356 protein-coding genes, 3 pseudogenes and 1 riboswitch (1 of these 360 only partly in view) are annotated in these 433,731 nt (G+C 72.7%); of the genes and pseudogenes, 218 read left to right on the top strand and 141 right to left on the bottom strand.

Annotated features, from left to right (window positions below; all coding sequences use genetic code 11):
- From ACFPCY_RS25820 to ACFPCY_RS25805, 4 genes are all read left to right on the top strand, one after another.
- On the top strand, positions 1-419 hold a 419-nt coding region (locus ACFPCY_RS25820; protein WP_378259350.1), incomplete at its 5' end, for a preprotein translocase subunit SecY.
- Complete coding sequence (locus tag ACFPCY_RS25815; RefSeq protein WP_378259348.1) at positions 420-1,070, top strand: adenylate kinase; 651 nt, start codon at positions 420-422, stop codon at positions 1,068-1,070. It abuts the gene before it with no gap.
- Between the two features lie 56 nt (positions 1,071-1,126).
- Positions 1,127-1,936, top strand: a complete 810-nt coding sequence (gene map / locus ACFPCY_RS25810; RefSeq protein WP_378259346.1) for a type I methionyl aminopeptidase — start codon at positions 1,127-1,129, stop codon at positions 1,934-1,936.
- Between the two features lie 263 nt (positions 1,937-2,199).
- A complete protein-coding gene (locus ACFPCY_RS25805; protein ID WP_378259344.1) occupies positions 2,200-2,640 on the top strand; it encodes a DUF1707 SHOCT-like domain-containing protein in 441 nt (146 codons plus the stop codon).
- Between the two features lie 85 nt (positions 2,641-2,725).
- On the opposite strand, the gene ACFPCY_RS25800 is transcribed toward ACFPCY_RS25805, so the two are convergent.
- Complete coding sequence (locus tag ACFPCY_RS25800) at positions 2,726-3,535, bottom strand: phosphodiesterase (protein ID WP_378259342.1); 810 nt, start codon at positions 3,533-3,535, stop codon at positions 2,726-2,728.
- Between the two features lie 1,261 nt (positions 3,536-4,796).
- Between ACFPCY_RS25800 and ACFPCY_RS25795 the strand changes: the two genes are divergently transcribed.
- The gene (locus ACFPCY_RS25795) at positions 4,797-5,390 is read left to right on the top strand and encodes a sortase domain-containing protein (RefSeq protein ID WP_378259340.1); all 594 of its coding nucleotides are present in this window, start codon (positions 4,797-4,799) and stop codon (positions 5,388-5,390) included.
- Between the two features lie 30 nt (positions 5,391-5,420).
- Here the strand turns inward: ACFPCY_RS25795 and ACFPCY_RS25790 are convergent, their stop codons facing one another.
- Complete coding sequence (locus ACFPCY_RS25790; protein WP_378259338.1) at positions 5,421-5,978, bottom strand: hypothetical protein; 558 nt, start codon at positions 5,976-5,978, stop codon at positions 5,421-5,423.
- Between the two features lie 300 nt (positions 5,979-6,278).
- Here ACFPCY_RS25790 and infA point away from each other — a divergent pair, with 300 nt between their 5' ends.
- From infA to truA, 8 genes are all read left to right on the top strand, one after another.
- Positions 6,279-6,500 carry a translation initiation factor IF-1 gene (gene infA, locus ACFPCY_RS25785; RefSeq protein WP_018657567.1) on the top strand — a complete coding sequence of 74 codons (222 nt, stop codon included), beginning with the start codon at positions 6,279-6,281 and terminating at the stop codon, positions 6,498-6,500.
- 63 nt (positions 6,501-6,563) lie between these two features.
- Entirely contained in the window at positions 6,564-6,677 is a 114-nt protein-coding gene (gene rpmJ / locus ACFPCY_RS25780; RefSeq protein ID WP_021596712.1) for a 50S ribosomal protein L36, read from the top strand.
- 212 nt (positions 6,678-6,889) lie between these two features.
- Positions 6,890-7,270, top strand: a complete 381-nt coding sequence (gene rpsM, locus ACFPCY_RS25775; RefSeq protein ID WP_378259336.1) for a 30S ribosomal protein S13 — start codon at positions 6,890-6,892, stop codon at positions 7,268-7,270.
- Positions 7,271-7,330: 60 nt separating this feature from the next.
- Positions 7,331-7,732, top strand: a complete 402-nt coding sequence (rpsK, locus tag ACFPCY_RS25770) for a 30S ribosomal protein S11 (RefSeq protein ID WP_021596710.1) — start codon at positions 7,331-7,333, stop codon at positions 7,730-7,732.
- Positions 7,733-7,758: 26 nt separating this feature from the next.
- Positions 7,759-8,385 (top strand): 30S ribosomal protein S4, encoded by a 627-nt coding sequence (gene rpsD, locus ACFPCY_RS25765; RefSeq protein ID WP_378259334.1) that lies wholly within the window; start codon positions 7,759-7,761, stop codon positions 8,383-8,385.
- A gap of 113 nt (positions 8,386-8,498) precedes the next feature.
- Entirely contained in the window at positions 8,499-9,512 is a 1,014-nt protein-coding gene (locus tag ACFPCY_RS25760; RefSeq protein ID WP_026415301.1) for a DNA-directed RNA polymerase subunit alpha, read from the top strand.
- A gap of 136 nt (positions 9,513-9,648) precedes the next feature.
- The gene (gene rplQ / locus ACFPCY_RS25755) at positions 9,649-10,125 is read left to right on the top strand and encodes a 50S ribosomal protein L17 (protein ID WP_378259332.1); all 477 of its coding nucleotides are present in this window, start codon (positions 9,649-9,651) and stop codon (positions 10,123-10,125) included.
- Between the two features lie 386 nt (positions 10,126-10,511).
- Positions 10,512-11,336: a tRNA pseudouridine(38-40) synthase TruA gene (gene truA / locus ACFPCY_RS25750; RefSeq protein WP_378259329.1), complete on the top strand. Its 825-nt coding sequence runs from the start codon at positions 10,512-10,514 to the stop codon at positions 11,334-11,336.
- Positions 11,337-11,416: 80 nt separating this feature from the next.
- Here the strand turns inward: truA and ACFPCY_RS25745 are convergent, their stop codons facing one another.
- The 3 genes from ACFPCY_RS25745 to ACFPCY_RS25735 form a co-directional block, all read right to left on the bottom strand.
- Entirely contained in the window at positions 11,417-13,273 is a 1,857-nt protein-coding gene (locus ACFPCY_RS25745) for a hypothetical protein (RefSeq protein ID WP_378259327.1), read from the bottom strand.
- Between the two features lie 23 nt (positions 13,274-13,296).
- The gene (locus ACFPCY_RS25740; RefSeq protein ID WP_378259325.1) at positions 13,297-14,646 is read right to left on the bottom strand and encodes a hypothetical protein; all 1,350 of its coding nucleotides are present in this window, start codon (positions 14,644-14,646) and stop codon (positions 13,297-13,299) included.
- Between the two features lie 116 nt (positions 14,647-14,762).
- Complete coding sequence (locus tag ACFPCY_RS25735; RefSeq protein ID WP_378259323.1) at positions 14,763-16,148, bottom strand: CAP domain-containing protein; 1,386 nt, start codon at positions 16,146-16,148, stop codon at positions 14,763-14,765.
- A gap of 602 nt (positions 16,149-16,750) precedes the next feature.
- Here ACFPCY_RS25735 and rplM point away from each other — a divergent pair.
- The 4 genes from rplM (at position 16,751) to ACFPCY_RS25715 (ending at position 19,878) form a co-directional block, all read left to right on the top strand.
- Entirely contained in the window at positions 16,751-17,194 is a 444-nt protein-coding gene (gene rplM, locus ACFPCY_RS25730) for a 50S ribosomal protein L13 (RefSeq protein WP_378259321.1), read from the top strand.
- Positions 17,195-17,302: 108 nt separating this feature from the next.
- Positions 17,303-17,818 carry a 30S ribosomal protein S9 gene (gene rpsI / locus ACFPCY_RS25725; protein ID WP_378259319.1) on the top strand — a complete coding sequence of 172 codons (516 nt, stop codon included), beginning with the start codon at positions 17,303-17,305 and terminating at the stop codon, positions 17,816-17,818.
- Between the two features lie 212 nt (positions 17,819-18,030).
- The gene (glmM, locus tag ACFPCY_RS25720) at positions 18,031-19,374 is read left to right on the top strand and encodes a phosphoglucosamine mutase (protein WP_378259317.1); all 1,344 of its coding nucleotides are present in this window, start codon (positions 18,031-18,033) and stop codon (positions 19,372-19,374) included.
- A 186-nt stretch (positions 19,375-19,560) separates the two neighbouring features.
- Positions 19,561-19,878 (top strand): hypothetical protein, encoded by a 318-nt coding sequence (locus ACFPCY_RS25715; RefSeq protein ID WP_378259315.1) that lies wholly within the window; start codon positions 19,561-19,563, stop codon positions 19,876-19,878.
- Between the two features lie 9 nt (positions 19,879-19,887).
- Here ACFPCY_RS25715 and ACFPCY_RS25710 read toward each other — a convergent pair whose 3' ends face one another.
- Entirely contained in the window at positions 19,888-20,547 is a 660-nt protein-coding gene (locus tag ACFPCY_RS25710) for an HNH endonuclease family protein (RefSeq protein WP_378259313.1), read from the bottom strand.
- An 87-nt stretch (positions 20,548-20,634) separates the two neighbouring features.
- On the opposite strand from ACFPCY_RS25710, the gene ACFPCY_RS25705 reads away from it, so the two are divergent.
- The 7 genes from ACFPCY_RS25705 to ACFPCY_RS25675 all read left to right on the top strand — a co-directional run bounded on the left by ACFPCY_RS25705 (position 20,635) and on the right by ACFPCY_RS25675 (position 27,951).
- Entirely contained in the window at positions 20,635-21,597 is a 963-nt protein-coding gene (locus ACFPCY_RS25705) for a DUF389 domain-containing protein (RefSeq protein ID WP_378259311.1), read from the top strand.
- Between the two features lie 34 nt (positions 21,598-21,631).
- Positions 21,632-22,708 carry an ABC transporter ATP-binding protein gene (locus ACFPCY_RS25700; protein ID WP_378259309.1) on the top strand — a complete coding sequence of 359 codons (1,077 nt, stop codon included), beginning with the start codon at positions 21,632-21,634 and terminating at the stop codon, positions 22,706-22,708.
- Positions 22,705-23,583 (top strand): ABC transporter permease, encoded by an 879-nt coding sequence (locus ACFPCY_RS25695; protein ID WP_378259307.1) that lies wholly within the window; start codon positions 22,705-22,707, stop codon positions 23,581-23,583. The genes ACFPCY_RS25700 and ACFPCY_RS25695 overlap by 4 nt, the downstream gene beginning before the upstream one ends.
- On the top strand, positions 23,580-24,491 hold the full coding sequence (locus ACFPCY_RS25690; RefSeq protein ID WP_378259305.1) for an ABC transporter ATP-binding protein: 912 nt from the start codon (positions 23,580-23,582) through the stop codon (positions 24,489-24,491). Before ACFPCY_RS25695 ends, ACFPCY_RS25690 begins: the two co-directional genes overlap by 4 nt.
- On the top strand, positions 24,488-25,201 hold the full coding sequence (locus ACFPCY_RS25685) for an ABC transporter permease (RefSeq protein WP_378259303.1): 714 nt from the start codon (positions 24,488-24,490) through the stop codon (positions 25,199-25,201). The genes ACFPCY_RS25690 and ACFPCY_RS25685 overlap by 4 nt, the downstream gene beginning before the upstream one ends.
- 178 nt (positions 25,202-25,379) lie before the next feature.
- Entirely contained in the window at positions 25,380-27,029 is a 1,650-nt protein-coding gene (locus ACFPCY_RS25680; protein ID WP_378259301.1) for a M48 family metallopeptidase, read from the top strand.
- A complete protein-coding gene (locus ACFPCY_RS25675) occupies positions 27,019-27,951 on the top strand; it encodes a hypothetical protein (RefSeq protein ID WP_378259299.1) in 933 nt (310 codons plus the stop codon). Before ACFPCY_RS25680 ends, ACFPCY_RS25675 begins: the two co-directional genes overlap by 11 nt.
- A gap of 33 nt (positions 27,952-27,984) precedes the next feature.
- On the opposite strand, the gene coaA is transcribed toward ACFPCY_RS25675, so the two are convergent.
- Positions 27,985-28,902 (bottom strand): type I pantothenate kinase, encoded by a 918-nt coding sequence (gene coaA, locus ACFPCY_RS25670; RefSeq protein ID WP_378259297.1) that lies wholly within the window; start codon positions 28,900-28,902, stop codon positions 27,985-27,987.
- 182 nt (positions 28,903-29,084) lie between these two features.
- Between coaA and glmS the strand changes: the two genes are divergently transcribed.
- Positions 29,085-30,929 carry a glutamine--fructose-6-phosphate transaminase (isomerizing) gene (gene glmS / locus ACFPCY_RS25665; protein ID WP_378259294.1) on the top strand — a complete coding sequence of 615 codons (1,845 nt, stop codon included), beginning with the start codon at positions 29,085-29,087 and terminating at the stop codon, positions 30,927-30,929.
- Positions 30,930-31,204: 275 nt separating this feature from the next.
- Here glmS and ACFPCY_RS25660 read toward each other — a convergent pair whose 3' ends face one another.
- The gene (locus tag ACFPCY_RS25660) at positions 31,205-31,438 is read right to left on the bottom strand and encodes a DUF397 domain-containing protein (RefSeq protein WP_378259292.1); all 234 of its coding nucleotides are present in this window, start codon (positions 31,436-31,438) and stop codon (positions 31,205-31,207) included.
- Positions 31,439-31,482: 44 nt separating this feature from the next.
- Complete coding sequence (locus ACFPCY_RS25655) at positions 31,483-32,370, bottom strand: helix-turn-helix domain-containing protein (RefSeq protein ID WP_378259290.1); 888 nt, start codon at positions 32,368-32,370, stop codon at positions 31,483-31,485.
- A gap of 246 nt (positions 32,371-32,616) precedes the next feature.
- Between ACFPCY_RS25655 and ACFPCY_RS25650 the strand changes: the two genes are divergently transcribed.
- The 8 genes from ACFPCY_RS25650 to tsaD all read left to right on the top strand — a co-directional run bounded on the left by ACFPCY_RS25650 (position 32,617) and on the right by tsaD (position 41,513).
- Complete coding sequence (locus ACFPCY_RS25650) at positions 32,617-34,089, top strand: NAD(P)H-hydrate dehydratase (protein WP_378259288.1); 1,473 nt, start codon at positions 32,617-32,619, stop codon at positions 34,087-34,089.
- A gap of 366 nt (positions 34,090-34,455) precedes the next feature.
- Positions 34,456-35,589, top strand: a complete 1,134-nt coding sequence (alr, locus tag ACFPCY_RS25645) for an alanine racemase (RefSeq protein WP_378259286.1) — start codon at positions 34,456-34,458, stop codon at positions 35,587-35,589.
- 275 nt (positions 35,590-35,864) lie between these two features.
- Positions 35,865-36,959 carry an alpha/beta fold hydrolase gene (locus ACFPCY_RS25640; RefSeq protein WP_378259284.1) on the top strand — a complete coding sequence of 365 codons (1,095 nt, stop codon included), beginning with the start codon at positions 35,865-35,867 and terminating at the stop codon, positions 36,957-36,959.
- Positions 36,956-37,462, top strand: a complete 507-nt coding sequence (gene tsaE / locus ACFPCY_RS25635; protein ID WP_378259282.1) for a tRNA (adenosine(37)-N6)-threonylcarbamoyltransferase complex ATPase subunit type 1 TsaE — start codon at positions 36,956-36,958, stop codon at positions 37,460-37,462. The genes ACFPCY_RS25640 and tsaE overlap by 4 nt, the downstream gene beginning before the upstream one ends.
- 87 nt (positions 37,463-37,549) lie before the next feature.
- Positions 37,550-38,824 carry a hypothetical protein gene (locus ACFPCY_RS25630; RefSeq protein ID WP_378259280.1) on the top strand — a complete coding sequence of 425 codons (1,275 nt, stop codon included), beginning with the start codon at positions 37,550-37,552 and terminating at the stop codon, positions 38,822-38,824.
- Positions 38,825-39,182: 358 nt separating this feature from the next.
- Complete coding sequence (gene tsaB, locus ACFPCY_RS25625; RefSeq protein ID WP_378259278.1) at positions 39,183-39,866, top strand: tRNA (adenosine(37)-N6)-threonylcarbamoyltransferase complex dimerization subunit type 1 TsaB; 684 nt, start codon at positions 39,183-39,185, stop codon at positions 39,864-39,866.
- A 121-nt stretch (positions 39,867-39,987) separates the two neighbouring features.
- A complete protein-coding gene (rimI, locus tag ACFPCY_RS25620) occupies positions 39,988-40,479 on the top strand; it encodes a ribosomal protein S18-alanine N-acetyltransferase (RefSeq protein ID WP_378259276.1) in 492 nt (163 codons plus the stop codon).
- On the top strand, positions 40,476-41,513 hold the full coding sequence (gene tsaD, locus ACFPCY_RS25615; protein ID WP_378259274.1) for a tRNA (adenosine(37)-N6)-threonylcarbamoyltransferase complex transferase subunit TsaD: 1,038 nt from the start codon (positions 40,476-40,478) through the stop codon (positions 41,511-41,513). Before rimI ends, tsaD begins: the two co-directional genes overlap by 4 nt.
- Positions 41,514-41,599: 86 nt before the next feature.
- Here the strand turns inward: tsaD and ACFPCY_RS25610 are convergent, their stop codons facing one another.
- From ACFPCY_RS25610 to ACFPCY_RS25600, 3 genes are all read right to left on the bottom strand, one after another.
- A complete protein-coding gene (locus tag ACFPCY_RS25610; RefSeq protein ID WP_378259272.1) occupies positions 41,600-42,559 on the bottom strand; it encodes a phosphotransferase family protein in 960 nt (319 codons plus the stop codon).
- Between the two features lie 436 nt (positions 42,560-42,995).
- Positions 42,996-44,561, bottom strand: coding sequence for an apolipoprotein A1/A4/E domain-containing protein (locus ACFPCY_RS25605; RefSeq protein ID WP_378259270.1), 1,566 nt, complete (start codon positions 44,559-44,561; stop codon positions 42,996-42,998).
- A 683-nt stretch (positions 44,562-45,244) separates the two neighbouring features.
- A complete protein-coding gene (locus ACFPCY_RS25600; RefSeq protein WP_378259267.1) occupies positions 45,245-46,639 on the bottom strand; it encodes a class I SAM-dependent methyltransferase in 1,395 nt (464 codons plus the stop codon).
- A gap of 261 nt (positions 46,640-46,900) precedes the next feature.
- On the opposite strand from ACFPCY_RS25600, the gene groES reads away from it, so the two are divergent.
- From groES to ACFPCY_RS25580, 4 genes are all read left to right on the top strand, one after another.
- Complete coding sequence (gene groES / locus ACFPCY_RS25595; protein ID WP_034487853.1) at positions 46,901-47,209, top strand: co-chaperone GroES; 309 nt, start codon at positions 46,901-46,903, stop codon at positions 47,207-47,209.
- An 84-nt stretch (positions 47,210-47,293) separates the two neighbouring features.
- Complete coding sequence (gene groL / locus ACFPCY_RS25590) at positions 47,294-48,919, top strand: chaperonin GroEL (RefSeq protein WP_378259265.1); 1,626 nt, start codon at positions 47,294-47,296, stop codon at positions 48,917-48,919.
- A 1,065-nt stretch (positions 48,920-49,984) separates the two neighbouring features.
- On the top strand, positions 49,985-50,587 hold the full coding sequence (locus ACFPCY_RS25585) for a sigma-70 family RNA polymerase sigma factor (protein WP_378259382.1): 603 nt from the start codon (positions 49,985-49,987) through the stop codon (positions 50,585-50,587).
- Positions 50,584-51,465: a hypothetical protein gene (locus ACFPCY_RS25580; RefSeq protein WP_378259263.1), complete on the top strand. Its 882-nt coding sequence runs from the start codon at positions 50,584-50,586 to the stop codon at positions 51,463-51,465. Before ACFPCY_RS25585 ends, ACFPCY_RS25580 begins: the two co-directional genes overlap by 4 nt.
- Before the next feature lie 36 nt (positions 51,466-51,501).
- Here the strand turns inward: ACFPCY_RS25580 and ACFPCY_RS25575 are convergent, their stop codons facing one another.
- Positions 51,502-51,885: a DUF5319 domain-containing protein gene (locus ACFPCY_RS25575; protein WP_026415270.1), complete on the bottom strand. Its 384-nt coding sequence runs from the start codon at positions 51,883-51,885 to the stop codon at positions 51,502-51,504.
- Positions 51,886-52,181: 296 nt separating this feature from the next.
- Between ACFPCY_RS25575 and guaB the strand changes: the two genes are divergently transcribed.
- From guaB to ACFPCY_RS25555, 4 genes are all read left to right on the top strand, one after another.
- Positions 52,182-53,681, top strand: coding sequence for an IMP dehydrogenase (guaB, locus tag ACFPCY_RS25570; protein WP_378259261.1), 1,500 nt, complete (start codon positions 52,182-52,184; stop codon positions 53,679-53,681).
- Between the two features lie 150 nt (positions 53,682-53,831).
- Entirely contained in the window at positions 53,832-54,941 is a 1,110-nt protein-coding gene (locus ACFPCY_RS25565; protein WP_253871926.1) for a GuaB3 family IMP dehydrogenase-related protein, read from the top strand.
- Between the two features lie 463 nt (positions 54,942-55,404).
- Positions 55,405-57,144: a glycerol-3-phosphate dehydrogenase/oxidase gene (locus tag ACFPCY_RS25560; protein ID WP_378259259.1), complete on the top strand. Its 1,740-nt coding sequence runs from the start codon at positions 55,405-55,407 to the stop codon at positions 57,142-57,144.
- Between the two features lie 370 nt (positions 57,145-57,514).
- A complete protein-coding gene (locus tag ACFPCY_RS25555) occupies positions 57,515-58,822 on the top strand; it encodes a phospholipase D-like domain-containing protein (protein WP_378259257.1) in 1,308 nt (435 codons plus the stop codon).
- Between the two features lie 180 nt (positions 58,823-59,002).
- On the opposite strand, the gene ACFPCY_RS25550 is transcribed toward ACFPCY_RS25555, so the two are convergent.
- A complete protein-coding gene (locus tag ACFPCY_RS25550; RefSeq protein WP_378259255.1) occupies positions 59,003-59,830 on the bottom strand; it encodes a TetR/AcrR family transcriptional regulator in 828 nt (275 codons plus the stop codon).
- A gap of 990 nt (positions 59,831-60,820) precedes the next feature.
- Between ACFPCY_RS25550 and ACFPCY_RS25545 the strand changes: the two genes are divergently transcribed.
- From ACFPCY_RS25545 to ACFPCY_RS25535, 3 genes are all read left to right on the top strand, one after another.
- Positions 60,821-62,404, top strand: a complete 1,584-nt coding sequence (locus ACFPCY_RS25545) for a succinic semialdehyde dehydrogenase (protein WP_378259253.1) — start codon at positions 60,821-60,823, stop codon at positions 62,402-62,404.
- A gap of 18 nt (positions 62,405-62,422) precedes the next feature.
- Positions 62,423-64,171: an FAD-dependent oxidoreductase gene (locus ACFPCY_RS25540; RefSeq protein ID WP_378259251.1), complete on the top strand. Its 1,749-nt coding sequence runs from the start codon at positions 62,423-62,425 to the stop codon at positions 64,169-64,171.
- A 170-nt stretch (positions 64,172-64,341) separates the two neighbouring features.
- The gene (locus ACFPCY_RS25535; protein WP_378259249.1) at positions 64,342-65,076 is read left to right on the top strand and encodes a DNA alkylation repair protein; all 735 of its coding nucleotides are present in this window, start codon (positions 64,342-64,344) and stop codon (positions 65,074-65,076) included.
- Positions 65,077-65,094: 18 nt separating this feature from the next.
- On the opposite strand, the gene ACFPCY_RS25530 is transcribed toward ACFPCY_RS25535, so the two are convergent.
- Positions 65,095-66,321, bottom strand: coding sequence for a zinc metalloprotease (locus ACFPCY_RS25530; RefSeq protein ID WP_378259247.1), 1,227 nt, complete (start codon positions 66,319-66,321; stop codon positions 65,095-65,097).
- A gap of 217 nt (positions 66,322-66,538) precedes the next feature.
- On the opposite strand from ACFPCY_RS25530, the gene guaA reads away from it, so the two are divergent.
- The gene (gene guaA, locus ACFPCY_RS25525; protein ID WP_378259245.1) at positions 66,539-68,104 is read left to right on the top strand and encodes a glutamine-hydrolyzing GMP synthase; all 1,566 of its coding nucleotides are present in this window, start codon (positions 66,539-66,541) and stop codon (positions 68,102-68,104) included.
- A gap of 108 nt (positions 68,105-68,212) precedes the next feature.
- Here the strand turns inward: guaA and ACFPCY_RS25520 are convergent, their stop codons facing one another.
- Positions 68,213-69,052: an SDR family oxidoreductase gene (locus ACFPCY_RS25520; RefSeq protein WP_378259243.1), complete on the bottom strand. Its 840-nt coding sequence runs from the start codon at positions 69,050-69,052 to the stop codon at positions 68,213-68,215.
- Positions 69,053-69,253: 201 nt separating this feature from the next.
- On the opposite strand from ACFPCY_RS25520, the gene ACFPCY_RS25515 reads away from it, so the two are divergent.
- The gene (locus ACFPCY_RS25515) at positions 69,254-70,951 is read left to right on the top strand and encodes a cation:proton antiporter (RefSeq protein ID WP_378259241.1); all 1,698 of its coding nucleotides are present in this window, start codon (positions 69,254-69,256) and stop codon (positions 70,949-70,951) included.
- Here the strand turns inward: ACFPCY_RS25515 and ACFPCY_RS25510 are convergent.
- The 4 genes from ACFPCY_RS25510 to ACFPCY_RS25495 all read right to left on the bottom strand — a co-directional run bounded on the left by ACFPCY_RS25510 (position 70,926) and on the right by ACFPCY_RS25495 (position 73,883).
- The gene (locus ACFPCY_RS25510) at positions 70,926-72,056 is read right to left on the bottom strand and encodes a glycosyltransferase family 4 protein (protein ID WP_378259239.1); all 1,131 of its coding nucleotides are present in this window, start codon (positions 72,054-72,056) and stop codon (positions 70,926-70,928) included. The two genes, ACFPCY_RS25515 and ACFPCY_RS25510, sit on opposite strands and share 26 nt — an antisense overlap.
- The gene (locus tag ACFPCY_RS25505; RefSeq protein WP_378259237.1) at positions 72,053-72,520 is read right to left on the bottom strand and encodes a hypothetical protein; all 468 of its coding nucleotides are present in this window, start codon (positions 72,518-72,520) and stop codon (positions 72,053-72,055) included. The genes ACFPCY_RS25510 and ACFPCY_RS25505 overlap by 4 nt, the downstream gene beginning before the upstream one ends.
- A 162-nt stretch (positions 72,521-72,682) precedes the next feature.
- Complete coding sequence (gene ahpD / locus ACFPCY_RS25500; protein ID WP_378259235.1) at positions 72,683-73,225, bottom strand: alkylhydroperoxidase, AhpD family; 543 nt, start codon at positions 73,223-73,225, stop codon at positions 72,683-72,685.
- 97 nt (positions 73,226-73,322) lie between these two features.
- Positions 73,323-73,883 (bottom strand): peroxiredoxin, encoded by a 561-nt coding sequence (locus ACFPCY_RS25495; protein ID WP_378259233.1) that lies wholly within the window; start codon positions 73,881-73,883, stop codon positions 73,323-73,325.
- 176 nt (positions 73,884-74,059) lie between these two features.
- Between ACFPCY_RS25495 and ACFPCY_RS25490 the strand changes: the two genes are divergently transcribed.
- The 4 genes from ACFPCY_RS25490 (at position 74,060) to ACFPCY_RS25475 (ending at position 83,122) form a co-directional block, all read left to right on the top strand.
- Positions 74,060-74,986, top strand: coding sequence for a hydrogen peroxide-inducible genes activator (locus ACFPCY_RS25490; RefSeq protein WP_378259231.1), 927 nt, complete (start codon positions 74,060-74,062; stop codon positions 74,984-74,986).
- A gap of 107 nt (positions 74,987-75,093) precedes the next feature.
- Positions 75,094-78,435, top strand: a complete 3,342-nt coding sequence (locus tag ACFPCY_RS25485) for a bifunctional glycosyltransferase/CDP-glycerol:glycerophosphate glycerophosphotransferase (RefSeq protein WP_378259379.1) — start codon at positions 75,094-75,096, stop codon at positions 78,433-78,435.
- Between the two features lie 75 nt (positions 78,436-78,510).
- Complete coding sequence (locus tag ACFPCY_RS25480) at positions 78,511-82,023, top strand: bifunctional glycosyltransferase/CDP-glycerol:glycerophosphate glycerophosphotransferase (RefSeq protein WP_378259229.1); 3,513 nt, start codon at positions 78,511-78,513, stop codon at positions 82,021-82,023.
- Between the two features lie 31 nt (positions 82,024-82,054).
- Positions 82,055-83,122 carry a class I SAM-dependent methyltransferase gene (locus tag ACFPCY_RS25475; RefSeq protein WP_378259227.1) on the top strand — a complete coding sequence of 356 codons (1,068 nt, stop codon included), beginning with the start codon at positions 82,055-82,057 and terminating at the stop codon, positions 83,120-83,122.
- Positions 83,123-83,351: 229 nt separating this feature from the next.
- On the opposite strand, the pseudogene ACFPCY_RS43100 reads toward ACFPCY_RS25475, so the two are convergent.
- A pseudogene (locus tag ACFPCY_RS43100) lies at positions 83,352-84,302 on the bottom strand (DUF6056 family protein); the annotation flags it as partial.
- A 600-nt stretch (positions 84,303-84,902) separates the two neighbouring features.
- Between ACFPCY_RS43100 and ACFPCY_RS25465 the strand changes: the two are divergent.
- Complete coding sequence (locus tag ACFPCY_RS25465; protein ID WP_378259223.1) at positions 84,903-86,159, top strand: glycosyltransferase; 1,257 nt, start codon at positions 84,903-84,905, stop codon at positions 86,157-86,159.
- Positions 86,160-86,179: 20 nt separating this feature from the next.
- Positions 86,180-86,875, top strand: coding sequence for a class I SAM-dependent methyltransferase (locus ACFPCY_RS25460; RefSeq protein WP_378259221.1), 696 nt, complete (start codon positions 86,180-86,182; stop codon positions 86,873-86,875).
- A gap of 131 nt (positions 86,876-87,006) precedes the next feature.
- On the opposite strand, the gene ACFPCY_RS25455 is transcribed toward ACFPCY_RS25460, so the two are convergent.
- A complete protein-coding gene (locus ACFPCY_RS25455) occupies positions 87,007-87,738 on the bottom strand; it encodes a class I SAM-dependent methyltransferase (RefSeq protein WP_378259219.1) in 732 nt (243 codons plus the stop codon).
- A 196-nt stretch (positions 87,739-87,934) separates the two neighbouring features.
- On the opposite strand from ACFPCY_RS25455, the gene ACFPCY_RS25450 reads away from it, so the two are divergent.
- On the top strand, positions 87,935-90,568 hold the full coding sequence (locus tag ACFPCY_RS25450) for a M4 family metallopeptidase (protein WP_378259217.1): 2,634 nt from the start codon (positions 87,935-87,937) through the stop codon (positions 90,566-90,568).
- 59 nt (positions 90,569-90,627) lie between these two features.
- Here ACFPCY_RS25450 and ACFPCY_RS25445 read toward each other — a convergent pair whose 3' ends face one another.
- From ACFPCY_RS25445 to ACFPCY_RS25415, 7 genes are all read right to left on the bottom strand, one after another.
- A complete protein-coding gene (locus ACFPCY_RS25445; RefSeq protein ID WP_378259215.1) occupies positions 90,628-91,593 on the bottom strand; it encodes an SRPBCC family protein in 966 nt (321 codons plus the stop codon).
- Positions 91,594-91,750: 157 nt separating this feature from the next.
- On the bottom strand, positions 91,751-92,611 hold the full coding sequence (locus tag ACFPCY_RS25440) for an FAD binding domain-containing protein (RefSeq protein WP_378259213.1): 861 nt from the start codon (positions 92,609-92,611) through the stop codon (positions 91,751-91,753).
- Positions 92,608-94,959, bottom strand: coding sequence for a xanthine dehydrogenase family protein molybdopterin-binding subunit (locus tag ACFPCY_RS25435; protein WP_378259211.1), 2,352 nt, complete (start codon positions 94,957-94,959; stop codon positions 92,608-92,610). The genes ACFPCY_RS25440 and ACFPCY_RS25435 overlap by 4 nt, the downstream gene beginning before the upstream one ends.
- The gene (locus ACFPCY_RS25430) at positions 94,956-95,438 is read right to left on the bottom strand and encodes a (2Fe-2S)-binding protein (RefSeq protein ID WP_378259209.1); all 483 of its coding nucleotides are present in this window, start codon (positions 95,436-95,438) and stop codon (positions 94,956-94,958) included. The genes ACFPCY_RS25435 and ACFPCY_RS25430 overlap by 4 nt, the downstream gene beginning before the upstream one ends.
- A 102-nt stretch (positions 95,439-95,540) precedes the next feature.
- Positions 95,541-96,185, bottom strand: coding sequence for a Type 1 glutamine amidotransferase-like domain-containing protein (locus tag ACFPCY_RS25425; protein ID WP_378259207.1), 645 nt, complete (start codon positions 96,183-96,185; stop codon positions 95,541-95,543).
- Complete coding sequence (locus tag ACFPCY_RS25420) at positions 96,173-96,880, bottom strand: alpha/beta hydrolase (protein ID WP_378259205.1); 708 nt, start codon at positions 96,878-96,880, stop codon at positions 96,173-96,175. The genes ACFPCY_RS25425 and ACFPCY_RS25420 overlap by 13 nt, the downstream gene beginning before the upstream one ends.
- Before the next feature lie 100 nt (positions 96,881-96,980).
- Positions 96,981-98,552, bottom strand: a complete 1,572-nt coding sequence (locus tag ACFPCY_RS25415) for an alkaline phosphatase D family protein (protein ID WP_378259203.1) — start codon at positions 98,550-98,552, stop codon at positions 96,981-96,983.
- A 323-nt stretch (positions 98,553-98,875) separates the two neighbouring features.
- Between ACFPCY_RS25415 and ACFPCY_RS25410 the strand changes: the two genes are divergently transcribed.
- Entirely contained in the window at positions 98,876-99,325 is a 450-nt protein-coding gene (locus ACFPCY_RS25410; protein ID WP_378259201.1) for a cupin domain-containing protein, read from the top strand.
- A gap of 70 nt (positions 99,326-99,395) precedes the next feature.
- Here the strand turns inward: ACFPCY_RS25410 and ACFPCY_RS25405 are convergent, their stop codons facing one another.
- The 5 genes from ACFPCY_RS25405 to ACFPCY_RS25385 all read right to left on the bottom strand — a co-directional run bounded on the left by ACFPCY_RS25405 (position 99,396) and on the right by ACFPCY_RS25385 (position 105,691).
- Positions 99,396-99,821, bottom strand: a complete 426-nt coding sequence (locus ACFPCY_RS25405; RefSeq protein ID WP_378259199.1) for a hypothetical protein — start codon at positions 99,819-99,821, stop codon at positions 99,396-99,398.
- 64 nt (positions 99,822-99,885) lie between these two features.
- A complete protein-coding gene (locus ACFPCY_RS25400) occupies positions 99,886-101,769 on the bottom strand; it encodes a virginiamycin B lyase family protein (RefSeq protein ID WP_378259197.1) in 1,884 nt (627 codons plus the stop codon).
- 644 nt (positions 101,770-102,413) lie between these two features.
- Positions 102,414-103,739 (bottom strand): dicarboxylate/amino acid:cation symporter, encoded by a 1,326-nt coding sequence (locus ACFPCY_RS25395; protein ID WP_378259195.1) that lies wholly within the window; start codon positions 103,737-103,739, stop codon positions 102,414-102,416.
- 357 nt (positions 103,740-104,096) lie between these two features.
- The gene (locus ACFPCY_RS25390) at positions 104,097-104,339 is read right to left on the bottom strand and encodes a hypothetical protein (protein ID WP_378259193.1); all 243 of its coding nucleotides are present in this window, start codon (positions 104,337-104,339) and stop codon (positions 104,097-104,099) included.
- Positions 104,340-104,362: 23 nt separating this feature from the next.
- Positions 104,363-105,691 carry a PspC domain-containing protein gene (locus ACFPCY_RS25385; RefSeq protein ID WP_378259191.1) on the bottom strand — a complete coding sequence of 443 codons (1,329 nt, stop codon included), beginning with the start codon at positions 105,689-105,691 and terminating at the stop codon, positions 104,363-104,365.
- A 123-nt stretch (positions 105,692-105,814) separates the two neighbouring features.
- Here ACFPCY_RS25385 and ACFPCY_RS25380 point away from each other — a divergent pair, with 123 nt between their 5' ends.
- Entirely contained in the window at positions 105,815-107,005 is a 1,191-nt protein-coding gene (locus ACFPCY_RS25380) for an ATP-binding protein (protein WP_378259189.1), read from the top strand.
- Positions 107,002-107,646 carry a LuxR C-terminal-related transcriptional regulator gene (locus tag ACFPCY_RS25375; protein WP_378259187.1) on the top strand — a complete coding sequence of 215 codons (645 nt, stop codon included), beginning with the start codon at positions 107,002-107,004 and terminating at the stop codon, positions 107,644-107,646. The genes ACFPCY_RS25380 and ACFPCY_RS25375 overlap by 4 nt, the downstream gene beginning before the upstream one ends.
- A 9-nt stretch (positions 107,647-107,655) precedes the next feature.
- Here ACFPCY_RS25375 and ACFPCY_RS25370 read toward each other — a convergent pair whose 3' ends face one another.
- The 4 genes from ACFPCY_RS25370 to ACFPCY_RS25355 form a co-directional block, all read right to left on the bottom strand.
- Positions 107,656-108,825, bottom strand: coding sequence for an FAD-dependent monooxygenase (locus tag ACFPCY_RS25370; RefSeq protein WP_378259377.1), 1,170 nt, complete (start codon positions 108,823-108,825; stop codon positions 107,656-107,658).
- Positions 108,826-109,011: 186 nt separating this feature from the next.
- On the bottom strand, positions 109,012-109,461 hold the full coding sequence (locus ACFPCY_RS25365; RefSeq protein ID WP_378259185.1) for an SRPBCC family protein: 450 nt from the start codon (positions 109,459-109,461) through the stop codon (positions 109,012-109,014).
- Between the two features lie 138 nt (positions 109,462-109,599).
- Positions 109,600-110,550, bottom strand: a complete 951-nt coding sequence (locus ACFPCY_RS25360) for a nucleoside hydrolase (protein WP_378259183.1) — start codon at positions 110,548-110,550, stop codon at positions 109,600-109,602.
- A complete protein-coding gene (locus ACFPCY_RS25355; protein ID WP_378259375.1) occupies positions 110,547-111,266 on the bottom strand; it encodes a PIG-L deacetylase family protein in 720 nt (239 codons plus the stop codon). Before ACFPCY_RS25355 ends, ACFPCY_RS25360 begins: the two co-directional genes overlap by 4 nt.
- Positions 111,267-111,341: 75 nt before the next feature.
- Between ACFPCY_RS25355 and dhaK the strand changes: the two genes are divergently transcribed.
- The 3 genes from dhaK to dhaM are packed head-to-tail and all read left to right on the top strand — an operon-like array spanning position 111,342 to position 113,368.
- Positions 111,342-112,337 (top strand): dihydroxyacetone kinase subunit DhaK, encoded by a 996-nt coding sequence (dhaK, locus tag ACFPCY_RS25350; protein ID WP_378259181.1) that lies wholly within the window; start codon positions 111,342-111,344, stop codon positions 112,335-112,337.
- Positions 112,334-112,978 (top strand): dihydroxyacetone kinase subunit DhaL, encoded by a 645-nt coding sequence (dhaL, locus tag ACFPCY_RS25345; protein WP_378259179.1) that lies wholly within the window; start codon positions 112,334-112,336, stop codon positions 112,976-112,978. The genes dhaK and dhaL overlap by 4 nt, the downstream gene beginning before the upstream one ends.
- On the top strand, positions 112,979-113,368 hold the full coding sequence (dhaM, locus tag ACFPCY_RS25340) for a dihydroxyacetone kinase phosphoryl donor subunit DhaM (RefSeq protein WP_378259177.1): 390 nt from the start codon (positions 112,979-112,981) through the stop codon (positions 113,366-113,368).
- Between the two features lie 12 nt (positions 113,369-113,380).
- Here dhaM and ACFPCY_RS25335 read toward each other — a convergent pair whose 3' ends face one another.
- Together ACFPCY_RS25335 and ACFPCY_RS25330 are read right to left on the bottom strand one after the other, a co-directional pair.
- Positions 113,381-113,674 carry a protealysin inhibitor emfourin gene (locus ACFPCY_RS25335; RefSeq protein ID WP_378259175.1) on the bottom strand — a complete coding sequence of 98 codons (294 nt, stop codon included), beginning with the start codon at positions 113,672-113,674 and terminating at the stop codon, positions 113,381-113,383.
- A 148-nt stretch (positions 113,675-113,822) separates the two neighbouring features.
- The gene (locus ACFPCY_RS25330) at positions 113,823-115,301 is read right to left on the bottom strand and encodes a gluzincin family metallopeptidase (RefSeq protein WP_378259173.1); all 1,479 of its coding nucleotides are present in this window, start codon (positions 115,299-115,301) and stop codon (positions 113,823-113,825) included.
- 324 nt (positions 115,302-115,625) lie between these two features.
- Here ACFPCY_RS25330 and pcrA point away from each other — a divergent pair, with 324 nt between their 5' ends.
- Positions 115,626-117,887: a DNA helicase PcrA gene (gene pcrA, locus ACFPCY_RS25325; RefSeq protein ID WP_378259171.1), complete on the top strand. Its 2,262-nt coding sequence runs from the start codon at positions 115,626-115,628 to the stop codon at positions 117,885-117,887.
- 219 nt (positions 117,888-118,106) lie between these two features.
- Positions 118,107-118,913: a metal-dependent hydrolase gene (locus tag ACFPCY_RS25320; protein WP_378259169.1), complete on the top strand. Its 807-nt coding sequence runs from the start codon at positions 118,107-118,109 to the stop codon at positions 118,911-118,913.
- Here the strand turns inward: ACFPCY_RS25320 and ACFPCY_RS25315 are convergent, their stop codons facing one another.
- The 3 genes from ACFPCY_RS25315 to sigJ all read right to left on the bottom strand — a co-directional run bounded on the left by ACFPCY_RS25315 (position 118,914) and on the right by sigJ (position 121,409).
- Entirely contained in the window at positions 118,914-119,531 is a 618-nt protein-coding gene (locus ACFPCY_RS25315) for a pentapeptide repeat-containing protein (protein WP_378259167.1), read from the bottom strand.
- Positions 119,532-119,540: 9 nt separating this feature from the next.
- A complete protein-coding gene (locus tag ACFPCY_RS25310) occupies positions 119,541-120,455 on the bottom strand; it encodes a sigma-70 family RNA polymerase sigma factor (protein WP_378259165.1) in 915 nt (304 codons plus the stop codon).
- Between the two features lie 102 nt (positions 120,456-120,557).
- Positions 120,558-121,409: an RNA polymerase sigma factor SigJ gene (gene sigJ / locus ACFPCY_RS25305; protein WP_378259163.1), complete on the bottom strand. Its 852-nt coding sequence runs from the start codon at positions 121,407-121,409 to the stop codon at positions 120,558-120,560.
- A 72-nt stretch (positions 121,410-121,481) separates the two neighbouring features.
- Between sigJ and ACFPCY_RS25300 the strand changes: the two genes are divergently transcribed.
- Positions 121,482-121,940: a carboxymuconolactone decarboxylase family protein gene (locus ACFPCY_RS25300; protein WP_378259161.1), complete on the top strand. Its 459-nt coding sequence runs from the start codon at positions 121,482-121,484 to the stop codon at positions 121,938-121,940.
- A gap of 149 nt (positions 121,941-122,089) precedes the next feature.
- Here the strand turns inward: ACFPCY_RS25300 and ACFPCY_RS25295 are convergent, their stop codons facing one another.
- Positions 122,090-123,226: an epoxide hydrolase family protein gene (locus ACFPCY_RS25295; RefSeq protein WP_378259159.1), complete on the bottom strand. Its 1,137-nt coding sequence runs from the start codon at positions 123,224-123,226 to the stop codon at positions 122,090-122,092.
- A gap of 63 nt (positions 123,227-123,289) precedes the next feature.
- Here ACFPCY_RS25295 and ACFPCY_RS25290 point away from each other — a divergent pair, with 63 nt between their 5' ends.
- Entirely contained in the window at positions 123,290-124,255 is a 966-nt protein-coding gene (locus ACFPCY_RS25290; protein ID WP_378259157.1) for a helix-turn-helix transcriptional regulator, read from the top strand.
- Here the strand turns inward: ACFPCY_RS25290 and ACFPCY_RS25285 are convergent.
- From ACFPCY_RS25285 to ACFPCY_RS25275, 3 genes are all read right to left on the bottom strand, one after another.
- The gene (locus ACFPCY_RS25285; RefSeq protein ID WP_378259155.1) at positions 124,252-124,821 is read right to left on the bottom strand and encodes a TetR/AcrR family transcriptional regulator; all 570 of its coding nucleotides are present in this window, start codon (positions 124,819-124,821) and stop codon (positions 124,252-124,254) included. The two genes, ACFPCY_RS25290 and ACFPCY_RS25285, sit on opposite strands and share 4 nt — an antisense overlap.
- A gap of 194 nt (positions 124,822-125,015) precedes the next feature.
- Positions 125,016-125,864, bottom strand: coding sequence for an amidohydrolase family protein (locus tag ACFPCY_RS25280; RefSeq protein ID WP_378259153.1), 849 nt, complete (start codon positions 125,862-125,864; stop codon positions 125,016-125,018).
- Between the two features lie 65 nt (positions 125,865-125,929).
- Positions 125,930-126,517: a TetR/AcrR family transcriptional regulator gene (locus ACFPCY_RS25275; RefSeq protein ID WP_378259151.1), complete on the bottom strand. Its 588-nt coding sequence runs from the start codon at positions 126,515-126,517 to the stop codon at positions 125,930-125,932.
- Between the two features lie 79 nt (positions 126,518-126,596).
- On the opposite strand from ACFPCY_RS25275, the gene ACFPCY_RS25270 reads away from it, so the two are divergent.
- Positions 126,597-127,142 carry a GNAT family N-acetyltransferase gene (locus ACFPCY_RS25270; protein WP_378259149.1) on the top strand — a complete coding sequence of 182 codons (546 nt, stop codon included), beginning with the start codon at positions 126,597-126,599 and terminating at the stop codon, positions 127,140-127,142.
- Positions 127,143-127,265: 123 nt separating this feature from the next.
- On the opposite strand, the gene ACFPCY_RS25265 is transcribed toward ACFPCY_RS25270, so the two are convergent.
- Positions 127,266-128,564: a Tm-1-like ATP-binding domain-containing protein gene (locus ACFPCY_RS25265; RefSeq protein ID WP_378259146.1), complete on the bottom strand. Its 1,299-nt coding sequence runs from the start codon at positions 128,562-128,564 to the stop codon at positions 127,266-127,268.
- Between the two features lie 143 nt (positions 128,565-128,707).
- Here ACFPCY_RS25265 and ACFPCY_RS25260 point away from each other — a divergent pair, with 143 nt between their 5' ends.
- The gene (locus tag ACFPCY_RS25260) at positions 128,708-129,475 is read left to right on the top strand and encodes a TSUP family transporter (protein WP_378259144.1); all 768 of its coding nucleotides are present in this window, start codon (positions 128,708-128,710) and stop codon (positions 129,473-129,475) included.
- Between the two features lie 54 nt (positions 129,476-129,529).
- On the opposite strand, the gene ACFPCY_RS25255 is transcribed toward ACFPCY_RS25260, so the two are convergent.
- Positions 129,530-131,341, bottom strand: coding sequence for a glycoside hydrolase family 15 protein (locus ACFPCY_RS25255; RefSeq protein WP_378259142.1), 1,812 nt, complete (start codon positions 131,339-131,341; stop codon positions 129,530-129,532).
- A 467-nt stretch (positions 131,342-131,808) separates the two neighbouring features.
- Between ACFPCY_RS25255 and sucC the strand changes: the two genes are divergently transcribed.
- The 3 genes from sucC to ACFPCY_RS25240 all read left to right on the top strand — a co-directional run bounded on the left by sucC (position 131,809) and on the right by ACFPCY_RS25240 (position 135,718).
- Positions 131,809-132,987: an ADP-forming succinate--CoA ligase subunit beta gene (sucC, locus tag ACFPCY_RS25250; RefSeq protein ID WP_378259140.1), complete on the top strand. Its 1,179-nt coding sequence runs from the start codon at positions 131,809-131,811 to the stop codon at positions 132,985-132,987.
- A 3-nt stretch (positions 132,988-132,990) separates the two neighbouring features.
- Positions 132,991-133,878, top strand: coding sequence for a succinate--CoA ligase subunit alpha (gene sucD / locus ACFPCY_RS25245; RefSeq protein WP_378259138.1), 888 nt, complete (start codon positions 132,991-132,993; stop codon positions 133,876-133,878).
- Positions 133,879-134,071: 193 nt separating this feature from the next.
- On the top strand, positions 134,072-135,718 hold the full coding sequence (locus ACFPCY_RS25240) for a Coagulation factor 5/8 type domain-containing protein (RefSeq protein WP_378259135.1): 1,647 nt from the start codon (positions 134,072-134,074) through the stop codon (positions 135,716-135,718).
- Positions 135,719-135,877: 159 nt separating this feature from the next.
- On the opposite strand, the gene ACFPCY_RS25235 is transcribed toward ACFPCY_RS25240, so the two are convergent.
- Positions 135,878-137,050, bottom strand: coding sequence for an alpha/beta hydrolase (locus ACFPCY_RS25235; protein WP_378259133.1), 1,173 nt, complete (start codon positions 137,048-137,050; stop codon positions 135,878-135,880).
- A gap of 244 nt (positions 137,051-137,294) precedes the next feature.
- Between ACFPCY_RS25235 and ACFPCY_RS25230 the strand changes: the two genes are divergently transcribed.
- Positions 137,295-139,448 carry a cell division protein PerM gene (locus ACFPCY_RS25230; RefSeq protein ID WP_378259131.1) on the top strand — a complete coding sequence of 718 codons (2,154 nt, stop codon included), beginning with the start codon at positions 137,295-137,297 and terminating at the stop codon, positions 139,446-139,448.
- On the opposite strand, the gene ACFPCY_RS25225 is transcribed toward ACFPCY_RS25230, so the two are convergent.
- A complete protein-coding gene (locus tag ACFPCY_RS25225) occupies positions 139,445-139,951 on the bottom strand; it encodes a hypothetical protein (RefSeq protein ID WP_378259129.1) in 507 nt (168 codons plus the stop codon). The genes ACFPCY_RS25230 and ACFPCY_RS25225 overlap by 4 nt on opposite strands.
- A 187-nt stretch (positions 139,952-140,138) precedes the next feature.
- On the opposite strand from ACFPCY_RS25225, the gene purN reads away from it, so the two are divergent.
- From purN to ACFPCY_RS25210, 3 genes are all read left to right on the top strand, one after another.
- Complete coding sequence (gene purN, locus ACFPCY_RS25220; protein WP_378259127.1) at positions 140,139-140,795, top strand: phosphoribosylglycinamide formyltransferase; 657 nt, start codon at positions 140,139-140,141, stop codon at positions 140,793-140,795.
- Positions 140,792-142,360 (top strand): bifunctional phosphoribosylaminoimidazolecarboxamide formyltransferase/IMP cyclohydrolase, encoded by a 1,569-nt coding sequence (purH, locus tag ACFPCY_RS25215; protein WP_378259125.1) that lies wholly within the window; start codon positions 140,792-140,794, stop codon positions 142,358-142,360. Before purN ends, purH begins: the two co-directional genes overlap by 4 nt.
- 156 nt (positions 142,361-142,516) lie before the next feature.
- A complete protein-coding gene (locus ACFPCY_RS25210) occupies positions 142,517-142,696 on the top strand; it encodes a hypothetical protein (protein ID WP_378259123.1) in 180 nt (59 codons plus the stop codon).
- A 16-nt stretch (positions 142,697-142,712) separates the two neighbouring features.
- On the opposite strand, the gene ACFPCY_RS25205 is transcribed toward ACFPCY_RS25210, so the two are convergent.
- Positions 142,713-143,306, bottom strand: a complete 594-nt coding sequence (locus ACFPCY_RS25205) for a GNAT family N-acetyltransferase (protein WP_378259121.1) — start codon at positions 143,304-143,306, stop codon at positions 142,713-142,715.
- A 147-nt stretch (positions 143,307-143,453) separates the two neighbouring features.
- Positions 143,454-143,540, top strand: a riboswitch (ZMP/ZTP riboswitch).
- A gap of 58 nt (positions 143,541-143,598) precedes the next feature.
- Here ACFPCY_RS25205 and ACFPCY_RS25200 point away from each other — a divergent pair.
- On the top strand, positions 143,599-144,453 hold the full coding sequence (locus ACFPCY_RS25200) for a bifunctional methylenetetrahydrofolate dehydrogenase/methenyltetrahydrofolate cyclohydrolase (protein WP_378259119.1): 855 nt from the start codon (positions 143,599-143,601) through the stop codon (positions 144,451-144,453).
- 159 nt (positions 144,454-144,612) lie between these two features.
- On the opposite strand, the gene ACFPCY_RS25195 is transcribed toward ACFPCY_RS25200, so the two are convergent.
- On the bottom strand, positions 144,613-145,341 hold the full coding sequence (locus ACFPCY_RS25195) for an FHA domain-containing protein (protein ID WP_378259117.1): 729 nt from the start codon (positions 145,339-145,341) through the stop codon (positions 144,613-144,615).
- 470 nt (positions 145,342-145,811) lie between these two features.
- Here ACFPCY_RS25195 and ACFPCY_RS25190 point away from each other — a divergent pair, with 470 nt between their 5' ends.
- From ACFPCY_RS25190 to ACFPCY_RS25165, 6 genes are all read left to right on the top strand, one after another.
- Positions 145,812-146,123: a DUF3017 domain-containing protein gene (locus ACFPCY_RS25190; protein WP_378259115.1), complete on the top strand. Its 312-nt coding sequence runs from the start codon at positions 145,812-145,814 to the stop codon at positions 146,121-146,123.
- 190 nt (positions 146,124-146,313) lie between these two features.
- Complete coding sequence (locus ACFPCY_RS25185; RefSeq protein WP_378259113.1) at positions 146,314-148,533, top strand: NADP-dependent isocitrate dehydrogenase; 2,220 nt, start codon at positions 146,314-146,316, stop codon at positions 148,531-148,533.
- 263 nt (positions 148,534-148,796) lie between these two features.
- Entirely contained in the window at positions 148,797-149,786 is a 990-nt protein-coding gene (locus tag ACFPCY_RS25180) for a malate dehydrogenase (protein ID WP_378259111.1), read from the top strand.
- Positions 149,787-149,937: 151 nt separating this feature from the next.
- Positions 149,938-151,845, top strand: coding sequence for an HSP90 family protein (locus ACFPCY_RS25175; RefSeq protein WP_378259109.1), 1,908 nt, complete (start codon positions 149,938-149,940; stop codon positions 151,843-151,845).
- Positions 151,842-154,574: a hypothetical protein gene (locus ACFPCY_RS25170; protein ID WP_378259107.1), complete on the top strand. Its 2,733-nt coding sequence runs from the start codon at positions 151,842-151,844 to the stop codon at positions 154,572-154,574. Before ACFPCY_RS25175 ends, ACFPCY_RS25170 begins: the two co-directional genes overlap by 4 nt.
- Before the next feature lie 146 nt (positions 154,575-154,720).
- Positions 154,721-155,563 carry a COG1361 family protein gene (locus tag ACFPCY_RS25165; RefSeq protein WP_378259105.1) on the top strand — a complete coding sequence of 281 codons (843 nt, stop codon included), beginning with the start codon at positions 154,721-154,723 and terminating at the stop codon, positions 155,561-155,563.
- On the opposite strand, the gene galK is transcribed toward ACFPCY_RS25165, so the two are convergent.
- The gene (gene galK, locus ACFPCY_RS25160; RefSeq protein ID WP_378259103.1) at positions 155,560-156,711 is read right to left on the bottom strand and encodes a galactokinase; all 1,152 of its coding nucleotides are present in this window, start codon (positions 156,709-156,711) and stop codon (positions 155,560-155,562) included. The genes ACFPCY_RS25165 and galK overlap by 4 nt on opposite strands.
- 101 nt (positions 156,712-156,812) lie before the next feature.
- The gene (galE, locus tag ACFPCY_RS25155) at positions 156,813-157,763 is read right to left on the bottom strand and encodes a UDP-glucose 4-epimerase GalE (RefSeq protein WP_378259101.1); all 951 of its coding nucleotides are present in this window, start codon (positions 157,761-157,763) and stop codon (positions 156,813-156,815) included.
- 157 nt (positions 157,764-157,920) lie between these two features.
- Between galE and trpS the strand changes: the two genes are divergently transcribed.
- From trpS to ACFPCY_RS25140, 3 genes are all read left to right on the top strand, one after another.
- Entirely contained in the window at positions 157,921-158,970 is a 1,050-nt protein-coding gene (trpS, locus tag ACFPCY_RS25150) for a tryptophan--tRNA ligase (RefSeq protein WP_378259099.1), read from the top strand.
- Positions 158,960-159,517 carry a 2'-5' RNA ligase family protein gene (locus ACFPCY_RS25145; protein ID WP_378259097.1) on the top strand — a complete coding sequence of 186 codons (558 nt, stop codon included), beginning with the start codon at positions 158,960-158,962 and terminating at the stop codon, positions 159,515-159,517. The genes trpS and ACFPCY_RS25145 overlap by 11 nt, the downstream gene beginning before the upstream one ends.
- Before the next feature lie 171 nt (positions 159,518-159,688).
- Entirely contained in the window at positions 159,689-160,873 is a 1,185-nt protein-coding gene (locus ACFPCY_RS25140) for a YihY/virulence factor BrkB family protein (RefSeq protein ID WP_378259095.1), read from the top strand.
- Here ACFPCY_RS25140 and ACFPCY_RS25135 read toward each other — a convergent pair.
- Positions 160,815-161,192, bottom strand: coding sequence for a nuclear transport factor 2 family protein (locus tag ACFPCY_RS25135; protein WP_378259093.1), 378 nt, complete (start codon positions 161,190-161,192; stop codon positions 160,815-160,817). The two genes, ACFPCY_RS25140 and ACFPCY_RS25135, sit on opposite strands and share 59 nt — an antisense overlap.
- Positions 161,193-161,370: 178 nt before the next feature.
- The gene (locus ACFPCY_RS25130; protein ID WP_378259091.1) at positions 161,371-162,930 is read right to left on the bottom strand and encodes a D-alanyl-D-alanine carboxypeptidase family protein; all 1,560 of its coding nucleotides are present in this window, start codon (positions 162,928-162,930) and stop codon (positions 161,371-161,373) included.
- A gap of 404 nt (positions 162,931-163,334) precedes the next feature.
- Between ACFPCY_RS25130 and ACFPCY_RS25125 the strand changes: the two genes are divergently transcribed.
- From ACFPCY_RS25125 to ACFPCY_RS25085, 9 genes are all read left to right on the top strand, one after another.
- Positions 163,335-164,501 carry a glutamate--cysteine ligase gene (locus ACFPCY_RS25125; protein WP_378259088.1) on the top strand — a complete coding sequence of 389 codons (1,167 nt, stop codon included), beginning with the start codon at positions 163,335-163,337 and terminating at the stop codon, positions 164,499-164,501.
- A gap of 82 nt (positions 164,502-164,583) precedes the next feature.
- Complete coding sequence (locus ACFPCY_RS25120; protein ID WP_378259086.1) at positions 164,584-166,104, top strand: amidohydrolase; 1,521 nt, start codon at positions 164,584-164,586, stop codon at positions 166,102-166,104.
- A gap of 266 nt (positions 166,105-166,370) precedes the next feature.
- A complete protein-coding gene (locus ACFPCY_RS25115; protein ID WP_378259084.1) occupies positions 166,371-167,435 on the top strand; it encodes a BMP family lipoprotein in 1,065 nt (354 codons plus the stop codon).
- Between the two features lie 89 nt (positions 167,436-167,524).
- Complete coding sequence (locus ACFPCY_RS25110) at positions 167,525-169,057, top strand: ABC transporter ATP-binding protein (RefSeq protein WP_378259082.1); 1,533 nt, start codon at positions 167,525-167,527, stop codon at positions 169,055-169,057.
- Positions 169,054-170,358 carry an ABC transporter permease gene (locus ACFPCY_RS25105; RefSeq protein ID WP_378259080.1) on the top strand — a complete coding sequence of 435 codons (1,305 nt, stop codon included), beginning with the start codon at positions 169,054-169,056 and terminating at the stop codon, positions 170,356-170,358. The genes ACFPCY_RS25110 and ACFPCY_RS25105 overlap by 4 nt, the downstream gene beginning before the upstream one ends.
- Positions 170,355-171,704, top strand: coding sequence for an ABC transporter permease (locus ACFPCY_RS25100; protein WP_378259078.1), 1,350 nt, complete (start codon positions 170,355-170,357; stop codon positions 171,702-171,704). Before ACFPCY_RS25105 ends, ACFPCY_RS25100 begins: the two co-directional genes overlap by 4 nt.
- Before the next feature lie 242 nt (positions 171,705-171,946).
- Positions 171,947-172,363, top strand: coding sequence for a cytidine deaminase (locus tag ACFPCY_RS25095; protein WP_378259076.1), 417 nt, complete (start codon positions 171,947-171,949; stop codon positions 172,361-172,363).
- A gap of 14 nt (positions 172,364-172,377) precedes the next feature.
- A complete protein-coding gene (locus ACFPCY_RS25090; RefSeq protein ID WP_378259074.1) occupies positions 172,378-173,649 on the top strand; it encodes a thymidine phosphorylase in 1,272 nt (423 codons plus the stop codon).
- A 63-nt stretch (positions 173,650-173,712) separates the two neighbouring features.
- Positions 173,713-174,594 carry a hypothetical protein gene (locus ACFPCY_RS25085; RefSeq protein WP_378259072.1) on the top strand — a complete coding sequence of 294 codons (882 nt, stop codon included), beginning with the start codon at positions 173,713-173,715 and terminating at the stop codon, positions 174,592-174,594.
- Between the two features lie 12 nt (positions 174,595-174,606).
- Here the strand turns inward: ACFPCY_RS25085 and ACFPCY_RS25080 are convergent, their stop codons facing one another.
- Positions 174,607-175,317, bottom strand: a complete 711-nt coding sequence (locus ACFPCY_RS25080; protein WP_378259070.1) for a TetR/AcrR family transcriptional regulator — start codon at positions 175,315-175,317, stop codon at positions 174,607-174,609.
- Between the two features lie 87 nt (positions 175,318-175,404).
- Here ACFPCY_RS25080 and ACFPCY_RS25075 point away from each other — a divergent pair, with 87 nt between their 5' ends.
- Positions 175,405-175,986 (top strand): NADPH-dependent FMN reductase, encoded by a 582-nt coding sequence (locus tag ACFPCY_RS25075; RefSeq protein ID WP_378259068.1) that lies wholly within the window; start codon positions 175,405-175,407, stop codon positions 175,984-175,986.
- Positions 175,983-177,539, top strand: a complete 1,557-nt coding sequence (locus tag ACFPCY_RS25070) for an MDR family MFS transporter (protein ID WP_378259066.1) — start codon at positions 175,983-175,985, stop codon at positions 177,537-177,539. Before ACFPCY_RS25075 ends, ACFPCY_RS25070 begins: the two co-directional genes overlap by 4 nt.
- Here the strand turns inward: ACFPCY_RS25070 and ACFPCY_RS25065 are convergent.
- A complete protein-coding gene (locus ACFPCY_RS25065) occupies positions 177,484-178,191 on the bottom strand; it encodes a hypothetical protein (protein ID WP_378259063.1) in 708 nt (235 codons plus the stop codon). The two genes, ACFPCY_RS25070 and ACFPCY_RS25065, sit on opposite strands and share 56 nt — an antisense overlap.
- 242 nt (positions 178,192-178,433) lie before the next feature.
- Here ACFPCY_RS25065 and ACFPCY_RS25060 point away from each other — a divergent pair, with 242 nt between their 5' ends.
- The 3 genes from ACFPCY_RS25060 to ACFPCY_RS25050 all read left to right on the top strand — a co-directional run bounded on the left by ACFPCY_RS25060 (position 178,434) and on the right by ACFPCY_RS25050 (position 182,251).
- Positions 178,434-180,317 (top strand): Xaa-Pro dipeptidyl-peptidase, encoded by a 1,884-nt coding sequence (locus tag ACFPCY_RS25060; protein ID WP_378259061.1) that lies wholly within the window; start codon positions 178,434-178,436, stop codon positions 180,315-180,317.
- A gap of 112 nt (positions 180,318-180,429) precedes the next feature.
- Positions 180,430-181,524: an adenosine deaminase gene (locus ACFPCY_RS25055; protein WP_378259059.1), complete on the top strand. Its 1,095-nt coding sequence runs from the start codon at positions 180,430-180,432 to the stop codon at positions 181,522-181,524.
- 115 nt (positions 181,525-181,639) lie between these two features.
- Entirely contained in the window at positions 181,640-182,251 is a 612-nt protein-coding gene (locus tag ACFPCY_RS25050; RefSeq protein WP_378259057.1) for a PH domain-containing protein, read from the top strand.
- Between the two features lie 17 nt (positions 182,252-182,268).
- On the opposite strand, the gene ACFPCY_RS25045 is transcribed toward ACFPCY_RS25050, so the two are convergent.
- The 3 genes from ACFPCY_RS25045 to ACFPCY_RS25035 form a co-directional block, all read right to left on the bottom strand.
- A complete protein-coding gene (locus ACFPCY_RS25045; RefSeq protein WP_378259055.1) occupies positions 182,269-184,014 on the bottom strand; it encodes a phospho-sugar mutase in 1,746 nt (581 codons plus the stop codon).
- A complete protein-coding gene (locus ACFPCY_RS25040) occupies positions 184,011-184,811 on the bottom strand; it encodes a purine-nucleoside phosphorylase (RefSeq protein ID WP_378259053.1) in 801 nt (266 codons plus the stop codon). The genes ACFPCY_RS25045 and ACFPCY_RS25040 overlap by 4 nt, the downstream gene beginning before the upstream one ends.
- 112 nt (positions 184,812-184,923) lie before the next feature.
- Entirely contained in the window at positions 184,924-185,376 is a 453-nt protein-coding gene (locus ACFPCY_RS25035; RefSeq protein ID WP_378259051.1) for a gamma-glutamylcyclotransferase family protein, read from the bottom strand.
- Positions 185,377-185,449: 73 nt separating this feature from the next.
- Between ACFPCY_RS25035 and ACFPCY_RS25030 the strand changes: the two genes are divergently transcribed.
- Positions 185,450-186,835 carry an NAD(P)H-quinone dehydrogenase gene (locus ACFPCY_RS25030; RefSeq protein ID WP_378259049.1) on the top strand — a complete coding sequence of 462 codons (1,386 nt, stop codon included), beginning with the start codon at positions 185,450-185,452 and terminating at the stop codon, positions 186,833-186,835.
- 126 nt (positions 186,836-186,961) lie between these two features.
- On the opposite strand, the gene ACFPCY_RS25025 is transcribed toward ACFPCY_RS25030, so the two are convergent.
- The 4 genes from ACFPCY_RS25025 to ACFPCY_RS25010 form a co-directional block, all read right to left on the bottom strand.
- Positions 186,962-187,291, bottom strand: a complete 330-nt coding sequence (locus ACFPCY_RS25025) for a DUF5313 family protein (protein ID WP_378259047.1) — start codon at positions 187,289-187,291, stop codon at positions 186,962-186,964.
- A gap of 208 nt (positions 187,292-187,499) precedes the next feature.
- Positions 187,500-188,771: a hypothetical protein gene (locus ACFPCY_RS25020; RefSeq protein ID WP_378259045.1), complete on the bottom strand. Its 1,272-nt coding sequence runs from the start codon at positions 188,769-188,771 to the stop codon at positions 187,500-187,502.
- An 827-nt stretch (positions 188,772-189,598) separates the two neighbouring features.
- The gene (locus ACFPCY_RS25015; protein ID WP_378259043.1) at positions 189,599-191,374 is read right to left on the bottom strand and encodes an acetyl/propionyl/methylcrotonyl-CoA carboxylase subunit alpha; all 1,776 of its coding nucleotides are present in this window, start codon (positions 191,372-191,374) and stop codon (positions 189,599-189,601) included.
- Positions 191,375-191,964: 590 nt separating this feature from the next.
- Positions 191,965-192,213, bottom strand: a complete 249-nt coding sequence (locus ACFPCY_RS25010) for a type B 50S ribosomal protein L31 (protein ID WP_378259041.1) — start codon at positions 192,211-192,213, stop codon at positions 191,965-191,967.
- Between the two features lie 152 nt (positions 192,214-192,365).
- On the opposite strand from ACFPCY_RS25010, the gene ACFPCY_RS25005 reads away from it, so the two are divergent.
- From ACFPCY_RS25005 to ACFPCY_RS24975, 7 genes are all read left to right on the top strand, one after another.
- Complete coding sequence (locus ACFPCY_RS25005; protein ID WP_378259039.1) at positions 192,366-193,136, top strand: hypothetical protein; 771 nt, start codon at positions 192,366-192,368, stop codon at positions 193,134-193,136.
- Between the two features lie 279 nt (positions 193,137-193,415).
- Complete coding sequence (locus ACFPCY_RS25000; RefSeq protein WP_378259037.1) at positions 193,416-193,688, top strand: WXG100 family type VII secretion target; 273 nt, start codon at positions 193,416-193,418, stop codon at positions 193,686-193,688.
- Positions 193,689-193,990: 302 nt separating this feature from the next.
- Complete coding sequence (locus tag ACFPCY_RS24995) at positions 193,991-194,230, top strand: hypothetical protein (RefSeq protein WP_378259035.1); 240 nt, start codon at positions 193,991-193,993, stop codon at positions 194,228-194,230.
- Positions 194,230-196,416: a hypothetical protein gene (locus ACFPCY_RS24990; protein WP_378259033.1), complete on the top strand. Its 2,187-nt coding sequence runs from the start codon at positions 194,230-194,232 to the stop codon at positions 196,414-196,416. The genes ACFPCY_RS24995 and ACFPCY_RS24990 overlap by 1 nt, the downstream gene beginning before the upstream one ends.
- A 650-nt stretch (positions 196,417-197,066) precedes the next feature.
- Positions 197,067-198,002 carry a MerR family transcriptional regulator gene (locus ACFPCY_RS24985; RefSeq protein WP_378259031.1) on the top strand — a complete coding sequence of 312 codons (936 nt, stop codon included), beginning with the start codon at positions 197,067-197,069 and terminating at the stop codon, positions 198,000-198,002.
- Between the two features lie 129 nt (positions 198,003-198,131).
- On the top strand, positions 198,132-198,755 hold the full coding sequence (locus ACFPCY_RS24980) for a class I SAM-dependent methyltransferase (protein WP_378259029.1): 624 nt from the start codon (positions 198,132-198,134) through the stop codon (positions 198,753-198,755).
- A complete protein-coding gene (locus tag ACFPCY_RS24975) occupies positions 198,752-199,948 on the top strand; it encodes an MFS transporter (RefSeq protein WP_378259027.1) in 1,197 nt (398 codons plus the stop codon). The genes ACFPCY_RS24980 and ACFPCY_RS24975 overlap by 4 nt, the downstream gene beginning before the upstream one ends.
- On the opposite strand, the gene ACFPCY_RS24970 is transcribed toward ACFPCY_RS24975, so the two are convergent.
- The gene (locus tag ACFPCY_RS24970; protein ID WP_378259025.1) at positions 199,899-200,924 is read right to left on the bottom strand and encodes a LysR family transcriptional regulator; all 1,026 of its coding nucleotides are present in this window, start codon (positions 200,922-200,924) and stop codon (positions 199,899-199,901) included. The two genes, ACFPCY_RS24975 and ACFPCY_RS24970, sit on opposite strands and share 50 nt — an antisense overlap.
- An 81-nt stretch (positions 200,925-201,005) precedes the next feature.
- On the opposite strand from ACFPCY_RS24970, the gene ACFPCY_RS24965 reads away from it, so the two are divergent.
- Positions 201,006-202,154, top strand: coding sequence for a zinc-binding dehydrogenase (locus ACFPCY_RS24965; protein WP_378259022.1), 1,149 nt, complete (start codon positions 201,006-201,008; stop codon positions 202,152-202,154).
- Positions 202,155-202,191: 37 nt separating this feature from the next.
- Here the strand turns inward: ACFPCY_RS24965 and ACFPCY_RS24960 are convergent, their stop codons facing one another.
- On the bottom strand, positions 202,192-202,545 hold the full coding sequence (locus tag ACFPCY_RS24960; protein WP_378259020.1) for a YrdB family protein: 354 nt from the start codon (positions 202,543-202,545) through the stop codon (positions 202,192-202,194).
- Positions 202,546-202,654: 109 nt separating this feature from the next.
- Here ACFPCY_RS24960 and ACFPCY_RS24955 point away from each other — a divergent pair, with 109 nt between their 5' ends.
- Positions 202,655-203,062, top strand: coding sequence for a nuclear transport factor 2 family protein (locus tag ACFPCY_RS24955; RefSeq protein ID WP_378259018.1), 408 nt, complete (start codon positions 202,655-202,657; stop codon positions 203,060-203,062).
- 200 nt (positions 203,063-203,262) lie between these two features.
- Here ACFPCY_RS24955 and ACFPCY_RS24950 read toward each other — a convergent pair whose 3' ends face one another.
- The gene (locus ACFPCY_RS24950; protein ID WP_378259016.1) at positions 203,263-208,035 is read right to left on the bottom strand and encodes an FtsK/SpoIIIE domain-containing protein; all 4,773 of its coding nucleotides are present in this window, start codon (positions 208,033-208,035) and stop codon (positions 203,263-203,265) included.
- A 521-nt stretch (positions 208,036-208,556) separates the two neighbouring features.
- On the opposite strand from ACFPCY_RS24950, the gene ACFPCY_RS24945 reads away from it, so the two are divergent.
- The 12 genes and pseudogenes from ACFPCY_RS24945 to ACFPCY_RS24890 form a co-directional block, all read left to right on the top strand.
- Positions 208,557-209,441 (top strand): hypothetical protein, encoded by an 885-nt coding sequence (locus ACFPCY_RS24945; RefSeq protein ID WP_378259015.1) that lies wholly within the window; start codon positions 208,557-208,559, stop codon positions 209,439-209,441.
- Positions 209,442-209,443: 2 nt separating this feature from the next.
- Positions 209,444-210,283, top strand: coding sequence for a hypothetical protein (locus ACFPCY_RS24940; RefSeq protein WP_378259014.1), 840 nt, complete (start codon positions 209,444-209,446; stop codon positions 210,281-210,283).
- Positions 210,284-211,582 (top strand): CpaF family protein, encoded by a 1,299-nt coding sequence (locus ACFPCY_RS24935; protein ID WP_378259013.1) that lies wholly within the window; start codon positions 210,284-210,286, stop codon positions 211,580-211,582.
- Positions 211,583-211,736: 154 nt separating this feature from the next.
- Positions 211,737-212,693, top strand: coding sequence for a type II secretion system F family protein (locus ACFPCY_RS24930; RefSeq protein WP_378259012.1), 957 nt, complete (start codon positions 211,737-211,739; stop codon positions 212,691-212,693).
- Positions 212,690-213,604 carry a type II secretion system F family protein gene (locus ACFPCY_RS24925; protein ID WP_378259011.1) on the top strand — a complete coding sequence of 305 codons (915 nt, stop codon included), beginning with the start codon at positions 212,690-212,692 and terminating at the stop codon, positions 213,602-213,604. The genes ACFPCY_RS24930 and ACFPCY_RS24925 overlap by 4 nt, the downstream gene beginning before the upstream one ends.
- A gap of 23 nt (positions 213,605-213,627) precedes the next feature.
- Entirely contained in the window at positions 213,628-213,837 is a 210-nt protein-coding gene (locus ACFPCY_RS24920) for a hypothetical protein (protein WP_378259010.1), read from the top strand.
- Positions 213,838-214,220: 383 nt separating this feature from the next.
- On the top strand, positions 214,221-214,646 hold the full coding sequence (locus tag ACFPCY_RS24915) for a TadE/TadG family type IV pilus assembly protein (protein ID WP_378259009.1): 426 nt from the start codon (positions 214,221-214,223) through the stop codon (positions 214,644-214,646).
- On the top strand, positions 214,643-215,224 hold the full coding sequence (locus ACFPCY_RS24910) for a TadE/TadG family type IV pilus assembly protein (protein WP_378259008.1): 582 nt from the start codon (positions 214,643-214,645) through the stop codon (positions 215,222-215,224). The genes ACFPCY_RS24915 and ACFPCY_RS24910 overlap by 4 nt, the downstream gene beginning before the upstream one ends.
- Positions 215,221-215,727: a Tad domain-containing protein gene (locus ACFPCY_RS24905; RefSeq protein ID WP_378259007.1), complete on the top strand. Its 507-nt coding sequence runs from the start codon at positions 215,221-215,223 to the stop codon at positions 215,725-215,727. The genes ACFPCY_RS24910 and ACFPCY_RS24905 overlap by 4 nt, the downstream gene beginning before the upstream one ends.
- Positions 215,728-215,781: 54 nt before the next feature.
- Positions 215,782-216,234, top strand: coding sequence for a nuclear transport factor 2 family protein (locus ACFPCY_RS24900; protein WP_378259006.1), 453 nt, complete (start codon positions 215,782-215,784; stop codon positions 216,232-216,234).
- Between the two features lie 83 nt (positions 216,235-216,317).
- Positions 216,318-216,599 (top strand): annotated as a pseudogene (locus ACFPCY_RS24895) (WCX domain-containing protein); the annotation flags it as partial.
- Between the two features lie 367 nt (positions 216,600-216,966).
- Positions 216,967-217,107: pseudogene (locus ACFPCY_RS24890) on the top strand (DivIVA domain-containing protein); the annotation flags it as partial.
- A gap of 101 nt (positions 217,108-217,208) precedes the next feature.
- Here ACFPCY_RS24890 and ACFPCY_RS24885 read toward each other — a convergent pair.
- Together ACFPCY_RS24885 and ACFPCY_RS24880 are read right to left on the bottom strand one after the other, a co-directional pair.
- A complete protein-coding gene (locus tag ACFPCY_RS24885; RefSeq protein WP_378259005.1) occupies positions 217,209-218,642 on the bottom strand; it encodes a hypothetical protein in 1,434 nt (477 codons plus the stop codon).
- Positions 218,643-218,777: 135 nt separating this feature from the next.
- Entirely contained in the window at positions 218,778-219,203 is a 426-nt protein-coding gene (locus ACFPCY_RS24880; RefSeq protein ID WP_378259004.1) for an ArsR/SmtB family transcription factor, read from the bottom strand.
- Between the two features lie 71 nt (positions 219,204-219,274).
- On the opposite strand from ACFPCY_RS24880, the gene ACFPCY_RS24875 reads away from it, so the two are divergent.
- Entirely contained in the window at positions 219,275-220,711 is a 1,437-nt protein-coding gene (locus tag ACFPCY_RS24875) for an MFS transporter (protein WP_378259003.1), read from the top strand.
- 97 nt (positions 220,712-220,808) lie between these two features.
- On the opposite strand, the gene ACFPCY_RS24870 is transcribed toward ACFPCY_RS24875, so the two are convergent.
- Positions 220,809-221,999 carry an MFS transporter gene (locus tag ACFPCY_RS24870; protein ID WP_378259002.1) on the bottom strand — a complete coding sequence of 397 codons (1,191 nt, stop codon included), beginning with the start codon at positions 221,997-221,999 and terminating at the stop codon, positions 220,809-220,811.
- 296 nt (positions 222,000-222,295) lie between these two features.
- Positions 222,296-222,949, bottom strand: coding sequence for a TetR/AcrR family transcriptional regulator (locus ACFPCY_RS24865; RefSeq protein WP_378259001.1), 654 nt, complete (start codon positions 222,947-222,949; stop codon positions 222,296-222,298).
- Positions 222,950-223,184: 235 nt separating this feature from the next.
- Here ACFPCY_RS24865 and ACFPCY_RS24860 point away from each other — a divergent pair, with 235 nt between their 5' ends.
- Positions 223,185-226,637, top strand: coding sequence for a hypothetical protein (locus ACFPCY_RS24860; protein ID WP_378259000.1), 3,453 nt, complete (start codon positions 223,185-223,187; stop codon positions 226,635-226,637).
- Positions 226,638-226,658: 21 nt separating this feature from the next.
- Here the strand turns inward: ACFPCY_RS24860 and ACFPCY_RS24855 are convergent, their stop codons facing one another.
- From ACFPCY_RS24855 to ACFPCY_RS24835, 5 genes are all read right to left on the bottom strand, one after another.
- Positions 226,659-227,354 (bottom strand): DUF6348 family protein, encoded by a 696-nt coding sequence (locus tag ACFPCY_RS24855; protein ID WP_378258999.1) that lies wholly within the window; start codon positions 227,352-227,354, stop codon positions 226,659-226,661.
- Between the two features lie 54 nt (positions 227,355-227,408).
- Positions 227,409-228,953 (bottom strand): hypothetical protein, encoded by a 1,545-nt coding sequence (locus ACFPCY_RS24850; protein WP_378258998.1) that lies wholly within the window; start codon positions 228,951-228,953, stop codon positions 227,409-227,411.
- 138 nt (positions 228,954-229,091) lie between these two features.
- Entirely contained in the window at positions 229,092-230,183 is a 1,092-nt protein-coding gene (locus ACFPCY_RS24845; RefSeq protein WP_378258997.1) for an NYN domain-containing protein, read from the bottom strand.
- A gap of 103 nt (positions 230,184-230,286) precedes the next feature.
- On the bottom strand, positions 230,287-230,541 hold the full coding sequence (locus ACFPCY_RS24840) for an acyl-CoA carboxylase subunit epsilon (protein WP_378258996.1): 255 nt from the start codon (positions 230,539-230,541) through the stop codon (positions 230,287-230,289).
- A gap of 11 nt (positions 230,542-230,552) precedes the next feature.
- On the bottom strand, positions 230,553-232,148 hold the full coding sequence (locus tag ACFPCY_RS24835) for an acyl-CoA carboxylase subunit beta (RefSeq protein ID WP_378258995.1): 1,596 nt from the start codon (positions 232,146-232,148) through the stop codon (positions 230,553-230,555).
- A 178-nt stretch (positions 232,149-232,326) separates the two neighbouring features.
- Here ACFPCY_RS24835 and ACFPCY_RS24830 point away from each other — a divergent pair, with 178 nt between their 5' ends.
- A complete protein-coding gene (locus ACFPCY_RS24830; protein WP_378259373.1) occupies positions 232,327-234,927 on the top strand; it encodes a phosphoenolpyruvate carboxylase in 2,601 nt (866 codons plus the stop codon).
- Positions 234,928-235,139: 212 nt separating this feature from the next.
- On the opposite strand, the gene ACFPCY_RS24825 is transcribed toward ACFPCY_RS24830, so the two are convergent.
- Positions 235,140-235,580, bottom strand: a complete 441-nt coding sequence (locus ACFPCY_RS24825) for a winged helix-turn-helix transcriptional regulator (protein WP_378258994.1) — start codon at positions 235,578-235,580, stop codon at positions 235,140-235,142.
- A 38-nt stretch (positions 235,581-235,618) separates the two neighbouring features.
- On the opposite strand from ACFPCY_RS24825, the gene ACFPCY_RS24820 reads away from it, so the two are divergent.
- Complete coding sequence (locus tag ACFPCY_RS24820) at positions 235,619-237,232, top strand: MFS transporter (RefSeq protein ID WP_378258993.1); 1,614 nt, start codon at positions 235,619-235,621, stop codon at positions 237,230-237,232.
- 103 nt (positions 237,233-237,335) lie between these two features.
- Entirely contained in the window at positions 237,336-238,211 is an 876-nt protein-coding gene (locus tag ACFPCY_RS24815; RefSeq protein WP_378258992.1) for an SAM-dependent methyltransferase, read from the top strand.
- Between the two features lie 81 nt (positions 238,212-238,292).
- Here ACFPCY_RS24815 and ACFPCY_RS24810 read toward each other — a convergent pair whose 3' ends face one another.
- Entirely contained in the window at positions 238,293-239,081 is a 789-nt protein-coding gene (locus tag ACFPCY_RS24810; protein WP_378258991.1) for an enoyl-CoA hydratase/isomerase family protein, read from the bottom strand.
- A 62-nt stretch (positions 239,082-239,143) separates the two neighbouring features.
- On the opposite strand from ACFPCY_RS24810, the gene ACFPCY_RS24805 reads away from it, so the two are divergent.
- The 4 genes from ACFPCY_RS24805 (at position 239,144) to ACFPCY_RS24790 (ending at position 243,700) form a co-directional block, all read left to right on the top strand.
- Positions 239,144-240,001 carry a biotin--[acetyl-CoA-carboxylase] ligase gene (locus ACFPCY_RS24805; RefSeq protein WP_378258990.1) on the top strand — a complete coding sequence of 286 codons (858 nt, stop codon included), beginning with the start codon at positions 239,144-239,146 and terminating at the stop codon, positions 239,999-240,001.
- A 178-nt stretch (positions 240,002-240,179) separates the two neighbouring features.
- A complete protein-coding gene (locus ACFPCY_RS24800; protein ID WP_378259371.1) occupies positions 240,180-241,196 on the top strand; it encodes an adenylate/guanylate cyclase domain-containing protein in 1,017 nt (338 codons plus the stop codon).
- Between the two features lie 135 nt (positions 241,197-241,331).
- Positions 241,332-242,255, top strand: a complete 924-nt coding sequence (gene uppS / locus ACFPCY_RS24795; RefSeq protein WP_378258989.1) for a polyprenyl diphosphate synthase — start codon at positions 241,332-241,334, stop codon at positions 242,253-242,255.
- Entirely contained in the window at positions 242,252-243,700 is a 1,449-nt protein-coding gene (locus ACFPCY_RS24790; RefSeq protein ID WP_378258988.1) for an oxygenase MpaB family protein, read from the top strand. Before uppS ends, ACFPCY_RS24790 begins: the two co-directional genes overlap by 4 nt.
- A gap of 12 nt (positions 243,701-243,712) precedes the next feature.
- Here ACFPCY_RS24790 and ACFPCY_RS24785 read toward each other — a convergent pair whose 3' ends face one another.
- The 4 genes from ACFPCY_RS24785 to ACFPCY_RS24770 form a co-directional block, all read right to left on the bottom strand.
- The gene (locus ACFPCY_RS24785) at positions 243,713-244,294 is read right to left on the bottom strand and encodes a TetR/AcrR family transcriptional regulator (RefSeq protein WP_378258987.1); all 582 of its coding nucleotides are present in this window, start codon (positions 244,292-244,294) and stop codon (positions 243,713-243,715) included.
- A 73-nt stretch (positions 244,295-244,367) separates the two neighbouring features.
- On the bottom strand, positions 244,368-245,036 hold the full coding sequence (locus tag ACFPCY_RS24780) for a TetR family transcriptional regulator (protein ID WP_378258986.1): 669 nt from the start codon (positions 245,034-245,036) through the stop codon (positions 244,368-244,370).
- Between the two features lie 146 nt (positions 245,037-245,182).
- Positions 245,183-245,680 carry a bacterioferritin gene (bfr, locus tag ACFPCY_RS24775; RefSeq protein ID WP_378258985.1) on the bottom strand — a complete coding sequence of 166 codons (498 nt, stop codon included), beginning with the start codon at positions 245,678-245,680 and terminating at the stop codon, positions 245,183-245,185.
- Between the two features lie 39 nt (positions 245,681-245,719).
- Positions 245,720-246,178: a (2Fe-2S)-binding protein gene (locus ACFPCY_RS24770; protein ID WP_378258984.1), complete on the bottom strand. Its 459-nt coding sequence runs from the start codon at positions 246,176-246,178 to the stop codon at positions 245,720-245,722.
- A 159-nt stretch (positions 246,179-246,337) separates the two neighbouring features.
- Here ACFPCY_RS24770 and glgX point away from each other — a divergent pair, with 159 nt between their 5' ends.
- Genes glgX through treZ form a run of 3 tightly spaced genes read left to right on the top strand, consistent with a single transcriptional unit; the run spans position 246,338 to position 252,754 of the window.
- On the top strand, positions 246,338-248,446 hold the full coding sequence (gene glgX / locus ACFPCY_RS24765; RefSeq protein WP_378258983.1) for a glycogen debranching protein GlgX: 2,109 nt from the start codon (positions 246,338-246,340) through the stop codon (positions 248,444-248,446).
- Positions 248,439-250,892 (top strand): malto-oligosyltrehalose synthase, encoded by a 2,454-nt coding sequence (treY, locus tag ACFPCY_RS24760; RefSeq protein ID WP_378258981.1) that lies wholly within the window; start codon positions 248,439-248,441, stop codon positions 250,890-250,892. The genes glgX and treY overlap by 8 nt, the downstream gene beginning before the upstream one ends.
- The gene (gene treZ / locus ACFPCY_RS24755) at positions 250,889-252,754 is read left to right on the top strand and encodes a malto-oligosyltrehalose trehalohydrolase (RefSeq protein ID WP_378258979.1); all 1,866 of its coding nucleotides are present in this window, start codon (positions 250,889-250,891) and stop codon (positions 252,752-252,754) included. The genes treY and treZ overlap by 4 nt, the downstream gene beginning before the upstream one ends.
- On the opposite strand, the gene ACFPCY_RS24750 is transcribed toward treZ, so the two are convergent.
- Positions 252,693-253,151 carry a hypothetical protein gene (locus ACFPCY_RS24750; protein WP_378258977.1) on the bottom strand — a complete coding sequence of 153 codons (459 nt, stop codon included), beginning with the start codon at positions 253,149-253,151 and terminating at the stop codon, positions 252,693-252,695. The two genes, treZ and ACFPCY_RS24750, sit on opposite strands and share 62 nt — an antisense overlap.
- Positions 253,152-253,274: 123 nt before the next feature.
- Here ACFPCY_RS24750 and ACFPCY_RS24745 point away from each other — a divergent pair, with 123 nt between their 5' ends.
- Entirely contained in the window at positions 253,275-253,946 is a 672-nt protein-coding gene (locus ACFPCY_RS24745) for a response regulator transcription factor (protein WP_019629095.1), read from the top strand.
- Between the two features lie 410 nt (positions 253,947-254,356).
- A complete protein-coding gene (locus ACFPCY_RS24740) occupies positions 254,357-255,634 on the top strand; it encodes an ATP-binding protein (RefSeq protein ID WP_378258975.1) in 1,278 nt (425 codons plus the stop codon).
- 152 nt (positions 255,635-255,786) lie between these two features.
- On the opposite strand, the gene ACFPCY_RS24735 is transcribed toward ACFPCY_RS24740, so the two are convergent.
- On the bottom strand, positions 255,787-256,371 hold the full coding sequence (locus ACFPCY_RS24735; protein ID WP_378258973.1) for a GtrA family protein: 585 nt from the start codon (positions 256,369-256,371) through the stop codon (positions 255,787-255,789).
- Positions 256,372-256,667: 296 nt separating this feature from the next.
- Between ACFPCY_RS24735 and ACFPCY_RS24730 the strand changes: the two genes are divergently transcribed.
- Both ACFPCY_RS24730 and purE read left to right on the top strand, forming a co-directional pair.
- A complete protein-coding gene (locus tag ACFPCY_RS24730; RefSeq protein WP_378258971.1) occupies positions 256,668-257,852 on the top strand; it encodes a 5-(carboxyamino)imidazole ribonucleotide synthase in 1,185 nt (394 codons plus the stop codon).
- Positions 257,853-257,953: 101 nt separating this feature from the next.
- Positions 257,954-258,421 carry a 5-(carboxyamino)imidazole ribonucleotide mutase gene (gene purE / locus ACFPCY_RS24725; protein WP_378259369.1) on the top strand — a complete coding sequence of 156 codons (468 nt, stop codon included), beginning with the start codon at positions 257,954-257,956 and terminating at the stop codon, positions 258,419-258,421.
- 15 nt (positions 258,422-258,436) lie between these two features.
- Here the strand turns inward: purE and ACFPCY_RS24720 are convergent, their stop codons facing one another.
- Positions 258,437-259,309, bottom strand: coding sequence for an NAD(P)-dependent oxidoreductase (locus ACFPCY_RS24720; RefSeq protein WP_378258969.1), 873 nt, complete (start codon positions 259,307-259,309; stop codon positions 258,437-258,439).
- A gap of 99 nt (positions 259,310-259,408) precedes the next feature.
- Here ACFPCY_RS24720 and ACFPCY_RS24715 point away from each other — a divergent pair, with 99 nt between their 5' ends.
- On the top strand, positions 259,409-259,747 hold the full coding sequence (locus ACFPCY_RS24715; RefSeq protein WP_378259367.1) for a winged helix-turn-helix transcriptional regulator: 339 nt from the start codon (positions 259,409-259,411) through the stop codon (positions 259,745-259,747).
- Between the two features lie 99 nt (positions 259,748-259,846).
- Here the strand turns inward: ACFPCY_RS24715 and ACFPCY_RS24710 are convergent, their stop codons facing one another.
- From ACFPCY_RS24710 to ACFPCY_RS24695, 4 genes are all read right to left on the bottom strand, one after another.
- A complete protein-coding gene (locus tag ACFPCY_RS24710; protein WP_378258967.1) occupies positions 259,847-261,001 on the bottom strand; it encodes a DUF1444 domain-containing protein in 1,155 nt (384 codons plus the stop codon).
- A gap of 73 nt (positions 261,002-261,074) precedes the next feature.
- A complete protein-coding gene (locus ACFPCY_RS24705) occupies positions 261,075-261,488 on the bottom strand; it encodes a CoA-binding protein (protein ID WP_378258965.1) in 414 nt (137 codons plus the stop codon).
- Positions 261,489-261,606: 118 nt separating this feature from the next.
- Positions 261,607-262,224, bottom strand: a complete 618-nt coding sequence (locus ACFPCY_RS24700) for a Uma2 family endonuclease (RefSeq protein ID WP_378258963.1) — start codon at positions 262,222-262,224, stop codon at positions 261,607-261,609.
- Positions 262,225-262,332: 108 nt separating this feature from the next.
- Positions 262,333-263,667 (bottom strand): UDP-glucose dehydrogenase family protein, encoded by a 1,335-nt coding sequence (locus ACFPCY_RS24695; protein WP_378258962.1) that lies wholly within the window; start codon positions 263,665-263,667, stop codon positions 262,333-262,335.
- A gap of 119 nt (positions 263,668-263,786) precedes the next feature.
- On the opposite strand from ACFPCY_RS24695, the gene ACFPCY_RS24690 reads away from it, so the two are divergent.
- Positions 263,787-264,956: an acyl-CoA dehydrogenase gene (locus ACFPCY_RS24690; protein WP_378258960.1), complete on the top strand. Its 1,170-nt coding sequence runs from the start codon at positions 263,787-263,789 to the stop codon at positions 264,954-264,956.
- Between the two features lie 93 nt (positions 264,957-265,049).
- Here ACFPCY_RS24690 and ACFPCY_RS24685 read toward each other — a convergent pair whose 3' ends face one another.
- The 3 genes from ACFPCY_RS24685 to ACFPCY_RS24675 form a co-directional block, all read right to left on the bottom strand.
- Positions 265,050-266,567 carry an alpha/beta hydrolase domain-containing protein gene (locus ACFPCY_RS24685; RefSeq protein ID WP_378258959.1) on the bottom strand — a complete coding sequence of 506 codons (1,518 nt, stop codon included), beginning with the start codon at positions 266,565-266,567 and terminating at the stop codon, positions 265,050-265,052.
- 124 nt (positions 266,568-266,691) lie between these two features.
- Positions 266,692-267,882 (bottom strand): alpha/beta hydrolase, encoded by a 1,191-nt coding sequence (locus ACFPCY_RS24680; RefSeq protein WP_378258957.1) that lies wholly within the window; start codon positions 267,880-267,882, stop codon positions 266,692-266,694.
- A 58-nt stretch (positions 267,883-267,940) separates the two neighbouring features.
- A complete protein-coding gene (locus ACFPCY_RS24675; protein ID WP_378258955.1) occupies positions 267,941-269,650 on the bottom strand; it encodes an LCP family protein in 1,710 nt (569 codons plus the stop codon).
- Positions 269,651-269,793: 143 nt separating this feature from the next.
- Here ACFPCY_RS24675 and ACFPCY_RS24670 point away from each other — a divergent pair, with 143 nt between their 5' ends.
- Positions 269,794-270,843 carry a glycosyltransferase family 2 protein gene (locus tag ACFPCY_RS24670; protein ID WP_378258954.1) on the top strand — a complete coding sequence of 350 codons (1,050 nt, stop codon included), beginning with the start codon at positions 269,794-269,796 and terminating at the stop codon, positions 270,841-270,843.
- Between the two features lie 84 nt (positions 270,844-270,927).
- A complete protein-coding gene (locus ACFPCY_RS24665) occupies positions 270,928-271,713 on the top strand; it encodes a hypothetical protein (protein ID WP_378258953.1) in 786 nt (261 codons plus the stop codon).
- Between the two features lie 37 nt (positions 271,714-271,750).
- Here the strand turns inward: ACFPCY_RS24665 and ACFPCY_RS24660 are convergent, their stop codons facing one another.
- Both ACFPCY_RS24660 and ispD read right to left on the bottom strand, forming a co-directional pair.
- Positions 271,751-272,500: a glycerophosphodiester phosphodiesterase gene (locus ACFPCY_RS24660; RefSeq protein ID WP_378258951.1), complete on the bottom strand. Its 750-nt coding sequence runs from the start codon at positions 272,498-272,500 to the stop codon at positions 271,751-271,753.
- Complete coding sequence (gene ispD, locus ACFPCY_RS24655; RefSeq protein ID WP_378258949.1) at positions 272,497-273,189, bottom strand: 2-C-methyl-D-erythritol 4-phosphate cytidylyltransferase; 693 nt, start codon at positions 273,187-273,189, stop codon at positions 272,497-272,499. Before ispD ends, ACFPCY_RS24660 begins: the two co-directional genes overlap by 4 nt.
- 311 nt (positions 273,190-273,500) lie before the next feature.
- Between ispD and ACFPCY_RS24650 the strand changes: the two genes are divergently transcribed.
- The 6 genes from ACFPCY_RS24650 to ACFPCY_RS24625 all read left to right on the top strand — a co-directional run bounded on the left by ACFPCY_RS24650 (position 273,501) and on the right by ACFPCY_RS24625 (position 279,975).
- Positions 273,501-275,474, top strand: coding sequence for a CDP-alcohol phosphatidyltransferase family protein (locus tag ACFPCY_RS24650; RefSeq protein WP_378258947.1), 1,974 nt, complete (start codon positions 273,501-273,503; stop codon positions 275,472-275,474).
- Positions 275,471-276,196, top strand: a complete 726-nt coding sequence (locus tag ACFPCY_RS24645) for a DUF5941 domain-containing protein (RefSeq protein WP_378258946.1) — start codon at positions 275,471-275,473, stop codon at positions 276,194-276,196. The genes ACFPCY_RS24650 and ACFPCY_RS24645 overlap by 4 nt, the downstream gene beginning before the upstream one ends.
- Complete coding sequence (locus ACFPCY_RS24640) at positions 276,193-276,924, top strand: phosphocholine cytidylyltransferase family protein (protein ID WP_378258944.1); 732 nt, start codon at positions 276,193-276,195, stop codon at positions 276,922-276,924. The genes ACFPCY_RS24645 and ACFPCY_RS24640 overlap by 4 nt, the downstream gene beginning before the upstream one ends.
- A 181-nt stretch (positions 276,925-277,105) precedes the next feature.
- Positions 277,106-278,179, top strand: a complete 1,074-nt coding sequence (locus tag ACFPCY_RS24635) for an iron-containing alcohol dehydrogenase family protein (RefSeq protein ID WP_378258942.1) — start codon at positions 277,106-277,108, stop codon at positions 278,177-278,179.
- A gap of 52 nt (positions 278,180-278,231) precedes the next feature.
- Positions 278,232-279,077 (top strand): CDP-alcohol phosphatidyltransferase family protein, encoded by an 846-nt coding sequence (locus tag ACFPCY_RS24630; protein WP_378258941.1) that lies wholly within the window; start codon positions 278,232-278,234, stop codon positions 279,075-279,077.
- Between the two features lie 43 nt (positions 279,078-279,120).
- Positions 279,121-279,975 carry a glycosyltransferase family 2 protein gene (locus ACFPCY_RS24625; RefSeq protein ID WP_378259365.1) on the top strand — a complete coding sequence of 285 codons (855 nt, stop codon included), beginning with the start codon at positions 279,121-279,123 and terminating at the stop codon, positions 279,973-279,975.
- A 10-nt stretch (positions 279,976-279,985) separates the two neighbouring features.
- On the opposite strand, the gene ACFPCY_RS24620 is transcribed toward ACFPCY_RS24625, so the two are convergent.
- Positions 279,986-281,320, bottom strand: a complete 1,335-nt coding sequence (locus tag ACFPCY_RS24620; RefSeq protein WP_378258939.1) for a cyclic nucleotide-binding domain-containing protein — start codon at positions 281,318-281,320, stop codon at positions 279,986-279,988.
- 312 nt (positions 281,321-281,632) lie between these two features.
- Here ACFPCY_RS24620 and ACFPCY_RS24615 point away from each other — a divergent pair, with 312 nt between their 5' ends.
- A complete protein-coding gene (locus ACFPCY_RS24615) occupies positions 281,633-281,908 on the top strand; it encodes a ribbon-helix-helix domain-containing protein (RefSeq protein WP_378258937.1) in 276 nt (91 codons plus the stop codon).
- 69 nt (positions 281,909-281,977) lie between these two features.
- On the opposite strand, the gene ACFPCY_RS24610 is transcribed toward ACFPCY_RS24615, so the two are convergent.
- Positions 281,978-282,793 carry a GntR family transcriptional regulator gene (locus ACFPCY_RS24610; protein ID WP_378258935.1) on the bottom strand — a complete coding sequence of 272 codons (816 nt, stop codon included), beginning with the start codon at positions 282,791-282,793 and terminating at the stop codon, positions 281,978-281,980.
- A gap of 332 nt (positions 282,794-283,125) precedes the next feature.
- On the opposite strand from ACFPCY_RS24610, the gene ACFPCY_RS24605 reads away from it, so the two are divergent.
- Both ACFPCY_RS24605 and ACFPCY_RS24600 read left to right on the top strand, forming a co-directional pair.
- Positions 283,126-283,437, top strand: a complete 312-nt coding sequence (locus ACFPCY_RS24605; protein ID WP_378258934.1) for a hypothetical protein — start codon at positions 283,126-283,128, stop codon at positions 283,435-283,437.
- 30 nt (positions 283,438-283,467) lie between these two features.
- Entirely contained in the window at positions 283,468-283,632 is a 165-nt protein-coding gene (locus ACFPCY_RS24600; RefSeq protein WP_378258932.1) for a hypothetical protein, read from the top strand.
- A gap of 351 nt (positions 283,633-283,983) precedes the next feature.
- On the opposite strand, the gene ACFPCY_RS24595 is transcribed toward ACFPCY_RS24600, so the two are convergent.
- The 5 genes from ACFPCY_RS24595 to ACFPCY_RS24575 all read right to left on the bottom strand — a co-directional run bounded on the left by ACFPCY_RS24595 (position 283,984) and on the right by ACFPCY_RS24575 (position 289,480).
- A complete protein-coding gene (locus ACFPCY_RS24595) occupies positions 283,984-286,521 on the bottom strand; it encodes a HelD family protein (RefSeq protein ID WP_378258930.1) in 2,538 nt (845 codons plus the stop codon).
- Positions 286,522-286,607: 86 nt separating this feature from the next.
- Complete coding sequence (locus ACFPCY_RS24590) at positions 286,608-287,369, bottom strand: SDR family NAD(P)-dependent oxidoreductase (RefSeq protein ID WP_378258928.1); 762 nt, start codon at positions 287,367-287,369, stop codon at positions 286,608-286,610.
- Positions 287,370-287,480: 111 nt separating this feature from the next.
- Positions 287,481-288,206: an acetoacetate decarboxylase family protein gene (locus ACFPCY_RS24585; RefSeq protein ID WP_378258926.1), complete on the bottom strand. Its 726-nt coding sequence runs from the start codon at positions 288,204-288,206 to the stop codon at positions 287,481-287,483.
- A 32-nt stretch (positions 288,207-288,238) separates the two neighbouring features.
- Positions 288,239-288,859, bottom strand: a complete 621-nt coding sequence (locus tag ACFPCY_RS24580; RefSeq protein ID WP_378258924.1) for an SRPBCC family protein — start codon at positions 288,857-288,859, stop codon at positions 288,239-288,241.
- 30 nt (positions 288,860-288,889) lie between these two features.
- On the bottom strand, positions 288,890-289,480 hold the full coding sequence (locus tag ACFPCY_RS24575) for an HD domain-containing protein (RefSeq protein WP_378258922.1): 591 nt from the start codon (positions 289,478-289,480) through the stop codon (positions 288,890-288,892).
- Positions 289,481-289,582: 102 nt separating this feature from the next.
- Between ACFPCY_RS24575 and ACFPCY_RS24570 the strand changes: the two genes are divergently transcribed.
- Complete coding sequence (locus ACFPCY_RS24570) at positions 289,583-291,394, top strand: outer membrane protein assembly factor BamB family protein (RefSeq protein WP_378258920.1); 1,812 nt, start codon at positions 289,583-289,585, stop codon at positions 291,392-291,394.
- A gap of 142 nt (positions 291,395-291,536) precedes the next feature.
- Here the strand turns inward: ACFPCY_RS24570 and ACFPCY_RS24565 are convergent, their stop codons facing one another.
- Positions 291,537-291,971 carry a DUF6292 family protein gene (locus tag ACFPCY_RS24565; protein WP_378258918.1) on the bottom strand — a complete coding sequence of 145 codons (435 nt, stop codon included), beginning with the start codon at positions 291,969-291,971 and terminating at the stop codon, positions 291,537-291,539.
- A gap of 346 nt (positions 291,972-292,317) precedes the next feature.
- Between ACFPCY_RS24565 and ACFPCY_RS24560 the strand changes: the two genes are divergently transcribed.
- Entirely contained in the window at positions 292,318-293,145 is an 828-nt protein-coding gene (locus ACFPCY_RS24560; RefSeq protein WP_378258916.1) for a GntR family transcriptional regulator, read from the top strand.
- A gap of 169 nt (positions 293,146-293,314) precedes the next feature.
- The gene (locus tag ACFPCY_RS24555; RefSeq protein WP_378258913.1) at positions 293,315-294,115 is read left to right on the top strand and encodes a GNAT family N-acetyltransferase; all 801 of its coding nucleotides are present in this window, start codon (positions 293,315-293,317) and stop codon (positions 294,113-294,115) included.
- Here ACFPCY_RS24555 and ACFPCY_RS24550 read toward each other — a convergent pair.
- The 3 genes from ACFPCY_RS24550 to ACFPCY_RS24540 form a co-directional block, all read right to left on the bottom strand.
- A complete protein-coding gene (locus ACFPCY_RS24550) occupies positions 294,072-295,307 on the bottom strand; it encodes a glycosyltransferase family 4 protein (RefSeq protein WP_378258911.1) in 1,236 nt (411 codons plus the stop codon). The genes ACFPCY_RS24555 and ACFPCY_RS24550 overlap by 44 nt on opposite strands.
- A gap of 98 nt (positions 295,308-295,405) precedes the next feature.
- Positions 295,406-296,668, bottom strand: coding sequence for a nucleotide sugar dehydrogenase (locus ACFPCY_RS24545; RefSeq protein WP_378258910.1), 1,263 nt, complete (start codon positions 296,666-296,668; stop codon positions 295,406-295,408).
- 42 nt (positions 296,669-296,710) lie between these two features.
- Positions 296,711-298,135: a glycosyltransferase gene (locus ACFPCY_RS24540; protein ID WP_378258908.1), complete on the bottom strand. Its 1,425-nt coding sequence runs from the start codon at positions 298,133-298,135 to the stop codon at positions 296,711-296,713.
- Positions 298,136-298,159: 24 nt separating this feature from the next.
- On the opposite strand from ACFPCY_RS24540, the gene wecB reads away from it, so the two are divergent.
- The 8 genes from wecB to ACFPCY_RS24500 all read left to right on the top strand — a co-directional run bounded on the left by wecB (position 298,160) and on the right by ACFPCY_RS24500 (position 308,757).
- Positions 298,160-299,272: a non-hydrolyzing UDP-N-acetylglucosamine 2-epimerase gene (gene wecB / locus ACFPCY_RS24535; RefSeq protein ID WP_378258906.1), complete on the top strand. Its 1,113-nt coding sequence runs from the start codon at positions 298,160-298,162 to the stop codon at positions 299,270-299,272.
- Positions 299,265-299,933 carry a hypothetical protein gene (locus tag ACFPCY_RS24530; RefSeq protein WP_378258904.1) on the top strand — a complete coding sequence of 223 codons (669 nt, stop codon included), beginning with the start codon at positions 299,265-299,267 and terminating at the stop codon, positions 299,931-299,933. The genes wecB and ACFPCY_RS24530 overlap by 8 nt, the downstream gene beginning before the upstream one ends.
- Positions 299,934-300,001: 68 nt before the next feature.
- The gene (locus ACFPCY_RS24525) at positions 300,002-302,125 is read left to right on the top strand and encodes a glycosyltransferase (protein WP_378259363.1); all 2,124 of its coding nucleotides are present in this window, start codon (positions 300,002-300,004) and stop codon (positions 302,123-302,125) included.
- Between the two features lie 68 nt (positions 302,126-302,193).
- On the top strand, positions 302,194-303,879 hold the full coding sequence (locus ACFPCY_RS24520) for a hypothetical protein (protein WP_378258902.1): 1,686 nt from the start codon (positions 302,194-302,196) through the stop codon (positions 303,877-303,879).
- Positions 303,880-303,916: 37 nt separating this feature from the next.
- Complete coding sequence (locus tag ACFPCY_RS24515) at positions 303,917-304,474, top strand: hypothetical protein (RefSeq protein WP_378258901.1); 558 nt, start codon at positions 303,917-303,919, stop codon at positions 304,472-304,474.
- On the top strand, positions 304,471-305,619 hold the full coding sequence (locus tag ACFPCY_RS24510) for a glycosyltransferase family 4 protein (RefSeq protein WP_378258899.1): 1,149 nt from the start codon (positions 304,471-304,473) through the stop codon (positions 305,617-305,619). The genes ACFPCY_RS24515 and ACFPCY_RS24510 overlap by 4 nt, the downstream gene beginning before the upstream one ends.
- 133 nt (positions 305,620-305,752) lie before the next feature.
- Complete coding sequence (locus ACFPCY_RS24505; RefSeq protein WP_378258897.1) at positions 305,753-306,865, top strand: hypothetical protein; 1,113 nt, start codon at positions 305,753-305,755, stop codon at positions 306,863-306,865.
- A gap of 101 nt (positions 306,866-306,966) precedes the next feature.
- A complete protein-coding gene (locus ACFPCY_RS24500; RefSeq protein ID WP_378258895.1) occupies positions 306,967-308,757 on the top strand; it encodes a hypothetical protein in 1,791 nt (596 codons plus the stop codon).
- A gap of 31 nt (positions 308,758-308,788) precedes the next feature.
- Here the strand turns inward: ACFPCY_RS24500 and ACFPCY_RS24495 are convergent, their stop codons facing one another.
- The 5 genes from ACFPCY_RS24495 to ACFPCY_RS24475 all read right to left on the bottom strand — a co-directional run bounded on the left by ACFPCY_RS24495 (position 308,789) and on the right by ACFPCY_RS24475 (position 317,105).
- Positions 308,789-309,793 (bottom strand): CDP-alcohol phosphatidyltransferase family protein, encoded by a 1,005-nt coding sequence (locus ACFPCY_RS24495; RefSeq protein ID WP_417281567.1) that lies wholly within the window; start codon positions 309,791-309,793, stop codon positions 308,789-308,791.
- A gap of 154 nt (positions 309,794-309,947) precedes the next feature.
- Entirely contained in the window at positions 309,948-313,445 is a 3,498-nt protein-coding gene (locus ACFPCY_RS24490) for a CDP-glycerol glycerophosphotransferase family protein (protein ID WP_378258892.1), read from the bottom strand.
- A 61-nt stretch (positions 313,446-313,506) separates the two neighbouring features.
- Positions 313,507-314,640: an acyltransferase family protein gene (locus tag ACFPCY_RS24485; protein WP_378258890.1), complete on the bottom strand. Its 1,134-nt coding sequence runs from the start codon at positions 314,638-314,640 to the stop codon at positions 313,507-313,509.
- A 167-nt stretch (positions 314,641-314,807) separates the two neighbouring features.
- Entirely contained in the window at positions 314,808-316,244 is a 1,437-nt protein-coding gene (locus tag ACFPCY_RS24480) for an LCP family protein (protein ID WP_378258888.1), read from the bottom strand.
- 60 nt (positions 316,245-316,304) lie between these two features.
- On the bottom strand, positions 316,305-317,105 hold the full coding sequence (locus tag ACFPCY_RS24475) for a TIGR03089 family protein (RefSeq protein WP_378258886.1): 801 nt from the start codon (positions 317,103-317,105) through the stop codon (positions 316,305-316,307).
- Between the two features lie 123 nt (positions 317,106-317,228).
- On the opposite strand from ACFPCY_RS24475, the gene ACFPCY_RS24470 reads away from it, so the two are divergent.
- From ACFPCY_RS24470 to ACFPCY_RS24460, 3 genes are all read left to right on the top strand, one after another.
- Positions 317,229-319,313, top strand: coding sequence for a hypothetical protein (locus ACFPCY_RS24470; protein WP_378258884.1), 2,085 nt, complete (start codon positions 317,229-317,231; stop codon positions 319,311-319,313).
- 166 nt (positions 319,314-319,479) lie between these two features.
- A complete protein-coding gene (locus tag ACFPCY_RS24465) occupies positions 319,480-320,418 on the top strand; it encodes a glycosyltransferase family 2 protein (protein ID WP_378259361.1) in 939 nt (312 codons plus the stop codon).
- Positions 320,419-320,420: 2 nt separating this feature from the next.
- Positions 320,421-321,500: a glycosyltransferase family 4 protein gene (locus tag ACFPCY_RS24460; protein WP_378258882.1), complete on the top strand. Its 1,080-nt coding sequence runs from the start codon at positions 320,421-320,423 to the stop codon at positions 321,498-321,500.
- Positions 321,501-321,510: 10 nt separating this feature from the next.
- Here the strand turns inward: ACFPCY_RS24460 and trxA are convergent, their stop codons facing one another.
- Positions 321,511-321,837 carry a thioredoxin gene (gene trxA, locus ACFPCY_RS24455; RefSeq protein WP_378258881.1) on the bottom strand — a complete coding sequence of 109 codons (327 nt, stop codon included), beginning with the start codon at positions 321,835-321,837 and terminating at the stop codon, positions 321,511-321,513.
- Positions 321,834-322,832: a lysylphosphatidylglycerol synthase domain-containing protein gene (locus ACFPCY_RS24450; protein WP_378258879.1), complete on the bottom strand. Its 999-nt coding sequence runs from the start codon at positions 322,830-322,832 to the stop codon at positions 321,834-321,836. Before ACFPCY_RS24450 ends, trxA begins: the two co-directional genes overlap by 4 nt.
- Before the next feature lie 133 nt (positions 322,833-322,965).
- On the opposite strand from ACFPCY_RS24450, the gene ACFPCY_RS24445 reads away from it, so the two are divergent.
- The 7 genes from ACFPCY_RS24445 to ACFPCY_RS24415 all read left to right on the top strand — a co-directional run bounded on the left by ACFPCY_RS24445 (position 322,966) and on the right by ACFPCY_RS24415 (position 332,797).
- On the top strand, positions 322,966-323,673 hold the full coding sequence (locus ACFPCY_RS24445) for a class I SAM-dependent methyltransferase (protein ID WP_378258878.1): 708 nt from the start codon (positions 322,966-322,968) through the stop codon (positions 323,671-323,673).
- Between the two features lie 117 nt (positions 323,674-323,790).
- The gene (locus ACFPCY_RS24440) at positions 323,791-324,954 is read left to right on the top strand and encodes a glycosyltransferase family 4 protein (RefSeq protein WP_378258876.1); all 1,164 of its coding nucleotides are present in this window, start codon (positions 323,791-323,793) and stop codon (positions 324,952-324,954) included.
- Positions 324,955-325,094: 140 nt separating this feature from the next.
- Positions 325,095-326,162: a mannose-1-phosphate guanylyltransferase gene (manB, locus tag ACFPCY_RS24435; protein ID WP_378258874.1), complete on the top strand. Its 1,068-nt coding sequence runs from the start codon at positions 325,095-325,097 to the stop codon at positions 326,160-326,162.
- A gap of 157 nt (positions 326,163-326,319) precedes the next feature.
- The gene (locus ACFPCY_RS24430) at positions 326,320-327,525 is read left to right on the top strand and encodes a serine hydrolase domain-containing protein (RefSeq protein WP_378258872.1); all 1,206 of its coding nucleotides are present in this window, start codon (positions 326,320-326,322) and stop codon (positions 327,523-327,525) included.
- Between the two features lie 334 nt (positions 327,526-327,859).
- A complete protein-coding gene (locus ACFPCY_RS24425; protein ID WP_378258871.1) occupies positions 327,860-328,795 on the top strand; it encodes a DNA-3-methyladenine glycosylase family protein in 936 nt (311 codons plus the stop codon).
- A gap of 306 nt (positions 328,796-329,101) precedes the next feature.
- Positions 329,102-330,061 carry a LysR family transcriptional regulator gene (locus ACFPCY_RS24420; RefSeq protein WP_378258869.1) on the top strand — a complete coding sequence of 320 codons (960 nt, stop codon included), beginning with the start codon at positions 329,102-329,104 and terminating at the stop codon, positions 330,059-330,061.
- A 153-nt stretch (positions 330,062-330,214) separates the two neighbouring features.
- Positions 330,215-332,797 (top strand): bifunctional FO biosynthesis protein CofGH, encoded by a 2,583-nt coding sequence (locus ACFPCY_RS24415; RefSeq protein ID WP_378258867.1) that lies wholly within the window; start codon positions 330,215-330,217, stop codon positions 332,795-332,797.
- A gap of 57 nt (positions 332,798-332,854) precedes the next feature.
- Here ACFPCY_RS24415 and ACFPCY_RS24410 read toward each other — a convergent pair whose 3' ends face one another.
- Positions 332,855-334,141: a coenzyme F420-0:L-glutamate ligase gene (locus tag ACFPCY_RS24410; RefSeq protein ID WP_378258865.1), complete on the bottom strand. Its 1,287-nt coding sequence runs from the start codon at positions 334,139-334,141 to the stop codon at positions 332,855-332,857.
- Positions 334,138-335,079 carry a 2-phospho-L-lactate transferase gene (gene cofD, locus ACFPCY_RS24405; protein ID WP_378258863.1) on the bottom strand — a complete coding sequence of 314 codons (942 nt, stop codon included), beginning with the start codon at positions 335,077-335,079 and terminating at the stop codon, positions 334,138-334,140. Before cofD ends, ACFPCY_RS24410 begins: the two co-directional genes overlap by 4 nt.
- 244 nt (positions 335,080-335,323) lie before the next feature.
- On the opposite strand from cofD, the gene ACFPCY_RS24400 reads away from it, so the two are divergent.
- The 4 genes from ACFPCY_RS24400 (at position 335,324) to ACFPCY_RS24385 (ending at position 342,277) form a co-directional block, all read left to right on the top strand.
- Complete coding sequence (locus ACFPCY_RS24400; protein ID WP_378258861.1) at positions 335,324-336,382, top strand: hypothetical protein; 1,059 nt, start codon at positions 335,324-335,326, stop codon at positions 336,380-336,382.
- 257 nt (positions 336,383-336,639) lie between these two features.
- A complete protein-coding gene (locus tag ACFPCY_RS24395; RefSeq protein WP_026415685.1) occupies positions 336,640-336,903 on the top strand; it encodes a WhiB family transcriptional regulator in 264 nt (87 codons plus the stop codon).
- A gap of 596 nt (positions 336,904-337,499) precedes the next feature.
- Complete coding sequence (locus ACFPCY_RS24390; RefSeq protein WP_378258858.1) at positions 337,500-340,850, top strand: glycosyltransferase; 3,351 nt, start codon at positions 337,500-337,502, stop codon at positions 340,848-340,850.
- Positions 340,847-342,277 carry a DUF5719 family protein gene (locus ACFPCY_RS24385; RefSeq protein ID WP_378258856.1) on the top strand — a complete coding sequence of 477 codons (1,431 nt, stop codon included), beginning with the start codon at positions 340,847-340,849 and terminating at the stop codon, positions 342,275-342,277. The genes ACFPCY_RS24390 and ACFPCY_RS24385 overlap by 4 nt, the downstream gene beginning before the upstream one ends.
- A gap of 47 nt (positions 342,278-342,324) precedes the next feature.
- Here ACFPCY_RS24385 and ACFPCY_RS24380 read toward each other — a convergent pair whose 3' ends face one another.
- Positions 342,325-342,771, bottom strand: a complete 447-nt coding sequence (locus ACFPCY_RS24380) for a metallopeptidase family protein (protein ID WP_378258854.1) — start codon at positions 342,769-342,771, stop codon at positions 342,325-342,327.
- A 146-nt stretch (positions 342,772-342,917) separates the two neighbouring features.
- On the opposite strand from ACFPCY_RS24380, the gene ACFPCY_RS24375 reads away from it, so the two are divergent.
- The 7 genes from ACFPCY_RS24375 (at position 342,918) to ACFPCY_RS24345 (ending at position 350,878) form a co-directional block, all read left to right on the top strand.
- Entirely contained in the window at positions 342,918-343,274 is a 357-nt protein-coding gene (locus ACFPCY_RS24375) for a DUF3499 domain-containing protein (protein ID WP_378258852.1), read from the top strand.
- Between the two features lie 219 nt (positions 343,275-343,493).
- Positions 343,494-344,843 carry a phosphomannomutase/phosphoglucomutase gene (locus ACFPCY_RS24370; RefSeq protein ID WP_378258850.1) on the top strand — a complete coding sequence of 450 codons (1,350 nt, stop codon included), beginning with the start codon at positions 343,494-343,496 and terminating at the stop codon, positions 344,841-344,843.
- Positions 344,840-345,022 (top strand): Trm112 family protein, encoded by a 183-nt coding sequence (locus ACFPCY_RS24365; protein ID WP_034488228.1) that lies wholly within the window; start codon positions 344,840-344,842, stop codon positions 345,020-345,022. The genes ACFPCY_RS24370 and ACFPCY_RS24365 overlap by 4 nt, the downstream gene beginning before the upstream one ends.
- Positions 345,019-346,194 carry a bifunctional phosphoglucose/phosphomannose isomerase gene (locus ACFPCY_RS24360; RefSeq protein WP_378258848.1) on the top strand — a complete coding sequence of 392 codons (1,176 nt, stop codon included), beginning with the start codon at positions 345,019-345,021 and terminating at the stop codon, positions 346,192-346,194. The genes ACFPCY_RS24365 and ACFPCY_RS24360 overlap by 4 nt, the downstream gene beginning before the upstream one ends.
- A complete protein-coding gene (locus ACFPCY_RS24355) occupies positions 346,191-347,126 on the top strand; it encodes a cation diffusion facilitator family transporter (RefSeq protein WP_378258846.1) in 936 nt (311 codons plus the stop codon). The genes ACFPCY_RS24360 and ACFPCY_RS24355 overlap by 4 nt, the downstream gene beginning before the upstream one ends.
- Before the next feature lie 1,580 nt (positions 347,127-348,706).
- Positions 348,707-349,903 (top strand): sensor histidine kinase, encoded by a 1,197-nt coding sequence (locus ACFPCY_RS24350; RefSeq protein ID WP_378258844.1) that lies wholly within the window; start codon positions 348,707-348,709, stop codon positions 349,901-349,903.
- A gap of 297 nt (positions 349,904-350,200) precedes the next feature.
- Positions 350,201-350,878, top strand: coding sequence for a response regulator transcription factor (locus ACFPCY_RS24345; protein ID WP_378258843.1), 678 nt, complete (start codon positions 350,201-350,203; stop codon positions 350,876-350,878).
- Between the two features lie 63 nt (positions 350,879-350,941).
- On the opposite strand, the gene ACFPCY_RS24340 is transcribed toward ACFPCY_RS24345, so the two are convergent.
- Positions 350,942-351,754 (bottom strand): chromosomal replication initiator protein DnaA, encoded by an 813-nt coding sequence (locus ACFPCY_RS24340; RefSeq protein WP_378258841.1) that lies wholly within the window; start codon positions 351,752-351,754, stop codon positions 350,942-350,944.
- Between the two features lie 33 nt (positions 351,755-351,787).
- Here ACFPCY_RS24340 and ACFPCY_RS24335 point away from each other — a divergent pair, with 33 nt between their 5' ends.
- Positions 351,788-352,111 carry a hypothetical protein gene (locus ACFPCY_RS24335; RefSeq protein ID WP_378258839.1) on the top strand — a complete coding sequence of 108 codons (324 nt, stop codon included), beginning with the start codon at positions 351,788-351,790 and terminating at the stop codon, positions 352,109-352,111.
- A 228-nt stretch (positions 352,112-352,339) separates the two neighbouring features.
- Here the strand turns inward: ACFPCY_RS24335 and ACFPCY_RS24330 are convergent, their stop codons facing one another.
- A complete protein-coding gene (locus ACFPCY_RS24330) occupies positions 352,340-352,711 on the bottom strand; it encodes a MerR family transcriptional regulator (protein WP_378258837.1) in 372 nt (123 codons plus the stop codon).
- Between the two features lie 123 nt (positions 352,712-352,834).
- Between ACFPCY_RS24330 and ahcY (ACFPCY_RS24325) the strand changes: the two genes are divergently transcribed.
- The 3 genes from ahcY (ACFPCY_RS24325) to ACFPCY_RS24315 all read left to right on the top strand — a co-directional run bounded on the left by ahcY (ACFPCY_RS24325) (position 352,835) and on the right by ACFPCY_RS24315 (position 357,900).
- Positions 352,835-354,265, top strand: coding sequence for an adenosylhomocysteinase (gene ahcY, locus ACFPCY_RS24325; protein WP_378258835.1), 1,431 nt, complete (start codon positions 352,835-352,837; stop codon positions 354,263-354,265).
- A 938-nt stretch (positions 354,266-355,203) separates the two neighbouring features.
- Complete coding sequence (gene ahcY, locus ACFPCY_RS24320; RefSeq protein WP_378258833.1) at positions 355,204-356,463, top strand: adenosylhomocysteinase; 1,260 nt, start codon at positions 355,204-355,206, stop codon at positions 356,461-356,463.
- Positions 356,464-357,024: 561 nt separating this feature from the next.
- Positions 357,025-357,900, top strand: coding sequence for a hypothetical protein (locus ACFPCY_RS24315; RefSeq protein WP_378258831.1), 876 nt, complete (start codon positions 357,025-357,027; stop codon positions 357,898-357,900).
- A 39-nt stretch (positions 357,901-357,939) separates the two neighbouring features.
- Here the strand turns inward: ACFPCY_RS24315 and ACFPCY_RS24310 are convergent, their stop codons facing one another.
- The gene (locus ACFPCY_RS24310) at positions 357,940-359,454 is read right to left on the bottom strand and encodes a cellulase family glycosylhydrolase (protein ID WP_378258830.1); all 1,515 of its coding nucleotides are present in this window, start codon (positions 359,452-359,454) and stop codon (positions 357,940-357,942) included.
- Positions 359,455-359,879: 425 nt separating this feature from the next.
- Positions 359,880-360,929 carry an RDD family protein gene (locus ACFPCY_RS24305; RefSeq protein ID WP_378258828.1) on the bottom strand — a complete coding sequence of 350 codons (1,050 nt, stop codon included), beginning with the start codon at positions 360,927-360,929 and terminating at the stop codon, positions 359,880-359,882.
- A gap of 92 nt (positions 360,930-361,021) precedes the next feature.
- On the opposite strand from ACFPCY_RS24305, the gene ACFPCY_RS24300 reads away from it, so the two are divergent.
- Positions 361,022-362,017, top strand: coding sequence for a stage II sporulation protein M (locus ACFPCY_RS24300; protein ID WP_378258827.1), 996 nt, complete (start codon positions 361,022-361,024; stop codon positions 362,015-362,017).
- Between the two features lie 12 nt (positions 362,018-362,029).
- On the opposite strand, the gene ACFPCY_RS24295 is transcribed toward ACFPCY_RS24300, so the two are convergent.
- From ACFPCY_RS24295 to ACFPCY_RS24275, 5 genes are all read right to left on the bottom strand, one after another.
- Positions 362,030-363,322, bottom strand: a complete 1,293-nt coding sequence (locus ACFPCY_RS24295) for a DUF58 domain-containing protein (protein WP_378258825.1) — start codon at positions 363,320-363,322, stop codon at positions 362,030-362,032.
- Positions 363,322-364,287 (bottom strand): AAA family ATPase, encoded by a 966-nt coding sequence (locus ACFPCY_RS24290; protein WP_378259359.1) that lies wholly within the window; start codon positions 364,285-364,287, stop codon positions 363,322-363,324. The genes ACFPCY_RS24295 and ACFPCY_RS24290 overlap by 1 nt, the downstream gene beginning before the upstream one ends.
- 134 nt (positions 364,288-364,421) lie before the next feature.
- Positions 364,422-365,687, bottom strand: a complete 1,266-nt coding sequence (locus ACFPCY_RS24285) for a DUF4350 domain-containing protein (protein WP_378258823.1) — start codon at positions 365,685-365,687, stop codon at positions 364,422-364,424.
- Complete coding sequence (locus ACFPCY_RS24280; RefSeq protein WP_378258821.1) at positions 365,681-366,370, bottom strand: DUF4129 domain-containing protein; 690 nt, start codon at positions 366,368-366,370, stop codon at positions 365,681-365,683. The genes ACFPCY_RS24285 and ACFPCY_RS24280 overlap by 7 nt, the downstream gene beginning before the upstream one ends.
- Positions 366,367-367,428, bottom strand: a complete 1,062-nt coding sequence (locus tag ACFPCY_RS24275; RefSeq protein WP_378258819.1) for a hypothetical protein — start codon at positions 367,426-367,428, stop codon at positions 366,367-366,369. The genes ACFPCY_RS24280 and ACFPCY_RS24275 overlap by 4 nt, the downstream gene beginning before the upstream one ends.
- A 517-nt stretch (positions 367,429-367,945) precedes the next feature.
- On the opposite strand from ACFPCY_RS24275, the gene mtrA reads away from it, so the two are divergent.
- From mtrA to ACFPCY_RS24240, 7 genes are all read left to right on the top strand, one after another.
- A complete protein-coding gene (gene mtrA / locus ACFPCY_RS24270; protein WP_253871190.1) occupies positions 367,946-368,623 on the top strand; it encodes an MtrAB system response regulator MtrA in 678 nt (225 codons plus the stop codon).
- 13 nt (positions 368,624-368,636) lie between these two features.
- The gene (gene mtrB / locus ACFPCY_RS24265; RefSeq protein WP_378258817.1) at positions 368,637-370,337 is read left to right on the top strand and encodes an MtrAB system histidine kinase MtrB; all 1,701 of its coding nucleotides are present in this window, start codon (positions 368,637-368,639) and stop codon (positions 370,335-370,337) included.
- A gap of 95 nt (positions 370,338-370,432) precedes the next feature.
- Positions 370,433-372,193 (top strand): LpqB family beta-propeller domain-containing protein, encoded by a 1,761-nt coding sequence (locus ACFPCY_RS24260; RefSeq protein WP_378258815.1) that lies wholly within the window; start codon positions 370,433-370,435, stop codon positions 372,191-372,193.
- A 212-nt stretch (positions 372,194-372,405) separates the two neighbouring features.
- Entirely contained in the window at positions 372,406-373,920 is a 1,515-nt protein-coding gene (locus ACFPCY_RS24255; protein ID WP_378258813.1) for a phosphoribosyltransferase family protein, read from the top strand.
- A 689-nt stretch (positions 373,921-374,609) separates the two neighbouring features.
- Positions 374,610-375,287 carry a ribosome hibernation-promoting factor, HPF/YfiA family gene (gene hpf, locus ACFPCY_RS24250; RefSeq protein ID WP_378258811.1) on the top strand — a complete coding sequence of 226 codons (678 nt, stop codon included), beginning with the start codon at positions 374,610-374,612 and terminating at the stop codon, positions 375,285-375,287.
- Between the two features lie 1,320 nt (positions 375,288-376,607).
- A complete protein-coding gene (locus ACFPCY_RS24245; RefSeq protein ID WP_378258809.1) occupies positions 376,608-377,276 on the top strand; it encodes a response regulator in 669 nt (222 codons plus the stop codon).
- A 221-nt stretch (positions 377,277-377,497) separates the two neighbouring features.
- Positions 377,498-378,817, top strand: a complete 1,320-nt coding sequence (locus ACFPCY_RS24240) for a winged helix-turn-helix domain-containing protein (RefSeq protein WP_378259356.1) — start codon at positions 377,498-377,500, stop codon at positions 378,815-378,817.
- Between the two features lie 711 nt (positions 378,818-379,528).
- Here the strand turns inward: ACFPCY_RS24240 and ACFPCY_RS24235 are convergent.
- Positions 379,529-379,864: an HGxxPAAW family protein gene (locus ACFPCY_RS24235; RefSeq protein ID WP_378258807.1), complete on the bottom strand. Its 336-nt coding sequence runs from the start codon at positions 379,862-379,864 to the stop codon at positions 379,529-379,531.
- Between the two features lie 187 nt (positions 379,865-380,051).
- Here ACFPCY_RS24235 and secA point away from each other — a divergent pair, with 187 nt between their 5' ends.
- The gene (gene secA, locus ACFPCY_RS24230; protein ID WP_378258805.1) at positions 380,052-382,898 is read left to right on the top strand and encodes a preprotein translocase subunit SecA; all 2,847 of its coding nucleotides are present in this window, start codon (positions 380,052-380,054) and stop codon (positions 382,896-382,898) included.
- 553 nt (positions 382,899-383,451) lie between these two features.
- On the opposite strand, the gene ACFPCY_RS24225 is transcribed toward secA, so the two are convergent.
- The 3 genes from ACFPCY_RS24225 to ACFPCY_RS24215 all read right to left on the bottom strand — a co-directional run bounded on the left by ACFPCY_RS24225 (position 383,452) and on the right by ACFPCY_RS24215 (position 387,447).
- The gene (locus ACFPCY_RS24225) at positions 383,452-384,789 is read right to left on the bottom strand and encodes a PTS transporter subunit EIIC (protein WP_378258803.1); all 1,338 of its coding nucleotides are present in this window, start codon (positions 384,787-384,789) and stop codon (positions 383,452-383,454) included.
- A gap of 75 nt (positions 384,790-384,864) precedes the next feature.
- Positions 384,865-385,605, bottom strand: a complete 741-nt coding sequence (locus ACFPCY_RS24220) for a GntR family transcriptional regulator (protein ID WP_378258802.1) — start codon at positions 385,603-385,605, stop codon at positions 384,865-384,867.
- Between the two features lie 540 nt (positions 385,606-386,145).
- Complete coding sequence (locus ACFPCY_RS24215; protein WP_378258800.1) at positions 386,146-387,447, bottom strand: PTS transporter subunit EIIC; 1,302 nt, start codon at positions 387,445-387,447, stop codon at positions 386,146-386,148.
- A 143-nt stretch (positions 387,448-387,590) separates the two neighbouring features.
- Between ACFPCY_RS24215 and nagA the strand changes: the two genes are divergently transcribed.
- The 7 genes from nagA to ptsP all read left to right on the top strand — a co-directional run bounded on the left by nagA (position 387,591) and on the right by ptsP (position 394,047).
- Positions 387,591-388,751 carry an N-acetylglucosamine-6-phosphate deacetylase gene (gene nagA / locus ACFPCY_RS24210; protein WP_378258799.1) on the top strand — a complete coding sequence of 387 codons (1,161 nt, stop codon included), beginning with the start codon at positions 387,591-387,593 and terminating at the stop codon, positions 388,749-388,751.
- Complete coding sequence (locus tag ACFPCY_RS24205; protein ID WP_378258797.1) at positions 388,748-389,791, top strand: SIS domain-containing protein; 1,044 nt, start codon at positions 388,748-388,750, stop codon at positions 389,789-389,791. Before nagA ends, ACFPCY_RS24205 begins: the two co-directional genes overlap by 4 nt.
- Before the next feature lie 71 nt (positions 389,792-389,862).
- Positions 389,863-390,096 carry a PTS sugar transporter subunit IIB gene (locus ACFPCY_RS24200; RefSeq protein ID WP_378258795.1) on the top strand — a complete coding sequence of 78 codons (234 nt, stop codon included), beginning with the start codon at positions 389,863-389,865 and terminating at the stop codon, positions 390,094-390,096.
- A gap of 17 nt (positions 390,097-390,113) precedes the next feature.
- Positions 390,114-390,563, top strand: coding sequence for a PTS sugar transporter subunit IIA (locus ACFPCY_RS24195; RefSeq protein WP_378258793.1), 450 nt, complete (start codon positions 390,114-390,116; stop codon positions 390,561-390,563).
- Positions 390,554-391,237 (top strand): HAD family hydrolase, encoded by a 684-nt coding sequence (locus tag ACFPCY_RS24190; RefSeq protein WP_378258791.1) that lies wholly within the window; start codon positions 390,554-390,556, stop codon positions 391,235-391,237. The genes ACFPCY_RS24195 and ACFPCY_RS24190 overlap by 10 nt, the downstream gene beginning before the upstream one ends.
- 5 nt (positions 391,238-391,242) lie before the next feature.
- Entirely contained in the window at positions 391,243-391,515 is a 273-nt protein-coding gene (locus ACFPCY_RS24185; RefSeq protein ID WP_378258789.1) for an HPr family phosphocarrier protein, read from the top strand.
- A gap of 855 nt (positions 391,516-392,370) precedes the next feature.
- Positions 392,371-394,047 (top strand): phosphoenolpyruvate--protein phosphotransferase, encoded by a 1,677-nt coding sequence (ptsP, locus tag ACFPCY_RS24180; protein ID WP_378258787.1) that lies wholly within the window; start codon positions 392,371-392,373, stop codon positions 394,045-394,047.
- Positions 394,048-394,218: 171 nt separating this feature from the next.
- Here the strand turns inward: ptsP and ACFPCY_RS24175 are convergent, their stop codons facing one another.
- The 4 genes from ACFPCY_RS24175 to ACFPCY_RS24160 all read right to left on the bottom strand — a co-directional run bounded on the left by ACFPCY_RS24175 (position 394,219) and on the right by ACFPCY_RS24160 (position 399,903).
- The gene (locus tag ACFPCY_RS24175; RefSeq protein ID WP_378258785.1) at positions 394,219-395,859 is read right to left on the bottom strand and encodes a glycoside hydrolase family 3 protein; all 1,641 of its coding nucleotides are present in this window, start codon (positions 395,857-395,859) and stop codon (positions 394,219-394,221) included.
- Positions 395,860-396,179: 320 nt separating this feature from the next.
- Positions 396,180-397,886, bottom strand: a complete 1,707-nt coding sequence (locus ACFPCY_RS24170; RefSeq protein ID WP_378258783.1) for a transglycosylase domain-containing protein — start codon at positions 397,884-397,886, stop codon at positions 396,180-396,182.
- Entirely contained in the window at positions 397,805-398,158 is a 354-nt protein-coding gene (locus tag ACFPCY_RS24165) for a transglycosylase domain-containing protein (RefSeq protein ID WP_378258781.1), read from the bottom strand. Before ACFPCY_RS24165 ends, ACFPCY_RS24170 begins: the two co-directional genes overlap by 82 nt.
- Before the next feature lie 701 nt (positions 398,159-398,859).
- Complete coding sequence (locus tag ACFPCY_RS24160) at positions 398,860-399,903, bottom strand: BadF/BadG/BcrA/BcrD ATPase family protein (RefSeq protein ID WP_378258779.1); 1,044 nt, start codon at positions 399,901-399,903, stop codon at positions 398,860-398,862.
- Positions 399,904-400,033: 130 nt separating this feature from the next.
- Here ACFPCY_RS24160 and ACFPCY_RS24155 point away from each other — a divergent pair, with 130 nt between their 5' ends.
- From ACFPCY_RS24155 to ACFPCY_RS24120, 8 genes are all read left to right on the top strand, one after another.
- Positions 400,034-400,999: a MurR/RpiR family transcriptional regulator gene (locus ACFPCY_RS24155; protein WP_378258777.1), complete on the top strand. Its 966-nt coding sequence runs from the start codon at positions 400,034-400,036 to the stop codon at positions 400,997-400,999.
- Positions 400,996-401,892: an N-acetylmuramic acid 6-phosphate etherase gene (locus ACFPCY_RS24150; protein ID WP_378258774.1), complete on the top strand. Its 897-nt coding sequence runs from the start codon at positions 400,996-400,998 to the stop codon at positions 401,890-401,892. Before ACFPCY_RS24155 ends, ACFPCY_RS24150 begins: the two co-directional genes overlap by 4 nt.
- 572 nt (positions 401,893-402,464) lie before the next feature.
- Entirely contained in the window at positions 402,465-403,892 is a 1,428-nt protein-coding gene (locus ACFPCY_RS24145) for a hypothetical protein (RefSeq protein WP_378258773.1), read from the top strand.
- Positions 403,889-404,524, top strand: coding sequence for an HAD family hydrolase (locus ACFPCY_RS24140; RefSeq protein ID WP_378258771.1), 636 nt, complete (start codon positions 403,889-403,891; stop codon positions 404,522-404,524). The genes ACFPCY_RS24145 and ACFPCY_RS24140 overlap by 4 nt, the downstream gene beginning before the upstream one ends.
- 123 nt (positions 404,525-404,647) lie before the next feature.
- Entirely contained in the window at positions 404,648-405,139 is a 492-nt protein-coding gene (locus tag ACFPCY_RS24135; protein ID WP_378258769.1) for a DUF6912 family protein, read from the top strand.
- Positions 405,140-405,329: 190 nt separating this feature from the next.
- Positions 405,330-406,961, top strand: a complete 1,632-nt coding sequence (gene pruA / locus ACFPCY_RS24130) for an L-glutamate gamma-semialdehyde dehydrogenase (RefSeq protein ID WP_378258767.1) — start codon at positions 405,330-405,332, stop codon at positions 406,959-406,961.
- Positions 406,962-407,186: 225 nt separating this feature from the next.
- Positions 407,187-407,900 carry an HAD family hydrolase gene (locus ACFPCY_RS24125; protein ID WP_378258765.1) on the top strand — a complete coding sequence of 238 codons (714 nt, stop codon included), beginning with the start codon at positions 407,187-407,189 and terminating at the stop codon, positions 407,898-407,900.
- 130 nt (positions 407,901-408,030) lie between these two features.
- The gene (locus tag ACFPCY_RS24120; protein WP_378258763.1) at positions 408,031-409,995 is read left to right on the top strand and encodes an acetoacetate--CoA ligase; all 1,965 of its coding nucleotides are present in this window, start codon (positions 408,031-408,033) and stop codon (positions 409,993-409,995) included.
- Positions 409,996-410,015: 20 nt separating this feature from the next.
- Here the strand turns inward: ACFPCY_RS24120 and ACFPCY_RS24115 are convergent, their stop codons facing one another.
- Both ACFPCY_RS24115 and ACFPCY_RS24110 read right to left on the bottom strand, forming a co-directional pair.
- Positions 410,016-410,639, bottom strand: coding sequence for a hypothetical protein (locus ACFPCY_RS24115; protein WP_378258761.1), 624 nt, complete (start codon positions 410,637-410,639; stop codon positions 410,016-410,018).
- 156 nt (positions 410,640-410,795) lie between these two features.
- Positions 410,796-411,500 carry a C40 family peptidase gene (locus tag ACFPCY_RS24110; RefSeq protein WP_378258759.1) on the bottom strand — a complete coding sequence of 235 codons (705 nt, stop codon included), beginning with the start codon at positions 411,498-411,500 and terminating at the stop codon, positions 410,796-410,798.
- Positions 411,501-412,346: 846 nt separating this feature from the next.
- On the opposite strand from ACFPCY_RS24110, the gene ACFPCY_RS24105 reads away from it, so the two are divergent.
- From ACFPCY_RS24105 to ACFPCY_RS24090, 4 genes are all read left to right on the top strand, one after another.
- Positions 412,347-413,990, top strand: coding sequence for a serine/threonine-protein kinase (locus ACFPCY_RS24105; protein ID WP_378258757.1), 1,644 nt, complete (start codon positions 412,347-412,349; stop codon positions 413,988-413,990).
- A 596-nt stretch (positions 413,991-414,586) separates the two neighbouring features.
- The gene (locus tag ACFPCY_RS24100; protein WP_378258755.1) at positions 414,587-419,425 is read left to right on the top strand and encodes an NAD-glutamate dehydrogenase; all 4,839 of its coding nucleotides are present in this window, start codon (positions 414,587-414,589) and stop codon (positions 419,423-419,425) included.
- A gap of 647 nt (positions 419,426-420,072) precedes the next feature.
- The gene (locus ACFPCY_RS24095) at positions 420,073-421,239 is read left to right on the top strand and encodes a helix-turn-helix domain-containing protein (protein WP_378258753.1); all 1,167 of its coding nucleotides are present in this window, start codon (positions 420,073-420,075) and stop codon (positions 421,237-421,239) included.
- An 89-nt stretch (positions 421,240-421,328) separates the two neighbouring features.
- On the top strand, positions 421,329-421,670 hold the full coding sequence (locus ACFPCY_RS24090) for a hypothetical protein (RefSeq protein WP_378258752.1): 342 nt from the start codon (positions 421,329-421,331) through the stop codon (positions 421,668-421,670).
- A 389-nt stretch (positions 421,671-422,059) separates the two neighbouring features.
- Here the strand turns inward: ACFPCY_RS24090 and ACFPCY_RS24085 are convergent, their stop codons facing one another.
- A complete protein-coding gene (locus ACFPCY_RS24085) occupies positions 422,060-422,260 on the bottom strand; it encodes a DUF397 domain-containing protein (protein WP_378258750.1) in 201 nt (66 codons plus the stop codon).
- Between the two features lie 542 nt (positions 422,261-422,802).
- On the opposite strand from ACFPCY_RS24085, the gene ACFPCY_RS24080 reads away from it, so the two are divergent.
- Entirely contained in the window at positions 422,803-423,684 is an 882-nt protein-coding gene (locus tag ACFPCY_RS24080) for a methyltransferase domain-containing protein (RefSeq protein ID WP_378258748.1), read from the top strand.
- Positions 423,685-423,816: 132 nt separating this feature from the next.
- On the opposite strand, the gene ACFPCY_RS24075 is transcribed toward ACFPCY_RS24080, so the two are convergent.
- Positions 423,817-424,383, bottom strand: coding sequence for a GNAT family N-acetyltransferase (locus ACFPCY_RS24075; protein ID WP_378258746.1), 567 nt, complete (start codon positions 424,381-424,383; stop codon positions 423,817-423,819).
- A 228-nt stretch (positions 424,384-424,611) separates the two neighbouring features.
- Between ACFPCY_RS24075 and ACFPCY_RS24070 the strand changes: the two genes are divergently transcribed.
- Positions 424,612-425,391: a hypothetical protein gene (locus ACFPCY_RS24070; RefSeq protein WP_378258744.1), complete on the top strand. Its 780-nt coding sequence runs from the start codon at positions 424,612-424,614 to the stop codon at positions 425,389-425,391.
- 86 nt (positions 425,392-425,477) lie between these two features.
- Here the strand turns inward: ACFPCY_RS24070 and ACFPCY_RS24065 are convergent, their stop codons facing one another.
- On the bottom strand, positions 425,478-426,491 hold the full coding sequence (locus tag ACFPCY_RS24065; RefSeq protein ID WP_378258742.1) for a DUF8094 domain-containing protein: 1,014 nt from the start codon (positions 426,489-426,491) through the stop codon (positions 425,478-425,480).
- Between the two features lie 263 nt (positions 426,492-426,754).
- Positions 426,755-427,876: a peptide chain release factor 2 gene (gene prfB / locus ACFPCY_RS24060; RefSeq protein ID WP_378258740.1), complete on the bottom strand. Its 1,122-nt coding sequence runs from the start codon at positions 427,874-427,876 to the stop codon at positions 426,755-426,757.
- Between the two features lie 116 nt (positions 427,877-427,992).
- Between prfB and ACFPCY_RS24055 the strand changes: the two genes are divergently transcribed.
- Positions 427,993-429,060: a DUF8094 domain-containing protein gene (locus ACFPCY_RS24055; RefSeq protein WP_378258739.1), complete on the top strand. Its 1,068-nt coding sequence runs from the start codon at positions 427,993-427,995 to the stop codon at positions 429,058-429,060.
- Between the two features lie 81 nt (positions 429,061-429,141).
- On the opposite strand, the gene ACFPCY_RS24050 is transcribed toward ACFPCY_RS24055, so the two are convergent.
- A complete protein-coding gene (locus ACFPCY_RS24050; protein ID WP_378258738.1) occupies positions 429,142-429,327 on the bottom strand; it encodes a hypothetical protein in 186 nt (61 codons plus the stop codon).
- A 374-nt stretch (positions 429,328-429,701) separates the two neighbouring features.
- Here ACFPCY_RS24050 and ftsE point away from each other — a divergent pair, with 374 nt between their 5' ends.
- The 4 genes from ftsE to ACFPCY_RS24030 form a co-directional block, all read left to right on the top strand.
- On the top strand, positions 429,702-430,391 hold the full coding sequence (gene ftsE / locus ACFPCY_RS24045; protein ID WP_117361649.1) for a cell division ATP-binding protein FtsE: 690 nt from the start codon (positions 429,702-429,704) through the stop codon (positions 430,389-430,391).
- 216 nt (positions 430,392-430,607) lie between these two features.
- Complete coding sequence (ftsX, locus tag ACFPCY_RS24040; RefSeq protein ID WP_378258736.1) at positions 430,608-431,513, top strand: permease-like cell division protein FtsX; 906 nt, start codon at positions 430,608-430,610, stop codon at positions 431,511-431,513.
- Between the two features lie 142 nt (positions 431,514-431,655).
- On the top strand, positions 431,656-432,129 hold the full coding sequence (gene smpB / locus ACFPCY_RS24035; RefSeq protein ID WP_378258735.1) for an SsrA-binding protein SmpB: 474 nt from the start codon (positions 431,656-431,658) through the stop codon (positions 432,127-432,129).
- A 9-nt stretch (positions 432,130-432,138) separates the two neighbouring features.
- Positions 432,139-433,731, top strand: the 5' portion of a protein-coding gene (locus tag ACFPCY_RS24030) for a penicillin-binding transpeptidase domain-containing protein (RefSeq protein WP_378258733.1). The gene runs 447 nt beyond the window's last position; 1,593 of the gene's 2,040 nt are visible here — the first part of the coding sequence; it begins with the start codon at positions 432,139-432,141; its stop codon lies off the right edge, out of view.

Here is a 433,731-nt window from a genome sequence, read left to right as displayed (position 1 = left end):
CCAACGTCAAGTGGCTGCAGAAGGTCCAGCCGTACCTCAAGCAGGACAACCCCTGGCACATGGCGATCTTCTTCGTCTTCATCATCTTCTTCACCTACTTCTACGTCGCGATCACCTTCAACCCCACTGAAGTCGCCGACAACATGAAGAAGTATGGTGGGTTCATCCCAGGTATCCGTCCGGGTCGGCCCACCGCCGAGTATCTGGACTACGTGCTGACCCGGATCACCACTCCGGGCGCGCTCTACCTGGGGCTCGTCGCGCTGATCCCCATGGTGGCGTTCGCGTTGCTGAACGCCACGCAGAACTTCCCCTTCGGCGGGACGAGCATCCTGATCGTCGTCGGCGTCGGACTGGATACCGTGAAGCAGATCGAATCTCAGCTCCAGCAGCGCAACTACGAAGGCTTCCTGCGGTAGATGCGCATCGTTCTGGTGGGCCCCCCGGGAGCGGGCAAGGGGACGCAGGCCCAGTACATCGCGTCGCATCTGTCGATCCCGAAAATCTCGACGGGTGACATCTTCCGCGCCAACATCGCTGCGCGCACCGAGCTCGGTCAGCTGGCCAAGCAGTACATGGACCGGGGTGACCTGGTGCCGGACGAGGTCACCATCAGCATGGTGCGCGACCGGCTCCAGCAGGAGGACGCCCGCGACGGGTTCCTGCTCGACGGCTTCCCGCGCAACGTCCCGCAGGCCGAGACGTTGAAGAAGATGCTCGCCGAGTGGGACACGCGGCTGGACGTCGTCCTCGAACTGGTCGTGGACGAGGACGAGGTCGTCCGGCGGCTGTCCGGGCGCCGGCAGTGCCCCCAGTGCAACCGCATCTGGCACGTCGACTTCGACGACAAGCGCGACGGCGTCTGCGACGACTGCGGCGGGCGCCTGTACCAGCGCGACGACGACCGCGAGGAGGTCGTCCGGCACCGCCTGGAGGTCTACGCGGAACAGACCGCGCCGCTCGTCCAGTTCTATTCTGATGAGGGCATCCTGCGCGGCATCGACGCGACCGGACCGGTCGAGGACGTCACCCGGCGGGCCCTGGACGCGCTGCGTCCGTTCGAGAAGTAGATCGCCGGGTCGCGGGCGGCGGGTCCCCCGGGCCCCGGCCCGTGGGGGAGTGGACAGTGTTCAGACGGCGCAAGCCCGCCATCCAGATCAAGACGCCCGAGCAGATCGAGCTGATGCGCGCGGCCGGCCTCCTGGTCGGCCGCACGCTGCAGCTGCTGCGCGAGGCGGTGAAGCCGGGCATCTCCACGCTGGACCTGGACCGGCTGGCCGAGCAGCACATCCGCGACCACGGCGGCGTGCCGTCCTTCCTCGGCTACCACGGCTTCACCGGGACGATCTGCGCCTCGGTGAACGAGGAGATCGTGCACGGCATCCCGCGTCCGGACAAGACGCTGCGCGACGGCGACGTGATCTCCATCGACTGCGGCGCGATCGTGGACGGCTGGCACGGCGACTCGGCGATCACCGTCCCGGTGGGCGAGATCACTCCGGAGCTGCGGAAGCTGCTGGAGGTGACCGAGGCGTCCATGTGGCACGGCCTGGCCGCCGGCGTCGTCGGCGCGCGGCTGACCGACATGTCGCACGCCATCGAGTCCCACGTCCGCTCCCAGGGCGCCTACGGGATCGTCGAGGGCTACGGCGGCCACGGCATCGGCACCGAGATGCACATGGACCCGCTGATCCCCAACCACGGCGAGCCCGGCCACGGGCCGGTGCTGGAGCCGGGCATGTGCTTCGCCGTCGAGCCGATGGTCAACCTCGGCACCAAGGACACCGCCGAGCTGGACGACGGCTGGACCGTCGTCACCACCGACGGCCTCGCCTCGGCGCACTTCGAGCACACCTTCGCCGTCACGCCCGAGGGCCCGCGCGTGCTGACCGCGCTGGACGAGGGCCGGGAGTGGTTCGCCAAGCTCGGCGCCTGAGCCGCGCCCGACCCGCCGAGCCGGGCCGCGCGCGGTCCATCCGGCGGGGCCTTGTGCAGGTCGTCCGGCGGAGTCGCGGGCGATCCGCTGGACGGCGTCGCGCGTGATCCGCGAGCGGTCCTTCTTTCGCCCTGCGGGGTGGTCCCCGTGCCCGGACGGGGGTGGACCTGGCTCCCTTGAGAGCACCGCGGATCCTTGGGCACTCTGGGAGGAGGCGGCGGGGCGCATCCCCGCCGCGTGGAACGACGCGTGAAGGGGTCGCGATGGCGTCCAATCCAGATATCCGGGCCTCGGACGCCGACCGGGACCGGGTGGCCGCGAGCCTGCGCGAGCACACCGCCGACGGCCGGCTGACCCTGACCGAGCTCGAGGAGCGCCTGGAGGCGACCTACTCGGCCAAGACCATGGGCGAGCTGCAGCAGCTCACCGCCGACCTCCCCGAGGCGGACCTGCACCACCGGCCGATCCCGGCCTACCAGCGCACGACCGTCGCGCCGCGGTCGTCCGGCGGGTCGATCTGGTACGGGACGCGGGCGATGTGGAGCGCGTGGGCGGTCGTCTCGGCGCTGAACATCGCGATCTGGGCGATCATCGCGGTGACCGCGCCGGTCGTGCCGTACCCGTGGTGGTTGTGGGTGGCCGGGCCGTGGGGCGTGCTGCTGCTGCTCAGGTCCCTGTTCGGCGCGGGCGGCGACAGGCGGTAGGCACTCTGCGCCCGGAAGACGGGAGAGGCCCGCTGGACCGGTTCCAGCGGGCCTCTTCGGCGTGTGTGCCGTCTGTCCGTGCGGTTTAGTCGACTTCCATCAGCGGCCGGTAGTTGCCCGTCGGGACGAAGTGGGTGACGGCCGACTCGCCCTCGACGAGGTGGATCGCGAAGCCCGCGGGCTCGCCGGTGAGGGCGCCGCGTCCGGGCTTGGTGAGGTCGAGGAAGAGCTGCCGGTAGGTGCTGGACGTCGTGGTGCAGGTCGTCCCGGCGAGCGACCCGACGGTGCTGCGGTGCACGTGCCCGCTGATCACGCGGACGACCTGGCGGTGCCGCTTGAGGATCTCGGCGAGGCCCTCGGTTCCGGCGAGGCCCATGCCGTCGATGAACCGGATGCCGATCGGGTACGGCGGGTGGTGCGTGGCGACCACGGTCGGGACGTCCGGGTGCTCGGCGAGCGTCGCGTCCAGCCAGGCGAGGCGCTCCACGTCCAGCTCCCCGGACGGCGAGCCGGGGATCGTCGTGTCGCAGCAGACCAGCCGGGTCCCGGCGACGTCCACCGCGTACTGGACGGGCGCGCCCGGACCGCCGCTGCCGGCCACCGCGGGATGGTCGCGGAACGCGTGCCGCAGCGCGTCCCGGTCGTCGTGGTTGCCGGGCAGCGGGTAGACCGCCATCGGCAGCGGGGACAGCAGCGCGTGCAGCCGGGCGTACTCCGCCGGGCGGCCCTCGTCGGCCAGGTCGCCGGTCAGCACCACCGCGTCCGGACGGGCCGGCAGCGCGAGCAGGCTCGACACCGCGGCGCGCAGCGAGCGGACCGGCCCCGACCCGTCGTCCACCTCGCCGTCCCGGCCGACCGCCAGATGGATGTCGCTGAGCTGCGCAATGATCGCCATTGATCCTCCCCCTCCTCCAAGCGAACCACGGACCGGACCGGTTCGCACGCCCCCGACCGCCGCACGCCCCGCCCACCGGCGCCCCGGCCCCTCGCCCGCCCCGCGGCGTTGCCCGCCGGAGGGAGCGCTGACCCGATCTTTGCGCCCGGCTGACCGGACCGTCGAGGCCGCCGGGCAGTAAACGATCACCGGTCCTGTCCGACCCCGGGGCCGATGGGGGAGACCATGCCCTTCCGGCGGCCCGGCACGGGCGTCACGTCGGCGTGCGCCGTGCTGCTGACCGCGCTCGCCGCCACTCCGGCCGCGTTCGCTGACGACGGGGTGGCGTTGAGGCCCCGGAAGGGACACCTTCGGGCGGGGCGGACGCTCACGATCATATCCCCGGCCGGTTGCGCCGCCCCCGAGGCGCGGTCCGACGCGTTCGGCGACGCGGCGGTCCGCCTCACCCCGGTGCGAGGCGGGGCGCTCGGGACCGCGACGATCGCGCCGGGCACGGCGCCCGGCCCGCACTGGCTCGTGGTTACCTGCGGCGCTGACGCGCGCGGGCACGGCGCGCGGCTGCTGCACGCGCGACTGGACGTGCTGCCCCCGCCGATGCCCCGCCGCCTCCGCGGCCCGAGTCATGGCCCACAGGCGCCCGTACCGGCGGCCACATCCAGGAACTCAACCGCCACGCCCCCCGACCCGACCGCCAGCGCCCCGACCGCCGGCCGCGCGGTTTCGGACGGCGCGACCGTGGGCGGCCCCGCCGGGGGCGGCGCGACCGCCGAGGGCGCTACCGCGGGCAGCCCTGCTACCGGCCGCGCGGTTTCGGGCGGCGCGGCCACGGGCGCCCCCGCTGCGGACGGCACGGCTGCGGGCGGTTCCACTGCGGGCCGCGCCGCTGGGGGCGGCACGACTGCGGGCGGCGCACCTGCGGGCGGTGCGGCCATCACGGGCGGTGCGACCGCGCGCGGCTCCGCTGCGGGCGGCACGACTGGGGGCGGTGCGACTGGGGGCGGCCTCGCTGCGGGTAATGCGGCTGCGGGCGGGCTCGCTGGCGGTGGTTGGTCTGCGTGGGGTGGGGGGCTGGCTTGGCCGGCGGAGAGTGGGCCTGGGGGGTTGGTGCTCGGGGTGGGGTCGGCGCTGGTCGCGGGGGTGCTCGGAGGGCTCTGGTGGGTCCTACGACGGGTCGGGAGGGCGGATGCCTAGGCGGTGTCCACGATGGCGCGGGCGGCGGGCACGGTGCGTCCTGGAGGGCTTGCCGAGGGCGTCCCGGCCCGTGGCCGTGGCGAGGTACTCGTTCGGACGGCTTCGTCGCGCGGCGGTCGCGCGGCCCGAGGCCGTTCCGCCGGGCGCGCCGGTGCCGCTGCGGGCCGCGCTGGTCCATGCCGTCCCGACGCGGCTGCTGATACCGGCGATCGGCCTGTCCGCGCCCCTCGGACGCGTCGGACGGGACGGCGCCGGAGCGATCCCGACCCCGCCGCGGGACGAGCCGGATCACGCGTGCTGGCTCGCGTCCGGCCCGAGTCCCGGCGAGCCGGGGGCGGCGCTGGTGCTCGGGCACCTCGACACCGCGTCCGGCCCGGCGGTCTTCGCGCGCCTGGGCGAGCTGCGTCCGGGCGAGATCATCGGTGTCGCCCGCTCGGACGGCACGGTCGCGGTGTTCCGCATGATCCGGGCCGAGCAGGTGCCGAAGCGCCTGTTCAGCGAGGCACGCGTCCGGTTGGCCGGCACCGTCCCCGAACTGAGGCTGATCACCTGCGCCGGACGCCACGACGAGAAGCGCCACGCGTATGACGACAATCTCATCGTCTACGCGACGTTCGCCGCCGCCTACCGTGCCGCGGACCTCGCATCCATGCCCCGAGGCTGATCCGCGCGAGGCGGGCTCGGGCCGTGCGGGCTAGGCGACGTGGGTGAGGACGGCGCTGAGGGCGGAGGTGACGTCCTCGGGGGTGGGGGCGATGTCCGGGACGACGTCGCGCAGGGCGAGCCAGCCGTTGATCGCCTGGGTGGTCGGGCGGGCCTCGCGGAGCTGCGGGTCGTCGATGTCGTACCACGCGGCGATCTTGGACCAGCGCCACAGCCGGTGCCCGCCGGTGGACATCTCCGAGGCGGGGAAGCCGCCCGGACCGCGCGCGCCGGTGATCGACAGCCGGACCGACTCGACCGAGCGTCCGACCCGCTCGGCGATGTCGCGGATCGTCAGCAGCGGGTCGGCCTCGACCTGCCGCACGTGCAGGCCGGGCGCGGCGTCCTCCAGGTGGGCGACGACCTGCATCACGGCCTCGGCGAGCGTGGCCGCGTGCCAGGAGGCGGTGGCGTTGCCCGGCCGGGCGGCGTGCTGCGGCTCGGTGATGATCGAGACCGTCACCTGACCGTGGGTGCGGTCGAACAGCGGGTCCAGCTCCTCCTCGTAGAGGGGACGGCTGAGGATCAGCGCGAAGTCATAGCTCGGCATCGATCCTCCCCTGGGTGTTCGTCCTCTTGGAAAGGTACAACGCGCGGGCGCTGTATGCTTGTGTCGGGAGCAGTATCCGATGCCGTGCCGTGGGATGATTTCGCGTTCCGCCGCCCGGTGACGTACACTCTTATGTCGGTCCGTGTTCGGCCGCCTTGTTTCCCCGCCTCGACGCGCCTGAGCGTCGCGGCAGGGGTCGCGGCCGGTTCCTCACCTCGCCAGATCCCCTGGATCTCCACGGCGCGCGTGAGGTGGTCGCGGGCCTTCGTCCAATGAGCCGATCAGCGAAGCGCGGAGGACATGCCCAAGAAGGAAGGCGCCATCGAGATCGAGGGCACCGTCATCGAGTCCCTCCCGAACGCCATGTTCAGGGTTGAGCTGGACAACGGGCACAAGGTGCTCGCCCACATCAGCGGCAAGATGCGGATGCACTACATCCGGATCCTGCCGGACGACCGCGTCGTCGTGGAGCTGAGCCCCTACGACCTCACGCGCGGTCGGATCGTCTACCGCTACAAGTAGTCACTGGGGTTGCCTCTCTTCCGTGTGGCGGCGGAAGGGTGACCCTGATCAATAGGAGACCCAGTGAAGGTCAAGCCGAGCGTCAAGAAGATCTGCAACAAGTGCCGCGTCATCCGCCGGCACGGCCGGGTCATGGTCATCTGCTCCGACCCGCGCCACAAGCAGCGTCAGGGCTGACGCCCACCGACTCGACGCTCCACAACTGATCCACGTATCGCAGCCTTCGCACGCGGTCGCCGCACGGTCCGGTCGTCCAAGATCGGGTCGTGCGGCACCGTCGTGTGAAGGGGCCACCCCCGGACGGAGGCCGGGGCCGCCACCCGACGGGCGTCGGGTGTGTGCGGACGCGATGCGCCAACACCTCCGCCAAATGAAGGGAACCGCCAGAGATGGCACGCCTCCTCGGCGTCGACCTCCCGCGCGACAAGCGCGTGGAGATCGCTCTCACCTACATCTTCGGCATCGGTCGCACCCGTGCCCAGGAGACGCTGGCCCAGACCGGCGTCAGCCCGGACACGCGCGTCCACCAGCTCACCGACGACGACCTGGTGAAGCTGCGCGACTGGATGGAAGCCAACTACAAGACCGAGGGTGACCTCCGTCGCGAGATCCAGGCCGACATCCGCCGCAAGATCGAGATCGGCTGCTACCAGGGCATCCGGCACCGCCGCGGTCTCCCCGTGCACGGTCAGCGGACGCAGACCAACGCGCGCACCCGCAAGGGCAAGAAGAAGACCGTGGCCGGCAAGAAGAAGGCCGGCAAGAAGTAGTAGTCCGCAGGAACCGTTCGTTCCTGACGGATCGACGACCTCAGAAGGAAGAGAGCAGAGATGCCTCCCAAGAGCCGTGTCGGCGCGAAGAAGGTGCGCCGCAAGGAGAAGAAGAACGTCGCTCACGGGCACGCCCACATCAAGAGCACGTTCAACAACACCATCGTCTCGATCACCGACCCCAACGGGAACGTGATCTCCTGGGCCTCCTCCGGCCACGTCGGATTCAAGGGCTCCCGCAAGTCCACCCCGTTCGCCGCGCAGCAGGCCGCCGAGGCCGCCGCCCGGCGCGCGATGGAGCACGGGATGCGCAAGGTCGACGTGTTCGTCAAGGGTCCGGGCTCGGGCCGTGAGACCGCGATCCGCTCCCTCCAGGCCACCGGCCTCGAGGTGGGCTCGATCCAGGACGTCACGCCCGTTCCGCACAACGGCTGCCGCCCGCCGAAGCGTCGCCGGGTCTGAGAAAGCCGTAGGGGAGATCACAAACAATGGCTCGTTACACCGGTGCGGACTGCAAGCTCTGCCGCCGCGAGAAGATGAAGCTGTTCCTCAAGGGCAGCAAGTGCGAGGGCCCGAAGTGCCCGATCGAGATCCGTCCCTACCCGCCGGGTGAGCACGGCCGCGGTCGTCCGAAGGAGACCGAGTACCTGCTCCAGCTTCGCGAGAAGCAGAAGGCGAAGCGCATCTACGGCGTGCTGGAGCGGCAGTTCTCGAACTACTACGTCGAGGCCAACCGCCAGCAGGGCAAGACGGGTGACAACCTGCTCTCGCTGCTGGAGCGCCGCCTGGACAACGTCGTGTACCGCGCGGGCTTCGCCAAGTCCCGCGACATGGCGCGCCAGCTGATCCGGCACGGTCACATCCGGGTCAACGGCAAGAAGGTCGACATCCCGAGCTTCCTCGTCTCCGAGGCCGACATCGTGGACGTCAAGGCCAAGTCGCTGGAGATGACGCCGTTCCAGGTCGCCAAGGCCGAGGCCGGCGAGCGCCAGGTTCCGGCCTGGCTGGGCGTGGACGCCGAGCGCATGCGCATCCTCGTGCACTCGCTGCCCGTCCGCCAGCAGATCGACGCTCCCGTCCAGGAGCAGCTGATCGTCGAGCTCTACTCCAAGTAAGAGCTCATCGTTCCGCCGCCGCCCGCGCGCCTCGTGCGCGTGGGCGGCGGCGAACAGGGAAGAACTCCACTGCGGTCGTCATATAGCGGGCACCGCGGAAAGAAGGAAAACCCATGCTCATCGCTCAGCGCCCGACCCTCACCGAGGAGCAGGTCGACGAGTACCGGTCGCGGTTCACCATCGAGCCGCTGGAGCCGGGCTTCGGCTACACGATCGGCAACTCGCTGCGCCGCACCCTGCTGTCGTCCATCCCCGGAGCCGCTGTCACCAGCATCCGGATCGAGGGCGTCCTGCACGAGTTCTCCACCGTGCCGGGGGTGAAGGAGGACGTCACCGACATCATCCTGAACCTCAAGGAGCTCGTCGTCTCGTCCGAGCACGACGAGCCGGTGGTCATGTACCTGCGCAAGCAGGGCCCCGGCGAGGTCACCGCGGCCGACATCGCGCCGCCGGCGGGCGTGGAGGTCCACAACCCGGACCTGCACATCGCCACCCTGAACAACAAGGCCAAGCTGGAGATGGAGCTGACGGTCGAGCGCGGCCGCGGCTACGTCTCGGCGGCCCAGAACAAGCAGCCGGGCCAGGAGATCGGCCGGATCCCGATCGACTCCATCTACTCGCCCGTGCTCAAGGTCACCTACAAGGTCGAGGCGACCCGAGTCGAGCAGCGCACCGACTTCGACCGCCTCATCCTGGACGTGGAGACCAAGGCCGCGATGCTGCCGCGGGACGCGGTGGCCTCGGCCGGCAAGACCCTCGTCGAGCTGTTCGGCCTGGCCCGCGAGCTCAACGTCGAGGCCGAGGGCATCGACATGGGCCCGTCCCCGACGGACGCCGCGCTCGCCGCGGACCTGGCCCTGCCGATCGAGGAGCTGAACCTCACGGTCCGCTCCTACAACTGCCTGAAGCGCGAGGGCATCCACTCGGTGGGCGAGCTGGTGGCCCGCTCCGAGCAGGACCTCCTCGACATAAGGAATTTCGGCGCCAAGTCCATCGAGGAAGTCAAGCAGAAGCTCAACGACATGGGCCTCTCGCTGAAGGACTCCCCGCCCGGGTTCGACCCGTCCGCCGCCGCCGACAACTACGGCGACGACGACGGCGGCTACGCCGAGACCGAGCAGTACTGACCCCGGTCGGCTCGGGCCTGATCTCGGCTCGGCCTTCCGGTTCCATCCATAGAGACCCGTCGCCGGTACCTGACACGGCCGGCGCGGAGATTTGCCACCGGTGCCTGGCACGGCCGGTGCAAGAAGGGAAACGACCATGCCTCAGCCCACCAAGGGCGCCCGTCTGGGCGGCAGCGCGGCTCACCAGAAGCTGCTCCTGGCGAACCTGGCGACCTCGCTGTTCGAGCACGGCCGCATTACCACCACCGAGGCCAAGGCCCGCCGCCTGCGCCCGCTGGCGGAGAAGCTGATCACCAAGGCGCGCAAGGGCGACCTGCACAACCGTCGCCTCGCCGCCAAGACGATCCGGGACAAGGGCGTCCTGCACACCCTGTTCACCGAGATCGGCCCGGCCATGGCCGACCGTCCGGGCGGCTACACCCGGATCACCAAGCTCGGCCCGCGCAAGGGCGACAACGCCCCCATGGCGGTCATCGAGCTGGTGACCGAGCCGGTGTCGGCCTCGACCCGTCCGGCCGCCGCCGCCCCGGCCCAGGCCGAGGCTCCGGCGGAGACCCCGGCCGAGGCGCCCGCCTCGACCGAGGAGGCCGCGGCCGAGGAGAAGGCGGAGTAAGGCCCCGCAAGGGTTCTTTCTCGCTCGACATGTGAGGGCCCGCCGTCCCGCTACGGGACGGCGGGCTCGATCTTTGCCAGACTGGCCCCCATGGTCAGGGGGGCGATGGCGCACCGGGTCACGCCGCCGGACGGGGACGGCCCGGCGCCGTGCGCCCGCTCCGGCGGGGCGGCCCGGACCGGTGGGGCAACCCGGATGGGTGGGACAGGCCGGACGGGTGGGACGGACCGCACCCGTGGGACAGGCCGGACAGGTGGAACAGGCCGGACGGATGGGACAGGCCGGACGGATGGGACAGGCCGGACGGATGGGACAGGCCGGACAGGCCGCAGGAGCTGGTTGGACGCGCGATGGCCGACGAACAGGACAAGGAACCCCCGGCACCCATGACCGCTCTCGTACGACTCCGGCTCGACATCGGCTATGACGGGTCGGACTTCGCCGGCTGGGCGCGGCAGCCCGGCCAGCGCACCGTCCAGGGCGTGATCGAGGACGCGCTCGCCCGGGTGCTGCGCCTCGACCCCCCGCCCGTCCTCACCGTCGCCGGACGCACCGACGCGGGCGTCCACGCGCGCGGGCAGGTCGCCCACGTGGTGGTGCCCGTCGCCGCCTACTCGGCCATCAACGGGACGCTGCCGCGCCGCCTCGCGGGCCTGCTGCCACCGGACGTCCGGGTCTGGCGCGTCCGGCCCGCCCCCGAGGGCTTCGACGCGCGCTTCTCCGCCCTGTCGCGCCGCTACGCCTACCGCGTCTGCGACGACCCGGTCGGCGTGGACCCGCTGCGCCGCCACGACGTCCTGTGGCACCCGCGCCCCCTCGACGTGGACCGCATGAACGCCGCCACCGAGCTCATGCTCGGCGAGCACGACTTCGCCGCGTTCTGCCGCAAGCGCGAGGGCGCGACGACGATCCGCGAGCTCCAGGTCTTCGAGTGGAACCGCGAGGCGAGGCACCTCGCGACCGCGACCGTGAAGGCCGACGCCTTCTGCCACTCCATGGTCCGCGCCCTGGTCGGCGCGCTGCTGGTCGTCGGCGACGGCCGCCGCGACATCGATTGGCCCGCCGAGGTCCTCGGCGCCCGCGTCCGGGACTCGGCCGTCAACGTGGCCCCGGCCCACGGCCTCTCCCTGGAGGAGATCACCTACCCGGACGACGCCGACCTGGCCCTGCGAGCGCAGCAGACGCGCCGCGTCCGGACCCTCTCCAACTGAGCCGGCCTCCTCGGCGGTTCTGCGGCCGATGACGGACATGCGTGCGCCCGGTGCCTGATGGCACCGGGCGCTTCTGGTCGTCAGCCTCGCGCGCGGGCGTCGAGGGCCTGAGTGCCGTAGTCGAGGAACTGCTGGGCCAGGGTCTTGATCTGGGTGTCCTGCGGCGTGATGCGCGTGCCGTCGGTGTAGGTGGCGTAGGCATAGGCGACGTAACGGCCTCGAACGGTCGCGGCAGCGTAACCGCCCGTGGCGTCGATGTCGGGCGAGTGCGGACCGGTGAGGCCGCGGAACCACTCGTAGCGGCCGGGATCTCCGGATCGGCTCACCTTCAGGGCGGCGTCGTGGTTCGGGAGGACGGCCACGCCGCTGGTGACGGCGAACTTCTTGTCGCCGCTCACGAACGTGACCCGAACGACGGACCGGCAGCCCTCGCGCGCCAGCGCGGCGGCCATCGAGCCGCGCGAGGTCAGGCCGCACTGGTGGTTCACCGAGGAGCGGTCGCGCTGGAAGGTGCGCCCGCCGAGCTGGATCGTCGGGCTGGGGAAGACCTCGGTCAGCGCGAGCGGCTTGGGGTCGGTCTTCTCGGTGTTGATGTCCACGGGGTGGTGGACGGGCGCGCTCGGCGATGCGGGCGCGCCGGGGGCGTGCGCGGACCTGTGCTTCTTGGCCTTGCCTCCGTCGTCGCCGCCGGAGACGATCCCGGCCACGGCGATGCCGCAGACCGCGATCACCGCGGCGGCGACGCTGCCACCGATGAGCAGGCGCTTCCGCTTGTTCGGGAGGGAACCGGGGCGTTCTCCGCCGAGCGGGCCGGGCGGGAACGGCTGCGGGCCGGTGTTGCCGTCGTTGGGACCGCTCGGGCCGGGAACCGGCCGCGGGGCCACCGCCGTGGCGGTCGCGCCCGCCTGAGGGCTCTGCTGCGCGGCGCCGGGCCCTGGCTGGACGGCAGGGATGTCGGTGACCGTGACGGGCGCGTCCTGCGTTGGCGCGTCCTGCCGCTGTGCGTCTTGTGTCTGGACGCCCTGTTTCGGCTGCTTCGGGGCGTCCTGGACGGTCCGCTCGACGGTCGGCAGCGCCACGGCGGGTGGGAGCGTGACGCCGGGCGGCAGGATCGCGTCCGGCGTCAGGACGGGGCCGGACGTCCGGCTGTCCGTCCGCGCCGCCAGATCCGCCGCCGCGTCGCCGCTCACCGGCGCGTCGCCGGTCACCGGAGCGGGCAACGGCATCGCGCTCGGTTGCGCGATCGCGAACCGGGGCTCCTCGACGGTCGGCTGCGGGCCGGTGCCGCCGGGCGGAGCGATTCCGGAATTCCGGGGAACTTCGGCGCCGTCCGGTTGCGCCAGCGGCGGCAGGGACTGCGGCCCGGTGCCACCGGACTGCACCGGCTGCGGCCCCGTGCCGCTGGATTGCGGCGACGGGACGGGCTGGGGAGTGTCCGGGACCTGGTGGGGGCCCGTGCCGTCCGGAAGCGGGTGGACGGGGGTGCCGTCCGGGACGGTGTCGCGGACGGGCCGCGAGGACGGCGGCTGCGGACGGGGCACGGCCCGGCGCGAGTCCACGTCGGGTGCGCCGAGACCGGCCACGAGGCGGTCGTCCGGCGTCGGGGCGTGCGGAGGTTCGGGGACGGCCTCGGCGTGCGGCGGTACGTGCGCCGGGGCCTCGGGCCGAACGTCGGGGCGGGCGTCAGACTGGACGTCGGGTTGGACATCGGACTGGACGTCGGAGTGGACGCCGGGCCGGGCGGGTTCCTCGGGTTCCGGCTCGTCCGAGTCGGTGGACTCGGCGGCCCACCAGGGGGCCTGGAGCCGGAACGGGGGCGGGATGCGGAGTTCGCCTCCGGCGGGCGCCGGTTCGTCGTGGCCGAAACTCGGCGGCGCGGCGGCGGGGGCGGGGTCCGCCGCCGCATCGGCGGGGCGGATCTCGTCAGGTTCAGGCATGGGGGTTCGGGTCCTCGTGCCGATCAGCTCCGGTAGGGCTTGCCCTCGGTCTCCCGGTAGTGCAGCGCCACGCTGAGGCCGCTGCCCTGGATCACCTGCTGGCCGAACTCGGAGACGTCCTGGTGCGCGCTGTCGGCGATCTTCTTGCCGTCCGGGCGCTGCACCCAGGTCATGACCAGGTAGTGGCCGCGCGCCTCGGCGGTGCCGAGGGCCAGCCCGGTGCCGATCTTCTTGGTGTTGCCGGTGCCCGGCAGCGGCTTGAGGTAGGCGTCCTTGTCGGCCGCCGCCTTCACCGCCGCCTTGGCCGCGGTCTCGGTCTTGAGGTTGAAAACACCGACGGTGCCGATGAGCTTGCCGTCGCCGCGCGTGTAGGTGGCGCGGAGCACCTGGGAGCAGCCGCCCTTCTTCACTGAGGCGGTCAGGGCCGTGCCGCCGACCGATCCGGTGCAGGTCTTGGCGACGTTCCAGCCGGTCCGCTTGTACTTCTCGCCCCCGCCGGAGAACGACGCCTTGCCGTAGATCTCGCTGAGGGACAGCGGGCTCGGGTCGGTGGCCCGGGACTTCAGCTTCACCGGGTCGAGCGACTGGGAGGGGGACGGGTTGGGCGTGGACGCCGTGGACGGGGCGGGCTTGTTCGCCGCCGTGGTCTTCTTGGGCTTCGGCTTCGGGTCGCTCTTGAGCATGGACGCGGCGGCCACACCGCCGCCGATCAGCACGACGCCCGCCACGGCCGCGCCGCCGATGATCAGCGGCAGGTTGCGCTTCTTCGCCTTCGCCGGGGGCGGCCCGGCCACGTGCTGGTCGAAGCCGTCGCCGCCGAAACCACCCGGCCCGCCGGGACCACCCGGACCGCCGGGACCGCCGGTACCGAAGGCGTCCGGGCCGCCGGGGCCACCAGGCCCGCCGGGACCACCTGGGCCGCCGAAGCCTTCGGGGCCGCCTTGACCGCCACCCGGGCCGTCCGGGGCGCCGAAACCGTGCTGCTGCTGCGGCTCGCCGAACGCGGGAGCGTCGCCGAAGCCGGGCTGGGGGTCGTTGCCGAAGCCGCCGTGGTCGTCGAAACCGCGCCGCGGCCCGCCGAAGCCCTGCTCCGAGGCGGGGCCTCCGAACGCGGGCGGCTCGCCGAGCGCCGCGGTGCCGTTCGGGTCGCCGAGGGCGGCGGTGCCGTTCGGGTCGCCGTGTCCGGACGCCGCGCGCGGGGGCTCCTGCGACAGTCCGCCCGGGGGCGCGCCGAAGGAACCGGGGGCGAACCGGTTCTGGTCGTCGTCCCACGAGACCGGCGCGGAGTCCGCGCCGCCGGGACCGTGGGGCTGCCGCGACGGCTGCTCACCAGGCCAGCCGCCGTTTCTGCCTGTGTCACCGGGGTAACCCATGGCTTGGACCCTACCGTTCCTTACTCAGGGCTCTGGACCTTCGGCACACCCACCATGACATGGGGGCGAACCGGACGCCGGTGGTTTCGCGAACCTCACGCGGCGTCCGGCGGCGCTCACTTCCAGCCGAAGTCCTGGGTCCACAGGGGACCGCCGGGACCGTCCGCGCGGCCGACGCCGATCGCCTTCAGACCGCAGTTCAGGATGTTGGCGCGGTGGCCCGGGCTGTTCATCCAGCCCTTCATGACGGCGGCGGCGTCCGGGTAGCCCTTGGCGATGTTCTCCGCGCCGGGCTGGGTGTAGCCCTGGCGCTCGATCCGCGTCCACGGGCTGTCGCCGTTGCGGGAGTCGTGGCTGAAGTAGTCGTGCGCGGCCATGTCCTGCGAGTGCAGGCGGGCGGCGCGGGTGAGGCGGGCGTCCAGCCGTAGCGGGGAGCATCCCGCCTTCGCGCGCTGCTGGTTGGTGAGCTTGTAGACGGCCGCTTCGGAGGCGGTCGCGCCGCCGCTCCCGCCGCTTCCGCTCCCGCTGCCGCCGCCCGAGCCGCCGTTCCCGCCCGAGCCGGAACCGGATCCCGAGCCGCCTCCGGTCTTTCCGGGGGACGAGTCGGACTCGTCGCCGCCGCCCGACCTGCCCGACGTCGGCTTCGAGCCGGGCTTCTTCGAGCTCGGCTTCGCCTTGGGGGACTTGCTCGGCGACGTCGACGGCGTCGCGGACGGGCTGCCGGCGGGCGACTCGTCCGGCTGCGTCCCGGTCTGGTCCGCGTTCGTGGCGCCGGGCTTCGCCGCGGCGGCCGGCTTGCGCGGGCCGTCGTCCGAGGCGAGCTGGCTCACCACGACGCCCCCGCCGACGACCAGGGCCATCGCCCCGGCCGCACCGGCGATGATCAGCGGCGTCCGGCGCTTGCGTCCGCCGCCTCCGCCGCCGGCTGGGCCGTCCCAGAAGTCCCGACCGCCGCCGCGTCCGCCGTTGCCGGGAGGCGCCTGGTGCGCGGACCGTCCGGTGGGGGAGTAGGCGAGCGTGTCGCCCGCCTCGGGGACGTAGGCCGGTCCGTGGGCCGCCTCGTCGCCGTACCCGTGGGCGTGCGCGGTCTCGGACGGCCGGTGCCGCTCGTGCTCCAGCGGACGCGGCCCGGCGGGCGGAGCGAACCGGTCGGGCGCGCCGAACTGATCACGTCCGCCGAACGGGTCGGACGCCCCGGCGGACGCTCCGGCGGGCGCGCCGAACCGGTCACGGCCATCGGCGGGCGCGCCGAACTGATCATGGCCACCGGCGGGCGCGCCGAACTGATCGGGTGCCCCGGACGGGCCGCCGAACCGGTCGTGACCGGCGGCGGAGGAGCCGAAGGGGTCGGCGGCGCCGGAGGGCGGGGCCAGGCGGTACGGGTCGGACGAGGCGAAGGGGCTGTCGCCGGACGCGGCGTGCCGCGGTCCGTCCGGGTACGGCTCGCCCGCGCCCGGATCTCGGGGGCGCGACGAGCGGGAGGCGCGGCGGGGAGGGCGCATCGAGTGCTCCTGGGGGCCGGGCCGGCGCGCTGCCGGCGAGGGGGGAACCGGACGGGCGGCACCTTATCCATATATGGGGCATAAGTCGTTGATCCGGAGCAAAACGATCTCTCTCCCCGGCCCGGAGGCGCGGCGGTTCCGGCCGGCTCCGGCGCGGCTGCGGCCCAGCTCCCCGGTCGGCTCCGCTCGGGCTCCGGCCGCGATCCGGCCCTGATCCGGCCCTGATTCCCGCCGCGATCCGGCCCTGATCCGGCCGCGAGCCGGCCCTGAACCGGCCCCGATCCGGCCCGGATCTGGCCCCGATCCGGCCCGGATCCCGCCCTGCTGCGGGCGGGACGCGGTCTCGGCACGGGGCGGGATGGTGCATACTGGAGGATGGCCGGGAAAGTAGCCGTCGGCGGTTGACGAACGAGCACCGTGAGCACCGTGTAGCGGCCTCGCTTTGACCCGTGCCCGCGCGGCTGGATATGCTGCCCAGTCGCTGTATTGCGTGCCCGACCTCATGGGCGGGCGGCGATCGCAACCGCGCGGCACGCCCGTCCCGCATCATCGGGCCGGGCGAGATCAACCGCCAGTCGACTAAGAAACGAAGGTCTACGACCGTGCGCACGTACACCCCAAAGCCCGCTGATGTTCAGCGTCAGTGGCACGTCATCGACGCGACCGACGTCGTGCTGGGTCGGCTCGCGAGCCAGGCCGCGCAGCTGCTCCGGGGTAAGCACAAGCCGATCTACGCGCCGCACCTCGACACCGGTGACTTCGTCATCATCATCAACGCCGACAAGGTGGCGCTGACCGGCAACAAGCTCCAGAACAAGCGCGCTTACCGGCACTCGGGCTACCCGGGCGGACTCCGCTCGATGTCCTACGCCGACCTGCTCGCCAAGCACCCCGAGAAGGCCGTCGAGAAGGCGATCAAGGGCATGCTGCCCAAGAACTCCCTCGGCCGGAAGATGCTCGGCAAGGTGAAGGTCTACGCGGGCCCGAACCACCCGCACGCGGCCCAGAAGCCCGTGCCGTTCGAGATCAAGCAGGTCGCCCAGTAGCACCCCCGCGCCGTACCGCCCGGTACGCGAGCGGATCCCACGTGGCCGCCGGGGCACCCGCGAGGACGCGGGCCAGCCGCCCTGGCTAGAAGACTTCTGAGGAGAACAGTGTCCGAGACCGGCATCGAGACGCCCGCCGAGGGCGTCGAGTACGACTCGTACGAGGACGCGCCGTCCGAGTACACGACGGAGACCCCCGAGGCCCCCGAGGGCGCCTACCTGGGCCAGCCCGTCGCCACCGGCCCCGCCGCCGGCACCGGCCGCCGCAAGCAGGCCATCGCGCGCGTCCGCATCGTCCCGGGCTCGGGCAAGTGGACCATCAACGGCCGCACCCTGGACCAGTACTTCCCGAACAAGGTCCACCAGCAGATCGTGAACGAGCCGTTCGTGCTGCTGGGTCTGGAGAACCAGTTCGACGTGATCTGCCGGGTCAACGGCGGTGGCACCACCGGCCAGGCCGGCGCGCTGCGCCTCGGCATCTCCCGGGCGCTCCAGTTCGCCAACATCGAGCACCGCCCGGCGCTGAAGAAGGCCGGGTTCCTCACCCGCGACGCCCGCGCGACCGAGCGCAAGAAGGCCGGTCTCAAGAAGGCCCGCAAGGCGCCGCAGTACAGCAAGCGCTAAGCAGTCCGATCGAGCCGTCGCGTCCCGTGTGGCACGCCGCCGACCCCCTCCGCGCGGGTCGGGCGGCGTCCGCGGGCGCGACGGCTCGTTCGCGTTTCACGGGGACGGTCGGGGCGCGCGCCCGATGCCGGGCCCGCCCCGTTTCGCGGACTACATTGAGCGTGCCGGCGCGCGGGTCGGGGTCCCGCGCCCGGCCGAGCTAGGAGTTGATCGTGGGTCGTCTGTTCGGAACCGACGGAGTGCGCGGGCTGGCCAACCGCGACCTCACCGCGCCGCTCGCCATGGAGCTGTCGGTGGCGGCGGCGCGGGTCCTCGGCGAGGCCGGGGCGTTCGCGGGACACCGCCCGGTCGCGGTGGTGGGCCGCGACCCGCGCGCCTCGGGCGAGTTCCTGGAGGCCGCGGTCGTCGCGGGCCTCGCCAGCGCCGGGGTGGACGTGCTGCGGCTCGGCGTGCTGCCGACCCCGGCCGTCGCGCACCTGACCCACGCGCTGGACGCCGACCTCGGCGTGATGTTGTCGGCCTCGCACAACCCCGCCCCCGACAACGGGATCAAGTTCTTCGACCGCAGCGGCTACAAGCTGGCCGACGAGATCGAGGACCGCATCGAGGCGACCCTCGGCCGCGACTGGGAGCCGCCGACCGGCGCGGGCGTCGGCCGCGTCCGCGAGGCGCACGGCGCGGTCGAGCAGTACGTGGCGCACCTGCTGAGCACGGTGCCGGTCTCGCTGGACGGCCTGAAGGTCGTGGTGGACTGCGCGCACGGCGCGTCCTGCGAGGTCGCGCCCGAGGCGCTGCGCCGCGCCGGCGCCGAGGTGATCACCATCGGCGCCGCCCCGGACGGCCTGAACATCAACGCCGGGGTCGGCTCGACCCACCTGGACGCGCTGAAGGCCGCCGTCCGCGAGCACGGCGCGGACGCCGGGATCGCCAACGACGGCGACGCCGACCGCTGCCTGGCCGTCACCGCGACCGGCGAGGAGGTGGACGGCGACCAGATCATGGCGATCCTCGCGCTGGACCTGCGCGAGGCGGGCCGGCTCGCCGACGACACCGTCGTCGCGACCGTGATGTCCAACCTCGGCTTCAAGCTGGCGATGCGCGAGGCGGGCCTGACGGTGGTGGAGACCGCCGTCGGCGACCGGTACGTGCTGGAGGCCATGAAGGAGCGCGGCTTCAACTTCGGCGGCGAGCAGTCCGGCCACGTGATCATGCTGGACCACGCCACCACCGGCGACGGCGTGCTGACCGGCCTGCACCTGCTCGCCGCGATGGCCCGCCGGAACCGTCCGCTGGACGAGCTGGCCAAGGCGATGACCCGGCTCCCGCAGGTGCTGATCAACGTCCGGGACGTCGCCAAGGACCGCGCGGCCACCTCGCCCGAGCTGGCCGCCGCGATCGGCGAGGCGCAGGAGGAGCTCGGCGCGTCCGGCCGCGTCCTGATCCGGCCGAGCGGCACCGAGCCGATGGTCCGCGTCATGGTCGAGGCCGCCTCCGAGGACCAGGCCCGCACCGTCGCCGAGCGCCTCGCCGAGGTCGTCCGCACCGCCCTCGGCTGACCACCCCGTCCCCGCCCTCGGCTGACCACAGTGCCTCAGCCCCCGGCTGACCGCCCTGCCTCAGCCCCCGGCTGACCGCCCTGCCTCAGTCCCCGGCTGACCGCTCTGTCCGGCCGCCCGGCCCTCGCGCGCACCGTCGCCCCGCTTCGGGACGTGGTGCGCGCGGGGCTCGCCTAGGGTGGGCTCATGACCATCGAGCCTGACGACATCTCCGCCGAGCGTCCGGAGGACGAGAAGCCGCCGCGCGTGCGCACCGAGCGCGGCAAGGGGGCCCGCGCCACCGGCGCGGAGGTGACCGGGGCGTCCGCCACCGGCGCGCACATCCGCCTCCTGACCGGCCTGGGCTCGGTCGCGCTCGGCGCCGCCACCATCGGGGCGATCGCCGTCGGCGCGGTGGCGATCGGCCGTCTGGCAGTCAAGCGGGCCGTCATCGACCAGCTTGAGGCGGGCGTCGTCGAGATCGCGCACCTCAAGGTCGGCCGCCTGGAGATCACCGAGAGCTGACGCGAACCGTCAGCAGCGCGCCAGGAAGCCCTGGAGGGCCGCCCGGTCCTGGACGGTCACCGGCAGGTCGTACTTGCGGGCCACGGCGACGTACTTGCGGCCGTAGGCGCACTGGAAGGCCTGCTGCGGTTTCCAGTCGGACGGTCCAGAGTCGCTTTTCTGGCGGTTCGGCACGCCCCAGACGGCCAGGAGGTTGCCGGGGTCGTTCGCGAACTGCTCGCGCCGGTCGGCGGGCCACTTGGACGCGCCCATGCGCCAGGCGAGCGCCAGCGGGTAGACGTGGTCGATCTGGACCTCGGACGCCTTCGCCTTGGCGAAGGCGATGTCCTTGCCGCTGTAGGGGTCGTGGAGGCGGCCGGAGACGACGACGCAGCGTCCCTGCCGCCGGACGCCGGCCAGGTCGCGGGCGAGGACGTCGTTGCGCTGGTCGCAGCCGTTGTGGTCGGTGTCCTTCCAGCGCGTCCCGAAGCGGTCGCGGGCGTAGCCGCCGCCCGATCCCTCGGCGGCGACGCGGAGGCCGGAGACGTCACCGCCCGCCTGACCGCCGCCCGCCTGACCGCCGCCCGCGTGCTTGCCGCCGGACGAGGCTCCGGCGTCGTCCTTGCAGGCGGCCAGCGTGCCCGCCAGGAGCAGCGCGCCGCCGAGCGCCGTGAATGTGCGCGTCCTCATGTTCCTCCCTGGTCGTCCGGAATGCATGATCACGGCGGCGCGGCGGGAACGCGGCGGTGACGCGCCGGGTGCGGCACGATGTGACGCGTGTTGCACCTGAGAACGATCGTCCCGGCCGACCGGACGGACGCGGTGTGCTCGGCGCTGGCCGAGCACGTCGGCGTCACCAACGTGGTGGTCGTGCCGGGCGCGGCGCGCAGCCCGGCGGGCGACCTCGTCACCGCGGACGTCGCCCGCGAGGCGGCCAACGAGATCCTGGACGCGCTGCGCGCCCTCGGCCTGGACAAGGACGGCTCGATCGCCGTCGAGAAGATCGACCTGTCCCTCTCGCACGCCGCGGACGAGGCCGAGCGGCGCGCCCCCGGCGCGGGCGACGACGCGGTCGTCTGGGACGAGTTCGACCGGCAGACCGCCGAGGGCGCGGGCCTGACCTGGGCGTACCTGGCGTTCCTCGCGCTCGCCACGCAGCTCGCGGCGATCGCCGCGATCACCGACTCGGCCGTCCTGGTCGTCGGCGCGATGGTGCTCGGCCCGGAGTTCTCCTCGATCGCGGCGATCTGCTTCGGCATCGTCACCCGCAACGTGCGGCGGATCGCGGGCGGCGCCCGGACGCTGGTCGTCGGGTTCGCCGTCGCGATCGCGATCACCTACGTGTGCGCGCTGGCCAGCCGCTGGATCGGCGTGCTCGACATCAGCGAGCTGCCGCACGACCGGCCGAACACCGCGTTCATCTACAGCCCGGACCGCTGGTCGTTCATCGTGGCGCTGCTCGCGGGCGCGGCCGGGGTGCTGTCCATGACCGCGGGCAAGTCGTCCGCGCTGGTCGGGGTGTTCATCTCGGTCACGACCGTCCCGGCCGCCGGGAACCTCGCGGTCGCGCTGGTGCTGAAGCACGGCAGCGAGATCGAGGGGTCGATCCTCCAGCTCGCCGTGAACTTCGCCGGAATGCTGGTCGCGGGGGTCCTCACCCTCCTGGTACAACGCGTGGTGTGGCTCCGGGTAGTACGCCGGAAGGGCGGGTCGGCCGAACGGCCTAGGCCCCTGGGGTGACGACGGGCACGCCGGAGGGGGCTAGGTTCTGGGTATGCCGCCGATCATCGAGACCCGGGGCCTCACGATGAGGTTCCCGAGGGTGACCGCGCTCGACGACCTGACGCTCGCGGCGCCGCCGGGCGTGGTCGGTCTCGTGGGCGCCAACGGGGCCGGTAAGTCGACCCTCATCAAGATCCTGCTGGGCCTGCTGCCGCCGTCCGCGGGCGGCGCGGAGGTGCTCGGCCTGGACATCGCCCACCAGGGCGGCGAGATCCGCCGCTCGGTCGGCTTCATGCCCGAGTACGACTGCCTCCCGCCGGACGTGTCGGCCACCGAGTTCGTCGTCCACATGGCCCGGATGTGCGGGCTGCCCGCCACCGCCGCCCGCGAGCGCGCCGCCGACACGCTGCGCCACGTCGGGCTGTACGAGGAGCGGTACCGGCCGATCGGCGGCTACTCCACCGGCATGCGGCAGCGCGTCAAGCTCGCCCAGGCGCTCGTCCACGACCCGCGCCTGGTCTTCCTGGACGAGCCGACCAACGGCCTCGACCCGGCCGGACGCGACGAGATGCTCGGCCTGATCCGCCGGATCGGGCACGAGTTCGGCATCAGCGTCCTGGTCACCTCGCACCTGCTCGGCGAGCTGGAGCGGGTCTGCGACCACGTGATCGTCATCGACGGCGGGAAGCTGCTGCGCTCGCAGGAGGTCGAGGCGTACACGGCGGCGAGCGGCGTGCTCGTCGTCGAGGTGGACGAGGGGCGCGACCTCCTCGGCCGCTGGCTGCACGAGCGCGAGGTCCCGGTCCGTCCGGAGGGCCGCCAGCTCGTGATCGACATCGGCGACGAGAGCGTCTACGACCTCGTCCGGGACGGCGCGGCCGACCTCGAACTCCGGCTCGTCCGGATGGAGCAGCGCCGCCACCACATCGAAGAGGTCTTCTCGGTCGCGCCCCAGGCGATCCCCGTCCCACCGGGCGCGCAAGCCCCGCCCGGCTCGCAACCGCCGCCCGGCGCGCAGCCCCCGCCCGGCGCGCAGCCCCCGCCCGGCGCGCAGCCGCCAGCCGGGGCGCCTGGAGCGCCCGGGGCGCCCGGACCGTCCGCCGAGGAGCTGAGGGGAGGCGCCCGGTGAGCGTCAGCACCATCCACGACATCGGCTACCGGCACTACGACGGCAAGCGGCTCGGCCGCGCCTACGTCACCCGGTCGCTGTTCGTCCACAACCTGCGCGCCGCCTACGGGCTGGGCCGTCCGGCCCGCGCCAAGGTGATGCCGTTCGTGCTCGCCGGGATCATGATGCTGCCCGCCGTCGGCGACATCGCGGTGGTCGCGATCGCCAAGCGGCCCGAGGCGCTGTTCCCCTACACGCGCTACCAGTTCATGCTCCAGCTGATCGTCTCGATCTTCGTGGCGACGCAGGCGCCGGTGCTGGCGTCCCGGGAGATCCGGTTCCACGTCGTCCCGCTGTACTTCTCGCGGCCGGTCGGGCACCTGGACTTCGTCCTCGCCAAGCTCGCCGCGTTCGCGACCGCGCTGTTCGCGCTCACCGCGATCCCGGTCACCGTGCTGTACATCGGCGGCCTGGTCACGCAGGTGCCGCACTCGGGCAAGCAACTCCTGCACTACCTCGGCGGCCTCGCCGGATGCCTGCTGCTGTCGCTGGTCCTCGCCGCGATCGGCATGGTCGTCGCCGCGTTCACGCCGCGCCGCGGGTTCGGCGTCGCGGCGGTGATCGCGGTGCTGCTGGTCTCCGGCGTCCTGGTGTCGATCCTCCAGGGGATCACCGAGAACACCGGGCACTGGACGCTGTCCGGCTGGCTCGCCCTGTTCACCCCGTTCAACCTGGTGGACGCCGTGTCGCACCGGCTGCTCGGCGGACCGCTCTCGGCCCCCTCGTCCCCGCCCGGCACCGGCGGCGGGCTGGCCGCCCTGGCGCTGTGCGCCGCGATCGTGCTCGGCGCGGTCGCCGTCCTGTACGCGCGGTTCCGGAAGGCGGGCCTGTCGTGACCGAGATCAGGCTGCGGGACGTGTCCCGCTGGTACGGGAACGTCGTGGCCGTCAACGGCGTCAGCATGACCATCGGCCCCGGCGTGACCGGCCTGCTCGGCCCGAACGGCGCGGGCAAGTCCACGCTCATCCACATGATGGGCGGGTTCCTGTCGCCGTCGTCCGGCACGGTCACGCTGGACGACGACCCGATCTGGCAGAACCCGGACGTCTACCGCAGGCTCGGCCTGGTGCCCGAGCGCGAGACCGCCTACGACTTCCTCACCGGGCAGCAGTTCATCCTCGCGATGGCCAAGCTGCACAAGCTGGCCGAACCGGGCCGGGCGGCGGCCCGGGCGATCGCCGAGGTCGAGATGGAGCAGGCCGCCGACCGCGCGATCGGCACCTACTCCAAGGGCATGAAGCAGCGGATCAAGATGGCGTCCGCGCTGGTCCACGACCCGCCGGTGCTGCTGCTGGACGAGCCGTTCAACGGCATGGACCCGCGCCAGCGGCTCCACCTCATGGACCTCATCCGCCGGATGGCCGCCGAGGGCCGCACCATCCTGTTCTCCTCGCACATCCTGGAGGAGGTCGAGCGGCTCGCCGGGCACATCGAGGTGATCGTCGCGGGCCGGCACGCCGCGTCCGGCGACTTCCGCGAGATCCGCCGCCTGATGACCGACCGTCCGCACCGGTTCCGGGTCCGCTCCGGCGACGACCGCGTGCTCGCCGCCGCGATCATCGCCGACGGCTCGGCCCGCGGCGTCGAGCTCACTTCGGACGGCCTGTCGGTCGAGGCGTCCGACTTCGGCCGCTTCACCTGGCTGCTGCCCCGCCTCGCCCGGGACGCCGGCGTGCGGCTCTGGGAGGTCGTCCCGGCCGACGAGTCCCTCGAATCCGTCTTCTCCTACCTGGTGGCGCGATGAACCCCACGATCGCGATGATCACGTTCCGGTCGATGCTCGGTCGGAGGCGGGCGCTGCTGCTGTTCGTGCTGCCGGGCGTCCTGCTGCTGCTGTCGCTGGTGCTGCGGCTGACCAACACCAACGACCTGGACGTCGACACGACCGTCCTGCAGCGGTTCGCGCTGGGCGCGGTGCTGCCGCTGCTCGCGCTGATCGCGGGCACCGGCGTGATCGGGCCGGAGATCGACGACGGCCAGATCATGTACATCCTGACCAAGCCGATCCCGCGGCAGGTCGTCATCCTGACGAAGCTGGCCGTCGCGATCGTCCTGGTGGCGCTGTTCGCGGCCGTCCCGACGCTGCTGGCGGGCTTCATCCTCGGCGCGCCTGCGGGGCTGACCCCGGCGTTCACTGTCGGCGTCCTGGTCGGGGGCGTCGCCTACGCCTCGGTGTTCGTCGCGCTCGGCGTCGTGAGCCGCAACGCCGTCACTATCGGGCTCCTGTACGCCCTGGTCTGGGAGAGCCTCTTCGGCAACTTCGCCCCAGGCGCGAAGAAGGCGTCCATCCTCCAGTGGGCCCTCTCGGTCACCCATTCGCTGACCGACGCCTCGACCGTCAAGACCGCCGTCTCCCTGCCCACCGCGATCGTCCTCCTGGTCGTGGTCACGCTGGTCGCCACCGTGCTCGCCACCGTCCGGCTCCGCAGCCTCACCGTCGCCAGCGCGGAGTGAAGCAGCGCCGCGCGACCAGCGCGGAGTGAGCGGGGCCGCGTGACCAGCGCGGAGTGAGCGGGGCCTGACGGTCCGAATCGTGATCTGAAAGATCTTCACAGCCGCACCGACGAACTACCACAATTGCCGCACTTCTTGGCGAACGCCGTCGCTGGACGGTTGGAAAGGCGGCGGAGTGGTGTCGTCACCACATCGTTCGGGCAAGGCCCTGCTCGGGCTGCGCGCCCTGCTGGGCGTCATCCTGCTGCTCGGCTTCTACGTGCTGGCCGTGCTGCTCCTGGTGCTGGTCCTCGGCGGCGTGATCACCATCGCGGTGGTGTTCAACGTGGTCGTCGGCATCCGCGGCGGCTTCGTCTTCTGGATCCTGATCGCCGCCACCGGCGGCGGCGCCGCGCTGCTGCGCGGCGCGTTCGGGCGCACGCGCTCGGCCCGCAAGGACGACCCCGGCGGGCTGCCGGTCACCGAGGCCGACCAGCCCCGCCTGTGGGCCGACGTGCGGGAGCTGGCCGCCGAGGTGCGCGCCCCGGCGCCCGGCTCCATCCGCCTCACCCCGGACGCCAACGCCGCCGTCCACCAGCGGGTGTGGCTCTTCGGGCTGATCCGCGGCCGGATCACGCTGGTCATCGGGATGGCGCTGCTCAACGGCCTCGACCGCGCCGAACTGCGCGCCGTGCTGGCGCACGAGTTCGGCCACGTCGCCGGCGGCGACACCCGCCTCGGCCCCCTGGTGTACCGATCCCAGCGCAGGCTGGTGCGGACGATCGTCGCGCTGCGCGGCAGCGGCAAGGGCGTGGATAAGTTCCTCGCCCGGATCTTCGGCCTCTACCTGCGGCTCTGCCTGCGCGTCACGCTGGCGGTCTCGCGTGCTCAGGAGCGTGCCGCCGACCGGTCCGCGGCGCGGGTCTCCGGACCGGAGACCGCCGCCGCCGCGCTGACCGCCGTGGGAATGGCGGGCGAACTGTTCGAGGGCTTCGTCCAGCACTACGTGACGCCGCTGTGGCGCGCGGGCCGGTACCCGGTCGACCTCTACGGCGGGCTCCGCGCCTTCACCGTCGCCTCTGCCGGCGAGGACGGGCTGGAGCGGCTGCGCGAGCGGGTCCTCGCCCGGCCGTCCGAGCGCTGGGACACCCACCCGAGCATCGGCGAGCGGCTGGCGCTGCTCGCGGAGCTGCCCGCGGGCACCGCTTCCGCCACGGTCCCGGACGGCCCCGCCCGCGACCTGCTGGACGGTCCGGACGAAGTGGAACGGATGGTCTCCCTCACGGCCGCCCGCGAGGCGACCGGCCTGCCGACGCCCGCCCCTGTGGACTGGGACGAGGCGGCCGCGATCTACGGCCGGCTCATCGCCCGGGCGGGGGAGCGGCTCGCCGACGCGGGCGTCCGGATCGGCGGCCGATGGGACGAACCGGGCTTCGACCAGGCCCTCGAACTGCTCGCGGCGGGACGCGGAGCCGAGCTCGCCGCCGCTCTCCAGCCCCGGAGCCCCGAGCCCTCCGCCTCCGGCGGCGAAGGCCCCGCCGCTGGTGGTGAAGGCCCCGCCTCGGGTGGTGAAGGCACAGCCCTCGGCACCGAGGCGGAGCGCCGGATCCTGCACCGGGCCCTGGTCACCGCGCTCCCCGGCGTGCTGGCCGCCGGCCACGACGCCCGCTGGAAGCCGTCCTGGACGACGGTGGTCGAGATCGAGTGGGCGGGCACGCCGCTCGCCGAGCTCGCCGACCGGGCGCTCGACGGCCCGGACGGCGTGGCGGCCGTCCGCGCCGAACTCGGCCGTCCGGCCGTGGACCTGACCCCCGTCCCGCCGCTGGAGGAGCCCGTCCATGCCGGTTGACCTCGCCCTGCCCGTCCTCGACCGCACCTTCGGCGATCCCGTGGCGCGGGAGCTCAAGAAGGCGACGGCGCGCGGCGACACGAGCCTGCTGCGCCGCGTCGCGGCCGAGACCGGCGACCTCGACCGCCGCTCGTTCCTGCTCGGCGTGGCCGTGGACCATCCGGAACGTCCGGAATGGATCGTCCGGTGGCCCGAGAAGGAGCCGGAGGAGCCGCTCGCGTACCTCATCCGGGGGGCGCACGGGATTCTCTGGGCCTGGGAGGCGCGAGGCGAGGCGACGGCGGACCTGACCGCCGCTGAGCGGTTCCACGAGTTCCACCGGCGCCTCGCCGGGGCCGAGCGCGACCTGCTGTGCGCCGCCGAGCTGTCGCCGGACGATCCCGAACCGCGGGCGCAACTGCTCACCACGGCCCGCGGCCTCCAGCACGGCGTCCAGGAGCTGTGCCGCCGGTTCGCGGAGGCGATCGCCCGGCATCCCGGGCATTACCAGGCCCACACGCTGATGCTCCAGGGCGTCGCGCCGAAGTGGGGCGGCTCGCCGGCGCTGATGTTCAACTTCGCGCGGGACCGCGCCGCGGCGGCTCCGCTCGGCTCGGCCGTGGCGTCCCTCGTGGTGGAGGCGCACATCGAAGCCTGGGTGGACGCGTCCGAGGGGGAGGCGGACTACTTCGCGAACCCGGACGTCCAGCGCGAACTGCGCGCGGTCGCCGCCCGTTCGTCCCAGGCCCCGGACACTCCGGCGTCGCTGCGCGCGAGCAATCTCCTGGCGTTCGCCTTCGCGCTGGGCGGCGACCACGCGTCCGCCGCCGAGCAGTTCAGGTTGATCGGCTCGAACGTCACCGAGAGCCCTTGGCAGTATGCGGCGAGGGACGTCGTCAGCGGGTTCATGAAGTACCGGGACCGGGCCGTCAACTCCGCCTGAGCGGCACGTCCGACCGGGTCAGATGCGGCCGGGTCAGATGCGGCGGAGGCGGACGCGGTCGATGGAGTGGTCGCGGGTCTTGTTCAGGACGAGGGTCGCGCGGGCGCGGGTCGGGAGGATGTTCTCCACGAGGTTGGGCTCGTTGATGGAGCCCCAGACGCCGATCGCGAACTCCTCGGCCTCCTGCTCGCTGAGCTTGGCGTACTCGCGGAAGTAGGAGCGGGGGTCGGTGAAGGCGGTGCGGCGCAGGGCGAGGAGGCGGTCGACGTACCAGCGGCGGATGTCGTCGACCTTGGCGTCCACGTAGATGGAGAAGTCGAAGTAGTCCGACACGCCGAGGCTGCCGGGCGGCGGGGTCTGCAGGACGTTCAGGCCCTCGACGATCAGGACGTCCGGACGTTCCACGGTCTGCCGGGCATCGGGCACGATGTCGTATTCGAGGTGGGAGTAGATGGGGATGTCCACCCGCGACGCGCCCGACTTCACCGACTGGACGAAACGCACCAGCGCGCGGCGGTCGTAGGACTCGGGGAAGCCCTTGCGCTCCATGAGACCCCGCTCGGCCAGCACGGCGTTCGGGTACAGGAAGCTGTCGGTGGTGACCAGCTCCACGCGGGGATGGTCGGGCCAGCGGGCCAGCAGGGTCCGCAGCAGGCGGGACGTCGTGGACTTCCCGACCGCGACCGAGCCCGCCACGCCGATCACGAACGGGGTCGGCTGGACGGTCTCGCCGAGGAACCCGCTGACGGTGTCGCGGGTGCCGCCGCGCCCCAGGAAGAACAGGTTGAGCAGGCGGGACAGCGGCAGGTAGACCTCTTCGACCTCGGTGATGTCGATGGGGTCCCGGACGCCGCGCAGCTCGTCCAGCTCGTCCGGGGTGAGGGTGAGCGGGGTGGTGGCTCGCAGCGCCCGCCATTGCGCGCGGTTGAGTTCGACGTAAGGGCTGGGCACGCGCCAACGGTACTGGTCGGTACGCTGCGTCCCGTCCACCAGGGGGTGTCCGAGCCGGTCCGGGGCGCCGCCGGAGGGCGTCCGTACTGGTCCGGGTCGGGTGGACGTGTCACCAGCGATGTCCCGAGCTGGTCTAGTCCGGACGGGCCGGTCCTCGGAGAAGACCCAATAGGCTGGCCGCCATGTGCGGAATCGTGGGTTACGTCGGCGGCAGGCCGGCACTGGACGTCGTGGTGGAGGGCCTCGCGAGGCTCGAGTACCGCGGCTACGACTCGGCCGGGGTGGCCGTGCTCGCCGACGGGGCGCTCGCCACCGCGAAGCGCGCGGGCAAGCTGGTCAACCTCCGCGAGGCGCTCGCCGAGGAGACGCTCCCCGAGGGCACGCTCGGCATGGGCCACACCCGGTGGGCCACGCACGGCGCGCCGAACGACCGCAACGCGCACCCGCACACCGACTGCGCGGGCGACGTCGCGGTCATCCACAACGGGATCATCGAGAACTTCGCGGCGCTGCGCGCCGAGCTGGAGGAGGGCGGCCACAAGCTGCGCTCCGACACCGACACCGAGGCCGTCGCGCACCTGCTGGAGGACGAGCTCAAGAGCACCGGCGACCTCGCCGAGGCGATGCGCCGCGTGTGCCGCCGCCTCGAAGGCGCGTTCACCCTGGTCGCGGTGCACACCGGCGACGACGACCTGGTGGTCGGCGCGCGCCGCAACTCGCCGCTGGTGGTCGGCGTCGGGGACGGGGAGAACTTCCTCGCCAGCGACGTCGCCGCGTTCATCGCGCACACCCGGGACGCGATCGAGCTCGGCCAGGACCAGGTCGTCGAGCTGCGCAAGTCCGGCGTGACGGTGACCGACCTGGACGGCCGTCCGGCCGAGACCAAGGCCTACCACGTCGACTGGGACGTCTCGGCCGCCGAGAAGGGCGGCTACGACTACTTCATGCTCAAGGAGATCGCCGAGCAGCCGCGCGCGGTCGCCGACACCCTGCTCGGCCGGATCGGCGCGGACGGCCGCCTCACCCTGGACGAGATGCGCATCTCCGACCGGGAGCTGCGCGAGGTCGACAAGATCATCATCGTCGCCTGCGGGACGTCCTACCACGCCGGGCTGATCGCCAAGTACGCCATCGAGCACTGGGCCGGGCTGCCCTGCGAGGTGGAGCTGGCCAGCGAGTTCCGCTACCGGGACCCGATCCTGTCCCGCTCCACGCTGGTGATCGCGATCTCCCAGTCGGGCGAGACGATGGACGCGCTGATGGCCGTCCGGCACGCCCGCGAGCAGCACGCCAAGCTGCTCGGCATCTGCAACGTGAACGGCTCGACGCTGCCCCGCGAGTGCGACGGCGTCCTGTACACCCACGCCGGGCCGGAGATCGCGGTCGCCTCGACCAAGGCGTTCCTCACCCAGCTCGTCGCGGTCTACCTCATCGCCCTCTACATCGCCCAGGTGCGCGGCACCAAGTTCGGCGACGAGGTGTTCGCGATGATCCAGCTCCTGGCCCAGATGCCGGAGAAGGTGGACGAGGTCCTCGGCACGATGGAGCCCGTCCGGGCGCTGGCCCGCTCCCTCGCCGGGGAGAAGTCGGTGCTGTTCCTCGGCCGCCACGTGGGCTTCCCGGTCGCCCTGGAGGGCGCGCTGAAGCTCAAGGAGCTGGCCTACATGCACGCCGAGGGCTTCGCCGCCGGCGAGCTGAAGCACGGCCCGATCGCGCTGATCGAGCCGGGCCTGCCCGTGATCGTCGTCGTGCCGCCGCGCAGCCGGGACGTCCTGCACGACAAGATCGTCTCCAACATCCAGGAGATCCGCGCCCGCGGCGCCCGCACGATCGTGATCGCCGAGGAGGGCGACACCTCCGTCGAGCCCTACGCCGACACGCTGATCAGGGTCCCGGCCGTCCCGACGCTCTTCCAGCCGCTCGTCACGACCGTCCCGCTCCAGGTCTTCGCCTGCGAGCTGGCCACCGCCAAGGGCCACGACGTCGACCAGCCCCGCAACCTCGCCAAGTCCGTCACGGTCGAATAGCCACAAACCGGGCAACCGAACGCCCCGCCGCTCCGAAGAGCGGCGGGGCGTTCCGCTACGCGATCCGTCGGTTCTCGCGGGCGATCCGCCAAGCGATCCGGCCGGTTCTCGCGCGGCGTTTCGCCAAGCGATCCGTCCGGTTCTCGGGCGGCGTTTCGCCAGGCGATCCGTCCGGTTCTCGGGCGGCGTTTCGCCAGGCGATCCGTCCGGTTCTCGGGCGGCGTTTCGCCAGGCGATCCGTCCGGTTCTCGCGCGGCGTCTCGCTGCGCGATCGGTCAGGCGGAGGAGTCCAGGGCGCCGGCCTTCACGCGGGACAGGAAGGCCCGCCACTCGGCGGCCGACATCAGCAGGACGGGACTCGCGTCGCCGATCTTCGCGTCGCGGGCGGCGATGGTCCCGGCCTCGCTTCCCCTCCCCGTTCCCGTTCGCGTTCCCGTTCTCGCGACCTCGACGCAGGCCCCGTTGGCGGCGCAACGCGAGCTCTTCTTCCAGGCGGGCGTGTTTAGCATGTGGGTCGTGCCTTTCAGGAGAATCCCCGAACGCGGGGTGACCGCTACGGACGGTCCGTGAAACCGGCGGCGGCTTCCGCGATCAGGTCGCGCGACGCCGCCGGGTCCAGGGCGACGCGCTCCATCCCCTCGAAGGCCAGCCGGTACATGTAGGTCAGCCGTTCGTCGGTGACCTGGCTGCCGGTGAGGGCCTCGGTGTAGACCACGTCCGGGAACACGATGTCCCCGACCGGGTCGTACTCCATGAGCTGGAACGCCCCCTCCATGATCGGGTGGGGCCGGTCCAGCCGGATGACGCGCAGCACCACGTGCGGCAGGTCGCCGACGTCCAGGAGATGGCGGAGCTGGCTCCGCATCGTCGTGGGGTCGCCGACCAGCCGCAGCAGCACGGACTCGTCCAGTAACAGCTCGTATTCGACAGGTTCCTTGCGGTGCAGGACCTCCTGGCGTCGCATCCGCACCTCCACCCTCCGGTCCACCTCGGTGGGCGGGACGGGGTCGTACAGACGCAACCCCGCCATCACCTGCCGTGCGTACTGCTCGGTCTGCAGGAGACCGGGCACCAGATAGGTCTCCCACTGGACGATGCGGCTGGCCTCGTCCTCCAGCGCGATGAACTGCCGGAGGCCGCCGGGAAGCTCCCGATACCCCTCCCACCAGCCCTTCCGTGCCGCGTCGTGGGCGAGCGTGAGAAGTTCGGCCCGGTGGGACGGGTCGATCCGGTACAGCTTGGTGAGCAGCTCGACGTCGCCGATGTTGGTGCTGGTCCGAGCGTTCTCGATGCGGCTGACCTTGGCTGTTGACCAATGCAGCCGCGCGGCGACGTCGTCGCCGGTGAAGCCGCGCTCCTCGCGCAGCCGGCGCAGTTCGATCGCCAGCCTGCGCTGCCGGACGGTCGGTCCCCGGAACGGATTCATGGAGGCCGTGCTCATGTCCCCGGACACCTTCCGCCCAATGCGAGCTTCTCAGCGAAGTGTGCCCCAGGGAGGGCAGGCGGCAGGTCCGCCATCGTCAAATCGCCACCAAAAATCTCGCGGTGCCCATGATCAGGTGAATCAGCGGTGGATGAAACTTTCACCGAAAGGTGCGTAGCTTCACCATTGACTCGTCGGGCCGCAACCGTCAAGGAGAGAACCGCGTGGCAGGCTAGGAGGAAATGATCGCGGAAAGGGGCCCGGGTGAGATACGCGCACGAAGTCGGTAACGTGCGGGCGGCCGAGGGGGCGCTGATGGCGCGGCTGCCCGAGGGGACGTTGATGCAGCGGGCCGCGGCCGGGCTCGCCCGGGTCTGCGCCGGGCTGCTGGACCGGGTGTACGGCGCGGACGTCGTGGTGCTCGCGGGGTCCGGCGACAACGGCGGGGACGCGCTGTACGCGGGAGCGCGGCTGGCGCGGCGCGGGGCGCGGGTGCGGGTCGTGGCTGCCGGTTCCCGGCTTCACCAGGCGGGACTCGCCGATCTGCGGGCCGCGGGCGGGCGGCTGATCGAGACCGCGGCGGCCGGCGAGGCGGTCGCGGAAGCCGATCTGGTGATCGACGGGCTGACCGGGATCGGCGGCGCGGGCGCCCTGCGGGAGCCGCACGCGACGCTGGCGCGGGCGGCGTCGGAGGCGTCCGGGACCGTGGTGGCGTGCGACGTGCCGAGCGGCGTGGACGCGTCGTCCGGGCGGGTCGAGGGCGCGGCCGTCCGGGCGGACGTGACCGTCACGTTCGGCACCCTCAAACCGGGCCTGCTCGTCGATCCGGGTGCTTCGTACTGCGGGGTCGTCGAGCTGGTGGACATCGGCCTCGGGCCTTATCTGAACGATCCGGACGTCGTTTCCCCGGCGGCCGAAGACGTCCGTCCGCCGCTGCCCGGTGCCGAATCCGACAAATACCGCCGCGGTGTCGTGGGGATTCTCGCGGGCGGCGACGAATTCACCGGCGCGGCGGTGCTGGCGACGGGCGGCGCGGTCCACGGCGGAGCCGGAATGGTCCGGTTCGCTTCGGTGCCGCACGCGGTCGAGCTGGTGCGGCACCGCTGGCCCGAGGCGGTGACCACGGTGATCGAGCCGGGCGCGAAGGCGCTGGACGCGATCGGGCGAGTCCAGGCGTGGGTGGTCGGGCCGGGCCTCGGCACCGGCGACGACGCCGAGGAGCTGATCTCGGCCGTCCTGTCGACCGACCTGCCGGTGCTGGTGGACGCCGACGGGCTGACCGTCCTCTCGCGGCGGCGCGACCTGCTGACCAGGGACGCGCCGACGCTGCTCACCCCGCACGCGGGGGAACTGGCCCGCCTCCTCGACGCCGACCGCACCGCGATCGAGGCGCGGCGGCTGGAGTACGTCCGGCGGGCGGCGGCCGAACTGGACGCGACGGTCCTGCTCAAGGGCTCCACGACGGTGATCGCGGAACCGGACCGTCCGGTCCGGGTGAACCCGACCGGGACGCCGTGGCTGGCGACGGCGGGCACCGGCGACGTGCTGTCCGGCCTCACGGGGGCGCTGCTGGCGGGCGGAATGTCCGCGCTCGACGCCGCCTGCGCGGGTGCCTACCTGCACGGCCTGGCCGCCCGGCTGGCCGCTGGCGGCCCCCACCCCGAGGCCGGCGAAAGCCCGATCAGCGCCTACGACGTGATCACCGCGCTCCCCGACGCCTTCCGCACCCTGCGCTAGCTCCCGTAGCGACGCCGACCGTGCGCGGCACCGACGGTGCGCGGCGCTGACTGTGCGCGGCACCGACCGTGTGCGGCGCAGGCCGTGTGCGGCGCTGACCGTGTGCGGCGCTGACCGTGTGCGGCGCTGACTGTGCGCGGCGCTGACTGTGCGCGGCGCTGACCGTGCGCGGCACGACCGGGCGCGGCGCTGGCCGGGCGTTGCGCCGGCCGGGCGCCGAGTCGAGGGGGCGGCGGAGTCGGATTGGCGCGGAGTCGGATGGGGGGCGGAGTGGCGAAAAGGCGAACTGGATGAATCGGTCGCGCGTCCAACGGGAAACGGAGGTTGGGACGGGGCATCGTTCGCGGGCGGGCACACTGGGTGACTATGAGCAGTCCTGCGCAAGCACGCATCGACCTTGACGCGATCAGCGGCAACGTGGCCGTGGTGCGCGAGCAGGCCGGTGGGGCCGAAGTCATGGCGATGGTCAAGGCCGAGGCGTACGGCCACGGTCTCGTCCCGGCGGCGCGCGCGGCGCTGGCCGGGGGAGCGACCTGGCTCGGCGTGGCCAAGCTCGATGAAGGGCTGCGGCTGCGCGCGGCCGGGGTGGTCGGCGTCCCGGTGCTGGTCTGCCTCGGCGTGCCGGGCGAGGACTACGACCGCGGCGTCGCCGACGGGCTCGACTTCGCGGTCGGCGCTCCCTGGCTGCTGGACGAGCTGACCGCCGCCGCCGAGCGCGCCGGACGCCCCGTCCGCGTGCATCTGAAGGCCGACACCGGGATGTCGCGCGGCGGCGCGACCCCCGAGGACTGGCCGGGCCTGGTCGACGCGGCGCTCGCCGCCGAGGCGGCCGGGGCCGTGCAGGTCGTCGGGCTGATGTCCCACTTCGCCTGCGCGGACGAGCTCGACCACCCGTCGGTGCCGAGGCAGCTCGCCACCTTCACCGACATGGTCGAGTCGGCCGAGAAGGCCGGGGTGCGGCCCGAGGTGCGGCACCTGGCGAACTCGGCCGCCGCGCTCACCCTGCCGGACGCGCGGTTCGACCTCGTCCGGCCGGGGATCGCGACGTACGGGCTGAGCCCGGCGCCGTCGCTCGGCTCGTTCGGGCTGCGCCCGGCGATGACGCTGACCGCCTCGACGGCCCTGGTGAAACGGGTCCCGGCGGGCAGCGGCGTGTCCTACGGGCACACTTACGTGACCGATCGCGAGACGACGCTCGCGGTGGTCCCGGCGGGGTACGGCGACGGCGTGCCGCGCCACGGCTCGAACGTCCTGCCCGTCCTGGCGGGCGGGAAGCGCCGCACGATCGCCGGACGCGTCTGCATGGACCAGTTCGTCATCGACCTCGGCGACGACCCGCTCGCGGCGGGCGACGAGGTCGTCCTTTTCGGGCCGGGCGACCAGGGCGAGCCGACCGCGCAGGACTGGGCGGACGCGCTCGACACGATCTCCTATGAGATCGTCACCCGCATCGGCGGCCGCGTCCCCCGCGTCTACGAGGGCGGCCCGGCGGCCGACTAGGCGCGCGCCTCGACGGCCGGATGACGGCTCGTCGTGGACGGGCCGGGACGGGTTCGGGTTCAACGGGCTCGGGTTCGGGCCGGGACGGGTTCGGACGGGTTCGGGCCGGGACGGGTTTGGGTTCGGGCTCGGACGGGTTCGGGTTCGGGTGGGCTCGGGCTGTTGGGGGCTCGGGTCGGGCAACCTGGAGGGTGGCGGCGGACGGGCGCCGGAGTGGCGGCCTCGGAAAGGTGACGCAGGGGCGACGGGGTATGAACGCGAAGAGAAGACGCAGGATGGGCGTCGCCGGGGCGGTGGCGGGCCTCGGCGCGGCCGGGATCGGCGCGGCGGTCGGCATCCGGCACCTGGCGGTCGGCCGGGTCAGGCTGCGCCCCGACCCGGACTCGGCCGAGCCGTTCGGCACGCTGCGCGGCCGTCCGATGACGGTGACCGCGGGCGACGGCGTGCCGCTGCACGTGGAGATCGACGGCCCGGACGACGCGGCCCTGACCGTGGTGTTCTGCCACGGCTACACCCTCAACCAGGACTCGTGGCACTACCAGCGGCGCGACCTGGCCGCCCGGACGGCGGGCGGCGACCGCATCCGCATGGTCTTCTGGGACCAGCGCAGCCATGGCCGGTCCGGACGCGGCGACCTCGCGCACGCGACCGTCGAGCAGACCGGCTCGGACCTGTACGAGGTGCTGCGCGCGACGGTCCGGCGGGGTTCACCGGTGGTGCTGGCCGGGCACTCGATGGGCGGCATGTCGATCATGGCGCTGGCCGAGGAGCACCCGGAGCTGTTCGAGGGCGGCCGGGGCGGGCGCGGCGCGCTCTGCCGGGTGGTCGGGGTCATGCTGGTCAACACGTCCGGCGGGGATCTGGCGGAGATGACGCTGGGGCTGCCGCTGGCGCTGATGAAGATCGTCCGGCCGATCGCGCCGAGCGCGCTGCGCGGGCTCGGCCGGCAGGCCAAGATGGTGGACCGGGCCCGCGGGCTCGGCGCGGACGTCGCGTTCGTCCTCACCCGCCGGATGGCGTTCGCCGACAAGCACGTCAGCCCGACGGTGGTGGACTTCCTGGAGCAGATGATCCGGGCGACCCCGATCGACGTGATCGCCGAGTTCTATCCGGCCCTGATGGGACACGACAAGGCGGCGGCGCTGAAGACCGTGGGGCGCGTCCCGGTCCTGGTGCTGACGGGCGGCCGCGACCGGCTGACCCCCGCCGAGCACGGCCGGCGCATCGCCGAGGCGCTGCCGGACGCCGAGCTCGTCGAGGTGGACGAGGCGGGCCACGTCCTGCCGCTGGAGTATCCCGGCGTGGTGACCGGATCGCTGCGCCGGCTGGTCGACCGGGTGCTGCCCGGTCTGGAGGAACGGGGAGCATGACGGGCGAGGGAACGATCGTGATCGAGGTGCCGACGGCCGAGGACATGCGGGCGCTGGGCGTCCGGCTGGCCGGGCTGCTCCGCGCCGGGGACCTGCTGGTGCTGACCGGCGACCTCGGCGCGGGCAAGACGACCCTGACCCAGGGGATCGGCGAGGGCCTGAAGATCCGCGGGCCGGTGACGTCGCCGACCTTCGTGATCGCGCGGGTGCACCCGTCGCTGGTGGACGGGCCGCCCCTGGTGCACGTGGACGCCTACCGGCTCGGCGGCTTCGCCGAGCTGGACGATCTCGACCTGGACGCGTCGGTGGCCGAGTCGGTGACGATCGTCGAGTGGGGCGAGGGGCTCGCCGAGGGCCTGGCGGACGACCGCCTGGAGATCACCGTCTCCCGGGGGCCGGCCGGGGCGTCCGAACTGCGCACCGTCGAGATCGTCGGAGTGGGCTCCCGGTGGGCCTCCGGCCTGGATGATCTTGCCTGGTCGGAGCGTCCGGAAACGAGGTAAGTGGAACCCGACCACACCGCCGGTCCATGTCGTACTCTGTGCCGGGACGAACCCGACATTTTGGATGACTGATCGGGAGTGGATCCGGTGAGTGGCAGCCATCGCAGCGGTGGTCACCGCGCCTCGCGCAGTGGGGAGTACCGCTCCTTCAGCGGCGATCACCGGACGGCCTCCGGCGACCCCGCCCCCTATGCCGTCCCTGGCGGACGCCCGGCCGACGAGTACGTCGGCCGCAGCGGCGAACGCGCCCCCCGGCCCGTCCAGTACGGCGCCCGCAACACCGAATACGGTTCGCCCGGCAGCGAGTACGGCGTCCCGAGCGCCGAATACCGGACGCGCAGCAGCGAGTACAACACGCCCGGCGCCGAGTACGGCCCGCACACCGGCGCGTCCATTCCGCGCGCCACCGAGTACGGCGTGCCAAGCGGCGAGTACGGGACGCCGAGCGGCGAGTACGGGACGCCGAGCGGCGAGTATGGCGCGCGCAGCGGCGCGTCCAGTCCGCGCGGCACCGAGTACGGCGCGCGGAGCGGCGAGTACGCGGGGCGGAGTGGGGAGTACGCGGGGCGCAGTGGCGCGTACGGGGCGCGGAGTGGGGAGTACGCGGGGCAGAGCGGTGGGTACGGGACGCGGAGCGGGGAATTCCGGACGCGGAGCGGGAGTCATCGGGTCGTCCGGGAGCGCAGGCGCGGCAGGCGGGTCGTGGCGGTGCTGGCCGGGGTGGCGGCCGGGGCGGGGGCGTGCGCGCTCGCCGCACTCGTGATCATCAGCGGGCTCGGCGGGCACGACCGGGGGTCGAGCGGGCAGATCGTCGGGAGCACCGCGCAGACCCCGGCGGCACGGGCGGAGAAGACCGCCGTGCCGGACGCCTGCACGCTGCTCGATCCGAAGATCGCCGACCGGCTCGCGCCGAACGCGGAGCGCGGGCCCGCCGACAACTACGCGTCCAGCGACCGGCAGAACCAGTGCGTGTGGGGCGCCTACAGCGGCGAGCACCGCCGCCAGCTCAGCGTCGAGATGCGCGCGCTCCCCGGGACGCAGTCGCAGAGCCCGACCGACGCGGCGCGCGGCGCGTTCGCGTCCGAGCGGTCCGCCGACGAGTCCGGGAAGGCGTTGCTGCCGGGTCAGGAGATCACCGACAAGATCCGTCCGAACGGGCTCGGCGACGAGGCGTACGTCGTCTACAGCGTGGACAAGGGGCAGGGTTCGGGCTCGGCGGTCGCCAACGTCCGCGTCGGGAACGTGCTGGTCACGGTCCATTTCTCGGGCTCGGACGGCAACGACCCCCTCGCCACCGACGCCGCGGTGTCCGGCGCGCAGGACGCCGCCCGCAGCGTCATCGGCGCCCTCAACCAGAGCTGACCGCGCCCCCGCGCGGCACTGACCGGTCCCGCGCTCAGCCGGGCCGTCTCGCGCGCAGTCGAGCGGTCTCGCGTGGAGCCGGGCGGTCTCGCGCGAAGCAGGGCGGTCTCGCGGAGCCGGCCGGTCTCTTGCGGAGCCGGGCCGTCTCGCGCGGAGTTGGGTGGTCTCGCGCGGAGTCGGGCGGTCTCGGGCGGAGCTGAGTGGTCTGGCGCGCAGCCGGGCGGTCTCGCGTGGAGCCGGGCGGTCTCGCGCTCAGCCGGGCGGTCTCGGGCGGGGGTGGGTACGAGTCGTCTCCGAATCGGCAGGGCGGGCGCGAATCAACCTGACCACGCGCCGCACTGGACTACCCTTACAGTCCGTGTTGGTCCTGGCTTTCGACACCGCTACCGCCGCCGTCACCGTCGCCCTGACCGAGTGGACGCCGGGGGAGGGCGCACGCCCCCGCGCGGCCGTCGAGGCGCTGGACGCCCGCAAGCACACCGAGGTGCTGACGCCCGAGATCGCGCGGGTGCTCGCCGAGGCGGGCGCGGCCCCGTCCGACCTGTCCGCGATCGTGGTGGGCGTCGGCCCCGGCCCGTACACGGGCCTGCGCGTCGGCCTCGTCACCGCGCGCGCGATGGGCGAGGCGCTCGGCGTGCCCGTGCACGGCGTCTGCACGCTCGACGCGATCGCCTGGGAGTCCCGCCGCGAGAAGCCGTTCGCCGTCGCCACCGACGCGCGCCGCCGCGAGGTGTACTGGGCGCGCTACGACTCCTACGGCAGGCGCGCCACCGAGCCCGCCGTCGGCCCCGCCGCCGACGTCCGCGCGGACGCGCCCGACCTGCCCGTCATCGGTGAGGGCGCGCGGCTCTACGCCGACGTCCTCGGCGACGCGTCGGGGATGACCTCGGGTCCGCTCGTGCCGTCCGCGACCGCGCTGGCCGAGCTCGCCGTCGAGCGCCTGTCCGGACGTCCCGGCCCGTCGCTGCTCGACCCCGAGCCGCTCTACCTGCGCCGTCCGGACGCCAAGGAGCCGGGCCCGCGCAAGAAGGTGTCCCAATGACCCGGCCCGCCGCCCGCGTCCGGCCCGCCGCCCGGGTCCGGCTCGCTGCTTGGATTCGGGGGGACGCCTGGATCTGGCGTTTCGTTCTGATGCGGCGTCCTGTGCCGGGAGGCGCGCGCTCATGAGCGTCGAGCTGCGCGGGATGACCGAGGCGGACCTGGGCGCGGTCCACGCGCTCGAACAGGTCCTGTTCCCCGAGGACGCCTGGAGCGAGCGGATGCTCCGCGACGAGCTGGCCGACCAGCCGCGCACCCGGCACTACGTGGTCGCCGAGGAGGACGGGGAGATCGTCGGCTACGCCGGGCTCGCCGCCGCGGCGGACCAGGCCGACGTCCAGACCATCGGCGTCCGCGCCGACCTGCGCGGCCGGGGCATCGGCGCGGCGCTGCTGACCGAGCTGCTCGACGAGGCGGTCCGGCGCGGCAGCGCGCAGGTGTTCCTGGAGGTCCGCGCCGACAACGACCCGGCCCGGCGGCTGTACGAGCGGTTCGGGTTCGTCCGCGTCGGGCTGCGCAGGCGCTACTACCAGCCGTCCGGCGTGGACGCGGTCGTGATGTGCCGCGAGATGCGCCCGAAGAAGGGCCCGGTCGGCTTCACCAGGGAGGATGCATGATCCGCGACTCCGAGCCGCTGGTGCTCGGGATCGAGACGTCCTGCGACGAGACCGGGGTCGGGATCGTCCGCGGGCACACGCTGCTGGCCGACTCGATCGCCTCCAGCGTCGAGCAGCACGCCCGGTTCGGCGGCGTGGTCCCCGAGGTCGCCTCGCGCGCGCACCTGGAGGCGATGGCCCCGACCGTCGAGCGGGCGCTCGCGGACGCCGGCGTCGGCTTCCACGACATCGACGCGTTCGCCGTCACGGCCGGTCCGGGACTGCCCGGCGCGCTGATGGTCGGCGTCGCCGCCGCCAAGGCGTACGCGCTGTCGCTCGGCAAGCCGCTGTACGGCGTGAACCACCTCGCCGCGCACGTCTGCGTCGACCAGCTCGAACACGGGCCGCTGCCGAAGCCGTGCGTGGCGATGCTGGTGTCCGGCGGGCACTCGTCGCTGCTGCTCGTCCCGGACGTGGCGTCCGACGTGCGGTCGCTCGGCTCGACCGTGGACGACGCGGCGGGCGAGGCGTTCGACAAGGTCGCCCGCGTGCTGGACCTCGGCTTCCCCGGTGGCCCGGTGATCGACCGGATGGCCCGCGAGGGCGACCCGGCGGCGATCGCGTTCCCGCGCGGCAAGTACGCCGACGGCACCTACGACTTCTCGTTCTCCGGCCTGAAGACGGCCGTCGCGCGGTGGGTCGAGGCGAAGGAGCGGTCCGGGGAGCCGGTGCCGGTCGCCGACGTCGCCGCGTCCTTCCAGGAGGCCGTGGTCGACGTGCTGACCCACAAGGCCCTCAAGGTCTGCAAGGACAACGGCGTCAAGGACCTGCTCATCGGCGGCGGCGTCGCGGCGAACTCGCGGCTGCGCGCGCTCGCCCAGGAACGCTGCGAGCGCGCCGGGGTGCGGCTGCGCGTGCCGCGCCCGAAGCTGTGCACCGACAACGGCGCGATGGTCGCGGCGCTCGGCTCGGAGCTGGTCGCGAGCGGGCTCGCGCCGTCCGACCTGGGACTGCCCGCCGACTCCAGCCTGCCGATCGAGTCCGTCCTGCTCTGAGGCCGTTTCCGGCGACCGGAGCAAGGTTTCGAGAGACTCCTCGGCGGCGGTCAGAGCAAGGGTTTGGAGGCACTCCTCGGCGGCGGTCAGAGCAGGGTTTCGAGGTACTCCTCGGCGCGGGCCGCGTCCCGCTCGGACAGGACGCGGCCGGGCTCCTCGGGGAGCAGGTCGAGGACGCAGCGCAGGTCCCAGTACGGGTCCTGCTCGTGGCCGCCCGCGACCTGGTCGAAGCAGTCCCGGAAGCGGTCGGCGACGGCGGTGCCGTAGCGCAGCGCGAGCCGCAGCCGCATCTGGCCGACGTCCACGCCGACCGGGCCGGACGCGGCGTCCGACCAGTCCACGACACCGGTGAGGCGACCACCCGTCCACACCGTGTTGTCCGGGTGGTAGTCGCGGTGGACGAACCGGGACGGCGCGTCCGGCGGCGATCCGGCCGCGACCTCGCACGCCCGCTCCCACAGTTCCGGACGCGTCGCGTGCTTCGGCGGCTGCCGCAGGTCGAGCCGGTTGCGCGGGACGTACGGCGGCATCGACGCCGCGCCGCGCAGCGCGTGCACCGGCAGCAGCGCGGCGGCGAGCTGGATCAGGTACTCGGGCAGGTCGTCCGGGGCGGGCCGGGGCGGATGCCCGGGCAGCCGGGTGAGCAGCAGCGCGGGCGCGTCGCAGTACGCGCCCGCGGGGTCGGCGGCGACCAGCACCGGCGTCGGGATCTCGCAGGCGGCGAGCAGCGTCAGCGCGGCGATCTCGCGCTCAGGCGAGAACTCGCCGTCGGCGAAGACCGCGCCCGGCGCGGTGGACGCGAGCGGATCGCGCGGCAGCCAGCGGCGCAGCACGAGCCGGTGCTCGCTGCCCGCGCGGGTCTCCACGACCAGCGCGTGGTTGGCGTGCGCGGCCCCGCCCGGCAGCGGGCGCAGCGCGCGGACCTCGGCACCCCGGCCGAAGCACTCGCGCACCCACCGGACGGTGGCCGAACTCGGCGGCGCGCCGACGGGCGGGGCGAGGGACGGGGAGCCGGTCACGAGATCCATGTAAACGGATTCCGTCATGTATCGAGGGCGGATTGACGAAGGCGTGACGTGAGAAACCGCACGTAGCGAGCCCGGAACTCTCCCGCCCCGCGCGTGCGGCCAAGCGCGCGCGAACCGCCCCAGGCGGCGCTGCTCGCACGCAACCCGTGGACGATGCCGCCCGCCCCCGGAGCCTGGGCGGTGCCGCTCGCTCGCCGAGCGTCGTGGGTGGTGCTGCTCGTGTGCGGTGCGTCGTGGGTGGTGCTGCTCGTGCGCGGAGTGTGGTGAGCGGAGCCGTCCGTGTGCGGGCCGTGGTGAGTGGAGCCGGGCATGCGCGGAGCGTGGGTGGGGTCGGGCGTGTGCGGGGCGTGGCGGGTGGGGTCGGGCGTGGGCGGAGTGCGGGTGGTGGCGTGCGTGCGGGACGTCTCGCTGGCGCTGTCGCGTTCGCGGGACGTCCCGACGCCGGGCGTGCGGCTCAGTCCTTGCCTCCGTCGCGGCGCGGGCGCAGCAGCGCCTCGGCCAGCGCGAGCATGGTCTCCTCCAGCGTGGACAGCCGCTTCAGCACGTCCTCGTGCACCGCGGTCACCTGCTTGGTGACGTCGCCGTGGACGGTGTCGACCTTGCGGCCCACCTCGTCCTGGACGTCCTCGAACCGGCGGCCCAGCGCGTCCTGCACGGCTTCGGCGCGGCGCGAGACCTCGTCCTGGACGCCCTCGACGCGGCGGGAGAACTCCTCCTGGACGCCGCCGACGCGGCGGGACACGTCCTCGTGGATGGAGTCGACCTGCTTGGTGACGTCCTCGTGGATGTCGTCGATCCGCTTGGACACGTCGTCGTGCACGCCGCTGACCTGGCGCGACACCTCGTTGTGCACCGATTCCACCTGCTTGGTGACGTCGGTGTGCACCGACTCGACCCGGCGGGACACGATGTCCACCTGGGTGGTGAACTCCTCCAGCGCGGTGTCGACCTTGCGGGTGACCTCCTCATGGATGCCCTCGATGCGCTTGCGGACGTCCTCGTGCACGTCCTCGAAGCGCTTGGAGAACTCGTCCATCCGCTTGGCCACGTCGCTGTAGGCGGTCTCCGCGATCTGCGACATCGTCGCCTTGACCTCGTCCCGGTCCGGGCGCGCGCGCAGCTCCTCGATCAACGGGTCGACGGCGTCGGCGAGGTGCTTCTCCAGCGCGTCGAACCGGTCGCTGTGGTCGATGACCGGACGCTGCACGAGCTCGGCGACCTTGCGGTGCAGCTCGCCGATCTCCAAGGTGGCGGGCAGCCGGCCGATCCGCTCGTTGACGCCGTCGATCCGGTCGTCCACACCCTCGAACCGGCCGTCGAGGCCGTCCAGCTTGCCCGACAGCCCCTCGAGTCGGCCATCGAGCCCGTCCAGCCGGCCGTCGAGGCCGTCCAGCCTGCCGCCGACGCCCTCGACCCGTCCGTTGAGCGCCTCCAGGCCCTGCTCCACCCGCTCGGCCATCTCGCCGAGCGACTGGTCGACCCGGGCGGTCACCCCGTTGATCGAGTGCTCCAGCTTCTCCGACCGGTGCCCCAGTTCCGCCAGGGACTTGTCCAGGCGGTTGAACCGGACGGACGCGGCCTCCATGCTCCCCTGGAGCTTGTCGAGCCGCTTGGTCATCTCCTCCATGCGCTGGGACGCCTGCCGGGTGGCGTCGGTGATGCCCTGCGCGGAGTCCAGCATGGCCTGCATGCGGGTGAGGCCCTCGTCGACGTTCTCGGCGACGACTCCGACGTCGGCCCACAGCGCGGGCAGCTCGGCGACCGGCTTGACCCGCTCGCCGACCGCCTCGATGTGCTCGGCGAGCCCCTCGGCCCATTCCGGGGGCTTGCTGGACAGGTCGTCGACCTGCCCGCGGACGCTGTCGAGCTGCCCGGTGAGGCCGCTGAGCTCGCGCTCGCGCACCTCCCGGAGCAGCCACTCCATTCCCTCCAGCCGCTGGCGGATCTCGTCCAGGACCTGACCCTGTGAGCGCTGTTCGTAGACGTGGTCCTGCGCCGCACGGGCGAGCAACTCCCGCATCCGATCCGAGACCGGTTGACCCCCCGTCTGCAGGAAGTTGTGATTCGTTTCCACCCGATGCTCCTTCGTGTGCCGACGCGGCGAATTAGCGTGCGGCAGTGATTTCTGAACGCCTAACTGTAGTGCGTGCCGGGGGCGGCGATATGCGTTGGCGGGAAAATTACGAGTTCCGTGGAATGGGCTTTGTCGCCCGACTGGAGAGTTAGGTCGCCGATCACCCCGGCCGGGGTTTTCTCCCCGGTTCGGTCAAGGATCCGCCGCTTGCTGCGGTGCCGTACCGGGCGCTGGCCGACACGCCGTCCGGTCCCGGGACCGCCGGGTCGCGGGACATGTCCGCACATCTCGTCCGACCTCCTGGAGTCAGCGCTGGAAGGCCGTTCGGGCTGCGGGCCGTCCGCCGATCCGGCGGGACACCGTCATGCGTGTGGCCGACCATTACAGGATGGCATTTAGCCGGGCCGTTCGACCGGGCGCGGACGCGCCGATTCGATATTGCGTAAAACGACCTTGCCGGGGATGCGGCGGTCATTGGCGAGCCGGATGCCGGAAAGCGCGCATGATTTGCGAGATCGTGGCCCGCCACGCGGGCGGCCTTGGCCGCCGTAACCGGCGCGGAGATCCTCGGACAGGAGTTACTCCGACGGACGCCTCGGTATGGCCTCCGACGGCTCTGACGTGCGCGCCTATCCGGCCGGTGCGTTCGCCGGACGGGCCGGTGCCGTCACCGGACGGGCCAGGACGGCGACCGGGTCGTCGCCGACGCGGGTGAGCACGACGGTGGTCTCCTCCGTGCCCGCCCGCCTGGCGGACCCGAAGCCGAGGTCGCGGCGCAGCCGGTCGACGTCCGCCGCGAAACCCCGCTTCTTGATCGTCAGGATGCCCGTGCCGCGCCGCCGCAGCTCCGCCCTGAGCCGCTTGACCGAGAACGGCAGCACGTCCTCGACCTCGTAGGACGCCGCGAACGGCGTCTCCACCAGCGCGTCGGACGCGATGTACGCGATGCGCGGATCGACCAGCCCGCCGTCCACCGTCGCCGCCACCTCGGCGACGAGATGTGCCCGGATGACCGCGCCGTCCGGCTCGTACAGGTACCGTCCCCAGCCGCGGACCTCGGGGTCGCCGAGCCCCTCGTCCGGCACCAGCGTGTGGACGTCCGGCGCCCGGAACGCCGAACCCTGCGCGGCCGGGATCAGCGTGGCCCGGCGGCGGGCGGTGCCGGCGAGCTCGCCCAGCCAGAGCGCGGCCTCCTTGACGTCCCCGCCGACCGAGATCCACTCGGCCTCCGCGCCGTCCGGGACCGCCTCGTGCGGAATGCCCGGCGCCACCTTCACGCACGCGGCCGGCACGCTGTGCGCCATCCCCAGGACGACATCCAGCGGCGGCTCGTACGCGCGCGGGTCGAAAACCCGCCCCCGCGCCGTCCTCCGCCCTGGATCAGCGAACATCGCCCCATACGCCGCCCCGTCCACGCGCCCCCCACGAAAAGCCGCCCCTTCAGCTGCGTGAGTTCCGCCTTCGGAAAGGATGGGGCGAGCGTCACTTTCGCCGGCAGTCGTCCCTCCCGCCCCGCGGAGCGGCGCGCCTGTGCTGGCGAGCTGGACGGCAGTGCCGTCGCCGACGCGGACGGACGCCAGTTCGGCCAAGTCGAACGCGGCGAGGTTCGCTCGGGCGACCTCCGCAGTGAGCGGATCCAGTTCGACGCCGTCGCCCGGCACTCCGGCTCGTGCGCGCGCGATGAGGTCGGCTCCGATTCCGCAACCGACTTCCAACGTGCGGTGAATCTTTGGCAAATCCGCGAAGCGGCGTGCGCGGTGGGCGGCCACGCCCGCGCGCGTTGACTGCTCCAGTCCGGCCGGAGTGAAGAACATCCGGGACGCGTCGTCCCCGAACTTGGCGCGCGCCCGGTCGCGCAGCCGGAGCTGTGTCAGCGCGGCGTTCACGAGCTCCGCCGGGAAGCGTCCGCGCAGCCTGGTCGCGGTCGCGAGCAGGGCGGCCTCGGACAGGTCCGCGCCGTTCGCCTCGGCGAGCAGGTCCCGCCCGCGGGGTGTCAGGAGATCGCGGAACGCCTCGGTGTCCATAGCCTGGACGTTAGCGTCCGCCGGCGGTCGCCCGGCGGCGGGTTCCGGTGGTTCCCGACCGGGCTCGTGGCGGTTCGTGTTGACGGCTTACCGGGTCGGGCATAGTCTCCATGACTGGCACTCTCAGTGTGAGAGTGCCAAACAGCGACAAGGTCGGTCTGGCACCCGCGACGACAGGCCGGTCCAGGGTCGCCTCTCTCGTCATCTGTGCTGGTCGGCCCGTGAGGCCGGCCGAGGACCAATCGAAGGGGAGGTCTGATCGTGACGACCGCCACCAAGGTTGCTCTCAAGCCGCTTGAGGACCGCATCGTCGTCCAGCCGCTTGAGGCCGAGACCACCACCGCGTCGGGTCTGGTCATTCCCGACACCGCCAAGGAGAAGCCGCAGGAGGGCACCGTCCTCGCGGTCGGCCCCGGCCGTGTCGACGACAAGGGCCAGCGCGTCGAGCTCGACGTGAAGGTCGGCGACGTCGTGCTGTACAGCAAGTACGGCGGCACCGAGGTCAAGTACAACAACGAGGAGTACCTCGTCCTCTCGGCTCGCGACGTGCTCGCGATCATCGAGAAGTAATCACCGAGACGTGATGCACCCGCCCCGTCCGGCCGCCGTTGGCGGGCGGTCGGGGCGGCGCGCTTCATAGAGGAGATACACCGCATGGCGAAGATCCTGGAATTCGACGAGGACGCTCGCCGGGCTCTTGAGCGCGGCGTCAACGCTCTCGCGGACGCCGTCAAGGTGACGATCGGCCCGCGCGGCCGCAACGTCGTCATCGACAAGAAGTTCGGCGCGCCGACCATCACCAACGACGGCGTCACCATCGCCCGCGAGGTGGAGCTGGAGGACCCCTACGAGAACCTCGGGGCCCAGCTCGCCAAGGAAGTGGCGACCAAGACCAACGACATCGCCGGTGACGGCACCACCACCGCGACCGTGCTCGCCCAGGCGCTCGTGCGCGAGGGCCTGCGCAACGTCGCGGCCGGCGCGTCCCCGCTGTCGCTGAAGCGCGGCATGGACGCCGCCGCCCAGTACGTCTCCGACCAGCTCCTCAAGACCGCCCGCGAGGTGGAGGAGAAGGGCGAGATCGCGCACGTCGCGACCATCTCCGCCCAGGACGCCAAGATCGGTGAGCTGATCGCCGAGGCGTTCGAGAAGGTCGGCAAGGACGGCGTCATCACCGTCGAGGAGGCCCACACCATGGGCCTGGAGCTGGAGTTCACCGAGGGCCTCCAGTTCGACAAGGGCTACCTGTCCCCGCACATGGTCACCGACCCCGAGCGCATGGAGGCCGTCCTGGAGGACGCCTACGTGCTGATCGTGGACGGCAAGATCTCCAACGTGCAGGAGTTCCTGCCGCTGGCGGAGAAGGTCGCGCAGACCAAGAAGCCGCTGCTGGTCGTGGCCGAGGACGTCGAGGGCGAGGCCCTGGCGCTGCTGGTCGCCAACAAGATCCGCGGCACCTTCCTGTCCGTCGCCGTCAAGGCCCCCGGCTTCGGCGACCGCCGCAAGGCGATGCTCGGCGACATGGCCGTCCTCACCGGCGGCCAGGTCGTGTCGGAGGCGCTCGGCCTGAAGCTCGACTCCATCGGCGTCGAGGACCTCGGCCGCGCCCGCCGCATCACGGTCGACAAGGACTCCACCACCATCGTGGACGGCGCGGGCAGCGCCCAGGAGATCGGCGACCGGGTCAACCAGATCAAGGTCGAGATCGAGAACTCCGACTCCGACTGGGACCGCGAGAAGCTCCAGGAGCGCCTGGCCAAGCTGTCCGGCGGCGTGTGCGTGCTGCGCGTCGGCGCCGCGACCGAGGTCGAGCTCAAGGAGAAGAAGCACCGCCTGGAGGACGCCATCTCGGCGACCCGCGCGGCCATCGAGGAGGGCATCGTCTCCGGCGGCGGCTCCGCCCTGGTGCACGTCGCCAAGGAGGGCTTCGACGCCCTCGGCCTCACCGGCGACGAGGCCACCGGCGCCGAGGCGCTCCGCCGCTCCCTGGTCGAGCCGCTGCGCTGGATCTCCGAGAACGCGGGCCAGGAGGGCTACGTCGTGGTCTCCAAGGTCCAGGAGCTGGACGCGGGCCACGGCTACAACGCCGCCACCGGCGAGTACGGCGACCTGATCGGCCAGGGCGTCATCGACCCGGTCAAGGTCACCCGCTCCGCCGTCACCAACGCCGCGTCCATCGCCGGCATGCTGCTCACCACCGAGGCCCTCGTCGTCGAGAAGCCCGAGGAAGAGGAGCCCGCCGCCGGAGGCCACGGCCACGGTCACGGTCACGGCCACTGAATGTGATCGAGCCTCCGGCTCCGAGGGGCTCGCCTGGCGGCTCGCCCCTCGGCCCGCAAGCTCGGGCGAGCGCGGCATCGCTTCGCGATCGACCGCGCGGGAGTCTCGCCTCCGGCGTCGCCTCCCGCGCGGTCGGTAACGCGCCCGCGCGCACCCGCAGGTCCCCGCCCACCCGGGCCGGGGACCTTTCGCATTCCCGCCCTCCCGTCCCCGCGACCTTCGCGCCCCGCCCTTTCGTCCCAGCGACCTTCACGCCCCGCCCTCCCGTCCCGGCGACGTCCACGCCCCGCCCTCCCGTCCCGGCGACGTCCACGGCCCGCCCTCCTGTCCCCGCGACCTTCACGCCCCGCCCTCCCGTCCCGGCGACGTCCACGGCCCGCCCTCCTGTCCCCGCGTCCTTCACGCCCCGCCCTCCTGTCCCCGCGACGTCCACGGCCCGCCCTCCTGTCCCCGCGACGTCCGCGCCCCGCCCTCCGGGGCCTGCGACCTTCCGCGTCCCCCGCCGGGGCCATGCCGTGCGCCGTCGCGCCCTGGGCCGGGACGCTCGTACGCGGTCGCGTCGGTCGCGCTCGCGGACCGGGCGCGTCCCGGAGGCGTGCCCCCAAAAAGGCGGGGCCGCTCGCGTCCTGTATCCCTGGGCCGGGGCTGCTTATGGGGCCGCCGCTTGAGCCTGGCCGCTCGTGTGGCGTCCTCTGTGGCCGGAGCCGCTCGCTTGGTGCGGGCCCGCAGGCGGGCCGCCTCGTCGCGTTTCTCGGGGATGGGGCGGTGGGGGAACGTGCAGGTGGGCGTGCGGGTGCTCGTGCTGGTGCGCGTGCGTTTTCCCGTGCGCGCGGGAGGGCTACCGGACGGGGTCGGGTGACCGCGTTTCGTGGTATTCGGGCGGGTCGTCCGTGCACTGTGACCATTCCGTTGCCGTGGACAGTGGAGACAGGTCCGGGCCCGCTGGGCATCATGCTCTACGTGACCGAGGGATGCTTCGCCGGGACGACGACCGCGCGCGCTACCGAACCCTCGGGGGGTCCGGCTCCGCCGGCGCCCGCCGACGGCGGGCACGAGGGGCGGGCGCTGCGACCCGTCTCCGGGCGCGTGCCGCGTCCGGCCGGGCCGCCGGACGGGGATCTGCGCGAGCTGACGACCCTCGCCGTGCAGGGGGATCCGGCCGCGATCGAGGTGCTGATCGCCGAGGTGCGGCCGATGGTCGTGCGGTACTGCCGGGCCCGGCTCGGCCGCGTGTCGGGGCAGTACCACATCGCCGACGACGTGGCCCAGGAGGTCTGCATCGCGGTGCTGTCGGCGCTGCCGCGCTACCGCGACATGGGCCGTCCGTTCGCCTCGTTCGTGTTCGGCATCGCCGCGCACAAGATCGCCGACGCGCTGCGCAGCGCGGTGCGGGCCGCGGTGCCGACCGAGGACCTCCCGGACGGCCCGGACGAGGGCCCCGGCCCCGAGGAGACGGTCGTCCGCTACATCGAGGCGCAGCGCGCCCGGGACCTGCTCACGCGGCTTCCCGACCACCAGCGGGAGCTGGTGCTGCTGCGGGTGGTCGCCGGGCTGTCGGCGGAGGAGACCGGTAATGTGCTGGGCATGTCCGCGGGGGCCGTCCGGGTCGCCCAGCACCGCGCCCTCGCCCGGCTGCGGGCGATGGCACGAGAGGAGTCGATCGCTTGACGGAACGGAGCCGCCGCGCCCCGGATCCGAGCGAGCCCTCCCGCCAGGACGAGGTCCCCGCCCGCTCGGCCGACCTGTCCGCGCTGTACCGCACCGACGCGCTCATCGAGGCGCTGTCGGCGCGTGCCCTTCCCCTGACGCGCCGTTCGCCGTCCGATCCCGCGCTCGGGCTGCTCGGCGCGCTGATCTCCGAGGTGGACGAGGGCTTGCCCGAACTGTCCAGGGCTCGTCCGCGGCTGGACCGTGCCGTCGAGGTCGTGATGCGGCACGGAACCGACGCCAACCACTCCGCCGACGCTGACGCGGACGCGCTGCCGGACGGTACGGGCCCGGCTCGTCGCGACGCCGACGCCGACGCGCCCGAACAGCAGGGGAGCGGCCCGTCGCGGCGCGGTCCGCGCACGATCGTGGCGCTCGGCGTCGCGGGCGCGGTGCTGGCGAGCACGGGCGTCGCGGCGGCGGGAGGCGGGCTGGTCGAGACGCCGGCCGTCCGGCCCGCGACGAAGGCGGCGGGCAAGCCCGGGCCGTCCCGCCAGGTGAAGCCGGGCGGGGACGAGACGACGTCCGGAACGTCGCATCCGTCTGCTCGGCGTGCTCCGGTGACGACTCCGGCGCCTGCACACGACGGGAAGCGCGGCGCCGGGAAGCGTGACGCGTCCGGCGCGTCCGGTACGGGTTCGGAGAAGAGGCGCGTTCCGACGCCGGACGAGGAGCAACAGCTCAAGAAGCGCCTTCAGGACCTGCTGGACAACCTTCCGCAACCGCGTCCGTCCGCGCACCACGATCCGGTCGAGGACACGCGCCGCCGCCTGGACGACATCCGCAGGCGCGCCGAACACCGCCTCGACCAGTACCGGGACGACCACCCGCCCCGCTGACCGCACGCCTCCCACGTGCCTGGCGTGCGGGCGGGGTCAGGAGTTGCCCTCCTCGCTGTCGATCACGCCGTCCACGTAGCCGCGCGCGTACTCCCAGCTGACGTAGTCGACCGGGTCGGGCGCGAGGGCGGGTTCGTGGACGCGCGGCAGGCCCTCGTCGAGGAGGTGGCGCAGGTTGCCGTGCAGCAGGTCCCAGTCGATGTAGTGGATCTTGCCGCAGTCGCCGCAGTCGACGGTCAGGCCGCGGACGCCCAGCGGCTCCAGCAGGGCGCGGAAGACCTCCAGGTCGGCGAGGTCGGCGAGCACGTCCTCACGCTCCGCCACGCTGAGCGGAGCGACGTCCTCCCCGGGATCGCCGAGCGAGGCGGCCGGATCCTCCGGGTCGCCGGCGAACGGGTCGAGCGGGGCATCGTCGTGCACGACTCCACGCTACTGCGCCACCCCCTCCGAGGTGCACCCCCCGGTCTCCTCTGTGTGCGAACGCCTACCGCGGGTGAGGTCGCGGACGCGCCGGAAGGCCCGTCCGCAAAGGGAATGCGCGGCCCGGCGGAGTCGTTGCACACCGTAATCGGGGCGCGGCGGCCGTGTCGCGAAAACCACTGCCCGCATCCCGCGAAGGGGCCGGGTGGCCGGGCGGCACGCCCTACCATGGTTCGCACACCGCCGTGACCTGATGTGACGCCGTGACCTGGTCGGATACCGCGCAAGGAGCCGTGATGAACCCCGCAGCAGAGCCCACCAAGTTCCTCCCGACCGGGCTGACCTTCGACGACGTGCTGCTGCTGCCGGGCTATTCGGACATGCAGCCCGGCGAGGCGGACACCACGACCCGGCTGACCCGCGAGATCTCGCTGCGCATCCCGCTGGTCTCCGCCGCGATGGACACCGTCACCGAGGCGCGCACGGCGGTCGCGATGGCCCGCCAGGGCGGCATCGGCGTGCTGCACCGCAACATGTCGATCGAGGAGCAGGCGACCGAGGCCGACAAGGTCAAGCGGTCCGAGGCCGGGATGATCACCAACCCGGTGACCTGCCTCCCGGACGCCACGCTCGCCGACGTCGAGCAGATGTGCGCCCGGTACCGGATCTCCGGTGTACCGGTGACCGACGTGCGCGGCGTGCTGGTCGGCATCGTGACCAACCGCGACATGCGCTTCGAGACCGACCTGTCCCGGCCCGTCCGCGAGGTGATGACGGCGATGCCGCTGGTCACCGCGCCGGTGGACGTGTCCAAGGACGAGGCGTTCCGGCTGCTCGCCACCAACAAGATCGAGAAGCTGCCGCTGGTGGACGACCAGAACCGGCTGCGCGGCCTGATCACCGTCAAGGACTTCACCAAGAGCGAGCAGTACCCCGCGTCCAGCAAGGACGCCGAGGGCCGGCTGCTGGTCGCCGCGGCGGTCGGCGTCGGCGCGGACGCGGTGCGCCGCGCGGAGGCGCTGATCGAGGCGGGCACCGACGTCATCATCGTGGACACCGCGCACGGCCACTCCAAGGGCGTCGCCGACACGATCGCGACGATCAAGGCGAACGCGGCGCGGGTCCAGGTCGTCGGCGGCAACATCGCGACCTACGCGGGCGCGAAGGCGCTGGTCGAGGCGGGCGCGGACGCGGTGAAGGTCGGCGTCGGGCCGGGCTCCATCTGCACCACCCGCGTGGTCGCGGGCGTCGGCGTCCCGCAGCTCACCGCGATCTTCGAGGCGTCCCGGGCGGCGAAGGAGGCCGGCGTCCCGGTGATCGGCGACGGCGGCATCCAGTACTCCGGCGACATCGCCAAGGCGATCGTCGCGGGCGCGGACACGGTCATGCTCGGCAGCCTGCTCGCGGGCATCGAGGAGTCGCCCGGCGAGCTGATCTTCGTCCACGGCAAGCAGTACAAGTCGTACCGGGGCATGGGCTCGCTCGGCGCGATGCGCAACCGCGAGCGCGGCGCGTCCTACTCCAAGGACCGGTACGCCCAGGCGGACGTGTCGGCGGAGGAGAAGCTGATCCCCGAGGGCGTCGAGGGACAGGTCCCCTACCGCGGCCCGCTCGCGAACGTCGCGCACCAGCTCGTCGGCGGGCTGCACCAGTCGATGTGGTACGCGGGCACCCGCACCATCCCCGAACTGCAGGAGAGCGGCCAGCTGATGCGCATCTCCAGCGCCGGGCTCCGGGAGAGCCACCCGCACGACATCCAGATGACGGTGGAGGCCCCGAACTACCAGGGCCGCTGACCGGCGGTAGTCTCACGGGCGTGTTCTCCGGTCTCGCGGGGAATGCCGTAGACCGTGGCGTCCGCGTCCGGACGCCGGCGGCGTCCGACTTCGATGGACGCCGCCAAGCGACACGACGACTGGGGAAAAGGAACCGCTGTGGCTGCTGAGGTGGAGATCGGCCGGGGTAAGAGCGGCCGCCGGGCCTACGCGTTCGACGAGATCGGCATCGTGCCGTCCCGCCGGACGCGCGACCCCGAGGAGGTCAGCGTCGCCTGGCAGATCGACGCCTACCGGTTCGAGATGCCGCTGGTCGTCGCGCCGATGGACAGCGTGGTCTCGCCCGCGACGGCGATCGCCGTCGGCCGCCTCGGCGGCCTCGCCGTGCTCGACCTCGAAGGCCTGTGGACCCGGTACGAGAGCCCCGAGCCGCTGCTCGCCGAGATCGCGTCGCTGGACGACGTCCGCGCCACCCAGCGGCTCCAGGAGATCTACTCGGCGCCGATCAAGGAGGAGCTGATCGGCCGCCGGATCGCCGAGGTCCGCGAGGCGGGCGTGACCGTCGCGGCGCGGCTGTCCCCGCAGCGCACCGCGCAGTTCCACAAGGCCGTGATCGACGCCGGCGTGGACCTGTTCGTGATCCGCGGCACCACCGTGTCGGCCGAGCACGTGTCCGGACGCGCCGAGCCGCTGAACCTCAAGCAGTTCATCTACGACCTGGACGTCCCGGTCATCGTGGGCGGCTGCTCCACCTACACCGCCGCCCTGCACCTCATGCGGACGGGCGCGGCGGGCGTCCTGGTCGGCTTCGGGGGCGGCTCGGGCCACACGACCCGCACCGTCCTCGGCGTGGCCGTCCCGATGGCGACCGCCGTCGCCGACGTCGCCGCCGCCCGCCGCGACTACATGGACGAGTCGGGCGGCCGCTACGTCCACGTGATCGCGGACGGCGGCATGACGAACTCCGGCGAGATCGCGAAGGCCTTCGCCTGCGGTTCCGACGCCGTCATGGTCGGCTCCCCCTTCGCCCGCTCCACCGAGGCCCCCGGACGCGGCTACCACTGGGGTTCCGAGGCGCACCACGGCGACGTGCCCCGCGGCACCCGCCTGGACCTCGGCACGATCGGCACGCTGGAGCAGATCCTCTACGGCCCGTCCCACGTGGCCGACGGCTCGATGAACCTCATCGGCGCCCTCCGCCGCTCGATGGCCACCGCCGGCTACACCGAGCTGAAGGACTTCCAGCGCGTCCAGGTGGTGGTGGCCCCTCACGGCCACTGATCCGTCCCGTTTCGCCCGCCCGCGCCCGGCCCTTTCCGCCGGGGCGCGGGCGTTTTCGTTTTCGCCCCCAACGGTCGGGGGCGTTCAAACGTTGTTAAGGGTGTGAGGACGGGGCGGACTGGCATGGGGGCGTGGGTGGAAGCGAGGTGGTGCCGAGACTTGTCGTTGGCCGTCCAGTTGCGGGGCTGGAGAGGGTTCTGGGACGGAAGAGAGGTGAAAATTTGTGCGTCGGGACGGCAACGCGGGGGAGGTTCGAAAGGGAGCGGCGGTCGCGATCATGGCAGGTCGGGGCGCGAGTCGGGCTCTGGCGGCGGCGTAGGAGGCGGGTGACCGGGGAGGTAAGGGCCGGCTGACAGGCGGGGAAGTGGTGGTTCGCGGGTGGCGGGCTCCCTACTGTTGGGTAGGTAACGGTCCGGACGGCCGGGTGCAGGGTCCGGATGACCGGATGCAAGGGGGAGACGCGATGACGGGATCACCGGTGACCGCTCTCGGGAGCTCGCGGCTGGGGCCCGCCGAGCGCGCGGCGGCCCTCGACGAGATGGTCCGCGAGGAGTACGACGTGGTCGTGGTCGGCGGCGGCATCGTCGGCGCCGGGGCGGCGCTGGACGCCGCCACCCGGGGCCTGTCGGTGGCCGTGGTCGAGGCGCGCGACTTCGCCTCGGGCACCTCGTCGCGGTCGTCGAAGCTGATCCACGGCGGTCTGCGCTATCTGGAGCAGTACAACTTCGAGCTCGTCCGGGAGGCGCTGACCGAGCGGAGCCTGCTGCTGCAGCAGATCGCGCCGCACCTGGTGCGGCCGGTGCCGTTCCTGCTGCCGACCACGCACCGGGTGTGGGAGCGCGGGTACTTCGGCGCGGGCGTGGCGCTGTACGACGCGCTGGCCTTCCAGATGGGCAGCACGCGGGGCGTCCCGCACCACCGGCACCTGACGCGGCGCGGCGCGCTGAAACTGGCCCCGTCGCTGCGCAAGGACGCCTTCGTTGGAGCGATCCAGTACTGGGACGCCCAGATGGACGACGCCCGGTACGTGATGATGGTGCTGCGCACGGCCGCCGAGTACGGCGCCCGGATCGCCTCGCGCACGCAGGTCACCGGCTTCCTGCGGGAGGGCGAGCGCGTCACCGGCGTGAAGATCCGCGATCTGGAGACCGGCACCACCGGCGAGGTCCGCGGAAGGCAGGTCGTGAACGCGACCGGCGTGTGGACCGACGACATCCAGGAACTGGTCGGCGGACGCGGGCAGATCCACGTCAAGTCGTCCAAGGGCATCCACCTGGTCGTGCCGAAGGACCGCATCCACTCGGCGACCGGGATCATCCTGCGCACCGAGAAGTCCGTGCTTTTCGTCATCCCGTGGGGACGGCACTGGATCATCGGCACCACCGACACCGCCTGGGACCTCGACCGCGCGCACCCCGCCGCGTCCAAGGCCGACATCGACTACGTGCTCGACCACGTCAACGCCGTCCTGACGACGCCGCTCACGCACGACGACGTGGAGGGCGTGTACGCGGGGCTGCGGCCGCTGCTCACCGGCGAGACGGACGAGACGTCCAAGCTGTCGCGCGAGCACGTCGTCGCGCACCCGGTGCCGGGCCTGGTGCTGGTCGCGGGCGGCAAGTTCACCACCTACCGCGTGATGGCGAAGGACGCGATCGACGCCGTCGTCCACGGCCTGGACGGACGGATCGCCGAATCCTGCACCGACCGGGTCGCTCTGGTCGGCGGCGACGGGTTCGTCCCGATGTGGAACGCGCGGCACCGCCTCGCGGCCCGCTCCGGCCTGCACGTCGCGCGGATCGAGCACCTGCTGCGCCGCTACGGCACCCTGACCGACGACCTGCTCCGGCTGATCGCCGAGAAGCCCGACCTCGGCCGTCCGCTCGCCGGGGCGGACGACTACCTGCGCGCCGAGATCATCTACGCCGCCACCCACGAGGGCGCCCGCCACCTCAACGACGTCCTCGCCCGCCGCACCCGCATCTCGATCGAGACCTGGGACCGCGGCGTGGGCGTCGCCCAGGAGGCCGCCGACCTGCTCGCGCCCGTCCTGGGCTGGTCCAAGCGCCAGCGCGACCGGGAGATCGAGTACTACCGCAAGCGCATCGAGGCCGAACGCGACTCCCAGACCCAGGAAGGCGACCAGGAAGCCGACGCCCGCCGCCGAGGCGCCCCCGACATCGTCCCGGTGACCGCCCCGTAACCCCACCCCCGCCCGCCCCGCGCTCCGCCCAGCCGTCCCGGCGTTCCGTGCGGCCGTCCCCGTTTCGTACGGCCGTCTGCGCGTTTCGCCGGCTCGCCCCGGCGTTCGCACGGTCGCTCCTGCTCCGTACGGCCGTCTTCGTGTTCCGCCGGGTGGCTCCGGCGTTCCGTGCGGTCGTCCCGGTGTTCGGGCTGTGGCTTCGGCGCTCCGTGCGGGTCTGGGGGCGTAGACGGCGAAAGGGAGGGTTTCATCGGCGGAGGACGGGGTGGGGGTGAAAAGTGCGAAATCCGTTGCTTCGTAGGGATTCTCGGCGGGGTAAATAGTTGGTAATGTCCCGATCTCACTGTGTTCCGTGGGACGGGAGGGTCTCTTGCGGCGCGTCGCCCTGGTATCGAGCGGATTGGTGGTCGCGGTCGCGTTGACCGTGGCCGACTCCGCATCCGCTTCGGCTCAGGTCGCCGGTCGCCCCGGTACGGCCGAGGCCGCGAGCCTCACCGGGACGCGGCTCGCCGCGGCGCCCGGACGGGCCGTCCCCGCGGTCAAGACCGCCAAGCGGCGGCGGATCTACGTCACGCAGGGCCCGCGCTTCAACCTGCCGAGCAAGAACAAGCGCAAGGCCGGGGCGCTCGACCTCTACATCAAGAGCCTGATCCGGCACGCGCCGCCCAAGTCCGAGGTCGATGTCGCCGTCTTCCGGCTGCGTGAGTCGGGCATGGCCAAGGAACTGGTCGCGGCCAAGAAGCGCAAGGTCAAGGTGCGCGTCGTCGTCGACCACGACTCGCTCAACCAGAACCGCGGCGTCTACAACTACCTGGCCCGCAACCTGGGGACGAGCACGAAGCGGTCGTCCTGGATCGTGGTCTGCCCGAAGGACCGGGGCTGCATCGCCCCGTCCGCCAAGGGCGTCTGGGGCAAGAACCACAACAAGTTCTACGCGTTCTCGCGCACGTTCGACTCGCGGAACGTGGTCGTGCAGACGTCCGGGAACGCGACCGGCGGCATGTACGCGACCTACAACGACGCCTACACGCTGGCCAACACCAAGCTCTACAGGGCCTACCGCGGCTACTTCTACGCCCTGGCCAAGCACCGGCCGAACGGCAACTACTACCGGCAGATCTGGTCCGGCAGGCGCGCCGTGGCGTTCTTCCCGAAGGCCCATGGCGACCCGGTCGTGGACGTCCTGAACCGCGTGCAGTGCTGGCGCGGGACGAAGATCCGGCTGTCCAGCGGCATCTTCAGCCGGACCGAGGTGGCGCAGGCGCTATCCCGGCTGGACGACCAGGGCTGCGACGTCCAGGTCGTCGCCGCGACCTTCGGCACGAGCACCCTGAAGGCCCTCGCCAAGCCGGGCCGCCACGGCGGGCCCAACGTGCACTACTTCACCGGCTCGTCGGTGAACAAGGCGCACTCGAAGTACCTGCTGATCGACGGGTACTACAACTGGCGCCGCCACCGCCTCGTCCTCACGGGCAGCCACAGCTACACGGTGGACGCGCTGCGGCACAACGACGAGGCCATGCTGACGCTCATGGACGACTCGGCCTACTCCCGCTACAGCGCCAACTTCGCCAAGGTCTTCGGCGCGGCCCACGGCAAGCTGTGGATCATGCCCGGCGTGCAGTCGCAGGGCAACGTCCCGACGGCTCCGGTGGGCGCGTCCGACGAGGACGACTGACCTCAACCGCCGCTCAACGGCCTCGGCACCTGACACGGTGCCGAGGCCGTTCGCGTTCGCTACGCCCCGGGTCGCGCTGACCCGTCCGCGCGGGTGGATCGCTCGCGGGGCGGGCTTGTTCGGGTTGGGGAGGGAGTGTGGGCGCCGCGTCCGGGGGCGTGACCGGACGCGGCGCCGGGGTCAGTCCTTGCCGAGGATGAGGCGCATGGCGGTGCCGTAGAGCTCGGCGGGGACGCGGTCGGGGTCCAGGAGGTGCTGGAAGGCCAGGCCCGCGTCGAGGGCGATCGCCAGGGTGGCGCGGTCGCGCGGGGAGATGCCGTCGGACTCGGCGATGTTGCGCGCGAGGTTGTCGCGGCATTCGGCGTACCAGTCGGCGATGCGCCAGCCGGCGGCGTAGTCGCGCATGCCGAACAGCCAGAACTCGACCAGCAGGAGCCCGGTCAGGCGGGCCTGCTCGCCTTCCAGGCGGCGGCGGTAGGCGGCTCCGGCGCGCTGGAAGCGCTCCTCCGGGGGACGGCTCGTGTCGCGCAGTTCCGAGCACGTCTCGGTGCCGATGCGTTCGCGCGTGCAGTACTCCAGCAACGCGAGCAGGAGGTCGGTCTTGCCCGCGAAGTTCGAGTACACCGCGCCCTTGGTCAGTCCTGCCGCCGCCGCCACGTCGTCCAGCGACGCGCCGTGGATGCCGTGCTCGGCCCACAGGCGCTCGGCCGCCTCCAGCAGCGCGGCACGCGTCTGCTCGCGCCGCTCGCGCCGGGTGATCCGCGCTCGCGGGGCCGCCGCCTCGTCCTGTCCGGGCGCGGGCTCGGGCTCGCGCTCGGGTTCGCCCGGGGCTGCTCGGTCGTGGCGCGGGGCGGCCTGCCGTCCGGGCGTCCGATCGTCGAAGCGGTCGTGCGTCCGCGGGCTGGGCGGATCCTGGCCGTCGCGGGACGCCCGCTCCTGCCGGGGGACCGGATTGTCACGGATGGCCGGATGATGCGCGGACGTCTCGCCGTGACGGGTCAGAGGCACCCGGCTGGCCGGCCGGTCCCGGCCCCGGTCGTCGTGCGGTGCGGGCGCCCGTCCGGCCGCCAGGTCGCCGGGCGGCGCGGGCCGCTGGCGGGGGGCCGGATTGCCGGGAGGAGCGGACTCGTCCGCAGACGTCCAGCCGTGGGAGGTCGGCGGCCCCTGCCGCCGCGTCGGATTGCCGCGAGCATCGGGCTTCTGGCGGGGACGGTCGTCGTCGGGTGCCCGGGGAGGCCGCTGGTCGGAGTGAGCGGCGGACTCTTGAGGGGACGTCCGGTCAGGGTGGGGTCGGGCCGGGGGGACGGTTCGGGCGTCACTTGGGGGCAGGTCCCGGCCCGGCGGCCTGGCGTCGCGCGGCGGGGTGGCTTGCCCGGGTGGTCGGGCGTCCCGCGGGACGGGAGGACGGTGGTGCGGCGGTGGGGCGTCCTGGCCCGGGGCCGGGCTCTCAAGCGAAGCGGCGTCCGGGGGCGAGGCCGGGCTCCGGAGCGAAGGGGCGTCCTGGTCCGGGGCCGGGCCTTGGGGTGAAGGGGCGTCCTGGTCTAGGGCCGGGCCTTGGAGCGGTGCGGCGTCCGGGGCCGGGGCGGGGGGCTTCGGGACGGGGGTGTCGGGGGTGGGTCCGGGGTCGGGTTCGTGGCGAGGAATGTGGGTCGGTGCCGGTTTCGCCGTGGCCGGGTCGGTGGTGGGTTCGGACGCGTCGTCCGGGTGCGGTGCGCCGCCCGCGTAGGTCATGCGAGGGATCCCCTCTCCTCGGGCACGCTGCCGCCGGGCCCGGGGCGGGCGGCAGCGATACGGCCCGGGCGGCGCGACGGCGACGCGCCTGGTGTCTCCTCCTGTATCCGGCATACACCGCGCGGACGGCCCGGACGCGCCGAATGCCCAAGCCGGTCGAACTGGACCGTTCCGTTCGACCGCAGGTGAGATGTGCGGCAATTCACGGAAAGCAAGTCGTTACTGGTGGGTAGCGACGGGGCGGCGCGGAGACATAGTCTGGCGGGCATGGCATCTCCGACGGTTCCCGCCCAGGGGGCGGCCGCGCACCGGCTGCCGCAGCAGAAGATCGACCGGCTGGCCTCGCACATCGCGTCCGGGGAGGGTTCGCCCACGGCGACCATCCCGACGCCCTTCACCGGGGAGCCGCTGGCGACGCTGCCGCTGACGACGGCGAGCGACATCGCGCGCGCGTACGAGAAGGCGCGGCGCGTCCAGGAGGAATGGGCCGCGCTGCCCGTCCGGGACCGCGTGAAGCCGTTCCTCGCCCTGCCGGACGCGCTGGTCGCGCGCCGCTCGGAGATCCTCGACATCATCCAGCTGGAGACGGGCAAGGCCCGGCGGCACGCGATGGAGGAGTTCCTCGACGTCGCGCTCTGCTCGCTGCACTACGCGCGCCGCGCGGAGAAGCTGCTGAAGCCGCAGCGCCGCCGCAGCACGATGCCCGGCCTCACGCGCGTGCAGGAGCTGCGCCACCCGAAGGGCGTCGTCGCGCTCATCTCGCCGTGGAACTACCCGTTCTCGCTCGGCGCGTCCGACATCGCGCCCGCGCTGATGGCCGGGAACGCCGTCATCCACAAGCCCGACACGCAGACCTGCCTGTCCAGCCTCTGGGTGCTGGACCTGCTGGTCTCCCTCGGCCTGCCGCGCGACCTGTGGCAGGTCGTGATCGGCGACCCGGCCGAGATCGGCGACCCGCTGCTGGACGGCGCGGACTACGTGTCGTTCACCGGGTCCACGCGCGGCGGCAAGGCGATCGCCGAGCGGGTCGCGCCGCGCCTGGTGTCCTACTCGCTGGAGCTCGGCGGCAAGAACCCGATGATCGTCCTGGACGACGCGGACGTCGAGCGCGCCGCCCGCGGCGCCGTCCGGGCGTGCTTCACCAACGCCGGGCAGCTGTGCATCTCGATCGAGCGCCTGTACGTGCACGAGGCGGTCTACGACCGGTTCGTGCCGCGCTTCGTCGAGCTGGTCAAGGAGATGAAGCTCGGCACCGGCCTGGACTTCGAGGCGTCCATGGGGTCGCTGACGTTCCAGCGGCAGCTCGACAACGTCACCGCGCACGTCGACCAGGCCGTCAAGGCGGGCGCGACCGTCCTCGCGGGCGGCCGGGCGCGTCCGGACATCGGCCCGCTGTTCTACGAGCCGACCGTCCTCACGGACGTCACGACCGACATGGACCTGTGCGCCAACGAGACCTTCGGCCCGGTCGTCTCGGTCTACAAGTTCTCCGACGTGGACGCCGTCATCGACCGCGCGAACGACACGCCGTACGGGCTCAACGCGTCCGTCTGGACGAAGGACACCGCGCGCGGACGCCGCGTCGCCGCCCGCATCCAGGCCGGGACGGTGAACGTGAACGACGGCTACGGCGCCGCGTTCATCTCCTACGACGCGCCGATGGGCGGGTTCAAGCAGTCCGGCGTCGGACGCCGCCACGGGGCCGAGGGGCTGCTGAAGTTCACCGAGGCGCAGACGATCGCCAGCCAGCACTGGATGGACCTCGAACCGCCGGGCGGGCTCGGCTACGACAGGTTCGCCGACATGCTGGCGAACAGCGTCAAGGTCATGAAGAAGCTCCGGATCAAGTAGACGGGACGGGCGCGGGCGATGCACGACTACGACGTCCTGGTCATCGGGTCCGGTTTCGGCGGCAGCGTCACCGCGCTGCGGCTGACCGAAAAGGGCTACAAGGTCGGCGTGATCGAGGCGGGACGCCGCTTCGACACCGGGCAGGCCGGGACCGCGGGCGCGCGGTACCCGGGACTTCCCAAGACCAACTGGCGCGTGTCCCGGTACCTGTGGGCGCCCGCGCTCGGCCTCACCGGGATGCAGCGCATCCACCTCGTCCGCGGCCAGAAGGCGAGCCGCGTCATGGTGCTCGCGGGCGCCGGGGTCGGCGGCGGCTCGCTGAACTACGCGAACACCCTGTACGTCCCGCCGGAGCCGTTCTTCCGCGACCGGCAGTGGGCGCACATCACCGACTGGCAGGCCGAACTCGCGCCCTATTACGACCAGGCCAAGCGGATGCTCGGGGTCGTCCAGAACCCGACGATCACGGCCGCCGACAAGGTGATGCGCAGCGTCGCCGAGCGGATGGGCAAGGGCGACACGTTCGTCCGGACGCCGGTCGGCGTCTTCTTCGGGGACGGCCCGGGCCGCGCGTCCGGCGACCCGTACTTCGGCGGCGCGGGCCCGCAGCGGCGCGGCTGCACCGAATGCGGCGAGTGCATGGTCGGCTGCCGGCACGGCGCGAAGAACATGCTCACCGAGAACTACCTGTACCTCGCGGAGAAGGCGGGCGCGCGGATCATGCCGCTCAGCCGGGTCACGCGGGTCGCGCCGCTCGCCGGCGGCGGATACGAGGTCGAACTCGTCCGGACCGGGTCCTTCGGGCGCAACCGCAAGACCCTGACCGCCGGGCAGGTCGTCTTCGCCGCCGGGACGTACGGGACGCAGAAACTCCTGCACAAGCTCAAGACCACCGGGACGCTGCCGAAGCTCTCCGATCGGCTGGGCCACCTGACCAGGACGAACTCCGAGGCGATCCTCGGCGCGGGACGGCGCAACGGCCACCCCGGCGCCGACTTCTCGCGCGGCGTCGCGATCACCTCGTCCTTCCATCCGACGCCGGACACGCACATCGAACCCGTCCGGTACGGCAAGGGCTCCAACCTGATGGCGGCCCTCCAGACGCTGCTGGTGGACGGCGACCGGCCGGGCGAGAAGCACCGGCCGCGGCTCGGCAAGTTCCTGCGCGAGGCGGTCCGGCGCCCGGCCGACCTCGTCCAGCTCCTCGACGTGCGGCACTGGTCGGAGCGGACGGTCATCGCCCTGGTCATGCAGACCCGCGACAACTCGATCACGCTCCGCCCGAAGCGCGGCCCCCTCGGCTGGGACGTGCGCGCCGAGGCCGGGCACGGCGAGCCGAACCCGACCTGGATCCCGGCCGGCCACGCCGCCGCGCGCGAGATCGCCGAGGAGATCGGCGGCATCGCGGGCGGCTCCTGGGGCGACCTGTTCGACATTCCGATGACCGCGCACTTCCTCGGCGGCTGCGTCATCGGCGACTCCCCGGAGACCGGCGTCATCGACCCGTACCACCGCGTCTACGGTCACCCCGGCCTGCACGTCGTGGACGGCTCGGCGGTCTCGGCGAACCTGGGCGTCAACCCGTCCCTGACGATCACCGCGCAGGCGGAACGCGCGATGTCGCTGTGGCCGAACAAGGGCGAGGAGGACCGGCGTCCGGCGCTCGGCTCGTCCTACCGGCGCGTCCCGGCGGTGACCCCGAAGAACCCGGTCGTCCCCGCCGACGCCCCAGCCGCCCTGCGCCTCCCGATCGTCGACATCACCTAAACCCCCATCTCACAGAGTCCCCATGCGCGCGCTGAGGCGGATGCGCGGTGGGAAGGCGGAGGCGCGCGGTGGGTGGGCGGGGTTGCGTCCTGAGGAACGGCGATCCCGTTGGTCGGCTGCGGGTGTTCCTGGCGGCTGCTGCGGGCGTTCCTGGCGGTTAGGGTTCGGGCGTGGACGCGTCCGAAGAGGTGACCCGGATCGTTCGTGAGCTGCGCGCGCAGGGGGACGCTGCGCGGGCGGAGGCCGAGCGGCGCTATCTGAAGAGTTCGTTCGTGCATTTCGGGGTTCCGGTGCCCGTGGTGCGCCGGGTGGCGGTCGCATCGGTGCGGACGCGACCGTCTCGCCCTGAACTGCTGGCACTCGCGTCGGGGCTGTGGGCGGTGACCGAGGCGGGGCGGCCCGTGCAGGAGGCCCGCCTCGCGGCGGTCGAGGTCCTGGTCAAGCGGGTGGACGCCCTGGAGCCCGAGGATCTCGACTTCGTCGAGGGACTGGTGCGCGACTCCAGCACGTGGGCCCTGGTGGACGCCCTCGCCGAGAAGGTCGTCGGACGCTTGGCGCTGAGTTATCCACAGGTTGCCCGCCGGCTCGATACGTGGGTCGAGGACGAGTACCTATGGATACGGCGCACGGCGATCCTGGCGCTGCTGGCCGGAATCAGGTGGGGGACCCCCGACCTGGCACGCATCGATCACTACGGGGAGGTGTTGCTCGACGAGTCCGAATTCTTCATCCGCAAGGCCATCGGCTGGGTGCTGCGCGAACTGTCCAAGAAGGACCCCGGCTGGGTCGCCGACTGGACGTCCCGCCATCTCGTCCGCATGTCCGGCGTGACCTTCCGGGAGGCCGTCCGCCACCTCCCGCCCGAGACCGCCGAAGCCCTGGCCCGATCCCGCACCGCGACCTGACCGCGCGGGGGAGCGGGGTCAGGTGCGGTAGGCCGTGAAGGTCTTGTGGGCTCGGACGCCTTGGCCCTTCGTGAACTGGGTCATGCAGGAGTCCCAGGAGTAGTCCATGAAGTTGTGGACGGGGTCGAGGCCGGGTGCGGGGCAGGTGTCCTTGCCGGTGGGGCAGCCGTTGCTGGCGTCCCGCTCGGGCGGGGTGTCGCTCACGTAGTCGCCGTGGCCGTTGCAGCCGCCCTCGAAGGGGTGGAGGAGGCCCAGCCAGTGGCCGGTCTCGTGGACGGCGCTGAAGCCGCGGTCGAAGTGGTCGATGCTGCCGCCCGGCATGCTGCCGAGGTGGATGACCACGCCGTCCATCCTGGGGGCGCCCCTGTCCTTCCACGGGAAGGTGGACCAGCCGAGCAGGTCGCCGCCGAGGTCGGCGCTGTACAGGTTGAGCGCGTTGGGGCCGCCGCGGTGGAGCCTGGACTTGAACTCCTGCTCCGTCGCCTCCGCGTTCGAGTACCAGGACGCGTTGTCGGAGCGGGTGGTCTTCTGCAGCGCGAAGGAGAACCCGGTGTCGGCTCCGCCGTAGCGTCCGCCGTAGGCCGCGTTCAGCACGGCGATCTGCTTGCGGACGAGCGAGTCGGGGATGTCGCCGGCCTTCCCGTTGTGGAGCACGTGGAAGTACACCGGGATCTGCACGCGCCCGGTCAGCGACCGCCGCGCCCCCGCGCTCGGCATCGTCGACGGCCTCGGCAGGGCGGTCACGGGCATGCCCAGCTGTGCGAGCAGCTCGTTCAACTGCCGCTCGACCGCGGCGGCCTCACCGGGAGCCGCCACGTTCCGCTCGCGGACGTGCGACCCCGGCCGGATCCGTGCCTCCTCCCCGTCCACCAGCCCCACGGCCCGTCCGCCACTCCCGGTCGGCGCACCCGACCTGAGCTGCGCGCCGGACCTGAGCCGCGTGCCGGACTTGAGCCGCGTGCCGGACTTGAGGTGCGTGCCGGACCTGGGCTGCGTGCCGGTCCTGAGCTGCGTGCCGGTCCTGAGCTGCGTGCCGGTCATGCCCTGGGCGCCGGGCACGTCCCTCGCACCGGGCGCGCTCCGCGCGCTGCTCGTGCGCTGGAGGCCGGTCATGCCCTGGGCGCCGGTCACGTCGTGCGTGCTGATGCAGGTGGGGCGGGTTGGGGTGAGGGCGGGGGGGAGTTGGGGCGGCGGGGGGAGGACGGGAGCGGTGGTCAGGAGGATGGTGGCGAGCAGGGACTTCACGGATCTCCTCGGTGGGACGGACGGGAGCGGCCACAATGCGTTGTTAACACGTACCAGAGCGTGGTCGAATGTGTCGCGGTAGCGAGTGATTCGATGCCGTCCGTTACCGGACAGGGGCACTGCGTGGCGGGCGCCACGCCGGGGCGGGGCATCGGTGCAGGCAGCGGGCCTCTAAACTGGGATCTCCGCCTCGTCCGTCCCGCGAAAGGCGCTGCCCGTGGCAGTAGACCAGTCCTTTGACACCGTTCTCGTCGTCGACTTCGGCGCGCAGTACGCGCAGCTGATCGCGCGGCGGGTCCGCGAGTGCCATGTGTACTCCGAGATCGTGCCGTCGACCATGCCGGCGGCGGAGATGCTCGCGAAGAAGCCGAAGGCGATCATCCTTTCCGGCGGTCCGGCCTCGGTGTACGAGGAGGGCGCGCCGGCCGCGCCCGACGGGCTGTTCGACCTTTCCGTCCCGACGCTGGGCATCTGCTACGGGCACCAGGTGATGGCGCAGGCGCTGGGCGGCACCGTCGCCAACTCCGAGGTCGCCGAGTACGGCGGGGCCGAGATCGCGGTCGCCACGCCGGGGATGCTGTTCGCCGGGATGCCCGAGCGGCAGGCGGTGTGGATGTCGCACCGCGACTTCGTGTCGCGCGCGCCCGAGGGGTTCACGGTCACGGCGTCCACCGAGGTCACGCCCGTCGCGGGCATGGAGGACCGGGAGCGCGGCTTCTACGGCGTCCAGTTCCACCCCGAGGTGCTGCACACCGAGCACGGCATGGAGGTGCTGCGCCGGTTCCTGTACGAGGGCGCGGGCTGCCGTCCGGGCTGGACGATGGTCAACATCGCCGAGGAGGCGATCGAGGAGGTCCGCGCGCAGGTCGGGGACAAGCGGGCGATCTGCGGGCTGTCCGGCGGGGTGGACTCGGCGGTCGCGGCGGCGCTCGTGCAGCGCGCCATCGGCCCGCAGCTGACCTGCGTGTTCGTCGACCACGGGCTGCTGCGCAAGGGCGAGGCCGAGCAGGTCGAGAAGGACTTCGTCGCCGCCACCGGCGTGAACCTGCACGTCGTGGACGCGCAGGAGCGGTTCCTCGACGCCCTGGCCGGCGTCACCGACCCGGAGACCAAGCGCAAGATCATCGGGCGCGAGTTCATCCGGGTGTTCGAGGAGGCCGCGCGCGAGATCGTCGGCACCTCGGCCGAGGCGGTCGAGTTCCTCGTCCAGGGCACCCTGTACCCGGACGTGGTGGAGTCCGGCGGCGGCACCGGCGCGGCCAACATCAAGTCCCACCACAACGTCGGCGGCCTCCCGGAGGACCTCCAGTTCACCCTGGTCGAGCCGCTGCGCACGCTGTTCAAGGACGAGGTCCGCGCGCTCGGCGAGCAGCTCGGCCTGCCCGCCGAGATCGTCTGGCGGCAGCCGTTCCCCGGCCCGGGCCTCGGCATCCGGATCATCGGCGCCGTCACGCGCGAGCGGCTGGACATCCTGCGCGAGGCGGACGCCATCGCCCGCGAGGAGCTGACCCGCGCCGGTCTCGACCGCGAGATCTGGCAGTTCCCGGTCGTGCTGCTCGCCGACGTCCGCTCCGTCGGCGTCCAGGGCGACGGCCGCACGTACGGCCACCCGGTCGTGCTGCGCCCCGTCACCAGCGAGGACGCCATGACCGCCGACTGGGCCCGGCTGCCCTACGACGTCCTGTCGAGGATCTCCACGCGGATCACCAACGAGGTCCGCGAGATCAACCGCGTCGTCGTCGACGTCACCAGCAAGCCGCCGGGCACCATCGAGTGGGAGTGACGCGCCGCCGCCACCAGGCGGCGCGGGCCTCCGGGTGTTGTGACGTCCCAGGGACGTGCCGGCATCGGTGACGCCCGCACCGCGCCGGCCCGCGCTTCGCTTCTCCACTCAGCGGAAGGCCGGGGCGTTGCGGGCCGCCCAGGCGGTGAAGGGCGTGGCCGGACGGCCCAGGAGGGTCTCGACGTCGGTGGTCGCGGTCCGCTCGCGGACGGTGGGGGCGCCGAGGATGTCGAGGGTGGTGTCGGCCACGGGGGCGGGCATGAAGGCGAGCATCTGGGCGCGGGCCTCGTCGCGCGTCTGGTCGACGAAGGTGAGCGGCTCGCCGATGGCCTCGGCGATGGCGCCGGCGCGTTCGCGCGGGGTGGTCGCCGCGGGGCCGGTGAGTTCGTACACGGCCTTCTCGTGGCCGGGACGGGTGAGGGCGACGGCGGCGACGGCGGCGATGTCGTCCGGGTCGATGACGGGGAGCGGGACGTCGCCGAAGGGCGCGGCGACGGTGCGGGCCGCCCGGACGGACGGGACCCAGGCGTAGGAGTTGGACGCGAAGCCGCCCGGGCGCAGGATCGTCCAGGCGGTGCCGGAGTCCATGACGGCCTGCTCGTAGGCGGCGAACGCGCGGCCGTGGGACGGCGAGTCGGGTCGGGTGGCGACGCCCTGGGACGAGAGCAGGACGATCCGTCCGGCGCGCGCGAACGGGGCGACGACCCGCGCCGGGTCGCCGGACATCATGAGGTCTCCGCCGATCATGAGGAAGACGGCGTCCATGGCGGCCGGGAAGGCGGGCAGGGCGGGCGAGTCCGCGAGGTCGGCGGCGACGGCGCGGACGCCGGACGGGACGTCCGCGTCGGTGATGCGCCGGGACACGGCGGTGACCTGGTGGCCCTCCTCGGCGAGCAGGCGGACCAGCGTGCGGCCGACGTTCCCGGTGGCACCCGTGACGACGATCATGTGAGGCTCCCTCAAAGTAAGTTAGTTAGCTGACTGACTGACTAGTGGGAACCCTAGCCCGACCGCCGGGCTGCTGTCCATAGTCAGTCGGACGACTTACTGAATCCGACGGTCTGGGCGCGGTCTTCGCGGGTTCACGAGTTGCCAGGCCGGCGGGTGGCGGATGGACCTCCGGGCGGGGTCCGGAACAGGCTGCCGGGCATGGCGAATGCGCTGGTGGCGGTGGTGGGGGTCGTCAGCCTCGTGACGGTCGCGGCGTCCGCCGAGCGGCTCGGGCTGGCGGCGCCGCTGGCGCTGGTCGTGGTCGGCGGCGCGCTCGGGTTCGTACCGGGCGTGCCGGTGCCGGACGTCCCGCCGGAGCTGATCCTCGCCGGGGTGCTGCCGCCGCTGATGTACTCGGCGGCGGTGAACATGCCCGGCACCGATTTCCGCCGGAACCGGAAGGTGATCTTCGGGCTGGCCGTGCTGCTGGTCGTGGTGACGACGCTGCTGGTCGGCTGGCTGCTGAACCGGCTGATCCCCGAGATCCCGCTGCCGGTCGCGTTCGCGGTCGGCGCGGTGGTGAGCCCCACGGACGCGGTGGCGGCGACGTCGGTCGGACGGCGGCTCGGGCTGCCGTCGCGGCTGCTGACGATCCTGGAGGGCGAGGGGCTGGTCAACGACGCGACGTCGCTGGTGCTGCTGCGGTCGGCGGTCGCGGCGGTCGCGACGTCGGTGTCGATCGGCGGCGTGGCGGCGGAGTTCCTCTACTCGGTGGTCGTCGCGTCGCTGGTCGGATGGGTCGTCGGGCATCTCGGGGTGGTGGTGCGGGCCCGGCTGGCGGACCCGGTGATGGGGACGGCGCTGTCGTTCGTCGTCCCGTACGCGGCGTTCATCCCGGCCGAGGAACTGGAGGCGTCCGGGATCCTCGCCGTCGTGGTGACCGGGCTCGTCACGGGCGGGCACGGGCCGCGGCTGCTCAGCGCGGCCGACCGGCTGAGCGACCTGACCAACTGGCGGACGATCGCGTTCCTGCTGGAGAGCGCGGTCTTCCTGTTCATGGGGCTCAGCCTGCACGGGCTGGTGGACGAGGTGGGCCGGCACCACCTGAGCGTCGGGCACTCGCTGCTGCTCGGGCTCGCGGCGTCCGGGCTGGTCGTGCTGGTCCGGATCGTGTTCCTGCCGTTCCTGATGGCGACCGTCCGGCGGGAGGAGCAGCGCGCGCAGCGGGCCGTGCCGAGGCTGGACGTGATCCGCACGCGGCTGGACGAGCGCCCCGACGACCGGCGCAAGGTCCGGTTCGAGCGCCGCCTGACGCGCGTGTCGGCGGACGTCCGGTTCGTGCTGGAGGACACGCTCGGCTGGCGCGCGGGGGCGGTGCTCGCGTGGTCGGGGATGCGCGGCGCGATCACGGTCGCGGCGGCGCAGACGCTTCCGGAGGACACCCCGCTGCGTCCGGAGCTGATCCTCGTCGCGTTCGTCGTGGCCGCGACGACGCTGCTGCTCCAGGGCCTCAGCCTGCCGTCGGTGATCAAGGCGGCGAAGGTCCCGCCGGACGACCCGGACGCGCTGCGCGAGGACCTGGTGTCGCTGATCGGCGAGATGTCCGCGCGCGGCGCGGAGGTGCTGGAGCGGGCCGAGCGGGACGGGTCCGTCCCGCCGAAGGTGATCGCGAAGGTCCGCGAGGACGAGCGCATCCCGGCCGGTTCGAAGGCGAGACCCGGGGCGGACGTGCCGCCGGACTTCGACGCGGTCCGCGAGCAGTACCGCCGGCTGCGGCTGCGCGTCATCGAGGCCGAGCGCGCCGCGCTGCTCGACGCGCGCCGGAACGGGACGCACCGGACGGCCTCGATCTCCCGCGCCCAGGTCCGCCTGGACGCCGAGGAGCTCGCCCTCACGCCACCCCCGTCCGGGAACTGACCTCGGCGAAGAGGGCCTCCCACAGGGGACGGACGGAGTCGGGCCCGTACTGCCCGGCGGTGCGCAGCGCGGCCTCGCCCATGTCCGCGCGCAGGGAGCGGTCCTCGATGACGGCGCAGAGCGCGTCGGCGAGGGCCTCGACGTCCTCGGGCGGGACGAGGACGCCGTCGTGGCCGTCGGTGAGGATCTCGCCGGGGCCCTCCGGGCAGTCGAACGACACGATCGGGAGGCCGTGGCTCAGCGCCTCGATCAGGACCATGCCGAAGCCCTCGAACCGCGAGCTGAGCGCGAAGACCGAGCCCTTCGCGAGCTCCCGGTGGAGCTCGCGCGTCGTGCCCATCAGGAACACGTGGTTGTAGAGGTGGTGCTCGTTGATCAGCCGGCGCAGCGACCGTTCCTTCCTGCCCCGCCCGTGGATGCGCAGCCGCCAGTCCGGGTGCCGCTCGACGACCTTGGCGAACGCGCGGATCAGCAGGTCGAAGCCCTTCTGGGTGACGAGGCGCCCGGCGGCCACGACCAGCTTCGCGTCGGGGTCGCAGCGCGGGACGTCGAGCGAGTGCAGGGCGTTCGGGATGCGCGCGACCCGGACGGCGCCGCCCATCGCGGCCCGGTAGCCGGCCTGGTCGCGCCGGGTGAGCGTGACGACGGCGTCCAGGGCGGGGTAGTCGGCGAGGATCGCGGCGCGCACGTCCGGGCGGTGGCTGGCGAGGTTCAGGTGCTCCTGCGCGACACGGACGACCCGCGCGGGCGCGTACCGGGCGGCCAGCAGGTTCAGCGCCGGACGCGTCGTCACCAGGACGCCGTCCTCGCGGTCGCGCATCCAGCCGATCACGGCGTCCTCGACGGCGGCGCTGAACAGGGACGCGTACGCGCTCTCGCCCGGCGGCACCTCGCGGCCCGGCCCGGACGGCGGGACCGGCCCGGACACGATCGTCCCCATCCGGACGCGCGGATCGACCGGGAAGTTCGGGCTCTGCCCGGCCCACGCGACGCCGACGATCTCGACGTCGTGGCCCGCCGCGGCCATCGCGTTGGCCTGGTTGACGACCGTCCGCGCGGTGCCGCCCATCGCGTTCGGCCAGGCCAGCACGTAGGTGATCCTCATCGCGCGGCCACCGTCCTGATGCTGAGCGCCTCGGTCTCGGTGAAGTAGGGGCGGACGGCCGTCCGGCGCGTCCGGACGGGCGGGAACGTCACGATGTGCCGCTTGCCCGGCATGTCGTCCAGCCACCGGCCCACCCGGAGCGGGCCGGTGCCGTCCTCGGCGACGAGGTAGAGGTCCCAGTGGCCGCGGCGGCGCAGCGGCGCGAGCAGCCGCGCCGGGACCGCCGCCTCGAACGTCCGGCCGCGCACGTCCGCCGCGAGGTGCAGCGGGCGCCGCGCCCCGAGCAGCCGGTAGTGGACGCGCCGCGCGAACCCCCGCGGCCGCTTCGGGCGCGGCACCACCAGCAGCGACCACCGCCCGGAGGTGCCGTCCGCGCCGTCCAGCTCGCCGATGATCGTGATCCGCCCGCCGCGCGGCCACACCTCGGTGGCCTCGGCGAACGGGCCGTCCGGAGCCCTGGTCATCCGCCCTCCCGTCCCCGTGCTCGGCATCAGCCTGGCCGCCGGGACGGGCCGGGGCGGACGGACCTGTCAAACCCTGGACCGGTCTTGAACATGCGCGAGCCCGGCACGGAGCGGACTCCGGGCCGGGCTCGGGCGGCGCAAGCCGTTCGGACGGCGCGCGCGTCAGACCGCGGCGGGGGCGAGGGACTCCTCGGCCTCCAGCGTCAGGGCGGCGGCGTGCACGACGGCGGCGATCTTCAGGGCCTCCTGGATCTGCTCGCGGGACAGGCCCGCGTCGCGCAGGACCTTCTCGTGCGAGTCCAGGCACTTGCCGCAGCCGTTGACCGCCGACACCGCGAGGCACCACAGCTCGAAGTCGGCCTTCTCGACGCCCGGCTTGCCGATGATGTTCATCCGCAGGCCCGCGCGCAGCGTCTCGTAGGTGTCGTCGCTGAGCAGGTGGGTGGCGCGGTAGTAGATGTTGTTCATCGCCATGATGGACGCGGCGGCCTTGGCCGCCTCGAACGCCTCGGCCGACAGGTAGTCGGCGGCGTCGTCGGCGATCTCGCGGACGACGCGGGCGTTGCGGCTCGCGAGCGCGGAGGCGAGCACGGTGCCCCACAGCTGCTGCTCGGAGAGCGACGAGGTCGTCGTCACCGAGCCCAGGTTCAGCTTGGTGTCCTTGGCGTAGTCGGGGAGGGCGGACTTCAGCGCGTCGACGCTCATCTCGGGGTTCCTTTCGGGACGGCGGCGGCCGGCCGCGGTCGTCCGCGACCGGCCGCTTTCATGCCGCGTCAGGCGGCGGAGTGGTTCGGGGGGAGGCTCAGGCGCCGGCGCCGGCCATCAGGGAGGCGGCGTCGAGGGTGGCCTCGCCCTTGTTCCAGTTGCAGGGGCACAGCTCGTCGCTCTGCAGGGCGTCGAGGACCCGCAGGACCTCCTTGACGTTCCGGCCGACCGAGCCCGCGGTGACCATGGAGAACTGGATCTCGTTGTTCGGGTCCACGATGAAGGTGGCGCGCTGGGCGACGCCGTCCGGGGTGAGGATGCCGAGCGCGGAGACGAGCTCGCGGTTCAGGTCCGACAGCATCGGGAACGGCAGCTCGCGCAGGTCCGGGTGGTCCTTGCGCCACGCGAAGTGGACGAACTCGTTGTCCACCGACGCGCCGAGCACCTGGGCGTCGCGGTCGGCGAACTCCTCGTTGAGGCGGCCGAACTCGGCGATCTCGGTCGGACAGATGAAGGTGAAGTCCTTCGGCCAGAAGAACACCACGCGCCACTTGCCCTCGTAGGACTTGTGGTTGATCGTCTCGAAGGCGTTGTCGGGGTCGAGCGACACGCAGGCAGTCAGCTCGTACTCGGGGAACTGGTCTCCGACGGTAAGCACGCAAGGCTCCTTTGGTTGCGACTCCGGAGGGACGGCCCCGCGCGGGGCGGCGCACGTCCGGGCAGGTCAGCGCACACGGGGGAGCGGCTCGGCCGCCCCCCGCCGGCCGACGTCACCAGCGTGCACCAGGTACCGTGAAAAGAGAAATCGGATCAGTGTGGTTCGAGTGATAGGAGTTGGCTATCAGCCGTCCGACCGTCGCCCAGCTGCGCGCGTTCCTGGCGCTCGCCGAGTACCTGCACTTCCGGGACGCGGCCGCCGCGCTGCGGATGAGCCAGCCCGCGCTGTCGGGGGCGGTCGCCGCCCTGGAGGAGACGCTGAACACCCGGCTGGTGGAGCGTACGACACGGCGGGTCCTGCTCACACCGGCCGGGGAGCGGGTGGCGCGGCGCGCCGAGACCGTCCTCGCCGAGCTGGACCGGCTGGTCGAGGACGTGGAGGCGGTGCGCGGGCCGCTGGTCGGGCCGCTGCGGCTCGGCGTGATCCCGACGGTCGCGCCGTACCTGCTCCCGGTCGTGCTGCCGCACCTGGCCGAGCGCTTCCCCGAGCTGGAGCTGTCGGTGCACGAGGAGCAGACCGACGAGATCACCGCCGAGCTGCTCGCCGGACGGCTCGACGTGATCCTGCTCGCCCTGCCCGTCCCGGCGTCCGGAGTGACCGAACTCACCCTCTACGACGAGGACTTCGCGCTCGTCGCGCCCGCCGCGATGGAGCTGCCGCCGCGGGTCGAGCGCGCGGACCTGAACGAGCTGGACGTGATCCTGCTCAACGAGGGGCACTGCCTGCGCGACCAGGCCCTGGACGTGTGCCGCGAGGTCGGCGCGCGGGCCGGGTCGGCGACCTACGCGACGAGCCTGTCCACGCTCGTCCAGCTCGTCGCGGGCGGGCTCGGCGTGACGCTCGTCCCGGAGACGGCGCTGACCGTCGAGACGCGGCGCGCGCCCGGCCTCGCCGAGCACCGGTTCGCCGCGCCCGCGCCGTCCCGGCGGATCGGGCTGGCGTACCGCGGCACGTCGCCGCGCGCGGACGACTTCGAGGCGCTCGCCGCGTCCCTCCGCGAGGCCGTCGCCGCGGAGTGGCCCGGCCTGCGCACGCTCGGCTGACCGGCCCCGGCCCGCCCACCGCGGGGAACGGCAGGGGTGGGTCAAGTCTGGGTCAGGAGGCGGCCTGGCAATGACGAACCGGGCCGGGACGGTCACCAAGTGTGACCATGCTGGAGGGCATGTCCCCGAAGCTCAGCGTCGTCGTCCCGTTCCGCAACGCCGAGGACCGCCTGGGCGCGTGCCTGGCGTCGCTGGCCGGCCAGCGGGTGCGCGATCTCGAGGTCGTCATGGTGGACGACGGCTCGACCGACGCGGGCGGGATCACGGCGAAGGAGATGACCGTCCGGGACGCCCGGTTCCGGCTCGTCGAGCAGCCGTCCCGGGGGCCGGACGCGGCCCGCGCCGCGGGGGTCGCCGCCGCGTCCGGCGAGCTGCTGGCGTTCGCGGACGCGCGGGAGGCCGTCCCCGCCGGGTCCTACGCGGCGCTCGCCGCCGCGCTCGACCGCTCCGGCTCGGACATCGCCGCGTCCGGGCTCGTGGCCGCCGACCGGACGAGCGTCGCCCGCAGCCCGCGGCTGCTCCACGACCCGTCCCTGGCGGGGAAGGTCTTCCGCCGCGACTTCTGGGACCGCTGCGACCTGGCCCGCGCGAGCGGGGAGCGTTCGACGGCCGTCCGGGCGCTGGCGCTCGCCACGACGATCGACGTGCTGGACGTCCCGTTCCCGTCCCGCGCGGAGCCGGAGGACGACCCCGGCATCGAGGCGCGGCTGGCGGCGGCGAGCGCCGACCGCGACTTCCTGACCTGCGAGGCGCCGGACGCCGTCCGGGCGTTCGACGAGCACGTGCTGGTGCGGGCCGAGCTGGCCGCCCTGATGACCGAGCTCGCCCGCGCGGACGGCGGCGAGCACGCCGCAGCCGCCGCCCTGGGCGCCGAGATCGCCGGACGGCTCGACCCGTCCATGGTCGCCGGGCTGCCCGCGCTCGCGCGGCTCAAGCTGCACCTGCTCGCGCGCGGCCTGCCGGACGAGCTGGCCGAGGTCGTCCGGTACGAGCAGGCGGGCGACGCCGCTAACGCGAAGGCCGTCCGGCGCGGACGCCGCGGACCCTGGTACGCCGCGTACCCCTACTTCGAGGATGCCGCCCTCGCCGTCCCGGCGCACGTGTACGACGTGACCGAGGAGATGCGCCCGGTCGCGTGCGTCGACCGCGCGGTGTGGGCCGGGGACCGGCTGCGCATCGAGGGCCACGCCTACATCCCGATGCTGGACTCCGAGGGCAGCCGCATCAGGCTCTGGCTGCTGGCGAGCCGGCGGCTCGGGCTGATGCGCGTCCCGGTGAAGCGGGTCCGGCGGCCGGACGTGACCGCCGCGTCCGGGCAGTCGGCGGTGTCCCACGACGACTCGGGGTTCACCGCCGAGATCGACCCGGACGCGCTGAAGCTCCTCGGCCGCTGGCGCACCGGGGACTGGCGGCTGTGCGTGGAGGTCGCCGCGCAGGGCGTGCACCGGAGGCGGACGCTCGCGCCGCCGCGCGCGGCCGAGCGGTGGCCGCTGGACCGCGAGCTGTCCCCGGCGGCACGGCTCCAGACCGTCGCCGTGGACGGGCGGCAGTTACTGCGCGTCCGCGCGAACGACGCCGTCCTGACCGGGCACGCCCGCGAGCGGGGGAACCTGGAGATCCGGGGCGTGCTGCGCCGCGATCCCGGCGGGAAGGCGTGGCTGACCGCGACCGCGCGCGGCCTGGCGAAGGTGCGCGGGAGGGTGGAGCGGCTCGGCGACGCCGACGGCGGCGGCACGGCGTTCCGGGCGCTGCTGCCGCTCGCCGACCTGACCGCCGTCCGGGCCGACTGGTCGTTCTCGCTCACCGGCGGGCTGAAGCTGATCTTCCCCGGGGACGTCCCGGAAGGCCGGTACGCCGCGCGCGGCACCGAGTTCGCGCTGACCGTGACGCGCGCCGGCGACCTGTGCGCGATCAGCCGCGCGCCGCACCTCGTGCTGACCGAGGCGCTCTGGCGCGCGGACGGCACCCTGCACCTGGCCGGGACCTGCGCCGACCCCGCCTCCTGCCCGGACGGCCTGACGCTGCGGGGCCGGGACTCGGGGGAGCGGTACGAGATCCCGCTGACCTGGCAGGGACGGCTGTTCGTCGGGACGCTCACCCCGCGCCGGATGCGGACGGCCGGCCTGGACCGCCCGCTCGTCCCCGGCCGCTGGGAGCTGCTCGCGGGCGACCGTCCGCTGCTCGCCGAGCGCCGCGCCGCGTCCGGACTGCCCGGCCCGCGCGTCAGCGGACGCCACGAGCTGACCGTGCGGGCCAACCGGGACGGCGGCGTCGTCCTGCGCGTCCGGACGGCCCTCGCCGACGACGAGCGCGGCCCCTACCGGCAGACCCGCCTCCAGCGCGGGTACTACGCCGCGCGGCGCGCCGAACCCGTGCTCGACCTGGCCGTCTTCGACTCCTACCGGGGACGCCAGTACTCCTGCAACCCGCGCGGCCTGTACGACGAGCTGCGCCGCCGGGGCAGCGGCCTCGACTGCGTGTGGGTGACCCGGAACGGCGACTTCGGCACGCCCGCCGGGGCCCGGACCGTCCTGGCGGGCAGCCGCGAGCACTACGAGGCCGTCGCCCGCGCCCGCTACCTGTTCGGGAACTGGTCGCAGGCGCGGTGGTACGAGAAGCGCGACGGCCAGACCTACGTGCAGTGCTGGCACGGGACGCCGCTCAAGCGCATCGGCTGGGACGTGCTGGACATGCCGAACCGGCACGTCGCCAAGCGCGCCTGGATGGAGCACGACGTCCCGCAGTGGGACGTGCTGCTCGCGCAGAACGAGTTCTCCGTGCCGCACTTCCGCCGCGCGTTCGCCTACGAAGGCGAGGTGCTGGTCACCGGGTACCCGCGCAACGACATCTTCGCCAGCGCGCACCGCGAGCAGATGGCCCGGGCGGTGCGGTTGCGGCTCGGCGTCCCGCCCGGCAAGCGCGTGGTGATGTACGCGCCGACCTGGCGGGACGACGTGCAGACCGGCGCCGGGAAGCCCGCGTACCGGGCCCCGCTCGACCTCGCCCGGCTGACGGCCGCGCTCGGGCCGGACCACGTCCTGCTGCTGCGCACCCACTACCTCGTCACCGGCGGGACGCCCGTCCCGGCGGGCGGCCCGGTGCTGGACGTGTCCGCCTACCCGGACATCGCCGAGCTGTACCTGGTCGCCGACGCGCTGATCACCGACTACTCGTCGGCGATGTTCGACTTCGCCGTCACCGGCCGGCCGATCCTCTTCTACGCCTACGACCTGGAGCGCTACCGCGAGCAGGTCCGCGGCTTCTACTTCGACTTCGCGGCCGAGGCGCCGGGCCCGCTGCTGCGCACGCAGGACGAGCTGACCGACGCCGTCCGGGCGCTGGACGGCCTCGCCTCCGCGCACGCCGACCGCTACACGGCCTTCCGCGACCGCTACTGCCCGCACGACGACGGGCTCGCCGCCGCGCGCGTCCTCGACGCGGTCCTGTGACCCGGCCCCGGCCCCGGTGACCCGGCCCCCGTCACCCGGCCGGCGCCCCCGTCCCGCCTCACTCTGGAGCACCGCTTGGCACCGAAGATCAGCATCGTCGTCCCGTTCTACGACGTCGAGGACTACCTGGAGGAGTGCCTGGTCTCGCTCGCCCGGCAGACCCTCGCCGACATCGAGGTCGTCATGGTGGACGACGGGTCCCCCGACAACTGCGCGGTCATCGCCAAGGCGTTCGCCGAGCGCGACCCGCGGTTCCGGCTCGTCCAGCAGGAGAACCAGGGCCTCGGCCCCGCGCGCAACACCGGGACGCGGCACGCGACCGGCGAGTACCTCGCGTTCGTGGACAGCGACGACGTGGTCGCGCGGTACGCCTACGAGCTGATGACGCAGAGCCTGGACCGGACCGGCTCGGACCTGGCGGCCGGGAACGTCCGCCGCTTCAACGGCGGCCGGACGTGGCAGTGCTGGGCGCACCGGGAGCCGTGCGAGCGCAGCGTCGAGCGGACGCACGTGTCGCGCAAGCACGAGCTCATGCAGGACCGGATGGTGTGGAACAAGGTGTTCCGGCGCTCGTTCTGGGACCGGCACGAGCTGGGCTTCCCCGGCATCCTCTACGAGGACTCGCCGGTCATGGTCGCCGCGCACGTCCTGGCCGGGTCGGTGGACGTGTTCTCCCAGCCCGTCTACTACTGGCGCGACCGGGAGGGCTCCATCACCAAGCGGAAGGCGGAGCTGTCCAACCTGGAGGACCGCATGACGTCGGTCCGGATGGTCCACGAGTTCCTGGACTCCCGCGACCCGTCGCTCAAGGCCGCCTACGACCGGTACGCCCTGGACGTGGACCTCGGCGTCCTCACCGAGAACCTGCTGCCCGCGACCGACGCGGAGCGCGAGCGGATCATGGATCTCGGCGCCGCCTGCCTGCGGGACGCCGCGCCCGAGGCCCGCGCGCTGCTGCCGGTGAACAAGCGTCTCCGGCTGCACCTGCTGGAACACCGGATGCTGCCGGAGCTCCTGGAGGTGCTGCGGTTCGAGAAGACCGGCGACCGGGACGCGGCGGCCGTCCGGCGCGGCCTGTTCCGGCACCGCTGGTACCTGCGCTACCCGTTCTTCGGGGATGCCGCGCGCGGCGTCCCCGACCGGGTGTACGACGTCACCGGCGAGCTGCGGCTCCGCGCCGACGTGGACGACGTGCGCTGGGAGAACGGCCTGCTCCGCGTGGACGGCCACGCCCACTACTCGCGGATCGACGCCGCCGTGCCGCGCGACCTGAAGATGAAGGTCTGGCTTCAGGACCCGCGCGGACGCAGGCGGATCGACCTGGCGCACCAGCGCGTCGTCCGGCCCGACGTGACCGCCGCGTCCGGGCAGTCGGCCGCGACCTACGAGCATTCGGGGTTCACCTTCACGCTGGATCCGGCGCGGCTGAGGGTCGGGCGCTGGCGCGCGATCAACTGGGAGCTGCACGTCGCCGTGGACGCGCAGGGCATGCGCGGCGAGCGGCGCGTCGGCCCGCCGAAGCGGCCGCGCGCCTGCTGGGCGCACGCCCGGACGGTCGCCGGACGGGTCAAGGTGCAGCCCGCCGCCGACCCGGCCGGGTTCGTGCTCCAGGTCAAGCGGGAGCACGCGCTCGTCACCGGCCACGGCGTCACCCCGGACGGCGCGCTGCGCCTGGACGGCTGGACCGACGCCGACCTCGGCGCGGACCCGGTCGTCCGGGTGCACCGGCAGTACGGGCAGGGGCTGGTCGAGGGGGCCGTCCGGGACGTCGCCGCCGGGCCGGACGGCGGCGTCCGGTTCGCCGTCGAGCTGCCGCTGGACGAGCTGCTGTCCGACCCGTCCGCGGAGGACCGCGTCGCCCGCGCGACCCGCATCTCCGACGGAGTGAACTGGGAGTTCCGGCTCTGCGGCGCCGACAAGCCGGTGCGGTTCATGTTCGCCGACGGGGTGCCCGAGGGGCGCTACCCGGCCGGGGCGCAGGACTTCACGCTCACCCGGACGCGGTTCGGCAACGTCCGGGGCGTCGAGCGCTTCCGCCGTCCGGTCGTCACGGACGTGACCTGGGCGGACGGCGACCGGCTCGTGCTGGCGGGCGAGATGACGCCGGGACCCGTCCCGGACGAGCTGATCGTCCGGCGGCGGAGGTCGAGCGAGGAGCACCGCGTCCCGCTGGAGTGGGACGGCCGCCGGTTCCGCGCCGAGCTCGCCCCCGGCGGGATGCCGGTGTTCGGCGCGCGCCTGCCGCTCCGCAGCGGCCTGTGGGACCTGGTCGTCGACTCGGAGGCGGGCGAGACCATGGTCGTGATGGAGCGCGCCGCCCTCGCCGGGCTGCCCGAGCCGAAGGTCGTCGGCCTGCACGAGATCTCGTTCGGCACGCACCAGATCGACGCGCTCGGCCTCAACATCCGGACGGCCCTCGCCGACGACGAGCGCGGCCTCTACGCGCAGCGCCGGATCCAGGAGGACGAGTATCCGCGCATGCGCGAGCGTCCGCTGCGCGACCTCGCCGTGTTCGACTCGTACGAGGGCGTCCAGTACTCGTGCAGCCCGCGCGCGGTGTTCGAGGAGCTGCGGCGCAGGCGTCCGGACGTCGAATGCGTGTGGGTGACCCGCGACGGGCAGTTCGAGGTCCCCGAGGGCGCCCGCGCGGTGCTGATGGAGAGCCGCGAGCACTACGAGGTGATGGCGCGGGCCCGCTGGGTCGTCGGGAACTTCGGCCAGCTTCCCTGGTTCGTCAAGCGTCCGGGCCAGACGTACATGCAGACCTGGCACGGGACGCCGCTGAAGAAGCTCGCCTACGACCTGCGCGACATGCCCTACAAGCGCACCGAGACGCTCGACTGGATGGCGCGCGAGGTGCACCGCTGGGACGTGCTCATCTCGCCGAACCCCTTCACCACGCCGATCATGCGCCGCGCGTTCCGCTACGACGGCGAGATCCTGGAGACCGGGTACCCGCGCAACGACGTCCTCACCGCGCCGGACGCCGGCGAGACCGCCCGGCGCGTCCGGGCGCGGCTCGGCGTCCCGGACGGCAGGAAGGTCGTGCTGTACGCGCCGACCTGGCGGGACGACCACCACCTCGCCCCCGGCCGCCGCGCGTTCTCCCTGGAGCTGGACCTCGACCTGCTGCGCGAGCGGCTCGGCGACGACCACGTGGTGCTCGTCCGGGCGCACTACCTGATCACCGACCGGACGTGGTCGGACTCCGACGGGTTCGTGATCGACGTGTCCCGGTACGGCGACATCGCCGAGCTGTACCTCGCCGCGGACGTGCTCGTCACCGACTACTCGTCGGCGATGTTCGACTTCGCCGTCACGGGCAAGCCGATGGTCTTCTACGCCTACGACCTGGAGAGCTACCGCGACACCGTCCGCGGCTTCTACCTCGACTTCGACGCCGAGGCCCCCGGCCCGATCGTGGCGACGTCCGCGGAGGTCGCGGACGCGCTCGCCGACCTCGACGCCGCCTGCGCCCCCCGCGCGGACGCCTACGCGGCCTTCCGCGCCACCTACTGCCCGTACGACGACGGGCGCGCCGCCGCGCGCGCGGTGGACCGGCTGCTCGCCGGTCCGCCCGGGAACTGACCGGCCACCGAGGGGAACGAGGTTCATCGTCGTGACCGACACGACCACCAACGCACCGACGAACGACGCACCGAACACCGACGCACCGAGCACCGACGCACCGAGCACCGACGCACCGAGCACCGACGCACCGAGCACCGACGCAGTGACGAACAACGCAACGAGCGCCGACGCAGAAAGCACCATCGTGCCGAGCACGATCGACGAGATCGAGGGGTGGTTCTTCGATCTGGACCGCAGGCTGTTCGACTGGACGCTGGAGCGGCAGCGCCGCCTGGAGCAGACCGGCGACCTGCTGGAGCTCGGCGCCTACCTGGGCAAGAGCGCCGTGCTGATCGGCGGCCACGTCCGGCCGGAGGAGACCTTCACGGTCTGCGACCTGTTCGAGACGCCCGCCGGGGACGGCGCCAACGACACCGAGGTGAAGCGGTCCTATCCGGGGCTGACGCGGGCCGCGTTCGAGCGCAACTACCTCGCCTTCCACGACGACCTGCCGGAGATCGTGCAGGGGGCGACGTCCACCCTGGCCGGACGGCTGGAGGCGGGTTCGGTGCGGTTCGCGCACATCGACGCCTCGCACCTGTACGAGCACGTCGTGACCGACCTGGAGATCGTCAAGGACGCGCTCGCGCCGGACGGGATCGTCGTCTGCGACGACTACCGGTCCGGGCACACGCCCGGCGTCGCGGCGGCCGTCTGGGAGGCCGTCCTGGAAGAGGGGCTGAACCCGGTCGTGCTCAGCCCGTCCAAGCTGTACGGGACGTGGGGCGACGCCGGCGCCGTCCAGGCCGACCTGCTGGAGTACCTCGACGGCGAGCCCGCGTTGTGGCACGAGAGGCAGCGCGTCGCCGGGAAGGAGTTCGTCCGCGTCGTCCACCGCAAGGACGTCGCGGTGGACTCGGAGGCCGAGCGGCTGCGCCGCCTCTCGGTGTGCCTGCGGGCGGAGAACGAGCGGCTGGAGGAGGAGCTGGCCGAGCGCAAGCGCCTGCTGAAGGCGCTCCGCGGCTCGACCAGCTTCAAGGTGGGCCGGGCGATCACCGCCCCGCCGCGAGCCCTCCGCGACCTGACGGTGCCGGCCGTGCGGCCGTCCCAGGACTGACGGTCCCCGGACGGGCCGGGAGCGCCCGCGCGGGCGACTCGATCTTCGCCTCGCCGGGCGCGAGGATCCTCGCGCCCCCTCCCGGCCCCGGCCCGCCGGTCGGTCCGCTGCTCGGGCCGCCGGTCGGGTGGCCGGTGGGACGGCCGCTCTTCCGGTGGTTCCCGGGCGCGCGGGTGACGGACGCGAGGCCGTAGTACCTGGCGATCAGCGGGGCGAGCCAGTCGGGCCCGCGCCGCTTCTCGAACGGGACGGCCAGGTTCGCGATCGGGAGCCGGGCGATCGCGATGGTGCGCGCACCATCGCGCTTCGCCCGCTCCGCCCGCGCGGACTGGGCGTCGAAGGCGGCGGCGCGGTGCATCATCGCCGTCGCCGTGTGCCGGACCCGTCCGGCGGCGCCGGTGCAGGCCGCCGCGACGAGCGCGACGCAGACCGCGCACGCCACCGCGCGCGGGACGTCCGCGCGGCTCCGCAGGCGGCGCAGGACGTCCGCCGCCGCGTACCCGTAGAACGCGGCGACCAGCACGGCCGCGTACTGGAACGCGAACCAGGCGCGGTAGAACCGCCAGCCGCCCGGACCCCAGCCGACGCGCAGCTCCCACATGACCGCGAACGTCAGCGCCAGGACGCCGGCGCCCGCCGCGACCAGGGCGAACAGCAGCCGTCCCGCGGGGATCGGCCGGTGCGTGCGGGCCAGCAGGCACACCACGAAGCCGATCGCGGCCGCCGCCGGAAGCGCCGCGTCGGTGGACAGGTGGCTGAGCGCCTTCTCCCACGTCGCGACGGTGTCGGCCAGCACCCGCGAGCTGACCAGCGCCTCCCCGTGCGTGCGCTGCCGCAGGGCGGCGGCGTGGCCGGGGGAGGTGAGGACGATCACCGCGCCGACGACCGTGCTCGCGCCGAGCACGACGCCGAACGCGGGCGGCCACGTCGCCCGGCCCGCGAACACCGGCTGCCCGATCCCGGCCAGGACGACCAGGATCAGCACCGCCGCCGAGATCGTCTCGCTGGTCGTGCCGAGCAGGACGCCCACCGGCACCGCCGCGGCGCCCGTCCAGAGCCGCGCCCGGTGCGAGCGCGCGAGCAGGGCGACGCCGGCGAGGCCGGTGACCAGCGCGGGCGGCAGCGTGTGCGTGATGACCCCGGCCGTCCAGTAGAGCGTGTGGTACGCGCGCGGCTGCATGACCAGCGCGAGCACGGCGGTGCCGAGGCCCGCGAGCGGGGCGGCGAGCGGATGCGCGCCGGCGCCCGCGCGGGCGAGGAGCGCGTGGGCGAGCAGCGCGCCCGCGACCGCGAGCGAGAGCAGCGCGACCGTGGGCGTGAGCCGCAGTCCCCAGTCGGGGGAAAGGTAGGCGAGCCCGACGAACAGCCCGTTCCCGACGCGTCCGGTGAGCGAGGAATAGAGGAACGAGGACGCGCCGAGGAAACCGTCCCGGCGTTCGATGACGATGAAGCGGAAATCGTCCGACGCGGGTCTGACGAATATCCCGAGAAAGCACAGGACGCCGCCGATCGCGACGAATGCGACGAGCAGGACGGCGGCGGATATCACCGCTGGTCGCCGGGGTGATCCCGGTGGTCCTCCGGACTCGTCGCGGTGCGGCGTCCGCTGTTTCACTTCGACGGTGTTGGCCATGCTCCGGATTATTCAGGGCACCCCGGTCACGTTCGCGGCAATGCTTGATTCAAAGAAAAGTCTTGGCGCTTCTTTGTCGCTGTCTTCGGAGGCGGGACGGCACTTTCATGGGTGCCGTCCGTACCCGTTTCCGGAGAGGGAGTAGCCGTGGCAGCGTCAGCAGAGGCCCGCCCGGCGACGCCGGCGGAGGCCCGCCCGGCGACGCTCGCGCCGCCGCCCCGGGCCGTGGGGGCGGACGCGACGGTCGTGGAGATCGTGATCCCCGTCCTGAACGAGGAGCGGGCTCTGGAGGGCGGCGTCCGGACGCTGCACGCCTACCTGGACGAGTGGTTCCCGTGGACGTGGCGGATCACCGTCGTCGACAACGGCAGCACCGACCGGACCTCGGAGATCGGCGACGCCCTCGCCGCCGAGCTGCCCGGCGTGCAGATGCGGCGGCTGGACGTCCGGGGCAAGGGCGCGGCGGTCAAGGCGGCGTGGCGGGCGAGCGACGCGGCCGTCGTCGCGTACATGGACGTGGACCTGTCCACCGACCTCGGCGCGCTGCTGCCGCTCGTCGCGCCGCTGGTCAGCGGGCACTCCGACCTGGCGATCGGGACCCGGCTCGGGCGCGGCGCGCGGATCCGCCGCGGGCTGCGCCGCGAGGCGGTGTCGCGCTGCTACAACGGGCTGCTCCGCATCGGGTTCGGCGCCCGCTTCACCGACGCCGCGTGCGGGTTCAAGGCGGCCCGCGCGGACGTCGCCGGACGACTGACCGCGCGGATCGGCGACGACGACTGGTTCTTCGACACCGAGATGCTGCTGCTCGCCGAGTTCAACGGCCTGCGCGTGCACGAGGTCGCCGTCGACTGGGTCGAGGACGTCGACTCGCGCGTCCGCGTCGCCCGGACGGCGGCGCACAACCTGCGCGGCCTCGCCCGGACGGCGCGGGCGATGATGCGCGGCGACGCCGCGCTCGGCCTGCCGGAACGGCCCGAACCGGCGCCCGCCCACCCGGACGCGGTCCTCGGCCGGACGTCCGGGAGGTGGGCCACGCTGCTCGGCTTCGTCGCGGCCGGGCTGCTCGCGACGGTGTTCCACACCGCCGGGTACCTGCTGCTGCGCGGCGGACTGCCGCCCGTCCCGGCGAACCTCGGCGGCCTGCTGCTCAGCACGGCCGTCAACACCGAGGCCAACCGGCGCTGGACGTTCCCGCGGCGCGGCGGGCGGCGCGCGTTCGTGCACTCGCGCGCCGCCCTGCTCGCCGCGCTGAACTGGGTGCTGACCTCCGTCGCGGTCACGCTCGCGGCCACCCTGCGGCCGGGCCGGATCGGCGAGGCGTGCGTGCTGCTGGCGGTGTCGTCGTGCCTGGTCACGCTCCGGTTCAGCGCGCTGGACCGCTGGGTGTTCGCGCGCCGCGGCTGACCGACTCACTGGGGGGGATCATGGACACGATCGAGGTCGAGCGCGTCGTCGCGGTCGAGGAGCGCAACTGGTGGTACCGCGAGCGGCGGCACCTGGTCGCGCGCGAGCTGCGGCGGCTGGGCCGTCCGGGGACCGGGCTGGACGTCGGCGCGGCGGGCGGCGGCAACACGCGCGTCCTGCTGGACCGCGGCTGGGAGGCCGTCGCCGTGGACGCGTCGCCGGCCGGCGTCGAGGCGGCGCGCCGCCGCGGCGTCGACGCGCGGCTCGGCGACGCCTGCGACCTGCCGTTCCCCGACGCCTCCTTCGACTTCGCGATGGCGCTGGACGTCCTGGAGCACATCGAGGACGACGCGGGCGCGGCGCGCGAGCTGGCCCGCGTCGTCCGGCCGGGCGGCGCGGCGCTGGTGACCGTCCCGTGCGACATGCGGCTGTGGTCGGCGCACGACGAGGCGCTCGGGCACGTCCGGCGGTACGACCGCGCCGACCTGGCCGAGGTGCTGACCGACGCGGGCTTCGAGATCGGACGGCTCTGGAGCTGGAACGTGCTGCTCCGGCCGGTCGTCCGGATGCGCCGCCGCGCGTCCACCGGCTGCGACCTGGAGGCGCTGCCCGGCTGGCTCGACCGGTCGCTGCACGCCGTCGTCGCCGCCGAGCGCGCGCTGCCCGTCGGCGCGCTGCCGGGCGTGTCGCTCGTCGCCCGCCTGACCAGGCCGTAACCCCGTCACCCCGGGGCCTGATCGGACCGTAACCCCGTCACCCGGGGCCTGACAGCGCTGTAACCCCGTCGCCCCGGAGCCTGACGGGGCTGTAAGTCCGTCGTCCCGGGGCTGACCGGGTTGTTGCCGGGTCAGGCCGCGGGCGCCGGGTCCGGCTCGTCCAGCGGACGGTGCGCGCGGGCGAACAGCGTCGTGCCGGGCAGCGAGTGCAGCGGGAGCAGGTCCTCGGCCTGGACGATCCAGCCGAGGACCCGGTCGGCGGCCGGGCGGCGCTCCCGCGTCTCCCAGCCCGCCACGTGGTGGCGGCGCAGCCGGGCGAGCGGCCGCAGCAGCACGTTCCAGTTCCACAGCCGGTCGAGGACGAGCCCGGCACCGGCGAGCAGCGCGGTCAGCATGTCCCGCGTGTAGCGCCGGACGTGCCCGCAGGTCAGGTCGTGCGCGGACCACAGCCGCATGTCGTGCGGCACCGACACCAGCGCCGTCCCGCCGGGCCGCAGCACGCGCGCGATCTCGGCGGCGGCGCGGTGGTCGTCCTCGATGCGGGCGAGCACGCCGAACGCGACCGCGAGGTCGAAGCCGCCGGACGGCAGCGGCAGGTGGCGCGGATCCCCGTGCACGGCCTCGACGCCGAGCGCGCGGACGGCCGCCACCGCGGCCGGGTCGGTGTCGAGCGCGGTGGTCCGCCAGCCGTGCCGGCGCAGGTGCAGGCTGTCCCCGCCGTCCCCGCAGCCGAGGTGCGCGGCGCGGCCGGGCGAGCCGAGGCGGCGCAGTTCGCGGGACAGGATCGCGCGCCGCTCCCGGTCCCACCAGGAGTCGCGGGGACGCGGCGGCGCGGCGGGCCGTCCTTCGATGAGGGTGTGCACGCCCCAAGCCGACCGGAACCGCCCGGCGCTCCGCCAACGTCGCCACCGGCACGCGGAGGATCATTGACCGCGCCTTGCCGCGCGATTTGCTGTATCCGCTATGTACATCTATGTGAGCTTTTGCCAGTGATGGCGGTTCGAGGGGCGTCTATGACGGAGTGACCGCACTCGCACCCCCCCGCATCACGGAGGCTCCGTGTCCCCTCACCGATTCGCACCGCTCGGCACGGCCCTCGCGGCCGTGCTCGCGGCGGGCCTCGCCGTTCCGGGCGCCGCGTCCGCCGCGCCCGCCGAGGACCCGCCCCCGCCGACCGGCGGCGTCCCCACCACGGCGTCCGCGCCCGCGCTGGTCGAAGGCCTGAACGAGAAGGCCGCGTCCGGCGACCCGGTGCGGGCCGCCCGCGCGCACCTCGGCGAGAGCCGCTACAAGATCCAGGACCCGGACCGCGACCTGGCCCCGCTCGCCGTCGTCGCCGACGGCACGCAGCGGACCGTCCGGTTCGAGCAGCGCCACCGGGGACTGCCCGTCCTCGGCGGGCAGTACCTCGTCCACCTCGACCGCGACCGCGTGACCGGCGCGGGCGGCCGCTACTTCACCGGCCTCTCCGTGGACACCACGGCGACGGTGTCCGAGGCGGTCGCCCGGAAGGCCGCGCTGTTCGCCACCGTGCGGACGCACGGCAACGCCGGACTCGCCGAACTGCGCGGGACGACCGTCCGGTCCCTCGGGCTCGCCGTCCTACCGCGCGGGAAGGGCCAGCTGACCTGGCACTTCCAGCTCGGCGGAGCGCGCGGCGGCAAGCCGATGCTGCGCGAGGTCTACATCGACGCGCACGGCGCGGGCGCCGCGCTCGGCTTCGACCGGCTCCAGGCGGCCGAGGGCCCCGTCCAGGCGACGGGCAAGGACGCGCACGGCCGCGACCGGACGTTCCCCGCCTGGCGGCGCGCGGACGGCAGGGTCGAGCTGCGCGACACCACCCGCGCCGCGGGCGGCATCGTCACCTACGACGCGCAGGGCAGGGACGTCAGCGTGTTCGACGGCCGGCAGCTGCCCGCGGACACGCCCGTCGCGTCGTCCGACTCGACTGCGTTCCCGCCCTCCGCGTCCGAGTCGGGCGCGGTGGACGCGCACTGGGCCGCCGGGCAGGTCTACGACTTCTACAAGCGGCTCGGACGCGACGGCCTCGACGGCAAAGGCGGCGCGATCAACTCGGTCGTCAACGTCACCGCGGGCGGCGGCGTCTTCGAGAACGCCTTCTGGGACGGCACCAAGATGGTGTACGGCGGGGGCGGCGAGGACTACTACTCCTTCGCGGCCGGCCTGGACGTGGACGGGCACGAGATGACGCACGGCGTCGTCGAGCACACCGCGAACCTGGCGTACTTCGGCCAGTCCGGCGCGATGAACGAGGGGATCGCCGACTACTTCGGCAACGCCGTCCAGCTCGACGCGCTGAAGATCCCGATGACCGATCCGCGCGCGCCGCTGCTCGGCGAGGATCTGTGCCGCGCGGGGACGCCGGAGCAGTGCGCGCTCCGCCGCCTCGACGACGGCCGGAACGCCGCGAGGGACTACGTCGGCGCGTCCCTCCGCGTCGACAACGGCGGCGTGCACCTGAACTCGACGATCTTCTCCGGCGCGCTGTGGGACATCCGCAAGGCGCTCGGCGGCGACCGCGGCGACAAGCTCGCCTACAAGGCGCTCGCCGAGTACATGACGCCGCTGGACGGCTTCACCGACGGCCGCCGCGCCGTCGAGGCCGCCGCCCGCGCGCTGCGCTACTCCGGCAGGGACCGCGCTGTCGTCCGGTCGGCGTTCGACCGGCACGGCATCAGGCCGGGCTGGGAGCGCCGCATCGGCCTGGACGCGACGATCCTCAAGGCGAACCTGACCGACGACGCGAGCCCGGCGGTGGCCGGCGACCGGTACGTGTTCACCGACTCCACCCCGGACGGCGGGGAACTGCCGTCGGTCTACACCGGCACCCTGCGCGGTGGCGCGCCCGTCAAGGTCTTCGGCGGCGACAACCTGTGGCCGTGGCCGCTCGCGACCGACGGAAGGACGATCGCCTGGGTCCAGTTCGACTTCGAGACCGGGGCGTACTCCGTGGCGACCCGGCCCGCCGACCTGAGCGCGCCCGCGACCGTCCAATACACCTCGCCCGGCTCGCTCCAGGACGTCGCGCTGGACGGGAACCTGCTCGCGTTCACCGAGGTCTCGCCGGACGGCTCGTCCGCCGCCGTCCGGTACATGAGGCTCGGCGACCGGAAACCGGTGGACGCCGACCCGTCCCACGCCGGGCTGACCATGCAGGCCACGGTCAAGGACGGCCGGATCGGCTACGTCAGGTACCGGCCGGACGGCAGCGCCCGTCCGGCCGTCCTCGACACGGCCACCGGCAAGGAGACCGGCATCGCGTCCAAGGGCCGGGCCGACCTCCCCTACCTGACGGGAAAGACGCTGTTCTTCGCCGAGGACACCGACGCCGACCCTGACCGCGTGGGCATCTCCCGGGCCGACGTGGACGGCGGCGGCGTGACGCCGGTCCTCGCGGACGGCCCGAACGCGCCGCGGATCATCGCGCTCAAGGGCAACGAGGCATGGGTGACCTACGACGCGCTGTCCGCGGCGGACATCTTCACGAACGCCGGGCTGCCGAAGCTGTTCCAGCTTCCGGCGGGGGGCGGTGTTCCGGTCCCGGTCTCCTGCGACCGGGGCGAGCAGGGACGGTTCGGCGTCGGTGACGGCCGCCGCGTCGTCTGGGTGGACGGCACCGCCGGACGCGCCGACCTGGTGACGCGCGACCGTCCCGCCCGCGCCTGCCGCTGATCCCGTCGAGCATGCGAAGGGCCGGGACGCGCGCGTCCCGGCCCTTCGCATCTGCGTCGTCAGCGGCGGCGACGGCGGAGGAGGTAGAACAGCGCGAGCAGGAACGCGACGGCCCCGAGGACGGGCACGGCGCGCTTGGCGATCGACGGCCCGGCGACCTCAAGGAGGTCGATCGCGTCGTCCGCCCGCTGCGGATGGATCCGGGTGACCGGCGCGGGCGCCGCTTCCTTCTCGACGGGCGGGACAGGCTCAGCGGGCTCGACAGGCTCAACAGGCGCGACAGGCTCAGCGGGCTTGACGGGCTCGGCGGGCTCGGCGGTGGCTTCGCCGCGCTCGACCGGGCTCGCGGGCCGCTGCTGCGGCACGGACGGAACGGGCGGTACCTCGTCCACGGCCGGTACCTCGTCCACGGCCGGTACCTCGTCCACGGCTGGCACCTCGTCCACGGTCGGCACCGACTCGACAGTCGGCGCAGCGTCCGCGACCGGTGCCAGGTCTGCGACCGGCGCCGCGTCCGCGACCGGGTTGTTCGCCTTGACTGACATCTCGTCCGTGGCGGGGGCGTCGCCAGAGCTCTTCTCGGACGCCTCCAGCTCCTCGGCCAGGGCTTTCGCGAAGCGGCCGACGAGCTTCGCGCCGACCTCGGACAGGATGTTGCGGCCGAACTGCGCCGGACGGCCCGTCACGTTCAGCTTGGTGTGGACGGAGACGCGCGTCGTGCCGTCCTCGTCCCGCAGGCGGGCCTGGACGGTGGCGTTCGCGGTGCCCGAGCCGCGCGCCTCCTTGCCGCGCGCGTCGATCGTGAGGGTGCGCGAGCTCGCGTCGGCGGCGACGATCCGGGCCACGCCCCGGTAGGTGATCGTCATCGCGCCGACCCGGACCTTCAGCCGTCCCTGGTACTCCTCGTCCGCCGCCGAGTCGAGGGTCGCGCCCGGCATGCAGAGCGCGACGCGCTCCACGTCGAGCAGCACCGGCCAGGCCCGCTCCACCGGGACGGGGACGGTGAATTCGTGGTCGAGCTCCATGGTTTCGGGTCCTTCTCTCGTCCGGGGGTCGAGGCGACCCTACGTTCCGCGTGTCGTCGCCCGCCAGACGCCCCCGCCGGCCCCCGGCGGACCGCCCGCCGGGCGGGGGCGGGGGAAGGGCGCGCGGCCGGCGGGGCCGCGTGCCCTTCCGGTCCGGTCAGCGTGCGGTCGCGGCGCGGAGCGCGCGCCGCGTGAGGACCTCGGCGAGGTGGACCCGGTACTCGGAGGATCCGTGCAGGTCGGACGGCGGTTCGGTGTCCTCGGACGCGTGCGCCGACGCCTCCCGCAGCGCGCTGTCGGACAGCGTGCCGCCGCCGAGCCGCTCCTCCACGGCGGTCGCGCGCAGCGGCGTCGGGCCCATGTTGGTGAGGCCGATCCGCACGTCCTCCACCGCGCCCTGGACGCGCCGCACCGCGCACGCCACGCCGACGATCGCCCATGCCTGCGCCGTCCGGTGGAACTTCTCGTAGTGGAAGCCCCAGCCCGCGCCGAGCTTCGGGACGCGGACCCCGACGAGCAGCTCGTCCGGCTCCAGCGACGTCGTCATCCAGTCCACGAAGAACTCGCGGGCGGGGATCTCCCGGTCGCCGTTCGCCGCCGAGCGGGCGAGCATCACCGCGTCGAGCGCGAGCGCGACGGCGGGCAGGTCCCCGGCCGGGTCGGCGTGCGCGAGCGAGCCGCCGAACGTGCCGCGGTGCCGGACGGCCGGGTCCGCCACGGTCGCGGTCGCGCTCGCGACCAGCGGCGCGTGCTCCCGGACGAGCGGGTCGTGCATGACCTGGTGATGCGTCGCGGTCGCGCCGATGACGATCGCGTCGCCGTCGTCGCGGATCGCGCGCAGCTCCTCGATCCGGTCGAGGTCAACGAGCACGTCGGGGTAGGCCAGGCGGAGCCGCAGCAGCGGCATCAGCGACTGGCCGCCCGCGAGGAGCTTGGCGTCCTCGCCCGCGTCGGGCAGCATCCGCACCGCCTCGTCCAGCGTGTCCGGACGCAGGTAGTCGAAGTTCGGGGGGATCACCGGCCGCCTCCCTCGCGCAGCGCGTTCCAGACCCGCTCGGGCGTGCAGGGCATCGGGACGTCGCGGACGCCGTAGGGCCGCAGCGCGTCCACGATCGCGTTCACCACGGCCGGGGTCGAGGCGATCGTGCCCGCCTCGCCGACGCCCTTCACCCCGAGCGGGTTCCCGGTGGAAGGGGTCTCGGTGCGGTCGGTGGTGAAGGACGGCAGGTCCGCCGCGGACGGCACCAGGTAGTCGGCCATCGTGGTCGTGGTGAGGTTGCCGTCCGCGTCGTACACGGCCTCCTCGTAGAGGGCCTGCGCGATGCCCTGCGCGAGCCCGCCGTGCACCTGACCCTCCACGATCAGCGGGTTCACGACCCTGCCGACGTCGTCCACCGCCACGTACCTGCGGATCTTCGTGAAGCCGGTCTCGGTGTCCACCTCGACCGCGCACAGGTGGGTGCCGTGCGGGAACGAGAAGTTCTCCGGGTCGTGCGTGGCGTCGGAGTCGAGCGACGGTTCGAGGCCGTCCGGCAGGTCGTGCGCGGCGAACGCGGCCTGCGTGATCTCCTGGATCGACAGGCCCGCCGAGGCGACGCCCCGGACGCTGAACCGGCCTTCGCCGAACTCCAGGTCGTCCTCGGACGCCTCCAGCAGGTGCGCGGCGATCGTCCGGGCCTTGTCCACGACCTTGTCGCAGGCCCGGTACAGCGCGACGCCGCCGACCGCCAGCGACCGCGACCCGTAGGTGTCCATGCCCTTGGGCGAGACGGCCGTGTCGCCGTGCAGCACCCGCACGTCCTCGAACGGGACGCCGAGCCGGTCCGCCGCGATCTGCGCCCAGGCGGTCTCGTGCCCCTGCCCGTGCGCGGACGAGCCGGTCACGACCTCCACCTTCCCGGACGGCAGGACCCGCACCGACGCGTGCTCCCACCCGCCCGCGCCGTACGACAGCGAGCCCAGCACCCGGGACGGCGCGAGCCCGCACATCTCGGTGTAGGTCGAGACGCCGACGCCGAGCTGCACCGGGTCGCGCCGCTCGCGCCGGTCGTTCTGCTCGGCGCGCAGCTTGTCGTACTCGAACAGCGCCAGCGCCCGCTCGGTCGCGGCCTCGTAGTCGCCCGTGTCGTAGGTCAGCCCCGCGATCGTCTCGAACGGGAACTCCTCGTGCGCGATCCAGTTGCGGCGGCGCACCTCGACCGGATCGACACCGATCTCGGCGGCCAGGTCGTCCATCAGCCGCTCGATCGCGAACGTCGCCTCGGGCCGTCCCGCGCCCCGGTACGCGTCGGTCGGCGTCTTGGTGGTGAACACCCCGGTGCAGGTGAAGGAGTAGGCGTCCATCTTGTAGATGCCGGGGAACATGAACGCGCCGAGCAGCGGGATGCCGGGCGTGACCAGCATCAGGTAGGCGCCCATGTCCGCGAGCAGCTCGACCTTCAGGCCCCGGACGCGGCCGTCCCGGTCGGCCGCGAGCGTCACCTTCTGGATCTGGTCGCGCCCGTGGTGGACGGCCATGTTGCCCTCGCTGCGCGACTCGGTCCACTTCACCGGACGGCCCAGCCGCCGCGCGAGCAGCAGCGCGAGCACCTCCTCGCCGTACACCTGGAGCTTGGAGCCGAAGCCGCCGCCGACGTCCGGCGCGACGACCCGGATCCGGTGCTCGGGGATCTCGGTGACCACCGACAGCATCAGCCGGAGGATGTGCGGGATCTGCGTCGCCGAGTAGAGCGTGTAGTCGGCGTTCGGCCCCGAGCCGTCCGGCTCGCAGAGCACCGCGCGCGGCTCCATCGCCGACGGGATCAGCCGCTGCTGGACGAACCGGCGCTCCAGCGTGACGGGCGCGTCCCGCAGTGCCGCGTCCAGGTCGCCCTGCTCGAACACCCACGTGTAGGACGCGTTGGTGCCGAGGTCCGCGTGGACGAGGTCGGCGCCGTCCGCGAGGGCCGCCTCCATGTCCACGACCGCCGGGAGCGGCGTGTAGTCGATGTCGATGTCCTCCAGCGCGTCCACGGCCGAGTAGGGGTCGCGCGCCACGACGCACGCGACCGGCTCGCCCGCGTAGCGCACCTCGTCCACGGCCATCGGCGGATGCGCGGGCAGCCTCATGTCCTCGGTGACCTGCCACGCGCACGGCAGCGAGCCCTGCTCGGCGGCGAGGTCCGCCCCGGACAGGACGGCCACGACGTTCGGCCGCGTCCGGGCGGCCTCGACGTCCACCCGGTCGATCCGTGCGTGCGCGTGCGGGCTCCGCAGGTACGCGACGTGCAGCGTCCCGGCGGGGGTGATGTTGTCGGTCCAGCGCGTCCGGCCGGTGACCAGCCGGGCGTCCTCGCTGCGGGGGCGGGCCCGCCCGATCTCGGTCACGGCGCCACCTCGCTGCCGCGCATCTCGGCGGCGGCGCCCCGCACCGCGCGCACGATGTTCTGGTAGCCGGTGCACCGGCAGAGGTTGCCCTCCAGGCCCTCGCGCACCTCGTCCTCGGACGGGTCGGGGTTCTCCCGCAGCAGGTCCAGCGAGGCCATGATCATGCCCGGCGTGCAGTAGCCGCACTGGAGCGCGTGCTCGCGGTGGAACGACCGCTGCAGCGGATGGTCGCCGCCGTCCAGGCCGAGCCCCTCGACCGTGGTGACAGACCGGCCGTCCGCCTGGACGGCGAGGACCGAGCAGCTCTTGGCGCTCAGCCCGTCCAGCAGGACGGTGCACGCCCCGCAGTTGGTGGTGTCGCAGCCGACCGGGGTACCGACCTTCCCCAGCCGTTCGCGCAGATAGTGGACCAGCAGGAGCCGCGGTTCGACGTCGTCCTCGTACGTCGCCCCGTCGACCTCGACACGGATTCGTGGCATGCGGAGTTCACTCCCTCGGGACACACGACTCCACGAACGTATGCCGCGCCGAACCGCCCGACCACCCCTTCAGGTGATCTGACTCACACCGATTTCGGGGGTTCAGAGGAGGACCGGAGGGCCGTCCCCGTCCACGACGAGGACCTGCCCGTCCCTGAGCGCGCGGTGGGGCACGCCGTCCCGGCGGTAGGCGTCCGCGACCCGCGTGAGCGCCGCGCACTCGGGATGCCCGGGCGAGTCGACGTGCGGGACGAACGCGAAGTCGAGCACGCCCAGACCGTCCCAGACGACCTCGGGCGCGACCGCCGGATCGTCGCACGCCTCCAGCCCGCGCAGGCTGGGCGCGAGCACGCACGCTCCGGCGCTGTACCCGGCGTAGACGACGGCGTCCTCGCGCACGAGCCGAGTGATGATCGCGTCGGCTCCGCTGCGCGCCATGGCGTACCTGAGCGCGAACACGTTGCCGCCGCGCACCCACATCACGGGAAAGCGTCCCAGCGCGTCCGCGAGTTCCTCGGGACGCCCGGCGAACTTCCGGAGGTCGATCTCGCCGGCCGCGAACCCGAGCTCGGCGAGCGCCGCGATCTCCCTGTGGACGCCCTCGCTCCTCGCGTCCTCGGAGCCGCCGTCCAGCGCGTCGGCGATGACGGCGACCTCCCGCCGGTCTCCGCAGAGCTCAAGCAGCCGATCCGGCCGGTCTCCCAAACGGAAGGACGACAGATAGAGCCGCACCGTCAGCCCAGCCACTTCTTGAGGAAGGCGTCGATGGCCTTCCGCGCCCGATCCTGGATCAGCACGAGCGAGTAGCCGTGGTCGTTGCCGTCGAAGAGCAGCGTCTGCGCGCCGCCCGGATGCCGCGCGGCCAGCGCCTGGACGTCCGCCAGCGGCGCCGAGTTGTCGGACTTCGACTCCAGCACCAGGACCGGCCCGCGATACCCCTCCGGCCCCGGCGGCTGCTTCCAGACCTCGACCGGGCTGACCGCGATCACGCCGTCCGGCGCCGGCCGGAGCCCGCCCGCCTGGTCGAGCACGAGCCCGCCGCCCGCCGACGCCCCCATGAGGACGACCTTGGCGGCCCCCGCGTCCCGCAGCGCCTTCAGCGCCGCCGGAAGCGATCTGGACCGGTCGTCCTCGTAGCTCACGGCCGCCACCCGGTACCCGGCCTGCGCGAGCCGGTGCATCTCGTTGATCCAGCTGCACGCGCTGCCGTCGACCTGCGGCGCGAGCAGCACCCCCTTGGTGCCGCTCCCGAGCATCAGCACCTGGCTGTCCCCGGCCCACGTGAACGTCGCGTTCGGCTCGTTCATCAGGCACGCCGGACGCACGGTCGAGTGCACCTTCGACGGCGTCCCCGCGGGCTCGGCCCCACCCCCGGACGACCCGCAGCCGCCCACGGCCAGAGCCACCGCCGCGACGACCCCCGCGACCCCGAACCCGCGCATGCAGCAGCCCCTCCCGCGTGACCTCCGCGAATCATGGCGGAACCAGATCACCAGGAACAAGCCCCACATCACCCCGGCAACTCGATCTCCCGCCTCAAGGTCAGGGGGCCGGGGTGAGGGGTTGGGTGTGGAGGGGCTTGCCGGTCATGTCGCGGAGGGTGACGGTGAGGGTTTCGGTCTCGGCGTCGATCTCGACTTGGCCGAAGAACTGGTAGCCCTCGGCGGGGGACGTGTTGGCGTGGGGCGGGGCCTGCTGGAACTTGAGGGTGGCGCCGAACGTGGTGTCCAGGGCGTTGGGGCCGAAGGCGCCGGCGTTCAGGGGGCCGGAGACGAACTCCCAGAAGGGGTCGAAGTCGGAGAAGGACGCCTTGGCCGGGTCGTAGTAGTGGGCCGCCGTGTAGTGGACGTCGGCGGTGAGCCAGACCATGTTGCGGACGCGGTGCTTCTTGGCGTGGCTCAGGATGTCGGCGAACTCGCGCTCGCGGCCCAGCGGCCTGCCGCCGTCGCCCTGGGCGACGCCCTCCATGTTCGGCTTGCCCTCGGTGGCGTCCGGGACGACGAGGCCGAGCGGGAGGTCGTTGGCGATGATCTTCCAGGTGGCGCGGGACGCGCGGAGCTCGCGCTTCAGCCAGGCGACCTGCTCGGCGCCCAGCAGGCCCGGCCCGGACGTCTCGGTGCCGGGCGAGTTCGGGTTCTTGTGCGTGCGCATGTCGAGCAGGAAGACGTCCAGCAGCGGGCCGTAGGAGACCTTGCGGAAGATCCGGCCGCCGACCCGGGCGCGGACGGCGATGGGCGTGTACTCGAACATCGCGCGGCGGGCGCGGGCGGCCAGCACGTCCGCGCGCTTCTCGGTGTAGCCCGGACGGTCGATGACCTCGCCGGGATACCAGTTGTTCAGCACCTCGTGGTCGTCCCACTGGTAGAGCATCGGGACGCGCGCGTTGAAGGCGCGGAAGTTCGCGTCCTCCAGGTTGTAGCGGAACTGGCCGCGGTACTCGGCGAGGGTCTCGGCGACCTTCGTCTTCTCGGGAGTCACCAGGTTGTGCCAGGTGCGGCCGTCCGGCAGCGCGACGCTCTGCTGCACGGGCCCGTCGGAGTAGACGAGGTCGCCGCTGCACAGGAAGAAGTCGGGGTCGAGCGCGGCCATCGCGTTGAAGATCCGGTAGCCGCCGAGGTCGGGGTTGATCCCCCAGCCCTGCCCGGCGAGGTCGCCCGACCAGACGAACGAGACGTCGCGGCGCCTCGTCGGCGCGGTGCGCAGCCGACCGAGGACGGGCTCGGACGCGACGCCGTGCCGGTCCGGGTCGGCGAGCCGGACGCGGTAGTGCAGCTCCTCGCCCGCGGGCAGGCCGCGCAGGAAGGTCTTGCCGGTCAGGTCGGTGTCCGGGGTCAGCACCGGGCCGCGGAAGCGCGCCGCGCCCCGGAAGTCCGGACGGCGCGACACCTCGACCAGCATCCGGGCCGGACGGTCCGACCGCGTCCACACGACGGCGTCACGCGCGGTGACGTCGCCGGCCTGCACGCCGTGCGTCGCGCGGGGACGGCCCGCCCGCACCAGCGCGGGGCCGGTCCGGCCCGCCGCACCGGCCGTCCCGCCGGACAGCAGGCCGAGCGCCGCGCCGCCGCCCGCCACCAGTCCGCCGCGCAGCAGATTCCGCCTGTCCAGCTCCATGCCCGACTCCTTTTCCGGTCCTACCGGGCCGCATGCTCTCCCTGTCCGGAAGCGGGTTTCCGGCCCATACATGGACGTCCGGTGAACGGCGTGCGAAAGGGGATGTCATGGGCGGGTTCGCCGTCCGGCTTGACAAGAGGCGGTCACGGAGTGTGTTCTTGTACGCATGTCAGCGCGCGTCGTGAGCGGTCGTCCCGTGGCCTTGGGCCGGGTCGCCAGCGCGCTGTGTCCTTCGTGTTGTTGTCGCTGACCACGCCGACCGACGACCGACGGCCCCGGTACCGCTGACGCGGGCGGGGCGTACCCGAAGGATCTTCTCTCCCGTGGACCTCGATCTGGCCCCCGACCTCATGATGCGCGGGCAGGACGACCCGCACGGCCGCGACCTGGTGCGCCGGCCGCCGACCGTGGGACAGCTCGCGTCCCGCATCCGCGCCCTCGCCGCCCGTCCCGGCGACTGGTGGCACCTGGTCCGGTTCGACGCCGCCGGCGCCGTCCGGGTCCCGCTGGACGAGGTGGACGGCGTCCGGCTGTGGCTGACCACCTGGCCGCCCGGGCACCGCACCGGCCTGCACGACCATGTCGGCACCGAGGTCAGCACCGTGATCGCGGGCGAGCTCGCCGAGGTCTCGATCGGGGCGGACGGCGTCGCCGAGCGCCCGCTGCGGGCCAACCGGGTGCGGGTGCACGGCGGCACGCACACCCACGAGCTGACCAATCCGGGCCCCGCCTTCGCGATCACCCTCCACGCCCAGCTCAGCTCCGGCGGCTGACCCGGCCCGGTGGGCTGACCCGGCCCGGCGGCTCGCGGGCCGGTGTGCAGCGGGTGAGGCCGTTCGCGCGTCAGCCTTGGCGGGTGAGCCTGTCGACCGTGCCGCTCGTCCAGGTGACGGTGAGCGCGGAACCGGACAGGACGGCCTTGCCCCTCGTCCGCTCGGTGGACTTGTCGGCGCAGGTCAGCGCGATGGTGTTCTGCGCGTCGACGGTGCCGGTGCAGAGCGTCGGGCTGTTCACCGCGGCCGCGCCCCGGTAGAAGAACAGCTTGACCCGTCCGGACGTCCAGGTGCCGTCCAGCTTGGACGGCGCGGCCCGGCCGGGCTGGACGCCGTTCATGGTGACCGGCGCGCTCGGCGCCGGCCGGGACGGCGCGGCCTGCCCGCCGTCGGCGCCGTCGTTCCTGCTCTCGTCCTTGCCGCCCCCGCCCCCGCCGCCTCCGCAGGCGGTGGCCAGGGCCAGGACCAGCGCCGTCGCCGCGAGTGGGCGGAGCATCGGCGGACCTCCTCGGAAAAGGGACGGTCCGCCGTCCCCGAGCCGGGACGGCGGACCGTTCACACTAGTGCCGCGCGGTCAGGTGGAGCTTGACCGTCTTCGGCGCCTTCGGGAGCGCGTGCTGCTTGGCCGGGCGGACCATCAGCTTCTGCAGCGCCGGGGACAGCGTGGACCTGGCGCGCAGCGACTTGGTGTTGAGCGGGTTGATGCCCGCGCCGAGCGAGAAGACCCCGTTGAGGCTCAGCGAGTTCTTCGCCGCGCCGGACGGCAGCCCCATCAGCTGGTCGATCACACCGTTCAGGATGCCGCCCGGGCCGCAGCCCTTCGCGGACGGCACCGCGACCTGGGACTTGATCGCCACCGGGCCGGTGCTCCAGCCGAGCGCCGGGTCGCTGGCCAGCCCGCCCGCCGTCATCTGCGGTTCTAGCGCGGCGTTCACCGGGCCGATGACGCAGTTGGAGCCGAGCAGCGGGTTGTTCAGCTTGAGGTTCAGCGACAGCTTCGCGCCGAGGCCGCCGTTGTCGGTGAAGTAGGCGACCGCCGGGGCCGCGAGCGACTGGGTGACGGTCAGCTTGTTGACCGCCCAGAGGGCCGCGGGCGACTTGCCGAGGATCGGCCCGACCAGCGGGAGCTGGCCGATGAGGCCGCCGGGGACCTCCAGCTCCTTGGCCTCGAGCTGGGAGCCGATGACCGGCGGCACCAGCGGGATGTTCTTGATGTCCGACAGGTCGTTGATGCCGCCGGTGACGCGGATCGCGCCGGACGGCAGCTTCTGGGTGAAGCTGCCGATCTTCATCTCGCCGCCGGTGACGACCTGCGTCTGGCAGAGCATGCCGGTGGTGCAGCGGGCGGAGAAGGCCGCGGCGGACAGCGGGTTCGAGCCCGTCGTCAACGCGGGGGTGGCGCTGTTGTACGGACCGCTCGGCGGGTTGGCCGGGTCGAAGGACCCGATCCGGCCGCGGCCGGGCGCGGAGTACCAGATCCTGCCGCCGGGGCCGAGCATGAGCGAGCGCGGCGTGGACAGCGTCGCCGGCAGCGGGTACTCGGTGATGTTCCCGGAGGTGTCGATCACGCCGATGTTGCTGGCGGCGGCCTCGGCGAACCAGATCCTGCCGTCCGGCGTGGCGAGCAGGCCGGTCGGCTTGGAGTCGGAGACGGACGGCGTGTACTCGCGGGTCGCGCCGGTCGCCGGATCCACCGAGCCGATGCGTCCGACGCCGGGCTCGGTGAACCAGATCCTCCCGTCGGCGCCGGTCGCGATGTCGGCCGACGCCGGGGTGCCCGCCAAAGCACCCGGCATCGCGTACTTCCTGACCTCGCCGGTGGCCGGGTCGAGGCGTCCGACGCCGCCGGCCTGCTGGTCGGCGTACCAGACGGCGCCGTCCTTGCCGACCGTGACGGCGGTGGGCGCGCCGCCCGCCGCGTAGAGGGTGACGTTCCCGGACGCGTCGATCTTGCCGATCGCGCCGGAACCGATGCCGGAGAACCACATCGCGCCGTTCGCGCCGGGCGTGATCGAGTTGACCGAGCTGTAGTTGAAGTTCAGCGCGCCGGAGGTCGGCAGCTCGAACAGCGTGGACTTGCCGGTGGCCGGGTCCACCCGGCCGATGCGCGGGACGGCCTGGGAGGAGTCGGTGTACCAGATGGAGCCGTCGGTCCCGTTGGCCATCCCGCCGGGGAGGGCCTGGAGCTTCTGCGAGTTGGCCGGGACCGGGTACTCCTTCACCTTCCCGGCGGCGGTGATCCGACCGATGCCGCCCGCGTTCTCGGTGAACCAGACCGTCCCGCCGGGGCCCTGCGCGAGGCCGGCGGGAAGGACGTCCGGGATCGGGACGGAGTACTCGGTGGTGGCCGCGGCGTGCGCGGCGCCGGCCGATGCCGTCAGGAACGAGGTGGTGCCCAGGGCCGTGGCGAGTGCCACGGCCCCCGCGCGCGTCCTTCGACGCATGCTTCGCCTCCTTGGAGGACCCCGGCGGGACGCGCGGGTGAACGCGGGTGGGGTGCGGGGTCCGGGCGTAGAAGGATCTTGTGAGGGCCCATGAAAACCCGTCAGTAACCACTGATGTCAACAAGATCGTTTAGCCGTGGCCGGATCCGGCCACCGTGACAACCGCCCGTCTCACCTGCACGTCTCCGGCCGACTGTGGCCAAGAACACGCCACCCCCGCGCCCCCCCCGCGCCCCCGCGCCCCCGCGCCCCCGCGCCCCCCCGCGTGCCCCGCGTCCCCGCGTCCCCGCGTCCCCGCGTCCCCGCGTGCCCCGCGTCCCCGCGTCCCCGCGTCCCCGCGTCCCCGCGTGCCCCGCGTCCCCGCGTCCCCGCGTCCCCGCGTCCCCGCGTCCCCGCGTCCCCGCGTCCCCGCGCGCCCGCGTCCCCGCGCGCCCCGCGCGCCCTGCGGCCTTGTGCTTCTCGCGGGCCCGCGCCTCGCGAACCGGTGACCTCCGGGCCTTCGTGGCTCTGGGCCCGCTCGTGCGTCGTCCTCGGGCTTCCGGACGTCCGCTGGGGAACGCGAAACGGCCCCGCGTCCGGGTGGAGACGCGGGGCCGTTCGGATGCGGGCCGCCGGGCGGAGGCTGTTTCCGCCCGGCGAGCCGGTCAGGCGGGGACGGGGACCGTCTCGCGCTGGGCCGGGACGTCGGCCCCGTCCCGCGCCGGGGCGGTGCCGAGGTCGCCCTTGGGCGCGTTGAACAGGTCCTCGTCGAGGAGCTTCTCCGAGCGGGACACGATGACCGGGATCGCGATCTGGCCGGCCACGTTCAGCGTGGTGCGGGCCATGTCGATGATCTTGTCGATGGCGATCAGGTAGCCGACCGCGGTGAGCGGCAGGCCGACCGTGGTCAGCGTCAGGGTGAGCGCGACCAGCGCCGGGCCGGGCGTGCCGCCGGTGCCGAGCTGCCCGATCACCGCGGCGAGCGCGATCAGCAGGTAGTCGGCCAGGCCGAGGTGCAGGTGCATGTACTGCGCGACGAAGACCGCCGCGACCGCCGGGTAGATCGCGCCGCAGCCGTCGAACTTGATGGTCGCGCCGAGCGGCTGGGCGAAGCTGGCGTACTCGGGCTGGACGCCGTTGCGCTCGATCTGCACGCGCTGCGCGATCGGCAGCGTCGCCATCGAGGACGAGGAGACGAACGCGAACTGGAGCGCGGGCCAGGAGTTCCGGTAGAACCGCACCGGCGAGACGCGGCCGAAGACCCGCAGCAGCACCGGGTAGCCGACCACCAGCATGATCGCGACGGCCAGGTAGATCGCGCCGGTGAACTTCGCCAGCGGGGACAGCGTGGACGGCCCGTAGGTGGCCACGACCGAGCCGATCAGGAAGAACGAGCCGATCGGGGTGAGCCGCACGACCCACCAGACGATCTTCTGCATGACGCCGTACAGGTCGTCCACCAGGGCGGTGATCCGCTCGCCGCGCTCGCCGACCGCGACCAGCGCCGCGCCGAACAGCACCGCGAAGGTGACCACGCCGAGCACGTTGCCCTCCGCCATCGCCTTGACGATGTTGGACGGGAACAGGTTGTGCAGGACCTGGGTCCAGGTGACCGGGTCGGTCTCGGTCTTCTCGCTGGCGAGCTGCCCGAGCCCCTTGCCGGGGTTGATCAGGAAGGCGACGCCGAGGCCGACCGCGGTCGAGATGGCCGAGGTGACGACGAACCAGCCGAGGGTCTTGCCCGTCAGCCGGGCCACGTTGCCGACGTTGCGCAGCCTGCCGATGCTGACGACGATCGCGGCGAACACCAGCGGCACGACCACGATCTTCAGCAGCGACACGTAGACGTCGCCGAACGGGTCCAGCCAGTCGGTGGCGACCTTGCCGCCGTCGTCGGCGAGGTTGTTGACGGCGGCGCCCACGGCGACGCCGAGCACGAGCGACAGCACGATCTGCTGCCAGAACTGCCACTTCCAGACGCGAAGGTTCACGGACTGCTCCAGGGAGGGTCCACCCTGCGACCGCCGGCATCGGGCATGGCCGGCGCCGGAACGGGGTCACGGACGTGGTCGGCGCGGGCGCGGCCTGGAACGGGCGTGCAAGGGACGGCACTGCCCGCGGGCTCGCGCGGTCGGGCGCGGTCCGTCGGCGGCGGGTGGACGGAGGGAAAGGACGAGAGAGGTGGGGGAGCGCGTCAGGCGCGACACAGCACGCTGGCGAGGCGGCACAGATCGACGTGCAGCCTGGCCACCAGCCAAACCTTCTTCTCGGAGAACCTCACGAGGCAAGTTAACCGTAATGTCCGGTTTTCTTCTTCCCCGGCAGTGGTGTGATCGTGATCACATGGCTCAGCGGCGGTTCGCCCGCACCAGCAGCTGGACGATGCCGACCACGCCCCAGGCGACGAGCACGACCCCCGCGACGATCATCGGATCGCCGACCGGACGGCCCCGCACCGCCCCCGCCACGTACAGCCCGGCGACGGCCAGGAAGAACAGCCCGCCGATCGGCGCCGCGAAGTCCAGCCTGCGCGGACGCCCCGCCCGCGCCCGGCCCGCCCGCGCTCGGCCCGCGCTCGTGCGGCCGCTCATCGGTTCAGAGCCCGCGCGGCCGCTCACCGGTTCACCTGCACGTCGCCGAGGGTGCCCCGGATCCGGAGCGTGATCACGGCCGGGTTCGCGCCGCCCGCGGTCGGTTCGAGCACCTCGTTGGTGCGCGCGTTCGGCCCGTTGACCGTCCGCTGCTCGATCCGGATGTCACCGATCTTGACCCGCGCGTCCAGCTTCACCCGCGCGTTCGCGGGCAGCTCCACCTTCAGCTGGCCCGTCCACACCGCCGCCGAGACCTCCAGCTGCTCGCCGGGCCGCACGGGCAGCGCCGTGAGGTCGAGCGTGCCGTTGCCCACGGTCACCCGGTAGTCCCGCGCGGCCTGCGCCGCGTCCGTCGGTCGCCACATGATGTCCCCGTACTCCCCGCCGCGTGGAGCCGTCGCGGCTACAGACGTCGTCAACAGGGCGAACGTGAGCAGGGTGCCCACGCCCGCGAGCCCTCGCACCCGGTACCGGACGCCGAACAGCATCCCGGCGCCGACCACGGCGAGCGCCGTGGCGAGGACGATGGTCCAGCCGTCCCAGTCGGTGGATCCGGACAGCTCCAGCGCCGCCGCCGTCCCGCCCGCCAGCGCCGCCAGGGCCAGCGTCAGCCAGGCCAGCGGCGACCTGCGCCGGTCGCGCCGCCGCGCCGGAGCGGGCCGCTCCCGCTCGCCGTACGCGCCGAGGTCCACCGCGTCCGGCCCGTATCCGGGCGGGACGTCGTCGGCGGCCGGCGGCGCGAAGACCCCCGCCGGCCGCGGAGAATCCGCCGAGCCCGATGCGGTCGGCGTGCCGAGCGTGGAAAGGTCGATCATGCCGTCCGGCAGCGGCGAGCCCTTCGGCGGCGCGGCCCGGAACTCCTCGGCCGCGGGCGTCGCGGGCGGATGGCCCGCCAGCCGTTCCGGCAGCGTCCGCGCCACGCCGATCAGGTTGACGCCCCGGGCGTGCGCCACGAGCAGCACCAGGCCGAACACCGTCAGCACCGCCACCGCGTCCGTCGAGACGCCCGAACCGATCACGCTGAGCGCCACGCTCGCGCAGAGCAGCAGCCCGAGGACGGCCAGCACCCCGGCGAGGTCGAACCGCCGCCGGAACAGCCGCTCGGCCACCGACGTGCTGTCCGGACGGTCCGGCATGAACAGCACCGCGAGGACGTAGAGCAGGATGCCCTGCCCGTGCGCGAGGGTCAGGACGCCGAACCCGACCCGGTACACCACCGGGTCGATGCCGGTGCTCGCGCCCAGCCCGGAGCACACCCCGGCCAGGAAGCGCCCCTCGGAGCGGCGCGCCAGCCGGGGCACTCCGCCCGCCGGGGGCGTCGTGCCGACGCCCTGCTGCTGATCGGTGTCCATGCCACCATCGTGACGTCCCCGCCCCGCGCGCGGTATCGGGGACGCCCCTGACCCGACCCTGAGAGGGGCACTGGGGGATGTCCCGGATGGCGATCGCCGCCCGGCCGTGTGACGATCGTTGACGTGGGAGAACGTGACGAGCGCGGGGACGGCGGCCCGCCCCGGCTGGAACGCGCGCGGCGCGGCCGGCTGATCGCCGGGGTGTGCCGCGGCCTGGCCGGCCACCTCGGCATCGACGTGCTGGTGGTGCGGGCCGCGTTCGTGCTGCTCACGGTGGCCGGCGGCATCGGCGTGGCCGCGTACGGCGCGTTCTGGGTGCTGGTGGCGGCCGCTCCGCCGCCCGAGCCCGTCCCCGGTCAGGCCGCGCCGCCCAAGCCGCAGCGGGACTGGCGGCAGCTGCTCGCCTACACCGCCCTCGCGGCGGGCCTGTCCATGCTGACCTGGGGCGCCGGGCTGACCGAGGTGGCGATCTGGCCGTTCGTGGCGGGCGCGATCGGCGCGGCGATCCTGTGGCAGCAGGCCGACCGGGACCAGCGGCAGCGCTGGGTGCTGCCGCTGCGCCAGCGCTGGTGGCGGACCGTCCTCGGCCTGCTGCTGGTGGTCGGCGGCATCGGCGGCTTCGTCGTCCGCAACGTGGACGCCGCGCAGGCCCGCTCCGTCGTGATCGCGATGCTGGTGATCGCGACCGGCGTCGCGGTGATCGTCACGCCCTGGGTCGTCCGGCTCTGGCAGGACCTGGAGGCCGAGCGGCACGAGCGCATCCGCTCGCAGGAGCGCGCCGAGCTGGCCGCGCACATCCACGACTCGGTGCTGCACACGCTCACCCTGATCCAGCGCAACGCCGGCGACTCCGCCGAGGTGCAGCGCCTCGCCCGCTCCCAGGAGCGCACCCTGCGCGCCTGGCTCTACCAGCCGAGACCCGAGGACGGCGGCACCTTCGCCAGCGTCGTGAAGGAGTACGCCGGCGAGGTCGAGGACGCGCACGGCGTGCAGATCGAGGTCGTCGTCGTCGGCGACTGCCCCCTGGACGAGCGGGTCGGCGCGATCGTGCAGGCCGCCCGCGAGGCCATGGTCAACGCCGCCAAGTACTCCGGCACCCGCAGCGTCTCGGTCTTCGCCGAGGTCGAGGGCGATGACGTCACCATCTTCGTCCGCGACCGGGGCAAGGGATTCGACCTCGACGCCGTCCCGGACGACAGGATGGGCGTCCGGGGGTCCATCATCGGACGTATGGAGCGCAACGGCGGCACGGCGACGGTCCGCACGGCCCCGGGCGAGGGCACCGAAGTGCGTTTGGAGATCAAGAGGCAATGAGCGAGTCCCCGCTGCGGAGGGTCGTCCTGGTGGACGACCACCAGATGTTCCGGACCGGTGTGAAGGCCGAGCTGGGCGGTTCCGTCGAGATCGTGGGGGAGGCGGGCGACGTGGACGAGGCGGTCGCCGTCATCCGCGCCACCACGCCCGACGTGGTGCTGCTGGACGTCCACCTGCCGGGCGGCGGCGGCATCGAGGTGCTGCGGAGGCTGACCGGGGCGGTGCCGTCGCGGTTCCTGGCCCTGTCGGTGTCGGACGCCGCCGAGGACGTGATCGGGGTCGTCCGGGGCGGCGCGCGCGGCTACGTCACCAAGACGATCTCCGGGCCCGAGCTGACCGCGGCGATCGACCGCGTCGCCGAGGGCGACGCGGTGTTCTCGCCGCGGCTGGCCGGGTTCGTGCTGGACGCGTTCGCCGCCACCGACGCGCCGTCCGTCGATCCCGAGCTCGACCAGATCACCCAGCGGGAGCGGGACGTGCTGCGGCTGATCGCGCGCGGCTACGCCTACAAGGAGATCGCCAAGGAGCTGTTCATCTCGGTGAAGACGGTCGAGACGCACGTCAGCAGCGTCCTGCGCAAGCTCCAGCTCTCGAACCGGCACGAGCTGTCACGCTGGGCCGCCGCCCGGCGGCTGGTCTGAACGCCTTTTTCAGTAGTCCTTGAGGATGTAGGCGTTCGTCATGGCGATGAAGTCGTCGCCGGTGTGGGCGTCGGCCTCCGCCCACTCGGCGAGGTCGGTCGAGGAGTCGACGCCCTCGGCGATCGGCAGGTCGCGGAGGGCGAACGCCTGGTTCGCCTTCACCCAGTCGCGCAGCTCGGTCTCGTAGGCGGCGAACGCCTTCCCGTGGTCGCCGTCCGCCTGCTCGAGCTCGCCGGCCAGGACGTACGCGCCGACCATCGCCATGCTGGTGCCCTGCCCGGACGCCGGGGAGCCGCAGTACCCGGCGTCGCCGAGCAGCACGACGCGGCCCTTCGACCAGCGGTCCAGGTGGATCTGCGCGAGGGTGTCGAAGTGGAAGTCCGGCGCGTCCCACATGTACTCGACCATCCGCGGGGCCTCCCAGCCGACGTCCGCCAGTCGCTCGGCGACCAGGCGCTTCTGTTCCGCCGGGTCGCGCGGGAACGCGCCCGCGCGGCGGCCCAGCATCGCGTAGGCGCGCAGTTCGGTGTTGCCCCGGACGGTCATGACCATCGCGCCCGTGGTCGTGTCCGTGCGGCCGAAGCAGCCGGTCTGCCAGCGGTCCATGCCGAGGACGTTCGGCATCGACCACACCGCCATCCCGGCGGAGCCGAGCGGGGTGAACCCGGTGTCCTCGCCGAACAGCATGCGGCGGGTCGTGGAGTGCACGCCGTCCGCGCCGACGACCAGGTCGAACGTGCGCGGCGCGGCGTTCCGGAAGGTCACCCGGACGCCGTCCGGGCCGTCCTCCAGCGCGGTCGCGCTGTCGCCGAAGATGTACTCGATGCGGTCTCCGGCCGCCTTCACGATGATGTCGGACAGGTCGTCGCGGAGGATCTCCACGTCGGGGGAGTCGAGCAGGCCGCCGCTGAGCGTGCGGTCCTCGGCGCGGTGGAGCTCGTTGCCGTCGCCGTCCACGAGCGACATCCCGCGCAGGTCCGTCGCGTGCGCCCGGATCTCGTCCAGCACGCCCATCCGCTCGGCCACCCCGAGCGCCGAGCCGCGGACGTCGATGGCCTGGCCGCCCGGCCGGAACCCGTCCGCCCGCTCCACCACGGTCACCTCGAAGCCGTACCGGTCCAGCCAGTACGCCAGCGTCGGCCCGGCGATGCTCGCCCCCGAGATCAGCACCTTCGTCATGGTCACGCCCCTTTCCTGAGGTACGCGACCAGCCTCGCGGGACCGCCTGACAGGCGGTTGAGACGGCACTGAGGCGGCTGACGGACCGCTGACAGCCGCCTGTCAGCGCCGGTGGGCGGGGTGCGGGTCAGGACGGGCCGAGCGTCAGAGGCGTCCGGGTGCGGATCAGAGGTGGCCGGGTGCGGATCAGAGGTGGCCGGGGCAGCCGGACGGGCAGCGCTCGCAGTGCCGGGCGACCCGGCGGGCGAAGTCGTCGAGCATCCGGCGCAGCACGGCGGCGGTGAACGCGCCGGTGCCGGGGATCAGCGGGACGATCTCCGCGCCCCAGCGGATCACCGTGTTCCCGCCGCTCGGGACCAGCCGGACGTCCGCCCGGTAGTGCCGGATCGGCAGGCCCGACACGGCGACGTAGGCGTAGTGGTCCGGCCGTTCGAACGCGACGACGCGCTCGCGGGCGGGGAACACGCGGCGGACCGCGCCGTCGCCGTCCGGCTCCTCGTCCCCGTCCCGGACGCGCCGGGCCGGGAACGGGAACCAGCCCCACGCGTTCCACGCCTCCGCGACGGCCAGGTGCTGGAAGACCAGCTCGGGCGGCGCGGCGGCGGTGGCGGTGGCGGCGAAACGGCGGACGGACATGCGGCGGCTCCCGGGGACGGCGGTCCACCAAACGGTAGTCAGGCCGTCCCGGGGCGACAACAGCGGGCCGAGCCCCTTCGCGCCGCCCTCCGCAAAGCCCTCCGCAAAGCCCTTCGCAATGCGCGCGGAAGCGGGCGGTCAGAGGGCCAAGACGGCGGAGAGGAGCCGGTCCTGGAAGGCCGCCACGTCCGAGCCGACGGCGACCCTGACCGGGCGCCGGTCGTCGGACGCGGGCAGCGAGCGGGCGTCCCACACCGTCGTGCCGCGGGTCAGCTCGCCCCGCAGCTCGACCCGGACGGGCCGCTCGACGTACTCGCCCAGCTCCGGTTCGAGCGCGAGGACCGCGGCGAGCGCGTCGTGCACGACCGCGCCGCGCCGCTTCAGCGTCGGGGTGTAGGCGTCGGCGTACCACTCCATGATCTGGGAGGCGAACCGCGCGACGGGCGAGTCGTGCCCGGCGAGCCGGGCCAGCCAGTCGGCCCCGACGGCGGTCGGGTGGGTGGCGTCCAGCGGGACGAGCACGACCGGCCAGCCCGCCGCGAAGACCAGGTCGGCGGCCTCCGGGTCGTGCCAGACGTTCGCCTCGGCGTGCGTGGTGACGTTGCCGGGGTGGTCGAACGCGCCGCCCATGACCACGACCTCGCGGACGAGCTTCGGCAGTTCGGCGTCCAGCAGGAGCGCCGCGCCGAGGTTGGTCAGCGGGCCGGTCGCCACGACCGTCAGCTCGCCCGGGTTCTCCCGCGCCAGCCGGACGAGCTGCGCCGGGGCGGGCTCGCCGGTCGGCGCGCCCTGCGGCTCGGCCAGGTCGAGGTCGGCCAGGCCGTTGCCGCCGTGCCAGTCGAGCGCGTAGTGCACGTCCTGCGCCATCGGACGGTCCGCGCCCACCGCGACCGGCACGTCGTCGATCTTCGCCAGCTCCAGCACGCGCAGCGTGTTCAGCGCGCCGGTGCGGGCGTCGATGTTGCCGTGCACGGTGCCGACGCCGGCCAGCTCGGCGTTCCCGGCGCGCACCTCGGCGGCCAGGTAGAGCAGCATCATCGCGTCGTCGATGCCGGTGTCGCAGTCGAACAGGATCTTCGGCGGGGTCATGCGGTCTCCACGATCTGGAAGGCCTCGGCCAGCCTGCCCTCGCCGAACCCGGCCGCGGCGGCGTTCCCCTCGAGCCAGCCGCGCAGCATGGTCTCCAGCTCCTCGCCCAGGTGCGCGGTCTGGGAGGCGTGCGACCGCAGCGCCGCCAGCTTCCGGTCGAACTGCTCGGTGACGTCCACGTAGTGGTCGGCGTTCGGACCGCCGGACAGCCAGACCTCGCGCGCGATCCACGCCTCCAGGCCCTCCTCGCGGAGCTCCGGGAAGGCGTAGGGGTTGCGCGCGTCGGGGTAGACGGCGTCCAGGGTCGCGCCGCCGACCACCCGGTGGTCGGGGTGGCTCGGCGCGATCCGCTGGTAGTTCCGCTCGGGGCTGTGGGTCAGCACCCGGTCGGGCCGCACCTGGCGGATCACCCGCGCGATGTCGCGGCGCAGGTCGAAACCCGGCTCCAGGCGGCCGTCCGGGTAGCCGAGGAACCGCACGTCGGTGACCCCGACCGCCTCGGCGGCGGCGCGCTGCTCCTTGCGGCGCAGCTCGGCCATCTCGGCGCGGGTCACCCCGTCGTCGAAACCGCCCGCGTCGCCGTCGGTGACGATCAGGTAGGTGACCTCGACGCCCGCGTCGGTCCAGGACGCGATCGTCCCGGCGGACCCGAAGTCCACGTCGTCCGGATGCGCCAGCACGGCGAGCACCCGGGCAATATCGCTCAGTTCCAGCACAGTCCTCACGGCGTTCAGCCTAAACGTAGGGATTGGGGCCTGCTCTATCCCGGTCCGCCGGGGTAGAGCAGAGGCATGCGCAAACTCATCAACGCCCCGTCCGACGTGGTGGCCGACGCGCTGCGCGGTCTCGCCGCCGCGCATCCCTCGCTGCGGGTCGATACGGACGCCCGGACGGTCGTCCGCGCGGACGCCCCGGTCGCCGGGAAGGTCGCCCTGGTGTCCGGCGGCGGTTCCGGGCACGAGCCGCTGCACGCCGGTTTCGTCGGTTACGGGATGCTGGACGCCGCCGCGCCCGGCGAGGTCTTCACCTCGCCCACCCCCGACCAGATCCTCGCCGCGACCCTCGCCGTGGCCGGCGAGGCCGGGGCCGTGCACATCGTGAAGAACTACACCGGCGACGTCATGAACTTCAAGATGGCCGCCGAGCTGGCCGACGACGAGGACGTCCAGGTCGAGCAGGTCGTCGTGGACGACGACGTCGCGGTCGTCGACAGCACCTACACCGCCGGACGGCGCGGCACCGGCGGGACGCTGTTCGTCGAGAAGATCGCGGGCGCGCTCGCCGAGGACGGCGCGCCGCTCGCGGCGGTGGCGGGCGTGGCGCGCGAGGTGAACCAGCGGTCCCGGTCGTTCGGGGTGGCGCTGTCGCCGTGCACCGTCCCGGCCGCGGGCCGCCCGACGTTCGAGCTGGCGGACGGCGAGATGGAACTCGGCATCGGCATCCACGGCGAGCCGGGCCGCGAGCGCGTCAAGGCCGCGACCGCTCGGGAGATCGTGGCCGCGTCGCTGGACGCGATCGACGCCGACATGCCGCTCGCCGGGCAGGAGCTGATCGTCCTGGTGAACGGCATGGGCGGGACGCCGCTGATCGAGCAGTACGTGGCGGCCGGGGCGGTCGCCGACTGGCTGGCGGACCACCGCGCGACCGCCGTCCGGACCCTGGTCGGCCCGTACGTGACGAGCCTGGAGATGGCGGGCTGCATGGTGTCGGTCTGCCGCGTCACGCCCGAGCTGCTCCGGTTCTGGGACGCCCCGGTCGAGACCCCGGCGCTGCGGTGGGGCCGGTGAGCGCCCGGTTCGGCGCGGCGGACGCCGCCGCCTGGATCCGCCGCGCGGCCGAGCTGGTCGCCGCCGACGCCGACCGGCTCACCCGGCTGGACGCCGAGATCGGCGACGGCGACCACGGCCTGAACCTCAACCGGGGCTTCGCCGCCGCCGTCGAGGCGCTGCCGGACGGCGCCGCGCTGCACGAGACCCCGCCGGGACGCATCCTCATCGCCGCCGGACGGGCGATCGTGTCGAAGACGGGCGGCGCGTCCGGCCCCCTCTACGGGACGGCGCTGCGGCGGGCGGGCAAGGCGCTGGGGGACGCGTCCGACGCGTCCGCCGAGCAGCTCGCCGGGGCGCTGGCCGCCGCGCTCACCGGCATCCGCGAGCTCGGCGAGGCGGACGTCGGCGACAAGACCATGGTGGACGCGCTGACCCCGGCCGTGGCGGCGTTCGACGCGGCGTCCGGGCAGGGCGCCGGCGCGGCGGCGCGGGCGGCGGCGACGGCCGCCGAGGAGGGCGCGGAGTCGACCGTCCCGCTCGTCGCGCGCAAGGGACGGGCCAGCTACCTGGGCGAGCGCGCCGCCGGACACCTCGATCCGGGCGCGGCCTCGACCGTCCTTCTGTTCCGCGCGCTCGCCGACGTCACCGCGGAGGACTGAATGGTCGGGATCGTGATCGTCTCGCACAGCCGGCGGCTGGCCGAGGGCGCCGCCGAGCTCGCCCGGGAGATGGGCGTCGGCAAGGCCGTGGTCGAGCCCGCCGGCGGCGGCCCGGACGGCGGCCTCGGTACCAGCGCCGACCTGGTCGAGCGCGCCGTCGAGGCGGCCGACTCCGGGGACGGCGTGCTGCTGCTCGCCGACCTCGGCTCGTCCGTCCTCACCGCCAAGCTGGTGATCGAGGACCTGGACGGCCCCGGCGGGCGGGCCGTCCTCGCGGACGCCCCGCTCGTCGAGGGCGCGGTCGCCGCCGCCTCCGCGGCCGCCGCGGGCGCCGACCTCGCGGGCGTCCGCGCCGCCGCCGAATCCGCCCACGACCTCCGCAAACACTGACCCCCGCAGAAGTCAGCCGCGGGGGTTCAGGAGGGTGTCGAGGGGGCTGACGAGGGTCTCGTGGGGCTCGCCGCGGATCTCGAAGGCGCGCTCGGGCGCGCCCGGCTCGCGGGTCGTGACGCGGTAGCCGGGGAGGTCGGCGCCGATCTCCCCGAGGTCGCGGCCGGCGTCCTCGGCGGCGGCGAGCCGGGCCACCGCCTCCCGGATCCGGTCGGCCCGGTCCTTCGGCAGGTCGGCGGTGTCGTAGTCGGCGACCGGCACCGACGTCCCGGCGAAGCCGCCGACGCTCTCGATCGTGATGTGCATGTGCTCCTCGCCTCCCGGTCACGGGGTGGGTCCCCCGGTCGTGCTGCCCCGGATCGGGTCCGGGGCAACACGACCGGAGGCCCGGGAGACCGCCGGTCGCGCCCGCCCGCGCGGGGCGGGCGCGACCCCTACTCGGTGAAGGTGGGGATCACTTGGTGAAGGCGCGGTGGAGCTCGTCCATCTCGTGCCGGAGGATGTCCTCGTCGGTCAGGTCGCCCCGCTGCGCCAGGCGCTCGGGGTCGATGACCAGGTACTCGGGCATCTGCATGGTGCCGCAGCACATCGAGCGGTCCTGCTCGGCGCGCAGGCTGGCCGAGTGCTCGTCGTGCACCTGGACCTCGGTGACGTCCCGGCCGTCCTCGGTGTACTCGGGGTCGGTCATGGTCATCCGGCCGGCCATCAGCTCGCGCATCGGGGTCGGGGAGAGGGTGATCTCCCGGACGGCGAAGCGGTTGCGGATGAAGGTCCGGTAGATGGGCGGGTCGTGCCGGCTCGCCGAGACCTGGAGCATCTTGTTCGCCACGTCCACGAAGGTGGCCTTGGTGGCCGGGGCCGCCAGGATCGCCTGGAACAGCAGGTGGGCGAGCCCGTCGGCGACCTCCATGAGGATGACGGCGAGGTCCTTGGTCTTGCGCTGCCGGTTGAGCTCGAACACGTAGATGTCGGCGAGGATGTCGTAGATCGCGCCGGTGAACACCTGCGAGATCGCGTGCACCTCGTTGCTGACCTGGCTGAGCTTGAGGTCGTTGTCGGCGTTGCGGAGCCCGAACGGCATCCCGAGCGCCTTGCCGAACTGCTCGGCGAGCTCGGGCAGGAACGACCGGTCGTGCAGGTTCGCGCGGCTGAGCGCGACGACCGCCTCGGCCTGGTCGGCCTGGGCCAGCGCGAGGAAGACCGCCGACAGGTCGCCGAACGCCTCGTGCAGGCCGCCGGTCTGCGGCGGGTTGCCGCCCGCGAGCCAGCCCGGCTTCAGGCCGTCCAGCACCGAGTGGCCGGTCTCGTGCGACACGATGTCCAGCGAGCGGCAGGTGAACAGGGTCTGGGTCTGGTTCTGCGGGACGAACGACAGGAAGTTCAGCGACTTGCCGGTGCGGCTGTAGAACGCGTTCGCGCCCTGCCCCGCGTGCGGCTTGACGGTGATCCGGTCGGTGTTGCCGCCGACGTTCCAGGCGAACGGGATGGGGTTGCCCCCGTTGATCCGCTCGTACATCGACAGCGTCTCGCGCACGACCGCGAAGGTGTGCGCGGCGTCGAACTGCGGCGAGTTCGGCGTGAAGACGAAGTCCCCGTTGACCCCCTTGGCGACCGGCGTGACGCCCGGCAGGTCGGTGATGATCCGCGCGTCGGCGGGGCCGTTCAGCACGACCGACGGCACGAAGGTGATCCGGGCGCCGAGCTCGGCCACCGACGGGTCCTGCTTGTAGATCAGGAAGCGGTGGCCCGCGACCGGCGGCACCGGAAGGGGCACGGGGCGCGGCACCGGCTGCGGCGTGGGCGGGGCCTCCGCCCGCAGCCGCGGCCTCGGCATCCGCGCGGACGGCACGGCGAGGCCGCGTTCGGCCTCCCGGGCCCGGACGATCTCGAGCTCGTCCTGCATCAGCTGGGGTTCGGACTGGTGGATCGTCATGGACGCCACCCTTTCCCGTCACCGGGCGCGGGCCCCCGATGGCCCTGCGCTGCCATGGGCGGTCATGGCTCCGCCACGGCGCTGACCTGGGAGAAGATCCTCCGAGTGGCACGCCGGGGAAGTATGGAGCCGCCCTGTGCGGCTCACGCTCCGCCCGTCGCGCGGGGCCGTCAACCCGCCCCCGCGAGGTGTGTCCGGATCCGGACTCTCCGATGTCGGCCGTTCAGGTTTCAAGCAATTTTCGACCGGTCCAACCGGTCCCGGGACCCGCCGCGGCCCGCGTTCGGACGCGGCTGTCGGCGGCGGACCGTAGACTCGCCAGTGATGTCCAGAACCGAAGCTCATCCCTTGCTGGACGGCCTCAACCCGCAGCAGCGCGCGGCCGTCGAGCACGCCGGAAGCCCGCTGCTGATCGTCGCCGGAGCGGGCTCGGGCAAGACCCGCGTGCTCACCCACCGCATCGCCTACCTGCTGTCCGAGCGGGACGTCCACCCCGGCCAGATCCTCGCGATCACCTTCACCAACAAGGCTGCGGCCGAGATGAAGGAGCGCGTGGACGCGCTGGTCGGCCCGCGCTCGCGCGCGATGTGGGTGATGACGTTCCACTCGGCGTGCGTGCGCATCCTGCGCCGCGAGGCCAGGCGGCTGGGCTTCCCGTCGAGCTTCTCGATCTACGACCAGGCCGACGCGCAGCGGCTGATGGCGCTGGTCACCCGCGAGCTCGACCTCGACCCGAAGCGCTACCCGCCCAAGTCGTTCAGCGCCCAGGTGTCGAACCTGAAGAACGAGCTGATCGACTACGAGACCTACAAGGCGCGGGCCTCCACGCACATGGAGCAGACCCTCGCGCAGGCGTACGAGATGTACCAGGCCCGCCTCCAGCAGGCCGGGGCGATGGACTTCGACGACCTGATCATGCTGACGGTCAACCTGCTCCAGGTCTTCCCGGAGGCCGCCGAGCACTACCGGCGGCGGTTCCGGCACGTCATGGTCGACGAGTACCAGGACACCAACCACGCCCAGTACGAGCTGGTCCGCGAGCTGACCGCGCCGGTCGAGGGCATCGGCCCGGCCGAGCTGTGCGTGGTCGGCGACGCCGACCAGTCGATCTACGCGTTCCGCGGCGCGACGATCCGCAACATCCTGGAGTTCGAGCGCGACTACACCGACGCGCGCACGATCCTGCTGGAGCAGAACTACCGCTCCACCCAGACGATCCTGTCGGCGGCGAACGCGGTCATCGAGCGGAACGCCGACCGCAAGCCCAAGCGCCTCTGGTCCGACCAGGGCGAGGGCCACAAGATCACCGGCTATGTCGCCGACAACGAGCACGACGAGGCCGCGTTCGTCGCCGGCGAGGTGGACAAGCTCACCGACGCGGGCGAAGCGAAGCCCGGCGACGTGGCGGTCTTCTACCGCACCAACGCCCAGTCCCGCGTCTTCGAAGAGATCTTCATCCGGGTCGGGCTGCCCTACAAGGTCGTCGGCGGCGTGCGCTTCTACGAGCGCAAGGAGGTCCGCGACCTGCTGGCCTACCTGCGCGTCCTCGCCAATCCCGAGGACACGGTCTCGCTGCGCCGCATCCTGAACGTGCCCAAGCGCGGCATCGGCGACCGGGCCGAGGCGTGCGTCGAGGCGTACGCGTCCCGCGAGCGGATCTCGTTCTGGCAGGCCCTGCGCCGTCCCGAGGACGTTCCGGGCATGGCGACCCGCTCGATCAACGCCGTCCGCGAGTTCGTCGCGCTGCTCGACGAGCTGCGCGCGTCGGTCGAGACGTCCACGCCGGCCGAGCTGATCGACCAGATCCTGGTGAAGAGCGGCTACGTCGCCGAGCTCCAGGCCTCCAAGGACCCGCAGGACGAGACCCGCATCGAGAACCTCCAGGAAATGGAGTCGGTCGCCCGCGAGTTCGAGGAGCGCCTCGACGGCGAAGACCCGGCGGGACGCCTGCCGGACTTCCTGGAGCAGGTCGCGCTGGTCGCCGACGCCGACTCGATCCCGGGCGGCGCGAAGTCCGGCGCCGTCCCGCCGGGCGAGCGCCCCGAGCAGGACGACCAGGGCGTGGTCACGCTGATGACCCTGCACACCGCCAAGGGCCTGGAGTTCCCGGTCGTCTTCCTCACCGGCATGGAGGACGGCGTCTTCCCGCACCTGCGCGCCATGAGCAACCCGAAGGAGCTGGAAGAGGAGCGCCGCCTGGCGTACGTGGGCATCACGCGCGCCCGCCGGCGGCTCTACCTGTCGCGCGCGACCATGCGCAGCTCGTGGGGCGCGCCGCAGGTCAACCCGCCGTCCCGCTTCCTGGCCGAGGTCCCGTCGAACCTGATGGACTGGGAGCGCGAGGCGTCCACGGCCTTCGGCTCCGCCGCGACGCGCGTGGCCGCCCGCCCGGACGTCCGCGCCGCCGGCGCCCGGGCCGTCCCGGCCCTGTCGCCGGGCGACAAGGTCACCCACGACTCGTTCGGCCTCGGCACGGTCGTCTCGGTCGACGGCGCGGGCGAGAAGGCCGCGGCCTCGGTCGACTTCGGCGGCGAGTACGGCGTCAAGCGGCTCGTCCTGCGCTACGCCCCGGTCGAGAAGCTCTGACCGCCCGGGCCGCGTATTGGCGATCCGTCCAATTGTGACGCGCGTCACGTGCCGGACGGGTTGATGGGGTTCCGGGGCGTTCGTAGCTTCGAGGGCACGGCGGACACCACCCCCTCGCGAACGGACCTCAGTCCCATGAGCAGATCCGCGTCCCGCACGAGCAGATCCGCGTCCCGGCCGGCGTTCCGTGTTCGCCCGCGCGCAGTGCGGGCGCGGCGGGTGAGATTCGCCTATCCCGAGGGACGGCTGCCCCGGCACTACATGGACGGCGACCTCGTGATGAGCCACGTCGTCACGGTGCTGTCGTCGCTGTTCCCCGAGGGCGAGGACTTCTTCGTCCGGACGGTGCGCAACTACCGGGACGAGATCACCGATCCCGAGCTGAAGGCGCAGGTCGCCGGGTTCATCGGGCAGGAGGTGACGCACGGGCGGGAGCACCGGCACTTCAACGAGCGGCTGGGGGACCTGGGCTACCCGACCCGGTTCGTCGACCGGGCGACCAGGCACGGGCTCGGGTTCTGGGCGCGGGTGCTGCCGCCGGACGTCCAGCTCGCGATCACGGCGGCGCTGGAGCACTACACCGCGACGCTCGCGTACGTGCTGCTGAACAAGCCCGAGGCGCGGGAGATGTTCACCGTGCCGGAGGTGCGGTCGATGTTCCTGTGGCACGCGCTGGAGGAGAGCGAGCACAAGTCCGTGGCGTTCGACGTCTTCCAGACCGTCAGCGGCGACCAGCGGATGCGCGCGTGGGTCATGAACATCGTCACGGTCGATTTCCTTGCGGTCGTGGTCCTGACGACGATCCTGTCGCTCGCTTTGGACCCGGCCGCCTACGACCTGCCTCGGCTGGCCCGGAGCGTGCGGAGGCTGCGCACGTCGCCGTTCATCCAGCGGGACGTCATCCGCCACCTGCGGGACTACAACCGTCGTGACTTCCACCCGGACGACAACGACACGACCGCCCTCGAACAGCAGTGGAAGCAGCGCCTCTTCGACGAGAAGGGCGAGCGGATCGCCACCGGCTGATCAGGGCTGGACGTCCAGCCCGAGTGCCGCGGCGAACACCACGGCCTGCGGGAGATCGACGATCGTGCCCCGCACGTCCATGGTCAGCAGGTGGTCCGGGGAGAGCTCGCTGCCGCGGAGGTCGGCCTTGCGGAAGTTCGCCCCGTGCAGCGACGCGCCGGACAGGTCCGCCTTGTGGAACACGGTCTTCTCGCAGGTGGCGCCGGTCAGATCGGCCTCCCGCAGCCGGACGTCGGCGAAGGACGCGCCGGACAGCCGCGCCCCGGACAGCCCCGTGAACGACCAGTCGCCGCCCCGGACCTTCATCAGGTCGAACGCGCAGCCGTCGAACACCGACCCGACGAGCTTGCAGCCGTCGAACGTCGCGTCGAAGAAGTTGCAGCGCGTGAACGCGCAGTTCAGGAACGCCGACTCGGCGTGCTCGGACACGTTGAACCGGCACCCGCGGAACGCGCACTCGGTGAACGTGCCGCCCGTGTTGCGCGTCTCGGTGAAGTCCACGTCGCTGAACAGGACGCGCTCGAAGGACTCGCCCTCGATGTCGCGGCCGTCCCAGTCGCGGGCCGCGACCGTGGTCTCGGTGGGCGGGGTCGGCGCGCCGCGCCTGCGTTCGGCCATGCGACCACGTTAGCCGCGGGGTCTGTCACGCTCCGGCCGGGTCAGGTCCAGGGACGCCAGGACCTCCGGGTCGGCCACGAAGTCGATCGCGACGACGCGGCCGTCCCGGACGGTGAAGTCGAACACCACCTGCGGGACGCCGCGGTGCTGCCACATCGCGCCCGGCACGCCGTCCACCTCGACGGGCAGGGCGGCCTTCGCGCGGCCCGTCCAGAAGCCCGCCATGGCCTCGCGGCCCTCGATCCGGGCGGGCGCGCCCAGCTCGGCGGCGGCCCGGTCGGCGCGCAGCACGGCGTCGGGGTCGAGCAGCGCGAGCAGCGCCTCGAAGTCGCCGTCGCGGGACGCCGCGAGGAACGCGGTGACCACCTCGCGCTCGCGCGCGGCGGTCGCGTCCGCGCGCCCGCCCCGGACGCGGCGGCGCGCCCGGCTGGCGAGCTGCCGCGTCGCGGCCGGGGACTTCCCGACGATCGGCGCGATCTCGTCGAACGGGACGGCGAACATGTCGTGCAGGACGAACGCCAGCCGCTCGGCGGGCGACAGCGTCTCCAGGACGACCAGCAGCGCGAGCCCGACCGAGTCCGCGAGGACGGCGGCGTCGGCGGGGTCGCCGGCCTCCGGCGGGACCGCGCCCGCCGGAGCGGCCGTCGCGGCGTCCGGCTCGTCGGGCGTGTCCGGCTCGTCCCAGGGGACCTCGCGGCGGGTCGTCCGCGCGCGGAGCATGTTCAGCGCGACCCGTCCCACGATCGTGGTCAGCCAGCCGCCGAGGTTGTCGACGCCGTCGTCGCCCGCGCGGCTCACCCGGAGCCACGCCTCCTGGACGGCGTCGTCCGCCTCGGCGGTCGAGCCGAGCACGCGGTACGCGACCGCGTGCAGGCGGGCGCGGTGCTCCTCGAACCGCTCGGCCAGCGTGTCGTCGCCGTTCACTTCGCCTCCATGTGCGTCCGGGCCCTCTGTGGTCCTGACCCGCGCGGGGCCCGGAACGTGACGTCAGAGGCCGATGTCACAGGCCGATGTCAGAGGCCGATGTCAGAGGCCGAGGGACGCGAGCCGGTCCGGGTCGGCGATGATCTCCATGGTGACGATGCGGCCGTTCTCGACGGTGAGCGCCATCAGCGACTGCGCGCTGCCGCCGGTCATGTTGACCATGCCCACGGCGCCGTTGACCAGGACGTACTCCATCGCCGCCGAGAGCTGCCGGTAGGTGAGCGCCTGGCCCGCGACGTTCCGCGCGCCCCTGACGACGCGCAGCGGGCCGCCGTCGCCGAGGTCGACGCGCAGCACCACGTCCGGGTCGAGGATCGTGACGAGCGCCTCCAGGTCGCCGTCGCGGGCGGCGGTGAAGAACGCCTCGACGGCCTCGCGCTGCCGTCCGAGGTCCGGGTCCGGCGTGGGCGCCGAGTCCTTCACGCGGCGGCGGGCCCGGCTGGCGAGCTGCCGGGTCGCGGCGGGCGTCTTGTCGATCACCGGGGCGATCTCGTCGAACGGGACGGCGAACATGTCGTGCAGGACGAACGCCAGCCGCTCGGCCGGGGCGAGCGCCTCCATGACCACCATCATCGCGATCCCGACCTGGTCGGCGACGAGCACCTCCTGCTCGGGGTCGCGCGTCACGATCGGGTCCGGGAGCCGCTCGTCGCCGAGCTCCTCGCGCCGCGCCTTGCGGGAGCGGAGCATGTCCAGGCAGACGCGGCCGGTGACCGTGGTGAGCCAGCCCGCCAGGTTCTCGACCTCGGACACGTCGGTGCGGCCGAGCCGCAGCCACGCCTCCTGGACGGCGTCCTCGGCCTCGCTCAGCGAGCCGAGCATGCGGTAGGCGACCGAGCGCAGATGACCGCGCCGCGCCTCGAACCGCTCGGCGAGCGAAATTTCCGCGTCCATCTGTCACACACTCCCACCGGGGTCCGTCATGTCGGTAGTCCGCAACATAGACGATCAAGCTGGGAGTCCCTCATGGAAGCACGTATGGCCCACCCCGCGTTCACCCTGGACGGCGCGTTCAAAGGGCTCGGCGCGCTGAGCGCCGCCGTCGAGCGCGGCGGCGTGCCGAAGGCGCTGGGCGAGCTGATCAACCTCCGGGTCAGCCAGATCAACGGGTGCAGCGTCTGCGTCCAGATGCACGCGAAGGCGCTGCGCGAGGCGGGCGAGTCCGACGACCGGATCTTCACCGTGGCCGCCTGGCGGGACGCGCCGTACTACACCGGCGCCGAGCGCGCGGCCCTCGCGCTCGCCGAGGCCGTCACGCGCGTGGCCGACCGCCCCGACCCCGTCTCGGACGAGCTGTGGGACGAGGTCAACCGGCACTACAGCGAGAAGGAGGTCTCCGCGCTGCTGCTCTCCATCTCGGTGATCAACGTCTGGAACCGGCTGAACGCGGCGACCCGCCAGGTCGCGGGCATCGCCGAAGCCTGACCCCGCCGAAGCCTGACCCCGCCGGAGCCTGACCCCGCCGGCGGAAGGCTCCGCCGAAACCTGACCCCGCCGGCGGAAGGCTCCGCCGGCGGAAGGCCCCGCGACCCGGCGACGGGCGCGGGGTCTTCCGCTTCTCCGAGGCGTGGCGGTCAGCGGAGGCCGCGGAAGAACGCGCGGACGTCGCCGACCAGGACGTCCGGCGCCTCCAGCGAGAGGAAGTGCCCGCCGTCCGGGAGCCGCGTCCAGCGGACGACGTTGTGGTCACGCTCCGCCCACGGACGGATCGTCACGTCGTGCGCGCTGGCCAGCACGCCCGTGGGCACGGTGCTCCGCCGGGCCGTCCCATCGCCGCCGGCGGTGATCTCCTCGTAGTAGATCTGCGCCGCCGAGGCGGCCGTCGCCGTGAACCAGTAGAGCGAGACGTCCGTCAGGATGCGGTCGCGGGACACCGCGTCCTCGGGCAGGCCGTCCAGGGGCCAGGTCAGTTCCTTGAACTTCTCGACGATCCAGGCGAGCTGTCCCACGGGCGAGTCGGTGAGGGCGTAGGCGACGGTCTGCGGGCGCTTGGAGTTGCACTGGAGGTAGCCGTCGTTGAAGTCCTGCATCCGCCGCCAGTACCCGTGCTCGGCCTCCGTCAGGTCGTCGAACTCGCCGTCCGCGCCGGTCGGGAAGGTGAGCAGCGCGTTCACATGGACGCCGAGGACCCGTTCCGGCGCGGCCCGGCCGATCTTCGGCGCGACCCACGCGCCCAGGTCGTAGCCCTGGACGCCGAACCGCTCGTAGCCGAGGCGCGCCATCACTTCGAGCAGGACGTCCGCCATCCGCGCCGCGTTCATGCCCGGTCCGGCGAGCGGCGTCGAGAAGCCGTAGCCGGGCAGCGACGGGACGACGACGTGGAACGCGTCCGCCGGGGCGCCGCCGTGCGCGCGCGGGTCGGTGAGCGGGCCGATGACGTCGAGGAAGTCGGTGACGCCGCCGGGCCAGCCGTGCAGCAGGAGCAGCGGCACCGCGTCCGGCTCGGCCGACCGGACGTGGAGGAAGTGCAGGCGCTGGCCGTCCACATCGGTCGTGAACTGCGGGAACGCGTTGAGCTCGGCTTCCTGCCTTCGCCAGTCGAAGCCCGTGCGCCAGTACTCGGCGAGGTCCTTCAGGTACCCGAGCGGGACGCCCCGCTCCCAGCCGACGCCGGGCAGCTCGTCCGGCCAGCGCGCGGACGCGAGGCGCGCGCGGAGGTCGTCGATGCGCTCCTGCGGGATGTCGATCTTGAACGGGCTGATGTTCGTCATGCCCCTCACGCTAGGAAGCGCTTAGGACGGGCTCGGTCCTAAGCATCTGGCAGCCTGGAGAACGTGTTGGAGACCTCCGCGCGGTTGCTCAGGCTGCTGTCGCTCTTGCAGACGCACCGGGACTGGTCCGGAGCCGACCTGGCCGGACGGCTCGGCGTGACCGTCCGGACCGTCCGGCGGGATGTGAGCCGCCTGCGCGAGCTCGGCTATCCGGTCGAGGCCGTCCAGGGCGCGGCCGGGTACCGGCTCGGCGCCGGGGCGTCCCTGCCGCCGCTGCTGCTGGACGACGACGAGGCGGTGGCCGTGGCGGTCGGGCTGCGCACGGCGGCGGGCGGCTCGGTCGCGGGCATCGAGGAGACCTCGCTGCGCGCGCTGGGCAAGCTCGAACGCGTCCTGCCGTCCCGGCTGCGGTACCGGGTGAACGCGCTCCAGCGGGCGACCGTCCGGGTCGGGTCGTCCGGGCCGGAGATCGGCGCGGACACGCTGATGGCGATCGCGGACGCCTGCCGGCGCAACGAGCGGCTGCGGTTCGGCTACACCGGCTCGGACGGCGACGGCTCCGTCCGCGAGGCCGAGCCGTACGGCCTGGTCAACTTCGGCCGCCACTGGTACCTCGTCGCGTACGACGTCGATCGCGACGACTGGCGCACCTTCCGCGTGGACCGCCTCAGCCCGCGCACGCCGAGCGGCCCGCGCTTCGCGCCGCGCGAGGTGCCGGACGGCGGCGTCGCGGCGTTCGTGTCGCGGCGGCTGGCGTACCGCGCGTGGCCGTTCCGGGCGACCGTGACGCTGCACGTCCCGGCGGCGACGGCGTCCGAACGGGTGTGGCCGGGCGTGGGCGTGCTGGAGCCCGTGGACGACGCGAGCTGCCTCATGCACGTCGGAGCCGACTCGCTCTGGGCGCTGGTCTGGATGATCGCGTCCGTGGACCTCGACTTCACCCTGCGGGACGGCCCGCCGGGCTTCCCGGACGCGCTTCGCGCCCACGCCGAACGCTGCCTCCGGGCCGTCCCGGAGGACGGCCGCTAAGCGCGCGGCGCGGGCTCGCCGGGGATCTGGAGGGCGAAGAGCTTCGCCAGGACGGGCCGGGCGGCGGCCTCCGGGTCGGACCCGGCCCCGGTCGGAAGGGCGCCGCTCAGCCACAGCCCGGCGAAGCCGTGGGCGATGGACCAGGCGGCGAGCGCCGACTCGGGGTCGGGGGACAGCGGCCGGACGGCGCGTTCGAGCAGCTCACGCGTGCGGACGCGCGCGGCGGCCAGGTCCGGGTCGCCGGTGCGGTAGAGCTCGGGACGGAACATCACCTCGAAGTAGGCGCGGTGCCGGACCGCGAACCGGACGTAGGCGACGCCGAGGTCCAGCAGGTCGTCCCCGGCGCCGGTGAGCGCCTCGGAGAGCAGGTCGAAGCCCTCGGCGGCGATCGCGGTCAGCAGTCCGGCCTTGTCGCCGAAGTGGTGCGCGGGCGCGGCGTGCGAGACCCCGGCGCGGCGGGCCAGCTCGCGCAGGCTCCAGCCGGACGGCCCCGACTCCTCGATGGCCGTGACGGCGGCGTCCATGACGGCGCGGCGCAGGTTGCCGTGGTGGTAGCTCGGACTCACCCGGCCAGCCTAGGCCAGGACACCCCGAACTTTCCATTGACAAGTTCGGGCCGCGCGGCCCGAACTCGCCAATGGCGAGAGAGCGGGATCGAACGCCGGATCGCCGAAGAGCGCGCGGTCGGCGGAAAAGGCCCGGACGGCGGGAATGGTCCGGGCGGCGGGAGAGGCCCTGGCGGCGAGAAGGCTGCTGATGATCAGGCCAGGCGGTACCGGCGGGTCGCGTTCTCGACGAAGAGTTTGCGTCGCTCATCAGCGGAAAGGCCGGAAGTGACGCTCTCGTAGGCGTCCATCAGTTCGGCGTAGGTGCCGGAAAGTCCGTCCACCGGGAAATTGCTTCCGAAGAAGCAGCGGTCGATGCCGAAAAGGTCGAGGCAGGTCTCGATGTAAGGGCGCAGGGTGGCCGCGTCGAGACGGCCGAGCGGCATTCCGAGGCCGGAGATCTTGCAGTCCACGCGGGGGAGCGCGGCGAGCTTGGCGAGGCCCTCGCGCCACTGGAGGAACTCCTCCGGGTCGCCCGCCTCGGGCCAGCCCGCGTGCTCCAGGACGACCCGCACGTCGGGCGCCTTGGCGAGCGCGGCGAGGTAGGCGTCCACTTCCGGCGCCCGGATCACCTGGTCGAAGATCAGATCGCGTTTGCCCAGCTCACGCAGGAGAGTGGCGGCGGTGTCGCCGTCCGGGCACAGCCCCGCGAACACCCGGACGCCGCGGAACAGCGGGCTGCGGGACTGCTCGTCCAGCTGCGCCTCGACCACCGGCGGGGACACGTCCGGGTCGATCGAGCCGATGATCGCCGAGGGACGGTCCGGCGGGGCCATGGCGTCCAGCCAGCGGGTCTCGTCCAGGAACGCGCCGGGCACGGTGGTCGCCGACACGTGCACCGTGCCGAGGATGCGCACCCCGGCGCTCGCCGCGTCCTCCCGGAACCGCGCGGGCGGATAGTCGCGCGGCACCTCCGGTAGCGTCACGTGAAGCATCGGATACCAGTCGTGCACGCTCGACTGCCAATGATGGACATGGGCGTCCACGAACTCCAGAACGGTCACCAAAGACCCCTTTCGGCTCTGGCTGGACATCTTGGCCGAAAAAGGGGTTGGAGGTCGATCCTTCGCTAGGCGGACAAAGCCGTCAGCATTCGGTCCAGCAGCGCGAGCTGCCGCTCCGGCGGATAGCGGTCCGGATCGAACAGCACCTGCACGACCAGGCCGTGCGCGAACGCGGCGAGCATCGTCGCGACGTCGTCGGCATCGGTGTCCGCCGGGAGTTCTCCCAGCTCGACGGCCTCCTCGACGAACGGACGCAGCCGCAGCGTGCGGAACCGCTCGTACCGGCGGGTCTCGCGCTCGCCGAGGTCGGCGTCCGCGAGCGCGGCGTCCCAGGAGCTCACCCACACCCGGTTCATCTCGACCGCCACGTCCGAGATCGGCACGATGTCGGCGAGCAGTTCGCGCAGCGCCGCCAGGCCGCGCCCGGACGGCTTGATCCGCCCCTCCAGCGTGCGCTCCTCGGCGAGGTCGAGCGCGTACGCGACCAGCGCCCTCTTGTTCGGGAAGTAGTGCGTCAGCAGGCCGGTGGACGAGCCCATCTCGGTCGCGACCGCGCGCAGCGTCAGGCCGTCGAAGCCGTGCGCGGCCAGCACCCGCCACACGGCGGCGGACACGTCCCGGCGCCGGGCGTCGTGGTCTCCTCGGGCGGGCACGTTTATCGGTTTCCTTCCGGTCGGCGGGCGGGTCTATCGTACGTAACAAACGTTCGGTATGCACTTGTGGAGGGTCCGGATGCTGAGTCTGACACTGGCCGAAGGGGCCGAGCTGCGTCCGCTGGAACCGTGGCAGGCGGCCGAGTTCTACGCCCACGTGGACGAGGTCCGGGATAGCCTGCGGGCCTACATCCCGTTCGCCGCCAACCTGTGGGACGTGGACGCCGCCCGCGCCTACCTGCAGGACTTCGCCGACTCGCAGGCCGCCGACGGCCCGCGCCTCTACGGGATCTGGCTGGACGGCGTGCTCAGCGGCGGCACCCTGTTCCGGATCTTCGACACCCAGCGGCACGTCTGCGAGCTCGGCGTCTGGCTCGCGCCCTGGGCGCGCGGGCGCGGCCTCGTCACGACGGCCTGCCGCGCGATGATCGACTGGGCGGTCGGGGAGCGCGGCATGCTCCGCGTCGAGTGGGGCTGCGAGCCGTCCAACGAGGCGAGCATCGCGGCGGCCAAGCGCATCGGTTTCAGCTACGACGCCACCATCCGGCAGGGCTTCTTCTTCGACGGCAGGCAGCGCGACTACCAGCTCTGGTCGATCCTCGCCGACGACTGGCGCGCGCGCTGACCTCCCGCCGCACGCGGCGTCCCCGCTCAGCAGGCGGCGCCGACCAACGCTCAGCAGGCGGCGCCGACCTCGCTCCGCAGGCGCGGCGCGCCGACTCCGCTCCGCAGCCGGCGCCGTCCCCGCTCAGCAGGCGTGGCGCGCTGAGCCCGCTCCGCAGGCGGCGCGGTTCTCGCGCTCGGTGAGCAGGGCGTGCAGGCGGTCGGCCATGGCGCGGCCGAACTCGGGGTCGTCGGCGTCGGTGTCGCATTCGCGGATCTCGACCGGCGACCCCGCGAGCCCCTCCCGGACGGCGTCGAACAGCACCGCGTCGGCGGCCGGGTCGTGGTACGGCCCGCCGGGCGCGCCCAGCGAGGACAGGCCGCGCAGCGGGACGAACAGGGACACCGGCCCGGCGGCGTCCCGCAGCCGGTCGGCGACGAGCCGTCCGAGCGCCGCGCACTCGGCCGGACTCGTCCGGACGACCGTCACCGACGCGTTGTGCACGTGGACGTGCCGGCCCGCGAGCCGGTCCGGCACGGACGGCCCGAACTTGCCCATGTCGAGCGCGCCCAGCGACACGACCTGCGGGATTCCGGCGCGTCCGGCGGAGCGGAGCCGGTCCCGGCAGGCCGCGCCCACGCCGCCGAGCAGGCCGGTCGAGACCTCCAGCAGCGTCGCGTCGAGGACGGCCGAGAGCTCCCCCGCTCCCGCCATCGCCTCGAACGACCGTCCGCCCGCGCCGCTCGCGTGGAACACCAGGACCTCGTAGCCGAGGTCCGCGAGGCGTTCGCGCGCGCCGTCCACGCCGCGCGTGGTGACCCCGGCCATGGTCGCGCCGATGACGGGCCTCGCCGCTTGGCCGCCGGCGATCCTCGCCACGGAACCGGACGCGTGAGCGCGCGCAGAACCGGACACGGAGGCGTAGGCGCGGGCCATGCCCGCTACGGCGGCGGCCGCGTTTCCGAGGACGCGCTCGGAGACGCGGTTGATGCCCGCCACGTCCACGACGCTGTACATGAGCGTGAGGTCCGAGCCGCCCACATAGTGAGACACGTCCCCGGACGCCATGCTCGACACCATCATCTTGGGCACGCCTACCGGAAGCGCGCGCATCGCTTCGCACGAGAGCGCTGAGTTGCCGCTACCGCCGATCGCGAGGACGCCGTGTAGGCGTCCCTCGTCATGCAGGCGGCGGAGCATCGCGGACGCGCCGCGCGCCATCGCGGTCACGGCCGCGCCACGGTCCCGTCCGAGATCGGTGAGCGCGAGCCCGGCGGCCTCGGCCACTCGTGCGCGCGTGATGTCGGGCGCGACGCGCGGGGCGGCGCGGGTCCCGGTGTCCACGAGGAGGACGTCCACGCCGAGCGCGCGCAGGCGGTCGCGCACCCAGCCGTACTCGACGCCCTTGGTATCGAGCGTCCCGATCAGCACCACAGTCACCATGGGTCACACGGTGCGTGATCGGCATGTCACGAAACAAGAGACCTTCCGGGCCGGGTTTCCTGCCGGAACGGCTAGCTGCGGGTGGGGTGGGTGGCGCTAGAGTAAGTGACGTTCTTCATTTAACGATTACAGGAGGCGGCCGGGTGGGAATCGAGCACGTCGGCATGCTGCTGGCGGCCGCGCTGGGCGCGGGCTGGGTGGACGCGGTGGTCGGCGGCGGCGGGCTCATCCAGCTCCCCGCGCTGCTGCTGCTCAACCCCGGCCAGCCGGTCGCCACCGCGCTGGCCACCAACAAGGTCGCCTCCATCGCCGGGACGTCCAGCGCCGCCTACGCCTACCTGCGCCGCACCAAGATCGACCGGACCGTCGCGGTCGCCGGGGCCGGGCTGGCCGTCGCGGGCTCGGCGGCGGGCGCGCTCTGCGCCTCGGTGATCTCCTCCGAGGTGTTCAAGCCGGTCATCATGGTCGTCCTGCTGGCGGTCGCGGCGCTCGTGGTGCTCCGCCCCGACCTCGGCCGCGAGCCGAGGATCGTGCTGCGCACGCGCCGCCGCGTCGCCGCCGCGATCCTCGTGCCGGGCCTCGCGATCGCCTTCTACGACGGCATCCTCGGCCCCGGCACTGGAACGTTCCTGGTCGTGGTGTTCACGGCGCTGCTCGGGATCGACTTCGTGCACGCGTCCGCCCACGCCAAGATCATCAACGTCAGCACCAACCTCGGCGCGCTGCTCGTCTTCGCCGTCCAGGGGCACATCCTGTGGGCGCTCGGCCTCGGCATGGCCGTCGCGAACGCCACCGGGGCGCAGCTCGGCGCGCGGACCGCGATCAGGCGCGGCTCCGGGTTCGTCCGGGTCGTCCTGCTGTGCGTGGTGACGCTGCTGGTCGCCAAGCTCGGCTACGAGCAGTTCGCCTAGCTCGGCTACGAGCAGTTCGCCTAGCGCGGCCGGACACGGCCGTGCCCGGGCGGGTCAGCCCGGATCGGGCACGGGCAGCGGCTTCTCCAGCGCCGCCAGGCTCAGCACGACCAGCGAGGACGTCCAGCCGAGCGGCGCGACCGCCGCCGGACGCCCGTACTCGTCCACCTTCTCCGGCAGCGCCCCCAGCGACGTGCGGTGCGCCGACAGCCAGTCCAGCCGGGCCATCGCCTCGTCCGGACGGCCCCCCGCCGACGCCGACAGCGTGAACAGCGCCATCTCCGGCGTCCAGGCGACCTTCATGTTGCCCGACCAGCGCTCGCCCGGCAGGACGCCGCCGTTCGGCAGCGCGAGCTTCCCGGCGGCGGTGCGGACGGCGTCGGTCACGCCCGGGTCGGCCGGGCCGAACGGCGGGCTGAGGAAGGTGACCGAGGTGTCCATGCGCCCGCCGCGGAGGGGCGAGCGCGGGTAGCCGAGCGGCGCGAACCTCGCCGCGACCGCGTTCTGCACCCGGTGCGCGGCCGACCGGTACCGGTTCGCCTGGTCGCCGTGGCCCGTGTCGCGGGCGAGCGCGGCAGCCGACCGCAGGCCCGCCAGCACCGGTCCGACGACGCCGAGCGTGGCGCGGTGGGGGTCCTGCTCGGCGGACGCGGGCCGCTCGAAGTAGTCCGAGGACGGCGGCGGCAGGCCGTCCGAGCGCAGCGACGCCACCAGCCGGTCGGCGGCGCGGCGCACCATCGTCCACAGTTCCGGCAGGTCGGCCGCCGCCTGCGGGTTCTCGGCGCGGAAGAACCAGGCCGCCCACAGCACCCAGCCGAGCGAGTCGAGCTGCGCGTGCCGTCCGTCCGCCACCGCGCTGCCGTCGGGGTTGTAGCGCGCGGCCCACATCCCGTTCCGGCTCTGCACGCGCGCGAGGAACCGCAGGATCCGCCGGGCCTCGGCGGGATGCTCGGTCACCGTGAACGCCGCCGCCGCGAACGCCGAGTCGCGCGGCCACGAGTACCGCCACGCGCCGTACCAGGACGCCAGCGACGCGCCGTTCGGCCTGGTCAGCAGGCGCAGGTCCTGGAGCGCGCGGGCGGCCATGTCGCGGTAGCCGTTCGCCTTGGCGGTGGCGGTGGCGACCGTGAGCTGCCCGTGCCGTCCGGCCTCCTGCGCGGGACTCTCGGACGAACTCCGGGTCGGCGACGGCGTGGGGGTCGGAGTGGGCGTCGGAGTGGGGGTCGGAGTGGGCTTCGGCCTCGGTTTCTTCGGATTTCCGGGAGCGGGCGGACGCGTCGGAGTCCCGGTCGCGGGCACCTGCGGCTGCGGCGTCCGGGACTGGACGGGCACGCAGCCCTTCTCCACGATCTCCTTCGCGGTCGGCCGCCCCGAGGGGTCGCGGATCGCGGCGTCCGCCTTCGTCCCCGGCGCCGAGGGGATCCCGCCCGGCCCCTTCAGCGACTCGACCTCGGTGCGGGCGGTCAGGAGCACGTCGTCCGGACGCAGCGGACGGTTCTTGCCCTTCGGCCGGCACGGCAGCAGTTGCGGGATGAGGCGGCCGGGGACCGTCCCGCGCGCGAGCCACGTCTGGTCGGACCGGACGGCCTCGGCGACGCGCGGGTCCGAAGCCGGGACCGTGATGGCCTCCTCCCCGCCCGTCGGGACGAGCCGGACGCGCCCGTCCGCGAGCCGCACGACCGACGAGTCGGTCAGGTAGCGCGCGCCCGCCGCGTCCGACGGGGGGAGCGGGTCGCCCGCGAAGGGCCAGCCTCCGCCGCCGACGAGGCCGGGGCTCGTCCACTCCGGGTCGCCGTTCTCGGGCAGGGTGACGCCGCAGGTCGCGGCCAGCGCGGAGACCAGCAGCAGCGCGGAGGCGCGGCGCACGCGCCCGGGCCACGCCGCCCGTCCGGCCGCGGGCGATGCCGCGGGCGGTGCCGCGGGTGATGCCGCGGGTGAAGGCGATGCTGCGGGTGAAACCGCCGGCCCGACTCCGCTGTCCGCCACCGCACCTCCCCCCTGAGACGGGCCTTAGTACATCAAACTCCGCCAAATGCCGCAGTCCTGCGCGGGGGGTGAACGAGGCATTCTCCGCAGGATTCCTACCCACCCCCAAAGCCCCCGGATCACACCCCCGCGCCGACCCACGGCGAGCCCGATCCGAGCGCGGGATGAGCAACCTCACACGCCCTCGGGGAACCCGCCGGGACCCCGGCGGCATGACCATGGACCGGGGTTGACTAGGCTGCTTCGACGGAGCGGACCGCAGAGTGGCGGCCGCACGGCGCCATGAGTCCCCGTGTACCCCCCACTCGACCCGCGGTCATTGGCTGTCGATCCGTTAAGGACGCCTCGTGGACCTGTTCGAACATCAGGCAAAGGAACTCTTTGCCGAGTACGGGGTACCGGTGCCCACCGGCAAGGTCGCCCATACTCCCCAGGAAGCGCGTGCCATCGCGGAGGAGCTCTTCTCCGCGGGCAGCAAGAAGGTCGTCGTCAAGGCCCAGGTGAAGACCGGTGGCCGCGGCAAGGCCGGCGGCGTGAAGCTCGCCGACGACGCCGACGAGGCGGAGGCCCTGGCGACCCAGATCCTCGGCATGGACATCAAGGGCCACACGGTCCACAAGGTCCTGGTCGAGGAGGGCTCGGCGATCGCGCAGGAGTTCTACTTCTCCTTCCTGCTCGACCGCGCGAACCGCACCTTCCTCTCCATCTGCTCCGTCGAGGGCGGCGTGGAGATCGAGGAGGTGCCGCACGACCGGCTGGCGCTCGTGCCGATCTCCCCGCTGGACGGCGTGGACGCCGCCCGGGCGCGCGAGATCGCCGAGCAGGGCCGGCTGCCCGAGGAGGCGCTGGACGGCGCCGCCGCGATCATCGAGCGGCTGTGGGCCGTGTTCACCGACGAGGACGCCACCCTCGTCGAGGTCAACCCGATGATCCTCACCGCCGACGGCCAGGTGAAGGCCCTCGACGGCAAGGTGTCGCTGGACGACAACGCGGGCTTCCGGCAGGAGCACGACAAGCTGGAGGACAAGGCGGGCGCCGACCCGCTGGAGGCCAAGGCCAAGGCCCTGGACCTCAACTACGTCAAGCTCGAGGGCAACGTCGGCATCATCGGCAACGGCGCGGGCCTGGTCATGTCCACCCTGGACGTGGTGGCCTACGCGGGCGAGCGGCACGGCGGCATGAAGCCCGCCAACTTCCTCGACATCGGCGGCGGCGCGTCCGCCGAGGTGATGGCCAACGGCCTGGAGATCGTCCTGTCGGACGCCGACGTCAAGTCGGTCTTCGTGAACGTCTTCGGCGGCATCACCGCCTGCGACGCCGTCGCCAACGGCATCGTGTCGGCCTACAAGCTGCTGGCCGACCGCGGCGAGGCCGTGAACCGCCCGCTGGTCGTCCGGCTCGACGGCAACAACGCCGAGCTCGGCCGCCAGATCCTGACGGACGCGGCGCTGCCCGGCGTCCAGCAGGTCGAGACCATGGACGACGCGGCCGAGCGGGCCGCCGAACTCGCCGCGGCAGGTGCGTGAGAAATGGCCATCTGGCTCACTGAGAACAGCAAGATCATCGTTCAGGGCATCACCGGCTCCGAGGGCTCCAAGCACGGCCGCCGGATGCTCGCCTCCGGCGCGAAGGTCGTCGGCGGCGTGAACGCCCGCAAGGCCGGCACGACGGTCGACTTCGACGGCACCGAGCTGCCCGTCTTCGGCACCGTCAAGGAGGCCATCGAGCGGACCGGCGCGGACGTGTCGGTCGTGTTCGTCCCGCCGAAGTTCACCAAGGACGCCGTGGTCGAGGCGATCGACGCCGAGATCCCGCTGTGCGTGGTCATCACCGAGGGCATCCCGGTGCACGACACCGCCTACTTCTGGGCGTACGCCGAGTCCAAGGGGAACAAGACCCGGATCATCGGGCCGAACTGCCCGGGCATCGCGTCCCCCGGCGCGTCCAACGCGGGCATCATCCCGGCCGACATCACGACCCCCGGCCGCATCGGCCTGGTGTCCAAGTCGGGCACGCTGACCTACCAGATGATGTACGAGCTGCGCGACTTCGGGTTCTCCACCTGCGTCGGCATCGGCGGTGACCCGATCATCGGCACCACGCACATCGACGCCCTCCAGGCGTTCCAGGACGACCCCGACACCGACGCGATCGTCATGATCGGCGAGATCGGCGGCGACGCCGAGGAGCGCGCGGCGGCCTTCATCGAGAAGAACGTCACCAAGCCGGTCGTCGGCTACGTGGCGGGCTTCACCGCCCCCGAGGGCAAGACGATGGGCCACGCCGGCGCGATCGTCTCCGGCTCGGCGGGCACCGCCCAGGCCAAGAAGGAGGCCCTGGAGAAGGTCGGCGTCCGGGTCGGCAAGACCCCGAGCGAGACCGCCCGCCTCATGGCGGAGATCATGCGGAACCTCTGATCCTTCCGATCAGGCCCACGAGGGACGCCCGAGCCGCCTGCGGCCCGGGCGTCTTTCGTTCCGCCGCCGGGCGTGCGCCGTTTTGGCTCCGGGTGCGCGCGCCGTGGGCTGAGGTTGTGTGTTCCGGGGATAGAACGTGAACAGTGCTCATGTTCTAATGGGGGCGCATCGCCCCCACCCCCCTGGAGCGGCCATGAGACTCCCGCGTGCCCCGCGCACGTCCCGCCCCCTCGCGGCACTGCTGATCGCGCTGGTCTGCGCCACCGTCCCCGCCTTCGCCGGGACCGCCGCGTCCGCGAGCCGGCCCGCCACCGCGCCGAGAACGGCCGCCGCGCCCGCGGCCGGGAACGTGCGCGGCTTCCTCGACGCGCACACCCACATCGAAGGCGCCGACGACATGGGCGGACGCATGATCTGCGGCGAGCCCTTCGACCCGGACGGCATCGAGGCGGCGCTGCGCGACTGCCCCGACCACTACCCGCACGGCGAGCTGGCGATCTTCGAGAACTTCCTCAAGAACGGCTCGCCGTTCGGCACCCACGACCCGGTGGGCTGGCCGACGTTCAAGGACTGGCCCGCCTACAACTCGCTCACCCACCAGCAGGTCTACTACACCTGGCTGGAGCGCGCCTGGCAGGGCGGGCTGCGGGTCATCGTCGACCAGTACGTCGCCAACCGGGTGCTCTGCGAGCTGTACCCGCTGAAGAAGAACCCCTGCGACGAGGACGCGACGATCGACCTCGAACACCGCAAGGCCGTCGCGATGCAGGACTACATCGACCAGCGGAGCGGCGGGCCCGGCAAGGGCTGGTTCCGGATCGTCCACACGCCGCAGGAGGCGCGCGCGGTCGCGGCGTCCGGGAGGCTGGCGGTGGTCGAGAGCATCGAGACGTCCGAGCCGTTCGGCTGCCGGGAGGTCCGGGACGTCCCGCAGTGCACCGAGGAGCAGATCGACCGGGGCCTGGACCACATGAAGGCCGAGGGCGTGACGAGCATGTTCGTCTGCCACAAGTTCGACAACGCGCTGTGCGGCGTCCGGATGGACGGCGGGACGGTCGGCGTCGCGGTCAACATCGGCAACTTCGTCGGGACGGGCCAGTTCTGGAACGTCGAGACCTGCACCGGGCCGGCCCACGACAACACGGTGACGCCGCAGGTCACGCTGCCCCTCGCCGTCCGGACCGCGCTCGGCCTGCCGAACCTGCCCGCGCCGTTCTACCCGGCCGCGCCGCACTGCAACACGCGCGGGCTGACGCCGCTCGGCGAGCACATGATCAAAGAGATGATCAAGCGGAAGATGATCGTCCAGATCGACCACATGAGCGCCAAGGCCGCCGACCAGACGCTCACGATCCTGGAGAAGGCGCACTACCCGGGCGTGATCTCCTCGCACAGCTGGGCCGACCCGAGCTACTTCGCCCGGATCTACCGGCTCGGCGGCATGGTCACCGAGTACGGCTCGCCCGCCGACCAGTTCGCGGGCGGCTGGCGCCAGGCGAAGCAGGCCTACCGGCAGGCGGGCGGGACGGGCCTGTTCGGCTTCGGCTACGGCCTGGACGCCAACGGGTTCGGCCCGCTGCCCGGCCCGCGCAAGGGCAGCGACGTCCAGTACCCGTTCAAGGCGCTCAGCGGCGTCACGCTCGACAAGCTCCGCACCGGCCGGCGCACCTGGGACCTCAACGTGGACGGCGTCGCCAACTACGGCCTCGTCCCTGACTGGATCGAGGACATGCGCAAGACCGTCGGCCCCGAACTGACCGACGACATGGCCAACGGCGCCGAGGCGTACCTGCGGATGTGGGAGCGCGTGGAGGCCTACACGCCGCCGCCGGGCGGCTGACGACCGTCCTCCGGACGTCCCGCGACGGCGGGGCGTCCGGAGACGCGTTCGCGCGAACGATGCACGACCGCCGTCCTGACTCGCGTCCTGCGAGCGGCGTCCTGACTCGCGCGTCCTGCGAGCGGCGTCCTGGCCCTCGCGTCGTGCGAACGTTCCAGGTCAGGACGGCTTGATCGCGTGGACGGGCGGCGCGCTCGGCTCCTCGCCCGGCAGGTTCGACGGCCCGACCGGCGGGTACCGGCCCGGCACCGGCTCCCGCGGCGGCCCCTGCTTCGGGACGCCGAGCCGGTTGGTGGCCCAGGACAGGAACTTCGGGAAGGCCGGGTTCCAGGCGGCGTAGGTGTGCCGGGCGTGCTGGATCAGGACGAGCGGCGCGTCCTGCCCGTGGCTCTGCAGGACGCCGTGGAAGAGCTTGGCGTCCGACACGTCCCCGCGGTCGGCGTCCCCCGCCATCAGCCAGAACGCGGGCAGCTTCATGCCGGGAGGCGTGTTGGTGACCCGCCACAGCGGGTCGTTCTCCAGCCGGGCGCGCGCGTCGCCGCCGAACGGGTCCCCGCCGCGCTCGGGCAGCGGCTGGAAGTACCCGCTCATGACCCCGGCCAGGCTGAACACGTTCGGGTGCCGCAGCGCCAGGTTCGCTGCGCAGAAGCCGCCCTCGGAGAACCCGGCGACGCCCCAGCGCTGCCCGGGCGGGTCGGTGCGGAAGGACGTCTCCACCGCCGCCGGGACGTCCAGGGCCAGGTAGGTGTCGTTCTTGTCCCCGTGCGGACGGTCCAGGCACTGCGATCCGCCCGCGCCCCGCGCGGTGCCGTTGATGTTCGGCATCACCAGGATCGCGGGCTTGGCCTGGTGCTTCTCGATCATCGACTTGTAGGTCGTGGTCACGTGCAGGCCGCGCTGCCAGTCGGCGGGCTCGCCGGGGGAGCCGTGCAGCAGCTCCAGGACGGGGAAGTGCGCCGTCGCGTACTGCGACTGGAAGTACTGGGGCGGCAGGTACACCAGGCCGCCGCGGTTGATGCCGCTCTTCGGCCCCGAGAACGAGGTGGACACGAGCAGGCCGTCCTTGGCCGGGGCGCCGCCGGTCTTGAGGTTCTTGCCCCCGCCCGGCGGGAGCGCCTGCACCCCGGGATGGTGGCCGGACAGGTCGTCCACCAGGTCGCCCCAGGTCTGGTAGTAGTCGTAGAAGCGGTTGACCAGCGCCATGCCGAACACCGACGAGACCGCGAAGGCCAGCACACCCGCGCCGATCCGCAGCACCAGCGGCGGCCCCTGCCGGGCCAGGACGTAGGCCAGGCCCCCGAAGACCACCACCATCAACAGCAGAACCGCCATGCTCTGCGGACCGAACACCGTATCCCTCCCCGTGGGACGGACGGCCCCTCCCCGGTAGACGAGGCCGTCCTCGACGCGCACAACGCGGCGGAACCGCGTGGTGATCCAGGGTTATCCGATCGTTGCGCGTGCTCGGTACATCCTGCCGCGCCCGCGGCGCGCTCGCGCCGCCCCCTCCGCCGCAAAGGCGACACGCCGGGCGTGGGAAGCCGTTGGACGAGGTGAGGGTGCCAGCATGGACGCCGTGAGCGAGACGGCACGGCAGCGGACGGCGGCGACCGGCACGGCGGCGGGAAGGGCCGGTGGCCGACCGGAGGGCCGGCCGGGCGGCCGGTCCGGGTCCTCCGGGCCGTCCGGGGCGTCCGGGGCCGATTCGGGGCCGCCGGTGCCGCCGAACCCCGCGATGCAGCGGCCGATCTGGGTGACCGGGCTGGTCGGCGCGGTCTGGTGCATCGGCATCGGCCTCGCCGTGCTCACCACGGTCACCCTCGTCGGCTGGATCGCCGCGCCCCGGACCGCCTTCGGCCACGGCCTGCCCGGCGTGTTCCGGACGGCGGTGAACTTCTGGCTCGTCTCCCACCACGCCGGCTTCTCGGTCGACCACGGACGCGTCGGCCTGCTGCCCCTCGGCGTCCTGCTGATCCCGGGCGCGCTCCTCTACCGCACCGGCGGCTGGATGATCAGGCGCGGCCGGCGTCCCGTCCAGCCCTCTTCGGCCGAGCCGGGGAATCCGGCCACGTCGGACCGTCCGGGCGTGGCGGGGCGGCGCGCTCTGGGCTTCGCGGGCGGGGCGGACGCGCGGCGGGCGGTCGTCGGGGCCGCGATCGCGCTGGCCGTCCCTTACGCGGCGCTCGCGGGCCTGCTCGCGCTCGCGGCGGCGTCGCCGGTCGCGAAGCCGTCGCCCTGGCAGGCCGTCGTGGCGTGCTTCGTCGTCGCCGCCGTCTCGGGGGCGATGGGCGCGGCGCGCACCGTCGTCGCGGCGCGCGGACGGCGCGTCCGGTCCGGGCTGGGCGCGCTGCTGCGGCTGCTGCCGCCGCGCCCGCGGTCGCTGGTGATCGGCGTCTCCGGGGCGGTGGCGGTGCTGCTCGCCACGGGCGCGGTGCTGGTCGGCGCGTCGCTGGCGCTGCACACGGGCGAGGTCGCGCGCCAGTACGACCTGCTCGCTCCCGGCCTCGTCGGCGGGGTGCTGCTCATCCTCGTCCAGCTGGCGTTCCTGCCGAACGCGGTGATCTGGGGCATGGCGTACGCGATCGGCCCCGGCTTCGCGGTCGGCGCCGGGACGCGCGTGTCGCCGACCGGCGTGATGCTGGACGTGGTGCCGGTGTTCCCGTCGCTCGCGGCGCTGCCGCAGCCGGGGCCGGCGCCCGTGCCGTCCCTGGTGGCGCTGGCCGCGCCGTTCCTGGCCGGGGCCGTCGGCGGGGTGCTGACCGTCCGGTCGATGCCGAGCACGGTGTCGGAGTCCGCGCCGCTGTGGGGGTTCGCGTCCGGCGCGCTGACCGGCGTCGTGACCGCCGTGCTGGCGGCGCTGTCCGGCGGGCCGCTCGGCGGCGCGCGGATGGCGACGGTCGGGCCGTCCGCGTGGCAGGTCGGCCTGCTCGCGGCGCTGGAGGTCGGGATCTCCGCCGCCATCGCCGCCTGGCTCGCGAACTGGCGCATCCTCCGGAGGGCCGCCGCTCCCGACGATCTCCCGCGCCACGAACCGGCCGAGGCCCGCGCCGAGAGCGCCGCCGAGCGCGAGGGGGACCGTCCGCGGCGACGCCGCGACCGCGCCGAGACCGAGACGACCCCGCCCGGACGGTCAACCTCGCCCGGACGACCCGCCGCGGCCGGAGCACCCGGCCGGTCCGCCGCGCCTGGGAGCTCCGCCGCGCCCGGCCGGTCCGCCGCGCCTGGCAGCTCTGCCGCGCCCGGAGGGCCTGCCGCGGGCCGGCCCGCGTCCGGAAGTCCTGCGCCGGGACGCGCCGCCGGCCGTCCCGCGTCCGAACAGCCCGCGTCCCCGGCTCCGGAGCCGCCCGCGTCGCCCTACGCGTCCGAGCCGCTGGAGTTCGAGGAGGCCGAGCCCGTCCTCGCCCCGCGCCGTCCGGCCAGGTCGAGGACCCGTTTCGAGGCCGAGCTCCCCGACCTCCTGGACGACCCGGTGCCGGACCCGCAGCCCGCGTCCCACCACCCCGCCCCCGCGCCGCCGGAGCCATCGCCTGACCCTGCGCCCGCGCCCCTGATCGAGGACGAGGCGGAGCAGGCCGAGGTGCCCCGGCCCCGCCCGGACGAGCCGGAGCGCACCGAGAACCGGGGCGGCGCGATCTACGTCCTGCGCGACGACCCGCGCGACCACGCCCGCGACAGCGCTCGCGACGACCCCCGCGACAGCGCCCGCGACAGCGCCCGCGGCGACGTCTAGAGCATGCCCTTCAGGGGGTCGAGGTCCGAGGTGCGGACGTGCAGCTTGCGCGCGATCTCCGGCAGCCACTTGTCCTCGCACGCCGACTTGTCGGTCTGCGTGTTGGCCGTGGACTTGCAGTTCTCCAGGCCGCTGACCTCGGGCCACAGGTAGACCGCGAAGCCGAGCATCACGACGCCGAGCACCACCGAGATCGCCCCGGTGACGATGCCGCCGGTCACACCGGGCGGCGACCCGGCCCGGTGCGCCGCGAGCCGCCGCGCCCTGGTGCCGACCACGACCGCCGCGATCCCCAGCGCGAGCCCGAGCGGCCAGAAGAACAGGGTGATCACGAGGGAGCCGACGCCGAGCCACAGCGCCCGCCGGGCCGCCTGCTCGGCGGCGCCGGGCGGCGTCGGACCGCCCGGCGGCGGGCCCTGCGGGTCCCGCGGGTCCTGCTGCTCCGGCGGACGCCACGGGTCCTCGGAGGCCGGCGGGCCGCTCGGTCCCGGCTGCTCGTTCACTTGCGTCCCCCTGCTGGCGTGTACGGATCGGTATGGCGCGCGCCCGCGTCCGCGCCGCGCGAGGCCCGTGGAGCCCCGCGGGCACCGCGAGGTCCGGCGTCCTCACCACGGCGTCGGTTCGGGTGCGCCGAGCAGGGCCGATAGGCTTTGCCTCGCCCGTACCGCCCGACGTCACCGCTGAGGAGTCATGGTGTCCGCCCGGCTCGTCGTCCTCGTCTCCGGCGCGGGGACCAACCTACAGGCGCTCCTCGACGCGTGCGCAGATCCAGCCTACGGGGCTTCCGTGGTGGCCGTGGGCGCGGACCGGGACGGCATCGCCGGCACCGTGCGCGCGCGGGAGGCCGGCCTCCCCACCTTCACCCTCAAGATCCCCGACTTCCCGGACCGCGCCGCCTGGGACGCCGCGCTCGCCGACGCGGTCTCCGCGTACGAGCCCGACCTCGTGGTCTCCGCCGGGTTCATGAAGATCCTCGGCCCCGCGTTCCTGGCCCGGTTCGGCGGCCGGACGGTCAACACGCATCCCGCGCTGCTGCCGTCCTTCCCCGGCGCGCACGCCGTCCGCGACGCCCTGGCCTACGGCGTCAAGCTGACGGGCTGTACCGTGCATTTCGTCGACGAAGGCGTGGACACCGGACCCGTCATCGCCCAGGAGGCCGTCCAGGTGCGCCGGCACGACGACGAGGACTCCCTGCACGAGCGCATCAAGCAGGTCGAGCGCCGCCTCCTGGTGGACGTCGTCGGCCGGCTCGCCCGTGACGGCTGGACCTCCGAGGGCAGGCGGGTCTCCATGAAGTGCAGAACCTGCAACACGTCCGCTGACGATGGAGGGGAGCTCGGCCGGTGAGTCGGGTGGGTATCAGGCGCGCGCTGATCAGCGTGTACGACAAGACGGGGCTGGAGGAGCTCGCCCGCGGGCTCCACGAGGCGGGGGTGGAGATCGTCTCGACCGGCTCCACGGCCGGCCGGATCGCCGCCGTCGGCGTCCCGGTCATGAAGGTGGAGAAGCTCACCGGGTTCCCCGAGTGCCTGGACGGGCGGGTCAAGACGCTGCACCCGAAGGTGCACGCGGGCCTGCTCGCCGACCGGCGCAAGGAGGACCACCTCCAGCAGCTCGACGACCTGCACGTCGAGCCGTTCGACCTGGCGGTGGTGAACCTCTACCCGTTCTCCGACACGGTGGCGTCGGGGGCGAAGCCGGACGAGTGCGTCGAGCAGATCGACATCGGCGGCCCGACCATGGTCCGCGCCGCCGCCAAGAACCACGCCAGCGTCGCGGTCGTCGTCTCGCCGGAGCGGTACGGCGAGGTGCTGGAGGCCGTGCGCGCGGGCGGGTTCACGCTGGAGGAGCGCCGCCGCCTGGCCGCCGCCGCGTTCGCCCACACCGCCGCCTACGACGTGGCCGTGGCGTCCTGGTTCGCCTCGTCCTACGCCCCGGACGCCGAGGCCGCCGAGACCGGCTGGCCCGACTTCGCGGGCGCGACGTGGGAGCGCAAGAACCCGCTGCGCTACGGCGAGAACCCGCACCAGCGCGCCGCGCTCTACACCGACCCGGGCGGCAGGGGCGGCCTCGCGAACGCCGAGCAGCTGTACGGCAAGGAGATGTCGTACAACAACTACGTCGACACCGACGCCGCGCACCGCGCCGCCTACGACTTCGGCGAGCCCTGCGTCGCGATCATCAAGCACGCCAACCCGTGCGGCATCGCGGTCGGCGCGGACATCGCGGAGGCGCACCGCAAGGCGCTGGAGTGCGACCCGACCTCCGCCTACGGCGGCGTGATCGCGGCGAACCGGCCCGTCGACGCCGCGATGGCCTGGCAGATCACCGAGAGCTTCGCCGAGGTGATCATCGCGCCGTCCTTCGACGAGGAGGCCGTGGCGGTCCTCACCGGGCGGTTCAAGAACGTCCGGCTGCTGGTCTGCCCGGACGGCCCGGCCAACCCGACCGAGTCGCGCCGGATCGACGGCGGCCTGCTGATCCAGACCGTCGACCGGCTGGACGCCGCCGGCGACGACCCGGCGAACTGGGAGCTGAAGACCGGCGCGCCCGCCGACGAGGCCACCCTGCGCGACCTCGCGTTCGCGTGGAAGGCGTGCCGTCCGGTCAAGTCCAACGCGATCCTGCTCGCCAAGGACGGCGCGACCGTCGGCGTCGGGATGGGCCAGGTCAACCGGGTCGACTCGGCGCGCCTCGCGGTGGCGCGCGCGGGCGAGGAGCGGGCGCGGGGCGCGGTCGCCGCGTCCGACGCGTTCTTCCCGTTCCCGGACGGCCTCCAGATCCTGCTGGACGCCGGGGTGACCGCGGTCGTCCAGCCGGGCGGCTCGATCCGCGACGAGCAGGCGATCGAGGCCGCCGAGAAGGCCGGGATCACCATGTACTTCACGGGCGTCCGGCACTTCTTCCACTGACCGGCGCGTCGCATGCCACGACCCCGGCGGCCGTCCGGCCGCCGGGGTCTCGGCGAAGTGGCAGGTTTTACTCTCCGCGTCGTTTAGCCTCGATGAAGGCCGCGTCGCATTGCCCGTTCCTGACCGTCGCGCGGCCCTCGCTTGGGAGATCCGCGCATGGAACACCTCGTCGGCTGGCTGCTTGGCTCCGTCCTCCAGGCCCCGGCCCTGCTCATGGAGTCCCGCCAGTTCGTCGGCGTCCTCGCCGCCGCGGCGGCGGCGATGCTCGCCGCCCAGCTCGGCTGGCACGGCACCGACCGCATCATCGCCTGGCGCGGCCGTCCCGACCAGGACTGACCCCTTGTCCGGAGGCTCAGCGGAGCCGCGCGCGCAGCGCCGCTCCGGCCTCCGGCCACTCGGTGTCGAGCATCGAGTAGACGGCGGTGTCGCGGAGCGTGCCGTCCGGGCGGATCCGGTGCCGCCGGTGAAAGCCTTCGAAGGACGCGCCGAGCCGCTCGATCGCCGCGCGCGACCGGTCGTTCAGCCGGTCGGTGTGCCAGCCGACCCGCAGGGCGCCGAGGCCGTCGAACGCCCGCGCAAGGAGCATGAGCTTCGACTCGGTGTTGAAGCCGCCGCGCTGCCAGCGCGCGCCGAGCCAGGTGTGCCCGATGTACAGGTTCCGGTTGCGGGGATCGATCTCGTAGAAGGACGTGGTGCCCGCGACCTCGCCGGTCGCCACGTCGATCTGCGCCCAGGGCAGCCGCTGCCGGCGCTCGCAGGCGGCCAGCGCGTCCGCGACGATCGCCCGCATCTCGTCCAGATCGGCGGGGCGGCGGTGGCTGAGCCAGCGCCACACGGCCGGGTCCTTGCCCGCCTCGAACAGGCCCTCGGCGTGCTCCTCCGCCAGCGGCTCCAGCCGGACGTACCGCCCGGTCAGGACGGGACGATCGAACCATGCGTCGTTCATGGCCCCGACGCTAGGGCCGGGAGCAGACGCCCGGAACGGCCACTTCGCCGCAATTCCCGGGAACCACTCCGTGGAGCCCTCGCGCGACCCCGCCCGTCCGGAGGTCCCCGGGAAGGGAAACGCCCGCCGGCGAACCGCCCGGTAGCATGAGGGGGACGCGACTGGCGCAGACAAGGTGGATTCGACCACCGGGGAGCGGAGACGGTCCGGACACCGCGCGCCTGGGTGGACGGAGGTTCGCAGACCGGGGCCGCCCTGCGCGGACTCGGCGAGATCCGCGCGGAGGTACCGAATGAGCGCGAACATCCTGGACGGCAAGGCCACGGCGGCGGAGATCCGCGCCGACCTGACGGTGCGCGTCGCGGCGCTGAAGGAGCGCGGCGTGAGCGTCGGGCTCGGCACCGTCCTGGTCGGCGACGACCCGGGCAGCCACGCCTACGTGAACATGAAGCACCGGGACTGCGCCGAGGTCGGCATCGAGTCGATCCGGCGCGACCTGCCCGCCACCGCGACCCAGGGGGAGGTCGAGCAGGCTGTCCGGGAGCTGAACGAGGACCCGGCCTGCACCGGCTACATCGTCCAGCTCCCGCTGCCCAAGGGCCTGGACGAGTTCCGCGTGCTGGAGATGATCGACCCGGCCAAGGACGCCGACGGCCTCGCGCCGATCAGCCTCGGCCGGCTCACGCTCATGCAGCCGGGCTCGCTGCCCTGCACGCCCAAGGGCATCGTCGAGCTGCTGCGCCGCTTCGACGTGCCGATCGCGGGCGCGGAGGTCGTGGTCGTGGGCCGCGGCATCACCGTCGGCCGCTCGCTCGGCCTGCTGCTCACGCGCCGCACCGAGAACGCGACCGTGACGCTCTGCCACACCGGCACGCGCGACCTGGCCGCGCACACCCGCAACGCCGACATCATCGTGGCGGCGGCGGGCGTTCCCGGTCTGATCACCGCCGGCATGGTGAAGCCGGGCGCGGCCGTCCTGGACGTCGGCGTCTCCCGCGTGGACGGCAAGCTCGCCGGCGACGTCGCCGAGGACGTCCGCGAGGTCGCGGGCTGGGTCGCCCCGAACCCGGGCGGCGTCGGCCCGATGACCCGCGCGATGCTCCTGGCCAACGTCGTGGAACTGGCCGAGACGTCCGCCCGCTCCTGATCCGCCCGCTCCGATCCGCCCGCTCCTGATCTCCGGACGGTGAGTCCGCCTGTGCGGCGGTGATCCCGCCGGGGGTCTCACGACCCCCGGCGGGGGGAAGCACGGTCGCCCTGGTGCGCTGCCGGGCCCGGGGCGACCGCGTGATCACACCGCCTCGTCCTAGCTAGCCCTCCGGGCGGCGGCGGTATGGCGGCCGGGACCGCCGTTCAGAGGGTGGCCGTGGGTCGCGCCCTGGGGCGGGACCGGACGGCGGATCTCGCCGGTGGCACGGCCGTCCACGGGGGGCCGGCCCTGCTGCGGGACGTGCACCGGCGGCAGCGGCCGGACCAGTCCCATGGCGATGACCTCGTTGGCGAGCCGGGTGCGCCGGTTGGCGCCCTCGGGGATGCGGAACTTCTGGTAGAGGCGCAGCAGGTGCTGCTTGACGGCGGCCTCGGTGACCACCAGGTCGGCGGCGATCTCGCGGGCGGTGGCCGGAGCGACGAACGCCTCGTCCGACAGGGCGGGGCGGCACAGCGAGGTCAGCACGTCGACCTCGCGGCGGGTGAGCTCCGGAGCCACGGCGCGCCGCAGCTCGACGTCGGGATCGACCTCCTCGCGGGGGATGCCCCCCATCCGGCAGCGCGCCGTGCCGAAGCTCACGACGTCGCCGTCCTCCAGGACACGGCGCGCGATCGGGCGGCCGTTGACACGGGTCCCGTTGCGGGACAGCCCCATGTCGACGACGTACACGTACGGGCCGCGCCGAACGATCTCTGCGTGCAAACGGGACACACTCGGGTCGTCGAGGCGGATGTCGACTCCTCGCCCTCGGCCGACCGTCGTTACGTCGGGGCGCAGCGGCATCACCAGTCCGCTGTCCTCGATCCGCATGAACGGCCCCTCCACGGCAGTCCTCCCAGCTAGTTAGCGACCCCTGTCTGCCGGGTTACCCGTGCCGGTGATCGTCACACCCTCCTACCGGTGAGTAGGGCCGATGGCACAGGGGTTTCCGTGTTCTCCGGTTTTCGTCGTAAATAGGGTTCGTCGGGCGTTATCCGGAGGTCGTGGAACGGTCCAAGAACGCGTTCGACGGCGGCACCCACCCCGCCTCCGCGCCCTCGGACCCGCCGTTCCACGGCCGCAGGCCCGCCGTTCCACGGCCGCGTCCCCGCGGTCCGGCGTTCCCGCCTGCCCGGTTCCGCGCGCCCCGGCCACCGGCTCCCCGCCGGCGCGGCCGTCGTCACCCGGCCCGTTCGGCGCTACGGTGGAAGGCGGGAGCACGGATCACCTCGGCGTGCCGCACGCCGGCGCGCCGACCGGCGTGCCCGACGCGCGCCGGGATCGGAACGGACCGTCCGGACGAGGGGCACTTCGGCATGAGCACGCAACTGCACCGGCGACGGCGCACGCCGCGCGGCGGCGGGGTGGGGCCGAACTGGCTCGGCCAGCTCCCGTACCTGATCGTCCTCGCCGGGGTCGGCGGCGGCCTGGTGCTGTGCGCGCTGCACTACTTCCGCAAGGGCTCGGGCCTGCTCGCCGCCGCCGTCCTGCTGGGCGCGCTCGCGCGGCTGGTGCTGCCGCCGAGCCAGGTCGGCATGCTGGAGACCCGCAAGCGCTGGCTGGACGTCACGATCATGGCCGGGTTCGCGGTGGCCATCGCGGTCACCGCCCTGGTCGTCCCGCGCTGACCCTCCGGCAGCGGCGAACCACTCACCGTCACCGCTGATTTTTCCGGGGTTTTCCCAGGTCGGCGCATGTGCCGGGGGGCGGCCCGAGGCGTGCCCGCTGGTCTACACCATCCGTCGTCCGGAGGCGGGTTGAACACCGGATATCTTGATATCGAGCAAAGATGCCGCCATGAAGTGAGGGAGTGTCCGGGTGACAGACTCGACGATCATCTACACGCATACCGACGAGGCTCCGCTCCTGGCGACCTACTCGTTCCTGCCCGTCATCGAGGCCTACGCCTCGACCGCCGGGGTCGGGGTCGAGACCCGCGACATCTCCCTCGCGGGCAGGATCATCGCCGCCTTCCCGGAGTACCTCGAGGAGGGGCAGCGCATCGGTGACGCGCTCGCCGAGCTCGGCGAGCTGGCCGAGACCCCCGCGGCCAACATCATCAAGCTGCCGAACATCTCGGCGTCCATCCCGCAGCTCAAGGCCGCCGTCGCCGAGCTGCAGGAGCAGGGCTACGCGCTGCCCGACTACCCCGACGACCCGAAGACCGACGAGGAGCGCGACGTCCGCGCCCGCTACGACCGGGTCAAGGGCAGCGCCGTGAACCCGGTGCTCCGCCAGGGCAACTCCGACCGGCGCGCCCCCGCCGCCGTCAAGCAGTACGCCCGCACCCACCCGCACCGCATGGGCGCGTGGAGCGGCGACTCCAAGACCGACGTGGCGACGATGGGCGCCGACGACTTCCGCTCCACCGAGACCTCCGCGGTCGTCCCGGCGGACGGCGAGCTGCGCATCGAGCTGGTCGGCAAGGACGGCTCCACCACCGTGCTGCGCGAGGCCGTGCCGGTGCTCGCGGGCGAGGTGGTGGACGCGTCGGTCATGCGAGTATCGGCGCTGCGCGAGTTCCTCAACGCGCAGATCGCGCGCGCCAAGGCCGAGGGCGTGCTGTTCTCGGTCCACCTCAAGGCCACGATGATGAAGGTCTCCGACCCGATCATCTTCGGCCACGTCGTCAGGGCGTTCTTCCCTAAGACGTTCGAGACCTACGGCGAGACGCTGGCGAAGGCCGGGCTCTCCCCGAACGACGGCCTCGGCGCCATCCTGTCCGGGCTGGACGCGCTGCCCGAGGGCGCGGAGATCAGGGCGTCGTTCGAGGCCGAGCTCGCCGCCGGCCCCGAGCTGGCCATGGTCGACTCCGACCGCGGCATCACCAACCTGCACGTCCCGAGCGACGTCATCGTGGACGCCTCCATGCCCGCGATGATCCGCACCTCCGGCCACATGTGGGGCCCGGACGGCCAGGAGCACGACACCCTCGCCGTCATCCCCGACTCGTCCTACTCCGGCGTCTACCAGGCCGTCATCGACGACTGCAAGGCCAACGGCGCGTACGACCCGGCCACCATGGGCTCGGTGCCGAACGTCGGCCTGATGGCGCAGAAGGCCGAGGAGTACGGCAGCCACGACAAGACCTTCGAGATCCCCGCCGACGGCACCGTCCGCGTCGTGGACGAGCAGGGCGGCGTGGTCCTGGAGCAGCCGGTCGCCGCGGGCGACATCTTCCGGATGTGCCAGACCAAGGACCTCCCGATCCGCGACTGGGTCAAGCTGGCCGTCACCCGCGCCCGCCTGTCCGGCGACCCGGCCGTGTTCTGGCTGGACGCCGACCGCGCGCACGACGCCGTCCTGATCGAGAAGGTCGGCAAGTACCTCGCCGAGCACGACACCGAGGGCCTGACCATCGAGATCAAGTCCCCGGTCGAGGCCGCGAAGTACTCGCTGGAGCGGATCCGGCGCGGCGAGAACACGATCTCGGTCACCGGCAACGTGCTGCGCGACTACCTGACCGACCTGTTCCCGATCATGGAGCTGGGCACCAGCGCCAAGATGCTGTCGATCGTCCCGCTGATGGCGGGCGGCGGCCTGTTCGAGACGGGCGCGGGCGGCTCGGCGCCCAAGCACGTGCAGCAGCTGGTCAAGGAGAACTACCTGCGCTGGGACAGCCTGGGCGAGTTCTTCGCGCTGGCCGCCAGCTTCGAGCACCTGGCCCGCTCCACGGGCAACGCGCGGGCGCAGATCCTCGCCGACACGCTGGATCGTGCCACCGCCGAGTTCCTGAACGAGAACAAGTCCCCGACGCGCCGGCTCGGCGGCATCGACAACCGCGGCAGCCACTTCTACCTGGCCCTGTACTGGGCCCGGGAGCTGGCCAACCAGACCGAGGACGCCGAGCTCGCGACGGCGTTCGGCCCGCTCGCCAAGACGCTCGGCGAGCAGGAGCAGACCATCGTGGACGAGCTGCTCGCCGTCCAGGGCTCCCCGGTCGACCTCGGCGGCTACTACCGTCCGGACCCGGCGAAGGCCGCGGCCGTGATGCGTCCGTCCGCCACGTTCAACCGCGCCCTGGAGACCCTCGCCTGAGAGGTACGCCACGCACGCGGGCGGGAGCGAGATGGTTCGGTGTAGGAACGATCTCGTCCGGCCGCGAGAGGGCCGCCACCGGTTCGCCGGGGGCGGCCCTCGCCCTTGCCCGGCGGCATGTGTGAGCAGGCAGTCATGCCCGGACCGCCCCTGCCGGACGGCCCGGGGCGGCGCGAGGTATAGCCTGACAGGCGGATATCTCGACGGCGAGAGATCCAGTGGAAAGGCCGCCTGAGCCCCGTCAGCAGGAGATGAAGAAGGCTATGACGCGCACGCCAGTTTCCGTCACCGTCACCGGAGCCGCCGGCCAGATCGGCTACGCGCTGCTGTTCCGCATCGCGTCCGGGCAGCTGCTCGGCGCGGACGTACCCGTCAAGCTGCGGCTGCTGGAGATCCCGCAGGCCGTGAAGGCCGCCGAGGGCACCGCGATGGAGCTGGACGACTGCGCGTTCCCGCTGCTGTCCGGCATCGACATCTTCGACGACGCCACCAAGGCGTTCGAGGGCGCGAACGTCGCCCTGCTCGTCGGCGCCCGCCCGCGCACCAAGGGCATGGAGCGCGGCGACCTGCTGGAGGCGAACGGCGGCATCTTCGGCCCGCAGGGCAAGGCGATCAACGCGGGCGCCGCGGACGACATCAAGGTCCTGGTGGTCGGCAACCCGGCCAACACCAACGCGCTCATCGCGCAGCAGAGCGCCCCGGACGTGCCGGCCGAGCGGTTCACCGCGATGACCCGCCTCGACCACAACCGCGCGCTCGCGCAGCTGTCGAAGAAGGCCGGCGTCACGGTCTCCGACATCAAGAAGATGACCATCTGGGGCAACCACTCGGCGACCCAGTACCCGGACATCTTCCACGCCGAGATCGGCGGCAAGAGCGCGGCCGAGGTCGTCGGCGACCAGAACTGGCTGGAGAACGACTTCATCCCGACCGTCGCCAAGCGCGGCGCGGCGATCATCGAGGCGCGCGGCGCGTCCTCGGCCGCCTCCGCCGCCTCGGCCGCGATCGACCACGTCCACACCTGGGTCAACGGCACCGCCGAGGGCGACTGGACGTCCATGGCGGTCGTGTCGGACGGCTCGTACGGCGTGCCCGAGGGCCTGATCTCCTCCTTCCCCGTCACCACCGAGAACGGCGAGTGGAAGATCGTCCAGGGCCTGGAGATCGACGAGTTCTCGCGCGGCCGGATCGACGCGACCGTGAACGAGCTCGCCGAGGAGCGCGACGCCGTCCGCAAGCTGGGCCTCATCTGACGCTGAGCGCGCGAGGAGGACCCCGGGCCGAGGGCCCGGGGTTTTCTCGTTTCCGCGGAAAAACGGCTCCCGAAATTGTCGGCCGGGCGCGGCATGCTTGGCGCTAGGGTGCGGGGACGTGCCAAAACGGGCGAATCGGGAGGCTTTCCGGGTGGAGCAGGCGTTCCAGGTCGATCTGCGGGGCGTGGTCGACCTGCTGAGCAGGCACCTGTACTCGAGTCCACGCGTCTACCTGCGGGAACTGCTGCAGAACGCGGTCGACGCGAGCACCGCGCGCGCCGCGCTGGGCGGCGACGCCGCGGCGCCGGGCGGCAACGCGGCAGGTCGAGGCGCGGCGGGCGGTAACGCGCCGCGCGGTAACGCGGCGGGTGGCAACGCGGCTGCTGGTGGCGGCGCTGCGGGCGGCGGGCGGGTGCGGATCGAGACCGGCGGCGGGACGCTGCGCGTCCACGACGACGGCATCGGCCTCACCGAGGACGAGGTGCACACGCTGCTGGCCACGATCGGCCGCTCGTCCAAGCGCGACGAGCTCGGCTTCGCCCGGTCGGACTTCCTCGGCCAGTTCGGCATCGGGCTGCTGTCGGCGTTCCTCGTCGCCGACGAGATCGAGGTCGTGACCCGGTCGGCGCGCGCCGCCGGGAGCGGGGCGGCCCACGGCGCCGTGCGGTGGATCGGGTCCTCCTCCGGCCACTACCGCGTGGAGGACGCCGAGCGCGCCGAGCCGGGCACGACCGTGACGCTGCGTCCACGGCCCGGCGCGTCCGACCTGATGGCCCCCGCGACGGTCGCCGACCTGGCCCGCACCTACGGCGGCCTGCTGCCCATCGACCTCACCGTGGACGGCGTGAAGATCACCGGTGCCGGCCCGCCCTGGCGCGCCGCGTACCCGGATCCGGCCCGCCGCCGCCGCGCCCTGGACGCCTACTGCCGCGAGACGTTCGGGTTCGACCCGTTCGACGTGATCGACCTCGACGTCCCGGAGGCGGGGCTCGACGGCGTCGCGTTCGTCCTGCCGCAGGCCGTCCCGCCGACCTCGCGCGGAGCGCACCGCGTCTACCTGCGCCGCATGCTGCTCGCCGAGAACGTCGAGGGCCTGCTGCCCGAATGGGCGTTCTTCGTCCGCTGCGTCGTGGACGCGGCGGAGCTGCGCCCCACCGCGAGCCGCGAGGCCCTCTTCGAGGACGAGCTGCTCGACGCGACCCGGCACGCGCTCGGCGAGCGCGTCCGGCAGTGGCTGGTCCGGCTCGCCGAGACCGACCCGTCCCGGATGCGCGCGTTCCTGCGGCTGCACCAGCTCGGCGTGAAGGCGATGGCCCTGCACGACGACGACATGCTGCGCATCGTCGACCGCTGGCTGGAGTTCGAGACGTCCGCCGGGCCGATGACGCTCAGCGAGTTCCGCCGCCGCCACGCCGACGCCCGGTACGTCACCGGCGTGGACGAGTTCCGGCGGCTCGCCGCGGTGTCCGGGGCGCAGGGCGTCGGGCTGGTCAACGGCGGCTACGTGCACGACACCGAGATCATCGAGCGGCTGCCCGCGATCGACCCGGACGCCCGGCTGCGCCGCCTCGAACCGGCCGAGCTGACCACCACCTTCGGGGTCCTCGACCCGGACGCCGAGCTCCGGCTGCGGCCGTTCCTCGCCGCCGCGCAGCGCGCGGTCGAGCGGCTCGGCTGCGAGGTCGTGGTGCGCGACTTCGACCCCGCCTCGCTGCCCGCGCTGTACCTGACCAGCCGGTCCGCGCGGCACCGCGCGGAGCTGGAGGAGGCCCGCGAGATGGCCGACGACCTCTGGTCGGACGTCCTCGGCGCGCTCGGCGGCATGACCCCGGCCGACCGCCCGCAGCTCGTGCTGAACCACCGCAACCCGCTCACCCGGCGGATCGCCGCGCTGACCGACCCGGCGCTGGCCGAGACGGCGGTCCAGGCCCTGTACGGGCAGGCGCTGCTGCTCGGCCACCATCCGCTGCGCCCGGCCGACAGCGCCGTGCTGAACCGATCGTTCCTCGGCCTGCTCGACTGGGCCGTGCACACCCCCGCCCCGGAGGCCGACCAGTGACCGCCGACGTCTACGAGCTGATGACCCGCGCCGAGGAGCTGCCCTACGGCGAGGCCAAGACCGTCCTGGTCGAGGACGCGCTGCGCCGCGCCGAGGCGTCCGGTGACGCCGACCTGGCGTTCCGCGTCCGGATGAGCCTGACGACCGCCTACCAGTACGGCGGGGAGCCTGCCAAGGCGTTCACCACCTTCAGCCGCTGCCTGGCCGAGTTCGACCGCGACCCCGCCCGCGCCGACGACGAGCACCGGCTGCTGTGGCAGATGAAGTGGATCGTCAACTCGCTGACGCTGTTCCCGGACATCCCGCTCGACCGCACCCGCGCCGTCCTCGACGACATGGAGCGGCGCTACCGGCTCGGCGGGCACAGCCTCCAGGCCGTCTACCACTACCGGCACGCCGTGGCGCTGCACGTCGGCGACGTCGAGGCCGCCGACGAGCTGTTCGCCAAGTGGCGGGCCGCCGAGCGCGACGCCCTGTCGGACTGCGAGGGCTGCGACCCGTCCAGCATGGCCCACCACCTGGCCGAGCGCGGCCGGTACGAGGACGCGCTCGCCGTCGCCGCGCCCGTCCTGAACGCCGAGCTCAACTGCTCCGAGCAGCCCCAGGACATGCTCACCACGCTGCTGCCGGTCTACCTGCACACGGGCCGGTACGCCGAGGCGCGCGACGCGCACCGCCGCGCCTACCGGCTGGTCCGGCCGAACCTCGCCGACATGAGCAACGTCGCCGACCACGTATGGTTCTGCGCCGTGACGGGCAACGAGGCGCGCGGCGTGGAGATCCTGCAACGGCACCTCGGCTGGCTCGACCGCGCGCCGAGCCCGTTCGCGGCGATGCGGTTCGCGGCGTCCGGTGCGCTGCTGCTGCGCCGCCTCACCGGGATCGGCGCGGACGGCCTGACCCTGCACCGGCCGGCGTCCGGCGACCGTCCCGCCGGGGACGTCGCGGTCCCCGCCCTGCGGGACGAGCTGGAGCGGCTCGCGCTCGACATCGCCGCCCGCTTCGACGCCCGCAACGGGTCGTCTTACCAGGGCGACGAGATCCGCGCGCTGCTGGCGGCCGAGCCGCTGGTCGAACGCCTTCCGCTGACCGAGCCCGCCCGCGCCGCCGCCGCGGCGCCGCGTCCCGAACCGGTCGTCCCGCCGCCGGCCGCGTCCGACGTGCCCGACGTCACCGCCGTGGACGACCCCGACGAGCTGCTCGACCTCGCCGAGCGGCACTGGCGCGAGCAGGACACCCCGGCCGCGCTCGCCGCCTACGCCCGCTTCGACGAGGTCACCGGCACCGAGGCGGGCACGCCGCCCGCCGAGGGCGCGACCCCCGCCGACTGGCTGCGCGCCGCCCGCCGCCTGGACGGCCACGGCGTCGGCCTCACCGAGTCCGGCTCCCTGCCGGACGCCTACGACGTGTGGGAGCGGGCGAGGGCCTGGTTCGAGGAGGCGGACGAGCCCGCCCGCGCGCTGTCGGTGACCAGCCGTCTCGGCGCGGTCCTGGCGACGCTGGGCCGCCGCGACGAGGCGCGCGTCCTGCTGACCGAGGCCGTCGAGGGCCTCACGGCCCTAGGCGCCGAGCCCGACCGGATACGCGGCTGCCGGATGCGGCTCGCCCAGTTCCACCTGATGGGCGACGACCCGCAAGGAGCCCTCGACGCGCTGGCCGGGCTCGACGCGCTGGCCGGCCTCGACGGCCCGGACGGCGACGTCCACTTCCTGCGCGGGCAAGCCCACGGCATGCTCGGCCAGCACGCCGAGACCGAGGCCGCGCTACGCGCCGCCCGCGCGGCCTTCCGCGCGGACGGGCGGCGCGACCAGCTCGCGCAGGCGGCGATGATGTACGCGCAGATCGCGTCCCACGCGCCCGGGCACGACGCGTCGGAGCTGTCCGCCGCGCTGGACGAGGCCGTCGCGCACGCGCCCGCCGCCGCGGACACCCCGCTGCTGCGCCCGTTCGCGCACTGGGAGCGCGGCCGGTTCCTGCTCGCGGGCGAGCGCACGGGCGACGCGGTGCCCGACCTGGTGGAGGCCGTCGCCGCGTTCACCGCGCTCGGCAGGACCGCCGAGGCCGATCTCGCGCGCGTGGACCTGGCCGCCGGCTACCTGGGCGCGGGCCGTCCGCTGGAGGCCGCCGAGACGATCGAGGAGGCCCTGACCACGCTGCCGGACGACTCGGACGAGCTGCCGCGCGCCCACGTCGTCCTCGCGAACGCGCAACGCGACCTCGGCGAGGCCGCCGCGGCCGACACCTTCGCCGAGATCGCCGCCGCGCAGGACGAACCGGGCGCGGTGGGGCACTTCCTCCAGGAGTCCGCGAGCGTCCTCACCGACCACGACCGCGACGCGCAGGCGGCCGAGCGCTTCGTCGCCGCCGCCGAGGCGTTCGAGCGCGCCGGTGACCCGTACCGCGCCCTCGACTGCCGCAGGCGCGCCGCGCTGTGCCACCTGTGGGCCCAGCAGGTCGACCAGAGCCTGGAGGCGCTGGCCGCGACCCGCGCCGCCCTGTCCGCCCTGCCGGCCGGGAACCCCGCCGCGATCACCTGGCACACCGCGCGGGTGGACTACGACGAGGCCCGCATCCTGGCCCGCCTGGACCGCCTGCCCGAGGCGCTCGCCCGCGCGGACGCCGCGGTCGAGGGCTTCACCGCCCTGGACGAGACCGACGCCCGCGACACCGTCCTCGCCCTTCGCCGGGACATCGCCGCAGCCCTGAACCCCGACCCCGCCGACTCCTGATCCCACCGACTCCTGATCCCGCCGGGGACGCGCGCCCGGTTGCGCGCGTGTCCGGCGAGGAGACGCGGACCGTCGCCAATAAACTTCGGAGAGTGTTCTTCGGGGTGGCGATGCGGTGGTTGGTCGGAGCCGGAGCCTGCGTCGTCATGCTCACCACCAGCGGAATCCCCGCTTCGGCGAGCGGCGGTCAAGGCCCGGCTTCGGCGGGCGGGCCTGGTCCCGGCTCGGTGGACGCAGGCGGGCGGGCCGATCTCGGCGTGACGCTGGCGGCGTCGCCGCGTCCGGCGCGCGTCGGCGACCTGCTCGGATACACGATGACCGTGCGGAACGCCGGTCCCGGCGCCGGAACGCGGGCGGCCGTGCTCACCCTCCCGGACGCCGTGGACGTCGTCGGCGTCGTCGAACGCGGCTGCGCCGAGTCGGGCCGGACGATCCGCTGCACCTTCCCGGCGACCGCGCCGGGCGGCGCGCGCTCCGTCCACATCCTGGGGATCGTCCGGCCGCGGGCGTCCGGGGTCCTGCGCGCCACCGCCCGCCTGGACGGCCCGTCCGATCCGGTCGCCCGGAACGACGTCGCCGAGCTGGACACACCGGTCGCTCCCAGCACCGACCTAGCGATCAGGCTGGACGCGCCGCGCACGGCTCAGGCGGGAAGCCCCCTTCCGATCAAACTGACCGTCACTAACCGGGGCTCGCGCGAGGCCCGGCGGGTCGTGGTGAACGTCGGCGCGCACGGCGCCACGCTGGCCCGCGTGCGCGGCGCGAAGTGCGGCGGCGTCCGGCGTCACCGGACCGGCGAGTACGTCCGCTGCCCGCTCGGACGCCTCGCCTCGGGCCACTCCCGAACGTTCACCGTGTTCGTCCGGGTGGCCACGAACGCGCGGAGCCACAGCCTCGCCGCGTCCGCCGAACTCGAACTGGGCGACTACGACCCGTCCAACAACGTGGCCGTGGCGAAGTTCCACTCAGCCGAGTACCGCCACTCTTAGGCGATGCGGCGCGCTCCCTGCGAGGGAGCGGTCTCGGTGAGGAAGACCGGGGGAGTCCAGGAACGCGCCGCGTAGGCGGCGTCGATGGCGTCCCGGACGCGGTCGGCGCGCTCGGTGTGGGTGAGCACGATGACCGAGCCGCCGAAGCCGCCGCCGACCATGCGCCCGCCTCGCGCGCCCGCGCGGACGGCCTCGTCCACGGCGACGTTCGCCTCGGTCCAGGAGACCTCGTACTGGTCGCGCAGGGACATGTGGGACGCCAGCAGCAGCCCGCCGATCTCCGCGACCGCGCCCGCGCGCAGCAGCCCGACGGTCGCCTCGACGCGGTGGTTCTCGGTCACGATGTGCTGGACGCGCCGCCGCAGCACCGGATCGTCCAGCCGGGCCAGCGCGCCGGGCAGGTCCTTCACGTCGCGCAGCGCGGGGACGCCGAGGATCTCGGCGGCCTTCTCGCACTCGGCCCGCCGCTGCGCGTACTCGCCGCCGGTCAGCTCGTGCGAGGCGCGCGTGTCGATCACCATGAGGGTGAGCCCGGCGTCCTGCGGCGCGAACGGGACGTTCGAGGTCAGGCCCGTCCGGCAGTCGAGCAGCAGCGCGCTGCCCGCCGTCGAGAGCATCGAGGCCGACTGGTCCATGATCCCGCTGGGCACGCCGACGTGCTCGTTCTCGGCGCGCTGCGCGAGCCGCGCCAGCTCGGCGGCCGGGACCTCCACGCCGTGCAGGTCGCACAGCGCGATCGCCGTCGCGCACTCCAGCGCGGCGGATGACGACAGGCCCGCGCCCTGCGGCAGGTCCGAGTCGATCAGCAGCGTCGCCCCGCCTACGCCGCGCTCGCGCAGCACCCGCGCCATGCCGACCGGGTAGGCCGCCCACCCCTTCACGTCGCCCGGCGCGCCGGACAGCGGCGCGGTGACCGTGCCGTCCGCCTGGAGCGACCGCACCTCGACCAGCCCGTCGTCCCGCCGGGACGCGGCGACCGACACGCCGAGCGGCAGCGCGAACGGCAGCACCAGCCCGTCGTTGTAGTCGGTGTGCTCGCCGATCAGGTTGACCCGGCCGGGCGCGCGCCAGACGCCCTCGGGCGCGTGCCCGAAGGCTTCGGCGAAGGCCGCGGCGAGCGCGGCGTGGGCGGGCGAGGGGGTGGGCAAGGCGTACTCCTACTGAAACGTGTCCCGCTGGAACTCGTCCCCGCGGGGGCTGGCGAGGGGCCGGCAAGGGGCCGACGGGAACTAGCGAGGACTAGCAGGGGCTAGCGGCGGGCGAAGGCCCACGCGTCGGCCACCATCTGGTTGAGGTCCCGCTCGGGCTTCCAGCCGAGCGCCCCGTTGATCTTCTCGGACGAGGCGACCAGCACGGCCGGGTCGCCCGCGCGCCGGTCCCCGTACTCGGCCGGGATCGGGTGCCCGGTGACCGCGCGGCAGACCTCCACGACCTCGTTCACCGAGTAGCCGCTGCCGCTGCCGAGGTTGTAGATCCGGTGCGCGCCCGCCTCGGTGTCGTCCAGCGCGAGCAGGTGCGCGCGGGCGAGGTCGACGACGTGCACGTAGTCGCGGACGCAGGTGCCGTCCGGCGTCGGGTAGTCGGTGCCGAAGACGTTCACCGCGTCCTTCTCGCCGAGCGCCACCTTCAGCACGTTCGGGATCAGGTGCGTCTCGACGGTGTGCCGCTCGCCCTGCGCGCCGTACGCGCCCGCCACGTTGAAGTAGCGCAGCGACACCGCGCCGAACCCGTACAGCCGCGCGTACTCGGTGAGGATCGTGTCGATCGCGAGCTTGGTCGCCCCGTACGGATTGGTCGGACGCGTCGGGTCCGTCTCCAGGATCGGCGTGGACTCCGGCTCCCCGTAGGTCGCCGCCGTGGACGAGAAGACGATCCGCCCGACCCCGGCCCGCCGCATCGCGTCGAACAGCGCCAGCGACTCGCCGACGTTCCCGTCCCAGTACTTGGCCGGGTCCGCCACCGACTCGCCGACCAGCGACTTGGCCGCGAAGTGCAGCACGGCGTCGAAGCCCGCGCCGTCCAGCACCTCGGAGGCGGACCCGCGCAGCGTGCCCCGGACGAACCGCGCGCCCGCCGGGACGGCGTCGTCGTGCCCGGTGGACAGGTCGTCCAGCACGACGACCTCGTGCCCCGCCTCCACCAACCGCGCGGAGACGACGCTGCCGATGTACCCGGCGCCTCCCGTCACGAGCAGCTTCAAGGTCCGACCTTTCGTAGACGTCGAGTGCGGCGGGGGCCGACGCCCCCGGTCCGGCCAGGGTATCGGCCGGGCCGCATCTCCCGGCGCGTCCCGGCGACATCCCGCGCCGCGCCCCGGCGGCCCGGCGCGGCCGATGGGGGGTGCATAAGATATGCCCATGTCGCAAGCCACCTCGTCCGACGCCCCGCGCGTGCTGTCCGGGATCCAGCCGACCGCCGACTCCTTCCATCTCGGCAACTACCTCGGCGCGCTGCGCCAGTGGGTCGCGCTCCAGGACACGCACGACGCGTTCTACTGCGTGGTGGACCTGCACGCGATCACCGTGGAGCACGATCCGGCCGCGCTGCGCCGCCGCACCCGCGTCTCGGCCGCGCAGCTGCTCGCGATGGGCGTGGACCCGGAGCGGTCCACCCTGTTCGTGCAGAGCCACGTCCCCGAGCACGCCGAGCTGGCCTGGGTGCTGAGCTGCCTGACCGGGTTCGGCGAGGCGAGCCGGATGACGCAGTTCAAGGACAAGGCCGCCAAGCAGGGCTCGTCCGCGGCCAGCGTCGGGCTGTTCACCTACCCGATCCTCCAGGCCGCCGACATCCTGCTCTACTCGCCCGAGCCGGGGGAGGACGAGCGGCTGTTCCGCGTCCCGGTCGGCGAGGACCAGCGGCAGCACGTCGAGCTCACCCGCGACCTGGCGGGCCGGTTCAACCACCGGTTCGGCCCGACGTTCGTCGCGCCCGAGGCCTACATCCCGCAGGGCGCCGCGAAGATCACCGACCTGCAGGAGCCGGGCAGCAAGATGAGCAAGTCCGCCTCGTCCCCGCAGGGCATCGTGGACGTGCTGGAGGAGCCCGGCCCGATGCGCAAGAAGATCATGCGGGCGGTCACCGACACCGGCTCCGAAGTGCGCTTCGACGAGGAGAACAAGGCCGGCGTCAGCAACCTGCTCCGCATCCACGCCGCGCTCTCCGGCGCGACGGTCCCCGAGCTGGAGGCCCGCTACGAGGGCTCCGGCTACGGGCAGTTCAAGAAGGACCTCGCCGAGCTGCTCGCCGAGACCTTCACCCCGATCCGCGAGCGCACCCTGAAGCTGCTCGACGACGAGGACGCGCTGGACCGGATCCTCGCGCACGGCGCGACGCGGGCGGGCGAGGTCGCCCGCCGGACCATGGACACCGTGCGCGACCGGGTGGGATTCGTCGGGCGTGGGCGCTGAGCACCGCTCGCTCGCGTCCGACCCCGAGCACGCCTGCACGATCGGCGTCTCCATCCCGATCCCGGACCCGCACGGCGCGTACCTGCAGCGCATGCGCGAGTCGTTCGGCGATCCACTGGCCGGGGCGATCCCGACGCACATCACGCTGCTGCCGCCGACCGAGGTGGACAAGGCGGCGATGCCGGCGATCGAGGCGCACCTGACCGCGGTCGCGGCGCGGGGCGAGCGGTTCCGGATCAGGCTGCGCGGCACCGGGACGTTCCGCCCGGTGTCGCCGGTCGTGTTCGTCGCGCTCGCCGACGGGATCGGCGGCTGCGAGGCCGTCCAGTCCCGGGTGCTGACCGGGCCGCTCGCGCGCGAGCTGTCGTTCCCCTACCACCCGCACGTGACCGTCGCCCACCACCTGCCCGAGGACGTCCTCGACCGGGCGTTCAAGGTCCTGGCCGAGTACCGCGCCGACTTCGAGGTGACCGGCTTCTCGCTCTACGTCCACGGCGAGGACGGCATCTGGCGCCCGCACCACCACTTCGCCTTCCCGGCCCTCTGACCGACCGTTCCGCTTGGACGGCGTTCCGCTCGGACGGCGTTCCGCTCGGACGGCGTTCCGCTCGGACGGCGTTCCGCGGGTCCGTGCTGCTCAGGTGAGGTGCGGGTGGCGCGGGGGCCGGTATCGCCGTCTTTCCGGACTGAGCGGGCGGCTGCCGGGTACGTTGCGTGCATGCCCGTGATCGCAGAGGCGCAACGCAGGGTGAACGCGCTGGTGGACGCCGTGAAGGCGCTGCTGAGGGCGATGCGCGTCCGGTGGCGCTGGTTCGACCATCTCGGCCGCGCCTACGAGCGGTACCAGGACCGCGGCGGAGACCGGCTCGCCGCCGCGATGACCAGTTACGGGTTCCTGTCGTTCTTCCCCATGCTCGCGCTCGCCTACGCGCTGCTCGGCTACCTCGTCGGCATCAGCGCGAAGGCCCGCGACTACTTCATCCGGGCCGTCCAGGAGCTGCTGCCCGGCCTGTCCGGGCCGCTGGAGGTGCAGCGGATCGCCGAGTCGAAGACCACCGTCGGGGTGTTCGGCCTGGTCGCGCTGCTGTTCACCGGGCTCGGCTGGGTGCGCGTCCTGCGCGAGTCGCTGCGCTCGATCTGGGGCTACGAGCCCGCGCCCGAGGGCAACTTCTTCGTCCTGAAGCTGTGGGACGCGGCGGTGCTCGTCTTCCTCGGCGCGACGCTGATGGTCAGCGTCGCGGTGTCGTCGGTGGCCTCGTCGGCCACGCACGGCGTCCTGGACCTGCTCGGGCTCGCCCAGGTGGCCGGCGCGAGCACCATGCTGCGGCTGCTCTCCCTCGCCGTCGCGGTCGCCTCCAACACGCTGATCTTCCTGGTGCTGTTCAGCAGGCTGTCCGGGACGGCCGCGCCGTGGCGCAGGATCCTGCGCGGCGCGCTGTTCGGCGCGATCGGCATGGAGGTGCTCAAGCAGGGCGGCACGCTGCTGATCGCGCACACCACGCGCAACCCGGTCTACGCCTCGTTCGCGGTCCTCGTCGGGCTGATGGTGTGGATCAACATCGTGTCCCGGTTCATGCTGTTCGCCGCGGCGTGGACGGCGACCCGCCGGGTCGTCCTCCGGGCGGACGACCAGCCGATCGACTCGGCCGCCGTCGAGCACGACGTCCGCGCCGCCGAGAAGCTCGCGGAGAAGGCGGAGAAGGCGGACGAGGCGGAGAAGGCGGACGAGGCGGAGGAGGCGGACGACGCGGAGGGGGCGGACGACGCGGAACGGTCCACCGGCCGGGACGGCCCCGCCGCCGGACCGGGCCGGGGCGCCGTGCTGCGCGCCCGGACCCGGGCCCTCACGACCAGAACTCGTCGTCGGCGTACTGGTCCTCGGCCAGCGACCGGATCTCGGTGATCCGCCCGTCCGCGAACCGGAAGACGTGCACCGCCCGGCCCGCGAGCACCCGGTCCGGCGGACGCTCCGCGTAGGTGTGGACGAGCGCGACGCCGTGCGCGTCGTCCGCGGTCAGCGAGTACGGCTCGGCGCGGAACGTCCCGCCCGACAGCTCGAACAGCCGGACGTAGAAGCCGAGGATCTCCTCCGGGGTGCGGTAGGAACCGCTCAGCGGGCCCCGGCCCTGCACCCGGTGGACGACCCCGTCCGCGAGCAGCTCGCGGATCAGGTCCATGTCGCCCTTGTCGAACGCGGCGAAACCGTCCCTCAGCAGGGCCACGTTGGGATGTTCGGCGGAGGTCGGAAAACGCATGGCAGCAGCCTCCAGCGGCGGATCCGGCCCGCCGTCCAGCGGCGGCGCGCGGTGGCCGGACCACCCCTCGGAGCGTATGCCCGCCGGGGCCTGCCCTCAACGGACGCCCCCGTGTGAAGCCCGTTACCGCTTTGCCCTGTTCGTCCTACCGGCCCCTGCCGGAACCCGGCTCCCCGGCTTCGTCGTACTCCGGCGGCTGCTCGCCGGCCCCGGAAGCCGCGGGCCCGGCCACCGGCCGTCCCGGCGGCGACTGGCCGGGCACGGGATTCGAGGCTGCGGGGTTCGCGGGCGCGGGGTTCGAGGTTGCGGGGTTCGCGGGCGCGGGGTGGTCCGCCCGACCGGGCTGGTGATCCGCGTCTCCGGCGAATCCGGAATGCTCCGCGTGCTCAGCGTGGTCCGCGTGCTCTTCCGGAACGTCCGGAACGCCGGGCGCGGGCGGAGGCGGAGGCGGAGGCGGGGCGAGTCGAACGTTCCCACCTGGAGCGTCCGGGCCGGTGGGCGCGGCGTCCGGGCGCGGGAGCTTCAGGTCGCCGCGCCGGTGGCGGCGCTGGAGCACGAGGAACAGCACGCCGATCGCGATCAGCGCGCCGATCGCGCCGCCGCCGACGACCATCCAGGTCCGGGACGAGCTGGCCTTCTCGATCGCGGACTGGCCGCCGGCGCCCTTGTCGCCGCTGCCGTCCGCCTTGGCCCCGGCGTCCCCCGGCTCGACCAGCGTGCCGACCGGCTTGACCTTCCCGCGCGCCGCGAAGCCCCAGTCCAGCAGCTTCGCCGCGTACGGCGACGGCGGCACGTCGGCCTTCATCAGCGAGATCAGGATGGTGTGCCCGCCGCGCTTGGCCTCGGCGACGAACGTCTGCTCGGCGGTGACCGTGTAGCCGTTCTTGCCGCCGAGCATCCCGGCGTAGGCGTGCGGCTGGCCCGGCAGCATCCGGTTGTGCGTGTAGATCGGGTAGCCGCCCGCCTTGTGCTTCTTCTTCTGCTGCTTGTCCGGCGGGGCGGGGAACCAGTAGTTCAGGGCCTGCACGTACTTGCGGTAGGCCGGGTCCTTCATGCCCTGCCGCAGGATCAGCGCCAGGTCGTAGGCCGAGGTGTGCTGAGTGTGGACGTTCAGCCCGAGATCGACGTCCAGGCCGTTCGGCGACGCGGCGAGCGTGTCGCCCGCGTGCAGGTGCCTCGCCTCGGCGTTCATGTCGGCGATCGTCTTCTTCACGCCGCCGTTGGCCTCCGACAGCGTCACCGCCGCGTCGTTCGCCGACATCATCATCAGCGCGTGGAAGAGCTGGTCGACGGTGTAGTCCATCTTCGGCGTCATGCCGACCTTGGTGCCCTCGACGTCGCAGGCCGCCTGGGACGGCCGGACCTTGCGGTTCGCGTCCAGTTTCGGGATCAGCGTCAGCGCGGTCAGCGTCTTCAGCGTGCTCGCCGGGAGGTACTGGCCGTGCGGGTCCCTGGCGGCGAGCACCTCGCCGGTGTCGGCGTCGGCGATCACCCAGGACGCGGCGTGGATGTTCGGCGGGGCGGGCACTCCGGCGGCCGGGTTCACCACGACGCCGCGCGACGCGAGCTGCGGCCCGCCCACCGGTCCCGCGTCCGCGCGGGCCGCCCCGGGGACGGTGAGGACCGCCCCGGACGCGACCGCCGCGGCGGCGGCGAGCAGGCGGGTCGGTGGACGCAGTGCTGAACCAGGTCGCTGTGCTCGCAAGCCCCTGCCGTTCCTCGCTCCGGCCATCTCCGAACGATGACGCATGTCCCTTTATGTCTTCCGGAAGCGTAGGCGACCGGTCGGGAGGTCCGATACCCGCGGTCGGGGAATGGGATCCCCGGTTCCGGACAAGTACTAGTCACTTCGGGGCATGTAGCCCTAGAAGTGCGTGACCGAAATCGGTGACAACGCGTGACGGATCGCCGTCCAAGCGAGTCAAATGATCCGGAATGGACGGGGAACCCGGCGGGACCGGCGTGCCGAGGGCCATGATGGAGGGAGGCGCGCCCGGCGCGCGGAACACGCCCTACCTGGGCCGTCGTTGTCCAGGCTTAGGGACCCGCTGGCGGAATCGCCCCACGTGCCACGCATCGACCTGCAAGGATGTCGGACGGAGGTTGGCCGTGGCCATTGTCTTCAACCCGTCGCGCGGCGCGACGCTGGGCGTGGAGTGGGAACTCCAGCTCGTCGACGCCGCGACCCGGCACCTGCGGCAGGACGCGCGCGAGGTGCTCGCCGCGCTGCCGTCGCTCACCGAGGGCGGCCAGCTCGCCAAGGTGCGCCACGAGCTGATGGAGTCCACGGTCGAGATCGTGACCGACGTCTGCCAGACCGTCGCCGAGGCGCAGCGCGACCTCGCCGGCACCCTGGACGCGCTGCGCGCGGCGGCCCGCCCGCTCGGGCTGGCCCTCGCCTGCACCGGCACGCACCCGATCTCCGACTGGCGGGACGCCGAGACCTCGCCGCTCCAGCGCTACGCCGACCTGGTCGAGCAGATGCAGTGGCTCGCCCGGCGCATCCAGACCTTCGGGGTGCACGTCCACGTGGGCGTCACCGACGGCGCGAAGGCGATCCCGATCGTCAACGCGCTCGCGGGCTACCTCCCGCACTTCCTGGCGCTCACCGCGTCCAGCCCGTTCTGGAGCGGGGCCGACACCGGCCTGGCGTCCAGCCGGGCGGTGGTGTTCGGCCAGCTCCCGACCGCCGGCCCGCCGCACCTGCTGGACGACTGGACGGCGTTCGAGGACTATATGGACACCTTGCTGCGCGCGGGAACGATCCGCAGCATCAAGGAGGTGTGGTGGGACATCCGCCCGCATCCGGACTTCGGCACCGTCGAGATCCGGATGTTCGACGGGATTCCCACCCTCCGCGAGGTGGGCATGGCGACGGCGCTGTGCCAGAGCCTGGTCACCCTCTTCGACCAGCAGCTCGATCGGGGCTACACGCTGCCGCGCCCGGCCGCCTGGGTGGTGCGCGACAACAAGTGGCGGGCCACCAGGTACGGCCTGGACGCCATCGTCATCACCGACGACAGCGGGCACACCGCACCGCTCCGCGACGAGGTGTACGAGCTGGTCGCGGAGCTGGAACCGGTCGCGGCGCGGCTCGGCTGCGCCGACGAGCTGAAGGTCGCCGGGGAGGTCCTGGAGCACGGGGCCCCCTACGAGCGCCAGCGCGCGATCCGCGCGGGCGGCGGCGGCCTGGAGGACGTGGTCGACGCCGCGGTCCTCGAGCTCGCGGAGGACCGGTTCGTCACCCGCGGGGAGGTCGCCCGTGCCGGGAACTGAGGATCCCGACCGGTCGCCCGCCCCGCGTACCGAGACCGGCGGGCCGCCTCCGGGCGGGCCCGCCCACGCGCAGGGGGCGCACATGACACACACGGGACCCGGGGTGATGCCCGGCCCTGGACGAGCCACCGCCCCGGGGGCGGCGGACGACGCGCGAGGTGCCGAGGGCACGCGCGGCGCCGACGACGAGCGGATGGCCGCCGCGACCCGCGCGGCCGAGGAGGCGGGCCGCGCCGCGCGACCGCCCGCGGCGGGCGGCGCGGAGCGAGCGGGAGGCGCGGAGCGGACGGGCGACGTGGAGCGGACGGGAGGCGCCGTGACGGAGGCAGGCGCGGCTCTACAGCCGCAGCTCGACGGGTTCCTGGCCGACCACGAGCCGGAGCTGATCGCGTTCCGGCGGGACCTGCACGCCAACCCCGAGCTCGGGTACAACGAGTACCGCACGACCGAGCGGATCGTGGCGCGGCTGAAGGAGGCCGGGCTGGAGCCGAGGGTGCTGCCGCGCGGCACCGGCCTGTACTGCGACATCGGCCCGGAGGACGGCTACACCGTCGCGCTGCGCGCCGACATCGACGCGCTCCCGCTCCAGGACGAGAAGGAGCACGCGCCCTACCGGTCCACGGTGCCGGGCGTCGCGCACGCCTGCGGGCACGACGTGCACACCACGATGGTGCTCGGCGCCGGCCTGTTCCTGGCGCAGCAGGCGGAGGCCGGGCTGCTGCCGGGCCGGGTCCGGCTGCTGTTCCAGCCGGCCGAGGAGACCCCCGGCGGGGCGCTGGACGTCATGGCCGCGGGCGGCATCGCGGGCGTGGACCGGGCGTTCGCGCTGCACTGCGACCCGCGCGTCGAGGTCGGCCGGCTCGGGCTGCGGACCGGCGCGATCACCGCGGCCTGCGACAAGGTGTACGTGAAGGTCACCGGCCCGGGCGGGCACACCGCCCGGCCGCACCTGACCGCCGACCTGGTGTACGCGCTCGCCAAGATCGTGACCGAGCTGCCCGCGGCGCTGTCCCGCCGGGTGGACCCCCGGTCCAGCCTGTCCCTGGTCTGGGGCCGGGTGGCGGCGGGCTCGGTGGCCAACGCGATCCCGGACGACGGGATCGCCGAGGGCACCGTCCGCTGCCTGGACGACGAGGCCTGGCACCGCGCGCCGGAGATGATGAAGGCGCTGCTCCAGTCGGTCGCCGCCGCCTACGACGTGGAGGCGTCGCTGGAGTACGTCCGGGGCGTCCCGCCGACGGTGAACGAGGCGGCGAGCGTGCAGATGTTCCGGGACGCGGCGGCCCAGGTGCTCGGCGAGGAGGGCGTGGTGCCGACCCCGCAGAGCCTCGGCGGCGAGGACTTCGGCTGGTACCTGGAGTCGATCCCGGGGGCGCTGGCGCGGCTCGGCGTCCGCGAGCCCGGCTCGTCCGCCGAGTACGACCTGCACCGCGGCGACTTCGACGTGGACGAGCGGTGCGTGGCCGTCGGCGTCCGGGTGCTCGCGGCGACCGCGCTGACCGCCCTCTGGGACGGCCGCCGCGACGGCGGCGCCGGCGAGCCGCTCGGCGGCCCGGTCGGCGGACCGGTCGGCGGGACCGCGGAGGGCGCCGCGCTGACCTGATCGTTCCGAGTGGGCCGCTCCCGTTCCACCCCCGGGGAAGCGGGTATACACACCGGCGTACACACCGGGATTTCGCGCCGCTACCTGCGCCGATAAGCCTACGCATTGGTAACGGACGCGTTGCGAAACGGTGCACATCGGATGTTTCACCTCCAGCGGCGGGGTAGCGTCCGATCGGTTTGTGTGGCCGGACCATGCCCGCGCGATCATGCCTGCGCGCGCGTCCGGCCGCGTTGTTCTGGGTGGGGAACGGAAGGAGCGCGGCAATGCGCCGTGGACTCAAGATCACGCTCGTCTCGGTGACGGGCGCCGCGCTGGCGCTGAACACGGCCGCGTGCGGAGGCAAGAAGTCGTCCTCCGGCGACGGCGGCGGTGACGGGAAGAAGAGCATCAAGGTCGGCCTGGCCTTCGACATCGGCGGCCGCGGCGACCAGTCCTTCAACGACTCGGCCGCCGCCGGGCTGGACCGGGTCAAGAAGGACCTGAACGTCAGCACGGAGGAGATCTCCGCCAAGCCGGACGAGCCGGACGCCGACAAGGAGTCCCGCCTGCGGCTGCTGGCCGGCAAGGGCTACAAGGCCATCATCGGCGTCGGCTTCGCCTACACCAACGCGGTCGTCAAGGTCGCCAAGGACTTCCCGAACACCAAGTTCCTGGTCGTCGACGCCGACCAGTGCCAGGTGTCCGGCGCGAACGTCGAGGGCGCCTGCTTCTCCGAGGAGCAGGGCTCGTTCCTGGTCGGCGCCGCCGCCGCGCTCAAGTCCAAGACCGGCACCATCGGCTTCATCGGCGGCGTGAACACCCCGCTGATCCAGAAGTTCCAGGCCGGCTACGACGCGGGCGCGAAGGCCGCCAAGCCGGGCATCAAGATCCTGCCGGCCAAGTACCTGACCCAGCCGCCGAACTTCGACGGGTTCAAGAACCCGGCGCTCGGCAACGAGGCCGCCAAGGGCCAGCTGGACGCGGGCGCGGACGTGATCTACCACGCCGCGGGCGGCGCGGGCATCGGCGTCATCAAGACCGTCGGCGGCGCGGGCAAGTGGGCCGTCGGCGTCGACTCCGACCAGTACAACCAGCCGGCCGTCAGCGCGGTCAAGGACCACATCCTCACCTCCATGGTGAAGCGCGTGGACACCTCCGTCTTCGACTTCGTCAAGGGCGTCGCCGACGGCACCTTCCAGGCCGGGATCAAGAAGTACGACCTGTCGAACGACGGCGTCTCGTACGCGACCAGCGGCGGCTTCGTGGACGACATCAAGGCCAAGCTCGACCAGTACAAGGCCGACATCGTCAGCGGCAAGATCAAGGTTCCGACCAAGCCCGGGGCCTGACGCCGCACCCGGTTCCGGCGTCGCCCCCGCGCGTGCTCGCGGGCGCGACGCCGGTCCGTTTCCACCAGCTTTTCTCAAGGGGGGCACTCGTGCCTGACCAGGTGCCGGCCGTCAGGCTGACATCCATCACCAAACGGTTCCCGGGCGTGGTGGCCAACCGGGACATCGACCTCGTGATCCAGCGCGGCGAGGTGCACGCGCTCTGCGGCGAGAACGGCGCCGGCAAGTCGACGCTGATGAAGATCCTCTACGGCATGCAGAAGCCGGACGAGGGGACCATCGAGATCGACGGGAAGCAGGTGTCGTTCCGCACTCCGGCCGACGCCATCGCGCGCGGCATCGGCATGGTGCACCAGCACTTCAAGCTGGCCGACAACCTGACCGTCCTGGAGAACGTGATCCTCGGGGCGGAGCCGAGGAAGGCCGGCCGCATCGACTTCGGCGCCGCGCGGAAGAGGATCCGCGCGATGGCCGAGCAGTACGGCATGCGCATCGACCCGGACGCGCTGGTCGAGGACCTCGGCGTGGGCGACCGGCAGCGCGTCGAGATCCTCAAGGTCCTGTACCGGGGCGCGAAGGTGCTCATCCTGGACGAGCCGACCGCCGTGCTCGTCCCGCAGGAGGTCGACGAGCTGTTCGGCAACCTGCGCGAGCTGCGCGCCGAGGGCCTGACCGTGCTGTTCATCTCGCACAAGCTGGACGAGGTGCTGTCGGTCGCCGACTCGATCTCGGTCATCCGGCGCGGCACCACGGTCGCGACCCGGCTGGACCCGCGCGAGGTCACCTCACGGCGGCTGGCCGAGCTGATGGTCGGGTCCGAGCTGCCGACGCCCGAGTTGCGCGAGTCCACCGTGACCGACCAGGTCGAGCTCGCGGTCAGGGACCTGGTCGTGCTGACCGCGGAGGGCCGTCCGGTCGTGGACGGCGTGACCCTGGACATCCGCCGCGGCGAGATCGTCGGCCTCGCCGGGGTCGAGGGCAACGGCCAGGGCGAGCTGATCGAGACCATCATGGGCATCCGGACCGCGGACTCCGGCACGATCTCCTTCGCCGGCGAGGACGTCACCGGCTGGCCGACGCGCCGCCGCCGGGAGGCCGGCATCGCCTACATCCCCGAGGACCGGCACCGGCACGGGCTCGTCCTGGAGGGCACCCTCTGGGAGAACCGCATCCTCGGCCACCAGACCGAGAAGCCGAACTCGCGCGGCCCGTGGATCGACCGGCGCGGCGCGCGCCGCGACACCACCCGCATCGTCGGCGAGTACGACGTCCGCACGCCGGGCATCGAGGTGCCGATCGGCGCGCTGTCGGGCGGCAACCAGCAGAAACTGATCGTCGGCCGGGAGATGTCCGGCGAGCCGAAGGTGCTGATCGCGGCGCACCCGACCCGCGGCATCGACGTCGGCGCGCAGGCCGCGATCTGGGAACACCTGCGCCGGGCGCGGGCGGCGGGCCTCGCCGTCCTGCTCATCAGCGCCGATCTTGAGGAACTCATCGGTATGTCCGACACGCTGCACGTGATCCTGCGGGGGCGGCTGGTCGCCGAGGTGGACCCGGCGAACGTCACCCCCGAGGAACTCGGCTCCGCCATGACCGGCGCCGCCGTCGGGGAAGCGTCATGACGGGCGGGAAGAACGACCTGCCGCCCGAGGACGGCGGCCAGGGGCTGCCGCCCGGGCAGGGCGGCGAGGGGCTGCCTCCCGAGCGGGAGCCGGGCGTCCCGGCGACCGCGGGCGCGACTCCGGCCGCCGCCCCGGCGGGCTCGGAGCAGGTGCCCGGCTGGCAGGCGATCCTGCGCGGCCTCGGCCCGCGCGGCCTGGCGCTGAAGATCGGCGCGCCGGTCCTGGCGCTGCTGATCTCGCTGCTCATCACCATGGGCGTGCTGCGGCTGGCCGGGGCCGACCCGGTCAGCTCGATCCGCTCGATGATCGACTACGGCACCACGTCCAACTCGGTCGTGGACATCCTGAACCGCGCCACCCGCTACTACCTGTCGGCGATCGCGGTCGCCATCGGCTTCCGGATGGCCCTGTTCAACATCGGCGTGGACGGCCAGTACCGGCTCGCCGCGCTGCTCGCCGCCTCGCTCGGCGGCGCGGTCACGCTGCCCGCGCCGTTCGGCCAGATGCTGGTGATCGTCGCGGCGATGGTCATCGGCGGCGCGTGGGCGTCCATCGCGGGCATCCTCAAGGTGACCCGCGGCGTCAGCGAGGTCATCTCGACGATCATGCTGAACGCGATCGCGACCGGCATCATCGCCTACCTGCTGAACACCGACCGGCTCGCCGCGAACCGGCCGGGCAGCAACAACGTCGCCACCCCGGACATCCCGTCGTCCGGACGGGTCGGGCCGCTGAACGGCTTCCTGTCGAGCATCGGCATCGACCTGCCCGGCCAGCTGTACGGGCTGCTGCCGCTGGCGATCGTCATCGGCATCGTGTTCTGGGTGGTCGTCAACCGCACCCGGTTCGGCTTCGACCTGAAGATCTCCGGACTGTCCCCGACGGCGGCGCAGGCGAGCGGCGTCTCGGCGGGCCGGATGATCGTCATCACCATGGTGCTGTCCGGCGTGGTCGCCGGCCTGATCGGGATGCCCGAGCTGCTCGGCGCGTCCTACAACTACTCGCTGAACTTCCCGGCGGGGCTCGGCTTCACCGGCATCACCGTCGCGCTGCTCGGCCGCAACCACCCGGTCGGCATCGCGCTCGCGGCGATCCTGTTCGCCTTCCTCGACCAGTCCTCCGACATCCTCCAGGAGGTCAACGTGCCGAAGGAGATCGTCGGGGTGATGCAGGGCGTGGTCGTGCTGACCGTCGTCATCGTCTACGAGCTGGTCCGCCGCTGGGAGATCCGGCTCCAGCAGAAGAGCGTGGCCAGCGAGCTCGCCGCCGGGCACACCGTCGCGGGGGAGGCCGCCCAGTGAGTACCGCCACCGTCGCGGAGAAGGTCGCGGGCGCCCGCGCCAAGCTGAACCTGCGCTGGCCGCACTACCTGCTGATCGCCGGGGGCCTGCTGGTCCTGCTGTCGGCGGTCCGGGTGCTGGACGACGCGAACGACGTCACCTCGTCCGGCACCGTCTCGGCCTCGCTCCGGCTCGCCGTCCCGATCTTCCTGGCCGGGCTCGGCGGGCTGTGGGCCGAGCGGTCCGGCGTGGTCAACATCGGGCTCGAGGGCATGATGATCCTCGGCACCTGGACCGGGGCCTGGGCGGGCTACCAGTGGGGCCCGTGGGCCTGCGCGCTCGCCGGGATCATCGGCGGGATGCTCGGCGGGCTCGTGCACGCCGTCGCGACCGTCACCTTCGGCGTCGACCACATCGTGTCCGGCGTCGCGATCAACATCCTCGGCCTCGGCCTGACCCAGTTCCTCGCCGGCCTGGTGTTCAACACGGGGCACGCCAAGGCGCTCGGCGGCGGCCCGCGCCAGTCGCCGCCGGTGGACGCGATGCCCACGCTGACCGTCCCGTTCCTGTCCGGCGGGAAGATCGGCTCGTGGCGGTCCCCGGACTGGCTCGGCTCGCTGGAGAAGCACCACTGGTTCCTGCTCTCGGACGTCGCGGGCGTGCTGCGCGGCGTCACCTCGGGCATGTCGGTGCTGACGCTGATCGCGATCCTGCTCGTCCCGGTGACGTTCTTCGTGCTGTGGCGGACCCCGTTCGGCCTCCGCGTCCGCTCCTGCGGCGAGGACCCGTACGCGGCCGAGTCGCTGGGCGTGAACGTGTACCGGATGAAGTACGCGGCCGTGCTCATCTCGGGCGGCTGCGCGGGCCTCGCGGGCGCGTTCATGGTCACCGTGTCGTCCCTCTACCAGGACGGCCAGACCGGCGGCCGCGGCTACATCGGCCTCGCCGCGATGATCTTCGGTAACTGGCGTCCGGTCGGCCTCGCCTCCGGCTCGCTGCTGTTCGGCTACACCGACGCGATGAACGTCCGCGGCGGCGGCGACTCGGCGCACGCCCTGCTGCTGTTCGTGGCGGTCATCTTCATCGCGGTGGCGGGATGGCAGTTCTCCCGGGGCACCCGGCTGCGTCCGCTGGTCAGCACCGACCTGGAGCGGCGGACGGTCCGGGGCGCCTACCTGGCGTCCGGCATCGCGATCGTCGCCGCGGCGGCCCTCGTGGTCTGGTTCGCGCTGAGCAAGACCGTCCCCGGCGAGCTGGTCTCGACCATCCCGTACGTGACGACCCTGCTCGTCCTGGCCCTGGCCAGCCAGCGCCTGCGGATGCCCGCCGCCGACGGCCTCATCTACCGCCGCGGCGAAGCGCGTTGATCTGAGCCCCCGGCTCCGCGCCCTCGCCTGGCGGCTCGGGCGCGGCCCGGAGGCTCGTGCGAGTGCGCATCGCTTCGCGATCAACCGCGCGGGGACCCGCCTCCGGCGCCGTCCCCGCGCGGTTGGCAACGCACTCGCGCGCGGGCTGAGCGCGCTGCGCGGTACCGACCTTCACGCCTGGTACGGAGGGCGCTCTGCGCCCTCCGTACCAGGCCTGGTTCTTTGAGTGGGATCATTGACCGATGAGTGACATCGACTGGGACGTCCTCCGTGCGGCCGCGACGGACGCGATGAAGCGGGCGTACGCGCCGTACTCGAAGTTCCCGGTGGGAGCCGCGGCGCTCGTCTCGGACGGGCGCGTGATCACCGGCTGCAACGTGGAGAACGCGTCCTACGGCGTCGGCCTCTGCGCCGAGTGCAGCCTGGTCAGCGCGCTGTACGGGCCGGACGCGCCCCTCGCGGACGACCGTCCCCGGCTGGTCGCCGTCGCCGTCGTGGACGGCCACGGCGCCGCGCTCATGCCCTGCGGGCGCTGCCGCCAGCTCCTCTGGGAGCACGGCACGCCCGGCACCCTGCTGGAGACCGTCTCCGGCATCCGGCCGCTGTCGGACGTCCTGCCCGACGCCTTCGGCCCCGACGACCTGATCACCCGTAGCTGAAAGAGGTCCCCGACGTGGACGCCATCGACGTCATCCGCGCCAAGCGGGACGGCCACGCGCTGTCGAACGAGCAGATCGACTGGGTGATCGACGCCTACACCCGGGGCGCCGTCGCCGAGGAGCAGATGTCCTCGCTCGCGATGGCGATCCTGCTGAACGGCATGACCCGCGCCGAGATCGGCCGCTGGACCGCCGCGATGATCGCCTCCGGCGAGCGCATGGACTTCTCCTCGCTGCGCCGTCCGACCACCGACAAGCACTCCACCGGCGGCGTCGGCGACAAGATCACCCTGCCGCTGGCCCCGCTGGTCGCCGCCTGCGGCGCGGCGGTGCCCCAGCTTTCCGGCCGCGGCCTCGGCCACACCGGCGGCACGCTGGACAAGCTGGAGTCCATCCCCGGCTGGCGCGCGTCCCTCTCGAACACCGAGATGCTGGAGGTCCTGGACACCGCGGGCGCGGTCATCTGCGCGGCGGGCAGCGGCCTGGCCCCCGCCGACCGCAAGCTCTACGCCCTGCGCGACGTGACCGGCACGGTCGAGTCGATCCCGCTGATCGCGTCCTCGATCATGTCCAAGAAGATCGCCGAGGGCACCGGCGCGCTCGTCCTGGACGTCAAGGTCGGCTCCGGCGCGTTCATGAAGACGGTCGAGGACGCCCGCGAGCTCGCCGAGACCATGGTCGCGATCGGCACCGACCACGGCGTGAAGACCGTCGCGCTCCTCACCGCGATGGACCGCCCCCTCGGCCGCGCCGTCGGCAACGCCGTCGAGGTCGCCGAGTCGGTCGAGGTCCTCGCGGGCGGCGGCCCCGAGGACGTCGTCGAGCTGACCGTCCGCCTGGCCCGCGAGATGCTCGACGCCGCCGGCATCACCGGCAAGGACCCGGCCGACGCCCTCCGCGACGGCTCCGCCATGGACCACTGGCGCCGCATGATCACCGCCCAGGGCGGCGACCCCGACGCCCCCCTCCCGCAGGCGCCCGAGACCCACACGGTCACCGCCCCGTCCACTGGCGTCCTCTCCAAGCTCGACGCCTTCGGCGTCGGCGTCGCCGCCTGGCGCCTCGGCGCCGGCCGCGCCCGCAAGGAGGACCCGGTCTCCGCGGGCGCGGGCGTGATCTGCCACGCCAAGCCCGGCGACCAGGTGACCGAGGGCCAGCCCCTCCTCACCCTCCACGCCGACGACCCGTCCCGCTTCGACCGCGCCCTCGAAGCCCTCGACGGCGCCATCGAGATCGGCCCCGCCCCCTCGAACCTCCTCCCCCTCGTCATCGACCGCCTCTCATAACACCCGGAACACCAGTTCGACATTTACCGTGCGCAAAGGTTCGACCACGGATAGTGTTCGACCATGCCGACTCGCGAACATGAGTTCCCCCTGGCGCTGATCGAGGACGACCCACCCCTGGCCGCCCGCCTCCTCCACTGGGCGGGCGGCCCGGAACTCCCCCCGTACGCCGAGTTCCGCCTGGAGTCCGCCGACCTCTCCGAGTGCGACCCCGCCGAGTACCGCGCCGACCGTGTCGTCGGCGTCTACGAGGACCCCGACGGCCGCCCCCTCTGCGGAGTGATCGCCGAGTCCCAGCGCCGTTACGACGGGAACAAGTACTGGACGTGGCCCGCCTATGTGGCCAACTTCCGCGCCCGCAAGAAGTGCGAAGCCTTCCTGGTCGTCCTGTGCTTCGACGAACGCGTCGCCGAGCGGTGCCGGATGCGCATCCCCCTCGGCAATCCCCACTCCTGCCTGCACGTCCTCGTCGCGGGCCCCAACGAGATCCCCCTCATCACGAGCGCGGACGAGGTCGAGGACCCGCTCGACGCGGTCGTCTCCGCCGTCATCCATGCGTCCGGCCCCAAGGGCCGCGAGGTCTTCGACGCCATGTTCACCGCGGTCACCGAACGTGTCGAGGACGAGCAGAACCGCAGGTCGTATATTGACAACGTCGTCGCTCTGCAACCCGACGACGTCAGAGCCATGCTGGAGGAGCTGGTGAAGACGAGGCACGACGAACCGAAGACCGAACTCTTCAAGAGCTGGAAAGCCGAAGGTAAGTCAGAGGGCAAGGTCGAGGAGTCGCAGCGGCTTCTTCTCGCGCTGCTCGACACCCGCGGACTCCGGATCGACGACACCCGGCGCGAACTCGTCGAGGGTTGTGAGGACCGAGAGCAGCTGGAGGCGTGGTTCCGGCGTGCCGCGGTCGCGTCGTCGGTGGACGAGGTGTTCGCGGAGTAGGGCGCTTTCGCTTCAGAGGCCGAAGCGGGCCTCGATGCCGTCGAGGACGGCGTCGAGGCCCGTTTCGAACTGCCAGTCGGTGTCGTCCTTGCGGGTGGCGGTGTGCATGTAGCGGCGGTAGGTCGGGTAGCGGCCGGTCCCCATGAGGTAGGTCATCTGGGGGGCCAGGGCGCTGCGGACGTGGGCCGGAGTGTCGAGGTTCTGGCGGTTCATGAAGCGCTCGAAGGCGAGTTCGCTGCTCGTCGCGCCGGTGGTGTAGAAGACGACGGAGCGGTGGACGGCCATCATCGTGTCGGCGTCGAGGCCCAGACCGTCCAGGGCGGCGAGGGCGCGTTCGGCGGCGGCGAGCCGGTTGGGGGAGAGCGGCGAGACCGAGGCGGGCAGCTCCGTCAGCCAGGGGTGGGCGTGGAAGAGGGCTCGGGTGCGCAGGGCGTGCTCGCGAAGCGTTTCGCGCCATCCGTCCCGTTCGGTGACCGCCAGCTCGCCGTAGACGCGGTCGGCCATCACCTCGAGTAGTTCGTCCTTGTTCGCGATGTGCCGGTAGGGGGCCATCGGGGCGACGCCGAGCTCGGTGGCGAGGCGGCGCATGGTGATCGCGTCCAGGCCCTCGGCGTCGGCGACGCGGACGGCGGTCTCGCCGATGCGGTCGAGGGTGAGCGTCTGGCGGGGCGCGGCGGCGGGGCGGTCCAGGCGCTCCCACAGGGGTGGACGGTCGTCGGTCATGTGTACATCGTATCCGGAGTAGACGCCGTACACATCGATGTGTACGTTGTATCGCAAGAGATACGTCGTACACATTTAGGGGTTTCCATGCTGAAGGTCGCGATCATCATCGGCAGTACCAGGGAAGGACGGCTCGGCGGTGTCGTCGGGTCGTGGATCGAACGGCACGTCGCGCAGCGGGACGACATGGACGCCGACGTCATCGACCTCGCCGCCACACCGCTGCCGACCGTCCTGCCGCAGTTCGGGCAGCCGCCGTCGGACCCGGACGCGTTGACGCAGCTCGCGAAGGTGTCGCCGCGGCTCGCGGCCGCGGACGCGTTCGTGGTCGTGACGCCCGAGTACAACCGGAGCTTCCCGGCGTCCCTGAAGAACGCGATCGACTGGCACAACCAGGAGTGGCACGCCAAGCCGATCGGGTTCGTCTCCTACGGCGGCTTCTCCGCCGGGACGCGCGCCGTCGAGCAGTTGCGGCAGGTCTTCGGCGAGCTGCACGCCGTCACCATCCGGGACGGCGTCGGCTTCAACGGCGTGTGGGGCGCGTTCGGCCCGGACGGCGAGGTCACCGACCCGTCCGCCGACGCCGCCGCGAAGAAGATGCTCGACCAGCTCGCCTGGTGGGCGCAGGCGCTGCGCGAGGCCCGGGCGGCGCGCCCGTACGCGGCATGAGCGGCCCCGGCGTCCCCGAGCGGACGGATTACGACCGGCTCGGCGTTTTCGGGCTGCTGCTCGGACTGTTCCTGGCCATGCTGGACGGCACGATCGTCGGCACGGCGCTCCCCACGATCGTCGGGGACCTCGGCGGCGTCGCCCAGCTGTCCTGGGTGGTGACGGCCTACCTGCTGGCCGCCGCCGTGACGACGCCGCTGTGGGGCAAGCTCGGCGACCTCGCGGGACGCAAGGGCGCGTTCATGGCGTCCGTGGCGGTGTTCCTGGCCGGGTCCGCACTGTCCGGGATGTCCGGCTCGATGGCCGAGCTGATCGCGTTCCGGGCGGTGCAGGGGCTCGGCGCGGGCGGGCTGATGGTCGGCGCGATGGCGATCATCGGCGAGCTGGTGCCGCCGCGCGAGGGCGCCCGGCTCCAGTCCATGATCGGAGTGATCGTGCCGGTCGCGTTCGTCGGCGGCCCGCTGGTCGGCGGGCTGCTCACCGACCATCTCGACTGGCGCTGGACGTTCTACGTGAACCTTCCGGTCGGCGGGCTGGCGCTGGCGCTGGTCGCGACGCGGGTGCGGATCGCGGCGCGGCGCGTCCGGGCGCGGGTGGACCTCGCCGGGGCCGCGCTGCTCACCGCCGGGATCGTCGCGCTGACCCTGCTCGGCGCCTGGGGCGGCGTCCGGTACGGCTGGACGTCACCGCAGATCATCGGGCTGGCCATCGCGGCGGTGGTGGCGCTCGCGCTGTTCGTCCCGGTCGAGCTGCGGGCGGCGGAGCCGATCGTCCCGCCGCGGCTGTTCGCGTCCCGGAACTTCACGCTCGCGCAGGCGCTGAGCTTCCTCGGCGGCGCGGTGATGCTCGGCCTGATGACGTACCTGCCGCAGTACATGCAGGTCGTGCGCGGCGCGTCCCCGGCGGGCGGCGGCATGCTGCTGCTCCCGCTGATGTTCGGGATGCTCGGCGCGCAGCTCCTCACCGGACGCGTCGTCGGCCGGACGGGCCGCTACCGCTGGTTCCCCGTGCTCGGCGGCGCCTTGTCGGCGGCGGGCGCGCTGGTCCTGCTGCCGCTCGGGACGCACACGCCGACGCCCGCCGCGTCCGCGCTGACGGCCCTGGCCGGAGCCGGGATCGGCCTGCTCACCCAGTCCACGACGCTGATCACGATGTACGGCGCGGACCCGCGCGACATGGGCGCGGCCAGCGGAACGGTCAACCTCGCCCGCACGCTCGGCGGCTCCCTCGGCGTCGCGCTGCTGGGCGCGGTCTACGCGTCCCGGCTGGACCGTTCCGCCAACGTCACCCCGGCCCGCGTGCGCGCGCTGCCCGCCTCGGCGCGCGACGCCGTCCGCGACTCGGTCAGCTCCGGCCTGCACGGCGTCGCGCTCGGCGCGGCGGTCATCGCCCTGCTGGCGTTCGCCCTCGCCTGCCTCGTCCGCCAGCAGCCCCTGCGCGGCGACGAGCGCGCTCCGGCGGCGGACGAGGGCGAGTCCCCTCGGGCGGACGGCGCGGTCAGTGATGTGCCGCGTTCCGCTGGAGTTCCCGCACGTGAGGCGTCCTCACCGTGACGCGGACGGTGCCGTCCCCGAGGTCGGCGACGTCCACGCAGATGTCGCCCGACACCTTGAAGCGCGCGTCGGCCCGGCCCTCGTGAGTCGAGCCGACCCGCTTGTAAAGCCGATCGAGACGACTCGCCCATGCGCGCTGGAGGTCGGCCGGGCTGCCGCTGAGCGGCTGGGCCACGGCGGAGGCTCCGTAGACGCCTCCGCCCCAGTCGTGGACGGGGTCCTTCTGCCGCATCGGTTCCCGGACGAGCCCGATCGCCCGGTCCAGCGTCGCCTGGACGCGTTCCCGCAGGACGGCGGCGGGCGTCGAGGTGGTCGAGTTCCCCCAGGAGTCGGCGTCCTGGGCGGGCTCGTAGAGCAGCGGGTGGAGGCCGGTGCACCAGCCGGCGGAGAGCGCCGAGACCAGCGCCCACGCGAGCAGCACGCCGAGCCCCGCGGTCCGGGCCGTCCGGCGGATCCGCGGGACGAGCGCCACCAGCCCGCCCGCCACCGCGATCGCCCCCTGCACCGCGAAACACCAGATCAGGACGGTGGGGCTCGGCGGCGGCGGGATGGACGCGGGGTAGTCGCGGGAGGCCTCCGCGAACTTCCAGCTCCAGACGGGATAAGCGAGCGCGACGTCCACGAGGGAGGCGATCGCGAGCGCGCCGAGCAACCAACGCGGCCAAGGGCGGGACGGCCGCGGGGCCTCGCCGGAAGCGGGAGGAGCACCGGAGGGGGACGGGGCGGATGCGTGGGGGATCCGGGGCCGGGGCATGTCCTGATCATCGCCGCCGGAGGGCCGGGGCGCATGAGTATCCGTACTCATCCCGCCTTTTGGCGATAATCACCGTTGACTTGGGGGAACGGCGGCCAGCAGGCTTCACGAGATCGTCCCACACCCCCCGAGGAGCTCAGTTGCGCCTTTCCCGACTCGTCCCGGTAGCGGCGGTCGCCGCGGCGTCCGGCCTGGTGGCCGGGGCGCTGCCGGCCGCCGCCGCGCCGGAGCGCCCGCACGTGACCGTCAAGGACGGCCGCACCCAGCCGACGTTCTCGTTCCAGGACGCGATCCGGCAGCAGGTCTACGTCGAGACCGACGTGGACAGCGACAACGACGGCAAGAAGGACCGCGTCGCCGTCTTCGTCACCCGTCCCAAGGAGACCGACGGCGGCCTCAAGGTCGCCTCGATCATCGAGGGCAGCCCCTACTACGCCGGGCTCCAGGACCCGCCGTACCACCCGGCCGACGTCACCGACTACCCGCGCCTCTCGCCGTGGACGCCGCCGACCGCGCCGCCCGCGCCGACGAGCTACGCGCGCATGTACTACGACAACTACTTCGTCTCGCGCGGGTACGCGGTGCTCGCCGCCGACACCCTCGGCACCGGGAACTCCGACGGCTGCCCCACGGCCGTCGGCCCGAACGAGGTGGACGGCATGAAGAAGGTCGTCCTGTGGCTGTCCGGCAAGGCCAAGGCGTACGACGCGTCCGGCAAGGAGATCAAGGCGGGCTGGTCCACCGGCAACGTCGCGATGGCCGGGAAGTCCTATGACGGGACGCTGCCGCTCGCGACCGCCGGGACCGGCGTCGAGGGCCTGAAGACCGTCGTGTCCGTCTCCGGCGTGGCGAACTGGTACGACTACTACCGCGCCAACGGCGGTGTCATCGCACCGGACGGCTACGAGGGCGAGGACCTCGACCTGCACGCCAAGGCCGTCCTGTCGCGGAAGAACCCGCAGGTCTGCGCGCCCGAGATCCACGACATCGAGAAGAAGATGGACCGGGTCACGGGCGACTACAACGCCACCTGGGACGTCCGGAACTTCGCCAAGAAGGTGAAGGACTTCAAGGCCAGCGTCTTCATGACCGGCGGCCTCGCGGACTGGAACGTCAAGCCGTCCGAGATGTCGCTGCTGTGGAACTCGCTGAAGAAGACGAACCTCGACCGCAAGCTCTGGCTGCACCAGGCCGCGCACGACGACCCGCTGGACGTCCGCCAGGCGACCTGGCTGGACACCCTCAACCTGTGGTTCGCGCACGAGCTGTACGGCGTGAAGAACGACGTCATGCGCCAACCGAAGGTCGACATCGAGCGCACTCCGGGGAACTGGGAGACCTACCGCGAATGGCCGTCGCCGTCCGCGCGTCCGGTCTCGCTGGGCTTCACCAACGGCGCGAACGGCGCGTCCGGCGTGCTCGGCGCGCGCGGGAAGGGCCAGGCCGGTTTCGTGGACGCCCCGGCCCGCACCGCCGAGGACCTCGTCACCGACGAGACCAAGGCCGACCCGAACCGCCTGCTCTACGTCACCCCGGCGCTGAAGCGGCCGGTCAAGTTCTCCGGCACGGCGAACATCAAGGTCCGCGCGTCGGTGGACGGCCGGTCCCCGTACCTGTCGGCCGTCCTGGTCGACTACGGCACCGACACCCGCCCGTCCGGCTTCGCCGCGACCCAGGACAAGTGGTGCTACGGCGACTCCATCCCGACCGACCCGGGCTGCCGCGCCGTCCGCAAGTACACCTTCGCCACCACGCCCTACAAGATCGTCACGCGCGGCTGGACGGACATCCGGAACCGCAGGTCGATCTGGTACCAGACCCCGGTCACGCCCGGTAAGTCCTACAGCTTCAACTGGAACCTGGTCCCCGAGGACTACGTCTTCAAGGCCGGGCACCGCATCGGCGTCATGATCGTCGCGACCGACCACGCCTACACCCTCCGCTACCCGGCGGGCACGAAGGTCCGCGTCGACCTGGGCCAGAGCAGGATCACCCTGCCGCTGACCACCGACATCACCGGCTGATCCGGCCGGTTCTGGTGACGGACGGCCCCGGCGCACCCCGCGCCGGGGCCGTCCGCGCGCGAGCGCCGAGGTCAGGACGGCCCCGGACGGATCGGGGCGGTATCGTGCGGAGATGAACGAACGTCTGACTCTCGAGGACATCAGGCGCGCGCCGAAGGTGCTGCTGCACGACCACCTGGACGGCGGCGTGCGGCCGGAGACCATCGTGGACCTCGCGCGCGAGGGCGGCTACGACGACCTGCCCAGCACGGACGCCGGCACCCTCGGCACCTGGTTCGCCGAGGCGTCGAACTCCGGCTCGCTCGAACGGTACCTGGAGACCTTCTCGCACACCGTCGGCGTCATGCAGTCGGCCGAGGCGCTGACGCGCGTCGCCTACGAGTGCGCCGAGGACCTGGCCGAGGACGGCGTCGTGTACGCCGAGGTCCGGTACGCGCCCGAACTGCACACCCGGACCGGGCTCAGCCTGGAGCAGGTCGTGGAGGCCGTGCTCGACGGCTTCGAGCGCGGCGGACGCGACCACGGCATCCGCGTCGGGACGCTGGTCACGGCCATGCGGCACCAGGCCCGCTCCATGGAGATCGCCGAGCTGGCCGTCCGGTACCGGGACGCCGGGGTCGTCGGCTTCGACATCGCCGGGGCCGAGGCCGGCTACCCGCCCACCCGCCACCTGGACGCCTTCGAGTACCTCCAGCGCGAGAACGCGCACTTCACGATCCACGCGGGGGAGGGCTTCGGGCTCCCGTCGATCTGGCAGGCCATCCAGTGGTGCGGGGCCGACCGGCTCGGCCACGGCGTGCGGATCATCGACGACATCGAGGTGGACGGCCACCGTCCGCCGCGGCTCGGCCGCCTCGCCGCCTACGTCCGGGACAAGCGGATCCCGCTGGAGATGTGCCCGACGTCCAACATCCAGACCGGCGCGGCCAAGTCGATCGCCGAGCACCCGATCGGGCTGCTGCGCGAGCTGAACTTCCGGGTCACGGTCAACACCGACAACCGGCTGATGAGCGGCACCTCGGTGTCGGAGGAGTTCGCCAAGCTCGCCGACGCCTTCGGCTACGGCTGGGACGACCTCCAGTGGTTCACGGTCAACGCCATGAAGTCGGCGTTCATCGGGTTCCCGGAGCGGCTGGAACTGATCAACGGCGTGATCAAGCCCGGCTTCGCGCAGCTCAAGTGGCGCGGCACCGCCCCGCGAGCCTGACCGGCCCGCCCGGCCGCGTTCTCCTGGTCCGTGGCCGGGCCGCGGGAGAGTTGATCGGGGTGTGGCGGGCGGTGGCGGGCGTGAGCACGGCGGTCGCGGTGGCATGATCTGAGCCATGACCCCGCTCTACACCGTCCGGTCGCCCATCGCGCGCGTCGCGGCGTGGGCCTGGGTGGCCTTCACCGTGCTGAACCTGCTGGATCTGGCGTTCGGGATGACCGGGAAGCCTGTCCGGGACACCACGGGCGCGGTGATGGCCTCCGTGCTGCTGGTCGGCTGCGGCCTGGCGTACGTGCTGGGCCTGCGGCCCTCGGTGGTGGCGGACGAGGCGGGGGTCACCGTCCGCAACCCGCTGCGCGACGTCCGGGTGCCGTGGCGGGCGCTGCGCAACGTCGAGGCCAAGGACGCCATCGTCGTCACGTTCGCCCAGGCGGACGGCTCGGAGCGGTCGATGCGGGCGTGGGTCCTCCAGACCTCGCCGCGCGCCGCCGCCAGGGCCGAGGCCCGGGCGCAGCGGGACGCCGCGAAGCTGCCGAAGGGCGCGGCGGCCGCGCTGAAGGACCGCACGCCCACCCGGTTCGCGGTCGAGCAGATCAAGGAGATCGCCGAGCGGGAGCGGCCCGGGACCGACGAGGACGCCGCGGCCGGGACCGTGTCGTGGTCCCCGGTGGCCGCGGCGTCCCTGATCGTGCCGGTCGTCCTGCTGGTGGTCGCCAGCGTGCTCTGAGCAGGCTTCCGAGCGCCTTAGGAGAGCAGCTCGGCGAGGGCCTCGCGCAGTGCCCGGAGGTCGGCGGAGGCGCGTTCACGGGCCGCGTCCACGTCGTCCCCGACCTGGTGGACGACCTCCAGGTAGCACTTCAGCTTCGGCTCGGTCCCGGACGGCCGGACGACCACGCGCGCGTCGCCGAGCCGGAACCGCAGGCCGTCGGTCGGGGGCAGGCCGTCCGCGCCGCGGGCGAGGTCGTCGAACCCCTCGACGGGGCGTCCGGCCAGCTCCTTGGGCGGCTCGGCGCGCAGCCGCGCCATCGCCTCGGTGATCAGCGACAGGTCGTCCACCCGGATCGACAGCTGCGCGGTCGCGTGCAGCCCGTACGTCCGCGCCTGGTCGTCCAGCAGGTCGAGCAGGGACTTTCCGGCGCGGCGGGCCTCGGCGGTGAGCGCGGCGGCGGCGAGCGCCGCCCCGATGCCGTCCTTGTCGTGGACGACCACGCCGCCGTCGCCGCCGACGCTGTAGCCGAGCGCCTCCTCGTAGCCGAAGACGAGCCGTCCCTCCGCCTTCATGATCCACTTGAAGCCGGTGAGGGTCTCGGCGAACCGGACGCCGTGCGCGCGGGCGATCGCGCCCAGCAGCGAGGACGACACGATCGTGGTGACCACCAGCCGGTCGTCCCCGGTCGTGTGCCGCAGCACGTGCTCGGCGAGCAGCCCGCCGACCTCGTCGCCGGTCAGCGCCCGCCAGCCGCCGTCCCTGGTCGGGACGGCCAGGGCGCAGCGGTCCGCGTCCGGGTCGTTCGCGACCACCAGGTCGGCGCCGGAGCGGGCGGCCAGCGCGAGGACGAGGTCCATCGCGCCCGGCTCCTCCGGATTCGGGAACGCGACGGTCGGGAAGTCCGGATCCGGCTCGGCCTGCTCGGCGACCACGGCGGGCTCGGGGATTCCGGCCCGCGCGAAGGCCCGCAGCAGGACGTCCCGTCCGACGCCGTGCATCGGCGTGTACGCGACCTTCACCCCGCCCGCGTCCGCGACGGGCAGCGTGCCGAGCGCGTCCAGGTACGCCTCGACGATCTCGTCGCCGAGGACCGTCCAGCCCTCGCCGAGCGGCAGCTCGTCGACCCGTCCGACCGCGTCGATCGCCTCGGAGATCTCCCGGTCCACCGGCGGGACGATCTGCGCGCCGTCCGACCAGTAGACCTTGTAGCCGTTGTCGCGCGGCGGGTTGTGGCTGGCGGTGACCATCACCCCGGCCGCCGCGCCGAGGTGCCGGACGGCGAACGCCAGCACCGGCGTCGGCAGCGGCCCCGGCATCAGCCAGGCGCGCAGCCCCGCCCCGGTCACCACGGCCGCGGTGTCCTCGGCGAACCGGCGCGAGTTGTGCCGCGCGTCGAAGCCGATCACCACGCCGGACCCGGCGGGCAGCCGCGACGCGAGGCCCGCGGCGGCGCGCATCACGGTCACCCGGTTCATCCGGTTCGGCCCCGCGCCCAGCTCGCCGCGCAGCCCGGCCGTGCCGAACTCCAGCCGCGCCCCGAACCGGTCGCGCAGCGCGTCCTCGTCGTCCAGGAGCGCTGTCAACTCGGCCCGCGTCTCGGGATCCGGATCCTGCGCGAGCCACTCCTCGGCCCGCTCCCGCAACCCGCCGCCGCCCTGCTCCCGCGGCTCGTTGCCGTCCTGCTCCCGCAACCCGCCGCCGCCCTGCTCGCGCGGCTCGTTGCCGCTCTGCTCGCGCGGCTCGTTGCCGCTCTGCTCGCGCGGCGCGTCGTCGGTGCTCATGCCTTGCTCAGGATGTTCGCGAGGAGGCGGCCCATGCGGGACGCGGCGGCGCGCCCGGCCTCCAGCACCTCCTGGTGGTCCAGGAGCTTGTCGCTGAGCCCGGCCGCGATGTTGGTGACCAGCGAGATGCCCAGCACCTCCGCGCCGCCCTGGCGCGCCGCGATCGTCTCCAGGACGGTCGACATGCCGATCATGTCCGCGCCCATCGTGCGCAGCATCCGGATCTCGGCCGGGGTCTCGTACGTCGGGCCGCGGAACGCCGCGTAGACGCCCTCGGCGAGCGTCGGGTCGGCGGCCTTCGCCAGGTCGCGCAGCCGCCTGGAGTACGCCTCGGTGAGGTCGAGGAACGTCGCGCCGGTCAGCGGGTTCGCGCCGGTCAGGTTCAGATGGTCGGAGATCAGCACCGGGTCGCCGACCTGCTGGGTCTCCGGCCGGAGCCCGCCCGCCGCGTTCGTCAGGACGACCGTCCCCACGCCGGCGGCCAGCGCCGTCCGGACGCCGTGCACGACCGGCTCGACGCCGCGTCCCTCGTACAGGTGGGTGCGGCCGAGGAACACCAGGCAGCGCCGCCCGCCGACCTCCACGATCCGGATCCGTCCCGCGTGCCCGGCCACCCCGGGCGCGGTGAAACCGGGCAGTTCCGTCACCGGGATCTCCGCGGCGGGCTCGCCCAGCTCGTCCGCCGCCGGAACCCATCCCGACCCCATCACGAGGGCCACGTCGAACCCGTCGAAACCGCTCATCCGCCGGATCTCGCGCGCGGCGGCCCCGGCCACCTCAAAAGCGTCGTTGCTCACGTGCCGAGATTACCGGCCGCGATCACCCCGCCCGCAGCCCGCCCACCTGCGCCGCTTTCCCGCTGAGGAGGATTCGCTAGCGAGCACCCGGGGGACGCGTCGCCGGACGTCCCTAGTCGCCCAGCGACTTGCAGGGGCGCTCGCGCAGGGACTTGACGTAGTCGTCGGGCGCACCCGCCTTCTCGGCCGAGTCGGCGAGGATGCCCAGGTAGCGCGCGGACGGCAGGCCGCCCTCGTAGTCGTCCAGGACGTAGATCCAGGCCAGCGCGTCGCCGTCCAGCGTCTGCACCCGGACCCTGGTCTTGCGGTAGACGCCGAGCGCCGCGCCCTCCCACGCGTCGAGCTCCTGCTCGTCCCAGGACGGCACGTCGTACAGCACGACGAACACCTGGTCGAAGCGGTCCTCGACGACGGTGGCGAGGGCGCCGTCCCAGCCCTTGTCCTGCCCGCCGAAGGTCAGTCGCCAGCCGGACAGCCACCCCGTCCCGCGCATCGGCGAGTGCGGGGCCCGGGCCGCCATCTGCTCGGGGTCCATGTTGGAGGCGTACGCCGCGTACAGTGCCACGTCGGCCAAGGGTACGCCCCTCCATACCCGGCCGGGGTCCGAGCATCGGGGAGAGTGCAGAAGAATGGGGACCGTGACCCGCATTGTGATCATCGGAGGAGGCCCCGGCGGCTACGAGGCCGCCCTCGTCGCCGCGCAGCTCGGCGCGGACGTGACCGTGGTGGAGCGCGACGGGCCGGGCGGCGCGTGCGTGCTGTGGGACTGCGTGCCGTCCAAGACGCTGATCGCGACGTCCACCCGGATGGCGGTGATGGGGGAGTCGTCGGCGCTGGGCCTGCGGTTCAGCGGCGGCCCGGACGGCATCGTCGGCGGCCTGGAGGTCGACCTCGGCACGGTGAACAAGCGCGTCAAGGACCTCGCCCGCGCCCAGTCGTTCGACGTCGCCGAGCGGCTCGCCTACGAGGAGGTCAAGATCGTCCGGGGCGAGGCGCGGCTGGTCGAGCCGCACGTCGTCGCGGTCGGCGACCGCCACATCCGGGCCGACATCATCCTGATCGCGACCGGCGCGACCCCGCGCGTGCTGCCGAGCGCCGAGCCGGACGGCGAGCGCATCCTCACCTGGCGGCAGCTCTACGACCTGCCCGAACTCCCCGAACACCTGATCGTCGTCGGGTCCGGCGTGACCGGCGCGGAGCTGGCCGGGGCGTACCTGTCGCTCGGCTCCAAGGTCACCCTGGTCTCCTCGCGCGACCGCATCCTGCCGAGCGAGGACGCCGACGCCGCGTCCGTCCTGCAGGAGGTCTTCCTGCGCCGCGGCATGCGCGTCATGTCCCGCTCCCGCGCCGCCGGGGCCGAGCGCACCGGCGACGGCGTGACCGTCACCCTGGAGGACGGCACGAAGGTCGAGGGCTCGCACTGCCTGATGACCGTCGGCATGATCCCCAACACGTCCGGGATCGGCCTGGAGGACGTCGGCGTCACCCTCGACAGCCGCGGCTTCGTCGTCGTGGACAAGGTGTCCCGGACGTCCGTCCCGCACATCTACGCCTCCGGCGACTGCACCGGCGTGCTCATGCTCGCCTCGGTCGCGGGGATGCAGGGCCGCATCGCCATGTGGCACGCCCTCGGCGAGGCCGTCCAGCCGCTCAAGCTCGGCTGGGTCTCCTCCAACATCTTCACCGACCCCGAGGTCGCCTCCGTCGGCGTCACCCAGCACATGGTCGACACGGGCGAGGTCAACGCCCGCACGGTCATGCTGCCGCTGTTCACCAACGCGCGCGCCAAGATGCAGGGCTTCGAGGACGGCTTCGTCAAGCTGTTCTGCCGCCCGTCCACCGGGATCGTCCTGGGCGGCGTCATCGTGGCCCCGCGCGCGTCCGAGCTGATCCTGGGCGTGTCCCTGGCCGTCCAGCAGCACCTCACGGTCGACCAGGTGGCGCACACGTTCGCGGTCTACCCGTCCCTGTCCGGCTCGATCACCGAGGCGTCCCGCCGGCTGATGTCCGAGCACGCCTTCTGACCGCCGCCGTCCGCGAAACGGCCCGTCCTCTGCTCGGACGGGCCGTTTCGCGCATTAAGGACAGGGCTGTGTCGTCTTCGCGGTGCCTTCGCCGTCGTTTCGTGCCGCCTCGGCGCTTGCCGGACGTCAGTACCGCCGCTCGCCGGGCGGGGGTTCGAGGCCGTGCCGGTGCAGGCGCGACCGGCGCAGATCGTCGGCGCTGACGGCGACCGTGAGGGTGCTGGCCAGCAGCGCGAGCAGGGCCACCGCGCCGCGCAGCCACAGGGGGCCGGGCAGCAGGCCGAGCGCGAGGCAGATCGGGACCATCATCGCCAGATGCCGGACGAGCAGCCGCGACCGCCAGCCCGCGTCCGTGAGGTCGTGCCGCACCCAGTCGAGGTTCTCGGCGGGCAGCCGGAACCCGAGCGTGTACCGCACCTGCCGCAGCGGACCGGGATCACCCGGCAGACGTGTCATGACCGTCCCATCTGTCCCGTCAAAGGTTATGTGCCCACCCCCGCGCCGACGCACCGTCCAACCCGCCGCCCCCCGCGTCCGGCTGACCGGTGGCCGCGTCCCGCCGTGGGAAAGGCTTCCAGACCAGGCGGGAACGCCAAAGGGCCCGGCCCGCGTCCCCTAGGAGGGCGCGGGCCGGGCCGTAATGCTTCTGGCGGGCGTGGAAGGGTTACCAGTCGCCTCCGCCGCCCCAGTCGCCCCCGCCGCCGAAGTCGCCGGAGCCGAAGTCCCAGCCGCCGCCGGCGTCACCGGAGTCGCCGCCGAAGCCGCCGAACCCTCCGCCGTCGCCACCGCCGCCCATGATGTCGTGGTGGCCGCCGCCCCAGCCGCCGCCCATCATCGAGCCGAGCATGGTGCCGATCATCATGCCGGACAGCAGGTCCATCCCGCCGTACGACTGGTAGTAGCCGCCCGCGTAGGGAGCGTAGGCCGGTCCCGCGTCCCAGTAGGGACGGCGTCCGTCACCGTAGGGCACCATGCGGACGTCGGGCTGCCCGCCGCTCAGCACCGCCTGGGCGTCCGCCGCGCAGGCCGGGACCGAGCGCGGCGCGCCGCCGGCCGGGGCCCACATGACGTCCTGGACGGACGGCCCGTGCTGCGGGTTGAAGAAGCAGGGCGCGCGCCGTTCGGGCACGGGCTCGCCGTTCAGCCGGGCCCGGCACGCGGTCATGTGGTAGCGGCCGTCCTCCAGCGCGGTGGTGACGGACTGCATGTCCTCGGGGCGCTTGGCGTTCTCCGTCGCGGCCTTCGCCGCGTCGTAGGAGTTCATCGCCTGCTCGTACTCGGACTTGGCCTCCCTGTCGAGGCTCGGGTCCATGACGTTGAGGTCGAGCGCCGCGATGTCCTCGCCGAGCTTGGTCACGTCCTCCTCGACGCCGCGCTTGAGCTGCGCCATCTCCTGCTCACGGCGCACCCGGCGCCGCTTGCGCACGACGAGGAACGCCCCGACGCCGCCCGCGACGATCAGGATCAGCACGCCCAGCACCACGAACAGGCCGACGGTGCCGGACTTCTCCTTGTCCGCGGCCTTCTTCTGCGCCTGGTTGGAGAAGTCGACCACCCGCTGCTTCAGCGGCTCACCGGACACCTGGGTGACCAGCTTGTTGGCGTCCTTCGGGGACAGGTACGAGCCCTTCTTGGTGAGGGCGAGCATGTGCTTGCCGTCGGCCCCGATGGCGATGTAGACCTTGCCCTTGTCCACCCGCGTGGCGACGCTCTTCAGCATCCCCACGGTCGCCGACTGCGAGTTGTTGCTGTCGGTGACGACGACGCGGATGTCCGCCTTGGAGTTCTTGTTGAGAGCCGCGTTCATCTCGGACACGTCGGACGGCGAGACCTGAGAGGCCACGCTGCTGTCCACGTAGACGCGGGAACTCGTCAGCCCCTTGGCGATCTGGCTCACCGAGTCGTCCGCCCGGGCCCCCGCCCCCCACAGACTCACCAGCAGGACGGTCAGTACGGCGACCCCCGCCGCGAAAACACCACGCCTGGCCGTACGCCGTGGCCTGTTATCGGATCTCATGATTCTCAGTCTGCCTCCTTGCTGAATAAGACGAGCTCAGCCCCATGGACGTTCCGCCCCCGCCCGCAACTCCCTCCGAACAATTGAGACCTTGGTCACACTTCCACCGGCTCCCGCAGCCCCCAGCATCCCCTTGAAACCCCTCCAACCTCCCCCATCCATCCCAAAACCCAACAAAACCCTCAGCACCCCACACACCGCCCAACCGCAGCCGTCCCCGCCCCCTAAACACCCCGCCAACCCACCGAGGACCAGACCAACAAGACCAGGCGGCCTGGCGGCGCAACGCAGCCGGGCGACGCGGCCAGCGAGACACAGTGGGGCGTGCGCGTGGGACCGAGCGCGCACGAAGGGTGCGCGCGGAGCGAAAGGCGCCCTCACGAAGGGTGTGCGCGCGGGCGTGGGCGCGCACAAGACGTGCGTGAGGCGGAACGTGCAGGAAGGACGCGTCCGAAGCCGACGTCACGCAGCCGACTCATGGGGGAGGCGCAGAATGACGTGGGCTGGAAGATGCGCGTGGCACCGCGCGTAGGGGGAGTTCGCGCCGACGCCCTAAACGCGACGGTCGGCTGCCGAGACGTGCGTATGGGTCCGGTGCGAGATCTGCCTGCGGGATGGATGCGGGGACGTGTGCGCACGTGAGGGCGCGCAGAAGTGGACGTCCTGAAGCGCTTGCTTGAAGTTCCGCGGTCCTGGGTGCGCGGCGAGGGATGGGAAGCCGCGCACCCAGACCCGGGGACGGGAGGTCAGGAGTCCTTGATCTCGCAGATGGCGGCGCCGCTGGAGACGGTCTGGCCCACGGTGGCGGAGAGGCCCGTCACGGTGCCGGCCTTGTGCGCGGTCAGCGGCTGCTCCATCTTCATGGCCTCGAGGACGACCACGGTGTCGCCGGCGGCGACGGTCGCGCCGTCCTCGGCGACGATCTTGACGATGGTGCCCTGCATGGGGGAGACGAGGGCGTCGCCGGACGCCTGGGCGGCGGCACCGCCCTTCTTGGCGCCGCGCCGGCGGGCCGGGGAGGACGCCTTGGCCGCGGGGGCGGTGGAGACGCCCAGCGCGGACGGCAGCGTCACCTCGATGCGCTTGCCGCCCACCTCGACGGTGACGGTCTCGCGGGAGCGGTCGGCCTCGTCGTCCTCGGCGGCGACCGGGGCGGCGAACGGCGCGATGTCGTTGTCGAACTCGGTCTCGATCCAGCGGGTGTGGACGGTGAACGGCGCGGTGTCGTCCGCCGGGACGAACGCCGGGTCGTCCAGGACGCGGCGGTGGAACGGCAGGACGGTCGGCATGCCGTCCACGACGAACTCGTCCAGCGCGCGGCGCGCCCGCTCGACGGCCTGGCGGCGGGTCGCGCCGGTCACGACCAGCTTGGCGATCAGCGAGTCGAACTGCTGCGGGACGGTCTGCCCCTTCACATAGCCGGAGTCGAGGCGGACGCCCGGGCCGGACGGCGGCTGCCAGTCCGTCAGCGTCCCGACGGCGGGCAGGAAGTTGCGGCCCGCGTCCTCGGCGTTGAGGCGGAACTCGATCGAGTGGCCGCGCAGTTCCGGATCGTCGTAGCCGAGCTCCTCGCCGTCCGCGATGCGGAACATCTCGCGGACGAGGTCGATCCCGGAGACCTCCTCGGTGACGGGGTGCTCGACCTGGAGGCGGGTGTTGACCTCGAGGAACGAGATCGTGCCGTCCTGCCCGACGAGGAACTCGCAGGTGCCTGCGCCGACGTATCCCGCCTCGCGCAGGATCGCCTTGGACGACTTGTACAGCAGCTCCATCTGCGCGTCGGTCAGGTAGGGGGCCGGAGCCTCCTCGACGAGCTTCTGATGGCGGCGCTGGAGCGAGCAGTCGCGCGTGGACACGACGACGACGTTGCCGTGCTTGTCCGCCAGGCACTGGGTCTCGACGTGCCGGGGCTTGTCCAGGTAGCGCTCGACGAAGCACTCGCCGCGTCCGAAGGCGCCGATCGCCTCGCGGACGGCCGACTCGTACAGTTCGGCGACCTCGCCCAGCTCGCGGGCGACCTTCAGGCCGCGTCCGCCGCCGCCGAAGGCCGCCTTGATCGCGATCGGCAGGCCGTGCTCCTCGGCGAACGCGATGACCTCGTCCGCGCCGGACACCGGGTCCTTGGTGCCCGCGACCAGCGGCGCGCCGACCTTCTGCGCGATGTGCCGGGCCTGGACCTTGTCGCCGAGCGCCGTGATCGCCGCCGGGGGCGGCCCGATCCAGGTCAGCCCGGCGTTCTCGACCGCGGCGGCGAAATCGGCGTTCTCCGCCAGGAACCCGTAACCCGGGTGGACGGCGTCCGCGCCGGACTCGGACGCGATCTTCAGCAGCTTCTCGATGTCCAGGTAGGACTCGGCGGCGGTCGTGCCGCCCAGCGCGTACGCCTCGTCCGCCACCCGAACGTGCAACGCGTCCAAGTCCGGCTCGGCGTACACCGCGACACTGGTCAACCCGGCGTCACGGCAAGCGCGGGCAATACGGACCGCGATCTCCCCGCGGTTGGCGATCAGGACCTTGCGCACGTGGGTCTCCTCCCTCGACTCGCACCGCGCAGTCTAGATAAGTGCGGTGAGCCCGCCTACGTAAGCCCCTCCTTATCGGGATACGAGCAAGGATCTCCCTCGGACGCTCCTCGCGTGCCAACCGGATGGATCATCGCCGCGGTTTAGGGGTGAGTGAACACTTACTCTGGGTGGGTGAGTACTCACTGACGGGGTGTGTGGCCTGCGAGAGTGGGGTGAACGCTCACTCACTCCGGGGTGCCCAGCACCGCGACCCCGATTCGGTGCAGGGGGAGCGGAGTGCAAAGAGTGTGGCCAGTGACAGGGGCCCTCCCCCTCCGAAACAGCCGTCCCGAAAGCCAACCTCGCAGAACCCCGACCCGCGAAAGAGCTCAGCTTCAAGCCGCTATCCATTGAAGGCATCCGTGAACGGGGACGGGGACAGGAACCGCGCAGGGGCGACGGGAAGGGGCGAAGGTGCGTGGGCGGAGGAGCGGGCGGGGTGCCGGACGCCTGGGCGGGCATGGGGAAAGCCCCCGGCGCGGACGGGGTGGGTCGCGCCGGGGGCTTTCGGGAACGGGCCTGTGGGCGGCCCGTGCGCGGGAAGCGCGTCAGGACTTGCGGCTGTAGCGGCGGTTGAACTTCTCGACGGCGCCGGTCGAGTCGACCAGGCGGCTGCGCCCCGTGTAGAAGGGGTGGCTCGCCGAGGAGACGTCGACGTCCACGACCGGGTAGGTGTTGCCGTCCTCCCAGACCACGGTCCGGGACGACTCGACCGTGGAGCGCGTCAGGAACGCGAAGTCGGCGCCGCGATCGCGGAACACGACCGGCCGGTACTCGGGGTGGATGCTCGGCTTCATGATCTCCTCCAAGACTGGCGGTGGTCGGCGCGGACACCGGGTAGAACCGACCGGCAATGGTTTTCATTCCCCCTACCCGAAAGGGGCCTCCCGGCGATGTGATCAACCGGTGTATCTTCTGCGGGGATCCGCGGAGTTTCGCAGGGAGTCGCATGGTTCGGCACTGGTCGCGAGCGGTCCTGGTGACCGCGCTGGCCTGCTGTGTCGTGGTGCCCTCCTCGGGGCGTCCCAACCGTCCGTCCGTGGACGCCGACACCAGGCGCCAGCTGACCGTCGCCGCGAGCGCCCTGCTGGACTTCCGCTCGCAGGCGCTCGTCGAGCGGCGCCGCCAGGACCGGCGTCCCCCGACCGAGGTCCTCGGCGTCAAGATCGCCCCTGACCTGGCCGAGGACCAGCAGCGCGCCGTCCGCGAGCTGGCCAACCGCAACCGCGCGCCCGTCCCCGGCGGCCCCGCCTACGTCGCCGCGCGCACCCGCCTGTCCGCCGACCGCGCCGTCCGGCGCGGTGATCACATCACGCTCGACGTGACCGAGCACACCGACCTCAGCTACGGGGGCGGACGGATCGAGCAGTCGGTCCGGCGCCGGTTCGAGTTCGTGCGGAAGGGCGAACAGCTCGTCCTGGTCGGGGAGCGCGTGACCGATCCCGGCGCGCACCCCGTCAACGACCCGGACCCCCCGTCCGACGAGCCGACGCCGCCGGAGACCACGACGCCGCCCGAGCCCGAGACGCCGGAACCTCGCCCGACGACTCCGCGGACGCCGAGCCCCACGCCGTCCCCGACGACGCCGAGCCCGTCCGGAACGCCGGCGAGCCCGTCCGAAACGCCGTCCGGCCCGGTGACGCCGTCCACCTCGCCGACGACGCCGCCACCGCCGGTACCGGTCATTCCACCGATCACGCTCACTCCGCCCTCCTTCTGATCAATCACCTTTCGTCCGCCCATGCCGGACGTCAAAAGGCCGGTCAGAATGCGGGGAATCGGTGACCGGATATGGCGGGCTGGCCGGTTCCGGCCAGTGCAAGCCGGCGGGAATGGGGGCCAAACGGCGCGGGAACACCGTTGTGCGTCTGGCTTCCTGTGATCGGTGGGGCGTAGGCTGGCGGGCATATTCTTCGGGGCCCGGAGAACGCTCCACGGCGCGGCGGCGAACCGCCCGGCGTGGTCCAGCGATCGCAACCAGCGACGAAAGGGTCGAAGCATGAGCGGTGACAAGCGCGGCGCCAGCATCGGGGCACTCGAAGACCTGTCCCGGATGTTCAGCAAGCACTCCCGAAACCTCGACGCCCTCATCAAGGACCTGAACGGCCGCACCGTCAGCAGCACCGAGATCTGGTGGGGCCCGGGCGCCGACCGCTTCCGCACCGCGTGGGCCGAGGCGAAGACCGCCTTCGACAAGATGGCGCTCGCGCTGGAGCAGGGCAGCCAGGACATCAAGCGCTCCCAGCAGAACATCGAGGCCGCCACCCGCTGACCGCGGCCCCCCGAGACCGCGGGTCCCGACCCATCCCCCCGAGGTCGGGACCCGCGCCCACCACCCACCCCGCGTCCGCCGGCGAACCCCCGCCCGCCCGGCGAACCCCGCATCCGACGGCGAACCCCGCGCCCGCCACACGCCGCACACCCCACACCCCGCGCTCACCACAACACCCCGCTCCCGTCCGTTCCGCGAAGTTCGCCGGACGCGACCGCTGACACACGGTCACGATCCAGGAACGGACCGTCGCAGGCGCGCGCAGCCGTGCCACAGTCGATCCGTGACGACGGAGGGTGACGATGAGCGGACCTGACGCGCTGGAGCTCCGACTGCTCCTCGGCCGGGTGCAGAGCCTCTCGGACGAGCACTGGCGCCTGCTGTCCGGGCCGCGCCAGGCCATGGCCGACCACGCCTGGGTCGGCGGCTCGTCCGCGGGCGCCTTCGCGTCCCGCCTGGAGGACGCCGAACGCCGCCTCCAGGCGCAACTCGCCAGGGCCGTCCAGCTGCTCCGCGACAAGTCGAACGCGCCGGTCCTCTGATGGGCGACGCCTGGCTCAGCCCCGACACCTGCGGCGTCAAGCTGGACGAGTTCGAGCACATGACCCGCCAGATGACGCGCGCCGCGCCCGCCCTCGCCACCCTGGCCGACCAGCTCTGGCAGACCCTGAACGCCGCGGGCGTCTCCACCGCCCCGGCCCTGGAGATCCGCCGCCTCGCCGCCTGGGCCGCCGACGCCGCGTCCGACCTGCGCCGCCGCAGCCTCCTCGCGCACGACATGGACCGCGAACGCATCGGCATGAAACTGTGCACGCCGGACGGCACCTACCTCACCCTCCCGGACCGCTTCACCGACCAGGTCTCCCACCTCGAAGGCGCCCGCGTGGCCGACGCGCTACGCCGGGCCGCCGCCGGCGACCGCTCCGCCTGGGACGAACTGGACCGCATCCGTCCCGAGGACGTGACGCCCGCCTTCGCCCGGGCGTTGATGACGTCCCTGGGGCCGAACGACCTGGTCCGCCTTCCCATCACGCTCGCCGGACAGCTGGCCGGCGACACCAACCTGGAACCGGCCGACGGAAGCCTCCACGTCGTCCCCGACTCCCGAATCAACGCCGACGCCGCGAAAGCCCGCACGATCCTGGCCTTCCTGGCCCGCTCGCTGGCCCTCACCACCGACCCGCAGTCCAAGGGCTACCTGGGCGACCATTTCCTGACCCAACTACGCGACGTCGGCCGCTCCCATTTCCCACCGGACGCCCCGCCGGGCAGCCGCGTGGACGGCTACCAGTCCCTGAGCACCATCCTCGGTTCTTCCGGCACCGCGAGATTCTCTCCGGCCTTCTTCCGAGTCGTGGGCCAGGACATGATCGCCTACAACCGGGAGCAGCGAAAGAACTCTCCGGCCGTAGTGACCGACCTGAGCGGCCACTTCCACCTGGGAAACGCCCTGGACCCGGGAGTCACCAAGGTCGTCCGCGAACCGGGCGGCCTGCTCGGCCGCCACGACGCCTACCCGCAACGGGAAATCCTCTCCCCGCTCCTCGAAACCGCCGCCCACTCCGGCCGAGACGCCGCCCAGACCCTCCTGACCGGTTGGCACGGCCCCTTCACCCCCAAGGACACCGCCCTAAAGAAAGACTCCAACCTCTACTACCTCATGCACGACCTCCGCGAAGACTGGGGCAGAACCGACCACGGCAAATCCCTGGCCGAAGCCCTCCGCACCGCCGCCACAGGCCAAGACACCACCTCAACCGCCATCGCCCTGCAAGCGGCCAAAGCAGTCGCCGACAACGCGCGCACTTACTTCAAGCCGGACGTCGGCCAGCAAAAGATGACCGTCGACAAGTCAGGGGCCGACGACCTCTCCGCCCTGCGTCCGGCCATGGCCGAAATCCTGGCCAAGCACATCGACCGGCTGCATTCCATTTACCGCTACTTCCACTACACGACCACACCGGACGACTCGGGCCTGGAAAACGGCGACCTCGACTACGTCCTCCTGGACGTCTGCCGGGACGCCGGCTCCTACGACACCCTTCTCAAGGGGGAGATGGCCCACGCCCGCCTCGCCGTGGACAACGCCGTCGCCAAGGACGGCGACCTCACCCGCAACCTGGAGGACGCCCTTCCCAGCGAGGGCTGGATGTTCGGCCGCCTCCTCGAAGCCCGAACCCGCACCGTCCAAGCGGAGACCGACCGCCTGGAGGTGTCCAACGAGGAACTCCGTAGGTACGTCGACCAACTGGTCGGTCTCATCCCGATCGCGTCGGTCTACGGACGAGCAGCCGAAAAGATTCCCAAAGGCCAAGACATGAGCGGCAAGCTCACGGACAAGGTCATGGGTGTCCTGAAGGACTGGATAACCCAACGCCTGGCCGAGAAACCCGACCCCGCCATCCTCACGCCCAAGACCAACACGGAAGCCGTCCAACGCCTCTTCGCCCAAATGATCGCCTCATCCATGGCTGCGCGTGGACGATTTTCGAACGCGGGCCTGCGAGGACGTTCCTTTGCGGTTGAAGGATCTCAAGCTGGGATCAAGCCGTTGGACTCGCTGAGTACAGATGATCTACGGGCGTTCTTGAATTGGGCGAATGAAGAAGTGCATGTTGACCGCTTCGATGTAGTTACTCAGTCCACCGTTCAACAGGGAGTAATGGAAGTTTCTCGACATTATGCGGACGGCGATGGTCAGCACCTGCCTCCCAGTTCTTCTGGATGATGAATATGCGCTGGATCAAACTCTCCGCCGTATCCGTCGTGATCGTGGCATTGGGAGGGTGCTCCAAAGGTCATGGTCTGGAGGGTCGGCCGATGCCTGCACCTTCTCCGGTCGTTGACACGCCCCCATATGTGTGTGACCTGGTGTCGGAGCGATCGCTTCTTTTGGTGACGGGTATGCATGGGGCGCTCAAGTCGTCCTGGGATGGTGGTCAGGACGGAAATGGGCTGTGTCTCGCGGTCACTGACGACGGGGATGCTCTACTCGGTCTCCGCTGGTCATATAGCGGTGCGAAAAACGCTGTGCAATCGCAGCGCGCTGGTGCGCGTTCAAGTGGAGTGCATGAACTTCCGGACGCCCTGGGTGTTGGCGTGATCAAGCTTCTTCCTTTGGGGGGAATAGCTGGACGTCCGAATTATGCTATTGTCGCTTTCCGTTGTGGCGACAAGAATCCATGGATTCGGACTGACGTTGCGGCGGTGGTGAAGGGGCGGGATGCGGTGGGGGACATGGTGGCGTTCATGCGGATCGCGGAGCGGCGGTTCGGGGAGATTCATCGGTGCACGCCTCGGCCTAGGTGAGGGCGGGGCCGGATCGCGGCGGGGAGGTGGGGTTGCGGCTCCAGTAGGGGGAGGTTGCAGGGTTGGGGCATGGCAGAGGGGCTGGTGTTCTCGATCGGGGAGTTGGCGCGGCGGGCCGGGGTTTCGGTGAAGACCGTGCGGTTCTACTCGGATGAGGGGCTGGTGCCGCCTGCCGGACGTAGTCATGCCGGTCACCGGCTCTACGACGTGCGGGCGCTGGCTCGGTTGGAGCTGGTGCGGACGCTGCGGGATCTCGACGTCGATCTGCCGACCGTCCGGCGATTGCTGGAGCGGGGCGTGACGTTGCCGGAGATCGCGGCGGTGCACGCGGAGGCGCTGGACGCGCAGATCCGGACGTTGCGGTTGCGGCGTGCGGTGCTGCGGGCGGTGGCCAGGCGCGGAACCGACCCTGAGGAGTTGAAGATCGTGAACGAGCTGGCGCGGTTGTCGGCGGAGGAGCGGAACGCGATCGTCCATGAGTTCATCGACGCGACGTTCGGTGGGCTGGACGCCAATCCGGCGTTCGTCGCGATGATGCGGTCGGCCATGCCGGAGCTTCCGGACGATCCGGAACCGGAGCAGGTCGAGGCGTGGATCGAGCTGGCCGATCTCGTGCGGGACGGTGATTTCCGGGCGTCGGTGCGGCGGATGGCCGAGCATCAGGCCGAGCAGGCGGGCCGGGCCGAGGCCGAGTTGCATCACGAGCTGACGCAGGTGGTCGTCGAGAAGGTGACCGCGGCCCGGGAGGCCGGTGTCTCGCCGGATTCGGCGGAGGCCGGGCGGGTGGTCGACGTCCTGGTCCAGCGGTATGCCGAGACGTTCGGTGCTGAGGACTCGGCCCGGTACCGGCGGGACGTCCTGCGGCGGGTGGAGACGGCGAACGACCCGCGGGCCGCGCGGTACTGGGCGCTGCTCGGGAAGATCAACGGGTGGCCGGCGCAGCCCGACATGGCGCCGGTGTTCGACTGGTTCGTCGCCGCGCTGCGGGCTCATCTGGACGGCTGACCGGCTCCGCCTTCGGTCCGGGTGGTCGTCGGTTCCGGGCGCGGGCGAAGGTTCGGTGGTGCGCCGGGATGGTTCCGGGAGGACGATCGGGGCGGAGCCCGCGAGCGCCGGGCGCGGAGGTGAACGACCGTGAGCAACGAGCGCGTGCTGCAGGTGTTCGACACCATCGCCGAACGGTACGACCGGCAGATGGCGATCTGTGAGCGGATGCTGTTTCCGGGCAGCCGGACGTGGGTGACCGGGCGCGCGTCCGGACGGGTCGTGGAGATCGCGGTCGGGACGGGCCTCAACCTGCCGCTCTATCCCGAGGCGGTCGTTTCGGTCATCGGGATCGATCTGTCGGAGCGGATGCTCGCGATCGCCCGGCGGCGGGCGGAGGACGAGAAGCTCGGTGACCGGATCGAGCTCAGGCAGGGGGACGTGCAGCGTCTCGACCTTCGGGACGGCTGCGCGGACACGGTCGTCTCGACGTTCACGCTGTGCTCGATTCCCGATGCGGACGCCGCCGTCCGCGAGGCGTTCAGGGTGCTTCGTCCGGGTGGACGGTTCGTGCTCGCGGAGCACGGTCCGTCGTCCAACGTGTTCGTTCGAGCATTGATGCGATTGGTCGAACCTTTGGCCGTCCGGTTCTCGGCCGATCATCTGACCCGTGACCCGCGTCCCCTGCTGCGCGGGGCCGGGTTCCGGATCGAGTTCGTCGCGCGCGCCCGGTTGGGGGTGAGTTTTCGGGTCGTGGCCGTCCGTCCGGAATGAGACGGCGGGTCTTCCTCGGCGGGCAGGCGGTGTCGCTGCTGGGGGACGGGCTGGCGCTGCTGGCCGTCCCGCTGCTGGTGCTGCGCCTGACCCGCGACCCGCTGCTTGCGGGCCTGGCCGCCGCGCCGCGCGGGGTCGGGTACCTGCTGGTCGGCGTGCCGGCGGGCGCGCTCGTGGATCGCTGGAACGCCTGGACTGTCCTGGTCGCGGCGGATGTCGTGCGTGCGGTGGTCTTCGCGGCGTTGCCGGTGATGGCCTGGACGGGCGCGGCGTCCTTGCCGGTCGTGCTGGGGCTGGCCTTCGTGGCGGGGATCGCGACGGTCTTCTTCGACGCCGCGCTCGGCGTGTCCCTCAAGGATCTGTTCGCTAACGAGGGGCTGCTGCGCGCGAACGCGGTCATGGAGACGTCCGCGCAGCTCGCCGTCGTCGGCGGGCCGGCGGTCGTCGCCTTCCTCGCGGCGACGGCGGGCGTCGAGACGGCGCTGCTGCTGAACGCCGCGACGTTCGTGTTCTCGTGCGTGTCCTTGTTCGCGGTTGCCCGTGTCCGAACGAACAACTTCGAACGTCAGGGTGCAGGTGCCGGGTTCGTTCGCGGGATCCTCGAAGGGATGCGGTTTCTGGGCACGTGCCGTCCGCTGATGGCCGTGACGGCGGTTCAGGTCGTGGTGAACCTGTGCCTCGCGGTGGACACCCTCATCGTCTATCTGGGACGCGTGACGCTCGGCCTGCCCATGCACGCGATCGCGGCGTTGGTGGCGGCGGATGGAGTGGGCGGTGTCGTCGGGGCGATGACGGCCGGATCGATCGCGCGGTGGCTGGGCGCGATGGGTGCGGTGACCGTCGGCATCGTCGGAGTCGGGACGGCCCTGGCCGCGATGGGGATGGTCTCGGACGCGCGGGGACTGGTGGCCGCGAACGCCGTCCAGGGCGCGGCCGTCACGGTCGCGAGCGTCGTGAACCGGAGCGCGCGGCAGGCGTGGATCCCGCGCGAGCTGATGGGACGCGTCACGACGGCGATCCGCTCGCTGGTCATCGCGGTCACACCCCTCGGCGCGGCGCTCGCGGGCGTCGCGAGCCACGCGTTCGGGAACGACCCGCGTCCGGTGTTCGTCGCGGCGGGGGTGTGCGCCGCGGGCACGGTCCTCATCGGATGGGTGCTGGTCTTGCGGCGTCTCCCGCCGCCTCCGCTGTGAGGGGCGTCCTCGCGCGGTCGGCGTCTTCGGCGGGGAGCCAGTCGCGGGACGGGACGTATTCGAGCCAGCGGCGGGTTCGGGCTTTGGCGGCCAGGGCCTGGAGCAGGTCGCGGAGGCGCGGGTGCGCGGCGGCAGGGTTCCAGATGAGGGACCACGCGTACAGCGGGACCGGATCGATCAGTGGCACGGAGCGGACGCCGGGGATGTCCGGAAGGCGGGCGTCCGCGGGGAAGAGCGTGAAGGTGTCGGGCGTGTCGCGGAGTTCGGTGAGGAGGTGCCCGGCGCCGAGGTTGACGGCTTCGACGCGTCCCTCGATGCCGAAGTCCTCGGCGAAGTGGCGCAGGAAGTCGAGGCGGTGCGCGGCGGCGGGGAACAGCAGGCGAGAGCCGCGCAGGTCTGCCGGACGGAGCTGCTCCGCGCCGCTGAGCGGATGGCGATCGCCGAGCAGGGCGTCCACCGGCTCCAGGCGGACGATCCGGTGCGCCAGCTCGTCCTCGCGCGGCAGGCCCGTCCGATGGACGCGGCCGAACGCGGCGTCGATCTCTCCCCGCAACAACGCGGCCACCACGGCGGGCAGGTCCCGAGCACGCCCCAGCTCCACGGCAGGGAGATCTTCAGTGTGGTTCGGCTGGTCGGGCGGGGGGTCGAGGATTTCGCTCAGGGTGCGGGACGGGTCGTAAAGGTGGCCCCAGACGTCCACGCGCAGGGGGCCCGCGTCGTCGCGGACGGCGGAGACGGCGGCGTCGGCGGCGGCCAGGGCGCGGCGGGCGGCGGCAAGGAAGCGGTGCCCGGCCGGGGTCGGTTCGACGGCGCCGTGGCCGCGTTCGAGCAGGCGGGTGCCGAGCAGCGACTCCAGGCGGGCGATCCGCTTGGAGAGCGCCTGCTGGGTGAGGCCGAGGTCGGCGGCGGCGTGGCCGAAGTGGCGGGTGTCGGCGGTGGTGACGAAGGCGCGCACCTGTGCGAGGTCCAGATCCACGTGTCCACCTTGTCCGACAACCGACGGTTGTCAAGCTCGACCGGTGGCTGTTGGCCGCGCGACCGCCCCGGGCGGTGGACTGTGACCACGGCCGGCCCGGAAGGGGCGGCGGACGAGTGGGAGGAGTCGATCGTGAAGGCGTTGCAGCCGACCGAACGCCGGGACGAGCTGGTCGTCCCGGCCGAGCGCGCCGAGCCGGACCCGCGTCCGGACGAGGCGGTGGTCGAGGTCGAGGCGTTCTCGGTGAACCGGGGCGAGATCTTCAAGCTGGAGGCCGGCACGGCCTGGCTGCCCGGCAAGGACGTCGCCGGACGGGTCGTCCGGGCGGCGGCGGACGGCTCCGGCCCGCGCGCCGGAGCTCGCGTGGTCGGCCATCCGCCGGCCGCGGGCTGGGCGGAGCGCGTCGCCGTCCGGACGGACGCGCTGGCCGAGCTGCCCGGCTCGGTGCCGGCGGAGACGGCCGCCGCGCTGCCGCTGGCGGGGTTGACGGCGCTGCGGCTGCTGCGCGCGGCCGGTGCCGTGGCGGGGCTGCGGTTGCTGCTGACCGGGGCGTCCGGCGGGGTGGGGCACTACTTCACCGAGCTGGCGACGGCGGCCGGCGCGGACGTCACGGCGGTGTCCCGGCGCGGCGAGCGGCTGGGTGAGCTGGGCGCGCGCGTCGTCCCGGACGTGGCGTCGGCGGACGGCCCGTTCGACCTCGTGCTGGAGTCGACCGGCGGCGCGAACCTGCCGGCCGCGCTCGCGAAGCTGGCTCCGCGCGGGACGCTCATCTGGTTCGGGCAGGCCAGCCGCACGCCCGTCACCCTCGACTTCTTCAGCTTCTTCGACGGACCGGAGTCCGGGACGATCCGGCACTTCCACTACGCCGACTCCGACATCCCGGACGGCACGGACCTCGCCACGCTCGTCCGCCTCGTCGCGTCCGGTCGGCTTCATCCCGAGATCGGACGCGTCGCCGACTGGGCTGACACCGCTTCCGTCCTCGCCGACCTCCGCGACCGCCGAATCCGCGGTAACGCCGTCCTCACCCTGACCTCCGCGGCTCACACGCTCCCAGACGCAGCAGATCGCTCGTCCCAGAACGCGGCGGACCGTGCGACTTCCGACCCAGCGGACCGTGCGACTTCCGACCCAGCGGACCGTGCGACTTCGGCCCCAGCGGACCGTGCGACTTCGGACGCGGCGGACCGTGCGGCTTCGGACGCGGGGACGGCCCGGTCACCGGAGTGACCCGGGCCGGGCCGGAACGCGCCGCATCGCACGCGTGTCAGCTCTGCTTCCACGCGAGCCGCAGCACCGCGTTGGCGGCGTAAGCGGCGGCGAAGATCACGGCCGGGGTCAGGGCGACGGACGCGTACAGCGCCAGCGCCCCGACGCCGAACCAGGCGATCTCGAAGGCGGCGCGGAAGGGGCCGGTCAGCGCGTAGGTGGCGTTCTTGCCGCCGCCCGCCGCGAACAGTCCCCAGAGCGTCCCCATCAGGACGGGCGCGCCGAGCCCGGCGAGGATCCGGACACCCCAGTTCGAGCCGAGCGTGAAACCCCAGTAGCCGACGGAGATCAGCACGCCGAGCTCCAGGAAGAACATCAGCGCCAGGTTGGCGCCCTTGGCGGCGGCGAGCATGCGGACCTCCGACGTCCGAGAAGTGAACTTTCGTCCTAGCGAGAGCAATGCTCTCGCGAACATTGATCACAGTCAAGAGCAGTGCTCTCAGAAAGGCAGGGGAACGACCATGACCCCCAAGGAGATCGTCATCCGCTACGTCGAGGCCGTCGCCGCCGGCGACCTGGCGACGATCGTCGACAGCTTCGCCGACGACGCCACCTGGACCTACCCCGGCGACACCCCGATCAGCGGCACCTGGAAGGGACGCGACGCCATCGTCAACGACTTCCTCGGCGGCGTCACCGCGGGCGCCTTCGCGGCGCCGCCCGAGATCGTCCTCACCGGCGTCGTCGCGGACGGCGACCAGGTCGTCGCCGAATGGACGGCCCGGGGCGACACCGTCCGCGGCGACCGGTACGACAACCGCTGCATCGGCGTCTACACCGTCCGGGACGGCAAGATCGCCGCCGTCCGCGAGTACTGCGACACCGGCCACGCCGCCCGCGTCCTGTTCCCCCAGCCCACCCGCCCGTAGCTCCGCTTACCCACGGCCCGGCCGCCCGGAGCTCCACCCACCCGCGGCCCGGCCGCCCGTAGCTCCACCCACCCGCGGTCCGGCCGCCCGTAGCTCCGACCACCCGTGGCCGGCCAACCGGAGGCGGCCCGGCCACCCGTGGTCCACCCACCCGCAGGCGGCCTGGCCGGAGTACGTTGCTCGCTGCGTCTGGCGGAGCGTCAGCCGTTCAGTGGGGGTGGGAGGGCGACCTGGATCTGGGTCGTCGTCCCCGGCTGGACGAAGAGGCCGCGGCCGACCGGGCCCCCCAGGGAGGCGTTGCGGGGGAGGCGGAGGCCGAACAGGTCGCCGTCGTCCGGGGAGTCGACGGAGAGCAGGACGCCGGTGCGGGAGCGGCGGGCGTCGGCGATGAACCCCCGGTAACCGCGGCTCAGGTCCTCGGTGGTGCCGCCGATGACCAGGGCGTGCTCGCCGTCCCGCGCGGTGCGCAGGACGTCCCGCAGGGCGTCGTCGAGGTCCGATTCGTCGAGGAGTTCGGCGTCGTCCACGACGACGGCGTAGCGGTGCTCGTCGCCGATCGCGTCCTCCAGGTCGTCGGGGGTCGCGTCGGCGGTGAGCAGGCCGAGGACGCCGCGCCGGCCGGCGAGCATGCGCAGCGGCGACCGGCGCGGCGTCACCAGGACGACCGGGACGAGCCCGCCCGCGACGGCGGGGTCGAGCAGCGACTCGGCCATCGTCCGCAGCGTCGTGGAGCGGCCGGAGCGGGCCGGTCCGGCGACGACGAAGCCGGGGCCCTCGTTCAGCAGGTCGGCGCCCACCGGGGAGAGGGTGTCGCCGCCGACGCCGACCAGCGACCACAGCGCGGACGGCGGCGTGAAGTCCGGTTCGAGCGACATCGCCTCCCGGTAGGTCGCGCGCACCGGCAGCTCGTCCACGTGCAGCGGACGCTGGCGGCGCGGCAGGCGGCCGTAGCGGGTGACGGCGGCGCGCGCGATGTCCTGGAGCGCGGCGACCTGGGCGGTTCCGGACGGGTCGTCCGCGAGCAGCCCGATCTGCGACTCGCGCGGCGGGACGCCCGGCGCGACGACCTCCAGCGCGCGGCCCGGCGGCATCGACGCCGGGACCTGGCGTTCCTGCAGGCCCGCGTAGCCGTAGTCGTTCGGGTCGGCCATCCGCAGGATCAGCCGCCGGTCGAACACGGTGGAGACCTGGCCGGTCAGGCCCGTCCGGTCGCCGGTGAAGACGGCGCGCAGCCCGACCGCCGCGCCCTCGCGCAGCAGCCGCAGCACCATGTCCACGAGGCGGCCGTAGTCGTAGGAGTCGAACGCGCCGACGAAGCCCTCCCAGCGGTCGAGGAGCAGGACCATCCAGGGCATCCGGTCGGCGGCGGCGACGGCCGCGCGCTGCTCCGACAGGGACGCGAAGCCCGCCTCGGCGAGGAGTTGCTGCCGCCGCGACACCTCCGCGCCGAGCGCGGTGAGGAGGCGTTCGCAGCGGTCGAGCTGGTCGCGGGTGACGACCGCGCCGCAGTGCGGCAGCGACACCATCGGCAGCAGCGCGCCCGCGCCGCAGTCGATCGCGTAGAGGTGCGCGTCGAACGGCGAGCAGGCGGCGGCGAGCGACCCGGCGAACGTGCGCAGCGCCGTCGAGCGGCCGGACCGGGCCGTCCCGGCGAGGTAGAGGTGGCCGCCCTTCACCAGGTCGGCGACCAGCGGCTCGCGCGACTGGACGGACGGCAGGTCGGTCACCCCGAACGGGATCGGCGGGACGTCCACGACCGATCCGCCGGCGGCCGTGCGCGGCGCGAGCCGGACCCGGTCGGGCAGCGGAGTGAGCCACGGCGACGGCTGCCGGCCGATCCCCGCCCGGCGCGCCGCGTCCTCGACCGCGCGCACGAGGACGGCCAGGTCGGTGACCGTCTCGCCGGACGCGTCGTCCAGCGGCGCGCGCGGCCCCGGCAGCGGACGCCCGAGACCCTGCCAGCCCACGGTGTGCACGTCGGCGCGTCCGAGCGGCGCGCCCGGCGCGGGCCGCCGACCGCCGACGCGCGCGGTCTGCACGAGCCGCGCCTCGTCCACGCCGGAGCGCACGTAGCAGCGGCCCGGCGTCGACTTCCCGATCTGCGCGGCCTCCGGCGAGTCGAGGACGTCGGTCGACTCGTCCGGGTCGGTGACGCGCAGCGCGATCCGCAGGTTCGTGTTCGCGCGGATGTCCGCCGTCACCACCCCGGCCGGACGCTGCGTCGCGAGGATCAGATGGACGCCGAGGGACCGCCCGCGCCGTCCGATGTCGACGAGCCCGGCGACGAACTCGGGCAGCTCCGCGACCATCGCCGCGAACTCGTCGATCACGAGGACGAGCCGGGGCAGCCCGCCATTGCCGTCCGCCTGGTAGTCGTCGATGTCCTTCGCGCCCGCGTTGAGCAGGATCTCCTCGCGCCGCCGCAGCTCGGCCGACAGCGATTCGAGGGCGCGCTCGGTCGCGTGCCCGTCCAGGTCGGTGACCATGCCGACGGTGTGCGGGAGGCGCGCGCAGTCGGCGAACGCCGCGCCGCCCTTGTAGTCGATCAGGACGAACGTCATCTCGTCCGGGCGGTTCGCGACCGCGAGCGACGCGATCAGCGTCTGGAGCAGCTCGGACTTGCCCGCGCCGGTCGTCCCGGCGACCAGGCCGTGCGGGCCGTCGTAGCGGAGGTCCACGGCGAACGGGCCGTCCGCGCCGACGCCGATCGGGACGCGGGTGGCGCGCCCGCCGGTCCGCTGCCAGGACCGCAGGACGGCGTCGGCGTCCGGCTCGGGCATCGCGATCAGGTCGAGCAGGCGCGCGCTCGCGGGGACGGTGTCGTCGGAATCCTGGCGCGACACGTCCCGGACGGGCGCGAGCGCCCGCCCGACGCGCTCGGCCCACGCGACCGGCACCCGGTCGGCGAGCACCGGGCCGATCGCGTCGAGGCCGTGCCCGCGCAGCCGGACGGCCGGACCGTCCTCCTCGAACGCCGCGACGACCGCGCACTCCTCGGGGAGCAGCCTCTCCTCGTCGTCCACGCAGATCGCGTGGATGCCGTACTCCGCGCCGCGCGCGAGCAGCATCGGCATGCCCGGCTGGCGGCGCAGTGCGCGCGCGCCGTCCAGCACGACGAGGATGTTGTAGGGGATCGCCTCGGGTGGCTTGCCCTGCCCGAAGAAGCTCTGCGCGGCCTGCGCCGCGCGCCGCCGATCGCTCACCCGGATCGCGAGTTCGGTAATACGGTGCGCGAGCGATTCCGGATCGGACCCGACGAGCGCCGTGCACTCCTCGCCCTCGCGCGGACGCGTGTGCGGGAGCCACCGCACCCAGTTCCACTCCTCGCCCGCTTCCGCGTCCGCCGTGAGGACGATGATCGCCAGGTCACGCGGGCTGTGCAGGGCCGCCGCCTGCGCGACCAGCCACCGCGCGAGCCCGCGCGACGCCGCGCGCGGACCGGTCACGCCGAGCACGCCGACGTCCGGCAGCGGCAACGCGACCGGAACCAGATGCGCCATCGGCACCCCGGCCGCCTCCGCGCCGAGCCCCGCGCCGCTGGGACGCAGAACACCACTCGTCCCGGAGGCACCGCCCATGTCGAGCACCCCGCCCACCGCGAACGCACCACCCGCCGCGTCCGCGCCACCCGGCCCGAACACACCGGGCACTCCGAGCGCGTCACCTGCACCACCTGCACCACCGCCTGCGCCGGTGCCGAGCGCGCCTGCGGCGAATCGGCGGCCTGTGCCGTCCTGCGCGCCGCCCGCCTCGCCCTTTCGGGACGCGCGCCTGCCCGCCGCCGTGCGCCCATCGCGTGCGGCGCGCCCATCGCGCCTCGCGCGCCTCCCGCGGTCGCCGCGAGCGCTGTGCGGGTCGCGGGCGCTGGTGGCGAGGCCGCCGGACATGCTGGACGAGGGACGTCCCGGCAAGGGGCCGTCGCTGCGGATCTCGATGAGCGCGGGCAGGTCGGCGAGGCCGATGCGCAGGTGCAGCGCGTCCGGGTCGGTCATGCGCCGCTCCCAGAGGCGGCGGCGCGGGCCGGTCGCGGTCAGCAGGACCTCCGCCGGATCCGGGTCGGCCTCGCGGCGTTCGCGCTCGTCCTCCTGGCGAAGCGCGGCCAGGCGCGCCCCGAACGCCGCGCTCTGCTCCTCGTAGTCGCGCAGCGCCTTCTTGTAGGACTTGCGCCCGTACATCCGGTCGCCGATCCACTCGCCGAGCGTCATCACGGGCCAGGCGAGCGCGAACAGCGCCCACCACCACTGCTTCAACGCGACGGCCATGACCAGGCCGAACGCCGAGAACAGCAGCGCGCCGAACAGCCGCAGCCGTTCCTTCGGATCCCGCTCCGGACGCTTCGGAACCTCGATGCTCCGCTTCCGCACGGCCGGCTTCAGGCGCGGCGGACGGTTGAACGCGAGACCGCCCTCCGGAAGCGGTTCGAGATGCGTGTCGGGCTGCGCGCTCGGCGCCAGCATCAGGACGCTCGACCCGACGGCGAGCACGCTCCCGACCCGCCAGGGCCGCTTCCCGTCGAGCGGCACCCCGTCCAGGACGGCGTGCCCGATCGTGTGCGCGGACGGCTCGACCTCCGTGCCGTCCCGTCCGACGGTGACGCGCAGCGAGACCTCGGGGACGGCCGGGTCGTCCAGCGTGAGGTCGGCGCGTCCGCCCGACCCGACGGTGACCGTGCCGAACCCGAGCCGGTGCACCGGGCCCGCCGCCGGCCCGCCGACCACGCGCACCTCGACCAGCCCGGACGGCTCGCCGAGGTCGGTCGCGGCCGCCGCGCGCCGCTCGACGGCGACCACCGCGCCGTCGCGCAGCTCGCGCGCGGCCGGGGCCTTCGGGTCGAGCATCCGGCCGTCCGCCCAGAGCCCGTCGCCGCCCGCCGCGAGCGCCCGCGCGACACCGCCGACGGTCGCCCGGTCGTCCACCTCCGCCACGACGTCCCGGGGCCCCTCGTGGGTCAGCGCCGTGAACGAGATCCGCATCCGAGCCCCTCTGTCCCGAGCCTGCACGCGTCCGAGCTTGCACGCGTCCGAGCTTGCACGCGTCCGAGCCTGCACGCGTCCGAGCCTGCACGCGTCCGAGCCTGCACGCGTTTGAGCTGCGCAGTGCCGCCGGGGCGGCCGGGACGGCGTGCCGCGGCGGCTGCGGCCTCACTCTAACGAGCCGGTCCGACGCCGGCCCGGTGGACGCGGGCGGGCCGCATGGATCGACGGGATCGGGGCGGGTGGTGCCAACGATCCGGACACGTCCACCGGCGGGTTCCGTCATTAACGTACAAATCGGCGTTAACGGGTGTCCGTTTCGGTGGTGTCAGTGGCCGGTGTGACCCACGGTAAGCCGCGAAGTGATCAGCGAAACGGCTGGTCACCTGCGGTCCTTTGGTCACGGCACGGGTACGGCTGCCCGAATCCATTGACGAGGGCTCACCCGTCCCGCAAGCATGGATCGCCCGACGATTCGGAGATCTCCACATCCGAGATTCCGGCGGGCGCGAAAGGAGCACGTGGCTGCCGCCATGAAGAGCGACCAGCGGGCGACGAGCGGACGGGGCGGGCTCGCGGCGAGCCCGGCGGGCGGCGGGCTCGGGGCCACCGGGCTCGGCACGGCGGGCGGGCAGCGGCTGCCGAGCGCGCCGCGCGAGCGCAAACCGGCGCTCGCGGCGCTGGCCGTGCTGCTCGTCCTCGGCGGCGCGCTGGCCAGCGCCTACCTGGTGATGGCGAGCGGGCAGCGGGTGTCGGCGATCCGGATCGCGCAGCCGGTCGCGGCCGGGCAGCGCATCCCGATGTCGGCCCTGCAGGAGGTCCAGGTCGGCGACACGGGCATCGAGTACATCGCCTGGTCGGAGCGTGCCAAGGTCGCCCAGACGTACGCGGCGGTGCCGCTCGTGCGCGGCGCGCTGCTCACCAACTCCATGGTCAGCCGCACCAACGGCGCCGCGCAGGGACGCATGATCGTCGGCCTGTCGCTGAAGCCCGGCCAGTTCCCGGCGAAGGGCCTGGAGTCCGGCAAGCGCGTCGGCCTCTACGCGGTCGGCGGCAACGGCGGCAACGGGAACAACGGCGGCGGGGCCGCGCGGGCGGGCACGGTCCTCGCGCCGGACGCGATCGTCATCGGCGTCTCGTCCGGCGGCAGCGGACGCCTCGGCAGTGACAGTGTCGCCGTGGACGTCGCCGTCCCGCCGAACGAGGTCGCGCAGGTCACGCAGGCCGCGTCGAGCGGGCTGGTCGCGGTCGCGCTGATCCCGGACGGCACGCAGCCGCAGGGTGGCGACGTCCCGCCGCAGCCGGGCGGCACGCCGCCGACCGGGGCTCCCGACACGCCCAACGGCACCGGCCCGAGCCGTCCGGCGGACAAGTCCAAGCACTCGCCCGGCACGGGCGGAGGCTGACCGTGGCCCTCATCGCGCTCGCCGCCGACAAGGGGGCCCCGGGCGTCACGACGGCCGCGGTGGCGCTCGGCGCGGTCTGGCCGCGTCCGGTGCTGGTCGCCGAGTGCGACCAGGCGGGCGGGGACCTGGTGTACCGGCTGCCCGCCGACCCCGCCACCTCCGACGGGTCGGCCATGCTCAACCCGTCCCGCGGGCTGCTCAGCCTCGCCGCGACGGCCCGCCGCGGGCTGCGCCCCGACCAGATCGCCGAGCACTGCCAGCGGCTCGTCGGCGGCCTGGACGTCCTGGTCGGCATCACCAGCGCCGAGCAGGCGCAGGGGATGACCTGGCTGTGGAGCCCGCTCGCCCGCGCGTTCCGCGGCCTCGGCGAGGTGGACGTCCTCGCCGACTGCGGACGGCTCGGCGCGGGCAGCCCGCTGAACGAGCTGCTGCGCGAGGCCGACATGGTCGTCCTGTTCACTCGCGCCACCCTCGAACAGGTCGCCCACCTGCGCGAACGCGTCGTCGCGCTGACCGGCGAGCTGCGCGGCGGACCGCCGCTCGGCGTCGTCGTCCTCGCCGACCCGCGCGACTTCCGCGCGTCCATCGCCGAGGTGGACCGCATCCTCACCGGCACCCGGCAGCGGCTGGAGGCGCGCGGCGGCGTCCCCACGCCGCCCGTCTCCGTCCTCGGCGGCCTCGCGCTCGACCCGAAGGGCGCCGAGCTGCTGTCCGGCCAGTGGGGCGGACGGCTCGACCGCACCCTGCTCATCCGCTCCGCCCGCGAGGTCGCGACCGCGCTGACGGCCCGCGTGGACGGCGGCCCCGCGGCGGAGCCGATGCTCGCCGAGGGGAGGTTCTAGATGGATCACGCGCTCGTCAAGCGGCTGCGCCAGGAGGTCGGCGACCGGCTCGCGCAGCAGCGCCGCCTGGACGCCGCGAACGGCCTGCCGCCGATGTCCGGCGAGGACGAGCGGCAGTTCGCCCGCGCGCTGATCTCGCAGGTCCTGGAGGAGTTCGCGCGCGGCGAGATCACCGCCGGACGCCGTCCGCCCAACGCCGAGGAGGAGGAGGCGCTCGCGGCGGGCGTGCACGCGGCGCTGTTCGGCGTCGGCCGCCTCCAGCCGCTGCTGGAGGACCCCGAGATCGAGAACATCGACGTCAACGGCTGCGACCGCGTGTTCATCGGCTACGCCGACGGCCGCGAGGTGATGGGCGAGCCGGTCGCCGAGACCGACGAGGAGCTCGTCGAGCTGATCCAGATCCTCGCCGCCTACTCCGGACTGTCGTCGCGCCCCTTCGACACCGCGAACCCGCAGCTCGACCTGCGCCTCCCGGACGGCTCGCGGCTGTCCGCCGTGATGGACGTGACCGTCCGGCCCGCGCTGTCGATCCGCCGCGCGCGGCTCGGCAAGGTGTTCCTGTCCGACCTGGTCGGCAACGGGACGTTCACCCCCGAGCTCGGACGCTTCCTGCGCGCCGCCGTCCTCGCCCGCAAGAACATCATGATCGCCGGGGCGACGAACGCCGGGAAGACGACCCTGCTGCGCGCGATCGCCAACGAGATCCCGCAGCACGAGCGCCTGATCACCGTCGAGCGCGCGCTGGAGCTCGGCCTGGACGCCTTCCCCGAGCTCCACCCGAACGTCGTCGCGTTCGAGCAGCGGCTGCCGAACTCCGAGGGCCAGGGCGCGATCTCCATGGCCGAGCTCGTCCGCCGCTCGCTGCGCATGAACCCGTCCCGGGTGATCGTCGGCGAGGTCCTCGGCGACGAGATCGTCACCATGCTGAACGCGATGTCCCAGGGCAACGACGGCTCGCTGTCGACCATCCACGCCAACTCGTCCATGGAGGTGTTCAACCGCATCGCGACCTACGCGATCCAGTCCGAGGAGCGCCTCCCGGTCGAGGCCACCCACATGCTCATCGCGGGCGCCATCGACTTCGTCGTGTTCATCGAGAAGCGCAACGACTACGCCGTCGGCGGCCGGCTGCGCCGCTACATCGCCTCCGTCCGCGAGGTCACCGGCGTGGACGGCCGCGTCCTGTCGTCGGAGGTCTTCGCCCTCGCCCCGGACGGCCAGGCCCACCCCGCCGCGCCCATCGCGTGCGCCGCCGAGCTGGCCGAACATGGCTACGACCCGGCGACCGGAGGCTGGTGACCATGCTCCGAACCCCACTTCCCCCGCCGCCCGACGCAGGCCGGGCGGCCGTACCTTCCGGCGCGGGTCCCGCGAGCGTGCCTTTCGTCGGGGGTCCCGCGAGCGTGCCTTCCGGCGCGGGCGCGGCGGCCGGGCCTTGTGACGGGGGGCCTTGATGTTCGCCCCGGACGTCCTGCTCGCCATCGTCACCGGCGCGATCGCCGGGGGCGGGCTGCTGCTGCTCATTCTCGCGGTGCGCGGGCTGCCCGCGCGTCCGGGCCAGCCGCGCCGCAGCCGCGAGGACCTGATCCGCACCCTCACCACCCGGACGGCCGTCGCCGTGATGAGCGCGCTCGCCGTCCTCGTCGTCACCCGGTGGGTCGTCGCCGCCGCCGGGACCGCCGCGCTCGTCCTCGCCTGGAACGGCCTGGCCGGAGGAGCCGCCGAGGAGCGGCGCGCGATGGTCCGCCTGGAGGCCCTCGCCGCCTGGACCGAGTCCCTCCGCGACACCATCGCGGGCGCGGTCGGCCTGGAACAGGCCATCCCCGCGTCGCTGCGCGCCGCCGCCCCCGCGCTCCAGCAGCCCCTCCGCGTCCTGGTGGACCGCCTGCACACGCGCGTCCCGATGCCCGAGGCCCTGCGCCGCTTCGCCGACGACCTCGACGACCCGTCCGCCGACCTCGTCGTCGCCGCGCTCATCCTGAACGCCAAGCTGCGCGGCCCCGGACTCCGCGACATGCTCGGCGCGCTCTCCGCGTCCGCCCGCGCCGAACTCGACATGCGCCGCCGCGTCGAGGCCGACCGCCGCGCCACCCGCCGCAGCGTCCGCATCGTCGTCGCCGTCTCGGTCGGCACCGCGCTCGTCCTCGCGATCTTCAACCACGGCTACGTCAAGCCCTACGACGACTTCCTCGGGCAGCTCGTCCTGATCCTCGTCATCGCCCTCTACGCGGGCGGGTTCGTGTGGCTGCGGCAGCTCAGCAGGTACGAGCTGCCCGGCCGGTTCCTGGTCGAGCCGAAGCCGACGCCGGGCGTCCCGGCGGAGGTCCCGAACACCGTCGCGAACTGGCGTCCCGGCTCCGGGTCGCTGCGCGGCAGGCACACCATGGACGCCGGAGGAGGCGGCTCGTGACCGGTGCGATCCTCGCGGGAGCCGTCGTCGGGCTCGGGCTCTACCTGCTGTCCCGCGCGCTGTTCCCGCCGCGTCCGGGCCTCGCGACCCGGCTGGCCACCTTCGACGCCGCCCGCGACCGCGAGCTGGCCGGCCGTCCCACCCGGACGTCCCCGACCCTGGAGAAGGTCGGCGGCCTGCGCGCCCGCGTCGGCACGGCGGCCGTCCGCTACTGCGACGCGCGCGGCTGGCAGCTCAGGTCCGTCCGCGCCGACCTCGCCATCACCGACCGGTCCCTGGAAGCGCTGCTCGGCACCAAGTTCCTGCTCGCCGCGTCCGCGCTGCTGTTCATCCCCGTCGTCACCGGATACTTCGCGCTGCTCGGCCTCGGCGCGAACATCGAGGCGCCGCTGTGGCTGTGCGGCGCGTTCGCCGTCCTGTTCTTCTTCATGCCCGACATGCAGCTCCGCCACGAGGCGCGCGGACGCCGCCAGGACTTCCGGCACGTCGTCGGCGCGTTCCTCGACCTCGTCGCGATGAACCTCGCGGGCGGACGGGGCGTCCCCGAGGCGCTGCTCGCCGCGTCCAGCGTCGGCGACGGCTGGGCGATGCTGCGGATCCGCGAGGCGCTGTCCAACGCGCGCATCTCCGGCCGGACGCCGTGGCAGTCGCTCGGCGACCTCGGCGACGAGCTGAACGTCGAGGAGCTGCGCGACCTCGCCGGCGCGCTCTCCCTGGTCGCCGACGACGGCGCGCAGATCCGCAAGTCCCTCGCCGCGCGCGCCGCGTCCATGCGCAGCCGCGAGCTGTCCGACCTGGTCGGCCGCGCGAACGAGCGGTCGCAGTCCATGCTGGTGGCCCAGCTGCTGTTCTGCGCCGCCTTCCTGATCTTCCTCGCCTACCCCGCTCTGATGCGCCTCACGACCTCGTGAGACGCCGCGAAGAAGGAGTACCGATGAACCCGCTGAACGATCCGATGGTCGTCTATCTGCGCGCCGTCCTGTCCGACCGCCTGCACCGCCTGCGCACCGGGGACGACGACCGGACGCTCGGCGCGTCCGCGATCGAATGGGCCATCATCACCGCCATCCTCGTCGGCGTCGCGGTCGCCATCGGAGCCGTCGTCAAGGGCCGCATCGACAAGGAGGTCGCGAACATCAAGTAGCCGCCCGTCCCTTCGGAGGACCCGTCATGCCGCGCACTGAGCCCCGGCCCCGGCCGTGCCCGCCGGGCGCCGACCCGCACTCACCCGAACCAGCCCCTCCCGGCCCGAACACCCCGAAAGGCCAGCGCGCCCCGGCCAGCGCGGCCAGCGTGGACGGCGTGGCCAGCGTGGACGGCATGGGCGGCCCGAATGACCCGGGTGGCGCGGCCAGCGCGGGCGACCTGGATGGCGCGGGCGCCCCGAACGGCGTGGACGGCCCGAATGACCTGGGTGGCCCGGCCAGCGCGGGCGACCTGGATGGCCCGGGCGCCCCGGCCGGCGCGGGTGGCACGAGGGTTGGGGGGCGGGTTCGTTCGGTGCTTCGTGTTCGCGGGGCGGGGGCCGTGTGCGAGGAGCGTGACCGGGGCGCGTCCGCGATCGAGTTCGCCATTCTCGCGCCGATCCTGATCCTCACGCTGCTGGCGGTGTTCCAGTTCGCGTTCTACTACTACGCGCGGGAGATCACGCTCGCCGCCGCGCAGTCCGGCGCACGCGTCGCCCGGACGTCCCCGGACGGCGGCTGGCAGGGCGCGGCCGAGCAGTCCGCGCGCGACTCGGCGTCCAAGGTGGGCCGGGGAATGCTGGACGGCGGCGTCCAGGTCCGGTCGGGACAGGACGGCGACCAGCGCTGGGTCGAGGTCAGCGGCAAGGTCGTCAAGGTCATCCCGTTCGTCAACTTCCACGTCTCGCAGCGCTCGCGCGGCCCGATCGAGTGCTTCCGTCCGGACACCGGCTCCGGCACCGCATGCCAGGACGGCGGCGCCCCATGACCGAGCGACCCGCGTTCCGGCGCCCGGTGGTCCGGCATGCCGTGGTCCGGCGTGCCGTGGTCCGGCGTGCCGTGGTCCGGCGTGCCGTGGTCCGGCGTGCCGTGATCGGGCGTGCCATGTTCCGGCGTCCGGCGATTCGGCGCGGTGCGTCCCGTCCGCTGCGGGACGACGAGGGCACGATGACGCTGGAGATGGTCTTCGCGACGCCGATCATCCTGCTGCTGATCGGCCTGCTCGTGATCTCGGGACGGGTCGTGGACGCGCAGAGCCAGGTGGACGGCGCGGCCCGGGACGCCGCGCGCGCCGCGTCCACCGCGCGGTCCGAGGGAGCGGCCCGCGACCTCGCCCAGCAGGCCGCCACCGGCGACCTGTCCGGGCACGACTGGTGCTCCGGCGGCCCCGCGATCAGCCCGGACACCAGCGCCTGGGGCGCGGGCGGACGCGTCGCCGTCACCGTGACCTGCCACGTCGACTTCTCCGACCTGGCCCTGCCCGGCTTCCCCGGCAGCCGCACCCTCACCGGCAAGGCCGTCGCCCCGATCGACACCTACACGTACCGGGGCGGTGGCAACCCATGACGTCCAGGGACGAGACGGGCGACATCCGGCACCAGGACGGTCCGGCGCGACCGCGGCGCACCTTGCTCCGCAGGCTGCACGACCCCGAAGAGCGGGACCGGGGCACGATCACGCTCTACATCGTCCTGTTCACGCCCGCCGTGTTCGTCCTGGCGGGCCTGCTCCTGGACGGCGGCCGGGCCATTCACGCCCGGCAGCGCGCCGCCGACATGGCCGAGCAGGCCGCGCGCGCCGGAGCCAACCAGATCGACACCGCGACGCTCCGCGACACGGGCAAGGTGCAGATCGACACGCAGACCGCGTGCGCCAGCGCCGACTCCCTCCTGGACGACTACGGCCAGCAGGTGAACTCACGCAACTGCGACTCGACCCCGAACGAGGTGCACGTCTCTGTCCAGATCACCGTCCATCCCCAGCTGCTCGGCATCATTCCGGGAATGGGCGAGTTCCACATGACCTCCGACGCGTCCGCGCATCCGGTGACCGCCGACAACCCGCGCTAAGCAGCCGTCGGAAATCCGCCAGCGCACCTCCGCCCGGCTGGCCAGACTCGGCTCATGAGCAACGAACTGGACGCCTGGTCCGTCATGCGGAAGTTCTATGAAGCCGAGGCCGCTTACGTGGCGGCGGGCGGGTACGGCAAGGCGAGCTACGAAGAGGTCGCCGAATACCTGGACCCGGAGGTCGTGCTCTACCAAGCCCCCGGCATGCCGTTCAGCGGGACGGGGGAATGGCGAGGACACGACGGCATGGAGCAGTTCATGGCCGCGTTCAGCGACTGCTGGGAATCCATGGAATTCCTCGGTCAGGAGCACTGGGGCGACGGTGACACGGTCGTGGTGAGCAATCGCGTCCGGTTCCGGGCGAAGGCCACCGGACGGGACGTGGAGACCCGAATCCTCCAGATGATCAAGGTGCGCGGCGGGCGGATGCTCGAATGCCGTCCGTTCTACTGGGACCCGTCCGCGATCGCCGAAGCCTGCGCGGTGCCGAGCGCGCCGGACGCCTAGGAGCCGCCCGCGACAAATAGGGGTGCCGGAGGCGGCGAAAGCGCGTCAGGCCACGGCGGTGCTTCTGTCGTGTATTTCGGTAGCAGGAACGCAACACGCGGTTCCGGACCGGCGGCGACCAGGTCACCGTGCTGTTGCGGATCGATCCGGCGCGGCGGGACGGCCTGGCGGGCACCGCCCTGGCCGTCCTCTCCGAAGAGACCGACGCGGACGGCAGGCTGTGGCTGGAGGTGACCTTCCCGGACGCCAGGCACGCCATATGGGCGCTGTGGGAACTCGGCACGAGCGCGGAGGCCCTGTCCCCGCAGGGGTTGCGGACTGCCCTGCACGACCGGGCCGTCGCCATCGCCGCGTCCTACGAGTGACCCGTCAGCGAGGCACACGCCGCCCGCCAGCGAGGCGCGCGCTTGTCCGTTAGCGAGGTGCGTGTTTGTCCGTCGGCGAGGTGCGTGTTTGTCCGTCGGCGAGGCGCGCGTTTGTCTGTCGGCGGGGTGGGTGTTTGTCCGTCGGCGGGCGTGCGTTGGCCGTGGGCGGGGGGTGCGCGTTGCTCATTCGCGATCAAACTTTCGGATGCGATCCGCACCCGCGCAACAACCTCGGGCCGATCTGGTGCCGCGCGGCGACCAGGCGTGTTAGACGGTGCGCATGGGCAACGAGCGATCCATGTGGCAGGGACTGCTGAACGGTTCTCCGCGGGCGGAGCGGGAACCGGCGTTCCGGCCCGCGCGGCGGATGACCCCGGCGGACGTCGAGCGGCAGCGGTTCACCACCACGCGGCTCATGCCGGGCTACTCGATGGACGAGGTGGACGCCTTCCTCGACCAGGTACGGGACGAGCTGGCACGCCTCATCCGCGAGCGCGACGAGGCCCGCGCCGCGCGCCGCGACTCCCGTCCGCTGCCGTGAAGCGCGGACGTGCGCCGCGCGTCCTGTGAGCGCCGAGTGCGTTCACACGACGGTGGCGTCCGGTTCTGTCAACGGCGGTCGGACGGCTTGCGCATCGCCGCCGCGCTACGTGCCCTGCGCGGCAGGCGAGGCGCCTTCAGTTCCGGCCGCCGCTCCGGCTCGGGTTGCGGCTCGGTGGCGGTCGGGACGTCCCAGATGGAGCGTCCGGGAGCGGCGGGAGCCGCCCAGCTGGACAGGTCGGGTGCCGCTGGCGCGTCGGGGGCCGGCGGGGTGTCCCAGACGGACGGGTCGGGCGCCGGGGGCGCTGCGGCGGTCGGCGCGGGCGGAGTGAACAGGACGTTCGGGTCGTCCTGCGGGAGCGGGACCGGGGCCGCGAACGTCGGAACGGTCCTGGACGCGGTGGGGACGGTTGTGGTCCGCGGTTGGGGCGCGGTCTGCGGCTGAGTCGCGGTCTGCGGTTGGGGCGTGGTCTGGGGCGGCTGCGGCGCGGACGAAGCGCGCGTTCCGGGCGTGGAGGACGCGCGGGGCTTGCCTTCCGGCGTCGCGTACGCGCCGTCCTTGCGGCGGGGCGCTCGGCGGACGGTGTTGGTCGCGACCATGGCCTCGCGGTCCTCGGGCTCGTGGCGGGGGATCAGCAGGACGGCGCCGACCGCGAGCGCGAGGCCGAGGCCGGTGAGCGCGAAGCGCGCCGGGCCCTGCGGGAAGGGTTGGCCGTAGACCAGGATTCCGGTCAGCCACAACGAGGCCTTCGAGCCGACCGCCAGAACGATGATCACCACGGACAGGCGGCAGCGCTGGAGGCCGATGTGGGCGAGCGCGGCCCCGAGGAGTCCGGCGACGACGACCACGTAGGGATGCGGGGTGAGGAGGACGGCCTCCCAGTCGCGCGGGGCGTGCCGCAGCAGGCGTCCGATGCTCGCGCCCGAGCTCTCCGCGCAGCCGACGACGACGCCCGCGCCCAGGCCGTACGCGACGCCCGTGACGCGCTTGGCGTGGCGTCCGGACACGGCCTTGTCCCGGACGGTGAACAGCCACAGCGGGATGAGCACGGACGGCCCGACCACCGCGGCGATGCGCCACAGCGGGGCGGACGCGTCCCACGGCCCGGCCCCGGACGGCGGACGGTGCCCGTCGAGCATGTCCCCGGCCGCCGCGAGCGACAGCAGCGCCAGCACGAGGACGAGGAACGCGCGCGTCTCGCCCATCCCGACCCGCTCGCCGAAGTTCGACACCGAGATCAGCAGCAGGACGAGCATGACCGGCCCGTACATCGGGACGACCAGGCTCGGCGGGATCCGGGTCAGGACGTAGCTCTGCAGGCCCAGCCCGTAGACCAGCAGGGCGAGCCCGCACAGCCACAGCGGGGAGGTCGCGAGCCGCCACGAGGTCTGCACCGGACGCGCGCCCGCGAGCCTCGGCATGCGCCGTCCCGCGACCTTGAACACGGCGAATCCGGCGACGTAGGCGGCCGGTGCTCCGGTGGCCAGGACAAGCGCCCCCATGGCTGCTCCTCGGTGGCGGTGGATGCCGAGCCGGTGTGCTTGTTCACACGGCGTTCTCACAACGGATTCGACCGTGAAATCGCCCGTACGACCAGCCCTGGAGCCGATTCTTATCGCCGATTGATGAAAAGCGGCTCAGTCGTCCGGCGGCGTCCAGGCGACGACGAGCGCGAGCAGCCCGGGGAAGCGGTCTTCGAGGTCCTCGGTGCGGACGTGGCTGCGCCGCTCCAGGCCGTACTGGCGCTGCCGGATCAGCCCCGCCTCGCGCAGCGCGCGGAAGTGGTGCGTGAGGGACGACTTGGGCCGGTCGAACCCGAACCATCCGCAGGTGTGGTCGAAATCCTCGCGCTCCAGCAGCAGCCGCTGGACGATCTCCAGCCGCAGCGGGTCGCTCAGCGCGCCGAGGACGGTCTCCAGCCGCAGGTCGGCGGCGTCAGGTTCGGGCAGCGGCTCGGGCGCGTCGGGCGGAACGGGCAGCTCCCGGACGTCGGCCAGCGTCGCAGCTCGCCGCCGGTGCCCAGCGGGCGGGTTCGCGGTGGCGCGCTCTCGGGTCTTCGGCATGGCACCTCCTTGTACGAGTTTGATCGTACTGCATGCTAAGTTCGAAAAATCTCGTACAAGGAGGACCCCTCATGCTCCAGACCCGGACGGCCCCGGCGCCGCGGACCACCGCGTCCCACGTGTGGCTCGCCGCCTGGCCCGTGACCGCCGTGTTCGTGCTGTCGAACGCCGCGACCCCGCTCTACGTGCTGTGGCAGCACCGGATCGGGTTCTCGCGCGGCACCCTCACGGTGATCTTCGCCTGCTACATCGTCGGCCTGCTCGGCTCGCTGCTGGTGTCGGGCGTGGCGTCCGACCGGCTCGGGCGCAAACCCGTCCTGCTGCCCGCGCTCGCCGCCGCGCTCGTCGCGTGCGGGCTGTTCGCGACCGCCTCGTCCGTGGCCGCGCTGATGGCCGCGCGTCTGCTCACCGGCATCGCGGTCGGCGCGGCGGTCTCCGCCGGGATGGCCGCCGTGACCGACGTCGCGGGCCCGGACCGCCGCCGCCTCGCCGCGCTTCTGGCCTCGACCGCGATGGTCTTCGGCGCGGGCCTCGGGCCGCTGCTCGCCGGCGTCCTCTCCGAGACCGGCCCCGCCTGGACGGTCTTCGCGCTCGAAGCCGTCCTGCTGGTCACCGCGATCGCCGTCGTCCTCCGCATGCCGCTCCCCAAGCGCGACCGCAAGGACGCGTCCGAGCGCAAGAATGCGGCGGGGCGCAAGGGCGCGTCCGAGCGTGGGGACGCGGCGGAGCGCAAGGGTGCGGCGGAGCGCAAGGACACGCCCGAGCGTGGGGACGCGTCGGAGCGCAAGGACGCGGCGGAGCGCAAGGACGCGGCGGAGCGCAAGGACGCGGCGGAGCGCAAGGACGCGGCGGAGCGCAAGGACGCGGCGGAGCGCAAGGACGCGGCGGAGCGCAAGGACGCGGCGGGGCGGAAGGCCGGATGGATCCGCGTGCCAGGCGTGCCGCACGAGAACCGGCGGCACCTCGCTATGGGCGTGGCCGTGTTCGCGCCCGGGATCACGGCGACGTCCTTCGTCCTCTCGCTCGGGCCGTCACTGCTGTCCGGACTGCTCGGCACGGACAACCGGATCGTCGCGGGAGCCACCGCGTTCGTCATGTTCATCGCCGCGACCGGGGTCCAGTTCGCCGTCCAGGGACTGGAGCGCCGCAAGGTGCTGCTCGCCGGGGCCGTGAGCACGCTGGTCAGCATGGGGACGCTCGTCCTGGCCGTCCAGACGCGCGGGGTCGTGCCGCTGGTCGCGGCGGCCGTCCTCGCCGGGGCCGGGCAGGGGCTCGGACAGCTCGGCGGGCTGTCCCTGCTGAACTCGAACGTCCCGCCGCGCCGCCTCGCCGAGGCCAACGCGGCGCTCAACGTCGGCGGATACCTCCTGGCCGGAACCCTCCCGGTCGCCGCCGGCTACCTCAGCGACCCGCTCGGCCTCCCGACCGGCGCGACGCTCTTCGCCGCCGTGCTCGCGGCCCTAGCCGTCGCGGGCGCCGCCGTCGTAGCCGCCCCGTCCCGCCGCTGAGGCCCAACAGACAGCACGAGAACGAGAACCCGCCCGCCGCGGCACCTGCCCCGCCGCGGCGGACGGCCCACCCGCGCACTCACGTGCTTACGAGTTTTTATCGAGAAGCGCTGATCGGGCGGGTTTCCGCAGTTGTGGCGGGGGCGGGGTGGGGAGCGGGCGCGCGGAGCAGGTCGGGCAGGAGGGTGAGCAGGCCCGCGCCGGCGAGTGCGGCGCCGGTCCACAGCGGGGCGCGCAGGCCGTGCGCGCCGATCAGCGCTCCGCCGACGGACGACCCGACGATGATCCCGAGCGTGATGAAGGACGAGTGGACGGTGTTGACCAGCGCCCCCGTGTTCCCGGCGCGCTGGACGCGGGCCGCCATCGCGGGGTTCATCGTGACGCCGACCAGGCCGATGCCGAGCAGGCACGCGACGGCCGGGACCTTGTCCTCCGCGAGGAGCGCGAATCCGGCGAGGAACGAGGTGTTGAGCAGCAGCCCGGCGACCTGGACGCCGACCGTGTGCCGGTCGGCGAGCCGTCCGACGACCATGTTGCCGACGACGGTCGCCGCGCCGTAGGCGATGAGCAGCAGCGGGACGGCGCCGGTCGAGAACCCCGTGACCTCGGTGAGGATCGGGTTGAGGTAGGAGAACGCGGCGAACGTCGCGCCGATGATGAACGTGCTGGTGGACAGCGTCAGCCAGAGCCGCGGACGGGCGAACGCCGAGCGGTCCCCGCCCGCCTCGGCGGGCTGCGCGCGGTCGAGGTCGGGCAGGCCGGCGCGGATGACGACGGCGGCGGCGAGGGTGAGGACGCTGATCGTCCAGAACGCGACGCGCCAGCCGAACCGCTCGCCCACCAGCGTGGACAGCGGCATGCCCAGCAGCGTCCCGATCATCAGGCCGTTCAGCACGACGCCGACGGCCCGTCCGCGCCGGTCGGCCGGGACCATCCGGACGGCGGTCGTGATCGCGGTGCCGATGAACGCCTGCGACGCGACGCCGGTGATGATCCGGGCGCCGACCATGACCGGGTAGGACGTCGCGAGCGCGGCCAGCACGTTGCCGGCGAGGAACGCCGCCGACAGCGCCAGCAGCGCGGAGCGGGGTCGCAGCCGTCCGGCGGCCATGGCGAGCGGCGGCCCGCCGATCGCCATCGCGGCGGCGAACGCCGTGATCAGGTACCCGATCTTCGGAACGGTGGTGTGCAGGCCGTCCGCCATCTGGGGCATCAGCCCCGCGACGACGAACTCGCTGGTCACCATGGTGAAGATGCCCAGGGCCAGGAGATGGATGGCGCGCGGCATGTAGCGGACTCCATTCTGCATCGTTCAGTGCAAAACTCGGGCATGCGAAGGCGAAGGCATGGCCTTCGCCCGGCGAGCTGTGGTGGTCGGGCTGAGTTTCAGCGGGGAGCGCCGGCCGACGACCGCGTCAGACGCCCGGCGGGGCGGGCAGATGGCGTGAAAGGTCTTGGGCGGCCGTCCGGCGGAGCGGGCGGTGACGCAGAGAGCTTCAGGCGGGCGTTTGGCGGAGCGGACGGGTGACGCGGAGGGCTTAGGTGGGGGACCAGTGGGGCGGGCCGATGGGGATGTGGGAGGTGTCAGGGGGTGTGGTGGACGTGTTCGGCGGGGGACGGCCGGACGTGGGGTGTGTGAGGGGTGAGGGTCAGGGCGTCGAGGGCGGTCTGGGCTATCGCGGACAGGGTGTCGAGCGAGGCGCCGCCCTGGCCCGAGATGCGGATTCCGGCGATGACGGCGTTCAGGTAGTGGGCCAGCTCGACCGGGTTGCGCGTGGACGTGATGGAGCCGTCGCGCAGTCCCGCGGCGATGACGGCGCGGAGGGAGGTGAGGCGGCGCTCGGTGTCGCGGGCGAGGTGCGCGGCGATCTCGGGGTCGCGTCCGGCCAGCTCGACCGTGGTGTTCACCGAGAGGCAGCCGGTGCCGCGCCCGTTCCGGGAGTTGGCCTCCTCCTGCTCGATGACCAGGGCCATGAACCGGCGGAGCCGGTCCACCGCCGGGGTGCCGGGGCCGTCGAGGATCTCCAGCTGCGCGGCCGTCATCATGTCGGTGTAGCGGATCAGCGCGCGGCGGAAGAGCTCGTGCTTGCTGGTGAACGCGTTGTAGACGCTGCTGCGGTCCAGGCCGAGGGCGGTGCACAGGTCGCGGGTGGACGTGGCCTCGTAGCCGTTCTCCCAGAACAGCCGCATCGCGGCGTCCAGGGCACGGTCCTCGTCGAAGGTGCGCGGTCTGGCCATGGACCGCACCCTAGCGGTTTTGCATCGACTGGTGCAATACCGTCCGTCGCGGGATCGTTGTCAGCCCGGGATTGCCCGCGGGGCGTGCCTGTCTACGATGGCCATGCGACCTCAAGACCCGCAGAACTCCCGACCTTCTAGGGGCGCGATGGCGACGAGACAGGCTGGCGGGCCGGGCCTCGGTCAGGGGCAGCGGCGGCCAGGGGGACCGCGGCGCCGCCGCGGACCGGCCGACGTGCTCACCGGCGTGGGCGCGCTCCTGGCGCTCGCCGCGCTGCTCATCGGCGTTCCCTACGCGCTGCTGACGCTGTTCGGCTCGCCGGTCCCGGACCACGTCCCCGCGATGTCCGACCTCACCCAGCGGATCGGGCCGTCCGCGCTGATCAACATCCTGGTCGTGCTGGTCTGGCTCGCCTGGCTGCAGCTCGCCGCCTGCGTCGTGGTCGAGGTCTACGCGGGCGTCCGGGGCGTCGGCGTGCCCGCCCGCGTCCCGCTCGCCGGGGGGACGCAGTCGCTCGTCCACCGGCTCGTCGTCGCCGCGCTGCTGCTGTTCACCGCCACCAGCGCGATCATGCCCGCGTTCAGCGGACGGGACCTGTCGGTCCGGCCGCCGACGACGCAGACCGAGGAGTACCACCGGCTGCCGGCGTCCGCCGCGTCCGCCGCCGCTCCGGACCGTCCGGGCGCACCCGCCGCCGCGCCCGACCGCGAGGTCGCCGAGACGCTCGCCGGGCACCCGGTCGAGAAGTCCGCCACGACCAAGATCTACCGGGTGAACCCGCCCGAGGGACGGCACCACGAGAGCCTCTGGGAGATCGCCGAGAAGTGCCTCGGCGAGGGCCGCCGCTACAACGAGATCTTCGAGCTGAACAAGGGCCACGTCCAGCCGGACGGCAGCCGCCTGCACATCGCCAGCCTCATCCGCCCCGGCTGGATCCTCCAGATGCCCGCCGACGCCAAGGGCGCGCAGGTCGTCCCCGTCCACCAGCTCCACGACTACTTCCACTACGGCCACCCCGTCCCGCACGAGCACGCGAAGCCGGACGTTCCGAAGCCCCCGGCGAAATCCCCCTCACCTCCCGCGCCGGGCCACACCGTCCCCGGCCACTCCGGCCAGCCCGCGCCCGCCCCGAGCAACCCCGCGCCCGGCCAGCCTGCGCCCGGCCAGCCTGCGCCCGGCCAGCCTGCGCCGAGCCAGCCTGCGCCCGGACATTCCGCGCCCGCGCCGAGCAACCCCGCGCCCGGTCAGCCCGCGCCGGGGCATTCCGCGCCCGCGCCCGGCAACCCCGCGCCCGGCAACCCCGCGCCCGGCAACCCCGCGCCCGGCAACCCCGCGCCCGGCAACCCCGCGCCGGGGCAACCGGCGCCGAGCAGGCCCGCGCCTGGACATTCCGCACCCGGTCAGCCCGTGCCTGCGCCGAGCAACCCCGCGCCGGGGCACACTGCGCCTGCGCCCAGTAATCCCGCGCCGGGGCATCCGGCGCCTGCTCCTAGCAGTCCTGCGCCTGCGCCCGGGAGCCACGCGCCGGGGCATACCGCGCCTGCGCCGAGTGCGCCTGCGCCGGGCGACTCCGCGCCTGGGCAGACAGCTCCGGCGCCGGGCAACTCCGCTCCCGCGCCGGGCAACTCCGCGCCCGCGCCGGGTCACTCGGCGCCTGCGCCCGGGAGTCGCGCGCCTGGGCAGGGGACGCCCTCGCAGTCCGCGCCCGGGAACGGGCGACCGGGAGGCGCTTCGTCTGGGACGTTGGCGCCGAGCGGGGGCGGGGCGGCGGACGGGACCGCGAAGCCGTCGCACGACGCGGAGGGCGAGGCCCGGCACGGCGGGTCGCCGGTCGGGCGGAACCTGTCGTGGCCGCAGGGCGTCGCGGCCGCGTCGCTGCTGGCCGCCGGGCTGCTCAGCGCGCTCGGCCGGCGCCGCCGGACGCAGATGTGGCATCGCGCGTTCGGGCAGATGATCGTCCGTCCGGAGGGTGCGGCGGCGGTCGCCGAGCAGGCGCTTCGCGTCGGCGCGGACGACCGGGGCGCGCGGATGCTCGATCTCGGCCTGCGCATGCTGTCGCGCGCGCTCGCCGCCGAGGGACGCCCGCTGCCGACCGTCTACGCCGTCCACCTCGGGGCCGAGAGCATGGACCTGTGGATCGCTCCGGCGGATCCGCAGCCGCCCGCGCCGTGGCGCGCCTACGACGAGGGCCAGGTGTGGCGGCTGCGGGCCGCCGACGTGTCCGAGGACGGGCTGGCGGACGTCCTCGCGCCGTATCCCGGACTGGTGTCCCTCGGCACGAACGAGACCGGCCGCATCCTGGTCGACCTGGAGGCCGCGCACGGGCTCATCGCGATCCGCGGGGACGACGCGAACCGCCGCGCCGCGCTCGCCGCGCTGGCGCTCGAACTGGCCACCAACCGCTGGTCCGACCACATGCGGATCACGCTGGTCGGGTTCGGGCAGGAGCTCGGCGAGGGCCTGGCCGAGGTCGCGCCGGACCGCGTCCGGGCCGTCCCGACGCTGGTCGAGGCGCTGCCCGAGCTGGAGGCGCGCAGCGAGGAGGTGCGGCAGGCGCTCGCCGCGTCCGGCGTGGACTCGGTGCTCACCGGACGCGCCAGAGGCGTGTTCGGCGAGGCGTGGATGCCGCACTACCTGATCATGTCGGACGCCCCGACCGAGCACGAGGCCGACCGGCTCGTCGCGCTCGCCCGCACCGGCACCCGGATGGCCGCCGGGTACCTCGTCCCCGGCGACGTCCAGGGCGCGACCTGGACCTGGGACGTGGACGGGGCCGGGCGCCTGCACGCCGGCGTCCTCGGCTTCGAGGTGGACGCGCAGCTCGTCCCGGAGGAGCAGTACCGGGGCGTGTTCGAGCTGTTCCGCACGGCGTCCGACCTGCGCTCGGTCCCGATGCCCGAGCCGTCCGCCGAGGACGCCGCCGAGCCGCCGGGCGAGGGCCGCTCGGCCGTGGACATCCGGCTGCTCGGCCCGATCGAGGTGGACGCGCCCGGCCCGATGGACGACGCGCGCCGCGACCTGTGCACCGAGGTGCTGGTCTACCTCGCGACGCATCCGAACGGCGTGCACCCGACCGTCCTCGGCGGCGCGGTGTGGCCGCGCGGGGTCAGCCAGGCCGTCCGGGACGCGTGCATCGCCCGCGTGTCCGACTGGGTCGGCCGCGACGGCCGGGGCCGCCCGAACCTGTACCACGACGAGCGCGGACGGATCCGGCTCGGCTCGGACGTCCGGGTCGACTGGTCGGTGTTCCGCTGGCTGATCTGGCGGTCGGCGGCCGAACCGTCCTCCGAGACCGCCTACATGTCGTACGCGCTCGACCTGGTGCGCGGCCCGCTCCTCGCGGACCGTCCGCGCGGACGCTACGGATGGCTCGCCGCCGAGTCCCTCGAATACGAGGCCGCGGCCCGCATCGTGGACGTCGCGCACCGGCTGGCCGTCCTGCGCCTCGACGCGGGCGACGTGCGCGGCGCGCTGGACGCGTCCCGCGCGGGCCTCCGCTTCGCGCCCCGCGACGAGGTCCTCTGGCGCGACCTCCTCCGCGCGACCCGGGCGACCGGGGACGACGACGCCGTCCGGGCCGCCGCCGACGAACTCCGCGCCTACGCCGGCTACGACCCTCTCCAACCGGAGACCGAAGCCCTGCTCGAAGAGCTCCTACCGCAGTGGCGCCACGTCCCCACCCGCTGACCGCCCCACCGTGGCGCGGTCTCAGGCGTCGCGGTCGGCGGGCGTGACCAGCGCCCACGACTTGATCGAGCCGTGGCCGCCGTCCCAGGGGAGGTGGTCGGCGACGTGGCCCATCGAGTCGCCGGCGTCGGAGTTGAGGACGGTGACCTCGGTGAGCGGCCCGTCCTTCATGTTCGCGCAGTACGTGTACGCCCAGATCGGACGGTCCGGGTACGCGTAGCCGTCGAGGAGCGCGTGGATGACGCGCATGGTCGGCGGCTGGTCCACGGCCGCGTTGCGGACGGCTTCGCCCATGCCGCCGAAGTCGCGCATCGCGAGCGGCCCGGCGTGGACGTGGACGCTCTGCTTCCCGTTCGTCATGAGGAACGGCGTGACGCGGTCCATCAGGTCGGTGCCGGGCACGTAGGCGGCGGCGAAGACCGGGAACGTGTTGTGCATCCAGCCGTCGACGGCGTCCGCGACGGGGTGCCGGTCGCCGCCGCCGATGCCGACCGCCTGGTCCCAGGCGGGGATCCCTCCCGACTCGGGCAGCACCACACCGATCGGGATGCGGACGACCAGCCCGTTCGGCTGCGGGTCGGGCGTGCCGACGACGATCCGGAGCCCGTGCTCGGCCAGCTCCACGGCGTCCCCGTCCGGACGGGCCGGGATGCGGTGCCCTTCGGTCAGCATCCGCGCCAGGTGGTCGGCGACGGCGGTCGCGCTGATCTCGTTCATGACGGGTCACGGTACCGAGAACGCCGTCCGCTCTGCCTGTCGTGGGCCTCCGGCTCAGCGGTAGATGCCGGGACCGCCGAGAGAGCGCCGTCCGGGCTGCGGGAACGGCAGCGGCGCCCCCGGACGGCCCGGCAGGCGCACCGTCCGCGACGGTGTGCCGGTCCGGGTGTCGAGCGCGAGCAGCGTCCCCGAGGACGGACGGGTCAGCCAGAACGTCCGCCCGTCGATGGACACGCCGCCCGCCGCGAGCACGCCGCTCCCCGGCACCGCCCAGCGCGCCGCGACCCGCCGCGACGCCACGTCCAGCACGGTCACGCCGGACGGTCCGACCACGTAGAGGGAGCGCGCGTCCCGGCTCAGCACCAGCGCGGACGCTCCCGGCGACGTCCGGACGAACCGGGCGGTCGCGAAGTCGGCGGCGTCCAGGAGCCAGACGCCGCCGAGGCCGGCGTCCGCGACGGCGAACTGCGACCCGTCCGGCAGCAACCGGATCGCGGACGGCCGCGACCCGTCGGGCAGCACCCGGCTCGCATCGACCTCACCCCGGCGCGGATCCACCCGCACGACCCGCCGCGCGTTCGCGCACGTCACCGCCACCCGGGACGCGTCAGCGGAGAAGTCCGCCGCTCCGCCCGGGCACGGCAGCGGGACCGACGTCCAGGAATCCGAGCCCGGCCCCCCGATCCCGACGCGACGGCTCTGAGACGCCAGAACGAGCGCCGTCCGCGCGTCCGGCGCGAAGTAGAGCGTTCCGGCCACGGGCAGCCGCCGCCCAACCTCGCCCCCCGCCACATCCTGCGTCCTAGCCGCCGCCGGCCAACGCGTCGACCATCCCGAACGAAGCACTCCCCAAGACCCCCGCCCCGCCACCCCCTCCGCCCCGCGCGCCGACTCGCCCCCGCGCGCCGACTCGCCCCCGCGCGTCGCTCCCTGCGCCCGCACTGTGCCCTGCGCTTGCGCTGTGCCCTGCGCTTGCATTGGAGCCTGCGTCTGCATCAAGCCCTCCGCCCCGCGCGTGGCTCCGCCCGTCCGCGTACCGTGCGCCGAGCGTTGCGGGGCGTGTGGTGGTGCGGTGGGACGGCGGGTGGGGAAAGGCGGGATGCGGCGGTCGCGGCCGGTCGCGGTGGGGGGTAGGGGCACGACCGTCCCGTGCGTGGTGTCGTTCAGCCAGAGTTCCCGCAGGTCAGGAGCGGCCGTGAGCTGGACGGGGCCGGGTGGTGACGGGCTCAGCCGTCCGATCGGCCGCAGCGTGCGCGCCTCCAGGACGGTGACGCCGCCCGTCCGGGAGTCGGGCACGTACAGACGCTGCGGCAGGTGCCGCAGCGGCCCGGTCAGCGAGGACGGCCCGGTCGTCGCGGCGTACACGCCCGCCGCGTCCTGTGCGGACTGCGCGGGGCCGGGCGGCTCGACGCGCGGCGCGGTCCGCGCGTACGGCGCGGGCGCGCCGAGCCCGACGACCGGCGCGTCGGCGGGGCCGTGCCCCGGCTTGTAGAAGGCGACCGGCGCGCGGCATCCCGCGGTCAGCGTCAAGGCGGTCGCGAGCAGCGCCGTCACCTTGCGGAAGGAGACGGCGGACGCGGAGCGCGACGGCACGGTCACGGCCGGGACTGTACCGCGTGCGTACGCTCGGTGCCCGAATAATCACCAAAGGCAGCCCCGGGCGCGCCTTCACGCGGGCGCCGAAGGGCGGGGTGGCCCCTGCGGTGGAAGGGGAGTGAGACGAGTGTGGCGGGGCGGTTAGTCGGAGGTGCCGTAGCCGATGCCGAACTCGCGGTAGACGCGTTCCCAGAAGCCGTCCCGGAGCCAGGTGCGGGCCTCCTGGTAGGGGCGGAGGGAGCCGCCGAGCTCCTTCTCGGCCTCGATCAGCAGCTCCTTGTCGATGACCGGCGGCAGGATCGGGCCGGGGAGCAGGTCGCGGATGTTGTCCCGGCCCCGCTCGAAGATCCACTTCTGGGCGACGTGCTCGCCGATCTCCAGCATGTGGGCGCGGTCGGGGCCGAGCTTCCCCTCCGACAGGGACGCGGCGGCGGCGTTGAGCGCGGCGGCGACGGTCGCCGGGGTCGGCGCGGGGGCCGGGGCGTGGTTGGCGCGTCCGGCGGCCGGGGCGGCGGGCGCCGCGGATTCACCGGCCGGGGCGGGCGCGCCGGGCGCGGGACGCACCGACGGCACCCGTCCGGCGAAGACCTGCGACGGGGACGGCACGCCGGTGGGCTTCCCGGCCGCGGGCGCGGTCTCGCCGGGCGCGACGGCGGGCACCGGCAGGGCCTTGGCCTTGGTGAAGTACGGACGCAGGAAGTCGGCGGGCAGCACCTCGACCGTGTCGGACTCCCAGACCAGCCATTCGGCCTGGTTGGAGCCGTGCGTCGGTTCCACGCCCCACAGGTGGACGCGGACGCCGTAGCGCTGTGCCGCCTCCACGGCGGGCAGCATGTCCTCGTCGCCCGCGAGCAGCACCGCGTCGGTGATCGCGCGGTGCCGGGCGAGCGCCTCCAGGTCGGCGCGGAGCTGGGCGTCCACGCCCTTCTGCTGGCCCTGCGCGTTCAGGTTGCCGAGCCGCAGCTTCACCAGCGGCAGGTTGGCGATGACGCGCTGGTCGACGGTCGGCTGCCGCTTGGGCGCGGCGTCGAACCAGTAGACGCGGAGCAGCTCGCCGAGCAGCTGGCTGTCGGCGTGGTCGGTCAGCGCCTTGATCAGCTTCTCGGCGGCGACCCGGTACTCGCGCCGGGAACCGCAGCCGAGCAGGAGCGCCCCGGAGGCCGCGTAGAGGTACCCCGCGTCGACGAAAATCGCGTAGCGCGCGGGCTGAGGAACGAACTCCGAGGTGGCCATCGTCACTCACCTTATGCGTGCACCCCCCGCTCCTGCGGGTGAACGAAGGTTACGTGTCGCGACGCGGCCACGCGCTCGGCGTGTCCGGGAAACCGCTGATCACTCAGCCTGGAAGGGCGCTCGCCCGCCACGCGCCCGGCCCCGGACGGACCGGAGCCGGGGTGCGCGTGAGGCGGGACCGGTCCGCCCAGCGCGAGGGCGGACGGCCGCCGGACGACCCGTCCCGAGCCGCCGCCGCGGCCTGGGCGCGCGCGGTCAGCACCGCGACCAGCGCCGCGACCTCCTCGGCGGACGGCTCGCCGCGCACGACCCGCAGGAAGGCCCCGCGCCCCTGCGCGGGGGAGTTGTCGTCGGACATCGCCACGCTCCTTAAAGCGGGATGTTGCCGTGCTTCTTCGGCGGCAGCGTGCGGCGCTTCTCGCGCAGCGAGCGCAGCGCCCGGACGACCTGCCCGCGCGTCTCGGACGGCTTGATGACCGCGTCCACGTAGCCGCGCTCGGCCGCGATGTACGGGTTGGCGAGGGTGTCCTCGTACTCGGTGACGAGCTCGGCGCGGCGCGCGTCCGGGTCGTCCGCGGCGGCGAGTTCGCGCCGGTAGAGGATGTTGACGGCGCCCTGCGCGCCCATGACCGCGATCTGCGCGGTCGGCCAGGCGAGGTTCACGTCCGCGCCGAGGTGCTTGGAACCCATGACGTCGTACGCGCCGCCGTACGCCTTGCGGGTGATGACCGTGACGAGCGGGACGGTCGCCTCGGCGTAGGCGTAGAGCAGCTTGGCGCCGCGGCGGATGATGCCGTTCCACTCCTGGTCGGTGCCCGGCAGGAAGCCCGGGACGTCCACGAAGGTCAGCACGGGGATGTTGAACGCGTCGCAGGTCCGGACGAACCGGGCGGCCTTCTCCGAGGCGTCGATGTCGAGCGTCCCGGCGAACTGCATCGGCTGGTTGGCGACGACGCCGACCGAGTGGCCCTCGACGCGTCCGAACCCGACGATCATGTTCGGCGCGAACAGCTGCTGGACCTCCAGGAACTCGCCCTCGTCCAGCACGCTCTCGATCACGCGGTGCATGTCGTACGGCTGGTTAGGGGAGTCGGGGATGAGGGTGTCGAGGTCGGCGTCCGCCTCGTCGGGGTCGACCGGCACGTCGTAGGCGGGCGCGTCGGACAGGTTGTTGGACGGCAGGTAGGCGAGCAGCGCCTTGACGTACTCCAGCGCGTCGTTCTCGTCGGACGCCTGGTAGTGCGCGACGCCGGACTTGGTGTTGTGCGTGTGCGCGCCGCCGAGCTCCTCGAACGTCACCTCCTCGCCCGTGACGGTCTTGATGACGTCCGGGCCGGTGATGAACATGTGCGAGGTCTGGTCGGCCATGATCACGAAGTCGGTCAGCGCGGGCGAGTACACCGCGCCGCCCGCGCACGGCCCGAGCACGACCGAGATCTGCGGAATGACGCCGGAGGCGTGCACGTTCCGCTTGAAGATCTCGGCGTACAGGCCGAGCGCGACCACGCCCTCCTGGATCCGCGCGCCGCCGGAGTCGTTGATGCCGACGACCGGGCAGCCGGTCTTCAGCGCGTGGTCCATCACCTTGGTGATCTTCTCGCCGAAGACCTCGCCGAGCGAGCCGCCCATGACGGTGAAGTCCTGGCTGAACACCGCGACCGGCCGGCCGTCGATCGTGCCGTGCCCGGTGACCACGCCGTCCCCGTAGGGCCGGTTGGCGTCCACGCCGAAGGAGGTGGCCCGGTGCCGCGCGTAGGTGTCGAACTCGACGAACGAGCCGGGGTCGAGCAGCGCGTCGATCCGCTCGCGCGCGGTCATCTTGCCCTTGGCGTGCTGCTTCTCGACCGCGGCCGCGGACGCCGCGTGCACCGCCTCGTACCGTCGCCGTTCCAGGTCCGCGATCTTGCCCGCCGTCGTGTGGATGTCGATGTCGTCCACCGCGGGCTCAGGAGCTTCCATCGCCATGCCGTGAAGGGTAACCGTCCCCTGACCGGCGTCCGGCGGGCGGGGGCCGCTCTGCGCGAACCGGAAGAACCGGGGTGGGGGCGCGCCCGTAGAGGGGGGCGCAGTGGTCCAGACCTCTGGGGCCGCTCACTAGTCTGGCCCCGTGGCTGACAAGACGCGTGAAACGCTGCGGCAGGACATGCCCGACGCCCTGCGCCGGGACGTCCGGCTGCTCGGTGCCATGCTCGGGGACGGGCTCGTCGAGTACGGCGGGCCGGAACTGCTCTCCGACGTCGAGAGACTGCGCCACGCCGTGATCGCCGCCCGGCGCGGCGAGGCGGGCGCGGACGAGCCGGCCGCCATCGTGGACGGCTGGTCCCTGGAGCGCGCCGGGCAGGTCGCCCGCGCGTTCACCGTGTACTTCCACCTGACCAACCTCGCCGAGGAGCACCACCGCATCCGGACGCTGCGGGAGCGGGACGCGAGCGGCGGCGCGGTGTCCGGCTCGGTCGCCGCGGCGGTCGAGGCCGTCCGGGCGGAGTCGGGCGAGCAGCGCCTGGCCGCCATGGTGGACGGCCTGGAGTTCCGCCCGGTGTTCACCGCGCACCCGACCGAGGCGCGGCGGCGCGCGGTCGTGACGTCCATCCAGCGGATCAGCGACCTGCTGTTCGCGCTGGACGGCGCGCCCGAGGACGGCGCGGAGCGGGCCGAGACCGAGCGCCGCATGCGCGAGGAGATCGACCTGCTGTGGCGCACCGCGCTGCGCCGGCACACCCAGATGGACCCGCTGGACGAGGTCCGCACCGCGATGGCCGCGTTCGACGAGACGATCTTCCGGGTGGTGCCGCGGATCTACCGGACGCTGGACGCCGCGCTCGACGACGGCCGCACCGGCGCCCGCCCGCCGCGCGTCCGCCCGTACCTGCGGTTCGGGTCCTGGATCGGCGGCGACCGCGACGGCAACCCGTACGTGACCGCGCGGGTCACGCGGGAGGCCGTGATGATCCAGGCGGAGCACGTGCTGCGCGCGCTCGCCACGATGGCGGCGCGGGTCGGCCGGGAGCTGACCGTCGCCGAGTTCACCACGCCCGCCTCGGCCGGGCTGCGCGCCGCGCTCGGCGCCGCCCGGACCGCCAACCCCGAGCACCTCGCCGAGATCGCCAAGCGCTCCCCGGACGAGCCGCATCGCCAGTTCCTGCTGCACGTGTCCGACCGCATCACCGCCACGCTGGAGCGGAACGCCGACCTCGCCTACGCGAACCCGGACGAGCTGCTCGCCGACCTGCGCGTCCTGCAGGAGTCGCTCGCCGGGTCGGGCGCCGCGCGGCAGGCGTACGGTCGCGTCCAGGACCTGATCTGGCAGGTCGAGACGTTCGGCTTCCACCTGGCCGAGCTGGAGATCCGGCAGCACTCCGAGCTGCACGAGAAGGCGCTCGACGAGGTCCGCGCGGGCGGCCCGCGCAGCGAGATGACCGACGAGATCCTCGACACGCTGCGCGTCGTCTCCTGGATCCAGGGCCGGTTCGGCGTCGAGGCGTGCCGCCGCTACGTCGTGTCCTTCACCCGCTCGGCGCAGGACATCGCGAACGTGCACGAGCTCGCCGCGACGCTCGGCGACGACGCGCCCGTCCTCGACGTGATCCCGCTGTTCGAGACCGGCGAGGACCTGGAGCGCGCGCCGTCCGTGCTGGCGGGGATGCTGGACATCCCGGCCGTCCGCAAGCGGCTGGACGACACGGGCCGCCGCATGGAGGTCATGCTCGGCTACTCCGACTCGGCCAAGCAGCTCGGCCCGACCTCGGCGACCCTCCGCCTGTACGACACGCAGGAGGCGCTCGCGGCGTTCGCCGCCGAGCACGACATCACGCTGACGCTCTTCCACGGCCGGGGCGGCTCCCTCGGACGCGGCGGAGGCCCGGCGAACCGGGCGATCCTCGCGCAGGCCCCCGGCTCGGTCGCGGGCCGGTTCAAGGTCACCGAGCAGGGCGAGGTGATCTTCGCCCGGTACGGCCAGCCGCAGATCGCGCTGCGCCACGTCGAGCAGGTCACCAACGCGATCCTGCTGGCGTCCACCGACGCCGTCCAGGACCGGGCCCGCGACGCCGCCGCCCGGTTCCGCCCGCTCGCCGACCGCATCAGCGACGCGGCGCGCGCGTCGTTCCGCGCGCTGATCGAGACCGACGGGTTCGCGACGTGGTTCGGCCGGGTCAGCCCGCTGGAGGAGATCGCCGAGCTGCGCATCGGGTCCCGGCCGTCCCGGCGGAAGGCGGCGCGCGGCCTGGAGGACCTGCGGGCCATCCCGTGGGTGTTCGCCTGGACGCAGACGCGCGTGAACCTGCCCGGCTGGTACGGCCTGGGCAGCGGCCTCGCGGCGGTCTCCGACGACGGACGGTCGCTGGACGAGCTGCGTGAGGCGTACGCCGAGTGGCCGCTGTTCCAGACGCTTTTGGACAACGCGGAGATGAGCCTCGCGAAGACCGACCGCGCGATCGCCGAGCGGTACCTGGAGCTGGGCGAGCGGCCCGAGATGACCTCGGCCGTCCTGGAGGAGTACGACCGGACGCACCGGCTCGTCCTCGCGGTCACCGGGCACGAGCGGCTGCTGGAGAACCGCCGCGTCCTGTCCCGCGCGGTCGAGCTGCGCAACCCTTACGTGGACGCGCTCTCGCACCTCCAGCTCCGCGCTCTCGGCGCCCTCCGCTCCGGCACGGTCACGGACGAGACCGAGCGCGCCCACCTGGAAGACCTGCTCCTGCTGTCCGTGAACGGCGTAGCCGCCGGCCTCCAGAACACCGGCTGATTTCGCGCCTCTCCGAGCGCTTCCCGAGCGCCTCCCGAGCGCCTCCGCGCGCCCGGGAGCGCGCTGCGCGCGCCGGGGAAGCGCCCTCCGTGCGCCCGGGGCGCCCTGCGTGCGCTTGTGGAACGCGTTCGGCGCGCCTGCGGAGCGCCTTTCGGGCGCGTTTTGAGCGTCCTCGCCGTTTGCGGCGGGGGCGCTTTGCTTTTCCGGGGTGCTCAGACCTTCTCGACTCGGGTGTCCTCGGGACGGATCGGACGGCCGTCCGCGTCGCGGATCTCGATGGGGGACAGCGGGCGGCCGGCGCGGTCGAGCAGCTCGGAGTGCGGTTCGCCCGGCTCGAAGGAGTGCCGCTCGCCCCACTGGCGCAGCGCCACGATCACCGGGAACAGGTCGCGGCCCTTGGCGGTCAGCGCGTACTCCCGGTAGGCGCTGCCGTCCGAGGCGGGGACGGGTTCGAGGATGCCCGCCTCGACCAGCGCCCGCAGCCGCGCGGACAGGATGTTCTTCGCCACGCCCAGGCTGCGCTGGAACTCGCCGAACCGGCGGCTGCCGTCGAAGGCGTCCCGCACGATCAGCAGCGACCACCAGTCGCCGATCGCGTCCACCGACCGCGCCACCGGGCACGTGCTGCCGTCCAGTCTCGTTCGCCGCACCATGGTTGCAAGATGCTACCAGATGCCCCTACGGTCGAGTGGTGGCAACTTGCAACCAGAAAGCGCCCTCACGCGCCGTCACCGCCCTGTTCGCGGTCGCGAGCGGGACGGCCGTCGCGAACGTCTACTTCGCCCAGCCCCTGCTCGCCACGCTCGGCGGCGAGTTCGGCATCGGAGCCGGCGCCGTCGGAGCCGTGGTGACGGCCACCCAGGCCGGTTACGGACTCGGGCTCTTCCTGCTCGTCCCGCTCGGGGACGTGCTGAACCGCCGCCGCCTCGTCCCGGCCCAGCTGCTCCTGCTCGCGGCGGCGCTCGCCCTGCTCGGCACGGCGACGCGCGTCCCGGTCCTGTTCGCCTCGGCCGCCGCGGTCGGCCTGCTCGCCGTGGTCACGCAGACGCTCGTCGCGGCGGCGGCGTCCCTGGCGGCCCCGACCGGCCGCGGACGCGTCGTCGGCCAGGTCACCAGCGGGATCGTGGTCGGCATCCTGCTCGCCCGGACGGTCTCCGGCGTCCTGGCCGATCTGGGCGGATGGCGTTCGGTCTACCTCGTCTCGGCCGCCGTCACGGCCCTCCTCGCCCTGCTCCTGCGCCGCGCCCTTCCGCCGCACCAGCAGGGACAACGCCTGCGCTACCCGGATCTCCTGCGCTCCACGATCACGCTCTTCGCGCGCGAGCCGCTGCTCCGCGCCCGCGGCCTGCTGGCGCTGCTGATCTTCGCGGCGTTCGGCACCCTGTGGAGCTGCGTCGCGCTGCCGCTCGCCGACCGGGGCCTCTCGCACACCGCGATCGGCGCGTTCGGCCTGGCCGGGGCCGCGGGCGCGCTCGCCGCCGCCCCCGCCGGACGCCTGCACGACCGCGGCCACGGCGTCCGGACGACCACGGCCGCCCTCGCCCTCCTGGTGCTCTCCTGGCTGCCGCTGGCCCTGCTCGGACGCTCGCTCTGGGCGCTCGCGCTCGGCGCGGTCCTGCTCGACCTCGCCGTCCAGGCGGTGCACGTGACCAGCCAGAGCATGATCTACAGCCACCGTCCGGACGCGGGCAGCCGCGTGATCGGCGGCTACATGGTCTTCTACTCGGTGGGCAGCGCCACCGGCGCGGCGGCCTCGACCGCCCTCTACGCCGCCGCCGGATGGCCCGCCGTCTGCCTCCTCGGGGCCGGGTTCAGCGTCGCGGCGCTCGCGGTGTCCAGAATGGGGCTCCCACCCGGAAGGAGTCCCATGCCCGAGATCAGGACCGCCGTCCCGTCCGACCTGCCCGCCGTCGAGCGCGTCGTCCGCGCCGCCTACGCGCCCTGGACGGAAGTGATCGGCATGCCCCCGATGCCCCTGTCGTCCGACTACGCCGCCCTGATCGCCGCCGGGCACGTGCACGTCCTGGACGACCTGTCCGGCCTGATCGTCCTCATCCCCGAGGACGGCCGCCTGCTCGTCGACAACGTGGCCGTCGACCCGTCCCACCAGGGCGAGGGCCGCGGACGCCGGCTGCTCGACCACGCCGAGGCCCGGGCCCGCGCGCTCGGCCTGCCCGCCCTCCGCCTGATCACCAACGAGAAGATGACCGTCAACATCGCCCGCTACGAACGCCGCGGCTACCGCGAGACCGCCCGCGAGACGATCCGCGGCCGCCGCGCCGTCCACATGACCAAAACCCTCTGACGGACGCCTTCCCGACACCGGAAGCTCGGGCGCCCCCGGTGCGGCATTGACAGACACCGTTGTCTATTGGAGACTCGGCGCACTCGGTCGCAGGAGGCTGTCGATGGCGTCTCGGGATCTGCCGCGCGCGTTGGCCGGAGTGGGGGCTACGGCCATCGGGGTGGCGCTGATTCGGGCCAGGGAGAGCGAGCGTGACGACCGGCTCTATGACGATCCCTATGCGCGGGCGTTCGCTGATGCGGCGGAGCGGGAGTTCCTCGATCCCGGCGCGCCCGAGGGGTCGGCCGAGACGTGGGCCACCGTGGCGCGCCTGGTGGACGTCTTCTACGAAGGGCGGACCGTCGGGGTCCGGATGAGTGACGACGCGCTCCGGGACGCCGTCGCTTCGGGCTGCGAGCAACTCGTCATGCTCGGCGCCGGTCTCGACACCCACGCCTTCCGGTTGGGGCTGCCGTCCGCGGTTCACCTGTTCGAAGTGGATCTCCCGGAGATGTTCGCCTTCAAGGAGCGCGTTCTCGGCGGATTGGGGGCCGTTCCGTCCTGCCGTCGCAGCGTTGTGGCCGCCGATCTGCGGGGCGACTGGCGGACGGCGCTCATGGACGCCGGCTTCCGGGAGGACGTCCCGGCCCGGTGGACGGACGCGGGTGTCCTCGCCTACCTCACGCGCGAGGAGGCCAGGCGGGTCGTCAGGACCATCGGCGAGCTGTCGGCGCCTGGGAGTCTGTTCGGATTCGGGCACTCCCGGCTGGAGGCGATGGCCGACCGGATCCGGACCGTGCCGGACGCGGGGCGCCTCATGCCGGGCCTGGCCGATCGCTCGGCTGAACGGGAACGCGGCCTCGGCTGGGACGCGCCGGAGTGGCTGGAGCGCAACGGCTGGCGCACCGAGTTCCGGGAGCTCGCCGCGATCGCCGCGTCCTATGGACGCGCATTGCCCCATTCCTCCGGGGCCGGCTCGATTCTCGCCACGCGTCTCTGACGGACGCGGCCGGCCGGGAGGTGGCCGACCGCGTCGGGGGTGGGCGGCCGCGTCGGGGGGCGGCCGCGTCGGGGGTGGGGGTCAGGCGGGGTCGGGCCAGTTGGGCTTGCGCTTGTCGTTGAAGGCGGCGATGCCCTCGCGGCGGTCGGGGGAGAAGGCGACCGTGCGCCAGGCGTTCTCCTCGACGTCCAGGCCGGCGTCCAGGGGGAGTCCGCCGCCGAGCCGCAGGGCCCGCTTGGCGGCGCGGACGGCGATCGGGGAGTTCTGCGCGATCAGGGACGCGATCGCCAGGGCCTCGGTGCGGGCCTCGCCGCGCGGGACGCGGCGGTCGACCAGGCCGAGCTCGGCGGCCTCGTCCGCGCTGACGCGGCGGCCGGTGAGGACGAGGTCGGCGGCGCGGCCGGTGCCCAGCTTGCGCAGCGCCAGCTGGGTGCCGCCGCCGCCCGGGACGAGCCCGACGGTCACCTCGGTCAGGCCGAACACGGCCGTCTCGTCGGCCACGATCATGTCGCAGGACAGGGCGAACTCGCAGCCGCCGCCGAGGGCGTAGCCGCGCACGGCCGCGATGACCGGCTGCGGCAGGTTCAGCACGCCGCCGAACGCGGCGCGGAACACCGGCCGCTGGGCCAGGATCTGGTCGTCGGTCATCGCGTTGCGTTCCTTGAGGTCCGCGCCCACGCAGAACGCCTTGTCGCCCGCGGCCGACAGGACCACGGCGCGGATCGAGCCGTCCGCCGCGACCTCCGCGCACACCGCCGCGAGGCGGCGCGCCATCGCGGTCGACAGGGCGTTGAGGGCCTCCGGCCGGTCGAGCACGATCTCGGCCACGTGTTCGTTCTGCTTGTCGCGCTTCAGCGTCACTCCGTCCACGAGTGCACCTTAGATCGCCCGCTGCCGGTGGGGCACGGGGCGGGGTGAGGTTGGATGGTGGCGTGACTCGATATGGCGATCTGGAGAGGCCGCCGCTCCATGAGGCGGCGCTGGCGCACGCGCTCGTCCGGCCGGGCGGGCTGTGGCGGAGTGTCCGGGTGGTGGAGGAGACCGGCTCGACGAACGCGGACCTGGCCGAGCTCGCGCGCGCGGGCGAGGACGAGGGCGTGCTGCTCGCGACCGAGCTCCAGACGTCCGGCCGGGGCCGCCTCGGCCGGACGTGGACCGCGCCCGCCCGCTCCGGGCTGGCGGTCTCGATGCTGCTGAGGCCGGACGTCCCGGCCGGACGGCTCGCGTGGGTGCCGCTGCTGACCGGCGTCGCGGTCGCGTCGGCCGTGCGGCGGCTGACCGGCTTCGGCGAGAGCGGCGAGCGGTTCTTCCCCGGCGCGGACGGCGACGAGCACGTGCCCGCCGTCCTGAAGTGGCCGAACGACGTGCTGGTCGGCGACCGCAAGCTCGCCGGGATCCTCGCCGAACGGGTCGGGGACGCGGTCGTCGTCGGCGTCGGGCTGAACGTGTCGCTGCGCGAGGACGAGCTGCCCGTCCCGTCCGCGACGTCCCTGGCCATCGAGGGCGCCCCGCTGTCGGACCGCGCGCCGCTGCTGCGCGGCATCGCCCGCGAGGTCGAGGGCCGGTACCGGGAGTGGGCCGCGGTGTCCGGCGACCCCGAGATGAGCGGCCTGCGCGCCGACTACCGGGAGCTGTGCGCGACGATCGGCCGCGAGGTGCGGGTGGAGCTGCCGGGCGGCACGGAACTGCTCGGCACCGCCGAGGACGTCGATCTCGACGGACGGCTAGTCGTCGCCGGTGCGGACGGTGTCCGCCCGGTCAGCGCGGGCGATGTGGTGCACGTGCGCTGAGACGCAACTCTGTGCCGGGACGCGGCGTTTGTTCCGCAATGTGGTACATGCGGCGAGACATGGTACATGCGCGAGATGTGGTGCATGTGCCGAAGCGTGCTCCCTGCGCCGGAACGCGGCGCAGGTGCGCCGAGCGGCGCGATCCGCCACGATATGTCGCGTGACGTTGGAGGGGGAGATGTCGGACGCGGGCCTGCCGGACCCCAGGCAGATCGAGGAGCTGCTGCTCGGCGGCGAGCTGAGGTACACCCGGGTGGACGCGGTGCGGCTGTCCGGGATCCCGACCGAGTTCGCCCGGCGGCTCTGGCGGGCGTTCGGCTACCCGTCCATGCCGGAGGACGCCGTCGCCTACACCGAGGGCGACGTCGCGGCGCTCTGCCGCATCCGCCGCCTGATGGACGACGGAGTGCTCGACGGCGAGGGCGTGATCCGCCTCGTCCGGGCCTTCGGGCAGACCATGACCCGGCTCGCCGAGTGGCAGGTCAACCTGCTGAGCGCGATGCTCGTGACCGACCCGCAGGAGCAGCCGTCCGCCGAGGCGGTGTCGTCCATCGTGGACATCGCCGAGAAGCACATCGATGAGTTCGAGCCGCTCGTCGTGCACGCCTGGCGCCGCCAGCTCGCCGCCGCGGGCACCCGCGCCATGGCCGCCGCCGCGTCCCGCGAGGCCGAGGGCGGCGACGGGACGCACCTGCCCGGCCGCCTCGTCACCACGGTCGGCTTCGCCGACATGGTCTCGTTCACCCAGATGAGCCGCGAGCTGGACGACATCGAGCTCGCCCGGGTCGTCGAGTGGTTCGAGGAGACGGCCGCCGACATCATCGCCACCTGCGGCGGACGCCTCGTCAAGACCCTCGGCGACGAGGTCCTGTTCTGCGGCGACACCCCGGAGATCGGCGCGGAGATCGCGCTCTCGGTGGCCGCCGCCATCCAGGACGAGACGGAGATCCCGGACGTCCGCGTCGGCGTCGCGCACGGGCCCGTCCTGCCGCTGATGGGCGACGTCTTCGGCACGACCGTCAACCTGGCCGCGCGGCTGACGGCGCTGGCCCGTCCCGGCACGGTCGTCATCGACCAGTCCCTCGCCGAGTCGCTGCGCGGCCACGGTGACTACGACATCACCGGCATGGTGCGGCGCCCCGTCCAGGGCCTCGGGATCATCCAGCCGTACGTCCTCCGGCGCGCCAAGTCCTGACCGTCCTCCCCCCCCTCCCCGCGCCGCCGAAGCGGCCACACGGATATCACCGTGCGGATGTAACCGCTCACAGTCGGCGGCGATCGGCGCGGAAAGAAGCGATGCTCGGGGGGCGATGACGAGGGGGGTACAACCATGCCGGACGCGCCCCTTCACGTGGCGTGCGTGATGGACGGGAACGGCCGCTGGGCCAGGCAGCGCCGCCTGCCGAGGACGGCCGGGCACCGGGCGGCCGAGGGCGCCGTGATCGACGTCATCGAGACGGCCCGCGCCGCCGGCGTCCGCTGGCTCAGCCTGTACGCCTTCTCCACCGAGAACTGGCGCCGTCCGGACGACGAGATCGACTACCTCATGGGGCTGATCCGCCGGACGCTGCGCAAGCACGCCCTGACCATGTGCGCGCGCGACATCCGCTGCCGGTTCCTCGGCGCGTCCGACCCGCGGATCCCGCCGGGGCTGGCCCGGGACATCGCCGACCTGACGGAGCTGACCCGCGGCAACGGCGGGATGACGCTCACCGTGGCGTTCGACCACGGCGGACGCCGCGACATCGTCGAGGCCGCGCGGGCGCTGATCCGCGGGCGCGTGCCTGCCGACCAGGTCACCGAGCGGACCTTCGCCGAGCACCTGCCGTTCCCCGACACCCCCGACGTCGACCTGGTCATCCGGACGTCCGGGGAGCAGCGCATCTCCAACTTCATGCTCTGGCAGGTCGCCTACGCCGAATGGATGTTCCCCGAACTCCTCTGGCCCGACTTCCGCGCCGAGCATTTCCTGGAATGCCTGCGGACGTACCGCGAGCGCGAACGGCGGTTCGGCGGCGTCGCGTCGCCGGGTCCCGCGGCACCGCCGCCCTCCGTCCCGATGCAGCGCCCGCGAGCGAATCCGAGCGCGCGAGCCGATCCGAGCCCGAGAGCCGATCCGAGCCCGAGGGCGGATCCGAGTGCGAAGGCCGATCCGAATGCGAGAGCGGATCCACGCCCGAAAGCGGATCCGAGTCAGAGGGCGGATCCGAGCCCGATCGTGAAGCCGACCCCGATGATGAAAGGGAGCCGATGACCGCCGAAGCAGCCGCTTCCGACCCCGACCTCTCCCTTCTCGGCCCGCACTCGCTGCTGCACGAGTACTGCGACGACGCGCGGTGGGGCATGGCCGTCGTCCGGGCGACGGTGCTGGAGGCCGCGCACCCGCAGATCGGCGCGGCGCTGATCGAGAACTCGACGTTCGTCGCGCACCCGTGGCGGCGGATCTTCAACACGCTGACGAGCGTCCAGCGCGTGCTGGACGCCGACACGCGCGTCCGCGACCGGGAGGCCGCGCGCCTCAACCGGCTGCACGCGCGCATCTCCGGCGTCGACGCGCAGGGACGGTCCTACAGCGCCATGGACCCGGACGCCCGCGCGTGGGTGGTGGGCTCGCTGTTCGAGTCGACCGTCGAGCTGAACCGGATGAGCGGCCGCTCCATGGACGGCCCGGAGCTGGAGATCCTCTACGCCGAGTTCCGCGCGTTCCTGGCCCTGCTGGAGGGGAACGCCGACCACCTGCCCGCCACGGTGGCCGAGTTCTGGCCCTACTTCGACGACATGATCGACTGCGGGCTGGAGAACACCGAGGCGATGCGCGTCATCCTGTTCGAGCTGTTCGGACGGATGCCCGCGCCGCCGCTGCTGCGCGACCACCCCGCGTTCTGGGCCGCCGGACGCGTCGTCGCCGGCCCCGTGATCGCCGAGTTCCTCAAGGCGTCGCTGCCGGAGGAGATCCGGCGGCGCGCGGGCCTCGGCGAGCTGCCCGGCTCGCGGCTGCTGGCGCGCGGCGTCTACCTCGGTTCGGGCGTCGCGTCCTGGCTGCTGCCGCACTCCTGGACGCGGACCGACACCGTCCTCGGCCTGCTCGACCCGAGCCGCACGGACGGCACCGGCGCGCACCTGCTCGACGCGCTGCAGCGCCAGCGCGGCCGGGCCGCCGCCCTGCTCCGCCTGATCAGCCCGATCTCCCTGGACGAGCCGTCCGGCGGGAGCGCGGCCCGGTCGGCCGACCGGTTCTTCACCGAGGTGCTCGACCAGACCGGCGACGGCTACGTCTCCTGGCCCGACCTCGCGGCGATGGCCCGGGAGGTCGCGTCCCGGCTGGACCTCGACGCGGACGGCGAGGAGCGGCTGTTCGACGCGTTCGCGGCCTGGTGGCGGGAGCTGGCGGCCGAGCTGGACGCCGACGGCGACGGACGCGTCGACCGGCAGGAGTACGCCGCCGCCGCGTCGTCGCTGGCCAGCCCGGCGTTGGTGCGGGTCGCCGAGGTGCTGTTCGAGGCGTGCGACGCCGACCACGACGAGACGATCAGCGCCGCCGAATACGAGGCGCTCTTCCGCACCGCCTTCGCGCGCGACGTGAACGCGGGCGACCAGGACGCCCGTTTCACGCGCGGCCGGTTCGTCCGCGAGTTCCTGGACTTCATGGCCGGACGGCACGGCTCGGCGGGCTACGACTCCCTGCTGTCCCAGCCCTGACCGGCGAAGGGATCAGGTGCCCAGGGAGTCGATCCAGCGGTTCAGGACGGCTCCCTGGCGGGTCATGATCTCCGGGTCGCGCAGGGCGTTGGCCAGCAGGGACATGCCCTGGTAGGCGCCGACGAAGCTGAGGGCGAGGTCGTCCGGGTCGTCCAGGCCGAGCTCGCGGAACTGCCGTTCGGCCCAGGCCAGCAGGAGGCGGATGACGCGCCCGGCCTCCGTCCCGAGGGCGTCGTCGTCGCGCTTGCCCAGCTCGCTGGCCAGGGAGCCGGTGGGGCAGCCGTAGCGCGCGGCCGTGTCGCGCTGCCCGACCCAGCCCTCGACCATGGCCTTCAGGCGGCGGCGCGGGTCGGGCAGCTCGTCGAGCCGGGCGATGAGGGCGGTCAGGTGCCCGGCGTGCTCGGACAGCGCCGCCTGCACCAGGTCGTCCTTGGTCTTGAAGTAGTAGTAGACGTTCCCGACGGGCACGTCCGCGGCCTTGGCGATGTCCGCGATCGTCGTGCGCTCCGCGCCCTGATGGTGGACGACCTCGGCGGCGGCGGCCGTCAGCCGCCGCCGCTTGTCCGCCCCGCGCGCCCGCGTTGAGTTGGTCACCTGACTGACTATAGCCGGTGGACCCGGAAGCCGACCGACTCGTAAAGCCGGCGCGCGCGGACGTCGTCCTCGCTCACCGCGAGGGCGGCGATCCGCGGAGCGGGACGTCGGTGGTCGGGGCGGCGACGGTCGGGACAGCGGTGGTCGGGGCGGTGGTGGTCGGGGTTAGGGCGTCGAAGGCCTTGTCGATGAGTTCGGCGCGGTCGAGGGTGCCGTCCGACCGGAGCCATTCGCGGGTCGCCGCGTCCAGGGCCGCGCCCGCCGCCGCCGTCAGCAGGTCGGCGGTGAACGCGTCGAGATCGCCGCCCGGACGGTCGCGGAGCGCGGTGGCGACCAGCGCGCGCAGCTCGTCCCGCTTCTGGTGCAGGCGGGCGCGCAGGGCCGGCGTCGCCTCGACGAGGCGCAGGGCGTCCAGGTCGCGCCGGGCCGCGTGGATGCGCGGCTCCCACTCCCGCAGGACGGCTCGCAGCGTCCGCCAGGGGGCCTCGCCCGCGGGCCGCGACCGGACGGCCTCGGCGACCTGCCCGGCGAGCTCCTCGACGTCCCCGAACAGGACGTCCTCCTTGGTCGGGAAGTAGCGGAAGAAGCTGCGCTTCGACAGGCCCGCCGCCGCGGCGACGTCCTCGACGGTCGTCGCGTCGTAGCCGCGCTCCACGAACATCCCGAGCGCGAGGTCGGCCAGCTCCCGCCGGACGGCGCGGCGTGTGCGCTCGCGCAGTCCCGTCGTCTCCGCTCCGCTCATGCGCCAAGCGTAAAATCCGCCGCCGAACGCCAGGTATGGCACAAAGTGTCAAAATCGGCATGAGGGGGCGGTCGAGGTGCCGCCACGCCGTCCGGGTTGGCGGCGGCGGGCCGGGGACCGGGGGGCCGGGACCGCCGCCCTGCCCGTCAGCCGGCGCTCGGGCCGCCCTCGCCGGGCGCCTCGGTGAGCCGCTGGAGGTAGTTCTGCTCGCCGAGCATCTCCACCAGGCCGAGCTCGGTCTCCAGGTAGTCGATGTGCTGCTCCTCGTCCGCGAGGATGTCCTCGAAGATCCGGGCGGACGTGACGTCCCCGCGCGAGCGCATCAGCTCGATGCCCGGACGCAGCCGCGCGACGGCCTCCAGCTCGATCTGGAGGTCGGTCTTGAGCTGCTCGACGATCGTCTGCCCGATGCGGAGCGTGCCGATCTTCTGGTAGTTCGGCAGGCCCTCCAGGAACAGGATGCGGTCGGTCAGCCGCTCGGCGTGCCGCATCTCGTCGATCGACTCGTCCCGGGTGTGCTTCGCCATCCGCGTGAAGCCCCAGTTCTCCTGCATCTTGGAGTGCAGGAAGTACTGGTTGATCGCGGTCAGCTCAGCGGTGAGCTGCTCGTTGAGCAGCGCGATGATGTCCTTGTCGCCTTCCATGCCCGCCATGCTCGCATGACGCTCCGTTAGGGAACAGCGTCACGCGGCGGTGTCGCGCAGCCAACGCGAACGCACGGGCGCCATGGCCCGCTCGCACGCAGGCGATCCGGCGGCGGGGCACTGCGAGCCCTCGTCGGCCGCGCCGCGAGCGGGCTCGGCCGCGCCGCGAGCGGGCTCGGCGGAGACGTGGGCGGGGGCTGAGGCGTTGACCGGCTCGATGGGGAGGCGGCGGGTGCGGGGCTCGGCCGGGACGCCGAAGGGCGGCGCGGGCTCGCCGGCGGGCAGGACGGGCGGGACGGGCCCGCCGGTGATGGCGTCCACCATGTCGCTGGCCGTGTTGACCTCGCTGACCAGCGCGTACAGTCGGCGGGTACAGGATCCGCAGCCGGGCTTCCAGCCGCAGGCGTCCTTCACCTCGCGGACCTGGCGGCAGCCGCCGTCGAGCATGCAGCCGCGTACGTCGTCCTCGGTGACGGCGTTGCAGACGCAGACGTACATGCGGGCGGGGCCTCTCAGGAGTCCGGTAAGGGCAGCCTCATTAAGGTAAGGCAACCCTAATGTAAGTCAGAGATGCCCGGTCTGGCCAGTACCGCCCGGAACGGTGTGATCTAACCCTCAGCGGGAAAGGGACCCACCCAGCGACGGGAGGGGTGACCGGTGGCACATGCGTGGCCCGGTGAGGCGAGTCCGCTGGGGGCTCATTTCGACGGGGCGGGCACCAACTTCGCGGTGTTCTCGGAGATCGCGGAAAAGGTGGAGCTCTGCCTCTTCCAGGACGGTGAGGAGTCGAGAATCGCGTTGACCGAGGTCGACGCGTTCGTCTGGCACGCCTACCTGCCCGGCGTCATGCCGGGACGGGCCTACGGGTACCGGGTCCACGGGCCCTACGAGCCGGCCGAGGGCCATCTGTGCAATCCGAGCAAGCTGCTGCTCGACCCGTACGCGCGGGCCGTCGTCGGCGGCGTGGACTGGGACCAGGCGTGCTTCGGCTACACCTTCGGCGAGCCGTGGTCGCGCAACGACGCCGACTCGGCCGGGCACATGCCGCGCTCGGTGGTCGTCAGCCCCTACTTCGACTGGGGTGACGACCGCCCGCCGCGCACGCCGTACGACGAGACGGTGATCTACGAGGCGCACGTCAAGGGCCTCACGATCGGCCATCCGCAGGTCCCCCCGGACATCCGGGGCACCTATGCCGGGCTCGGCCATCCGGCGGTGATCGAGCACCTGCAGAAGCTCGGCGTGACGGCCGTGGAGCTGATGCCGGTGCACCAGTTCGTCCACGACGACCGGCTCGTCCGGCGCGGGATGCGGAACTACTGGGGGTACAACACCATCGGGTTCTTCGCCCCGCACAACGAGTACTCGTCGTCCGGGCAGCGCGGTGAACAGGTCCTGGAGTTCAAGGCCATGGTCAAGGCGCTGCACGAGGCGGGCATCGAGGTCATCCTCGACGTCGTCTACAACCACACCGCCGAGGGCAACCACCTGGGCCCGACGCTGTCGTTCCGCGGGCTGGACAACGCGTCCTACTACCGGCTCGTGGACGACGACCCGCGCTACTACATGGACACCACGGGCACCGGCAACAGCCTGCTCATGCGCAGCCCGCACGTGCTCCAGCTGATCATGGACTCGCTGCGCTACTGGGTCACCGAGATGCACGTGGACGGGTTCCGGTTCGACCTCGCCGCCACCCTCGCCCGCGAGCTGCACGAGGTGGACCGGCTGGCCGCGTTCTTCGACCTCGTCCAGCAGGACCCGGTCGTGTCCCGGGTCAAGCTGATCGCCGAGCCGTGGGACGTCGGCGAGGGCGGCTACCAGGTCGGCAACTTCCCGCCGCTGTGGACGGAGTGGAACGGCCGCTACCGCGACACCGTCCGGGACTACTGGCGCGGCGAGTCCGGCGTGCTGCCCGACTTCGCGTCCCGGCTGACCGGGTCGTCCGACCTGTACGCCGACGACGGGCGCCGTCCGGTCGCCTCGATCAACTTCGTCACCTGCCATGACGGGTTCACGCTGCACGACCTGGTCTCCTACAACAACAAGCACAACGAGGCCAACGGCGAGGACGGCCGGGACGGCACCGACGACAACCGGTCCTGGAACTGCGGCGAGGAGGGCCCCACGTCCGACCTCGACGTGCTGGCGCTGCGCGAGCGGCAGAAGCGCAACCTGCTGGCCACCACGTTCCTCGCCCAGGGCATCCCGATGCTCTCGCACGGCGACGAGCTCGGCCGCACGCAGCGCGGCAACAACAACGCCTACTGCCAGGACAACGAGATCTCCTGGATCGACTGGGACAACCTCGCCGAGCACTTCCCGCTCGTCGACTTCATCGAGCGCCTCGCCGACCTGCGCCGCAGGCACCCGGTGTTCCGGCGGCGGCGGTTCTTCGACGGCCGCCGCGAGGCGTCCGACGGGCTGCCCGACATCGCCTGGTTCACCCCCGGCGGGACGCTCATGAAGGACGAGGACTGGAACGCCGGGTTCAACAAGTCCCTGGCGGTCTTCCTCAACGGCGAGGCCATCCGCGAACCGGACCGGCGCGGCGAGCCCGTCCGGGACGACTCGTTCCTGCTGCTGTTCAACGCCCACTTCGGCGACCTCGGCTTCGTGCTGCCGCCGAGCCGCTTCGGCGCCATGTGGTCCAAGCAGCTCGACACCGCCGACCCCCTGCTCGCCGAGGCCGGTCCGCCGATCGCCAAGGCGGGCGAGACGGCCCAGCTGACCGCCCGTTCCCTCCAGGTGCTCCGCCGTGTCTGAATCCCGTGACCCCCAGCCCCCCGTTCCAGCACCCGGGACGCCCGAGCCGGACGCGCCGTCCGGCGCCTACCGGCTGCAACTGCGCGCCCCCGGATTCCGCTTCGCCGAGGCGGCGGCGCTCGCGCCGTACCTGAAGGACCTCGGCGTCTCGCACGTCTACCTGTCGCCGGTGCTCCAGGCCGCGCCCGGTTCCACGCACGGCTACGACGTCGCCGACCACGGACGGATCTCCGAGGAGCTCGGCGGCGAGGACGCCTTCGCCGGCATGGTCCGCCGGTTCCGCTCCATGGGACTGCGGGTGCTGCTCGACATCGTGCCGAACCACATGGCCTTCACCGGCCCGGTCGTCGGGTCCGTCGTCGCGGACGGCCCGAAATCCCCGTACGCGCACTGGTTCGACGTGGACTGGGACGCGGGCGGCGGACGGCTCGTCCCGCCGGGCGAGGGCGAGCCGAACTACCGCCGCTTCTTCGACATCTCCGGCCTGATCGCGCTCCGCCAGGAGGACCCGTCCGTCTTCGACGCCACGCACGGGCTGATCGTCCGGCTCGTCCGGGACGGCCTGGTGGACGGCCTGCGCGTCGACCACCCGGACGGCCTCGCCGACCCGCGCGCCTACCTCCGCCGCCTCTCCGACCGGATCGCCCCCGCCTCCACCCCGCACTCCGTCTCAGACCCCGCCGCAGGCTCAAGCTCCGCCGCGGCCTCAGCCTCCGCCACAACCTCAGGCCCGGCCGCGGGCTCCGCCTCCGCCGCGGGCTCAGGCCCTGCCACGGGCTCAGGCCCTGCCACGGCCTCAGGCTCCGCCGCGGGCTCGGGCTCGGCCGCGGGTTCAGGTTCGGCCGCGGGCTCGGGCTACGGCTCGGGCTCTGAGGCGGGCGCACGGCCCGGTTCCGGCGGGCGGCGGTGGGTGCTGGTCGAGAAGATCACTGCGCCCGGCGAGGAGCTGCCCGCCGGATGGGTCTGCGCGGGCACCACGGGCTATGACGCGCTCGGCATGGTCGGCGGCCTGTTCGTCGACCCGGCGGGGGAGGAGCCGCTGACCTCGCTCTACACCCGCCTCACCGGCCGTCCGGCCGGGTTCGAGGAGGTCGAGCGGGAGGCCCGCGCCTTCGTCGCCGAGGACGGCCTGCGCCCCGAGCTCGACCGGCTGCACCGCGTCCTGGTCCGGGCCCGTCCGGACGACGACCCGGACGGACTCCGGACCGCCCTGCTCGAACTGCTCGCCGCGATGCGCGTCTACCGCGCCTATCTCGTGCCCGGTTCCGGGCCGTCCGACGAGACGCTGCGCGTGCTCGACGAGGCGGCCCGCCGCTGCCGCTCGCCGCTCGTGCCGACCGTCGTCCGGGAGGCGCTCTACGGCGACCCGGAGTTCGTCGTGCGGTTCCAGCAGACGAGCGCGCCGCTGGCTGCCAAGGGCGTCGAGGACACCGCGTTCTACCGCTGGTCCCGGATGGCGTCGCTGAACGAGGTCGGCGGCGACCCGGCCCGCTTCTCCGTCGCCCCCGCCGAGTTCCACGCGTTCTGCGCGCGCGTCGCCGCCGACTGGCCGCTGACCATGACGACGCTGTCCACGCACGACACCAAGCGGCAGGAGGACGTCCGGGCGCGGCTGGCCGTGCTCGCCGAGCTCCCGGACGCGTGGGAGGCCGCCGTCACCGCCTGGCGCTCGCCGTCCTCGCCGCTGGAACCCGATCTCGACTACCTGATGTGGCAGACGCTCGTCGGCGCCTGGCCGATCACCGAGGACCGGATGCGCGGCTTCCTCACCAAGGCGATGCGCGAGGCCAAGACCGCCACGAACTGGATCACTCCGGACGAGGCGTACGAGGAGGCCGTCCTCGCCCACCTGCACGACGTCCTCGCGTCCGGGACGACCGACGAGATCACCCGTTTCGTCGCCCGGCTGGAGCCGTACACGCGCTCGAACGTCCTCGGGCAGAAGCTCGTCCAGCTCACCATGCCCGGCGTGCCCGACGTGTACCAGGGCTGCGAGCTGGTCGGCCTCTCCCTGGTGGATCCCGACAACCGCCGCCCGGTCGACTACGGGCGCCGCCGGACGCACCTCATCCGCCTGGACAACAAGGGCGCCCCCGGCGGCCTGGACGACGAGAAACTCCTGGTCACGGCGCGGGCGCTGCGCCTGCGCCGGGATCATCCGGCCTGGTTCGGCCCGGCCGCGACCCACGAGCCGCTGACCGCGGTCGGCCCGGCGGCCGAGCACGCGGTGGCCTTCCGGCGGGGCCGGGCGCTGACGGTCGCCACCCGCCTGCCCGCCGGCCTGGAACGCCGGGGCGGCTGGAACTCCACCGTCCTCGACCCGGGCGGCGACGGATCGTGGCGCGACATCCTCACCGGCTACGTCCACCAGGGGCCGCTGCTGGACCTGGCGGCCGTCCTCGACCGCCTGCCCGTGGCGCTCCTGGTCCCCGAGGAGGACGCATGACCCGCTTCTCCGTCTGGTCCCCGGCCGCCGAGAAGGTCTCGGTCGCGCTCTCGACGCCGTCGTCGGGCACGGAACTCGCCCGGACCGAGGCGCTGACAGCCGCCGGAGACGGATGGTGGGCGGCGGACGTCCCGGACGCCGCCCACGGCACGGACTACGGGTTCGTCCTGGACGACCGTGACGACGTCCTCCCCGACCCGCGCTCGCTCTGGCAGCCGGACGGCGTCCACGCGCCGAGCCGCGTCTACGATCACGACCGTTTCCGCTGGTCGGACGGCATGTGGCGGGGCCGTCCGCTGGCCGGATCGGTCCTCTACGAGCTGCACGTCGGCACGTTCACACCCGAAGGCACCCTCGACGCCGCCGCCTCCCGCCTCGACCACCTCACCGACCTCGGCGTGGACGCCGTGGAGCTGATGCCCGTGGCGGCGTTCTCCGGCCACCACGGCTGGGGGTACGACGGGGTCTGCCTGTGGGCCGTCCACGAGCCCTACGGCGGCCCGGACGCCCTGAAGCGCTTCGTGGACGCCGCGCACGCCCGCGGCGTCAGCGTCGTCCTGGACGTCGTCTACAACCATCTCGGGCCGTCCGGAAACCACCTGAGGGAGTTCGGCCCGTACTTCACCGACGCCTACGCGACGCCGTGGGGCGACGCCGTCAACTTCGACCAGGCCGGTGCGGACGGCGTCCGCGCGTTCGTGGTCGAGAACGCCCTCATGTGGCTGCGCGACTTCCACCTGGACGGCCTGCGCCTCGACGCCGTCCACGCCATCCGCGACCAGCAGGCCGTCCACATCCTGGAGGAGCTGCGGGCCGCCGTGGACGCCCTGGCCGCCCGCCTCGGCCGCGAACCGTTCCTGGTCGCGGAGTCCGACCTGAACGACCCCCGGCTGATCACCCCGCGCGAGGCGGGCGGCTTCGGCCTCGCCGGCCAGTGGGACGACGACGTCCACCACGCCCTGCACGCGCTGCTCACCGGCGAACGCCAGGGCTACTACGTCGACTTCGGCACGACCGAAACCCTCGCCAAGGCCCTGACCAGCGCTTTCGTGCATGACGGCACCTATTCGACCTACCGGGGACGGCACCACGGCCGTCCCGTCGATCGCGCCCGGACCCCGGCCCACCGCTTCGTCGTCTCCCTCCAGAACCACGACCAGGTGGGCAACCGGGCGGCCGGCGACCGCCTCTCCACCCCGCGGGAGCAGGGGCCCGGAGCACCGCCGGGAGCGCCGCCGGGAGCGCCGCCGGGAGCGCCGCCGGGAGCGCCGCCGGGAGCGCCGCCGGGCGTGCCGGTGGAGCGGCTGAAGATCGGCGCGGCGCTGCTGCTGCTCGGGCCGTTCACGCCCATGCTGTTCATGGGGGAGGAGTGGGGCGCGTCCACGCCCTGGTGCTACTTCACCGACCACCGCGAGCCGGAGCTCGGCCGGGCCGTCACCGAGGGACGCCGCCGGGAGTTCGCCCGCCACGGCTGGCAGGGCGAAGTTCCCGATCCACAGGCTGTGGATACTTTTCGCAGATCCGTCCTGGACTGGGCCGAACGCGACGCGGATCACCATCGCGACCTGCTGGACTGGTACCGCGCGCTGATCGCGCTGCGCCGCGCGCATCCCGAGTTCACCGACCCCGACCTCACCCGCGTCCGGGTGGAGACCGGCGAGGACTGGCTGATCATGCGCCGGGGCCGCTTCCGCGTGGCGGTCAACCTCGACGAGGACGGCGCGCTCGACCTGGGGCCCGCCGCGATCGTGCTCGCGTCCGGCGCCGTCCCGGCCGAGAAGGACCCGGCCGAGAGCGGCGTCACCCTACGGGGGACCGGGGTCGCCGTGGTGGCCGATACCGGCGCTCGGCGGCCGAGATGACCGTCGGCCGGGCGCGCCGCCCATGGCGCTGCGACCACAGCGCCCAGGACGCCAGCCCGGCCAGCGTCACCCCGCCCAGCAGCAGGAGCGGATGCGTCCAGCGCACCCAGCTCCCGGTGTCGGGATCCACGAGCGGGATTCCCCATGCCGTCGTACAAATGACGCCGAGAGCGTTCGCGACGCCCTCGCCGAGCGCATATCCCCACACCCGGTTCGGGGTGTCGGCGAGGAATCCCGCCGCTCCACCGAACGACATCAGGATGGCAATGATCAGGCATACACCGACATAGGGCGCATGGGCGAAACCGTCCGGCACCAGCAGGAACTGGACGGCTCCGAGCAGCAGGAACAGCATCGCGCCGACCGGCCGCGCGGCGGCCGGTTCGAGGGGCGGCACGTCCGTATACCTCCGGGGTCGATACGTTTGTCTGCATTCGAGGATGTACTACGAGTGGCAAACCGCAGGTCAAGAGCGTGGCGGCAGCCAGGAAACGTTCATGAATGGCCATACGATCGGCTCATGACCTCAGTACTGCTCGCCGAGGACGACACGTCCATCTCCGAGCCTCTCGCCCGCGCGCTGCGTCGCGAGGGGTACACCGTCGAAGTCAGCCCGGACGGCCCGCAGGCCCTGGAGCGCGCGCTCGGCGGAGGCGTCGACCTGATCGTGCTGGACCTCGGCCTGCCCGAGCTGGACGGTCTGGAGGTCGCCCGCCGGGTCCGCGCGGAGGGCCACGGCGTGCCGATCCTGATCCTGACCGCGCGGGCCGACGAGGTGGACACCGTCGTCGGCCTCGACGCCGGAGCCGACGACTACGTGACCAAGCCGTTCCGGCTCGCCGAGCTGCTCGCCCGCGTCCGGGCCCTGCTGCGCCGCGGCAGCACCGAGACGCCGATCGTGCAGGGCGTCCGGATCGACGCCGAGTCGCGCCGCGCCTGGATGGGCGACCAGGAGCTCCAGCTCACCACCAAGGAGTTCGACCTGCTGCGGGTCCTCGTCCGCGACGCCGGGAAGGTCGTCACCCGCGAGCAGATCATGCGCGAGGTGTGGGACACCAACTGGTGGGGTTCCACCAAGACCCTCGACATGCACATCTCCTGGCTGCGCCGCAAGCTCGGCGACGACGCCGGCAGCCCCCGCTACATCACCACGGTGCGAGGCGTCGGCTTCCGGTTCGAGCGCGGCGACTGACGCGCCGCGCCGTCCGAGTCCCGTCCGCCGAGCGATCCGCGCACCCGGCCATGAGCTGCGCAGAGCACATTCCCCGAGCGCCGACCCGAGCCGACCACGCCCCGGCCGCGCCCCGCGCACCCCGTGCGGGCCGCGGCCACAGTGCGGACGGGGCCTCCGCGTCACCGGCCTCCGCGTCGCCGGCCGCTGCGTCACCAGCCGTTGCGTCACAGGCCTCCGTGTCACAGGCCTCCGTGTCACCGGCCGTCGCGTCGCCGGCTGCCGCGTCGCCGGCCGCTGCGTCACCAGCCGTCCGCGCCGTCCGGGGGTACGGGGGTCGTCACCTCCGGCGGCGCGGTCATGTCCCACCCACACGGGAGCCGGGCCGTCCCGAGCGGCTCCGGCGCACCGCCCCTCCCCGAGGAGGCCCGATGAGGCGCCGACTGCTCCTGTCGACGCTCGCCGTGGCGATCGTCGCGATTCTGCTGCTCGGCATACCCCTCGCCTACGCCACCCACAAGCTCATCTACGAGGAGGCGAGGCAGTCGCTGGAACGCGAGGCGTCCTCCATCGTCGGGGGCGTCGGCTTCAGCCTGGAGTCCCGCCAGCCCATCACCCGCGACAAGATCGCCCAGGAGTACCCCGGCCGGTACATCGCGATCACGCTGCCGGACAACCGGACCGTCACCGCCGGGACGCCGCCGCGCCGCCCCGGCGACCAGCTCACCGCCACCGCGGCGGTGTCCGGCGTGCACGTCCAGGTGTCCCAGCCCGCCCAGCAGGTGCGGGACGAGGCGCTGCGGCAGATGCTGCTGATCGGCAGCCTGGCCGCGCTGGGCGTCGCGGTGACCGTCGGCCTGGCGATGTTCCAGGCCCGCAAGCTCACCCTCCCGCTGATCGACCTCGCCGAGACGGCCGACCGGCTCGGCAGCGGCAACGCCCGGCCGCGCCGCCGCCGCTACGGCATCGCCGAGGTCGACCGGGTCGCCGAGGTGCTGGACGACAGCGCCGTCCGGATCGCCGACCTGCTCGCCGCCAGCCGCGAGTTCGCCTCGGACGCCAGCCACCAGCTCCGCACCCCGCTGACCGCGCTCACCATGCGGCTGGAGGAGATGATCGAGGCCGCGGACTACCCCGACGTCGTCCGGGAGGAGGGCGCGGCGGCCATCGCGCAGACCGAGCGGCTGGTCGCGGTCGTCGAGCAGCTGCTCGCCCGCGCCCGCCACGACCGGACCGGCGCCGCCGTCGCCGCGCCGATCGACCGGATCATCCAGCAGCAGGTCGAGGAGTGGCGGCCGATCTTCCGGCGGGACGGCCGGGACATCCGGATCATCGGCGAGCAGGGCCTGGTCGGGCTGACCACGCCCGAGGGGCTCTCCCAGATCGTCGCGACGCTGCTGGACAACTCGCTGGTGCACGGCGACGGCGTCGTCACGATCAACACCAAGCAGGGGGCCAGCTCGGTCGTGGTGGAGATCGGCGACCAGGGCCGGGGCATCCCGCCCGAGCTGGAGCACCGCATCTTCGAGCGCAGCGTCAGCGGCGGCCACGGCACCGGGCTCGGCCTCTACCTCGCCCGCTCGCTGGCCGCCGTGGACGGCGGCCGGCTCGAACTGATCCAGGCCCGCCCCGCCACCTTCGGGGTCTTCCTGCGCCAGGCGTCCGAAGCCCGGCTGGCCGAGGAACGCGTCGTCATCGGCCCGGTGTGAGACCCCGGCCGGTGCGAGATTCCGGCCGCTCTGAGGTCTCGGCCTGGTGGGGAAACCCCGGCCGGTGTGCGGTCTCGGCCTGGCGGGGAAACCCCCGGCCGTGTGCGGCGTCAGCTCGGGTGGGTCTTGCGGGCCGGTGGGGGCCTCGCGGCTCAGGGGGTGCGGCTGAACTCGGCCATGCCCTCGGGCTGCGGCCGGGGCGGCTCGGCGGGCTGCGGGTAGTCGCGGGCGGGGGCGGCGGCGGGGGCGCGGTCCTGCGCGCCGGACGGGTCGGGCAGGCCCGTCGTGGGCGTGACGGGCGGGGCGTCCTCGGGCAGGAAGACCCACTTCTTGTAGGCCCAGTAGCGGAACAGGGTGGCGACCGCCGTGCCGAGGACGAGCGAGGCGTTGTAGGCGATCCAGCCGCGCTGGTCGAGGGCGAACTTGGTGAAGCCCTGGATGAGCCAGGTGATCAGCAGCCCGACGCCGTTGAGGACGAAGAAGGTGACGTACTCGCGGCCCATGCCGCTCTGCTCGCGGTGCCGGAACGTCCAGTAGCGGTTGGCGAGGTAGGAGAAGGTGGCGGCGACCACGGTGCCGACGCCGGTCGAGGTCAGCTCGCCGATGCCGAACCCGACGTGCAGCAGGTTGCCGACCCCGGTCGTGATCACGAAGGCGAGGGCGCCGATGCTGCCGAACTTCGCGAGCTCGTGCACGATGTGCGCGAACCGTCGGTAGAGACTGGCGACAAAGCTCACGAAGGGGAACCGTCCTTCCGGACCTCGGCTACTGGCGTTGCGGTCGGCGGCGACAGGGCTCGGGCACTGGGGCTCCGGCCGGTGCGCGAACCGTCGAGGCACAACGAGGATAGACGCAAGCGGCCTCTGCGACGTCAGAACATGAACGTTTCACCGTACTCGCACAATTCCCTTGCGTTCCCCGAAACCGCCGTTCCTACCTGTTCGGACGCACGGTTTGCCGTAAAGGTTCGCTTTCGGCGCTTCCGGTCATGGCCGGAGTGTCCCGGACGCGCACGACCGATACCCTTCTCTGCGTGAGAGACGCAGCTCAGGGCGGCAGCGCGGGCCGGACCCCGGTGGTCGCGATGGCCGGAGGCGGGCAGCTCGCCCGGATGACCCAGCAGGCCGCGATCGCGCTCGGCGTGTCGCTGCGGGTGCTGGCGGGGTCGGCGGACGACTCCGCGGCCCGGGTGACGCCGGGGACGGTCGTGGGCGACGACCGCGCCGAGGCCGACCTGCTCGCCCTCGCCGAGGGCTGCGACGTGCTCACCTTCGACCACGAGCACGTCCCCGGCCCGCACATCGCCGCCGTCGAGGCGTCCGGGGTGCCGTGCCGTCCGAGCGCGGAGGCCCTCCGGCACGCGCAGGACAAGCTGGTCATGCGGGAGCGGCTGAGCGCCCTCGGCGCGCCCTGCCCCGCGTTCGCCGCCATCCCGGACGAGACGGCCCTCAAGCGGTTCGCCGAAGAGCACGGCCTGCCGCTCGTCCTGAAGGCGACGCGCGGCGGCTACGACGGCAAGGGCGTCTGGGTGGTCAAGGACCTGGACGATCCGGCCGTCGCGGAGCTGCTGGCCAGCGGCACCCCCCTGATGGCCGAGGAGATGGTGGCCTTCCGCCGCGAGATCGCCGCGCTGGTCGCCCGCTCGCCCTACGGGCAGGGCGCCGCGTACCCGATCGTCGAGACCGTCCAGGAGGACGGGATCTGCGTCGAGGTGATCGCGCCCGCCCCCGGCCTGCCCGCCGACCGCGCCGAGGAGGCGCAGCGGCTCGCGCTCGACATCGCCGAGAAGCTCGGCGTGACCGGCCTGCTCGCGGTCGAGCTGTTCGAGACCGCGGACGGCCTGCTGGTCAACGAGCTGGCCATGCGCCCGCACAACTCCGGCCACTGGACGATCGAGGGCGCCCGCACCTCGCAGTTCGAGCAGCACCTGCGCGCCGTCCTGGACCTGCCGCTCGGCTCGACCGAGCCCGCCGCCCGCTGGACGGTCATGGCGAACGTCCTCGGCGGCGACGACCCGGACCTGTACTCCCGCTACTTCCACGTGATGGCGCACGACCCCGGCGTCAAGATCCACTTCTACGGCAAGCACGTCCGTCCGGGCCGCAAGATCGGCCACGTCACGGTCCTCGGCGACGACCTCGGCGACCTGCGGGAACGCGCCCGGCACGCCGCCGACTTCCTGCGCTGGGGCCCGGCCATGAAGGAGCACGCGAAGTGACCGACCCCGCCGCCGCCGTCCCGGCACCCGACGCCGTCCCGGCCGCCGCCGTCCCGGCCTCCGGCGCCGTCCCGGCCCCCGCTCCCGTCGTCGGCGTCGTGATGGGCAGCGACTCCGACTGGCCCGTCATGAAGCTCGCCGCCGAGGCGCTTGCCGAGTTCGGCATCCCGTTCGAGGCGGACGTCGTGTCCGCGCACCGGATGCCGCACGAGATGATCGCCTACGGCTCGGACGCGGCGTCCCGCGGGCTCAAGGTGATCATCGCGGGGGCGGGCGGGGCGGCGCACCTGCCCGGCATGCTCGCGGCCGTGACGCCGCTGCCGGTGATCGGCGTCCCGGTGCCGCTCAGGTACCTGGACGGCATGGACTCGCTGCTGTCGATCGTGCAGATGCCCGCCGGCGTCCCGGTCGCGACCGTCGCCGTCGGCGCGGCCCGCAACGCCGGGCTCCTCGCCGCCCGCATCCTCGCCGCGAACGACGAGGGGCTGCGGGCGAAGATGGAGTCGTTCCAGGCCGACCTGAAGGCCCAGGCCCGGGCGAAGGGCGCCCGCCTCCGCGAGTCCCTCTAGCTCGGCTCGGGCGCTCTAGCCCTTCCGGAGCAGGTCGACGACGCCGGCGGCGCTCTCGGCGCCCCGGCCGTCCGCCAGGAGGCGCTCCATGAGGCCCATGTACGGCGTGAGGAGCTCGGCGCTGACGCCCTGCTCCTCGGCCGTCCTGAGGAGCGTCGCGTTGCCCTCGACCATCATCGCCAGGTTGGAGGTGACGCCGAGCGTGTAGTCGCCGCTCTCCAGCTGGGCGGCCATCCCATTCGCGTACCCGGCCATCGCGGTCAGCCACTCGACCAGCAGCGCGGCGGTCTCCTTCGGCGGGACGCCGGTGCCGCGCATGAGCGCGAACGCGTGCGAGATCCCGCCGAACATGCCCATCATCGCGCTCAGCAGCGCCACGTCGTGCAGCGCGGCCGAACCGGCGTCCCCGCCCACGTAGCGGGCCGCCGCCGGGACGGCCAGCGCGTCGCGGCGCTCCTCGAACAGCGCCTCCGACCCGCTGTAGAACACGTACGCCCCGGCCTCCGGGACGCCGATCATCGGCGGGACGGCCATGATCCCGCCGTCCAGGTAGCGGGCGCCGCGCGCGGTCGCCCAGTCGGAGCGGGCGCGGGCCTGCGCGGGCGTCCCGGTCGTGATGTTGACCAGGTCCTTCCCGGCGAGGCCGGCGTCCGCGAGGGCCTCCCCGACGGACGCGTCGTCCAGCAGGCAGGCGACGACGACCGGGCTCGCGGCCACGGCCTCGGCGGCGGACGCGGCGACGGCCGCGCCCTCGGCGGCGAGCGGCTCGGCGCGGCTCGCGGTGCGGTTCCAGACGGTGAGCTCGTATCCGGCGGCGAGCCAGGTGCGCGCGAGCGCCGTGCCCATCGCGCCGAGGCCCAGCAGAGTGATCTTCTTGTCGGTGCTCATGCCGTCCACCCTGGCCGGTCGTTCGCGGCACGAACAGTACGCACTTCCAGGTGCGTGGTTACCCTGAGGTGAGTGATCACCTTGGGGGAGGGCGGCGGGATGCGGACGATGCGGCGGCCGGGCGCTTACCAGTGCGGGCTGGACGCGGCGATGGACGTCGTCGGCGGCAAGTGGAAGGTGCTCATCCTCTGGGCGCTGGCCGAGCGGACGCACCGCTTCGGCGAGCTGCGCCGCGCGCTGCCGGGCGTGACCGAGAAGGTCCTGGCCGCCCAGCTGCGCGAGCTCGTGGACGACGGCATCGTGCACCGGGAGGAGCTCCCCGAGATCCCGCCGCGCGTCGAGTACTCCCTGACCGAGGCGGGCGTCTCCCTGAACGAGGCGCTGGCCCCGCTGGGCGCCTGGGGCCGCGAGAACGTGCTGGGCGGACGTTCCCACTGACGGGCACCAACGGCGCGGACGCTGGCGGCGCGGGAGCGGGTCGCGCGGGCGTTAGCGGCGGTGCGGGTGCTGGTGGTGCGGGAGCGGGTCGCGCGGGCGCTAGCGGCGGCGGAAGAAGCCCCGTCGCTTGGACGGCTTGTCCGAAGCACGAGACTTGCCGCGGCCGCTGCCGTCCGCCAGCAGCATCGCGACGCCCTGGAGGAACCCCCCGACCTCGGTGGACATGTCGGTCAGATGCAGGTGGTGGCCCTCCGGCGTCCACTCGCCGAGGATCGCGCCGGGCTCGTGCGTGATCGGGTCGATGGCGTACTCCAGCGTGAAGAACCGCGTGAAGGACGTCCCGGACGGCTGGACCATCGCCGCGTAGTACGCCTCCGCCGCCGCGGTCGGCTCCGGCAGCGTGACCAGCAGGAGCCGGTGGTCGCCCAGCTCGATCAGGTTGCCGCGCAGGCCGGCCGACGCGAGGCGCTCGCCGGCGGGCAGATCGTCCCCGACGTCCCGCCAGGTCTTCTCCAGCATCTCGGTGATGTCCCCGGCGGGCGTATTGGCCAACAGCGTCGGGCCGTACTGCTCCGACACTTCCCGCAGCACCGAATGGACGAAGTGGTAATGGTGCCGGCGGAAGCCGACCGGGTCGTCCACGGGCTCGGGAATGTCACCGAGCATCGCGCGGAACTCCTCCGGAAAGGCGAACGTGAGCGACTGCCCATTGATTCTGGTGAGCTGCTCGTATTCGCCCCCGCGCCACCAGTAGACGTGCGGGCTCAACCGGCTCTCGGACGCGCTGAACAGGGCAGCGGTGTCCTCGGCCATGGCGGCGAGAGCGGTCAGAACCGTTCCACCGTCGATCGGATGCAGCAGCACATGGAACTTGTCCGGAATGGAGAAAAGCGCGCCCGCCGCCGGAATCGGCTTCCCGGTCAACTGCCGCGCGACGTCCTCCAGAACCAGGACCCGGCTCGCGGTGAACGCGTTCTGCCCGGTCATCACGTGGTAAGTGCCGCCCTTGTCGGCGTGCACCACCTCATGCTTTCCGACCGGCATCTCCCGCAGATTCCGGAAAGCCAATTCCAGTTGCTCGTCGGCGCCGCCGAGCGCGTTCAAAGACGCCTCGTCCAGCCCTTCGTCGCCGTTCACGGCGATCACCATGTGGAGGCCGGGCAGCACCTCGGGGACGGCGTCGGGCGACTCGTGCAGCTCGTCCGCCGGAAGGAGCATGCCGTAGAGCCTGCCCCGCAGCCCGTCCTCCGCCATCCGCCGCCCGCCTTCCGTCTCCGCCCATGATCAGTATGCGCCCATTATCGGGGCGATCGGCGCATGTCGGGCGTCAGCGGCGCAGGGCCCACTCCACACCGGGGCAACGGTCCATCACGACGTCCAGACCAGCGTCCCGGGCCCGCCTCGCGGCGTCCTCGTCGATCACGCCGAGCGGCAGCCACACCGCCTTCGCCCCGGCCGCGATCGCCTCGTCCACGGCCTGCCCGGCATGCTCGGCGCGCCGGTAGACCCCCACCACGTCGATCTCGTCCGGAACCTCGGCCAGCGACGCGTACCCCCGCTCGCCCAGCACCTCGGCCCCCGCCGGATGCACCGGCACGATCCGCTTCCCCCGCTGCTGCAACAACCGGGCCTGGCTGTAGACCTCCCGCTCCGGATTGTCCCCGAGCCCCACGAACGCCCACGTCCGCGACTCGTTCAGCAACTTCCTGATCACCTGCCGGTCAGCGAATTCCGCACTCATACCCCCCACAACCCCCCGACCCCCTCCCCGCTTCCCACCCACAGCCGGTCGGAGTCATGCCGGCGACCTTCACCCCGATCCAGGGCGCCGGCGCCGGCGCCGTCCTGCCGGCACGAGGTCAGCCCGTGACCTGCGCCGGAGTGAAAGAAACGCTGAGAGGGTCGTCCAGCGTGGCGGCCTCGTCGCCGGTCACATGCAGGACCTGCTTGTACTCGCGTCCTTCGAGCCGGTAGGCCGTCAGCGCGGGAACATCCGCCAGGTCGACGATCCAGTAGTGCTGGACGCCCGCCAGCGCGTAGTCGCGCACCTTGGTGAAGTGGACGGTGTTCCGGCTGCCGCTTTCGGGACGCTGGACCTCGACCGCGAGCAGCACGTCCAGACCGATGATCGCCCTGCGGTCCTCGCGCCGCGCCTCCCCGATCGCCTCGACGTCGATCACCGCGAGATCGGGCTTGTAGATCGACCCGTCCGGCATCTGCACGTCGTAGGGGCCGCGCAACACGAACCCGCCCGGCACCGCCGGTGCGAGCAGCGCTCGCAGATCCTCCACGGCCTCGTCGTGGACGACGCTGGGGCTCAACGGAATCAGCCAGCCATGGACGAGTTCGTACCCTTTGCCCTCATCGGGCAAAGCGTCCAGGTCAGCGATGGTGTTCGGGCCACGGTCGTAACCGTAATCATGCGCGGCGCTCATGAAGGTCCCTTTCACCCAATCCGTCGGGCGGAGCGTCTGCACCTCGTCTCGTGCATGTGCACGCACGCACAGCTTCCCATGTCGGGCAGCCGCATGAGGGCAGCGCTCCGCCAAAAAGCCGGTGTTGAAAATCGCGAGTTGAAATCCCTTTCAGGGGCGGCCGAGGGCTCGGTAGTTCCAGCCGGCCGCGCGCCAGTGGTCGGGGTCGAGGGCGTTGCGGCCGTCGACGATGTTCTTCTCGGCGACGACCTCGGCGAGGGCGTGCGGGTCCATCTCGCGGAACTCCGACCACTCGGTGAGGAGCAGGACGACGTGGGCGCCGCGGGCGGCGTCCAGCGCGGACGGGCCGAAGTCGAGCGCGGGCTGGGCGCGGCGGGCGTTCGGCATGGCCTGCGGGTCGTAGACGGTGACGCGCGCGCCCTGGCCGCGGATGGACGCCGCGACGTCGAGGGCGGGCGAGTCGCGGACGTCGTCGGAGTTCGGCTTGAAGGCCGCGCCGAGGACGCCGACCGTCCGGCCGATGAAGGAGCCGCCGAGCAGCTCGCGGGCGAGGTCCACCATGCGGATCCGGCGGCGGATGTTGATCTCGTCGACCTCGCGCAGGAAGGTGAGCGCCTGGTCGGCGCCGAGCTCGCCCGCGCGGGCCATGAAGGCGCGGATGTCCTTGGGCAGGCAGCCGCCGCCGAAGCCGAGGCCGGGGCCGAGGAACTTGCCGCCGATGCGGTCGTCGTGGGACAGCGCCTCGGAGAGCTTGGTCACGTCAGCGTGCGCCGCCTCGCAGACCTCGGCCATCGCGTTGATGAACGAGATCTTGGTCGCGAGGAACGCGTTCGCGGCGACCTTGACCAGCTCGGAGGTGGGGTAGTCGGCCACGATGAACGGGGTGCCCTCGCCGGTCATCGTGGCGTAGACCTCGCGGAGCGTCTTCTCGGCGAGGGTCGCCGCCTCGGCGTCGGCCGGCAGCCCGACGACGATCCGGTCCGGGTGCAGGGTGTCCTTGACGGCGAAGCCCTCGCGCAGGAACTCGGGGTTCCAGGCCAGGACGGCGTCGGCTCCCGCCGGAGCGCGCTCGGCGAGCTTGCGGGCGAGGCGCGCGGCCGTCCCGACCGGGACGGTCGACTTGCCGACCACGAGGCAGGGCCGTTTCAGGTGCGGCGCGAGCGAGTCGATCGCGGCGTCCACGAAGGACAGGTCGGCCGCGTACTCGCCCTGCTTCTGCGGCGTGCCGACGCAGACGAAGTGGACGTCGCCGAACTCGGCCGCCTCCTCGAACGAGGTCGTGAAGCGCAGCCGTCCGGACGCCAGGTTGCGCTGCAGGACCGGTTCCAGCCCCGGTTCGTAGACCGGCAGGTCACCGGCGGCGAGCCGGGCGATCTTGTCCTGGTCCACGTCGAGGCCGAGGACCTCGAATCCGAGGTCGGCCATGCAGGCCGCGTGCGTCGCGCCCAGGTAGCCCGTCCCGATCACGGTCAGGCGGTGCGTCAAAGCCCTTCCTCCTGTCTAGTCCGTCCCCCGAGGTGTTGCCGCCTCCCTGCGAGGTCTGCCCGCCGAGCGCGGGGTCCCTGCACCGGACGGGGAGTGTACCGGCGGGTAGCATTCGCGCTATGAGTCCCGACTTTCCCGCGTACGCACCGACGGAGGAGCACGAGATGCTCCGCCAGACGGTCCGCGAGCTCGCCGATGCCAAGATCGCCCCGTTCGCCGCGGCGGTCGACGAGGAGTCCCGCTTCCCCCAGGAGGCCCTGGACGCGCTGGTGCAGAACGAGCTGCACGCGGTGCACGTCCCGGAGAGCTACGGGGGTGCGGGGGCCGACGCCCTCGCCACCGTGATCGTCATCGAGGAGGTCGCGCGCGCGTGTGCCTCCTCCTCGCTGATCCCGGCGGTGAACAAGCTCGGCACGGTGCCGGTGCTGCTGTCCGGCTCCGAAGAGCTGAAGAAAAAGTATCTGACTCCGGTGGCCAAGGGCGAGGCCATGTTCTCCTACGCCCTGTCGGAGGCGGACGCGGGGTCGGACGCCGCGGGCATGAAGACCCGCGCGGTAAGGGACGGCGACCACTACGTGCTCAACGGCGCGAAGATGTGGATCACCAACGCCGGAGTGTCGGAGTACTACACGGTCATGGCCGTGACCGACCCGGACAAGGGCGCGCGCGGCATCTCCGCGTTCGTCGTGGAGAAGTCGGACGAGGGCGTCTCCTTCGCCCCGAAGGAGAAGAAGCTCGGCATCAAGGGCTCCCCGACCCGCCAGGTCATCCTGGAGAACGTGCGGATCCCCGCCGACCGCATGATCGGCGCCGAGGGCACCGGCTTCAAGACCGCCCTCGCCACCCTCGACCACACCCGCATCACCATCGCCGCCCAGGCCCTCGGCATCGCCCAGGGCGCGCTCGACTACGCCGTCGGCTACGTCAAGGAGCGCAAGCAGTTCGGCAAGCCCATCGGCGACTTCCAGGGCGTCCAGTTCATGCTGGCCGACATGGCGATGCGCCTGGAGGGCGCCCGCCAACTCACCTACCACGCCGCGATCAAGTCCGAGCGCGCCATGCACGGCGAGACCGTCCCGGACCTGACCTTCGTCTCGTCCGCCTGCAAGTGCCTCGCCTCCGACGTCGCGATGGACATCACCGTCGACGCCGTCCAGCTCCTCGGCGGCTACGGCTACACCCGCGAGTTCCCCGTCGAACGCATGATGCGCGATGCCAAGATCACCCAGATCTACGAGGGCACCAACCAGATCCAGCGCATGGTCATGGCCCGCCAGCTCCTCAAGTAGGCCTGTGAAGTGCGCGAACGCGCCCCGACTCCTTGCGGGAGCCGGGGCGCGGTCGTTTTGAGGGTGGGTCGTCTGCGCACGGGGAGTGGTGCGTCAGTTGGGGACGGGGGCGTTCTGGGCCGTGGTGACGATGGTGGTGGCGTCCTCGGGGAGGAGGTAGCCGTCGTCCACCGACCGCTGGGCCGCCGCCTTCACCTTGGAGACGTAGTCGGCGTGCGTCGGGTACAGGCGGCTGAGGACGGGTTCGGGGACGATCGGCAGGGACGGGTCGGACGGGTCGCCCAGGTCGTGCCGGTCCCAGGCGTCGGCGTCGTGGTTCCACGGGTCGCGGGCGCCGTAGAGGCCGCAGAACGGGCCGCTGTTCCGGATGTCGCGGAGGCCGGTCAGCGTGCGCGTCGGGACGGTGATGTCGGGCAGCCGGACGCCGCCGGACGCCAGGCCCGTGAGCGGGTCGCGCAGGACCGTGCTCAGCGGGGCGCCGCTCGGCGGACGCGTCCCGCCCTGCGCCCAGGAGGTCAGGTGCCGCAGCGCCGCGTTCATCGAGTAGTGGCCGGGGCCGTCGTTGTACGGGGCCGAGCCCGCCGCGCAGTCGGGCTGGGGCGCGGCGTCGCCGACCGACTTCTTCACCGTCGGGTCGCCCAGGTCGTAGGCCCACTGGTCACCGTGCGAGGTCCCCGCCAGCTCCCAGTGGACGACCCGGTCGGTGTCCGGCTGGCGGGCGGCCGAGGCGAGCGGGACGTCGGTCTCGGTGAGGACGACGAAGGCCGGGACCGACAAATCCGTCCGGATCCGGGACGGGTTCGGCACGAGCGCGGTGTCGGCGAGGTCGCCGCTGATCGGCGCGGCGACCGCCGAGTTGCTGTGGATCATGAAGCCGTCGTAGACGCCCGCCACGGGATGGACGGCGTCGGCGTAGGTCGTCATGAACAGCGCCGACTGGGACTCGCCGTCCGCCAGCAGCGTCCGGATCTTGAGGCCGCCGAGCGGGTCCGGGCCGGCGGGATGCCGCAGGGCCCGTCCGGCCTGGGAGAAGATGTCGTAGGAGTAGGCGTCGCCGGGATGCACCAGGCTGCCGTAGCGGGCCGGGTCCCAGCCCTTGAGGCCCTTGACGTCCCCGAGCCCGCCGTTGACGCCGACCGCCTGCGCCGAGACGCCGACCCACGCGTAGCCCTTGCGCAGCAGCTCGTCCCGCTCGAACCAGTAGTCCGGCGAGATGTCGATCTGCCCGCTCACGTTGAGCCACTCGACCACGACGGTGCCGTTGAACTTGGACGGGTCGGACGGCCGCCGCACCAGCAGCCGCGTCTTGTAGGCCGCCTGTCCGGACGGCCGGACGCCCCACCGCCCGTCCGAGGTCCAGATCCCGGACGGGGCGTAGGACGTGGCGGTGCCCGCGAGGAAGTACTCGCTCTCGGTGTAGCCGAACGACCCGAGGTCCTCGGCCGCCGCGAGGAACGGGAACCCGTGGCTCCCCGAGGGCGGAACGCTGATCGTCGGGTCGCCGGTGTCGGCGCGGGCGGACGACGGGACGGCGGCTAGCGCGAGGGCGAGCACCGTCCCGGCGGCGGCGGCGATGGCCCGCCGCCAGGGGCTACGGACGGGAGTGCGCACAGGTGGCCTCCGAGAACCAGGGGACAGGGAAGCACAGTGTCGATCGCCCGTCCGCCGCCCCAAATCCGTGAATCCACCAGTTTCGCCGGGGACGGCGCGTTTCCGGTCTCGGGCAGGTGCTCGGTCAGCCGGGGGTTCCGGGAGGGGGGAACGGGCCCGGCGTCCCTCGAAGGTGGTGGTCGAAGAAGGAGACCAGCAGCCGGTCGGGGACGGTGACGGTGTCGTGGGCCGACGGGCCGCGGGCTCGCGCGAACCGGCGCGCCAGCACGGCTTTGTCGCTGACGAACGTCTCCGGCAGGAACCCGCGCAGCACGAAGTCGTAGAGCGGTTTGGCGGAGCTGTAGGAGTAGGCGTAGGCCGTCCGGTCGCGTTCCGCCTGGTCGGAGCCGAAACCCCGGGCCCGGTCGTCCGCGCGGAGCAGCATGATCGGGCCGCGGACGGACGCCGCGGACTCGATGCCCTCGACCGGGCCGCCCCCGAGGTCCGCGGCGGCCCTCACGCGGCGGTCCCGCGCGGTGAGCTCCGCCGCCACCGCGCCGCCGAAGGAGTTCCCGAACGCGCCGACGCGGCCGGGGTCGAGGTGCGCGCGCCAGGGCGAGCCCGCGGCCAGGAGCCGGTCGATCACGGTCGAGGCGTCCCGCAGCCAGTAGTCGGCCACCCGGCGGCGGACCGGGACGGCCGCGCCCGGGTCGGGCGTGGACAGCGTGGGATCGCGCCCGGCGCGGGTCTGGCGCACGACCCGGTGGCCGAGGACGGTGAAGTCGGAGCAGTCGGTGGGCCAGACGGCCGCGACCGCGTACCCGTGGCTCGCGATGTCCTCCAGCGTGGACGTGTAGTACTGCGCGGGCGTGCTCCAGCCCGGAAGGAAGACCAGCAGCGGCGTCCGGGACGCGGCGGACGCGCCGTCCCGCAGGTGCGGCCGGACCATCTGGTTGAGCAGGAAGGCGGGCACGTGCATGTCCGCCGCCACCGGCCCCGCGAGCCGTCCGGGCGCGTAGGGGGACGCCGGGCCGGACCTGACGGCGGGGTACAGGAGCGTCACCGCGACCTGCCGCGGGGAGGTGGGGGAGTCGCCCAGACCGTCCGGGACGTTCTCGGTGAAGGTCAGCCGGGCGCGCCCGACCGGAGCGGGGCCGGAGGGGGCGGGCAGCCGGGCGTGGTCCGACGTCCACCAGGTCAGGCCGGTTCCGGCGAGCACGACGAGGGCCCCGGCGGCTCCGATCCACACGAACCCGCGGCGGCGGAGGCGGCGGCGCCGTCGCTCCGGGACGGCGGGGGACGGCCGGACGGCGGGACCGCCCGCATCGGCGGTCATGCCGTCATGATGAACCTCCGGCCCGTCCCTGGCTCGGGTCCCCGGTGTCCGGGGGCGGTCACTTGCAGAGTTTGTCGCTGGCGGTCTTCGCTTCGACCTGCTTGTCGGCGGTGGGGGTCGTGGAGGGGGACGAGGTCGGGGCGATCTTGACCTTCTTCGCGCCCGTCCAGTCCTCGCCGACCAGGACCTGGAGGTGGGAGCCGAGGCTGTCGACCTGCTTCAGCTTCGCGCCGGGGATGGCGGCGGCGAGGGTCTTGGCGGAGTCGGCGCGGCCCGGGCCGTACTGGATGAGGGTCGTGCTGCGGCCGCGCTCGGCGATGCCGGGGACGACCGTGGCCTGGAAACCGGCGTCGCGCAGGTCGCCGCCGGCGCGGGCGGCCAGGCGCGGGGTGCCGACGGCGTTCAGGACGCGGACCTGGATGTCCTTCGGCGCGACGGTCGGGCCGTCCGGCTTGGCCGAGGGCGTCGCGGACGGCTGGGACGCGGACGGCGCCGGGGACGGCTCGTCCGTCATCGGCTTGTCGTGCCGGATCCGGGAGAACAGGTCGCCCGCGGCCGACTCGTCCCACTGGACGGTCGACTGCGGCTGCGGCGAGTTCCACAGGACGGTGTTGAAGCCCGGATTGGACAGCGGGACCTTCGCGAAGGTCACGCGGTCGGTGGACACGCCCTTCATCTGGTCGGCGAGCTTCGGGAGGTCCTTGGCGAGCTTCCGGTCGACGCGCAGCGAGTGCAGGGCCGCGTTCAGGAACTTCGTCGACTTCACCGGGTCGCTCAGCGTCCTGCTGCTGAGGGCCTGCTTCATCAGGGACGCGATGAACGCCTGCTGGCGGTCGATGCGTCCGAGGTCGGTGCCGTCGCCGAGGGTGTAGCGGGCGCGGGAGTAGGCGAGCGCCTGGAGGCCGTCCACGTGCGACTTCCCGGGCGGGAGCTGGAGCCCGGACTTCGGGTCGTTCACGGCCTGCTCGGTGCAGACGTCCACGCCGCCGAGCGAGTCGACCATGTTCACGAAGCCGTAGAAGTTGACCTCGACGTAGTGGTCGATCGGGACGTTCGTGGCCTGCTTGATCGTCGCGACGGTGAGGTCGGGGCCGCCGAACTGGTAGGCCCAGGTCAGCTTGCCGTAGCGGCCGGGGACGTCCGCGCCCTTCGGCCCCTCCGAGCCGTTCGACTTGTGCGAAGGGATCATGACGTAGGAGTCGCGCGGCAGGCTGACCACGGTGACCTTGTCGTGGTCCCGGTTCACGTGGACGAGCAGCATCGTGTCGGACCGCTCGCCCGGCTCGTGCCCGAGCTTCGCCTTGCGCTGCTGCTCGCGGGTCAGCCCCTCGCGCCGGTCGACCCCCGCGACGAGGATGGTCATCGCGCCCTTCGGCGCGTCCTTCCCGCCGCCGAGCCCGCCGACCGACACCTTGTCGATCGTCCCGGTCACGTAGTTCTGGAACGCCCACGCGCCGCCCGAGGTGAGCAGCACGAACGCCGACATCGCCCCGGTCACCGCGAGGAACCGCCGCTGCCGGCGGGCGCTCATCACCGCGCGCGGCCCGAGCCCCGGCGGGGTGCCCCGGTCCGGACGGCGCGGCCCGCGCGGGGCGTCGACGGTCACCCGAGGCGCGGGCACGCCGTCCACCGTCACCCCGTCGATCTCGCCGTCCTCGGCGGCGGGCGCGCCGGCCGGCACCCCGCCCGGCCGGGGCCGGAAGTACCGCTCCAGCGGGTCGTCCCCCCGCCGCGAGCCGCCGCGGTTCGAGTCGTGCCCGTCCGTCATGCTGGCCGCCGCCTCCTGAACACCGCTTGCCGACGCGAGTCCGCACCACTCTAAAGTGGACGACACCGATTCGTTCGCTACCTGGACCTCGTGTCCTTGCAGTAACGTGGCGCCGACTTGACCCGCCTTGACCCCAGGACCCGATGAACCCGCCTTCGCACACCCAGAGCGACCTGCAGGACGTCCGTTCCGCCCAGCCGGCCGAACGGACCTGGCCTGCGGTGTCGGTGGTCATGCCGGTGCTGAACGAGGAACGCCACCTCGACGACGCGGTCCGGCACATCCTGACGCAGGACTACCCCGGCGAGCTGGAGCTGGTGCTCGCGATCGGGCCGTCCCGCGACCGGACCGAGGAGATCGCGCACCGGCTCGCGGCCTCCGACCAGCGGATCCGGGTGGTGGCGAACCCGACCGGGCGGACGCCGCAGGGCCTGAACATCGCGATCCGCGCGTCGCAGTACTCGATCATCGTCCGGGTGGACGGGCACTCGCTGCTGCCGCCGGACTACGTGCGGGCCGCGGTCGAGACGATGGAGCAGACCGGCGCGGACAACGTCGGCGGGATCATGGCCGCGGAGGGCGTCACGCCGTTCGAGCAGGCCGTGGCGCGGGCGATGACCTCCAAGCTGGGGGTGGGGAACGCGCGGTTCCACACCGGCGGGGAGCCGGGCGAGGTCGAGACGGTGTACCTCGGGACGTTCCGGCGCAGCGCGCTGGAGCGGGTGGGGTACTACGACGAGACGTTCGTCCGGGCGCAGGACTGGGAGATGAACCACCGGATCCGGCAGACCGGCGGACGGATCTTCTTCACGCCGCGGATGAAGGTCACCTACCGGCCGCGGCCGAACCTGCGGGCGCTCGCCAAGCAGTACTTCCACACCGGGCGCTGGCGCCGGGTCGTCGGACGCGAGCACCAGGGCACGCTGAACCTGCGCTACCTCGCGCCGCCGCTCGCGGTGGTGGCGATGGCGGCGGGCGCGGTCGTGGGGCTGTTCGGGTTCTGGCCGGGCTGGATCCTGCCCGGCGGGTACGCGCTGGCGATGATCGCCGGGGCGGCCGTCGAGGGGCGCGGGCTGCCGGTCGCGGCGTGGGTGCGGCTGCCGCTGGTGTTCGCGACCATGCACGTCTCGTGGGGCGTGGGCTTCCTGACCAGCCCGCCCGGACTGGGACAGCCCAAACCGAACAAAAGCTAATAATTTTCCTGAACCGGACTGTGATCAGTCGCGTCCGAGGGCTAGGTTGACCGATCAAGCTCAGCCCCCTCGGAGGTGGGTCCCTTGTCCAACGGAGCCCGGCACGGACTCGGCGTACTGGCGGGGATCGCCTCGATCCCCGCGCTGGGCGCCCTACTGATCTTCGGCGCCCACCGGATCCTCCGGCAGCGGAACGGGATCTCGGTCACCTACAGGGACGTCGGGGTCGGGGACGGGCTGATCGTCCTCGGCCTGCTCCTGGCCGGCGGGCTGCTGGTCGCGCTGCTGTGCGGGTCGCGGCTGTCGCCGCTGGCGTCGCTCATCGCGGGCCTGCCGCTGCTGGCGTACGGCGGCTGGTGGGCGGTGCGGCCGATGAAGGCGATGGTGAACCTCGCCCACGTCCCCGGGGCCAAGGGGGAGCGCGGCGTGGACGTCCAGTTCGTCGCGCAGAGCGGGCTGCTGGTCGTCATCGGCGCGGCGCTGGTGTTCGCGTCCTTCCCGCCGTCGCGCTGGCGCTCCCGCACGGCGGACGAGCCGCGCCCGTACAACGGCTCTGCGGCGGCGCAGCGTCCGGTCCACTCCGCGTGGGGCGCCCCGCCCGCCGAGCCGCCCATGGAGGCGCGGCACGAGGCCCCGCCGCTCTACGGCCGCCACGACGCCCCCGCCCCGCCGTCCGGCCCCGGCGTTTCGCCGTCTGGACATGGGGTTTCGCCGTCCGGGCCCGGAGTTTCGGCGTCCGGGCCCGGGGTCTCGCCGTCCGGGCCGGCTGGTCCGCCCGCGCCGGGTGGGGGAGGACGGCACGCCGCGGGCGGCGGCCAGGACCCCAAGGGCGGCGAATGGACGCAGATCTACGGCGGCGGCTCCAGCTGACGCTCCTTCTCCGTCCGCAGAGCGCGCCCCCGCGACCTCAGCGGACGGCCGCCAGGACGCCCGGGACGTCGTTGACGACCATGGCGTCCACCCCGGCGGACGCGTAGGACGGCGCGGCCTCGGCGGTCGGGCACCACGCCATGAACGCCAGGCCCGCCTTGTGCGCCGCGTCCACGACGTGGTCCAGCGGGCGCAGCCGCGTGTCCGGGTGCTCGAACCCGCAGGACGCGGTGTGCACGGCGACGGCCTGGAAGCCGAGCCCGGCGGCGGCCGGGACGCCGTGCCACAGCGGGAACCGCAGCCACGTCAGCAGGCCCAGCGGGACGCCCGGCAGCTCGTCCTTCAGGTAGGTCAGCAGGGACGGGTCGAACGAGGTCACCAGCAGCGGACGGCGGCGGGCCTCGCGGCGCAGGATCGGCGCGAGCAGCGCGCCGGTGCGGCGGGACGGCGCGTCCACCGCGTCCTCCAGGATCGTCTTCACGTCCACGTCCACCGCGATCTCGGCCGGCAGCTCGGCGAAGACCTCCTCCAGCCGCGGCAGGCCGGTCGCCTCGGCGGTCTGCTCGACGATGAACGCGCCGTCCGGGGTGGTCGGGTCGTGCCGCAGGACGAGGGCGTCGTCGGCGGTCCGGGTGACGTCGATCTCGACCCAGGACGCGCCCGCGCGGGCCGCGGCGAGCAGCGAGACCAGGGTGTTCTCCGCGACGGGCGTGCCGCCCGCGTCCGGGAGCGTGCCCGCGCCGAGGCCGCGGTGGCCGATGACGGCGGGCGGGCTGTCGAAGATCATGAATCCTCCGCGGCGAGGTGCTCGGCGATCACGATGTCGAGCGGATGGGTGACCTTGAGGTTGCGCTCGTCGCCCGCGACGACGGTGATCGGGACGTCCGGCAGGTACCGGTGCACGATCCCGCAGTCGTCGGTCGCGCGCAGCGCCGGGTCGGCGAGGGCCAGCTCGTAGGCCTTGCGGACGGTGCCGAGCCGGAACCCCTGCGGCGTCTGGAACCGCACGAGCGACTCGCGCGGCGGCATCGCGGCGACCATCCCGCCGCTGACCTCCACGATCGTGTCGGACGACGGCACGCCGACCGCGACCGCCTCGTACCCGTCCAGGCCCGCGAGGACCCGGTCGATCACGGCCCGGTCCACGAACGGCCGCGCGGCGTCGTGGAACAGCACGCGGGTGTCGTCCGGACGGCCCGCGAGGGCGCGCAGCGCGGCGGCGGACGACGCGGTGCGCGTCCCGCCGCCCTCGATCACCCCGCTGACCTTGCGGAACGGCGCCACCAGCGCGGCGGCGTCGCGCAGGTGCCCGGCGGCCATCACCACCAGCACCTCGTCCACGCGGGGATGCCCGTCGAACGCGGCCACCGACATCGCGAGGATCGGCCGTCCGCCGACCTCGATGAGCTGCTTGGGGCGGCCCGCGCCCATCCGCTGCCCGATGCCGCCCGCGAGCACCACCGCGACCGTCGCCATGGCCTTCCCTCCGTCACCGCGCCCGCCGCGCGCCCACCCTGCCGCGCGCCCACCCTGCCGCGCGGCCACTCTGCCGCGCGCCGAGTTCGCCGCGCGCCGAGTTCGCCGCGCGGCCACTGACCAGCGTGCCGTTCGCCGCGCCGCACCGCACTGCGCCGCGCGTCGCCGTCCGCGCCGTTCCGCGTCCGTGTCGCCGGAGCGCGGCTCGACCCGTTCCGGATCTTTTCTACCGGACACGCCGCTCTGACGCGGACGGTCGTCCAATCACTACTCTCTGTAATCGACCCAGCACCGAACGGCCGGAGGCGCCGATGACCCTCGCCGTGATCGTCGCGACCGCGCGGGCGGACGGCCCGGACCCGCTCCCGACCGCCACCCTCCCCACCACCGACGCGCCTCCCGACACCGCGCCCGCCACCGCCGGCGACGACGCGTCCGCCGTGGACGGCGCGTCCATCGACGACGGCGCGTCCGGTGGGGGCGGCGTGTCCGGCGGGGACGGCGCGTCCATCGACGACGGCGCGTCCGCGGGCGGTGGGGCGGACGGCCGGGTCAGCGTGCTGACCCGCCTGGTCGGGCAGCTCGGCCGACTCGGTGTGGAGAGCCACGTGATCACCCGTCCCGAGCTCGCCCCGCACCTCCGCAAGGACGGCCACGACCCGGTCGAGTGCGAGGACACCGCCGCCGACCTGCGGGAGACGGCCCGGCTCGCGCGCCGCGCCCGAACGTCCGTGGTGCTGCTGCCCGGCGACCTCGTGATCAACGACGAACAACTGGCGCGCCTCGTGTTGGACGCGGCGCCCCGGCCCGCGACCGCCGCGACCGTCCGGCCGTCCGGTGCGACGACGCGGCCCGTCCGGGTGGACGCATCCGGACGCGTCGTCGCGGCGGGCTCCGCGTTCCACCGCGTGTCCGCGCCCACGGCGGACTTCCCCGGCGCCCTCTGCATCGGCGGACAACGCACCGGCCAGGCGGCCGATCTGGCCGAGAACCTCGCCGCCCTCCTGGAACTGCCCGGCGGGCTGCCCACGTTCACCACACTCCCCGCGCCCGCCGACCTGCCCGCGTCCGCCGAGTTGCCCGCGTCCACCGAGTTGCCCGCGTCCGGGGCGCTGCCCGCGTCCACCGAGTTGCCCGCGTCCGGGGCGCTGCCTGCGTCTGGCGCGGTGCCTGCGTCTGCCGCGGTGCCTGCGTCTGGCGCGGTGCCTGCGTTTGCCGTGGTGCCTGGGGCTGCCGCGCTTCCGGAGGACGGCTACGACGCGCTGGAGCTCCTCTTGGTCGGCCTCGTGCGCGCGGGGGTGCCGGTCGCGGCGCAGCCCGTGCCGCCGGAGCTGGTGTGCCGCCGCGTCCGGACGGAGAAGTCTGCCCAGGCGGCCGTGAAGGAGGCTCAGGCGGTCGACGAGGACCGGGTCCGCCTCCGGGCAGCGATCAAGAGCGACGACGGCTGGTTCGCCACCTACGCCGTCAGCTCCTGGTCGCCGATGCTCGTACGCCGGGCCGCGCGGCGAGGCCTCACGCCGAACGCGGTGACCGTCGCCTCCGCGGGAGTCGCGGTCTGCGCCGCGCTGGCGTTCGCCGAAGGCAGCCGGATCGCGATGCTCGCCGGGGCCGTCCTGTTCTACTTCGCGTTCGTGCTGGACTGCGTGGACGGCCAGCTCGCCCGCTACACCCGCGCGTTCAGCCCGTTCGGAGCCTGGCTCGACGCGATCCTGGACCGTGTCAAGGAGTTCGCCGTGTACGCCGGCCTCGCCGTCGGCGCCTCCGCCGCAGCCGCCTCCGCCGCCGCAGCCGCCTCCGCCGCCGCAGCCGCCTCCGCCGGAGCTGTGTCCGCCGCAGCCGCGTCCGCCGCAGGCGCATCCGCCGCGTTCGCCGGAGCCGGGTCTGCCGGCCCGTCCGCCGCCGCTGGGTGGGACGGCGTCCTTCGGCCCGGCAACGCGTGGGTGCTCGCGGCGGCGGCGCTGACGGTCCTGACCGTCCGGCACATGATCGACTTCGCGTTCGCCGACCGGCCGCGGCCCGCCGTCGCGGACGCCCCGGCCGTGCCCCTCACCGTCGCGGACGACCCGCGCGCCGACGCCGCCCCGCCCCGGCCCTCGCGCCGTGTCCCGGCCCTGACCCGGGCCAGGAAGATCATCGTGCTCCCGATCGGGGAGCGCTTCGCGCTGATCTCGCTCACCGCCGCGCTCGCGACCGCGCGCGTCACCTTCGCCGCGCTGCTCGCCTGGAGCTGTCTCGCGGGCTGCTACACCCTGACCGGACGAGTGATGAGGGCCTTGCGTCAATGACCGCCACCGACCCCACCGACCCCACCGACCCAGCCGCACCTGCCGATTCCGTCGATATCGTCGTTGGCGAAGAGACCATCAACGAGCCCGAAGAGACGCCAAGGCAAGAGCCGCTCGACGCCGGAACGGCGATGCTCAGGGCCTACCGGGACGACGGGCCGATCTGCATCGGGCTCGGCATCCTGTCGCGCGGGCTGCTACCGCCGCTGCCGGGCGCGCTGCTGGCGCTCGTGGCGTCGTCGGTGCTGCTCGCGACGGGTCTGGGGGAGCAGCGGTCGGCCGCGCTGTTCGCGCCCGCGATGGTCCTGCTGCTGACGGGCCCGGCGTCCAGGCACGGGCACACCGGACGTCTCGACTGGCTCGTTCCGCCGATCATCCGCGCCATCGAGTATGGTTACCTGGCCGTACTGGGGTTCGCGCAGGGCGTGCCCGCGCCGCTGGTCTTCCTGCTGCTCGGGGTGCTCGCGTTCCACCACTACGACACCGTGTACCGCACCCGCCAGGGACACTGGCCGGCGGATTGGCTGTTCCCGGCCGGGCTCGGCTGGGAGGGGCGGATGCTCCTGGTCGCCTTCTTCGGGCTCTCCGGGCTCCTTCCGTTCGCGTACGCCGCGCTCGCCGCCTACCTTGGCGTGTTGTTCGCGTGCGAGAGCGCCGTGAGCCGGGCGCAGACCGCCCGCGGTCGCGGCGTGATGGCCGACCTGGAGGAAGAGGGAACATGATCGGGATGGTGCTGGCGGCGGGAGCGGGCCGGAGGCTGCGCCCCTACACCGACACGCTGCCGAAGGCCCTGGTGCCGGTGGACGGCGAGACCACCATCCTGGACATCGCCCTCGGGAACCTCGCCGAGGTCGGGCTGACCGACGTGGTGATCGTCGTCGGCTACCGGGCGTCCGCCGTGGAGGAGCGCAAGGACGCGCTGGAGGAGAGGTACGGCGTCTCGATCACCCTCGTCCACAACGACAAGGCCGAGGAGTGGAACAACGCCTACTCGCTGTGGCTCGCCCGCGAGCACTTCGCCAAGGGCGTCCTCCTCGTCAACGGCGACACCGTCCACCCGGTGAGCGTGGAGAAGACGCTACTGGCGAACCGCGGACCGGACATCCTCCTCGCCGTGGACAACGTGAAAACTCTCGCCGACGAGGAGATGAAGGTCATCCTCGACGGCGAGGGCAGCCTCCAGCGGATCACCAAGCTGATGGACCCGGCGACCGCCGACGGCGAGTACATCGGGGCGACGCTGATCGAGCCCGCCGCCGCCGAGGCGCTCGCCGACGCGCTCAAGGCGACGTGGGAGGGCGACCCGGACCTCTACTACGAGGACGGCTACCAGGAGTTCGTGAACCGCGGCGGCAAGATCGGCGTCGCGCCGATCGGCGCGGTGGCGTGGGTCGAGGTCGACAACCACGACGACCTCGCCAAGGCCCGCGAGATCGCCAAGGGCTACTAGCCGCGGCGCCGCCGCCGCGTCACCCGCGTCCGGGGAGCGGCGGCGACGCGCATCGCGGCGGCGGCCGCAAAGGCACACCACCGGCGCGACCGGCACACCCGGCGCACCGCGGGCCGCGCTCCCGGACACCCGCCCCTGACCCGGGCTCTTCGTTCCCCCCGCCCGAAGAGAGAAGGGCTACATGCCACTGCTGACGCGGATGCTGAACGCGCCGCTGTCCATCGACGTCCGGCGCGGCGCGGTCGCGAGTCTGGGCGACCTGCTCGCCGACGGCCGGATCGCCACCGAGGGACGCGTCGCGATCGCGGTCGGCCCCGGCCAGGGCGGCAAGATCGCCGACCACGTCCGCACGTCCCTGGCCGCCTGCGAGGTCTTCCAGGTGGACGGCGGGACGGTCGACGCGGCGGTCGCGCTCGGCGGGAGGCTGCGCGCCGGGCAGTACGAGGCGGTCGTCGGCATCGGCGGCGGCAAGACCATCGACGCGACCAAGTACGCCGCGACGCTGTCCGGGATCCCGATGGTGTCGGTCGCGACGAACCTGTCCCACGACGGGATCTGCTCGCCCGTCGCGTCCCTGGAGCACGAGAAGGGCAAGGGCTCGTTCGGCGTCGTCATGCCGCTGGCGATGATCGTCGACCTGGACTACGTGCGCGCCGCGCCGGACCGGCTCGTCCGGGCCGGGATCGGCGACGTGGTGTCGAACTTCTCCGCCGTGGACGACTGGCTGCTGGCCGCCGAGGCGGTCGGGGAGCGCGTCGACCGGATGGCGCTGACCGTCGCGCGCACCGCCGCCGAGGCGCTGCTGCACCAGCCGAAGTCGGTCGAGTCGGACGAGTTCCTGACCGTCCTCGCCGAGGGGCTCGTGCTGTCGGGGATGGCGATGTCGTTCGCGGGCGACTCGCGGCCCGCGTCCGGCGGCGACCACGAGATCATGCACGCCATCGACCGGCTGTTCCCCGGCACCGCCAACCACGGGGAACTCGCGGGGCTGGGCGCCGCGTTCTGCTACCACCTGCGCGCGACGCATCTCGGGACGGGCAAGGAGCGGCTGGAGGAGATCCTCGCCTGCCTCGGACGGCACGGGCTGCCGCGCGTCCCGGGCGACGTCGGGCTGTCGGCGGAGCAGTTCGCGGAGGCCGTCGCGTTCGCGCCGGAGACCCGCCCCGGCCGCTATACGATCTTGGAACACCTCGACCTCGACGCCGCCGCGGTCCGCGCGGCGGTGGACGACTTTGTCCGGGCCTACGGAGGCTGACGTGACCGTTCCGACCGAGGGGGGACGCCCCCCCACACCCCCCGGTCCGGCCATGCCGGAGGCGGCGCATGCGACCGTCCCTTCCGACGACCGTCCCACGCGGAAGCAGGCGAAGGTCCGGGACGTCCGCCGGTACGGGCAGCCGCCCGGCCTGAAGGACCGCCGCAACGAGGAGCACTGGGCGGGCCGCCTCTACATGCGGTCGCTCTCGCCGTACTTCTCCTGGCTGGCGCTGCGGCTCGGGTTCAGCCCGAACCAGCTCACGTACATGATGATGGCGTGCGGCGTCCTGTCCGGCCTCGTCGTGTCGCTCCCGGCGACCGGGACGGCGGCGGTCTGGCCCGCGCTCGGCGGGGCCGTCCTCATCCAGGTGTACCTGCTGCTCGACTGCATCGACGGCGAGGTGGCCCGCTACCTGCGGCGCACCTCGGTCGCCGGCGTCTTCCTGGACCGGATCGGGCACTACCTGTCGGAGGTCGCGCTGCTGGTCGGCCTCGGCTTCGCCGCGCAGGGCGGCTGGCGCAACGGCGGCTACGTCGAGCTGGGCCTGCTGGCCGCGCTCGGCGCCGCGCTGATCAAGGCCGAGACCGACAACGTGGTGGTCGCGCGGGCCAAGTCCGGCCTCGCCGCCGACCCGTCCGGCGGGGACCGGGCGCTGCGGCCCCGCTCCACCAAGATCGCGCTGGCCCGGCAGGCGGCGGCCATGCTCCGCTTCCACCGGATCATCGGCGCGGTGGAACTGTCCCTGTTCATCCTCGGGGCCGCCGTGCTGGACGCGGTGCTCGGCACCGGCACCCCGGCCGCGATGCGGGTGCTCTGCGTCGCCGTCGCCGCGGTCGCCGTCGTGCAGACCCTGCTGCACCTGGTCAGCATCCTGGCCTCGCGCAGGCTCAAGTGAAACTCCGGAGGGTCAAGTGAAGCTCAGCGTCGTCGTCCTGACGATGGGCAACCGCCCGGTCGAGCTGGCCCGGGCCGTGCAGAGCGCGCTCGACCAGGAGCACGTGGACGTCGAGGTCGTGCTCGTCGGCAACGGCGTCGACCCGGTCGGCGACCGCGCCGGGGAGGCGCCGTTCAACGACCCGCGGGTGCGGACGCTGAGCCTGCCGCGCAACCTCGGCATCCCCGGCGGACGCAACCGCGGCGTCGAGGCGTCCCACGGGGACGTGATCCTCTTCCTGGACGACGACGGCTGGTACCGCTCGACGCGCCTCGGCGTCCACCTGCGCGACCGCTTCTCCGCCGACCCGACGCTCGGCATCGTCTCGTTCCGCGTCCGCGACCCCGAGGGCGGACGCGGCGAGCGCCGACACGTCCCGCGGCTGCGCGCGGGCGACCCGGAGCGCTCGTCGGAGGTCACCACGTTCCTCGGCGGCGCCTGCGCCGTCCGCCGCGCGGCCTTCGACGCGGGCGGCGGCCTGCCCGAGGACTTCTTCTACGCGCACGAGGAGACCGACCTCGCCTGGCAGGTCCTCAACGCGGGCTACCACATCGTGTACGACGCCTCGGCGGTCATGTTCCACCCGGCCGTCCTGCCGACCCGGCACGAGATGTTCTACCGCTACAACGCCCGCAACCGGGTCTGGCTGGCCCGCCGGAACCTGCCGTGGCCGCTGGCGCTCACCTACCTCGCCGTCTGGATGGGCATGACCGTCCTGCGCGAGCGCAAGCCGAGCGCGCTCAAGCCGTGGTTCCAGGGCTTCGCCGAGGGCTGGCGCAAGCCCGCCGGTCCGCGGCGTCCGATCTCCTGGAAGACCGCCTGGCGCATGACCCGCACCGGTCGGCCTCCGATCATCTGAGCCCGTCCCGTCAGCGGGAGGGGCGGGCGGCGCGGATCAGGCGGCGGGCCCGGTGCGGTCGCACGTGCGGGCGCGCGGGGCCGTGGTCGGCGCGCTGCTCGCCGGCGCCGCCGTAGACGGCCGTCCAGCCGACGAGGCGGTGCTCCTTGACGCTGACGTCGAGGCGCTCGAAGCCGGCCGCGTCCGGGAGCATCGCGTGGACGCGCGCCGACAGGATCAGCCCGAGGAGCCGTCCGGGCTCGGCGAGCGCGGCCTTGAGCTCGGGCGCCTCCAGCAGGCGCGCGGTGTCGATCACGACGTCCGCGAAGACGCCGCGCTCGTCCACCACGACCCTCCCGGCGTCGAGCGCGACCCGCAGCCTCAGCTCCAGGCCGGGGCCCGCCGAGCGGTCGTGCTCGCGCAGCCCCTCCAGCAGCGCCGGGACGGCCTCGGAGACCAGCCGCTCGACGGGGACGTCGGCCGGGAGCAGCATGAGCGCGCCGTCGCCCCGGTCCTCCCGGTGGCACGCCGCCGGCCCGGCGCCGACCCGATCCAGCGCGTCCTGGACGAGCGTGAAGGTGACGTCGCGGATCGTCCGCCGGTCCCGCTCGGTGCGCCGGGCGGCGCCGAACCCGGCGATGTCGACGAACATGACCGTGCAGTCGCGCGCGCCGGACCAGCCCTCGCCGGACGCCGCCGGCGCCGGGGCGGCGGAGACCATCCGGTCGTAGAGCTCGTCCTCCAGGAAAGCGGCCAGGTGCGGACGGTCGGCGAGGAACCCGTTGACCGCGCCGGCGGGCGCGACCAGGGCGGTGACCTCCGTGACGGCGGTCACGGTCGCGGACCGCTCCTTCACGAGGAACATGGCGCGCTCGCCGACCATGTCGCCGGGGCCGCGCAGCGCGACCAGGCGCCCGTCCGCGCTGGTCACGGCCGTCCAGCCGGTGAGCAGGACCAGCACCTCGTCCCCCGGGCGCCCGCCGCGCAGCAGCACCGCGCCCGGGTCGTACCGGATCTCGCGCGACAGCGATGCGAGCGCCGCGCGCTCCTCGTCGTCGAGCGCGCCCCAGAACCCCCGCCCGGCCGCGCCGGCGCTCGGCCCGTCCCGGACGGCCCGCCCGTCCGCGGCGTCCTCCGCCTCGGGCGCCGTGCCGCCGTCCGGGTTCAGCACGCTCGCCGGAAGGCGGTGGACCAGCACCGACAGCGGGAGGGTGTAGAAGACGGCGAAGTCCCGCACGAGCGCGCGCAGCTCGGCGGTGTCCCGCGCGAGCAGCAGACCCTTGGTGACCAGCGCGAGCATGGCCGCGGTGAACCCGACGACCAGGACGAACACGCTGGCCAGCGCCACGATGACCGCCCCCGGCATGTCCCGCTCCCCTCTTCCGGGTCCCCCCTTGTATGCTTCCGACATTCACGAGAGTAGGCTTATATGTGAGCGATGTACATACAAAGCGCACACGAAGCGCGTATAGCGTGGAAGTGACAAGAGTAGAACTGGCACAAACCGGGTAAGCCCCTACGCACCCGCGTTGACCGGTGTACGTGCCCGGCGCATACTGGCCGCGCACGGCCGCCTCCGGGCGCGCCCGGAGGCGCCCGGACGCATGGCCGGCCGCGCGGGTGGAGCCGACGGGCCGCGAGCGGGGCGAGGAGCCGTCCCGGTGGAGGAGACCCGCTGATGAACAAGTCCGAAGCCCCCTCGGCCGACCAGAGCCGCGACCTGTCCGCCCACCTCGAGGGTCCGGGAGCGCGGGAACGGGTCACCGTCAACCTCACCGCCAAGGGCGCCGCCGCGCTCACCGAGCTCATGCGCCTCACCGGCGACACCAAGACCGACGTCATCAACCGGGCGCTGAGCGTCTACGCCTACCTGGAAGGCGTCATCGCCAAGGACGGCAAGGTCTACGTCCGCGAGCAGGACGACGCCGACCTCGAACGCGTCCGCTTCCTGTGACCTCCCGGCCCGCCGGCCCACCTCCCGCCCGGTCTGCTCAGCCTCCCGGCCGGCCGGCGGCTCTCGCCGCTACGCGCCGTCCGACCCCAGCTCGGCCTCGATGACGAGCTGGTTCCGGTCGGTCGGATAGACGGTGACGGTGTACCGGAAGGGGCGGCCCTCCTGCGACCAGGACGTCCGGCGCTGCACGAACACGGGAACGGTCCCTTCGGCGGGCAGCCCGAAGAAGTCGATCTCGTCCTTCTCCGGCGGCCGGACGTGGATGGTGTCGCAGTACCGGGCCTGGCGGATGCCCAGCGCGTCCTGCACGTAGGCCACCGAGCCCTCCTCGATCTCCTCGGCGCGCAGCAGGCGGAAGGCGCCCCGCTCGGCGAACGCCAGCGGGTAGTAAGTCGTCTGGATCAGCCAGGGGACGTCCGAGTCGCCGTCCATGTCACCGCTGGCCGAGGTGCCCGGGCCGCGTGACAGGTAGCGGCGCTGATGGCGGGCCAGGAGCGGCTCGCCTTCGGGCACGTCGAGCGCGGCGGCCGTCTCGCCGTCCGCTTGGAGGACCTCCACCACGACCGTGTCCGCCCTGGCCACACGGTTGTGCCGGGACGCCTCGGCGCGCCACGCCGGACCATCCCCGCCGCCGGAGCCGTCCCGCGGGGTGAGGGTCGTCGGGAAGAGAACGGGCGGCGGGAGGACGAAGGTTCCCAGGCCGTGCCGCGATTCCAGCAGGCGCAGGCCCCTCAGGCGGAGCACCGCGTCCCGGATCGTGTTGCGGGACGCGTCGTAGTGCAGGGCCAGTTCGCGCTCGGTCGGGAGGCGCTGGCCGGGGCGCAGGTCGCCGGTGCGGATGCGTCGGTGCAGGTCGGCGGCGATCTCCGCGTACCGGGCAGGCATTGTTCGAGCCCTCCAAACATCCCAACGAATGGATGAGGTTCACAACCAGTGCATCACCTCATCCAGAATGAAGCATGATCGCATGTTTGGCACGCCTTGGAGGAGGAAATCCTGTAGGTGTAAGTGGTTGGGATGACTGGACGAGCCACACCAATGAGTGAGACCGCTCGGTCGGCTGAACCAGCCAATAGGACGCACTGAGTGCTCGGATAGTACCTACCAGTTCCGGGCCTCGTCGGATCGCGGAGATCCCCCTCCCCGGGTCGAAGCGATCACCGCAACGGAGAGAGGGACGACGAAGGATCCAGGAGGTCCCCGCGATGATCAGCGCCGTGTTGGTCTTTTCCCTGATGGTGGCAGCGACGCTCGGGCTCGCCGCCACCGCGTACCTGCTCTGGTTCGCCCGCATGAGCCGGAGCGCGCAGTTCTGGCAGGCACCCGAGGACGAGACGGGCGAGGTGCGCTACCGCAGCCCCTATGTCTTCGCGCGCCGCTCGCCCGGGCCGCGCGGTCCGGTCGCGGCGCCCCGGCCGTCCGGCACCGGCCGGCCGACCGGCGCCCGCACGCCGGACGACCGCCGTCCCGGCACCGGCGACGGCCCCGACGACGCCACCGCCGTCCTGGTCGGATCCGGCGCCGGCTGACCGGGACGGACGCACAGGGAGAAGCGATCCGTGAAGCCCGTCGTGATCCACACCGACCTCAGCTCGCAGGAGCCGACCAGCAGAGCCGACCCCGAGATCACCAGGGAGCCCGCCCCGCAGGGCTCGCCGGACGGCGGAACCGACCGTCCGCGCCTCCTGGAAGAGACCGCGGGAGGCGGCGACCACGACCGGTGACCCCCGGTCACCGCCCCCGACGACCGGCGCCGACGCAGCCGCCGGACCCTCCTACCCGCACCGGCGAGCAGGCCCCCCGCCCTCGCCGACTCCCCTGACCGGCCGGACGGCCCTTCCTCCTCACCGTCCCGGCCGACCGGGAACACGCGGTCCGGGCCGAAGGCGGTCCGGGCGCCCGTCGTTTCCACGCCGCCGGGTCCGTCCCGGCGGGCCGCGGTCGGTGTCCCCGCCCGGTCGGCGGCCGATACACGCTCCGGTCAGCGGCCGGTGTCCCCGACCCGGTCGGCGGCCGATACACGCTCCGGCCAGCGGCCGATGCCCGCCCCGGTCAGCGGCCGATGCGCGCCCCGGTCAGCGGCCTAGCAGCAGGTCCCGCCAGCTCGGGTCGGCGGTGAGGACCGTGAGGCGCTGGGTCGCCCGCGAGACCGCCACGTACAGGACGCGCAGCCCCCGCGGCGACTGGGCCGCCACCGTCTCGGGCGCGACGATCACGGCGGCGTCGAACTCCAGGCCCTTGGCCTCCAGGACGTCCAGCACCTGCACGCGCTCGGGCAGGCCGTCCGCCAGGCGGGCGCGGTCGGCGGCCGACCACGCGTCCCCGGACGGCATCGGGACGATCAGCCCGATCGTGCCGTCCACCTGCTCCAGCAGCTCCCCGGTCGCCTCGCGGGCCGCGGTGAGGTGCCCGCCCGCCGGGACGACCCGGACGACCGGATCGATCCCCGACTCGCGCACCGCGCGGGCCGGACGGGCCTCCGGCAGCGCCTCGGCCAGCACCCGCGCCGACACGGCCGCGATCTCGACCGAGTTGCGGTAGTTCGTCGTCAGCTCGTACTCGTGCCGGACGGTTCGCGCCGACCTCGAAGGCGATGACCGGCGGTCCCGGCCGCGCCGGTTCCGGGAACGCGAGGAGGGCGGCGCGCCGCCGCCCAGCGCGGCGTCCATCGCGGCGCGCGCGGCGGGCAGGTCCTCCCAGGCACTCTGGGCCGGGTCCTCCACGATCGTCCAGCTCGCCTGGCGGCCCCGGCGGCCGAGCATGCGCCATTGCATGGGCGACAGGTCCTGCGCCTCGTCCACGACGATGTGCGCGTACTCGGGGCGCTCCTCGGCGACGCCGTCGTCCACGCGGCGGGCGCGCTCCATGCGCTCGATCGAGGTGGTGAGCTCGTCCATGCCGGGTTCCCAGTCCTCGTCGGCGACCTCCTCGCCGGTGAGGACGTTCACGCCGTCCACCACGTACGGGTCGGAGTCGGCGGGGGCGCGGCGGCGCGGCGGGCGCGGCGCGGCGCCGAGCAGGGAGTCGATCTCGTCGAGCAGCGCGACGTCCTGGTAGGTGACGGCGCCGTCCGGTCCGGCGAGGGAGGCCCAGGACGCGGCGAGCGCGTCGGCGGCGGACCGGTCCAGCTCGCGCCCGGCGGCGCGCCGGAGCCGGGCCGGGTCGGACAGCGCGGCCAGCACGTCCAGCGGGGTCCGGATCGGCCACCAGGCCTGGAGGAAGTCGGTGAACGCGCGCTGCTCGCGGACCCGCGCGTCGAACTCCTCGCGGCTGCCCCGGCGCGGCGCCGGACGGCCGTCCGCGTCGAGCTCGCCGAGCCCGTCGGCGGCGAGGATCGAGTTCCACAGGGCCAGCTCGCCCTGCCCGGCGGCCTCGGCGTCCTCCTCGACGGCCTGCGGGCCGCCGAGGTGGCCGAACGCGTCCCACAGGGCGTCCAGCAGGACGTCGGCGGCGCGTCCGCGCGCGGCGTTCACCGCGTTGCGGGCGCGCCGGTGGACCTCGGCGCGCAGCTTGTCGAGGCGGCCGCGGTCCAGGCGGATCACGACGCCCCGGTAGACGACGCGCAGCTCGTCGGGAGCGTCCGGCGCGTGGTCGCTCACGGCGCGGCGCAGGACGCGGACCATCGCCTCAGCGCCCTTCAGCCGGGCCAGCTCCGGAGTGTCGTGCGCGGTCGCGCTGACGCCCGGGACGAGATCGCCCAGCGAACGCAGCGTCGCCGACCCTTCGCCCAGGGACGGCAGCACCCGCTCGATGTACGACGTGAAACGAGGGTTCGGCCCTACGACAAGGACCCCGCGCGAACCGAAACGGCGGCGGTGCCGGAAGAGCAGGTACGCGACGCGGTGCAGCGCGACGGCGGTCTTGCCCGTGCCGGGGGCCCCGCGCACGAGGACGGTCCCGTCGGCGGGCGCGCGGATGACCTCGTCCTGCTCGCGCTGGATCGTGGCGACGATGTCACGCATCGTCCCTTCGCGCGTGCGCGCGAGGGACGCCAGGAAAGCGCCGTCGCCGACCACGGACAGGCCCTCGGCGGCGTCCGGGTCGAGCAGGTCGTCCTCGATATCGACGACCTTGTGCCCGCGCGAGTGCAGCACCCGGCGGCGGATCACGCCGCGCGGCTCCTCGGGCGTCGCGCGGTAGAAGTCCTCGGCGGCGGGCGCCCGCCAGTCGATGACCAGGGAGTCGTGCTCGCGCGTGCGCACGCCGATGCGGCCCACGTAGCGGACCTCGCGGCCGTCCACGATCCGCCCGGACGGCTGGCCGTCGTCGCCGTACTGGCGCGGCGCGAGGTCGAGGCGGCCGAAGACCAGGCCGTCGTCGGCGACGTCGAGGGCGTGCGCGCGCTGCGCCGCCTGGTGGACCATGGCGTCCCGGTCGACCAGCGAGCCCTTGGTGCCCGCGAGGGACTGCCGGAAGCCCTCCCGCAGCAGGGCGCGGGCGTCCTCGCGCATCTCGCCCAGCCGGACGTACGCCTCGTCCACGAAGCGCTGCTCGGCCGCGATCTCGCGGTCCTTCAGCGGGCCCGAGCCGTCGGCGCCCGATCCGTCGGCCCCCGCGCCGGCGTTTCGGTCCGCCGCGCTGCCGGGGGAACGGTCGGTGACCTCGGACGACATGGATGCTGCTCCTCGCGGCTGCGGGGCGGCGACCGGAGGCCGCCCCAAGGGCACGAAAGAGACAGCCTACGCGGTCCAAGGTCCACTCAGCGTGACGAGGTGACCCGTCCCACAAGCCGCCCGGCGGCGCCGGGGGCCAGCCGCCGGGCGAGGGCCACGGCCCTGGTCAGCGGGTCGGGGAAGACGTACAGGTCGTGCGCGGGGCGGGCGAGCGACCGGTCCACGGCGTCCAGGACGAGCCCCGGCCGGACCCCGCGCATGCGGCCGGTGGCGGCCGGATCGCGGCTCGCCGCCGCCCGGAACCCGGGGGTGTCGACCTGGCGCGGGCAGACGCAGCGGATGACCACGCCGCTGCCGGCGTGCTCGGCCGCGACCGCCTCGGCGTAGGCGTTCACCGCCGCCTTGGCCGCAGCGTACGCCGACGTCTTCGGGACGGGCAGCAGCGACGCGAGCGACGAGAAGAGGATCAGCTCGCCGCGGCCGCGCTCCAGCATCCCCGGCAGCGTCGCCCGGACGACGTGCACGGTCCCGAGGAAATCGGTCCGGAGGACGTGCTCGACCTCGTCGAGAGGCTGCTCCAGAGCCGGGACCATCGGCCCGACCGCGGCGGCGTGCACGACCCGGTGCACCGCGCCGACCTCCGCGACCAGGGCGTTCACGGCCTCGGCGTCGGCGACGTCGCAGACCCGGACGTGCGCGTTGGGAGAGCGGCGCGCGGTTCCGGCCAGGCCGGTCTCGTCCAGGTCGGCCGCGACGACGTCCCATCCGGCGGCGGCGAGACGGCGGGCGGCGAGCGCGCCGAGGCCGCTCGCCGCGCCCGTGACCAGCGCCGTCCGAACCGCCGTCATGCCGCCGCCTCCCCACTCATGCCGCTGACTCCGCGCTCATGCCGCCGCCTCCGCGCTCATGCCGCCGCCTCCGCGCTCAAGCCGATGCCTCCGCTCATGCCGCCTCCGCGCTCATGATCGGACCTCCGTCGCCTTGTGGAAGGTCATCCGCAGCCGGTCCACCGTGGAGACCGAGAGGGCGCGCGTCCGGTCGAGGCCGAGGCCCCGGAGTTCGTGCGCCACGGGATGGTCGCCGAGTTTGAGCAGCGCGCCGCCGGGCCGCATCCGGACGCCGCCGGGGGACAGCTCCCAGGGCGTTCGCCGGGTCACGCCGTCCATGCAGCTGTAGGCGTCCACGCTGGGCATGCCTTTACCGGACGGCATCGGAAGGCCCGGTCGGACGTGCAGCTCCAGGGCCGTCCTGCCGTTCACGCGCACGAGGCAGCGTTTGGTGCGGGACGCGAGATCCATGCGGATGTCGGCCATCTCCTTGGGAAAGCCCCAGATTGTCCGGCCCGCGTCCAGCGTGAACCCCTGGTTCACCGGCAGCCAGTGGATGAACGCTCCGATCCTGCGCGGCGGGCCGTCCGGCGGACGGACCAGGAACGCGACCGCGAACTCGTGGTACGGCCCGAGGTCGCCGTCCGCGTACCGGACGAACGCCAGCGAGCAGATCGCCTTGCCGGGCAGGGGCTGGACGGCCTCCAGCCCGGAGTAGGCGATCACCGCCTGCGCGGCGGCGGCCGGGACCGCGAACATCGCGGACGCGACGGCGGCGTCCCGGATCTCGACCGGGAGCGCGACCGGGTCGCCCTGGATCAGATGCGCCGGCGGGGCGGGCGAGGCGTCGGAAGGCACGCCCACAAGTAGAACAGGTTCTTATTTCCGGCTCAAGGGCGGCGTGCCGGACGAGCCTCGACGGTGACGCGGATCCGCTCCAGCGTCGCGCGCATCCCGCGCCGGTTCACCGCGGCGCGGTTCTCCGCGGGGACGCCGGTGAAGACCCGTCCGAGCAGGGAGACCAGGCCGGCCGACCGCGAGTCGCGGCGCAGGTCCTGCCAGTACTCCGCCAGCCGCGTCGACTCCGGTGCGCCGTCCGTGTCGCGGGCGCCGCCCGTGTCGGGGGCGCCGCCCGTGTCGCGGGCGCCGTCCGTGTCGGGGGTGCCGTCCGTGTCGGGGGCGTCGGCGCCGTCCGCACCGGACAGGGCGATGCCTTCGACGCGGTATCCCCAGAGCGCCACGGGCATCCCGAACGACGAGACCCGGAACGCGAACGCCCGTCCCGGGATCGCGGCCGTGACCTCGCAGTTGGTGAACCAGATCCGCCAGCCGAGCCGGTTGAAGCCGACGAACCGGGTGCCCTCGCCGATCTCTCCGCCGCCCCGGACCCACACGGCGAACAGCTCGGGGCTCCACTCGCGCATCCGGCGCGGATCGGCGACCGCCGCGTACACCTCGTCCGGGGACGCCGCGACCCGCACCGACTCCTCGACCGTCCACTCCCGTTCCATGCGGGCCATTAGAGCAGGACGCCCGAACGGTCAGCGGAGGTGGCCGTACTCCTCGCGCCACTCGGCGAACCAGTCCGCGAACCAGGGCGCGCGCTCGGCCAGGGGCATGATGTAGATGACCGTCTCGGCGTAGTAGCGGCGCTGGAAGTCCGGCGGCATCTGCTCCAGCCGCTGGACGTTGCTCGCCCGGTCGGCCAGCTTCACGACGACGGCCTTGTCCGGCGCGTCCCGGAGCCGGTGCAGGTAGGCGCCCTTGGCGGCGCGCCGCGCCTTGCGCCCGAGCCCGGCGCCCGGCGGCGGCTTGGTCACCCAGTCGACCAGCTCGGCGACCTCCTCCCCGAACTCGGCCTCGACGTCGGCGACCGTCGCGCCGGTGTCCTCCACGACGTCGTGCAGCAGCACCGCCGCGAGGATGGCAGGATCGGAGACCTCGGCCCCCCGCACGAGGACCTCCAGCGCCTCCAGCAGATGCTCGGCGTAGGGTGCCCCGGTGGGGCGGGTCTGGTCGCCGTGCCAGCGCAGCGCGGCCGCGGCGGCGCGGTCGAGGGCGGGCAGCGCCGGATGGCCGGCCAGGTCCGCCCGGGCGGCGTCCCAGGTCGGCCAGCTGGTGAAGATCCGCACGTCGGTTCCCTCCGGGGCGCGCGGCGGGCGCCGCGCGGTCGGTTCCGCGCGGCGGGCGGCCGGGCGGGAGTCGTGACGTCCAACTTAGGGGAGTGTCCGGTCGTGGTCCGCATCCGGCAGCGCGGCGCCGCCGCCGTGACCGCGGCCGTGCTGGCCGCCGGCGGCTCGGTCGCGGTCCGGTACCTGGTGACCGACGGCTGGGTGCGGCACACCGTCACCGCCGACCCGGTCGCCGACCAGCCCCGCCTCGGCCCGCCGCCCGGCCCGCTCACCACCGGCTGGACGCGGACGGTCGCGCTGCGCGGCAGCGCCGTCGCCGGGCACGACACCGTCGCGCACGAGGTCGCGGACGGCCAGGTCGTCACCGCGGCCGGAAGCGGCCTGTCGGTCCGCGACGCCCGCACCGGCGCGCGCCGCTGGGAGTACCGGCGCTCCGGCTGGAGCCTGCTCGGCTGGACCGCGACCGACGCCCGGATCGTCGCGTTCCTCCAGCGGGACGGCCATCCCGGCGAGCACGAGTTCCTCGGCTTCGACGCGCTGTCCGGCGGGCTGCTGTGGCGCAGCTCCGACGACCGCCCGGCGACCGTCTCGCGCGCCACGCTGCACTGGCCGTCCGGCGCGGACACCGTGCTCGCCGCCTCGGTGGACCGGCGCGAGCTGTCCGGACGCTCCACCGCGAACGGCGCGCGGCGCTGGAAGCTGAAGCTGCCGCTCGGCTGCCGCCTCTACGAGGACGCGCCGAGACCGTCCGACGCGTCGCCCGATCTGGCCGCGCTCGCGCTCGACTGCGCCGGCCCGAGCCACCTGCTCGCCGTCGAGCCCGCCACCGGCCGCGTCCTCTGGGACCGGGTCCTCGGCGCGGACGACGCCCCCGAGGTCTCCGTGCGCGGGCACGCCGTCCTCGTCTCCGACGGCACCGCCCTGCGCCTCTACGACAACGCCGGAGACCAGCTGGTCGTCTGGAACGATCCGGACGCCTGCGGGGCCGGAATGTGCCCGAGCGCGCTCTCCGGCGACCTGCTCGTGGTGGTCCGCCCGCTGGACGGCGGCGCTCGCACGGAGGCGATCGACCTCCGGTCCGGACGCGTCGCCTGGCGGCGCGGCACGCCCGCGTACGCCGCGCTCACCGAGGCGGGCGGACGCCTCTACGCCCTGCGCCCACGCCTCGCCGACGGCCTGCTCCCCGCGGGGGTCGACCTCATCACCCCGTCGAACGGCGACACCGTCACCGCGCCCGTCCCGTTCGCGGTGGATCCCGATCTCGTCGGCGTCCGGCCGTGGATGGCGGCGGCGGGCGGCATGCTCTACATCTCCGTCCCGGAGGCCGCGCCCCGGCCGTCCGGCGCGGCGCGGCTGGTCGCCCTGCGCGGCGCCCCGTCCGGCCCCGGCCCCGCCGAGCTGGACGGCGTCCCCGTGACCGCCTGGCCGGACGCCTGCACGCTGCTGAAACCCGCCGATCTCGTGACGGCGCGCCTGCCCGTCCGGGCCGGAACCCCGGCGCGCGCCGAGGTGGCGAAGGTCCGCCTGCCCAAGCCGGTGGCCTGCGCATACGACGTGCAGGACGCCCCCATTCCGGGGCCGTCCGCAAAGCCGTCCGCCAAGCCTTCCCGGGCGCCGTCCGGGCCGGCGGGCGCCATGCGTCCCGCGCCCGACGGCGCGACGGTCTCCGTCCGCTGGGTCGCGCAGAACCCCGACACGGCCGCCGACCTGCTGGCATCGCTCCAGTCCACCCAGGCGCAGGCCCGCCGCCGCACCGACCTCACCGCGGACGACGCCTACGAGCTGGGTCCGTCCGCGGGGACGATCGCGCTTCGCGTCAAGCGCTACATCGTCGTCGTGGACGCCGCGCGTCCTCCGGGCGCCGCCGCCCACCTGGCCCGTTCGGTGGCGCAGAACCTCCGCGCCCTGCCCTGACCTCCGTGCCCTGCCCTAGGAGAGAAGTGGACGTCGCAGGGGAAGGAGGGGTAAACCAAGCCGCCTCCCAGCGGCGAAGGGGCCGGGGAGGCGGTGAGTCGTGGGGAGCGCCGGTGGGGAGCCTGAGAGAGTAGGGGCCGCGTCAGGCGGCGGCGATGGCGGGAGCGTAGGAGTCGAGGCGGGCGGCGAAGCCGTCGTGGTGGTCGTCGTGCGAGCGGAACGCGCGCGGGGCCTCCGAGACGCCGGTCAGCAGGCGGTCGAGCACCGCGTCGCCGTCCAGCAGAACGTCACCGCCGAGATAGCGGACTGAGTCCAGGACGGTGCGCTCGCCCTGGCGTCCGCTGACGAAGCGGCCCTCGCGCCAGCCGGTCTCCTCGTCCCAGACGAGGGCGCGCAGGTCGGAACCCGAGCGGGTGACGATCGTGGCGTCGCGGGGACCGGACGGGTCGAGCCAGCAGCTCTCGACGCGGACTCCGGCGCGGCCGAGGGTCGTGACGACGTGGGTCACGTAGCCGTGGGTCCGGTCCACCCAGGGGTCCGGGTGACGCGCGGGAACGGGATAACGCCGTTCGGACATGATCGTGTCTCCTCTCCGTGGTTCGGATTGTGGCCCGAATTGGACGCTTTGTCCATCCCTGCGGCCTTTTGCCGCAGGGGGAGAGGTGTCGTGGATCATCAATTCCGAAGGCCGGTGCCGATCATCTCCCTCGCCGTGCCCGGCGCCCGCGAAACATCGCTGCCGCGGCAGATCGGGATGGTAGGTTCGACCGTCTCCCGCCTGAGATGCGGCTCATGAGGGTGTTCCGCTCAGCCGTTCAAGTCCTTAGGTGAATTATTCATTCGTTCCTACCTTTCTGCAAGGCCTATGAGTAGGATGGCCGTAGCGCACTGCCGACCGTGGTGATCGAAGAAGGGGTGGCGGCATGGCCGTGGCCAGGTACCGGGACATCGCCGATGACCTGGCGCGCCGCATCGAGGAGGGCGAGTTCGCCGCCGGCGCGCGGCTGCCCACCGAAGAGCAGCTCATGGTCGACTACGACAACGCCTCCCGCAACACGATCCGCGAGGCCGTGAAGATCCTCAAGACCCGCGGGCTGGTCGAGACCACCCAGGGGCGCGGCACGTTCGTCCTGGAGGGCACCGTGCCGTTCGCGGTCACCCTCGCGGGCATCCCGGAGCCGCCCGCGGGCGGCGCGGGCGGCGAGGGCGCGGCCTACCGGTTCGACGCCCAGCTCCAGGGCCGCGAGTTCGAGAACAAGGACCCGCGCGTCGAGATCCAGCGGTCCAACCCCGAGGTGGCCAGGGCGCTCGCCCTCAAGGAGGGCACCCGGGTCGTCCTGCGCCACCAGGAGCGGCTGATCGAGGGCCGGTCCTGGTCGCTGCAGACGACGTACTACCCGATGGAGTACGTGACGCTCGGCGCCGAGCGGCTGCTGGACGACGAGGACATCGAGGAGGGCGTGGTCGCCTACCTCAAGGAGGCGCTCGGCGTCGAGCAGACCGCCTACCGCGACCGCATCACCGCCCGCGCCCCCGACACCAACGAGACCAACTTCTTCACCCTGCGCGACACCGGCAGCGTCGTGATCGTCCACGACCGGGTCGGGTACGACCGGGACCAGAAGCCGATCCGCTTCACGCGCACCGTCTACCCGGCCGACCGCAACCAGCTCGACCTGGTGGTCGGGGCCGTCCCGGCGTCGCCGTGGGCGTACGACAAGGGCGGGGCCAAGAAGGGAGGGTCGTCCTGAGCGATTCCGACCTTCGCATGAGGGCCGGCTCCCGGACGCATCGCGGGTGAACATGCTTCGGGAGAACGGGGGAAGGGACGACCAGGTCCTTCTCCGCATTCCGCGGTAACCGGCCCATCCCATCGCGCCGGCGTTGATCGGGGACGCCGGCGAACCCTTTCACGGAGCCATGAACGCTACTTTCAGCATCCGTCGTGCCGTTGACGAGGACGTCAGCGGCATCATCCGCCTCATCGACGACGCGGCCGGGTGGCTGCGCGGCCAGGGGACGAGCCAGTGGGCCGAACCGTGGCCGAACGAGGCGGAGCGGGAGAAACGCATCCGGCGGGGCATCGAGCTCTCCCGGGAGACCGGCGATGACGAGTGCAGCCCCGCGGTCACCTGGCTCGTGCTGGACGGGGACCGGCCGGTCGCGACGACCTACATCACGCGCATCCCCAACCGGGAGCTCTGGACGCCCGAGGAGCTGGAGGTCCGGGCCGTCTACCTGCACCGCCTCGTCATCGACCGCGCGTACGCGGGGATGCGGCTCGGCGAGCGGCTGGTCGACTGGGCCGGCGAGTGGGGGCGCCTCGCCTGGGGGGCCGAGGAGATGCGCATCGACGTCTGGGCCGACAACCTCAGGCTGCACCGGTACTACCGGAAGATCGGCTTCCTCTACAGGGACCCGGAGCGCGTCCAGCCGGACGGCACCGTCCGCCCCGATCCGCGGCTGCCCATGGACGTCTACCCGTCGGGCGTGGTGTTCGACCGCGCGCTGAAGCCGCTGGAGAGCTGGCCGGACGTCCGGGGCTTCAGGCTGGAGACCGGAGCGGCTCCGGACATCGGGCCGGGCGCCGGACCGGACACCGGACCGGGCGCCGGATCGGGTGCCCGGCAGCACGCCCGGCCCCACGTCGGATCGGGCGCCGGTTTCGCTGCGGGGATCAGGCCGGGCGCCGGCTCGGTTCCGGCGACACCACCGGCGTAGCCGCGTCGAACCCGGACGCCACGCCCGGGTTCGGGGCAGCGCCGAAGCCCGGGTCCACGCCGCCGATCGGCTCGACGTCCGGTTCGAGCTCGGCGACGCCCGTCGAGCCCGCGGCCCACAGTTCGAGCTGCTTGACGAAGGGGACGGCCTGGGTCGGCCAGTGGAAGCGGGCGCGGGCCGTCGCGTGACCGCGTGCGGCCATGGTGGCGCGGAGCTCGACGTCGGCGCGGAGCCGGCGGATCGCGGCGGCGGCGGCGAGCGGGTCGGCGAACGGGACGACCCGGCCGCAGCCCGACGGCTCGACGATCGCGACGGCGGGCGGGTTGGGGGTCGTGATCACCGGGATGCCGCGCGCCATGTACTCCACGACCTTGGTCGGCATGGAGTGCCGGTAGTTCGGCTCGTCGTGCAGCAGCGCCAGGCCCGCCATGGCGCCCTCGGCGATGCGCAGGGCGCGGTCGTTCGGGACGAACCCGTACCAGCGGAGGACCCCCTCCAGCTGCGCGTCGCGCAGGGCCGGGCGGATGTCGGGGTCGGCGGAGCCGATGAGCTCGACCAGGACGCCCTCGGGGGCGACCAGCCGGGCCGTCTCGATCATGTCGAGCGCGCCGCGCGCGGCCGACAGGTGGCCGACGTAGACCACGCGGCGGTCGTCCGGGACGGCGGGGGGCCGCTCGTCCACGTAGGTGGTGTTGGGCACGACCGGGTGCGGCTTGCGGAAGCGGTCCCGGTAGCCCTCCTCGGCGAGCAGCAGGTGGTGGCGGCGCTCGGCGCGGCGTTCGAGGCGCCGGACGAACGGCCGCAGCAGCGGGGCGAGCGGGGCCGGGAGCCAGCCCTTGGCGGACAGCGCGGCGGCGGTGTCCTCGTGCACGTCCCAGACGACCGTGGCCCGGCGGCGGACGGCGCGGGGCAGCCCGACCAGGAGCTCCGGGTCGTGCAGCAGGACCAGGTCGGCGTAGCCCGCGTGCTCGGCCAGCGCGCGGTGCGCGGCGCGCAGCGCGTGCAGCCGGCGGCGGCCGGTGGCGCGCGGCACGTCCACCGGCGACACCTCCCGCCACGGCGTGGAGTTCGTCGCCCGGAACGGGGCGATATAGGTGACCTCATGTCCGGCGTCGAGAAGCGCGCGGATCTGCCGGTGCAGAATCCGCGCGTCCTCGGGATGGTGCACGACGGTGCAGACGCAGACCCGCATTCCACTCACTCCGGATGGGCGACGGTGATCTCCCGGTGATTCTTCTCGGGCAGTGGAAATTGCCGATGAATTCCGGGCGGCGGGCAGGTGGAGTTCGCTCATAGAAGCTCGGTGCCCGCTCCGGCGTGCGCGCGGGTCCGGCCGCGGGTGTCGAACAGCAGCCGGGCGTGCCGGGCGAGCAGCGCGGGATCGTAGGCGGAGTGGTCGGCGAGCACGATCGCCAGGTCCGCGGCGGCGAGCGCGTCGGCCAGCTCGCCTTCGGCGGCGGGGACGTCCGCGCCGTCCACCTGCCAGGACGCGACGTACGGGTCGTGGAAGGCGACGTCCGCGCCGAGCCGGAGCAGGCGGCGCGCCACCGGCCGGGCCGGGGACTCGCGCTGGTCGGCGATGTCGGCCTTGTAGGTGACGCCGAGCAGCAGGACCCTGGCGCCCTTCAGCGCGCGGCCCTCGCGGTTGAGGAGCTGCTGCGCGCGCTCGGCGACGTACCGGGGCATCCGGTCGTTGATCTCCTGCGCGAGCTCGACGAACCGGAACGGGTAGCCGAGCGACCTGACCTTGTACGACAGGTAGTTCGGGTCGATCGGGATGCAGTGCCCGCCGACCCCCGGACCGGGACGGAACGCCTGGAATCCGAACGGCTTGGTCGCGGCGCAGTCGATCGCGTCCCACAGGTCGATGCCGAGCTCGTGGCAGAACACCGCCATCTCGTTCACCAGCGCGATGTTCACGTGCCGGTAGGTGTTCTCCAGCAGCTTGGCCATCTCGGCCTCGCGGGTGCCCTTGGCCTGCACGACCCGCTCGACGAACTTGCCGTAGAAGGCGGCGGCGGCCGACGCGCAGGCCGGGGTCAGCCCGCCGACGATCTTCGGGGTGTTGCGGACGCCGTAGACCGGGTTGCCCGGGTCGATCCGCTCGGGCGAGAACGCCAGGTGGAAGTCCTCCCCGGCGACCAGCCCGGACTCCTCCAGGATCGGCCGGACGACCTCCTCGGTCGTCCCCGGATAGGTGGTGGACTCCAGGACCACCAGCGTGCCGCGCGTCAGCCGCTTCGCGATCGTCGCCGCCGCGCCGCGCACGGCGGTGAGGTCCGGCCCGCCCTCGGCGGAGAGCGGCGTGGGCACGCAGATCACGACCGCGCGGGCGTCCTGCAGCACCTCGTCCGAGAGGGTCGGCGTGAAGCCCGCCGCGAGCATTTCCGCGACCTCGGCGTCCGACACGTCGTCCACGTGCGACGACCCCGATGCCAGTCCCGCCACGACGCGCTCGTCGCGGTCGTGGCCGCCGACCCGGAGGCCGGCCCGGCACGCCTCGCGCACCAGCGGGAGCCCGACGTAGCCGAGCCCGATGACCACCAGATCCACGCCGGTGGCTCCCTTCGTTCAAGGAATCGCTTGAATGTCTTTTCAGGAGCGATACGCGTCCCGGTAGCGCGCGGTCACCGCCCGCCAGGTGCGTTCGGCCCGTACCCATTCCCGGGCGGCCCGCCCCAATTTCTTTCTCAACTCCGGACTGTAAATGAGCTCTCCCAGGGAATTGGCCCACGCCTCCGCGTCTTCCGGAAGAGTTAACGTGCCGGTCACGCCGGGTTCCACGATTTCGCGCAGGGCGCTGACATCACTTGCTATTACTGGGATTCCCCCGGCCATCGCCTCCAGCGGTTTGAGGGGCGTGACCAATTGGCAGACCCGGTCCGCCCGCCGGGGGACCGCGAACACATCGAGGAGCGCGTGATAGCGACGGACGTCCGACGGCGGGACCCGGCCGGTGAACACGGCGCGAACGCCGCGCTCGGCGGCGCGGCGTTCGAGCGCCGCGCGCTCCGGGCCGTCCCCGACGAGCAGGAGCGTGACGTCGTCGCGCCCGGCGCGCAGCACGGCGGCGGCGTCGATGAGCGTGTCGATGCCCTCGTAGCCGTAGAAGGACGACGTCAGCCCGACGACCGGGACGCCGGCGGGAAGGCCGAGCTCGGCGCGCAGGCCGGCGGCGTCGGGGAGCGGGTCGAGGAAGCCCTCGTCCACGGCGTTCGGCACCACGGTGATCTTCGTCGGGTCGACGCCGCGCCCGGCGATCTCGGCGCGCATCGTCTCGCCGAGCGTGACCAGCGCGTCCGCCTCGTTCATGCGGCGGGTCTCCAGCTCGCGCGTCAGCCGGTAGAAGTCGTCGGACGGGCGGTGGTCCGGCGACCGGGACAGCCAAGAGTCCTCCAGGAACCCGCGCACCTCGTACACGACGGGCAGGCCGTGCCGCCGTCCGAGTTCGAGCGCGACGGCCGCGTTCCGGTGGTCGCTGACGGCGTGCAGGACGTCCGGACGCAGGTGCCGGACGAGCCGTCCGGCCAGGTCGGCGGCCTTCGCCACGGCCCGCACCGGATCGGGCTGCGGCGTCCACGGCAGCAGCCGGTGGTAGGGGACGCCGTCCACGTCCACGCGTGCGCGCGCGTCGCCGACGCCCTGCGCGAGCGGGTGGCCGAGCCGGGTGACCACGTGGGTGTCCCAGCCGAGCGCCTCGCGCTGCGCGAGGGCGATCCGGTGCGTGCGCACCGTGTAGCCCGCGTTGGTGACCGGCAGCGAGTTCGTCACGAACATCAGCACCCGGCGGGTCTCGCCGATCGACGCCGGACGCGCCGAGTAGGCCGGTGTGGCGAGGAGTTTCCGCAGGTCGGCGGCCTCCCGATGGGGAGCGCGGGGCTTCGGCTTCGCGAGCCGGGAGCGGCGCAGGCGCGGCACGGCGCGGGCGGCGACGCGGACGGCCAGCCGCCCGGCGCGGGACGGGTCGTCCCCGAGCTGCCGCACGGCGAGCGCCGTCATGTACACGGAGCGTTTCAACACGGCGGGCGAGCGTAGGCGCGCCCGATGAACAGAAGGGAAAGCCAGGTGGGTGAACAGGTGGGTGAACTCGTCCACGTCCTCGGCGCGCGCCCGAACTTCGTGAAGGCGGCGCCGGTCATCGCCGCCCTCGCGGAGCGCGGCGCGCGGCAGGCCGTCGTGCACACGGGCCAGCACTACGACCGCCGGATGTCGGAGGTGTTCTTCGACGAGCTCGGCCTGCCCGAGCCGGACGTCAACCTCGGCGTCGGGTCCGGCTCGCACGCGGCGCAGACGGCCGCGCTGCTGGTCGGCCTCGAGGAGGAGTTCATCCGCCGTTCACCGGCGCTGGTCATCGTGTACGGCGACGTGAACTCGACGATCGCCGCCGCCCTCGTCGCGGCCAAGCTCGGCGTCCCGGTCGCCCATGTGGAGGCCGGGCTGCGCAGCTTCGACATGACCATGCCCGAGGAGATCAACCGGCGGCTCACCGACCAGCTCTCCGACCTGTGCCTGGTGACCAGCCCGGAGGCGGTCGGGCACCTGGCCGCCGAGGGCGTGCCGGTCGGCCGGGCGCACTTCGTCGGCAACCCGATGATCGACACGCTGCTCGGCAACCTGGACCGGTTCGACACCGCCAAGGTGCGCGCCGAGCACGGCCTGCCGGAGCGGTACGTCCTGGCGACCATGCACCGGCCCGCGAACGTGGACGACCCGGACAAGGCCGCCGCGCTGGTCAGGAGCCTGCACGGCGTCGCCGACCTGGCCGACCTGGTGATCCCCGTGCACCCGCGCGGGCGCGCGAACCTGATCGCCGCCGGGCTGGACGGGCACGACCGCGTCCGCGTCCTGGACCCGCTCGGCTACGTCGACTTCGTCGCGGCGGTGCGCGGCGCGGCGGCCGTCGTCACCGACTCGGGCGGCATCCAGGAGGAGACGACCGTCCTCGAGGTGCCGTGCCTGACCGTCCGGCCGAACACCGAGCGGCCGATCACGATCACCCACGGCACCAACCGGCTGGTGTCGCTGGAGGAGCTCGTCCCGGCGGCGCGCAAGGTCCTGGACGGCGAGCGCCCGCCCGCCGACCGGGTGCCGCCGCTGTGGGACGGGCACGCCGGACCCCGCATCGCCGACGTGATCCTGGAGTACCTCCGTGCGTGACCGATCCGCCCGCCTGCGCGCCGCCCTGCGCGAGAGCGAGGCCCGCGTCGAGGAGCTGGAGCGGCGGCTCGCCGCGCTGGAGACCTCGACGACCGTCCAGTTCGGGCGGCTCGTCGCCGGGGCCGCGCGCAACCCGCGCCGCCGCGCCGCGCGGCTGCCGCGCGAGCTGTACCGGCTGTGGAAGCGGCGGGACCGGCCGATGGAGTCGGCGACGCTGCGGGAGAGCGCGATGCGCCGCTCCGAGCGGTTCGAGCGGCCCGAGGACCGGCTGCTCGTGCAGCGCCCGGCCGACCGTCCGGTCGTGGCGGGCATCCTCGGCCGGGACGCGGCGGCGGCGCTCGCCGAGCGGTACGAGGTCGTGCCCGTGCACCCGCACGACGTCCGCACGATCCTGGAGACCGCCGACGTGGACGCCCTCGTCGTGGACGCGCGCGCGGGCGACCCGGGCGGGCCGTGGGCCTACCTCGGCGTCCCCGGCATGTACGACCGCGACCGCGACCTCGACGAGGCGCGCGGCATCGCGCGCAACCGGCGGCTCCCCGTCGTCCTGTGGGGGGAGGACCCGCCGCCGACGATGGCCGTCCTCGACTGGGACCCCGTCGCCGCGCTGAACTCGCTGGACTCGCTCGACTCGCTGGACTCGCCGAAGGAGATGCGTTGACCCGCGCCCTCGTCTACGGAGACGTGGACCTGAACCTGATCGACGGCTCGGCCATCTGGGCCCAGGGCATGGTGCAGACGCTCGCGCGCGCGGGCTGCGACGTCACGCTCGTCCTGAAGGCGCCGATCCGGACCGGACGGCTCGTGGACCCGCTGCGCGAGCTGCCGAACGTGACCGTCCTCTCCCCGCACGAGGACGGGCTGACCGCGAGCGAGGGCCCGATGCGCCCGCACGAGGCCGCCGCGGCCATCGCGCGGATCGACGCGGAACGGCCGTTCGACCTGGCCGTCGTGCGCGGGCGCGCGCTCGCGGGCCAGCTCGCCGCCGGTCCGCTGAAGGGCCGCCTCTGGACGTACCTGACCGACGTCCCGCAGTCGGCGGCCGAGTTCGACGGGAAGTCCAAGGGGGATCTGCGGCGCATCGCCGACGCGTCCCGCGTGCTGCTCTGCCAGACCGAGGAGCTGCGCTGCTTCCTGGAGGCGGCGGTCCCGGCGACGGCGGGCAAGAGCGTGCTCTTCCCACCCGTGGTCGTCCTGCCGGACGGTCTCGAACCGCGCGCGTCAGGCGCGCCGAACGGGAAGCTCCGGCTCGTCTACACGGGCAAGTTCGCTCCGCGCTGGAACACGCTGGAGATGACGCGCTTGCCGCGCCTCCTGCGCGCGCGTGGTGTGGAAGCCGAACTCCACATGGTCGGCGACAAGATCCATCAGGAAGCGGGATTCGCCGCGCCGATGAAGGAAGCGCTGGAAAAGGGCGACGGGGTCGTCTGGCACGGCGGGCACCCGCGTGCGGAGGCCATGCGCATCACGGCCAGTGGCGACGTCGCCCTGTCGTGGCGCGACCTCACCATGGACACCAGCCTCGAACTGTCCACCAAGGTGCTGGAGAGCGGCGCGCTGGGCGTCCCGGTCGTGCTGAACCGCAACCCCATGCACGAGCGGCTGTTCGGCGAGGACTACCCGCTGTTCGCCTCGTCAGAGAGCGACGTCGTGGACGCGCTCACGCTCATCGGCAAGAACCCGGAGCTGTACGAGCTGGCCGCCGAACGCTGCCGTCGCGCCGCGGCCGACTACAGCTTGGACGCGGCCGTCCGCCGTATGCGCGGCTACCTGGAGACGACGTTCCCCAAGCCGCGCCAGGACGGCAAGCTGAAAGTCGTCGTCGCCGGGCACGACCTGAAGTTCTTCACCAAGCTGCTCGACCACCTCCGCGACCGGCCGGACATGGAGATCCGCGTCGACAAGTGGCCCGCGCTGAAGACGCACGACCCGGAACGCAGTCTCGAACTCGTCCAGTGGGCGGACGTCGTCATCTGCGAATGGTTCGGCCCGAACGCCCTCTGGTACGCGCGCAACAAGCAGCCCGGACAGCAGCTCGTCGTCCGCCTGCACCGGTTCGAGCTGTACTCGGGCTGGCCGCTGAAGGCCGACATCGACCTCGTGGACAAGGTGATCTGCGTCAGCCCGCACTACGCCTCGCTGACGCTCCAGATGACCGGCTGGCCCGCCGACAAGGTCGTGGTCATCCCGAACTGGGTGGACGACGAGCAGTTCGACCGCGTGAAGCTGCCCGGCGCGCAGCACCACCTCGGCATCATCGGGATCGCGCCGTCGCGCAAGCGGTTCGACCTCGCGCTGGACGTCCTGGAGGAGCTGCGCCGCGACGACCCGCGCTACACGCTCTTCGTGAAGTCCAAGCTCCCCTGGGAGTACTGGTGGATCTGGGAGCGTCCCGAGGAGCGCGAGCACTACGAGGAGGTGTTCCGGCGCGTCCGGCGCTCGAAGGCCCTCGCGGACGGCGTCGTGTTCGACGCGTACGGACGGGACGTGCCCGCCTGGCTGCGGCGCATCGGCTTCGTGCTCTCGACCAGCGACGACGAGAGCTTCCACCTCGCGCCCGCCGAGGGCATGGCGTCCGGCGCGATCCCCGCCCTGCTGCCCTGGCCGGGAGCGGACACCGTCTACGACGAGCACTGGATCCACCGGAACCCGCGGGAGATGGCCGCCGCGATCGCCGCGACCGTGTCCGAGGGGCGCTGGGAGGACGAGCGGCAGGCAGCGCGCGAGCAGGTCCGGGCGTCCTACGGGCTGCGGGTCGTCGAGGACGCCTGGGTCGACCTCGTTTTCGGCATACGTTCAGGAAACGTGGAACTTTCGTCCGCGCGTGTTCGTCATGCCGGGCGGGAAGGCTGATCGCTGGTCGGGCGGCGCAGTCGGGCCGCGACCGTGACGGGTGACGGGTGACGGGGACGGAGCGACGCGTGGTGTCCAGGGCCGGGAGAGGACCCGGTGCTCGGCTGCTCGCGTTCGGGCGCGGTCCGGGCGTCCGGCTGCGCGCGTCCGGTGAAGGCCCGGGCGTCCGGCTGAGCGCGGTCGGCCGCGCGCACGGGGTCTTCGCGGTCGCGCTGCTGCTCGGCGCGGCGCTGCGCGCCGTCGCGGTGCTCGGCTACCCGACCGTGTTCTGGTTCGGCGACTCCGGCACGTACCTGAAGAGCGCGCTGCACTTCACCCCGTCGCCGCTGCGGCCGTCGGGCTACTCGCTGATGCTCTGGTTCCTGCACCCGTTCCACGACTTCCGCCTGGTCGTGGTCGTGCAGCATCTGCTCGGGCTGGCCACGGCCGTGCTGCTGTACGCCGTCACCTGGCGCTGGACGCGCGGCCAGTGGCCCGGACGCCGGTGGGCCGCCGGGCTGCTCGGCACGGCCGTCGCCGCGCCCGTCCTGTTCGACGGGTACCAGATCCAGCTCGAGCACATGCTCATGTCGGACGTCCTGTTCGAGTTCTTCGCGGTCGCCGCCATCGCGACGCTGCTGTGGCGGCGCCGCGTCACCTGGCGGCTCGGCGCGCTCGCGGGCGTCCTGCTCGCCGCCGCCGCGCTCACCCGCACCGTCGGCCTCCCGCTCCTGGTGATCGCCGTGCTCCAGCTCGCCGTCCGCGCCCTGGTCGACAAGCGGGTCGAGGCGCAGGCCGGCGGTCGGATCGAGGCGCAGACCGATGAGCGGGTCGAGGCGCAGGCCGACGAGGGAGACGACGCGCAGGCCGACGACGGAGGTGGAAGGCGGCCGGACGAGGGGGGCGGCGAGCGGGCGGACGAGCCGGCCGTCCGTCCGGGCGGTGGAGGCCGCCGAGGGGCGCGGTGGCGGCCGCTGGCGGCGATGGTCGCGGTCTTCGCGGTCGTCGTGTGCGGGTACGCGAGCTGGTACGAGGAGGCGCACGGGCGGTTCGAGCTGTCCGCGACCAACGGCTTCTTCCTCTACGGGCGGACGGCCGCCTTCGCCGACTGCGCGAAGATCGAGCCGCCGCCGGAGCTGGCCGGCCTGTGCCACGACTGGAAGCACGACATGCCCGGCGTGGCCCCCGGCTACGCCGCCCTCTGGGGGCCGCGCTCGCCGTTCCGCGCCATGCCCGACGGCGTCGCCGACGAGGAGGGCAACCGCCGGGCGGACCGGTTCGCGCGGGCGGCGATCCTCGCCCAGCCCGGCGACTACCTGGACCGCGCCCTGCGCGACACCGCGCGCTCGTTCTCCTGGGGACGCTCCGACTACCCGACGTCCTGGACGGTCGGCGAGTACCGCTTCCCGTCCCGGCACTGGCAGCCGAGGTCGGCGGTGAAACCGGCCCGCGCCTACGGGCACGGGACGGCCGCACCGCGCATCGTCGAGCCGTTCGCGGGATGGATGCGTTCGTACCAGAAGGTCGTGTTCCTTCCCGGGACGCTCCTGGGCGTCCTGCTGCTGGTCGGGCTCGCGGGCGCCGTCCGGCACGCGCGGAACGGGGGAGGAGCCGCCCTGCTGCCCTGGCTGAGCGCGTTCGCCCTGCTCACCGTCCCTCCGTTCACCGCCGACTTCGACTACCGCTACCTGCTCCCCGTCGTGCCCTTCGCGGCCCTCGCCGCCGCCCTCGGCGTGATCTCCGAACCGGTTTCGAGCACTTCTCGCGATCTGTGATACTTCGGAGTCCGGACCGGCGATCGAAAGGGCGAGGATGGCTGCGGAGACCGGCGGGGGAGACGGGCCCCACGCGGAGATCGGGCAGGTCTGGCCGCGCGACGGCCACATCCGCATCCTCGGCACGGTCGTCAGCGGCGGAGCGCCCGACGAGGCCCCCGTCGACGAGCCGTGGACGCTGCGGCTCACCTCCCGCGAGCGCCGCAAGGCCCCCGCCCCCGGCGTCGCCGACCGGATCGTGAACCGGCTGAAGCGCAGCGTGACCCGCTCCGCCGAGCGCACGCCGTCCCGGCTGTACTTCCCCGTCGTCACCGACGGCCCGCACTTCGAGGCGGTCGTGCCCGTCCGCGACCTGGCCGTCCGGGACGCGCTGCCCCGCGAGCACTGGGACCTGCACCTGGTCTCGGCGCGCGGCGGGCGCCGGCTGGTGCTCCGGGTCGGCCGGCACCACGACGACATGCCGGGCAAGAAGAAGATCGTGAAGTTCCCGGAGCAGACCGAGGCCGGCGTCGACGTCCTGCCGTACTACACCGACGGCGACCACCTGTCCGTCCGCTGCGCGCGGCGCGACTCCGCGAACAGGGCCGAGGCATGAAGCTCACCTACCTGATCTACAACGCGTTCGGCGTCGGCGGCACCGTCCGCACGGTGTTCAACCAGGCCAACACGATGGTCGAGCGGGGCCACGAGGTCGAGATCGCGACCATGCTCCGCTACCACGAGGAGCCGCCGTTCCCGCTGGACGACCGGGTCCGCATCACCGCGCTGGTCGACAACCGGTCCGGCTCGTACGTGGACTGGGACCGGTACGAGGGCGAGGAGGACACCTCCTGGCACGACCGGTTCCCGGCGGGCGTCTCCGAGAACGCCGACAAGCGCCGCCGCATCAACGCGATGATCCGCTTCCTGCGCGGGCTGGAGGGCAGGATCGTGGTCGGCACCCGGCCCACGATCAACCTGGTCGTCGCCGAGTTCGCCGACCCGTCGCTGGTCCGGGTCGTCCAGGAGCACGCGGGCCTGTCCACGCACAAGGGCGAGTGGCGCGCGGCGATCGACGCCGCCTACACCGGCATGGACGCGATCGTCTGCCTCACCGAGGAGGACCGCGCCGCCTACGCCGAGGCGTTCCCGGACGTCCGCGTCGAGCGCATCCCGAACGCCCTGCACTCCCTGGACGTCCCGCGCACCGACTTCTCGCGGCACCAGGTCGTCAGCGCCGGGCGGCTCGACGGCAACAAGGGCTTCGACATGCTGATCCAGGCGTTCGGCAAGGTCGTCGAGACCCATCCCGACTGGACGCTCCGCATCCACGGCGGCGGCCCGAGCGAGGGCGCGCTCCGCAAGCTGATCCTGTCCGAGCACCTCTACAACCACGTCTTCCTGATGGGCCCGACGAACCGCCTGGACGACGAGCTGGCCAAGGGCTCGATCTTCGCGATGAGCTCCAAGTCCGAGGGCTTCGGCATGGTCCTGCTGGAGGCCATGAACTGCGGCCTGCCCGTGGTCAGCTTCAACTGCCCGGTCGGCCCGCGCGAGCTGATCACCGACGGCGTGGACGGGCTGCTGGTGCCCGAGCGCGACGTGGACGCCCTGGCGGCGGGCATCGTCCGGCTCATCGAGCACGAGGACCTCCGCCGCGACCTCTCCCAGGCGGCCCTGAAGAAGGCCGCCGAGTACGGTCCCGAGCCGGTGACCGACTCCTGGGAGCACCTTTACGAGGCCCTGAACGCCGCCAAGTAGCCCCGTCCACGTAGCCGCGAGCCGTTCCCGGGGTTCTCGATGGGTCGGCGCGGGCCAAGTTTCGGATTGAAGGATCTTCGGGCGTGGTGTGGGCAGGGATGGAGGAGGTGCCGAAGCCGGTAGGTAGGGAGTCATGGGCGAGGTGGGTCGTTGCGCGGTTCTCGGAGTCGGGCTGGCGGTCGGGTTCGGCGGCGTCGCCGCGTGCGGGAGCGGCCCCGAGGGCGCTCACTCGCTCAGGTTCCACGACCGCGGGTCCGTGCTCAAGGACGCCTCGGTGAAGGTCGAAGGCGTCACCAGAGCGGTTCGCTACCGGCTCTATTCGGGAATTCCGTATGTCGCGGCCCCGGTGGACGCGCCGCACCAGATTCTGAGCGTCCGGGTCCCGGTGCAGATAAGCGGAAGAGCAGTGGAATCCTCCAGGGCTCCGATCCTCCTCGACAATTCGAGCAGCGGGAAAGTCGCGGACGATCAGGACGCGGCGGCGCTCGCTTCGGGATTCGTGGTCGTGGCCTCGGCGGTGCGGGCCGGCGAGGGGAACGGCATCGTCGATCTCAAGGCCGCCGTCCGGTACGTCCGGCACAACAAGGGAAGGCTGCCGGGCAACGTCGACCGCATCATCGCGACGGGGAACGGTGCCGGCGGCGGGCTCGCGGCCCTGCTCGGGGCGTCCGGCGGGCGCGGGCAGTACGACGACGCGCTGGACCGCCTCGGGGCGGCCGACGCGTCCGACCGCGTTTACGCGGTGGCCGCTTCCGGACCGGTGACGAACCTCGGCGGTCCGGATCTGAAATATGACCGGAGCTGGCTGATGGCGAACTATCTCCAGCCCTCCGGCGCGCGATATCTGAAAGGGCTGTCCGAAGAACAGCGGGCGCTCTACCTGAAACGCAATCCGTGGATCGGCTGGATGGGCGGCCGGATCTCCTTCACCTTTCCCGACTTCCTGAAGCACGTCGGGACCACGGACGTCAAGGCGGCGGCGGACGTGCAACGGCGTCCCGTGCTGCGCAACGCCATGGACTTCGTACGGCAGCGGAACCCGGCCAGGGCGCGGCACTGGTGGCTGCGCGCCGGGACGGCCGACGGCGACGTGCCGCTCACGGTCGTCGGGAACCTCGCGTCCGGGCTGGAGAGCCTCGGCGACGACGTGCGCGCCACCGTCGACTGGGACGGTACGGGCCGCGACGCCGGGTCGCCGGCGTTCCTCGACTGGATCACCCGCACCGCCGCGCGCCGTTCCCGGTGAGCGTGTCGCGAACGCCACTATCCTTCGAGGTGGCGGCCGAATCCCCCTGCGGCGTGGGGCCGCCGCACTCCGCTGACCCCGCCTAGCACCACGGAGCCGGTTTGTCCGACGGGACCTCCCTCGATGCCGTCCGCACGTCCTGGCTGAGGAGGGCCGCACTCCCACGCGTCCGAGCGGCGAGGCCCTCCCCGAAGGCGATCGGGCGCTGTCTCGCCGCCCACGCGGTGTTCCTGGTCGTCCTGGGCGGAGCCATCGCGCTGCGCGTGGTCACGATGCTCGGCTTCCGCTCCGTGCTCTGGTTCGGCGATTCCGGGACGTACCTGGCGGGCGCGCTGGAACTGCGCCCGTCGCCGCTGCGGCCGTCCGGATACTCGCTCATGCTCGCCGCGGTCAGGCCGTTCCACGGGTTCACCGGCGTGCTCGTGATGCAGCACGCGATGGGCGTCCTCATCGGCGTCATGGTCTACGCGCTCCTGCAGCGCGCGCTGCGGCGCGGCTGGCCCCGGCTGTGGATCTGGGTGCCCGGCGTCATCGCGTCCGTGCTCGTCCTGCCGGTGCTCTACGACGCCTACCAGATCGAGCTCGAGCACATGCTCATGTCGGACGTGCCCTTCACGTTCCTGCTCGCCTGCGGCATCACGATCGCCATGTGGTGGCGCCGGACGCCGTGGTGGGCCGGCGCGCTCGCCGGGTTCGTCGTCGGCGCTTCGGCGGACGTCCGGTCGGTCGGCCTGCCCATGCTGATCGTCCTGGTGTTCTGCCTCGCCGTGCGCCGGGCGGGCTGGCGGACGGTCCTCGCGACGGCCGTCGCGGGCGTCGTCCCGCTGGCCGGCTACCTCCTGTGGTTCCACTCCTACAACGGGCAGTGGGCGTTCACCTCGACCGACAAGGTGTTCCTCTACGGCCGCGTGTCCGACTTCGCCGACTGCAACCGGATCAAGCCCGAGCAGGAGCTGGTGATCTTCTGCAACAACGACATGATCCGGGATCCGCGCGTCGCGGCGGCGTTCCAGACCATGTGGAGCTCGGACTCGCCGTTCGACGAGCTGCCCTGGAACATGTCCGACCCCAAGACGAACGCGCTCGCCGGGCGGTTCGCCATGGAGGCGATCGAGAAGCAGCCCGGCGACTACGCGAGGACCGTCTGGCGCGACACCTGGCGCGCGTTCGACTGGAAGCGCGTCGACTACCCGAACCAGGCCACCGTCGAGGAGTACGAGTTCCCCGTCGGTGGGTCGCTCCGCGCCTGGAACGCCATGGCCGCCTACGACTACGGCGGCAGGACGGCCGAGTCGCGCGTCGTCGAGCCGTACGGCGGCTTCATGCGCGACTACCAGCGGCACTACTTCATGCCCGGGACGTTCCTCGGGATCCTGCTCGGCGTCGGTCTCGCCGGCGTCGCCGTCCGGGTCCGGCGGATCGGCGGCCAGGTGCTGCTGCCGTTCGGCGTCGGGCTCGCCCTGCTGGTCGTCCCGGCCGCGACGGCCGACTTCGACTACCGCTACGTCCTGCCGTCCGTGCCGTTCGCCGCCCTCGCCGCCGGGCTGGCCTTCACCCGCGAACCGCGCGGCGGCCTCGTCCTCACCGAGCCCGTGGCGGACGCCCCGTCCGGCGAGACGGAACCCGCGGACGAGCCCGAGCCCGCCGAGAAGCCCGCCCCCGAGGAGAAGACCGAGGCCGCAGCGGACCCGGAGACGGCGGAGAAGCCGCAGACGCCGGAGACGCCGGAAGAAAGCGCCCCCGAAAAGCCCGCCGCGCCGGAGAAACCAGAGCCCGAAGAGAAGCCCGAGCCGACCAAGAAGCCCGACCCGGAAAAGAAGGCCGAGCCCGCGAAGAAGGCCGAGCCGGCCGAGGAGATCGAGCCGGAAAAGGCGGACGCCCCCGGCCGGTGAGCGGGCGGGGGCGTCCGGGGAGCGGGACGGATCAGGCGAGCGAGAGGCGCTCCAGCTCCTCCTGCGGGACCTGGGCGCGGGCCTCCTCGACGCGGCGCTCCAGCTTGCCGAGGGACTTGGTGTAGGTGCGGCTGGACAGCCAGAACTTGTAGATGATCACGAGCTCGAAGGCCATCATGCCGATGCCGGACAGCACCGTCACCGGGATGATCGCGCCGGGGATGATCGCGGCGACGATCGGGGCGACGATGAACACGCCCATCTGGAACTCGATGCCGGAGATCAGGTGCGGGCGGATCCGGCCGCGGAGCAGCGCGTCGCGGACGCGCGCGTACCAGGGGAACTTCTTGTTGAACTCGGCCTGGAGGGCGACGTTCGGGTTGTCGCCGACGACCCGGTCCTCCATGTCGGCCTCGGGGTCGTTGCCGAGCGCGCGCTCGGCCGACGACAGTTCGGCGTCCACGGACGCGGCGGGCACCTCGCCGCGCGCGGCGCGGGCGGCGGCCTCCAGCGCGGCGGCCTGCTCGCCGAGGTCGCGCAGCTTGTTGCGCATCTGCGAGCGGACCTTGTAGATCTCCAGGGCGTCCATGTAGCGGAGCATGTCCAGGAACACCACGGCGACCGCGGTCCACACGTAGGCGACGTTCCCGGTCCGCGCGTAGGCGCCGCCCATCAGGGCGATCGCGCAGGCCAGCACCCGGACGCGGTCGAAGATGTAGTCCAGCCAGGCGCCGAAGATCGAGCCGGTGCCCTTGAGCCGCGCGATCTTGCCGTCCATGCAGTCGAGCGTGAACGACAGGTGGTAGAGCAGCGCGCCGACGAGCAGCATCGGCCAGGTGCCCACGGCGAAGCAGCCGCCGGCGCCGAGCCCGAGGATCAGCGCGCCGACGGTGAGCTGGTTGGGCGTGATGTTGGTCCTGTTGGCGGTGAACTTGACCAGTCGGGAGGCGAGCGGATCGACCAGCAAGACCGTCCACCACGCGTCACGCGCTTTGTACGTCCGTTGCCGAACGTCATCGAGCGTGAAGTTCGCCATGGAGAGCCTGTCCTTTCGAGAAAAATGGATCGAGGCCGGTCCCCGTGCCTCGGAAATGACGCACCCCCGAACGACGCGACCCCGCGCCACCCGATGCTACCGGCCCGCCACCCGCCGGATTCCGCGGAGACGCCCAGTCGTCACCGGGAAGTGATCATTCGGACGTCAGGGACAGCAGGTGGTCCACCACCCGAACCGAGGCGAGTCCGTCGTCCATGGCGCAGTACTTCTGCCGGAACGCGGCGTAGGCGGCCGCGTACTCGCCGCGCGTGGAGTCGATCCCGCGCAGCGCCTGGACGACCTCGTCCGGCTCCCGCAGCAGCGGGCCGGGCGCCTCGGCGGTGAGGTCGAAGTAGGTGCCGCGCAGCTCGTCCTGGTAGAAGTCCAGGTCCGGGACGTAGAACAGCAGCGGCTTGCCGGTCGCGGCGAAGTCGAACATGACCGACGAGTAGTCGGTGATCACGACGTCCGCGATCAGGTAGAGCTCGGAGATGTCGGGGTAGCGGGTGACGTCCACGACGGACGAGCCGATCCCGACGGTCCGGTCGGCGACCATGTGGTGCTGCCGGACGAGCACCGACCAGGAGTCGCCGAGCGCGCCCGCGACCCCGTCGGCGGGCAGCACCATCTCGGCCGTCCGGCCGCCGGTGAGCCAGATGTCCTCGCGCCAGGTCGGCACGTACAGCGCGATCGGACGGTCGTGCGGGACGCCGAGCCGGTCGCGGACGACCCGCGCCCGCTCCTCGCGGTCGGGGGCGAACAGCATGTCGTTGCGCGGATAGCCGACCTCCAGCACCTCGCCCTCGTACCGGAACGCGCGGCGCAGCATGCCGGTGACGTGCGGGCTGGGGGACAGGAGTCGGTCCCACTGCGGGACGTCCTCGGCGAACCGGCTGAGCTTGGTGGTGCCGGACGCGATCCGGCCGCTCTGCACCAGGTCGTAGCCGATGGTCTTGAACGGCGTGCCGTGCCAGGTCTGGAGGTAGGTCTGGCCGGGCCGCTTGGCGAAGCCGGACAGCTTGAGCACGTTGTCGACGATGAACCGCGCCGACGACAGCGCCTCGTAGTAGTCGCGGGAGCCGCGCAGCACGATCCGCGGGTCGCCGACGGGGACCGTGAACTGGCCGTCGGAGGTCGCCCAGACCAGCTCGAACGGCAGGTCGCGGCGGACCATCTCCTCGTAGATCGCCTGCGGGTTGTCGGAGTACTGCCGGGCGAAGTAGCTCTCGAACACGACCATGTCGCGCAGCGGGGCGGTGTTGCCCGGGCCGAAGAAGGTCTTCTGCAGCCGGCGCTGGGCGTAGCCGCCGCGCTCCTCGTCGGTCAGCGCGGTCCGGATCCACAGGTGCAGCAGGTCGCCGCGGTGGGCGCGGAGTTCGAGCTCGTGGACGCCGACGAAGCGGGGCTCGGGGAGGTTGCCGCGCGCGCCGCGGTCGATGCCGACGGTCAGGTCGCCCTGCTCGCCGGGGGCGTACAGGTCCCAGCGGCCGCTCGGGAGCGGCAGCTCGCCGCGGCGCCCGTTGAGCAGCGCGGTGAAGTTCTGGCCCTTCCAGGCGAGCGGGACCTCGTGCGCGTCGGTGGAGCGCCGCCGCCGCATGACCAGCCGGTCGGGACGGGTGCCCGCGTCGCCGGACGACCCGGTGAGCTCGATCGTCGTGCCGTCCAGCCAGCGGACGCCGGTGACGGTCAGCCGGGGCGCGCGCTCGACGAGCGTGAGGTTGCCGTACTTGGTGGCGATCACGTCGTACTCGTGGCCGGAGACGTAGGCGCGCAGGTCGACCAGGTCGGCCTCGACGGCGAGCCGCAGCTTCGGCTTGCCCCTGGTCTTGAGCGAGACGTCCCAGTCGATGCTGTCGATCGCCTCGGTGGCGTCCCCGGCTCCGGTCTGCTCGGCGAGCTTGGTCAGGTCGATGTCGGCGGCGAACTCGGTGCGCCCGCCCTCGCCGCCGCCGGTGGCCCGCAGCGGCTGCTGGACCGACGTCATGCCCTGCCGGAAGTCGATCTGGACGTGGCCCTTGGCGTAGGCGGCGTCCTCCTTGCGGACCCAGCCGGTGAGCAGCAGCCGCTGGCCGTCCACGCGGGCACTGGTGACCTTGGCCCGGACGGGCTGGATGCCGATCACCAGCTCGCGCGCCTGGGTGTACTTGGGCTTGATGAGCTGGCCCGGCGCGATCTCGCGCTGCGGCGGCCACAGGCCCGCGCCCTTCGGGCCGGAGATCCGGCCGTGCCGGGTCACGCCGTGCGCGGTGACGGTGACGTAGGCGTGCCAGGTGCCGTCGGAGGTGCCGAGGTCGGCGGGGTCGAGCTCGATCGCCCAGCCGGACCAGGAGTGGTCGGCCATGGCCTGCCGGCTGTCGGCGGTCACGTCCGGGCGGCGGACCCGCTCGACGGCCGGACGGAGCGTCTTGGACATCAGCAGCAGCCGCCGCTTGCGCAGCTCGATCTCGATCGTCGAGTCGGCCTGCTCGGGCGCGTGGAGGCGGCTGATGTAGGCGTGGCCCTCGATCCGCAGCCTGCCGTCGCGCCAGGAGAAGTCGTCGACGCCGGTCACCAGCTCCAGCTCGTCGCGCAGCTCGTACAGGCTGTCGGGGAAGCGCGGGTCGCCGAGGAAGGGGTAGTCGCCGAACCACTTGCCGGGGTGGCCGGGCCGCTGGATGGCGCTGAACCGCTCCGGCGCGCTCTTGGAGAACATGACGATCTCCTCCAGCTCGGGCATGAGCCGCTGCCGGACGGCGTGGAACTTCAGCCGGTCGATCGCGGGCAGCTCCTCGTAGAGCCGCGGCTCCACCCCGTCGAGGAACGCGTTGACCAGGTCGAGGAAGGTCGCGCGGTACTCGTCGTCGCCCTGGTCGACGACGTTGACGTAGATCCGGATGTCGTCGGACAGCGCGAACCCGTCGTACCGGTCCTTCAGGTCGGCGGCGTTCTTCGCCAGGAAGGACGACGCCGACTGCACCGACTTCATGCGGTCGCCGAGGTTGCCCGGCTCGGTGCGCCGCTGGGTGATCGAGCGCGCGCCGGTCTCGCGGATGCGCCAGTGGTAGACGGGCTCGTGCAGGACGTCCACCTTGGACGCGAGCACGTGCGCGGGGATGGTGACGGGGGCGTCCTCGTACAGGCCGGGCGGGAACGCGAACCGGTGCTTGTCCCAGAAGGCTCGGCGGAAGACCTTGTTCCAGGCCGTCCGGTCCCGTAGCAGCTCGGGGAACTCCCGGACGTGGGTGCCCTTCCGGTCCACCTCGAAGATCTTCTCGTGCATGACCGACTTCTGGAGGCCGTTCACGCCGAACCGCCGGACGCCGCCGCAGGCCAGGTCGGAGCCGGTCTCCTCCAGGGAGGCGACCATCAGCTCGTAGGCGTAGCGCGGGATGATGTCGTCGGAGTCGGCGAAGGCCAGGAACCGGCCGGTCGCCGGGGGCACGCCCGCGTTGCGGGCCGGGCCGAGGCCCTGGTTCTGCTGCTGGACGAGCCGGAACCGGCCGTCCTTCTCGGCGAAGTTCTTGGCGATGGTGGCGCTGGAGTCGGTGGAGCCGTCGTCCACCATGATCACTTCAAGGTCGCTCAGGGTCTGCCTGGCCAGCGACTCGAGGCAGGCTTCGAGGTAGGCCTCGACGTTGTAGAACGGCACGACGACGCTCAACAGCGGTGACACGGCACTCCAACGGCTGGTGTGAGAAGGCCGACTCCGAGCCCGGAGTTCGGCAATGTGCAGATTATCCGACGGGCGGTTTCCTGAAGGCCCAGTCAAGTTTCGGTTCCATGGCCCACCGGAAGCAGCGCACCACGGGCCGGGAGCACAGGAACGTCCCGACGGCGCAGGCCGCCGCCATCACGGCCAGCACGCCGGGGACGGTGTGCAGGAAGGAGGTGTCCCACCAGCCGGTGTACCCGAGGAACCGGGTGATGAAGCCGTGCAGCAGGTAGGCGTACAGGGTGGTCGCGCCGAGCCCGGTGAACCAGGTCCGCCGCCGCGGGACGAGCGTGAGGAACGCGGCGATCAGGGTGAGCGCGCAGACCATCATCACCAGCCGCATGCCGGATCCGGTGATGTTGTCCACGCCGAAGTCGCTGTGCGGGTTCTTCCAGTAGACCCAGTCGATGTCCATGCGGTCCTTGGCGAACCACGCCGCGCCGACCGCCCCCATCAGCACCGCCGCGCCGACCGGCCGCGCGACGGGCTTCTTCAGCAGCTCGAAGTGCTCCGGCTTCAGCGTCAGGCCGAGCACGTAGAACGGCAGCAGCCCGATCACCCGGTGCAGGTCGAGGGTGCTGCCGAGGTCGGTCATGTAGGACAGCAGCGAGAACGCGACGGCGACGGCGACCGGCCAGCGGATCATCTGCCAGACCGGCGTGGACAGCCGCCAGAGGAACAGCGCGCACAGGAACCACGTCAGGAAGTAGGGGTCGAGCAGGCTGATCTCCAGCCTGTTGCGGCCGACGGCCCAGTCGAAGACGGTGTAGCCGGTCTGGAACACCACGTAGGGCACGCCCACGGCGGTGATCAGCTTGCGGGTGCGGTTGGCGGAGAACGTCCAGTTCCGCGAGAAGTAGCCGGTGATCACGATGAACAGCGGCATGTGGAACATGTAGATGGCCAGGTACAGCGTCTTGGCCAGCGGGACGTTGCTCAGCTGGGCGAGGCAGTGCCCCATCACCACGAGCAGGATCGCCATGAACTTGGCGTTGTCGAAGAACGGGTCGCGCTGCTTGCGCGGCCTGCCGCTCGGCGTGTTCGGAGCGTCGCCCTGCGTGGTCGGCGGCGGGGCCGGTGCCTCTCCCGGGGGACCCGCCTGGAGCGGGAACCGCTCGGTGCTCGGGAACGCGGGAGGGGTGCCGGTGTACGTCATGAGGTCCTAGGCGGGGGTGGGGACTTCGTTCCGGGAGGGCCGTCTCCCCGGGGCCGGGTGCTGGTCGCGGGGCCGGTTCCGGGGCTGTTTCGGGAGCTGGTCGCTTCGCCGGCTCGGTCGGTGCGGAGGCCGGGCCCGGGAGTGGCCCGGCCGCCGCGGGTGCGCGGCTAGTTGCCGTCGCAGATGTTGTCGTCGGCCTTGATCTCCCCCTGCTGCTTGGGGATCGGGCCGGCGGACTTCGCGTTCTTGAGGTTGGTCCAGTTGGTGCCGATGACCAGGTCCACCGTGCCGGACAGGCTGGTGGACGAGGCGGACGGGGCCGAGGCGTCCGGCACCTGCGCGGCCAGCGTCCTGGCCGCCTGGTCGGCGCCGGACCCGTAAAGGATCCTGGTGGTCGAGCTGGTCGGCTTGTTGCCGCCGACCTGGACCTGGAAGCCCTGCTCGCGCAGCGCCGCGGCGACCCGTCCGGCCTGCCCGCTGGCGCCGCTGGCGTTGTAGACGCGGACCTTCACCTGGCCGGCCGGGACCTTCGGCGCGCTGCTCGCGGGGGTCTTCTTCTCGTCCGGCACCGCGCGGTCGTTGCGCAGCGCGTTGAAGAAGTTGTCGGCGCTCGGCTGGCTCAGCACCACGCGGTTGTGGTCGGCCGGGTCCGGGCCCCAGGGGACGGTGACGAACCGGAGCTTGCCGGAGGTCATGCCCTGCATGCCCTGGCCGATCTTCAGCATGGTGGACGCGGTGAGGTCGCTGTCGGTCCGCAGCGACTTGGTGCCCGCGTTGATCATGCCCATCAGCTTGCCCGGGTTGCTGAGCACGCCCGCGCTCATCGCCTTGTTGGCGAGCGCTCCCATGAACTTCTGCTGGCGCTTGATGCGGCCGAGGTCCGAGCCGTCGCCGAGGCCGTGCCGGACGCGCACGTAGGCGAGCGCCTGCTCGCCCTTGATGACGTGCTTGCCCTTGGTCAGGTGCAGCTTGGACTTGGGGTCGTTGACGTCCTTGGGCAGGCAGATCGGCACGCCGCCGATCGCGTCGGTGATCGACTTGAACCCCACGAAGTTGACCTCCATGAAGTGGTCGATCCGCAGGTTGGTGATGCCCTCGATCGTCTTGACCGTGCAGGACGGCCCGGCGAGCGTGTACGCCGAGTTGATCTGCGCCTTGGCCTCCGCGGGCGTGCTGCCGCCGCTCGGCTTCTTGCAGGACGGGATCGGCACCATGAGGTCACGGGGGAAGCTGACCCCGAACGCCTGCCCGCCGCCCGGCGAGAGGTGGAGCAGGATGATCGTGTCCGAGCGCGGCGGCTCGTTCTTCATGCTCCGGCCGTACTCGGCGTTCGCGCCCGCCCGGCTGTCGGACCCGAGCAGCAGGATGTTCATCGCGTTGTTCAGCTTCTTCGGCCGGTTGCCGCCGATGAGGGTGTTGGTGTCCTCGTGCGCGATGTTGCCGAACGCCTCGCGGTAGAAGCCGTACATCGTCAGGGAGCCGGCGACCATCACCGCCGAGAGGGCGACGCTCACCCAGCCGAGAATGCGCCAGCCGCGTCGGCGCGCCGGCTCGGGTGGGTCGGCGTCATCGACGTACTCCATGTACATGGGGTTGTCGTTCATCGGCTCCGTGGTGGGGGTCGGGCCCGCCCTTGGGGGTCGCGGAATCAGTCAGAGGGTAGGTCAGCCAAGCCGCTGGACGGGGCCGGATCCACCATTCGCTCCGGACACCCCCGCCGTGGCGGTCACATGCTCCAGGGTCAGTCGCCGATCTAGCGACGCTTTGTCGAAGTTTCGTTGGATTATGACGGAAGATCCTGAGGCTAGCGGTGCGAGCAGGGTGATCAGTACCCCCTGGAGCGTGGTGAGGGGCACGTGAACCAGGAGGCGATCCCGAGCGTCCAAGGCCCACTCGGCCGCCGCCGTCCGCGCCTCGGCGACCAGATCGGCGCCGCTGTATGTGGTCTTTGTCACACTCAGCAGGGGATCGCCGGCGAAGGACCGTTCCGGCCGGAACCGGTCGCCGTACGCCCGGACCTCGGTCGCGTAGTCCGTCACGCCCGGCGGGACGTCCGCCATCGGGCCGCCCAGCGCGTGCAGGGAGAGGCCGACGACCTCGTCCGCCTCCGAGTCGTCCACCTCGCCCAGCCTCTCCTCGGCCACCGCGAGCAGGTACGGCCCCTCGGCCTCGCCGGGTTCACCGAGGTGGACGTGCAGCCCGGCGGACCAGGAGGCCATCAGCCAGACCTGCGTCTGCCAGTGCTCCGGCAGCGCCAGGACCACCCTGTCGCCCGGCTGCATGCCGAAGCCGTCCACCAGGAGGTTGGCGGTCTTCGCCACCCAGTTGGCGAAGACGCGGGCCGACAGCTCGACCCGCTCGTTCCTCGCGTCGTCGTAGAACGTCACGAACGGGCGGGACGGGTCGGCCTCCACGCGGGCGGCGAGCAGGCCGGCGGGGTCGGTCGCGATCACGGGTTCCGTCATGGCACGGAGCGTACGTGCACGGCCCGTGTCGCGCTGACCTCGGGCGCGTCCGGTGTCGCGCGGCGCTCGCCGCGGGAGGATGCCGATACGCTCCGCTTCGATGGACGTCCGGGGAACCCACCGATGAGCGCGGGGCGGCTGCTCGCCCGCATCACCGTCGCACCCGCCCTTCTGCTGGTGGCGTGGCTGACGGTGTCCGCGCCGTTGCTGCTGGGAGGCGTCCTCGACCTCGGGCCCGCGCTCGGCCTGTTCGCGCCGGTCGCGGCGGTCGTGCTCTGGCTCGGCCTGCGGGACGCGCCGCGCGCGGACGGCGAGCCCCGCCCCGGCCCGATCGGCCCGGTGCCGCGCTGGTCGGCGTTCGGCGTGCTCGCGGTGGCGCTGGCGTTCCTGGCCGTCCAGGTCGCGATGTGCTCCGAGCAGATCATCGTGCGCCGCGACCCGGCGTCCTACGTGCAGTTCGCGCTCTGGCTGAACGACCACGGCTCGCTGCCGATCCCGCAGGACCGGGCCGCGTTCGGCGGCGGCGACCGCGCGCTCGGCTTCGGCTCGCTGGCCTTCTACCAGGTCGGCGACGACATCGACCCGCAGTTCATGGCCGGGCTGCCGCTGGTGCTGAGCTTCGGCGGCTGGGTCGGCGGCGTCCGGGCGATGCTGTTGATGGCGCCGCTGCTCGGCGCGGCGGCCGTGCTCGCGTTCGGCGGCCTGGTCGCCCGGCTCGTCGGGCCGCGCTGGGCCCCGGCGGGGGCGCTGCTGCTCGCGCTGACGCTGCCGATGATCTGGGTGTCCCGGTCCACCTACAGCGAGCTGCCCGCGATGGTGCTGCTGTTCGGCGGGCTCGCGCTGCTCTACGACGTGCGCGCGCAGGCCGCCGACGAGCCGCGCCGCACCGGACGCTACTGGCGGCTGATGCCGACCTCGGCGCGCGCCAAGGCGTTCCTCGCGGGCGGGATGCTCGGGCTGATCGTCCTGGTCCGGATCGACGGGCTGCGCGACGTCCTGCCCGTCGTGGTCTTCGCCGGGCTGCTCATCGCGCGCCGCCGCACCACCGGCATGCCGCTCGCGCTCGGCCTCACCGCCGGGGTCGGGCTCGGCCTCGCCGAAGGCTTCCTGCTGTCCCGGCCCTACCTGGTCTACCTGCGCGGATCGCTGGTTCCGCTGCTCGCGATGACGGTCGCGCTCGTCGCGCTGACCGGCGTCCTGATCGCCTCGCTGCGGTGGGAGCGCACCGGGCCGCGCCTGCGCGCGCTGGCGGCCTCGGCCGCGCGCGGCCGGATCCCGGACCTCGCCGCCTGGGCCACGCTCGCCGTCGTCGCGCTGTTCGTGGCGCGGCCGTGGATCCAGACCGTCCGGCGCGTCCCGACCAACCCCGATGACGCGCAGAACGCGCACTTCATCGAGGAGGTCCAGCGGATCAACCACCTGCCGCTGGACGGCACCCGGCAGTACTCCGAGCTGTCCATGCACTGGGTGATCTGGTACGTCGGGGTGCCCGCGCTGCTGGCCGCGACGTTCGGCGCGGCGCTGCTGGTGCGCCGGCTGCTGCGGCGGCGGACGCCGGAATGGCTGCTGCCGTACGCGGTGATCGTCTGGACGACCGTGCTGGTGCTCTACCGGCCGGGCATCACGCCGGACCACCCCTGGGCGTCCCGGCGGCTGATCGCCGTCGTCATCCCCGGCCTGCTGCTGCTCGCGGTGTGGGCGGCGGCCTGGCTCGTCCGGCGGATCCGGCGGACCGGGTACGGGCGGCGGCCGACCGCCGCCGCCGCGCTCGTCTCCTGCGCCGTCCTCGGCGTGCCGATCGGGCTGTCGTCCGCGCCGTTCATGCTGGCGCGGACGCACGACAACGAGGTCGCCGCCGTCCGCGACCTGTGCGCGCGCATCGGACCGGGCCGTTCGGTCGTCATCCTCGACCAGAACTACGCGGACCAGTTCCTTCAGGTGATTCGCAGCATGTGCGGCGAACCGTCCGCGCGGATCTCCGCGGACGCCACGCCGGCGGACGTCTGGCGTGTCGCGGGCAAGATCTACGACGCGGGCCGCGTCCCGGTCCTCATGGGCGCCACCGCGGGCGAGGTGACCCCCTACGGGCAGCCGGTGCACGCGATGACGCTGCGCACCCGGCAGGACGAGCGGACCCTCGTGAAGGCGCCCAAGGGCACCTGGACCCTGAACCTCGACGTGTGGATCACCGAGCCCCCGCGCCCGTGACCGACTATCCTCGCCCTGCGTGAGTACCCAGCCCGCCGCGTCCACGACCACGCACGCCCCGCAGGACGCCGCCGACGGGGCCCCGGCGACCGACGCGGCCCCCGAGACCACGCCCGTAGCCGAGCCCGCGGCCCAGGTCACGCGCGAGGCGGTGCCGCAGGACGACATCGAGGCCCTCGCCGCCGCGACGGCCGAGCCCGCGCCGGCCGGCGACCGGCCCGTCCACGTCACGATCGTGCTGCCCTGCTACAACGAGCAGGACCACGTCCTCGACGAGGTCGAGCGGATCACCAAGGCGATGGACGCCAGTGGAATGGCCTATGAACTCCTGGCGGTGGACGACTGCTCCACCGACGAGACCCTGGCCCGGCTGCGCGAGGCCGCGCCGCGCTTCCCGTCCATGAAGGTCGTCGCGTTCCGGCACAACAGCGGCTCCGGGACGGTCCGGCGCATCGGGACGCAGCAGGCCCGCGGCGACATCGTCGTGTGGACCGACGCCGACATGACCTACCCGAACGAGCGGATCCCCGAGCTGGTCGCCATGCTCGACCAGGACCCGTCGATCGACCAGGTCGTGGGCGCGCGGACGTCGGAGGAGGGCACCCACAAGCTGCTGCGCGTCCCGGCCAAGTGGTTCATCCGCAAGGTCGCCGAGCGGCTCACCAACACCCGCATCCCGGACCTGAACTCCGGGCTGCGCGCGTTCCGCCGCGAGGTGTCGCTGCCCTACCTGCGGCTGCTGCCGCCCGGCTTCTCCTGCGTCACCACGATCACCATCGCGTTCCTGTCGAACCAGCACCACGTCTCGTACGTGCCGATCGACTACGCCAAGCGCGCGGGCACCTCGAAGTTCCACTTCGTCAAGGACGCCTACCGGTACATCCTCCAGGTGCTGCGCATGGTGATGTACTTCAACCCGCTCAAGGTGCTGATGCCGCTGGCGCTCTGGCTGATCGTGATCGGGCTGGCCAAGGGCGTGTTCGACATGGTCTGGCACTTCGGGTACTTCGCCAGCAACACCATCCTGATCTTCGTCACCGGGCTGATCATCGGGTCCATGGCGCTGCTCGCCGACCTCATCGTCCGCTCCCGCGGGGACGGCTAGCGATGCGCATCGCGGTCGTCGGGCCCGCCTTCCCGTACAAGGGCGGCGGCGCGCACCACACCACCGAGCTGGCGCACCGGCTCGCCGCCGCCGGGCACGAGGTGGTCGTCGAGTCGTGGCGGGCGCAGTACCCGGGGTTCCTGTACCCGGGGCAGCAGACGATCTCCGAGCCGGAGGGCGAGCCGTTCCCGGACACGATGCGCCGGCTCGACTGGCGGCGTCCGGACGGCTGGTGGCGGGCCGGGCGCGCGCTGCGCGGCTGCGACCTGGTCGTGCTGGCCGTGCTGACCCCCGTCCAGGTGCCCGCCTACCTGGGCATCCTCGCCGGGATCGGACGGCGCGCGCCGGTCGTGGCGCTCTGCCACAACGTCCTGCCGCACGAGCGGCGGCCGTACGACCGTCCGCTGATGAAGGCGCTGCTGACGCGGGTGTCGGGGGTGCTGGTGCACTCGGGGCAGCAGGCGGAGCTGGCGCGGACGCTGACGTCCCGTCCGGTGCGGGTGGCGGAGATGCCCGCGCACCTGCCGACGCCGTCCGGCGCGGCGGAACGGGACGGCGGGGTCCGGCGGCGGCTGCTGTTCTTCGGGATCGTCCGGCCCTACAAGGGGCTGGACGTGCTGCTCAAGGCGCTCGCCGAGGGCCCGGACGACGTGTCGCTCACGGTCGCGGGCGAGTTCTGGGGCGGGCTGGACGACACCGAGGCGCTGGTCGCGTCGCTCGGGCTCACCGGACGGGTGGACCTGCGGCCCGGCTACGTCCCGGCGGCCGAGGTCCCGGCGCTGTTCGCGGCGTCGGACGCGCTCGTCCTGCCGTACCGGGCGGCGACGGCCTCGCAGAACGTGTGGATGGCGTTCGAGCACGGCGTCCCGGTGATCGCGACCCGCGTCGGCGGCTTCCCCGACCAGATCCGCGACGGCTCGGACGGCCTGCTCGCCGACCCCGACGACGTCGCCTCGCTCGCCGCGGCGATCAAGCGCTTCTACCAGCCGGGGGAGCCGGAACGGCTGCGGGCCGCGGTCGAGGCACCCGACCACGGCCCGCTCTGGGACGCCTACCTCGCCGCCCTCACCGGCACGGCCTGAGCGTCCTCGTTCAGCCCAGGTGCGGTTCGAGGATCTTCAGCAGCGCGCGCTTCGGCTTGGCGCCCACGATCTGCTCGGCGACGGCGCCGTCCTTGAACAGCAGCAGCGTCGGCAGGCCCAGCACGCCGTACTGGTTCGGCGTCTGCTGGTTCTCGTCGTAGTTCAGCTTGGCGATCGTGATCTTGCCGTCCTGCTCGGCCGCGATGGCGTCGAGCACCGGCGCGATCATCTTGCAGGGGCCGCACCAGTCCGCCCAGAAGTCCACCAGGACCGGGGTCTCGCTCTTGAGGACGAGCTCGTCGAACGTCGCGTCGGTGACGGTGATGGGGGCGCTCATGCTTGCTCCTTGGTGGGCCGGGTGCCCGTCGGCTGCGTACTGGTGGAAAGGCCGGCCGGTGCGGGTTCATTCCCGGCCCCCGGATCTTTTCGCCCGCGCCGTCCGAGCAGGAGCGCGCCGGCCGCGCCGATCAGGTCGGCGGCCGTGAGCAGCACGCGGGACGCCAGCGCCACCACGATCGGAGCGCCGGCCGGAAGCACCGGCGACAGGACCAGCACCATCACCGCCTCCCGCGCCCCGAGCCCGCCGGGCGCGAGGAACACCAGCAGGCCGGCGACGAACGCCAGCGAGTACGCGCCGGTCGCCAGGAACGGGAGCCCCGCCCCCGTCCCGCCCGCCGCCGCGCTGAGCAACCACAGGTGGCCGCCGAACAGGATCCATCCGGCGACCGTCCACAGCACCGCGCGCAGCGTGGCGGCGATGCTCACCGGATGCTCCAGGGGAGGCCGCCGGACGGCCTTCAGCACCAGGTTCAGCGACCAGGTGACGATCTTCGGGTGGAGGCAGGCCAGCAGCACCGGGGCGAGCAGGAACAGCCACCAGTACCGGTCGCGCGCCTCGGGCGACGTCAGCGGCAGCGTCACCGCGGCCACCGCGAGCCCGCAGGCCGTGGACGTGGCGATCGCGAGGACGGTGGCCGAGAAGCTCCGCGCCCTCGGAACCTTGTACTCGCGGGCCATCTCGACCTGCGAGACGAGCACCCACACCATGCCGGGCACGTACTTGCCGAGCCCGGAGACGAACGCGATCCGGTAGGCCGCGCCGACCGGCAGCTCCGAGCCGAGACCGCTCAGGAACGTCCGCCAGGCCAGCATCCACGCGACGAGGCCGGCGAAGCCGAGCGCGAACGCGCCGAGCAGCGTGTACCAGGACATCTGCTCGAACGCGTGCACGGTGTCGTCCCACTGCGACGCCAGCGACCACACGCAGAACGCGAGCGCGAGCACCATCAGCACGACGCGCAGCGCGCGCATGGCCACGGCCTTCTGAATCACGCCCCCAGCGTAGGGGACCCCCGCCCCGGCCCGCCGAGTCCGCCGCGGCGCCGGCGCGGGGCGGGCGTCCCGTCGTGTGCGCGACACGCGGAGGACACCCGGCCGGGCGGGCATCGTCTATAGGCTGGGCCCGATGAAACTCTCGGATGTGGTGGCTTTCGTCGGCCACCAGGTGCACGTGTGCCGGTACCGCGAGGCGGGGACGCTCCTCGACTGGATGGGAACCGACCTGCGCGGGAAGAAGGTGCTCGACGTCGCGGGCGGCGACGGGTACTGGGCCGGGCAGACGCGCAAGCGCGGGGCCTTCGCGGTCTCGATCGACCTGGCGCGCGGGAAGATGGAGTACGGGCGGACGCTCGCGCACGCGCCCGCGCTGATCGAGTGCGACGCGCTGAAACTGCCCTTCCAGGACGGCTCGTTCGACGCGATCCTCTCGGTCTGCGCGATCGAGCACTTCGACGACGGCGGGACGTCGCTGGACGAGATGTCGCGGGTGCTGAAGCCGGGCGGGCAGATCTTCATGTCCGCCGACGTGCTCAGCCGCGCGGACGCCTGGCCGAAGCTGCGCGACGCGCACAAGGCCAAGTACCACGTCCAGCACACCTACACGCACGAGTCGCTGGCCAAGCTGATGGACGCGCGCGGGCTGGACCTCGTCCGGCACTCCTACCAGTTCCGGACGGCGGCGGCCGAGCGGCTGTACCTGTCGCTGTCGGCGTACGGCGGCAAGGTCGGGTTCAACGCCGCCGCGCCGCTCGCCCCGCTGGTGGCCGCCGCGGACGCGAAGGCCCCGAACGAGCGCGGCAGCATCGTCCTCGTCCAGGCCCGCAAGCGCGGGTGAACCGCGGGGGGCGGCGCGCCGTCCTCGGCGTGGCAAACACGGATGAAACCCTCGGGACGGTCTCGATCGGCGTAGGCTCGGATGGTCAAGGGTGATCTACGTCACGGGGGTGGGATCATGCCGAGCGACGCGCGGCCGTCTCGGATCCTGCTGGACGCCACGGCCGTTCCCGCCGACCGCGGCGCGCTGAGCCGCTACGTCGAGGGCCTGCTGCGCGCGCTGCACGGGCTCGGGGCCGAGCTGGCGATCGCGTGCCAGCGGGTCGAGCAGGAGCGGTACGCCGCGCTCGCGCCGGGCGCGCAGGTGGTGTCCGGCCCGGCGGCGCTGGCGCACCGCGCGGCCCGGCTCGCCTGGGAGCAGACCGGCCTGCCACGGCTCGCCCACCGCGTCGGCGCGGACGTGCTGCATCTGCCGAGCTACGCGATCCCCGTGCACGCGGGCCTGCCGACGGTCGTGACGATCCACGACGTCACGCTGTTCGCCGAACCGGAGCGGCACGACCCGCTCCGCACCTCCTACATCAAGTCGGCGACGCGGACGGCGGCGCGCCGCGCGACCCGGATCGTCGTGCCGTCCAGGGCCGTCCGGGACGACCTGGTCCGGCTGCTGGGCGCCAGCGCCGAGCACATCGACGTGGCCTACCACGGCGTCGACCACCAGGTGTTCCGGCGTCCGACGCCCGAGGAGGTCAAGCGCGTCTCGGACCGGCTCGGCCTGCACGGGCACCCGTACGTGGCGTACCTGGGCGCGCTGGAGCCGCGCAAGAACGTGCCGAACCTGATCCGCGGCTGGGTGCGGGCGTGCGCCGGGCGCAGCGAACCGCCCGCGCTGGTCCTGGCGGGCGGCGGAGGCTGGGACGACGAGGTGGACGCGGCGCTCGCGGTCGTGCCGGGCCACCTGCGGGTCGTCCGGTCCGGGTACCTGCCGTGGTCGCTGCTGCCGGGGTTCCTCGGCGGCGCGCTCGTGGTGGCGCTGCCGAGCCGGGGCGAGGGTTTCGGTCTGCCCGTTCTGGAGGCGATGGCCTGCGGCGGGACGGTCCTGACGACGCGTCGCGGACCGCTGCCCGAGGTCGGCGGCGAGGCGGTCGCCTACACCGAGCCCGACCCGACCGCGATCGGCAGGGCGCTCGCGTCGCTCCTGGACGCGCCGGAGCGCCGCCTCGAACTGGCCGAGTCGGCGTTTACCCGCGCCGAGGACTTCACCTGGGAGGATTCGGCCCGCGCCCACCTGTCCTCGTACGCGCGCGCGATCGCGCAGTACGCGGAATCGCATCCTTCCTGAGCGAAGCCGCGGCCGTTGCGAGCGGGGTTTTGTCCTCTTCTCACAGCGCTCATGCCGTCCGGTGACGGTGCGGAACGAGCCGTCGCGGAACGCGTTAGGCTCGCCGGACGATGCGTTCCGGACAGCGCTGAAGGAGCCCAGTGGAAGCGATCCTGCTGGTCGGGGGACAGGGAACCCGGCTGCGCCCGTTGACGATCTCGACGCCGAAGCCGCTGCTGCCCACGGCGGGCGTCGCGTTTCTGGCCCACCAGCTCGCGCGCGCGCACGAGGTGGGCGTCACGCGGATCGTCTTCGCGACGTCCTACCGCGCCGAGATGTTCGAGGCGGCGTTCGGGCGCAAGGCGCAGGGTGTCGACCTGGCCTACGTCAGCGAGAAGCAGCCGCTCGGCACGGGCGGCGCGATCCGGAACGCGGCGGCGGCGCTGTCCTCCGGCCCGGACGACCCGGTGCTGATCCTGAACGGCGACATCCTGTCGGGGCACGACGTCCCGGCGCAGGTCGAGCTGCACGAGCGGTCCCAGGCCGCCGCGACGCTGCACCTGACCACGGTGGACGACCCGTCCCGGTTCGGCGTCGTCCCGACCGACGAGCACGGCCGGGTCACCGCGTTCCTGGAGAAGGCGGCGCGGCCGGTCACCAACCAGATCAACGCGGGCTGCTACGTGTTCCGGCGCTCGGCGCTCGACGCGATCCCGGAGGGCGAGGTGGTGTCGGTCGAGCGCGAGACGTTCCCGACGATGATCTCGTCCGGGGCGACCGTGATGGGCTACGTCGAGTCCGCGTACTGGCTGGACGTCGGCACCCCCGAGGCGTTCGTGCGCGGCTCGTGCGACCTCGTGCTGGGCCGGATCGCCTCGCCCGCGATGCCCGGCGAGCCGGGCGACCGGCTGATCCTTCCGGGCGCGGTCGTGTCCGGCGGGGCGGTCGTGCGGGAGGGCACGACGGTCGGGCGCGGCGCGGAGATCGAGGCCGGCGCGACCGTCCTCGGCAGCGTCCTGCAGGACGGCGCGTTCGTCGCCGAGGGCGCGACCGTCCGCGACTCGGTCATCGGACGCGGCGCGCGGGTCGGCCCCGGCGCCGTCCTCGACGGCGTGATCCTCGGCGACGGCGCGAGCGTCGGGCCCGGCAACGAGCTGCGCGACGGCCTGCGGCTGTGGCCCGGCATCTCCCTGCCGCCGACCGCCGTCCGCTTCTCGACCGACGCCTGACCTCCACCGACCGGGCTGACCCGACCCGACCCGACCTGACCTGGGCGGACGCGGGCGGTCTCGGGGGCGTCTCGGGGTTTCTCCGGAGGGACGGTTCAGTGCCGGGTTCGTCCGCCCGGCCGATCCCTTCCGTCCGTGATCGTCAGAGGGTTTGGGCATGCCGAAACTCCCTCTGCTCACCGCCGCCGCCGCGGCGGTGACGGCCCTCGCCCTGTCCGTTCCCGCGTCCGCCTCGGCCGGCACGAAAGATACGAACGGCACGCTCCCCGCGCTCGACCCCGCCGCGCTGAAGGCGTCCATCGCGGGGCTGCCGAACCCGACGCTGACCGGCGCGATCCTGAAGGTGTCGGGGTCGGCCGGGAGCTGGGAGGGCGTGTCCGGCGTCCGGGACGTCCGGACGAAGGCGCCCGTCCCCGCGAACGGCCGGTTCCGGATCGGCTCGGCCACGAAGGTCTTCACCGCCGCGCTGATGCTCCAGCTCGTCCACGAGGGCAAGATCGACCTCGACGAGTCCGTCCAGCACTACGTCCCGGACCTGCTGCCCGCGTCGTATCCGCGGATCACCGTCCGGCAGTTGCTCGACCACACCAGCGGGCTGCCGACCCAGGGGAACCTCGGGTTCGGCGACGCCGACTGGTTCGTCGCGCACCGCCTCGACTCCTGGACGATGCGGCAGATCGTCGCCGACGGCGTCCAGTACCCGATGGCGTCCGCGCCGGGGACCGTCCAGCAGTACAACGGGCTGAACTACTGGGTGGCCGGAGTGGTGATCGAGCAGGTCACCGGCCACACCTACCAGGACGAGGTGACCCGCCGGATCATCCGCCCGCTGCGGCTGAAGGACACCTTCGCGCTGGACCGCCGCGACCCGCGCCTGCCCGGCCCGCACGCGCACGGCTACGTCGCCGTCGAGGAGAACGGGCGGACGGTCCTGCGCGACGTGTCGCGGCAGAGCCCCTGGCCCGCCGCCGAGGGCGGACTGATCTCCAGCACGTCCGACCTGACCCGCTTCATCACGGCGCTGTTCCGGGGGCGCGTCGTGCCGGAGCCCGAGCTGAACGAGATGTTCCGCGTGCCCGACCTGCCCTACAAGGGCAAGGACAACTGCGTCGTCGGCAAGAACCCCGGGCGCGCCTGCTTCGGCCTCGGCCTGATGCGCTTCGAGGGCTCGAACGGCGTGGTCGCGTGGGGCAAGAGCGGCTCGCGCCCCGGCTACACGACGGGCCTGATGGCGACCCGCGACCTGAGCCGCGTCGTCGCCTACTCGCTCAACGCGACCGGCAACAAGGACGGTTCCGAGGGGCCGTACATCGTCAAGATCGCCGCCGCGACCTTCGACCCGGCCATCGCCTCCGGCCACTGACCCCTCCCGCAACGGCCACCCGCCCCGCAACGGCCACCCGCCCCGCGACGGCCACCCGCCCCTGCGGCGGCCATCAGCCCCGCGCTGGCCATTCGCCCCGAGGTTCCACCCGTCCCGCGCTGGCCATCCTTCCCGCGGCGGCTACTCGACCCGCGGTGGCCATCCGTCCCGCGGTGGCCACCCGTCCCGCGACGGCCACTCGACCCGCGGGGGCCACTCGACCCGCGATGGCCATCCATCTTGCGGTGGCCACTCGTCCCGCGGCGGGTGGCCGCTGCGAGGGGGGCCGTTCTGTCGCCGGGGTCGCATACCTTGGACGCGCTTCAGGTGGAGGGTGTGCGGGGCGGCGGAGGGAGGCGTCATCCGGGAGCGGGAATGGCGGCCGCCGTGGGAGGTCGATCTCGGCCTGGTGCTCCGGCCGCACCGGCGCGGCACCGGTGATCCGGCGTTCGCCGTGGACGCGGGCGGCGGCTACTGGCGCGCCGTCCGGACGCCGGACGGTCCCGGCACGCTGCGGCTGCGGCGCTGCTTCGACGTGGTCGAGGCGGCGGCGTGGGGGCCGGGCGCGGAGTGGCTGCTCGACGCGGTCCCGGAGATGCTGGGCGCGGCCGACGACCCGTCCGGGTTCGAGCCGCGGCACGACGTGCTGCGCGAGACGCTGCGCCGCCGTCCCGGCCTGCGCATCGGCCGGACGGGCCGGGTGTTCGAGGCGCTCGTCCCGGCCGTCCTGGAGCAGAAGGTGCTGAGCACGGAGGCGTGGCGGGGCTGGCGCTACCTGCTGAGACGCTTCGGTGAGCCGGCGCCGGGGCCGGCCGGAGTGATGACCGATCGGGGGCGTCCGCTCAGCCTGCGGGTTCCGCCGTCGCCGGAGGAGTGGGTGCGCGTCCCGTCGTGGGAGTGGCACCGGTCGGGCATCGAGGCGGTCCGGGCGCGGACGATCATCGGGGCCGGGCGGGTCGCGTCCCGGCTGGAACGCGACGCGGCCGAGCCGCGGCTGCGCTCACTCCCCGGGATCGGGGTGTGGACGGCGGCCGAGACCCGGCAGCGGGCGGTCGGCGATCCCGACGCGGTCTCGGTGGGCGACTACCACCTGCCCGGCCTGGTGGGCTGGGCGCTCACCGGGAGCCGGACCGACGACGCGGGGATGCTGGAGTTGCTGGAACCGTACCGGGGGCACCGGCACCGGGTCACACGCCTGCTGGAACTGAGCGGCGAGCGTCCGCCGAGGCGCGGCCCGCGGCTTCCGGTCCGCGACTACCGGAGCTTCTGACCGGGGCGTCCGGGCCCGGGCGGCGCGGCAGCCAGAAGGTGCCGCGGGCCCAGTCCAGGCCGTCGCGGGTGTCGCGGCCGAACAGCGGGCCGAGGACGGCGAGGGCGACGAGGGCGATGACGATGTACATGAGAAGTCCTTTCGCATCCGATGCTCGTGAGCCCTGGCCTGGGCTCGGACTTCCCGCGCGGGTGGTGCGGGCCGGGGAACGCCTTGCCGTTCCCCGGCCGCAGTTACAGTTTGACGCCGTCCAATGTTCAGGTCCAGCGACAGTTTCTTCAGCGTTCGTGTAAGAATCCCTTCACTATGTTGGATCTGGGCAGGTTGCGGGTGCTTCGCGAGCTTCAGCTGCGCGGCACGGCGGGCGCGGTCGCCGAGGCGCTCGGGTACAGCCCGTCGGCGGTGTCGCAGCAGCTCGCGCAGTTGCAGCGCGAGGTCGGCGTCCCGCTGGTGGAGAAGGTCGGGCGGCGGCTGCGGCTGACCCCGGCGGGCGAGGTGCTGGCCGCCCGCGCGCAGGGGGTGCTCGACGAGGCGCGCCGGGCGGAGGAGGAGGCCCTCGCCGCGTCCGGCCGGGTCGCGGGGACCGTCCGGATCGTGGCGTTCCAGACCGCGCTGCTGCACGTCCTCGCGCCCGCGCTGCCGGGCCTGGCCGCCGAGTACCCCGACCTCACCGTGGACGTCCTCGACGAGGAGTTCATCCGCGTCCTGCAGGCGCTCACGCTCCAGGAGATCGACGTCGCGCTGACCGACGAGCACTCGCAGCTGCCGCGCGTGCGGCGTCCGGAGCTCGTCGCCGAGGAGCTGCTGAGCGAGCCCGTCCAGGTCGCGATGCCCGAGGGGCATCCGCTCGCCGCGTCCGGCGGCCCGATCCCGCTCGCTGCCCTGTCGGACGAGCGCTGGGTCGCCGGGCACGTCGGCACCAACCACGCGGACGTGCTGGAACGTGCCTGCCTGGACCTCGGCGGCTTCCGGCCCGACGTGCGCTACCGCACGAACGACATCATGGTGATGTTCGCGATGATCGCGCACGGCGGCGCGGTCAGCGTCATGCCCGACCTGGCCTTCGCCGAGCAGCAGCCCGGCGTCGTCACCCGGCCGCTCGCCGGGGAGCCGCTGCGCCGCCGCATGGTGCTGTGGACGCGGGTCGGCGCGGACGTCCGGCCGTCGGTCCGCGCGCTGCTCGACGCGCTCCGCGAGTCGGCGGGCGACCTGGCCGCGCGCCGGCCGAGCCTCGTCCGCGGCCCGCACGTCCCGGTCCGCTCCTGAGTTCCGAGGGGAACAGGACGGGAAGGACGGTTGCTGTTCCCTTCAAAGCGTCGAAGCCGTGAGCCGGTGGCGGGAGGCGGGAGGCGACTCCCTTCGAGGCCTGAGGCGACCCCGGCCGCTCGGCGAATATGACGCTTGGCATAGAGTTCGCGCATGGACGTTGAGAGCACGCGTGCATCCGCCCCCTCAGAAGCCGCCCTCCGCCGGGCGCTCGCGCGGGCGCGCGACGGCAAGACGCTCGACCCGACCGAGGCCACGATCCTGCTGCACGCCCGGGGCGCGCAGCTCGACGACCTGCTGACGTACGCCGGCCGCGCCCGCGACGCGGGACTGGAGGCGGCCGGCCGTCCCGGCGTGATCACCTACAGCCGGAAGGTCTTCATCCCGCTCACCCGCCTGTGCCGCGACCGCTGCGGCTACTGCACGTTCGCGACGGTGCCGCACCGGCTCGACGCGCCCTACCTGAGCCCGGACGAGGTGCTGGAGATCGCCCGTCAAGGCGCGGCGATGGGCTGCAAGGAGGCCCTGTTCACCCTCGGCGACCGTCCCGAGGACCGCTGGAAGCAGGCCCGCGAGTGGCTGGACGCGCACGGCTACGACGACACGCTCTCGTACGTGCGCGCGATGGCCGTCCGCGTGCTGGAGGAGACCGGCCTGCTGCCGCACCTCAACCCTGGCGTGATGACGTGGCGCGACTTCCAGCGGCTCAAGCCGGTCGCGCCGTCCATGGGGATGATGCTGGAGACGACCGCGACGCGCCTGTTCAGCGAGCGCGGCGGCCCGCACTTCGGCTCGCCCGACAAGGACCCGGCCGTCCGGCTGCGGGTGCTGGAGGACGCCGGGCGCAGCAACGTCCCGTTCACGACCGGCATCCTGATCGGCATCGGCGAGACGCTCGACGAGCGCGTGGACGCGATCTTCGCCATCCGCCGGACGATGCGCGAGTACGGGGCGGTCCAGGAGGTCATCGTCCAGAACTTCCGCGCCAAGCCGGACACCAAGATGCGCGACACGCCGGACGCCGAGCTCGCCGAGCTGGCCGCGACGATCGCGGTCGCGCGGCTCGTCCTCGGTCCGAAGGCGCGCATCCAGGCCCCGCCGAACCTGGTCGACGAGCAGTACAGACTGCTGCTGCGCGCCGGGATCGACGACTGGGGCGGCGTCTCGCCGCTCACCCCGGACCACGTGAACCCCGAGCGTCCGTGGCCGCAGATCGACGAGCTCGCCGAGCGGACCGCCGAGGCGGGCTTCGCGCTGCGCGAGCGCCTCACGATCTACCCCGAGTACATCCGGCGCGGCGAACCGTGGCTCGATCCGCGCCTGGCCGGGCACGTCGCCGCGCTCGCCGATCCGGAGACCGGCCTCGCCCGCGAGGACGCCGTGCCGGAGGGCCGCCCGTGGCAGGAGCCTGACGGCGGGTTCACCGCGTCCGGCCGCACCGACCTGCACGTCACCATCGACACCGACGGCCGCACGACCGATCGGCGCGAGGACTTCGACTCGGTCTACGGCGACTGGGAAGCCGCGCGCGAGCGCATCGCGACGGCTCCGCAGCGGTTCGACGCCGACATCAAGACCGCGCTGGCGTCCGCCGAGAAGGACCCGGCGGGACTCTCCGACGACGAGGCGCTGGCCCTTCTCCACGCGGACGGTCCCGAACTCGACGCGCTCACGAAGCTCGCCGACGACCTGCGCCGCGAAGCGGTCGGCGACGACGTCACCTACGTCGTCACGCGGAACGTCAACTTCACGAACGTCTGCTACACCGGCTGCCGGTTCTGCGCGTTCGCGCAGCGCCGCACGGACGCCGACGCGTACACGCTCTCCCTGGAGCAGGTCGGCGACCGCGTGGACGAGGCGTGGGCGGCGGGCGCGACCGAGATCTGCATGCAGGGCGGCATCCATCCGGACCTGCCCGGAACCGCCTACTTCGACCTCGCCCGCGAGGTGAAGAAGCGCGCGCCCGAGATCCACCTGCACTCCTACAGCCCGATGGAGGTCGTCAACGGCGTCGCGCGCACGGACCTGTCCATCAGGGAATGGCTGATCGCGGCGCGGGAGGCGGGCGTGGACTCGCTGCCCGGCACCGCGGCCGAGATCCTCGACGACGACGTCCGCTGGGTGCTGACGAAGGGCAAGCTTCCCGCCGACCAGTGGGTCGAGGTCGTCACCACCGCGCACGAGCTCGGGATCCCGACGACGTCCACGATGATGTACGGCCACGTGGACACGCCCGCGCACTGGGTCGCACACATCAAGCTGCTGCGCTCGATCCAGGAGCGGACGGGCGGCTTCAGCGAGTTCGTGCTGCTGCCGTTCGTGCACCACAACTCGCCCATCTACCTGGCCGGACTCGCCCGTCCGGGGCCGACCGTCCGGGAGAACGTCGCCGTGCACGCGCTCGCGCGCATCCTGCTGCACGGCGCGATCGACAACATCCAGACGTCCTGGGTCAAGCTCGGCGACGAACTGTGCACGCGCGTCCTGCAAGGCGGTGTTAACGACCTCGGCGGCACGCTCATGGAGGAGACCATCAGCCGTATGGCGGGCTCCGAGAACGGCTCCTTCAAGGCCATCAGCGAGCTGGAGGCGATCGCCGAACGCGCGGGACGTCCGGCCAAGCAACGCACGACGCTCTACGGCGTCCCCACAGCCGAGCGCATCGCCGCGGCCAGGCGGACGGACGGCATCGGCCACTTCGGCCAGGGACGAGGGTTGCCGCTAATCGCCACCTGAGAAAACGTCAGGGCGGAGGGGGTGCACCCCTCCGCCCTGACGAACGTGCGTTCCGCCTTAGCGAACTTCGATGAACGCCTCCGGAGAGCGCGGCGGGCGCTGGCGCGGCGGCGCGGCGGCGTGACCGACGCCGACGGCGCCCATCGGGTCCCAGTCCGCGGGCAGGTCGAGGACGTCGCGCACCACGTCACGGCAGAACATCGTGGACGACACCCAGCACGAGCCGAGGCCCTGCACGGCCAGCTGCACCAGCAGGTTCTGCACGCCCGCGCCCGTCGCGACCACGAACATCTCGCGCTCGGCGGTCGAGCGGCGCTCGTCGGGGTAGTCGTGCGAACCGTCCATGACCAGGCACGGGACGACCAGGTACGGCGCGCGCCGCAGCACGTCGCCGCGCTTGAGCCGCTTGGCGATCGACTCCTCGGACTTGCCGTCCCGGCGCAGGTCGGCCTCCCACGTGTCGCGCATCGCGTCCAGCAGGCGGGTGCGCGACCCGGCCGACTCCAGCAGGACGAACCGCCACGGCGTGGTGTGGTGCGGGGCCGGGGCGGTGATCGCGGCGGCGACCGCGCGCCGGACGGCGTCCGGGTCCACCGGTTCGTCCGAGAACTCCCGGATCGTTCGGCGCGCGTACAGGACGTCCGCCGAGCCGTACCGGAACATGTCCTCGTCGGGGGAGCGGAGCAGGGCACGCGCGCCCGGACCGTCCTCGTCGGTGACGAGGTCCCCTAGGCCGCGCACCACCGCGACGGGGACGCCGGAGAGCTTTCCCTTGGCCAGCTCCGCCGCCGAGGCGAGTTCGTCGGCGACGGCGGTGATCGTGGCCGTCAGGTCGTTTCCGTAGGTGTCGGCGCGTCCGCGGAAGTCGTCCAGAGGGGCGAGACCCGCCACGCCGATCGCGTTGTCGGTCAGTCCGTTGCGCCAAGGACGGCCCATCGTGTCGGACAGGATGACCGCCACGTTCTTGCCGGTCAGCTCGCGCACACGCGCGCGGATGCGGCGAGCGGACGCGTCCGGATCGACGGGCAGGAGCAGAACCGTTCCGGGCTCGGTGTTCGACGCGTCCACGCCCGCGGCGGCGAGCACGAGCCCCTGCCGCGTCTCCACGATGCGCGTCTCGCCCTTCGCGTGCGTGCGACGCGCGACGACCCGGACGGTCTCGGCGTCGATCGCCTTCTCCCGGTCGTCCGCGACGAGCACGCGGCCCTCCGCCTTGCTCACGATCTTGGACGTGACGACCACGACGTCGCCGTCCGCCAGCAGATCGGCGGGGATCAGCGCGGCGATGTCGTCGCCGTCCCGCACCTCGGGCATCCCCTGGACGCCGAAGACCTGGAAGCTCACTGGGCGAGCTCCCCGGCCAGGTCGAGCGCCGCCCGCGCGATCGCCTCGGTCGCCTCGGGATCGCTCATCAGCAGCGGCCGGGACCGCACCTCGACGCCCTCGACGGCGACGCCCTCGTCCGCCTCGTCCACGAGCCAGCCGTCGAGCAGGTCCGCGCCGTAGTGCTCGGCCACGGCCTGCGCGGACGTCTCGACGCCGATCGCGGTCAGGCACGCGTCGGCCATGCCGCGCACGGGCGCGCCGCCGATGATCGGCGACACGCCGACGACGGTCTTCCGCTCCACCGCGTCCTTGATGCCGGGGATCGACAGGATCGTCCCGATGCTCACCACCGGGTTGGACGGCGGGAACAGCACCACGTCCGCCGCCTCGATCGCCTTGAGCACGCCCGGCGCGGGCTTCGCCTCGTCCGCGCCGACCGGGGCGATCGACACGGCCGGCAGCGCCGCGCGCAGCCGCACCCACCACTCCTGGAAGTGGATCGCGCGGCGGCCCCGCTCGGGGTCGTCCACGACCACGTGCGTCTCGACCTGGTCGTCGGTCATCGGGATGAGCCGCACGCCCGGCCGCCACCGGTCGCACAGCGCCTCGGTCACCGCGGAAAGGCGGTAACCGGCCGCGAGCATCTGCGTCCGGACGATATGCGTCGCGAAGTCGCGGTCGCCGAGCCCGAACCAGGACGGGCCGACGCCGTATTCGAGCAGTTCTTCCTTAACGGTGAAACTCTCGTCCCGCCGTCCCCAGCCCTGTTCCTCATTGATGCCGCCGCCGAGCGTGTACATCACGGTGTCCAGGTCGGGACAGACCCGGAGACCGAACAGGGAGATGTCGTCTCCGGTGTTGCCGATCACGGTGATCTCGGCCTCGGGGGCGGCCGCCCGCAGTCCGCGCAGGAAGCGGGCCCCACCGATGCCGCCCGCCAGCGCCACGATCCTCATGTGCCCAGCCTAGAGGCGGTGGGGGAGCCCCTCGTGCGCGCGGGGGTGCCGCCGGGACGCGACCTGAGTGCCGTCCGGACGGGGGCGAGGTGTCACCGACCGCCGTTAGGGAAGGGCACGCCCTACGAATGGACGGCACGCGGACGCCTTTCACCGAGGGCGGAGCGGGCATGACCTGACGAGATGTGCGAAGCTTTTTCTCGAATCCGGATAACGCAACCGTCACCACCGGGGAGATGTCACCGTGAACACGGAAGCCGTCCAGCGCCTGCGCGAACCGGCCGCCTGGGTCCTGCTCGCCTCGGCGGGAGTGCAGTTGTTCGCGGGCATCGTCGCACTGTTCGGACGCGGCTCCTTCACATTCCACGCGCTCACCGAGGTCGACGGCGGGACCTTCACCAACATCGCCGTCACCGCCATGCTGGCGTTCGCGGTGTGGCTGGTGACCTCGCGTTCGGAGGGCCCGACGCCGCAGGCCCGGACCATCGTCATCGGCGCGCTCGGCGTGCTCGGTGGAATGGCCCTGATCGGCGTCATCTGCTGGCTGGCCAGCATGTTCGCCGGTTCGGACTACGCCTCGGCGGTCGGCAAGCTCTCGGCGTTCCTGTACGGCGCGGCCAAGCTCGCGGTGATCGGCGTCGGCGCCTGGTACGTGTTCACGGTCCTCCAGGGCATGCAGCCGTCCCGTCCGGCCGCGCCCGCTCCCGGCCAGTACCCGGGCTTCGGCTACCAGCCGGGCGAGCAGCAGCAGTTCGGCGGGCAGCAGTACCAGCAGTACGGCCAGCAGGCGGCCTACGGGCAGCCGCAGGCGTACGGCCACGAGCAGGGCCAGCAGCAGTACGGCCAGCAGGCCGCCTACGGGCAGCAGCCGGGAGCGCAGCCCGGCGCCGGTCAGACCGCCCAGCCCGGCCAGGCGTCGCCCCAGCAGCAGTACGGCGCGCAGCAGGAGTACCAGGCCTACTACGGCCAGCAGGGCTACCAGCAGCAGCCCGGACAGCCCGGACATCCGGGACAGCCCGGACAGCCAGGCCAGGCCGGGCAGCCAGGCCAGACCGCGGCGCAGCCTCAGCAGCACGCCCAGCCCGGCGCCGAGCACCAGGGCGGCGAGGCCCAGACCTCCGAGGACGAGGAGGAGATGGGCGAGTGGACCCGCGCCTACGGCGGGAACCGCGCGAGCGGCGAGCACTCCCAGGGCGGCCAGGAGGGGCAGCACGGCGCCCAGGGGCAGCCGGGTCAGTCCGAGCAGCAGGGCGGTTCGGAAGAGGGCGGCGACTGGTACAGGGACAACCGTCCGCCGCAGTGATGCGTTGAGATTTTCCGATCTTTCATTCGCTGAGGTCGGCCGGGTGGTGGGCGCACGTCCACGCGGGAGCAAAACCGCGTTGAACCGGCGTGCGCCATCTCCCAAAAAACCCTCTTTGCCCACTTGGAAACTCGTTCGGCTTGACGGAGCGGGCGCTACACGCGTGTAATTTCGTCGGTGTAGTTCAATGCCTTCTCGGGGGATGGAGCCTGGGGGAAGGCATCGACCAGGGGGGCTCCACGGGCTAGGAGGTGCGCATGAGCGAGGTAGTGATCCCGCTGGCGCACGGCACAGACGGCGAAGAGATGGGCTGGCAGGAGCGTGCCCTGTGCGCGCAGACGGATCCGGAGGCGTTTTTTCCGGAGAAGGGCGGCTCCACTCGCGAAGCCAAGAAGGTGTGCCGCGCATGCGAGGTTCGGGCCGAGTGCCTGGAGTACGCACTACAGCACGACGAACGATTCGGAATTTGGGGCGGACTGTCGGAGCGTGAACGCCGGAAGCTGAAGCGACAGGCCGTCTGACCGCGGCCGGGCCGCCGGACTCCGTCCCGGCGGCCGGACGTCGCTCCTCGCGGACGGCGTCCGCAGCGCCGCGCCACGAGCCTCGTGTGCCCGCGCACCGCTTCCCTGTGCCGCCTCGCGGCACGGTGCGGCACCCGGCTCGGGAGACGCGCGGCGACCACCGACGGACGCGCCGCCCCCTCGCCGAGCGAGGGGGCGGCACACCATCAGCCCCTCACCGGGGCGCACGCCACGGCGGCCAGGGGGACGCGCCAAGGCGACGCCCGAGGGGGGACGTCAACTCGGGCCACAAGCGCGCCCCAAGGCAAGGCCCAAGCCGCCGCGCGAAGACGTGACCCAAGCGGGCGCGCTGAGGCGAGGCCCGAGGGGTGCGTGTAGGCGGGGGGCGCAAGCGCACAACGAGCGAGGCTCAGGGGGCGCACCCGGGCACCCCGGGGGGCTCAGGCGAGGGAGCGGGCGGCGTGGGTGACGGCTGGGCGAGAGGGGCGAAATGGGGCGTTCTCGGGTGAAGTGGGGCGTCCGGGCGTACAGTGGTCAGCCGTGTCGGCCGGGGGCGCCGGCACGGCCGACCGCCGCCGACCTCGGAGCGATCACGCTTGCCCTCACCACTCGACCGGCACGTCGTCACCGCCGTCCTCGTCACGCATGACGGGGCGCGCTGGCTGCCGGAGGCGCTGAAGGCGCTGCTCACCCAGGCGCGCCCGGTGCGGAGCCTGGTCGTCGCGGACACCGGGAGCCGCGACCGCGGGCCCGACGTGGCCGCGGAGGTCGTCGGAGCCGAGGGGGTCCTGCGGCTCCCGCGCAGCACCGGGTACGGAGCCGCCGTCGCGGCGGCGCTGCGGCATCCCGGTGTGATCCTTCCGAACGCGTCCGTCCCGCCTGACCAGCCGCTTTCGCCGTCCGCCGCGGACGCCTCGGCCGCCGCGGACGCCTCGAAGGTCGAGTGGATCTGGTTGCTGCACGACGACTCGGCTCCCGCGCCCGACGCGCTCGCGCGGCTGTTGAAGGTCGCCGACGCCGATCCGCGCATCGGCGTGCTCGGCCCCAAGCTGCGCGGCTGGACGGACCGCCGCGTCCTGCTCTCCGCAGGCGAGACCATGGACGCCGCCGGACGCCGCGACCTCGGCATCGACCCCGGCGACTTCGACCAGGGCCAGCACGACGGCGACCGCGACGTGCTGGCGGTGAGCACCGCCGGGATGCTCGTCCGCCGCGACGTGTGGGACCGGCTCGGCGGCCTGGACGCGCAGTTCGGCCTCTTCCGCGACGACGTGGACCTCTGCCTGCGGGTGCACGCCGCCGGGCTCCGCGTGGTCGTCGTCACGGACGCGGTCGTCCATCACGCCGAGGCCGCGCGCCGCGGCGTCCGGCAGCTCGGGTTCACCGACGAGCCGCTCCGCCGCCTCGACCGGCGGAACGCGCTGCTGGCGCTGCTCGCCAACCGGCCCGCCCGCGCGCTGCCCGGAACGTTCGCGCGCATCGTCTGGTCGACGCTGCTGCACGTCGCGTGGCTGCTGCTGGTCAAACGCCCGGACGCCGCGAAGCAGGAGTTCGGTGCGCTCCTGGCCGTCCTGCGTTCGCCCAGACGGCTGTGGCGGGCGCGTTCGGCACGTTCGGAAGGACGCGCGCACGCGCACAGGTACGTGCAGCGGTTGATGGCGCATGGGTTGGCGCGTCGGCGCGCTAACGAGGCGTTCCACACGTGGCTCGCTCAGCGGGACGCACGTCGCGCGGCCGAGCGGGAGCAGGCTCCTCCAGGGGACGACGGTTGGCGCGCGATGGCTCGTCGTTTCCTCGCGCGCCCGGGCGTACTGCTCGTGCTCGCTCTGACCGTTGTCGCGATAGCGGCGGAACGGTCGCTGGTCACTGCGGGCACTCGGTTGGCAGGGGGCGCATTGGCTGCGCCTACGGGCGGTGCATCGGATCTGTGGTCCGCCTATGCGGCCGGTTGGCATCCGACCGGTCTCGGTACGGACGCCGGGACGCCGCCGTGGATCGGCGTGCTCGCGCTGGCGTCCACGCTCGCGTTGGGCAAGCCTTGGGTCGCGGTGAGCGTCCTGCTGCTCGGGAGCGTGCCGCTCGCGGGCGTGACCGCGCTGGTCGCCGCGCGCCGCCTGATCCCGCCGCGCACGCCGTTCCGCGCCGCGCTGCGCCTGTGGGCGGCGGCCACCTACGCCCTGCTGCCCGCCGCGACGGGCGCGATCGCGGACGGACGGCTCGGCACGTCCGTGGTGATCGTGCTGGCGCCGCTGATCGGCCTGCTGGCCCACCGGGCCGTCACGGACGCCGTGGACGCGCGGTCGTCGGGCCGCGCGGCCTGGGGCACGGCACTGCTCCTGACCGTGGCGACGGCGTTCGTGCCGCTCGTGTGGCCGCTGGTCGTGATGGCCGCCGCAATGGTCACGGCCCCGCGCGGGCTGCCGGTGGAACGCGGCGCACGGAACATGCTGATCGTCGTGGCCGTCCCGCCGCTGCTGCTCGGGCCGTGGACGCTGGGTCTGCTCCTGCATCCATCGCGGTTCCTGCTGGAGGCCGGAACCCTGCCGATCGGACGCGCGCCCGCGACGCCCACCGAACTGCTCGGCTTGGCACCGGGAGGTCCGGCAGTGCCGTGGGTAGCGGCCGGCCTCGGGTTGGTCGCGCTGTTGGCGCTCCTCGTGCGCGCGCGTCGGGCGCTCGTCCTCACCGGTTGGGGCCTGGTAGGCCTCGGGCTGGTGGCGGCGGTTCTGTTGAGTGCGCTTACGGCCGCGTCCGGGCCGGACCGTGCGCCCTACTGGCCGGGCGTCCCCTTGCTCTTCGCTGGAGCGGGAGCGGTAGTGGCTGCTTCAGTCGCCCTTCGCCGCGCTGCTCTCGCCCTGATGAGCACGGGCCGCCTCGCGCGCGTAGGGGGAGCGTTATTGCTCGGCGTTGCCTGCACGACACCCGTGCTGGCCGCATGCGTTTGGGTGGCGGACGGTGCGGGCGGTCCTTTGAGCCGCTTCGACCCCGACACGATCCCGATCTTCTTGCACGACGCCACGGGCGCGCGCACGGTGGTGCTGCGGAACGAGCCGTCCGGACGGGTGGACTACACCGTCCTGCGTGGCGCCGCGCCGGCGTTGGCCGATACGTCCGTGCCGGACGACGCGTCCGCGCGGAGCCGCCTCGATGCTCTGGTCTCAGGGCTCGCAGGCGGGACCGACACCGACGAAGCTCCCGGATTCAGCGCGCTCGGCGTTCGCTACGTGCTCGTCAGACACCCTGGAAACGACCCTCTGACGCCCGTGCTCGACGCCGCACCCGAACTGAACCGGCTGAGCCGCACGGCCGATTTCGCCACGTGGGAGGTTCGCGCTCCCGCCGGACGTCTCACGTTGCAAGACGGCCAGACGGTCAAGGTGCTTCCAGGTGGCACGAGGGCAGCGCGGACGAGTGTCCGCATTCCGCCTGGCACCGGGCCTCGCACGCTCACCGTCGCCGAACCGGACGACGGCGGATGGCGCGCCACGCTCGATGGACGGTCCCTGAAAGGCCATCCGGCGAACGGCTGGTCGCGCGCGTACGAGGTTCCCCCCTCGGGCGGGACGTTCGCCGTGTCGCACAGTATGCGGACGCGGCACATCTGGGTGGGCCTACAGGGAGCGGCCGTGCTGGTCGTTCTGTTCCTAGCCCTTCCGGGCGCGCGTCCGGACGGTCCGGAGATGACGCCTGCGCAACGAGGGCGGGCGCATGCGCGCCGCGCTCCGACAACGGCCGCCACCGCCCTGCGGCGTGCCGCACGCCACCTCCGGCAGAGATCGGATGAGCCGATCGGCCGACGACGCCGTCCGGCTGCGTCTCACGCGCGGCTACGCCACTTCAAGCGGTCTACGCAGGACGAGCCACCGCACGCGCACGAGCGGGCCGCTACAGGAGCTACAGGCGTTGCGGAAACCGCCGCGAACGCTACCGAAGAGGAGCGGTCGTGAAGCTCGAACCTCGATTGCTCAAGCACCGGTACGTCGTGGCCGCTGCGGTACCGCTCGCGCTGGCCGCGCTCTACGGGATGGCTACGGCGACCCGTCCTGGTGAGCCGCAACCGACGAAGCCCGTACAGCAGCCCATTAAAAGCGTCGTGATGGCCTGCCCAGGCGGAGAAGCGGGGCGGGTGGCCGTCCAGACAGCGCCGCCGCCAGACGCGCGCGGACGAGCCGCAACCCCGAATGCACTCGGAAAAGTCTCCGTCGAAGGCGCGCTTCCGGCCGTCCTCACATCCCCTGGTCAGCTCTGGACAGGCGACGTCGGCACGCGCAACAAGGCCGCCGTCGTAGTCCGCGCCGAAGGTTCACTTGCGGCAGGGCTCGCCGCGCGCTGGACGACGCTCTGGCCGAGCGGGCGCGATCGGGGCCTCGCCGCCACGCGTTGCGTCAAACCCGGCTTCGACCAGTGGTTCCTCGGTCCGGGCCCGCTCGCTGCCGAAGACCTCCGGCTCGTCCTCACCAACGTGGACGGCACCCCGGCCTCGGTGGACCTGACCGCGCTCTCCGGCGAGGGACCGCTCGACACCCTCGACGGTCAGGGCGTGGCGATCACCCCTCACTCCACGCGCGTCGTGCGGATCGGCGCGTCGCGCGAAGGGCTCGGTGCGGTCGTCCAGGTGGCGCGCGATCTCGCGCTGCGCGTGCGGGCCACATCCGGCCGCGTCGCCGCCGCGCTGCGCGTCCGGGTCTCCTCGGGGCACGGAATCGACTGGGAGCCGGTCGCGCCGGCCCCGGCGACCTCGCTGGTGCTCCCCGGCGTGCCGAGCGGGCCGGGCGACCGGCGGCTTCTGGTCGCGGTTCCGGGTGAGGAGAGCGCGAAGATCCGGGTCAGGGTCGTCGGTCCGGACGGAATCGTGTCCCCGAAGGGCCAGGAAAGCGTCTCCGGACGTCCGCGGACCGTGGCGACCTTCGACCTGCACGAGGCGCTGGCGGCGCGTCCAGGCGCCGTTCTGGTCGATGCCGACCGGCCCGTGGTCGCCGGTTTCTCGGCCGGACGCGGGTCGGACGTGGCCTTCGGGACGTCCGCCCCGCCGCTCGGACCCGACTCGGGCCCGGGTGTGGTCCCTGACGCGCGCGTGGGCGGCAGCCTGATCTTGACCGCGCTCACGAGAACCGTCACGGTCACGCTCACGCCCGTGGGCGGGGGAGAGGCCCGCACGCTGGCCGTGCCGGCAGGGCGGACGATCGAGACGTCCTACTTCCTGCCGGGGACGCGAATAATGGCCGCAACCGGCCTTCGGATAGATCCGGACGGTCCGCTCTACGCGGGGAGCACGCTCATCGCGTCCGGCCTGATCACAGCCGAACCTGTGCCTCCGTCGCCCCTCGCACAGCAACTCCCGCCCGCGCACGACACGCACCACACCCTGGACTGACGCGCGGCGGATCGATGCCGCGGCGCTTCAGCGAGGCGTCGTCAGGGTCATTCCTCGTAGCTCGGATCGACCGACTCGGGGGACATGCCCAGCAGGTCGGCGACCTCCTCGACCAGCAGGTCGCGCACCAGGCGGGCACGGTCGCGCTCGCTCGCCGCACGCGCCTCCACCGGACGCCGGTAGATCACCACCCGGACGGGGCGTCCGCCACCGCCGGGCAGCGTCGCCCCCAGCGGCACCGGGCCGTCCATCGGAATCGGGGCCTCGGGGACGTCCTCGACCGCGAACTCGACCTGCGCCAGCTCACGGCCCCACCGCTGGACGATCCGGCGCACCTCGTCCGCCACCAGGTCGTCGAACCGTTCGGCGCGGGTGCGGGAGATCGGGGACCGCGCAGGCGTCAGAGGGCCACGGAGGCCGCGGCCGTGCCGGTCGCGGCGCCGGGTCTGAGGGCTCGCCGACGGGCGGCCCGCGCCTGCCACACGGGATCGCACCCGTCCAGAGTACCTCGCGCGCGCTTTCACCCCGCCCGCCGCCGGGCTCACGGATTGTGATCGTTATCGCGGAAATCGACCGGTAACGGCGACACGTGCCGCGCGGTGGTGGCGGACGCCGTCGCGGCGGGGTACGGTCGGCCATCGTGAGCCCCGTCCGCATCTGCTCCCGCACCGCCTGCAAGGCGCCCGCAGTCTTCACGCTCACGTACGTGTACCGCGACTCGACCGCGGTCCTGGGGCCGCTCGCCACGTACGCCGAGCCGCACTGCTACGACCTGTGCGCGGAGCACTCCGAGCGGCTCACCGCGCCCATGGGCTGGGAGCTGGTCCGCCTCCCCGTCGAGACCGAGACCGAACCCAGCGCCGACGACCTGGAGGCCCTCGCCGACGCCGTCCGCGAGGCCGGCCGTCCCGCCCCCGGAAACGGCGAGGAACCCATAGGGCAGGCCACCGAGGTCGGCCGCAAGGGCCACCTGCGCGTCCTGCGCAGCACCGACTAGCCGCTCCGCGCGCGGGAAGCGGCGCGGCCGGGCGGCGAGCACTCGCTGCTTCGGGATGGTCACCTGTGCGCTTCCCTGCCATGACTCGGACGGTCGGGCTTGACCTTGGCCGTGCCTTGGCTTTTCCGGAGTTATCCACAGGGTGGGTGCGTGCCTGCCCGCGATGGCCGCCGCCGGTAGGCTCGGATCTCGTCAGAGTCGGCTAACCGGGGAGCAGGAGTGGGCGACCTCACCAAGATCTTCAAGGCGTACGACATCCGGGGCGTGGTCCCGGACGAGCTCGACGCCGAGACCGCGGAGCGCGTCGGCGCGGCCTTCGTCCGCGTCACCGGCGCGCGGACGGTGGTGACGGCCCACGACATGCGCACCTCGTCCGAGCCGCTGGCCGCCGCGTTCGCCCGCGGCGCGACGTCCCAGGGCGCCGACGTGGTGGAGGCGGGGCTCGGCTCGACCGACCTCCTCTACTACGCCTCCGGCGCGCTCGACGTGCCCGGCGCGATGTTCACCGCCAGCCACAACCCGGCCAAGTACAACGGCATCAAGCTGTGCCGCGCCGGGGCCCGGCCGGTGGGCCGCGACACCGGCCTCACCGAGATCCGCGAGCTGGTCGAGAAGGGCGTGCCCGCCTACGACGGCGAGCCGGGCACCGTGACCGCCAGGGACCTGCTGCACGGCTACGCCGAGCACCTGAAGAGCCTGGTCGACCTGTCCGGCATCCGGCCGCTCAAGGTCGTCGCCGACGCGGGCAACGGCATGGGCGGCCACACCGTCCCGACCGTGTTCGAGGGCCTGCCGATCGACCTGGTGCCGCTGTACTTCGAGCTCGACGGCACCTTCCCCAACCACGAGGCCAACCCGATCGAGCCGGCGAACCTGCGCGACCTGCAGGCCAAGGTCCGCGAGACCGGCGCCGACATCGGCCTGGCCTTCGACGGCGACGCCGACCGCTGCTTCGTGGTGGACGAGCGCGGCGAGATCGTCTCCCCGTCCGCGATCACCGCGCTGGTCGCGGTGCGCGAGCTGGACAAGCACCCGGGCGCGACGATCGTGCACAACCTGATCACCTCCAAGGCCGTCCCGGAGATCATCTCCGCGCACGGCGGCGTCCCGGTGCGCACCCGCGTCGGCCACTCGTTCATCAAGCAGACGATGGCCGAGACGGGCGCGGTGTTCGGCGGCGAGCACTCCGCGCACTTCTACTTCAAGGACTTCTGGTTCGCCGACTCCGGCATGCTCGCGGCCCTGCACGTGCTCGCCGCCCTCGGCCACCAGGACGGCCCGCTCTCGGCGCTGCTCGCCGAGTACAGCCCGTACGTCCCGTCCGGCGAGATCAACAGCGAGGTCGCCGACCAGGCCGCCGCCACCGCGCGCGTGCGCGAGGCGTTCGAGGGCCGCGAGGGTGTCACCATGGACGAGCTCGACGGCCTGACCGTGGGCACCGACACCTGGTGGTTCAACCTGCGTCCGTCCAACACCGAGCCGCTGCTCCGCCTGAACGCGGAGGCCGACGACGAGAAGACCATGGCCGAGGTCCGCGACGAGGTCCTGGCGATCGTGAGGGAGAAGTGACGATGAAGCTCGACTCCTGGCTGCTGGAGATCCTCGCCTGCCCGAACTGCGGCGGCGCTCTGGAGCAGGACGACAAGGCCGGTGAGCTGGTCTGCACCGGTACCTGCAAGTACGCCTACCCGGTGCGCGACGACATCCCGGTCCTCCTCGTGGACGAGGCCCGGACGCCCACCCCGTGAGCGCCGGTCCGGGTGACGACCCGGGCGCGGCCGCCGGCTTCGACGAGTCGCGCCTGGAGGACGCCGCCGCCGTCGAGGCGGCCGACCCGGGCGGCATGCTGCGCCAGGTCGCCTCGTCCGCCGCGCAGATCCGCGAGGCGCGGGTCCTGGCCGCCGAGGCCGGGCTCGACCGGATCGCCGAGGAGGGCCGCCCGCGCGCGGTCGTGGTCGCCGGGATGGGCGGCTCGGGCATCTCCGGCGACGTCCTGGCCGCCGTCTGCGGCCCCGGCTGCCCGGTCCCGGTGCTCACCGTGCGGGACCACCGGCTGCCCGGCTGGGTCGGCGCGGCCGACCTGGTGATCGCCGTGTCCTGCTCCGGCGCCACCGAGGAGACGCTCGCCGTGGCGGCCGAGGCCGCCCGGCGCGGCTGCCGGCTGCTGCTGGTCGGCGGCCGGAACTCGCCCCTCGCCGAGCTGGCCGAGAACACCCGCGGCGTGTTCGTCCCGGTCCGCTCGGTGGGCCAGCCGCGCGCGACGCTGTGGGGGCTGACCGTCCCGCTGCTGATGGCGGCCCGCGCGCTGCGCCTCGCCGACGTCCCGGACGAGGTGCTGGAGTCCACCGCGACCCGGCTGGAGGACGTCGCCTACCGCTGCCGTCCCGACAGCGAGCCGTTCGTCAACCCGGCCAAGCGCATCGCCCTCGACCTGGCGCGCGACTTCCCGATGGTGTGGGGCACGTCCCCGCTCGCGAACGTCGCCGCCTACCGGATGTGCTGCCAGCTCAACGAGAACGCCAAGTATCCCGGCGTCTTCGGCGAGCTGCCCGAGGCGAACCACAACCAGGTCGTCGCGTTCGACGGCTTCTTCGGCCGCGCCTCCGGCGCCGGCGACCCGGACGACTTCTTCCGCGACCGGACCGACGACGCCGAGCACGGCCTGCACCTCGTCGTCATGCGCGACACCGACGAGCACCCGCAGGTCGCCCGGCGGCGGGAGGTGTCGGCCGAACTGGCGTCCGCGCGCGGCGTACCGGTCACCGAGATCCGCGCCGAGGGAGAGCATCCGCTGGAGAGAATGGCGACACTTGTAGCCGTTTCGGACTACGTCACGGTTTACTTGGCGATCGCACTGGGTGTCGACCCGACCCCGGTGGCGACCATCCAGGAGCTCAAAGCGAGGATTGCGGACGTATGAGTGCTGAAGGCGGAGGCAAGGCGATCATCGCCGCGCTGGGCGCGAACCTCGGGATCGCGGTGTCGAAATTCGTCGCGTTCGCCTTCACGGGCTCGTCCTCGATGCTGGCCGAGGGCATCCACTCGGTCGCCGACTCCGGCAACCAGGTGCTGCTGCTGGTCGGCCGCAAGCGCTCCGAGCGCGAGCGCACCGACCGGCACCCCTTCGGGTACGGGCGCGAGCGGTTCTTCTACGCGTTCATCGTGGCGGTCGTCCTGTTCACGGTCGGCGCGGCGTTCTCGCTGTACGAGGGCGTGCACAAGATCCAGCACCCGGAGAAGGTCGAGTCCCCGGTCTGGGCCTTCGCCGTCCTGATCATCGCGATCTGCCTGGAGGGCTTCTCCTTCCGGACCGCGATCGCCGAGGCCAACCACACCCGCGGCGCCCGCTCGTGGGTCGACTACGTGCGCCGCGCCAAGGCCCCCGAGCTCCCCGTCGTCCTGCTGGAGGACGCCGCCGCGCTCATCGGCCTCGTCCTCGCCCTGGCCGGCGTCGGCCTCGCCGTCCTCACCGGCGACGGCGTCTGGGACGGCGTCGGCACCATCGCCATCGGCCTGCTGCTCGCCGCGGTCGCGACGGTCCTGTCGATCGAGACCAAGAGCCTCCTCATCGGCGAGGGCGCCGACCCGGAGACCCGAACGAAGATCATCGAGACGCTGGAGTCCGTCCCCGAGGTCGACCGCGTGATCCACATCCGCACCGAGTACGTCGGCCCCGAGGAACTCCTCATCGCCGCGAAGATCGCCGTCCACCACGACGAGACCGCCGCCGAGGTCGCCCGCGGCATCGACGCCGCCGAGGAGAAGGTCCGCGCCCGCTTCCCCGAAGCGCACCTCATCTACCTGGAACCCGACATCGACCGCTCCGACACCCAGCCCACCCCCACCGCCTGACCTTCGCCTCCAGTACAAGGCGGGCGAATGCGTGAGGCGCGGGAAACGACGCCCAAGGCGCGAAGTGTCCGGATGCACGAGGCGCAAGGCGAGCGGCACGCGCGTCGGGACGGCGAGTGAGGCGCCAGCCGAACGGCCGCGCGAGGCGCTAGCCGAGCGCGAGGCACGAGGTGGGCGCCAGGCGCAGCGGGGAAGCACGTGAGGCGCGAGGCGATCAGCCGCGCGAGGCGCCAACCGAGTGCGTGAGGCACGGGCTGGACGGCGCGCGAGGCGGTCGGGCGTGCGAGGCGGTCGGGCGTGCGAGGCGTCAGCCGAGCGTGCGAGACGTGGAGTGGACGGCGCGTGAGGTCCGAAGTGGCCGGAGGCGCGAGACGAGCAGCACGCGCGGCGGGACGGCGCGCGAGGCGATCGGGCGTGAGAGGCGCCAGCTGAGCGTGCGAGGCACGAGTTGAGCAGCGCGTGAGGTGCGAAGTGAGCGCCGCGTGAGGGGGGCCGGGGCTCGGTGCGCGAGGAGGCGGCGGGAGCGGACGCGTTCAGGGGGTGGAAGGCAGCTCCCCTCGTCGGCCGGCCGATGCCGGATCGACCCCAGCCCAGGCAAGATCGGCGATGCCCCCGGAGGGAGGCTGGCCGGCCGACGCGGGGCGCCTTCCATGCACGCCGACCGGACCCCTGAAAACCGGACGGCATTCGTGTGACCTCGGCGGCCCCGCCGAACCCCCTATGTCAGCGGCGCCGCCGTGTCGGTCACGGTTAAGACACTACGGCTGCAACTCTCGTCCTGACGTCCCCCTCAGGGAGGGAAAGCGTGTCGTCCTCCAGGGGGATACGGCTCCTCCGCATGGCTCCGCACGGTGAGGTGACGCACTTCTTCCTGCGGTCACTATGGAGAGGTGACCAGCGACGACCAGCCCGAGAACCCCGCACCGCCGACCGCGTTCGGACCCGCCCTCGCGCGGCACGCCTGGCTGCTGTCCGGACGCGTCGTCGCGGGCGTCGGTCAGCTGCTGCTCTGGATCCTGACCGGCCTCGGCGCGCTGCTGCGTCCTCTCGGACGCCGCATCTCCGCCCGCCTCAACGGCCCGCGGGTTCAGCCCGCCGCGTCCCCGGCTCCTCCCGGAGGAGGACAGTTCGGCCCGTCCGCGAACCCAGGTTCCGGACGCGCCGAAGCCTCGCCGGGTGCCGTCCCTCCCGGTATGTCCGGCAGTGGCCCCGCCGGCGCCATGCCCGGCGCGACGCCTGCCGGCGGCACTCTCGGCGGCGCGCCCGCCGGTGCCATGCCCGGCGGCTTCCCCGCGGGCGGCGTGCGTGGCGGCACGCCTGCTGGAGGGATGCCTGGCGGCGGTCCTGCTGGCTTCCCTGGCAGCGCGCCCAGTGGAATGCCCGGTGGCGTTCCCAGCGCCCCTGGCGGGGGGACGGCTGGGCCCGCCAGCACGCCTGGAATGTCGGGGCCGCCTGGAGCGTCCGGCGGGCTCGGAGGGACTGGGGCGTCCACGACGGCTACGGCACCGTTGCCGCGATGGATCAACGGGTGGCGAGATTTTACGGAATCTTGGTACTTCGCACCCCTGACCGGTTTCGCGTTGACGATCGCGGCGGTCGCGGAGCTCGCGCCCGGCGCCCGGACGCCGATCAGCGTGGCGGGCGGATTCGCCGTCGCCTCGACGCTGCCGCTGGTCTGGCGGCGGGAGTACCTGCGTCCGGTCGCCGCCGTCGCGCTGAGCGCGTTCGCCGCGAGCCTGCTCACCGGGCAGGAAGTGCTGGTCACGAGCGTCCTCGCGGCCCTGTACACGCTGTACGCGCTCACCCGGCAGATGCCGCGGCAGTCGGCCGGGGCGCTCGCGGTGGGCAGCCTGGTGACCGTCGCCGTCGTCTACCTGGCCACCGACACGCTCGGCGACGTTCCCTGGCCGGCGGCCGTCGTTGCCGTTCTCGCCGCGATCGGCCTCGGCGACGCGCGCCGGACGGTCGAGCACGCCGGACGCACCGAAGCAGCCGCCGAAGAGCGCAACAACGAGACGCTGACCAGGCTCAACGCCGTCCAGCGCGAGCAGGCCGTGATGCGCGAGCGGGCCCGGATCGCCCGCGAGCTGCACGACGTGGTGGCGCATTCGGTGTCCATGATCGCCGTCCAGGCGGAGACCGCGCCGTACACGATGGACAACCTGTCGCCCGAGGCCCGGGAGGGCTACACCGAGATCGCCCGGACGGCGCGCGAGGCGCTCGTGGAGATGCGGCGGCTGCTCGGCGTGCTGCGCGCCGACGCGGGCGCGGAGGCCGAGTCCGCGCCGCAGCCGCGCCTGGACCGCCTGCCCGAGCTCGTCGACCAGCACCAGGGCGCGGGCGGCCGCGCCGACCTGGTCGTCCAGGGACGGCCGCGGGCGCTGTCCACGACCGTCGAGCTCTCGGCGTACCGGATCGTCCAGGAGGCGCTGACCAACGCGCGGCGGCACGCGCCCGGCGCGGACGTCCACATCGAGCTGACCTACCTTCCCGACCGGCTCGCCGTCCGCGTCCGTGACGAGGGCGCCGAGGGGCGGACGCTGGTCCTGAACCGTCCGGACGCGCCCGGCCGCACCGCCGTGCTGGAGCCAGGAAACGGCCCGTCGGGCGGCGGACACGGCCTCCTCGGCATGAAGGAACGTGCGACCATGCTGGGCGGACGGTTCTCCGCCGGCCCCGCCGAGAGCGGCGGGTTCGTCGTGGAGGCCGAGCTTCCGCTGACGAGGGAGGAACCCGCCCGTGACCCCGCCGCCCGTGACTCCGGGACGAGCCGCTGACCGCGGCGACGAGTCCGGCCGCCCCGCGCCGTCCGGCCCACCGGCGCCGTCCGGACGACTCGTCCCGCCCGGCCGCCTGGCGCGATCTGGCCGACGCGCCGCGTCCGGTCGCCCGGCGCCGGTCGGAGGCTCGGCGTCGTCCGGCCGCTCGGCGTCGTCCGGAGGCTCGGGGCCGTCCGGCCGCTCGGCGATGCCCGGCCGCTCGGCGATGCCCGGCCGCTCGGCGGTGGCCGGCCGCTCGGCGGTGGCCGGCCGATCGGCCACGCCGGTTCGCACGGCGGGGCGGGGAGCACGCTCGTGATCAAGGTCCTCGTGGTGGACGACCAGACGATCGTGCGCGCCGGATTCGCGGCCCTGCTGGACGCGCAGCCCGACATCACCGTGGCGGGACAGGCCGGTGACGGCCGCGAGGCGGTGCGGCTGGCGGAGCAGCACTCGCCCGACGTGGTCGTCATGGACATCCGCATGCCCGGCATGGACGGCATCGAGGCGACCCGGCGCATCCTCGGCGGACCGGCCACCGACGGCACCCGCGTCCTGGTCCTGACGACCTTCGACGTGGACGAGTACGTCTACGAGGCCCTCGCCGTCGGCGCGAGCGGCTTCCTCCTGAAGGACGCGACCGCCGACGAGCTGGTGTCCGCCGTCCGCGTCGTCGCCCGGGGCGACTCGCTGCTCGCGCCGCAGGTCACGGGACGGCTCATCCGCGAGTTCACCAAGCAGCGCCGGACGCGTCCGACCCCGCCCGCCGAACTGTCCACGCTCACCGCCCGCGAGACCGAGGTCCTCGTCCTGATCGCCGCGGGCCTCTCGAACGCCGAGATCGCCGGACGCCTGGTGGTCAGCGAGCACACCGTGAAGACGCACGTCGCAAGGGTCTTCACGAAACTGAACCTGCGCGACCGGGCCCAGGCCGTGATGCTCGCCTACGAGTCAGGCCTGGTCGTCCCGGGCGAGAACACCACGTCCGAGTAAACCCCGCGCCTGTTCGTCAGCGCGAGCGAAACGAGGAACGCAGCGCCCGTCACGGTCTGCGTCCTACCGGTTGGCAGGCGGCTCACCATAAGGCGGCTGTCCGTACGCTCGTCCGCCCTGCTCGCCGTACGCTCGTCCGCCCTGCTCGCCGTAGGGCGGCTGTCCGTAAGCCTGACCCTGCGGCGCCTGCGCGCCACCCGGAGCCTGTCCTCCGTAAGGAGCCTGTCCGTACGCCTGAGGCTGCTGCCCCTGCGAAGGCTGGCCATAGGCGCCCTGGCCGTCCTGCTGCTGCGGGTACTGCGAGCCGTAAGGCGGCTGCCCGTAAGCGGACGGCTGCCCAGCAGCGGGCTGCCCATACTGCTGAGGCGGCGGCCCGTACTGCGGCTGCGCCTGGCCATAACCCTGAGTCTGAGCCTGCGCCTGGCCGTAAGCCTGCGGCTGAGGCTGGTTGTAAGCCTGCGGCTGCGCGTTCGGCATCCCCGGCTGGACGCCAGGAGGCGTCGGCTGCCCATACGGCCCGCTCGCCTGCCCGCTGTAACCGCCCTGTCCCTGCGGACCGCCCGAAAAGGCCTGCCCACCCTGCGCTCCGGGGACGGCTTGAGCGCCTGCTCCGGGCTGGGCGGCACCGGGCGCGGCGCTTTGACCGGCTTTGGCGCGCGCCCGAGCGCAGTACGGGCAGCGGCTCGGGGACGTCGCGAAGTACAGGAAGAGCAGCCCGCAGACCGCGAAAGCCGTGATTCCGAGTCCCGTGAGCGTGTTCTTTGCGTCGCCTCGTCCGAGCGAGGCGACGGCGAGCACCAGGCCGACGGCGAACGCCATCAGCATGACGGTGAACGTGCGGGTGGCGATTCTCCATGCGTGCAGGAAGTGGCGCATTGGACGAGAGCTCCTAGGCGGGGGACCTACCAGTTGGACGACGAGGGCGGCGGCGAGGGCCGCGACCCCGAACTAGACGACGAGCGCGACGTGTGCCCCGACGACGAGCGCGCCCCTGGCCCTGACGGCGGGTGCGACGCCGAGCCCGACGGCGGGTGCGACGCCGAGCCCGACGACGGGTGCGACGCCGACCCTGACGACGGGTGCGACGCCGACCCTGACGACGGGCGAGACGCCGACCCTGACGACGGGCGAGACGGCGGTCGCGTCCGGCGGCGGGACGAGACGGCCATCCCGACCAGGCAGGCTGCGGAGAGCGCGGGGCCGCCGACGACCAGCACGTATCCCCACATGTGAAGCGAGCTCTTCCGCTCCTCGTAGGTCTGCGTGTACACGCGTCCGCGCGTGGACGTGGTGCAGTGGTCGCCCGGATTCATGCGGGTGCCCTCGCATCCGGGCGCCGCGGTGAGCCGGTAGACGCCCCAGCAGAGCAACAGGACGCCGGCGACGACGCCCACGAGCTGCGGGATCCTGTTCCTCATGCCTGGTCGTTCTGCTCCGGTCAGTGCGGGTTGGGAGGGATTGTCAGGGATGTGTCCTGGGAGAGCGTAGACCGGGCCGGCGGAGCAGGCGCAACGCCTTCTCCTTCTCGAAGTCCAGCGCGCGGGTCGGCGGCGCGGACAGCCGTCCGATACGTTCGCCCAGTTCACGGACGCGCGCCTGCACTTCGGGTTCGGCGAGGACGCGCAGTCCGAAGGCTAGTTCGGCCGGGCCGATGTCGAAACGCTTCTCGAGCGCCAGGGCCAGCGCGACGGCCCGGAGCTCGGCGTCCCCGAACCTGCGGTGCCCGCCCTCGGCCCCGGCGTCGCGTGTGGGCGGCAGCAGGCCCAGCCGTTCGCGGTAGCGGAGCATGCGGGGCGAGGTGCCGAGCCGCCGGGCGGCCTCCGTGATGCGCATGCCGCCAATTCTGACAAATTTGTGTCAGGAATGCGTGGCCGGGCGTTCTCGCGCACCGCCGCCGCCCCTAGACTCGCTCGCGTACGGCGTGTCCGAGGATCGCAACAGAGGAGCTACGGAAGCATGGATTACAAGGTCGCAGACCTTTCGCTGGCCGAGTTCGGACGCCGGGAGATCCGGCTCGCCGAGCACGAGATGCCCGGTCTCATGGCGACCCGCAAGGAGTACGCCGAGTCCAAGCCGCTGCGCGGGGCCAAGATCATGGGCTCGCTGCACATGACGATCCAGACCGCCGTCCTGATCGAGACGCTGGTCGAGCTCGGCGCGGACGTGCGCTGGGTGTCCTGCAACATCTTCTCCACCCAGGACCACGCCGCCGCCGCGGTCGTCGTCGGCCCCGACGGCACTGTGGACGACCCCAAGGGCGTCCCGGTCTTCGCCTGGAAGGGCGAGACCCTGGAGGAGTACTGGTGGTGCACCGACCAGGCGCTGCGCTGGCCGGACGGCTCCTACCCGAACATGATCCTGGACGACGGCGGCGACGCCACCCTGCTCGTCCACAAGGGCGCCGAGTACGAGGCCGCCGGGGCCGTCCCGTCCGCCGCGGAGGACGACCCCGAGGAGTGGAAGATCATCCTCGACACGCTCCGCCGCACCATCGCCGAGTCTCCCCAGCGCTGGACCGAGACCGCCGCGTCCATCAAGGGCGTCACCGAGGAGACCACGACCGGCGTCCACCGCCTGTACGAGATGGCCAAGGCGGGCACGCTGGCCTTCCCGGCGATCAACGTCAACGACTCGGTCACCAAGTCGAAGTTCGACAACAAGTACGGCTGCCGCCACTCGGTGATCGACGGCCTGAACCGCGCCACCGACGTCCTCATCGGCGGCAAGGTCGCGGTCGTCTGCGGCTACGGCGACGTCGGCAAGGGCTGCGCCGACGCCCTCAAGGGCCAGGGCGCGCGCGTCATCGTCACCGAGATCGACCCGATCTGCGCGCTGCAGGCCGCCATGGACGGCTTCCAGGTCTCCACCCTCGACGACGTCGTCGGCATCGCCGACATCTTCGTCACCACGACCGGCAACAAGGACATCATCCGCGCCGACCACATGGCCCGGATGAAGCACCAGGCCATCGTGTCCAACATCGGACACTTCGACAACGAGATCGACATGGCCGGCCTGGCCCGCACCCCCGGCATCGAGAAGATCGAGATCAAGCCGCAGGTGCACGAGTGGCGCTTCCCCGACGGCCACTCGATCATCGTCCTCGCCGAGGGCCGCCTGATGAACCTGGGCTGCGCCACCGGCCACCCGTCCTTCGTGATGTCCAACTCCTTCACCAACCAGGTCATCGCGCAGATCGAGCTGTTCACCAAGACCGAGGACTACCCGGTCGGCGTCTACGTCCTGCCGAAGCACCTCGACGAGAAGGTGGCCCGCCTCCACCTCGACGCCCTCGGCGTCAAGCTGACCACCCTCACCAAGGAGCAGGCCGACTACATCGGCGTCAACGTCGAGGGCCCGTACAAGCCCGACCACTACCGCTACTGATCCACCCGCGCCCCAGGGCCGGGCACACCCGCACAACCTGCGCACGTGCCCGGCCCCGCGCCCAATCCCATCCGGGTCCAGGTGCGGACACGAACAAGCCGCCCACACAAGCGCGGCCCGCACCCCGTCCGCACCCGCGCTCGCCAAGCCGCCAGCGCCCCTCCTCAAACACAGCGCAAATGCCCAAACCCGTCAGCGCTGACCCGCAACCCCCTCAAGGCACCAACACCCCACCGCCCGTGCGCCTGCCGCCCGTGCGCCTGCCGCCCGTGCGCCTGCGGACGGTGCGGACGTGGGCCTGCGGGCCGGGCGCGTGCGGGACGTGCGCCTGCGGACCGCGCGTCCGCCGACCGCGCGCCTGCGGGGCGTGCGCCTACGGATCGCGCGCCCGTGGACCGTGCGTCCGCCGACCGTGCGTCCGCCGACCGTGCGCCTGTGGACCGTGCGCCTGCGGACCGCGCCCGTGGACCGTGCGGCTGTGGACCGGGACCCGCCGACCGTGCGGCTGCGGACGTGGGCGTGTGGACGGGCGGGTACGGATCGCGCGAATGTGCGCGAGTGCCGAAACCGCGCGCCGAGGTTCGGGATTGAGATGTCAGCGCGGACGGGTTCGGGCATCACCGCGTGCAAGCGCTCGCAAGGGCCCGCACTGGCCGACGGCGCCATCAAGGCGCAGCGCGACCACCTCCGAGCGCGACGACATCCGAGCGCGACCACGTCCGAGCGCGACGGCATCCGAGTGACGTCGTAGTCGAGCGGTGGTCGAGTGGACGATAGCTGCGGGGTTCCTGAACGGGGTCTGCGGGAAAAGGGGCGGGCGAACGGGCACGGGGTAGTGTCCGGAGCGAAGCCTGGGGCCGCCGTGACGGCCGGGGAACCGGTCGCGCGGCGGCTCCGTCGCATCCAGCGCAAGTTCGAAGATCGACTGAGGGGGCAGGATGAGCGACGTCGCGGACGCCTCGCTGGCGTACGAGGGCGTCAAGCGGATCGAGTGGGCGGACCGCAGCATGCCGGTGCTGCGCCAGATCCGGGACCGCTTCGAGGACGAGCTCCCCCTCTCCGGCCTGCGCATCGCGGCCTGCATGCACGTCACGACCGAGACCGCCGGACTCATCCGGACCCTCCAGGCGGGCGGCGCGAGCGTGGCCCTCGCCGCCTCCAACCCGCTGTCCACGCAGGACGACGTGGCGGCCGCGCTCGTCCACGAGTACGGCGCGCAGGTCTTCGCCCGTGCAGGCATCGACCGCGAGGGCTACTACCGGCACATTCACCAGGCCCTCGAGACCGGTCCCGACCTGGTCCTGGACGACGGCTGCGACCTCGTCAACACGCTGCACACCGAACGCGTCGATCTGATCGACACGGTGCGCGGCGGCTGCGAGCAGACCACGACCGGCGTGATCAGGCTGCACCAGATGGCCCGCGAGGGCGCGCTGCGCTTCCCGATGGTGGCGGTGAACGACACCGACACCAAGCACATGTTCGACAACCGCTACGGCACCGGCCAGTCCACGCTGGACGGCATCGTCCGCGCCACCAACACCCTCCTCGCGGGCAAGACCATCGTGATCGCCGGCTTCGGTTACTGCGGTCGCGGCCTGGCCGAACGCGCCCGCGGTCTCGGAGCGCGCGTCGTCGTGACCGAGATCGACCCGGTCAAGGCCCTCGACGCCGCCCTTCAGGGCTACACCGTCCTCCCGATGATCGAAGCCGCCGGCGTCGGCGACGTCTTCATCACCGTCACCGGCAACCGCGACGTGATCACCGCCGAGCACTTCTCCCTGATGAAGGACGGCGGGATCCTCGCCAACTCCGGACACTTCGACGTCGAGATCGACGTCCGCGCCCTCGCGGAACTGGCCGTGGCCGTCCATCCCGGCGTCCGTCCGCAGGCCGACGAGTACGTCCTTGCCGACGGCCGCCGCCTGGTGCTCCTGGCCGAGGGACGCCTCGTCAACCTGGCCGCCGCCGAAGGCCACCCCGCCGCCGTGATGGACATGTCCTTCGCCGACCAGGCCCTGACCTGCGCCTGGCTGGCCGAGGCCGCCTCCACCCTCGCACCCGCCGTCCACGAGGTCCCGACCCCCATCGACACCGAGGTGGCCCGCCTCAAGCTCGCCTCCATGTCCATCTCCATAGACGCGCTAACCCCCGACCAGGAGGACTATCTCCATTCCTGGCGCCTAGGCACCACCTGATCCCCGAACTGCCAGACGTCCCCGCGTCCCACCCCAACCACCACGTTCGCCCCTCAAGCGCCGAAGCACCAGCCCGCACCTCAACCGCCTAGGCACCAGCCTCAACCGCCCAGGCACCAGCCCCAGTCGCCCAGGCGCCAGCCCCAGCCGCCTGGGCGCCAGCCTCAGTCGCCCAGGCGCCAGCCCCAGCCGCCTGGGCGCCAGCCTCAGTCGCCCAGGCGCCAGCCCCAGCCGCCTGGGCACCAGCCTCAGTCGCCCAGGCGCCAGCCCCAGTCGCCCAGGCGCCAAGCCCGACCCCAATCGCTCAAGCACCAGGCTCGCGCCCCAAAAGCCGCGCCGCCACGCCCGCGCCCCAAGCGCCGAGACGCCGCGTGCTCAGCCAAGTGCGGGGCGCCCAGGCCCGTGCCCCGAGCACCGCGCCCCCACGGCGGTCAGGTGGTCCGGTAGCAGGTGCTGTGCGGTGCCCACCACAGAGGGACGACGGGTGGGTTCTCCGCTACTGGGGAGTAGCGGAGCGCCCCGGCCCGGAAAATGCGGCTCGGCTGAGATAGCGTCGGCCGGATGCCGCGTGGAACTTACCTGCACCTGGAGGACGGGACCGAGGAGCGGTTCCAGTGTGCTCCTGGTCCTGGTGGCTGGCGTTATGTCGCGTCCCGGACGGACGGAACTCGTATCGATCTGGTCGTGGACGCGCGGTGGCGTCAGATCCGAGTCGAGATCGTCGCGCCGGACTGGTGGCTGCGCGGCGGTGTCACCGGACGTGAGGTCGCGTGGGTCCGCGCCTCCTCGTCCGGCGAGGCCAGCGAGCATTCGGCGCCGGCTTCCGGTTTCCTCGGCGAATCCCCGGCCTTCCTCATCGCTGCCGCGCACCATGTGACGAGGGGGCGCCTCACGTCCGAGGCCGCCTTTGACCCCGACGCTGACCGATCTGAGCTTTCCGATGCATTGACTCCAGTGCACTCGGAAGGGGCTCACGCGCCCACGGGCGCTCAGACCGTAGCGGGACAGAACCCGCCGACCGTAGGCGGACAGGGCGTTCAGGCGGACAGCAGTCACGACGTGCCCGCTTCGGCTGGGCAGGGCGACCCGGAACCGGCCGGCCGGAGCGTGCCCACCAGGGGCGATGTCGAGAGCAGCGGGACCGGCCAAGGCTTCGCGGGAGTCCGGGGCCCGGGGCACGGGACGGCGGTGGACGTGCGGCTTGTGCGTGTGAGCGGGGTCGTCCTCGCGACCCTGACTGAGGCATGGCGGTGGAGACTCGCTTCCGTGACGAGGCATGAGACCGAGACCGGCCCGTTGCCCGTTGGGCAGTATGAAGTGGCGGATCTGGCGACCGGGGAGATCCAGCACGTCCACATGGCGGGTGACGTCGTTCTGGACGCTCCAGGGATCGAACTCGTGGAGCTGGACGGTCCTCCTAACTTCCTTGTGGATTGAGACGAGGCGTGGGACGGCCAGGCTGCTCGGCTTTCTTCCTCAGGACGGTGTGACCGTCACGGTGTGGGTGGCGTGGGCCGGGTCGTTCCAGACCGACAGGACGCGCCGGGCGGGGTCCCAACGGTGGGCTCGGTCGGATGCGGTCACCTTGGGGGTTCCCGGATAGACGGTCGCCGGGAGCCAGATCTCGGTGGGGCCGGACGTGCCGGGCCGAGTCCGCCACGTCAGGGTGAAGGTCCCGGAGTTGTAGGCGATCTTGGTGGGGGTGCCCGCGACCGCCCGGGGGAAGGGGCGGGCCACGATCTTGCCGACCTCGGTCAGGTCGCCGGTGCGGTCGAGTGGCGCGATGGTCTCGGTCGAGCCGTCGGCCTGCGGGTCGTTCGACCAGTACGCCCATCCGATCCGGAGTTGGTCCGCCATGGACAACCAGTCGCGGGTGTAGTCGGCGGCGCCGGGCTGATCGAACGCCATCGCTCCGATCTCGCCGACCCACAGGGGAGTGTTCAGGCGGCGGGCCGCTTCCGTCATGTTCTTGCGCCAGAGGACGAACTCCGCCTGCACCAGCGACTTGAGCAGGCCGGTGTAGCCGCCGCCGATGTCCACTCCACCCGGGTAGAAGTGAGCGGTGAGGACGAGACGTGAACTCGGGTCGGAAAGCCGCGCGAGGCCGGTGGCCGTCAGCCGGTCGCGCTGCCCGACGAGCCTGCCGAGCGCTGCGCGGGCGCGTGGGTCGCGGATCTGACCGAGTGCGGTGCCGAGTCCCTCGTTGACGCCGAGCGCCTGCGGTTCGACGAAGACCCACTTCTGCCGATCCACCTGGCGGATCGCTGTCACGATGCGCTGGTAGAAGGGAGTGAGGACCGGCCCTTCGAAGAAGCCGAACTGTCTCGTCCCGCCGAACGGCTCGTTCATGAGGTCGTAGCCCAGAACGGCCGGATCTTCGGCGAACCTTGCCGCGACGTGTTTCCACATCGCCGCGTAGTGGCGCATGAGTTCCGGGTGCTTGCCAGTGTTGTTCCAGAAGTTGTCGTACGCGCGGAGCACGGCGGGTTGCAGGTACGTGAGTACCCACGGGTTCTGTGGCGTGCAGGGAAGGCCGTCGGTGAACGTGGCCCAGGCCGGTGCGCCGTTGCCCGAGCCCTCGCAGGCGGCCGGCCCGTAGATGTCCTGGTGCATGTCGAGGACCACGTTGATCCCTTGTTCCCGGTACCAGGCGACGCGCTGCGCCACCGCGTCCAGGTAGCGATCGTCGTACCGCCCCGGGCTCGGTTCGACGTTCTTCCACTGCACGAGGTAGCGGACGACGTTGCTGCCCAGCTTCTGCCGTTCGCCGACGACGTTCCGGCGCTCGATCCAAGGCAGGCCGGACGGCCCCTTCGCGCTCCCGGCGGTGTTGAGCCCGCGCAGAATGAGCGTCCGCCCCTGCGCATCCGTGATCGGGCGCAGCCCGTCGCCCTGGTCGGCGGACGCGGACTCGGGTGGCGAAACGACGGAGGAGGCCGAGATGAGCAGCGCGACCACGGCGAGACGGGCGGCGAGGGCGGAACGCGGCATGGCGAGCTCCTTGAGCAAGCGACCGACCAAACATGAAATTTCCTCGGAGGCTAGGCGGTGAGATCACCGCTGTCCATGGGCTGACGACTCCAGGATTCCGCGGCCGTCACTCACCGTGCCAACTCGGCGCCGAACTGTGGATAACTCGCGGGCAACTTGCCTCAGGCCCCTAGCCGACCAGCCCAAAGGCGCTCTTCGGGCGCGCGCTGACAGCGTGCCGGCCTGGTGCGCCGTCCTCAGCGCCGCACAGAACCCAGACACGAGACCGCGCCTGCCCACGGGGAAAGTCAGCCGAACACCCCGAGCAGCGAACAACTCCCGAGCAGGGAGAACCGCCGAGCAGTGAGAACCCGAGCGGCGAGAACCGCCGAGGGGCGAGAAGTATCGAGCGGCGAGAATTGCCGAGCGGCGAGGTGAAAGGCGGGTCAGCGGCCCTGGACGTACGGCCCCACGGGCGGAGCGTTAAGACCGGGACCGCCCGGATATGCCCCGGACGGCCCAGGCGCACCAACGGGATACGGCCCAGTCACAGGGACGCCCGCCGCGGTCGGCCATCCGCTTTGGGGAGGCCCAGCGGGGAGGGAAGCGCCAGTGGGGACGGGAGCGCCAGTGGGGAACTGCATGGGCGCGGGCCCGCCAGGGACGCCTACGGGTACAGGTGGCGGAGCCAACGGGTCGCGTGCCGCGCGGCGCAGCCGCTGTTCGCGCTGGCGCGCGAGGCGCTGCTCTTCACGGTGCCGCCGCTCGGCCAGGACAGCGGACAACAGGATCTCCGGGCGGACGCCAGGTGGCGGCGGGGGGCCGACGACGGCGAAGACCTGCTGCGTGATCCGCTCACCGAGCGAGTCGCGGACTTCCGGCAGCAGTTCCCAGAACCGCGCGAGGTACTGCCGCGCCGTCATCGCCAGCTCGTCGGGCAGGCGGGACAGTTCCAGGGTCCGAGCCCAGCCCGCCAGGAAGGGCGGCATCCAGGCCACCGGTCCGTACATTCCAGCGGCGGACACCCGTTCCTGGATGACCAGCGTTCCCGCGAACAGGTCGCCCAGGCGCTTTCCGCGCCGGTTGAACAGCGAGGTGAGCAGGGCCGGAGCGCCGTAGAACGTCCAGAACTCGATGATTCCGGCGAGCGCGCGCACGAGGGCTTGCCGGAACCGGATGGGGCCGCCATCGTCAGCCACGACTCGCAGCCCGACCGCGAGCTTGCCCAGCGTGCGCCCGCGCGTCAGGGTCTCGAACGCGCACGGATAGCCGACCAGTACGAGGGCCGTCACCAGGATCGACAATCCGGCGACCCAGGCGCTGTCCGCGACCGTCCCGACGATGCTGACGAGCGCGAGGGCGAAGTCCAGCACCAACAGCTGCAGCAACACGTCGAGCAGGAGGGCGCAGCCGCGACTCGCGAGGCGGGCCACCCGCAGGTCGAGCGCGACGGCTTCACCGACGACGAGCTCCCCGTCCGCCTCCGTACGCGCCACGCTGACCTCGCTTCGCCGGTACGCCGGACCCGCTCCGGGCCATGGCGACACTCGTCGTGTTTCGGACAGCCTAAGCCGTTAGGCTCCCTCGGGTGGACGTCGATGCGTACGTGGCCGCGCACAACGCCGAATGGCAGCGGCTGGAGAAGCTGGTCAACTCCTCCCGCAAGCGTACGGGCGCGGAGATCGACGAACTGGTCGAGTTGTACCAGCGAACCGCGACGCATCTGTCGGCGATCCGCTCCAGCGCTCCGGATCCCGCTCTGGTCGCCCGTCTGTCCTCGCTCGTCGCGCGCGCACGAGCCGCCGTCGCGGGCGCGCAAGCACCGATGTGGCGGGACGCGACGCGCTTCGTCACGGTCTCCTTCCCGGCCGCCGCCTACCGGATGCGGTGGTGGTGGATCGGAAACGCCGTTCTGGGAAACGTGCTCTCGCTGGCCCTGGCCATCTGGATCGTGCACAACCCGGCCGTTCAGGCGACGCTACTGGCTCCGCACGAGATCCGTGATCTGGTCGACCACGACTTCGCGAACTACTACACCGAGCACTCGGCGGCGTCGTTCGCGTTCCAAGTCTGGATCAACAACGCGTGGGTCTCGGCGACGGCCCTGATTTTCGGCATCCTGCTAGGGATCCCGACGATTTTCGTGCTGCTGACCAACCAGCTCAACCTCGGCGTCAACGCGGGCCTCATGTTCGCCTACGGCAAGGGCGACGTGTTCTTCGGACTGATCCTGCCGCACGGCCTGCTCGAGCTGACCGCCGTCTATCTCGCCTGCGGCGCCGGTTTGAAGCTCGGCTGGACCATCATCGACCCTGGCCCGCGTACGCGCTCGCGTGCCCTCGCTGAAGAAGGACGCGCGATCGCCAGCATCGCGTTGGGTCTCATCGGCGTGCTGCTGGTTTCGGGACTGATCGAGGGTTTCGTCACGGGTTACGTGCACCAGACGTGGCTTCGCATCGGCATCGGCGTTGTGGCGGAAAGTGCCTTCCTCGCCTACGTCATCACCTTGGGCCGCCGCGCGACTCGCTCTGGCGAGACCGGTGATGCGCTGGATCAGCCTGCCGTGGCCCCGACCGCTGGCTGAACGACACTTCCGCTACAGACGGCCAGCGGCTTTCAGGGCGAGATACGCGTCGGCCAGGGCAGGAGCGATGCGGTCCGGCGGAGCGTCCACGACCTCGACGCCGTAGGAGCGGAGTTCGGCGGTAAGGCGCCGGCGGTCCGCGCGTGCGCGTTCGGCGGCGGCCGCGTCGTAGACGGCGGCGAGGTCGCCGCGCGCGGCCGCCATCTCGTCCACCAGCGGGTCGGAGACTGCGGCGATCATCACGAGGTGGCGGGCGGTCAGGCCCGGCAGCAGCGGCAGCAGACCCTCCTCGAAAGCGGCCGGGTTCAGCTCCGTGAGCAGCACGATCAGGCTCCGGCGGCGGACCCGGGACATGATCGCGGAGACCATCCCGGCGGCGTCGGACTCGATCAGCGCGGGCTCCAGTGGAGCCATCGCCTCGACCATCGCCGACAGCAGGCCGGTACGCGACGCGTTCTCGCAGCGGGCGCGGACCGTCCGGTCGTACGCGAGGAGATCCACCCGGTCGCCCGCGCGCGAGGCGAGGGCCGCCAGCAGCAGCGCCGCGTCCATCGAGCAGTCGAGACGCGGAATGTCCCCGACTCGTCCCGCCGAGGTGCGGCCCGTGTCGAGCACCAGGTACAGGCGGCGGTCGCGTTCGGGACGCCACGTCCGGACGACCACGTCGTCGCGGCGGGCGGTCGCGCGCCAGTCGATGGAGCGGACGTCGTCGCCCACCACGTATTCACGCAGGGAGTCGAATTCGGTGCCCTGCCCCCGGATCATCGTCGAGTGCAGACCCGTCAGTTCGCGCAGGCGCGCGAGCCGCGACGGCAGATGCCGCCGGGACGGGAAGGCCGGCAGAACACGCAGCGTCCGGGGCGCGGGACGGGAAAGCTGCCGCGCGGCGAGACCGAGCGGTCCCACCGAACGGACGACCACCGTCACTGCTTCTCGGTCGCCGCGCCGCGTGGGCGTGAACGTTTGCTCGATCCGGCGGCGTTCGCCAGCGGGGACGTTGATTTTGGCCGTTCGCGGAGCGACCCCTGCGGACGGCGGCCACACATCCCGCAGGACGGCCTTGACTCGCCGCCGACCGGTGTTCTCTACGATCAGCCCCGCGCCGGCGGTCTCACCTAGGCGGACCCGAGTGTCACCCTCGCGGTGGAAGCGCAGCGCGCGCACGTTCCCGGCCAGGAACAGATCGACGACCACGCCGAGCAGCAGCAGTCCCCACAGGCCCAGCAGCAGACCTCCGCTGGGCACGAGCAGGGGGACGAAGGCCGCGGCGAGTGCCAGCAGCCCGAGCCGTCCGGTCAGCGCCATCAGCGGGGAGCGGGGACGTGGGCGAGGATGCCCTCCAGCACGCCGTCGGCGGTCGCGCCCTCCAGTTCGGCCTCCGGCCGGAGCTGGACGCGGTGCCGTAGCGTCGGCCGAGCGAGCGCTTTGACGTCGTCCGGCGTGACGTAGTCGCGGCCCATCAGCCACGCCCACGCGCGCGAGGTCGCCAACAAGGCGGTGGCGCCACGCGGAGAAACGCCGAGTTGCAACGAAGGCGCTTGGCGAGTGGCCCGGCACAGGTCCACGACGTAGGCGGCGACCTTCGGATCCAGGTGGACGGTCCGAACCGCGGCCTGCCCTGCTGCCAGATCGCTGGGGCCGGCTACGGGGCGCACTGCGGAGAGGTCCCGCGGGTCGAATCCGGCCGCGTGCCGCTGCAACATCGCGATTTCCTCGTCGCGCGTAGGCACGGGCACGGTCAGCTTCAACAAGAACCGGTCGAGCTGCGCCTCAGGCAGCGGATAGGTGCCCTCGTACTCGATGGGGTTCTGCGTCGCGCACACGACGAACGGGTCCGGCAGAGGCCGCGCGGAGCCCTCCACAGAAACCTGGCGTTCCTCCATGGCCTCCAGAAGGGAAGCCTGAGTCTTCGGAGGCGTTCGGTTGATTTCGTCGGCGAGCAGCAGGTTGGTAAAGACCGGCCCCTCACGGAACTCGAACTCAGCCGTGCGGTTGTCGTAGACCAGGGAACCGGTGACGTCGCCCGGCATCAGGTCGGGCGTGAACTGGACGCGCTTGAAACCGAGGTCCAACGCGTGCGAGAGGGTTTTCACCAGCAGCGTCTTGGCGGTTCCGGGAACGCCTTCCAGCAGCACGTGTCCGCGGCACAGCAACGCGATGACCAGTCCCGTGACGACCGGATCCTGCCCGACGACGGTCTTGGCCACCTCCCCGCGGAGGGCCGTGAGGGCCGCGCGCGGGTCCGACGTCGCCGGAGGGGTGTCCGACATCGCGGCGGAGTGGTCCACTGCCGTGGCGTCCGCTCCAGGGGCTCCTGCGGGCTGCATGGAGCGCTCCTCGGCGGAGGGCGCCGCTGCGGGGTTCCCGGCGGGCTCCCCGTCCCAGCCGAGCGGGGCCGAGTGGCTCATGACTGGCGTACCTGCCTTTCCAGGTCGTCGAGAAGGTCGGCGAGCGCGAGCAGTCCGGCATCGTCCACGGGCTCGGCTCCGCCTGGTCCAGGCTGTACGGGTTGTCCCGGTCGTCCGGGGAACGCATACCGGGCGGCCTCACCGGGATCAAGACCGTACAGGGCCGCGGCCACCGTCCGCTCATCGTGATCGGTGCGTGCGGCGACGGCCGTGACGACCTCGCGCACGGCTCCCGGATCCTGCGCGGGCAGGAGCTGAGCGACGGTTCGTGGCAATCCGATGAGCGGAACGATCCGGTCACGCGCGCCCGCGCGAAGGGCATCGGCCGCGCGCCCGCGTGCGCGGTGTGCCCGGTAGAGCCGGGATCGGCCGGTGACGGTCTCCGCCGAGCGCACGACTACGGGCAGCACCTCGGCGACCACCGGTCCGAGCCTTCGCCCTCGCCACAGGGCGACGGGGATGACGGCGACCAAGAGGCCGAAGAAGAACAGCTTGACGCCGTGGGGGAGGAGGTCGGTGAGCGTCCGGTCACCGGTCTGCTCACCGGAGTTCTCGTGGTGGACGTCCGGGATCAGCCAGACGACCTGAGAACGGGCTCCCACCAGGTTCATCGCGAGTGCGGCGTTCCCCGCGTCCGTGAGGTGCCCGTTGGTGAGCGGGCGTGCCGCGCCCAGCACCGTTACCGTCCGGCCACCAGTCTGGTACTGGACGACGCGAGGCTTCTTGGATTCCGGGTAACAACCGGTAGCGCCGGGCGGCACGGTGTAGGTCTCGGACTCGCCGAACTCGACCGATCTGGCCTGCGTCGCCGCCTGCAGACCGCATTGCGGGTCCGCTTGGAGAACGAAGGTCGGACCGTCCTGCTCGACACCGGGGGCAAGTGCCGCCAGCGTCTCGCGGCCCGGCTCGACGAGCAGCAGGTCACCGACCGAGCCGCGGAGCCGGTCGAGGTCCGAGCGGGTCAGGCGCTCCGAACGGGTCACCACCAGGATCGTGCCCGCGCCCGCGCGGGAGGCGGCCTCCGCGGCGTTCCGGGAGGCGTGGAAGCCGACTCCGCGGCTCTTCAGGACCTCGGCGAGCGCGCGTGTTCCGCCCGGCTTCGGCGACCCCGGGTCCAGGTCATCGGGCTTCCGCGAAGGCTTGAGGGCCGCCAGGACGATCCCGACGACCACCACGCACAGCAGGACGAGGACCACACCGCGCGCGGAACGCCAGCGACGCCCCGCCACCTGCCGGGCGGTCGGCTCCGCCGTCGTCACCACCGCGAACTCCAGCCGTCGGCGGGTAGCAGCTCGGCGTCGTCGAGGGACTTCGGCTTCGTGGAGCGCAAGCGCTCGTCAACGGCCGTGACGCGCGCGTACTCATCGGCACTACCGGGCCGGTCGCCGTACCAGACGTCATCGAAGATCCGCACGGCCGTCCGGAGATCGTCCGCGAGTTCGGGTAGCGCCATGCCCGCTTCCGTCGCGAGCTCGTCGGCGGTCCTTCCCGGACGCGGGGAGAGGATCGCCCGTTCCTCCAGATTCCGGGCCATCGCCCTGAGCCGCTCCCGGATCGCCCCGGGCCACTCTCCGGCGGCGGCCAGCCGCTCGGCCTCCGTCCGATGGTCGGACGAGGTGGACGGCTCGTCGTCCAGGAGCGCCTCGTTCTTGCTGGAGCGGCGGTTTCGGCCGCCACGCATCAGCCAGAACACCAACGCGACCGCCGCGATCACCAAGAGGATGATCACAGCGATCGAGATCCAGCCCTCCGCACCGCCGCCCTTGGCGTTGGGTGCCTGCGCGTGCGAGAACAGGTCCCGAAGCCATTCGGCGAGCCGCTCAAGCGTGCGTTCCAGCCAGGATGGCTTGTCCCGCTGGTAAACGGGCTTCTCCAGCTCCCGCCTGGCCAGTTCCCGCGCGGTGTCCCGGTCCACGGGAGGGGGATCGAGCAACGCGGGGATCACGGCGCCCCCTGCGTGTAGGTCGCTCCGGGAGCAGGGGCTACAGGAGGCGTCCGGACGGGCCAGGAGGGCGCGGTAGGACGCCAGAGCTCGAAAAAGTCGTCATCGCCCTCTGGAGCGGGCCGCGTGGCCAAATCCAGGTCAAGCCCTTCGCGGCGCATCCGTCGGTCCATGTAGAGCAGAGCGATCACCCCTGCGTCGAAAGGCAGCACCACGGACCAGCTCACGATCCGTCCGACCGTGTCCAGCGCAAGGGCCCCGAACACCTGGCCGTTGCCGGAGCCCGCATTGCCGAACAGCACCAACTGCGCGACCAGGAACGGGATCCGCAACGCGAAGAACCCCATGAAGACGGTGACGATCATGGCGAGCAGCAGCGTTCCGAACGTCCTCCACCAGCGGCCCTTGGAGAGGCGTCGCGCGCGCACGAGCGCCCCGCCGATGCCTGCCCGTTCCATGACCAGCGCGGGAACGCTCTGCACGAGCAACACGTACGCCCACAGCATCAGGACCAGCCCGACCGGAATTCCGAGCAGAGCCGAGAGCACCCCTATGGCCGGATGGGCCCCGCCGGCGACGGCCAAAGCGAACGGGAGTACCGGCACGGCCAATGCCGCCAGGGACATCACGATCACTACGGCGGCCATAAGGAGAAGCCGACCGAACCTGGGGCGCGCGTCCTGCCAAGCCCGTCCCAGCGAGATTTCCAGACCGAACATCGTGCGCGCGAGGACCGGAGCCAGAATTCCGGCCAGAATGAGGATTCCGAAGGCCGTGAACACCAGGTCGGTCGCGCCTAGCGTCGCCTGAGCGCCGACGGACCGGAGCAGCGCCCTGGGCGTGATCTCCCCGCGCGCCTCCCGGCCGATGAAGTAGTAGGCCAGGACGGAACCGACGACCTGGACGACCGTCGAGATCGCCACGGACAGCCCGAGGACGGTCCGGGGCCTGTACCGGATACCGGCGATGGCGCCGTCCAGCATTTCGGAGACCGACATGGGCCGGAACGGCACTTCGGTTCCGCGCGGCACGAGACGCCCCCTGCCGCCCGATTCCGCCATGCCGTCCCCCTGCCCCGTCCGTGTGTCGGGCCATCCTGCCATGAGGCGGCCATACCGGCTCAAGGAGTCACCACTCACCCGTCCTAGCGGAGGGTGAGGCCGCTATCGCGCGCACGCGGGCACCGCGCGCACGCGGGCGGACGAGCGCGATGGCGCGGATGGCGCCGCAGTGGATGACCGGGCCGATGAAGCGGCGAACGGGGCACGCGCGCATGAGCAAGTCCCATCCCGGACGATGACCATGCGAATACAGTCAACCCTCGGTGCCCTTCGGGAGTCCCTGTTTAAAATCCGGCCTCTGTGCGGGGCCGCGAAGCGGGTATGGCGGACTCTAAAGCCGTTCAGGGACGTCCTCCGCCCGGTGCCACCGGGCGGCGAAGCGCGACGTGGGAGGGGTCATGTATTCGGCAAAGACAGGTAACCTTGCACGCCAGGACATACCTCTACCCGGCGTGGCGTGGCCGCTCGGCGGCCTCCGCGCAGTCCACCCGATCCCGACTTTGTAGCGATGAGGGCCATGAGAGGACGTGTACTGGTCGTCGACGACGACCTCGCGCTGGCCGAGATGCTCGGCATCGTGCTGAGGGGCGAGGGCTTCGAGCCGTCGTTCGTCCACGACGGCGACAAGGCCCTGGAGGCGTTCCGGGAAACCCGGCCCGACCTGGTCCTGCTCGACCTGATGCTCCCCGGCGCGGACGGCATCGACGTCTGCCGCCAGATCCGGGCGGAGTCCGGCGTGCCCATCGTCATGCTCACCGCGAAGAGTGACACGGTGGACGTGGTCCTGGGCCTGGAATCGGGCGCGGACGACTACATCGTCAAGCCTTTCAAGCCGAAGGAGCTCGTGGCTCGTGTGCGCGCGCGACTGCGCCGCACGGACGAGCCCGCCCCCGAGACCCTGCAGATCGGGGACATCAGCATCGACGTGGCCGGACACTCGGTCAAGCGGGGCGACAAGCACATTCCGCTCACCCCGCTGGAGTTCGACCTGCTCGTCGCGCTCGCGCGCAAGCCGCGCCAGGTCTTCACCCGCGAGGTCCTGCTGGAGCAGGTCTGGGGTTACCGGCACGCCGCGGACACGCGCCTGGTGAACGTGCACGTCCAGCGGCTCCGCGCCAAGATCGAGAAGGATCCGGAGCGGCCCGAGATCGTCGTGACCGTGCGCGGGGTCGGCTACAAGGCCGGCCCGGCCTGACGCCTGCCCGCCGATGACCCCTCCGGCCCCCGCGGCCCCCGCCGCCTCCGCAGCCCCGCCCGCAGCCGTTCCCGGAACGGCCGGGCGGGTCCGGCGCGTGGTGTGGCGGCCGGTCCGGCGGTGGCTCGGCCGGGTCCGGCGGATCACGCGGCGCGTCGCGAGGGCCGCGTACGCGCGCTGGAGGCGGTCCATCCAGGTCCGCGTGGTCACCTCCACGCTGTTCATCTCGGCGATCGTGGTGGCGATCCTCGGGTTCTTCCTGATGCAGCAGATCACCACCGCGCTGATGGACGGCAAGACCAGGGCCGCTCTGGCGCAGCTCGACGAGGGGCTGGCGAGCCTCCAGCGGGACGTCGGGGTGTCCAACGACAGCGGCGACCGGCTCCGGAGCGCCGCCAACGGGCTGAAGTCGCGGAGCGGACCGTCCGGGCTCTACGAGGTCTACGTCCGAGACACCACGCAGACCTACATCGACGGGTACGCCACCAACGAGCTTCGGGCCCAGAGCGTCCCTCAGAGGCTCAGAGACGAGCTGAGAAGCGGCACGACGGGTACGCGGGCGTACACGTACGGCAAGCTGTCCTACACCGGCCACAGGGCCTCTGAGCGGGGTCTGATCGTCGCGGGCAAGACGGGTCATTACGAGGTGTACTACCTGTTCCCGCTCACGCAGGAGCAGCACACCCTCACGATCGTCAGCCGGTCCCTGGCCGGGGTCGGGGTCGTCCTGGTCCTGCTGCTGGCGGCCATCGCGTCCCTCGTGACCCGCCAGGTGGTCATTCCGGTACGGCTCGCGGCGCAGGGCGCGCAGCGACTCGCGGCCGGACGCCTGGAAGAGCGCATGCGCGTGCGCGGGGAGGATGACCTCGCGCGGCTCGCCAAGTCGTTCAACGACATGGCGGCCAACCTCCAGGAGAAGATCCGGGAGCTGGAAGACCTCTCCCAGGTTCAGCGCCAGTTCGTTTCGGACGTCTCCCACGAGTTGCGTACGCCGCTCACGACCATCCGCATCGCGGCCGACATGCTGTACGAGTACCGCGACACGTTCGACGATCCGGCGGTGGGGCGTTCGGCGGAACTCCTGCAAAGCCAGCTGGAGCGGTTCGAGTCCCTTCTCGCCGATCTGCTGGAGATCTCCCGTCACGACGCCGGAGCCGCGACGCTCGACGCCGAGTCGCTCGACATGCGCGACCTCGTGCTGCGCACGGTGGGGGACGTCCAGGGGCTGGCGGAGCGCAAGGGTTCCAAGGTCGTCCTGCAACTGCCGGGCGAGCCCTGTATGGCCGAGGTGGACCGGCGCCGTGTCGAACGCATCCTGCGGAACCTGCTGGTCAACGCCGTGGAGCACGGCGAAGGCGAGGACATCGTGGTGTCCGTGGCCGCCGACCGGGACGCCGTCGCCGTGACCGTCCGCGACCACGGCGTCGGGCTGAAGCCGGGCGAAGGGCAGATGGTCTTCGACCGCTTCTGGCGCGCCGACCCCGCACGCGCGCGCACGACGGGCGGCACCGGCCTCGGCCTCTCGATCTCCAAGGAGGACGCCCAGCTCCACGGCGGCTGGCTTCAGGCGTGGGGCGAGCCGGGGCAGGGCTCCCAGTTCCGGCTCTCGCTCCCGCGTAACGCGGGGGACGAGCTGAGGGGATCGCCCCTCCCGCTCGTGCCTCCCGGCGCCGGCGGGCGTCCCCTCTTCGCCGAGCTGGAGGCGGGGGACTGATGGCGGTCCATCGCCCGAGAACCACCCATGCGGCTTCGGAGGCTTCCGCTGTGCGCAGATGCTCGGACGGCCCTTCACGACGGTTCAGCGGAGCGTTGAAGGCTCCGGCGGCCGTCGCTACGGCGGCGATGCTGGCGCTGGGAGCGGCTGGCTGTGCGGCGATGCCGGGTGGCGGACGCGTCACATCCGTCAAAGCTCAGGAACGTTCGGAGCAGGCGGACGAATCGTACGTGCGCGTGATCCCGGTGACCCCACAGAACAACTGGTCCGCGAAAGACATCGTTTCGGGCTTCCTGGCGGCATCGGCCAGTTTCGACGACGACCACAAGGTCGCCAAGGAGTACTTGGCCAATGCCAACGGCTGGCGTCCGGGCCCCAGGCCGTCCGTAGCGGTGCTCGCCGACCGCCCGGTACCGAAGGTCATCGGGTCCGGGGACCAGGTGACGGTCAGGGTCACCGGCTACCAGCTGGGCATCATCACGCCGGACGGCCAGTACACGGCGTTCCCCAAGTCCGTCCAAGCCGACTACCAGGTCACGCGTAACGCTCAGCACCAGTGGCGTATCTCCGCCCTACCGGACACGCTGGGCCAGACGATGCTGCTCACCAAAAACGACGTGGAGCAGGTCTTCCGTACGTTCAACCTCTACTACTTCGCTCCCGACAGGCACACGCTTGTGCCCAATGGAGTCTTCCTGCCCCTGGTGAACCGGGAGGACCTCCCTCAGCGAGTCGTACAGGCGGTCATCGCCGGCCCTACGTCCTGGCTCAGAGGCGCCGTCCAGAGCTACTTCCCGCACGGAACCCGGTTGCTGGGGCTGACCCAGGACAAGGACGTCGTGACCGTCGATCTCAGCAAGGACGCGGCCGATGGAGACGTCGGTCGCATGTCCGCCCAGCTCGCCTGGAGCTTGGGACCGCTGTCGGAGATCAAGCAGTGGCGGCTCCGCATCGAAGGCCGCGGGATCGTCACGCCTCCTGGGAAAAGCCAGATTCAGACGCTCCGCGACTGGCAGGCCAACACTCCGGACGGTCCGACGAGCGACGACCATCGCGTGTACGCGATCGGTGCGGCAGGGCACCTGTCCACCGTGCGGAACAACTTCCCGATACCCGTCACCACCAGGGCACCGGGACGCATCCTCCGTCCGGCCGTCTCCCCTGACCTGCGAGAGGCCGCCGGGCTCAGCCCCGACGCGAAGCAACTGCTCGTCACCGCGATGACCTCGAACGCCGTCCCCCGCGTCCTGCGCACGGCCCAGGATCCGGAAGGCCGCTTCACGCCGCCCTGCTGGGACCGGAACGGCACCCTCTGGACAGTGGAGACGAGTCCGGGCAAATCCATGCTCTGGAAGCAGGATCCGGGCAAACCGATGAAACAGGTCGCGCACTGGGGCCTCGACGGGCGCGAGATCTATGCCCTCCAGGTCGCGCGGGACGGTGTCCGTGTCGCCGTCATCGCCAAGATCGACGGCCGGAAGCAGGTGCAGATCGGCCGGATCGCCAAGAACGGCGACCAGGTCGACGCCGGGTCGTTCGTCCCTGTGAGCTCGGAACTCACCGAGACCGACGACCTGGCCTGGCGCGACTACGACACCCTCGCGGTCCTCGGCCGCAAGTCCGACAACACCCAGGTGCTGCCCTACCTGATGCCGGTGGACGGCTCCGCGGTCACGTCCTTGGGCGTCGGCTCGCTGGGAGAGCCCGTCAGCATCACCGCGACTCCGAACGCGCCCGTGCTCATCGGCACGAAGAACTCGGGTCAGTCGCTCGTCTGCCGCCAGTCCGCCTTCCGGGACCGGGACAGCGAATGGGCGTGCAGCATCCCCGGCAGCGACCCGACCTACGCGTACTGAAAAGCCACCCCGCGCGCGCGTGATGCGGCCGGCCGGTCGGCAAAGCCTGCGGCTGTTCGGGTGATCGGGGGAGCGCTGAGTTCGGCCGCGAGCGCGGGTCGTGGACTTGCGTTTCCGCATGTCGAAGCTTGCCTGAACGCTGATTGCGTCGAGTTATCCACAGAACGCCGTTCGGCTGGTGGGGAGGTGCGGCTGGCGGCATCGTCGAATGCATGTTCGTACGCGATCTTCTCGACCTGCTGCTGCCGCAGCGCTGTGCCGGCTGCCGGACGGCCCGCGGCCTCCTCTGCCCGTCCTGCGCCGCTCGGCTGGCGCTCCCGGCGCGTCCTGTGCCCGCAGCCAGCCTGGCGAGCCTCAACCCGCCCATCTGGACCGTCGCGTCCTACGAAGGCCCTGTGCGGGCTCTCATCGCCGCGCACAAAGAAGCCGGGCGCACCGGCCTGGCCCGTCCGCTCGGCCGCGCTCTCGCCGCCGCGATCAAGGCCGTCCTCTCGCTGGACGCGGAGCTCCCGCCCACGGTCGGCGCGCCCTGCGATGCCGGGCTGCCGACCGGCCCGATCCCGGCCCGGACGCTCGATCCGCCCAACAAGCCCTCATCCCGGCCTGCTGGGGACGGGAGCGCCGACCCCTCGACCCTCAACCGCCTGACTCCTGGGCGCTCGTCGGACGAGCGCCTGACCCGCTCGATCTCCCGACAGCCCGAAGGGGCCGGCAGGCAGGCCGGTCATGTCGGAACGGCCGGGGAGCGGCCGCTCGTGAGGCGGTCGGAGGGCGCGGTGCTCTGGTGGCAGAGCGACGAGCCGGTGATCGTTGTGCCCGTGCCCTCGGCGGCCCGCTCGGTGCGAAAGCGCGGGCATGATCCGACCCGGCGCATGACCGCCGTCGCCGTCCGGGAGCTCCGGGCAGAGGGCTTCCCGGTGCTCGGCGCGCCCTTGCTCCGTCACCGGCGAGCCGTCGCCGATCAGGCAGGGCTGGGGCGGACGGAACGCAAAGCCAACATGACCGGCGCGATGGCTCTGTCGCGCCGCGAGATCCGCCTCCTGCGGATGAAATACGGCGACCTCGTCCCCGGAAGGACTGCGGAGGCGGCGGCCGTACGGCTGGACGCCCAGGGCGTCCAAGGTGGCCAGGGCGTCCAGGGCGTCCAGGGCGGCAACTTGTGCGCTTCGCAAGCGGGCCCCACCTCAGATGAGGGTCCCAGTCCGCGTCCGAACGAGAAACCTGTGACGACATCATCCGACGGCAGAACACCGTTTCCGATGAGGTTCGCGCGTGAGGGCAAGGAAGACGATGGGGTGTGGGTGGCGGATCGAACACCGCCCGCGGGTGGCAACGGCGATCCGCCCCACCACCGCACAAGTGAACCGGCAACCTCCCGCGCGTACGAGCCGTTGACGCCACCATGGCATGGGGCCGAAGCAGCCAGCGGATGCGAAAGGCCCGAGCCGTTCCCCTCCCGGACCGCCGGAACCCAGTCGCAGTCGGACTGGGAGTTATCCAGGACCGCTCCCGGAAGCGACCAGGTCACGGAGGGAGCGGTGAGGCGGGGAGAGTGTCTCGAACGGGACGGGCCGTTGGCGGGATGGCGGGTCGTGGTCGTGGACGACGTGGTGACTTCCGGGGCGACGCTGGCGGAGGCGGTGCGGGTGCTCCGGCAGGCGGGCGCGGAGGTCGTGGGCGCGGCGACGGTCGCGGCGACACCACGCAGGTTCCTGGGACGAGGGTGACTTTCTTCATGGGAGACGTTGGGCACGTCAGGTAGTTACCGACCGTGACGGCAGTCTGTCCGGCTTGTTGGAGGGAGTCGCTTTGATTGCGGATTCAACGGTCACGGTGGGTCATGAGGTAGGTAGATATTTGTCAAGCCGCCTGTCGGGGGCAAGGCGCTGACCTGCGGAAGGATGATCTGCCGGAAGCCCTGTGCGCACAGGGATGCGCAGCGCGTCGAGGGCCTCCGGAGACCTCTGCGGACCCCGGTTCGGGGGTGCCTCGATGACCGTCCGTGAGTTTTTCCTCCGTTCACCCCCCTGACATTCGTGGCGTAAGGGGTTAGCGTTCCTGACATGGCACCCGCCCGGGTCCGTGGTTGCGTCGGATCGCAGCGCTCGTCGCGAGCGCGGGATGCGGTCCGGCTAGCCGATGCCAGGCGCAGGCGAAACGGCCCACGTAAGGCGACTTCTCGTCGACCGATCACGGTGCGCCTTAGAGGTAAGTCCTGCCCCGCCGGGGGATCCGACATCCCCCGAAACGGGAGAAGGGCAGTAGTGGCGAGAGAGCCGCGAGCCCCTCAGCAGGCGGATGTGGGGACGAAGACCAGGTCGGCCGGGCGGGTGCGACCCACCGAGCTGTGGCGTCCGGAGGAGGCTTCGGGCCTCCGTCCGGGCGAACCTCGCAACCGGGAGAAGGGGGGTCCCGCGTGGACATCATCGTCAGGGGCCGGCACACCGACGTCAGCGATCGGTTCCGGCAGCACGTCGACACCAAACTCGCCAAGATCGAGCGGCTGAACAGCAAGGTCATCCGCGTGGATGTGGAGGTGTCGCAGGAACGCAACCCGCGCCTGGCCGACCAACGAGAGCGGGTCGAGCTGACCATCCGGTCGCGCGGCCCGGTGATTCGCGCGGAGGCCGCGGCGGACGACCGGTACGGCGCGCTCGACCTGGCCCTCGACAAGCTCGAGGCGCGGCTGCGCCGTGACTGCGACCGCCGCAAGGTCCACCACGGCAGCCGGAGCAAGGCCAAGCTCGCCGCGATGGAGCCCTTGCCCGAGAACCTCCCCGTCGAGGCGGCCGCCGCCCCGGCCCACGAGCCGGACCGGTCCGGCGTGGCGCAGGCGGAGGCCGACGGCTACGAGGCCGTGGCGACGGCACTGGACGAGAACCTCGTACCGATCCCCATGGACGGCGACGGCCCCGTCGTCGTCCGGGAGAAGTTCCACAAGTCCGAACCCATGGGCATCGAACAGGCCCTTCTGGAGATGGAGCTCGTGGGCCACGACTTCTACCTGTTCCGTGACAAGGCCACCAACTACCCGACGGTGGTGTATCGGCGAAGGGGCTGGGACTACGGAGTCATCCGACTTGTCGAAGAGTGATGTGGCACTTGCGTCACGTCACCGCCCGGATCATGTCATGATCTAGAAAGGCGTTGCCAGCAAGCCGTGACGGCGGCGGTACGGACCGCCCGCCGCGCTCGGGGCGACGGCGCGGCATGGCCCCCGGGGCCGTGCCGCGCCGCCGGTCCGGCCGCCGCCACGCCAAGCGTTTCGGGGGCGACACCGGCCTCCGGCTGACCCGGATCACTGACAGTGAAGGGGGGAAGCGGCGTTCACCTCCACGCCGCGACTCTGGTGAGCGAGAACCCCGAGGCTCGCGGCGCCCCCGCGCCCCCACCCCGGCCCAGCCCCGGCCCTGCCCTCGCGCGCTCGACCGACCCCGCCCCCCAGCCCCCCGCGAAGACTCCCCGCCGCACGACGCCTCCCCGCCCAGCACCCCCGCCTTCCAGCGCGACACCGCGCCTAGAACCCCGAACGCCTGCCCCCATCCGAACCTCGCCGATCTCCCCGCCCCCCGCGTCCGTGGAGGGGGCTGGCTGTTCGAAGAGCGCGACTGTTCCCGTGAGGACGTCGCGTCCGGCTGTGGCTGAGAGCTTGTGGGGCCAGGGTGTTCAAGGCTCTCGACGCACGGGCGTGCCTCGGCTGCGTGGGCAAGGTGGGGTTCACGCCTTTGAAGGTGTGCACGCTGCCCGGGTTTCGGCGAGCGCGATCCCGGGGCTGGAACGGCCGAGCGTAGTTCTGCGGGAGGACTCGCGGGAGGTAGCTGCTTTCGGGCGAAGGCTGCGAGCGGGCGCGGCGGGGACTGGGGGGTACGGGCGGCGGAGCCGAGCGAGAAATCTGCGGGGAATCGGCGTTGGGGTTGAGGGATCTGGTGCGGGCGCTCGTACGTTGGACGAGTGGGCGCCGGTTGGTGTGGCGTTGGCCGACCGTGAGGCCGATGGCCCTGTCTTGAATGGTCGTGAGCGGGTGGTGGACGGTCGTGGAGCGACCGGTCGTGCGCGGGTCGACGGACCGCGGGCCGGAGGCGTGGGCGACGGGAGCGGCAGAGCGCGGGCCGACGGCGCGCAGCTCGGCGGTGGCGGTGGTGTGCGGGCCGGCGGTGCGGGCATGGGCTCCCGCGGAAACGCGGTCGGTACGGCCCGGACGGTCCGTGCCGGTGGCACGGCCAGTGGTTCCTCCGGGCCGGTGGCCCGGAGGGGTCCGGTCCCTCGGGTCATGGTCTCCGGGGGATCGGTGAGTGGGGCCGCGGGACGGGGCGGCAGCGCTTCGGCCGGCGGTGGAAGTGGCGGTCCGGCCGGTGGTTCCGCGCCTGCGGGCGCGGCAACGGCCGCCGGTGGTGCGCAGGGAGAGGATGCGCAGGTGGGGGATCCGATCCGGGTACTGATCGTGGACGATCACGCCCTGTTCAGGCGTGGGCTGGAGATGGTGCTCCAGGCCGAACCCGACATCGAGGTGATCGGCGAGGGCGGGGACGGGCACGAGGCCGTCCAGATGGCGGGTGATCTGCTGCCCGACGTCGTCCTCATGGACATCCGGATGCCGCGGCGCAGCGGTATCGAGGCCTGCACGGCGATCAAGGACGCCGCGCCCAGCGCGAAGATCGTCATGCTGACGATCAGCGACGAGGAGGAGGACCTCTTCGAGGCGATCAAGGCCGGGGCCAGCGGTTACCTGCTCAAGGAGATCTCGATCGACGAGGTCCCGCAGGCGGTGCGCGCCGTGTACGGCGGGCAGTCGCTGATCAGCCCGTCCATGGCGTCCAAGCTGATCACCGAGTTCGCCGCGCTCGCCAAGCGGAGCGAGGAGCGGACGCAGCAGGTTCCGGCGCCGCGGCTGACCGATCGCGAGATGGAGGTCCTGCGGCTCGTCGCGCGCGGGCTCGGCAACCGGGAGATCGCCCGGGAGCTGTTCATCTCCGAGAACACCGTGAAGAACCACGTCCGGAACATTCTGGAAAAGTTGCAGCTCCACTCCCGGATGGAGGCCGTGGTGTACGCCGTCCGGGAGAAGCTTCTGGAGATCACCTGATCCGTCCCCACAGGGACGGAGGGTGCGCTGCGGTTGTGAGCCGGGGCGGAGCGGCGGCTGCCGAGAAGCCCGTGAGCATGGACTCGGGCGGCGAGGCGCCGACGCCTCGGAGGACGTGAAGCGGCGTGCCCCCGTTTTGGGCCGGGGCGGACGGGTCGTGAGGCGTGCGACACCGGCGTGTGAGTTTTGTCGGTGTCGTGGCTTACGATCGCCGCGTGAGCATGACGATCTCCCCCGACAGGGCTGAAGCGGAGCTGAGCGCGGACGAGGCTCGGCGGTTGGTGTTGCGAGCCCAGGGGTTCCTGGGCGCGGACGTGCGGCGCGGCGGGGTGCCGGGTGTGCTGTCGCGGCTCGGCGCCGTGCAGCTGGACACGATCTCGGTGCTCGCCCGGTCTCATGAGCTCGTCCCGTACGCCCGGCTCGGTGCCGTGCCGCGGGAGAAGATCGAGGACGCCTACTGGGCCGCGCCCGTAAGGGATTCGGACGGCGACGGGGCGGCGTCCGCAAGGGATTCGGACGGCGACGGGGCGGCGTCCGCAAGGGACTTGGGCGGCGAAGCGGCCGCGTCCGGTACGGCTCTGCGGGGCAGGAGGGCGGTCGGGCCGGTCGCGTTCGAGTACTGGGCGCACGCGGCGTCGATCCTGCCGATCGACGAGTGGCCGACCATGGCGTTCCGGCGGCGGCAGTACCAGCGGAAGGGGCTCCGTTGGCACAAGGTGCCGGACGGGGTGTGCGAGGAGATCCGCGCCAAGCTCAAGGCCGAGGGTCCGCTCACCACCAAGGAACTCGGCGGCGCGAAGGCCGGGGGCGACTGGTGGGAGTGGAGCGACCACAAGATCGGCATCGAGTGGCTCTGGGATGTCGGAGAGGTCGCGTGTGTCCAGCGTGTCGGCTGGCGGCGGGTGTACGACCTGGCCGAACGGGTCATCCCGGACGAGCTTTTCGGGCATGAGCCGGACGACGAGACCTGCCTGACGCGGCTCGTCCAGCGCGCGGGACGGGCGCTCGGCGTCGCCACGCGCGCCGACCTCGCCGACTACTACCGGCTCAAGGCCGAGCAGGTGGACGCGGTGATCGGGGCGTCCGGGCTGGTGCCCGTGCGGGTCCAGGGCTGGCGGCACCAGGCGTGGGCCGATCCGGAGGCGCTCGCCGCGCCGCCGCGCGGCAGGCACGCCACGACCCTGCTGTCACCGTTCGACTCGCTGGTCTGGGATCGGGCCCGGACGTCGCGTGTCTTCGGTTTCGACCACCGGCTGGAGGCGTACGTGCCGAAGGCGAAGCGCGTCCACGGGTACTTCACGATGCCCCTGCTCGCCGGCGGGCGCCTGATCGGACGCGTCGACCCGGCCCGCGAAGGGACGACCCTGGTCGCGCGCCAGGTCTCCCTCGAACCGCGTATGACCAGGTCGGCGGCCCGTCTGGAAGAGGGTGCCGAGGCTCTTCGCGTCGCGCTCGTCCGCGCCGCCGAGTGGGTGGGATGCGACGCGATCCGTGTCGAACGTGCGGAGCCGCAGCTCAAGGCGCTCGTCGAAAGGGACTGAGTCCGGAAACCGCTCGAAAGCGACTGAGCGCGGAACCCGACTTCACCGCCTACGGCGCATTCATGACCGCGCCTAACAAGGTGGCGGGACGGCATGACATGCACGGTTAGTAACAGGCGCGCACTAAAAGTAGTAATCGCCGGTGCTTCATCCGAGAAGAGGGGACGCATTCCGCTCCGGAAATGCGTCGGCCCGCCGGGGCCTGGAAGGGCGTCCCTGCTCGGGGGAGGAGGAACGCGGATCCAGGTCCGGCGGGCCGGACGATCCGGACGGCGATCTGCCCGGGCGACCACCTCGGCGACACGACCTCGCTGCCGCCGCGATGCAGCGCCTGAATCGCGGCGACACAGCGCCCGGGCCGCGCCGATACAGCGCCGCTGTCGCAGGTGCGGGCCGCTGCCCCAGCAGTGCGGCGAGCAATACCGCGCCCCTACCACGTCCAGCGCGGCACTGCTACCACGCGCGGTGCGCCGCCAGGTCGCGGTGCGCCGCTATGAAACCGTGCGCCGCCACGACGCGCGGTGCGCCGCCACGACGCGCGGTGCGCCGCCAGGTCGCGGTGCGCCGCTATGAAACCGTGCGCCGCCACGACGCGCGATGCGCCGCTACTACACGGTGCGCCGCCACGACAAGCGGTGCGTCGCCGCCGTCGCGTCCGGTACGGCGTCACTGCCGTGCGCGGACGCCGCGTGGGCGAGGGCGCGCCGCCGATCAGCCGTGCGGGGTGTGCTGCGTGTCGGTCAGCACCGGCTTCCCGCTGGTCTCGCCGGCCAGGCCGCCGCGGCGCTTGGTGGTGCGGCTGCCGAAGACGGAGTAGTCCACGATCTCCGGCATGACGCGCGGCGCGTCCACCACGACGTCGGAGAAGACATGGACGAGCGCGCTCAGCACGAAACCGACGACGATGATCGCGGCTCCGACCCAGACCAGCACCCACTGCGGTCCCAGGCAGAGCGCGACCCCGCCCACGGCGAATCCGGCGAAGATGACGGTGACCGCCAGCCAGGAACTCGGCCGACCGGCGTGCGAGCCGTACTCATCGGACAATTTGGGCCCCTCCCCTCAGAGTGTTCAGGATGATTGTCCCGGACCCCCGTCGCAGGGAGGAACGCGGGCCGGGATTGCGTCGCAGGGTGACCTAGACCATTCTGAGTCTCGCCTACGATGGCATCGTACGTGTGGTGTGCGTGCCGCCGGTCGGCGGTGACCCACGATCTGCAAGGAGCCTCCGAGAGTGCCAGTAGTCATCGATAAGATCCTTCGCGCGGGCGAAGGCAAGACCCTGCGCAAGCTCAAGAAGCTCGCGGATCAGGTCAACTCGATCGAGGAAGACTTCGTCGACATGAGCGACGCGGAACTGCGTGAGCTCACCGACAAGTACCGCGAGCGCCTCGCAGAGGGCGAATCGCTGGATGACCTGCTCCCCGAGGCGTTCGCCACCGCCCGTGAGGCGGCCAAGCGAGTCCTGGGCCAGCGCCACTACGACGTCCAGGTCATGGGCGGCGCGGCCCTGCACCTCGGCAACATCGCCGAGATGAAGACCGGTGAGGGCAAGACCCTCACCTGCGTGCTGCCCGCGTACCTGAACGCACTGTCCGGCAAGGGCGTGCACGTCGTCACGGTGAACGACTACCTGGCCAAGCGCGACGCCGAGTGGATGGGCCGCGTCCACCAGTTCCTGGGGCTCGAGGTCGGTGTCATCCTCCCGCAGATGACGCCCGAGGAGCGCCGGGTCGCCTACAGCGCCGACATCACCTACGGCACGAACAACGAGTTCGGGTTCGACTACCTGCGCGACAACATGGCCTGGAGCCTGGACGAGCTCGTCCAGCGCGGCCACAACTTCGCGATCGTGGACGAGGTCGACTCGATCCTCATCGACGAGGCCCGCACCCCGCTGATCATCTCCGGTCCCGGCGAGCAGAACTCCAAGTGGTACGCCGAGTTCGCCAAGATCGTCCCGCGGCTGAAGCGCGCCGAGCTGATCAGCACGGCCGGCCAGGTGGACGAGTACGGCCCCGGCGACTACGAGGTCAACGAGAAGAAGCGCACCGTCGGCATCACCGAGGCGGGCGTCGAGAAGGTCGAGGACTGGCTCGGCATCGACAACCTCTACTCGGCCGAGAACACCCAGCTCGTCAGCTTCCTGAACAACGCGCTGAAGGCCAAGGAGCTGTACAAGCGCGACAAGGACTACGTCGTCATGAACGGCGAGGTCCTGATCGTGGACGAGTTCACCGGGCGCATCCTGCACGGCCGCCGCTACAACGAGGGCATGCACCAGGCCATCGAGGCCAAGGAGGGCGTGTCGATCAAGGACGAGAACCAGACGCTCGCCACGATCACCCTCCAGAACTACTTCCGCCTCTACGACAAGCTGTCCGGCATGACCGGTACCGCCGACACCGAGGCGGCGGAGTTCAACAAGACCTACAAGATCGGCGTCGTGCCGATCCCGACCAACAAGCCGATGGTCCGCATGGACAAGGCGGACGTGGTCTACAAGACCGAGCAGGCCAAGTTCGAGGCCGTCGTCGACGACATCGCCGAGCGGCACGAGAACGGCCAGCCGGTGCTGGTCGGCACGACCTCGGTCGAGAAGTCCGAGCGGCTGAGCAAGATGCTCAAGCGGCGCGGCATCCCGCACCAGGTGCTGAACGCCAAGCACCACGACGCGGAGTCGGCGATCGTCGCGGAGGCGGGCCGCAAGGGCGCCGTCACCGTCGCGACGAACATGGCCGGTCGAGGCACCGACATCATGCTCGGCGGCAACCCCGACTTCCGCGCCGACCTGGAGCTGCACCAGCGCGGGCTGTCCCCGCTGGACACGCCGGAGGAGTACGAGTCGGCGTGGCCCGAGGCCCTGGAGAAGGCCAAGGAGGCCGTCAAGGGCGAGCACGAGGAGGTCGTCGAGGCGGGCGGCCTGTACGTGCTCGGCACCGAGCGGCACGAGTCGCGGCGCATCGACAACCAGCTGCGCGGACGGTCCGGCCGTCAGGGCGACCCGGGCGAGTCCCGGTTCTACCTGTCCCTCGAGGACGACCTGATGCGGCTGTTCAACTCGGCCCGGGTCGAGGCGATCATGACCCGCCTCAACATCCCGGACGACGTGCCGATCGAGTCCAAGATCGTCTCGAACGCGATCAAGTCGGCCCAGTCGCAGGTCGAGCAGCAGAACTTCGAGATGCGCAAGAACGTCCTGAAGTACGACGAGGTGATGAACCGCCAGCGCGTCGTCATCTACGCCGAGCGCCGCAAGGTGCTGGAGGGCGAGGACCTGCACGAGCAGGTCCGGCGCATGATCGACGAGGTCGTCAACGGCTACGTCGCGGGCGCCACCGGCGAGGGCTTCGCCGAGGAGTGGGACCTGGACAAGCTCTGGAAGGCCTTCCAGCAGCTGTACCCGATCACCCTCACCGTGGACGGACTGGTCGAGGAGGTCGGCGGCGAGATCTCCAACCTCGACGCCGAGACCCTCGCCGAGAAGATCCGCGAGGACGCCCAGGCCGCCTACGACAAGCGCGAGGAGGAGCTGGGCTCGGAGGTGATGCGCGAGCTCGAGCGCCGCGTCATCCTCTCCGTCATGGACCGCAAGTGGCGCGAGCACCTCTACGAGATGGACTATCTCCAGGAGGGCATCGGCCTGCGCGCCATGGCGCAGCGCGACCCGCTGGTCGAGTACCAGCGCGAGGGCTACGACATGTTCAACGCCATGATGGACGGCATCAAGGAGGAGTCGGTCGGCTACCTCTTCAACCTCGAGGTCGAGGTCGAGGACCAGCCCCCGGCGCCCCAGGTCGGCGCGAACCCCGTCGCGCTGGAGGACACCGTCCCCAGCGACGACGACACCGCCGCCGCCGAGGCCGAGGAGCACCCGGTCGTCAAGGCCAAGGGGCTGGACGAGCCGCAGCGTCCGACGAAGCTGGAGTACACCGCTCCGACCGTCGACGGTGAGGGCGGCGTCGAGCACCACAGCGAGGAGGCCGACGACCCGTACGCGGGCGTGGGCCGCAACGACCCCTGCCCGTGCGGCTCCGGCAAGAAGTTCAAGCGCTGCCACGGCGACCCCAGCAACAACTAGCCGCAGCTGAACGAAAGGGCCCCGGTCTCCGCGACCGGGGCCCTTTCGCTTGCCTTCGGGCGCGTACGGGATGTTCTGAGCAGCCGTGCCCGATCCGGGCGTCCAGGTCACGGTGGCCGCCACCGGACGGTCCGTGCCCAGCAGCCGACGCCGTGCTTCGTCCAAGCGGAGCCGCATCGAACGCGATGTAGCATGCCTCCGGTTGCCCGGCGGAAGCCACGTGCGAAGTGGGTGCTTTAGCGCAGTGGCCAGCTCTCTTACCGAAACGCCATCGACGCTCTGCGGAACTCGATGGCGCTGCGGGGTGGCAGGGACGCCTGGCGTGGCTCGCGGGAGGACGGCACGCCATCTAGGGTCTCAACCTGCATGAGCCGGGTGAAAGGCGAACGGCGGGGCGCGGGGGTCGCGCCCCGCCGTCGCGGGGGTGAGGCCGTCTCCCCGGTAAGGGGGTGGGGAGGGGCCTCGGGACGGCCGGACCAAGGGGCTGGAGGTCCGGCCTGGGTGTCGCTGTCGGGCCGTCCGGGATGCCGGTCGTGGCGGGACGGCCCGGGAGTTACTGGGTCGCCTTCTCGCGCTTGCGCGAGGTGGCGGGCTCCTCGGCGGGGGCGTCGACCGCCTCGTCCGGGTCCGGCTCGCGTCCCGGAGTCGCGAAGTTGAACTTCTCGATCAGGAACTTGAACACGAAGTAGTAGACGAAGAAGTAGATGACGCCGAGCCCGATGATCAGCCCGAGGCCCTTGGTGTTGCTCTTGCTGGCGTTCAGCAGCAGGTCGATGAGGCCCGCGGAGAAGCCGAAGCCGAGCTGGGCGTGCAGGGCCTCCAGGAGCGCCATCGAAATGCCGGTCAGGACGACGTGCACCGCGTACAGGACGGGCGCGACGAACATGAAGGCGAACTCGATCGGCTCGGTCACGCCGGTGACGAAGGCGGTGAGCGCGGCGGAGATCATGATGCCGCCGACGGCCTTGCGGCGGTGCGGGGGAGCGGCGCGCCACATGGCGAGGGCCGCGCCCGGCAGGCCGAACATCAGGACGGGGAAGAACCCGGCCAGGAAGCCGCCCGCGTGCGGGTCGCCCGCGAGGTAGCGGTTGATCTCGCCGTGCACCGCGGTGCCGTGGTCGTTGTAGGTGCCGAACACGAACCAGACCAGCGAGTTCGGGATGTGGTGCAGGCCGAACGGCAGCAGCAGCCGGTTGACGACGCCGTAGACGCCGGCGCCGAGCGCGCCCGCGCCGGTGATCCAGTTGCCGAAGTCGGTCAGCCAGGTGCCGAACACCGGCCAGATGAAGCCGATCAGGACGCCGAGGATCAGCGCGGCGACGGCGGTGATGATCGGGACGAACCGGCGACCGCCGAAGAAGGCCAGGTAGGTGGGCAGCTTGACCCGGTAGAAGCGCTGGTAGAGCAGCGCCGCGACGACACCGATCAGGATGCCGCCGAGCACGTCGGTGGGGTTCTTGGCGCCCCAGTCGATGACCGAGGCGGTCTTGCCGTCGGCCACCTTGTCGATCAGCACGTTCCCCTTGAGCTGCGAGGTGTGCGAGAACATGATCTTCGAGACGTGGTCGAAGACCAGGTAGCCGACGACCGCGGCCAGCGCGGTCGAGCCGTCCGCCTTCTTCGCGAAGCCGATCGCCACACCGACGGCGAACAGCAGCGGCAGGTTGGCGAACAGCGCGTTGCCCGCCTCGCCGACGATCTCGGCGACGCGGACCCAGCCGAGCCCGTCCTTGCCCAGCATGTCCGGCTGGCCGAAGCGGAGCAGCAGGGCGGCGGCGGGCAGGACGGCGATCGGCAGCATGAGGCTGCGGCCGATCCGCTGCAGGACGGCGAAGGCCGCCGACCAGGGCTTGCGCCCGGCCGAGCCCTCCGCCGCGGCGATGGAACTCATCAGGGGTGATTCCTCTCCTCGGTCAGAGCGGGGTGGTGTCGGCGCCGGGTCGGAGTGGCCCGGTGCCGCCGGAGGTCAGGAGCGGGTCGGGGGATGGCCCAGCGCCGTGTGGACCTGGTAGCGGTCGGCGCGGTACGTCGAGACGCCGAGCTCGGCGCAGGTCCCGTTGGTGAACGACCGGCGGCGCAGCAGCAGGACGGCGCTGCCGCGCGGGATCTGCAGGCTGCGGGCGTCGGTCGCGTCCGCCAGCCCGGCGTCGATCGTCTGGTCGCCCGCGTCGAAGACCAGCCCGTACACCGCCTCGAGGACGCCGTACAGGGACCGGTCGGCGAGCCGCCGGTCCAGCAGGTCGGGCGCGAGCGATGCGAGGATATGTGCTCTTTCGACCGCCATGGGCTCGCCGTCGGCGGTGCGCAGCCGCTCGATCACGTGGATCGGGGTGCCGAGCTCCACCTCGAAGACGCGGGCGAGCCGCGCGTCGGCGGGCACCGTGCGCCGGTCGAGGTCGATCGCGCCGGGCCGCATGCCGCGGGCCAGCATGTCCTCGGTGAACGAGACCAGCCGCAGCGGCATCTCGATCTTCGGGCGGGCCACGAAGGTGCCCTTGCCGGGCACGCGGTAGAGCCGCCCCTCCGAGACGAGCTGGTCGACGCCCTGCCGGACGGTCATGCGCGACAGCCCGTACCGCGCGCACAGTTCGCGCTCGGACGGTATGGGGGCGTCCACCGGGAGCTCGGCGCTCTCGATCATGTCCAGCAGGATGGCCCTGAGCTGGAAGTACTTCGGGACGGGGCTGTTCGGATCAATGGTCGTCACGGGGGATCCTCGGGGGAGCCCGGGCCGATGGCGGCGGAGTCCGGATCGACTCGGTATGTACTGGTCTAGTCCGGACTAGACCACACGATTTCGACGTGTGTCAACTCACAGATGCGTAACGCCCGGATCGCGGGCGGATCGCGAAAGATCGCTTGTCTCCGCAGGTCAGCGCGGTTTCCCCGGCGGGCGCGCGGTTTCCGTCCGCTAGGCGCGGACGCGTCGGCACCCCGGTTATCCACAGAACCGCGTTCGGGATGCCGGGGTCGGGCCGGGCACTGAAGGCTGGGACTCGGCCGTCCTTCCGGACGACGGACGGCCGATCGAGCCGAACGAGAGCGGGTGAGCAAGGTGAGGCGGATGCGCGGAGTGAGCTGGGCCAGGCGGGCGGCCGGGCTGAGCTGGGTGAGCAGGCTGAGGCGGACGGCCGTCAGCCGATGGGCGATGTGGGCCAGCGCGCTCCTGTGGGCGAGCGCGCTGTTGTGGGTGAGCGCGCTCCTGTGGGTGAGTGCGGTCGCGTGGGTGAGTGCGGTCGCGTGGGCGTCAGGTTTCGGGGGACGTCGCCGGGTCGTCCTCGGGTTCGCGGCCCGGGGTGGGCATGTTCATCTTGGTGATGAGGAAGTAGAAGATCGCGAAGTAGAGGACGAAGTAGACGACGCCCATGCCGATGATGAGCGGCAGGTGGCGGGTGTTGTCCTTGGTCGCGTTCAGCAGCAGGTCGATCAGCCCGGCCGAGAACGAGAACCCGAGTTGCGCGTGCACCGCGGCGAGGATGTACATCGAGATGCCCGTCAGCACCACGTGGATGCCGTAGAGCAGCGGCGCGACGAACATGAACGAGAACTCGATGGGCTCGGTGACGCCGCAGACGAACGCGGTCAGGGCGGACGAGATCATCAGGCCGCCGACGACGCCGCGCCTGCCGGGCGGGGCGGCGCGCCAGATGGCGCAGGCCGCGCCGGGCAGGCCGAACATCAGGACGGGGAAGAACCCGGCGAGGAAGCTTCCGGCGTGCGGGTCGCCCGCGAGGTAGCGGTTGATCTCGCCGTGCACGGCCGTGCCGTTGTCGTTGTAGGTGCCGAACACGAACCAGATCAGCGAGTTGAGGATGTGGTGCAGGCCGAACGGCAGCAGCAGCCGGTTCGCGATGCCGTAGATGCCGGCGCCGAGCGCGCCGAGGCCGGTGAGCCAGTCGCCGAACGAGTCGATCCAGTGTCCGAGCGTGGGCCAGATCAGGCCGAACAGGACGCCGAGCACCAGGCACGCGGCGGCGCTGACGATCGGGACGAACCGGCGGCCGCCGAAGAAGGCCAGCCACGACGGCAGCTTGATCCGGTAGAAGCGCTGGTAGAGCAGCGCGACCACGAGCCCGACGACGATCCCGCCGAGCACCTGCGTCGGGTTCTTCAGGCCGTAGCCGATCATCTCCTTGAGCGCGCCGTCCTGCTGGACCTTCTGCACCACCGTGTCCTTGAGCGTGGACGAGTGGGAGAACATCACCTTCGAGACCCGGTCGAAGACCAGGTAGCCGACGACGGCGGCGAGGCCGGTCGAGCCGTCGGACTTCTTGGCGAAGCCGATGGCGACGCCGACCGCGAACAGGATCGCGAGGTTGTCGAGCAGCGCGCCGCCCGCGGCGGCGAACACCTCGGCGATCCGGTTCCAGCCGAGACCGTCCTTGCCGAGCAGGTCGTCCTGCCCGAGCCGGAGCAGGATGCCCGCCGCGGGCAGCACCGCGATGGGCAGCATGAGGCTGCGGCCGATCCGCTGGAGCACCGCGAACGTGGCGCTCCACGCGCTCCGCGCTCCGCCGCCGCCGTCCGCCTGTGTGGCCGTGGAACTCATGAGCGGGTGACTCCCCCCGAGCGACATCCTCGCTCTATCGCTTTGTTGCGTGATTCGGGTATGTTGCGTACTGGTCCAGACCGGACTAGACCAGTCGTGCGGAACACGACCGGCGAACCCGGCGTCACGGAGAGTGCGCAGCGATGGCAAGACTTCTGATCACCGCGAACCGCATGATCACTTCCCCCGCGGAGGGTCCTACCCGCGTGGTCTCGCCGGGATACGTCCGGATCGAGAACGGTGTGATCGCCGAGGCGGGCGAGGGCCGTCCGGACGGCGCCGACGTCCACCTCGAGGACGGCCTGCTCGCCCCCGGTCTGGTCGATCTCCAGGTCAACGGCTTCTTCGGCTACGACATGGTGGACGCCGACGAGACCGGCTGGCGCACCGTCGTGGAGCGGCTTCCCGAGACCGGCGTGACGTCCTTCCTGCCGACCTTCATCACCGCGCCCGTCGAGGTTCAGGCCGCCGCGCTCCGCTTCGCCAAAGACCTGCTTCCGAGCCTGGAAGGGCGCGGCACGCGAGTGCTCGGCGTCCATCTGGAGGGCCCGTTCCTGTCGGAGAAGCGCAAGGGCGCGCACAACCCCGCGTACCTGACGGACCCGACGCCCGACAAGATCGAGACGCTGCTCGAGACTGGGCTGGTCAAGCTGGTCACGCTCGCGCCCGAGAGAGCCCACGCGCTGGACGCGATCCGCACCCTCGTCGGCAACGGCGTGCTGGTCAGCGTCGGGCACAGCGACGCGACCGCCGACCAGGTCGCCGCCGCGACGGACGCGGGCGCGCGCAAGGTCACGCACATCTTCAACGCCCAGTCCGGGATGAACCACCGCGAACCGGGCGTGGCCGCCCAGGCGCTCGCCGACGACCGGCTGAGCCCCGGCCTCATCCTCGACCTGCACCACGTCTCCGGCACCGTGGCCAAGGTCGTCTTCAACGCCGCCGCCGGGCGCGTCGTGCTCGTCACCGACGCCGCGTCCGCCGCCGGAATGCCGCCCGGCGTGTACGAGCTCGGCGGCGAACCCATCACCATGCCGGAGCAGGGGCCGCCGCTGCGCGCCGACGGCACCATCGCGGGCTCCGGGCTCCGGCTGGACGAGGCGATCGGCAACGCCCTGGCGATCGGCGTCGACCCGGTGACGGCCGTGGACGCCGCCACCCGGGTCCCCGCCGACCTCATCGGACGGCCCGACCTCGGCCGCATCGCCCCCGGCGCCAAGGCCGACCTCGTCTGGCTCGGCCCCGACCACCGCGCGCGTATGACGTGGATCAACGGGCAGGAACTCTTCGGAGGGGGATCATGACCACCAGTCGTATGCGCGCCGAGATCGGCGAGCAGCCCGAGGCGCTCCGGCGCACCATCGAGGCGCTGCTGCCGCGCGTGCCGGAGATCGAGCGGCTCGCCGCCGAGACCCGCCAGGTGCTGTTCATCGCGCGCGGGTCGTCCGACAACGCCGCCGTGTACGGCCGGTACCTGATCGAGTCGCACGCCGGACGGCTCGCCACGCTCGCCGCGCCGTCCGTCGCGACGACCTACGGCCGCAAGCTCGACCTCGACGGTGTGCTGGCCGTGGCGATCAGCCAGTCCGGCAAGACCGAGGAGATCGTCGAGACGCTGGCCTGGGCGAAGGACTGCGGCGCCCGCACCGTCGCGGTCACCAACGGCGAGGGCTCGCCGCTCGCGGAGACCGCCGAGGTCCCGCTGATCACCCTCGCCGGGGACGAGCTGGCCGTCCCGGCGACCAAGACCTACACCACCCAGCTCGCCGCGCTCGCGGTGCTCGGCCTCGGCATCGGCGTCGACTGCGACCCGGCCGACCTGCGCCGCGTCCCGGACGAGGTCGAGGGCCTGATCCGCGCGACCGAGGCGTCCCCGGCGCTGGGCCGGATCGTCGAGGCGCTGTCGGAGGTGCCCGGCGCGGTCGTGTCCGGGCGCGGCATCGCGTTCGGCACCGCGCTGGAGCTGGCCCTGAAGATCAAGGAGGCGTGCTACCTGCACGCCATGGGCCTGTCCTACGCCGACCTGCTGCACGGCCCGATCGCCGTCGTCGACGACCAGACCCCCGCGCTGCTCGTCGCGGCCGAGGGCAGCCCGACGCTGGCGGGCACGATCGCGCTCGCCGAGCGGGTGCGCGGCGCGGGCGCGGAGGCGTTCGGCTTCGGCGGCGGCAGCGGTCTCGCGCAGGCCAGCACGGCCGCGCTGCCGGGTCCGGACCTGCCCGAATGGGTCGCCCCGCTGGGCCTCATCGTGCCCGGCCAGATCATGGTCGAGAACCTCGCCCGGCGGCTCGGCATCGACCCCGACGTCCCGCGCGGGCTGAACAAGGTCACCCAGACGGACTGACACCGCTTCCGGGACCGGGCCCCGCGGTCCGGTCCCGGTCCGGACGAACAGAGAACGAGAGGAACCCCGCAATGGCCAAGGCCGAGGACATCATCGCGGCGCTGGGCGGCGCCGACAACATCGTCGAGATCGAGCCCTGCGCGACCCGGCTCCGCACCGAGGTCAAGGACGCGAGCGCCGTGAACGAGGCCGGGCTGAAGGCCGCCGGCGCGTTCGGCGTGATGCGCCAGGGCACCGTCGTCCAGGTGGTCGTGGGCCCCGAGGCCGACACGATCGCCACCGACATCGAGGACATCCTCGACTGATCCCGCAAGGAGGACCGATGACGCGCGTACTGTCCCCGGTCGGCGGGCGGGTCGTGGGGCTCGCGGGCGTGCCGGACCCGGTGTTCGCCCAGGCCATGGTCGGCCCGGGCACCGCGGTGGACCCGGCTCGCGAGCCCGGCCGGGCGATCGCCCCGGTCACCGGGAAGATCGTCAAGATGCACCCGCACGCCTACGTGGTGGTGGACGACGAGGGGCACGGGGTGCTGGTGCACCTCGGCATCGACACCGTCCAGCTCAAGGGCGAGGGCTTCGAGCTGCTGGCCGCCGAGGGCGACCGGGTCACCGCGGGCCAGCCGCTGGTCGCCTGGGACCCGGCCGCGGTCGAGGCGGGCGGCCGCTCGCCGATCTGCGCCGTGGTCGCGCTCGACGCGCCCGCCGAGGCCCTGTCGGACGTCGTGGAGTCCGGCACCGTCAACCAGGGCGCCGAGCTGTTCGTATGGAGCTGATCCGGCTGCCGGTCGGCGCCGCCGTCTTCGACCTGGACGGCACGCTGATCGACACCGAGCCGCGCAACCGCGTGATGTGGGCGCGGCTCTTCGACGCGCACGGCGCGCCCCACGACGAGGCCGTCCTGGCCTCCTTCGCGGGCCGCCGCGGGCGTGAGGCTCTCGTCGACCACCTGCACCTGTTCCCCGGCCGGACGACCGAGGAGCTGTTCCACGAGGTGCTGGCCTTCGGCGACGACCCGGACCTGCCCGTCCCCGAGCCCGTTCCGGGCGCGGTGGAGCTCGTTCGGGAGCTGCACGCGCTGGGCGTCCCGACCGCGGTCGTGACGTCCGGAATGCGGGGATATGCCCATGGCCTGCTGGACGAACTGGGCGTCCGGGAACTGCTGAAACTGATCATCACCGCCGACGACGTGATCGTCGGCAAGCCCGATCCCGAGGGCTTCCTGGCCGCCGCGCGCGGCCTGGGCGTCCCACCGCAGGAGGCCGTGGCCTTCGAGGACGCGCCCGCGGGCGTGGCCGCCGCGCGGGACGCGGGTATGACCGTCGTGGGGATCACCACCACGCTGCCGTCCGCCGCGCTGCGCGCCGCGCACCACGTGGTGGCCGACCTGCGCCAAGTGACCGTGACTCCCGGACCCGAACTCCGGATCCGGGACATCGAGGAGAGTTGAATCAAGTGACCGAGCGCAACGTCAAGATCGAGTCGAGGGTGGGGCTGCACGCGCGCCCGGCCGCGCTGTTCGTGCAGACCGCGGCCAAGGCGCCCGGCGACGTCACCGTGGCCAAGGCCGGCGGCCAGCCCGTCAACGCCAAGAGCATCCTGGCCGTCCTCGGCCTGGACGCCAAGCACGGGGAGGAGATCGTCATCGCCGCCGACTTCGACGGTGCCGACGCCCTGCTGGCCGAACTCGAAGAGCTGCTGTCCACGCCCGAGCCGGAGAACGCCTGACGATCTGATCGCCTGACCGGCCCACCGCTCGAACCCACGACCGTCCCAGCTCACCCGCCGAAATCTTGGAGGGTGACGCGCCCGCAGATCCGGCGGGTTCGCAAGGCGCGGTGAATCCGCACCTCGGAGCAGGCTCACAACTCGCGGCCAACCCGCAGGGCGGCAGTTCCGCAGCACGTGGCACGACCCGCGCTTCGCGGGAAGCCCGCAGCGCGTGGGACGTCCCCAGTGTGTGGGAGGCCCGCAGTGTGTGTGACGACCGCAGCGCATGGCACGGCCTGCACTTCGGCGGAAGTCCGTAGCGCGGGGCACGCCCACAATCCGCGGGAAGGTTCGCACCGCGGGACAGATTTGCAGCGTGTGGGAAGTCCGTTGGTGGCAGAAGGCCCGCAAGGCGGGGCAAGTCCGCAACGTGCGAAGCGCGCAGTTCGTGGGTGGGCCGCAGTCTGTGGCAGCTCCACAGCATGTGGCAGATCTACAGCGTGTGGCAGATCTACAGCGTGTGGCAGGTCCACAGCGTGTGGCAGGTCCACAGCGTGTGGCAGGTCCACAGGGTGTGGCAGGGCCGCAGCGTGTGGCAGGGCCGCGGTTTGTGGGAGAGGCGCAAGGAGCGGTCAGGGCCGGGGCTTGGGCGGGTCTGGTAGCTCGAAGTCGGGTCAAGTCGGTGGTGTGAGTTGGGACGGGAATCGGCCGGGGTTCGCGGGTTCTCGTGAAGGTGTGGTGCGGACGGGCTAGTGGCGTCCGTGAGGCTGTGGCTGTCGGCGGGCTGGTCAGTCCGCTGGACATGAGGAATGTGGAGGAACAGTCGTGACCGCAGGGACGTCGGCGTCTGGAGGGGCACGCGGTTCCGAGTTCGTGGAGTTGCGTGGGGCCGGGGTGAGCCCGGGAATCGGGTTCGGTCCGGTGCGCGGTATCGCGGGGGCCGTCCCGGAGCCGGGTGCGGACGACGCTCCCGCCGGGGACGCGGAGGCCGAGACGGCGGCGGCGCTGGCCGCGCTCGCCGCGGTCGCCGACGACCTGGAGGCGCGCGGCGCGATCGCCGCCGAGGTCGGCAACCGGGAGGGCCAGGACGTGCTGAACGCCCAGGCCCTCATGGCCCGCGACCCCGGACTCGCCGACGGCGTGCGCGCCAAGGTGGCCGAGGGACGCTCGGCGGCCCGTGCGGTGTTCGAGTCCTTCGGCGTGTACCGCGAGATGCTCGCGGGCGCGGGGGAGTACCTCGCCGCCCGCGTCACCGACCTCGACGACATCCGGGACCGGACGGTCGCCCGCCTGCTCGGCCTGCCGATGCCCGGCGTGCCCGAGTCGGACGAGCCGTTCGTGCTGGTCGCGCGGGACCTCGCGCCCGCCGACACGGCCGTGCTCGACCCCGCGAAGGTGGTCGCGTTCGTCACCGAGGAAGGCGGCCCGACCAGCCACACCGCGATCCTCGCCCGCACCATGGGCGTGCCCGCGGTCGTGGCGCTGCCCGGCGCCACCGACCTCGCCGACGGCACGCCCGTCCTGGTGGACGGCGGGGCCGGGACGGTCGTGGTCGACCCGTCCGCCGAGATCGTGCGCGAGGCGCGCGACGCCGCGGCCACGCGGTCCGCCGCGCTCGCCGAAGCGACCGGGCCGGGACGCACCAAGGACGGCCACTCGGTGCCGCTGCTCGCGAACATCGGCGGCCCGAAGGACGTTCCGGCGGCGGTCGAGAACGGCGCGGAGGGCGTCGGCCTGTACCGCACCGAGTTCCTCTTCCTCGATCGCGCCACCCCGCCGACCGACGCTGAGCAGGAACGCGCCTACCGCGAGGTCCTGGAGGCGTTCCCCAACGGACGCGTCGTCGTGCGCGCCCTGGACGCCGGGGCCGACAAGCCGCTGGCGTTCCTGCCGCCGCCCGGCGAGGAGCCGAACCCGGCGCTCGGCGAGCGCGGGCTGCGGATGCTGCGCCGCCACGAGGACGTCCTGACGGCCCAGCTGTCCGCGCTGGCCCGCGCCGCGTCCGGCCTGACCACGAAGTTGCAGGTCATGGCCCCGATGGTGACGGACGCCGAGGAGGCGGCCTACTTCGCCGCCGCCTGCCGCGCCGCCGGGATCGAGCACCCGGGAGTCATGATCGAGGTCCCGGCGGCGGCGCTGCGCGCCACGGACCTGGCGTCCGAGGTGAAGTTCTTCAGCCTCGGCACCAACGACCTCACCCAGTACACCTGCGCCGCGGACCGCCAGATCGGCGGCCTCGCCCACCTCCAGGACGCCTGGCAGCCCGCGGTCCTGGACCTGGTCGCGTCCGCCGCCTGCGCCGGCATCCCGTGCGGCGTCTGCGGTGAGGCGGCGAACGACCCGGCGCTGGCGTGCGTCCTGGTCGGCCTGGGCGTCACGTCTTTGTCGATGAGCGCGCCGTCACTGCCGCTGGTCCGCGCCGCCCTGGCCCGTCACACGCTGGACGAGTGCCGGGCCGCCGCGTCCGCCGCCCGCGCGGCCCGCAGCGCCGAAGCCGCCAAGGCGTCCGCCCGCCAGGCCCTCCCCGCCTTGGCGAGCCTGGGCCTGTAGCCGAACCGGGGTTCCCAGCCGAACCTTCGGGCTGGAGCGCAGTCTTGGGTTGTAAGCGGACTCGGGGTCTGGGGCGACTTGGGGCCGTAGCGGCGAGGGGTGGAGGCGAAGCGGGGGTGCTGCCGGTTGGGCGGGTCCCCGCTTCGTCGCGTTCTTCGGAGCGGGGCGCGGTCAGTAGGTGAGGCCGGTGCCGATGCGCTGGCCCGCCACGGGGACCGGGAGCTTCGCGGACGGCTTGGCCTGACCGGACAGGATGCGGGCCAGTGCGGCGATCGCGGGCGCGGTGGACGAATAGGTCGCCACCAGAGCCTTGGCGCTGTCGGCCTTGTCGAGGTCGTAAGGGGCGCCGAGCGCGGCCACGACGGTCGGCTTGGACGCCAGTTTGCGAGTCTGAGCGGCGGTGGCCGACGCGCCGGAGTTCAGCGTCGTGAGGAGCGCGACGTCCGCCTGCCCCAGAGAGCCGGTCGTCTTGACGCCCGCCGCCCGTAGGGCCGCGCCCACCTGGGAGCTCTTCGCCCCGGTGACGTAGACCTTGCGATTCTTCAGCGGAAGGACGTTGCCGACGTTGCGGATGACCGTCACACCGTGCTCGGCGACGCTGCGGGCGAGCGCGTGGTGCTGCGCGGTGTCCACCTGAGAGCCGGCCTTGGCGGGGTCGACGTTCGTGCCGCGGAACAGACCGCGGTGCTCTTTGAGACGCAGGATGCGTGCCACCGCGTCGTTCAGCCGAGCCTGGGAGATCCTGCCCGACTTCGCCGCCTTCAGCACCGCCTGGTAGGCGACCGGCAGGCTCGGTGGCATGAGGAGCTGGTCGGCTCCGGCGTTGATCGCGCGCACCGGGACCACCCGGTCGCTGTACTTCTCGCGGACGCCCTCCATCTGCAGCGAGTCGGTGACGATCACGCCCTGGAAGCCCAGCTTGTTCCGCAGCAGCCCGGTCAGCACGTTCTTGGACAGCGTCGCCGGGTCGCCGCTGCCGTCCAGCTTCGGGACGACGATGTGCGCCGACATCACCGCGTCCGCGCCCGCGGACTCGAACGGCGGCGCGTCGAGGCGTTCCCACGTGGCGGGGCTGTGCTTGATCACCGGCAGGCCGGTGTGGCTGTCGGTGGCCGTGTCGCCGTGGCCGGGGAAGTGCTTGGCGGTCGCGGCGACCCCGGCCTGCTGGTAGCCGGTGACGGCGGCGCGGGTCATCTTCGCGACGAGAGCCGGGTCCGCGCCGAACGAGCGGATGCCGATCACCGGATTCGCCGGGTTGACGTTGACGTCGGCGTCCGGGGCGTAGTTCTGGTTGATCCCGACGGCGCGCAGTTCGGCGCCGGTCGCCTGCGCGGCGGCGCGGGCGTCCTCGACGCGGCCGGACGCGCCGAGCGTCATGTTGCCGGGGAACCTCGTCACGAACGGCGTCCGCGACACGATGCCCTGCTCCTCGTCCACGCCGATGAGCATCGGGATCTTGGACGCCTTCTGCAGCGCGTTGGACAGCTGGGCCGTCGAGCGCGGTGTCCTCAGGTTCTCCGGGAAGTAGATGACGCCGCCCACGTGGTACTTGCGGATCATCGCCGTGCCGGCGGACGCGCTCCCGACCGTGGGCACGAAGAGCTGCCCGACCTTCTCCTCGGTGCTCAGCTTCGCCACATATCCGGGCACCCAGTCCGGCCGGGCGGACGCCGTCCCCAAGGACTTCTGCACCGGCGCGGCGTCGCGGCGTCCCGTCCGCGCGTTGTCACCGCACCCGGCGAGCGAGGCCGCCACCGCGACCGCCACCAAGATCCCGACCGGCCGTCCGACCCCCGCCACGGCCCGTTCCATCCCGGCGCCCTGCCGCGGCGTACCTGCGCTCGTGCCGGACGCGCTCGAATTCGACCTGGACGCGGTCGCATTCGTCCCCGACTCGCTCGCGTCCGGGCAGGGCGTGCTCGTATCCGGCCGGGATGCGCCCGTGTTCGGGCGGGATGTCTTTGGGGTCGGGCGGGGTGCGCTCGCGTGGGGGCGGGTTCTGTCCGGAGTTGGGCGCTGGGTGGTCGCGGTCGGGGAGGAGGGACGTGATGCGCGCACAGTGCTCCCGATGCCGTGACCTGGCCGTGACCTGACCTGGGCGACGGTAGCCGGAGCGTGGCGCGCTGTCCAAACTAACGGCGGGCCGCGTCGGTGATCCTCGGCTTCGGGGCGCGGGACGCCGGGGGCGAACCGGTCGGAACCCTCCCAGAGGAGTCGGGAGGCGACGCGGGGTGGACGGGGATGCGCGTGTCGGTCCAGTCGTAGGTGGTCCCGCTGAAAGCGGGCTCGTCGAACGCGCGGACGGGCAGCGACGCCGAGACGCGCGCCATGAAGGCGTGCCAGATCTCGGCGGGTGCGTCCTCGCCCGATATCGGACGGTTCGCGGCGTCCCGCAGCGTCCGGCCCCGGGTGTCGGCCAGCATGACCGCTGCCGAAAGGTTCGGGACGTACCCGACGTACCAGGCGGCGCGGTTGTGGTCGGTGGTGCCGGTCTTGCCCGCGCTCGCCCGGTCGGGGAGGGCGGCGCGGCGCCCGGTGCCCTCGGTGACCGTCCGCCGCATCGCCCAGGTGACCTGCGCGGACTGCTCGCGGCTCAGCACTCGGGCGCCCGGGCGCGTCCAGGGCAGCGGGACGTCCTTGCCCGAGGCGTCCACGACCCGCGTGACCAGGTGCGGGGCGACCGCGACCCCGCCGTTGGCGAACGCGGCGTAGGCGGCGGCCTGCCGCACCGCCGGGATCGTGGTGATTCCGAGCGTGACGCCCGCCTGCGCCCGGTAAGGACGCAGGATCTGTTCGGGAACTCCCAGGTCCTCGGCCATCCGGACCACGTTCCCGATGCCCGTCTCGAAGGCCAGCTTCATATAGCCGGTGTTCACCGAGAGCGCCGTGGCGCGGCCGAGGTCCACCGCACCGAGCGAGCCGATGTGCTCGTCGTTCTTGATCTTCATGCCGGGCGCCCTCATCGGGGTGAGCTCCCCGTTCGGCGCGAAGTTCAGCGGCGACCTGCCGTAGACCCGCGTCCGGACGCTCGTCCCGCGCCGCACCGCCGCCGCGAGGACGAACGGCTTGAACGTCGAGCCGACCTGCGCGACCGGGTTGAACACGCTGTCGTACTGGCTGCGCGCCGGATCCCCGCCGTAGAACGCCCGGATCGCGCCGTCCCGCGGATCGACCGCGATCAGCCCGCCGCGCACCGACGACGGCCACCGCGACTCACCCGCGCCGCGCACGGCGTCCTCGGCGGCGCGCATCCACCGCTCGTCGAGGCCGGTGTACACGCGCATCCGGCCGTTCACGACACTCTGCGCCGGAATTCCGGCGTCCTCCAGCTCCTCCAGGACCCGCTGCCGGACGAACGTCGCCTGCCCGCTGATCCCCACGCCCTGCCACTCCCGGACGGTCCGGGGGAACCGCTGCGCGCCGGCCTCGCTCCGGCTCAGCTTGCCCATGGCGACCATGCCGTCCAGGACGTACCGCCAGCGGTCGCGCAGCGCCCGGGCGGGTGCGTCGTCACCCTGCGTCCGGAAGTACGCCGGACGCTGGATCATCGCCGCCAGCAGCGCCGCCTCCGCGACCGACAGCTGCCACACGTCCTTGGCGAAGTACGCCCGCGCCGCCGCCTGCACCCCGGACGTCTGCCGTCCGAAGAAGATCGTGTTCAGGTAGAGGTCGAGGATCCGGTCCGGGTCCCGCCGCCGGGCCAGCTTGACCGAGATCATGATCTCCTTGACCTTGCGTCCCAGCGTCCGCCGCCGGCTCAGGCCCTTGTAGTAGTTCCGGGCGAGCTCTGCGTGATCGTCGAACCGCCCTGGGTGTCGCCGCCGGACGCGTTGTTCCACAGGGCCCGGAACGTTCCGCTCAGCGAGACGCCGTGCCCCGAGTAGAACCCGCGGTCCTCGGCCGACAGCACCGCCCACCGGACCCGGTCCGGAATCTGGTCGTGCCGGACCGTCTGCCGGTTCGCGCCCACCCGGAAGATCGGCGTCCGCCCGTCGTCGAAGTAGACCGTCGATCCCTCGTCCGTCACCCCTCGCTGCGGTTCCGTGGGCATCGGCGTCCACACGTAGAGCCCGAACACCCCGCCGATCACCGCCACCAGGAAGAAGGCCACCGTCCCAAGGGCCCACCGCAACCACCGCCGTCCCCGTCTCTTCCTACGAGCGCCACCGCCTCCTCTAGCCGAAGGCGCGGAGCGCGAGGGTGAGGCTGGGGCGGAAGGTGCGGAGGACGAGGGGCTGGCCGGGGTCGAAGGCGAGGCAGGTTCGGCTGCGAGGGGACGGGCGGGCGCGGATGGTGGAGGCGTCGTCGCGGGAGGTGAAGTGGGTGGGGTGACCGGAGCGGGGGCTCGGTGGGCAGGGGTGGGCCTGGTGGGACGCACGAAGATCACCTCGGTGGTGGGAGGAGTTTCGCCGCCGTCCGGGCGTGGCGGTTGGTGCCCGAATCAGGTATTCGGGCAGGGGTGGGCGTCCTTGAGGAGGGGTCGGCGGGAGCTTGGTCGCGTGAGCCTGACCCTGACGGACGCCCCCTTCGTCCTTTCGGACGCGCGGGGCCGGACGGCGCTGCGTCTGGGATGCGCAGCAATGCGGAACTCGCCACGAAGGTGGCCGGTGCGGCCAGTCGGGACCGGCACCATCGCGCCCACTCTAAGCATGATCACCCGGGCATGCGCAACTCGAGGGAGGTGGGGTGAGTGAGTGCCCGCTGGGATTCAGTGAGCGCTCACTCGTGGTTAGTGAGTATTCACTCACCAGCCGGAACGAAGATTGGCACGTTCCAGGAAGGGGGTGGGGTGGGCGCGCGGCTGGGCGCGCGTCATTCCGGCGGCGGGAAGCCCAGCCGGCGGATCGCCAGGGACGCGGCGCCCACGGCGCCGTCGCCCGCGCGTCGCGGGTCGGCGTCGAAGCGGACCCGCAGGCCCGCGCGCACCGCGTCGGCCACCGGCCCGTCCCGCAGCACCGAGCCGTGCATGACGACCGGCGCGGACGGGTCGGTCAGCGCGGCGCGGACGGCGTCCACGTCGCGCAGCAGCCACTCGGCCGCCTCCTCGGTGATCCGGCGGGCCACCGCGTCCCCCGCGGCGGCCGCTGCCGCGACCACCGGCCCGAGCCTGCCGAGGGCCGCGGGCGGGCGGCCGTAGACCTCCTTGATGATGGCCTGCGCGAGGGCAGGGTTCTGCGGGACGCGCGACGCCGGCTCGCGGGCCAGCGTCGTGGTGCCGCCCGCGCCGAGCGACGTCCCGTTCACCGCCGCCCCGGCGAAGGCCAGGGCGGGCGCGGGGGTCGCGGCGGGACGGTGCTGGGTGCACTGGTGGCGGGGGGTTGCGGCGCCCAGTTCGGACAGCACGGCCTGGCCGAGCAGCGCGCGCGGCACCGACTCGGTGAGCAGGGTGGGGCGGCTGCGGCCGTCCAGCGCGGCGAGCGCGGCGCGCACCGCCTCGCGGCCGAGCCACACCGCCGACCCCTCGTCCCCGACGAGCCAGCCGTAGCCGTCCGCCCGGCGCACGATCGCGCCGTCGCTGATCACCGCGGCGCCCGCGCCGGTGCCGGAGAACACCACGATGCCCTTCTGGGCGGTGGTGCCGGCCGCGAACGCCACGGCGATGTCGGTGACGACGGCGGGGGATCCGCGCAGGCCGCAGGCGTGCCAGGCGCGCCGGGCGGCCGAGACCGCCGCGGGACGTCCGGCCGAGCCCGCGCCCGCGATCCCGAAGACGCCGGTGAGGACGAGCGAGCGGTCCACGTCGCCGAGGGCCTCGCTCAGGGCCGTGGTGAGGGCACCCGCGGTGTCGCCTCCGGAATTGGGGTTCGCGCCGGGACCGGTTCCGGTTCCGGCCAGCGCGCCCCCGAGAGTCAGCACTACACAGCGGGTCTTCGTGCCACCCGCGTCTATGCCGATCACGTAAGGACCGGCCAAATGGGTCAACACATGGCGACCGTAGCCTTTTCTACCGTTGACGTGACATCGCGGGGGTAAGAAAATTTCTTCCATGAGGAAACCCACCGGCTCAGAGTCGGGGAGTAGTGGGGGTGGGGCGACCCGGGAGACAGCACGGGACGAGGCGACGTCGCAGACGCCGCTGAGCACCGTGGTGCGGGTGCGGTCGCTGCTGCCCTCGCTTCCACCGGCGGAGCGCAGAGTCGCGCAACGCGTCATCGACGACCCCGAGGGGGTCGCGAACTCGACCATCACCGAACTCGCCCAGAACTGCGGCACCTCCGAGACCACGGTCATCAGGTTCTGCCGGGCGATCGGGTTTCATGGTTATCCAGAGCTGCGGTTGACCCTCGCGACGGAGGCGGGGAGGGCCCAGAGCGCCACCGGCGGGCGGGTCATCGGCAGCGACATCAGTCCGGACGACTCCCTTGAGCAGATCGTGGAGAAGGTCACCTTCGCCGATGCGCGCGCCGTCGAGGAGACGGCGGCCCAGCTCGACATCAAGATGCTCGAGCAGGTCGTCGACGTCATCGTGGCCGCCGAACGCGTGGACGTGTACGGGGTCGGCGCGAGCGCCTTCGTCGCCCTGGACTTCCAGCAGAAACTCCACCGCATCGGGAGGGTCTGCTACGCCTGGTCCGACGCCCACATCATGCTCACCAGCGCCGCGCTGCTCGGCGCGGGGGACGTCGCGGTCGGGATCTCGCACACGGGCGCGACGGTGGAGACCATCGACGCGCTGGAGGTCGCCAAGAGCAAGGGGGTCACCACGGTAGCTCTGACCAACTTCCCGAAATCGCCCATCGCCGACGTCGCCGACCTCATCCTGACGACGGCCGCGCGGGAGACCACCTTCAGGTCGGGCGCGACGGCCAGCAGGCTCGCGCAGCTGACCGTGGTGGACTGCGTGTTCGTCGGGGTCGCGCAGCGCACCTTCGGCCCCACCCGCAAAGCCCTTGAGGCCACGTTCGAGGCGGTCCGCGGCCGGACCGTGCGACCCGACCGGAGGCGTCGGTGATCGAGGTTGATCTGCCCACCGAGGGGCGCAATCCGCGCACCCTCGACGTCGACACCCTCCCCACCCTGGAGGTGCTGCGCCGCATCAACGCCGAGGACGCCACCGTCCCGGCCGTCGTGGCGGCCGTCCTGCCCCAGCTCGCCCAGCTCGTCGACCTCGCCGTGGAGTCGCTGCGGCGCGGCGGCCGGGTGCACTACTTCGGCGCGGGCACGTCGGGGCGCCTGGCCGTGCTGGACGCGGCGGAGCTCCCGCCCACGTTCGGCATGTGGAACCGCGTCGTCGCCCATCACGCGGGCGGTCCCGGCGCGTTCACCCAGGCCGTCTCCGAGGTGGAGGACGACGTGGACCTCGGCGCGTCCGACGCCGCCGCGGTCGAGCCGGGCGACGTCGCGATCGGCGTCGCGGCGTCCGGACGCACCCCCTACGTCATCGGCGCCCTCCGCGCGGCCGCGGCCGCCGGGGCGCACACCGCCCTGATCTCCTGCAACCCCAACGCGCCGTACGGCGACGAGGTCGCCGTGCACATCCCGCTGGCCACCGGACCCGAGGTGATCAGCGGCTCGACGAGGATGAAGGCGGGCACCGCCACCAAGCTGGTGCTCAACTCGTTCTCCACCACGCTCATGATCAGGCTGGGGCGCACCTACTCCAACCTGATGGTCAGCGTGAACGCCCTCAACTCCAAGCTCCGCGCGCGCCTCGTCCGCATCCTCACCGAGGCGACCGGAATGGATTCCAGCTCCTGCGCCGCCGCGCTGGCCGAGGCCGGCGGCAACACCCGCGTCGCCCTGGTCAGCCTGCTCGGCGAGGTCCCCGCGGACCGCGCCACCGTCCTCCTGGAGGAGAGCGACGGCGGCGTCCGCGAGGCTCTGCAAAGGCTCCGCTCGGCCTGATCCGCTCCGCCTCGGGATCGTCCGCAGCTGCCCCCGCACCCGCTGCGACGATCACCCGGCACCGCCGGTACCGCCGGGCCGGGGACGCGCCGTCCGCGCGTCCCTCGGCCCGGACGGTCCCGGGCCACCTCACGTCCGTCCGGGCCGGGGATCCGGCGCGAGCGCAGAACGAGGTTCGGCCGAAAGGGGGCTGGGGCAGGAGGGATCCTGCCTAGACTGTGGCGGATATGACCGAGCTGAGCGGCGGGGAAGGCGTCCCGGACACCGGGCCGTCCGAGGCGTGCGCGGTGCGCCTGCCTGCGCCGACGCCTCCGAGCCCGCACGAGTCGGTGCCCCCGCACCCACCCGCGCCCACGCCCGCTGCCCCCTCCGCGTCAACGTTTGCGGGCTCGTCTGCGCCCGCAGGCCCGTCCGCCTCCGCGCCTGCGGGGCTCTCCGCGCAGGCGCCTGCAGAGGCGTCCGCATCCGCGCTTGCGCGTTTGGGCGCGTTCGGGCGGCTTGCCGCGTTCGCGCGGTCGGGCTCGGCTGCGGGTCTGTTCGCGCGGCTGCCTGCGCGGGGGCGGGTGGTGGCCGTGGCGCGGACGCACTGGATGTTCCTGTCGCTGCTCGTGGCGGGCGTCCTGCTGCGGGCGACGGCGATGCTCGGATACCGGTGGGTCATGTGGTTCCCGGATTCGGAGGACTATCTCTCCGGGGCGATCAACCTCAATCCGAACCTGGTCCGGCCGAGCGGGTACTCGCTGTTCCTCTGGCTGATCAAGCCGCTGCACAGCCTGGCCGCGGTGTCGCTGTTGCAGCACCTCATGGGCCTCGCGGTCGCGGTCATGCTCTACCTGCTGGCCCGGCGGGCGCGCGCGCCGAGGTGGCTGGCGGCGCTCGCCACGGTGCCCGTCCTGCTGGACGCCAACCAGGTGCAGCTCGAACACATGATGATGTCGGACACGCTGTTCGGCTTCCTGGTGATGGCGGCGGTCCTGGTCCTGCTGTGGCGCGGGACGGGACACCGGGTCCTCGCGCTCGCCGGGGCGGGCGGGCTGCTGCTCGGCCTCGCGACGATCACCCGGTCGGCCGGGCTGCCGCTGCTCGGCGTCGCGGCGGTGGTGATGCTCATCCGCCGGACGGGCTGGCGGCCACTGCTGGCCATGCTCGCGGCGGGCGCGGTCCCGGTTGTGGCGTATTCGGCCTGGTTCGGGATCGACCACGGGCAGTTCTCGCTGACCCGCAGCACCGGCGTCTTCCTGTACGGACGCGTCGCGCCGTTCGCCGACTGCAAGAAGATGGACGTCCCGGTCGAGCAGATGCCGCTGTGCCTGTCGAGCGATCCGAAGCACCGGTCCGTCCGCGAGTCGTACATCTGGGGGCCGCGCGCGCCGCGCTACCGCGTCGAGGCGACCGGGTTCACGCCCGAGGGGGAGCGGCTCGCGTTCGACTTCGCCGTCCGGGCGATCACCCGCCAGCCCGGCGACTACCTCGAGGTCGCCGCCACCGACCTCGGCCGGACGGTCCGCTGGGACCACCCCGCCTTCCCCGACCGGACGACCTACAAGCACTACCTCTTCGGCCCGGAGACCTTCAATCCCGACCCCAAGGCCGAGCCGTACGTGCGCGCGTACGATCCCGGCTACAAGCCGACCGTGGCGTCCGAGCCGTACGCGTCGTTCCTCGGCGGCTACCAGAAGGTCGCTTACCTGCCCGGCACCCTGCTCGGCCTGATCATCCTCGGGGCCGCGGTGTTCATGGTGCGGCTGCGGCGCTGGGAGGTCCTGCTGCCGTGGCTGATCGGGACGGTGCTGCTCGTCGTCCCGACGCTGACCGCGCAGTTCGACTACCGGTACGTCCTGCCCGCCGTGCCGCTGATGTGCCTGGCGTTCGTCCTGGCCGTGCGTCCGCCCGCGCCCGAACCGCGGGACGACCCGCCCATCGCGGACGAACCGGACACCGACGCCGAGGGGATGCGCCGTAACGGACGGATCGGACGTCTCCTAGCATCGAAGGCGTGACCCCCCGAGCAGTGATCACCGACTGGGGCGGCGTGCTGACCTCGCCGCTCAACCAGGCCGTGGACGCGTGGCTGGCCGCCGACCGCGTCGACGCCGACGGCTACCGCAGCGTCATGCGCGCCTGGGTGAAGCAGGCGTACGACGGCACCGGGACCAACCCGATCCACGGGCTGGAGGACGGCTCGCTCGCGCCCGACGAGTTCGAGCGCCTCCTCGCCGCCGAGCTGCGCACGGTGGACGGCGGCCCCGTCACCGCCGCGGGCCTCATCGAGCGCATGTTCGCCGGGTTCGCGCCGGTCGAGGAGATGTACGCGCTGCTGGAGGAGGTCCGCGCGGGCGGCGCGCGGACGGCCCTGCTGTCCAACTCGTGGGGGAACGTCTACCCGCGCGACCGCTGGACCGGGCTCTTCGACGCCGTGGTGATCTCCTGCGAGGTCGGCATGCGCAAGCCCGACGAGGCGATCTTCCGCCACGCCGTGGACCTGCTGGGCCTCGACCCCGCCGAGTGCGTCTTCATCGACGACATCGTCCACAACACGCGCGCCGCCGAGTCCCTCGGGATGCACGGCGTCCACCACACGACGGCGTCCGAGACCCGCGCCGCCCTGACCGCCCTCGGCCTCCTCCCCTGACCCACCCGCGTCCGCCTCGGCCCGCGTCCGCCTCGGTCCGCGTCCGCTCGGTGGGCGTCCGGCGCGGGTGGGGTGAGGCGGGGCGGGCGGGCTGAGCTGGGGGTGTGGCAGACTGGCGGGGTCATGCGCGTCTATCTGCCGTCCACACTCGCCGACCTCGCGCGCGTCCTGAAGGACCGTGAGGCCGGTCCCGCGCCGCTGAGCGGGTACGCGGTCACTCCGGCGCTGCGCGAGTGGTACGCCGCCGGTGACACCGAGGAGCTGGAGTACGCGGCGATGACGGCCGCGGCCCGGGCCTCGCTGCGGCTGCTGGCCGGCGATCCGGAGGCCGCGCCGCGCCGCGTGGTGCTGGCCGCCGAGGTGCCGGACGACGCGGTCCGCCCGGCGCGCGACGAGGACGAGCCCGCGCGCGTGGAGATCACCGCCGCCGTCCCGTGGAAGAAGATCGCGTCCGGGCACGTGGACGACGCGGAGGCCGAGGCCGACGTGCGCGCCGCCGCCCTGGCCGTCCCCGCCGCCGACGCGGGCGACGAGGACGCGTCCTTCACCGTGGACGGCGCGGAAGGCCACGAGCTCCTCTGGTACGCCACCCAGGAACTCGCCCACCTCCTCTGACCCGCGCCGCGCCACGCCACCGCGCCACGCCATCGCGCCACGCCATCGCGCCACGCCATCGCGCCACGCCATCGCGCCACGCCACCGTGTCGTGTTGCCGCGCCGCCGTGCCGGGGACTCGCGTAGGGAGGGCGGGGGGCGGGTAGATCTCCGGGACTGACGACGATGTCGGAGATCAGGGGAGCCATTGATGGACGCCGTCACGAACGTCCCGGTGCCGGTCAACGAGCCGGTGAAGGGGCATGCGCCGGGCAGTCCCGAGCGGGCCGCGCTGGAGGCGCGGATCAAGGAGCTGCGCGGGACGCCCGTCGAGCTGACCATGACGATCGGCGGTGAGCGGCGGCTCGGCGGCGGTGATCCGATCGAGCTGGTCGAGCCGCACCGCCGCGCGCACGTGCTCGGCACGATGGGGAACGCGACGGCGCTGGACGTGCGGGAGGCCGTCAGCGCCGCGCGCGAGGCGGCGGCCGGGTGGCGGGCGCTGTCCTTCGAGGACCGTGCGGCGATCTTCCTGAAGGCGGCGGACCTGCTGTCCGGGCCGTGGCGGGCGACGCTGAACGCGGCGACCGTCCTCGGGCAGTCCAAGTCGGTGCAGCAGGCGGAGATCGACGCGGCCGCCGAGCTGATCGACTTCTGGCGGTTCAACGCGTCCTACGCGCGGCAGCTGTACGAGCAGCAGCCGATCAGCTCGCCGGGCGTGTGGAACCGGATGGACTACCGGCCGCTGGAGGGCTTCGTCCTGGCGATCACGCCGTTCAACTTCACCTCGATCGCCGCGAACCTGCCGACCGCGCCCGCGCTGATGGGCAACACGGTGGTGTGGAAGCCGTCGCCGACGCAGCAGCTCGCCGCGCACCACACGATGCGGCTGCTGGAGGCGGCCGGGCTGCCGCCGGGCGTGGTGAACCTGGTCACCGGGGACGGGACGGCGGTGTCGGAGGTCGCCCTGGCCCATCCCGAGCTCGCCGGGATCCACTTCACCGGAAGCACGGGCACGTTCCAGCACCTCTGGCGGACGGTCGGCGAGAACATCGCGAACTACCACGGCTACCCGCGCCTGGTCGGTGAGACGGGCGGCAAGGACTTCGTGGTCGCGCATCCGTCCGCCGACGTGGGCGTCCTGAAGACGGCGCTGGTCCGGGGCGCGTTCGAGTACCAGGGGCAGAAGTGCTCGGCGGCCTCGCGCGCGTACCTTCCGCGCTCGCTCTGGGCGCGGATCCGCGACGACTTCATCGGCGAGGTCGAGTCGCTGCCGATGGGCGACGTCGCCGAGGACCTGAACCTGTTCCTCGGCGCGGTGATCGACGAGCGGGCGTTCGCCAAGCACAGGGCGGCGCTCGATCGAGCGCGGGCGTCCGACGCGATCCGGATCGTGGCCGGAGGGAGCGCCGACGAGTCGGAGGGCTGGTTCGTGCAGCCGACCGTCCTGGAGTCGTCCGATCCCGAGGACGAGATCTTCACGACCGAGTACTTCGGCCCGATCCTCGGCGTCCACGTCTACGACGACGGCGACTACGACGCGATGCTCAGGCAGATGGAGGGGATCGCGCCGTACGCGCTCACCGGCTCGATCATCGCCCAGGACCGCGCCGCGATCGCGGCGGCGACCGAGAGCCTGCGGTTCGCGGCGGGGAACTTCTACATCAACGACAAGCCGACCGGGGCCGTCGTCGGGCAGCAGCCGTTCGGCGGCGCGCGCGCGAGCGGCACCGACGACAAGGCCGGATCGATCCTCAACCTGACCCGCTGGACGAGCGCGCGGGCGATCAAGGAGACGTTCGCGCCCCCGACCGACTACCGCTACCCGCACATGGGCGGATGAACGACAGGTAGCCGCCAACGTGCTCGGCCGTCCGCCAACGTGCCCCGGCCGTTCGCCAACGTGCCCGGCCGTCCGCCAACGTGCCCCGGCCGTTCGCCAACGTGCCCGGCCGTTCTACGGCGTGCCCGGCCGTTCGAGGACGTGCTCGGCCGTCCGGTGTCCGCGGTGGCGAGGTTCGGCTGACCTCGCATGCCGGGGGCGCGGACGGTCGGCTAACCTCGCGCCATGCCGACGACGAACCGCCTGGTGCTCTGGAACGTGGACCACACTCTCGTGGATGTCGGGCGGGTCACCCGGGACGCCTACGCGGAGGCGTTCCGGCGCACGACGGGCCGTCCGCTGGTCCGGCTCGCCCCGACGCCGGGACGCACCGAGTCGGAGATCATCTTCGAGACGCTGGCGTTCAACGACATCGTCACGACCGACGACCACCTGCCCGTGTTCACGGCCGCGCTGACCGACGCGTTCGCGGCCCGCCGCGCCGATCTGGCCGCGCAGGGGCGCGTGCTGCCGGGCGCGCGCGAGGCCGTGGCCGCGCTGTCCCGCCTGCCGGGGACGGTGCAGTCGGTCCTGACGGGATCGCTCCAGCCGAACGCGGTGCTGAAGCTCACCGAGCTGGGCCTCGCCGACCATCTGGACCTTGAGGCGGGCGGCTACGAGAACGGTGTCTACTCCAAGGCGGCTTTGCTGGAGCTCGCGCGCACGCGCGCGGGTGAACGCCATGGCGCGGCGTACGGCGAGAAGCAGACCGTCTACCTCGCCGACCATCCCCGCGACGTCCAGGCCGCGCATATCGCCCGATCTCCGATCATCGGGGTCGCGACGGGCAGCGCGACGGTCGCGGAGCTGCGCTCGGCGGGGGCGGACGCCGTGCTGTCCGATCTGTCGGACAGTGATGCGGTCGTCCGCGCTGTCGTGGAGCTGACCGACGCCCCCTGAGCCGTCATGTGTGGGCCGCCCACACATGCCGTCCGGAATCGTCCGAAGTCGCGAGGGTTGCGCCGGACGGTTCCGGGGTCCGATCCTGGGAACGCCTCGTGAGGTGACGGGGCTGGAGGGGAGTTCACGCATGTCCCAGCAGGTGCCCGAGGGTCTTCCGCTGTGGGAGCCGTCCGACGAGGTGGTGGCCAACGCGCGGGTGACCCATTTCCGGAACTGGCTGATGGACCGGGGCGTGCTCACCGAGTCCTACGCCGAGCTCTGGAAGTGGTCCACCACCGAGATCGACGCCTTCTGGGACTCGGTCTGGGACTACTTCGGCGTGCTCGGCGACCGCGGGGACGGCCCGGTCCGCACCGGCGGGAAGATGCCGGTGGACGGCCTGCGCTGGTACCCCGGCGCGACCCTCAACTACGCGCGCAACGCCCTGGAGCTCGCGCCCGGCGAGCCGGACGACACCGCCGTGATCTTCCGGTCCGAGGCGGGCGGGCACCGCGTGATCGGCCGGCGCGAGCTGTCCGCGCACGTCGCCGAGGTCCGCGCGGGCCTGGCCGCCCTCGGTGTCGGACGCGGCGACCGCGTCGCGGCGTACATCCCGAACATCCCCGAGGCGCTGGTCTGCTTCCTCGCCACGGCGTCGCTCGGCGCGATCTGGTCGTCCTGCTCGCCGGACTTCGGGGCGTCCTCGGTGATCGACCGGTTCGCGCAGATCGAGCCGAAGGTCCTGATCGCGGTGGACGGCTACGCCTACAACGACCGCCGCTTCGACCGGCGCGAGGTCGTCCGGGACATCGAGGCCGCGCTGCCCACGGTCACCGCGACCGTCCTGATCCCGTACCTCGACCCGGCGTCCACGCCGGACGGCCTGCGCGCCGGGATGTCCTACGCCGACCTGCCGCGCCCGGGCGCGGAGCCGGAGTTCGAGGACGTCCCGTTCGACCATCCGCTGTGGGTGGTCTACTCGTCCGGCACGACGGGCCTGCCGAAGCCGATCGTGCACGGGCACGGCGGCATCGTCCTGGAGCACCTCAAGGCGCTGTCGTTCCACCAGGACCTCGGCCCCGGCGACGTGTTCTTCTGGTACACCACCACCGGCTGGATGATGTGGAACTACCTGGTCGGCGGCCTGCTCGTCGGCGCGACGGTGGTGATGTACGACGGCGCGCCCGGCGACCTGTGGCAGCTCGTCGCCGACAACGGCGTCACGTACATGGGCGTCGGCGCGCCCTACATCACCGCGTCGATGAAGCTGCGCCGTCGTCCGGGCGAGAAGTACGACCTGTCGCGGCTGCGCGGCATCGGCTCGACCGGCTCGCCGCTGCCGCCCGAGGGCTTCGCCTGGGTGTACGACGCAGTCGGCAAGGACCTGCTGGTCGGCTCGATGTCCGGCGGGACGGACGTGTGCACCGCCTTCATCGGGCCGTCCCCGCTGCTGCCGCTGTACGCGGGCGTGCTCCAGTGCCGCTGCCTCGGCGCCCGGATCGAGTCGTTCTCGGAGTCGGGACGGCCGGTCGTCGACGAGGTGGGCGAGCTCGTCCTGACCGAGCCGATGCCGTGCATGCCGGTGTCCTTCTGGAACGACGAGGACGGGCACCGCTACCGCGAGTCCTACTTCGAGATGTTCCCCGGCGTCTGGCGGCACGGCGACTGGATCAAGATCCGGCCGGACGGCGGCTGCGTCATCTACGGCCGGTCCGACTCGACGCTGAACCGCGGCGGGGTCCGCATGGGCACCGCCGACTTCTACCGCGTCGTCGAGGGCTTCGACGAGATCGCCGACAGCCTCGTCATCGACACCGGACGCCTCGGCGAGGAGGGCCGGCTCCTGCTCTACGTCCAGATGGCCGAGGGCGAGGAGTTCACCGACGAGCTGGCCGACCGGCTGAAGCGCGAGCTGCGGTCCGCGCTGTCGCCCCGGCACGTTCCGGACGAGTTCCACGTCGTGCCCGGCGTCCCGCGCACGCTGTCCGGGAAGAAGCTCGAAGTCCCGGTCAGGAAGATCCTCCAGGGGACCCCGATCGAGAAGGCCGCGAACACGGGTGCCATGGCGAACCCCGAAGTCCTGAAGTACTACCTGCGCGAATCCGAGAGCTGACCTTTAGGCGAAAGCCTCGGTTACTTGGCCGAACGGCTCTCGCCATAGGCCAGGACGTCGGAACGGCGGTAAAGGCGGCGGACGCGTCCGCCGCCTAGCTGCTCCTCGTGCGCGGGCGTAGGCCAGCCCGCAGGAGGACGCTTCGCGTAAACGGTGGCGCTCGACTGGGCGAGCCCGAGAATCCTCGCGGCTTCGGCGAGCGTCACCAGGTCGTCTGGGTCTTGCTCGTGCGCGGCGGCGTGCGCGGCGTTCGCGGTGTTCGCTTCGTATTCGGCGAACCAGGCGGACCATTCGGCGTCGTCCCAGTACAGCGCCTTGCCGACCTGGCGGGCGGGCGCGGGATGCCCGTTGCCTGCGCGCTCGCTCCACAGCTGCTTGAGGCGGTGGCGGCTCAGCCCGTGCTTCGCGCCGAGCTCGTCGCGGGTGAGCAGGCCGTCCGGGATGCTCTCGGACTCGCGTGCCGCGTACCAGGCGTCCCACGCGTCGGCGTCCCACGCCTTCTGCGAGCCGACCGTCCCCACGGGCTCGGGATGGCCGTTGGCGGCGCGCTCGCGGAACCACTTCTCCAGCGTGCTGCGCCCGATGCCGCGCTCGGCCATCAGGTCGGCGCGGGTGTAGACGCGTCGTCCGTCCAGGAAGCTCATGCGTTCGATTATCCGAGCCCGAGACGGGCGAGCCGTCCGCACGGAGGGCCGTGGCGTGTCCGCGCTGGCCGTCGATCCGCGGCGTCCTCTCCGGACACCGATCCGCGGTGCGTGGCCGACTCGCAACGGACGGACGCACCGCGGACCGGTGGACGGTCAGTTTTGTGCCGAGTCCTTCGGCGACGCCTCAGGCGGCGGGCCCGACTGCGCAGCGGGCTCCGAAGCGGGCCGCGCGGTGGACTGCGCGGTGGCCTGTCCTGCGGGCTCTGCGGCGGTCTGCGCCGCGGGCTGCTCGGCCGATGACGCGTCGGACGGCGCCGCGGACGGCGCGTCGTGCTGCGCGTCGTGCTTCGCCGCGGGTTGCGCGGCCTGCTGCTCGGCGGGCGGCCCGGCGTGCTGCTCGGTGGGCTGCGCGGCGGGCTGCGCGGCCGGGTTCGCGTCCGAGTCGGCCCCCGCCGGCGGCGCGGGTGGAAGGTGGGGCAACGGCACCCACCCGGGACGTGCGGCCCCGACGTAGTTCGCGCGGTACCAGCCGCGCAGCCGCTCGAACGTCACGGTCCGGCCGGTGTGGGGCGAGTGGATGAACAGCCCCTTCCCGGCGTAGATCCCGACGTGCCCGAGCCCGTGGAAGAACACGAGGTCGCCGGGCCGCAGCCGGTTGATCGGGACGTGCGGACGGGTCACCCGGTACTGGTCCGCGGCGACGCGCGGCAGCTTGACCCCGGCGTGCCGCCAGGCCTGCTGGGTCAGACCTGAGCAGTCGAAGCCCCTCGGTCCGCTGCCGCCCCACACGTAGGGACGGCCGATCTGCCACGTTGCGAAGCGGACGGCCTGTTCCGCGCGCGCCTGCCAGCGCCGCATCAACCGTGCGCGCTGCCGCCGGACGGCCTCGCGTCGCGCGACGCGCGTCCGGGCGCCGAGCTCGGTGCTTCCGGTACGCGTGTGCGGCGTCCGGGCCGCTTCGCGACGTGCGGGCCGTCCGGCCGGTCGTGCGGCGCGGGACGTTCTTCCCGATGCCCTCGCCGCCTGTTTCGCTCGCGCCACGTCCGCCGATGGTGCGGACCTGACGGTAATGGCCCGCCGTTCGACGGAACGTCGCGTGGTGGAAAGGTTCGGATTCGGTTGCTCTCCCGTCGGTCGTTCGTCCCCGGATCGCTCCGGGTTCGCCGCCGGTATCTGCTCCGGACTCGCGGTCGGGCCGCCGTCCCGCGCCGGGACCCCTGCCGGGATCTCCGCCGGGACGGGCCGCGCCTCGGCCACTCCGGTACCCAACGCGAGCGTCAGGGTCACGGTGAGCGGGACCGCGCCGGTCACGGCCTTTAAGGGGATGGACATGCCTGTCGTACCTCCTTGCAAGATCGTCAGGCGGACCGATACCCCGGCCGTGTCGATCACACTCATGTAATTCTTCGAAAATACGGTTCTCACCTGGGGAAATGTGGGATGGCGCCGGGATTGTGCGGTATCGCGGCCCGTCCCTTCCCACTAGGCTGGAGTGGACCGAAACCGTCCGATGCGGCGTGTCGGGTCAGATCGCGTCGTAAGGTCGCAGGGACGGGTGAACCTCCCCGGGTGCTGGGGCGTCCCACACTCACCGGGACCGCTCCGTGCGGTCGCGGCCCGTGACCGACCGAGGCGGGCGGGGACGCCGCGACGGCTCCGGAACGGTTCGGTCCGACGACGACACGAGAGGGGCGGTCTCGCGACATGGAGGTTGGGGCGCTGCGGTCCGGAGACCCGGAGCGGCTGGGACAGTACGCCCTGATCGGCCGGCTCGGCGAGGGCGGCCAGGGCACGGTGTACCTGGCCACCGGCGAGGACGGCCGCCGCGTGGCGGTCAAGCTGCTGCACGCCGACCTCACCGCCGACGACCGGGCCCGCGCCCGGTTCCTGCGCGAGCTCGACGTCGCCAAGCGCGTCGCGCCGTTCTGCACCGCGCAGGTCATCGACGCGGACGCGACCGGCGACCGGCCCTACATCGTCAGCGAGTACGTTCCCGGCCCGTCGCTGAACCAGCTCGTGCTGGAGGACGGCCCGCTGGCGGGCGCGGCGCTGGAGCGGCTCGCGGTCGGCACCGCGACCGCGCTCGCCGCCATCCACCAGGGCGACATCGTCCACCGCGACTTCAAGCCGCACAACGTGCTGATCGGCCCGGACGGCCCGCGCGTCATCGACTTCGGAGTCGCGCGCGCGATCAGCGGCTCCACCACGCTCACCAGCAAGGTGATCGGCACGCCGTCCTACATGGCGCCCGAGCAGATCCGCGCGGAGGGCGCGGGCACCCCGGCGGACGTGTTCTGCTGGGCCGCGACCGTGGCGTTCGCGGCCACCGGACGCCCGCCCTTCGGGCAGGACACCATCCCCGCCGTCATCAACCGGATCCTGCACGAGGAGCCGGACCTCGGCGGCCCGGACGAGCTCGGCGGCCCGCTGCGCGACCTGGTCGTCGACTGCCTCGCCAAGGACCCCTCGTCCCGCCCGCACGCCCGCCAGGTGCTGATGCGGCTGCTCGGCCACGAGGACTACAGCACCCAGGCCACGCCGATCGCGCCCGCGCCGGCGCAGGCCGACGACGAGACCTCGATCCTCGCCGCGGGCAGCGTCGTCGCCGCCGACTTCGCCGAGGAGAACGAGCGGCACCGGCGCCGGTTCGGCCGCCGCCGGACGAGCCCGACCCCGATCCCGGTCCAGCCGCCGGCGCCCGACCGGGCCGCGACGGCCGGCCAGGGGCCGTCCCGGCTGCCGACTCCCGCCGAGTTCGCCGCGCAGCAAGGCGGTGACGACCTCGGCAGCACCCGCGGCATCGCGCCGTTCGACGCGCGCACCACCCAGCCGAAGGCAGGCCCGGCGCGGCGCTCGTCGCTCACCGGCAGGCTCGGCACCGGCCGCGCCGCCGCGCTCGCGGGCGCGGTCGCGGCGCTGATCGCGGTGGTCATCGTCTCGGCGGTGCTCGCGCTGAGCCCCGGCGGCAACGGCGCGGCCACGCAGAAGGTCGGCGACAACGACCCGCAGCCGGGCACGAGCGAGCCGTCCGGCACGGCGCCGTCCCGTCCGGCCACCGTGCCGACCCGGCACCACTCGACCGGCACGGTCACCCCGACCGACGAGCCGACCGACACGCCGAGCGACACCTCGTCGCCGTCCCCGACCGACTCGTCCACGCCGACGCACCCGACGCCGACCGGCAGCGACACGAGCACGCCGACGCACACCGGCACGCCGACGCACTCGCCGCCGCCGTCCTCGCCGCCGCCCGTCACGCCGTCCTCGCCGTCCGGAGGCGGCAGTGGAAGCGGCGGAGGCGGAGGCAGCTCGAGCGGCCAGGGCAAGCCGTCGAACTCCGGTCACTAATCCCTTTGGCGGTCCGGCCGTAATCCGGCCGGACCGCGTTTCACCGTCGCCGCGAGGCCGCGTTCCGTCCGCGCGTCCGCGCCCCGCCGAGGGGCTCTTCCGCGCTCGGCCGAGCTTTCGCCGGGACGCTCGCGGACCCGCCCGTCCCACCGGCATCTCCGGTCCGTCCCTCCACGCCGCGACGCCCCTCGCCCTCCGGTGGTTCGGCGTGCCGTGTCCGCTCCGGGCCGTCCCGAAACGTGATCTTCGCCACGTCTCACCGGCCGGACCCGGCCATGCGCTGGGACGATCCACTTTCGGACGGCGTTCGCCGCGGGCCCCCGAATCGGCGTGTTGGCGTGTGTCCGCCGCGCGCCGGGACGCCGCGCCGTAGGCTGGAAGCCGCTGGAGACGGCGTCCGCGACGACCTCGCGGGCACTCTCCCAACCGGCCGAACGCGGCCGGAAACCACCGTGACCTCCGCCATGCGACCGCCAGGTGACCGGTGCGTCAGAACGGCGCTGTCCAAGTCGGCTTTTTGGTCATTCCTGGCTACGCTGACGCAAGTGAGCAGCGCCACAACGGAGTGGCGAGGTCTCTTCTTCGGGAGTTGTTTGATGGGCGGCAAGCTCGACCAGGCCAAGGACGACCTGTTGAGGAGGGCGGCGGAGACCTGTCTCCAAGGCTCCGCCTCGCGGGGGGACGATCTCGACGACGCGGTCGCCTACCTCCGCCTTTACTACCGGCACGTCGCGCCCGAGGACCTGCTCGACCGCGACCCCGCCGACATCTGCGGTCCGGCCATGGCGCACCGGACGCTCGGCGAGGAGCGGCCGCAGGGCCGGGCGAAGGTCCGCGTCTTCACCCCCACGCTGGAGGAGTGCGGCTGGGACCCCGGGCACACCGTCGTGCAGGTGGTCACCGACGACATGCCCTTCCTGGTGGACTCGGTGACGATGGAGCTGAACCGGCACCACTACACCACCCACATGATCGTCCACCCGCTGCTCGGCGTGGACCGGGACGTCGCCGGGCACCTGCGCGGCTTCCGCGCCAAGCTGGACAGCCCCACCGACATCGACGAGTCCTGGATCCACATCGAGATCGACCGGACCAGCGAGCGGGCCCGGCTGGAGGAGCTGGAGGCCGACCTCCAGCGCGTCCTGCAGGACGTGCGCGTCTCGGTCGAGGACGAGCCGAAGATGCGCGCCCGCGCGAACGAGATCGCCGAGATGGTCGGGCGGACGCCCCCGCCCGTCGCGGAGAACGAGCGCGCCGAGACCGTCGAGCTGCTCGACTGGCTCGCCGACGGCCACTTCACCTTCCTCGGCTACCGCGACTACACCCTCACCGAGGACGGCACCGCCCTGCGCCCCGTCCCCGGCACCGGGCTCGGCATCCTGCGCAACGACAAGCCCGAGTCCGGCGGCTTCGCCGCGCTGCCCCCCGAGGTGCGCGAGAAGGCCACCGAGAAGAAGCTGCTGATCGTCACCAAGGCGAACTCGCGCTCGACCGTCCACCGCCCGCTGTACCTGGACTACATCGGCGTCAAGAAGTTCGGCGAGAAGGGCGAGGTCGTCGGCGAGCGCCGGTTCCTCGGCCTGTTCACGCACGTCGCCTACAGCGAGTCGATCGCGCACATCCCGGTGCTGCGCCGCAAGCTCGACCAGGTGCTGGAGATGGCCGGGTTCACCCCCGGCAGCTACGACGGCCAGGACCTCGTCGAGATCCTGGAGACCTACCCGCGCGACGAGCTGTTCCAGGTCTCCGCCGAGGAGCTGCTGCCGATCGCGCTCGGCGTCCTGCGGCTGCGCGAGCGCCGCCAGCTCAAGCTGTTCCTGCGCAAGGACGCCTACGGGCGGTTCATGTCCTGCATGGTGTACCTCCCGCGGGACCGCTACACCACCAAGATCCGGCTGCGCATCCAGGAGATCCTGCGCCGCGCCTTCCACGGCGTCGCGGTCGACTACAGCGCCAACGTCACCGAGTCCCTGCTGGCCCGCCTGCACGTGGTCGTGCGCGGCGAGCGCGGCCAGGAGCTGCCGGACGTCGACGTCGAGGAGCTGGAGGCCCGGCTCGCCGCCGCGACCCGCTCCTGGGCCGACGACCTGGCCGACGCGATCGTCGAGCAGTGCGGCGAGGAGAAGGCGGGCGAGCTGACCCGCCGCTACGGCGACGCGTTCCCCGAGGGCTACAAGGCCGACTTCCCGGCCCGCACCGCCGTGCACGACCTGCGCCGCCTCGACGCGCTCGGGACGGGACCGTCCGCCGCGTCCGAGGACACCTCGATCAACCTGTACGAGCCGTACAGCGCCGAGCCCGGCGAGCGGCGGCTCAAGATCTACCGGCTCGGCGACCCGATCTCGCTGACCCGGGTGCTGCCGCTGCTGTCCAACATGGGCGTCGAGGTGGTGGACGAGCGCCCCTACGAGATCTGCACCTCCGACGGACGCCGGTACTGGATCTACGACCTCGGGCTGCGCTACGTGCCCGCCCCCGACGTCCCCGAGGACGACGTCAAGACGCTGTTCCAGGACGCCTTCGAGGCGCTGTGGCGCGGCGACATCGAGAACGACGGCTTCAACGCGCTCGTCCTGCACACCGGGCTGAACTGGCGGCAGACGATGATCCTGCGCGCCTACGCCATGTACCTGCGGCAGACCGGGACGTCCTTCTCCAAGCGCTACATCGAGGGCGTGCTGCTGCGGAACCCGGGCATCACCCGGCTGCTCGTCCGGCTCTGGGAGTCGCGGCTCGACCCGGCGCTCGCCGGCGGCGAGACCGAGCGGTCCGAAGGCATCACCGAGGAGGTCACCGGCCGCCTCGACGAGGTCGCCAGCCTCGACGAGGACCGCATCCTGCGCGCCTACCTCGCGTTGATCCAGGCGACCCTGCGCACCAACCACTACCAGAACAAGCCGTACCTGGCGCTGAAGCTCGACCCCGAGGGCATCCCGGACCTGCCGCTCCCCAAGCCCAAGTTCGAGATCTTCGTGTACTCGCCGCGGGTCGAGGGCGTCCACCTGCGGTTCGGGTCCGTCGCGCGCGGCGGGCTGCGCTGGTCCGACCGGCGCGAGGACTTCCGCACCGAGATCCTCGGCCTCGCCAAGGCGCAGGCGGTGAAGAACACCGTGATCGTCCCGGCCGGGGCGAAGGGCGGGTTCGTCGGCAAGCAGCTGCCCGACCCGTCCGACCGCGAGGCGTTCCAGGCCGGCGGCATCGCCTGCTACAAGGAGTTCATCTCCGGCCTGCTCGACCTCACCGACAACCTCGTGGACGGCAAGGTCGTCCCGCCGCCGGACGTCGTCCGGCACGACGGCGACGACCCCTACCTCGTCGTCGCCGCCGACAAGGGCACCGCGACGTTCTCCGACATCGCCAACGGCGTCGCCGCCGAGTACGGCTTCTGGCTCGGCGACGCGTTCGCGTCGGGCGGGTCCGTCGGCTACGACCACAAGGCGATGGGCATCACCGCGCGCGGCGCGTGGGAGTCGGTCAAGTACCACTTCCGCTCCCTCGGCAAGGACATCCAGAACGAGGACTTCACCGTCGTCGGCATCGGCGACATGTCCGGCGACGTGTTCGGCAACGGCATGCTCCTGTCGGAGCACATCCGGCTGGTCGCCGCGTTCGACCACCGGCACATCTTCATCGACCCGGACCCCGACGCCGCCCGCTCGTTCGCCGAACGGCAGCGGCTGTTCGCGCTGCCGCGCAGCTCCTGGGCCGACTACGACACGTCCCTGATCTCCAAGGGCGGCGGCGTGTTCCCGCGCACCGCCAAGTCCATCAAGATCACCCCGGAGATGCGCCGCGCGCTCGGCATCGCCGACGGCGTGCTCTCCATGACCCCGTACGAGCTGATCCACGCCGCCCTGCGCGCGCCGGTGGACCTCCTCTGGAACGGCGGCATCGGCACCTACGTCAAGGCGTCCACCGAGAACAACGCCGACGTCGGCGACAAGGCCAACGACCTCGTCCGGGTGGACGGCGCGGAGCTGCGCTGCAAGGTCGTCGGCGAGGGCGGCAACCTCGGCCTCACCCAGCTCGGCCGGATCGAGTACGCCCGCGCCGGCGGCCTGGTCAACACCGACTTCATCGACAACTCGGCCGGAGTGGACACCTCCGACCACGAGGTCAACATCAAGATCCTGCTCGACCAGGTCGTGCGGGACGGCGAGCTGACCCGCAAGCAGCGCGACAGCCTGCTCTACGAGATGACCGACGAGGTCGGCGACCTGGTGCTGCGCGACAACTACGCGCAGAACGTGGTGCTCGCCGCGTCCCGCGCGCAGTCTCCCGCGATGCTCCACGTCCACGCCCGCTACCTGCGGAAACTGGAGCGCGACGGCAAGCTCAAGCGCCGCCTGGAGTCCCTGCCGGACGACAAGGCCCTCGCCGAGCGCCGCCAGGCCGGGCTCGGCCTGACCGGCCCCGAGTTCTCGGTGCTGCTCGCCTACGCCAAGCTCACCCTGGACGACGAGCTGATCCGCAACGGGCTGCCGGACGACCCCTACCTGGCGTCCTGGCTGGTCGACTACTTCCCGACCCCGGTCCGCGAGCGGTTCCGCGAGCACATGGACCGGCACCCGCTGCGCCGCGAGATCATCACCACCGCCGTGGTGAACGACGTGATCAACAACTCCGGCATCACGTTCGTGTTCCGGCTCAACGAGGAGACGGGCGCGTCGTCCTCCGACATCGCCCGCGCCTACCTCGTCGCCCGCGAGGTCTTCGACATGCCGCGCTTCTGGCAGTCCGTCGACGCCCTGGACTACCAGGTGGACGAGTCGACCCAGATCGCGATGCTGCTGGAGGCCCGCAAGCTGACCGAGCGCGGCGCGCGCTGGCTGCTGCACCACCGGCGCCCCCCGTTCGACATCCAGGAGACGATCGACTACTTCGGCGGCGGCGCGGTCGACCTGTCGGCGCAGTTCCCCAAGCTGCTCACCGGCCCCGACCTCACCGCCTTCGAGCAGCGCCGCGACTCCTTCGCCGAACGCGGCGTCCCGGACGAGCTCGCCGAGAAGGCCGCCATGTTCGTCCCGGCCTTCTCCACCTTCGACCTGGTCACCATCGGCAAGGACACGGGCCGTCCAGTCGAGGAGGTCGCCGAGGTCTACTTCGACCTGGCCGACCGCCTCGACATCACCCGCCTGCGCGAGCGCATCATCTCCCTCCCGCGCGACGACCGCTGGCGCTCCATGGCCCGCTCCGCCCTCCGCGACGACCTGTACGGCGCCCACGCGGCCCTCACCCGCGACGTCCTGGTCACCTCCGCCTCCGGCACCCAGCCGGAAGAGCGCCTGGCCGCCTGGGCCGAGAAGAACCGCACGGCCGTCACCCGGGCCCAGCAGACCCTGACCGAGATCTGGGAGAGCGACAGCTTCGACCTGGCGACCCTCTCCGTCGCCCTCGGCGCGATCCGCACCCTCGCCAACGCCAGCGGCCTGTAGCCCCACCCGCCGAAGCCCCCGTCCCCTTCCGAGGACGGGGGTTTCCGCATGTCTGGAGACACGTCCTCGCCCGCGCGACGCCGCAGCGTCGCGCCGTCGTGCGCTGAGGTTATCCACAGCCTGGGCATCGACTTGTGACCCGGTGTCACGCGCCCTGAGGATGGTCGTGTCAGCAGTCCGTGACGAAGGGAACACAGTCATGCATCCGTCCCAGGTGTGGCCGCTCATCGCGACGGCCGTCGCCGTGATGGCCGCCATCCTCCGCAAGATGGGCCGCGTCCGCCCCGAAAGCGAAGCCGCTCACAAGAAACAGGCGACCGCGCCCCGCGCGAATCGCCCCACCCGCGAGCCCCCGCATCCCGAGCCGGCCACCACCCCGGCGAGCCCTCCTGGAGAGCGACCTCGCCCCACGGCGCATCCTCCTCGAAAAGGACCTCGCTCCACGGCGTGCCCTCCTCGAAAAGGACCTCGCTTCGCTCGGGCCGTCCTCATTGGGGCTCCCGCCCCAAAACCCGAGCTGGGGGCCCCGCCCCCAGACCCCCGAAAACCTTGGACCGCTCGGTGACCTCAGCGGAATCGTGCGGGGGCCGGAGTCTTCTTCTTCGATGACCCTCAGGGGATGAGGTTCTGGTACCTACGATGGCCCCATGAGCGCGCCGAACCTCGCGGAACGGCTCCAGTCCGTTCGCAAGCGCAGGGGATTCACGCAGAAGGACCTCGCCACCCGCTCCGGCGTCTCGCTCTCTTTGATCCGCAAGCTTGAGCAAGGGGAGCGTGAGGACACCCGGCTGGAGACCCTGCGCAGGCTGGCGGCGGCACTCCATGTCGCCACCTCCGAACTGATCGTCAAGGTCGAGCGGCCGGAGACGATGAGTTCGGACATCTGGAAGCCGATGAAGGATGCCCTGCTCCGGCCCGCACCGCTCGCCGTGACGGAGGAACCTCCCACACCTCAGGAGGTCCGAGCGGCACTGGAGGCGGCGATGCCCATGTTCTCCGGTGATCGCTACTCCGATCTGGCCGGTGTTCTGCCGCATCTCCTCAGAGAGGCGGGAGCCCTCGACGGCGAAGGGCGTTCCGTCCGGTCACGGGTGTTCCACCACGCGGGGTGGCTGCTCACGCAGACGCGACAGTTCGATGCGGCCGAGGTGGCTCTTCGTCGAGCGCTCGACGAGGCCCCGGACCGGCTCGACGGTGCGGCCGTGGTGAGCACCAGATGCTGGTTGCTGATGCGCCGGGGAGACCTCCGCGGCGCGCTCGACCTCGCGGTCGAATGGGCCGATGAGGTGGAACCCCGTATGTCCCGGGCGACCGCGGCGGAACTGTCCGCATGGGGATGGCTGCTGATCCGGTTGAGCACCGCGGCCGTCAGGGACAACCGGCCCGGGGAGGCGGAGGACGCGATCAGGCTGGCGCGGTCCGCGGCTGTCGCGATGGGCTCGGAGTACTCGCCCGAAGGAGACTTCCTTCGCGCGTTCGGTCCCCTGACGGTCGCGATGAAGCGGGCGGAGAACGCGATGGTCGAAGACCGTCCCGATCGTGTCATCGCGATGGCCGAGCACATCCCCGCGCGGGACCTTCGGCGGACCTCCAACAACCGGAACCGTCACCTGCTCGATGTGGCGAAGGCGCGCACGCAGCTCAGGCAGTATCCGGAGGCGTTCGAGATCTTGGAGGGCATCAGGCGGGACGCTCCGGAGTGGATCACCAACCAGCGCTACGCGAGGGATGTGCTCGGCCTGATCGTGGCCAAGAGACGGAGGTTGACGGCGGACATGCGGGACCTGGCCGATTTCGTCCATCTGGAGTACTGAGCTGGGCTCTTGGCCCTACGGGGTACTTCCGGCGGTCACTCTCCGAGAGTGCCAATGACACTGCGTCAGCCTCCTTCTAGCTTTCTGTCATGAGCTTCGACGGAGATCGGAAGGCTGGGGGTGCGGTGGATCGGCCGCTGCCCTCCAGCCAACGCAGGACCTTTCTGGAAGTCCTGCATCAGGTGGTCGGGGAGACGCAGCCGGGAGTGCGGTCCGGACTGGTCGCTCGCCAGGGATGTCCGGTGTTGTTCGTGTTCAACTCCGCGAACGTCGCGCTCTTCGCCGACGTCGGATGTGACTTCGACGCGGCCACGGGGTGGTCGTTCACCTGGGCTGAGAACGGCTGCTCCATCGGGCCGGTCGAAGACGCCTCGCGCGTCGCGGCGTCGATCGCGCGAGCGCTGCGCGTCGCCGCCGAGCCGCGCCCGTGATCGCGTCACCAGCGTCGCCACCGGGTCGCGCCCGTGATCGGGTCACCAGTGCGTCGTCGCCGGGTTGCGCGCGTGATCGCGTCACCAGGGCAGGGCACCGGTCTTGCCGACTCTCGTCTACAGCGACCGCTCGATTCGTTTCGGTATTCACCGCAGGAGGCGTGTGACATGGATGGCGCAACGGCGTGCCGGTCGGAAGCCGCAGCGATGCGGCTCGCCACCGAGGTCGTGAAGGCTGCTTTCAGCGATGCGATGCGGAGGCACGGGATGCTGCCGTCCACGATCGCGCTGATCAGCACCTACGCCGAAGAGAACCTCGCTGCTCTGGACGCCGAGCCCGGCGACGTCCCGCCGGCGGCACGAGCGTGGGGGCGTGAGGGAGGTGATCGTCAGGAGTCGTCGTGCGACTTGATCGCTGCGGCGAGGGAGCCCCAGGTCTCAGGGCGAAGCATCAGGCGTGGGCCGTCGGGATCCTTGCTGTCACGGACAGCGCGGGCGTGGGGCATGCTCGCGACTTCGACACATTGCCCTTTGCTGCTGCTGTGACTGGACCTGCGCCATTCGAGGGTGGGGGGACCGTCCACGAACATGAGTCACCTCAAGGGTTGAGACCGTCCTGCTTCAGGACTTGATGATCTCCGCGGTGTCTCGGTCAGAAGCGGAGGTGGAGTATTGAGATATCGGGTCTGCTGGGCGTACCCGTTAGGAGCCGGTTCATTCCTGGCGGCATTCAAGAAGACCGGCTGGCTGGGCCTGGCAAGGGCTGGTGCTGCGCTTGCTCAGACGATTGCGGTTGTTTCGTCTTGGCGTGGGCTGGGTGGACGCGGTTTTGCGCTTGCTCAAAGGTCGTGGACCCGGCTTTACGGCTCTCATGAGACTCGTCCACGCCTCAGGGCGTAGCGGTTCCTGAAGACATTCCTCACGGCAGGGCGTTCCGCGAGTCTCCGGAAGGGCTGAAGGGTGTTGCTCGGCGGGGATGTTCGTCGGGGTCGGTGCGAGTGTTTACTGAGCGTTCGTGGTCGATCACATTAGGGAGTGTGATGGGGAAGCATAAGAAGGAAGTGGACTGCTCGGGGTGTGGCGGTAAGGGCGGGACGTGGGCGTCAGACGACGGCAACAAGGTGTGGATGACGTGCGTCCTCTGCAAGGGGACGGGGAAGCAGTGAACGTTCGGGATGCGCTCAAGGCGGTCCGGCGGGAGATGTTCATTCCGGACGAGATCTTTGTGCGGGGTGAACACGGCTACCTGGTTCCGCTTCATCGGAAGGATGCTCCGGGCCGGTGGCGGAAGCACGTGGACGGGGACGAGCCGGTTGTCACTCGGGTTCGTCGTGATCCTGCAATTCCGGCTGAGTTGTGCGATCCGGCCACCGGGCGTGGGATGAATTCCACGAGTTCCAGCAGTGCGCCTTCGTTGATGGTCGAGATGATCGAGGCGTTGGAGCTGGAGCCTGGGATGCGGGTGCTGGAGATCGGCACGGGGACCGGGTACAACGCCGCGCTGCTGGCACACATGCTGGGCAGCGAGAACGTGGTCAGTGTCGAGATCGACGCGCAGGTGGCAGATCGGGCGCGGGACGCTTTGGGGCGGGCCGAGTATCCGGTGCAGGTCATCACGGGAAATGGGGAGCGAGGGTATGCGGCGGGTGCTCCGTATGACCGGATCATCGTGACGGCTGCCGCGCATACCGTTCCTTATGCGTGGGTCGAGCAGACTCGGCCGGGCGGCGTCATTCTCGTGCCTTGGGCTGAGACGGTGCACCCGGACGGACGGCTCGCGCGACTGGTCGTCCAGCCGGATGGTGTCGCGGAGGGGCGATTCATCGGGCAGGCGTTCTTCATGCCGTTGCGGGACCAGCGGCTTCTCCCGCGCGTCGGTTACGAGGCGGAAGAGCGTTGGAAGCAGGACGGACGTCCCGACTTCACACGATACGGAATCACCGTGGGCGCTGACGGGCAGAGCGTGTGGCTCGATTTCCCGGGCAATGTCGTCATCGGCGCTGAAATGGCGTGATGCCGTCCAGTGGCGATGGCCTGCATTTTTCCAGTTCGGCGGCTGCCCCATCTTTTGGGATGCACGGCTTGGGGAAGTAGCCGAGACCGATGTTGACGTAGCCGCCGTCGCGAGTGCGTTATGCCTGCGTCGTCAGCGGCCGTCACGGGCACTGATGGGAGACCGGGGGCTCGGGTTTTCGGGGCGGAGGGGCTGGACTAGGACTTGGCCGTGCCAGGGGCCTCGGGGGTGGTCGGCTACGACGAATTCCGTGTCTCGGGTGAAGCCTTCGCGTTCGTAGTAGCGGATCAGGGCGCCGTTCGCTCCGGCCCAGCAGTCGACGCGGAGTTGGGTGACGCCGGCGGCGAGTGCTTCGTCGCGGGCCTGCTGGAGGAGGGCCGAGCCGATCCCTCGGCCCTTGTGGGCGCGGTCGGTGACCAGGGCTTCGACGTAGAGCTCGGAGACCGTTGCGGGGGGCACGTAGTCCGGGGCCTTGCCGAGCGAGATCGAACCCACGATCCGGTCGTCGAGGACGGCGACTCGGGCGCCGCCGGCTGCGGTCAGGCGTTCGATGAGGGCCGTGCGGTCCGGGTCGCCCGTCCAGGGCTGGTCGCCCCACTGGCCGGTCTGGCCGCGTGCGACGAGCCACTCGACGGCGCGGTCGAACAGGCCGAGGACGGCCGCGACGTCTCCGGCGTCGGCCGGCCTGATCTCCAGCATGGGGTGAGGGTGCCGAAGCCGGGGCGAGGAGGTCAAGCGGTCTCGGTGGCCGAGCCGGTAGAGCTTGCGTGACGGTGAGTTGATGGTTGCCGCCAGGGGCGGGGCCGGGCGGCTGACGTGCGGAGATGCGGCGGCATCCGGAGAGGGTTGATGGAGTCGGGCCTGTAGTGGGCATGAGCGGAACTGGAGATCGAACTTCCTCGTCCCTTAGGGAAAGGGGAGGGACGCGTGTCTGGTACCCAGTTGGTCCTGGCGCCGGTGGTGGCGGTGATCGCCGTCACCGCGGTCGCGGGTGGCGTGGCGTATGTCCAGAGCCGCGAGGAGAAGGCCCGGATCCGCGGGGTTCGGGAGTGGGCGGACGCGCAGGACTGGACGTTCGCGGCCGGGGACCTGCAGGCGCCGTGGCTCGATCGGGTCGGGCGGCCCGACTTCAGGCTCGGCGTGCTCCTCGAAGGGCGGATCGACGGCCGGGACGCCGCGATCGGTGAAGGCTCCTACACCGTGCGGAAGCCGGTCGGCGCCGTCGCTGGAATCGGAGCCGGGGCAGCAGCCGGGGCCGCGGCCGACGCTGCGCCAGGGGCCGGTGCCGACGCTGGGGGCAGGACCGGGGCCGCCGAGGCTGGGAGCGGGGCCGCCGGGGCTGGGACGGGGCCTGCTGGAGTCGGGCGGAGTGAGGCGGTCACCTACCATCTCACCGTGCTGACCGTCCGGATCGGGGACGGGGCGGCCGACATGGAGGTCCGCGAGCGGGGGCTCGGGGCGAAGCTGATGGGATCGCTGGCGGGCACGCCCACCGACGCCGACGCCTTCGACGCGCGCTTCGAGATCGAGCCCGCGGAGGCGCGCGCCCGCCTTTCGGACGAGGCCGTCCAGGCCCATCTGGACAGCGAGGTTCCCGCGTGGAGCCTGCGTGACGGCGTGGTCATGACCGTCCTGCCGGGCAGAACGCGTCCGCAGGACCTCGACGGGCACATCGCCCTGCTGCGCCGCCTCGCCGAGATCGTCTGACCGTCGCGCGTGGTGGACCGTCGGGGACCGGTGCGCGACCGCTGCAGCGGTCAGGAAGAGCGGAGCGCACCGGCCCCGACGGGGTCTCAGTGGCCGGTTGCGGACACGGCCTTCCGGTACATGCCGGTCACGGTGGCCCGGCCCTCGGCGGGCACGGTCGCCAGGTACTGGATCAGCACGCCGGTGTCCATGCGGGTGGAGACGGACGACGGTGGGGCGAGCCCGACAAGGTCCCCCGTAACGGTGAGCTTGCCCTTCTTCACCGCGGAGTACGCCTCCTTCTGCTTGAGGACGTACCAGACGAGCGCGCCGCCGCCGCGGGTGCGCAGGGCGTAGACCTTCGCAGGGCCGTCGGGCTCGAACCGGGACGCGAGGGTGATGCCGTCCTTCTGCAGCCCGGATTCGGCCTGGCGCAGCGCCGCGAACGCCTCGGTCGTCTTCGGGCCGGGCGCCAGCTCGGACGCCCCGGCGGCCTTCGGGCCCTCGTTCAGCAGGGCGGCGTGGGCGGCGGCGATCCGGTCGGGCGCGATCGCGAGGCCGCCTTCGGACGGGTTGACGGTCGTCGCGTAGCCGTCCTTGTCCAGGGCGACGCGGGAGATCGCGGCGTCGGTGGGGAACGGGTCGGCGGTGAGCAGCCACGGCGCGCCCGCCTTCTGCTGCGTGAACAGCAGCGCGTGGCGCAGCGCGTCCTTGCCGGTGCCGCTGACCGCGTCGGCGGCGAACCAGCGCGGATAGCCGGAGATCCGCGGGACGGCCACGCTGACGTGCGTGAACTTCAGCGTGCCGGTCTTGGCCTTGGTGGCGCGGCGCAGCTTGACGGCCGCGGTGTCCATGGCGAGCTGCGGGTCGGTCTCCGCCTTCGGCAGGACGGACGCGTCGAGTTTGCTGCCCGCCTCCTCGGCCGTCCCGGCGTAGGACGTCACCACCTGGCGGGCCTGATCGCGCGTCAGCGCGGGCGGCCCGCTCGCCCCGGCGTCCGAACTCCCGCACGCGGCGGCCGGCGGCGCGACCGCCAGGAGCGTCACGGCCGCCGCGGCGGCCCGCCCACGGGGCGAGGCGGCGGCGAGGACGCGGGCGGGATGGTTCCGGGCTGGCGGCATGACGGCCCCCGAGGGGAGAGGTGACTCGTTCCACCCAACATCATCGCAGAGTCATGGGAGCGTCACGCTCTGAATGCGTTATGAGAGCAATGCCCGCTTTGCCTGCCCTGTCGGAGCGTGGCCTCCCGCCAGGAGGCGCCGGTCCAGGCTTCCCGTCACGAGGCGCCGGTCCAGGCCTCCGGTCAGGAGGCACCGGTCTGGGCCTCCGGTCAGGAGGCGCCGGTCCAGGCCTCCCGCCAGGAGGCGCCGGTCTCGGTCCCCGGTCAGGAGGCGCCGGTCTCGGCCTCCTGCTGGCGCATCCAGCGGATCTCGGCCTCGATGAACTCGTCGATGTCGCCGTCCAGGACGGCGGTGGGGTTGCCCGCCTCGACGCCGGTGCGCAGGTCCTTGACGATCTGGTACGGGTGCAGCACGTAGTTGCGGATCTGCGTGCCCCACGAGCTGGTGCCCTCGCCGCGCAGCGAGGCCATCTTCTCGGCCTCCTCCTGGCGCTTGCGCTCCAGCAGCTTGGCCTGCAGGACGTTCATCGCGGTCGCCTTGTTCTGCAGCTGCGAGCGCTCGTTCTGGCAGGACACCACGATGCCGGTCGGCAGGTGCGTGATGCGGACCGCCGAGTCGGTCGTGTTGACGCCCTGGCCGCCCGGACCGGACGACCGGTACACGTCGATGCGCAGGTCGCTCTCGTCGATGTCGACGTGGTCGCTCTGCTCGACGACCGGGACGACGTCGAGCCCCGCGAACGAGGTCTGGCGGCGGCCCTGGTTGTCGAAGGGGGAGATGCGGACGAGCCGGTGCGTGCCGTGCTCGCCGCGCAGCGTCCCGTACGCGTAGGGGGCCTTCACCACGAACGTGGTCGACTTGATGCCCGCCTCTTCGGCGTAGGACGTGTCGTAGACCTCGGTCGGGTAGTTGTGCCGCTCGGCCCAGCGCATGTACATGCGCTGGAGCTGCTGCGCCCAGTCGGCCGCGTCGACGCCGCCCGCCTGGGCGTTGATCGTGACGAGGGCCTCGCGGGCGTCGTACTCGCCGGACATCAGCGTGCGGACTTCGAGCTGCTGCACCGCCTTCTGCACCGCGGCCAGCTCGTCGTCGGCCTCGGCGCGGGTGTCGGCGTCGTCCATCTCGCCGGCCAGCTCGTAGAGCGTCGCGACGTCCTCCAGGCGCTGGCGCAGCCCGGTGACGCGGTTGTGCTCGGCCTCCAGGTGGGACAGCTTGCGCGTCACCGTCTGGGCCCGCTCCTGGTCGTTCCAGAGCTCCGGGTCGGCCGACTGCTCGCGCAGCGCGGCGATGTCGCGCTCCATGCCGGGCAGGTCGAGCACCTGCTCGATGCCGGAGAGCGTCGCGTCGAGCTCCTTGAGCTGATCTTGCGGGTCGATGGCAGCCACATCACAGAGCTTATCGCCGTCCGGCCAGTGCCCGAGCGATCGCCCAATACCCTGTGAATGGCACAATCACGAGGGGACGGCCGCGGGAGGCCGGCGGGCGGTTGCGAGGGGGCGCGGTGCCGAGGATCGACCGGGCGGCGACGGCCGTCCTCGCGTTGCTCGCGCTGGCCGCGTCCGCGTCCGCGTGCGGCGGCGGTGGTACGAAGGCGAAGGTCACCCCGGCCCCGCCGCGTCCGACGCCGACGCCCGTCCCGCTGACGCCGCAGCTCGCCGCCGACCGGTTCCGGTCGTGGTCGGTGAACGACGACGTCGCGCGCGCGTCCGGGGACGAGCGGCTCGCCCTGAGCTGGGTCGTGGACGGCCAGTACGCGCTGACGGCGGCCGAGTTCCGCAAGGCGTCGCACGACGGCGACCCGGTGCCGCGGTTCAGCTATGGCCAGCCGACGTTCTACGTGCCGAAGTTCCAGGAAGTGAAGACGTTCCCGCAATGGTTCGTCGCGGCCGTTCCGCGCACCGAACAGGGCAAGCCGAAGAGCACCCGCACGGCGCTGATGGCCTTCATCCTCCGCTCGCCCGGAGACCAGTGGAAGCTGAGCCTGGAGACCGACCTCGACCCGAAGGCGAAGCTGCCCAAGGTCGTCCTGGACGGCCAGGGCTACGCGACCGCGCTCCTGACGGGTGACACCTCGGTTCTGATCCGGCCGCGCGACCTGCCGGGCATCCAGGCGACGATCGCCGCCGAGGGGCCGTCCAGCGTGGCGTCCAAGGTGATGGCGTCCGGGCCGGTGACGACGGGGATGAACGCCGACATCCAGGCGGCGCGCAAGAAGGCCCGCCACCAGGGGCTCGGGTTCTCCAGCGTGGTCGTCGCCACGCCCTACCCGATCTTCGCGCTGCGCACCGAGCAGGGCGGGGGGCTGGTGCTGTACTCCCTGTTCCGCAACAACTCGCTGTACGTGAAGTCGAAGGACCGGCCGAAGCGCAAGCCGCCGATCCCGCCGGAGACCGCCCATCTGCTGGACGGCACCGTCCCCGGGTATGAGATCGACTACACCGAGACGCTCCAGCTCGCGGCGGCCGATCCCGCCAATCCCAAGAGCAACGCCAACCTGCCGAAGGCCGACGTCATCGGCTATTTCGGCACGATCAGCAAGGCCAACGCGCCCACCCCGAAGCCCAGCTGACGCCGGCGGAGTCCACGCGCCGGGAGAGCCCGTCGGCCGGGAAGCGGCGGGGGATAACCCTCGGCGGGGGCGCGTGGAGGGTCAGCCGTAGAGGCGCTGGAGCAGCAGCGCCACGAAGAGCAGCGCCACCAGCCCGGCCAGGACGAGGGCGGGCGGGACGGCGGGACCGTGCCGGTGCACCTCGGCGCGGGCGGCCCGGCAGGTCGGGCAGCGGCCCTCGACGACCGGCCCCGAGCAGTTCGCGCAGACCAGATGTTCGCAGCTCATCCGGCTGCCCCTCTCGATCGGGAACTATCTGTCACTGAGAACTTTAGGCGCGATTCTCCGGCAAACGCCCCGTCCCGGCTGTAAAGTCCTGGTGCCGGTCAGGGTCCGTGCGGTCGAGTCGGCCCGTTCCCGCCTCTACACTGCACGGGGCCACGCGGTCCGTCGAGCCGGTCCCGGTTCCGGCGGCGCGCGCGGCCGGACTCGTCGCAGGTGGGACGGGGTGCGCGGGCCATCGGTTACCGGTTCCGCGGATCCAGCCCCTAAGGTCGAGTGTTCCGAGCCCGATGTAGGTCCGAGGGCTACGCTGAGTGGTCCGTCCCCGGGTCCGCGCGGGTCCTTCGCAAGAATGGTGCTGAAACCGCCGTGATGCAGCCGTGATCCACTTCGACAACGTCACCAAGGCTTACAAGAACCAGAACCGGCCCGCCCTCCAGCACGTGAACGTCGCCATCGAGAAGGGCGAGTTCCTGTTCCTGGTCGGCCCGTCCGGGTCCGGTAAGTCGACCTTCCTGCGTCTGATCCTCAAGGAGGAGCGGCCGTCCCAGGGGCACGTCCACGTGGCCGGGAAGGACCTGAACAAGCTGAGCAACTGGAAGGTCCCGCACCTGCGCCGCCGCATCGGCTGCGTGTTCCAGGACTTCCGGCTCCTGCCGAACAAGAACGTGTTCGAGAACGTCGCGTTCGCCCTCGAGGTGATCGGCAAGCCACGCCGGTTCATCAACAAGGTCGTCCCCGAGGTCATCGACCTGGTCGGCCTGGAGGGCAAGGCGCACCGCATGCCGGACGAGCTGTCCGGTGGCGAGCAGCAGCGCGTCGCCATCGCGCGCGCCTTCGTGAACCGGCCGATGATCCTGCTGGCGGACGAGCCGACCGGCAACATCGACCCCGCCACCTCCATCGGCATCATGAAGGTGCTCGACCGGATCAACCGGACCGGCACCACCGTCGTCATGGCCACGCACGACGCCGCCATCGTCGACGCCTTCCGCAAGCGCGTCGTCGAGCTTGAGGACGGCCGGGTCGTCCGCGACCAGTCGCGCGGCGTGTACGGCCAGGCGTACTAGGCGTGTACGGCCAGGCGTGCCAGCGGAACGGCCAGGCGTACCAGCGGAACGGCCGGGCGTACTAGCGGACACGGCCACCGAACCCGACGGCGGGACGCCGCGTACCAGGGGTGAAGCCCCCGGTCCGGCCCGCCCGGCCCAGCGGTAGCAGAGCAGGTAGCCTGCACCGGCACTCGACGCTCCCACCGGGGCACAGGCGATCAAGGACAGCGAGGCATGCGCGCACAGTTCGTTCTCCAGGAGATCTGGATCGGTCTCCGCCGGAACCTCACGATGACGATCTCCCTCGTCATCACCGTCGCCATCGCCATGGCGCTCTTCGGCACCGGTCTGCTGCTGCACAACCAGGCCAACTCCTCGAAGAACTACTGGTACGACAAGATCGAGGTCTCGATCTTCCTGTGCGCCAAGACCTCGTCCAACCCGACCTGCGCGGGCAAGGACGCCGACCAGTCGCAGAAGGACGCGCTGAAGCAGCGGCTGCAGGGCCTGCCCCAGGTGTCCAAGGTGGAGTACGAGAGCAAGGAGCAGGCCTACGAGCGGTTCAAGGACCGCTTCTCCTCCACCCCCGGCTTCGTGCAGAGCACCAAGCCCGGCGACATCCCCGACTCGTTCCGCGTCCGGCTGAAGGACCCCAAGCAGTACAAGGCCGTCTCCCAGGCGATGCTCGCCCAGCCCGGCGTGGACCAGGTGATCAACGAGCAGGAGATCCTGAAGAAGTTCTTCCGGATCCTCGGCGGCCTGCAGAGCGCCGCGCTGATCATCGCGGGCATCCAGGTGATCGCGGCGGTGCTGCTGGTCGGCAACACCGTCCGGCTGTCGGCGTTCAACCGGCGCCGGGAGACCGGGATCATGCGGCTGGTCGGCGCGTCCAACACCTACATCCAGCTGCCGTTCATCCTGGAGGGCGCGATCGCCGGGCTCATCGGCGGCATCCTCGCGGCGGTGCTGCTGGTCTTCTCCAAGATGCTGCTGGTGGACCGGCTCGCGAGCAACATCCAGATGGCGTCCAGGCTGGGCTGGGGCTCGGTGTCCCTGGTGATCATCGTCGCCATCTGCTTCGGCGTGCTGCTCTGCGCCGTGGCGTCCTTCCTGACGCTGCGCCGCTACCTGCGCATCTGATCACCCGCCTACACTGGGCCGAGGCCCGGCGCAGCGATGCCGCCCCGTCCGCCTTCCCGGACGCGGGCGGCTCCGCGTTGGGCCGGTGTTCCCGACCGAGCGTCGGGCCGGCGTTTCCGACCAGAACCGAGGCTGAATTCCCGTGCCACGTGAGCAGGGGCGCAAGATGATCGCCCAGAACAAGCGCGCCCGGTACGACTACGAGATCGTCGACACCTGGGAGGCCGGCCTGGTGCTGATGGGCACCGAGGTCAAGGCCCTCCGCGCCGGCCGGGCCTCGCTGGCGGACGGCTACGCGCACGTCATGGACCACGAGGTCTGGCTGGAGAACGTCCACATCCCCGAGTACACCGAGGGCACCTGGACCAACCACGCCCCGCGCCGCCGCCGCAAGCTCCTGCTGCACCGCAAGGAGATCGCGAAGATCGAGCAGAAGACGGACGAGCCGGGCTGGACGCTCGTCCCGCTGGCGCTCTACTTCAAGGACGGTCGCGCGAAAATCGAGATCGGGCTGGGCCGTGGTAAGAAGGCGTACGACAAGCGCCAGGCCATCGCCAAGCGCGAGGCCGACCGCGAGATGCAGAAGGCGGTCGCGGCCCGGCTCAGGAGACGGTGAAGGGTGTCGATGAACCTCCGAGGCCGCAGCACGGCGCGTCGGACGATCTCGGCGGGGGCGTGCGTCCTCCTCGTCGGCGGCGCCGCCTCGGCGTGCTTCGCCGAGCGGTCGGCGATGCCCGCCGTCCGGGACTTCCTGGTCGCCTGGGAGGTCGGCAACTACCCGGCGGCCGCCGGGCACACCACCGGCGCGGACCGGGCGCAGGTCGCCGCGGCGCTCGGCGGGGTCCGCAGCCAGCTCGACGCCGCCTCGCTGAAGCTCGACATGACGAAGATCGTCAAGAACGGCAAGACCGCCACCGCGCAGTTCGCCGTCAAGATCGACCTCGGTGAGAACGGCGAGCCCTGGACCTACACCAGCTCGATGAACCTGCTCCAGATGGGCGACGGCTGGAAGATCCGCTGGGACCCGTCGATCATCCATCCGCTGCTGCGCCAGGGCCAGCGTCTCGCCGTGGTCACGCAGGTCCCGGCGCGCGCGTCCATCCAGGACCAGAACGCCCGGACGGTGCTCAAGGCCGTCCCCGCCGACCTCGTCGGCGTCGTCCCCGGCCAGCTGCGCAACCCGAAGGCCACCATCGACCAGATGGTGAAGACCACCAAGATCGAGGGCGGTCGGCGGCTGGACGGCGAGCGGCTGCTCGGCCGCGTCCAGTCCGCGCCGCCGCAGGCGTTCCTGCCGCTGCTGACGCTCCAGCGGTCCAGCGGCGACACCCTGATCGAGCGGCTGAAGCGGGTGGACGGCCTCCAGTTCAAGGTCGTCAGCGCGCCGATCCAGTCGCAGTTCGCGCCCGAGGTCGTCGGCGAGCTCGGCGCGGCCACCGCCGACCGGCTGCAGCAGGTCGGCGCGCCCTACCAGCCCGGCGACACGATCGGCGTCAGCGGGCTCCAGCTCCTGCTTCAGCGCCGGCTCGCGGGCACCCCGTCGATCGAGGTCGTCGCGCAGGACGCGAGCGGCTCCAGCGTCACCCCGCTGCACTCCTGGCCCGGCAAGGACCCGGCCCCCGTCGTCACCACCCTGGACCGCAAGATCCAGCCGCGCGCCGACCAGGCCCTCGCGGACGTCAAGTACCCGGCGTCCCTGGTCGTGGTGCGGCCCGGCACCGGCGACGTGCTGGCGGTGGCCAACCACCGCACGCACGGCCGCGACATGGCCATGGAGGGGCACTACCCGCCCGGCATGGCGTTCTCGTTCGTCACGGCCGACGCGCTGCTCCAGAACGGCGTCACGAAGGACACGCAGGCCGAGTGTCCCGCGACGGCGAACGTCGGCGGGCAGACGGTGTCCAACCCGTCCGGCAAGGCGGCCCGGACGAGCACCCTCGAACGCGACTTCTCGGTGACCTGCGCCACGACGCTGGCGCAGCTCGCCACCAGGCTCCCGCCGCAGGCGCTGACCCAGTCGGCGGCCCGGTTCGGCATCGGCAAGGACTGGGGCGGCATCTTCCCGTCCTACGGCGGGACGGTCCCGACGCCGTCCAACGACGGCCAGAAGGCGCTGGTGGCGACCGGGCAGGGCGGCGTCACGACGTCCCCGCTGGCGATGGCCGCCGCGGCCGCCGCCGTGTCGTCCGGGCTGTGGCGGCCGCCGTTCATCACCAAG

This window comes from Actinomadura gamaensis, assembly GCF_042652125.1.
GTDB classification, from domain to species: domain Bacteria; phylum Actinomycetota; class Actinomycetes; order Streptosporangiales; family Streptosporangiaceae; genus Spirillospora; species Spirillospora gamaensis.
Note: the sequence above shows the minus strand (reverse complement) of the source record. Positions and strands in the feature narration are given on the sequence as shown.

Bases quoted from the DNA above. Each gene is read 5' to 3' on its own strand.
- ACFPCY_RS25815 (WP_378259348.1), top strand. From the start codon at position 420: ATGCGCATCGTTCTGGTGGGCCCCCCGGGAGCGGGCAAGGGGACGCAG.
- ACFPCY_RS25805 (WP_378259344.1), top strand. From the start codon at position 2,200: ATGGCGTCCAATCCAGATATCCGGGCCTCGGACGCCGACCGGGACCGG.
- ACFPCY_RS25800 (WP_378259342.1), bottom strand. From the start codon at position 3,535: ATGGCGATCATTGCGCAGCTCAGCGACATCCATCTGGCGGTCGGCCGG.
- ACFPCY_RS25790 (WP_378259338.1), bottom strand. From the start codon at position 5,978: ATGCCGAGCTATGACTTCGCGCTGATCCTCAGCCGTCCCCTCTACGAG.
- infA (WP_018657567.1), top strand. From the start codon at position 6,279: ATGCCCAAGAAGGAAGGCGCCATCGAGATCGAGGGCACCGTCATCGAG.
- rpsM (WP_378259336.1), top strand. From the start codon at position 6,890: ATGGCACGCCTCCTCGGCGTCGACCTCCCGCGCGACAAGCGCGTGGAG.
- rpsK (WP_021596710.1), top strand. From the start codon at position 7,331: ATGCCTCCCAAGAGCCGTGTCGGCGCGAAGAAGGTGCGCCGCAAGGAG.
- rpsD (WP_378259334.1), top strand. From the start codon at position 7,759: ATGGCTCGTTACACCGGTGCGGACTGCAAGCTCTGCCGCCGCGAGAAG.
- ACFPCY_RS25760 (WP_026415301.1), top strand. From the start codon at position 8,499: ATGCTCATCGCTCAGCGCCCGACCCTCACCGAGGAGCAGGTCGACGAG.
- rplQ (WP_378259332.1), top strand. From the start codon at position 9,649: ATGCCTCAGCCCACCAAGGGCGCCCGTCTGGGCGGCAGCGCGGCTCAC.
- truA (WP_378259329.1), top strand. From the start codon at position 10,512: ATGACCGCTCTCGTACGACTCCGGCTCGACATCGGCTATGACGGGTCG.
- ACFPCY_RS25745 (WP_378259327.1), bottom strand. From the start codon at position 13,273: ATGCCTGAACCTGACGAGATCCGCCCCGCCGATGCGGCGGCGGACCCC.
- ACFPCY_RS25740 (WP_378259325.1), bottom strand. From the start codon at position 14,646: ATGGGTTACCCCGGTGACACAGGCAGAAACGGCGGCTGGCCTGGTGAG.
- ACFPCY_RS25735 (WP_378259323.1), bottom strand. From the start codon at position 16,148: ATGCGCCCTCCCCGCCGCGCCTCCCGCTCGTCGCGCCCCCGAGATCCG.
- ACFPCY_RS25715 (WP_378259315.1), top strand. From the start codon at position 19,561: ATGACCATCGAGCCTGACGACATCTCCGCCGAGCGTCCGGAGGACGAG.
- ACFPCY_RS25710 (WP_378259313.1), bottom strand. From the start codon at position 20,547: ATGAGGACGCGCACATTCACGGCGCTCGGCGGCGCGCTGCTCCTGGCG.
- ACFPCY_RS25700 (WP_378259309.1), top strand. From the start codon at position 21,632: ATGCCGCCGATCATCGAGACCCGGGGCCTCACGATGAGGTTCCCGAGG.
- ACFPCY_RS25685 (WP_378259303.1), top strand. From the start codon at position 24,488: ATGAACCCCACGATCGCGATGATCACGTTCCGGTCGATGCTCGGTCGG.
- ACFPCY_RS25675 (WP_378259299.1), top strand. From the start codon at position 27,019: ATGCCGGTTGACCTCGCCCTGCCCGTCCTCGACCGCACCTTCGGCGAT.
- glmS (WP_378259294.1), top strand. From the start codon at position 29,085: ATGTGCGGAATCGTGGGTTACGTCGGCGGCAGGCCGGCACTGGACGTC.
- ACFPCY_RS25660 (WP_378259292.1), bottom strand. From the start codon at position 31,438: ATGCTAAACACGCCCGCCTGGAAGAAGAGCTCGCGTTGCGCCGCCAAC.
- ACFPCY_RS25655 (WP_378259290.1), bottom strand. From the start codon at position 32,370: ATGAGCACGGCCTCCATGAATCCGTTCCGGGGACCGACCGTCCGGCAG.
- alr (WP_378259286.1), top strand. From the start codon at position 34,456: ATGAGCAGTCCTGCGCAAGCACGCATCGACCTTGACGCGATCAGCGGC.
- ACFPCY_RS25640 (WP_378259284.1), top strand. From the start codon at position 35,865: ATGGGCGTCGCCGGGGCGGTGGCGGGCCTCGGCGCGGCCGGGATCGGC.
- tsaE (WP_378259282.1), top strand. From the start codon at position 36,956: ATGACGGGCGAGGGAACGATCGTGATCGAGGTGCCGACGGCCGAGGAC.
- rimI (WP_378259276.1), top strand. From the start codon at position 39,988: ATGAGCGTCGAGCTGCGCGGGATGACCGAGGCGGACCTGGGCGCGGTC.
- tsaD (WP_378259274.1), top strand. From the start codon at position 40,476: ATGATCCGCGACTCCGAGCCGCTGGTGCTCGGGATCGAGACGTCCTGC.
- ACFPCY_RS25610 (WP_378259272.1), bottom strand. From the start codon at position 42,559: ATGACGGAATCCGTTTACATGGATCTCGTGACCGGCTCCCCGTCCCTC.
- ACFPCY_RS25605 (WP_378259270.1), bottom strand. From the start codon at position 44,561: ATGCGGGAGTTGCTCGCCCGTGCGGCGCAGGACCACGTCTACGAACAG.
- ACFPCY_RS25600 (WP_378259267.1), bottom strand. From the start codon at position 46,639: ATGGACACCGAGGCGTTCCGCGATCTCCTGACACCCCGCGGGCGGGAC.
- groL (WP_378259265.1), top strand. From the start codon at position 47,294: ATGGCGAAGATCCTGGAATTCGACGAGGACGCTCGCCGGGCTCTTGAG.
- guaB (WP_378259261.1), top strand. From the start codon at position 52,182: ATGAACCCCGCAGCAGAGCCCACCAAGTTCCTCCCGACCGGGCTGACC.
- ACFPCY_RS25560 (WP_378259259.1), top strand. From the start codon at position 55,405: ATGACGGGATCACCGGTGACCGCTCTCGGGAGCTCGCGGCTGGGGCCC.
- ACFPCY_RS25545 (WP_378259253.1), top strand. From the start codon at position 60,821: ATGGCATCTCCGACGGTTCCCGCCCAGGGGGCGGCCGCGCACCGGCTG.
- ACFPCY_RS25540 (WP_378259251.1), top strand. From the start codon at position 62,423: ATGCACGACTACGACGTCCTGGTCATCGGGTCCGGTTTCGGCGGCAGC.
- ACFPCY_RS25520 (WP_378259243.1), bottom strand. From the start codon at position 69,052: ATGATCGTCGTCACGGGTGCCACCGGGAACGTCGGCCGCACGCTGGTC.
- ACFPCY_RS25515 (WP_378259241.1), top strand. From the start codon at position 69,254: ATGGCGAATGCGCTGGTGGCGGTGGTGGGGGTCGTCAGCCTCGTGACG.
- ACFPCY_RS25510 (WP_378259239.1), bottom strand. From the start codon at position 72,056: ATGAGGATCACCTACGTGCTGGCCTGGCCGAACGCGATGGGCGGCACC.
- ACFPCY_RS25505 (WP_378259237.1), bottom strand. From the start codon at position 72,520: ATGACCAGGGCTCCGGACGGCCCGTTCGCCGAGGCCACCGAGGTGTGG.
- ahpD (WP_378259235.1), bottom strand. From the start codon at position 73,225: ATGAGCGTCGACGCGCTGAAGTCCGCCCTCCCCGACTACGCCAAGGAC.
- ACFPCY_RS25485 (WP_378259379.1), top strand. From the start codon at position 75,094: ATGCTGGAGGGCATGTCCCCGAAGCTCAGCGTCGTCGTCCCGTTCCGC.
- ACFPCY_RS25460 (WP_378259221.1), top strand. From the start codon at position 86,180: ATGGACACGATCGAGGTCGAGCGCGTCGTCGCGGTCGAGGAGCGCAAC.
- ACFPCY_RS25445 (WP_378259215.1), bottom strand. From the start codon at position 91,593: ATGGAGCTCGACCACGAATTCACCGTCCCCGTCCCGGTGGAGCGGGCC.
- ACFPCY_RS25430 (WP_378259209.1), bottom strand. From the start codon at position 95,438: ATGCCACGAATCCGTGTCGAGGTCGACGGGGCGACGTACGAGGACGAC.
- ACFPCY_RS25420 (WP_378259205.1), bottom strand. From the start codon at position 96,880: ATGCGCGGGTTCGGGGTCGCGGGGGTCGTCGCGGCGGTGGCTCTGGCC.
- ACFPCY_RS25415 (WP_378259203.1), bottom strand. From the start codon at position 98,552: ATGGAGCTGGACAGGCGGAATCTGCTGCGCGGCGGACTGGTGGCGGGC.
- ACFPCY_RS25405 (WP_378259199.1), bottom strand. From the start codon at position 99,821: ATGCTCCGCCCACTCGCGGCGACGGCGCTGGTCCTGGCCCTGGCCACC.
- ACFPCY_RS25400 (WP_378259197.1), bottom strand. From the start codon at position 101,769: ATGCGTCGAAGGACGCGCGCGGGGGCCGTGGCACTCGCCACGGCCCTG.
- ACFPCY_RS25390 (WP_378259193.1), bottom strand. From the start codon at position 104,339: ATGAGCGGCCGCACGAGCGCGGGCCGAGCGCGGGCGGGCCGGGCGCGG.
- ACFPCY_RS25385 (WP_378259191.1), bottom strand. From the start codon at position 105,691: ATGGACACCGATCAGCAGCAGGGCGTCGGCACGACGCCCCCGGCGGGC.
- ACFPCY_RS25375 (WP_378259187.1), top strand. From the start codon at position 107,002: ATGAGCGAGTCCCCGCTGCGGAGGGTCGTCCTGGTGGACGACCACCAG.
- ACFPCY_RS25370 (WP_378259377.1), bottom strand. From the start codon at position 108,825: ATGACGAAGGTGCTGATCTCGGGGGCGAGCATCGCCGGGCCGACGCTG.
- ACFPCY_RS25365 (WP_378259185.1), bottom strand. From the start codon at position 109,461: ATGTCCGTCCGCCGTTTCGCCGCCACCGCCACCGCCGCCGCGCCGCCC.
- ACFPCY_RS25360 (WP_378259183.1), bottom strand. From the start codon at position 110,550: ATGACCCCGCCGAAGATCCTGTTCGACTGCGACACCGGCATCGACGAC.
- dhaK (WP_378259181.1), top strand. From the start codon at position 111,342: ATGCGCAAACTCATCAACGCCCCGTCCGACGTGGTGGCCGACGCGCTG.
- dhaM (WP_378259177.1), top strand. From the start codon at position 112,979: ATGGTCGGGATCGTGATCGTCTCGCACAGCCGGCGGCTGGCCGAGGGC.
- ACFPCY_RS25335 (WP_378259175.1), bottom strand. From the start codon at position 113,674: ATGCACATCACGATCGAGAGCGTCGGCGGCTTCGCCGGGACGTCGGTG.
- ACFPCY_RS25330 (WP_378259173.1), bottom strand. From the start codon at position 115,301: ATGACGATCCACCAGTCCGAACCCCAGCTGATGCAGGACGAGCTCGAG.
- pcrA (WP_378259171.1), top strand. From the start codon at position 115,626: ATGTCCAGAACCGAAGCTCATCCCTTGCTGGACGGCCTCAACCCGCAG.
- ACFPCY_RS25315 (WP_378259167.1), bottom strand. From the start codon at position 119,531: ATGGCCGAACGCAGGCGCGGCGCGCCGACCCCGCCCACCGAGACCACG.
- sigJ (WP_378259163.1), bottom strand. From the start codon at position 121,409: ATGGACGCGGAAATTTCGCTCGCCGAGCGGTTCGAGGCGCGGCGCGGT.
- ACFPCY_RS25300 (WP_378259161.1), top strand. From the start codon at position 121,482: ATGGAAGCACGTATGGCCCACCCCGCGTTCACCCTGGACGGCGCGTTC.
- ACFPCY_RS25295 (WP_378259159.1), bottom strand. From the start codon at position 123,226: ATGACGAACATCAGCCCGTTCAAGATCGACATCCCGCAGGAGCGCATC.
- ACFPCY_RS25270 (WP_378259149.1), top strand. From the start codon at position 126,597: ATGCTGAGTCTGACACTGGCCGAAGGGGCCGAGCTGCGTCCGCTGGAA.
- ACFPCY_RS25265 (WP_378259146.1), bottom strand. From the start codon at position 128,564: ATGGTGACTGTGGTGCTGATCGGGACGCTCGATACCAAGGGCGTCGAG.
- sucD (WP_378259138.1), top strand. From the start codon at position 132,991: ATGGCCATCTGGCTCACTGAGAACAGCAAGATCATCGTTCAGGGCATC.
- ACFPCY_RS25240 (WP_378259135.1), top strand. From the start codon at position 134,072: ATGAGACTCCCGCGTGCCCCGCGCACGTCCCGCCCCCTCGCGGCACTG.
- ACFPCY_RS25235 (WP_378259133.1), bottom strand. From the start codon at position 137,050: ATGGCGGTTCTGCTGTTGATGGTGGTGGTCTTCGGGGGCCTGGCCTAC.
- purN (WP_378259127.1), top strand. From the start codon at position 140,139: ATGGTGTCCGCCCGGCTCGTCGTCCTCGTCTCCGGCGCGGGGACCAAC.
- ACFPCY_RS25210 (WP_378259123.1), top strand. From the start codon at position 142,517: ATGGAACACCTCGTCGGCTGGCTGCTTGGCTCCGTCCTCCAGGCCCCG.
- ACFPCY_RS25205 (WP_378259121.1), bottom strand. From the start codon at position 143,306: ATGAACGACGCATGGTTCGATCGTCCCGTCCTGACCGGGCGGTACGTC.
- ACFPCY_RS25200 (WP_378259119.1), top strand. From the start codon at position 143,599: ATGAGCGCGAACATCCTGGACGGCAAGGCCACGGCGGCGGAGATCCGC.
- ACFPCY_RS25190 (WP_378259115.1), top strand. From the start codon at position 145,812: ATGAGCACGCAACTGCACCGGCGACGGCGCACGCCGCGCGGCGGCGGG.
- ACFPCY_RS25180 (WP_378259111.1), top strand. From the start codon at position 148,797: ATGACGCGCACGCCAGTTTCCGTCACCGTCACCGGAGCCGCCGGCCAG.
- ACFPCY_RS25165 (WP_378259105.1), top strand. From the start codon at position 154,721: ATGCTCACCACCAGCGGAATCCCCGCTTCGGCGAGCGGCGGTCAAGGC.
- trpS (WP_378259099.1), top strand. From the start codon at position 157,921: ATGTCGCAAGCCACCTCGTCCGACGCCCCGCGCGTGCTGTCCGGGATC.
- ACFPCY_RS25140 (WP_378259095.1), top strand. From the start codon at position 159,689: ATGCCCGTGATCGCAGAGGCGCAACGCAGGGTGAACGCGCTGGTGGAC.
- ACFPCY_RS25120 (WP_378259086.1), top strand. From the start codon at position 164,584: ATGACACACACGGGACCCGGGGTGATGCCCGGCCCTGGACGAGCCACC.
- ACFPCY_RS25115 (WP_378259084.1), top strand. From the start codon at position 166,371: ATGCGCCGTGGACTCAAGATCACGCTCGTCTCGGTGACGGGCGCCGCG.
- ACFPCY_RS25105 (WP_378259080.1), top strand. From the start codon at position 169,054: ATGACGGGCGGGAAGAACGACCTGCCGCCCGAGGACGGCGGCCAGGGG.
- ACFPCY_RS25095 (WP_378259076.1), top strand. From the start codon at position 171,947: ATGAGTGACATCGACTGGGACGTCCTCCGTGCGGCCGCGACGGACGCG.
- ACFPCY_RS25085 (WP_378259072.1), top strand. From the start codon at position 173,713: ATGCCGACTCGCGAACATGAGTTCCCCCTGGCGCTGATCGAGGACGAC.
- ACFPCY_RS25080 (WP_378259070.1), bottom strand. From the start codon at position 175,317: ATGACCGACGACCGTCCACCCCTGTGGGAGCGCCTGGACCGCCCCGCC.
- ACFPCY_RS25075 (WP_378259068.1), top strand. From the start codon at position 175,405: ATGCTGAAGGTCGCGATCATCATCGGCAGTACCAGGGAAGGACGGCTC.
- ACFPCY_RS25070 (WP_378259066.1), top strand. From the start codon at position 175,983: ATGAGCGGCCCCGGCGTCCCCGAGCGGACGGATTACGACCGGCTCGGC.
- ACFPCY_RS25055 (WP_378259059.1), top strand. From the start codon at position 180,430: ATGAACGAACGTCTGACTCTCGAGGACATCAGGCGCGCGCCGAAGGTG.
- ACFPCY_RS25050 (WP_378259057.1), top strand. From the start codon at position 181,640: ATGACCCCGCTCTACACCGTCCGGTCGCCCATCGCGCGCGTCGCGGCG.
- ACFPCY_RS25045 (WP_378259055.1), bottom strand. From the start codon at position 184,014: ATGAGCACCGACGACGCGCCGCGCGAGCAGAGCGGCAACGAGCCGCGC.
- ACFPCY_RS25025 (WP_378259047.1), bottom strand. From the start codon at position 187,291: ATGACACGTCTGCCGGGTGATCCCGGTCCGCTGCGGCAGGTGCGGTAC.
- ACFPCY_RS25010 (WP_378259041.1), bottom strand. From the start codon at position 192,213: ATGAAGCCGAGCATCCACCCCGAGTACCGGCCGGTCGTGTTCCGCGAT.
- ACFPCY_RS25005 (WP_378259039.1), top strand. From the start codon at position 192,366: ATGGTTCGGCACTGGTCGCGAGCGGTCCTGGTGACCGCGCTGGCCTGC.
- ACFPCY_RS25000 (WP_378259037.1), top strand. From the start codon at position 193,416: ATGAGCGGTGACAAGCGCGGCGCCAGCATCGGGGCACTCGAAGACCTG.
- ACFPCY_RS24995 (WP_378259035.1), top strand. From the start codon at position 193,991: ATGAGCGGACCTGACGCGCTGGAGCTCCGACTGCTCCTCGGCCGGGTG.
- ACFPCY_RS24990 (WP_378259033.1), top strand. From the start codon at position 194,230: ATGGGCGACGCCTGGCTCAGCCCCGACACCTGCGGCGTCAAGCTGGAC.
- ACFPCY_RS24985 (WP_378259031.1), top strand. From the start codon at position 197,067: ATGGCAGAGGGGCTGGTGTTCTCGATCGGGGAGTTGGCGCGGCGGGCC.
- ACFPCY_RS24975 (WP_378259027.1), top strand. From the start codon at position 198,752: ATGAGACGGCGGGTCTTCCTCGGCGGGCAGGCGGTGTCGCTGCTGGGG.
- ACFPCY_RS24960 (WP_378259020.1), bottom strand. From the start codon at position 202,545: ATGCTCGCCGCCGCCAAGGGCGCCAACCTGGCGCTGATGTTCTTCCTG.
- ACFPCY_RS24955 (WP_378259018.1), top strand. From the start codon at position 202,655: ATGACCCCCAAGGAGATCGTCATCCGCTACGTCGAGGCCGTCGCCGCC.
- ACFPCY_RS24950 (WP_378259016.1), bottom strand. From the start codon at position 208,035: ATGCGGATCTCGTTCACGGCGCTGACCCACGAGGGGCCCCGGGACGTC.
- ACFPCY_RS24935 (WP_378259013.1), top strand. From the start codon at position 210,284: ATGGATCACGCGCTCGTCAAGCGGCTGCGCCAGGAGGTCGGCGACCGG.
- ACFPCY_RS24930 (WP_378259012.1), top strand. From the start codon at position 211,737: ATGTTCGCCCCGGACGTCCTGCTCGCCATCGTCACCGGCGCGATCGCC.
- ACFPCY_RS24920 (WP_378259010.1), top strand. From the start codon at position 213,628: ATGAACCCGCTGAACGATCCGATGGTCGTCTATCTGCGCGCCGTCCTG.
- ACFPCY_RS24910 (WP_378259008.1), top strand. From the start codon at position 214,643: ATGACCGAGCGACCCGCGTTCCGGCGCCCGGTGGTCCGGCATGCCGTG.
- ACFPCY_RS24905 (WP_378259007.1), top strand. From the start codon at position 215,221: ATGACGTCCAGGGACGAGACGGGCGACATCCGGCACCAGGACGGTCCG.
- ACFPCY_RS24900 (WP_378259006.1), top strand. From the start codon at position 215,782: ATGAGCAACGAACTGGACGCCTGGTCCGTCATGCGGAAGTTCTATGAA.
- ACFPCY_RS24885 (WP_378259005.1), bottom strand. From the start codon at position 218,642: ATGGGGGCGCTTGTCCTGGCCACCGGAGCACCGGCCGCCTACGTCGCC.
- ACFPCY_RS24880 (WP_378259004.1), bottom strand. From the start codon at position 219,203: ATGCCGAAGACCCGAGAGCGCGCCACCGCGAACCCGCCCGCTGGGCAC.
- ACFPCY_RS24875 (WP_378259003.1), top strand. From the start codon at position 219,275: ATGCTCCAGACCCGGACGGCCCCGGCGCCGCGGACCACCGCGTCCCAC.
- ACFPCY_RS24870 (WP_378259002.1), bottom strand. From the start codon at position 221,999: ATGCCGCGCGCCATCCATCTCCTGGCCCTGGGCATCTTCACCATGGTG.
- ACFPCY_RS24865 (WP_378259001.1), bottom strand. From the start codon at position 222,949: ATGGCCAGACCGCGCACCTTCGACGAGGACCGTGCCCTGGACGCCGCG.
- ACFPCY_RS24855 (WP_378258999.1), bottom strand. From the start codon at position 227,354: ATGAACGAGATCAGCGCGACCGCCGTCGCCGACCACCTGGCGCGGATG.
- ACFPCY_RS24845 (WP_378258997.1), bottom strand. From the start codon at position 230,183: ATGGCCACCTCGGAGTTCGTTCCTCAGCCCGCGCGCTACGCGATTTTC.
- ACFPCY_RS24840 (WP_378258996.1), bottom strand. From the start codon at position 230,541: ATGTCCGACGACAACTCCCCCGCGCAGGGGCGCGGGGCCTTCCTGCGG.
- ACFPCY_RS24835 (WP_378258995.1), bottom strand. From the start codon at position 232,148: ATGGCGATGGAAGCTCCTGAGCCCGCGGTGGACGACATCGACATCCAC.
- ACFPCY_RS24830 (WP_378259373.1), top strand. From the start codon at position 232,327: ATGCCCGACGCCCTGCGCCGGGACGTCCGGCTGCTCGGTGCCATGCTC.
- ACFPCY_RS24825 (WP_378258994.1), bottom strand. From the start codon at position 235,580: ATGGTGCGGCGAACGAGACTGGACGGCAGCACGTGCCCGGTGGCGCGG.
- ACFPCY_RS24815 (WP_378258992.1), top strand. From the start codon at position 237,336: ATGGCGTCTCGGGATCTGCCGCGCGCGTTGGCCGGAGTGGGGGCTACG.
- ACFPCY_RS24800 (WP_378259371.1), top strand. From the start codon at position 240,180: ATGTCGGACGCGGGCCTGCCGGACCCCAGGCAGATCGAGGAGCTGCTG.
- uppS (WP_378258989.1), top strand. From the start codon at position 241,332: ATGCCGGACGCGCCCCTTCACGTGGCGTGCGTGATGGACGGGAACGGC.
- ACFPCY_RS24790 (WP_378258988.1), top strand. From the start codon at position 242,252: ATGACCGCCGAAGCAGCCGCTTCCGACCCCGACCTCTCCCTTCTCGGC.
- ACFPCY_RS24780 (WP_378258986.1), bottom strand. From the start codon at position 245,036: ATGAGCGGAGCGGAGACGACGGGACTGCGCGAGCGCACACGCCGCGCC.
- bfr (WP_378258985.1), bottom strand. From the start codon at position 245,680: ATGGAAGGCGACAAGGACATCATCGCGCTGCTCAACGAGCAGCTCACC.
- ACFPCY_RS24770 (WP_378258984.1), bottom strand. From the start codon at position 246,178: ATGTACGTCTGCGTCTGCAACGCCGTCACCGAGGACGACGTACGCGGC.
- treZ (WP_378258979.1), top strand. From the start codon at position 250,889: ATGACCCGCTTCTCCGTCTGGTCCCCGGCCGCCGAGAAGGTCTCGGTC.
- ACFPCY_RS24745 (WP_019629095.1), top strand. From the start codon at position 253,275: ATGACCTCAGTACTGCTCGCCGAGGACGACACGTCCATCTCCGAGCCT.
- ACFPCY_RS24740 (WP_378258975.1), top strand. From the start codon at position 254,357: ATGAGGCGCCGACTGCTCCTGTCGACGCTCGCCGTGGCGATCGTCGCG.
- purE (WP_378259369.1), top strand. From the start codon at position 257,954: ATGGGCAGCGACTCCGACTGGCCCGTCATGAAGCTCGCCGCCGAGGCG.
- ACFPCY_RS24720 (WP_378258969.1), bottom strand. From the start codon at position 259,309: ATGAGCACCGACAAGAAGATCACTCTGCTGGGCCTCGGCGCGATGGGC.
- ACFPCY_RS24715 (WP_378259367.1), top strand. From the start codon at position 259,409: ATGCGGACGATGCGGCGGCCGGGCGCTTACCAGTGCGGGCTGGACGCG.
- ACFPCY_RS24710 (WP_378258967.1), bottom strand. From the start codon at position 261,001: ATGGCGGAGGACGGGCTGCGGGGCAGGCTCTACGGCATGCTCCTTCCG.
- ACFPCY_RS24705 (WP_378258965.1), bottom strand. From the start codon at position 261,488: ATGAGTGCGGAATTCGCTGACCGGCAGGTGATCAGGAAGTTGCTGAAC.
- ACFPCY_RS24690 (WP_378258960.1), top strand. From the start codon at position 263,787: ATGAGTCCCGACTTTCCCGCGTACGCACCGACGGAGGAGCACGAGATG.
- ACFPCY_RS24680 (WP_378258957.1), bottom strand. From the start codon at position 267,882: ATGACCGCCGATGCGGGCGGTCCCGCCGTCCGGCCGTCCCCCGCCGTC.
- ACFPCY_RS24675 (WP_378258955.1), bottom strand. From the start codon at position 269,650: ATGACGGACGGGCACGACTCGAACCGCGGCGGCTCGCGGCGGGGGGAC.
- ACFPCY_RS24670 (WP_378258954.1), top strand. From the start codon at position 269,794: ATGAACCCGCCTTCGCACACCCAGAGCGACCTGCAGGACGTCCGTTCC.
- ACFPCY_RS24660 (WP_378258951.1), bottom strand. From the start codon at position 272,500: ATGATCTTCGACAGCCCGCCCGCCGTCATCGGCCACCGCGGCCTCGGC.
- ispD (WP_378258949.1), bottom strand. From the start codon at position 273,189: ATGGCGACGGTCGCGGTGGTGCTCGCGGGCGGCATCGGGCAGCGGATG.
- ACFPCY_RS24650 (WP_378258947.1), top strand. From the start codon at position 273,501: ATGACCCTCGCCGTGATCGTCGCGACCGCGCGGGCGGACGGCCCGGAC.
- ACFPCY_RS24645 (WP_378258946.1), top strand. From the start codon at position 275,471: ATGACCGCCACCGACCCCACCGACCCCACCGACCCAGCCGCACCTGCC.
- ACFPCY_RS24640 (WP_378258944.1), top strand. From the start codon at position 276,193: ATGATCGGGATGGTGCTGGCGGCGGGAGCGGGCCGGAGGCTGCGCCCC.
- ACFPCY_RS24635 (WP_378258942.1), top strand. From the start codon at position 277,106: ATGCCACTGCTGACGCGGATGCTGAACGCGCCGCTGTCCATCGACGTC.
- ACFPCY_RS24630 (WP_378258941.1), top strand. From the start codon at position 278,232: ATGCCGGAGGCGGCGCATGCGACCGTCCCTTCCGACGACCGTCCCACG.
- ACFPCY_RS24625 (WP_378259365.1), top strand. From the start codon at position 279,121: ATGGGCAACCGCCCGGTCGAGCTGGCCCGGGCCGTGCAGAGCGCGCTC.
- ACFPCY_RS24620 (WP_378258939.1), bottom strand. From the start codon at position 281,320: ATGCCGGGGGCGGTCATCGTGGCGCTGGCCAGCGTGTTCGTCCTGGTC.
- ACFPCY_RS24615 (WP_378258937.1), top strand. From the start codon at position 281,633: ATGAACAAGTCCGAAGCCCCCTCGGCCGACCAGAGCCGCGACCTGTCC.
- ACFPCY_RS24610 (WP_378258935.1), bottom strand. From the start codon at position 282,793: ATGCCTGCCCGGTACGCGGAGATCGCCGCCGACCTGCACCGACGCATC.
- ACFPCY_RS24595 (WP_378258930.1), bottom strand. From the start codon at position 286,521: ATGTCGTCCGAGGTCACCGACCGTTCCCCCGGCAGCGCGGCGGACCGA.
- ACFPCY_RS24590 (WP_378258928.1), bottom strand. From the start codon at position 287,369: ATGACGGCGGTTCGGACGGCGCTGGTCACGGGCGCGGCGAGCGGCCTC.
- ACFPCY_RS24580 (WP_378258924.1), bottom strand. From the start codon at position 288,859: ATGGAACGGGAGTGGACGGTCGAGGAGTCGGTGCGGGTCGCGGCGTCC.
- ACFPCY_RS24565 (WP_378258918.1), bottom strand. From the start codon at position 291,971: ATGTCCGAACGGCGTTATCCCGTTCCCGCGCGTCACCCGGACCCCTGG.
- ACFPCY_RS24560 (WP_378258916.1), top strand. From the start codon at position 292,318: ATGGCCGTGGCCAGGTACCGGGACATCGCCGATGACCTGGCGCGCCGC.
- ACFPCY_RS24555 (WP_378258913.1), top strand. From the start codon at position 293,315: ATGAACGCTACTTTCAGCATCCGTCGTGCCGTTGACGAGGACGTCAGC.
- ACFPCY_RS24550 (WP_378258911.1), bottom strand. From the start codon at position 295,307: ATGCGGGTCTGCGTCTGCACCGTCGTGCACCATCCCGAGGACGCGCGG.
- wecB (WP_378258906.1), top strand. From the start codon at position 298,160: ATGAACAGAAGGGAAAGCCAGGTGGGTGAACAGGTGGGTGAACTCGTC.
- ACFPCY_RS24525 (WP_378259363.1), top strand. From the start codon at position 300,002: ATGGTGCAGACGCTCGCGCGCGCGGGCTGCGACGTCACGCTCGTCCTG.
- ACFPCY_RS24515 (WP_378258901.1), top strand. From the start codon at position 303,917: ATGGCTGCGGAGACCGGCGGGGGAGACGGGCCCCACGCGGAGATCGGG.
- ACFPCY_RS24510 (WP_378258899.1), top strand. From the start codon at position 304,471: ATGAAGCTCACCTACCTGATCTACAACGCGTTCGGCGTCGGCGGCACC.
- ACFPCY_RS24505 (WP_378258897.1), top strand. From the start codon at position 305,753: ATGGGCGAGGTGGGTCGTTGCGCGGTTCTCGGAGTCGGGCTGGCGGTC.
- ACFPCY_RS24495 (WP_417281567.1), bottom strand. From the start codon at position 309,793: ATGGCGAACTTCACGCTCGATGACGTTCGGCAACGGACGTACAAAGCG.
- ACFPCY_RS24485 (WP_378258890.1), bottom strand. From the start codon at position 314,640: ATGACGTACACCGGCACCCCTCCCGCGTTCCCGAGCACCGAGCGGTTC.
- ACFPCY_RS24480 (WP_378258888.1), bottom strand. From the start codon at position 316,244: ATGAACGACAACCCCATGTACATGGAGTACGTCGATGACGCCGACCCA.
- ACFPCY_RS24475 (WP_378258886.1), bottom strand. From the start codon at position 317,105: ATGACGGAACCCGTGATCGCGACCGACCCCGCCGGCCTGCTCGCCGCC.
- ACFPCY_RS24470 (WP_378258884.1), top strand. From the start codon at position 317,229: ATGAGCGCGGGGCGGCTGCTCGCCCGCATCACCGTCGCACCCGCCCTT.
- ACFPCY_RS24460 (WP_378258882.1), top strand. From the start codon at position 320,421: ATGCGCATCGCGGTCGTCGGGCCCGCCTTCCCGTACAAGGGCGGCGGC.
- trxA (WP_378258881.1), bottom strand. From the start codon at position 321,837: ATGAGCGCCCCCATCACCGTCACCGACGCGACGTTCGACGAGCTCGTC.
- ACFPCY_RS24445 (WP_378258878.1), top strand. From the start codon at position 322,966: ATGAAACTCTCGGATGTGGTGGCTTTCGTCGGCCACCAGGTGCACGTG.
- ACFPCY_RS24440 (WP_378258876.1), top strand. From the start codon at position 323,791: ATGCCGAGCGACGCGCGGCCGTCTCGGATCCTGCTGGACGCCACGGCC.
- ACFPCY_RS24430 (WP_378258872.1), top strand. From the start codon at position 326,320: ATGCCGAAACTCCCTCTGCTCACCGCCGCCGCCGCGGCGGTGACGGCC.
- ACFPCY_RS24420 (WP_378258869.1), top strand. From the start codon at position 329,102: ATGTTGGATCTGGGCAGGTTGCGGGTGCTTCGCGAGCTTCAGCTGCGC.
- ACFPCY_RS24415 (WP_378258867.1), top strand. From the start codon at position 330,215: ATGGACGTTGAGAGCACGCGTGCATCCGCCCCCTCAGAAGCCGCCCTC.
- cofD (WP_378258863.1), bottom strand. From the start codon at position 335,079: ATGAGGATCGTGGCGCTGGCGGGCGGCATCGGTGGGGCCCGCTTCCTG.
- ACFPCY_RS24395 (WP_026415685.1), top strand. From the start codon at position 336,640: ATGAGCGAGGTAGTGATCCCGCTGGCGCACGGCACAGACGGCGAAGAG.
- ACFPCY_RS24355 (WP_378258846.1), top strand. From the start codon at position 346,191: ATGAGTGCTGAAGGCGGAGGCAAGGCGATCATCGCCGCGCTGGGCGCG.
- ACFPCY_RS24340 (WP_378258841.1), bottom strand. From the start codon at position 351,754: ATGCGCCACTTCCTGCACGCATGGAGAATCGCCACCCGCACGTTCACC.
- ACFPCY_RS24330 (WP_378258837.1), bottom strand. From the start codon at position 352,711: ATGCGCATCACGGAGGCCGCCCGGCGGCTCGGCACCTCGCCCCGCATG.
- ahcY (WP_378258835.1), top strand. From the start codon at position 352,835: ATGGATTACAAGGTCGCAGACCTTTCGCTGGCCGAGTTCGGACGCCGG.
- ahcY (WP_378258833.1), top strand. From the start codon at position 355,204: ATGAGCGACGTCGCGGACGCCTCGCTGGCGTACGAGGGCGTCAAGCGG.
- ACFPCY_RS24315 (WP_378258831.1), top strand. From the start codon at position 357,025: ATGCCGCGTGGAACTTACCTGCACCTGGAGGACGGGACCGAGGAGCGG.
- ACFPCY_RS24310 (WP_378258830.1), bottom strand. From the start codon at position 359,454: ATGCCGCGTTCCGCCCTCGCCGCCCGTCTCGCCGTGGTCGCGCTGCTC.
- ACFPCY_RS24295 (WP_378258825.1), bottom strand. From the start codon at position 363,322: ATGGCGCTGACCGGACGGCTCGGGCTGCTGGCACTCGCCGCGGCCTTC.
- ACFPCY_RS24290 (WP_378259359.1), bottom strand. From the start codon at position 364,287: ATGTCGGACACCCCTCCGGCGACGTCGGACCCGCGCGCGGCCCTCACG.
- ACFPCY_RS24275 (WP_378258819.1), bottom strand. From the start codon at position 367,428: ATGGCGGAATCGGGCGGCAGGGGGCGTCTCGTGCCGCGCGGAACCGAA.
- mtrA (WP_253871190.1), top strand. From the start codon at position 367,946: ATGAGAGGACGTGTACTGGTCGTCGACGACGACCTCGCGCTGGCCGAG.
- mtrB (WP_378258817.1), top strand. From the start codon at position 368,637: ATGACCCCTCCGGCCCCCGCGGCCCCCGCCGCCTCCGCAGCCCCGCCC.
- ACFPCY_RS24255 (WP_378258813.1), top strand. From the start codon at position 372,406: ATGTTCGTACGCGATCTTCTCGACCTGCTGCTGCCGCAGCGCTGTGCC.
- ACFPCY_RS24240 (WP_378259356.1), top strand. From the start codon at position 377,498: ATGACGATCTCCCCCGACAGGGCTGAAGCGGAGCTGAGCGCGGACGAG.
- ACFPCY_RS24225 (WP_378258803.1), bottom strand. From the start codon at position 384,789: ATGAGTTCCATCGCCGCGGCGGAGGGCTCGGCCGGGCGCAAGCCCTGG.
- ACFPCY_RS24215 (WP_378258800.1), bottom strand. From the start codon at position 387,447: ATGAGTTCCACGGCCACACAGGCGGACGGCGGCGGCGGAGCGCGGAGC.
- nagA (WP_378258799.1), top strand. From the start codon at position 387,591: ATGGCAAGACTTCTGATCACCGCGAACCGCATGATCACTTCCCCCGCG.
- ACFPCY_RS24205 (WP_378258797.1), top strand. From the start codon at position 388,748: ATGACCACCAGTCGTATGCGCGCCGAGATCGGCGAGCAGCCCGAGGCG.
- ACFPCY_RS24200 (WP_378258795.1), top strand. From the start codon at position 389,863: ATGGCCAAGGCCGAGGACATCATCGCGGCGCTGGGCGGCGCCGACAAC.
- ACFPCY_RS24195 (WP_378258793.1), top strand. From the start codon at position 390,114: ATGACGCGCGTACTGTCCCCGGTCGGCGGGCGGGTCGTGGGGCTCGCG.
- ACFPCY_RS24190 (WP_378258791.1), top strand. From the start codon at position 390,554: ATGGAGCTGATCCGGCTGCCGGTCGGCGCCGCCGTCTTCGACCTGGAC.
- ACFPCY_RS24175 (WP_378258785.1), bottom strand. From the start codon at position 395,859: ATGGAACGGGCCGTGGCGGGGGTCGGACGGCCGGTCGGGATCTTGGTG.
- ACFPCY_RS24155 (WP_378258777.1), top strand. From the start codon at position 400,034: ATGAGGAAACCCACCGGCTCAGAGTCGGGGAGTAGTGGGGGTGGGGCG.
- ACFPCY_RS24135 (WP_378258769.1), top strand. From the start codon at position 404,648: ATGCGCGTCTATCTGCCGTCCACACTCGCCGACCTCGCGCGCGTCCTG.
- pruA (WP_378258767.1), top strand. From the start codon at position 405,330: ATGGACGCCGTCACGAACGTCCCGGTGCCGGTCAACGAGCCGGTGAAG.
- ACFPCY_RS24125 (WP_378258765.1), top strand. From the start codon at position 407,187: ATGCCGACGACGAACCGCCTGGTGCTCTGGAACGTGGACCACACTCTC.
- ACFPCY_RS24120 (WP_378258763.1), top strand. From the start codon at position 408,031: ATGTCCCAGCAGGTGCCCGAGGGTCTTCCGCTGTGGGAGCCGTCCGAC.
- ACFPCY_RS24115 (WP_378258761.1), bottom strand. From the start codon at position 410,639: ATGAGCTTCCTGGACGGACGACGCGTCTACACCCGCGCCGACCTGATG.
- ACFPCY_RS24110 (WP_378258759.1), bottom strand. From the start codon at position 411,500: ATGCGGCGCTGGCAGGCGCGCGCGGAACAGGCCGTCCGCTTCGCAACG.
- ACFPCY_RS24105 (WP_378258757.1), top strand. From the start codon at position 412,347: ATGGAGGTTGGGGCGCTGCGGTCCGGAGACCCGGAGCGGCTGGGACAG.
- ACFPCY_RS24100 (WP_378258755.1), top strand. From the start codon at position 414,587: ATGGGCGGCAAGCTCGACCAGGCCAAGGACGACCTGTTGAGGAGGGCG.
- ACFPCY_RS24095 (WP_378258753.1), top strand. From the start codon at position 420,073: ATGAGCGCGCCGAACCTCGCGGAACGGCTCCAGTCCGTTCGCAAGCGC.
- ACFPCY_RS24090 (WP_378258752.1), top strand. From the start codon at position 421,329: ATGAGCTTCGACGGAGATCGGAAGGCTGGGGGTGCGGTGGATCGGCCG.
- ACFPCY_RS24085 (WP_378258750.1), bottom strand. From the start codon at position 422,260: ATGTTCGTGGACGGTCCCCCCACCCTCGAATGGCGCAGGTCCAGTCAC.
- ACFPCY_RS24075 (WP_378258746.1), bottom strand. From the start codon at position 424,383: ATGCTGGAGATCAGGCCGGCCGACGCCGGAGACGTCGCGGCCGTCCTC.
- ACFPCY_RS24065 (WP_378258742.1), bottom strand. From the start codon at position 426,491: ATGCCGCCAGCCCGGAACCATCCCGCCCGCGTCCTCGCCGCCGCCTCG.
- ACFPCY_RS24050 (WP_378258738.1), bottom strand. From the start codon at position 429,327: ATGAGCTGCGAACATCTGGTCTGCGCGAACTGCTCGGGGCCGGTCGTC.
- ftsX (WP_378258736.1), top strand. From the start codon at position 430,608: ATGCGCGCACAGTTCGTTCTCCAGGAGATCTGGATCGGTCTCCGCCGG.